341 protein-coding genes and 1 other RNA gene (1 of these 342 cut by a window edge) are annotated in these 340,776 nt (G+C 69.3%); 157 read left to right on the forward strand and 185 right to left on the reverse strand.

What is annotated here, in order from left to right:
- Together secA2 and H4W30_RS34995 are read left to right on the forward strand one after the other, a co-directional pair.
- A protein-coding gene (gene secA2 / locus H4W30_RS34990) for an accessory Sec system translocase SecA2 (protein WP_192746464.1) crosses the window boundary here: on the forward strand, window positions 1-714 show its final stretch. The gene continues 1,614 nt to the left of window position 1, outside the view; only the last 714 of its 2,328 coding nucleotides appear in the window; its start codon lies off the left edge, out of view; its stop codon occupies window positions 712-714.
- 156 nt (window positions 715-870) lie between these two features.
- Entirely contained in the window at window positions 871-2,628 is a 1,758-nt protein-coding gene (locus H4W30_RS34995; protein WP_192746465.1) for an NAD+ synthase, read from the forward strand.
- Here the strand turns inward: H4W30_RS34995 and H4W30_RS35000 are convergent.
- A complete protein-coding gene (locus H4W30_RS35000; RefSeq protein WP_192746466.1) occupies window positions 2,599-3,225 on the reverse strand; it encodes a VOC family protein in 627 nt (208 codons plus the stop codon). The genes H4W30_RS34995 and H4W30_RS35000 overlap by 30 nt on opposite strands.
- Before the next feature lie 90 nt (window positions 3,226-3,315).
- On the opposite strand from H4W30_RS35000, the gene H4W30_RS35005 reads away from it, so the two are divergent.
- Window positions 3,316-3,852, forward strand: coding sequence for a methylated-DNA--[protein]-cysteine S-methyltransferase (locus tag H4W30_RS35005; RefSeq protein ID WP_192746467.1), 537 nt, complete (start codon window positions 3,316-3,318; stop codon window positions 3,850-3,852).
- Between the two features lie 28 nt (window positions 3,853-3,880).
- Here the strand turns inward: H4W30_RS35005 and H4W30_RS35010 are convergent, their stop codons facing one another.
- Together H4W30_RS35010 and lysX are read right to left on the reverse strand one after the other, a co-directional pair.
- Window positions 3,881-4,468: a DinB family protein gene (locus H4W30_RS35010; protein ID WP_192746468.1), complete on the reverse strand. Its 588-nt coding sequence runs from the start codon at window positions 4,466-4,468 to the stop codon at window positions 3,881-3,883.
- A gap of 324 nt (window positions 4,469-4,792) precedes the next feature.
- Entirely contained in the window at window positions 4,793-8,110 is a 3,318-nt protein-coding gene (gene lysX / locus H4W30_RS35015; protein WP_192746469.1) for a bifunctional lysylphosphatidylglycerol synthetase/lysine--tRNA ligase LysX, read from the reverse strand.
- A gap of 242 nt (window positions 8,111-8,352) precedes the next feature.
- On the opposite strand from lysX, the gene panB reads away from it, so the two are divergent.
- From panB to pip, 3 genes are all read left to right on the forward strand, one after another.
- Entirely contained in the window at window positions 8,353-9,228 is an 876-nt protein-coding gene (gene panB, locus H4W30_RS35020) for a 3-methyl-2-oxobutanoate hydroxymethyltransferase (protein ID WP_192746470.1), read from the forward strand.
- A gap of 337 nt (window positions 9,229-9,565) precedes the next feature.
- Entirely contained in the window at window positions 9,566-10,540 is a 975-nt protein-coding gene (locus H4W30_RS35025) for a right-handed parallel beta-helix repeat-containing protein (protein ID WP_192746471.1), read from the forward strand.
- Window positions 10,541-10,629: 89 nt separating this feature from the next.
- Window positions 10,630-11,583, forward strand: a complete 954-nt coding sequence (gene pip, locus H4W30_RS35030; protein WP_192746472.1) for a prolyl aminopeptidase — start codon at window positions 10,630-10,632, stop codon at window positions 11,581-11,583.
- A gap of 6 nt (window positions 11,584-11,589) precedes the next feature.
- Here pip and H4W30_RS35035 read toward each other — a convergent pair whose 3' ends face one another.
- From H4W30_RS35035 to H4W30_RS35055, 5 genes are all read right to left on the reverse strand, one after another.
- Window positions 11,590-12,396, reverse strand: coding sequence for an ABC transporter permease (locus H4W30_RS35035; RefSeq protein ID WP_034313067.1), 807 nt, complete (start codon window positions 12,394-12,396; stop codon window positions 11,590-11,592).
- 9 nt (window positions 12,397-12,405) lie between these two features.
- On the reverse strand, window positions 12,406-13,290 hold the full coding sequence (locus H4W30_RS35040) for an ABC transporter permease (protein ID WP_192746473.1): 885 nt from the start codon (window positions 13,288-13,290) through the stop codon (window positions 12,406-12,408).
- A 73-nt stretch (window positions 13,291-13,363) separates the two neighbouring features.
- The gene (locus H4W30_RS35045; RefSeq protein WP_192746474.1) at window positions 13,364-14,569 is read right to left on the reverse strand and encodes an ABC transporter substrate-binding protein; all 1,206 of its coding nucleotides are present in this window, start codon (window positions 14,567-14,569) and stop codon (window positions 13,364-13,366) included.
- A 27-nt stretch (window positions 14,570-14,596) separates the two neighbouring features.
- Window positions 14,597-15,691, reverse strand: coding sequence for an ABC transporter ATP-binding protein (locus H4W30_RS35050; RefSeq protein ID WP_225950655.1), 1,095 nt, complete (start codon window positions 15,689-15,691; stop codon window positions 14,597-14,599).
- Between the two features lie 20 nt (window positions 15,692-15,711).
- Window positions 15,712-17,133, reverse strand: coding sequence for a gamma-aminobutyraldehyde dehydrogenase (locus tag H4W30_RS35055; protein WP_192746476.1), 1,422 nt, complete (start codon window positions 17,131-17,133; stop codon window positions 15,712-15,714).
- Between the two features lie 164 nt (window positions 17,134-17,297).
- Between H4W30_RS35055 and H4W30_RS35060 the strand changes: the two genes are divergently transcribed.
- Both H4W30_RS35060 and H4W30_RS35065 read left to right on the forward strand, forming a co-directional pair.
- Window positions 17,298-18,041 carry a FadR/GntR family transcriptional regulator gene (locus tag H4W30_RS35060; RefSeq protein WP_034313079.1) on the forward strand — a complete coding sequence of 248 codons (744 nt, stop codon included), beginning with the start codon at window positions 17,298-17,300 and terminating at the stop codon, window positions 18,039-18,041.
- 32 nt (window positions 18,042-18,073) lie between these two features.
- Window positions 18,074-18,808 (forward strand): cache domain-containing protein, encoded by a 735-nt coding sequence (locus H4W30_RS35065; protein ID WP_192746477.1) that lies wholly within the window; start codon window positions 18,074-18,076, stop codon window positions 18,806-18,808.
- Here the strand turns inward: H4W30_RS35065 and H4W30_RS35070 are convergent.
- Window positions 18,792-20,261: a PucR family transcriptional regulator gene (locus tag H4W30_RS35070; RefSeq protein ID WP_192746478.1), complete on the reverse strand. Its 1,470-nt coding sequence runs from the start codon at window positions 20,259-20,261 to the stop codon at window positions 18,792-18,794. The genes H4W30_RS35065 and H4W30_RS35070 overlap by 17 nt on opposite strands.
- 109 nt (window positions 20,262-20,370) lie before the next feature.
- Here H4W30_RS35070 and gabT point away from each other — a divergent pair, with 109 nt between their 5' ends.
- Complete coding sequence (gabT, locus tag H4W30_RS35075) at window positions 20,371-21,702, forward strand: 4-aminobutyrate--2-oxoglutarate transaminase (protein WP_192746479.1); 1,332 nt, start codon at window positions 20,371-20,373, stop codon at window positions 21,700-21,702.
- Window positions 21,699-23,129, forward strand: a complete 1,431-nt coding sequence (locus H4W30_RS35080; RefSeq protein WP_192746480.1) for an aldehyde dehydrogenase family protein — start codon at window positions 21,699-21,701, stop codon at window positions 23,127-23,129. The genes gabT and H4W30_RS35080 overlap by 4 nt, the downstream gene beginning before the upstream one ends.
- Before the next feature lie 38 nt (window positions 23,130-23,167).
- Here H4W30_RS35080 and H4W30_RS35085 read toward each other — a convergent pair whose 3' ends face one another.
- Both H4W30_RS35085 and H4W30_RS35090 read right to left on the reverse strand, forming a co-directional pair.
- Complete coding sequence (locus H4W30_RS35085) at window positions 23,168-23,929, reverse strand: helical backbone metal receptor (RefSeq protein WP_192746481.1); 762 nt, start codon at window positions 23,927-23,929, stop codon at window positions 23,168-23,170.
- Window positions 23,926-25,335: an RNB domain-containing ribonuclease gene (locus H4W30_RS35090; protein ID WP_192746916.1), complete on the reverse strand. Its 1,410-nt coding sequence runs from the start codon at window positions 25,333-25,335 to the stop codon at window positions 23,926-23,928. Before H4W30_RS35090 ends, H4W30_RS35085 begins: the two co-directional genes overlap by 4 nt.
- Before the next feature lie 134 nt (window positions 25,336-25,469).
- On the opposite strand from H4W30_RS35090, the gene H4W30_RS35095 reads away from it, so the two are divergent.
- Window positions 25,470-26,435, forward strand: a complete 966-nt coding sequence (locus H4W30_RS35095; protein WP_192746482.1) for an ATP-binding protein — start codon at window positions 25,470-25,472, stop codon at window positions 26,433-26,435.
- Between the two features lie 105 nt (window positions 26,436-26,540).
- Here the strand turns inward: H4W30_RS35095 and H4W30_RS35100 are convergent, their stop codons facing one another.
- The 14 genes from H4W30_RS35100 to H4W30_RS35165 all read right to left on the reverse strand — a co-directional run bounded on the left by H4W30_RS35100 (window position 26,541) and on the right by H4W30_RS35165 (window position 40,941).
- Entirely contained in the window at window positions 26,541-26,738 is a 198-nt protein-coding gene (locus H4W30_RS35100) for a hypothetical protein (RefSeq protein WP_007035345.1), read from the reverse strand.
- A gap of 34 nt (window positions 26,739-26,772) precedes the next feature.
- Entirely contained in the window at window positions 26,773-28,044 is a 1,272-nt protein-coding gene (locus tag H4W30_RS35105; protein ID WP_192746483.1) for a hypothetical protein, read from the reverse strand.
- Between the two features lie 102 nt (window positions 28,045-28,146).
- A complete protein-coding gene (locus tag H4W30_RS35110; protein ID WP_126736531.1) occupies window positions 28,147-29,145 on the reverse strand; it encodes a C40 family peptidase in 999 nt (332 codons plus the stop codon).
- A gap of 4 nt (window positions 29,146-29,149) precedes the next feature.
- The gene (locus tag H4W30_RS35115; RefSeq protein WP_192746484.1) at window positions 29,150-29,746 is read right to left on the reverse strand and encodes a hypothetical protein; all 597 of its coding nucleotides are present in this window, start codon (window positions 29,744-29,746) and stop codon (window positions 29,150-29,152) included.
- A gap of 3 nt (window positions 29,747-29,749) precedes the next feature.
- Window positions 29,750-31,915, reverse strand: a complete 2,166-nt coding sequence (locus H4W30_RS35120; protein ID WP_192746485.1) for a magnesium transporter — start codon at window positions 31,913-31,915, stop codon at window positions 29,750-29,752.
- Complete coding sequence (locus H4W30_RS35125) at window positions 31,912-34,866, reverse strand: ATP-binding protein (protein WP_192746486.1); 2,955 nt, start codon at window positions 34,864-34,866, stop codon at window positions 31,912-31,914. Before H4W30_RS35125 ends, H4W30_RS35120 begins: the two co-directional genes overlap by 4 nt.
- Window positions 34,867-34,869: 3 nt before the next feature.
- A complete protein-coding gene (locus tag H4W30_RS35130; protein WP_076153445.1) occupies window positions 34,870-35,346 on the reverse strand; it encodes a hypothetical protein in 477 nt (158 codons plus the stop codon).
- 9 nt (window positions 35,347-35,355) lie between these two features.
- The gene (locus H4W30_RS35135; RefSeq protein WP_126736535.1) at window positions 35,356-35,625 is read right to left on the reverse strand and encodes a hypothetical protein; all 270 of its coding nucleotides are present in this window, start codon (window positions 35,623-35,625) and stop codon (window positions 35,356-35,358) included.
- 443 nt (window positions 35,626-36,068) lie between these two features.
- Window positions 36,069-36,932, reverse strand: coding sequence for an SCO6745 family protein (locus tag H4W30_RS35140; protein WP_192746487.1), 864 nt, complete (start codon window positions 36,930-36,932; stop codon window positions 36,069-36,071).
- Window positions 36,933-37,343: 411 nt separating this feature from the next.
- An RNA gene (gene rnpB, locus H4W30_RS35145) (RNase P RNA component class A) lies at window positions 37,344-37,742 on the reverse strand.
- A gap of 14 nt (window positions 37,743-37,756) precedes the next feature.
- The gene (locus tag H4W30_RS35150) at window positions 37,757-38,284 is read right to left on the reverse strand and encodes a COG4315 family predicted lipoprotein (protein ID WP_225949967.1); all 528 of its coding nucleotides are present in this window, start codon (window positions 38,282-38,284) and stop codon (window positions 37,757-37,759) included.
- Complete coding sequence (locus H4W30_RS35155; RefSeq protein ID WP_192746488.1) at window positions 38,205-39,488, reverse strand: NAD(P)/FAD-dependent oxidoreductase; 1,284 nt, start codon at window positions 39,486-39,488, stop codon at window positions 38,205-38,207. The genes H4W30_RS35150 and H4W30_RS35155 overlap by 80 nt, the downstream gene beginning before the upstream one ends.
- Window positions 39,485-40,294: a ferredoxin gene (locus H4W30_RS35160; RefSeq protein WP_192746489.1), complete on the reverse strand. Its 810-nt coding sequence runs from the start codon at window positions 40,292-40,294 to the stop codon at window positions 39,485-39,487. The genes H4W30_RS35155 and H4W30_RS35160 overlap by 4 nt, the downstream gene beginning before the upstream one ends.
- Entirely contained in the window at window positions 40,291-40,941 is a 651-nt protein-coding gene (locus H4W30_RS35165) for a DUF4142 domain-containing protein (RefSeq protein WP_192746490.1), read from the reverse strand. Before H4W30_RS35165 ends, H4W30_RS35160 begins: the two co-directional genes overlap by 4 nt.
- 246 nt (window positions 40,942-41,187) lie before the next feature.
- Between H4W30_RS35165 and H4W30_RS35170 the strand changes: the two genes are divergently transcribed.
- Genes H4W30_RS35170 through sfnG form a run of 4 tightly spaced genes read left to right on the forward strand, consistent with a single transcriptional unit; the run spans window position 41,188 to window position 46,113 of the window.
- Entirely contained in the window at window positions 41,188-41,742 is a 555-nt protein-coding gene (locus tag H4W30_RS35170; RefSeq protein WP_192746918.1) for a sigma-70 family RNA polymerase sigma factor, read from the forward strand.
- Window positions 41,739-42,122 (forward strand): zf-HC2 domain-containing protein, encoded by a 384-nt coding sequence (locus tag H4W30_RS35175; RefSeq protein WP_126736540.1) that lies wholly within the window; start codon window positions 41,739-41,741, stop codon window positions 42,120-42,122. The genes H4W30_RS35170 and H4W30_RS35175 overlap by 4 nt, the downstream gene beginning before the upstream one ends.
- Before the next feature lie 31 nt (window positions 42,123-42,153).
- Window positions 42,154-44,988 carry a BREX system ATP-binding domain-containing protein gene (locus H4W30_RS35180; protein ID WP_192746491.1) on the forward strand — a complete coding sequence of 945 codons (2,835 nt, stop codon included), beginning with the start codon at window positions 42,154-42,156 and terminating at the stop codon, window positions 44,986-44,988.
- A 33-nt stretch (window positions 44,989-45,021) separates the two neighbouring features.
- A complete protein-coding gene (gene sfnG / locus H4W30_RS35185) occupies window positions 45,022-46,113 on the forward strand; it encodes a dimethylsulfone monooxygenase SfnG (protein ID WP_192746492.1) in 1,092 nt (363 codons plus the stop codon).
- A gap of 46 nt (window positions 46,114-46,159) precedes the next feature.
- On the opposite strand, the gene H4W30_RS35190 is transcribed toward sfnG, so the two are convergent.
- From H4W30_RS35190 to H4W30_RS35205, 4 genes are all read right to left on the reverse strand, one after another.
- A complete protein-coding gene (locus H4W30_RS35190; RefSeq protein WP_192746493.1) occupies window positions 46,160-47,896 on the reverse strand; it encodes a hypothetical protein in 1,737 nt (578 codons plus the stop codon).
- Between the two features lie 113 nt (window positions 47,897-48,009).
- On the reverse strand, window positions 48,010-49,119 hold the full coding sequence (locus tag H4W30_RS35195; protein WP_192746494.1) for a bifunctional RNase H/acid phosphatase: 1,110 nt from the start codon (window positions 49,117-49,119) through the stop codon (window positions 48,010-48,012).
- Window positions 49,116-49,853, reverse strand: coding sequence for a zinc ribbon domain-containing protein (locus H4W30_RS35200; RefSeq protein WP_192746495.1), 738 nt, complete (start codon window positions 49,851-49,853; stop codon window positions 49,116-49,118). Before H4W30_RS35200 ends, H4W30_RS35195 begins: the two co-directional genes overlap by 4 nt.
- A gap of 16 nt (window positions 49,854-49,869) precedes the next feature.
- Window positions 49,870-50,691 (reverse strand): Nif3-like dinuclear metal center hexameric protein, encoded by an 822-nt coding sequence (locus H4W30_RS35205; protein WP_192746496.1) that lies wholly within the window; start codon window positions 50,689-50,691, stop codon window positions 49,870-49,872.
- Window positions 50,692-50,722: 31 nt separating this feature from the next.
- Between H4W30_RS35205 and H4W30_RS35210 the strand changes: the two genes are divergently transcribed.
- Complete coding sequence (locus tag H4W30_RS35210) at window positions 50,723-51,277, forward strand: chorismate mutase (protein ID WP_192746497.1); 555 nt, start codon at window positions 50,723-50,725, stop codon at window positions 51,275-51,277.
- 457 nt (window positions 51,278-51,734) lie between these two features.
- Here the strand turns inward: H4W30_RS35210 and H4W30_RS35215 are convergent, their stop codons facing one another.
- Window positions 51,735-52,055, reverse strand: a complete 321-nt coding sequence (locus tag H4W30_RS35215) for a hypothetical protein (RefSeq protein ID WP_192746498.1) — start codon at window positions 52,053-52,055, stop codon at window positions 51,735-51,737.
- A gap of 130 nt (window positions 52,056-52,185) precedes the next feature.
- On the opposite strand from H4W30_RS35215, the gene H4W30_RS35220 reads away from it, so the two are divergent.
- From H4W30_RS35220 to H4W30_RS35230, 3 genes are read left to right on the forward strand one after another with little or no spacing between them, the layout of a single operon-like run.
- Window positions 52,186-52,647 (forward strand): low molecular weight protein-tyrosine-phosphatase, encoded by a 462-nt coding sequence (locus tag H4W30_RS35220; RefSeq protein ID WP_126736548.1) that lies wholly within the window; start codon window positions 52,186-52,188, stop codon window positions 52,645-52,647.
- Between the two features lie 23 nt (window positions 52,648-52,670).
- Window positions 52,671-53,492 carry an SURF1 family cytochrome oxidase biogenesis protein gene (locus H4W30_RS35225; protein ID WP_192746499.1) on the forward strand — a complete coding sequence of 274 codons (822 nt, stop codon included), beginning with the start codon at window positions 52,671-52,673 and terminating at the stop codon, window positions 53,490-53,492.
- A gap of 54 nt (window positions 53,493-53,546) precedes the next feature.
- Window positions 53,547-54,167, forward strand: coding sequence for an FMN-binding negative transcriptional regulator (locus H4W30_RS35230; RefSeq protein ID WP_192746500.1), 621 nt, complete (start codon window positions 53,547-53,549; stop codon window positions 54,165-54,167).
- A gap of 308 nt (window positions 54,168-54,475) precedes the next feature.
- On the opposite strand, the gene H4W30_RS35235 is transcribed toward H4W30_RS35230, so the two are convergent.
- Window positions 54,476-55,420 carry a cobalamin biosynthesis protein CobD/CbiB gene (locus tag H4W30_RS35235; protein WP_192746501.1) on the reverse strand — a complete coding sequence of 315 codons (945 nt, stop codon included), beginning with the start codon at window positions 55,418-55,420 and terminating at the stop codon, window positions 54,476-54,478.
- A 52-nt stretch (window positions 55,421-55,472) separates the two neighbouring features.
- Window positions 55,473-56,168: a FadR/GntR family transcriptional regulator gene (locus H4W30_RS35240; protein ID WP_192746502.1), complete on the reverse strand. Its 696-nt coding sequence runs from the start codon at window positions 56,166-56,168 to the stop codon at window positions 55,473-55,475.
- A gap of 103 nt (window positions 56,169-56,271) precedes the next feature.
- On the opposite strand from H4W30_RS35240, the gene H4W30_RS35245 reads away from it, so the two are divergent.
- The 4 genes from H4W30_RS35245 to H4W30_RS35260 all read left to right on the forward strand — a co-directional run bounded on the left by H4W30_RS35245 (window position 56,272) and on the right by H4W30_RS35260 (window position 59,075).
- Window positions 56,272-56,766: a gluconokinase gene (locus H4W30_RS35245; RefSeq protein ID WP_126736552.1), complete on the forward strand. Its 495-nt coding sequence runs from the start codon at window positions 56,272-56,274 to the stop codon at window positions 56,764-56,766.
- Window positions 56,763-58,130, forward strand: coding sequence for a GntT/GntP/DsdX family permease (locus tag H4W30_RS35250; protein ID WP_126736553.1), 1,368 nt, complete (start codon window positions 56,763-56,765; stop codon window positions 58,128-58,130). Before H4W30_RS35245 ends, H4W30_RS35250 begins: the two co-directional genes overlap by 4 nt.
- A gap of 112 nt (window positions 58,131-58,242) precedes the next feature.
- A complete protein-coding gene (locus H4W30_RS35255) occupies window positions 58,243-58,569 on the forward strand; it encodes an ArsR/SmtB family transcription factor (protein WP_037316906.1) in 327 nt (108 codons plus the stop codon).
- Window positions 58,566-59,075 (forward strand): SRPBCC family protein, encoded by a 510-nt coding sequence (locus H4W30_RS35260; protein WP_192746503.1) that lies wholly within the window; start codon window positions 58,566-58,568, stop codon window positions 59,073-59,075. The genes H4W30_RS35255 and H4W30_RS35260 overlap by 4 nt, the downstream gene beginning before the upstream one ends.
- Before the next feature lie 71 nt (window positions 59,076-59,146).
- Here the strand turns inward: H4W30_RS35260 and H4W30_RS35265 are convergent, their stop codons facing one another.
- Window positions 59,147-59,797, reverse strand: coding sequence for a ScbR family autoregulator-binding transcription factor (locus H4W30_RS35265; protein ID WP_318780722.1), 651 nt, complete (start codon window positions 59,795-59,797; stop codon window positions 59,147-59,149).
- 156 nt (window positions 59,798-59,953) lie between these two features.
- Here H4W30_RS35265 and H4W30_RS35270 point away from each other — a divergent pair, with 156 nt between their 5' ends.
- Complete coding sequence (locus tag H4W30_RS35270; protein ID WP_192746504.1) at window positions 59,954-61,960, forward strand: ScbA/BarX family gamma-butyrolactone biosynthesis protein; 2,007 nt, start codon at window positions 59,954-59,956, stop codon at window positions 61,958-61,960.
- On the forward strand, window positions 61,957-62,652 hold the full coding sequence (locus tag H4W30_RS35275; protein ID WP_318780723.1) for an HAD family hydrolase: 696 nt from the start codon (window positions 61,957-61,959) through the stop codon (window positions 62,650-62,652). Before H4W30_RS35270 ends, H4W30_RS35275 begins: the two co-directional genes overlap by 4 nt.
- Window positions 62,653-62,702: 50 nt before the next feature.
- On the opposite strand, the gene H4W30_RS35280 is transcribed toward H4W30_RS35275, so the two are convergent.
- The 3 genes from H4W30_RS35280 to H4W30_RS35290 form a co-directional block, all read right to left on the reverse strand.
- Window positions 62,703-63,824 carry an LLM class flavin-dependent oxidoreductase gene (locus tag H4W30_RS35280; protein WP_192746505.1) on the reverse strand — a complete coding sequence of 374 codons (1,122 nt, stop codon included), beginning with the start codon at window positions 63,822-63,824 and terminating at the stop codon, window positions 62,703-62,705.
- Between the two features lie 48 nt (window positions 63,825-63,872).
- On the reverse strand, window positions 63,873-64,598 hold the full coding sequence (locus H4W30_RS35285; protein ID WP_192746506.1) for a thioesterase II family protein: 726 nt from the start codon (window positions 64,596-64,598) through the stop codon (window positions 63,873-63,875).
- A gap of 78 nt (window positions 64,599-64,676) precedes the next feature.
- Window positions 64,677-65,009: an ArsR/SmtB family transcription factor gene (locus H4W30_RS35290; RefSeq protein ID WP_192746507.1), complete on the reverse strand. Its 333-nt coding sequence runs from the start codon at window positions 65,007-65,009 to the stop codon at window positions 64,677-64,679.
- A gap of 159 nt (window positions 65,010-65,168) precedes the next feature.
- Between H4W30_RS35290 and H4W30_RS35295 the strand changes: the two genes are divergently transcribed.
- The gene (locus H4W30_RS35295) at window positions 65,169-66,596 is read left to right on the forward strand and encodes an MFS transporter (RefSeq protein WP_192746508.1); all 1,428 of its coding nucleotides are present in this window, start codon (window positions 65,169-65,171) and stop codon (window positions 66,594-66,596) included.
- Window positions 66,597-66,848: 252 nt separating this feature from the next.
- Here H4W30_RS35295 and H4W30_RS35300 read toward each other — a convergent pair whose 3' ends face one another.
- From H4W30_RS35300 to H4W30_RS35335, 8 genes are all read right to left on the reverse strand, one after another.
- Complete coding sequence (locus H4W30_RS35300; RefSeq protein ID WP_192746509.1) at window positions 66,849-67,430, reverse strand: AAA family ATPase; 582 nt, start codon at window positions 67,428-67,430, stop codon at window positions 66,849-66,851.
- Between the two features lie 12 nt (window positions 67,431-67,442).
- Entirely contained in the window at window positions 67,443-67,679 is a 237-nt protein-coding gene (locus H4W30_RS35305) for an acyl carrier protein (protein WP_192746510.1), read from the reverse strand.
- A 16-nt stretch (window positions 67,680-67,695) separates the two neighbouring features.
- Window positions 67,696-68,691 carry a beta-ketoacyl-ACP synthase III gene (locus H4W30_RS35310; RefSeq protein WP_192746511.1) on the reverse strand — a complete coding sequence of 332 codons (996 nt, stop codon included), beginning with the start codon at window positions 68,689-68,691 and terminating at the stop codon, window positions 67,696-67,698.
- Entirely contained in the window at window positions 68,688-69,395 is a 708-nt protein-coding gene (locus H4W30_RS35315; protein ID WP_192746512.1) for an AAA family ATPase, read from the reverse strand. Before H4W30_RS35315 ends, H4W30_RS35310 begins: the two co-directional genes overlap by 4 nt.
- Window positions 69,396-69,441: 46 nt before the next feature.
- Window positions 69,442-70,413 (reverse strand): AvrD family protein, encoded by a 972-nt coding sequence (locus tag H4W30_RS35320; protein ID WP_192746513.1) that lies wholly within the window; start codon window positions 70,411-70,413, stop codon window positions 69,442-69,444.
- 177 nt (window positions 70,414-70,590) lie between these two features.
- Window positions 70,591-71,721, reverse strand: a complete 1,131-nt coding sequence (locus H4W30_RS35325) for an NADH:flavin oxidoreductase (protein ID WP_192746514.1) — start codon at window positions 71,719-71,721, stop codon at window positions 70,591-70,593.
- Window positions 71,718-72,356, reverse strand: coding sequence for an NADPH-dependent F420 reductase (locus tag H4W30_RS35330; protein WP_192746515.1), 639 nt, complete (start codon window positions 72,354-72,356; stop codon window positions 71,718-71,720). Before H4W30_RS35330 ends, H4W30_RS35325 begins: the two co-directional genes overlap by 4 nt.
- Window positions 72,357-72,371: 15 nt before the next feature.
- A complete protein-coding gene (locus tag H4W30_RS35335) occupies window positions 72,372-73,208 on the reverse strand; it encodes a helix-turn-helix transcriptional regulator (RefSeq protein WP_192746516.1) in 837 nt (278 codons plus the stop codon).
- Window positions 73,209-73,543: 335 nt separating this feature from the next.
- On the opposite strand from H4W30_RS35335, the gene H4W30_RS35340 reads away from it, so the two are divergent.
- The gene (locus H4W30_RS35340; protein WP_192746517.1) at window positions 73,544-73,999 is read left to right on the forward strand and encodes a nuclear transport factor 2 family protein; all 456 of its coding nucleotides are present in this window, start codon (window positions 73,544-73,546) and stop codon (window positions 73,997-73,999) included.
- Between the two features lie 25 nt (window positions 74,000-74,024).
- Complete coding sequence (locus H4W30_RS35345) at window positions 74,025-74,522, forward strand: flavin reductase family protein (protein WP_192746518.1); 498 nt, start codon at window positions 74,025-74,027, stop codon at window positions 74,520-74,522.
- Window positions 74,523-74,526: 4 nt separating this feature from the next.
- On the opposite strand, the gene H4W30_RS35350 is transcribed toward H4W30_RS35345, so the two are convergent.
- The 6 genes from H4W30_RS35350 to H4W30_RS35375 are packed head-to-tail and all read right to left on the reverse strand — an operon-like array spanning window position 74,527 to window position 81,305.
- On the reverse strand, window positions 74,527-75,531 hold the full coding sequence (locus H4W30_RS35350; protein ID WP_192746519.1) for an N-acetylglucosamine kinase: 1,005 nt from the start codon (window positions 75,529-75,531) through the stop codon (window positions 74,527-74,529).
- Window positions 75,516-76,781 carry a 6-phospho-beta-glucosidase gene (locus tag H4W30_RS35355; protein WP_192746520.1) on the reverse strand — a complete coding sequence of 422 codons (1,266 nt, stop codon included), beginning with the start codon at window positions 76,779-76,781 and terminating at the stop codon, window positions 75,516-75,518. Before H4W30_RS35355 ends, H4W30_RS35350 begins: the two co-directional genes overlap by 16 nt.
- The gene (locus H4W30_RS35360) at window positions 76,778-77,671 is read right to left on the reverse strand and encodes a carbohydrate ABC transporter permease (RefSeq protein WP_192746521.1); all 894 of its coding nucleotides are present in this window, start codon (window positions 77,669-77,671) and stop codon (window positions 76,778-76,780) included. The genes H4W30_RS35355 and H4W30_RS35360 overlap by 4 nt, the downstream gene beginning before the upstream one ends.
- Window positions 77,668-78,657, reverse strand: coding sequence for a carbohydrate ABC transporter permease (locus H4W30_RS35365; protein WP_192746522.1), 990 nt, complete (start codon window positions 78,655-78,657; stop codon window positions 77,668-77,670). The genes H4W30_RS35360 and H4W30_RS35365 overlap by 4 nt, the downstream gene beginning before the upstream one ends.
- A gap of 4 nt (window positions 78,658-78,661) precedes the next feature.
- Entirely contained in the window at window positions 78,662-80,044 is a 1,383-nt protein-coding gene (locus H4W30_RS35370; protein ID WP_225949969.1) for an extracellular solute-binding protein, read from the reverse strand.
- Between the two features lie 10 nt (window positions 80,045-80,054).
- Entirely contained in the window at window positions 80,055-81,305 is a 1,251-nt protein-coding gene (locus H4W30_RS35375) for an ROK family transcriptional regulator (protein ID WP_192746922.1), read from the reverse strand.
- Between the two features lie 397 nt (window positions 81,306-81,702).
- Here H4W30_RS35375 and H4W30_RS35380 point away from each other — a divergent pair, with 397 nt between their 5' ends.
- Window positions 81,703-82,083 carry a TetR/AcrR family transcriptional regulator gene (locus tag H4W30_RS35380; RefSeq protein WP_192746523.1) on the forward strand — a complete coding sequence of 127 codons (381 nt, stop codon included), beginning with the start codon at window positions 81,703-81,705 and terminating at the stop codon, window positions 82,081-82,083.
- The gene (locus H4W30_RS35385; RefSeq protein WP_192746524.1) at window positions 82,080-82,442 is read left to right on the forward strand and encodes a hypothetical protein; all 363 of its coding nucleotides are present in this window, start codon (window positions 82,080-82,082) and stop codon (window positions 82,440-82,442) included. Before H4W30_RS35380 ends, H4W30_RS35385 begins: the two co-directional genes overlap by 4 nt.
- Window positions 82,443-82,546: 104 nt before the next feature.
- Here H4W30_RS35385 and H4W30_RS35390 read toward each other — a convergent pair whose 3' ends face one another.
- From H4W30_RS35390 to H4W30_RS35415, 6 genes are all read right to left on the reverse strand, one after another.
- On the reverse strand, window positions 82,547-82,795 hold the full coding sequence (locus H4W30_RS35390) for a hypothetical protein (protein ID WP_192746525.1): 249 nt from the start codon (window positions 82,793-82,795) through the stop codon (window positions 82,547-82,549).
- 246 nt (window positions 82,796-83,041) lie between these two features.
- The gene (gene nudC, locus H4W30_RS35395) at window positions 83,042-84,055 is read right to left on the reverse strand and encodes an NAD(+) diphosphatase (protein ID WP_126736563.1); all 1,014 of its coding nucleotides are present in this window, start codon (window positions 84,053-84,055) and stop codon (window positions 83,042-83,044) included.
- Window positions 84,055-85,431: a M16 family metallopeptidase gene (locus H4W30_RS35400; RefSeq protein ID WP_192746526.1), complete on the reverse strand. Its 1,377-nt coding sequence runs from the start codon at window positions 85,429-85,431 to the stop codon at window positions 84,055-84,057. Before H4W30_RS35400 ends, nudC begins: the two co-directional genes overlap by 1 nt.
- Entirely contained in the window at window positions 85,428-86,732 is a 1,305-nt protein-coding gene (locus tag H4W30_RS35405; RefSeq protein WP_192746527.1) for a M16 family metallopeptidase, read from the reverse strand. Before H4W30_RS35405 ends, H4W30_RS35400 begins: the two co-directional genes overlap by 4 nt.
- Before the next feature lie 21 nt (window positions 86,733-86,753).
- Window positions 86,754-88,361, reverse strand: a complete 1,608-nt coding sequence (locus H4W30_RS35410) for a DUF2207 family protein (RefSeq protein WP_192746528.1) — start codon at window positions 88,359-88,361, stop codon at window positions 86,754-86,756.
- A 1-nt stretch (window position 88,362) separates the two neighbouring features.
- Entirely contained in the window at window positions 88,363-90,132 is a 1,770-nt protein-coding gene (locus tag H4W30_RS35415) for a DUF2207 domain-containing protein (RefSeq protein ID WP_192746923.1), read from the reverse strand.
- 228 nt (window positions 90,133-90,360) lie between these two features.
- Here H4W30_RS35415 and H4W30_RS35420 point away from each other — a divergent pair, with 228 nt between their 5' ends.
- Complete coding sequence (locus tag H4W30_RS35420; protein WP_192746529.1) at window positions 90,361-91,617, forward strand: neutral zinc metallopeptidase; 1,257 nt, start codon at window positions 90,361-90,363, stop codon at window positions 91,615-91,617.
- 88 nt (window positions 91,618-91,705) lie between these two features.
- On the opposite strand, the gene H4W30_RS35425 is transcribed toward H4W30_RS35420, so the two are convergent.
- Window positions 91,706-92,605 carry an RDD family protein gene (locus H4W30_RS35425; protein WP_192746530.1) on the reverse strand — a complete coding sequence of 300 codons (900 nt, stop codon included), beginning with the start codon at window positions 92,603-92,605 and terminating at the stop codon, window positions 91,706-91,708.
- A gap of 61 nt (window positions 92,606-92,666) precedes the next feature.
- On the opposite strand from H4W30_RS35425, the gene H4W30_RS35430 reads away from it, so the two are divergent.
- Together H4W30_RS35430 and H4W30_RS35435 are read left to right on the forward strand one after the other, a co-directional pair.
- The gene (locus H4W30_RS35430; protein WP_192746531.1) at window positions 92,667-93,674 is read left to right on the forward strand and encodes a stage II sporulation protein M; all 1,008 of its coding nucleotides are present in this window, start codon (window positions 92,667-92,669) and stop codon (window positions 93,672-93,674) included.
- Window positions 93,675-93,691: 17 nt separating this feature from the next.
- Window positions 93,692-94,765 carry a hypothetical protein gene (locus H4W30_RS35435; protein WP_192746532.1) on the forward strand — a complete coding sequence of 358 codons (1,074 nt, stop codon included), beginning with the start codon at window positions 93,692-93,694 and terminating at the stop codon, window positions 94,763-94,765.
- A gap of 24 nt (window positions 94,766-94,789) precedes the next feature.
- Here the strand turns inward: H4W30_RS35435 and H4W30_RS35440 are convergent, their stop codons facing one another.
- The 7 genes from H4W30_RS35440 to H4W30_RS35470 all read right to left on the reverse strand — a co-directional run bounded on the left by H4W30_RS35440 (window position 94,790) and on the right by H4W30_RS35470 (window position 101,645).
- The gene (locus tag H4W30_RS35440; protein ID WP_192746533.1) at window positions 94,790-95,572 is read right to left on the reverse strand and encodes a hypothetical protein; all 783 of its coding nucleotides are present in this window, start codon (window positions 95,570-95,572) and stop codon (window positions 94,790-94,792) included.
- A gap of 85 nt (window positions 95,573-95,657) precedes the next feature.
- Window positions 95,658-96,404: a maleylpyruvate isomerase family mycothiol-dependent enzyme gene (locus H4W30_RS35445; RefSeq protein WP_192746534.1), complete on the reverse strand. Its 747-nt coding sequence runs from the start codon at window positions 96,402-96,404 to the stop codon at window positions 95,658-95,660.
- 58 nt (window positions 96,405-96,462) lie between these two features.
- Window positions 96,463-97,749 (reverse strand): DUF58 domain-containing protein, encoded by a 1,287-nt coding sequence (locus H4W30_RS35450; RefSeq protein WP_192746535.1) that lies wholly within the window; start codon window positions 97,747-97,749, stop codon window positions 96,463-96,465.
- Complete coding sequence (locus H4W30_RS35455) at window positions 97,749-98,717, reverse strand: AAA family ATPase (protein WP_192746924.1); 969 nt, start codon at window positions 98,715-98,717, stop codon at window positions 97,749-97,751. The genes H4W30_RS35450 and H4W30_RS35455 overlap by 1 nt, the downstream gene beginning before the upstream one ends.
- A gap of 17 nt (window positions 98,718-98,734) precedes the next feature.
- Window positions 98,735-99,859 (reverse strand): DUF4350 domain-containing protein, encoded by a 1,125-nt coding sequence (locus H4W30_RS35460; protein ID WP_192746536.1) that lies wholly within the window; start codon window positions 99,857-99,859, stop codon window positions 98,735-98,737.
- The gene (locus H4W30_RS35465) at window positions 99,856-100,497 is read right to left on the reverse strand and encodes a DUF4129 domain-containing protein (RefSeq protein ID WP_192746537.1); all 642 of its coding nucleotides are present in this window, start codon (window positions 100,495-100,497) and stop codon (window positions 99,856-99,858) included. The genes H4W30_RS35460 and H4W30_RS35465 overlap by 4 nt, the downstream gene beginning before the upstream one ends.
- Window positions 100,491-101,645, reverse strand: coding sequence for a hypothetical protein (locus H4W30_RS35470; protein ID WP_192746538.1), 1,155 nt, complete (start codon window positions 101,643-101,645; stop codon window positions 100,491-100,493). Before H4W30_RS35470 ends, H4W30_RS35465 begins: the two co-directional genes overlap by 7 nt.
- Before the next feature lie 216 nt (window positions 101,646-101,861).
- Here H4W30_RS35470 and H4W30_RS35475 point away from each other — a divergent pair, with 216 nt between their 5' ends.
- Window positions 101,862-102,947, forward strand: coding sequence for a neutral zinc metallopeptidase (locus H4W30_RS35475; RefSeq protein ID WP_225949970.1), 1,086 nt, complete (start codon window positions 101,862-101,864; stop codon window positions 102,945-102,947).
- A 190-nt stretch (window positions 102,948-103,137) separates the two neighbouring features.
- On the opposite strand, the gene H4W30_RS35480 is transcribed toward H4W30_RS35475, so the two are convergent.
- Window positions 103,138-103,545, reverse strand: a complete 408-nt coding sequence (locus tag H4W30_RS35480; protein WP_192746926.1) for a hypothetical protein — start codon at window positions 103,543-103,545, stop codon at window positions 103,138-103,140.
- Window positions 103,546-103,706: 161 nt separating this feature from the next.
- Entirely contained in the window at window positions 103,707-104,783 is a 1,077-nt protein-coding gene (locus H4W30_RS35485; RefSeq protein WP_125680307.1) for a potassium channel family protein, read from the reverse strand.
- Between the two features lie 88 nt (window positions 104,784-104,871).
- Between H4W30_RS35485 and H4W30_RS35490 the strand changes: the two genes are divergently transcribed.
- Window positions 104,872-105,258 (forward strand): DoxX family protein, encoded by a 387-nt coding sequence (locus tag H4W30_RS35490; protein WP_192746539.1) that lies wholly within the window; start codon window positions 104,872-104,874, stop codon window positions 105,256-105,258.
- On the opposite strand, the gene H4W30_RS35495 is transcribed toward H4W30_RS35490, so the two are convergent.
- Complete coding sequence (locus H4W30_RS35495) at window positions 105,255-108,512, reverse strand: ATP-dependent helicase (RefSeq protein ID WP_192746540.1); 3,258 nt, start codon at window positions 108,510-108,512, stop codon at window positions 105,255-105,257. The two genes, H4W30_RS35490 and H4W30_RS35495, sit on opposite strands and share 4 nt — an antisense overlap.
- The gene (locus tag H4W30_RS35500; RefSeq protein WP_192746541.1) at window positions 108,509-111,724 is read right to left on the reverse strand and encodes an ATP-dependent helicase; all 3,216 of its coding nucleotides are present in this window, start codon (window positions 111,722-111,724) and stop codon (window positions 108,509-108,511) included. The genes H4W30_RS35495 and H4W30_RS35500 overlap by 4 nt, the downstream gene beginning before the upstream one ends.
- A gap of 54 nt (window positions 111,725-111,778) precedes the next feature.
- Here H4W30_RS35500 and H4W30_RS35505 point away from each other — a divergent pair, with 54 nt between their 5' ends.
- Both H4W30_RS35505 and H4W30_RS35510 read left to right on the forward strand, forming a co-directional pair.
- Complete coding sequence (locus H4W30_RS35505; RefSeq protein ID WP_034313227.1) at window positions 111,779-112,102, forward strand: MGMT family protein; 324 nt, start codon at window positions 111,779-111,781, stop codon at window positions 112,100-112,102.
- Between the two features lie 14 nt (window positions 112,103-112,116).
- A complete protein-coding gene (locus tag H4W30_RS35510; RefSeq protein WP_192746542.1) occupies window positions 112,117-112,947 on the forward strand; it encodes a siderophore-interacting protein in 831 nt (276 codons plus the stop codon).
- Window positions 112,948-113,349: 402 nt separating this feature from the next.
- Here H4W30_RS35510 and H4W30_RS35515 read toward each other — a convergent pair whose 3' ends face one another.
- The 3 genes from H4W30_RS35515 to H4W30_RS35525 are packed head-to-tail and all read right to left on the reverse strand — an operon-like array spanning window position 113,350 to window position 116,464.
- The gene (locus H4W30_RS35515) at window positions 113,350-114,639 is read right to left on the reverse strand and encodes a sensor histidine kinase (RefSeq protein ID WP_192746543.1); all 1,290 of its coding nucleotides are present in this window, start codon (window positions 114,637-114,639) and stop codon (window positions 113,350-113,352) included.
- Window positions 114,640-114,693: 54 nt separating this feature from the next.
- Window positions 114,694-115,503, reverse strand: coding sequence for a uroporphyrinogen-III synthase (locus tag H4W30_RS35520; RefSeq protein ID WP_192746544.1), 810 nt, complete (start codon window positions 115,501-115,503; stop codon window positions 114,694-114,696).
- Window positions 115,496-116,464, reverse strand: coding sequence for a helix-turn-helix transcriptional regulator (locus H4W30_RS35525; protein WP_192746545.1), 969 nt, complete (start codon window positions 116,462-116,464; stop codon window positions 115,496-115,498). The genes H4W30_RS35520 and H4W30_RS35525 overlap by 8 nt, the downstream gene beginning before the upstream one ends.
- A 60-nt stretch (window positions 116,465-116,524) precedes the next feature.
- Here H4W30_RS35525 and H4W30_RS35530 point away from each other — a divergent pair, with 60 nt between their 5' ends.
- Window positions 116,525-116,920: a DUF3224 domain-containing protein gene (locus tag H4W30_RS35530; RefSeq protein ID WP_192746546.1), complete on the forward strand. Its 396-nt coding sequence runs from the start codon at window positions 116,525-116,527 to the stop codon at window positions 116,918-116,920.
- A gap of 9 nt (window positions 116,921-116,929) precedes the next feature.
- Window positions 116,930-118,048 (forward strand): winged helix DNA-binding domain-containing protein, encoded by a 1,119-nt coding sequence (locus H4W30_RS35535; protein WP_192746547.1) that lies wholly within the window; start codon window positions 116,930-116,932, stop codon window positions 118,046-118,048.
- Between the two features lie 9 nt (window positions 118,049-118,057).
- Here H4W30_RS35535 and H4W30_RS35540 read toward each other — a convergent pair whose 3' ends face one another.
- Genes H4W30_RS35540 through H4W30_RS35565 form a run of 6 tightly spaced genes read right to left on the reverse strand, consistent with a single transcriptional unit; the run spans window position 118,058 to window position 126,887 of the window.
- Entirely contained in the window at window positions 118,058-119,161 is a 1,104-nt protein-coding gene (locus tag H4W30_RS35540) for a uroporphyrinogen-III synthase (RefSeq protein ID WP_192746548.1), read from the reverse strand.
- Window positions 119,158-119,505 carry a nitrite reductase small subunit NirD gene (gene nirD / locus H4W30_RS35545; protein ID WP_192746549.1) on the reverse strand — a complete coding sequence of 116 codons (348 nt, stop codon included), beginning with the start codon at window positions 119,503-119,505 and terminating at the stop codon, window positions 119,158-119,160. Before nirD ends, H4W30_RS35540 begins: the two co-directional genes overlap by 4 nt.
- A complete protein-coding gene (nirB, locus tag H4W30_RS35550) occupies window positions 119,502-122,006 on the reverse strand; it encodes a nitrite reductase large subunit NirB (RefSeq protein ID WP_192746550.1) in 2,505 nt (834 codons plus the stop codon). The genes nirD and nirB overlap by 4 nt, the downstream gene beginning before the upstream one ends.
- A complete protein-coding gene (locus H4W30_RS35555; RefSeq protein ID WP_192746551.1) occupies window positions 122,006-123,364 on the reverse strand; it encodes a nitrate/nitrite transporter in 1,359 nt (452 codons plus the stop codon). Before H4W30_RS35555 ends, nirB begins: the two co-directional genes overlap by 1 nt.
- Window positions 123,365-123,393: 29 nt before the next feature.
- On the reverse strand, window positions 123,394-124,821 hold the full coding sequence (locus H4W30_RS35560) for an FAD-dependent oxidoreductase (protein WP_192746552.1): 1,428 nt from the start codon (window positions 124,819-124,821) through the stop codon (window positions 123,394-123,396).
- Window positions 124,818-126,887: a molybdopterin oxidoreductase family protein gene (locus H4W30_RS35565; protein WP_318780724.1), complete on the reverse strand. Its 2,070-nt coding sequence runs from the start codon at window positions 126,885-126,887 to the stop codon at window positions 124,818-124,820. The genes H4W30_RS35560 and H4W30_RS35565 overlap by 4 nt, the downstream gene beginning before the upstream one ends.
- A 200-nt stretch (window positions 126,888-127,087) precedes the next feature.
- On the opposite strand from H4W30_RS35565, the gene H4W30_RS35570 reads away from it, so the two are divergent.
- From H4W30_RS35570 to H4W30_RS35580, 3 genes are read left to right on the forward strand one after another with little or no spacing between them, the layout of a single operon-like run.
- The gene (locus tag H4W30_RS35570; protein ID WP_192746553.1) at window positions 127,088-127,612 is read left to right on the forward strand and encodes a PadR family transcriptional regulator; all 525 of its coding nucleotides are present in this window, start codon (window positions 127,088-127,090) and stop codon (window positions 127,610-127,612) included.
- Window positions 127,613-127,627: 15 nt separating this feature from the next.
- Window positions 127,628-128,308, forward strand: coding sequence for an ABC transporter ATP-binding protein (locus H4W30_RS35575; RefSeq protein ID WP_192746554.1), 681 nt, complete (start codon window positions 127,628-127,630; stop codon window positions 128,306-128,308).
- A complete protein-coding gene (locus H4W30_RS35580) occupies window positions 128,305-130,548 on the forward strand; it encodes an ABC transporter permease (protein ID WP_192746555.1) in 2,244 nt (747 codons plus the stop codon). Before H4W30_RS35575 ends, H4W30_RS35580 begins: the two co-directional genes overlap by 4 nt.
- 1 nt (window position 130,549) lies before the next feature.
- Here H4W30_RS35580 and H4W30_RS35585 read toward each other — a convergent pair whose 3' ends face one another.
- Window positions 130,550-131,347: a TIGR02569 family protein gene (locus H4W30_RS35585; protein ID WP_192746556.1), complete on the reverse strand. Its 798-nt coding sequence runs from the start codon at window positions 131,345-131,347 to the stop codon at window positions 130,550-130,552.
- A 105-nt stretch (window positions 131,348-131,452) separates the two neighbouring features.
- Here H4W30_RS35585 and H4W30_RS35590 point away from each other — a divergent pair, with 105 nt between their 5' ends.
- A complete protein-coding gene (locus H4W30_RS35590) occupies window positions 131,453-132,421 on the forward strand; it encodes a hypothetical protein (RefSeq protein WP_192746557.1) in 969 nt (322 codons plus the stop codon).
- 116 nt (window positions 132,422-132,537) lie between these two features.
- Here the strand turns inward: H4W30_RS35590 and moeZ are convergent, their stop codons facing one another.
- From moeZ to H4W30_RS35605, 3 genes are all read right to left on the reverse strand, one after another.
- Window positions 132,538-133,716 (reverse strand): adenylyltransferase/sulfurtransferase MoeZ, encoded by a 1,179-nt coding sequence (gene moeZ / locus H4W30_RS35595; protein ID WP_126736324.1) that lies wholly within the window; start codon window positions 133,714-133,716, stop codon window positions 132,538-132,540.
- Between the two features lie 118 nt (window positions 133,717-133,834).
- Window positions 133,835-135,004 (reverse strand): DUF3152 domain-containing protein, encoded by a 1,170-nt coding sequence (locus H4W30_RS35600; RefSeq protein ID WP_192746558.1) that lies wholly within the window; start codon window positions 135,002-135,004, stop codon window positions 133,835-133,837.
- An 81-nt stretch (window positions 135,005-135,085) separates the two neighbouring features.
- Window positions 135,086-135,943, reverse strand: a complete 858-nt coding sequence (locus tag H4W30_RS35605; protein ID WP_192746559.1) for an alpha/beta fold hydrolase — start codon at window positions 135,941-135,943, stop codon at window positions 135,086-135,088.
- A 283-nt stretch (window positions 135,944-136,226) separates the two neighbouring features.
- On the opposite strand from H4W30_RS35605, the gene H4W30_RS35610 reads away from it, so the two are divergent.
- Window positions 136,227-136,850: a TetR/AcrR family transcriptional regulator gene (locus H4W30_RS35610; protein ID WP_125680286.1), complete on the forward strand. Its 624-nt coding sequence runs from the start codon at window positions 136,227-136,229 to the stop codon at window positions 136,848-136,850.
- Window positions 136,851-136,921: 71 nt separating this feature from the next.
- On the opposite strand, the gene H4W30_RS35615 is transcribed toward H4W30_RS35610, so the two are convergent.
- Complete coding sequence (locus H4W30_RS35615) at window positions 136,922-138,343, reverse strand: amidohydrolase family protein (protein ID WP_192746560.1); 1,422 nt, start codon at window positions 138,341-138,343, stop codon at window positions 136,922-136,924.
- Window positions 138,344-138,378: 35 nt separating this feature from the next.
- Window positions 138,379-138,645 carry a hypothetical protein gene (locus H4W30_RS35620; protein WP_225949971.1) on the reverse strand — a complete coding sequence of 89 codons (267 nt, stop codon included), beginning with the start codon at window positions 138,643-138,645 and terminating at the stop codon, window positions 138,379-138,381.
- A 74-nt stretch (window positions 138,646-138,719) separates the two neighbouring features.
- Here H4W30_RS35620 and H4W30_RS35625 point away from each other — a divergent pair, with 74 nt between their 5' ends.
- On the forward strand, window positions 138,720-139,256 hold the full coding sequence (locus tag H4W30_RS35625; RefSeq protein ID WP_192746561.1) for a carboxymuconolactone decarboxylase family protein: 537 nt from the start codon (window positions 138,720-138,722) through the stop codon (window positions 139,254-139,256).
- A 205-nt stretch (window positions 139,257-139,461) separates the two neighbouring features.
- Here H4W30_RS35625 and H4W30_RS35630 read toward each other — a convergent pair whose 3' ends face one another.
- Together H4W30_RS35630 and H4W30_RS35635 are read right to left on the reverse strand one after the other, a co-directional pair.
- Complete coding sequence (locus H4W30_RS35630) at window positions 139,462-140,385, reverse strand: alpha/beta fold hydrolase (protein WP_192746562.1); 924 nt, start codon at window positions 140,383-140,385, stop codon at window positions 139,462-139,464.
- The gene (locus H4W30_RS35635) at window positions 140,382-141,290 is read right to left on the reverse strand and encodes an AurF N-oxygenase family protein (protein ID WP_192746563.1); all 909 of its coding nucleotides are present in this window, start codon (window positions 141,288-141,290) and stop codon (window positions 140,382-140,384) included. Before H4W30_RS35635 ends, H4W30_RS35630 begins: the two co-directional genes overlap by 4 nt.
- A gap of 50 nt (window positions 141,291-141,340) precedes the next feature.
- Between H4W30_RS35635 and H4W30_RS35640 the strand changes: the two genes are divergently transcribed.
- Entirely contained in the window at window positions 141,341-142,108 is a 768-nt protein-coding gene (locus H4W30_RS35640) for a TetR/AcrR family transcriptional regulator (protein ID WP_192746564.1), read from the forward strand.
- Window positions 142,105-142,431: a DUF4873 domain-containing protein gene (locus H4W30_RS35645; protein ID WP_125680279.1), complete on the forward strand. Its 327-nt coding sequence runs from the start codon at window positions 142,105-142,107 to the stop codon at window positions 142,429-142,431. Before H4W30_RS35640 ends, H4W30_RS35645 begins: the two co-directional genes overlap by 4 nt.
- Window positions 142,432-142,504: 73 nt before the next feature.
- Here the strand turns inward: H4W30_RS35645 and H4W30_RS35650 are convergent, their stop codons facing one another.
- From H4W30_RS35650 to H4W30_RS35660, 3 genes are all read right to left on the reverse strand, one after another.
- Window positions 142,505-143,785 (reverse strand): heparan-alpha-glucosaminide N-acetyltransferase domain-containing protein, encoded by a 1,281-nt coding sequence (locus tag H4W30_RS35650; RefSeq protein ID WP_192746565.1) that lies wholly within the window; start codon window positions 143,783-143,785, stop codon window positions 142,505-142,507.
- A 114-nt stretch (window positions 143,786-143,899) separates the two neighbouring features.
- Complete coding sequence (locus H4W30_RS35655) at window positions 143,900-144,130, reverse strand: DUF3107 domain-containing protein (RefSeq protein WP_005167610.1); 231 nt, start codon at window positions 144,128-144,130, stop codon at window positions 143,900-143,902.
- A 59-nt stretch (window positions 144,131-144,189) separates the two neighbouring features.
- Window positions 144,190-144,843 (reverse strand): ferritin-like fold-containing protein, encoded by a 654-nt coding sequence (locus H4W30_RS35660; RefSeq protein ID WP_192746566.1) that lies wholly within the window; start codon window positions 144,841-144,843, stop codon window positions 144,190-144,192.
- A 461-nt stretch (window positions 144,844-145,304) separates the two neighbouring features.
- Between H4W30_RS35660 and H4W30_RS35665 the strand changes: the two genes are divergently transcribed.
- Window positions 145,305-146,906 carry a DEAD/DEAH box helicase gene (locus H4W30_RS35665; RefSeq protein WP_192746567.1) on the forward strand — a complete coding sequence of 534 codons (1,602 nt, stop codon included), beginning with the start codon at window positions 145,305-145,307 and terminating at the stop codon, window positions 146,904-146,906.
- 35 nt (window positions 146,907-146,941) lie between these two features.
- Entirely contained in the window at window positions 146,942-148,336 is a 1,395-nt protein-coding gene (locus tag H4W30_RS35670) for an Rv3212 family protein (RefSeq protein ID WP_192746568.1), read from the forward strand.
- A gap of 41 nt (window positions 148,337-148,377) precedes the next feature.
- On the opposite strand, the gene H4W30_RS35675 is transcribed toward H4W30_RS35670, so the two are convergent.
- The 7 genes from H4W30_RS35675 to H4W30_RS35705 all read right to left on the reverse strand — a co-directional run bounded on the left by H4W30_RS35675 (window position 148,378) and on the right by H4W30_RS35705 (window position 153,056).
- On the reverse strand, window positions 148,378-149,073 hold the full coding sequence (locus H4W30_RS35675; RefSeq protein ID WP_192746569.1) for a hypothetical protein: 696 nt from the start codon (window positions 149,071-149,073) through the stop codon (window positions 148,378-148,380).
- Window positions 149,074-149,189: 116 nt separating this feature from the next.
- Window positions 149,190-149,525 carry a hypothetical protein gene (locus H4W30_RS35680; RefSeq protein ID WP_192746570.1) on the reverse strand — a complete coding sequence of 112 codons (336 nt, stop codon included), beginning with the start codon at window positions 149,523-149,525 and terminating at the stop codon, window positions 149,190-149,192.
- 34 nt (window positions 149,526-149,559) lie between these two features.
- Window positions 149,560-150,420, reverse strand: coding sequence for a RecB family exonuclease (locus H4W30_RS35685; protein ID WP_126736335.1), 861 nt, complete (start codon window positions 150,418-150,420; stop codon window positions 149,560-149,562).
- A 348-nt stretch (window positions 150,421-150,768) separates the two neighbouring features.
- Complete coding sequence (locus tag H4W30_RS35690; protein WP_016331481.1) at window positions 150,769-151,398, reverse strand: MarC family protein; 630 nt, start codon at window positions 151,396-151,398, stop codon at window positions 150,769-150,771.
- Complete coding sequence (locus H4W30_RS35695; protein WP_192746571.1) at window positions 151,395-152,258, reverse strand: PHP domain-containing protein; 864 nt, start codon at window positions 152,256-152,258, stop codon at window positions 151,395-151,397. Before H4W30_RS35695 ends, H4W30_RS35690 begins: the two co-directional genes overlap by 4 nt.
- Before the next feature lie 51 nt (window positions 152,259-152,309).
- The gene (locus H4W30_RS35700) at window positions 152,310-152,870 is read right to left on the reverse strand and encodes a PH domain-containing protein (protein ID WP_192746572.1); all 561 of its coding nucleotides are present in this window, start codon (window positions 152,868-152,870) and stop codon (window positions 152,310-152,312) included.
- Between the two features lie 24 nt (window positions 152,871-152,894).
- Entirely contained in the window at window positions 152,895-153,056 is a 162-nt protein-coding gene (locus H4W30_RS35705) for a hypothetical protein (RefSeq protein ID WP_005167589.1), read from the reverse strand.
- Between the two features lie 186 nt (window positions 153,057-153,242).
- On the opposite strand from H4W30_RS35705, the gene H4W30_RS35710 reads away from it, so the two are divergent.
- Window positions 153,243-153,671, forward strand: coding sequence for an NUDIX hydrolase (locus tag H4W30_RS35710; protein WP_192746573.1), 429 nt, complete (start codon window positions 153,243-153,245; stop codon window positions 153,669-153,671).
- Window positions 153,672-153,803: 132 nt separating this feature from the next.
- Here the strand turns inward: H4W30_RS35710 and H4W30_RS35715 are convergent, their stop codons facing one another.
- The gene (locus tag H4W30_RS35715; protein WP_192746574.1) at window positions 153,804-154,907 is read right to left on the reverse strand and encodes a DUF2332 domain-containing protein; all 1,104 of its coding nucleotides are present in this window, start codon (window positions 154,905-154,907) and stop codon (window positions 153,804-153,806) included.
- Between the two features lie 33 nt (window positions 154,908-154,940).
- On the reverse strand, window positions 154,941-155,519 hold the full coding sequence (locus H4W30_RS35720) for a MaoC family dehydratase (RefSeq protein WP_225949972.1): 579 nt from the start codon (window positions 155,517-155,519) through the stop codon (window positions 154,941-154,943).
- 249 nt (window positions 155,520-155,768) lie between these two features.
- On the opposite strand from H4W30_RS35720, the gene corA reads away from it, so the two are divergent.
- The 3 genes from corA (at window position 155,769) to H4W30_RS35735 (ending at window position 158,530) form a co-directional block, all read left to right on the forward strand.
- Window positions 155,769-156,857, forward strand: coding sequence for a magnesium/cobalt transporter CorA (corA, locus tag H4W30_RS35725; protein WP_034313298.1), 1,089 nt, complete (start codon window positions 155,769-155,771; stop codon window positions 156,855-156,857).
- A gap of 177 nt (window positions 156,858-157,034) precedes the next feature.
- Window positions 157,035-157,688, forward strand: a complete 654-nt coding sequence (locus tag H4W30_RS35730; protein WP_192746575.1) for a metallophosphoesterase family protein — start codon at window positions 157,035-157,037, stop codon at window positions 157,686-157,688.
- Window positions 157,685-158,530 carry a ParB N-terminal domain-containing protein gene (locus H4W30_RS35735; RefSeq protein WP_192746576.1) on the forward strand — a complete coding sequence of 282 codons (846 nt, stop codon included), beginning with the start codon at window positions 157,685-157,687 and terminating at the stop codon, window positions 158,528-158,530. The genes H4W30_RS35730 and H4W30_RS35735 overlap by 4 nt, the downstream gene beginning before the upstream one ends.
- A gap of 59 nt (window positions 158,531-158,589) precedes the next feature.
- Here the strand turns inward: H4W30_RS35735 and H4W30_RS35740 are convergent, their stop codons facing one another.
- A complete protein-coding gene (locus tag H4W30_RS35740; RefSeq protein WP_192746577.1) occupies window positions 158,590-160,116 on the reverse strand; it encodes an MFS transporter in 1,527 nt (508 codons plus the stop codon).
- Between the two features lie 122 nt (window positions 160,117-160,238).
- Between H4W30_RS35740 and H4W30_RS35745 the strand changes: the two genes are divergently transcribed.
- Window positions 160,239-160,916, forward strand: coding sequence for a TetR/AcrR family transcriptional regulator (locus H4W30_RS35745; RefSeq protein WP_192746578.1), 678 nt, complete (start codon window positions 160,239-160,241; stop codon window positions 160,914-160,916).
- Window positions 160,917-161,264: 348 nt separating this feature from the next.
- On the opposite strand, the gene H4W30_RS35750 is transcribed toward H4W30_RS35745, so the two are convergent.
- Window positions 161,265-162,188, reverse strand: coding sequence for a hypothetical protein (locus H4W30_RS35750; RefSeq protein ID WP_192746579.1), 924 nt, complete (start codon window positions 162,186-162,188; stop codon window positions 161,265-161,267).
- A 199-nt stretch (window positions 162,189-162,387) separates the two neighbouring features.
- Between H4W30_RS35750 and H4W30_RS35755 the strand changes: the two genes are divergently transcribed.
- A complete protein-coding gene (locus tag H4W30_RS35755) occupies window positions 162,388-162,588 on the forward strand; it encodes a PspC domain-containing protein (RefSeq protein ID WP_034313416.1) in 201 nt (66 codons plus the stop codon).
- A 6-nt stretch (window positions 162,589-162,594) separates the two neighbouring features.
- Here H4W30_RS35755 and H4W30_RS35760 read toward each other — a convergent pair whose 3' ends face one another.
- From H4W30_RS35760 to H4W30_RS35790, 7 genes are all read right to left on the reverse strand, one after another.
- A complete protein-coding gene (locus tag H4W30_RS35760; RefSeq protein WP_192746580.1) occupies window positions 162,595-163,356 on the reverse strand; it encodes an NPP1 family protein in 762 nt (253 codons plus the stop codon).
- A 190-nt stretch (window positions 163,357-163,546) separates the two neighbouring features.
- Window positions 163,547-164,725 (reverse strand): ABC transporter ATP-binding protein, encoded by a 1,179-nt coding sequence (locus H4W30_RS35765; protein WP_192746581.1) that lies wholly within the window; start codon window positions 164,723-164,725, stop codon window positions 163,547-163,549.
- A gap of 3 nt (window positions 164,726-164,728) precedes the next feature.
- Entirely contained in the window at window positions 164,729-165,571 is an 843-nt protein-coding gene (locus H4W30_RS35770; protein WP_034313318.1) for a carbohydrate ABC transporter permease, read from the reverse strand.
- Complete coding sequence (locus tag H4W30_RS35775; RefSeq protein WP_192746582.1) at window positions 165,571-166,521, reverse strand: carbohydrate ABC transporter permease; 951 nt, start codon at window positions 166,519-166,521, stop codon at window positions 165,571-165,573. The genes H4W30_RS35770 and H4W30_RS35775 overlap by 1 nt, the downstream gene beginning before the upstream one ends.
- Window positions 166,518-167,840: an ABC transporter substrate-binding protein gene (locus H4W30_RS35780; RefSeq protein ID WP_192746583.1), complete on the reverse strand. Its 1,323-nt coding sequence runs from the start codon at window positions 167,838-167,840 to the stop codon at window positions 166,518-166,520. The genes H4W30_RS35775 and H4W30_RS35780 overlap by 4 nt, the downstream gene beginning before the upstream one ends.
- Before the next feature lie 245 nt (window positions 167,841-168,085).
- Window positions 168,086-168,601 (reverse strand): general stress protein, encoded by a 516-nt coding sequence (locus tag H4W30_RS35785; RefSeq protein WP_016331463.1) that lies wholly within the window; start codon window positions 168,599-168,601, stop codon window positions 168,086-168,088.
- A 60-nt stretch (window positions 168,602-168,661) separates the two neighbouring features.
- Window positions 168,662-169,858 carry an acyl-CoA dehydrogenase family protein gene (locus H4W30_RS35790; RefSeq protein ID WP_192746584.1) on the reverse strand — a complete coding sequence of 399 codons (1,197 nt, stop codon included), beginning with the start codon at window positions 169,856-169,858 and terminating at the stop codon, window positions 168,662-168,664.
- A 158-nt stretch (window positions 169,859-170,016) separates the two neighbouring features.
- Here H4W30_RS35790 and H4W30_RS35795 point away from each other — a divergent pair, with 158 nt between their 5' ends.
- Genes H4W30_RS35795 through H4W30_RS35805 form a run of 3 tightly spaced genes read left to right on the forward strand, consistent with a single transcriptional unit; the run spans window position 170,017 to window position 171,434 of the window.
- A complete protein-coding gene (locus H4W30_RS35795; protein WP_192746585.1) occupies window positions 170,017-170,334 on the forward strand; it encodes a DUF4190 domain-containing protein in 318 nt (105 codons plus the stop codon).
- A 31-nt stretch (window positions 170,335-170,365) separates the two neighbouring features.
- Window positions 170,366-170,740 carry a DUF4190 domain-containing protein gene (locus H4W30_RS35800; protein WP_192746586.1) on the forward strand — a complete coding sequence of 125 codons (375 nt, stop codon included), beginning with the start codon at window positions 170,366-170,368 and terminating at the stop codon, window positions 170,738-170,740.
- A 49-nt stretch (window positions 170,741-170,789) separates the two neighbouring features.
- Complete coding sequence (locus tag H4W30_RS35805) at window positions 170,790-171,434, forward strand: DUF4190 domain-containing protein (RefSeq protein WP_192746587.1); 645 nt, start codon at window positions 170,790-170,792, stop codon at window positions 171,432-171,434.
- Between the two features lie 18 nt (window positions 171,435-171,452).
- Here H4W30_RS35805 and H4W30_RS35810 read toward each other — a convergent pair whose 3' ends face one another.
- Together H4W30_RS35810 and H4W30_RS35815 are read right to left on the reverse strand one after the other, a co-directional pair.
- A complete protein-coding gene (locus H4W30_RS35810; RefSeq protein ID WP_318780725.1) occupies window positions 171,453-172,541 on the reverse strand; it encodes a hypothetical protein in 1,089 nt (362 codons plus the stop codon).
- Between the two features lie 74 nt (window positions 172,542-172,615).
- Window positions 172,616-173,446 carry a slipin family protein gene (locus H4W30_RS35815; RefSeq protein WP_192746588.1) on the reverse strand — a complete coding sequence of 277 codons (831 nt, stop codon included), beginning with the start codon at window positions 173,444-173,446 and terminating at the stop codon, window positions 172,616-172,618.
- An 88-nt stretch (window positions 173,447-173,534) separates the two neighbouring features.
- Here H4W30_RS35815 and H4W30_RS35820 point away from each other — a divergent pair, with 88 nt between their 5' ends.
- Genes H4W30_RS35820 through H4W30_RS35835 form a run of 4 tightly spaced genes read left to right on the forward strand, consistent with a single transcriptional unit; the run spans window position 173,535 to window position 177,446 of the window.
- On the forward strand, window positions 173,535-174,446 hold the full coding sequence (locus tag H4W30_RS35820; RefSeq protein WP_192746589.1) for an aminoglycoside phosphotransferase family protein: 912 nt from the start codon (window positions 173,535-173,537) through the stop codon (window positions 174,444-174,446).
- A gap of 44 nt (window positions 174,447-174,490) precedes the next feature.
- Window positions 174,491-175,789, forward strand: coding sequence for a magnesium transporter MgtE N-terminal domain-containing protein (locus H4W30_RS35825; RefSeq protein WP_126736355.1), 1,299 nt, complete (start codon window positions 174,491-174,493; stop codon window positions 175,787-175,789).
- Window positions 175,782-176,291 (forward strand): DUF1003 domain-containing protein, encoded by a 510-nt coding sequence (locus tag H4W30_RS35830; RefSeq protein WP_192746590.1) that lies wholly within the window; start codon window positions 175,782-175,784, stop codon window positions 176,289-176,291. Before H4W30_RS35825 ends, H4W30_RS35830 begins: the two co-directional genes overlap by 8 nt.
- A 9-nt stretch (window positions 176,292-176,300) precedes the next feature.
- Complete coding sequence (locus H4W30_RS35835; protein WP_126736357.1) at window positions 176,301-177,446, forward strand: Mrp/NBP35 family ATP-binding protein; 1,146 nt, start codon at window positions 176,301-176,303, stop codon at window positions 177,444-177,446.
- Between the two features lie 76 nt (window positions 177,447-177,522).
- Here the strand turns inward: H4W30_RS35835 and tatB are convergent, their stop codons facing one another.
- Window positions 177,523-177,942, reverse strand: a complete 420-nt coding sequence (tatB, locus tag H4W30_RS35840; RefSeq protein ID WP_192746591.1) for a Sec-independent protein translocase protein TatB — start codon at window positions 177,940-177,942, stop codon at window positions 177,523-177,525.
- 55 nt (window positions 177,943-177,997) lie between these two features.
- The gene (locus tag H4W30_RS35845; RefSeq protein ID WP_192746592.1) at window positions 177,998-179,527 is read right to left on the reverse strand and encodes a S1C family serine protease; all 1,530 of its coding nucleotides are present in this window, start codon (window positions 179,525-179,527) and stop codon (window positions 177,998-178,000) included.
- 161 nt (window positions 179,528-179,688) lie between these two features.
- Between H4W30_RS35845 and H4W30_RS35850 the strand changes: the two genes are divergently transcribed.
- Complete coding sequence (locus H4W30_RS35850) at window positions 179,689-180,342, forward strand: LppU/SCO3897 family protein (RefSeq protein ID WP_192746593.1); 654 nt, start codon at window positions 179,689-179,691, stop codon at window positions 180,340-180,342.
- A 9-nt stretch (window positions 180,343-180,351) separates the two neighbouring features.
- Here H4W30_RS35850 and H4W30_RS35855 read toward each other — a convergent pair whose 3' ends face one another.
- Together H4W30_RS35855 and sigE are read right to left on the reverse strand one after the other, a co-directional pair.
- Entirely contained in the window at window positions 180,352-181,026 is a 675-nt protein-coding gene (locus H4W30_RS35855) for an anti-sigma factor family protein (protein ID WP_126736361.1), read from the reverse strand.
- Window positions 181,023-181,643: an RNA polymerase sigma factor SigE gene (gene sigE, locus H4W30_RS35860; protein ID WP_034313360.1), complete on the reverse strand. Its 621-nt coding sequence runs from the start codon at window positions 181,641-181,643 to the stop codon at window positions 181,023-181,025. The genes H4W30_RS35855 and sigE overlap by 4 nt, the downstream gene beginning before the upstream one ends.
- Window positions 181,644-181,821: 178 nt before the next feature.
- Here sigE and H4W30_RS35865 point away from each other — a divergent pair, with 178 nt between their 5' ends.
- Complete coding sequence (locus tag H4W30_RS35865; protein ID WP_192746594.1) at window positions 181,822-182,472, forward strand: O-methyltransferase; 651 nt, start codon at window positions 181,822-181,824, stop codon at window positions 182,470-182,472.
- A 156-nt stretch (window positions 182,473-182,628) separates the two neighbouring features.
- Here the strand turns inward: H4W30_RS35865 and H4W30_RS35870 are convergent, their stop codons facing one another.
- Window positions 182,629-183,876 (reverse strand): MFS transporter, encoded by a 1,248-nt coding sequence (locus tag H4W30_RS35870; protein ID WP_318780740.1) that lies wholly within the window; start codon window positions 183,874-183,876, stop codon window positions 182,629-182,631.
- Window positions 183,877-183,963: 87 nt separating this feature from the next.
- Here H4W30_RS35870 and H4W30_RS35875 point away from each other — a divergent pair, with 87 nt between their 5' ends.
- Both H4W30_RS35875 and H4W30_RS35880 read left to right on the forward strand, forming a co-directional pair.
- Window positions 183,964-184,848: a LysR family transcriptional regulator gene (locus H4W30_RS35875; protein ID WP_192746930.1), complete on the forward strand. Its 885-nt coding sequence runs from the start codon at window positions 183,964-183,966 to the stop codon at window positions 184,846-184,848.
- Window positions 184,849-184,917: 69 nt separating this feature from the next.
- Window positions 184,918-185,529 (forward strand): phosphatase PAP2 family protein, encoded by a 612-nt coding sequence (locus H4W30_RS35880; protein ID WP_192746595.1) that lies wholly within the window; start codon window positions 184,918-184,920, stop codon window positions 185,527-185,529.
- Window positions 185,530-185,536: 7 nt separating this feature from the next.
- On the opposite strand, the gene H4W30_RS35885 is transcribed toward H4W30_RS35880, so the two are convergent.
- Both H4W30_RS35885 and H4W30_RS35890 read right to left on the reverse strand, forming a co-directional pair.
- Window positions 185,537-186,991 carry a leucyl aminopeptidase family protein gene (locus H4W30_RS35885; protein WP_192746596.1) on the reverse strand — a complete coding sequence of 485 codons (1,455 nt, stop codon included), beginning with the start codon at window positions 186,989-186,991 and terminating at the stop codon, window positions 185,537-185,539.
- 90 nt (window positions 186,992-187,081) lie between these two features.
- Window positions 187,082-187,249 (reverse strand): DUF3117 domain-containing protein, encoded by a 168-nt coding sequence (locus tag H4W30_RS35890; protein WP_005155393.1) that lies wholly within the window; start codon window positions 187,247-187,249, stop codon window positions 187,082-187,084.
- 195 nt (window positions 187,250-187,444) lie between these two features.
- On the opposite strand from H4W30_RS35890, the gene H4W30_RS35895 reads away from it, so the two are divergent.
- Window positions 187,445-188,239 carry an enoyl-CoA hydratase/isomerase family protein gene (locus H4W30_RS35895; RefSeq protein ID WP_034324062.1) on the forward strand — a complete coding sequence of 265 codons (795 nt, stop codon included), beginning with the start codon at window positions 187,445-187,447 and terminating at the stop codon, window positions 188,237-188,239.
- A gap of 40 nt (window positions 188,240-188,279) precedes the next feature.
- On the opposite strand, the gene H4W30_RS35900 is transcribed toward H4W30_RS35895, so the two are convergent.
- From H4W30_RS35900 to H4W30_RS35930, 7 genes are read right to left on the reverse strand one after another with little or no spacing between them, the layout of a single operon-like run.
- Window positions 188,280-188,852: a DNA-3-methyladenine glycosylase I gene (locus H4W30_RS35900; protein WP_192746597.1), complete on the reverse strand. Its 573-nt coding sequence runs from the start codon at window positions 188,850-188,852 to the stop codon at window positions 188,280-188,282.
- Window positions 188,845-189,294, reverse strand: a complete 450-nt coding sequence (locus H4W30_RS35905; protein ID WP_192746598.1) for an SRPBCC family protein — start codon at window positions 189,292-189,294, stop codon at window positions 188,845-188,847. The genes H4W30_RS35900 and H4W30_RS35905 overlap by 8 nt, the downstream gene beginning before the upstream one ends.
- Window positions 189,291-189,593, reverse strand: a complete 303-nt coding sequence (locus H4W30_RS35910) for a DivIVA domain-containing protein (RefSeq protein ID WP_039917099.1) — start codon at window positions 189,591-189,593, stop codon at window positions 189,291-189,293. The genes H4W30_RS35905 and H4W30_RS35910 overlap by 4 nt, the downstream gene beginning before the upstream one ends.
- Window positions 189,590-190,261, reverse strand: coding sequence for a permease prefix domain 1-containing protein (locus tag H4W30_RS35915; RefSeq protein ID WP_192746599.1), 672 nt, complete (start codon window positions 190,259-190,261; stop codon window positions 189,590-189,592). Before H4W30_RS35915 ends, H4W30_RS35910 begins: the two co-directional genes overlap by 4 nt.
- Entirely contained in the window at window positions 190,258-190,908 is a 651-nt protein-coding gene (locus H4W30_RS35920; RefSeq protein ID WP_192746600.1) for a permease prefix domain 1-containing protein, read from the reverse strand. Before H4W30_RS35920 ends, H4W30_RS35915 begins: the two co-directional genes overlap by 4 nt.
- On the reverse strand, window positions 190,905-191,570 hold the full coding sequence (locus H4W30_RS35925) for a permease prefix domain 1-containing protein (RefSeq protein ID WP_192746601.1): 666 nt from the start codon (window positions 191,568-191,570) through the stop codon (window positions 190,905-190,907). The genes H4W30_RS35920 and H4W30_RS35925 overlap by 4 nt, the downstream gene beginning before the upstream one ends.
- Window positions 191,567-191,893: a helix-turn-helix transcriptional regulator gene (locus tag H4W30_RS35930; RefSeq protein WP_005155407.1), complete on the reverse strand. Its 327-nt coding sequence runs from the start codon at window positions 191,891-191,893 to the stop codon at window positions 191,567-191,569. Before H4W30_RS35930 ends, H4W30_RS35925 begins: the two co-directional genes overlap by 4 nt.
- 140 nt (window positions 191,894-192,033) lie before the next feature.
- Here H4W30_RS35930 and H4W30_RS35935 point away from each other — a divergent pair, with 140 nt between their 5' ends.
- The 4 genes from H4W30_RS35935 (at window position 192,034) to cydC (ending at window position 197,500) form a co-directional block, all read left to right on the forward strand.
- Complete coding sequence (locus tag H4W30_RS35935) at window positions 192,034-193,212, forward strand: cytochrome ubiquinol oxidase subunit I (RefSeq protein WP_192746602.1); 1,179 nt, start codon at window positions 192,034-192,036, stop codon at window positions 193,210-193,212.
- A 3-nt stretch (window positions 193,213-193,215) separates the two neighbouring features.
- A complete protein-coding gene (locus H4W30_RS35940; protein WP_192746603.1) occupies window positions 193,216-194,208 on the forward strand; it encodes a cytochrome d ubiquinol oxidase subunit II in 993 nt (330 codons plus the stop codon).
- A gap of 9 nt (window positions 194,209-194,217) precedes the next feature.
- A complete protein-coding gene (cydD, locus tag H4W30_RS35945) occupies window positions 194,218-195,873 on the forward strand; it encodes a thiol reductant ABC exporter subunit CydD (protein ID WP_225949973.1) in 1,656 nt (551 codons plus the stop codon).
- Window positions 195,874-195,949: 76 nt separating this feature from the next.
- Window positions 195,950-197,500: a thiol reductant ABC exporter subunit CydC gene (gene cydC / locus H4W30_RS35950; RefSeq protein WP_192746604.1), complete on the forward strand. Its 1,551-nt coding sequence runs from the start codon at window positions 195,950-195,952 to the stop codon at window positions 197,498-197,500.
- Here the strand turns inward: cydC and H4W30_RS35955 are convergent.
- On the reverse strand, window positions 197,489-198,391 hold the full coding sequence (locus H4W30_RS35955) for a glucosyl-3-phosphoglycerate synthase (protein WP_192746605.1): 903 nt from the start codon (window positions 198,389-198,391) through the stop codon (window positions 197,489-197,491). The genes cydC and H4W30_RS35955 overlap by 12 nt on opposite strands.
- A 51-nt stretch (window positions 198,392-198,442) precedes the next feature.
- Here H4W30_RS35955 and H4W30_RS35960 point away from each other — a divergent pair, with 51 nt between their 5' ends.
- On the forward strand, window positions 198,443-199,117 hold the full coding sequence (locus tag H4W30_RS35960; protein ID WP_126736376.1) for a lysophospholipid acyltransferase family protein: 675 nt from the start codon (window positions 198,443-198,445) through the stop codon (window positions 199,115-199,117).
- 340 nt (window positions 199,118-199,457) lie between these two features.
- On the opposite strand, the gene H4W30_RS35965 is transcribed toward H4W30_RS35960, so the two are convergent.
- The 3 genes from H4W30_RS35965 to H4W30_RS35975 form a co-directional block, all read right to left on the reverse strand.
- Window positions 199,458-200,036: an LOG family protein gene (locus H4W30_RS35965; protein WP_192746931.1), complete on the reverse strand. Its 579-nt coding sequence runs from the start codon at window positions 200,034-200,036 to the stop codon at window positions 199,458-199,460.
- Window positions 200,036-200,821: an LOG family protein gene (locus H4W30_RS35970; RefSeq protein ID WP_126736377.1), complete on the reverse strand. Its 786-nt coding sequence runs from the start codon at window positions 200,819-200,821 to the stop codon at window positions 200,036-200,038. Before H4W30_RS35970 ends, H4W30_RS35965 begins: the two co-directional genes overlap by 1 nt.
- Window positions 200,822-200,933: 112 nt before the next feature.
- Window positions 200,934-202,796 carry a glycoside hydrolase family 9 protein gene (locus H4W30_RS35975; RefSeq protein ID WP_192746606.1) on the reverse strand — a complete coding sequence of 621 codons (1,863 nt, stop codon included), beginning with the start codon at window positions 202,794-202,796 and terminating at the stop codon, window positions 200,934-200,936.
- A 182-nt stretch (window positions 202,797-202,978) separates the two neighbouring features.
- Here H4W30_RS35975 and H4W30_RS35980 point away from each other — a divergent pair, with 182 nt between their 5' ends.
- The 4 genes from H4W30_RS35980 to H4W30_RS35995 all read left to right on the forward strand — a co-directional run bounded on the left by H4W30_RS35980 (window position 202,979) and on the right by H4W30_RS35995 (window position 209,774).
- A complete protein-coding gene (locus tag H4W30_RS35980; protein WP_318780726.1) occupies window positions 202,979-204,292 on the forward strand; it encodes a helix-turn-helix domain-containing protein in 1,314 nt (437 codons plus the stop codon).
- A 278-nt stretch (window positions 204,293-204,570) separates the two neighbouring features.
- Window positions 204,571-206,838 (forward strand): M4 family metallopeptidase, encoded by a 2,268-nt coding sequence (locus tag H4W30_RS35985; protein WP_192746607.1) that lies wholly within the window; start codon window positions 204,571-204,573, stop codon window positions 206,836-206,838.
- Between the two features lie 87 nt (window positions 206,839-206,925).
- Entirely contained in the window at window positions 206,926-208,515 is a 1,590-nt protein-coding gene (locus tag H4W30_RS35990) for a M28 family peptidase (protein ID WP_192746608.1), read from the forward strand.
- 203 nt (window positions 208,516-208,718) lie between these two features.
- Window positions 208,719-209,774: a chitinase gene (locus tag H4W30_RS35995; RefSeq protein WP_192746609.1), complete on the forward strand. Its 1,056-nt coding sequence runs from the start codon at window positions 208,719-208,721 to the stop codon at window positions 209,772-209,774.
- Between the two features lie 199 nt (window positions 209,775-209,973).
- Here H4W30_RS35995 and H4W30_RS36000 read toward each other — a convergent pair whose 3' ends face one another.
- Complete coding sequence (locus H4W30_RS36000) at window positions 209,974-210,693, reverse strand: DUF3152 domain-containing protein (RefSeq protein ID WP_192746610.1); 720 nt, start codon at window positions 210,691-210,693, stop codon at window positions 209,974-209,976.
- Between the two features lie 111 nt (window positions 210,694-210,804).
- Between H4W30_RS36000 and H4W30_RS36005 the strand changes: the two genes are divergently transcribed.
- Together H4W30_RS36005 and H4W30_RS36010 are read left to right on the forward strand one after the other, a co-directional pair.
- Complete coding sequence (locus tag H4W30_RS36005; protein ID WP_192746611.1) at window positions 210,805-212,055, forward strand: helix-turn-helix domain-containing protein; 1,251 nt, start codon at window positions 210,805-210,807, stop codon at window positions 212,053-212,055.
- Complete coding sequence (locus tag H4W30_RS36010; RefSeq protein WP_192746612.1) at window positions 212,052-212,939, forward strand: aminoglycoside phosphotransferase family protein; 888 nt, start codon at window positions 212,052-212,054, stop codon at window positions 212,937-212,939. The genes H4W30_RS36005 and H4W30_RS36010 overlap by 4 nt, the downstream gene beginning before the upstream one ends.
- Here H4W30_RS36010 and dapE read toward each other — a convergent pair.
- The gene (gene dapE, locus H4W30_RS36015) at window positions 212,932-214,005 is read right to left on the reverse strand and encodes a succinyl-diaminopimelate desuccinylase (protein WP_192746613.1); all 1,074 of its coding nucleotides are present in this window, start codon (window positions 214,003-214,005) and stop codon (window positions 212,932-212,934) included. The two genes, H4W30_RS36010 and dapE, sit on opposite strands and share 8 nt — an antisense overlap.
- Before the next feature lie 42 nt (window positions 214,006-214,047).
- On the opposite strand from dapE, the gene H4W30_RS36020 reads away from it, so the two are divergent.
- The 3 genes from H4W30_RS36020 (at window position 214,048) to H4W30_RS36030 (ending at window position 216,790) form a co-directional block, all read left to right on the forward strand.
- The gene (locus H4W30_RS36020) at window positions 214,048-214,443 is read left to right on the forward strand and encodes a hypothetical protein (RefSeq protein WP_192746614.1); all 396 of its coding nucleotides are present in this window, start codon (window positions 214,048-214,050) and stop codon (window positions 214,441-214,443) included.
- Window positions 214,444-214,471: 28 nt separating this feature from the next.
- Window positions 214,472-215,458, forward strand: a complete 987-nt coding sequence (dapD, locus tag H4W30_RS36025) for a 2,3,4,5-tetrahydropyridine-2,6-dicarboxylate N-succinyltransferase (RefSeq protein ID WP_126736387.1) — start codon at window positions 214,472-214,474, stop codon at window positions 215,456-215,458.
- 363 nt (window positions 215,459-215,821) lie between these two features.
- A complete protein-coding gene (locus H4W30_RS36030) occupies window positions 215,822-216,790 on the forward strand; it encodes a CHAD domain-containing protein (RefSeq protein ID WP_192746615.1) in 969 nt (322 codons plus the stop codon).
- Here H4W30_RS36030 and H4W30_RS36035 read toward each other — a convergent pair.
- Entirely contained in the window at window positions 216,766-218,169 is a 1,404-nt protein-coding gene (locus H4W30_RS36035; protein WP_192746616.1) for an FAD-dependent monooxygenase, read from the reverse strand. The two genes, H4W30_RS36030 and H4W30_RS36035, sit on opposite strands and share 25 nt — an antisense overlap.
- 79 nt (window positions 218,170-218,248) lie before the next feature.
- On the opposite strand from H4W30_RS36035, the gene H4W30_RS36040 reads away from it, so the two are divergent.
- The gene (locus H4W30_RS36040) at window positions 218,249-218,857 is read left to right on the forward strand and encodes a TetR/AcrR family transcriptional regulator (RefSeq protein ID WP_192746617.1); all 609 of its coding nucleotides are present in this window, start codon (window positions 218,249-218,251) and stop codon (window positions 218,855-218,857) included.
- Here the strand turns inward: H4W30_RS36040 and dapC are convergent, their stop codons facing one another.
- The 3 genes from dapC to H4W30_RS36055 all read right to left on the reverse strand — a co-directional run bounded on the left by dapC (window position 218,858) and on the right by H4W30_RS36055 (window position 220,568).
- Window positions 218,858-219,949 (reverse strand): succinyldiaminopimelate transaminase, encoded by a 1,092-nt coding sequence (gene dapC, locus H4W30_RS36045; RefSeq protein WP_192746618.1) that lies wholly within the window; start codon window positions 219,947-219,949, stop codon window positions 218,858-218,860.
- Window positions 219,946-220,266 carry a ferredoxin gene (gene fdxA / locus H4W30_RS36050; RefSeq protein ID WP_016331413.1) on the reverse strand — a complete coding sequence of 107 codons (321 nt, stop codon included), beginning with the start codon at window positions 220,264-220,266 and terminating at the stop codon, window positions 219,946-219,948. Before fdxA ends, dapC begins: the two co-directional genes overlap by 4 nt.
- A gap of 110 nt (window positions 220,267-220,376) precedes the next feature.
- Window positions 220,377-220,568: a hypothetical protein gene (locus H4W30_RS36055; protein WP_192746619.1), complete on the reverse strand. Its 192-nt coding sequence runs from the start codon at window positions 220,566-220,568 to the stop codon at window positions 220,377-220,379.
- A gap of 53 nt (window positions 220,569-220,621) precedes the next feature.
- Between H4W30_RS36055 and H4W30_RS36060 the strand changes: the two genes are divergently transcribed.
- The 7 genes from H4W30_RS36060 to H4W30_RS36090 all read left to right on the forward strand — a co-directional run bounded on the left by H4W30_RS36060 (window position 220,622) and on the right by H4W30_RS36090 (window position 225,605).
- A complete protein-coding gene (locus H4W30_RS36060) occupies window positions 220,622-221,356 on the forward strand; it encodes a GNAT family N-acetyltransferase (protein WP_192746933.1) in 735 nt (244 codons plus the stop codon).
- A complete protein-coding gene (gene cofD, locus H4W30_RS36065; protein ID WP_192746620.1) occupies window positions 221,353-222,348 on the forward strand; it encodes a 2-phospho-L-lactate transferase in 996 nt (331 codons plus the stop codon). Before H4W30_RS36060 ends, cofD begins: the two co-directional genes overlap by 4 nt.
- Window positions 222,341-223,678, forward strand: coding sequence for a coenzyme F420-0:L-glutamate ligase (locus tag H4W30_RS36070; RefSeq protein WP_192746621.1), 1,338 nt, complete (start codon window positions 222,341-222,343; stop codon window positions 223,676-223,678). The genes cofD and H4W30_RS36070 overlap by 8 nt, the downstream gene beginning before the upstream one ends.
- A complete protein-coding gene (locus tag H4W30_RS36075) occupies window positions 223,675-224,220 on the forward strand; it encodes an NUDIX hydrolase (RefSeq protein ID WP_192746622.1) in 546 nt (181 codons plus the stop codon). The genes H4W30_RS36070 and H4W30_RS36075 overlap by 4 nt, the downstream gene beginning before the upstream one ends.
- Before the next feature lie 30 nt (window positions 224,221-224,250).
- Window positions 224,251-224,949, forward strand: coding sequence for a hypothetical protein (locus H4W30_RS44380; protein ID WP_264082900.1), 699 nt, complete (start codon window positions 224,251-224,253; stop codon window positions 224,947-224,949).
- A 28-nt stretch (window positions 224,950-224,977) separates the two neighbouring features.
- On the forward strand, window positions 224,978-225,328 hold the full coding sequence (locus H4W30_RS36085; RefSeq protein ID WP_192746624.1) for a GntR family transcriptional regulator: 351 nt from the start codon (window positions 224,978-224,980) through the stop codon (window positions 225,326-225,328).
- 88 nt (window positions 225,329-225,416) lie between these two features.
- Window positions 225,417-225,605, forward strand: a complete 189-nt coding sequence (locus H4W30_RS36090) for a hypothetical protein (RefSeq protein WP_126735153.1) — start codon at window positions 225,417-225,419, stop codon at window positions 225,603-225,605.
- A gap of 38 nt (window positions 225,606-225,643) precedes the next feature.
- Here H4W30_RS36090 and H4W30_RS36095 read toward each other — a convergent pair whose 3' ends face one another.
- Complete coding sequence (locus H4W30_RS36095) at window positions 225,644-226,540, reverse strand: DNA-3-methyladenine glycosylase family protein (RefSeq protein WP_192746625.1); 897 nt, start codon at window positions 226,538-226,540, stop codon at window positions 225,644-225,646.
- A gap of 74 nt (window positions 226,541-226,614) precedes the next feature.
- On the opposite strand from H4W30_RS36095, the gene H4W30_RS36100 reads away from it, so the two are divergent.
- Complete coding sequence (locus H4W30_RS36100) at window positions 226,615-227,067, forward strand: adenylyltransferase/cytidyltransferase family protein (protein ID WP_126735155.1); 453 nt, start codon at window positions 226,615-226,617, stop codon at window positions 227,065-227,067.
- A 200-nt stretch (window positions 227,068-227,267) separates the two neighbouring features.
- On the forward strand, window positions 227,268-227,705 hold the full coding sequence (locus H4W30_RS36105; protein WP_378234688.1) for a hypothetical protein: 438 nt from the start codon (window positions 227,268-227,270) through the stop codon (window positions 227,703-227,705).
- Between the two features lie 16 nt (window positions 227,706-227,721).
- On the opposite strand, the gene H4W30_RS36110 is transcribed toward H4W30_RS36105, so the two are convergent.
- Together H4W30_RS36110 and H4W30_RS36115 are read right to left on the reverse strand one after the other, a co-directional pair.
- The gene (locus H4W30_RS36110) at window positions 227,722-228,762 is read right to left on the reverse strand and encodes a serine hydrolase domain-containing protein (protein ID WP_192746627.1); all 1,041 of its coding nucleotides are present in this window, start codon (window positions 228,760-228,762) and stop codon (window positions 227,722-227,724) included.
- Window positions 228,763-228,820: 58 nt separating this feature from the next.
- Window positions 228,821-229,687 (reverse strand): glycosyltransferase family 2 protein, encoded by an 867-nt coding sequence (locus tag H4W30_RS36115; RefSeq protein ID WP_192746628.1) that lies wholly within the window; start codon window positions 229,685-229,687, stop codon window positions 228,821-228,823.
- A 128-nt stretch (window positions 229,688-229,815) separates the two neighbouring features.
- On the opposite strand from H4W30_RS36115, the gene H4W30_RS36120 reads away from it, so the two are divergent.
- Window positions 229,816-230,349 carry a hypothetical protein gene (locus H4W30_RS36120; RefSeq protein WP_192746629.1) on the forward strand — a complete coding sequence of 178 codons (534 nt, stop codon included), beginning with the start codon at window positions 229,816-229,818 and terminating at the stop codon, window positions 230,347-230,349.
- Between the two features lie 203 nt (window positions 230,350-230,552).
- On the opposite strand, the gene H4W30_RS36125 is transcribed toward H4W30_RS36120, so the two are convergent.
- The gene (locus tag H4W30_RS36125; RefSeq protein ID WP_192746934.1) at window positions 230,553-231,689 is read right to left on the reverse strand and encodes a glycosyltransferase family 4 protein; all 1,137 of its coding nucleotides are present in this window, start codon (window positions 231,687-231,689) and stop codon (window positions 230,553-230,555) included.
- Window positions 231,690-231,792: 103 nt separating this feature from the next.
- A complete protein-coding gene (locus H4W30_RS36130; protein ID WP_192746935.1) occupies window positions 231,793-232,860 on the reverse strand; it encodes a glycosyltransferase family 4 protein in 1,068 nt (355 codons plus the stop codon).
- Between the two features lie 19 nt (window positions 232,861-232,879).
- Here H4W30_RS36130 and H4W30_RS36135 point away from each other — a divergent pair, with 19 nt between their 5' ends.
- From H4W30_RS36135 to H4W30_RS36145, 3 genes are read left to right on the forward strand one after another with little or no spacing between them, the layout of a single operon-like run.
- Complete coding sequence (locus tag H4W30_RS36135) at window positions 232,880-233,791, forward strand: glycosyltransferase family 2 protein (RefSeq protein ID WP_192746630.1); 912 nt, start codon at window positions 232,880-232,882, stop codon at window positions 233,789-233,791.
- 32 nt (window positions 233,792-233,823) lie between these two features.
- Window positions 233,824-236,337 (forward strand): glycosyltransferase, encoded by a 2,514-nt coding sequence (locus tag H4W30_RS36140; protein ID WP_192746631.1) that lies wholly within the window; start codon window positions 233,824-233,826, stop codon window positions 236,335-236,337.
- The gene (locus tag H4W30_RS36145; RefSeq protein WP_192746632.1) at window positions 236,330-237,418 is read left to right on the forward strand and encodes a glycosyltransferase family 4 protein; all 1,089 of its coding nucleotides are present in this window, start codon (window positions 236,330-236,332) and stop codon (window positions 237,416-237,418) included. Before H4W30_RS36140 ends, H4W30_RS36145 begins: the two co-directional genes overlap by 8 nt.
- Before the next feature lie 19 nt (window positions 237,419-237,437).
- Here the strand turns inward: H4W30_RS36145 and rfbD are convergent, their stop codons facing one another.
- A complete protein-coding gene (rfbD, locus tag H4W30_RS36150) occupies window positions 237,438-238,319 on the reverse strand; it encodes a dTDP-4-dehydrorhamnose reductase (RefSeq protein WP_192746633.1) in 882 nt (293 codons plus the stop codon).
- Between the two features lie 4 nt (window positions 238,320-238,323).
- Window positions 238,324-239,307, reverse strand: coding sequence for a dTDP-glucose 4,6-dehydratase (gene rfbB / locus H4W30_RS36155; RefSeq protein WP_192746936.1), 984 nt, complete (start codon window positions 239,305-239,307; stop codon window positions 238,324-238,326).
- A gap of 150 nt (window positions 239,308-239,457) precedes the next feature.
- Here rfbB and H4W30_RS36160 point away from each other — a divergent pair, with 150 nt between their 5' ends.
- From H4W30_RS36160 to H4W30_RS36170, 3 genes are all read left to right on the forward strand, one after another.
- Window positions 239,458-240,996, forward strand: a complete 1,539-nt coding sequence (locus H4W30_RS36160; RefSeq protein ID WP_192746634.1) for an LCP family protein — start codon at window positions 239,458-239,460, stop codon at window positions 240,994-240,996.
- Between the two features lie 87 nt (window positions 240,997-241,083).
- The gene (locus tag H4W30_RS36165) at window positions 241,084-242,403 is read left to right on the forward strand and encodes an LCP family protein (protein WP_192746635.1); all 1,320 of its coding nucleotides are present in this window, start codon (window positions 241,084-241,086) and stop codon (window positions 242,401-242,403) included.
- Window positions 242,404-242,412: 9 nt separating this feature from the next.
- On the forward strand, window positions 242,413-243,120 hold the full coding sequence (locus H4W30_RS36170) for a TIGR03089 family protein (RefSeq protein WP_192746636.1): 708 nt from the start codon (window positions 242,413-242,415) through the stop codon (window positions 243,118-243,120).
- A 44-nt stretch (window positions 243,121-243,164) separates the two neighbouring features.
- Here the strand turns inward: H4W30_RS36170 and H4W30_RS36175 are convergent, their stop codons facing one another.
- A complete protein-coding gene (locus H4W30_RS36175) occupies window positions 243,165-243,590 on the reverse strand; it encodes a DoxX family protein (protein ID WP_007031884.1) in 426 nt (141 codons plus the stop codon).
- A gap of 133 nt (window positions 243,591-243,723) precedes the next feature.
- Between H4W30_RS36175 and H4W30_RS36180 the strand changes: the two genes are divergently transcribed.
- Window positions 243,724-244,176 carry a hypothetical protein gene (locus H4W30_RS36180; protein WP_192746637.1) on the forward strand — a complete coding sequence of 151 codons (453 nt, stop codon included), beginning with the start codon at window positions 243,724-243,726 and terminating at the stop codon, window positions 244,174-244,176.
- Here H4W30_RS36180 and H4W30_RS36185 read toward each other — a convergent pair.
- Complete coding sequence (locus H4W30_RS36185; RefSeq protein WP_192746638.1) at window positions 244,124-244,552, reverse strand: hypothetical protein; 429 nt, start codon at window positions 244,550-244,552, stop codon at window positions 244,124-244,126. The genes H4W30_RS36180 and H4W30_RS36185 overlap by 53 nt on opposite strands.
- 168 nt (window positions 244,553-244,720) lie before the next feature.
- Window positions 244,721-245,893 (reverse strand): acyl-CoA dehydrogenase family protein, encoded by a 1,173-nt coding sequence (locus tag H4W30_RS36190; RefSeq protein ID WP_192746639.1) that lies wholly within the window; start codon window positions 245,891-245,893, stop codon window positions 244,721-244,723.
- A 105-nt stretch (window positions 245,894-245,998) separates the two neighbouring features.
- Here H4W30_RS36190 and H4W30_RS36195 point away from each other — a divergent pair, with 105 nt between their 5' ends.
- Complete coding sequence (locus H4W30_RS36195; protein WP_192746640.1) at window positions 245,999-247,648, forward strand: class I adenylate-forming enzyme family protein; 1,650 nt, start codon at window positions 245,999-246,001, stop codon at window positions 247,646-247,648.
- A 70-nt stretch (window positions 247,649-247,718) separates the two neighbouring features.
- Here the strand turns inward: H4W30_RS36195 and purE are convergent, their stop codons facing one another.
- From purE to H4W30_RS36220, 5 genes are all read right to left on the reverse strand, one after another.
- On the reverse strand, window positions 247,719-248,216 hold the full coding sequence (gene purE, locus H4W30_RS36200; RefSeq protein WP_192746641.1) for a 5-(carboxyamino)imidazole ribonucleotide mutase: 498 nt from the start codon (window positions 248,214-248,216) through the stop codon (window positions 247,719-247,721).
- Between the two features lie 9 nt (window positions 248,217-248,225).
- Window positions 248,226-249,410: a 5-(carboxyamino)imidazole ribonucleotide synthase gene (locus H4W30_RS36205; protein ID WP_192746642.1), complete on the reverse strand. Its 1,185-nt coding sequence runs from the start codon at window positions 249,408-249,410 to the stop codon at window positions 248,226-248,228.
- A 53-nt stretch (window positions 249,411-249,463) separates the two neighbouring features.
- Entirely contained in the window at window positions 249,464-250,669 is a 1,206-nt protein-coding gene (locus H4W30_RS36210) for a glycosyltransferase 87 family protein (RefSeq protein ID WP_192746643.1), read from the reverse strand.
- A complete protein-coding gene (locus H4W30_RS36215) occupies window positions 250,644-251,996 on the reverse strand; it encodes a glycosyltransferase 87 family protein (RefSeq protein ID WP_126735174.1) in 1,353 nt (450 codons plus the stop codon). Before H4W30_RS36215 ends, H4W30_RS36210 begins: the two co-directional genes overlap by 26 nt.
- Window positions 251,997-252,077: 81 nt before the next feature.
- Complete coding sequence (locus H4W30_RS36220; RefSeq protein ID WP_126735175.1) at window positions 252,078-252,950, reverse strand: PleD family two-component system response regulator; 873 nt, start codon at window positions 252,948-252,950, stop codon at window positions 252,078-252,080.
- Window positions 252,951-253,207: 257 nt separating this feature from the next.
- Between H4W30_RS36220 and H4W30_RS36225 the strand changes: the two genes are divergently transcribed.
- From H4W30_RS36225 to H4W30_RS36260, 8 genes are all read left to right on the forward strand, one after another.
- Complete coding sequence (locus H4W30_RS36225; RefSeq protein WP_192746644.1) at window positions 253,208-255,451, forward strand: sigma-70 family RNA polymerase sigma factor; 2,244 nt, start codon at window positions 253,208-253,210, stop codon at window positions 255,449-255,451.
- A 10-nt stretch (window positions 255,452-255,461) separates the two neighbouring features.
- The gene (locus H4W30_RS36230; RefSeq protein WP_192746645.1) at window positions 255,462-255,962 is read left to right on the forward strand and encodes a GtrA family protein; all 501 of its coding nucleotides are present in this window, start codon (window positions 255,462-255,464) and stop codon (window positions 255,960-255,962) included.
- A 319-nt stretch (window positions 255,963-256,281) separates the two neighbouring features.
- Window positions 256,282-256,821 (forward strand): GtrA family protein, encoded by a 540-nt coding sequence (locus H4W30_RS36235; RefSeq protein ID WP_192746646.1) that lies wholly within the window; start codon window positions 256,282-256,284, stop codon window positions 256,819-256,821.
- A gap of 236 nt (window positions 256,822-257,057) precedes the next feature.
- Window positions 257,058-258,416 carry an MDR family MFS transporter gene (locus tag H4W30_RS36240; RefSeq protein WP_192746647.1) on the forward strand — a complete coding sequence of 453 codons (1,359 nt, stop codon included), beginning with the start codon at window positions 257,058-257,060 and terminating at the stop codon, window positions 258,414-258,416.
- A gap of 11 nt (window positions 258,417-258,427) precedes the next feature.
- Window positions 258,428-259,264 (forward strand): NAD(P)H-binding protein, encoded by an 837-nt coding sequence (locus tag H4W30_RS36245; RefSeq protein WP_192746648.1) that lies wholly within the window; start codon window positions 258,428-258,430, stop codon window positions 259,262-259,264.
- Between the two features lie 268 nt (window positions 259,265-259,532).
- The gene (locus tag H4W30_RS36250) at window positions 259,533-260,180 is read left to right on the forward strand and encodes a response regulator (protein WP_192746649.1); all 648 of its coding nucleotides are present in this window, start codon (window positions 259,533-259,535) and stop codon (window positions 260,178-260,180) included.
- 135 nt (window positions 260,181-260,315) lie between these two features.
- On the forward strand, window positions 260,316-260,948 hold the full coding sequence (locus H4W30_RS36255; RefSeq protein WP_192746650.1) for a helix-turn-helix transcriptional regulator: 633 nt from the start codon (window positions 260,316-260,318) through the stop codon (window positions 260,946-260,948).
- A 4-nt stretch (window positions 260,949-260,952) separates the two neighbouring features.
- Window positions 260,953-261,366, forward strand: coding sequence for a hypothetical protein (locus H4W30_RS36260; RefSeq protein ID WP_192746651.1), 414 nt, complete (start codon window positions 260,953-260,955; stop codon window positions 261,364-261,366).
- Here H4W30_RS36260 and H4W30_RS36265 read toward each other — a convergent pair.
- The 3 genes from H4W30_RS36265 to H4W30_RS36275 all read right to left on the reverse strand — a co-directional run bounded on the left by H4W30_RS36265 (window position 261,344) and on the right by H4W30_RS36275 (window position 263,909).
- The gene (locus tag H4W30_RS36265) at window positions 261,344-261,856 is read right to left on the reverse strand and encodes a hypothetical protein (protein ID WP_318780727.1); all 513 of its coding nucleotides are present in this window, start codon (window positions 261,854-261,856) and stop codon (window positions 261,344-261,346) included. The genes H4W30_RS36260 and H4W30_RS36265 overlap by 23 nt on opposite strands.
- A gap of 63 nt (window positions 261,857-261,919) precedes the next feature.
- Window positions 261,920-263,203 (reverse strand): ATP-binding protein, encoded by a 1,284-nt coding sequence (locus tag H4W30_RS36270; protein WP_126735183.1) that lies wholly within the window; start codon window positions 263,201-263,203, stop codon window positions 261,920-261,922.
- 1 nt (window position 263,204) lies between these two features.
- A complete protein-coding gene (locus tag H4W30_RS36275) occupies window positions 263,205-263,909 on the reverse strand; it encodes a response regulator transcription factor (protein WP_034304815.1) in 705 nt (234 codons plus the stop codon).
- Between the two features lie 39 nt (window positions 263,910-263,948).
- Here H4W30_RS36275 and hisN point away from each other — a divergent pair, with 39 nt between their 5' ends.
- Window positions 263,949-264,737, forward strand: coding sequence for a histidinol-phosphatase (gene hisN / locus H4W30_RS36280; protein ID WP_378234719.1), 789 nt, complete (start codon window positions 263,949-263,951; stop codon window positions 264,735-264,737).
- 66 nt (window positions 264,738-264,803) lie between these two features.
- Here the strand turns inward: hisN and H4W30_RS36285 are convergent, their stop codons facing one another.
- The 6 genes from H4W30_RS36285 to H4W30_RS36310 all read right to left on the reverse strand — a co-directional run bounded on the left by H4W30_RS36285 (window position 264,804) and on the right by H4W30_RS36310 (window position 268,955).
- Window positions 264,804-265,079, reverse strand: a complete 276-nt coding sequence (locus H4W30_RS36285) for a hypothetical protein (RefSeq protein ID WP_016331362.1) — start codon at window positions 265,077-265,079, stop codon at window positions 264,804-264,806.
- Entirely contained in the window at window positions 265,076-265,879 is an 804-nt protein-coding gene (locus H4W30_RS36290) for a TNT domain-containing protein (protein WP_192746653.1), read from the reverse strand. Before H4W30_RS36290 ends, H4W30_RS36285 begins: the two co-directional genes overlap by 4 nt.
- 68 nt (window positions 265,880-265,947) lie before the next feature.
- The gene (locus tag H4W30_RS36295; protein WP_192746654.1) at window positions 265,948-266,529 is read right to left on the reverse strand and encodes a GNAT family N-acetyltransferase; all 582 of its coding nucleotides are present in this window, start codon (window positions 266,527-266,529) and stop codon (window positions 265,948-265,950) included.
- Window positions 266,526-267,458 carry a hydroxymethylglutaryl-CoA lyase gene (locus tag H4W30_RS36300; protein WP_192746655.1) on the reverse strand — a complete coding sequence of 311 codons (933 nt, stop codon included), beginning with the start codon at window positions 267,456-267,458 and terminating at the stop codon, window positions 266,526-266,528. Before H4W30_RS36300 ends, H4W30_RS36295 begins: the two co-directional genes overlap by 4 nt.
- The gene (locus H4W30_RS36305; RefSeq protein WP_126735188.1) at window positions 267,458-268,033 is read right to left on the reverse strand and encodes a PH domain-containing protein; all 576 of its coding nucleotides are present in this window, start codon (window positions 268,031-268,033) and stop codon (window positions 267,458-267,460) included. Before H4W30_RS36305 ends, H4W30_RS36300 begins: the two co-directional genes overlap by 1 nt.
- Window positions 268,034-268,130: 97 nt before the next feature.
- Window positions 268,131-268,955 carry a biotin--[acetyl-CoA-carboxylase] ligase gene (locus H4W30_RS36310; RefSeq protein ID WP_192746656.1) on the reverse strand — a complete coding sequence of 275 codons (825 nt, stop codon included), beginning with the start codon at window positions 268,953-268,955 and terminating at the stop codon, window positions 268,131-268,133.
- An 80-nt stretch (window positions 268,956-269,035) separates the two neighbouring features.
- Here H4W30_RS36310 and H4W30_RS36315 point away from each other — a divergent pair, with 80 nt between their 5' ends.
- From H4W30_RS36315 to H4W30_RS36325, 3 genes are all read left to right on the forward strand, one after another.
- On the forward strand, window positions 269,036-270,151 hold the full coding sequence (locus tag H4W30_RS36315; RefSeq protein ID WP_192746657.1) for a C40 family peptidase: 1,116 nt from the start codon (window positions 269,036-269,038) through the stop codon (window positions 270,149-270,151).
- Between the two features lie 65 nt (window positions 270,152-270,216).
- The gene (locus H4W30_RS36320) at window positions 270,217-270,828 is read left to right on the forward strand and encodes a gamma carbonic anhydrase family protein (protein ID WP_192746658.1); all 612 of its coding nucleotides are present in this window, start codon (window positions 270,217-270,219) and stop codon (window positions 270,826-270,828) included.
- Window positions 270,829-270,883: 55 nt separating this feature from the next.
- Complete coding sequence (locus H4W30_RS36325) at window positions 270,884-271,321, forward strand: hypothetical protein (RefSeq protein WP_192746659.1); 438 nt, start codon at window positions 270,884-270,886, stop codon at window positions 271,319-271,321.
- 74 nt (window positions 271,322-271,395) lie between these two features.
- Here H4W30_RS36325 and H4W30_RS36330 read toward each other — a convergent pair whose 3' ends face one another.
- Window positions 271,396-272,226, reverse strand: a complete 831-nt coding sequence (locus tag H4W30_RS36330) for an alpha/beta fold hydrolase (RefSeq protein WP_192746660.1) — start codon at window positions 272,224-272,226, stop codon at window positions 271,396-271,398.
- Between the two features lie 27 nt (window positions 272,227-272,253).
- Between H4W30_RS36330 and H4W30_RS36335 the strand changes: the two genes are divergently transcribed.
- The 5 genes from H4W30_RS36335 (at window position 272,254) to H4W30_RS36355 (ending at window position 274,867) form a co-directional block, all read left to right on the forward strand.
- The gene (locus tag H4W30_RS36335) at window positions 272,254-272,649 is read left to right on the forward strand and encodes a nitroreductase/quinone reductase family protein (protein WP_192746661.1); all 396 of its coding nucleotides are present in this window, start codon (window positions 272,254-272,256) and stop codon (window positions 272,647-272,649) included.
- 42 nt (window positions 272,650-272,691) lie between these two features.
- Window positions 272,692-273,087, forward strand: coding sequence for a MerR family transcriptional regulator (locus H4W30_RS36340; RefSeq protein ID WP_192746662.1), 396 nt, complete (start codon window positions 272,692-272,694; stop codon window positions 273,085-273,087).
- Window positions 273,088-273,423, forward strand: a complete 336-nt coding sequence (trxA, locus tag H4W30_RS36345) for a thioredoxin (protein WP_192746663.1) — start codon at window positions 273,088-273,090, stop codon at window positions 273,421-273,423. It begins immediately after the preceding gene.
- A 338-nt stretch (window positions 273,424-273,761) separates the two neighbouring features.
- Complete coding sequence (locus H4W30_RS36350; RefSeq protein WP_192746664.1) at window positions 273,762-274,385, forward strand: LysE family transporter; 624 nt, start codon at window positions 273,762-273,764, stop codon at window positions 274,383-274,385.
- Window positions 274,386-274,441: 56 nt separating this feature from the next.
- Window positions 274,442-274,867, forward strand: a complete 426-nt coding sequence (locus H4W30_RS36355) for a VOC family protein (protein WP_192746665.1) — start codon at window positions 274,442-274,444, stop codon at window positions 274,865-274,867.
- On the opposite strand, the gene H4W30_RS36360 is transcribed toward H4W30_RS36355, so the two are convergent.
- Genes H4W30_RS36360 through H4W30_RS36380 form a run of 5 tightly spaced genes read right to left on the reverse strand, consistent with a single transcriptional unit; the run spans window position 274,864 to window position 279,203 of the window.
- Entirely contained in the window at window positions 274,864-276,627 is a 1,764-nt protein-coding gene (locus H4W30_RS36360) for a S9 family peptidase (RefSeq protein WP_192746666.1), read from the reverse strand. The two genes, H4W30_RS36355 and H4W30_RS36360, sit on opposite strands and share 4 nt — an antisense overlap.
- Before the next feature lie 4 nt (window positions 276,628-276,631).
- Window positions 276,632-277,069 carry an SRPBCC family protein gene (locus tag H4W30_RS36365; RefSeq protein WP_192746667.1) on the reverse strand — a complete coding sequence of 146 codons (438 nt, stop codon included), beginning with the start codon at window positions 277,067-277,069 and terminating at the stop codon, window positions 276,632-276,634.
- Window positions 277,066-277,383: an ArsR/SmtB family transcription factor gene (locus H4W30_RS36370; protein ID WP_192746938.1), complete on the reverse strand. Its 318-nt coding sequence runs from the start codon at window positions 277,381-277,383 to the stop codon at window positions 277,066-277,068. The genes H4W30_RS36365 and H4W30_RS36370 overlap by 4 nt, the downstream gene beginning before the upstream one ends.
- 59 nt (window positions 277,384-277,442) lie before the next feature.
- On the reverse strand, window positions 277,443-278,147 hold the full coding sequence (locus H4W30_RS36375) for a lysoplasmalogenase family protein (RefSeq protein ID WP_318780728.1): 705 nt from the start codon (window positions 278,145-278,147) through the stop codon (window positions 277,443-277,445).
- A 45-nt stretch (window positions 278,148-278,192) separates the two neighbouring features.
- Window positions 278,193-279,203 (reverse strand): GlxA family transcriptional regulator, encoded by a 1,011-nt coding sequence (locus tag H4W30_RS36380; protein WP_192746668.1) that lies wholly within the window; start codon window positions 279,201-279,203, stop codon window positions 278,193-278,195.
- 43 nt (window positions 279,204-279,246) lie between these two features.
- On the opposite strand from H4W30_RS36380, the gene H4W30_RS36385 reads away from it, so the two are divergent.
- The 8 genes from H4W30_RS36385 (at window position 279,247) to H4W30_RS36420 (ending at window position 285,606) form a co-directional block, all read left to right on the forward strand.
- Entirely contained in the window at window positions 279,247-280,017 is a 771-nt protein-coding gene (locus H4W30_RS36385) for an NAD(P)H-dependent oxidoreductase (protein ID WP_192746669.1), read from the forward strand.
- 68 nt (window positions 280,018-280,085) lie between these two features.
- Window positions 280,086-281,237 carry a sensor histidine kinase gene (locus H4W30_RS36390; protein WP_192746670.1) on the forward strand — a complete coding sequence of 384 codons (1,152 nt, stop codon included), beginning with the start codon at window positions 280,086-280,088 and terminating at the stop codon, window positions 281,235-281,237.
- On the forward strand, window positions 281,234-281,899 hold the full coding sequence (locus H4W30_RS36395; RefSeq protein WP_192746671.1) for a response regulator: 666 nt from the start codon (window positions 281,234-281,236) through the stop codon (window positions 281,897-281,899). Before H4W30_RS36390 ends, H4W30_RS36395 begins: the two co-directional genes overlap by 4 nt.
- Before the next feature lie 233 nt (window positions 281,900-282,132).
- Window positions 282,133-283,770, forward strand: coding sequence for an acyl-CoA carboxylase subunit beta (locus tag H4W30_RS36400; RefSeq protein ID WP_192746672.1), 1,638 nt, complete (start codon window positions 282,133-282,135; stop codon window positions 283,768-283,770).
- Window positions 283,767-283,985 (forward strand): acyl-CoA carboxylase subunit epsilon, encoded by a 219-nt coding sequence (locus tag H4W30_RS36405; protein ID WP_016331339.1) that lies wholly within the window; start codon window positions 283,767-283,769, stop codon window positions 283,983-283,985. The genes H4W30_RS36400 and H4W30_RS36405 overlap by 4 nt, the downstream gene beginning before the upstream one ends.
- Before the next feature lie 63 nt (window positions 283,986-284,048).
- Window positions 284,049-284,882 (forward strand): helix-turn-helix domain-containing protein, encoded by an 834-nt coding sequence (locus H4W30_RS36410; RefSeq protein WP_192746673.1) that lies wholly within the window; start codon window positions 284,049-284,051, stop codon window positions 284,880-284,882.
- Between the two features lie 197 nt (window positions 284,883-285,079).
- Window positions 285,080-285,286 carry a DUF397 domain-containing protein gene (locus H4W30_RS36415; protein ID WP_192746674.1) on the forward strand — a complete coding sequence of 69 codons (207 nt, stop codon included), beginning with the start codon at window positions 285,080-285,082 and terminating at the stop codon, window positions 285,284-285,286.
- The gene (locus H4W30_RS36420; RefSeq protein ID WP_192746675.1) at window positions 285,283-285,606 is read left to right on the forward strand and encodes a hypothetical protein; all 324 of its coding nucleotides are present in this window, start codon (window positions 285,283-285,285) and stop codon (window positions 285,604-285,606) included. The genes H4W30_RS36415 and H4W30_RS36420 overlap by 4 nt, the downstream gene beginning before the upstream one ends.
- Window positions 285,607-285,647: 41 nt before the next feature.
- Here the strand turns inward: H4W30_RS36420 and H4W30_RS36425 are convergent, their stop codons facing one another.
- Entirely contained in the window at window positions 285,648-287,453 is a 1,806-nt protein-coding gene (locus H4W30_RS36425) for a glycoside hydrolase family 3 protein (protein ID WP_192746676.1), read from the reverse strand.
- A gap of 167 nt (window positions 287,454-287,620) precedes the next feature.
- Here H4W30_RS36425 and H4W30_RS36430 point away from each other — a divergent pair, with 167 nt between their 5' ends.
- Both H4W30_RS36430 and H4W30_RS36435 read left to right on the forward strand, forming a co-directional pair.
- Window positions 287,621-288,247 (forward strand): Maf family protein, encoded by a 627-nt coding sequence (locus H4W30_RS36430; protein WP_192746677.1) that lies wholly within the window; start codon window positions 287,621-287,623, stop codon window positions 288,245-288,247.
- A gap of 100 nt (window positions 288,248-288,347) precedes the next feature.
- Window positions 288,348-289,709: a dicarboxylate/amino acid:cation symporter gene (locus H4W30_RS36435; RefSeq protein WP_192746678.1), complete on the forward strand. Its 1,362-nt coding sequence runs from the start codon at window positions 288,348-288,350 to the stop codon at window positions 289,707-289,709.
- A gap of 254 nt (window positions 289,710-289,963) precedes the next feature.
- Here the strand turns inward: H4W30_RS36435 and H4W30_RS36440 are convergent, their stop codons facing one another.
- Window positions 289,964-290,647: a hypothetical protein gene (locus tag H4W30_RS36440; RefSeq protein ID WP_192746940.1), complete on the reverse strand. Its 684-nt coding sequence runs from the start codon at window positions 290,645-290,647 to the stop codon at window positions 289,964-289,966.
- Window positions 290,648-290,730: 83 nt separating this feature from the next.
- On the opposite strand from H4W30_RS36440, the gene H4W30_RS36445 reads away from it, so the two are divergent.
- From H4W30_RS36445 to H4W30_RS36470, 6 genes are all read left to right on the forward strand, one after another.
- Window positions 290,731-291,015 (forward strand): SAV_915 family protein, encoded by a 285-nt coding sequence (locus H4W30_RS36445; protein ID WP_126735211.1) that lies wholly within the window; start codon window positions 290,731-290,733, stop codon window positions 291,013-291,015.
- 109 nt (window positions 291,016-291,124) lie between these two features.
- A complete protein-coding gene (locus H4W30_RS36450) occupies window positions 291,125-292,912 on the forward strand; it encodes an acetyl/propionyl/methylcrotonyl-CoA carboxylase subunit alpha (protein ID WP_192746679.1) in 1,788 nt (595 codons plus the stop codon).
- Between the two features lie 232 nt (window positions 292,913-293,144).
- Window positions 293,145-293,609, forward strand: a complete 465-nt coding sequence (locus tag H4W30_RS36455; RefSeq protein ID WP_192746680.1) for a DUF1707 SHOCT-like domain-containing protein — start codon at window positions 293,145-293,147, stop codon at window positions 293,607-293,609.
- A 41-nt stretch (window positions 293,610-293,650) separates the two neighbouring features.
- The gene (locus tag H4W30_RS36460) at window positions 293,651-294,025 is read left to right on the forward strand and encodes a DUF1707 SHOCT-like domain-containing protein (protein WP_192746941.1); all 375 of its coding nucleotides are present in this window, start codon (window positions 293,651-293,653) and stop codon (window positions 294,023-294,025) included.
- A 27-nt stretch (window positions 294,026-294,052) separates the two neighbouring features.
- On the forward strand, window positions 294,053-294,349 hold the full coding sequence (locus tag H4W30_RS36465; protein ID WP_192746681.1) for a cold-shock protein: 297 nt from the start codon (window positions 294,053-294,055) through the stop codon (window positions 294,347-294,349).
- 29 nt (window positions 294,350-294,378) lie between these two features.
- Window positions 294,379-294,909: a GNAT family N-acetyltransferase gene (locus H4W30_RS36470; RefSeq protein WP_126735215.1), complete on the forward strand. Its 531-nt coding sequence runs from the start codon at window positions 294,379-294,381 to the stop codon at window positions 294,907-294,909.
- 33 nt (window positions 294,910-294,942) lie between these two features.
- Here H4W30_RS36470 and H4W30_RS36475 read toward each other — a convergent pair whose 3' ends face one another.
- A complete protein-coding gene (locus H4W30_RS36475) occupies window positions 294,943-296,406 on the reverse strand; it encodes a benzaldehyde dehydrogenase (protein ID WP_192746682.1) in 1,464 nt (487 codons plus the stop codon).
- A 216-nt stretch (window positions 296,407-296,622) separates the two neighbouring features.
- Window positions 296,623-298,362: a glycerol-3-phosphate dehydrogenase/oxidase gene (locus tag H4W30_RS36480; protein ID WP_185927256.1), complete on the reverse strand. Its 1,740-nt coding sequence runs from the start codon at window positions 298,360-298,362 to the stop codon at window positions 296,623-296,625.
- A gap of 234 nt (window positions 298,363-298,596) precedes the next feature.
- Here H4W30_RS36480 and H4W30_RS36485 point away from each other — a divergent pair, with 234 nt between their 5' ends.
- The 3 genes from H4W30_RS36485 to H4W30_RS43985 all read left to right on the forward strand — a co-directional run bounded on the left by H4W30_RS36485 (window position 298,597) and on the right by H4W30_RS43985 (window position 301,462).
- A complete protein-coding gene (locus H4W30_RS36485) occupies window positions 298,597-299,352 on the forward strand; it encodes an MIP/aquaporin family protein (RefSeq protein WP_192746683.1) in 756 nt (251 codons plus the stop codon).
- A gap of 14 nt (window positions 299,353-299,366) precedes the next feature.
- Window positions 299,367-300,878, forward strand: coding sequence for a glycerol kinase GlpK (gene glpK / locus H4W30_RS36490; protein WP_192746684.1), 1,512 nt, complete (start codon window positions 299,367-299,369; stop codon window positions 300,876-300,878).
- A gap of 119 nt (window positions 300,879-300,997) precedes the next feature.
- Window positions 300,998-301,462, forward strand: a complete 465-nt coding sequence (locus H4W30_RS43985) for a hypothetical protein (protein ID WP_225949979.1) — start codon at window positions 300,998-301,000, stop codon at window positions 301,460-301,462.
- A 133-nt stretch (window positions 301,463-301,595) separates the two neighbouring features.
- On the opposite strand, the gene H4W30_RS36500 is transcribed toward H4W30_RS43985, so the two are convergent.
- From H4W30_RS36500 to H4W30_RS36510, 3 genes are all read right to left on the reverse strand, one after another.
- Window positions 301,596-302,225 carry a class F sortase gene (locus H4W30_RS36500; RefSeq protein WP_192746685.1) on the reverse strand — a complete coding sequence of 210 codons (630 nt, stop codon included), beginning with the start codon at window positions 302,223-302,225 and terminating at the stop codon, window positions 301,596-301,598.
- A gap of 75 nt (window positions 302,226-302,300) precedes the next feature.
- Complete coding sequence (locus H4W30_RS36505; protein ID WP_192746942.1) at window positions 302,301-302,741, reverse strand: hypothetical protein; 441 nt, start codon at window positions 302,739-302,741, stop codon at window positions 302,301-302,303.
- A 104-nt stretch (window positions 302,742-302,845) separates the two neighbouring features.
- Window positions 302,846-304,249: an NAD(P)H-quinone dehydrogenase gene (locus tag H4W30_RS36510; RefSeq protein WP_063272373.1), complete on the reverse strand. Its 1,404-nt coding sequence runs from the start codon at window positions 304,247-304,249 to the stop codon at window positions 302,846-302,848.
- Between the two features lie 127 nt (window positions 304,250-304,376).
- Here H4W30_RS36510 and H4W30_RS36515 point away from each other — a divergent pair, with 127 nt between their 5' ends.
- Window positions 304,377-304,829 (forward strand): gamma-glutamylcyclotransferase, encoded by a 453-nt coding sequence (locus H4W30_RS36515; RefSeq protein ID WP_192746686.1) that lies wholly within the window; start codon window positions 304,377-304,379, stop codon window positions 304,827-304,829.
- An 86-nt stretch (window positions 304,830-304,915) separates the two neighbouring features.
- On the opposite strand, the gene H4W30_RS36520 is transcribed toward H4W30_RS36515, so the two are convergent.
- The 6 genes from H4W30_RS36520 to H4W30_RS36545 all read right to left on the reverse strand — a co-directional run bounded on the left by H4W30_RS36520 (window position 304,916) and on the right by H4W30_RS36545 (window position 312,911).
- Window positions 304,916-305,809 (reverse strand): endonuclease domain-containing protein, encoded by an 894-nt coding sequence (locus tag H4W30_RS36520; RefSeq protein ID WP_192746687.1) that lies wholly within the window; start codon window positions 305,807-305,809, stop codon window positions 304,916-304,918.
- Between the two features lie 157 nt (window positions 305,810-305,966).
- Window positions 305,967-307,265, reverse strand: a complete 1,299-nt coding sequence (locus H4W30_RS36525; RefSeq protein WP_192746688.1) for an amidohydrolase — start codon at window positions 307,263-307,265, stop codon at window positions 305,967-305,969.
- Window positions 307,266-307,503: 238 nt separating this feature from the next.
- Complete coding sequence (locus H4W30_RS36530) at window positions 307,504-307,812, reverse strand: hypothetical protein (protein WP_192746689.1); 309 nt, start codon at window positions 307,810-307,812, stop codon at window positions 307,504-307,506.
- A 57-nt stretch (window positions 307,813-307,869) separates the two neighbouring features.
- The gene (gene meaB, locus H4W30_RS36535; protein WP_192746690.1) at window positions 307,870-308,868 is read right to left on the reverse strand and encodes a methylmalonyl Co-A mutase-associated GTPase MeaB; all 999 of its coding nucleotides are present in this window, start codon (window positions 308,866-308,868) and stop codon (window positions 307,870-307,872) included.
- Between the two features lie 3 nt (window positions 308,869-308,871).
- Complete coding sequence (scpA, locus tag H4W30_RS36540; RefSeq protein WP_192746691.1) at window positions 308,872-311,040, reverse strand: methylmalonyl-CoA mutase; 2,169 nt, start codon at window positions 311,038-311,040, stop codon at window positions 308,872-308,874.
- Window positions 311,040-312,911, reverse strand: a complete 1,872-nt coding sequence (locus H4W30_RS36545) for a methylmalonyl-CoA mutase family protein (RefSeq protein WP_192746692.1) — start codon at window positions 312,909-312,911, stop codon at window positions 311,040-311,042. The genes scpA and H4W30_RS36545 overlap by 1 nt, the downstream gene beginning before the upstream one ends.
- Before the next feature lie 128 nt (window positions 312,912-313,039).
- Between H4W30_RS36545 and H4W30_RS36550 the strand changes: the two genes are divergently transcribed.
- Entirely contained in the window at window positions 313,040-314,806 is a 1,767-nt protein-coding gene (locus tag H4W30_RS36550; protein WP_192746693.1) for a serine/threonine-protein kinase, read from the forward strand.
- A gap of 184 nt (window positions 314,807-314,990) precedes the next feature.
- Here H4W30_RS36550 and H4W30_RS36555 read toward each other — a convergent pair whose 3' ends face one another.
- A complete protein-coding gene (locus H4W30_RS36555) occupies window positions 314,991-315,662 on the reverse strand; it encodes a MerR family transcriptional regulator (protein ID WP_225949981.1) in 672 nt (223 codons plus the stop codon).
- A 75-nt stretch (window positions 315,663-315,737) separates the two neighbouring features.
- Here H4W30_RS36555 and H4W30_RS36560 point away from each other — a divergent pair, with 75 nt between their 5' ends.
- Genes H4W30_RS36560 through H4W30_RS36570 form a run of 3 tightly spaced genes read left to right on the forward strand, consistent with a single transcriptional unit; the run spans window position 315,738 to window position 317,912 of the window.
- Window positions 315,738-316,706, forward strand: a complete 969-nt coding sequence (locus tag H4W30_RS36560) for a hypothetical protein (protein WP_192746694.1) — start codon at window positions 315,738-315,740, stop codon at window positions 316,704-316,706.
- Window positions 316,703-317,134, forward strand: a complete 432-nt coding sequence (locus H4W30_RS36565; RefSeq protein WP_192746695.1) for an ABA4-like family protein — start codon at window positions 316,703-316,705, stop codon at window positions 317,132-317,134. The genes H4W30_RS36560 and H4W30_RS36565 overlap by 4 nt, the downstream gene beginning before the upstream one ends.
- Window positions 317,127-317,912 (forward strand): purine-nucleoside phosphorylase, encoded by a 786-nt coding sequence (locus H4W30_RS36570; RefSeq protein ID WP_126735229.1) that lies wholly within the window; start codon window positions 317,127-317,129, stop codon window positions 317,910-317,912. The genes H4W30_RS36565 and H4W30_RS36570 overlap by 8 nt, the downstream gene beginning before the upstream one ends.
- A gap of 67 nt (window positions 317,913-317,979) precedes the next feature.
- Here the strand turns inward: H4W30_RS36570 and H4W30_RS36575 are convergent, their stop codons facing one another.
- Window positions 317,980-319,134: a glycosyltransferase gene (locus H4W30_RS36575; protein ID WP_192746696.1), complete on the reverse strand. Its 1,155-nt coding sequence runs from the start codon at window positions 319,132-319,134 to the stop codon at window positions 317,980-317,982.
- Between the two features lie 29 nt (window positions 319,135-319,163).
- Here H4W30_RS36575 and H4W30_RS36580 point away from each other — a divergent pair, with 29 nt between their 5' ends.
- From H4W30_RS36580 to hisS, 8 genes are all read left to right on the forward strand, one after another.
- Window positions 319,164-320,801, forward strand: coding sequence for a phospho-sugar mutase (locus H4W30_RS36580; RefSeq protein ID WP_192746697.1), 1,638 nt, complete (start codon window positions 319,164-319,166; stop codon window positions 320,799-320,801).
- 1 nt (window position 320,802) lies between these two features.
- Window positions 320,803-321,255 carry a flavodoxin family protein gene (locus tag H4W30_RS36585; RefSeq protein ID WP_192746698.1) on the forward strand — a complete coding sequence of 151 codons (453 nt, stop codon included), beginning with the start codon at window positions 320,803-320,805 and terminating at the stop codon, window positions 321,253-321,255.
- A 338-nt stretch (window positions 321,256-321,593) separates the two neighbouring features.
- Window positions 321,594-321,986, forward strand: coding sequence for a helix-turn-helix domain-containing protein (locus H4W30_RS36590; protein WP_126735232.1), 393 nt, complete (start codon window positions 321,594-321,596; stop codon window positions 321,984-321,986).
- Window positions 321,983-322,504, forward strand: a complete 522-nt coding sequence (locus H4W30_RS36595) for a hypothetical protein (RefSeq protein WP_016331300.1) — start codon at window positions 321,983-321,985, stop codon at window positions 322,502-322,504. The genes H4W30_RS36590 and H4W30_RS36595 overlap by 4 nt, the downstream gene beginning before the upstream one ends.
- Window positions 322,501-323,634, forward strand: coding sequence for an MAB_1171c family putative transporter (locus H4W30_RS36600; RefSeq protein ID WP_192746944.1), 1,134 nt, complete (start codon window positions 322,501-322,503; stop codon window positions 323,632-323,634). The genes H4W30_RS36595 and H4W30_RS36600 overlap by 4 nt, the downstream gene beginning before the upstream one ends.
- Window positions 323,631-324,821: an amidohydrolase family protein gene (locus tag H4W30_RS36605; protein WP_192746699.1), complete on the forward strand. Its 1,191-nt coding sequence runs from the start codon at window positions 323,631-323,633 to the stop codon at window positions 324,819-324,821. Before H4W30_RS36600 ends, H4W30_RS36605 begins: the two co-directional genes overlap by 4 nt.
- 179 nt (window positions 324,822-325,000) lie before the next feature.
- Window positions 325,001-325,393, forward strand: coding sequence for a hypothetical protein (locus H4W30_RS36610; protein WP_192746700.1), 393 nt, complete (start codon window positions 325,001-325,003; stop codon window positions 325,391-325,393).
- A 10-nt stretch (window positions 325,394-325,403) separates the two neighbouring features.
- Window positions 325,404-326,690, forward strand: coding sequence for a histidine--tRNA ligase (hisS, locus tag H4W30_RS36615; RefSeq protein WP_192746701.1), 1,287 nt, complete (start codon window positions 325,404-325,406; stop codon window positions 326,688-326,690).
- A gap of 47 nt (window positions 326,691-326,737) precedes the next feature.
- Here the strand turns inward: hisS and H4W30_RS36620 are convergent, their stop codons facing one another.
- Genes H4W30_RS36620 through H4W30_RS36630 form a run of 3 tightly spaced genes read right to left on the reverse strand, consistent with a single transcriptional unit; the run spans window position 326,738 to window position 329,147 of the window.
- Complete coding sequence (locus H4W30_RS36620) at window positions 326,738-327,739, reverse strand: aldo/keto reductase (protein WP_192746702.1); 1,002 nt, start codon at window positions 327,737-327,739, stop codon at window positions 326,738-326,740.
- A 26-nt stretch (window positions 327,740-327,765) separates the two neighbouring features.
- A complete protein-coding gene (locus H4W30_RS36625) occupies window positions 327,766-328,749 on the reverse strand; it encodes an aldo/keto reductase (RefSeq protein WP_192746703.1) in 984 nt (327 codons plus the stop codon).
- Window positions 328,746-329,147, reverse strand: coding sequence for a MerR family transcriptional regulator (locus H4W30_RS36630; protein ID WP_192746704.1), 402 nt, complete (start codon window positions 329,145-329,147; stop codon window positions 328,746-328,748). Before H4W30_RS36630 ends, H4W30_RS36625 begins: the two co-directional genes overlap by 4 nt.
- Before the next feature lie 84 nt (window positions 329,148-329,231).
- Between H4W30_RS36630 and H4W30_RS36635 the strand changes: the two genes are divergently transcribed.
- Window positions 329,232-329,825: a TetR/AcrR family transcriptional regulator gene (locus tag H4W30_RS36635; RefSeq protein ID WP_192746705.1), complete on the forward strand. Its 594-nt coding sequence runs from the start codon at window positions 329,232-329,234 to the stop codon at window positions 329,823-329,825.
- A 316-nt stretch (window positions 329,826-330,141) separates the two neighbouring features.
- Here the strand turns inward: H4W30_RS36635 and H4W30_RS36640 are convergent, their stop codons facing one another.
- From H4W30_RS36640 to H4W30_RS36655, 4 genes are all read right to left on the reverse strand, one after another.
- Window positions 330,142-331,422 (reverse strand): hypothetical protein, encoded by a 1,281-nt coding sequence (locus H4W30_RS36640; RefSeq protein ID WP_192746706.1) that lies wholly within the window; start codon window positions 331,420-331,422, stop codon window positions 330,142-330,144.
- Complete coding sequence (locus tag H4W30_RS36645; protein ID WP_192746707.1) at window positions 331,419-332,012, reverse strand: RNA polymerase sigma factor; 594 nt, start codon at window positions 332,010-332,012, stop codon at window positions 331,419-331,421. The genes H4W30_RS36640 and H4W30_RS36645 overlap by 4 nt, the downstream gene beginning before the upstream one ends.
- Before the next feature lie 92 nt (window positions 332,013-332,104).
- A complete protein-coding gene (gene upp, locus H4W30_RS36650) occupies window positions 332,105-332,728 on the reverse strand; it encodes a uracil phosphoribosyltransferase (protein WP_034304667.1) in 624 nt (207 codons plus the stop codon).
- 18 nt (window positions 332,729-332,746) lie between these two features.
- Window positions 332,747-333,190: a protein-tyrosine phosphatase family protein gene (locus tag H4W30_RS36655; RefSeq protein WP_192746708.1), complete on the reverse strand. Its 444-nt coding sequence runs from the start codon at window positions 333,188-333,190 to the stop codon at window positions 332,747-332,749.
- Window positions 333,191-333,295: 105 nt separating this feature from the next.
- Between H4W30_RS36655 and H4W30_RS36660 the strand changes: the two genes are divergently transcribed.
- Genes H4W30_RS36660 through H4W30_RS36680 form a run of 5 tightly spaced genes read left to right on the forward strand, consistent with a single transcriptional unit; the run spans window position 333,296 to window position 338,390 of the window.
- Window positions 333,296-333,907, forward strand: coding sequence for a DUF1707 SHOCT-like domain-containing protein (locus H4W30_RS36660; protein ID WP_034304666.1), 612 nt, complete (start codon window positions 333,296-333,298; stop codon window positions 333,905-333,907).
- A gap of 32 nt (window positions 333,908-333,939) precedes the next feature.
- Window positions 333,940-335,100, forward strand: coding sequence for a serine hydrolase domain-containing protein (locus tag H4W30_RS36665; protein ID WP_192746709.1), 1,161 nt, complete (start codon window positions 333,940-333,942; stop codon window positions 335,098-335,100).
- Between the two features lie 19 nt (window positions 335,101-335,119).
- Window positions 335,120-336,094, forward strand: a complete 975-nt coding sequence (gene deoC, locus H4W30_RS36670; protein ID WP_192746710.1) for a deoxyribose-phosphate aldolase — start codon at window positions 335,120-335,122, stop codon at window positions 336,092-336,094.
- 3 nt (window positions 336,095-336,097) lie between these two features.
- Complete coding sequence (locus H4W30_RS36675; RefSeq protein WP_192746711.1) at window positions 336,098-337,531, forward strand: aldehyde dehydrogenase family protein; 1,434 nt, start codon at window positions 336,098-336,100, stop codon at window positions 337,529-337,531.
- Window positions 337,524-338,390, forward strand: a complete 867-nt coding sequence (locus H4W30_RS36680; RefSeq protein WP_192746712.1) for an aldehyde dehydrogenase family protein — start codon at window positions 337,524-337,526, stop codon at window positions 338,388-338,390. Before H4W30_RS36675 ends, H4W30_RS36680 begins: the two co-directional genes overlap by 8 nt.
- Window positions 338,391-338,491: 101 nt before the next feature.
- On the opposite strand, the gene H4W30_RS36685 is transcribed toward H4W30_RS36680, so the two are convergent.
- Window positions 338,492-339,130, reverse strand: coding sequence for a TetR/AcrR family transcriptional regulator (locus H4W30_RS36685; RefSeq protein ID WP_192746713.1), 639 nt, complete (start codon window positions 339,128-339,130; stop codon window positions 338,492-338,494).
- A gap of 217 nt (window positions 339,131-339,347) precedes the next feature.
- Between H4W30_RS36685 and H4W30_RS36690 the strand changes: the two genes are divergently transcribed.
- Window positions 339,348-340,562, forward strand: a complete 1,215-nt coding sequence (locus tag H4W30_RS36690; protein ID WP_192746714.1) for a cytochrome P450 — start codon at window positions 339,348-339,350, stop codon at window positions 340,560-340,562.
- 8 nt (window positions 340,563-340,570) lie between these two features.
- On the forward strand, window positions 340,571-340,765 hold the full coding sequence (locus tag H4W30_RS36695; RefSeq protein ID WP_126735249.1) for a ferredoxin: 195 nt from the start codon (window positions 340,571-340,573) through the stop codon (window positions 340,763-340,765).
- The last annotated feature ends 11 nt before the right edge of the window (window positions 340,766-340,776 follow it).

Genomic DNA, 340,776 nt, shown 5'->3' on the forward strand with positions numbered 1-340,776 from the left:
GGGCGCCAGGGCGACCCGGGCAGCGCGGTGTTCTTCGCCAGCTTGAACGACGAGCTCGTGCTGTCGAACGCGCCGGACATCCCCGAGGGCATCAGCTCCGACGTGGGCAGCGGCGAGATCGTCGACCCGGCGGCGCTGCGGCAGATCAACCACGCGCAGCGCGTGGCCGAGGGCGTCGACCTGGAGATCCACCGGAACACCTGGCGCTACACGCGGCTGATCGAGCGGCAGCGCGGCGAGCTGCTGGAGCACCGAGACAAGGTGCTGCGGACGAAGCACGCCGCGGAGGTGCTGGAGAAGGCGCACCCGGAGAAGTTCAAGGAGCTTTCGGAGGCCGTCGACGACGAGGCCCGCGTCGAGCAGCTGTGCCGCGAGGTGCTGCTGTTCCACATCGACCAGCTGTGGTCGGATCACCTGGCGTTCCTGACCGACGTGCGGGAGAGCATCCACCTGCGGGCGCTGGCGCGGGAGACGCCGATCGACGAGTTCCACCGCGCGGCGATCCCCGAGTTCCACAAGATCATCCCGGAGGCGGCCGAACGGGCGGCGAAGACGCTCGAGGAGGCCGAGATCACCGAGAACGGGATCGACCTCGGTGACGCGGGCGTGCGGCGGGCGAACACGACGTGGACCTACCTGGTGCACGACAACCCGTTCGACTCCGACTTCGAGCAGACCATCAAGAAGGTGCGGAGCATGATCAAGCGCAAGTAGCGCGCGGGGAGCGGGGGACCTTTGCTCTCACTTGTCTCGACGTTGAGAGAAGCGAGAGCAAAGGTCCCCCGCTCTCTTTTCGCCCGGCCGGGCCCCAGGTGGGCGATTCGGCACATCCGGTCGTCCCCGCGGACGCCGGTGGGTGAGAATGTCGGCATGCCGCAACTGCGCATCGCACTGGCCCAGGTCAACACCACCGTCGGGGACCTCGAAGGCAACGCCGAGCTCACCGTCGAGTGGACCCGCAAAGCCGCCGAAGCAGGCGCCCACATCGTCGTCTTCCCGGAGATGTCCCTCACCGGTTATCCCGTCGAGGACCTCTCCCTCCGCCCGACTTTCGCCTCCGCCTCGAAGCAGATGGTGGACGTGCTCGCGCGGCGGCTCGAAGAAGCCGGCTGCGGTGAGGTGCTCACCTACATCGGGTACCTCGATCTGGACGAGGCCGGCCCGCGCGACGCGGCGGCCGCGCTGTATCGCGGCGAAGTGGTCGCCCGCCAGTTCAAGCACCACCTGCCCAACTACGGCGTCTTCGACGAGCACCGCTGGTTCAAGCCGGGTCACGACCTCGAGGTCGTCCGCTTCCACGGTGTCGACGTCAGCATGGTGATCTGCGAGGACGTCTGGCAGGACGGCGGCCCCATCTCCGCACTGGGCAAGGCCGGCGTGGACCTCGTGGTCGCTCCCAACGCTTCGCCCTACGAGCGCGCGAAGGACGACATCCGCCTGCCGCTGATCGCGCGCCGCGCGGCCGAGGCCGGGGCGCCGCTGGTGTACACGAACCAGGTCGGCGGTCAGGACGACCTGGTCTTCGACGGCGACTCGATCGTGGTCGGCGCGGACGGACGGCTGCTGGCGCGCGCGCCGCAGTTCGTCGAGCACCTGCTCGTCGTCGACACGGATCTCGAGTCGGGCGGGCACATCGCCGAAGGCGAGTTCGAGGGCCTGCGGGTGAAACGCCGCGTGCTCAGCGAGGAGCCCGTCCCGGCGTACACCCCGCGCACCGAGTCCGCGATCAGCGAGCCGCTGTCGGACGAGGCCGAGGTGTGGCACGCGCTCGTCGTCGGCCTTCGCGACTACGTGCACAAGAACGGCTTCTCGTCGGTGACGTTCGGCTTCTCGGGCGGCATCGACTCCGCGGTCGTGGCGGCGCTGGCCGCCGACGCGTTGGGCGGCGACAACGTCTATGGCGTTTCGATGCCTTCGGAGTACTCCTCGGAGCACTCGAAGGGCGACGCCGAAGACCTCGCCCGCCGGATCGGTGCGCACTATCGCGTCGAGCCGATCGCGGACATGGTCAAGGTCTACGTCGAGCAGCTTCAGCTGACCGGGCTCGCCGAGGAGAACATCCAGGCCCGCGTCCGCGGCATGCTGCTGATGGCACTGTCCAATCAGGACGGTCACCTGGTGCTCGCCACCGGGAACAAGACCGAACTCGCCGTCGGCTATTCGACGATCTACGGCGACGCCGTCGGGGCCTTCGCACCGATCAAGGACCTGTTCAAGACGCACGTCTGGCATCTGGCCAAGTGGCGCAACGCGGAAGCCGAGAAGAACGGCGAAACCCCGCCGATCCCGGAGAACTCGATCACCAAACCGCCGTCGGCGGAGCTGCGGCCGGGTCAGCTGGACAGCGATTCGCTGCCCGACTACCTGATGCTCGACGACATCCTCGACGACTACATCGAGGGCGACCGCGGTTACGTCGACCTGGTCGACGCGGGCTTCGAACCCGAGACCATCGACCGTGTGGTGCGGATGGTCGACAAGGCCGAATACAAGCGCCGCCAGTACCCGCCGGGCACCAAGATCACCTTCAAGGCGTTCGGGCGGGACCGGCGGCTGCCGATGACCAACGGCTGGCGAGAGGGCACCGTCGTGACCCGCTCAGCTCAGCGCGACCTGCTTCCCCGCTGAGTTCGTCAGCACGGCCACCAGGCCGGGCTTCGTGTCACGCCGGACGAGCATGTCCATCCCGAGCGCGCGGACCGCGGATTCGACCGCGGCGGGCTCGGGGTGGACGCCGGTGACCATGAGCAGCGGGATCGTCGGGAGCTCCCGCGTCGTCGGATGCGGGGTACTCCCCCAGTCGATGAGGAAGGGCGCGAGCCCGTCGAGATTGCCGGCGCCGGTGAGACGCCAGGTCAGCAGTTCGCCGTCGTCGGTGGTCCGCGACATCTCGGACGCTTCGCCCGGGTCGTAACCACGTTCACGAGCTTCCGCGATCGCTTCGTCGATGCCGTCCACCCGTGCTGCCCAGGTGACCAGGGCGGGCGCGGTCAGCTCGTCGATACCGAACGGGCGCGGCCCGATGTGCTCGGGCTGGTCCGGATCGGGACCGACCACCTCGAGATAGGCACCGGCGCCCAGATCGGCCAGATAGTTGGCCGTACCGAACCCGACATGCCTTCCGCCGCGTACCGGCGTGACGCCGGTCAGCTCGGCGACGCGCGCGACGGCCTCTTCGAGGTCCGGCCCGGCGTAGACGAGGTGGTCAAGCACGAGGTCGCTCATGTGCATACTCCTACCGCAGCCACGGCTCCGGCGGCACCGCGGCATGGCGGTGAACCCGAAACTGTCGGACCGCTCTCGTACCCTGGGCACATGACGGCACCGGGCTATTCCGTGTTCGGCACCGCGATCGGCGACTGCGGCATCGCGTGGAGCGAACGCGGGGTCGTCGCGGTCCAGCTCCCCGAGGGCAGTGAAGAGAAGACGAGGGCGCGACTGACCGCGCGCCTTCCCGAAGCGACGGAATCCACACCGCCTGGCGAGATCCAGCGCGCGATCGACGGGATCGTCTCGTTGATGGACGGCAAGCGCACGGATCTCACCGGCGTCGGCCTCGACTACGAAGGAGTACCGGACTTCCACCACCGGGTCTACGAGTTCATCCGCACCATCCCCGCGGGCAAGACGCTGACGTACGGCGACATCGCGAACATCCTCGGCATGCCCGGCGGCGCCCAGGCCGTGGGGCAGGCGATGGGCCGGAATCCGTTCCCGATCATCGTGCCGTGCCACCGCGTGCTCGCCGCGGGCGGCAAGGACGGCGGTTTCTCCGCGCGCGGAGGGGTCGCCACCAAGCGCCGGATGCTGGTCATCGAAGGCGCTTTGGCGGACGAACCGACCTTGTTCTGAGGGCTGTTGGGTTCAGCCGCTGTGAGTTCTAGTCGCTCTGACCCGGCGACCAGGGCTTGAGCCAGGGCGTCTCCGGCCAGCCTTCCGCGGCGGCCATCAGCGGGATCGCCGTCGCGCCGTCGATGTGCTCGCGGATGATGTCGGCGTGCCCGGCGTGGCGCGCGGTCTCCTCGATGAGGTGGAGCAGCACCCAGCGGACCGACCAGGCGTCGACGTCCTGCGGATACCAGGGCACGCCCTTCGGCACGGGGACCGGCTGGCCGAGGTCGGCTATCTCGGCGATGACGTCCGCGGTACGGCGGGCGACCTCGTCGTAGCGCGCGAAAACGTCTTCAAGCGTCTCACCGTCAGCCATCACGTAGCCGGCTTCGTACTCCTTCATCGCTTCGTCCATCGGCTTCGAGGGCTTCTGGAGCAGGATGTCGATCCAGCCGTCTTCCGTGAACGCGGTGTGCTTGATCAGGCCGCCGACGCTCAGCGAGCTTCTGGTCGGGGTGGCTCTGGCTTGTTCTTCCGTGAGGCCGTGTGCCGCGATCCGCAGGACGTGGCGCTGCTGTTCGAGGTAGGCGAGGAGACCTTCGCGCTCGTCGGCGACCGGGGGAACGTTTCCAGCCATGGCGGCTCCTTCCGTTGGGAAGGGGATCATGGCATCCGGCACCGGCTTGCCGGGGCGATTCGGCCAGGAAGAGAGCAAGGGACCTTTGCTACCACGGGTCGTCGCCGGGATGGGGTGTGTGGATATAGAGACGTTGAGTGTCCCTATATCCACACACCCCCTACGGCACGTAGCGACGAGTACCGACCGTGTCGATTTTGGTGCGTTGGATGACCCGAAATCCACACAGTGATCGCTCCCACCTGCGGAAAGAGAGCAAGGGACCTTTGCTATCACTTGTCTCGACGTTGAGAGAAGTGATAGCAAAGGTCCCTTGCTCCCCCGCTACCCCTGAGGCCGGACGAACGGGAACAGCACCGTCTGCCGGATCGACGCCCCGGTCAGCATCATCAGCAGCCGGTCGACACCGATCCCGAGCCCACCGGTCGGCGGCATGCCGTGTTCGAGCGCGAGCAGGAAGTCCTCGTCCAGCTCCATCGCCTCGACGTCCCCGCTCGCCGCGCGCAGCGACTGGGCCTCCAGCCGCCGCCGTTGTTCGAGCGGGTCGGTCAGCTCGGTGTAGGCCGTGCCGACTTCGGAGCCGAACGCGATCAGGTCCCAGCGTTCGGCCAGCCGCGGGTCCACCCGATGCTGGCGGGTCAGCGGCGACACGTCGGTCGGGTAGTCGGTGTAGAACGTCGGCAGCACAGTCGCGCCTTCGACCAGGTGCTCGTGCGCCTTGAGCACGAGATCGCCGTGCCCGGCCTCCTCGTTCACCGGCACTCCCGCCGCGCGGCAGAACCGCTGGAGGTCGGCGACCGAGGTGCTCGCGTCGATCGTCTCCCCGAGCGCCGCCGAGACGGCTTCGTGCACCGGGATCACCGGCCAGTCGCCGGAGATGTCGTACTCGACGACCGTCCCGTCCGGCCCCGGACGACGAACGACCTGCGCGCCGTATGCGGCTTCCGCGGCGCACTGCACGAGTTCGCGCGTCAGGGTCCGCATCGTGTTGTAGTCGGCGTACGCCTGGTACGCCTCCAGCATGGTGAATTCGGGGTTGTGCGTCGCGTCGACGCCTTCGTTGCGGAAGTTCCGGTTCAATTCGAAAACGCGCTCGACGCCGGCCACGCACAACCGCTTCAAGTAGAGCTCGGGGGCGATCCGCAGGTACATCCGCATGTCGTAGGCGTTGATATGCGTGATGAACGGACGCGCGTTGGCGCCGCCGTGCACGGTCTGCAGCATCGGCGTTTCGACTTCGAGATAGTCACCCTGGTGCAGGCGTTCCCGCACCGCGCGCACCACGGTCGAGCGCATCCGCAGCATCGCCGTCGAATCCGGGTTCACCGCGAGGTCCAGATAGCGCTGCCGCACCCGCGTCTCCGGGTCGGTGAGGCCCTTTCGCTTATCCGGCAACGGATGCAGGCTCTTCGCGGTGACGGTCCATTCGTCGACGAGCACGGAAAGCTCACCACGCCGGGACGTCACGACCTGCCCGCTCACGCCGACGTGGTCGCCGAGGTCGACACCACGCCGCCAGCCACTGGGGTCGAGTACGGAGGCGTCGAGCATCAGCTGGATCTCACCGCTGAAATCCTTGACCCGCGCGAAACACAGCCCGCCGAGATTCCGCATCGCGAGCACCCGGCCCGCGACTCGGACCCGATGACCGGTGTGGGTGTCCGGGCCCAGATCCCCGAACTTCGAAACGACGTCGCCGAGCTGGTCCTCCCGGGCGAAACCGACCGGATAGGGATCGATCCCTGCTTCGCGCAGGCGATCCAGCTTCGCCATCCGCACCCGGACCTGATCGGGGCGCCGCACCTGTTTCGGCGCGGGGGTGGCCGCGTTCGCTTCGATGCGGTGGACCTCGGCGACGAATTCGTCGGTGACGGTCTCCAGCTTCAGCGCTCGCCCCGACCGTCCTGTCGGGACGAATCCTTCGAGCGCGCCGGCGACGATGCCGACCCGCGGCAGTCGCCGAGCCGAGGAGTAGCACAGGAAACGCGGCTCCCAGCCGGGGCCGTACTTGGCGTTGGACCGGTAGAGCGATTCGAGCTGGAAGAAGCGCGAAGCCATGCTGAGGACGCCGCGCCATGCGCGCAGCACCGGGCCCGCGCCGATCCGCTCCCCCTCGGAGAAGACGGCGCGGAACATCGCGAAGTTCAGCGAAATCCGTTGTGCGCCAAGGCGTGAGCTCGCCGCGACGACCTCCGCGACCATGTATTCGTTGAGCCCGTTTTCGGCGTCGCGGTCGCGTCGCATCAGGTCGAGCGACAGACCGCGACGGCCCCACGGCACGAACGACAGCATGCCGCGAAGCTCGCCCTTGGCGTCGTACGCCTCCACCATCACGCTGCGACCGTCGCTCGGATCACCGAGCCTGCCGAGCGCCATCGAGAAGCCGCGCTCGGTCTCCGCTCCGCGCCACTGCTGCGCGTGCAGCAGGAGCTTGGCCATTTCCTCGGCCGGGATTTCGCTGTGCCGGCGGACTTTCGTGGTGTATCCGGCCCGTTCGATCCGTTTGACCGCTTGCCGGACCGAGCGCCGTTCCGGCCCGGCGAGGCTGAAGTCGCGGACGTCGAGGACGGCTTCGTCACCTATTTCCAGCGCGCGCAGGCCCGCGTCGGCGTAGACCTTCGCGCCACGTTCACTCGCGCCGAGCACGCCGGGCGTCCAGCCGTAGGTGCGCGCTTCGTTCAGCCAGGCGCGGACCGCGTCGGGCCAGGCGTCGGGATCACCGATGGGGTCCGCGCTCGCGACGCTGGTGCCCGCGAGCACTCGGTAGGCCACGGCGGCGCGGCCGTTGGGCGAGAAGACGACGCTCTTCTCGCGCCTGGTGGCGAAATAACCCAAAGAGTCGTCTTCGCCGTGTTCGGCAAGAAGACGGCGTACGCGCAGTTCTTCCTCGTCTGTCCTCAAGCGACGGCTACGCACGCCACGGAAGAGCGTGTACAACGCGGCCGTCGCGACGGCCGTCGCGCTGAGGTCGAGAACGAGGTCGAGCCAGGCCGGGCCTTCGCCGATGCCGACCCTGCGAAGCTGGATGTTCTCACCGGTCGTGTGGTTGACGACCCAGGCGAAACGCTCCCAGGTGTCGGCGAGACGACCGGGAAAGGCTTCGCTCAAGCCCCAGCCGACGAGGATGACCGCGGCCAGGCCGCCGAACAGGACGGTGAGCCCGTCGCGCCACGCGCCGGGCGCCAGCCGGGCGGGGAACGCCGGGCGCAGGATCCAGAGCAGCGCGATCATGCCGAGGGAGATCAGGTCGGCGATGGCCAGCACCCACACCTGGTGCGGAATGTGCCGGACCTGCCACGGACCGAGTTTCAGCAGCTCGGGCGACCACAGCAGCGCGGCCTGGAAGGCCAGCGTCACCGCCAGCCCACCGACCTGGAACAGCAGCAGCGTGTAGAGCGCGGCGCGTTTGCGGCGGCGGAGCGCGGCGCCGAGGACGACCAGCAGCAGGACGATCACGAGGCTCGCGTTCGTCGGGATGCTCAAGGCCGAGAAGGCGATGTCACCCGTCCTGAGCACCGGCCCCTTCACCCCGCCGGCGAGCAGGAGGATCACCGAGAACACGGCCGCGAGCTGCACGAGGGTGGCGACGATCCCGCCCGCCCTCGCCTTCCACGGCGCGACTCGGCGCACTGGGTTTGCCATTCTGGTCCTTCGCGATACACACAGGAGATCGACAGCTGTACTTACTTGACGTCACACAACCCTGCGTGGTTGTCAACGATCATCATCCTCTGGTCTGAATTTCCTCATTCGCGGGTGTGACGGCGCTGTGTGAAGCTGGTCGCAGGGCCTTGGGACGGTCATATCGGCATGTCAGGCTTGGCCTGTTCACTCCACGACCCGGGGACCTCTTCGAGGCCTCGAGGGAAGGACGGTCGACAAGGATGTCTGCCACCGAAAAGGATTCCGGCGAGCTCGCGGCTCCGTACGGGACCGGCGCGGCGCCCCAGGCCACCTCTGGGAAGAAAGTCCGCGTACATCATCTTCGGGACATGAAAGAGCGCGGCGAAACGTGGCCGATGCTCACCGCCTACGACATGTACACCGCCGCGCTGTTCGACGAAGTGGGCATTCCCGTGCTGCTCGTCGGGGATTCCGCGGCGAACAACGTCTTCGGTTACGACACTTCGCTTCCGGTGACGGTGGACGAGCTGCTGCCATTGGTGCGGGCGGTGACCCGATCGGTGAAGCGGGCGCTGGTCGTGGCCGATCTGCCGTTCGGCTCGTATCAGCTCTCGCCGCAGCAGGCGCTGGAAACCTCGGTGCGGTTCATGAAGGAAGGCCGCGCGCACGCGGTGAAACTCGAAGGCGGGCGGAAATTCGCTCCGCATGTCGAGGCGCTGACGTCGGCCGGTGTCCCCGTGATGGGACATATCGGATTCACCCCGCAGAGTGAACACAATCTGGGCGGCTATCGAGTCCAGGGGCGCGGCGAAGCTGCCGAAGCGCTGCTCGCCGACGCTCTCGCCCTGGAGGAGGCCGGCGCCTTCGCGGTCGTCATGGAGATGGTGCCGGCCGAAGCGGCGAAGCGGATCACGCACGAACTGAAGATCCCGACCGTCGGCATCGGCGCCGGGCCGGATTGCGACGCGCAGGTGCTCGTCTGGCAGGACATGGCCGGGCTTCGACGCGGCAGGACCCCTCGCTTCGTGAAGAAGTACGCCGACCTCGCCGGCGTGCTGGCGGGGGCCGCGACGGCGTTCGCGGAGGACGTCCGGCGAGGCGAGTTCCCGGCTCCGGAGCACTCGTTCCACGACTGACCCGCCCCTGACCTGCGAAAAGGGAGCAAGGGACCTTTGCTACCACCCCACCCGCCGGGGAGCGTGGTAGCAAAGGTCCCTTGCTCCCCCTGCGGTAACCGAGTGGATTTCGGGTCGTCCAACGCACCGAAATCCACACGGCCGGTCAGTACCGCCAGAGGGCGGTAGCAAAGGTCCCTTGCTCTCTTTTCCGGAGGGCCGCGCAGGGCGACCCTCCTTTAGTTGTTCACGTATATGAACTTCAATCATGTCCTTGACGCACGTTCGTAAAGAGGCTTAACGTCTAGCCCGTCGCCGCCACGACCGAGCTTCGATCCCTCGACGAGGAGGACCACGGATGCGTGTTCGTGAGCGGGTTCTGGCCATCGCGACCGGTGCCGCCCTGCTGTCCACGCTGGCGGCGTACCCCGCACAGGCCGCGACGGTCCGCGTAGGGACTTCGGAGCAGCTCACGGCGGCGCTCGCTTCGGTCACTCCGGGGACTGTCATCGAACTCGCGGCCGACAAGACCTTCACGGGCAACTTCAAGGCGGCGAAGAGCGGCACGTCCAGCAGCCGCATCACCCTGAAGGGGCCCCGGAGCGCGGTCATCAAGGCCTCGGCCGGGCGCACGCTGGAACTCACCGGCAGCTACTGGAACCTGACCGGCTTCACCCTCACCGGTGGCCAGAAGGGCCTGATGGCGACAGGCGTCAAGAACACCGTCGTGGACGGCATCAAGGTCACCGGCGTCGGCCATGAGGGCATCCACTTCCAGTACACGAGCACCGACAACGTCGTGAAGAACTCCGAGGTGACCGACACCGGCCGCGAGTACGCGGGCTACGGCGAAGGCATCTACTTCGGCTCCGCGAAGGGCAACTGGCCCGGCGGCACACCCGACCGGAGCGACCGCAACAAGGCGCTGAACAACAAGATCGGCCCGAACGTGCGAGCCGAGTCGATCGACATCAAGGAAGGCACCACCGGCGGTGAACTGCGCGGCAACGTCTTCGACGGCACCGGGCAGAGCGGCGAGCACTTCGCCGACAGCTGGGTGGACATGAAGGGCAACAACTACGTGGTCGCGGACAACCGGGGCAGCAAGGTCTTCGTGCACGACGCGAATTACGGCGGCTTCGAGGTCCATGTCCAGCTCGACGGCTGGGGCCGCGGCAACACCTTCTCCGGCAACACCGCGGACGTGCGGTCCTCCTACGCGTACGGCTTCTATCTCGTGAAGGCCGCGACGGGGAACAAGGTCTGCGCGAGCAACAAGGTGACCGGCGCCGGGAAGGGATTCGCGAACGTGGCCGCCACGGCGGGCTGCTGACGCGACCGAAGACCGGGGGCCCGCTCAGCCCGGCGGCGGGGGCGGGCCCCCACCCTTCGGACACTCGCCGATTCGGGCAGAGTGTCCTTATGGACGACCTGTACCCGCCGATCCACGTGCGCGCCGAGGGCATGCTCGACGTCGGCGACGGGCACCGGATCTACTGCCAGGAAGCCGGGAACCCGGACGGCAAACCCGTGGTCGTCCTGCATGGAGGCCCTGGTAGCGGTATCTCCTCGATGGCCCGGCGGCATTTCGACCCCGAGGCCTACCGCATCATCCTGTTCGACCAGCGCGGCGCCGGCCGCAGCACTCCGCATATCGGCACGCCGGACGTCGACCTGTCGGCCAACACCCTCTGGCATCTCGTGTCGGACATGGAAAAGCTGCGCGAACGGCTGAATCTCGACCAGTGGCAGCTCTTCGGCGGCTCGTGGGGCGTGACCCTCGCCCTCGCCTACGCCGAAACCCACCCGAGCCGCGTCAGCGAGATCATCCTGCGCGGAGTCTTCACCGTCCGGCGGAGCGAACTCGACTGGATCTACAACGGCGGCGCCGCGAACCTCTTCCCCCGGGAGTGGGAAGCGTTCCTCGCCCCGATCCCCGAGGACCGCCGCGACGACCCTCTTTCGGCGTACCGCGAGCTCGTCTATCACCCCGATCGGGCGATCCGGGAGCGCGCCGCCGTCGCGTGGAGCGCCTGGGAAGGCGCGATCGTCTGCCTGCGCCCGGATCCGGCCTTCCGCAACCAGTACGCGTCACCGGAGTTCGCGGTCACGTTCGCCCGGCTGGCGCTGCACTACTTCTGTCATGGCGCGTGGCTCGAGGAAGGGCAGCTGATCCGGGAGGCCGGGAAGCTCGCCGGGATTCCTGGCGTGATCGTGCAGGGACGGTACGACGCGGTGTGCCCGCCGGTGACGGCTTACGAGCTGCACCGGGCCTGGCCGGATTCGAAGCTGGAGCTGCTGGAAGCGGCCGGGCACGCGGTGACGGATCCAGGGATGCTGGCGGCGCTTCGGGAAGCGACGGATTCCTTTCGGTAGGTGCGGCTACAACCTGCCGCCCGAAGTCGTGTCGCCGGAAAGCCGTTGCGCCAGGTAGACCGGCACCGTCGACGCCAGGATCAGCACCGCCGCCACGACGTTGACGATCGGGGCCTGGTTCGGCCGGAACAGGTTGTTCAGGATCCAGATCGGCAGGGTCTCCAGCCCGGTCCCGAGGGTGAACGTCGTGACGATGATTTCGTCGAACGACAGGGCGAACGCCAGCAGGCCGCCCGCCAGGAGGGCCGAACGCAGCATCGGGAAGGTCACCAGCCGGAACGTCGTGAGCCCGTCGGCGCCGAGGTCCATCGACGCCTCTTCGAGGTTGCCGCCCATCCGCCGCAGACGCGCGACGACGTTGTTGAACACCACCACGATGCAGAACGTCGCGTGCGCGACGATCGCGGTGAACAGGCCGAGATCGATGCCTAGGATCGTGCGGAAGGCGTTGTTCAGCGCGATACCGGTGACGATACCGGGCAGCGCGATCGGCAGGATGATCAGCAGCGACACCTGATTGCGGCCGAAGAAGCGATACTTTTGCAGCGCGAAAGCCGCCATAGTGCCCAGCACCAAGGCGATCGCGGTCGCGGCGAGTCCTGCTTGGACACTCGTCCACAATGCGTTCAGCGCGCCCTGATTCTCCGCGGCCCGGCCCCACCATTCGAGGGTGAAGCTCGACGGCGGCCACCCGAAGGTGGTGTCCGCGTTGAACGAATTGAGCAGGACCACCAGCAGCGGGAAGTAGATCACCGCGAGGCCGAGCACCAGCGCCGCCAGCAGAAGGTATTTGGTCGTCCGGGAAAGCCGCATCGCGCGCTCCTACAGGTTGTCCAGCGCGCCCGTGCGGCGCACGGCGGCGAGGTAGGCGAGCATGATCACCACGGGTACGGTCGCGACGGTCGCCGCGAACGGCAGGTTGTTGGCCGCGCCGATGTTGTCGTAGACGACGTTGCCGAGCATCTGCGACGTGCCGCCGACGATCTTCACCGCGATGTAGTCGCCCAGCGACAACGAGAACGTGAAGATCGAGCCGGCGACGACGGCCGGGAAGGTCACCGGCAGCACCACCGAGCGGAACGTCCGGAACGGCCGGGCGCCGAGGTCACCCGAAGCGTCCACCAGCGAGTTCGGCAGCCGCTCCAGGCCGGCGTAGATCGGCAGGATCATGTATGGCAGCCAAAGATACGACAGGGTGATCACGGTCGCGAGCACGCCGTAGCCGGGGGTGTCGAGGCCGAACGGGTTCAGCAGCCAGTGCAGGACCCCGTTGCCGGACAACATGGTCCGCCACGCGTAGGCCTTCACCAGGTAGCTCGCCCACAACGGCGTCATGACGGCGATCACCAGGAGGCGCCGCGCCCTCGGCGAGGCGAATTTGGCCATGTAGAACGCCATCGGGAAGGCGATGATCGCGGTGACCACCGTGACGAGCGCGGCGATCCCGACCGTCCGGAGGGTGATCGTGCGGTACACCGCATCGTTGAAGAGGGTGATGAAGTTGTTCAGCGACCATTTGGTGACGACCTGGCCGGTGAAGACGTCGGTGCTCCAGAATGCGGTCACGAACAACGCGGCCAGCGCGCCGAGATAGGCCAGGCCGAGCCACAGCATCGGCGCGGAGAGCAGGATTCCCAGTCGCAGCCTGGGTTTGCGGTACAGGAAGGCGGAGGTCTTCCGCCTCGGCGAATCGAGGGTGGTCGTCATCGTCTCCACCTAGGAATGGGACCGGGAGCGGCCGGCGTGGGGGGCCCACCGGCCGCTCCCGGAGTTCGGGAGGTCAGCCCTTGATCTCGGTCCAGGCGCGGGTCCACTCGCCGTAGTCCTTGCACTTGACGTCGGTGCGGCCGTCGAGGCACTGCGCGATCGGCGTCGTCCAGTACTGGATCTTCGAGGCGTACGCGGCGTCACCGGCGTGGAAGGTCTCGCAGTGCGCCTTGTTCTTGGTTTCTGCGCACGCCTTGGGGTTCGATGGCGATTCACCGAAGTACTCGGCCACCTGCGCGTTCGCCTTGGGGCTGACGATGTGGTTCAGCCACTTGTACGAGCACGTCTTGTGCGGCGACTTCGCGCCCACCATCCAGGTGTCCGACCAGCCGGTCGCGCCTTCGGACGGCAGCACCGATTCGACCGGCGCGCCCTCGCTCTTGGTCAGGTTCACCGTCACCTGCCAGGCGGTGCCGACGACGGCGTCTCCGCTCTTGAGCGCCTGGCTCTCCTTCAGGTAGTCCGACCAGTACTCCGCGACCATGGGGCGCTGCTGCTTGAGCAGGTCGACGGCGGCCTGGAACTGCTTGTCGTCCAAGGCGTACGGGTTCTTGATGCCGAGTTCGGGTTTGTGCGTCTGCAGGTACAGCGCGGCGTCGGCGATGTAGATCGGCGAGTCGTAAGCGGTGATCTTGCCCTTGTACGGGCTGTTCGCGTCGAACATGACCGACCAAGACGTCGGCGCCGGGTTCACCTTGTCGGTGCGCCAGGTGAGCAGGTTCGCGCCCCAGCCGTGCGGCACGCCGTAGGACACGTTGTTCACGCTGTTCCACGGGCGGTTCTTGAGGAAGTCGAAGACGTCGGCGTAGTTCGGCACGAGCGCGGTGTTCACCGGTTCGACGTCACCGGCCGCGATGAGCCGCAGCGAAGCGTCGCCGGAGGCGGAGATGACGTCGTACTGTCCGGTCTTCATCAGGCTCACGGCCTCGTCGGAGGTGCCGAACGCCTTGACGTTGACCTTGCAGCCGGTCTCCTTCTCGAAACCGGTGACCCAGTCGACGGCCGGGTCGTTGGAGCCGTTCTCCGCGTAGCCGGGCCAGGCCAGCACGTTGACCTGGCCTTCCGGCTGGCCGAGCTGCGCGAGCGCGTCGAGCTTCGGCGCGGTGAAGCCCTGCCCGCCGGGCGCGGCCGCGGTCGAACTGGATCCGGAGGTGCCGCAGGCGGCCACGAGCAGGCCGGCGCCGAGCAGGCCGGCGAGCGCGAGTTTCCTGTTCTTCATTGAACAACCTTTCGGTGCTGGGGAGGGCTAACCGGCTTCGGGGACGCGGAAGCTGTGTTCGTGCCGCCAGCTCAGGCGGACGCGGCCGCCATCGAAGTCCGCGGGCTCGGCGGTGTTCTGCCGGACCACGGAGAGCTGGCCGCCGGCGTCGAGGGTGACCTCGTAGCGCACGGTCGCGCCGGCGTAGACGGTGTTGGTGACGGTGCCGGTGGCGCTGGTTTCGCCGACCTCGGCGGATTTCGAGAGATCGGCGTCGATGCGGATCTTCTCCGGACGGATGCTGAACACACCGGGTTTGCCGATGATGTTCTCGGCTCCGCCGCCGCTGAGCAGGTTCGAGGTGCCGACGAAACCGGCGACGAACGCCGACGCGGGCCGCTCGTAGACCTCGACCGGTGAGCCGACCTGTTCGATCCGGCCGGCGTTGAACACGGCGATGCGGTCGCTCATCGTCAACGCCTCGTCCTGGTCGTGGGTGACGAAGATGAAGGTGATGCCGACGTCGCGCTGGATCTGTTTCAGCTCGGTCTGCATGGTGTGGCGCAGTTTCAGGTCGAGCGCGCCGAGTGGTTCGTCGAGCAGGAGCACCTTCGGCCGGTTCACCAGTGCCCTGGCGAGGGCGACGCGCTGACGCTGGCCGCCGGAGAGCTGGTCGGGTTTGCGCTCGCCGAACTCGCCGAGCCGGACGGTGTCGAGAGCTTCCTTCGCGCGTTGGCGTCGCTCCGCGCGGGGGACCCGCTTCACCCGGAGGCCGTACTCGACGTTCTGCTGCACGGTCATGTGCGGAAAGAGCGCGTAGTCCTGGAAGACCGTGTTGACGTCGCGGTCGAAGGGCGCGAGACGGCTGACGTCGCGGCCGTGCAGTTCGATCGTGCCCGCCGTCGGCAGCTCGAAGCCGGCGATCATGCGGAGCACGGTCGTCTTGCCGGAGCCGGACGGGCCGAGCATCGAGAAGAACTCGCCGGGCGGGATGTCGAGATCGACGCCGTCGACCGCGTGGACCTGGCCGAACTCCTTGCGCAACCCGCGCAGGCGGATGGCCGGAATGTCGCCTCCACCTGCGGAAGTGATAGCAAAGGTCCCTTGCTCCCCCGCGGCGGTCGCGGGCGCTTGATGCGGCATGGCCTGCCTTTCGGTGGTCGTCACAGCGCACTCATCACGTGCTTGACGCGGGTGTAGTCCTCGAGGCCGTAGAGCGAGAGGTCCTTGCCATAGCCGGACTTCTTGAAGCCGCCGTGCGGCATCTCGGCGACCAGCGGGATATGCGTGTTGATCCACACGCAGCCGAAGTCGAGCTTCGCCGCCAGCCGCATCGCCCGCTGGTGGTCGGTGGTCCACACGGACGACGCGAGCGCGTACTCGACGCCGTTGGCCGCGGCGAGCGCTTCGGCTTCGGTCTCGAAACGCTGCACGGTGATGATCGGGCCGAAGATCTCCGTCTGGCTGATCTCGTCGTCCTGCCGGACGCCGGAGATCACCGTCGGTTCGTAGAAGTAACCCTCGTCCCCCTGCCGCTTACCTCCACAGTGGACTATCGCGTGGTCAGGCAGCCGGTCGACGAACCCGGCGACCCGGTCGAGTTGCGCGGCGTTGTTGAGCGGGCCGTAGGTGACCGACGTGTCGTCGGGCTTGCCGGTGGTGGTCGCCTGCGCCTGCCGCGTGAGGGCGGCGACGAAGGTGTCGTGGACTTCGTCAGCGACGAGGACCCGCGTAGCCGCCGTACAGTCCTGGCCCGCGTTGAAGTACCCGGCGGCGGCGATGCCCTCTGCGGCCGCTTCGATGTCAGCGTCCGCGAAGACCACTACGGGCGCTTTACCGCCGAGCTCCAGGTGTACGCGCTTCACGTCCTTCGCGGCCGAAGCGGCGACCTCGATCCCGGCCCGCACGGACCCCGTGATGGACACCATCGCGGGGATCTCGTGCTCGACGAGCGCGCGCCCGGTGTCGCGGTCGCCACAGATCACGTTGAGCACGCCGGGCGGCAGGAATTCGGCGCAGATCTCGGCGAAGAGCAGGGTCGACGCGGGCGTCGTGTCGGCCGGTTTGAGCACCACGGTGTTCCCCGCGGCGAGGGCGGGCGCGATCTTCCAGACCGCCATGAGGAGCGGATAGTTCCACGGCGTAACCTGCGCGCACACGCCGATCGGTTCTCGGCGGACGAAAGAGGTATGCCCTTCCATGTACTCGCCCGCCGACCGTCCTTCGAGGACACGCGCGGCCCCCGCGAAGAACCGCAACTGGTCGACGATCGCCGGCAGCTCCTCGGCCGCGGTGAGCGCGATCGGCTTGCCGGTGTTCGCCGATTCGACGAGCACGATCTCTTCCGCGCGTGCTTCGACGGCGGCGGCGATCTTCAGCAGCGCGAGCTGGCGTTGCGCGGGCGTGGTGTCGCGCCAGGTTTCGAAGGCCGCGGCCGCGACCTTGAGCGCGCGGTCGACATCTTCCGGGCCGGCGACGGCGGCGGTGCGATACGGGCGGCCGGTGACGGGATCGACGACGTCGGCGACCTGGCCCGACGCGGATCCGCTGTACTCACCGCCGATGAAGTGCTTCAACTGCTGCACGAGAGCTCCTGGCTACTGGGCCTGGGGGCGTGAGGCGATAGCAAAGGTCCCTTGCTCCCTTTTGGGGCGGCGAGGGAGCTAAAACATATAAGTCCAGATGTTAAATGACAAGACGATGGGGCAAGATTGCTTCCATCGGGTAGCGGTACGGGCGAAGGGCCACCATGCGTAAGGGGATGTCGCACAGCGCGCGATCAGCGATGTTCGCTCCGCTCGACCAGATCGGCCGGGCGGAAGCGGTCACCGCGCGGCTGGTCGACGCCATCACTCTCGGGCTGCTGGCCGACTCGGAGCAGCTGCCGAGCGAAGCCGAGCTGGCCGCCCAGTTCGGCGTCTCCACCGTGACGGTCCGCGAAGCGCTCGTGGCCTTGCGACAGCAGGGCCTTGTCGAGACGCGACGCGGCCGAGGCGGCGGAAGCTTCGTGAAGACGCCTGCCAACCCTTCGGCCGCTTCGTGGCGAGAGCGCCTTCGCACGGTTTCGCTGTCCGAGCTTCGCGACGTCGGCGATCACTACCTCGCCATCGCGGGCGCCGCCGCCAAACTCGCCGCCGAGCGGAGTTCGCCCGAAGACATCGAGCGGCTCGAACTGGCGACGGAGGACATCCGCACGGCCACCGGCGCGGAAGCGTCGCGCGCCGAGCGCCAGTTCCATCTCGAAGTCGCCGCGGCCGCCCAATCGCCGCGGCTGACCAGGGAAGAAGTGCAGTTGCAGAGCGAACGAGGCGGATTGCTGTGGTTGCCGCTCGAGCCGCACGGCACCCGCGAGAACGCCTACGCCGAACACCGCGCGATCGCCGCCGCCATCGCGCAGGGGGACGGCGAGCTGGCCAGGAAGCTCACCGAGGAGCACATCCTCGAAGCGATAGACCGGCTGGCGGACGTGCATTTAGACCTTCTGGCCCCTTAAGCTGCGGCATCCGCGCATCCGAGGTGAGCATCGTGAACGACACACCGTCCGCCGGTTCCGAGGTCGTGGAACAGGTATCCACCCTGGTCGAGGACGTCTTCGGCCGGCTGAAGCCGCTACTGGCCGGCGCCGAGGGGCTCCTGGCCGCCTCCACCGATGCCACCGCCGAAGACCTGACCCGCCTCCGGCCGCAGGTCTTCGACGTCCTCGGCGGCCTGGTCGTCGGCGCCGGGTTCATCAGCGCGCCGAACGCGCTGGCCGATCAGGAATTCGCCTTCGAATGGTGGACCGAGACCGGGGACGACGAGCCGGCGCAACTGGTCATCAGCCTCGATCCGGGCAGCGAGAACTTCCTGGACTACACCCGGCAATCGTGGTTCACCGTCCCGCGTGACACCGGCCGCCGCCATATCAACGGCCCGTACGTCGACTACCTCTGCACCGACGAGTACACGCTGACCTTCACGGTTCCCGTCCGGCGTGACGGGACCTTCGCGGGGGTCGTCGGCGCGGACATCTACGTGCGCGAGGTCGAGCGCCTGCTGCAACTGAAGCTGCGGGCGCTCGGTGGCCGCGCGGCGCTGGTCAACGCCCAAGGCCGGGTCATCGTCTCGAACAACGCGCGCCAGGCGACCGGATCGCTGGTCCGCGACATCGACGTCCCGGCCTGGTGGTCCGCCGGCGCGGAGCCGGTCACGACGGAGACCGGCACTCAGCTGCGGCGCTGTGGCGACTCGCCGATCGCGTTGGTCAGGTCCGAGCGCTGACCTGCAGCGCGAGCCAGAATTCGGCGCGCACCCCTGGCGAATCGAGATCGCGGCCGGTCAGCTCGGCGACCTTGCGCATGCGGTTGCGCAAGGTGTGCCGGTGGACGCCGAGCCGCGCGGACGCCAGATCCCAGTGACCGTGGTGTTCGAGCCAGCAGGTCAGCGAAGCGACGAGCTCACCACGGCCGGTCTCGTCATGGTGCCGCAGCGGCGCCAGCAGACTGTCCGAAAACGCTTGCGCCGCTTGGGAATCGACCATCTCCAGGAAGCCGCGCCCGGCGTGTTCGGCGAACCGGACCAATGGCGAACGCTCGGTCTTCGCCGCTTCCGCCGCCTGTTTCGCCTGCCGAAGCCCGGCCGGGAAGTCCACTGTGGACACCGGATCGGACAACCCGGCGTGCAGCCCACCGATCCGGGAAGCCTGCCGGACGATCGCCTCCACATCGCCGAGCGCGATCACCAACGCACCGGACTCACCGAAGAACACCTTGTCTCCGGCCACTTCAGCGTCGAGCGCGTCGGCGAGCGAGCGGCGCGCGCTCGCGGGGCCTGCGACGGCCAGCACGGACCACGGCGCTTCCGGGGCACCGCCCCAGAGCGACTTCATCGTGCGCGTGGCGAGTTCGGCTTGCCCCGCGGCGAGCAGGTCGCACAGCCCTGACCGCAGCCGCCGCACGGCGTCCACGTGCTCACGGTTCTGTTCCAGCGCAAGGGAAAGCAACGACACCGCGGTATTGACGATGTGCTGCCCCGCGGCATCGAGCGGCTCCCGGGTGCCGACGGCGAGCACGCCCCGGGCACGGGTGTCGAGCGTCTGCAGGACGACCTCGTACTCCCCCGCCACCGTCACCAGCGTTCCCGCGCGCAGCCGCGCGAAGTCGTCCTGGAGTTCATCGGCAAAGGGTCGCGCCGAGGGCGAAGCTTCGGCGACCGCGCCCGAGGAGTCGAGTAGGAGTACCCAGCCGTCGACCAGCTTCGCCAGTTTGCGTACCACCCCGCCTGGGCCGCCCTTGCCGACGGCGGTCCTGGTCAGTTCCTGCTGCCCCTTGCCGGTGCGCACGAGCGAGGCGTACTCGTCGGCGGCGACCGCACGGGAGACCGCCCTCGTGATCGCGATGAACGGCGTCTTCCTCGGCACTTCGAGCACCGGCAGCCCGACCTCGTCCGCGGTGTCCACAAGCGACTGGGGAATGTTCTCGTGGCTGAGCCCGACCCCGAAACCGAGACCCGCCACGCCGGCGTCGACGAGCCGCCGGATGTATCCGGGCGAGGTGGTCTCGTCGAGGGCGAGGCCGGTGGTCAGCAGCAGTTCGCCGCCTTCGAGGAAGGCCTGCGGATCGGTCAGTTCGGTGGGGTGGACCCAGCCGATCGCGCGGTCGAGCCCCGCCTCGGCCGCGCGCACCCGCAGGCCGAGCGGGCGTTCGGCCACGAGGGCGGCGAGGGTGAGTGCCATGTTGTCCAACTCTACGCCTCGATATCGACAAGATGTCGAGCTGACGCACGCCGGACGGGCTCCCATTCTGGAGGGCGACCCCGTCCCTCGCGTCCGCAGGAGTCTGGCCGTGACCGTCACCACCGAAACCCAGCGCAGGCTGCGCACCGAGATCCCCGGCCCCGCCTCGCGCGCCCTGCAGGAGCGGCGCGCCGCCGTCGTCGCCGCGGGCGTGAGTTCGGTGCTGCCGGTCTACGTCACCTCGGCCGAAGGCGGCCTGCTCACCGACGCCGACGGCAACGTCCTGATCGACTTCGGTTCCGGAATCGCGGTGACCAACGTCGGCCACGCCGCCCCCGCCGTCGTGGACCGCGTCCGCGAGCAGGCCGGCCGGTTCACGCACACGTGTTTCATGGTCACGCCGTACGAGGGATACGTCGAGGTGTGCGAAGCACTCGACAAGCTGACGCCGGGCACCCACGAGAAGCGTTCGGTGCTGTTCAACTCCGGCGCCGAAGCCGTCGAGAACGCCGTGAAGATCGCCCGGGCCGCGACCGGCCGCCAGGCGGTCGTCGTGTTCGACCACGCCTACCACGGCCGCACCAACCTGACGATGGCGCTGACCGCGAAGTCCATCCCCTACAAGCACGGTTTCGGCCCGTTCGCGCCCGAGGTCTACCGCGTACCCGGCTCGTACCCGTACCGCGACGGGCTGTCCGGCCCCGAGGCGGCGCGCATCGCCATCGACCGCATCGAGAAGCAGATCGGCGGCGACCAGGTCGCGGCCGTCGTGCTGGAGCCGGTGCAGGGTGAGGGCGGCTTCATCGAACCCGCTCCCGGTTTCCTGCCCGCGCTTTCGGCCTGGTGCACCGAAAACGGTGTCGTGTTCGTCGCCGACGAGGTGCAGACCGGCTTCTGCCGCACCGGCGAGTGGTTCGCGTCCACGTACGAAGACGTCGTCCCCGACCTGATCGCCACCGCCAAGGGCATCGCGGGCGGCCTGCCGCTCGCCGCCGTCACCGGCCGCGCGGAGCTGCTCGACGCCGTCCCGCCGGGCGGGCTCGGCGGGACCTACGGCGGTAACCCGATCGCGTGCGCCGCGGCGCTCGGCTCGATCGAGGTCATGCGCCAGGAGAACCTCGCGGCGTCGGCGAAGCGCATCGAGAACGCGGTGCTGCCGCGGCTGCGGGCGCTGGCCGAGGAAACCGGCGTGATCGGCGACGTCCGTGGCCGCGGCGCGATGCTGGCCGCGGAGTTCGTGAAGCCGGGCACCACCGAACCCGACGCCGACCTGACCAAGCGGGTCGCGCAGGCCTGCCACCAGGCCGGAGTCGTCGTCCTCACCTGCGGCACCTACGGCAACGTCGTCCGCCTGCTGCCGCCGCTGTCCCTGTCCACCGAACTGCTCGAAGAGGGCCTGTCGGTCCTGGAGCACGCTGTCCGCACGGAGGCTTCCAAGTGACCACATTCCCTTACTGGGTAGCCGGAAAGCCGGTCACCAGCGACGAGACCGTCGTCGTCCGTCACTCCTTCGACGGAAGCGAGGCGGGCTCACACCACGTTCCGTCCACTTCGGACATCGAGACCGCGGTCCAGGCCGCGCACGATGTCCAGGACGAGTTCGCGACGCTGCCCGCGCACGTCCGGGCGGGCGCATTGGACCACGTGTCCCGAGTTTTGGGTGAGCGGTCCGAAGAGCTCGCGCAGCTGATCACCGCCGAATCAGGCAAGCCGCTGAAGTGGGCGCGCGGCGAGGTCGGGCGCGCGGCGTCGACGTTCCGCTGGGCCGCCGAGGAGGCCCGCCGGTTCTCCGGTGACCTGCAGCGTCTCGACACCGACCCGGGCGGCACCGGGCGGCTCGCGCTGGTCCGCCGGGTGCCGAAGGGCCCGGTGCTGGGCATCACGCCGTTCAACTTCCCGCTGAACCTGGTGGCGCACAAGGTGGCGCCGGCGATCGCGGTCGGCGCGCCGATCGTGCTCAAGCCCGCGCCCGCGACACCGCTGACCGCGTTGCTGCTCGGCGAGATCCTCGCCGAGACCGATCTGCCCGCCGGAAGCTGGTCGATTCTCCCGGTGAGCAACGAGGAATCGGCTCGGCTGGTGACCGATCCGCGCCTGCCGGTCGTGTCGTTCACCGGCTCCGTGCCGGTGGGCTGGGGTATTCGGGACAGCGTGCCGCGCAAGCACGTCGCGCTCGAACTCGGCGGCAACGCGGCGGTGCTCGTCTGTCCTGATTGGACGGATCTGGACTTCGCGGCGCAGCGGATCGCGACGTTCGCGATGTACCAGGCCGGCCAGTCGTGCATCTCGGTGCAGCGCGTGTACGCGCACGCCGACGTCTACGACGAGCTTCGGGCGAAGGTGCTGGAGCAGGTGCGCGCGCTCGGGACCGGCAATCCGCGGACTGACGGCGTCGACGTCGGCCCGCTGATCAACACCGACGCCGCTTCCCGGGTGGAATCGTGGATCACGGCGGCGGTCGAGGCGGGCGGCGAGCTGCTGACCGGCGGAAAGCGCGACGGCGCGACCGTCGAGCCGACGGTGCTCGCGAACGTGCCGGAGGACGCGTCGGTGATGGCCGACGAGGTCTTCGGGCCGGTCGTGTCGATCACGCGGGTGGAGTCGGTGGAGGACGGCGTGCGCCGGATCAACGACTCGCGCTTCGGTCTTCAGGCGGGAGTGTTCACGCGCGACCTGCCGACGGCGTTCGACGTGTCCGCGAAACTGCGCGTCGGCGGCGTGCTCGTCGGCGACGTTCCGAGCTTCCGCGCCGACCAGATGCCCTACGGCGGCGTGAAGGACTCCGGTGTCGGCCGCGAAGGCCCCGCGTCGGCGATGGCGGACTTCACCGAGGAACGGGTCACCGTCCTGACCGGTCTCACCCTCTGACGACCCGCGTTTAGTCCTCTGGATGCGCTCTGCCGCATTCAGAGGACTAAACGCGTGAGATGGGAGTGGGCTTCGACGAGCGAAGGGCCGTACCAGGTCAGGTAGCGCCCGGAAACCAGGACGTGCTTCGCGCCGGGGAACGCTTCGGGGCCGTCGTCCGCGGTGAACTCGTAGGGCTCGTCGGGCAGCACGAGCAGGTTCGCGTCTCCGGCCGCGAAGCGCGCTTGGAGCTCGTCTAGTTTTGGGCGCGGGTAGCGCTCTTCGTGCTCCGCGTAGACGTTGCCGATCCCGACGCGATGCAGGACGTCGCCGCCGAAGGTGTCCCTGCCGAGCACGATCCACGGCTTCCGCCAGACCGGCACGACCGCGCGGAACCGCTCCGGCAGCGTCTCCCGCCAGACCTCTTCGGCCTCGACCAGCCAATCCGGTTCGGTGAGGTCGTAGGCCTGCGTCAGGATCCGCCGGATCGAGGCGAGCGCGCCGGGCACGGTCGCCGACGCCTCCATCACCCAGACCGGGACCCCGTTGGCGCGTAAGCGTTCCACGTCCTCCGGCCGGTTCTCTTCGGAGTTGGCCAACACCAGATCCGGCTCGAGTTCCAGCACCTTGTCCACGTCCGGGTACTTCGAACCGCCCACCCTCGGGACGTCCAGATCCACCGGATGGGTGCAGTAGTCCGTGGCGCCCGCGAGCCTTCCCGGCGCGCTCACCTCGACGGCTTCGGTCAGCGACGGCACGAGGGACACCACCCGCGACGCCGGTTCACGCAGCGGGACGACTTCGCCGAGATCGTCGATCATGCGCGCTCGAAGGACAGTTTCCGCTTGTCGACGTCCACCGCCGTGAGCCGGACGCGGATCCGCTCGCCTTCCGGCGGTTTCTCGCCCGCGCATTTACCCATCACCGGCGGATTCTCGATCAGGATCTCCGATTTGGCGTCGTCGGCCCGCAGCACGATCGCGTCGAACTCCTCACCGATGTGCTCGGCCATCACCCAGGCCTCGACCTGGTCGATGCAGGCACGCTCGACCTTCGCCGCCAGCGTGTCGGACGCGGTCATCTGCTCCGGCACCTCCGCGAGCGCCGCGCGGACCCACTCGGGCACTTCGCGGCCCGCGCTCACGGCGAGACAGATCTCGGTGGCGAACCGGTCGACCAGCCGCCGGATCGGCGCGGTGACGTGGGCGTACGCGCCGCCGATCCCGGCGTGGGTGGTCAACGCGGGCAGTTCGCCGTCGAACGCGGTGTACCCGGCGCCGCGCAGAAGCCTGGTGGTGTCGGCGAAAAGCGCCATGGACGCGGGCTGGCCGGGGTCGAGCGCGGCCAGGAATTCCGACACGCTCTTGCCCTCGGGCCAGTCGATGTTCAGCGCCTGCGCGGACCGGCGCAGCCATTCGACCGCCTCGGCGTCGGGCTGCGGCAGCGTGCGCAGGACGCCGATCTTCGCGTCGATCATGATCTTGGCCGCGGCCATGCCGGTGAGCAGCGAGATCTCGGCGTTCCACGCGTCGACGTCGTTGCGCGGCCGCTGGATCAGCGCCCAGCCGCCGTCGGGATCGCCGCTGATCTCCTGCTCCGGCAGCTGCAGCTCCACCGCTCCACGCCGGATCGCGAGTTCGCGGCGCAGACGGCCCAGCTCCGGCAACGCGGCGACCGAGGGATGCGGGTCGCCCGCGTCGATCGCCGCCTGGACGGTCTCGTAGTCGAACTGTTCGGTGGAACGGACCAGCGCGCGGCGGACGTTGGTCGCCGTCGGCTCGCCGCTCGCGTCGACGTCGATGGTCCACAGCACGGCGGGCCGGGTTTCCCCCGGCAGCAGGCTCGCCGCGCCCTCGGACAACACCGGCGGATGAAGCGGAACGTTCCCGTCGGGCAGGTAGAGCGTTTGCCCGCGGCGGCGCGCCTCCTTGTCGAGCGCGCCACCCGGCGGGATGAACGCGGCCAGGTCGGCGATCGCGTAGTGGACCCGGAACCCGCCGCCCTCGGCGCGTTCGACCAGCACCGCCTGGTCGAGATCCTTGGCGCCGGGCGGATCGATGGTCACGAAGGGCAGACCGGTGGCGTCCTCGCGCTCCCCCGCCGACTCGAGGGGATCGACGACCGCCGCCTCCGCCTCGGCGAGCACGTCGGGCCCGAACGACTCCGGCAGCGAGAACTCGGCCCGGAGGTGACCGAAGTCCCCTCCCGCCGCGTGTGTCCTGATCACGAGTGGAGGCACCACCCAACCCTATCCCGATCCGGCGCCGTTGATCGCCCGTTCGGGTGCGGGCCGGTCGGGTGTACGTTACGGACCGAAATGAAAACCGATACCCTTTTCAAAACGACAGGAAGGGCCGTGGCGTGAAGATCGCGTTCGTCGGGAAGGGCGGCAGCGGGAAGACCACGCTGGCGTCGCTGTTCACCGCGTACCTGGCCGGCGACGGGAAACCGGTTCTGGCGATCGACGCGGACATCAACCAGCACCTCGCCGTCGCGCTCGGCGCGAGCGAGGAAGAGGCCATCGCGTGGCCGACGCTGGGCGACAACATGGGCCTGATCAAGGAATACCTGCGCGGCGACAACCCGCGGATCGCGGACGCCGCCTCGATGATCAAGACGACGCCGCCGGGGCGCGGGTCGCGGCTGGTCCGGCCGTTCGAGGACAACCCGATCTTCCAGGGCTGCTTCCGCGAGTTCGGCGGTGTGCGGCTCGGCGTCACCGGCCAGTTCGACGAGGACGATCTGGGCGTCGCCTGCTACCACTCGAAGGTCGGAGCGGCGGAGCTGCTGCTGAACCACATGATCGACGACGCGGGCGAATACGTGGTCATGGACATGACCGCCGGGGCCGACGCGTTCGCGTCCGGGCTGTTCACGCGATTCGACGTGACGTTCCTGGTGTGCGAGCCGACCGTGCGCAGCGTCGGCGTGTACCGCCAGTACGCCGACTACGCGCGCGACTTCGGCGTGCGGCTGGTCGTCGTGGGCAACAAGGTCACCGAAGACGAGGACATCGAGTTCCTGCGCGAAGAGGTCGGCGACGCCCTCTTGGGCTGGATGGAGAACTCGCGGCACGTCCGCGCCGCCGAACGCGGCCGCGCGCGCCCGATCGCCGAACTCGAGGCGCACAACCTCGCGACGCTGGGCTCGATGCTCGCGACCGTCGACGGCGAGCGGCGCGACTGGGCGCGCTACCAGCGGCAGGGCGTCGAATTCCACCTCCGCAACGCGCGGGCGTGGGGCAGCGGGCGGGCCGGGGAAGACCTCACCGCGCAGGTGGACCCGGAGTTCGTGCTCGGGCCGGCGCTGGCGCGGCAGGACGCCTGAGCTTCGACGGCTCCGGTGGTCGTGATCGGCGTGTCCTGAAGGGCACTTTAGGGACGTTGATCGTCTCGAAGGTGCCCTTCAGGTCATCGCTTCCGCACGAGCGGATCAGTCGCCGTTCCACTTGGCGTCTTCGGCGTCGGCCTGCTTCGTGCGTTCCTTGGCGATCTCCAGGGCGCGCCGGGCCGTCGCCTCGTCCGGGTACGGGCCAAGGAGGTCGATGCTCCGGCCTCGTTCCAGGTGCTCGACCTGATTCGTCTTGGTGTTGAAGTACCAGCCCTGATCCGGGTTCGGGTCGCTCGACATAGGACAAGCCTGACATCACCCGGACGTCCTGTCATCACTTGCGATAGCGGTAGGGGATCTCCGTGGGATCGCCGGTCGGGCCGAACTCGCCACCCTCGGGCGGGTCGACCTTCGAGCTTTCCGGCACGTTCTCGCCGAGTTCGTCGAACCAGCCCCGGTGCATCGGGACACCGCGCGGCGGGGTCGCCGGTTCGGGCGCCATGGGGATTCCCGGCGGTGGTGACACCGGCTGCGTCGAAGGAGGAGCCGGGGGCATCGCGGACGACGGCGGCGTCACGGGCGGCTCCGGCTCGGCCTGCGACGGCGCGGCGGCGGCCGGGGCTTCCGGGGTTGAAGGCGGCGCGCTCACCGGCGGAGGCGGCGGCGTGTGGTTTCCGGGCGGCGACTGCGTCCGGGTGGGCTGAGGTAACGGCGGCTGGGACACCGGCGCCTGAGGTGCGGGCGTTTGCGGGGCGGCTTGGGACACAGGTGCTTGGGGCATGGCGGGCTGCGAGGCGGGCTGCTGGGCCGGCGCCTGAGATGCGGCAGCCTGCGAGGCCGACGCCTGGGACGCAGCGGGCTGCGGAGCGGGTGCCTGAGTCGACGCTTGAGGCGCGGCAGGTGCCTGAGGCGCGCCAGCCTGCGGGGCGGGAGCCTGAGGCGCGGGAGCCTGCGGCGCAGGCACAGCCATCCCCTGATTACCCGGCAACGGCGGCGCGGGCGGCCCCGGAGGCGGCGCGACCGTACGCCACACCGGCGCGGGCCCGATGTTCATCGGCGCCGGAGCGCGAGGCGGCTGCCCGGTCGCGGGCGGCGCGGCCTGCGAAGGCGGCGGGGGCGCCTGCCGCTGCGCAGGCTTCGGAATCGGATCCAGACACGAGACGAGCACCGTCGTGTTCGCCGGATCCTCGACCTTCCGGCCGCTGCGCTCGCGGTAGATCATCTCGCCTTCGGTGTCCATCTCGACCAGGTAGCCGGCCTCCGCCAGCTGCTCCTCGTCGAGATCGACGAGCTTTTCGTAGCGCGACGGGACCACCCGGTAGATCGGCCAGGCGAGCCGGGCGTTCTCCTGGTGGAACTGGGCCAGCAGGGCGGCCATCTGCTGCTGCCAGGGCAGCGACATCCCCTCGGCCAGCGAACGCGGCAACACGACGTAGCCGGGATCGACCCCCGGCCAGCCCTGGTTCAGCTGGTCGGCCAGCGGGGTGCTCGACGCCGGCCGCGCTGCCTGCCTCGCGGGCTGGGCGGTGCCGAAAAGATCGCGGGGATCGACCTCAGGGCCGTTCCCCGGCGCGGGCTTGCCTCGCCTTCCGAATTTCCGTGCCACGTTCTTCATCCTCTGCCAGTGTGCGGCCGCGTGCCGGTGGACAGGCCGCCACTTCGGGTGAATCCGATGGTCCCGCGATCGCGATACCACGCGCTCACCATGCTAAACGCCAGGACGGACCGCCTGCGCGACCACTTCGGCCTCGTCGAAGGAGAAGTCGCGGATGTGCACCGGCACCCCGGTCTGCTGCGCTTCGACGATCTTGCCGTCGCCCAGGTACATCATCACGTGGTGGATGGTCGCCGGGTTCGACGGCACGGTGGCGAGGAACAGCAGGTCACCCGGCTGCGCCTGCCGCACCGGCAGCATCGCGCCGCCCTTGTACTGGTCACGCGAAACCCGCGGGATGATGATCCCCGCCGACTCGTAGGCCCGCAGCATCAACCCGGAACAGTCGTAGCTGTTCGGTCCGGTGGCGCCCCAGACGTACGGCTTTCCCTGCTCGGCGAGGGCGAACTTGATGGCCTGCGCGGCCGCCTGGCTCGGCGGCACCACGCTGCCGACGCTCGTGCCGCAGCCGACGACGTCGACGATCTGGCCCTCGTTCTGCACGAGGAGGGCGGCCATCGGCTCCCAGTTGTGGTACCGGTCGGGGAAGCCGGAGCGCTCGACGCGCTGCGCGGCGTCGCCGGGCCGCATGTTCTCCCAGTTCGGCACCGCGAGCAGGACGTCGTAGAACTTGTTGACCTGGTAAGGCGGGTCGGTGACCTGGGCGACGGTGCCCCAGCCCATCGACGGCCGCATCTGGAAGATGCCGAGCGAGTCGCGGTCGCCGTAGGTCAGGTTCCGCAGCTTGGACTCGGTCATCCCGGCCTGGATCGCCACCTGCCACGCGCGCGGGGACAGCGAGCGCTGCTTGCCGATCGAGATGATCAGCGCGACGATGCCCTTCTGTTCTTCGTCCAGCTTGTTGATGTCCGAAGAACCGCGATCGGTCTGTCCCGGCAGGGTCGGCCCGATCGACGCGTCGCAGGAGGTCTTGACGACCCCGCCCGACTGCGCCTCCACATGGTCGGTCACCACCTTGGTGACCGTGCTCGTGGTGACCACCGCGGCGAAGACCGCGGTGATCAGCACACCGACGATGAGTCCGATCTTCATCGGGTCAGCCCGCTTGGGTGAACTTGGTGACCCGCCATCCCGGGTTCGTCTTGACGACGGTGACCCGGACCTTGGGGCCGTCCGTCGGGACGTCGACCTCCATCGACCCGGTGACCGAGGACGCGACCCGCGGCTCCCCGTTGACCCTGGTCGCGGTGATGTTGGCGGGATCCACCGTCCGCAGATCCGTGGACCAGAACTCGTCGGTGGTGTACGGCTTCAGGCCGCTCAGCCACTGCTCGGTCGTCGTTCCGTCGGGATGGTTCGCCCATGCCGTCACCCACTCCTTGGCGACCCGGACACCGTCCTGGTCAGGTGGCGCGGAAGACGGCGGAGGCTGGGTGGTGAGCCTCGGCGGCAATGTCGACGTCACGGTCACCGGCGCCGCGACGCCGGGGCGTGAGGTGGCTGTCGCCGACGAACCCGGCCCGCTGGCCGTCTGTCCCGGTTTTCCGATGGCCTTGGGCAGCAGGATGCCCAAGGCGGTGAGCACGACCGCGAGGATCACCAGCGTGCCGACGAGGTGGCGGGGCGAGCGCAGCGGCCAGCCCCACAGTCTGCGGTAGACCGCGGTCCGCCCGCGGTTGGTCCGGATCGGCATGGGTCACCGGCCCACAGCGTGGTCTGTGTCGCGGACTTCCTCGCGGACCTCGAGCCCGCGCGACGGCCGGTACAGCACGAAGACCGGCTTGCCCGCGACGACTTCCGGGTCGACGCGCCGCGGACGCGGAGTCGACGGGCCGGCTTGCACCGGAACGGCACCCGAGTAGTCCGGAGTCGTGTAACCGCCACCCGCGGTGTTCATCCGCGACGGCACCACGACCGGTTCGGGTTCGTCACTCCAGCGCCGGTCGGCGACCGGTGACGTGTCGACCCGGCGGCTCGGGACCTGGATCGGGCTCCGGCCGCCGGAGGTGAACATGGAGTCGCCCGGATTGCCCGCGGACGGGTTGTACTGGCCGAACACCGGAACGCCTCCGCCACCACCGGCGGGCAGCGCGGGCATACCGCCCCCACCGCCGACGGCGCCCGGCCAAGGCGCTCCGGACCAGGCCGCCGCGGGGCGGATCGCGCCGGAACCGTTGTCGAGCCGCTGGGAGCTGGCGAAGATCGTCGCCTCGGGCCGGAACCGCCCGCCGCCGACCGTCGCGCCCACGGGACCGCGGAGGTCGCCGTCGACGACGTCGTCGGTGTCGCGGACGTTCTGCCAGAACGCGTCCTGCGGGGTCGGCTCGTTGTTCTTCTTGCGGAAGCGGGAGAAGAGCCCGCCGCGCGGTGAAGGCATCGCGCCGCCGACCATGCCGACGGACATCTCGACCATCTGCCACAGCCGCCGCACGGGACGACCGACCATGAACAGCAGGACGGTGATGATCGCGGCCAGCACCATCTTCGTCAGCAGGGACAGCGAGTTCCCCGCGGTGAAGATCGCCTCCAGGAGGAGGGTGTGCACACCGGCCAGCACCGAGAGCACCATGAGGTTGAAGGCGACCGCGCCGACGACCTTCAGGATGCGCTGCATGATCTGCGGCTGGAGCAGCGCGATCAGGCCGATCAGCGGAGCCGTCAGGACGAAGATCCTGATCAGCACCTGCGCGAGCAGCACCGTGGCCTTGGCCAGCAGCTGGAACAGCGAGTAGAAGATCCCCTGGCCCAGCGAAAGGAAACCGGCGCCGACACGGCTGCCGTCCTCACCGGTGAAGTACCCGGTCGCCGGGCCGAGCTTGGTGGAGATGTCCTTGAACGCCGCCTTCTTGGAGTCGACCAGCGCGGCGTCGGCGTCCCCGCCCTGCTGGATCTGACCCCAGGTGAACGCCCGCGCGTCCAGCAGCGCCGGCCCGTACTGGATCGCCTGCGGCGAGTCCGGGCTGCCGAATTCGCCGCGGAGCCAGTTGTCGTAGACGACCCGGCAGTGCAGCTCGGTCGGGACCCGGTCCCACGGCTGGCGCGCGGCCACGGCCTCCGGAGTCGCCTGACACGGCTGCGCGTTGGGCGGCTGCGGCTGGGACGGCGGCGGCGTCTTGGCCTCGTCGATGAACCCGGCCTGGATATTGGTCGTGGTCTGCACGATCGCGTTGTCGATCGGATCGAGGAATCTCAGCAGTGCCAAGGAGGACGCGGCCAGCCAGACCGCGGCGAGCCCGTAGAGCGCCCGTTTGCTGACCGCCGCGAGATCGCCGCGCCAGATGTTGCGGAACAACATGATCGACATGATCAGCGCGGCCAGCCCGAACAGCTGCGCGTAGATGTTGTTGTAGACCTTCTCGGCCCCGGCCTTGACGGCGTTGTACAGCGGGCTGAGCAGGCTGCCCTGCAGCACGGTGTAGTGCAGCGAGTTCGTGGCACCGACGATGTTCTTGCCGATGTTGAACAGCTGGTTGCCCGCCCAGGTGTCGATCGTCGAGTTGGGCGAGGTGATGCCCGCGAGCGGGCCGCAGTCGGTTTCGAAGGTGTCCCAGACGTGTCCGGCGTATCCGTAGACGTTGTACGGGCTGCCGCCTTCACCGCGAGCGGTGGCGGGCGGGTCGAGCGCGCCGACCATGCCCGCGCCCGGCCGTTCCGGGTTCGGGGCCTCGCCACAGGCCGCCGCCGACGCCGCCGGAGCGGTCGCCACGGCCTGAAGACCCAGGATCACCATGACGACGAACATCGTCGCGCGGCGGCTGGGTCTGGTCTTGCCCGGCCGCGGCCCCTCTTTGAGACGGCGGCGCAGCGCGTGCCAGCCGGCGGCGAACGCGAGCACGAACGCCAGGGTGAGCACGGTGTTCATGCGGCATCCCTGCCGGTGCCACCCTTGCCGGCGCGCGCGTGCTCGCCTTGACCCCCGCTACCGTTATGTCCATTTTGGACCGCGCCCTGGACCTCACCCGTCTCCGCGGCGAGCGGATCCGGGGCGCCCAGCATCTGCTCGTCGGTGAGGCCGACCTCGAGTTCGGCCGCGAGCTCCAAGTCCTCTTCGAGCTCGAAGTCGTCTTCCGGCGGCGAAGCCACGAACGGCTTCTCGTCCGGGACCGCCAGTTCGTTGCCCGGCCTGGACGGTTTGGCGTCGGGCGAACCCGGCGTGGTGTCCATGACCCGGCGCAGGTGCTCCAGATGCGGGCCGGAGAAGTCGACGCGGATCCGCTCCACGCCGCCGGCGCCGTCACCGAAGATGAACTGCCGCGGCTCGACGTCGCGCTGGAGATCGCGTTGCGAACCGGGACGGCGGCCCAATGCCGCGACGACCTGTTCGTAGCCGACGCCGACCGGGACCTTCAGCAGGCGCAGCGCGTCGGCCTGGGCGTCGTCGTCGTCGAGACGGCCGACGAACACCGAGTCCAGCAGCGCCACGAAACCCTGGATCTTCAGGAAGTCCGCGGGGATCTGCGAGGACAGCAGGACCCGGACGTTCCACTTTCGCGAGTCACGCGCGAAGCGGTTCATCAGCACGCGGCCGGTCGGGACCTCCGAGAGGAAGAACGCCTCGTCGATCCAGACGCCCTTGCGCAGCTCCTTCGGCTTCTCGTACACCGACCGCTGCGTCAGCCACGCGGCGAGGTTCAGCATCTCGACGCCGAGGGATTCCGCGTCCGTCCAGTACTCGCGCGGGACGCCGTCCTTGGGCAGGGTCAGCCCCGCCATGGTCAGCACGGTCATCCGGTCGTCGCGGGTCTCGGAGTACGGGTCCGCGTCGGTCTCCGGGATGAGCAGTGCCATCCGCTCGCGCATCTCGTCGAGGAAGTCCGCGACGACGACGGCGTGCTCGTGGTGCTCGCTGGAGTCGCGCCGCAGCGCGTCGATGACCTGGCCGGGGTCGGCGTCGAACCGGCCGCCGACCGCGCGGACGGCGCGCAGCAGCACGATCCGGGTCTGCGCCATCCGCGAGACCTCGTACGGCAGGACGCCGGTGAGGACGTCGAGCACGAGTCGGCGTCGCGTCGCGCCGGCGAGGGCCTTCTCCCGCCGCCAGGAGCGCTCGGGGTCGTCCTCGTCCATGAAGTGCTCGAGCTGCGGCTCGGCGACCACCCGGTACGGGTTGAGGATGCCGGGCTGCGCGTTGAGCAGGTTGATCGGCCGGGCGTACGGACGCAGCTCGGGCAGGTCGCACAGGCGCGACAGCGGGCCCGAGGGGTCGAGGATCGTCCAGTGCGCGCCCGCGCGGAGCGTCTTGTAGACGATGCCGCCGCCGAGGAACGACTTACCGCCACCGAGGCCGGCGACCATCGCCGTCAGCCCCGAACCGTCGCGGATCTCCTGCGCCATCCACGGGTCCCACGCCACCGGGCGCCGGGTCGCGGTCACCGTCTCGCCGAGCAGGATGCCGCGGCGGTCGCCCACCTCGGCCGTCGCGGTCGGCACGGACGACGCCGCCCACACGACCGAACCGCGGCGCATGTACGCGGCCGAAGCCAGCGGCTCGCCAGGGATGAACTCCCTGGCCAGCGCGTACTGGGCCTCGGGATGCTCGACGGCGATCTTCGGCTTGTAGAGGTCGAGAAGCTGCTGGGCGAGGCGCAGCGCGTCCCGCTCCGTCGGCCCGGACACCGCGAGCCGCCACCAAGACCGCACACGGGTGGCCAGCGCGGTGAAGCCCGACGTCATCTCGTCGTCGATCTCCAGCACCCGGCCCGCCTGGCGCGCCAGCGACTGCGGCGGCTCCAGCTCGTGCTCGTCGGTGTAGTGCTTGACCTGCGAACGCACCTTGTTCATCTGGCGCTGCAGCTCACCGGCGACCTCTTCCGGGCGCCGGACGTAGATCCGCGCGGACACCTCGACCGCGGCGGGCAGCCGGTCCGCGTGCTGGATCCACGGGTCGTCGACCTCGGGGATCTGGAGGCCGTGCATCTGACCGACGGTGAGGACGGCGAGATGCCGGGAGACCCCGGCGTTCGACCCCGTGCGGCCGCGGACGGTCACCGTGGGCGCGTACGGCTCGGCGTGGAAGTCCGCCGCGTCGGTGAAGCTGGCGAGGTCCTCGGGCTCCCAGGCCGCGCCGGGGACCGCGGGCATGTTGCGCGGCGCGGGCAGGCCCAGCGAGCACGAACGGTGCATCAGCCAGGACATCTCCTCGGCGTGCACCGGACGGCCTTCGAGCCCGGCGGAGCCGATCACCTGGTCGAGGTGCTCGACCTCGGAGTCGAGCGCGGCCAGCTCGGCGTCGACGGCCTCCGGCAGGATCTTGCGCAGCACCGGGGCGGCGCTCTCGACCGCGCGGTCGATCATCCGCCTGGTCTGCACCTGGACGCCGAGGTAGACCTCTTTTTCGGCCATCGAACGGCCCATCAGCTGCTGCTGCTCGCCGATGAGGTAGTCGTCGAAGGACAGCGCGCCCTGGACGTCCTGGGGACGGCCGACGGCGTTGTGCACGTGGGCCTCGGCCCACATGCGGATCGGGTACGGCCGGTTGGTCACGCGCAGGTGCAGCCAGCGGCCCTGGAGCTCCGCGTACTGACCGGCGATGGCCGCGATCAGGTCCCGGCGCTGCGAGTCCGACCGGAACGACCAGCGCTGCGGCGCGAGCCGGTACCAGGCGTACACCTCATAACCGGTGCGTAACAGGTGCCCGTCGATGCTTCGCGCCGCGATCGACGGGGTATACGAGGGTATGGCCGCCTCGCCGGGCAGCCGCCTCCCCTTGCCGGCCTTCTTGGGCTGCGCGGAGCGGACCTGCTGGGGCGGGTGCCAGGTCCCCTGCTGCAGATCTCGATCACGTTTTCCTCGGCTTCCGCCGCGACCGAACAACGACTACCTCCCGGCCCGAGCCGCGGGGCGGCTCCGACGCGCTCGTGGTGTTCCCTGAGCTCCGGCGCCGCCGCCGTAGCCGTGGTGCTGGTACTGCCGTCTCCTGCGGTGCTTCGGTAGCGGGCGGTTCGCCCGTACCCGGACGCGGGATGCGCTGGCGGCGCCACCCGTGCCCGTGGTCCGTTCTCTTGGTGTGTTGAGCTCTTTCGCCGCCATCGCGGCCACGGCGCCCAGCGGACGCTCGTGGCTGATCTTGGCCGTGATCAATCGGGTGATCACAATTGTGGCGACGAAGGCCCAGGCGGTCGAGAAGAACCCGAAGCTCCAGCCCGCCCACCGTTCGACGGTGAGCACGAGCAGGAAGACCGGGATACCGACGAGCCACGCGACGTAGCGGGCTCTCCAGGGAAAAGTCGCTTTCGGCGGGCCGAGCCACACGGCGTCGACCCGGTAAACCTCGTCATCGGTCCGGATACGCAACGCGAGCCCTCAGCCTGTGAAGAGGCCGGCGATCCACTGGCCCACGTTGACTCCGGCGCCGCTCACCGCGAGGCCGATGATCGCCAGCGCGATCACGACACCGGCGAGTCGGCGCATGACACCCGCGTTGTCCCCTTTGCCACCGCCCAGCCACAGCAGGAGGAGCGCGACGGCAAGCAGCACCAGGGGGATGATGTTGTCGATCAGCCAGGTGCGGACGTTGCCGGTGCCGAGCTCTCCGCCCTGGGCCAGCGTGTCGAGGGTGGTCATGGTCATCATCGCATTACTCCCGGTGCGCGGAGAGGGGGATCGCGCGGTTCTGGCTCGGTGGTGCTTCGAACATCATGGCGTCACGAGGCGTAGTGGTCAAAGCGCGCTCTGTAGATGTCGTTTTGTCTACAGTTCACAGAGCGAGGCACAGCACCACGACCATCCTCGGTCTCCATCATCGTTGCAAGGGTCGTCAGGATTAACCCCGGCCACCCGTATTTCGCAGTGTGCTGACGGCCTCACTCGGTTGCGAGGCAACTTGCTCACTGTGAGTACGGGTCGGCCGCGGCGATTTCGGCCTCGACCAGTGTGACATGACTCGTTCGGTGGCTTCTCGCGAGTCCGCTGGGTGAACACGCATTCGACAAAAATCATGAGTGCGGATCAAGCGAAAGTCACACGTCCGTTACCCAAAGCGAAAACGGGGACCGTATTTTCGCTACATAGCGTGATTATCGGCCCGTGGAGAACACATTCGCGGGAAAAGCGCCCGCTTCGACGGCCTGACGGCTCAAAGGTCCGCACAGCTCGTGAAGCCGTTTCGTCTTCTCCTCGCCGAGGCGCTCCCAAGGCCCCGTCGACGCCGCGTTCGTGGCGACTTCGAGCCGCTCGCGAAGATCGTTCCCGGCCTCGGTCAGGCCGCCTTGGTCATCCAGGATGCCCTGCTCGCGGAGCTTGGCCGCCGCGTCGTCCCACTGCTCGTCACTCCAGCCGCGGGACGCCTTGGCCGCGGCGGGCAGGAACCCCTTGCCGGTGGCGGTGTGCGTGACGAGGGCGGCGAGCCCGTCGAGCCCGTTGGCGACGAGCGCGGCGATATGCCCGTCGCCGCGATGCTCGCGCAGGAGGGTGATGGCGTGCCACAGGACGAGATGCGGCTCGCTCGGCCAGTCGAGACCCGCGTGCCCGGCGAAGAGGGGACGGCCGTCGACCTGGCAGCCGCCGGTCGCCTCACGGGCGAGCTCCGCCGCTTCGGCGACCTCTTCGGAACCGAGCGTCTCCTTGCCGAGCAGCCGGGTGAGCGTCGCGTCGACGGCTTCGAACCGGGCCTCGATGATCTTTTCGGGCGTGGCCAGCGTCCACGCGCGCGGAATGTGGCGGGCGACGAGTTCGGGGTTGAAGTTGTAGAAGGTCGCCGCGACCACGCCGGGTCCCACCGCGCCCATCGGCGCCGCGCGGCCCGCGAAGTACGTCATGCGCCCCGGGCGGAGACCCACGCCGGTGAGCGCGGCTTCCGTCTCGGGGGCGAAGTAGGTAAGGGAATGCAGTACATCGAACGTTCCGCGGAACCGTCCCGTGACGCGACTCGCTTCACCCATGAGGGGCAGCCTACCGACAAGTAGCACAGGGCGCAGCGTCCGAAGGGGCGGCGGTGGGAGCAAGGGACCTTTGCTATCACTTCCGCAGGTCGGGGTGGTCGTGAGTGGCGTTTCGGGTTAGAACCCGAAACGCCACTCACGACCACCCCGACCCACCGCTCACCGCCGCCGAAGTCCGTGAAGGTCTCCTTCCTTACCCTCAAGGTAGGTAAGGAGGCCTTCACGGACCTACTGTCCATCCGGCAAGTACATGAAGGCCCCCTTCCTTGCGCTAGGCGCAAGGAAGGGGGCCTTCATGTACTTGGGCGGCCACAGGGGCGTGCTTGCCCGTCGCGGGTTCCGTTAAGGCCACCTTGCGGGACTCTGGGTCCTTCACGGAACGGCAGCGCCCAGCCGCGAGAGAAAGAAGTACGGACGAGCCGGCGTGTAAGCCGGATCCTGTCCCCGCCCCGCCTTGCGGCGGCACGGGTGGCGGCCATCCATCTAGGCCCGCCGTCGCCGGCGGGCTCGAGCGGCCTACCCGCAGGCTCGGGCGGGCAGCCCTCGATCGCCTGCGCAGGAGCCTCGCGGCTCCCTCTTGGCCTTGCTCCGGGTGGGGTTTACCTAGCCGTCCTGGTCACCCAGGACGCTGGTGGTCTCTTACACCACCGTTTCACCCTTACCCCCGCCCGCGAAGCGAGCGGAGGCGGTCTGTTTTCTGTGGCACTGTCCCGCGGGTCGCCCCGGGTTGCCGTTAACAACCACCCTGCCCTGTGGAGTCCGGACTTTCCTCGAACCGGTTTCCCGGCTCGCGGCCGCCCCGCCGACTCGTCCGTCGGCGAATCCTACTGCACGGGTCCGGGCAGGCAGTTCAGGTTGCGCCGCCCGTCGGGCTGGACGACGAACCACAGGTGGTCGGTGCCCTGGCCGGTCCATTCGCCGGGCCGCGCGTTGGCGAACTTGTAGAGCGGCCAGCCCGCCAAGGTCACCTGTTCGGCGCCTTCGGGACGCTTGATGGTGTCGACGATAGCCGGGTCGATGCCGGTCACCGAGGGTGTGCCGCTGGTCGTGATGGGCGTCCAGACCACGGCGCAGTCGCCGACGCACGCCGAGCGGGCCTTGTGCGGGTCGTCGCGGTCGTAGCGGAACAGGACGGCGCCGGTCTCGTCGAGGACGGCCTGCCCCATCCGGGTCAGGTAGACGGCGGTGAGCCGCGTGCCCGGAGCGGCGTCCGCTGAGGGCGACGGCACCGGCGTTTCGGTGACCGGAGCCAGAGCCGTCCGCGACGTGGGTTCAGCCGCCTGCCACCACATCGCGGCCCCCACGACGAGCGCCGCGATGACGACGAGCATGGTCAACCGCGATCGGCGCATCGGGCGTCTCCTTTTCTCCCGGGTGGCTGACGGGGTTCTGCTCCGCGATCTCGTTGGTCCAGTGGAGGACTGCGGACGGGCTGTCGAGGCCGACGACACCGACGAGCCGCCCCTTGCGGACGAATCCGGTGACGGGCCGTTCACCGCCGACGGGTGAAGCGAGCGCGACGGTGTCGGTGCCGAGCTTCGGGATGCCGCCCGCCTGGATCCGCATGCCGTGCTGTTCGGACCAGAACCGCGGCACGGGCGCGAACGGGCGCGAAGCCTGCAGGCCGGCGAGCAGGTTCTCCGCGGCCGCGCGGCCCATTTCGACGGCGTTGAGCCAGTGTTCGACCCGTCGCGGCGTCTCGTCGAAGCGCAGGTTCGGCCACTGCGCGACGTCACCGGCGGCGACCATGTTGCCCATTCCGAGCACGTGGCAGGTCGGCGAGCAGACGACGCCGTCGTCGAGCGGCAGCTTCGAGCCGCGCAGCCACGAGATCGACGGCACGGTCCCGACGGCCACGACGACACACGAGACGTCCAGGATCCAGCCGTCGGACGAGCGCAGCCGCAGGCCGTTCGCCGTGGTCTGCCAGCTGTCGACGGACGCGCCCAGCGCCAGCCGCACCCCTCGCGAGCGGTGCAGCGCCGAGAGTTTCTGCCCGATGTGCTTGCCGACGACCTCGCCGAGCAGATGTGCCGACCGGCCGACGATGGTGACCTCCCGGCCGATCTCGCGCAGGCTCGCCGCGACCTCGCAGCCGATGAACCCGCTGCCCAGCACCGCGACGGGCCCGCTGTCGGCGGCCAGGTTGTCGCGCAGTTCCGCGGCGTCGGCCAGTGTCCTGACGACGACCACCCGCGGATGTCCGTGCGGCACACCGGAAAGGCGCCGCGGTTCGACGCCGCTGGCGATGACGAGCCCGTCGTAGCGCAGTTCCTCCGCCCCGGGCAGATGGACGACCTGGCGACCCGGCTGAAGGTGGGTCGCCGGGGTGTTGAACCGCCATTCGGCGTCGATCTCGTCGGGCCGGGCGAGCAGCATTTCCGCCGGATGGGTGGCACCGGTCAGCAGTTGCTTCGACAGCGCCGGACGGTGGTACGGCAGCTCCGGCTCGTTGCCGACGATCACCAGTTCGCCGTCGAAACGCAGTTCCCGCAACCGTTCCGCGCACCGCAGACCGGCCAGTCCGCCGCCGACCACGACGATTCGTTCACTCATCGACCAGCCCCCTGTAATCGGATCGCCCGCATCGGACAGGCCCTCGCCGCGGCCTGGGCCAGCGGCACCTGTTTGGCGCCGGGTTTCCGGAGGTACCGCAGCTGGCCGTCACGTGTGAGCTGGAAGACCTTCGGCGCTTCGGCCTGGCAGATGGCGTAGCGGTGACATTTCTTGTCGTCGACGGAGATCCGGACCGGTTGCGCCCGGCCGGTGCCGCCTTCGAGCAGTCCCAGCCACACGAGCGCTCCCGGCGGGAGCACCCGGAGCACGGTGAGCACCACGGCGGGGGTGAGCACGGTGATCCCGCCGAGCCAGACCGTCGCGAGGTTCCCGTTCGCGGCCGCGCCGAGCCAGGAGTGGATCGCCAACAGGCCGACCGCGAAGTAGCCGGCCTGATGGAACCGCTGCCCGCGGCGATCGGTCACGCCGCGGCGCACCACGGCGGTGATCGAGACGGCGACGAACAGCTCCAGCCCGACGACACCCGCCGCGTGCCGCGCGACCCCGCCGCCCGCGAACGGGATCAGCAGCGCGAGCACGCCGAACGAGTCGTCGTCGAGGAAGAGATAGGACAGTCCGTGGACGGCGCCGGTGGCGAGACTGAACGTCGCGAACACGACGTGACCGCCGCGCAACGCCTCGTGGCCGGTGACGCGCCTGATCCAGCCGGTGGCGCTCAGCACGCCCCACACCAGCGTCAGGCACATCGTCACGTAGGCGAACCGGGCCGACAGGGCGGCGATGTCCCGCACCCCGCTGTCGTGCGGCGACGGGGCCGGGATCACCGCCAGGAGCGAGGCCGTCATGCTCGCCCGCCCGGCACGCCGAGAAACCGCACGAGCCCGAAGGTCGCCCCGCCGGCGATCCCCACCATGAGCATGCCGAGCGCGATGTCGCCGCCGTCGAGGTCGTTGCCACCGCCCGGAACGACCAGCAGCGAGGTGGTCTCGGCGATTCCGGTGCTTTCGAGCAGGGTCATCTGCCGCATGACGGTGTCGACGGCGGTCTGGGCGAACGACCGCATCGCGTCGTCGCGGGTGGCGGCCCGGACGTGGGAGGCGAGACCGAAGATGCTGCCGTGCGAGGCGCGGGCGCGGTTGACGTAGAGCCGGTCGAAGTCGGGACCGGCGGCGCCGGTGATCTCGTCGGCCCACGAGCGCTGTTCTTCGGTGGGTTCGCCGGGCAGTTCGACCCGGACCTTCGAAGCGAGTGCGCGGACCTGCGTGTCGAGACGGTCGTGGTCGTCGGCGAGTTCGCGGCCGACCTCGCGGACCCGCTGGGCGCTCCCGCGCTGTTCCGCCTGACGGCTCACGGGGCCTTCCCACAAACCGGCTTGGCGTACCCGGACGAGGAGCTCCCGATCATGGGAGTCGATTTCCGCGAAGGCATGGGCCGGCGTTCCCAGCCATATCACCATGCAGCCGATCACCACTCCGAGAAGTCGATAGATCATTTCACCCGTCCCCGTCCGAGATATGCCTCACTGGGAGTACGGCGAACCGGAGCGGCCGGTTCGATCTCCGCCGCAGCACCCAGTGTGATGTGCATCACACGACACATTTAGAACCGTTTCCGGCCGATATACGTACCGGACGACTAATGGTAAATAGAGCACTACTGCACATGGCCCACGGCGATAGTCTGCGCTACGGTGTACGAACCTGTGAAATCCTCCACCGCTGGGGAGGTTGCGAACTTCATGGAAGCAGTGGGCAGAGAATGCCGGCTCGGCGGCGACGCTCGGTCGAGCGAGCTTTCCGACGAGCTGATCGCATTGCTGTACAAGGATTTCCGGGAAACCCTGTTCAACCAGGTGATGTACCTGACCGGCCATGATCAACAATGGACGGAGGACGTCGTACAGGAGACACTGATTCGCGCCTGGCAGCATTCCGACACGTTGAACCGTGAGCCGGGAATGCTGCGCGGCTGGCTTCTCACGGTCGCCAAGCGGATCGTGATCGACGGCTGGCGAAACCGGCGCGCGCGCCCGCAGGAGGTGGAGCTGGACAGTTCCGAAAGCGCCGAAATAGCGGATCGGACCGAGCAGTCGCTGTCCGCACTCGTCATTTCCGAAGCGCTACGCTATCTGGACGGCAAATATCAGGCCGTCATCTACGAGACGTATCTGACCGGGCATACGGTCCGGGAGGCGGCGGTGATATTGGGAATCCCGGAGGGAACGGTCAAATCACGGCTGTACGCGGCTATGAGGACATTGCGACGGTCGTTAGGAGAGCTGGGTTCGCGATGACGAAGCGAAAGGTGAAACACACCGATGTGGCGGCGTACGTACTCGGTGTGCTCGACCAAGCCGAGGCTCACGCCTTCGAAACACATTTGAAGGGCTGCGTGCGCTGCGGCCGCCAAGTCGCGGAATTCGCTTCGGTGGAGGACGCGCTGGCCAAGGCCGACCTGAGCTACCTGTCCCCCGTCGCTTCGCGGCGTTGCGGGCGGCTGTCGCTGATCGCGGCCAACCTCGTGGTGGTCTTCCTGGCGTGCGTCGTCGCGGCCCTGATGTCGTCGCAACGGTCGTCCCGCCGGCTTCGGCGGATCTCGTCGGATGCGCGCATCTCGACCCGTGCTCCCCTCGATGACCAGCGATTACTCCCGATACCGCTTACGTTCGAGTAGTCTGCCGCAACCCGAAACGAAGGTCTCTACGGTGCATACCGAAGTAAATCCCGAGAGCCCCTTCGGCGGGCCTTCGGTACCGAAGCGCCGCGCCGCAGGGCTGCTGGGCCGAGACAGCGAACTCGGCACGATCACCGGGCTGCTCCGGGCCGCCCGGACCGGCCGGGCCGTCAGCGCGGTGGTGGTCGGCGAGTTCGGCATGGGCAAGTCGTCGATGCTCACCGCGGCGGGCGAGCTCGCGGACGCGGCCGGGTTCACCGTCGCGATCGCCACCGCGTCCCGGCTGGAGACGCATCTGAGCGGCGGGGTCGGCCGCCAGCTGATCGAAGGGCTCACCCACGCGCCCGCCGTCCCCGGATCACCGAGGCCGCGTGCCCCGCACGCCACCGAATCGCTGCCGGACCGCCGGCCTCGGACCGAAGAGGAACAGACCGAGGCGCTCGACGCCTTCTTCCACGCCGTCCGGCACGCCGCCGAACAGGGGCCGGTCTTCCTCGGTATCGACAACATCCACCTCGCCGACCCGTGGTCGATGCGCTGTCTCGCCTACATCCGCCACCGGGTCGAACACCTGCCGGTGATGGTCGTGCTGACCTCGCTGGTCGGCCACACGCAGACTGGTGAGGTCGCGCTGCTGGAGATGTCCGGCTGCACTCCGGCGACGATCCTGTTGCGCGGGCTCGGCGCCCGGCACGTCGCCGAATTCCTTCGTGTCTCTCCCGGGCGGTTCGCCGAGGAATGCCGCGAGGTCACCGGTGGCAACCCGTTCCTGCTCGGCGCGCTTGGCCGCCGTCTGGTCCCGGGGATGGACCTGGACGCCGCGGGTTCGGCGATGATCGGCGAGGTGCTGCGGGTCCGCATGCACGAGTACACCGCCGCGCCGAAAATGCTCGAAGCCGTCGCGATCCTCGGCGAGGACGCGAGTTTCGACCTGCTGGCCCAGCTGGCCGGGGTCGACGAGAGCACCGCGATGGACGCCATCGACACGATGGTGCGCGTGCACCTGCTGAGCAACAGCCACCGGCCGGCGCTGACCTACCGGTTCGTCCGCAACTCGGTGCTCGCCGACATGCCGCTCACCACCAGGGCGGTCACCCAGGCCCGCGCGGCGCGGCTCCTGCACGACGCGGGTGCCGCGCCGGAGCGCGTCGGCGCGCATCTCCTGGAGGCGACCGCGATCAGGATCCCTTGGGCGGTCGACGTCCTGCGGCTCGCCGCGCGGCACTCCGTGGTCGAGGGCGACCCGGAGCTCTCCATCCGATTCCTGTCGCGGGCGCTGGAAGAACGGCTCAGCGAACGCAAACGGATGGCGATCCTGCTCCAGCTCGCGCACGCGGAATTCCACTGCGACCCGGATTCGGCGCCTGCCAGGGTGCGCGAGGCCATCGACCACATCGACGACCGCGAAACCGCGGCCTTCGTCGCGACGGCCATGATCCTTTCGCTGTGCTGCGGCCCGGACGCGCGGCTGGCGATCAACTCCGCCGGCCAGTTCGCCGCCCGGCTCGACACGGGCGGGCCCGACGCCGTCTGGCCGCTGCTGTGCATGACCTACCTCGCCGAGGCGGGCAGCAGGCTCGGGCCGCCGCCGGACTTCCGCGATTTCGAGCGGCAGTGGGCGCCGCTGAACGATCCCGCCGCGCAGCAGAGCCGGTCGGGGTTGCTCGCGCTCGACGCGGTGCGCAGCGGGAAGTCCTCGGCGGACGCCGTCCGGCATTTCGGGGAGGCGTTGTCCGGCGAGCAGCCAGAACTGTTCGAACAACCCTACTTCTTCACACTCGCGACGGCCGCGCTCGCCGACGAGCCCGCGCTCACCGACAAGCTCTGCCAAGTGCTCGACACGAAACGCCTGCCCTGGGACTTCCACGTGCCGAAGGGGGCGCTGGCCACCCTCGCCCGCGGGATCGCCGTGCAGGCGGGCGGCGACCTGGTGCGGGCGAGTGTCCACTACGAATCGCTGGTGCGGCAGTTCGACGAACGCGGCGCCCTCAGCCGGTGCCCGATCGCGGTGCTGTGCGCGGCGAGATTGATCGAGGTCTCGGTCGACCTCGGCCGCCACGACGTCGCGAACGCGGCGCTGGGCAAAATCGATTTCGCTGCCACACAAGCACTTTTCACGCACAACTACCTGCTATACGCCCGCGGCAGGCTCCGCGCGGCCACCGGCGAGCCGGAGCTCGGCTACGAAGACCTGCGCGGCTGCGGCCGCCGTCTCGAACACCACGGCATGCGCTTCCCCGGCTTCGCCCCCTGGCGCGCGCACGCCGCCCGCACCGCGCTGGCGCTCGGGCGCACCGACGCGGCGGCCCGGCTCGCCGAGGAGGATCTCGACGCCGCCGGGCGCTGGGGATCGCCGAGGATCCTCGGCGGCGCGCTGACCACCGCCGGGCTCGTCCGCGACAACGGCCTCGGCGAGGAGGGCGAACGCCTGCTCACCAAGGCCGTCGACGTCCTCGGCGGATCGACCGCGAAACTGGCGCTGGCCGAGGCGCTGACCGAACTCGGTTTGCTCCAGGCCAGGCACGGGCAGGCCGAGAAGGCGATCGGCACGCTGCGGATGGCCACGCAGTCGGGCAAGCACTGCGGGGCGCGGCCGCTCGCGAGACGGGCCGCCGAGGCGCTGCGGGACGCGCGCGCCAGCCTCACCACGGCGAAGGACAACGAACACGGCCTCACCAAACAGGAGTACCGCGTCGCGCTGATGGCGTCGCAAGGTCTCACCAACCGGGAGATCGCCGAAGCGCTGCACCTGACCCGCCGCACCGTCGAACTGCATTTGTCCGGGGCCTACCGGAAACTGGGGATCACCGGGCGCACCGAATTGAGTTCCGCGCTCGGCCGGTCCCAGCGCGTGGACGCCGATTGACGGTTTCGCCCGCGCGGCGGTTCACTCCGCGACATGCCGGGAATCGAATCCGAACCACTCAAATTCGCCTATTGGGTCCCCAATGTGAGCGGTGGCCTGGTCACCAGCGACATCGAGCAGCGCACCGACTGGGGATACGAGTACAACCGGGAACTCGCCGTCCTGGCGGAGAACAGCGGGTTCGAGTACGCGCTGAGCCAGGTCCGCTACACGGCCAGCTACGGTGCCGCCTACCAGCACGAATCGACCGGATTCAGCCTGGCGCTGCTGCTCGCGACGCAGCGGCTGAAGGTGATCGCGGCGGTCCATCCCGGACTGTGGCATCCCGGGGTGCTCGCGAAGTTCATCGCCAGCGCGGACGTGATCTCCGGCGGGCGCGCGGCGGTCAACGTGGTCAGCGGATGGTTCAAGGACGAATTCACGAACCTCGGCGAACCGTGGCTCGAACACGACGAACGGTATCGTCGTTCGGAAGAGTTCATTCGCGTGCTGAAGGAGCTCTGGACCAGCGACCACGCCGAATTCGGCGGCGATTTCTACCGGATCCACGATTTCGACATCAAACCCAAACCGGTCGGACGGCCCCATCCGGAGATCTTCCAGGGCGGCAACTCCACCGCGGCGCGGAAGCTCGCGGGCCGGGTCTCCGACTGGTACTTCAGCAACGGCAAGGATTTCGACGGCTTCAGCGAGCAGGTCGCGGAAGTCCGCGGCTACGCGGCCAAGAACGATCACGCCGTCCGCTTCGGGCTCAACGGTTTCGTGATCGCGCGCGAGACCGAGAGCGAGGCGAAGGCCGTGCTGCGCGAGATCGTCGAGAAGGCGAACACCGAGGCCGTCGAGGGCTTCCGCGACGCCGTCAAGCAGGCGGGAAGCTCCACATCGGACAAGAAGGGGATGTGGGCCGACTCGGAGTTCCAGGATCTGGTGCAGTACAACGACGGTTTCCGCACCGGGCTGATCGGTACACCGGAGCAGATCGCGGACCGGGCCATCGAGTACAAGAAGCGCGGGGCGAACCTGCTGCTCCTCGGCTTCCTGCACTACCTGGAGGATGTCGAGTACTTCGGGAAGCACGTGCTTCCGGTGATCCGGGAGAAGGAAGCCGCCCTAGAACGCATTTAGTCCTCTGAATGCGGCATATCGCATTCAGAGGACTAAACGCGGGAGGTTACGGGAGGTAGACGGTCTGGCCGGGGTGCATGGTCGGGCCGCAGTCCTTGAGCGGGCCGCCGAAGCGCGCCTTTTCGACGTCCGGCATGGTCTTCGCGGCGTAGTCCTGGACGGCCTTCAGCTTGTCCGGGCTGGTGATGGCGTCCTTGCGCACGAAGTCACCGTTGCGCGGGCCGCTGCCCGGGTACACGAAGATCGGCTCGTAGTCGCGGTCGATCCGCGGGTCGACGGTGATGCCGTTGCCCGCGGCCCACGGGCCCCACGAGTGGATGAAGGTCGGCTTGACCTTGTCGAACACGTAGTCGCGCAGGCCGGGCATGTCGCCGTTCTTGACGAAGTCCGCGACGTCCGCCTCGACCAGCCCGGCCATGTCGACCAGGTGCAGGCGGCTGGTCATCGACGAGCCGCCGAGGTCGGGCAGCAGCAGCGACGCCTGCTGGAGACCGAGGATGTCGGCCATGGTGTTGAACCCGCGGCCGAAACGGTCGGCGATGAGGCACGCGGGGACCGTCGGGACCTCTTGGAACTTCTTCGACGCCGACGCGAAGCCCATCCCCGACGGGATCGCGGCCGCGACCAGCACGAGCACCACGACGGTGCGCAGCACGGCGCGCGAGCGGCGCATCAGTTCACCGGCGGCCAGCGTGCCCGCGAGCACGCCGAGGATCCAGATCGGGGTCGCGAACCGGTGCTGGCCCATCCAGTCGGGGACCATCACGCCGTACGCGATGATGCCCAGCGCCAGCGGCACCAGCAGGGCGATCAGCGCGCGCCGCCATTCCGCGCGGACCAGCGCGTACCCGATGGTCAGCGCCAGCAGGATCGTCCCGGCGACACCGGCGTAACCGACCAGTTCGAACGGCTGCTTCAGCGCCGAAAGCCCGGGCAGGCCCTGTCCCTTGGCGATGGACGGGTTCGCCAGCAGCCTGCCGAATTCGGCGATCCGCCAGGCGAGGTACGCCCCGAACGGGATCGCGAACGCGACCACGGACACCACGATCAGCTTGACGCTCTGGCCGAGGAGCGGTTTCCGCAGCTGGAACAGGACGACGAGCGGGTACGCACCGCCGTAGATCAGGCCTTCGGGGCGGGTCAGCGCGGCGAACGCGACCAGGACGCCGGACCAGATCGCGACCTTCGCGGTGAGGACGGTGTCCTTGCGCACGGCCACGAACAGCAGGGCGGCGAGCCAGGCGACGGCCATCCCGAACAGGGAGTTCTCCAGGCCGGAGATGGTCCAGATGACGAACGACGGGATCGCGGCGAGCGTCAGCCCGACGACCAGCGTCGCCAGCCAGGCGAAGCGCGCGAAGATCTGCTTCGCCATGATGTGGCACGCGGCCAGCGTCCCGGCGGTGAACAGGAGCCCCAGCAGCTTCGGGAACATGACGTAGTCGGGGACGCCGAACAGCATGCCGCTGTCGAAGACGCCGACGAGCTTGCCGAGCACCAGCGCCACCAGCCACGTCGAGTTCGACCAGCCTTCGACCGACGGCTGCCCCTGCTGCAGCACCGGGCCGAGCCCGTCGGCGAAGCTGCGCGCGTAGGAGAAGGTGATGGCCGCGTCGTCGACGATCCAGTGGCCGTAGAGGGTGGCGTGCCAGGCCAGCGCCGCCACTCCGGCGAGCACCGCCAGGTACGGCGCGACACGGGCGGCCAGGCCACGACGGGCCGGCGTGTCGGCCGGGTCGGGCACGTCTTTTTCGGAAGCCTCGCTGAGTGCGCTCGCCGTCATGTCCCCGTCTTTGCCTTTTCGCTCACGTGCCGTCGCCGGAAACTGTAGCCAATACCCCATCGGCCGCTTCCGACGCGTCATATCCAGGCGTGATCCGCGCCACAGTCTCCCGATCAGGAGAGATGCGAGATGTCGTTCACCAACCGCACCGACGCGTTGCCGTCCGGATAGAACTCGACGATCGACAGCGACGCCAGATCCAGGTGCAGCCGGAACAGCAGCGACGGCCCGGCGTCGAGGCCCATCCGCAGCAGCGCCTTGATCGGTGTGACATGGCTGACCAGTACGAGCGTCCGGCCGCCGTACTTCGCGATCAGTTCGTCGCGGGCCTTGCGGACCCGCCGGTGCACGCCGTCGAAGCTCTCACCACCCGGCGCCGCGATCGAGGTGTCGGAGAGCCAGCTGGTCTGGAACTCGGGGTCGCGATCCATGGCCTCTTTGAAGGTGAGGCCTTCCCAGTCGCCGAAATCGGTCTCGATCAACCCGGGATGGGTCTCGACCCGGCCGCCGAGCGCGTCCGCGATCGCCTGCGCGGTCTGCTGGGTGCGGATCAGCGGTGAGGCGATGATCGGCGCGGCCTCGCCGTCGACGATCAGGCCCTCCATCGCGCCGAGACGTTTCGCGGCGGCGGCCGCCTGCTGCTTGCCGTGCTCGGTGAGGGGCACGTCGCCCCGGCCGGAGTACCGCTTCTCGACCGACATCGCCGTCTGGCCGTGCCGCACGAGGAGAAGCTTGGTCGGCGTTCCGGTCGCGCCGGTCCAGCCGACCGGGCTGACCCTGTCCTGCTTCACGGTCTTCTTCGGCGCTTCCGCCTGCTTGCCGGCGTCCATCGCCTCGTTCGCGAGCCCGTCGGCGTGGGAGTTCTCCGCGCGCGGGATCCACTCGTAGCGCACGCGCGAGAACCGCGCCGCCAGCTCCTTGGCCTCGGCGTTGAGCGGCTGCATCGACGGGTGCTTGACCTTCCAGCGCCCGGACATCTGCTCCACCACGAGCTTCGAGTCCATCCGGACGTCCACAGTGGACGCTCCGAGCTCGGCGGCCGCGGCGAGCCCGGCGATCAGGCCGCCGTACTCGGCGACGTTGTTGGTCGCGATGCCGACGTACGCCTTGCGCTCGGCGAGCACCTCGCCGGTGGCCGCGTCCTTGACGACCGCGCCGTATCCGGCGGGCCCCGGGTTGCCCCGCGAACCGCCGTCGGCCTCGACGAGCACGTGATCGGTCACAGGCCGGACTCCAGCGTGCGCACCAGGATGGCGCCGCAGTTCTCGCACTGGATGACGTTGTCCTCGGGGGCCGCCTTGATCTCGGCGATCTCGCGGCGGTCGATGTCGAGCTGGCACGCGCCGCAGCGGCGGGCGCGCAGCAGCGCCGCGCCGATGCCCTTCTGCGCACGGACCCGCTCGTACAGCTTCAGCAGGTCTTCCGGGAACCGTGGCAGGAGCTTGGCGCGGTCTTCGTCGCGGCGGGCCTTCGTGGTGTCGAGGTCGGTGAAGTGCTCGTCGCGACGGCTGACGGCTTCGGCGACCTCGTTCTCGGCCTTCGCGACCTCGGCGCTGGTGCGCTGGGCGTCCAGTTCGAGCGCCTCGCGGCGCTCCATCAGTTCGAGCAGGTCGTCCTCCAGCGCGGACTGGCGCCGGTTGAGGCTGTTCAGCTCGTGTTCGATGTCGGTCATCTGCTTCGCCGCGACGGAACCGGATTCGAGGAGCTTGCGGTCGCGGTCGCCGCGGGCGCGCACCGACTCGATCTCCTTCTCCTGGCGCGCGATCTCGCGGTCGAGGTCGGACGCCGCGGTCTGGACCGAGACCAGCGCGTCACGTCGTTCGCGCACCGTCTTCTCGCCCGCGTCGATCTCGGCGATCTCCGGCAGGGTGCGGCGACGGTGGGCGGTACGCGAGAGTTCCGCGTCCACCTTCGCGAGTTCGAGCAGCTGGCGCTGGACGGCGGGATCGGCCTTCACGGTGCTCCTTGGATTGTCAGTGCTCGGTTCGGGTGGCCCGTAGCGTCCACGGGTCGGTGCACCTCGTGGAGACGTGAACGTCGACGTTACCCGCAAACGCGGCACGGACGACGGCCGAGGCTTGCTCGCACCACGGCCATTCGCTCGCCCAGTGCGTGACGCCGACCAGGGCGGGGACTTCGGCGATCTCGGCGAGATGCTCGCCGGCGGGATGATGCCGGAGATCGGCCGTGACGTACGCGTCGACACCGGCCGCGGTGGCGCGCTTGAGATAGCTGTCGCCGGAACCGCCCGAGACCGCGACGCGGCGGATCGGCCGTCCGGGATCGCCCGCGCCGTAGACCCCCGGCTCGGTGCGCGGCAAGGCGTTCGCGACGCGTTCGACGAAGGCGGAAAACGGTTCGGGCTCGGGCAGCTCGCCGATGCGCCCGATACCGGTGACGCCGTCCTCGCGGGGGTCGAGCGGGCCGAGGACGGACAGGCCGATGGCGTCGGCGAGCGCGTCGGAAACGCCGGGCGACGCGGAATCGGCGTTGGTGTGCGCGCAGTAGAGAGCGACGCCGGCGCGGATGAGGCGGTGCACGAGACGCCCCTTGGTGCTGTCGGCCGGCACGCCGTGGACACCGCGCAGCAGCAACGGGTGATGCGCGACGATCAGCTGCGCACCGCCGTCGATCGCCTCGTCGACGGTCTCGTCGACCGGGTCGACGCAGAACAGGACCTTGTCCACCTGCTCGGCCGGGTCGCCGCAGACGAGTCCGACGGCGTCCCACGATTCGGCGAGTTCGGGCGGGTACGCCTGCTCCAAGGCGGCGATGACTTCGGCTAGCGCGGGCACCTGGGGATTTTCGCATGTAGCGTTTCCGGGCATGCGACTTCGGGTGCTCTGTGCCGCCTCGCTGCTTCTCGTGCTGCTACCCGCGCCCGCGTCGGCGTCTTCGGGACTGTGGGAACTGACCGACCTGGCCGCTCAGCGCGTGCAGATCGCCGACAAGGTCGCGGCCGCGAAGTTCGGCACGCCGTCGCCGATCGACGATCCGGTGCGCGAACAGCAGATCCTCGACTCGGTGGCCGCGAAGGCGCCCGGTCTCGGTCTCGACGCGGCCGGTGTGGTGCGGTTCTTCCGTGACCAGATCGAGGCGAACAAGGTCGTGCAGCGCGGCCTGTACGCGCGGTGGACCGAGCACCCCGGCACGCGGCCGCCCGGACGGCCCGATCTGGGGACCGAGGTGCGGCCGGTGATCGACCGGCTGAACGCGGGGCTGCTCACGGAACTCGCGGAGACCCGGGACGCGCGGGCGCGGCGGTCGTGCGACGCGCGGCTCGCGGTCACGGTGCGGCTGACCGACGCGCGGCGCGGGCTGGACCGGCTGCACTCGGGGGCGCTCGCGGAGTCCGTGCGGTCTGCTTGTGTGCGGCGCTGACCTGCGGAAAGGGAGCAAGGGACCTTTGCTACCGCCTGGGGCTCCCCGCGTGTTGCGAAAGCCACTTTCGCAACGTTGAAGGTTGCGAAAGTGACTTTCGCAACGTCCCGGGCAGGCCTCACGCGAGCCGCTGACCTGCGGAAAGGGAGCAAGGGACCTTTGCTACCGCGGGCGGCTGTGTGGATTTAGGGACGTTGAGTGTCCCTATTTCCCCACACCCCCTACTGCGGGTAGTGGCCGTGTGGATTTCGGTGCGTTGGGTGACCCGAAATCCACACAGTGCCCTCCCGAGGGAAGCAAGGGACCTTTGCTACCACTTCGGCCGCGGCCCCGTGTCGCGAAAGCCACTTTCAGGACGTCAGATGTCCCGAAAGTGGCTTTCGCGACATCCCTCAGTCCGCGCGCGGAGCAGCTGACCTGCGGAAAGAGAGCAAGGGACCTTTGCTACCGCCCCGGCTCAGTCCAGCGCCTTCGCGTCCTTGCTGATCGCCCAGCGGCCGGCCGCGCGCACCACGCGGCCCGTCCACAGCATCGCCCGGTAAGCCTTCGTCGCCTGATCGGGCAAGTCGGGCCGGACGACCTGGTACGGCGCGACGGACGCGCTCGACCGGAGGTGCAACGGCATCCTGGTCATCGCCTCTTTCGGCGATCTCGCCTGGACGAAGTGGTGCTCCGACAGGATCCGCCCGACCTCGTAGGGGTGTGGAAGCTTGACGGTGATGCGGTACCAGCGGAGCCCGGTTGCCGGGGACTCGACGCTGGGTGTTGGTGCGCTCATACGCGACCTTCCTGCGTGTTTCTCTCCAGGAGGTCTACTCCCGCTTCGTCCCGGCTTTCCAGCTTCGCGCGCCCGGTAGCCGTTCGGAGCCGGTGAGCGGTCGATCTCCGGCGGCCATCACACTGATCGGGTGCTGCACATCGTCTTCGTCTGTTCCGGCAACATCTGCCGTTCCCCGATGGCCGAGCTCGTCTTCCGCGCGAAGGCCGAGGAAGCGGGTCTCGATCACCTCGTCCAGGTGTCCAGCGCCGGAACCGGCGGTTGGCACGTGGGCGAGGCCGCCGACAAGCGGGCCCGCGCGAAGCTGGCCGAGCACGGTTACCCGACCGGCCACGTCGCGGCCGAGGTCGACCGCGGGCATCTGGCCGCCGACCTGCTGCTCGCGGCGGACGAGAGCCACTTGTCGTTCCTTCGGCGCAAGGTGTCGGACCCGGCGAAGGTCCGCCTGCTGCGCGAGTTCGACCCGTCCGCGCCCGAAGGCGCCGAGGTCCCGGACCCGTACTACGGCGAGGACGACGGTTTCGAAGACGTCCTCGGCATGATCGAGCGGGCCGTTCCCGGCCTGCTCGACTGGGTGCGCGCACACGCCTGAGGCCGACCGCTTACCGTGGTGGGGTGCGGTTGAAGTTCCTGCTGAAGCCCGGGTGGCTGGCGTTGACGTTGGTGGTGTTCACCTTCGCCATCACTTGCTTCACCCTGCTGGCGCCATGGCAGTTCTCCCGCAACACCGAGCGCGAGCACCAGAACGCGGCCCTGCGGGAGTCGTTCTCCGGCCAGCCGCGGTCGCTGGACCAGCTGCTTCCCAACGGAGCCGCCCCTGATCAGCGCACCGAATGGCACCTGGTCGCGATGAAGGGGACGTACCTGCCCGAGGGCGAGGTCGTGGCCCGTCTGCGCTCCGTCCAGGGCGAAGCGGCGTACGAGGTCCTGACGCCGTTCCGGACCGTCGAGGGCACGGTCGTGCTGGTGGACCGCGGATATGTCCGGCTCGACGACAAGTCGCGCGCGCTCCCCTTCGCCCCGCCTCCCACCGGAACGGTCGACATCGTCACGCGGGCACGTCACGACGAGAAGGACGGGAAGAACCGCGACGCCTTCGCCGACGAGTCGACGGGCGGGAAGCTGCAGAGCTACGTCGTCGATTCCCAGGTCGTCGCGCGGGCCGCGAAGCTGGACATCCGGCCGGGCTACTTCCAGCTCGACGTGAACCAGCCCGGTGTACTGGGCGCGTTGCCGCTGCCGCAGACCGACGCCGGGCCGTTCTTCTCCTACGCGCTCCAGTGGATCGCGTTCGGGGCGATGGCGCTGATGGGCTGGCTGTACTTCACCGTCCGCGAGCTGAAGCCGGGCGGCGCGCTGGCCACGGAACGGCCGCAGCGGCGCAAGAGCGTCGCGGAGATGCTGGCCGAGGACGAACGCTCCGAAGTGGCCACCTGATCTGGCGCGAAAATGGCCCTTTCATAGGTCCATTCCGCGTGTTCCCCTTCGATCATGTTGATTCACCCGTGGGACGCCGCCCACGACGACGCCGAATGGCGTGCCTGGCTCTCCGCACACGACTTCGGCCAGCTGATCGCCGGAGGGGCGGGCCGTGACCTGCCGATCGTCAACCCCGTGCACTTCGTCTACGACGGCGACCGAACGGTCCTGCTGCACCTCGCGCGCCCCAACCCGGTCTGGCCGTTGCTGGAGGAACACCCGCGCGCACTGCTTTCGGTGATCGACGATCACACCTACATCCGCTCCGACTGGAACACCCCGGCCGATCCGCCGCACGGGGTCCCGACGTCGTACTACGCGTCCGTCCAGCTCGAATGCGACGTCCGGCTGATCGACGACGCCGCAGAGAAGGCCGCGCTCCTCGACCGGCAGCTCGCGCATTTCGAGCCCGGCTCGGGCCGGTTGGGGGTGAGCGCCACCGAGGCGCCGGACAAGCGGGTCCTCCCCGGCATTCGCGGCGTCGAGCTGACCGTGACCGGGGTGCGGGCGAAGTTCAAGTTCGGCGGGAACAAGCAGCCGGCCGACCGGTCGCGGATCGACGCGGAACTCGCGCGGCGCGACGGCCCGATGGACGCACGGGCGCGGGCGCAGCTGGCGCGGCGGGAGCGGTAGCAAAGGTCCCTTGCTCCCCTCGGGCGGGCGCTGTGTGGATTTCTGGTCACCCAACGCACCAAAATCCACACAGTCGTCACACGGAGTAGGAGGTGTGTGGAAATAGGGACACTCAACGTCCCTATTTCCACACACCCCGCCGCGGTAGCAAAGGTCCCTTGCTCTCTTTCCGCAGGTCAGCGCCCCAAGTGGTAGCAAAGGTCCCTTGCTCCCCCGCGCGGCGGGCCGGAGCCCGGGCAGGACCGGAAGAGGATGTCCCGAAGGTGCCCTTCGGGACACTCAACGTCTCGAAGGGCACCTTCGGGACATCAACGCCGCCGCCGTCGCCGAAGCCCGACGACACCCGCCAGCACCACCGAGCTGAGCGCGCCCAGCCACCCGACCACCCGCGAGAGCTCGACGGCCCGCGTCACGTGACCCGCGTCCGGGTTCCGGCCGATGCCGAGCACCGGCAGTTCCTCGACCCCGTGCGGGTACACCGTCCGCCCGCCGACCCGGATCTCCAACGCCCCCGCGAAAGCGGCCTCGACGCGGCCCGCGTTCGGGCTCGGGTGCGCGGTGGTGTCCCGCCGCCACGCCCGCCACGCACCGCCCGCCGAGCCGCCGACGACCGGGGCCGCGAGCACGGTCAGCCCGGCCGCGACCCGCGTGGGCACCAGGTGGACGACCTCGTCCAGCCGGGCGACGAGCCACCGGTACCGCTCGGGACGCCCGCGCCCGAGGCCGCGCAGCAGGCTGATCGCGCGCGAGCCGAGCAGCCCGGGGACACCGGCCAGCGCTCCCCACACCAGCGGCGCGATGACGACGTCGGCGGTGTTCTCGGCGAGCGTCTCCACCGAGGCGCGCGAGAGGCCGATGACGCCGAGATCGTCGGCGACGCGGGGGTCCAGTGTGGACAGTGTGCCGCGCGCGGTCTCGAGTTCGCCTTCTTCGAGATCCCTGGCCAGCGACGTGCCGTGCGCGGCCAGGCCGGCGGCGCCGAGGACGGCCCAGGTGGTCACCGCGGTCGTGGTCGCCTGCAGGACGGGGCTGCGCCGTCCGGCTCGTTCGGCGAGGACGCCCGCCAGCACGGCGGAGCCCGCGAGGCCACCGGTCCACAGGATGCCGGCCACCGGATGCTTCGACCGTACCTTCGCGTCCACCGCCGAAGCCGCCCTGGCGAACACCGTCACCGGACGCCGGGACCGAGGATCCCCGATCGCCCCGTCCGCGGCCACCCCCAACACCAAGCCGATCGCGCGCGCCGCGCTCACGTCGCCCCCTGCATGCAGTATCCCTCGAAGACCTGCAGAGATTACTCGAAGATCATCCGTCCAGGAGGACGGCCATCTCGTCACGCGCCTGGATGACGATGTCGCGCATCGCGCGTTCGGCCCGGTCGGCGTCACCGGCGTCGACGGCCGCCGCGACCTCGACGTGCAGGGCGACGGCTTCGGGTTGCGGCTGCTCCGGCATCAGCCCGTGCCCGGTGCGCCCGGCGAGCACCGCGGCCACGACCGCCGAAAGCTGCGCGAACATCGGATTCCGCGACGCGGACAGCAGCAGATCGTGGAACGCGACGTCGTGCCCCAGGAAGGTTTCGAGGTCCCGCCGGCGCGCCGTCTCCTCCAGTCTCTTCGCCAAGGCCCGGAGACGGCCGCCTTCTTCCGGGGTCGCCCGCAGCGCGGCATACCGGGCGGCGCACGGTTCGACGCCGGAACGCAGTTCGGTCAGGGTGCGCAGCGCGGTCTTCCGCTCGGCTCCGTCGAGCTGCCAGCGGAGCAGCCTCGGGTCGTAATGGTTCCACTCGCTCGGCTCGCGCACGATCACGCCAACCCGGCGTTTGCTGCTGGTCAGGCACATCGTTTCGAGGACGCGCACCACCTCGCGCGCCACCGTTCGCGACGCGCCGAACCGTTCCTGGAGCTCCTCCGAGCGCAGGACGGAGCCCGGCGGGAGCTCCCCGTTCGCGATCGCGGAGCCGAGCGCGTCGAGCACTTCGGCATGCCTGTCGTTGCCCACCAGGCGACTCTAACCTTCTGACTCGATTAAGTAGTACTTGATGTTGCTTAAGTAGTACTTTTGAGCTGTACTCGTCCCGGCTACAACGACGTGGGAGGTACGGATGACCGTCATCGTGGTGATGGGCGTTTCCGGCTCGGGAAAGACGACCGTGGGCACGGCACTCGCCGAACACCTCGGCGTCGACTACGCCGAAGCGGACACGTTCCATCCGAAGGCGAACATCGACAAGATGAGCTCCGGCCACCCGCTGAACGACGAAGACCGGCAGCCCTGGCTCGAAGCCATCGCCGCCTGGATCTCCGATCACCAGTCCACCGGCGGCGTCGTGACGTCCTCCGCGCTCAAGTACCGCTACCGCGACATCCTGCGCGGCGGCGGCGACGTCTGGTTCCTGCATCTGCACGGCGACCGCGACCTGCTCGCCGACCGGATGAAGACCCGCTCCGGCCATTTCATGCCGGTGTCCCTTTTGGACTCCCAGCTCGCCGACCTCGAACCGTTGCAGCCGGACGAATTCGGTCTCGTCGCCGACATCGCGAAGAAGCCGGAAGAAATCGTCGAAACCGCCCTTTCCGCTTTCAAGGACCGCCGATGACCACCACTCTCGCCGCCGCCTGGACCGGACACGACACCCGTCTCATCGGCGCGACGGTTCTCGCCATCGCCGTGATCGTCGTCCTGATCACCAAGGCGAAGCAGCATCCGTTCCTGGCCCTCATCCTCGGCTCCGGCGTGCTCGGGCTCGTCGGGGGCATGCCGGTGGACAAGCTGATCAAGAGCTTCAGTTCCGGTGTCGGTTCCACCGTCGCCTCGGTCGGCGTGCTGATCGCGCTCGGCGCGATGCTCGGCAAACTGCTCGCCGACTCGGGCGGCGCGGATCAGATCGTCGACACCATCCTGCGCCGCGCGGGCGACCGCGCCCTGCCGTGGGCGATGGCGCTGGTCGCCGCGCTGATCGGGCTGCCGATGTTCTTCGAGATCGGCCTCGTCATGCTGATCCCGGTGATCCTGCTGGTCGCCAAGCGCACCGGGAAACCGCTGCTGATGCTGGGAATCCCCGCGCTCGCCGGGCTTTCGGTGCTGCACGGTCTCGTCCCGCCGCACCCCGGGCCGCTCGCCGCCGCGGGCGCGCTGAACGCGAACGTCGGCCTCACCCTGGCCTTCGGCCTGCTCGTCGCGATCCCGACGGTGATCATCGCCGGGCCGCTGTTCGGCAAGCTGGCCGCGAAGATGGTCCCCGACGCCGTCGCGCCGGAACGCCTCATCCCGGAATCGTCCTCTTCGGACGGACGGCGGCCCGGTTTCTTCGCGACACTGTCCACCGTGCTGCTGCCCGTCGTGCTGATGATGGGCAAGGCGCTCGCGGACATCCTGCTGGAGAAGGAGAACCACGTCCGCCGCGTGCTCGACTTCATCGGCGACCCGCTGGTGGCACTGCTCGCCGCGGTTCTGCTCGGCATGCTCACCCTCGGCAAGTCCGCGGGCTTCACGCGGGACAAGCTGTCCTCCACGCTGGCGGACTCGCTGCCCCCGATCGCCGGCATCCTGCTCATCGTAGGCGCGGGCGGCGGGTTCAAGCAGACCCTGGTCGACGCCGGGGTCGGCAACGTCATCACCAGCCTCGCCACCGGCGCGAACCTGTCGCCGCTGCTGCTCGGCTGGCTGGTCGCGGTCGCGATCCGGCTCGCGACCGGCTCCGCGACGGTCGCGACCGTGTCCGCCGCCGGCATCGTGGCCCCGCTCGCCGCGACCATGGACCCGTCGCACAGCGCGCTGCTGGTACTCGCGATCGGCGCCGGTTCGCTGTTCTTCTCCCACGTCAACGACGCCGGGTTCTGGCTGGTCAAGGAGTATTTCGGTCTTTCGGTCGGGCAGACGCTGAAGAGCTGGTCGATCATGGAGACGGTCATCTCGGTGGTCGCGATCGCGCTGATCCTGCCGCTGGGCGCCCTCCTCTAGCCGAAGCGCGTGAAGGCCCCCTTCCCTCGGCTGAGCCGAGGGAAGGGGGCCTTCACGCGCTCCAGGAGACTTCCGGTTGACACGTGACCTTTTGGTCACCTATTCTTCTGACGTGCCCGACGACGACCTGGTATTCAAGGCCCTGGCGGATCCGACCCGCCGGTTCCTGCTCGACCAGCTGTTCGCGCGTGACGGCCGCACGCTGACGGAGCTCGAATCCGAAGTGGACATGAGCCGGTTCGGCGTGATGAAGCACTTGAAACTGCTGGAAGAAGCCGGACTTGTCGTCACGCGCAAGGAAGGCCGGGAGAAGAAGCATTTCCTCAACCCGGTACCGATCCGGCAGATCCACGACCGGTGGATCGACAAGTTCACCGAGCGCAACGTGACCGCGTTGCTCGATCTCAAGGCCGAACTCGAAAACGAGGAGCCCTCATGACCGACACCCAGGTTTACCGCGTCTACATCAAGGCCACCCCGGAGAAGATCTGGGACGCCATCACGAAGCCCGAATGGTCGCGGAAGTACGGCTACACCGGTCTCGTCGACTTCGACCTGCGGCCGGGTGGCAAGCACGTCACCCACCCCACGCCGGAATACGTCGAGGCGGGGTTCACGAACGACCTGGTCGACGGTGAGGTTCTCGAGGTCGACCCACCGCGCAAGCTGGTCATCACCTGGAAGCTGCTGATGGACCCGTCCTTCGACAAGGAGCCGTACACCAAGCTCACCTACGAGATCGAAGAGACGAAGACCGCGGGCACCCGGCTGACCGTCACCCACGACGTCACCGACGCGCCCACGACGGCCGCGCTGCTCAACGGCTCGCAGGAGGACATCAACGCCGGACCGGGCGAGAACGCCGGTGGTGGCTGGCCGTGGATCCTCTCGGACCTCAAGACGCTGCTGGAGACGGACGAGCCGCTCGTCCCCGCCGCCTCCTGAGCCGGGAGCCGAAGGGGCCTTTCACCGCGTCGCAGGCGGTGAAAGGCCCTTCGGCTTTCGGAGCCTTACGATCAGCCGCACGCGGCCCGGAGCAGGAGATCCCGCGTTTCCGCCCACCGCTCGGCGATGTCGGCGCGCCCGTGAAGGCGATCCGAGATGTGCTGGACGCCGAAGAACGCCGCCACGAAACTCCGGGCGAGCGCCTCAGGATCCTCGCCGGAGCGCAGTTGCCCGGCCTTCGCCGCGTCCCGGAGCAACGACGTGAGCAAGTCGGTCCACCCGACGAAGGGCTCCGGCAGGTTGGCCTGGATGAACGTGCGCTCGTTCTGCAGACGCGCGCCGCCCTGGATGACCGGATCGTCCCGGAAGGCGATCGCCATCCGGTCCAGGAGCACGACCACGGTGTCGAGCGGGCTCAACCGCTCCGCCAAGAGATCTTCGAGCACTTCGGTCCGCCGGTCGTAATGCTTCTCGACCACGGCGGACGCCAGCGTCTCCTTGTCCGGGAAGTGGAAGTAGACCGCCCCCTTGGTGACCTCGGCGCGTTCGGCGACGTCCTTGACCGAAGTGCCGTGAAAACCCCGTTCCGCGAACAGTTCGGCCGCCGCGACGACCACCAGCGCCCGGGTGCGCACCGCGCGATCCTGGCGCAATGGCGCCAGTTTCGTCCTTTCCTTCGGCTCGCCGAGCAGCTGGAGGGGCGTTTTGCCAGGTTTCGGCACGGTTTGGCTCCTGATTGCGAGTGAAGTTCCACGGACTCGGTTGCAATATACCTTCCCGAAGGTATATTTTGCAGAACACCATCACACAGAGTAGTGAATGGTCCTGGGGTCTCCGTCTTTTCACACTTGCTGCCGAATATCGGGGGATGTTCTGTCATGGCCGATTCCGAGGCTGAAGCTGTCACGCGCTCGATCCCGGTCGAGCGGGTACTGGTCCACAAGAGCGCCGCGAACGAGGTCCTCGTGACCGGCGCCGACGTCCTCGCCCCGCACCGCTACCGCGTCACCGCCCGGTGGCACCGCTCGCAACTGGTCGGCCCGCGCGGGAAGGACGCGCCGGTCGATCCGCTCCTGTTCGCCGAAACCGTTCGCCAGGCGACGATCTACCTTTCGCACCGGTACTTCGACGTTCCGCTCGACCACCCCTTCGTCCTGTCCGGCCTGCACTTCCGGCTCGACCGGCCGGGACTCACCGTGCCGGAGGGCGGCGAGCTGCCGATCGATCTGGAGGTGACCCTCCAGGAACCCGAACGCCGTCCCGGTCGCTTCACCTGCGCGCTGGAGGCCGTTCTCTGGGCGGGTGGGGTGCGCGCCGGCAGTGCCGGACTGCGCTGGGACACGCTCGAACCACGCCGGTACGCCACCTTGCGCCACCGTTCCGCGGTGACGGGTGAGCCTTCGCCTCCGCTCCCTCCCATCGAAGCGGCGCTCGCGGGGATGCTCGACGAACGGGACGTCCTGCTCGCCGACGGCCCGGACGGCGACCCGGCTTGGCGGCTCCGGCTGAACCTCGACCACGAGGTGCTCTTCGATCACGAATCCGACCACATCCCGGGGATGACCCTGCTGGAGGCGTTCCGTCAGGCGACGGCCGCCCAGTATCCACAATGGACACTCGGCGGAGCCGACGTCACCTTCAGCCGGTTCGGGGAGCTCGATCTGCCCGTCCGAATCGAGGTGACGGGCGACGGGCGGACGATCGACGTGAAGGCGTTCCAGGCGGGTACCGTGCTCGCCGCCGCCAGACTCGAAGGGCTGACCGTCACCGGGTCGCTCACCCCCGCCAGGGTCGCTCCGGTCGCGGCCGCGGCCTGTGCGGCCGCCGCCGTGCTCGACCAGGAACGCCGGCTGCCGGAAGGCGTCGTGCGCGCGGTGACCGAAGCCGGCTTCGCCCGGCATTTCGTGCCGAAGCGGTGGGGTGGCACGGCCGGTTCCTTCGCCGACCTGGTCGACGCCGCCGTGGCACTCGGCCAGACCTGCACGTCGACGGCCTGGTGTTCCACGCTCTACGCCGCGCACGGCCGGCTCGCGGCCTATTTTCCCGAAGAGGGCCAGCGCGAACTATGGTCGGCGACACCCGATGTCCGGATCGCGGCGGCGGTGATGCCGCCCCAGGGCACGGCCGTTCCGGTCGACGGCGGTGTGCTGCTGTCCGGCAGCTGGTCGCTCGCCAGCGGGGTCGACGCCGCCGACTGGATCCTGCTCGCCAGCGCCACCGGACCGGAAACCGACCGCAGGCACACGATCTTCGCCGTCCCGGCCGTGGACTGCGTGGTCGAGCACACCTGGGACACCCTCGGCATGCGGGGCACCGGGAGCAACACGGTCGTGGCGAAGGACGTCTTCGTTCCGTGGCACCGCCACGTCGACCTCGCCGACCTGCTCCGGCCGCGACCGGACGCCGCCCGTTGCCATCAGGTGCCCTATCCGATGGTCGCCGGTCTGCTGTTCGCCGCGCCGCTGCTGGGCGCGGCCATGGGCGCCGAACGGGATTGGGTCGCCAGAATGGCGGCGCGGACCAGCGTGCGGGGCACACCGGCGCGGGAGAATCACGTCGTCGCCGACGTGCTCGCCGCGTCGTCCGCCGAGATCGAGGCGGGAAGGCTGCTGCTCGAACAGGCGGCGCACCGGGCCGACCACGCCGCGGTGACCGGGCTGGCGATCGCGGAGAACCAGCGGGACTGCAGCCGGGCCACTCAGTTGTGCGTGACGGCGGTCGACCGGCTGGTCCGGGCCGCCGGAGCGAGCGGGCGGGCGGCCGACGACCCGGTGCAGCTGCGCTGGCTCGACATGACCGTCGGGGCCTCCCACGCCGCACTCGCCCCGGAAGCCGCGGCGGCGGCGTACGTCCGCGCGCGGCTGGCCCTCGAGGCCGCGGCGTGACGCGCCGGATCCTGCGCCCCGCACCGGAAGGCGTCACCCGTGCCGCCTTCTTCGACGTCGACGAAACACTGCTCGCGGTCAAGACCATGTTCGCCTTCTGGCGGTATTGGCACGAACGGTCCGGCGGGGGCCCGGACCACGCCACCGCCGAACTCCGGCGCCTGGCCGCGACCGGGCTCCCGCGCGAAGTGCTGAATCGCCGGTACTACCGCCGTTTCGCGGGCGTGCCGTCGAAGGACCTCATGGCAGGGGGTCTGGAGTGGTACCGCGAGTTCTCCGCCGGCCCCGCGCCGTTCGTCACCGAAGGGGTCGCCGCGCTCGGCCGTCATCTCGCCGACGGTGAGCTGATCGTGCTGGTCTCCGGCTCGATGCCCGCGCTGATCGAGCCCGCCGCCGAGGAATTGGGGGCGCATCTCCTCTACTGCACCGAGCTCCTCGACGAGTCCGGTGTGCTCACCGGGGAGGTCGACCGGCCGATGATCGGTGCCGCCAAACGGGAAGCGGTCTTCGACGCGCTGTCATGGGCAGGTCTGTCCGCCCAGGACAGTCATGCCTACGGCGATCACGCGAGCGATCTCCCGATGCTCGACGTGGTCGGACATCCCGTCGTCGTCGGGGACGGCGACCCCGAACTGGCCGCGAAGGCCGCCGCCCTCCGGTGGCCGGTCCTGTCCGCGGCCGCGGGCCGGTGAGGTGGCGGGTACGGGCTGGGGGTCCCGTACCCGCCGTCGCACCCCGCCGCTCAGGGGATCAGCTGGGGGAACAGGTCTCGGTTGTCCTGGTACCACCGCACGGATTCGTGCAGCTTCGCGGTGGAGCCGGTGAAATGCGGGGCCACGTAGCGGGCGAGCAGGTCGTAACTGCGTTTGGTCTTCTCCCAGCTCGCCCAGTCCTGCGCGTAGACGAGCAGCGTGCCGAAACCACCGGTCTCCTCGTAGAGTTTCCGGATTCCGGCGACGACGTCGTCCACCGTGCCCACGAGTGCTCCGCCGAGGTCGACGGTCGCTTCCAGGGCCTGCGATCGCGGGACGCCGGGCGTCGAGACGTCGAGGCCACGGATCTCGTTCCAGTACCCGTAGGCCCAGCGGTCGTATCCCTCGCGGACGTCCGCGAACGCCTCCTCCCGGGTCTCGGCCACGTACACCGGGAGCGTGATGCGCCAGTTCGCCCGGTCGACGGTGTTCCCGTGTTCGGCGGCGGATTCCTCCGCATAGGTCCACTGGGTCCGCATGTCGACGCGCGGGTGGCCGGGGCGGGGAGCGCCGAAGGAGACCGTGCTGATGCCGAACTTCCCGGCGAGCCGCATGCTGTTCGGGGAGGCGACGCTCGCCGCGACGATCTCCAGTCCCTCGGGCTTCACCGGTGCCAGCTGGAGTTTCGCGTCCTGCAGGGTGAACCACGGCGTTTTCCTGGTGATGCGCTCGCTGCCGTTGACCAGTTCGACGACCGCCTCCAGCGCCTCGCCGAAATGGCCTCGCAGCTCGCTCATCTCGAGGCCGAGCATGCGCGCGTCGGTGGGGATCCCGCCGGCGCCGACCCCGAGCACGAACCGGCCCCGCGTGAGGTGGTCCAGGTGCACCGCGCGGGAGGCGACCATGAACGGGTGGTGGTACGGCAGCGTCGACACCCCGGTGGCGAGGGTGATCCGGCGGGTACGCTCGGCGGCCGCCGCGACGAGCAGTTCCGGCGCCCCGATGGTGTTCCAGCCCATCGAATGGTGTTCGCCGATCCAGAACTCGTCATAACCGAGCCGGTCGAGCAGTTCGGCGAATTCGAGATCGCGCTGGAACTGCAGGGTCGGGTCTTCGCCGAGCGGGTGCATCGGCGAAAGAAAGGCACCGAACTTGATGCGGTCCGCGGACATGGCCATTCCTCCAAGATCTCTTCTGGACGTCTTCGGACAGGGATCGCGTCAGGCGAAAAGGGACTCTTCAGCGCACAACCGGCGTATTCCGGCGAGGAAATCCCCCGCCGGTCGACGATGGAAGAAATGTCCTCCGTCCACCCGGTGAAGCCGGAATCCGGCGGTCGTGTGCCGCGCCCACGCGGCCGCTCCGGACAGCGGCACGATCGGGTCGGCGACACCGGCGAACACGTCGATCGGGCGGGACAGGACCATGGTGTCGACGGCGGCCGCTTCGGCACAGAGCGCCAGATCCGCCCGCAACGACCTCAGCGCGCGACCGGCCAGCCGGGAATTCCCCAGCAACCGCACCGATTCCGGGTCGAGCGCGAGCAGGCTCTCCATCAACTGACCGTCGTCCTGCCGGACGACATGGTCGAGCCCGGCAGGCAGGCTGGGCGCGGCGGAGGCGCCGACGATCAGCCGGTCGGGGCCGGGAAGCCCCCGCGACAGCAGGGAACAGGCGACACGGAACGCGATCCTGGCGCCCATGCTGTGCCCGTAGAACAGATACGGCCGGGAATGATCCAGCGCGCGGACGACGGATTCCACGACGCCGTCGAGTGTCCGATCAGGACCGGACGGCAAGACGACCGGAACGATTTCGACCGACGGACCGAGTGGCCGTCGCCAGCCGAGATAGGTGGACGCGCCGCCGCCCGCGTGGTGAAAGGCATAAAGCCGGCGCGATGTTCCGTGCTCGGGATTCCGCGGTTCCGGAATGGTCGGCGACATGCCTCGAACATATGGGCAGCTGCCGGTCGCGAAAAGTGTGCGTCTCTCCTAGTGGTGCCGCCACCAGGAATCACGGGATCAGTGAACGACGTCGGGTGCGGCGAGAATGGCGTCGAGCAGGCCCGGAAGGACGGATTCGAGGTCTTCCCGGCGCAAGGTGTTCATCCGCGAGGTGCCTTCGTAGTACTGCCGGATGATCCCGGCGTGCCGCAGCACCTTGAAATGATGGGTGCCGGTGGACCGGGTCACGGAGATGTCGAAGGTCCCGCACCGGATGTCCTGCCCGGCTTCGGCCAGCTGCCGGACGATGCTGCGGCGCACCGGGTCCACCAGCGCCTCCAAGACCCCTTGCAGGGTCACGTCCGCGACGTCCGGGTGATCGGTGATCCGCTCGTCCGTGATCTGGGGCATGGCGCGAGTCCTCCTCCGTGGCGTTGCCGCAATACTACGACGAACGTCAAAGGTTGACGACCATCAAAGTTTGACAGCCATCGACATAGTGCGCTTCCATGAGGGTGATCGGTGACCGTCCGTACGCGTCGAGACGCGCAACGCAGGGGAGAAAGCCAGATGACCGCATCCAGTACCGCGCCGGGACGGAGGGCGCCCGGTGGGGTGAAGATCGCCGCGCTCGCCACCGGGTTCGTCATGGCCTCGTTGGACACGACCGTGGTCAACGTCGCCGGTGCCGCCATCCAGGCGGATCTGGGCAGCACGCTGACCCAGCTCACCTGGATCGTCGACGGTTACATCCTGACCTTCGCCTCGCTCCTGCTCCTCGCCGGCGGCCTCGCCAACCGGGTCGGCGCGCGCGTGGTCTACCAGGTCGGGATGGCGGTGTTCTTCTTCGCCTCCCTCGCGTGCGCGCTCGCCCCGAACGCCGAGACGCTGATCGTCGCCCGCCTCGTCCAGGGGGTCGGCGCCGCCCTGTTCATGCCCAGTTCCCTTTCCCTGCTGGTGCATTCGTTCCCGGAGAAGAAGCAGCGCACCCGCATGCTGGGTTTGTGGTCGGCGATCGTCGCGACATCGTCCGGCCTCGGCCCGACGCTGGGCGGCCTGATGGTCGGTGCCTTCGGCTGGCCCAGCATCTTCCTGCTCAACCTGCCGATCGGCGTCATCGGCATGGTGCTCACCCGCCGGTACATCGCCCCGGTCACGGGCAAACCACAGGGCCTCGCGGTACCGGGCCACCTGCTCGGCATCGTGGTCCTCGCCTCGATCAGCTTCGGGCTCATCGAAGGTCCGCAGCTGGGCTGGGCTTCGGCGCCGGTGCTCGGCGCGGCGGTGGTCGCGGTACTCGCCATCGGGCTGCTCTCGCTCAGGGAGCGCCGCGCCACCACCCATCTGATGCCGTGGACCTTGTTCCACGACAAGCGTTTCGCCGGGGCGAACCTGATCGGCTTCCTGTTCAACTTCGCGCTCTTCGGCAGCATCTTCATGCTCGGCCTGTTCTTCCAGAACGCGCGGGGCGCCGACCCGTTCGAGGCGGGCCTGCAACTGCTGCCGATGACGATCTTCTTCCCCATCGCGAACATCGTCTTCTCCCGGATCTCCGGCCGGTACGGCAACGGCCTGCTGATGACCGTCTTCCTCACCCTGGCCGCGGTTTCCACGCTCAGCCTGGTTTCGGTGTCGGAGGGAACGCCCTACTGGGTGCTCGCGCTCGGCGTCGGCGCGGCGAACATCGGTGCCGGCATCATCTCGCCGGGAATGACCGCGGTCCTGGTGGACGCCGCCGGCCCGGAACACGCCAACGTCTCCGGTTCGGTGCTCAACGCCAACCGCCAGATCGGTTCCCTGGTCGGTGTGGCGGCGATGGGCGTCGTCCTGCACGCGGCGCCGGACTGGTACACCGGTGCCTCGGTGTCCTTCCTGCTCATCGGCCTGTCCTACGGGTTGGGCGCGCTCGTGTCCTGGCGGATGCTGCTCCGCCCGGAACGCCGCGAGGCCGCGGCGGCCGGACAGCCGGAAGTGCCCGCGACCGTCGACGCGTCCTGAGTGACGGAGAAATGCGGAAGGGCTCTTCCCCGGTTCATCCCGGGGAAGAGCCTGGACGGGTCGTTTCGGGTGCCAAGCTCCCGGATAGCGCCGGCTTGGGTTCTGGAGGCGGTGTCGCGAAAGCCACTTTCGGGACACCAGACGTCTCGAAAGTGGCTTTCGCGACATGCTCACCACGACCGCCGGCCCGGCGATGTCCGGTACCGAGACCCCGGGCGCACTCCGCGGAAGAGCCCTTCCGCGACGGTGAACTCAGCCCCCGAGCACCGACAACGCCGTGCGCAGACGCTCGGCGACACTTCCGCGGACGACGTGCACCGGGCAGCCGAGCCTGCCGAGCACCTCGAGCAGGAGCCGGTCCGACAGCTGGCGGAACCGCTCGCTGATCGGGGATTCGCCCGGCCGCAGGGGAAACTCCACCGGCACGTGCAGGAAGACGTCGTAGGCTTCCCGTACCCGCTGCTGGATCACGGTGCCCAGTTGCGCGGTCACCTCCTCGTAGGGCCCGTCTTCGTACAGCGGAAGATCCTGGGGCGGCCGGGGATGCCGCCCCAGCGCCAACCGGACCTTCGTGTAGATCCATTCGTGCAGGGCCGAACCGTCGGAGACGAAGCCGTCGGGACTACGTTCCTCGGAAACGGTGCGTTCGGTGAACCGCCGCAGCATCAGCTGCAGCACTTCACCTTCCGTGCAGTCTTCGAGCGGCTTCGGCGCCGAGCCCGCCGGGTCGGCCATCGGCGTGCCGTGCACCCGCGGGATCTCCAGCAACGGCGCGAGCGCGGTGGTCAGGGTGGTCTTGCCGTTGCCGTAGGCACCGACGACCGCGATCCTCATCGCTGTCCTCCGTCACGCGGCGCGGCTGCTGACCACCGCCGCGGCGCTGCCGAGGGTCCGGCCCGCCGCGAGTTCCTCGTCGGTCACCTCGACCCCGAACTCCCGGTGCAGGATCACCGAGAGTTCGACCAGGACCAGCGAGTCCAGGCCGAGTTCCTCGAATTCGGTGTCCGCGGTCAGCTGGGTCTCCTCGACGTCGAGCTGACCGGTCAAGATCGTGACGAGCCGGTCCATCACTTGCTGGGACATGGTCTTCCTCCTCGGATCAGTGGGTTCCGATGGGCAGCTCGGGCCACACCAGCGCGGTGGAGCCCCAGGTGAGGCCGCCGCCGAAGGCACTGAGCAGAACCCGGTCGCCCGGCCGCAACCGGTGTTCGGCGGCGGCGCGGGCGAGCGCGAGCGGGATCGACGCGGCCGACGTGTTGCCGACCCGGTCCAGGTCGACCACCACGCTTTCCCGCGGTACGCCGAGGTGGTCGGCGAGCGCGTGCAGGATGCGGGTGTTGGCCTGGTGCCCGACGAGCAGGTCGACCGAGTCCTTCGCCCAGCCGACGGACGCGAGGAGCTTCGACGCCGAGCCCGCCATCCTGGTCACCGCTTCCTTGAAGACCGCCTTGCCCCGCATGGTGAAGTAGCGGCCTTCGGCCCCGTCCGCGCCGGTCCGTTCGCGCGAACCGCCGCCGGGCACCTGGATCAGTTCCCGGCCGGCCCCATCGCTGCCGAGATCGAACCCCGCGAAGGAACCGGGCGCGCCCGCCTCCCCTGGTTCGAGGACGACCGCACCGGCACCGTCGCCGAAGATCACCGACGTCGAACGATCCTCCGGATCGAGGATCGTCGAGTAGGTCTCCGCCCCGATGACCAGCGCCCGGCCCGTCAATCCCGCCGAGATGGCAGCGGACGCGATGGCCAGCGCGTAGACGAAGCCACTGCAGACGGCGGCGATGTCGAACGCGGCCGCGTGGCCGAGACCGAGCCGGGACGCCACCTCGGGCGCGGTGGCCGGACAGGGATGGTCGGGCGTGGTGGTGGCGAGTACCACCATGTCCACTTCGGACACCCGCGCGGCGGCGAGCGCCCGCTCCCCCGCCGCCGCGGCCAGATCACCGGTGGATTCCCCGCTGCTCCAGAACCGCTGCCCGATCCCGGTCCTGGTCCGGATCCACTCGTCCGTGGTGTCCAGTCTCGTGGACAGCTCCTCGTTCGTGACCAGCCGGGCGGGCAGCGCGGTGCCCAGCCCGGTCAGCACCGCGGCCGTCATGCGGTGATGACGGCCCGCTCGCGGTCGAGCTCGCCGGTCGTGTCGATCAGGGCGTAGTCCGCCTCGGCGCGTTCGATGGCCTCGTCGACGCTCATCACGGGGCGGAAGTCGAAGATCTCCAGGATCTTCTCCAGCCGTTCCGGCACGGTGCCGCCGACGATGTGCACCGGGATGCCGAGTTCGTCCAGCTGCTTCAGCAACATCTCGTCGGCCAGCGCGCGGAAGCGTTCGTTGACCGGCCGGTGCCCGTCCGCGACGAGCGGGAATTCGATCGGCAGGTGCACGAAGGCGTCGTAGGAGGCCTTGGCGTGCTGACGGGCAGGCACCCCGATCTGGCGCATCACCTCGGCGTAGAACCGGATCTCGTCGGTCATCTCGATCGTGTCGAGGTGCACGGACTCGTTGGGGTTGATCCCGACGAGCACCCGCACCGTCCCGTAGCACCATTCGTGCAGGGACGAACCGTCCGAAACGAAACCGTCGGGCAGGTGGCTCTCGTTGACCGCCCTGCCCTGGTTCCGCCGGGTGATCAGCATGATGATCTCGGCGGCCGTGCACTCTTCCAAGGTCTTGCCGGGCACGGAGATCGGCAGCAGCTCCCGCATGGTCAGCGCGGAGCTGCGGGGGAGGCCGGTCAGATGCGCGACGGCCATCGTGGTCAGGGTCTTTCCGACCGAATAGGTACCGGAAATGGCGAGTTTCATCGTCTGTTGCCTTTCTCTCTGGTCGTGTTCTCGGTACTGGAAGCGGTCACGGCAGCCGGTGCGCGACCGAACACCGCAGGCGGATCCCCTGGAACTCACCGACGATGTCGGCGGCCCGCCAGACCTCTCCCTTGCTGTTCTCCAGCAGCTTCGCCTTCTCCAGCCGGAAGACGACCGGCCCGCTGGGAAGGCGCGGTTCACCCGGTCGTTCGCAGGTCAGCACGGTCCGCCGCATCCAGAGCGTGTCGCTGCGTGCGCGACTGACCGAGTCGAGTTCGTAGAGCAGGACCTGGCCGAGCTGGAGACCGACTACGAAGGTGTCGACGGTGAGCGCCGACGCGGAGAGAAGCGCCACGTCTGGACCTTCGATACGGACGTTCGCGCCGGCCGTCGCACCGGCGACGTCGGCCGAGACCCCTTCGACGAACTGCCGCCTGATCCGATGTCCTTCCGCGAACAGGCGGAGGCCTTCGTAGCCCAAGATCTCTTCGGGGCTCCCGAATTCCGCTGGCGCGGTGTTCGGTACCCCGGGTTCGTGGTCGATCTCGCACCGCAGTGTGAGGGTTCCGATCACGCAGTCGATCACACTGCGGACCCGCCCGTCCGCCGTCGGGGTGGCGACCGGGGCGGCGGCCGTGACGCGGAATCCACGGAGTTCTTCCTCCACCGGCGTGGTTCCCGCCTTGATGTCCGCGCGGATCAGGACCGCGTCGGCACGCTGCGCCGGCGTCAACCCTCGGGTGTGCGCCAGCTGCGTCTCGGCGAGCCACGCGCCGAGCACCAGGACATCCACAGTGGACAGATGCGGTCGCTGATCGCGGTCGCCTTTCCGGGACCAGTCGGCCGGATAGTCCACCGTGGCCATCGCCGACACCGCGCCGCCGTCGATCCGGACGTCGGTGATCCGGTGTTCGGCGCGCTTGAACCCCTCACCGAAGAACCGGCGTGCGCGCGGGCCGAGATAGTCGTCGATCGAACCGAGGAGCGTCGTTTCCGGAGCCGTTCCGTTGGCGGCCATGTCATTCCTCCGGCGATTTCGGGAACCGTCCTAAGACGACTATCCGATGCGGGAGAATCCTTCGCCAGAGCGGGTTTCTCCCGGCTGTTCCCGGCATAGTGCCACCGCCACCAGGTTTCACGGAGACACGGAAGCGGCCCCGGTGCGCGTTCGCACCGGGGCCGCTTCCGCTGTTCTTCAGTCGAGTGTCTTCAACGACTCCGCGCTGAACGCGCGCCGGTCACCGCCTTCGCGGAGCTTCGTCACCCATTCCGGATCGGCCAGCAAAGCCCGGCCGACGGCGACGAGGTCGAACTCGCCTTCGCGGAGCCTGTCGGCCACCGCGTCGACCTCACCGGCACGGGCGCCTTCACCCTTCAAATACCCGAGGAAGTCACTGTCCTCCAGGCCGACCGAACCGACGGTGATCACCGGGCTGCCGGTCACCTTCTTGGTCCACCCGGCCAGGTTCAGCGGCGAGCCGTCGAATTCGGGGCGCCAGAACCTTCTCGTGGAGCAGTGGAACGCGGTCACGCCGGCCGTCACGAACGGACCGAGCAGTCGCTCGAGTTCATCCGGACCGTTCGCCAGTCTCGCTTGGTAGTGGCCGACCTTCCATTGGGAGAACCGCAGGATGATCGGGAATCCCGGGCCGACGGCCCGACGGCAGGCGGCGATGATCTCGGCGGTGAACCTGGTGCGGCCGAGCAGATCACCGCCGTAGGAATCGGTGCGGCGGTTGGTCGCCGCCCAGAGGAACTGGTCGAGCAGATAGCCGTGCGCGGCGTGCAGTTCGATCGCGTCGAAGCCGATTCGCCGCGCGTCCGCCGCGGCACGGGCGAACGCGTCGACGACGTCGGCGATCTCGTGTTCGGTCATCGGGCGGTGTGCCGGGCTGTCCGGAGCGATTCCCGACGGGCTCACCGGGGCGATTCCGTCGGGCATCATCCGGTCCCGTTCGGCGGCGGACTTTCCCCACAGCAGCGGGTCGAATCCGACGTGCCACAGCTGCGGAGCGATCTTCCCGCCCGCCGCGTGCACCGCGCGCACCACGTCCGCCCAGCCGGAAAGCGCGTCCGTGCCGTGGAACCGCGGCACGTCCGTACTGCTCGACGCCGCCGGATGATCGACCGTGGTGCCTTCGGTGATGATCAACCCGACCTCGTGGCGCGCGCGGCGCGCGTAGTACTCGGCGACATCCGTTCCGGGAACACCGTTCGGCGACAGTTGCCTGGTCATCGGCGCCATCACGACGCGGTTGCGCAACCGCAGCGGCCCGAGGTCGAACCCGGTGAACAACGGCGCGACGCGAGGGACGACCGCGGTCACCGAGAGGCCGCCGTGACCAGCCCGGCGGCGACCCGCAGATCCGCCGGGGTGAACAGATGCGGGAACACCGGGCCGCCGGGGTCGAGCGCGGCCGAGTCGTCGAGGCCACCGAGACCGACCGGCGTGAACCCGGCGTCGGAGATCAGTCCGGCGACGACCTCACCGGTCGCCGGATCGTCCGCCGCGTAGGCCATTCCCCAGAAATCCCGCTGCTGGGTGCCCCGCGACCAGAGGAGTTCGTCCATCACATGGGTGAACGCGCGGGCGACCCGGGACCCGGGAAGGCGCTCGGCGGTGGCACTCCCCTGGGTGACGCCGGGATCGAGCAGCGAGATGATGTGGCCCTCGGCGGAAAGCCCCATCGGATTGGTGGCGTCGACGACGATCTTGCCTTCGAGCGCGGCGTCCGTGGTATCCAGCAGTTCCGCCAAAGCCGGATACGGCACCGAAAGCAGGACGACCTCGGCGGAGGCCGCCGCTTCGGTGAAGCCGGCCGCCTTCGCACCGCCGAGGTCGGTGAGCCGCTCCGGCCGCCGTGAACCGAAGACGACGTCATGACCGGCCGCCAGCCAGTGCCGCCCGATCGGACGGCCGATCTTGCCCGCGCCGAGGATCGCGATCTTCTTGCTGCCCACAGGTTTCTCCTTAAATCAGCTCAGTCGGGAATCGGCGACGGCCTTGCCACCGTCGATCACCGGTGGCACGTACAGCATCAGGAGCAGATCGGTCCGGTCGGCGAAACCGAGGATCATCTGCTCGTAGGAAAGAACTTCGTCGGCGGGGCCGCGGAGATCGACCTTGGTCATCGCGCAGTCCCGCGTCTCGTGCCGGGCCCAGAGTTCGGCGAACCGGGGGCTGGCCGAGCAGAGCCGGACGGTCAACGCGGCGAACCCGTGATCGCCCGCGTATCGCGTCGCCTGCACCCGGAACTGGCCGACCAGTTGCCGGGCGAGCTCGTCCCAGCGCAGGTACCGGCGCATCACCCGCGGATCGGTGAAGAACCCGACGAGATGGTTGTATCCCGTCTCCGTGACCCCCAGCAGGGAACGGGCCTTTTCGTTGGCCGCCAAGCTGTTCCAGTAGCGGTCGACGACGTAGGCGGGCGCCGGGAGCGCCTCGACGGTGCGTTGCAGACGCGACACCTCACCGGACGTGGCCTTGGCCGGCAGCGGTGGCGGATTGGTACCGGTGAGCCGGTAGAGATGTGCGCGTTCGATGTCGTTGAGCCGGAGCGCGTCGCTGATCGAGTCGAGCACGGTTTCCGAGACCTTGATGTCCCGGCCCTGCTCGAGCCAGGTGTACCAGGACGCGCTGACCCCCGCCAGCACGGCGACCTCTTCCCGGCGGAGACCAGGGGTGTTCCTGCGGCCTCCGTGGACGAGACCCACGTCGGCGGGTGTCAGGCGAGCCCGGCGCGAGCGGAGGAAATGTCGAAGAGATTCTCTTTCCCGGTAGGGATTTCTCAGTTCCGAATCCTTGACTGCCACGGAATCGAAAGTAAGTCCGGCGCGCGGAGCATGTCAAACCTTCCGGAAGGTTTTTTTTGACCGGACATCGCAGCCTGCCGGAAGCGCCGCTGCGAGCGAACGCGCAGGTCAACGGGTGTCGCCGAACACGGAGGCCGCCAGGCGAACCCACGGCACTGTGACGGCGCTCTCGCCCGGATGGCCGCAGTCCGGCCCAGGAGTGCCACCACCACCCGGGGCGAACCTAGGAGCATCCGGCTCTGGAAGGACTTCGAGACGGCGGTGAAACTCGAAGTGTCGTCGCCCGCCGTTCCGGGCGAAATTCGCGAACCGCCCCGATCGGGATTGGAGAAGTCGTGGCCGACCTTTCGCTCGACCGCACCGAGGTCGTGGAACTCACCCTGCGCATGGCCTGGCATCTCGACCACTGCGAGTGGGAGCGCCTGGTGTCGCTGTTCACCGGCGAGGTGCTGCTGGACTACACCAGCCTCAACGGCGGCGAACCCTTGAGCGTGCCCCGCGCCGACGTCGTCGCCAAGTGGCGCGGCAACCGGAGCGGCCTCAAGGCAACGCAGCACCTGCTGGCGAACCACATCGTCACGCTCGACGGCGACACCGCCGAAGCCACCGCAATGTTCCAAGCGACCCATTCGCTGCCGAACGAGCACGGAAGTCCATTGTGGACTCTGGGCGGCGAGTACCGGTACGGCTTCACCCGCACCGGGGAAGGCTGGAAGATCAGCGCCCTCACCATGAACATCCTGTGGGCCGACGGAAACCGCAACATCCGCGACCTCGCTGTCGCGGACTGACGGCGCGACCGAGGAAGGAGAAGAGATGACCGCCGATTCGACGGCCACCGCCGACGCGCAGGCCACCTTCCGTCACGTTCTCGGACACTTCCCCAGCGGCGTCGCCGTAGTCACCGGGATCGACGCCGGCGAACCGGTCGGGCTCGCCGTCAGCTCGTTCACCTCGGTGTCGCTCGACCCGGCGCTGGTCGGCTTCTTCCCCGCCAGGACGTCGTCGAGCTGGCCTCGTATCGAACGGGCGGGCGTCTTCGCGGTCAACGTGCTCGGCGAGGACCAAGAGAAGCTGTGCCGTTCGTTCGCCGTCAGCGGCGGTGACAAGTTCGGCGACGTGCGCTGGCGACCCGGCGCCACGGGCTCACCTGTGCTCACCGGCGCGATCGCCTCCATCGAATGCGAACTCCACGAAGTCGCCGGCGCGGGTGACCATCTGTTCGTGCTCGGCCGGGTGCGGACGTTGTCGTCCACACCCGGCCGTGGCCCGCTGGTGTTCTTCCGCGGCGGCTACGCCCGGCTCGGGGTCTGAGGGGTCAGACCCGTTTGGTCGCGGCCTTGAGGGAGGCCTTCGCGGCGGCGGAAGCGCCGATGGTGTCCAGCGCGAACAACGCCGCGCCCACCACCGGGGCGACGTCGACCACCTGGATCGCGGCCTGCGGCGCCACCTTCAGGCACCGCCGCTCGATCTCCGCGATCACCGGCGCACCGACCCCGGTCAGCACTCCCCCGCCGAGGATGACCTCAGGTGCTTCCTCGGTGAGCTCCAGCCGCCGCAGGATGACCGACACCAGCAGGGCGACCTCTTCGACGAACCGGTCGACGACGTCCTGCGCCACCTCGTCGCCGCCCGCCGCGACCGCGAACAGCAGCGGGCACAGGGCGTGGATCGAATCGGAGTGCAGCTCCCCGAAGTGCAGGCGCTCCACCACTTCCAGCACCGAAGACGTCTTGAAGTGCCCGGTGACGGCGGTTTGCAGAGCCGTGCCGGGACCACGGCCGTCCTCGGCGCGGACGGCCCACCACAGCGCCTCCTCGCCGAGCCGGTAGCCGCCGCCCCAGTCGCCGGAGATCTTGCCCAGCGCGGGAAACCGGTGCTCACGGCCGTCGGCGCTGACGCCGGCCCCGTTGATCCCGGCGCCGCACACCACCGCCACGCCCGTCCCGTCGGTGCTGCCCGCGCGCAGCAGCGCGAGCGTGTCGTTGCCGACGATCAGCGTGTCGCTCCAGCCGCGCGCGGCCAGCGCGGCGTGCAGGATCGCTTCCTCCTGCGGGAAGTCCAGCCCCGCGAGGTAGGCCGACGTATGTGTCGCGAAAGGACGATCGGCGGGAAGCCCTGCCCCGCGAAGGGCTTCCAGGACCAGCTTCTCCAGCGCCTGGACGCTGCCGTCGACCCCGATGTTCTGCGGGGACGCGCCCGGCCCTCGCGACTGCCCGAGCACCTTTCCGTCCCGGGAGACGATCAGGACGTCGGTCTTGCTGTTTCCGCCGTCGATCGCTACGACGACGTCGGATGAGCCGGCCGTCATGCCCCCGCCCACGGCAGGAACTCGCGGTTGATCTTCACCAGCGAGTCGGCGAGCTGATCGGCCTTGGTGTACTGGCCGACCAGCGGATGCGCGAGCAGCGCGTCGGCCACCCGGTCGCGGCCGCCCTTGATCGCGGCCTCCAGCGCGAGGTGCTCGTACGCGGTCACGCCGGCGATGAGCCCGGCGAACCGCTGCTCCACCGGCGGCTGCGGGATCGGCCGCGGGCCGCCACCGTCCACAAGGGACGGAACCTCGATGACGGCGTCGTCCGGCAGGAAGTCGAAGGTGCCTTCGTTGCGCACGTTGACGACGTGCTCCTCCGCCGGGCCACCCGAGGTGAGCGCGTGCACGAGCTGCACCGCGGCCTCGGAATAGTAGGCGCCGCCCCGCTTTTCCAGCTGTTCCGGTTTGGTCACCACCTCCGGGTCGAGGTAGACCTTCAGCAGTTCCTCCTCGACGTCGCTGACGACGTCCGCGCGCGGCCGCTCGGTGCGCTGCTTCGCGACCTGCTCGTCGTGGCCGTAGTAGTACTTCAGGTAGTACGACGGCACGACGTTCATCCGCCGCATCCACTCGACCGGCGCGGTGACGTGCTCACCGAGGAATTCCGCGTGCTCCGCCAGCAGTTCCGGCAGCCGGTCCTCGCCGTTGACGAGCACCTTCCGTTCCCAGCTCAGGTGATTCAATCCGGTATGGACGAGTTTGACGTCGTCGATCCCCGCGCCGAGGAGATGCGCGAACGTGCGCTGGAGGTGGATCGCGACGTTGCACAGCCCGACGGCGCGGTGGCCCTCGTTCAGTAGCGCCCGGGTGACGATGCCGACAGGGTTGGTGAAGTTGACGATCCACGTGTCGTCACCGGCGATCTTCCGCACCCGGTCGGCGATGTCGAGCACCACCGGAACGGTGCGCAACGCCTTCGCGAGGCCGCCCGCACCCGTGGTCTCCTGCCCGACACAGCCGCAGGCGTGCGGGAAAGTCTCGTCCCCGCGCCGCGCGCGCTGCCCGCCGACCCGCAGCTGGATCAGCACCGCCGACGCCCCGTCGACGCCCTCTTCGAGACTCGACGTGGTGCGGACCCGCGCCGGATGCCCGGCGTGGCTCAGCAATCGATTGCTGAAGTCCCCGACCGCCTCCACCCGGTACGCGTCCGGATCGATCAGCACGATCTCGTCGACGTCCAAAGTGGACCGCCGTCCGGCGATCCCGTCGATCAGCTCGGGCGTGTAAGTGGATCCACCACCGACGACTGCCAGTTTCATCCCTTGACCCCTGTGAATGTGATGCCCTTGACGAAGGACTTCTGCGCGAACACGAACAACACGATCACCGGCAGCATGATCAGCGCGGTGGCCGCCATGGTGAGGTTCCATTCCACGTGGTGCATGCCGCGGAACGACGCGATCGCCAGCGAAAGCGGCCAGCTGTCGCGGGTCTCACCCGTGTAGAGCAGCGGACCGAAGTAGTCGTTCCAGGTGAACAGGAAGCAGAACATCGCGGTGGCCGCGATCCCCGGCTTCGCCATCGGGATCAGGACCTTGACCATCGCCTTGAACTCGTTGCAGCCGTCGATCTTCGCCGCTTCGAGGTAGTCCTTCGGAATGGTGAGGAAGAACTGCCGCAGCAGGAAGATCGAAAACGCGTCGAAGAAGAAATACGGCGCGATCAACGGGATCAGCGTCCCGGTGAACCCGAGCCGCACCCACAGGTCGTACAACGGCACGACGGTGACCTGCGGGGGCAGCATCATCGCGGCGACGGTCAGCATGAAGAACAGGTTCTGCCCGCGGAACTTCAGCTTCGAAAGCGCGTACGCGGCCGGGATCGCCGAGACGAGCGCCCCGACGGTGGCCAGTGTCGAATACAGCATGCTGTTGCCGAAGTACTGCAGCAGCGGCGCCTTTTCGAACACCTCGATGAAGTTCTCGAAATGCCATTCCTTCGGCCAGAAGTTCGACGAAAGCGCCTGGTCGCTGGACATCACCGCGGTGAGGAACACGAACAGGATGGGCAGCATGAAGATCACGCCCATCGCGATGCCCACGCTGTGCGTCGCGATCCAGTAGAGCTTCTTGTCCCATTGGCGCCGCATCCGCACCTTCGGCGGTTCGGACGCCGGGGCGGCGTGCCTGGGCTCGGCAAGAGTGGTCATCCGCCCTCCTCCTGGTGCTGGGACTTGCGAAGCTGTCGCACGAGAATCCAGGTGAACCCGGCCGAGACGACGAACAGCAGGACCGCCATCGCCGCCGCGTAACCCATGTTGAAGTACCGGAAACCCTGGACATACAGCCAAACCGGATAGGTCAGCGTCGAGTTCTGTGGTGCGCCGATGAACTTCGTGTTGCCCGCGACGTCGGCCGCGCCCGCCGCGGCCGATCCCGCGACGATCGCCTGCGTGAAGAACTGCAACGCGAAGATGATCGAGTTGACGATGCCGAACAGCAGCACCGGCGAGATCGAGGGCAGCGTGACGTGCCAGAACCGGCGGACCGGCCCGGCGCCGTCGAGTTCCGCGGCCTCGTACTGCTCCTGCGGCACGTCGAGCAACGCCGCCAGGATGATGATCATCAGCTCGCCCGAACCCCACATCACCAGCAGGGTCAGCGCCGGCTTCGACATCGCCGGGTCGTTGAACCACAGGCCGCCGTCGATGCCGACGAAGTCCAGGAACGCGTTGACCGGGCCGTATTCCGGGTTGAACAGGAACACGAAGGCCAGGGTCGCCGCGGCGGGCGGGGCCAGCGAAGGCAGGTAGCACAGCGTCCGGACCAGGCCGACGCCCGACTTCAGCCGGGAGATGACCGAGGCCACGCCGAGCGCGAACACCACCCGGCACACGGTCAGGACGATCACCAGCCACAACGTGTTGTACGCGGCGGTGCCGACCAGCGGCTCACTGGTGAACATCCGGACGTAGTTGTCGAAGCCGATGAACTCCGGCGCGTTGATCAGGTCGTACCGGGTGAACGAGTAGTACACCGTGGCGATCAGCGGGTACCCGAAGAAGATCAGGAAACCCAGCATCGCCGGGGCGATGAAGTAGAAGACGGTGCGACGGCGGCGCGCCGCGTTCCCCTTCCGCGTCCGGGTGGACGCGGAAGGGGAGGCGACCGCCCTGGAATCCAGGGTCGAAGTCATGCGATCAGCCGCCGGCGCGTTTCTGGGCCAGCTCGTCGTTGATCTGAGCGTCGACCTGCTTCAGACCCGCGACCATGTCCGGAACGTTGCCCGCCTGCCACTTCTCGGCGAAGTCGTTGACCGCCTTGAGGTGCGCGTCGCCGATCGGGGTCGACGGGTTCGGCGTCAGCTTGCCGCCGTTGTACAGGTCGAGGAACGTCTTGAACTCCGGCGTGACCTCGAGCTTCGGGTCGGTCAGCGCGGCCTTGGTGCTCGGGACGTTCTTCAGGCCGTTCGACAGCTCGACCAGCGTCGCCGTGTCGAGGGTGACCTGCTTGATCAGTTCCCAAGCCGCGCCGGGGTTCTTGGCGCCCTTGGGGATCGCGATGATCGTGCCCGTGGTGAACGCGCCGCCGTAGCGGTCGGGCTTGCTGTCGAGCACCGGCGGGGCCGCGGTGCCGAACTTGAGTTCCGGCGCCTGGTCCTTGATGAACGCGGTGCGGTACTCGCCGTCGATCATCATCGCGAGCTTGCCGCGCTGGAAACCGTGGTCCGCCGAGTACTCCTCGCCGAGACCGGCCTTGAACTGCTCGACCTTGGCGTGGCCGCCGTAGAAGTCCACCAGCTGCTTCTGGAAGTCGAACATCGCCTTCCACTCGGGGCTGTCGGCGAGGTGCGACTGGCCGTCGGGGCCGAGGTAGCTGGCGCCGAAGTTCGGGGCCCAGTACTGCGCCATGTTGGCGTAGAACGGCATCGACGGCAGGAAACCGGCGACCTTGATGGAGCCGTCCGCGTTGAACTCGGTCAGCTTCTTGGTGGCCTCGAACAGTTCCGAGGTCGTCTTCGGCGGCGACGTGACGCCCTTCGCCGCGAACATGTCCTTGTTGTAGTAGAAGCCGTAGACGTCGGCGAGCAACGGCATGGCGCAGCGCTTGCCCTGGAACTCGGTGTAGCTGCGGACCGCGTCGGGGATCTGCGTCAGGTCGATCTTGTCGCGGTCGATGTAGGGCTTGAGATCCTGGAAGCTGCCCGTCGAGCACCACGCGCCGAGGTTGTCGGTGAAGAACGAGATCGCCACGTCCGGTGGGTTGCCACCGCGGATGGACTGGGTGATCTTGTCGTCGTCCTGCTGGCCCTCGTGCTTGATCTCGATGTTCGGGAACTTCGCCTTGAGCTTGTTGAGCCCGGCGGTGACCACGTTGTACTCGCGGTCGGTGAACTTGCTGTAGACGGTCAGCGTGAGCTTCGCGTCCGCGGCGGGGGCGGCCGCCGCGTCGCCCGCCCCACCGGCCGGGCCGCTTGCGGCGCCCGAACAAGCGGACACCAGTGCGGCGACGGTGACCGCGCCGAGCACTATCGAGCCGCGCCAACGGCGGCCACTTCTCCGAACCTGGGTCGTGGAACTCATGACCCTCCTCCTAGTTGGTTGGGGCGGGAGACGGTGGTTCTGTTCGTGAATCCGGGATCGCCACGATCGGATTTGGCTCTCCCGCCCCGGACCGCCCGGGCCCGAGGAGCGAAGGGGTGTTGACGCCGAAGACGTCCCGGCGGACGGTGGCGAGCGCCGATTGGAGCGCGCCCGCGCGGACCGCGTTGCCCTGCACCGAAGCGACCCCGACGGGGGTGCGGGGCAGGACCAGTTCGTGCAGCCTTTTCGCGACCAGTGCGGCGAATTCGTCGCCACCGGCCCGGCTGGTGTCACCGGAAAGGAGCACGAGTTCGGGATCGACGACGGCGATCAGTCCGGCCGCGCCGCCCGCGACACGGCGGGCGAGGTCGTCGAGGAAGGCTTCGTTGTGGCTTTCGCGAGCCTTGGTGACGGCGTCCGCGCCGGTTTCGGCCTCGATGCCGTGCGCGGCGGCCAGCTCGACGACGGCCGGAGAGGCGACGAGATCACCGAAACGATCCCCTGCGCGCGGCTTTTCCTTCGGCGTGGCAACGGAAACCGGATCGGGTACGCGCATCCAGTCGATCTCGCCGCCACCGCCGGTCGCGCCGCGCAGCAGCCTGCGGCCGACCACCACCGCGCCGCCGACGCCGTCGCTGAGCCAGATCATCACGAAGTCGTCGAGCCCGACGGCCTGGCCGACCGTCATCTCCACGATCGCGACGAGGTTGACGTCGTTCTCGATGGTGACCTCGACGCCGAGCTCCCGGCTGAGCCTGCGCGGCACGTCGAAACCGAGCCAACCGGGGATGTGGGGCGCCGAGGAGAGCAAACCGGTGCGGGGATCGAAGGCACCTTGCGCGCCGATGACGACGCGGCGGAGATCGGTGGCGGCGAGCCCGGCTTCGGTGGCGACATGGGTGAGCGCCGCGCCGAACGTGCCGACGACGTCCGCGCCCTCGTGGACCGGCAGCGGGACCTGGTACTCGGCGAGCACCGCGCCCGTGACGTCGGCGACCACGAAGTCGGCCTGCCGCGGCGTCAGGTCCACGGCCGCGACGTAGGCGACGCCGCCGTTGACCTGCCAGAGCTGCGCCCTCGGACCGCGGCCCCCGCCGCGGACGCCCGCCTTGGTGACGACGTCGTCCTGTTCGAGACGGGTGAGCAGCTGCGCCGTCGCGGGCTTCGACAGGCCGATGGCGACTTCGAGCTCGGAGCGCGTCAGAGGGCCGTCCCTGAGGAGGACCTCGATGGCCGCGCGATCGTTGATCTCGCGCAGCATTCGCGGACTGCCGGCTCGCACCTGGGTTCGCTCCCGACTTCGTTAGGAAACTTTACAGACGGTTTCCGGGGACTGTAGTGAGCCGAGCCACAGCCGTCAACGGCGCGGGGAAACGGGGAGGTAACGCTTGGCGTGTTCCGCACAGTGGGTATGGGCACCGGCGCGGAGGGTGGCCGCTCACTTGCGTGACTGGACGGACGACGCGCGTGATCCGATGGACGACACGCGTGCTGGAGGGACGACTCGAACATCAGCCGCGTGTCGTCCATTCAGTCACGCGCGTCGTCCGCCCAAACACGCGTGTCGTCCGTCCAGTCACGCGTGTCGTCCGCCCGAGCACACATGACCGCCACCGGAGTTCTTGACTGGTCATTCTTGAATGACTATTCTCAAACCCATGGCCCGACCACGCCAGTTCGACGAGAAGACAGCGATCGAAGCCGCGGCGGCGGTCTTCCGGCAGCGGGGATACCACGCGACCTCGGTCGATCACCTCGTCGAAGCGACGGGGGTTCACCGGGGGAGCCTGTACGGCGCGTTCGGCAGCAAGCACGGCTTGTTCGCCCGGGTGCTGGAACACGTCGCCGACGATCGGGACGACATCGGACGGCTCGACGTCCTGCTGGTCGCTCTGCTCGAACTCGCGCCCGAGGACGAGCGGTTGCGCGCGCGGGTCCGGGCCGTCATCGAGGACGGCGGGACAACCCCGGACGAGCTGGGAAGACGGCTGCTGGCCCGCGCCGGATTGCCGGAAATCGACAACGGAGGCACGACATGAGCAACAACCGCGTCACCATCACCGGAGACCACCTGGTGGTCGAACCGGTGGGGATCGACAAGATCTGGTCCTTCACCCGGCGGCTCGAATTCCCGCTCGCCCACGTGCGCGGCGCGACGCACGATCCGGGGATGCGTGACGAGCCGAAGGGGTGGCGCGGACCGGGTCTCCACCTGCCAGGGAAGCTCTGCGGCACCTTTCACGCCGACGGTGACCGGCAGTTCTGGAACGTCTCCGGCTTCGACCGCACGGTCGTCATCACCCTCGACGAGGCCGAACACTTCAACCGGCTCGTGCTCACGGTCGACGATCCCGCCGGGACCGTCACCGCCGTCAACAACGCCATCGCGGTCGCGTGACGACCCGGTCGAGTACGTGAAGCCCCTTTACGCACAGCCGCGTCGAAGGGCCGCTCAGGAGATTCGAGGCCTCCCGAGCGGCCCTTCGACGACGCGGTGGTGGATCAGAAGTTGGGCTGCACGTACAGGTCGTACGCCCAGGGGATCACGTTGGAGGGATAGCACATCCACCCATCCCAGTCCCCGGCGATCTGGCCGTGGTGACCGCTGATCCCGCACTCCTCTTGGTTCGGATACGTTTTGAAGTACTCGTAGTCCGAGGCCTGCGCCGCTCCCGCGGTCACGGCGCTGATCGAGGCGAAGGCCGCCACAGCGGCTCCGGCGACGGCGAACCGCCGCAAGGTGTTCTTCATGTTTTCCCCAGTGTCCTGACTCGGCAATCCTGAAAACCGGACGGCCGGAGATTAGCGGACACCGGGGTCACCGTGTGATCAAATACCGAACTCGCGTGATCGAAGGCGTAACTCGCGTGTTTGGAGAGGCAACTCCTCCAATCACGCGAGTTACGCGTCCAATCACGCGAGTTACGCGTCCAATCACGCGAGTTACGCGTTCAAGCACGCGAGTTACGCGTTCAAACACGCGAGTTACGCCCGAGGTCAGACGCCCGCCCAGGCCGCCAGCATCACGCGCGCGATCGACGAGTTCCCCGGAAGCACCAGCTGCCGGGTCCCGCCGGCGATCGGCGTCGGCACGGCGCCCGCGTTCCGCAGCTGACTGTTCGCGAAAGCGGCCCGCACCTCCTCGCGCGAAACCCAGAACGCCTCTTCGATCTCGCCCTCCGCGGGCACGATCGTCGACGAGATGTCGGCCCGCGCGGTGAACCCGAGCATGATCGACCGCGGGAACGGCCACGGCTGGCTGCCGAGATAACGCACATCGCGCACCTCGACGCCGACCTCTTCGCGGATCTCCCGCTCGACACAACCTTCGAGCGACTCCCCCGCCTCGACGAAACCGGCGAGGATCGAATATCGGTCCGGCGGCCAGATCGGCTGCCGCGCCAGCAGGACGTGCTCGCCGTTGACGCCGGCGTCGTCGTGCACGAGGCAGATCACCGCCGGGTCGGTGCGCGGGTACTCCTCGCGGCCGCAGCCGGTGCACTTGCTCGCCCAGCCCAGCTGGATCAGCTCGGTCGGGCTGCCGCAGCGCGTGCAGAACTTCGCCTGCCGCCGCCACGCCTGCAACGCCTGCGCGGTGGTGAACAGCCCGGCCGACGTGTCGTCGAGCAGGTCGCCGTAGCCGCGCAGGTCGACCCAGATCTCGCCGTCGCGGCGCTGGACCTGTTCGACGACGCCCCAGCTGCCCGCCATTTCGACGGTCTCGGTCTCCCCGGCGGGGCGGCCGGGCATCGACCAGTAGTCGGTGCCCTGCCACTCCCCCAGGAAGACCGCGTCGGCGGGCGGCTCGGTGCCGAAGTCCTGCGACTTGCGGGTCGCGAGCGTGCCGGAACCCTCCACCACCGGGGTGCGCGCGTGCTCGTCGAGCAGCACGATCCGGGCGTTCGGCCAGCGCTCGGCGAGCCTGTCCGGGTTGGTGCGCAAGGATTCCTGACGGTCCGCCGTGGAGCGCGAAAGCGTCGGGAGCGCCCCCAACCCGAACGGCGTCTCCATCAGGAAGGCTCCCCGACGGTCACGTCGCCCAGCGCAGTCAGCTTCGGCGCGAGGACGTCGGCGTCGCCGACGACGACACCGGTGAACCGCTTGGGCGCGAAGAACTCCAACGCCGCGTTCGCCACGTCTTCGGCGGTGACCGCGGCGAGGCGCTCCGGGTGCCCGGCGAGCCATTCGACGCCCAGCCCCGTCGCGGCGAGCGCGGACAGCTGCGCGGCCAGGCCGCCCTGCGACGACGCCGCCGTGACCAGCGAACCGATCGCGTACTGGCGCACCGACTCGACCTCGTCGGCGGTCGGCGGCACGAGACCGAGCCTGGCCAGCTCGTACCGCGTCTCCAGGAGCGCGGCCGCGGTCGCGTCGGTCGCGGTGTCCGCGTCGACATTCACCACGGCGGTCTGGTCGGTGAACTCGAACCCGGAGTGCGCGCTGTAGGTGTAACCCTTGTCCTCGCGGATGTTCTCGACCAGCCGCGAGGAGAAGTACCCGCCGTACACGAGGTTCGCCAGCTGCAGCGCCGGATACCGCGGGTCCGTGCGCGACACGGTCTGCGCGGACAGCCGGATCTGCGACTGCACGGCACCGGCCCGCGGCACCAGCAGGACGTTGCCGCCGACGAGGTCGGGCAGCACGGGCAGGCGGACGGCCGAGCGGTCCGAAGCCCAGCCGCCGAACGCCTTCTCCAGGTCGCCGATGACGGTCTCCGGGTCGATGTCGCCGACGATCACCAGCACGGATCCCCGCGGCAGCACCGAAGCCCGGTGCAGCGCGCGAACCTGTTCCGGCGTCACGACCGCCACGTCTTCGGCCTGCGGGACCTCGCGCACGGCAGGGTGGTCGCCGTAGCGATGCTTCTGCAGCGCCTCGCGGGCGATCGTCCTCGGCTGCGTACGGGAGACGGCGATCCGCTCGATGAGCCGCTCGCGTTCCCGCTCGACCTCGGCGTCCGCGTACGACGCGCCGGTGAGCGAGTCGGCGAGGACGTCGAGCATCGTCGGCAGGCCGTCGGCCAGGGAGGTGCCGGTGATGATCAGGCGCTCCGGGTCGACGCCGGAGGCGAGGTCGCCGCCGATCAGCGCCAGGTCCGCGTCGATCTCGATGCGGTCGCGACGGGCGGTGCCGGTCAGCAGGGTTTCGGCCAGTACCTCGGCGGTCGCCGGGTGCAGCTTGTCTTCACCGGCGAACGGGATCCAGACGCGCAGCTCGACCAGCGGCACGGTGGGCTTGCGAACGGCGAGCACCCGCAGCCCGTTGCTCAGCGTGGTGTCCACATGGGACAGATCGGCGGCGGCGCGCTGTGTCCCCAGCGAAGGGACCGGACGCGGCCCGGCGGCCGTGCGGCCGATCTCCTCGGCGGTGCGGTGCGGTGCGCTCACTGCTCGGTACCTTCCTGGTCTGAAGATCCACTACCCGGGCGGACGACGAGCACGGCGCGCGAATCCGGCCGCAGCGCCTTCGCCGCCGCCGAAACGGCCTCCCCGGTGATCGCCGAGATCTTCTCGGCGAGCCGGTACACCAGCGAAGCGTCGCCGTAGAGCAGCTCGAACGAGCCGAGGGCCAGCGTGCGGGACACCAGCTTGTCGTGCTCGGAGTGCAGGCTCGCGGCCCAGCGCGCGGTGACCTTCTTGATCTCCTGGTCTTCCGGCGGCGTGGCCGCCAGCTTCTCCAGTTCCTCGTCCAGCGCGGCGAGGACCTGGTCGGTGCCGACCTCGTGCGGGTGGATCGCGGTGATGGTGAACGTGTCCGGGTCGCGGGCCTCGAACGGGCCGAACAGCCCGGCACCCGCGCCGATGTCGACGACCAGCGGCTCACGGTGCACCAGGCGCTGCTGCAGGCGGGAGCCGTCGCCGTCGGTCAGCACGCCGGCGAGCACGAGGTTCGCCAGGTAGCCGTCGAGGTCGTTGATCGGATCCGGCATGCGGTAGCCGACGCCGACCGCGGGCAGCGGGGCGTGTGGGTCCACGTGCTCGCCGCGAAGCTCGCCCTCGGGAGCGGGCTCGGCGAACGACGGGCGCTGCGGCGCGGGCCGGTGCGGCACGTCGCCGAAGTGCTTCTCGATCAGCTCGCGGGCCTCCTCGACGGTGAAGTCACCGGCGACGGTCAGCACCGCGTTCGCGGGCGAGTAGTAGGTGTCGAAGAAGGCGGCACAGTCGTCCAGGGTGGCCTGTTCGAGATCCTCGAAACCGCCGTAACCGTTGTGCGCGTTGGGGAACGTGGAGTACAGCACCGGCGGGAGCAGGATCCACGGGAACCCGCCGTACGGCCGGTTCAGCACGTTGAGGCGGATCTCCTCCTTGACCACGTCGATCTGGTTGGCCAGGTTCTCCTGCGTCAGCTTCGGCGCCCGCATCCTGTCCGCTTCGAGGAACAGGGCGCGCTCGAGAGCCGCGGCGGGGAGGACCTCGAAGTAGTCCGTGTAGTCCGGATGGGTGGAGCCGTTGAAGCTGCCACCACTCGACTGGACGTACCGGAAGTGCGCGAGCTTCTCCAGGCTCTCGCTCCCCTGGAACATCAAATGCTCGAAGAGGTGCGCGAAACCGGTGCGCCCTTCGGGCTCGGAACGGAAGCCCACGTCGTAGTGGACGCTGACACCCACCACCGGAGCGGTCGCGTCGGGCGCGAGCACCACGCGCAGACCGTTGTCGAGGGTGAATCGGACAAGCTCGGGATCGGCCATGCGCACCACCCTACGGGCTACTCAGGCCTCCAGGCGACGGCCCTGGCGGGTCGCGGCGAAGGTTCCCACTAGCGCGGCCGTGAAGTCGCTCACCCGCTCGATCGGGACCTCACCGCCGTCTTCCTTGCCGTACCAGTAGATCTTGGGCGGACCCTTGAGCTCGGCGAATCCGGCGACCCAGGTTTCCTGTTCGCCGAGAGCGAGCGCGTACGGCAGCGCCCGGGAAAGCAGCACCTCGCGTTCGAGCTTCGGGACGGCCGCCGGCTTGGTCGCCAGCAGCGCGTCACGGACGCCGAGCAGCCGCCGGTGCAGCACGACCCCGGCGCCGGTGCGCACCGGCAGCCACCGGGCGGCGACGGCGAGTACCGCGCCCGCGGCGATGACGATCAGGCCGAGCTGGGCGTAGCCGACGGTCAAGGCCAGCAGGACGGTGAGGAACAGGCCGTAGAAGCAGATCCGCAGGCCGGCCCGGGGCAGCCTGCCGGGCAGCCGCGAGTACCAGCGGCGCTCCACGACGCTGTCGTCCAGCGCGTCGCGCACCGTTTCGATGCCGATCCGCGCCGACTGGATCTCCGACAGCAGCACCGACTCGAGTTCGCCGGGCAGCAGCGCGTCGAAGACCGCGCGTTCGCAGGCGGTCAGCTGGTCGTCCGGTGGGTTGCGGCGGACGAGCCGCCAGCCGGTCAGCTCGCCTGGCTCCTCGCTCACCCAGAGGTAGTTCCGGACTGCGAGGTCGACGACCGTCGCGGCGAGGTCGACGGCGTCGGCGCGACCCGTGAGGACGGTCCCGACCTGACCGGGCAGCACACCGTCGGGTGAGGCGAACGCGGCGTGTTCGTCCTTCCCGGTGAGCAGCCGGACCGGGAGCGCGTCGCCCGGGTGTTCGTCCCGCCTCCGCAGCAGGATCAGCACCACGGCGGCCGCGACCAGCGCGAAGGCGAAGCCGAACCAGGCCCAGCCGACCGGAGCGGTGAGCACGAACGCGCCGGCGAGGGTCCTCGACGGCTCCAGGCGCGCGTTCGCCGGGACGGTCCCGCCGGGCAGCTCGACCGAGATCTCCATCCGCTGCCCGGCCGCGAGGTTCTGCTGGCTGAACCTGGTCAGCCCGGAATGCGCGATCTGGGCGGTACCGCAGCGCGCGCGAGACCCCTCGGGCCCGGCGTGACAGGTGACCGCGTTCGGGACGGACGGCGCGGCGAAGCTCGCCCGCACGAGTTCGAGCCGGGAGTCCCAGCCGCCCGCGAGCTGCCAGCTCACCCGGTTCAGGCCGTCGGCTTCGGAGACCGCACCGTCCACTGTGTACCGGACGATCGAGGTGCCGCCCTTGAGCTTGACGGTGAACTCGTCGTCGGTCAGCTCGGCGTTGCCCGCGCCCTCGATGACGACGTCGCGAACGCCGATGATCCGGTCACAGTTGTTCGGTGCCGCGGTGCGGAGCGGGATCCGGCGGGTCATCGTCGCCTCGCTCGGCACGGACACCGCCTCGACGACCGAGAGCGCGCCGTCGCGTTCCACCTTGAGCGAGATCTCCGCGCTGTTCGGCAGGGAGGGCAGCTGCGGTTCGCCTTGCGCTCCCGCCGGTGCCGCGCCCAGCACCAGCAGGAGACCGACCAGCAAGCAGATCTTCACGTCAGGCGGGGACCGGTTCGGGACGGAGCGAGCGCAGGTGCCCGGATTCGGCGAGCAGACCGTCCAAAGCGGACAGGAACGACGGCAGGTGCGCGGCGAACCGGCGCAGATCCCGGTCGCCTTCGAGGCCGCCGAACCAGTACAGCCCGGCCGAGCCGTCCGCCGACGGGTCGAGCCCTTCGAACGTCCGGAGCCAGCGCTCGGCGTCACCGAGCACGATGGCGTAGGGCAGCGACCGCGAGAACACCATTTCCCGGTCCCCCACCGGAATGTCGGCGACCTTGACGGTGTGCAGGTACTCGAGCAGCCCGCGCACCTGGCCGACCAGCCGCCTGCCGCGCGAGGTCCGCGGCGGCACCCACGACGCGCCCAGCAGCGCGGCGACCCCGGCGAGCACGGTCGCGACGCCGAGCAGCGCGTGCCCGACGGTGAAGGTCAGGACGGCGGTGCCCACGAGGCCGAGCGCGATCAGGCCGATACCCGCCCACGTGAGTTTGCTCTTGCCCTTGTCCGGACGGCGCGAGAACCAGCCCTTGCGCACCACGTCGGCGTACATCGCCTCGCCCGCGACGCGGAGATCGACGGTGCCGCGGCCGCGGAGTTCCGACAGCAGCACGGAATCGGTGCCCTCGGGCAGGATCGCGGTGCAGATCTCGCGTTCGAAGGCGGCGAGGTGCTCGTCCGGCGCGTTGCGGCGCGCGATCCGCCAGTCGACCGTGCCCGCGCCGCGGACCTCGGCGATCCACAGGTAGTTGCGGACGGCGAGGTCGACCACCGTGCCGCTGACGTCCACGACGTCGACCGTCTCGTCGACGACCGTGCCGACCTGTCCCGGCAGGACACCGTCGGGCGAGGCGAACGAGACCCGATCGCCTTCGCGCATGAGGACGTCGACCGGGCCGGTGCCCGCGATGAGCGCGGCCTTGTCACGGCGGCGCAGCAGCCAGATGGCGAGCGCGCCGAGCACGAGTATCAGTGCCAGCGCACCGAAACCGAGGCCGGCGAGGGTCGTGAGGCCGAACGCGCCGCCGACCGTGGCGATCTGCTCGAACCGCGCGTTCGCGGGCACCGTGCCAGCCGGGAGCTGGACGGCGATGTCGACCCGTTCACCCGCCGGGAGTTTGTCCTGCTCGACGCGGACGACGCCGCTGTGGTCGGTCTCCGCGAGCGAACACTGCCTGTCCGAACCGAGCGGCCCGGCGAAACAGTCCACTGTGGGCGTTTCGCGCGTCGGCGCACTGAACGAGGCGGATACCCGGGACAGCTCGCCGTCCCAGCCGCTCGCGACCTGCCAGCGGACCTGCTGCCCGCCGGTGACGTCCGCGACCGCTCCGTCCACTTTGTACTTGAGGGTGGACGCGCCGCCGTCGAAGGTGGCGACCAGCTGTTCGCCGTTCGGCTCCGCCTTGCCCGCGCCCTCGACCGAGACGTCACGGACGACGTAGACGCGGTCCTGATCTTCGCCGGCGGGAACCTTCAAGGGAATCCTGCGTACGAGGTGCTGTCCACCCGGGACGGTCACCTGCTCGGTGATCGACAGCGAACCGTCGCGTTCCACCTTCACCGCGACGTTCGCGGCCGCGCCGGACGGCGGCTGGAGGAGCCCGAGCTGACCGCGCGCGCCGATCGGCGGCGGCTTCGGCAGCTGCGGCGCGTTCGTCAGCGAAGGGCCCGCCGCGGGCGCCTCCGGAACGTTCGTATCCGACGGCGGGGCCATCAAGGCCGTGCTCGCCGCGACGGCCACGACCGCCGTCCCCCATTTCGTCAACACAGCCACACACTCTAGGGCAGCCGATCTATGCTGACCGCCGAAACGCCGAATCCGCCACCTGGGCGAACGGCGTTGCCGAACGCATGGGGGATCCACTCGATGAACCAGCAGCCGCCCGGCCCGCCTGATCCGCGGCGCCGGCCGACTCCGCCGCCACGACCACCGCAAGGGGGCCGTCCGCTTCCGCCGCCGGGAGCGCGTCCGCTGCCGCCGCGCGGTGGCCCGCCGATGCCTCCGCCGAACCGGCCGGGTCCCGTCCCGCCCGGCCGTCCCCGGCCGCCGGTTTCGCAGCCGCCGCCGTTCCGTCCGGGTCCGCCGAGCGGTGGCCTGCCGCTGCCCCCACCGGGCGCGGCTCCGCTGCCCCCGCCGCGGATCGGTGCGCCGGTCCCGTTCCGGCCCGGCGCCGTCGGCCCGCCGCAGCTTCCGTACGGCCCGCGTTTCGCGCAGCCCGCGTTCACGCCTTACGGGGGATACCAAGCCAAGAAGTCGAACGGCGGGGTGATCGCGGCGGTCGCGATCGTGGCCCTGATGGCGGTGATGGGCGGGCTGCTCATGGTGGTCACCATCGCCGGCGGCGGGTCGAGCCAGGTCGCGGACGTCGGATACTCGAGTTATCCCACGACCTCCACTTCGGACTACACGACGACGACCACGTCCAGCGACACGTCGACCACGAGCACCCGATCGCGCGAGACGACCGCCTCACGCGAAACTTCGGCGGGCTCGACCCGCGAGACGTCGGCCAGTCGCGCGCCGTCCGGCCCGCGGCCGCACCTCAAACTGGCGGACAACCCGCTGTGGCTCGATAACCGGGTGGGCTTGCCGAACCAGCCGTGCAACCTCGCGCGCTGGGCGAACAACCCGGACGCGGCGGCGGCCTTCTTCGAGAGCGCGCGGCCCTGCCTGGACAGCGTCTGGCAGCAGGTCATGGACTACACGAAGCTGCCGTTCCGGGTCCCGACCGTGAAGTACCCCTCCGGCAAGAACTGGTCGAGCCCCTGTGGTGACGCAGGCAATGGTTCCGTGGCGGCGTTCTATTGCTCGCAGAACGAGACGATCTACATGCCGTACGAAGGCCTCCAGGTCTCCCAGTACGGCAACCGGCCGGGGGTCTACCTGGCCGTCTACGCCCATGAGTACGCGCACCACATCCAAGCGCTTTCCGGTATTTCGGAGGCTTATTGGACCGCGCGGTACGAAGCGGGCACCGATTCGGCGGCGGGCCTGGAGATGTCGCGGCGCAACGAGCTTTCGGCGCAGTGTCTTTCCGGGACGTTCCTCGGTTCGACGGTGGGTCGCGGCGGCTCGGTCGACCAGGCGATGTACCGCGACGCCTGGCAGACCCAGGACCGCGGCGACCACAACGGCGGCCCGCGCGACCACGGCTCCGACGCGCACGCGGTGTCGTGGTGGCAGCACGGCGCGCAGAAGAACCGGATGTTCGAGTGCAACACCTGGGCGGCCAAGCCGGCCGACGTTTCCTGACCCGCGCTGAGGTTTCGTAAGTACATGAAGGCCCCCTTCCTTGCGTCTGGCGCAAGGAAGGGGGCCTTCACGTACTTGGGGACGAGAGTCAGCCCGGCGGCGCGAAGGGGTTCTCCGGAGCCGGTTCCGAACGGGCTTCCGGCGCGGGAACAGCCGGTTGCGGCGGAGCCGACGGCTGCGGATAGGCCTGAACCGGCGCGGCGGGCACCGGCTGCCCGTATTGGACCGCCGGCTGCAGCTTCGCCTGATCCCGCCGCCGTCGCTCGGCCAGCACGGCCGACAGATACGCCCACGACGGCACCCCGGGCGGCACCGGCGCCCCGATCGCCGCCGCGACCTGCTGGGCGAGCCCGTACCCGAGCGCCTCGACCGCTTCGGGACGGAGCTCGCTCGTCCGGCTCAGGTACTGGCGAACGGCCAGCGCGAGGTCGTTGGAAAGCCGGGTCAGGTCCAGCTGTGAGGCCCAGTACGCCAGCTGCGGAGGCATCCCGACGTACGGCGTCCTGGCGGTGGGCATGCGTTCCCGGATCACCAGCGTGCCGGCCAGGTAGTCGCCGACGCGGCGGCCGTTGGGCGACAGCAGCGACGTGACCACCGCCACGACGCCGAGCATCCCGAGCGCCCAGAAGTCGATGAAGAACCCGGCCAGCCCGCGGACCAGCGCGTGCCGGAACCGCACCGGGCCGCCGTCGGTGCGGACCACCCGAAGGCCGAGCGCCATCTTCCCCAAGGTTCGGCCGCGGCTCAGTGTCTCGCAGATCACCGGGTAACCGACCATGATCAGCACGACGGTCACCAGGAACAGGGTCAGCGCCAGCGCCTCGTCACCGAACGCGGCGACCTGGCTCAGCACCAGCATCGCGACGATCAGGGCGATGAGCTGGAGGGCGACGTCGAGCATCATGGCGAGCCCGCGGCTGGCCAGTTTCGCCGCGCGGACGTCCAGGACGACGGCCTCGCCGGTGACGAGTTCGGACTCTTGTTCCACCGGGCAAGCGTAGTGACGAATAGGCTGGGCGACCAAGGACGATCGCCGGGAGGGCTCCGAGTTGGACGTGGACGTGTTCGTCGCCGCGCACCAGGCCGAATGGAACCGGCTGCGCGAGCTCGTGGGCCGCGCCGGGAAGCTCAGCGGCCCCGACGCCGACGAGCTGGTGACGCTGTACCAGCGCGTCGCGACGCATCTGTCGATCATCCGCTCGGTCGCGCCCGACCCCGTGCTCGTCGCGCAGCTGTCCGGCCTGGTCGCGAAGGCGCGCTCGGCCGTCACCGGTTCGCACAGCCCCGCCTGGCGCGAGTTCGGCCTCTTCTTCACCCAGCGGTTCCCGGCGGCTCTGTATCTGAGCCGGCGCTGGTGGCTCGCGTCGGCGGCGGCGTCGATCGCGGTGATGGCGATCGCGGCGGTGTGGATCGCCGGTGACCCGCGGGTGCTCGCGTCGCTGGCCTCGCCGGAGGAGTTCAAGGACCTGACCGCGCCGGGCGGGAAGTACGAGACGTACTACTCGTCCGACCCCGCGGGCTCGTTCGCCGCGCGCGTCTGGACCAACAACGCGTGGGTGGCCGCGACCTGCCTGTTCCTCGGCGTGGTGCTGGGGGTCCCGGTGATCTACGCGCTCTGGGCGAACTCGCTGAACCTCGCGATCGGCGCGGCGCTGATGTCCTCGGCCGGGCGGCTCGACGTGTTCTTCGGCCTGATCCTGCCGCACGGCCTGCTGGAGCTGACCGCGGTGTTCGTCGCCGCCGGGACGGGACTGAAACTCGGCTGGACGGTCATCGACCCGGGACGCCGGTCCCGGACGGCGGCGCTCGGCGAACAGGGCCGGTCGGTCGTGGTGATGGCGCTGGGGCTGACCGTGGTGCTGCTGATCTCCGGCGTGATCGAGGGGTTCGTGACGCCGTCGGGCCTGCCGACCTGGGCACGCATCGGAATCGGAGTAGTCGCCGAGGTCGCGTTCTTACTGTACGTGTTCGTCGTCGGGCGGCGCGCCGCGAAAGCGGGCGAAGTGGGTGATGTCGACTGGCGATACGCTGGAGATTCTCGACCGGAAGCGGGCTGACCTGGTTAGCTCCTTTCATGGGGAGAAAACGGTTACGCGTCTTCGCGATCGTCGTCCTGTCCGTACTCGCCTCGACGCTCCTCGCCGGCGCGTCACAGGCCCGGACCGTGTCCGCGCCGTCGGGCAAGCTGAACTGGGTGGTGAGCGTCGGCGGATTCCGGACCGACGCCGACCGTAATTACGTCCGCCTCGGCTATCTCGTGTTCAACCCGGCCGACAACACCGTCGCGCACAACTTCTGGACCTGGAGCCAGGCGGGCTTCCCCGTCCCGGTCGACAGCGGCGACGTCTACTACTGCGGAGACTGGGCACCGGGTACCAATCCCCGCAACAACTGCCCGATCAAGACCGCGCCCGGCTTCACCGGCGCGCCGAACGGCCACTTCACCGGCACCTACGCCGAGACCTCCGGGCAGGTGGCCATCACCTGGACCCGCAGCACCGTCGACGGCACCACCACCGCCGTCGACCTCAAAGAGACGTGGGCGGTCTCGGAGACCCGGCCGGGTCTCGGGCGTCTGCAGCTCGTGAGCGACGACTACTCGATCACCAGCGGCATCGCCTACGGCAGCAACGCCTCCCTCGCGCAGACCAGCAAGGCCCCGATGAGCTCGGTCCGCGCGACCCAGCGGTCGTACCTGCTCGAAGGACAGGGCGTGAACCGCCGCGCGATCACGAACTGGACCCGCGGTAGCAGCGGCGCCCTCGGCGTCGGCCCGGGGTGGAACAAGTGCGACGACGGCTCCTGCCTCGGGTACGTGCAGTACGACTCCGGATGCGACCCGTCCTCCTGCTGCCCCGCCGGCCCCGGATACGAAGCCTGCGCGAAGAAGATCGTCGACACCGGTGACAGGCGGTTCTACTACCTGAGCGACGCTTTCGGTGGACGGCGCAACAGTTACGAGTTCTGGTGCGAATGCCTGTCCTACAACGGTTGTTACCTCGGGAACAGCCACGTGCGGCCGCTCCTGCAGGTGATCGACGACGCGGGCGCGTTCCAAGGCTGGGTCGGCGCCGAGGTCAGCCCCGACCGGAGCGGCTCACGGGATCCCTCGGGCGAGTACTACTCGAGTTTCGCCCTGGTGGCGTAGTTCCGCGTGGGTCAGGTTGGTAGCTCAACAGCTGCAGCTACCTTCGAAGGTGATGGTGTTCCCGTCCTCCAGGCTCGCGCTGCCCGTGAACCGGATCTCGAACTCGCCGGGTTCGGTCAGGACGATCTTCGGGCTCGCCGCCGAGCCGTCGGCCCCGGTCTTCGCGGTCGCCGTCTCGGTGCCGCCTTCGAAGACCAGTACGTTCTTCGGCCGTGCCGCGCGCACGAAGAAGTTCACCGGCACGTCGGCCGCGGGCTGGCCGTTCTCCCCGACCACGCGCACCACGAACGGCTGACCGGGCGTCTTCGTCGACAGCCGCTGCCCGTTGCCCGACAGGATCGCGAGCGTCCGCACACCGGCCGCCCAGGTGTTGGAGAGTCCGGACAGCGAACAGACCTCCTGGTACAGCCGGGCCCCGACGACCGGCGACTCCGCGGTCAGGCACCGGGCCGTCGCCACGTTCGCCAGCAGCACCAGCCCGGGCAGCCCGGCGTTGCGGCGCCATTGCTGGTGACGGTCCTTGCCGTCGCACGCCACGAGTTCGACGCCGACCCCGTCGACCGGGCTGATCGCCGCCAGGCACTGTCCACTCGCGACATGCTTGTACGAAAGCGAGGCCTTGTCGTACACCCACTGCGCGCTGGCGTCCTTCGCGTCGGCGAGGGCGAGCTTGCCGTCGGCCGCGGCCAGGGAGATCGTGCCGCCCCCGTCGGCGAGGTAGACCGGCGTTCCGGCGGGCTGCGCGGAAGCGGGCGCGGCGGACAGCATCACCGAGACCACCGCGAAGAACAGCACGAACCTGCGCAAACCTGGCCTCCATCGATCGGTCCGGATCTCCCTCCGAGCTAACCGCCCGGAACACCCGCCGCCAACCGGCACCACACCATCGGGTTCAGCCGAACCGCACGTGGGTCTGCCACAGCTTGAACAGCTCGAGATCACCGAAGACGTCCTCGGCGTCCCGGCGCTGGTAGAGCGCCAGCACCAGCTCCGTCAGCGAGCCGCGCACGGTCACCGCGGCACCGCGCCGTCCCCTCTCCCAGGTCACCACCGAGCCGCCGAGGTCGAGGAACCAGGCGTGCTCCCCCGACTCGAAACCCACCGACCGGCCGGCCCCGAGGATCTCCCGCTTCTCCGGCCTGAACTCGAAGTGCAGCGGCAGCGCTTCGAGTTCCATCCACTCGTCGATCGCGTCGAGCGCGACTTCGGGCGCGGCGCGGAACTCCAGCCCGGCGGCCAAGGTCGCGTCGGCGCGATGGACCAGCGTCTCGTGCGTGAAGCGGCGCGCGTAGAACGACGCGGTCCGGTAGTGGAACGGCACCCAGACCTCGGTGTCCGGCCCCGATTCCCGCAGCGCCGACGCCAGCTCGAAAGCACCCTCCACCAGCCAAGACCCGGGCAGCGGGCCGGAATCGTCGCCGTCCACCCGGCGCACTTCGTCGTCGGGCACCGGCCCGGTCGCCCGGCTCCGGACGATCTCGGCCGCCCAGCGGTGCCCGGCGCCGAGATGCCGCACCAGCACGCCGAGTGTCCAGCCGGGGCAGGACGGCACGGGGGTCGTCAGGTCGGTGTCGGCCAGTTCGGTCGCGAGCAGTTCCGCCTGGGTGACGATCTCCGCGCAGTGCCGGTCGAAATCCATCGGTTCCTCCTGATGATCGGTTCACCAGGGGGTCGGAGCCGGTTCACGGCTCTCGACATCAAAGCCGTCCGGCCGCCTTCAACGCCAGATACCGGTCCGCCAGCCGCGGCGGCAGCTCCTCGGGCACGGCGTCGACGACCTCGACCCCGTGCCGCGCCAGCCGCGCGGTGACCTGGCGCCGTTCGGCCAGCACGCGCTCGGCCGCGGCCGCGTCGTAGACGGCTTCCGCGTCGCCACGGCCCGCCGCCATCTCGGCGACCCGCGGGTCCGCCACCGAAGCGATCATCAGCTGGTGCCGCGAGGTCAGCTTCGACAACACCGGGAACAGGCCTTCTTCCAGCGGCGCCGCGTCGAGCCCGGTCAGCAGGACGACCAGCGCGCGCCGCCGGGTCCGCCGCAGCACCTCGGCGACCATCCCCCGCGCGTCGGTCTCGACCAGCGACGATTCGAGCGGTGCCATGGCGTTCACCAAGGCGGGCAACAACTCCGTCGATCCCTGGACCGCGGCGTGGACCTGCCGGTCGTAGGCGAGGAGGTCGACGCGGTCACCCGCCCGGGCGGCGAGCACGGCCAGCAGCAGGGCCGCGTCCATCGCCGCGTCGAGCCGGGGCGCGTCCCCCACCCGGCCCGCCGAAACGCGGCCGGTGTCGAGCACCAGCACCACGTGCCGGTCGCGTTCCGGGCGCCAGGTCCGCACCATGACGTCGGACGCGCGCGCCGAAGCCCGCCAGTCGATCGACCGGACGTCGTCACCGATCACGTACTCGCGCAGGGAGTCGAATTCCGTGCCCTGTCCCCGGATCAGCACCGCGTTGCGGCCGTCGAGCTGCTGCAGCCGCGCGAGCCGCGAAGGCAGATGCTTGCGGCTGTGGAACGGCGGCAGCACCCGCACGGTCCACGGCACGTCGTGCGAACCCTGGCGCGCGGCGAGCCCCAGCGGCCCGGTCGACCGGACGGTCACTCGCGCCGCGATCCGGTCGCCGCGCCGGGTCGGCAGGAGCCGCGTGGTCACGACGCGGCGTTCGCCAGGGGGCAACGTCAGCCGGTGCCGGTCGTCCGCGCCGGCGCTGGGCGGCCAGGCGTCCCGCAGCCACGCGCGCACCGGACGGCCGCCGGGATTGGCCGCGGTGAGCGTGACCTCGCACGCCTCCCCCAGCCGCACCGACGTCGCGCCGGAGCGCGCGAATTCCAGCCGCCGCACGCTCCCGGCGAGCAGGAGATCCAGCACCACCAACAGCAGCAGCACCGCCGCGGCCAGCCCGATCCCGGCCCACGAGGGCAGCAGGAAACCGACCACCGGCGCCGCGAGGAGCGCCAGCAGCCCGAGCCGCCCGGTGACGGCCATCAGCGCGGAACGGGCACGGACGCGAGGACCCGGTCCAGCACGCCGTCGGCGGTCGCGCCTTCGAGTTCGGCCTCGGGCCGCAGGTCGAGACGGTGCCGCAAAGCCGGGCGCGCCAAGGCTTTGACGTCGTCCGGGGTGGCGTAGTCACGGCCCGCGAGCCAAGCCCACGCCCGGGTCGCGGCGAGCAACGCGGTCGCGCCACGCGGCGAGACGCCGAGCCGCACCGACGGCAGCGACCGCGTCGCCCGGCAGACGTCGACGATGTAGGCGAGCACCTCGGGGCGCACGGTGACCCCGGCGACCGCACGCCGCGCGGCGTCGAGCTGGGCGGCCCCGGCGACCGACGTGACCCCGGCGGCGCCGAGGTCACGCGGGTCGAAACCCTGCGCGTGCCGGGAAAGAATGCCGAATTCGTCCTCACGGGACGGCATCGGCATGGTCAGCTTCAGCAGGAACCGGTCCAGCTGCGCCTCGGGCAGCGGGTACGTGCCTTCGTACTCGACCGGGTTCTGCGTCGCGATGACGATGAACGGGTCGGGCAGCGGCCGCGTCTTGCCGTCGCTGGAGACCTGACGCTCCTCCATCGCCTCCAGCAGCGAGGACTGCGTTTTCGGCGGGGTGCGGTTGATCTCGTCCGCCAGCAACAGATTCGTGAACACCGGGCCCTCGCGGAACGAGAATTCGCCGCTGTGCGCGTCGTACACGATCGAGCCGGTGATGTCGCCCGGCATGAGGTCCGGCGTGAACTGCACCCGCGTCGTCTCCAGGTCCAGCGCGGCCGCCAGTGCCCGCACCAGCAGGGTCTTCGCCACCCCGGGGACGCCTTCGAGCAGCACGTGCCCCCGGCACAGCAACGCGATGATGAGCCCGGTGACGGCCGCGTCGTTACCCACCACGGCCTTCCCGACCTCGGTACGCAGCGCGATCAGCGCCGCCCGCGCGTCGGCGCCAGCGTCCCCGGCGTCCATATTGGACTGTTCGGTACTCAAGACCGCTCCACCTCTCGTTCCACGACATCGAGTCCGTCCGCCAGCCGCACCAGCGCGGCGTCATCGGCGGGCGGGTCCCCGTACAACAGCGCGCCGATCTCCGCGGGCGCCCGGCCGGTCCGCGCGGCGACGGACGCCACGAGCGCGGCCGGTTCGGCGTCGCGGGTGAGCCCCAGCAACGGCCGGAGCCTCGCGCGGGCCGCCTCCCGCAAGGTTTCACCGGCGTGCGCGGCGGCCTTCGCCTTGCGATACAACCTCGCCCGTCCTTCGGTGGCTTCCGCCGCGCGGACCACGACCGGGATCGGCTCGGTCACCACCGGCCCCAGCCGCCGCGAACGCCACAGCGCCAGCAGCACCACCGCGACCCCGGCCTGCAACGCCGCGTACGACCAGCCCGCCGGGATCAGCTCGGACAGCGGCTTCTTCTCGGTCTCCAGCGACGGATCGGCGGCCGTCGGCAGGTACCAGACCAGCCGCTCGTGCTTTCCGAGCAGCCGCATCGCCAACGCCGCGTTGCCCTCGTCGGCCAGCCAGTCGTTGGTCAGCGGGGTGGGGGTGCCGAGCACGGTCACCGTCCCTTGTGGACCCGGGACCTCGAGATACGAGCCGCCGTAGCATTCCTGCGCCCTCGGCTGCGTGGCCGCATACTTCAGGCCGCCCATCGTCGCGTTCCCCGCCGCGACGGGATCCGCGGCCTCGCAGTCGGGCGGGCGGGTCTCGGTCTCGGCCTGGCCGTTCACCCGCACACCGGGAAGGATCTCTTCGACCGTGCGAGGGCTCGGCTGCACCAGCACGACATGTTCGGCGTTCTGCCTGATCTCTGTGAAGGCGCTCTTGGGCACGTACTCGGGCTGGGTGATCAAGACCGTCGCGCCCCTCGCGACCCCCTTGGCCTCGGCGGCGGTGCGCACGACCGGGATCTTGACGCCTTCCCGTTCCAGGAGGGTCGCCAGCGCGCGGCTGCCGGTGGGCTCGTACGAACCCGGTTCGAGCGCGCCGGTGGTCTGGTCGCCCCGCAGCAGGACGAGCAGCGTCCCGGTCAGCACGATCAGGAGCACGACGGCGAGCGGGAGCCGCACCCCGCGCCAGATCCGGCGGGCGTCGGGTGAGACCGAGGTCATCCGGCCGCCAAGGCGACGGGCCTGGCACGGCGGCAGCTTTCGTCCAATTCGGACAGTGACCGGTAGCCGGCCTCCGTCGCGGGGATCCCGCCGTAGTGGACGTCGTCGAACAACCGGGCGCCCGCGCGCAAGGGAACGGCCACGTCGGGCAGCAGCCGTCCGGCTTCGATGGCGGCCTCGTCGGCGGTCCGGCCCGACTTCTCGTCCAGCAGCGCGCGCTCCTCCAAGGACCGCACCACGGCACGGAACCGCTCACGGACGGCGTCGTCGAAGTCACCGCGCGACGCGGCCTCCTCGGCCGCCTTGCGATGTTCGCCGGACGCCTTGCGCTGCCCGGCGAAAACGGCCCGGCCGCTCTTGGCCGACGTCGCCAGCGGACCGGACTTGAGGCGGATCACCACGACCAGCACGATCAGCACGAGGACCAGCAGCAGCACGGCGAAGATCCCGCCGGGCACCGCGCTGTCCACCTTTTCGAGGAAGCCCAGCAGCTTTTCGACCACCCAGTTGAACGCTTCGGTCAGCCAGCTCGGCCTCGCGGCCAGATAGCCCTCGCCCGAGAGCTCCTCGGCCGCGCGCAGCCGGGCGGTGTCCCGATCGATGTCGACCGGGACCTCGGTGAGGAAGCGCGTCACCATGCCTGCGGCGGGGGCGGCGTCGCGATCCCGGCCGCGCGGGCCAGCTCGATGTCCATGCCCTCACGGCGCATCCGCTGATCGATGTAGAGGATCACGGTGACCAGCGCGGTGAACGGGCCGACGATCGTCTGCGCGATCACCGTGCCCACCGACTGCAGGATCAGATCGCCGGTCGACGGGACGTACAGCTGGTCCAGATCGCCGAAGATGGACAGGAAGGCACTGAAGCTGAACGGGATCGTGATGATGGACGCCAGGAACGACGAGATCACGGTGGCCAGCAGCAGGATGCCGAAGACCCGCCAGAACATCCCCGACACCAGCTTCACCGACCGGCGGAACGCCTCCATCACCGTGCCGCGTTCGAGGATGAACGCCGGGCTGGCCAGCGCCCAGAAGGTGTAGGGGATGATCGCGGGCAGCAGGCAGAAGATCGCGGCGACCATGATCGCGATCGTGTAGAGCACGGTCAGGCCGAGCAGCGGCAACAGCCGCGGCGTCGCCTCACGCAGCGCCTCCTTGAAGGTGACCGGCTTGCCCAGCACGGCCTTGCCCATCAGGACGGTCAGGAATCCGGTGAGGACCGTCGTCCCGAGCAGGGTGGCGACCAGGCTGATCGACGACGACGCCAGCGTCCCGCCGAGGACGCCGAGCATCTGGTTCATCAGTTCCTGATCGGTGGCCGCCGGGCCGAGATCGCGCATCCGCTCGAGATCGGCGGTGGTGTCGACCAGCAGCAGCCCGACCAGGTTGATGGCCGCGGTGAGCACGGCGGTGACCGCGGCGGCACCGAACACCATCCGCCAGTACTTGCGCATGGCGGTGACCGCGCCGTCGAGGATGTCGGTGAGGTTCAGCGGGCGCAGCGGGATGACGCCGGGCCTGCCGAGGCCGACCTTCCAGTTCGGATACTGCTGCTGCGGCGGCGGCTGATACGACGGCAGCGGAGGAGGCGGCGGCGTCGCCCCGGACGGGGACTGCCACTGCTGCTCCGGCGCCGGTGAGGGCGGCACTTCCCCCTGCGGCGGTGTCGGCGTGTCAGCCTGCGGCTGTGCTGGTTCCCCCGCCTTCGACTGCGCTGGTTCCCCCGCCTTCGGCTTCGGCATCTCGGTGCCTTCAGGCCCGGACGGTCCGCCGGTCTCCGTCATGCGACAGCCCCTTACCCGTTCACGTTGCTTGCGCCCACTCTTCCAGAGGGTCCGACACCCAGCCAGAGCTGGGGGGACGACACTGATGGGTGACCGCTCGCCTCACGCTGGATACCCTCTGCAGCCGAGCTGTGGGTGGGGACACCGTTAGCTCGTTATGCTGAACATCGGGCCGGGTACCCCCGGTTCGCCCCTAGAACCACCGGGACCGACTTGATGACGCAACCGCCCCACGGCCAGTGGCCGCCACGCGGCGCCGTCCAGCCACCGCCGGTGCACGGCCAGCACCCTGCCCAGTGGCACGGCGCGCCGCATCACTTCCCGCCTCCGCCGCCGCGCAAGTCCGTGGGCGCGATCATCGGTATCTGCCTCGGCGCGGTCGCGGTGCTGGTCCTCGGCCTGGTGGCGATCGTTTCACTCAATCGTGACGACTCCGATCACGTAGCGAACGCGGGCTACAGCACCCTGCCGAACACGTCGTCGCGGGCGGAACTGCCGCCGAGCGGGTCTTCGTCGCCATCGTCCTCGACGAACCCGTTCCCGACGTCGCCGTCCAGGGCGCCGTCGTCGTCGAGCGGGCCGCAGAAGATCCTCAAGCTCGGCGACCACCCGATCCTCCAGGACCCCAACGCCGGCCTGCGGAACCGGGTCTGCACGCTGCCGCAGTGGCAGAGCAACCAGCAGGCCGCCGAGGCGTTCTTCACCGCGGCGGGCAAATGCCTCGACAACGCCTGGGGCCCGTTCCTCGACGCCTACGACCTGCCGTTCACCCCGCCCGCGCTGCACTTCCCGACCGGGGCCAGCTTCGAGACCGAATGCGGCACGATCCAGGTGGGCATCGCGACCGCGGCGTACTACTGCGAGAACAACCTCTACGTGCCGTTCCGTGGTCTCCAGACCGATCAGTACGGCAACAACCCCGGCGTCTACCTGGCCCTTTTCGCGCACGAGTACGGGCACCACGTGCAGGAGGTCGCCGGGCTGATGGACGCGGCCTGGCAGAAGATCTACGACGCCGGCCAGAACAGCCCCGCCGGGCTGGAGATGTCGCGGCGCAAGGAACTCCAGGCGCAGTGCTTCTCCGGGATGTTCCTCGGCGCGCACGTCGACCAGGGCGGCACGGTCAGCCGGGACATGTACAACAAGGCCTGGAACGACCAGGAGACCCGGGGCGACAACACCTCGCGCAGCCAGGACCACGGGACGAACGCGCACTACGCGTCCTGGTGGCGGGCGGGTGCGAGCAACAACCGGATCGCCGACTGCAACACCTTCTCGGCGCCGTCGAGCGCCGTTTCCTGAGTCTTCGCGCGTGAAGGCCCCCTTCCCTCGGCTGAGCCGAGGGAAGGGGGCCTTCACGCGCTTGGGGGTAAGTGCCGCTCGCCGAGGGATGCGGTGCAGTGGGCGATTCCGGCTTGCCCGGGGCGGTCACGCGGGTCTCGTGAGTGGCAAGGACGGTTCTAACCGTCTTTGCCACTCACGAGACCAGAGGTCAGGCGGTCACCGGCAGACGCGGCCCACGCAACACCAGGAAGACGTACATCCCGCCCGCGAAGCAGCTGAACACCAGCAGCGCCAGCCCGAGCGGCCGCCGCGCGTCGCTCGCTCCCGCCGTCGCCTCGGCCGCGTGCACGGCGACCGCGTCCCCCGAAGCGCCGTCTGGGACGACGACCTCGAGGCGCTCGCCCTTGCCGTGTCCGCAGGCGTTGAGCGAACCCTCCATCGGCTTGCCGCCGAATTCGAACTTGACCTTCTCGGTCGCACCGCCGCCCGTGCAGGGCGCGGGCTCGACGACCTCCGCCCGCACGGTCGTCCCCTTGGTCTCGTTCGAGATACCGAACAGCCCCGGCCCGGCGAGCCAGGCCAGGAAGATCACCAGCAGGCCGACCCCAGCCGCCACGGCCAGGGAGTTCCACCCCGGGGTGAGCCCTCTGGCGGGGTCCGATCGCTTGCGCACGAACGCCATGCTCCCAGAACCTCGCGGCAAAACACAGAAGCCCTGGGAGGTGGTGGCAGCGGCAGAACAGACGAGCCCTGGGAGGTGGTAGCAAAGGTCCCCTGCTACCGCTCGATCGTCTCCGCGGAGGTCACCTTCCGGATGTACAGCAGCTTGTCCCCCGGCTCGATCGCGTCGGCCTGCGGAGCGTCCACGCGGTACAGGACGCCGTCGCGGACGACCCCCAGCACGATGTCCGGCAGGTGCCGCGGCGAACCGCCCTCTTCGGACGGCTCCACCGGGCGTTCGGCGATCGCGAGGCCGGACTCGGGGGTGAGCAGGTCCTCGACCATGTCGACCACCAGCGGCGTCGACGTCGCCATGCCCAGCAGGCGTCCGGCGGTCTCGCTCGACACCACGACCTGGTTCGCGCCCGACTGCTTCAGCAGGTGGACGTTCTCCGCCTCCCGCACCGACGCCACGATGTGCGACTTCGGCGCCAGTTCACGGGCGGTCAGCGTGACCAGCACCGCGGTGTCGTCCCGGTTCGGGGCGACGACGACGGCCTTGGCCCGCTGCACGCCGGCGACGCGCAGCACGTCGGCGCGGGTGGCCGAGCCGTGCACGGTCACCAGGCCGAGTGACGTGGCCGCTTCGAGGGCCTGCTGGTCGGTGTCCACGACGACGATGTGGTCGGGTTCGACGTTCTCGTCCCCGAGCAGCGCGTTGACCGCCGACCGGCCCTTCGTGCCGAATCCGACGACGACCGTGTGGTCACGCACTTTCGTCCTCCACTTTTGGATCTTGAAAGCCTGGCGGGAGCGCTCGGTGAGCACTTCGAGTGTGGTGCCGACCAGGACGATGAGGAAGAGCACCCGGAGCGGGGTGATCACCAGGACGTTGACCAGCCGCGCGGACGGCGTCGCGGGCGCGATGTCGCCGTACCCCGTGGTCGACAGCGACACGGTCGCGTAATAGAGGCTGTCGAGGAAGGTGAGCCCGTCGCCGTTGGCGTCGCGGTAGCCGTCCCGGTCGAGGTAGACGATCAAGACGGTCGCGAGCAGGGCGAGGACCGCGCCGATGATCCGTTTGAGGATCGACCGCAGCGGGCTGACCGTCAGTTCCGGCATCCGGATCACGCCGACGAGCTCGTGGTCCGGGCGGTCGCTCAACCTGACCGGGAAACGCTTGAGCACCTTCATGCGCAGGCTCCGGCCTGGTCCGCGTCACTCACGGTCGGGAGGATAGCCGAAGATCCTCACCTTGAGCGCGGTATGCGAAGCTCAGGGCATGTCTTCGGATTCCAAGCCGTCTCAGCGGCCCGCGTATTTCCTCGCCGGCCTGCTCGGCGCGGCCGGTGTGCTGCACTTCGTCCAGCCGAAGCCGTTCGACGCCATCATCCCGAAACAGCTCCCCGGCTCCCCGCGCGCGTGGACCTACGGCTCCGGCGTGGCCGAGCTGGGTGTCGCCGCGGCGGTCGCCAATCCGAAGACGCGACGGCTCGGCGGGCTCGCGGCCGCGTTGCTGTTCGTCGTGGTGCTGCCGGGGAACGTGAAGATGGCCGTCGACGCCGACCGTCGGAAGGCCCCGAAGCACTGGCGGGTGGCCTTCTGGGCCCGCGTCCCCCTCCAGATCCCGCTGGTGACCTGGGCCCTGAGGGTGCGCGACCGCGCCTAGATCGTCGGGACGCTCCGCAGGAGTTGCCGCAGACCTTCGGCGTCCAGCAGATCCGCCGGCCGGACGGTCTTGTCGTGTTTCACGTAGTGGAACGCCGCCCGGACCTTCTCCACCGGCACCTTCTTCAGCGCCGCCCACGCCAGCCGGTACGCCGCCAGCTGCACGGCCAGCGGTTCGAGCCGGTCCTTGTCCGGCACGGCGCCGGTCTTCCAGTCGACGACGGTCCAGCCGTCGTCCGCGTCGGCGAACACGGCGTCCATCCGCCCGCGCACGGTGACCCCCACGACGTCCGCCGAGAACGGGACTTCGACCGCGTGCGGCACCCGGTGCGCCCACTCGCTCTTCTCGAACGCGGTCTGCAACGCTTCCAGCTCGGTATCGGGCGCCTCGTCGACGTCCGCCGCACCCGGCAGATCGTGGATCTCCAGCAACTGTTCGCCGCCGAACCGCTGCTCCAGCCAGCCGTGGAACGCCGTCCCCCGGCGCGCGTAAGTGTTGGGCCGCACGGGAAGCGGCCGCCGCAAGCGTTTGGCCAGCGCGGCGGGATCGGCCGACAGCTCGACCAGCTGACTCACCGAGAGATGCGGCGGCAGGACGACCTGCTGCACGCGATCCCGCGCTCGTGCGCGCTCCTCCAGCAACACCTTGGTGTCGGAGATCCAGCCGTCCGGATCGTCCTCTTCCTCTTCCTCGGCGTGCTCTGCCTCTTCCATCGCCCCGAGCACCAGGTCGACGCCGTTGGTGACGCCCTCGCGCCGCGGCCACAGCGGATCGACCGGCCACCGCGACCGCCGGGAGTCGGCGACCAGCGGATTTTCGCCGTCGGTCTCCGGCTCCTCGGCCCAGTGCTCGATGCGGCCGACCGAGTTCGCCCGCATCACCTCGCCGATTTCGAGCAGGAACTCGGACGGCCCCTTCGGCCGCGCGCTGCTCTCGTTCCACCAATGGCCGGAGATCAGCATCGTGTGCTCGGAGCGGGTCAGCGCGACGTAGCAGAGCCGCCGTTCCTCGTCCGCTTCACGCGCGACGAAGCCTTCTTCGTGCAGCTCCAGGGCTTCCTGCACTTCCTTGCGGTCGGCGCCCTCGGGAATCCGCAGCACCGGCAAGTCCTCGGAGTCACCACGCAACGCGGCGGGCAGCGAGGTCGACGTCCGCAGCCACGACGACGAACGCCGCCGGCCGGGGAAGACCTCCTTGACCAGATGCGGGATCGCGACGATGCGCCATTCCAGTCCCTTGGCCGAGTGCACCGTCAGGACCTGGACCCGATCCGGGACGACCTCCACCTCGCCCGGGGTGAGCCCGTCTTCCGCGTGCGCGGCCGTGTTCAGATAGTCCACAAAGGACAATAGGGTGGCCGTCGGCGACGTTTCGGCGAAATCCGTGACGACGTCGGCGAAAGCGTCCAAGTGCGCGCGTCCGGCAGGCCCCGGGCGGGCCAGCGATTCGACGTCGAGCAGCATCGTGCGCTCCACGTCGGCGACCAGCTCGGGCAGCGACTGGTCCAGCCGCCGTCGCAACGCCGAAAGCTCGGCGCCGATCTTCCGGATCCGCCGGTAGCCCTCGGGCGAATACCGCTCCGGCGTCCCGGGATCGTCGATGGCGTCGGCGAGCCCGGCCTGCTCGACCCGTTCGGTCACCAGCACCGGTTCGTCCACATCGGACTTTCCCGACGGAGGCACCGGTGAGGACAGTTCGCCCGCACGGCGCCACAACGCCGCGAGATCGGCCGCCGCGATCCGCCAGCGCGCCCCGGTGAGCAACCGCGCCGCCGCGCTGCCCGCGAGCGGGTCCGCGAGCACGCGCAACGTGCTGACCAGGTCCGCGACCTCGGGTTCGTCGAGGAGGCCGCCGAGACCGACGACCTCCACCGGCAGCCCGCGTGCCCGCATTTCCGCCGCGATCGGCGCCATGTCGGCACGACGGCGCACCAGCACCGCGGCCGTCGGCGGTTTTCCGGTCTCCTCCATGGTTTCGAACCAGCGTTTCGCCACCGCGTCGGCCACCCACTCGCGTTCGGCGCGGACGTCCGGCAGCAGCGCGGCGGCGATGTCGGCCGAGCCCGCGCCTTCCAGCGCGCGCAGCCGGGCGACGCCGAGACCGCGTTCCCGCAACGGTTCCGAGATCGCGTTCGCGAGTTCGAGCACCTCGGGCGGGTTGCGGAAACTGGTCAGCAGCCCGAAATCCAGTGCCGGGACGAGCCGTTCACCGTTGTCACGCGGGAAGTCCGTGGTGAACCGGGGCAGGTTCGCCGCGCTCGCCCCGCGCCAGCCGTAGATGGCCTGTGCCGGGTCTCCCACCGCGGTCACCGGCATCGGCGGATGCTCGACGCCACCGAACAGCGACCGCAGCAGAATCCGCTGGGCGTGCCCGGTGTCCTGGTATTCGTCGAGCAGGACGGCACCGTAGCGCTCACGTTCACCCGCGACCACCGCCGGATAGCTGCTGGCCAGCTGCGCCGCCAGCGACATCTGGTCGGCGAAGTCGAGCGCGCCCTCGGCCCGCTTCCGCGCGTGATACGCCTCGACCAGTGGCAGCAGCGCGAGCCGGAATCGTTGCGCGGCCATGACTTCGGCGAGTTTCTGCGGCAACGACGCGCGCTGCCCCTTCGCGCGCGGCGCGTTCTCGATGACCTCGCACAGCCACGACGTGTATTCCGCGAGCCGTTCGGTCTCGACCAGATGCTCGCCGAGCTCCCCGGCCAGCGCCAGCAACTGCGCCGTCACCGTGGCGGGCACGCGATCGGTGTCCAGGTCGTTGTCCCAAGTGGACACGACGCGATGGGAGAACTGCCACGACGACGTCTCCGAAAGCAGCCGGACGCCGGGCTGGACGGGCAGTCGCAGACCGTGCTCGGACAGCAGCCGCCCGGCATACGCGTGATAAGTGAGCACCGTCGGCTCTCCCGCGGTCACCGTGGTGCGCAGGTCGCCGGTCGGGTCGATCTTGTCGAGCAGCCCCGATCCGACCAGGCGGCGCAGCCGGGTGCGGACGCGTTCGCCGAGCTGGCGGGCGGCCTTGCGGGTGAAGGTCAGGCCGAGCACGCGTTCCGGCGGGACGACGCTGTTGGCCACCAGCCACACCACGCGCGCGGCCATCGTCTCGGTCTTGCCCGCGCCGGCCCCCGCGACGACCAGCGACGGCTCGATCGGCGCGGCGATCACCTCGGCCTGCTCGTCGGTCGGGCTGTGCAGGCCGAGCGCGCGAGCGATCTCCCCTGGCTCGACCTGGCGGCGCTGCAGTTCGGAGATCACGGGCCGGTCACCTGCCTGCCCTCGGGCCGCAGCGGACAGCAACCCCTTGCCGGGCAACGATCACAGTCCGGGTTCTCGGTGACGCCGTACTCCGGGCCCGCGGCGGATCCGGCCGCCGAACGCACCAGTTCGAGCCACTGCTTGCCGCCTTCCTCGTCCAGCGGCGCCTGCTCGCGCTGGGTGGAGCCGGTCTTGTTGTTGGACTTCGCGACGTAGACCAGCCGCGCGCCACCGGGTTTCGAACCACCCTCGACCGCGCCGAGCAGCACGGCGAGCTGGTACGCGGCGAGCTGCGGATGCTGTTCGGCGTCGGCGGCGGAGATCGGGACCTTGCCGGTCTTGATGTCGATGACGACCGGACGGCCGTCCTTGTCCATCTCCACGCGGTCGACGCGGCCGCGCAGGAGCACGCGGACGTCGTCATCGCCGACCGGAAGCTCGACCTCGATGTCCTGCTCGACCCCGGCTTCGATCAGCTCCTTGCGGCTGGATTCCAGCCAGGTGATGAAGTTCCGCAGCATCTGCTCGACCCGCGACCGCTCGCGGCGCGAGAACCAGGGCGCTCCGGCGTCGACCCGGACCCATGCTTCGTCCAGGGCCGCGCGGATCTGCTCGTCGCTGCTCCCACCGGCGACCGCCTGCGCGAGCCCGTGCACCAAGGTGCCCGTGACGGCCGCGAGCTGCGCCGGGTCACTGCCGCCGTGGCGTTCGATCAGCCAGCGCAGCGGGCATTTGACCAGAACCTCCACAGTGGACGGTGAAATCCGGATGAGGTCGCCCGGCCCGTGCACGGGTTCGCCGGTGGACGGTTCCAGCAGGCCGTACCAGGTGCCCGGATGCGCGCCCGGCACCCCGGCGGCGGCCAGTTTCGCGAGCTGGCGCGCCGCCCGCTGCCGCCTTTCCGGCTCGCTCGATTCGTCGCAGACGACCTCACGCAGTTCGCCGACGAGTTCGGCGAGCACCAGCGAGCGCCCCGCCGGCTTCATCCGGGAGTCGAGGCCGCCGTCGTCCGCGCCGTTCTCCTCCAGGTCGTCGATGAACCGCGAGGGCTGCTCGTCCTCCCCCGCGACCGCGCTGACCAGCAACGTCTTCCGCGCGCGGCTCGTGGCGAGGTAGAACAGCCGCCGTTCTTCGGCGAGGATCGGCGCGGTGGCGGACACCTTTTCGTCGTCGACACCGGACATGAGGTCGACCAGCCGCTCGACGCCGAGCACGGAACCACGCAGCCGCAAATCCGGCCAGCTGCCCTCCTGCACCCCGGCGATGGCCACGACCGTCCACTCGCGACCGGCGGACGCGTGCGCGGTGAGCAGCGAAACACCGTCGCTCTTCATGGCCGCGGGGGCCAGCGTGTCACCGGCGATGTTCTGCGAGGACAGGTAATCCGCGAAAGAGGCGACACTCGCCTTCGGCAATCTGTCGACATAGCGACCGGCCGCGTCGAAGAGCGCGACGATCGCGTCGAGGTCGCGATCCGCCTGGGAGCCGAGCGAACCGCCACGGTCGACCAGCCGCAGCAGGCGATCCTCCAGACCGCTCGCCTGCCAGAGATCCCACAGCACCTGCTCGACACCGTCCCCGCGCACGACGGCCTGGTGCGCGGCGTGCAGCAGACCGCCGATCCGGCGCATCGGCAGCGCCTCGGCGTCGGCGAGACCGGTGAGGACATCGTTGGTACGTAACGCTTCCACCAGAAGTTCGTCGCTCGACCGCTGCCCGCCACCCGCGAGCTCCAGCCGGCGCAAACCGCGCCGCAGCCGCCGCAGGGCGAGCGGATCCGCTCCGCCCAGGGGCGAGGACAGCAGCATCTCGGCGAGGTCGACGTCCAGCAGCTCCGGATCCGCGGCGAGCCGCAACATCGCCAGCAGAGGACGAACTGCGGGCTGCTTCGCGAGCGGCAGTTCCTCCGTGGCCGAACCGATCGGCACCCCGGCTGCCCGTAGAGCACGTTGCAGGACAAGGAAAGTACGGGCGGGTGACCGAACGAGCACCGCCATCTCCGACCACGGCACGCCGTCGACGAGATACGCGCGGCGGAGCTGATCGGCGATCCAGCTCGCCTCGGCGGCCGGAGTCGGCATCAGGCGGACGCGGACGGCGCCGCCTTCGGCGTCCGGCGCGTCGACGAGTTTGCGCTGCGGCGACGAACCGGGCAGCACGGAGCCGAGTTTCGTGACGGCCGTGCGGATCACCGGGGCGAGCCGGTGGGCCGTGGTCAGCAGGACCGTGCGCTCACCGTCCTCGTCCGCGTCGGCGAACAGGCTGGGATCCGCGCCGCGGAAGGAGAACACGGACTGATCGGGGTCGCCCGCGACGACGAATTCGTCGGCCGCGTGCCCGATGAGCCGGATGAGCTGGGTCTGCAACGGGTCGAGATGTTGCGCGTCGTCTACGAAGAGGTGGCGGACGCGGCGCTGCTCGCGTTCGCGCAGTTCGGGGTCGTCCTCCAGCGCGAGCAGCGCGGAAGTGACCAGCTCGGCGGCGTCCAACGCGGGCGCGCTCGCGACGCCGAGCGCGTTGCCGCCCGCGCCCTGCAACAGCGTGACCTCTTCGTACTGGCTCCAGAAGCGCCCGGCCGCGATCCATTCTTCGCGGCCGCGGCGCCTGCCGAGCTCGACCAGATCCTCCGGGCCGAGCCCGCGTTCGGCGGCGCGGAGCAGGAGGTCTCGCAGCTCCTCGGCGAATCCCGGCACGCCCAGCGCGGGCCGCAGCTGCTCCGGCCAGTCGAGGGCGCCCTCTTCGAGGTCGCCGGCGAGCAGGTCTCGGACGACGACGTCCTGTTCCGCTCCGGCCAGCAGGCGGGGCGGCGGGAGACCGTCGGCCTGCGCCTCCATTCGTAACAGCGCGTACGCGTACGAGTGCACCGTGCGCACGAGCGGCTCACGGATCGTGCGCGGCAGCGGATCCTCTTCCGGGTCGGTGGTGAGCCGGTGGGTGATGTCGGCGCGCAGGACCTCGGCCGCCTTGCGGGAGGTGGTCAGGATGAGCACGCTCTCCGGGTTCGCGCCCTCCGCGATACGCCGCGACGCCGCTGACGCCAGCAAGGCCGTCTTGCCCGTGCCCGGCCCGCCGAGGACCCGGCGGAACCCGTCCGGGGCGGCCAGCAGGCGGCGGGCGCCGGAATCCCACTGGAAGGACGGCGTGCCGGTGACCGGCGTGCGGACCAGCCGCGCGTCGGTTCCTGCCGCTGTTCGCCGCCCGTTCACGCCCACGATGGAACCACGCCCCGCCGACACAACCTCGCAGCGGCACGGCAAAGTGGTCCCATGGATGACGAACTGCACGAGCGGGTGCGCGAGGTCATCGCGAGCGTGCCCGCCGGCTCGGTCGCGACTTATGGGGATATAGCGTCGGTTTCGGGGGCGCCGTCGCCGCGGCTGGTGGGCCGGATCCTCGGCGAGGACGGTCACGATCTGCCTTGGCACCGCATTCTGCGGGCCGACGGGACCCCCGCTCCACATCTGCTCGACGAACAGCTGCAACGGCTGCGCGCGGAGGGCGTCATCCCTGACGGCCAGCGCGTCGACCTGCGGAAATACCGGTGGCAACGTGATCCCGACGACGACGCTGGTCCCGGCGCTCTCTTTTAGGTTAGCCTCCCCTAATGAGCTACATCGAGGCGAAGGTGACCGGTGTCCGGCGGCTCACCCCGCATATGAGCAGGGTGACGTTCTCGGGGGCGTCGCTGGTGGACCAGGCGCCCGACCAGTACCTGAAGGTGTTCTTCCCGCAGCCCGGCCAGAGCGAACCCGTGCTGCCCGCGCCGCTGGCCGGTGACGAAGTGCTGTCCTGGTACCGGACCTACCTCGCGATGCCCGACGACGTCCGGCCGCCGATGCGCACGTACACCGTGCGCGCGCTGCGACCGTCAGCGCAGGAGGTCGACATCGACTTCGTCCTGCATGGCGACGAAGGCCCGGCCTCCGCGTGGGCTTCGCGCGCTTCGGAGGGCGATCGGGTCGCTTTCCTCGGGCCGCACGGGCTCTACGACGTCCCTCCGGAGACGACCTGGCAGCTGCTGGTCGGCGACGAGACCGCGATCCCGGCGATCGGCGCGATCGTCGAAGCGCTGCCCGCCGGGACGCGAGCGGTGGTCTACGTCGAGATCAGTGATCGCGAAGACCGGCAGGTCTTCGAAACGCAGGGGACCGTGGAGCTGCACTGGGTCGTGCGGGGCTCGGGCCCGGTCGGCGACGCGGTGCTCGAAGCCGTGCGGAAGGCGGAGCTGCCGGGCGGGACGCCGTACGCGTGGATCTCCGGCGAAGCGAACATGGTGAAGCTGGTGCGGCGGCACCTCGTGCGGGAGCGCGGGGTCGACAAGCGGGCGATCTGCTTCACGGGGTACTGGCGGCAAGGGGTGAGCGAAGAGGCCGCCGGCCGCGAAGCGATGCGGCAGGCGGAGGCGGGAGAGGTTCCTTCGGCCGACGAGGACTGAGCGCGCTTGTGTCCTGAAGGGCACCTTTGAGACGTTCAACGCCCCGAAGGGCACCTTCGAGACATCGGCAACCGGCGTCCGGACCGCGTCAGCAAGGCCCTGACCTGTGAAAAGGGAGCAAGGGACCTTTGCTACCGCGGGTGGGGTGTGTGGAAATAGGGACGTTGAGTGTCCCTATTTCCACACACCCACCACTCCGCGTAGTGGCGACTACCGACTGTGTGGCTTTTGGGACGTCAGATGTCCCAAAACCCCCACAGTCGCCGCGCCGACCTGCGAAAAGGGAGCAAGGGACCTTTGCTACCACTTACGTAGCCACGCTAAGCAATCGATAACAAGGGTCCCTTGCTCCCGCTCACGCCACGGACTCAAGCGGCGAAGGCACGCCCCAACCACAGCCCCTCAGTGCGGCACCCAGAGCGTCACCCGAGTCCCCCGCCCCGGCTGCGAATCGATCGTCCCCCGCCCGCCGACCTCAGCCAGCCGCGCCATGATCGACTGGCTGATCCCGAAGCCCGGCGGCCGGTCCAGCATGCTGAAGCCGGTCCCCTGATCCCGCGCGATGACCGCGACGCCGCCTTCGCTTTCCTCGACGCGAAGCACGACCTGGTTCGTCCCGGCGTGCTTCACGGTGTTTCGGAGCGCTTCGCGGACGGCGTCGCGGATGGCGGTCCGGCGCGCGTGTGAGAGCCGGTAGTCCTGTTCGGTCTCGGCGGCGACGAGTTGGGTGCGGAGGCCGTCGCGCGCCATTTCGGTGGCGACCTCGGCGAGGTCCGCCGCGAGCCCGCGAGCCGACGGGGCGTCCGGGCCGAGCAGTTCGCGGCGTAGTTCGGCGGCCTGCGCCCGCGCGGTGGCGCGCATTTCGGCGAGCCGTTCCGAGGCCGCCGAATCGTCGTCCGGCGCCTCCAGCCCCATCGCCTCCAGCGTCTGCAAAACGCTGTCGTGCATGACCCGCTGGGTCCGCAGGCGTTCGGCCCGCTGCCCCCGGCGCATCCCGATCCCCAGCGCGAACCGGGTCCCGACGCCGAGCAGGATCAGGATCCCCGCCGTGGTCACCATCGCGACGACGAGCGCGACCATGCACCCCACCGAGCGGCTCACCGCGAGCGGATGGTCGATCGGCAGCCCGCCGATCCAGGTCAGGAAGGCCCGGAACGGCACGGCCGCGATCACCAGCGCGAGCGCCGCGGGCAGCCCGAACGACAGCGTCCACAACGCGACCGTCCCGACCATCCACGTCCACGCGACATCGACGGCGAACGGCTGGATGTCGGCGGGCGCCGTGGCGGCCACGATCGTCGTGAGCACCACGCCCACGGCGAGATCCGCGTACATCAGCCGTCCGGAGGTCTTCGCCCGGATCCCGCGGCCGCGCACCACCCACCAGACCGCGAGGACGTTGAGCAGCATCCCGACGATCGTCGTGCTCAGCACGGGCACAATCCCCGCCGACCCGTTCGAGACCAGGAAACCGATGTACACCTTCGGAAACGCGGCGACGCGGTAGAAGATCGGGCCGAGCGCGGAATAGCGGATCGCGCGCATCAGCAGCGTGTCCGCGGAATCTTCCCGATAGCGCCAGTCGGGCACGGAATCGGGGTCCGGTGCTTCGTCGGCCGGGCTCGCGCCCAGTACCGAAGAACCCTTTCGCAACATCGCGCGCACGAACGTGACCGATTGAGACTCGGACATCCGCCGCCCTCCCCGCGTCCGATGCGTCGAGCCTGGCAAAGCGGGCAAGCCGCGTCAAGACGGCCGAATGCGCAGCTCCGCGACGAGAAGTTTGACCAACGCGCCGAGCCGCTGACGTTCGGGCTGGACGGTCGACACCCCGGCGGCTTCCAGCGGAGCCGCGGTCACCGGCCCGACGCACGCGCACAGCACCGGGCCGCGCAATGCGTCAAGGAGTTCCTCTCGACGCGCCCCCGCCAGCGTCAGCAGGTTCGCGGCCGCCGGAGCGGAGGTGAAGGCCAAAGCGTGCACCCGCCCGGAAATGACGCTTTCGACGAGTTCGTGCACGGGCGCGACGTCGGCGGGCGAAAGCCAGCGATACGGCTGCGCCTGGACGACCTCCGCGCCCGCGTCCCGCAGCGACGCGGTGAGTTCGGGAAGCAGCGTGCCGTGCAGCTGGACGGCGACACGTTCCCCGCGCACCCCGGCGTCACGCAGTCCCTCGAACAGTTCGGCGTTGCTCTCCTCGGGCGCGGAAAACTCCTCCCGGAGGCCGAAACCACGCACTGCGCCCACCGCCTTCGGCCCGCGCGCGAAGATCCGTGACGCGGCCAGCCGCTCCAGCAACGGTTCGCGCAGCCCCCAGTCTTCGGCCACCGAAAGCCAGCCGCGGAATCCGGCGCCGGTGGTGACCGCGGTGAACCCGACCGGCCGCGCCAGCACGGCCTCCGTCGCCGCCCGCAGCTCGGTGTCGTCGGGCAGCGGGACGATCCGGATCGTGGGCGCGTGCAGGACGGTCGCGCCGTGCCGCGTCAGCGCTCCGATGAAGTCGTCGGCCCGCCGCTCGGCGGTGATCCCGATCGTGATGCCGTCCAGGTCAGCCATAAACCGCGCCCATCTTCCCGATCTCCTCCGCCAGCCGCTCGCGCAGCTCCGCCGGTTCGAGCACTTCGAGGTTCCCGCCGAACCGCAGTAGTTCGCCGACGGCCGATTCTCCCGGCTCCACCGGCAGTTCCATCGTCAGCCAGCCGTTTTCGTCCGGTTCGGCGTCCGCTTCCCGCAACGCCCGCGCTCCGACGGCTCCGAGATAGAAGGGCAACAGTATGCGGGCGAACTCGTTCAGGCGGACCACCGCCATCCGCGAGTACATCCGCTTTTCGAACTGCTCCGACCACTCCTGCCAGTAGCGCGCGAGGTCGAAGTCCGAGGGCCGCTCGAAGGTCTCACCGAGGTCTTCGAGCTCTTCGATCCGGGAGACCCGGTAGGTCCGGTCGCTCCCGTCGCACCGCGCCGCGAGATACCAGTTCCCGGCCTTGAGGATCAGGCCCAGCGGGTCGAGGACGCGCTCGACCTTCCGCTGCCCCCAGCGTTCGTACCGGACCTTGATCCGCCGTGCGTGCCAGACCGCGTCGGCCAGTTCGGACAGTCGCGGCAGGCTTTCGATCCCGCGATGCCAGCCGGGCACGTCCAGAAAGAACCGTTCGGAGATCTTGCTCGCCCCGGCGCGCAGCTCCGCGGGCATGGCCGCGTGCAGTTTGAGCTGGGCGGCGGCGAGGACCGCGCCCAGCCCGAGCTCGCCGGCCGCGCCCGGCAGACCGGCCAGCGAAAGCGATTGCGCCTCCTCCTCGGTGAGCCCGGTCAGCCGCGTGCGATAGCCGTCGACCAGCTGGTATCCGCCCGTGCGCCCGCGATCGGCGTACACCGGCACGCCGGCCGCGGACAACGCCTCGACGTCGCGGTAGACCGTCCGGACCGACACCTCCAGCTCGGCGGCCAGCTCCTCGGCCGTCATCCGGCCGCGGTTCTGCAGCAGGAGGAGAACGGACAGGAGCCTGCTCGCGCGCATGGATCGAGTATCCCAGAAAACCTGACACATCCTGACAGGTTTCGCTGACAGGGTGCACCCATGAACACGTTCGCCATGAAGAACTGGGAAGAATCCGTCGTCAGCGGCACGGAGGGTGCGCCGCGAGTCGCCTACGCGCACGCCACGCTCGCCTACAGCGGACTGATCGATGGCGAGTCCGTCCTCGACTACCTGCTGTACTACGCGGGTGAGGGCTACGACGGCGGCGGCACGCCGGCGCCGGGCTTCGAACGGATCGAAGGCAGTGTGGACGGCCGTAAGGGAAGCTTCGTGATCAAGCACGACACCGGGTTCGACGCGAAGGGCATCTCGTCGACGTTCACCGTCGTCGAGGGCTCCGGAACGGGTGAACTCGCCGGGATCACCGGCACCGGCACCACGACCGGCGTGCTCGGTGAGCCGACGATGTCGTACACACTCGACTACTCGATCTGAGGAGGACCCGTGCTCGAGGTCGATCGCGAGCAGGTGCTGGCGTACCGGATCGCGGCCCACGGGCTGCACCGTGACGAGACGGATCCGGCCGCGGCGGCCGTATTCGACCTCGGGCTGCAGGATTCCGTGCGGGACACCGCCCTGCTTGGCCTCGCCGCCCGGATCGACGGCGAGATCACGCCGTCGGTCTGGGACGACGGACGGTTCGTGCTCGCGTGGACGCATCGAGGCGCGCCGCATTTCCACCGCCGCGCCGAGCTGGACGCGATCCGGGCAGCGCTCGTGCCGCTCGACGAAAAAGACGCGATGGCGCGGATCCTGTGGCAGCGCAAGCAGGTGGAGGACGCGGGCATGTCCGCGACCGACGCGCTGTTCACCGCGGCGAAGGCGATCCGCGAGGTCGTCACCGGCGCCCAGACCAAGGGCGCGGTGAGCGGCGCGGTCACGAAACTGATCCCCGAAGGCCTGTCGTACGCCTGCCGCGGCTGCGGTGTCGTGCACATCTACGAACAGCTGATGCGGGTCGCGTCGATCCACGCCGGGGTCCGGCTGGAACCGGGCGCGACGCCGGCGACGTTGGCACCATTGGAAAAGCGGGGACGGCTCAAGACGTCGCCGGACGTCGAGGCGGCCAAACGTGTCGTCGAGGGATATCTGCGGATCAACGGTCCCGCCTCCCCGGGTGACGCCGCCGCGTACGTCGGCACGACCCGCGGCGGCGTCGACGCGATGTGGCCCGACGGCCTGGCCGAGGTCCGGGTCGACGGCAAGAAGGCGTTCCTGCCGGAAGACCGCGTGCCGCTGCTGGAGAAGCCGCCGGAGCCGGACGTGGTGCGCCTGCTGCCGCCCCTGGACCCGTTCGTCCAGGCGCGTGACCGCGCCGTGCTGGTGCCGGACAAGGCCCGGCAGAAGGAGGTCTGGAAGATCCTCGGCAGTCCCGGCGCGCTGCTGGCCGACGGCGAGATCGCCGGCGTGTGGCGGGCCAAGGCGAGCGGGAAGAAACGGCTCGACTTCACCGTCACCTCGTTCGACGCCCTCCGCCCGACCGTGCGGAAGGCGGCCGAGGCGGAGGCCGCCCGCGTCGCCGCCGCCCGGGAGTTCCCCGACCACCGCGTCACCTTCTCCTGACCCCGGGGGTCACGGATCGACGGCCAGGCGGTAGCCGCGTTTCACCACCGTCTGGACTAGTTTCGGCGACCCCAAAGAGCTCCGCAGGCGCCCGATGGCGGTCTCGACGGCGTGTTCCTCACCGCCGTCGGGCAATGCAGAGATCAGCTCCCGCCGGGAGAACACCCGCCCCGGTGACTCCGCCAGCGCCCGCAGCATGGCCATCGGCGCGGGCGCGATGTCACACCACTGACCGTCGACAAGTGCCGCCTGCCCCCGCAGTTCGATACTCCGCCCGCCCGCGGTCAGCCGCGGCGAACGGGATTCCAGCGCGTCGGACACCGTCCGCGCCAGCGCCCCGATCCGCGACCGCGCGGGCTGGACCGTCGGGATCCCGAGCGCGGCCAACGGCGCCGCGGTGATCGGCCCGACGCAGGCCGCCACCACCCGTTTCTCCAGCGCCCGCACGATTCCCGGCAATCGCCCGGTCCGTTTCGCGACCGCCAGCATGGACGCCACCGCGGGCGCGCTGGTGAACGGCAACGCGTCCACCGAACCGTCGAGGACACCGTCGAGCAGCCGGTCCAGCGGGCCGGGGTCGGCGGGCCCGACCCACCGGTACACCGGCACCTCGATCACCTCGGCGCCCGCCGCGCGCAGACTGTCCACAAAGTACGGAAGCGGCTCGCCGTGCAGCTGCACCGCGATCCGTTGACCGTCCACACCGGAATCGAGCAGATGCCGAAGCACTTCCGCGTTGCTCTCCGATGCGGGCGAGTAATCCTCCGAAAGCCCGGCCGCGCGGATCGCACCCTTCGCCTTCGGACCGCGAGCCAGCAGCGACGACTTCCCGAGCCGGTCGAGCAGCTCCTCCCCCAGCCCCCAGCCTTCGGCCGCCTCGACCCAGCCGCGGAAGCCGATCCCGGTCGTCGCGACGACAGCGTCGACCCGGTCCTCCAGCAGGCGCCGAGTGGCCGCCCGCAGTTCGGTGTCGTCGGCGAGCGGCACGATCCGGATCGCCGGGCCGTACCGCACGGTCGCGCCCTTACGCACGAACAGCGCGCCGAGCTCGTCAGCCCGCCGCGCCGCCGTGATCCCGATGACGAATCCCGCCAGGGGAAGAACCTCTGTCACGGTGAGAATTCCACCTCCACGACCCCTTCGGTGACCCGCACCGGATAGGCCGCGACCGACACTCCTTCGGCATCGAGACATGCGCCGGTCCGCAGGTCGAAGCGTTCCTTGTACACCGGCGAGGCCACCACGGGGACACCGCCCGCGTCGCCGACGATGCCTCGCGAAAGCACCGCCGCGCCGCTGATCGGATCCACATTGGACAGTGCGTACCAGTGTTCGCCGGGCAACCGGAAGATCGCCACCTGCGTCCCGCCGTCGAGCAACGCCGCGACACCGGACCATTCGGGGACGGCACCGGCCGCGCAGACGGCGGTCCAGGTGCGCTGGATCGAGGTCGTCACTGCTTCACCTCCGGGATGCCCAGCAGCACGGGCACCTTCTGGTCGCGTTCGGTGCGGAAGGAGATCGTCGGGTCCGGCGTGCCCGGCGCGTTGACGAACGAGCTGAACTTCGCCAGCTTCTCCGGGTCCTCCAGCACGCCGCGCCATTCGTCGGCGTAGTCGCCGACGTGTTTGGCCATCGCCGCGTCGAGGTCCTCGCAGATGCCGAGCTTGTCGTCGACGATCACCGCGCGCAGGTGGTCGAGACCGCCCTCCATCTCCTCGACCCACGGCGCGGTGCGCTGCAGGCGGTCGGCCGTGCGGACGTAGAACATCAGGAACCGGTCGATCGTCCGGATCAGTGTCTCGGTGTCCACTTCGGACACGAGCAGATCCGCGTGCCGCGGGGTCGCGCCGCCATTGCCGCCGACGTAGAGGTTCCAGCCCTTGTCGGTGGCGATGATGCCGAAGTCCTTGCTCCGCGCCTCGGCGCATTCCCGCGCACAGCCCGAAACGGCGGACTTCAGCTTGTGCGGCGAGCGCAGGCCGCGGTAGCGCAGCTCCAGCTCGATCGCCAGTCCGACGCTGTCCTGCACGCCGTAGCGGCACCACGTCGAACCGACGCACGACTTCACCGTGCGCAACGACTTCCCGTACGCGTGCCCCGATTCGAAGCCGGCGTCGACGAGCCGCCGCCAGATCAGCGGGAGCTGGTCGACGGTGGCGCCGAACAGGTCGATCCGCTGGCCGCCGGTGATCTTGGTGTACAGCCCGAAATCCATCGCCACCTGCGCGATGACCATGAGCTTCTCCGGCGTGATCTCGCCACCGGGGATCCGCGGGACCACCGAGTAGGTCCCGTTGCGCTGCAGGTTCGCGAGGAACTTGTCGTTGGTGTCCTGCAACGTCGCCTGCTCGCCGGCGAGGATGTGCCCGTTGCCCAGCGTGGCCAGGATGGACGCGATCGCCGGTTTGCAGATCGCGCATCCGGTTCCGGTGCCGTAGCGGTCGATCATCTCGCTGAACGTGGTGATCCGTGTCGCCTGCAGGATCTGGAACAGCTCGGCGCGAGACTGGGTGAAGTGCTCGCACAGCGCCTTCGACTGCTCGACGCCGCAAGCCGTCAGCAGCTTGCCCAGCAGCGGGACACACGATCCGCATGCCGTGCCTGCTCGCGTGCAGCCCTTGATCTTGGCGACCGAATCGCAACCCTCTTCGGTGATGGCGTGCGTGATCGCGCCCTTGGAAACCGCGTTGCAGGAACAGATCTGCGCGGCGTCGGGCAGCGCGTCGACGCCGACCGCCGCCCCGCCACCGGCCGGGGCGAGGATCGCGCCCGGTTCGGCGGGCAGCGGCCTGCCGACCATCGCGCGCAGCGTGTTGAACTCGCTCGCGTCGCCCACCAGCACACCGCCGAGCAACGTCTTCGAGTCGTCCGAGACGACGAGCTTCTTGTACGTCCCGGCGACGGCGTCGTTGAACGCGACCTCCAGTGCGCCCTCGGTCGCCGCGTGCGCGTCGCCGAAACTGGCGACGTCGACCCCCATGAGCTTGAGCTTCGTCGACATGTCCGGTTCGGGGAAGCTGCCCTCGCCGCCGGTCAGCCGCGCCGCGACGATCTCCGCCATCGCGTACCCGGGTGCCACGATGCCGTACACCTTGCCGTCCACGGCCGCGCATTCACCGATCGCGTACACCGCCGGGTCGGACGTCCGGCAGGTGTCGTCGACCAGGATCCCGCCCCGCGCGCCGACTTCCAGGCCGGACGAACGCGCCAGGTCGTCACGCGGCCGGATACCGGCGGAGAACACGACCAGGTCGACGTCGAGTTCGGTTCCGTTGCCCAGCTTCGCGAGGTAGCGAGAGCCGTCCGGTTCGATGGCGTCGGTGGACGTTCCCGTGTGGACGGTCACGTCGAGGTCGGTGATCAGCCGCCGCAGCAGGCCACCACCGCCTTCGTCGACCTGCAGCGGCATCAGGCGCGGCGCCATCTCGACCACGTGCGGCGAGAGACCCATGTCCCGCAACGCCTTCGCGGCCTCCAGCCCCAGTAGCCCGCCGCCGATGACGACGGCCGAACGACGTCCTCGCCCGGGCCGCTGAGCGGCTTCCCGGATGGCGTCGAGGTCCTCGATCGTCCGGTAGACGAAGCAGCCGGGAAGGTCGTGCCCCGGCACCGGCGGAACGAACGGCCGCGAACCCGTCGCCAGCACGAGCGAGTCGTACGGCTGCTCGAATCCGGCCTCGGTGACGACGACCTTGCGGTCCCGGTCCACCGTGGCGACGGCGTCACCGAGCCGCAGCTCGACCATCGGGTCGTCCGCGTAGTCCGCTCCTTCCAACGCGAGGGACGCGGGATCCCAGGTGTCCACATAGGACGTCAGGGCGACGCGGTCGTACGCGGGCCGCGCCTCCTCGGCGAGCACCACGACCTGCCACTCGCCCGCCTTGTCCTCCGCGCGCACCGCTTCGACGAGCCGGTGCGCGACCATGCCGTGTCCGACGACGACGAGTTTCCGCATCAGACCTCCGCCCCGGCGAGCGCCAGACCTCGGGTGCTCGCCACTTCCGACTGCTGTTTGCGCAGGTACACCGCCCAGGTGACGGCGAAGCACAGGCCGTAGAAGACGAGGAAGGCGATGAACGCCGGCACCCCGCTCTTCGTGTCCGCGAACGACTGGCGGAAGGCCAGGTTGATGAAGAGTCCGCCGAGGGCGCCGATCGCCCCGGCCAAGCCGATCAGCGCGCCGGAGAGCTTGCGGGCCTTGAGCATCTCCAGCGTCTCGTCCGCGCCCTCGCTGATCGCGACCTTCGCCTTGGCGCGGAAGATCGCCGGGATCATCTTGTACGTCGATCCGTTGCCGATGCCGGTGAGCACGAACAGCACGATGAACGCGACGGTGAACAGCGCCAGCGAGTTCGACGTCGACGCGAGGATCAGCACCACGGTCGCCGCGGCCATGCCGACGAACGTCACGAAGGTGATCTTTCCGCCACCGATGCGGTCGGCCAGCCAGCCGCCCGTCGGCCGTGAGAACGAACCGAGCAGCGGCCCGAGGAACGTCACCGCGGCCGCCTGCAACGGCGTGCGGCCGAACTGGTTCTGCAGCACCAGGCCGAAGGCGAAGCTGTACCCGATGAACGAACCGAACGTGCCGACGTAGAGGAACGACATCACCCAGGTGTGCGGATCCTTGACGACCTCGCGCATCGCCTTGGTGTCGCCCTTCATCGAGGCGAGGTTGTCCATGAAGAAGTACGCGCAGGTCGCGGCGACCACGATCAGCGGGATGTAGATGTAGAGGACCACCCGCGGCGCGGTCGCGCCGACGGTGCCGATGACCAGCAGGCCGATCAGCTGGATCGCCGCCACGCCGAGGTTCCCGCCGCCCGCGTTGAGCCCGAGCGCCCAGCCCTTGTGCTTCTCGGGATAGAACGCGTTGATGTTGGTCATCGACGACGCGAAGTTCCCGCCGCCGACGCCGCCGAGCGCGGCGATCAGCAGGAACGTGAGGAGCGACGTGCCCGGCTCCATCGCGATCGCCGCCAGGATCGTCGGCGCCAGCAACAGCAGCGCGCTGACGATCGTCCAGTTCCGGCCGCCGAACCGTGCCACCGCGAACGTGTACAGCGGCCGCATCAACGCGCCGATCAGCGTCGGCGTCGAGACCAGCAGGAACTTGTCGGCGGCCGAGAACCCGTACTGCGGGCCCATGAACAGGACCATGACCGACCACAGTGTCCAGACGGAGAAGCCGATGTGCTCGGCCAGGATGGAGAACCAGAGGTTCCGCCGGGCAACCTTCTTCCCGGTCTCCTCCCAGAACCGCTCGTTCTCCGGATCCCAGTGCTCGATCCAGCGCTTTCCACGAGCGTGCATGAGGTCCTCCTTGGTGGATGCGTTCGGGTTCACTGGGCGGCCAGCCATTTCGCGACCCCGCCGACGGCGTCCTTGCAGCCGCCGCAGCCGGTCGTCGCGCGGGTCGCCCCGGCGAGGGCGGGGACGTCGGTGGCGCCGCCGCGCCACGCTTCGACGAGCCGTCCCTTGGTCACCGCGTTGCAGCGGCAGATGACCGCCGACGCGGGCAGATCGGCCGGGCTCGCCGCCGACGGCGCGCCCGGCGGCAACGACCGTCCTAAAAGGACCGCCAACCGGTCTTCGGGCACCGGGGTGCCCCGGTCGTAGAGCTGCGTGATCGTCGCGGCCGCGTCGGGCAGGCCGAGCAGGATCGCGCCGGCCACCCGGTTCTCACGGATGACGAGCTTGCCGTAGCGGCAGCCCGCCGGGTCGCTGAAGGTGAGCACTTCGGCGGTCGGGTCGTCCGCGCCGGTCATCGTCTCGCCGAGCGCGGTGAGGTCGATGCCGCGCGCCTTGAGCCGCGTCACCGCCTGGGTGCCGCGATAGCGTGACGCGGATTTCGTGCCGGTGACCAGATCCGCGACGACGGTGGCCTGTTCCCACGCGGGCTGCACGAGGCCGCCGAACGCGCCCGGATGCTTCGCGCAGTCACCGATCGCGTGGATCCGGCCGTCGCTGGTGCGCAGCAGATCGTCGACGACGATGCCGCCTTCGACGGTCAGCCCGGCGTCCACGGCCAGCTTCGTCTCGGGCCGGACGCCCGTCGAGACGACGATGAGGTCGGCGGGCACGTGCGTGCCGTCGTCGAGTTTCAGGCCGTCCCCGCTGACGTAGCGTGCGGCCCCGACACCGAGCCGGAAGGCGACGCCGAGCTCTTCGAGTTTCCTGGTCAGTACCCGCGCGGATTCCGCGTCGAGCTGGCGTTCCATGATGTGCGGCATCGGATGCACGACGGTGACGAGGTTTCCGCGGCCGGCGAGGCCCCGCGCGGCTTCCAGGCCGAGCAACCCGCCGCCGAGGACGGCCACCGGCGCGCCCAGTTTGGCGGCGTCGAGAATGCGCGCGCAGTCGTCGAGGGTACGGAAGGCGACGACGTCCGGACCGGGTTCAAGCCCTTCGACCGGCGGCATCCACGGGTTCGCGCCGGTGGCGAGCACGAGCGCGTCGTAGTCCACAGTGGACCCGTCGTCGAGGTGGACGCGGCGCGCGTCCCGGTCGATCGACGTCGCGGAGACACCCCGGCGCAGGTCGGCACGGGTGCGGGACGACCATTCGTCGTCGTGCAGCCGGACGGCCTCGGGCCGCATGGTCCCGGCGACCACCGACGAGAGCAGCACCCGGTTGTAGGCGGTGTGCTCCTCCGCGCCGACGACGGTGAGCCGCACGCGTTCGCCATCGGGATCGCGGCGCTGGATCTCGTCCGCGAGCCGCGCGCCCGCCATCCCGTATCCGGCGATGACCACCGACCGGGGGCTCACGCGACGGCCTCGGCCGGGGCGAGCGCGACCGCGCACACCTTGAACTCGGGCATCCGGCTCGTCGGGTCGAGCGCCGGGTTGGTCAACAGGTTCGCCCGGCCCTCACCGGGGAAGTGGAACGGCAGGAACACGAGGTCGGGACGCAGCGACGCCACGCAGCGGACCCGCGCGACGGTCTCCCCGCGCCGGGATCGCACGACTGCGAGATCGCCCTCGGCCAGCCCCGCCCTCGCGGCGGTGTCGGGATGAACTTCCACGAAAGCCTCCGCCACGACGTCGTTGAGTTCTTTGACCAGCCGGGTCTGCGCCCCGGACTGGTAGTGCTGCAGGACCCGTCCGGTGGTGGCCTGCAAGGGGAATTCGGCGTCCGGCAACTCGGCCGGGCCGACGTGGTCCACCGGGACGAACCGCGCGCGGCCGTCCGGGTGGGCGAAGGAGTCGAGGAACATCCGCGGCGTTCCGGGATGCGATTCCGCCGGGACGGGCCAGTAGAGCGCCTCGCCTTCGCGGAGCCGGTCGTAGGTGATGCCCGAGTAGTCGGCGACACCGCCCTTGGAGGCCTGCCGAAGCTCGGTGAAGACGGCCTCGGCGTCCGTCGGGAACCGCCCGTCGGGCTGGCCGAACCGGCGGGCGAGCTCGGAAAGCACGTAGAGATCGGTCTTCGCGCCGGACGGTGGGTCGATCGCCTTGCGACGCAGGAGGATCCGGCCTTCGAGGTTGGTCATCGTGCCGTCCTCCTCCGCCCACTGGGTGACCGGCAGGACGACGTCGGCCATCGCCGCCGTCTCCGACAGGACGAGGTCCGAGACCACCAGGAAGTCCAAAGAGGACACTCTGTCCTGGATGTTCCCGGCTCCGGGCGCGGAAACGACGAGGTTGCTACCGAAAACCATCAGCGCGCTCGGCCCGTCTTCGGTGCCGAGCGCCTCCAGCAGCTCGACGGCCGACCGGCCCGGCCCCGGCAGGGATTCCGGCGGCACACCCCACACTCCGGCGACGTACTCGCGGGCCGCGGGGTCGTCGATCTTGCGGTAGCCGGGCAGCTGGTCGGCCTTCTGCCCGTGCTCGCGTCCACCCTGTCCGTTGCCCTGCCCGGTCAGGCAGCCGAACCCGGATCCCTTGCGGCCGGGCAGCCCGAGGGCGAGCGCGAGGTTGATCCAGGCGTTGACCATCGCGGTGCCGTTGGCGTGCTGTTCGGTGCCGCGAGCGGTGAGGACATAGGCGTTGCGGGCCGCGGCGAGCTTGGCGGCGACGCGGCGCTGATCCGCGGCGGAGACGCCGGTGATCTGCTCGACGCGCTCCGGCCACCAGGCCGCGACCGACCGCCACAGTTCCTCGAAGCCGTTCGTCCGCGAGACCACATAGGACTTGTCGAGCAGGCCGTCGGCGACGACGGCGTGCAGGATGCCGTGCGCCAGCGCGAGATCGGTCCCCGGCGCGGGCTGCAGGTGCAGTCCGGCGAGTTCGGCGGTCGGCGTGCGGCGTGGGTCGACGACGATCAGGTCCGCGCCACGCAGGTGCTGGGTGAACGGCGGCATCGTCTCGGCCGGGTTCGCGCCGATCAGCAGGACCGCGTCCGCGTCGGCGAGATCCGTGACCGGGAACGGCATGCCGCGGTCGGCGCCGAACGCCTTGATCCCGGCGGCCGCCGCCGAGGACATGCAGAACCGGCCGTTGTAGTCGATCTGCGAGGTGCCCAGCGCGACGCGGGCGAACTTCCCCAGCAGGTACGACTTCTCGTTGGTCAGCCCGCCGCCGCCGAAGACGGCGACCGAGTCGGCCCCCTTGGCCGCGCGGATCTCGGTGAGCCGCTTCGCGACGAGATCGAGGGCCTGCGGCCAGGTCGCGGGCCGGAGTTCGCCGTCGACCCTGATCAGCGGGGTGGTCAGGCGTGAAGGCGAGGTGAGCAGCTCCCCCGACGTCCAGCCCTTCTGGCAGAGGCCGCCGGCGTTGACCGGGAAGTCGCGCGGGGCGACCCGGGCGCCGTCGAGGCTCATCCCGCACTGCAGGGCGCAGTACGGGCAGTGCGTGTCCACCGCGGTCACGGTGGGGGCGGCGAGCGGCACGGGCACCTCCTCCAGGCGTCGATAGCGCTTGAAGGTAGGTAGGCCGTGTTACCTGAAAACTCCTGAATGTTTCAGGCGTTTGACATTGCCCGCCGCCGATCGACGTCACACCGTGAGGTCGCGGGTCTGCTTCGAGTCGCCCCCGCGACGCCTTCAACAGCTATACACTCGATGTATAGATCGTGTGTATAGTCATCTCCATGTCCATCGGGAACACTCTGCTCGGCCTGCTCGAAGCCGGCCCGAAGCACGGCTACGACCTCAAACAGCTTTACGACAAGCAGTTCCGCCAAGACCGTCCGCTGCACTACGGGCAGGTCTACTCGACGCTGAACCGGCTGCTGAAGAACGGCCTGGTGGAGGAGAACGGCGTCGAGGCGGGCGGCGGCCCGGACCGGAAGCGGTACGCGATCACCGAGGCGGGCGTCACCAACGTCGAAGAATGGCTGAAAAGCCCGGAAAGTCCCTCGGTCTACCTACAGAACACGCTCTACACCAAGGTCGTGCTCGCGTTGCTGTCCGGCCGCGGCGCACAGGACCTGCTCGACGCCCAGCGGAGCTCCCACCTGTGCGCCATGCGTGAGCTCACCGCCCGCAAGACCGACGGCGACCTCGCCGACCAGCTGATCTGCGACCACGCGCTCTTCCATCTGGAAGCGGATCTGCGGTGGCTGGAACTCACCGCCGCCCGCCTCGACGACCTCGCGCGCCAGCTGACGCGCTGATCTGGGGACCACACAGTGGAAACACCGTTGTTACACGGGCTCGGCCTGCACAAGGCCTTCGGCCCGAATCAGGCGCTCGACGGGGCGGGGCTGACGCTCGAAGCCGGCGAGATCGTCGCGATCATGGGCCCCTCCGGTTCCGGGAAGTCGACGCTGCTGCACTGCCTGTCCGGAATCATGCGGCCCGACGCGGGTCAGGTGCTGTTCCGCGGCCGTGACCTCGCGAACATGTCCGACACCGAACGCAGCGCCTTGCGGCGCACCGAATTCGGCTTCGTCTTCCAGTTCGGCCAGCTCGTCCCGGAGCTGACCTGCTTGGAGAACGTCGCGCTGCCACTGCGCCTCGGCGGCATGAAGCGCCGCCCCGCCGAGCGGCTCGCGCGGACCTGGCTCGACCGGCTGGCGGTCGGCGACGCCGGTGACAGCACACCCGGCCAGGTTTCGGGTGGGCAGAGCCAGCGGGTCGCCATGGCCAGGGCGCTGATCACCGAACCGTCGGTGGTCTTCGCCGACGAACCGACCGGCGCGCTGGACACGCTCAGCGGAGAGCTGGTCATGCGTCTGCTGTCCGAGACGGCGAAGCAGACCGACGCCGCCGTCGTCCTGGTCACCCACGAACCGCGGGTGGCCGCCTACTCCGACCGGGAGGTCATCGTGCGAGACGGCAGGACCCGCGAACCGGTGGTCACCCGATGACCGGGCGCGAAGACCTGATGCTGGGGTTCCGGCTGGCCGTCGGGGGCGGCCGGGGCTCGATCGTCAGGCTCGTCCTGAGCACGGTCGGCATCGGGCTCGCGGTCGCGGTCCTCCTGATCGGCGCCTCCGCGGGCACCGTCAAGGAGAACCGCGACCAGCGGGCGTACGCCGCTTCCCCGCGGTACGAACCGATCCCGGGTGTCGCACCGCTGAACCACCACACGACGACGACCGACTTCCGCGGTCAGGCGATCTCGCTCGTCCACCTTCACGCCACCGGGCCGAACTCGCCCATCCCGCCGGGGGTGGACCGGCTGCCCGCGCCGGGCGAGGTCTTCCTTTCGCCGAAGCTCGACGAACTCGTCGCGGCCGACACCAGTGGTCTGTTACGGCCCCGTCTGCCCGGCAAGCCGGTCGGGATCATCGACACGGGAGCGGTACTCAATCCGAATGATCTCGTCGTCTACGCCGGCACGGACAACCCACGCAACGGCGCCCCGATCTATGCCTTCGGTTCCCCTCCCGGCTACGAAGCGCCGTTCGAACGGGGAATTCTCTCGCTGCTGCTGATCGGTCTCTTCGTCCTGCTCACGCCGGTGTTCATCTTCGTGGGGACGGTCTCCCGGCTCGGCGGTGCGGCCCGTGACCGGCGGCTCGCCGCGCTACGGCTGGCGGGCTCCTCCCTCAAGCAACTGCACCGGATCACCGCGGCGGAATCCCTCGTGGGCGCCGTCGCCGGGCTGGTCGCCGGTGCCGCGTCGTTCCTGCTGTTCCGCGGCTCGGTGGCGGACTTCCAGGTGCTCCGGTTCGGGGTGTACCCGGAGGACCTGACGCCGCCGTGGCCACTGGTGGTGCTGATCGTGCTCGTGATCCCCGCCCTGACCGTGGCGGCGGCTTGGGCCGCGCAGCGGCACACGGTCGTCGAACCGCTCGGAGTCGTCCGCGAAGCCGTGCCGCCGAAGCGGCGGTTGTGGTGGAGACTGCTGCCGATCGTCGCCGGAATCGCTTTGATAGCCCCGGATTTCGGCGTCGCGAGCGAACTCGGCCGGATGGCGCTGATCGCCGGTGCCGTGCTGCTGATGCTCGGGATACCCGCGGTGCTGCCGTGGCTGCTGGAGCGTGCCGTCGCCCGGGTCAAGGGCGGGCCGCCGTCGTTCCAGCTCGCGATCCGCCGTCTGCGGAACGACAGCGGGACCCCAGCTCGGGTGGTCGCCGGGCTCTGCGTGGTGCTCGCCGGGGTGATCGCGTTGCAGAGCCTGTTGGCGGGCCAGGTCACGTTGGCGGCCGTCTACCAGGAGAAGACTGATGACCGGATCTCCGTCCATGCCGATGGTTCGGTGGCCGATCAGGCGATCGCCGCGGTCCGCGCGGTGCCGGGCGCGGCCGGCTTCCAGGTCATGCGCTCGATGCTCGTCGACACGAACCGCGCGGACAGCGGGCTTGTCTCGCTCGCCGTCGCCGACTGCGCCACGATCGAAGCGACCACCACAGCGACGGGTTGCCACGACGGTGACGTGTTCGCCGATCCTGCCTCTCTCCACAAAGGACAGTCGGTGAAGCTCACCGACGACGACAAGCGGGAGCGGCCCTGGACCGTTCCGGCCACGCCCCGCCCGCTCGGCGTGAAGCCGTCGGGGCTCGGCGAGCAGCTCCAGCCACACGTGCTCGCGACACCTGCCGCGATGGCGGGCGTCGATCTGGCCGCCGCGCCGGTCACGGTGAGCCTGCGGGGGACGACCGGCGATCCGGACTTCGTCGAGCGGGTGCGGAACTCGGTGGCGCCGTACAGCGGACAGGTCTCGGTGGCGTCCGCCAACGAAAAGCGGGTCTCCGACGAGGCTCGCATGCTCGACGACGTGCGGGCCATCCTGTTCGGCGGCGCGTTGTCCGTCCTGCTGCTGGCCGGGGTGAGCCTCCTGGTGCTCGCCCAGGAACAGGTCCGGGAACGGCGCCGGGCGCTCGGGGCGCTGTCCGCCACCGGCGTGCCGGTGCGGGTGATCGTCCGGTCCCTGTTGTGGCAGAACGGAATTCCGCTGCTGGTGGGCATCGTGGTCGCGACGGTGACCGGGATCGCCGTCGCCGCGTTGGGCAGGCGGCTGTTCTGGAAGGGCTTGCACCTCGACTGGTCGGCGGTCGGGCTGCTCGCCGCGGCGGCGATCGCGATGGTGCTGCTGGTGACGGCGTCGACGGTCCCGTCCGTCCGTGCGGCGGCGAAGACGGAGAACCTGCGCACCGAGTGACCTACAGCACCGCGCTCACGTCCCGGGCGGCGGCACGGAGTCCGTCGTGCGCCGCCCGGGTCGACCGCGGGTCGAGGGCGTTGGCGGCGAGCCGGAAGAGGACCGCCCGCAGGAGAAGCTGGGGCCATTCGGGCAGATGCGCCCAGCGTTCGAGGAGATCGATGGTGGCGCCGCCCCAGGCCAGCGCGTCGACCGCGACGATCGCGGCGCCCCATTCGCCCGGCCGGTAGTACGGCACGAAATCGACGATGCCGGGAGGCGCGTCGCCGTCGAAGAGCACGCCGGCGAGAAGCTCGCCGTGGACGACCTGGTCCGGCAGTTTGACCGGTCTTCGCGAACCGGCGAGCACCTCGAACCAGCGGCCGCCCTTGTTCTCATCGAGGGGCACTTCAGCCTCACCCCAGGCGAGCTTGTCGGCCAGCGCCTCGATGTCGGTGCGCCGTCCCAGGAAATCCGGCCGGGGCAACCCGGCCGTCGCGCGATGCAGTTTGACCGCCGCGTGCACGACCTCGTCGTACCGGTGCTCGGCCGTGCCCGGCACGAACCGGTTCGCCGACCAGCCGCCGACGATCCATCGGCCGTCGCTGGACCGGACGGGCTTCGCGACCCGCAACCCCGGCTCGTCGATGGCTTCCAGCGCCCGCGCGGTCCACAGGGTCCGCGACTTGTCGACGACGGGTTTGAGCACGAGATCGTTGTAGCGCCAGGCGGTGGTGCCGGGCAGCGGTTCCGCGTCACCGGTACGTCCGCCGAACGCCGAACAGACGTGTTCCGGAGGGCTTTCAAGGGTGGCACGCACGGCTCGGCACGTTACCCCGTCTTCCGCACCACGAACGAGAAGACGCGCTGGTCTTGAGTAGCGATACTCAAGACAGGATCGCTTCTGACCTGCCATTCTTCGACCGTGATCCCCCGAACGGCTCAGCGCCGCCTCACCGGCGGGCAGCTCACCGCGCTCGCGCTCGGCTCACTGTGGCTGCTCGGCACGCTGGGGGCGCTCACCGTGGGCCTGCTGCTCCCGCTCGCCGCTTTCCTGCACGTTCCGTGGATCGCGTTGCCGGTGCCGCTCGTGTCGATCGGGATGGTCTATCTCGTCGCTTTCGCGGCACCGGAGGCTTTTCCGTCCGTCGCGAGGCCTTGGCCGCGGTTGGCCTGGGCCTTCGCGACCGGGATTTGCGGTGTCTTCGGCGCGATCTTCGTGCTGGAAGTGGCCGAAGCGTTCGACCCGTGGTTCGCGGTGCCGTTCCTCGGAGTGCCGGTGCTGCTCGTCGCGGGGCTGTTCACGCGTGACCTCGGGGTGCGGGCAGGCGCGGGTGTCCTGTTGGTGGCCCTGATCGCGGGCGGGATCGCCGTCCCCGCGTCCCTGCCTGAGGACACCGCCGCCCGGCGGCTCGCCTCGACCGGCGTCCCGCACGATCGCACCGTCGCGGTGGACCTCGGCCCTCACCGGCTCCCGACCAAGACGACCGAAGACTCCGGGGCGCTGATCGTCGAGTACGCGCCGCAGCTGTGGATTTCGCCCGTCTGGGCCTTCTCGACCGACGCCGTCGAGAGCTGCGAGACGTCGGTGAAGACCGCTTGGCGCCTTGAAAACGCGACGTGCGCTCAAGTCGGCGAAGGCGAGTTCATCCGGCGGAACGCGGACCGGATCGAGTTCGTCCAGCGGCGCGGCGCGCTGTCGGTGCACCTCGCGGGGAACCACAACTGGAAACCCGAGGAACTGCGCGAACTGGCCGGGAAGACCCATCCGCTGACCGACGCCGAGATCATCGCCACCGTGCCGAAGTCACCCCGCGGGAACCGGACGGACGTCGTCGCGGGGTTCGCTGCTTTCGTGCGGGCGATCTTCGTGGGCCGGTCCGTCGGCTACTGACGGGAGCAAGGGACCTTTGCTATCGCCTAGGTCCCCCGCGTTCCATTTCGCGCGTGAAGGCCCCCTTCCCTCGGCTGAGCCGAGGGAAGGGGGCCTTCACGCGCTTCCGCGAAACCTCAGTACGTCGGCAGGCTCTGGTCGATCTGCCGCGCCCATGCCAGCACGCCGCCCCCGAGGTGGGTCGCGTCCTTGAACCCGGCCTGGTGCAGCGCCGCGAGCGCCTCCGCCGAACGCGCGCCCGACTTGCAGTGCAGCACGATCGGCTTGTCCTGCGGCAGTTCCGCCAGCGCCTCGCCCGAGAGGATCTTGTCCTTCGGGATCAGCGTCGCGCCCTTGATGTTCACGATCTCGTACTCGTGCGGCTCGCGGACGTCGATGAGGGCGAAGTTGTCGCCGTTGTCGAACTTGGCCTTGAGCTCCGCCGGAGTGATCGTGTGTCCCGAAGCGGCCGAAGCGGCTTCGTCGGACACAACACCGCAGAACGCTTCGTAATCGATGAGCTCGGTGATCTTCGGGGTCTCCGGATCCTTGCGGATCTTGACCTCGCGGTACTTCATCTCCAGCGCGTCGTAGCTGACGAGCCTGCCCAGCAGCGGCTCACCGATACCGGTGATCAGCTTGATCGCCTCGTTGACCATGATCGAGCCGATCGACGCGCACAGCACACCCAGCACGCCACCCTCGGCGCACGACGGGACCATGCCGGGCGGCGGCGGCTCGGGGTAGAGGTCGCGGTAGTTGAGGCCCTTGCCGTTCGGCGCGTCCTCCCAGAACACGCTCGCCTGGCCCTCGAACCGGTAGATCGAGCCCCACACGTAGGGCTTGCCGGTGAGCACGGCGGCGTCGTTGACCAGGTACCGCGTCGCGAAGTTGTCGGTGCCGTCGAGGATCAGGTCGTACTGCTCGAACAGCTCCAGCGCGTTGGAGGACTCGAGCCGGTCGGTGTGCAGGTGCACCTTGACGAACGGGTTGATCTCGGCCAGCGACTCCTGCGCGGACGCCGCCTTCAGCTTGCCGATGTCGGACTGGCCGTGGATGACCTGGCGGTGCAGGTTGGATTCGTCGACCTCGTCGAAATCGACGATGCCGAGCGTGCCGACCCCGGCCGCGGCGAGGTACAGCAGCGCCGGGCTGCCGAGGCCGCCGGCACCGATGACCAGCACCTTGGCGTTCTTCAGCCGCTTCTGCCCGGTCATCCCGACGTCCGGGATGATCAGGTGACGGCTGTACCGGGCCACCTCTTCCTTGGTGAGCTCGGCGGCCGGCTCTACGAGCGGCGGCAGCGTGCCTGACATCGGGTCCTCCATCTCGCGTGGATCGCGGGTCGCATCCCAGTATCTACAACACGGAAAGGCCCGGACGCCTTCCCCTGTTCCAGACCCTGGGATATTCCAGCAGGTGAGACGGTGTGGACTAAGGTGTCTGGTTCGGCCAGGAGCCCGGCTTGCAGACCTTGCCGTCCGCGGGCACCTTGCCGCGGTCACCGCCGGGGAGATTGTTCAGCTGCGCCACGAAGTCGTTGGAGACGCCGAAGGTCTGCTGCATCATGACGGGCGCGACCGCGCCGTTCTCCGGGCAGCCCACGTGCTTTCCGCCGAGGGCGTGCCCGACCTCGTGGTTGATGGCGTACTGGCGGTACCCGGTCATGTCGCTCTCGAAGGCCAGCGCCCCCCGCACCCAGCGGGCGAGGTTGATCACCACGCGCTTGTCGAAACTCGAGCGGTAGCAAGACGTCTCGTAGGTGATCTGGAACATGCAGACGTCCGCGCGATGCGTGGTGTTCGGTGTGGTGAGACTCACCCGGAAGCTGGGGTTCGGGTAGCTCGCGTCGACGCGCTGGAGCGCCTTCTTGCCGTCCCACGTCCAGCTCTTGGGATTGGACAGCGTGCCCTGCACCATCGTGGCGAAGCTGTCGTCACCGCCGTAGCTGGACGGGTCGATGCCGTCCTCGACCTCGACGGTGTACGTGAACAGCTGGCCCGTGCCCACCTTTTCGCCCTTGCCCGGCACGACGTGATAGGTGCCCTGGCCGGCCTCGGTGAAGTCGCCGCCCTTGGGCAGGTCCGCGGTCGGGATCTTGAGGTCGACCGGTTTGGCCGGGTTCTCCGGGAGGACGTCACCGCCCCCGTCCACACCGGCGCCCGGCTCGCCACCGTTGCCGGCGGAACCGTCGGCGGAGGCGAGGCTCGCCCCGTCGGTGGCGATCGGCTCGGGAGGGCCGGTGGCGGTGTTGAACACGACCAGCGCGGTGATCACCACGAGGATCGGCAGCGCGTACACACGCCAGCCGTAGGTCTTGGCGAACTGGCCGATGCCGCCTTTGCCCTTGCGCTTGGCCGCGGCTTTGGCGGCGCCGGTCTCGTGCGGCTTCCAGGACGCGCTGAGCGGCTGGGCGCTGGTCCGGCGGCCACCGGGGCGATAGCGGTCTTCGTCGAGCCGCTGCGACGGCGGCGGCGTCGGCCGGTACTGGCCGGTGCGCGGCACGTCGGTGGTCCGAGGCTGGGAGCGCGGCGGACGACGGGCGGAGGCGGAGTACTGAGACCGCCGACCTTCGCCCTGCGCGCCTTGCTTTACCCGATCCACGCGCACCAGGGTGCCATAACCGAACTGTGATGTTGTGAGCGACCGGCGCTTCGCGCGCCGTGTCACCCTCACCCGAATGGGCTACCAGGTGCCCGATTCGACCGATTCCCACATCCCCAAAACGGCCTTCGCTACGACATTCGGGCGTTCCATCTGCGCCACGTGGCCGGTTCGGGGCAGGACCAGCAACCGCGCGTGCGGGAGTAGCCGGGCGGTGCGCATGGCGCGCCGGACGGAGATCACCCGGTCGTGCTGCCCCCACACGACGAGCGTCGGCGCGTCGACGCTCGGCGCGACCGCCCACAGCGACGCGGGCCCGCGGGCCGACCACGTCCGGAAGATGCCGAACGTGCTGCGGGCCAGCGCGGGAGCGGCCCACGCGAAGGCGGCGCGAGCGCTGTGCTCCTCTTCGAGCTCGTCCAGCCTGCTGTCGGCGAAGCGGCTCGGATCGGCGAAGCACAGCTTGATGACCTGCATCGCGCGTTCACGCGGGCCGAGCGCGGCCAGCTGCCGTCGCACCCTCGGACCGATCAGGGGGAGGTACGCGAACGCCATTCGCGGGTCGGACAGCCGTTTCATACTGGGCCGGAGATCCGGCATCGCGGGCGAGATCAGCGTCAGCGTCTTCACCAGCTCCTGACGGCGGGCCGCGACCAGCAGCGCGACCGCGCCGCCCATCGAGTTGCCGAACAGGTGCACCGGCCCCGCTTCCAGGCTCTCGATGTGGCTCGCGACGATCTCGGCGTGCGAGTCGAGGCTGAAGTCGAACCCGGCGGGCGGCTCCGAATAGCCGAAACCCGGCAAATCCACCGAGGTGCCGCTCGCTTGGGGGGCCAGCAGCGCGGCGAGGTCGGTCCAGTTCGTGGACGAACCGCCGAGACCGTGGACGTAGACGGCCGTCTCCGGGCCGCCCGGCGTCCGGCGGATGTGCAATTTCACCCCGGCGACACCTATTGTTTCCCCGGGCCAAGGGGGCGGCGCGGGGTCCAGTGACGGCAACGACCTGCGCGAAAGCGGCACATGGGTCAGCGGCGGACGACCCCCGGCGGCACGGGAAACTGGAGAAGACACAGCATCAAGGATGCCTGACCCTTGGCGGTCCGGCTGTACCGGCGAGTAATCTCGACCTCACTTCACGCGGTGGTGACCCCGCCCCGTGGAGCCCCGCTCGACTGCGCTGACGCGTTCTCGGCGGAGACGAGTGCCTCGAACTGGAGGAACGATGACAGACATGGCGCGACTGCAGGCCCGAGGTGTTCGCCTGCCCAGAACGGAACGCCGCGCCCAGCTGCTGGCCGCCGCGCAGCGGGTGTTCGCCGCGAACGGATACCACGCCGCCGCGATGGACGAGATCGCCGAAGAGGCCGGAGTCAGCAAGCCGGTCCTCTATCAGCATTTCCCCGGCAAGCTCGACCTCTACATCGCGCTGCTGGAGAGCCACGTCGACGAACTGGTGCGGCGGGTCAAGGACGCGCTCGACTCCACGACGGACAACAAGCAGCGCGTGCCGGCGACCGTCGGCGCGTTCTTCGACTTCGTCAACAACGACGCCGGCGCGTTCCGCATGGTCTTCGAGTCCGACCTGCGCGGCGAGCCCGCCGTGCAGGAGGCGGTGGACCGGGCGACGTCGGCCAGCGTCGACGCGATCACCGAGACCATCACCGCCGACGCGGGCCTCGACGAGGACAAGGCCCGGCTGCTCGCCGTCGGCCTCGTTGGCCTCTCGCAGGTCAGCGCACGGTTCTGGCTGGCGCACCACAAGTCGATGAGCCGTGAAGAGGCCGTCGCCCTCACCGCCAACCTCGCCTGGCGGGGTATCGGCGGCGGTTTCCCGCTCCAGCACTGACCCGCGTTTCGTCCTCTGAGTGCGATCCTTGCGCGTGCGACTACCGCATTCAGAGGACGAAATGCGTGGGGTTACTGGGGCAGGAGCTTCTTCAGCCGGTCGGCGGCGAGCTGGGCGTCGGCGACGACCTTCGCGGTGTCGACACCGACAAGGCGCCCTTCGCGCTTGAGGGCGCGGCCGTCGACGAACACCCACGAGACGTTCGCGGGCTGGGTGTTGAAGACCAGCTGGTTCACCCAGTCCACCCTCGGCGCGAAGTTGACCGCCTGGGCGTCGATCACCTGGAGATCCGCCCGTTTGCCCGGCGTCAGCGACCCGATCTCTTTGTCCATCCCCAGCGCTTCCGCGCCACCGAGGGTCGCCATGCGCAGGACGTCCGCGGTGGTCGGGTAGACCGCCGGATCCGTCGTGGTCGCCCGCTGGAGGCCGACGGCCGCGCGCATCACGTTGAACATGTCGCTCGTGTCGTTGGTGCCGCCGTCGAGGCCGAGCCCGACCTTCATGTTCCGTTTCTTCATCTCCGGCAGCCGGATCACCCCCGACGCGAGCCGCATGTTCGACAACGGGTTGTGCGCCACGCTGACGCCGGCGGCCGCGAGCTCGTCGAGGTCGGCGTCTGTGGTCTGGATCACGTGGTTCGCCACCAGTCCGGGGTGCAGCGCGTTCGCCCGCCGGAGCGCGTCCATCTGGCCCGCGGTCAGGTCGGCCTTCGATTCGAGCAGGTGCACGTTCAGCGAGACGCCGAGTTCGCGCGCGAGCTTCTCCGAGGCCTCCACGCTCGGGAAGTTCCCTGTGGACGGATGCGTGCCGATCTGCAGGCGCGCCAACGGGTTCGGGTCGATGACCTCGCGCTTCACACGGCGGATTTCGTTCTGCAGCGCGGGATCGGTGGTGCCGTTGTAGGAGTAGAGGAACCGCAGTTTCGACTCGCCGAGCGCGCGGAGACCGCCCTTGGCGAAGTCGGTGTTGAACGCGTGCGACCAGTCGGTGACCGTGGTGATGCCGGTCGAGACGACGTCCGCCGCGGCGAGTTTCGTGCCCGCGTACGCGTCCGCGTCGGTCACCGGCGCGCGGTACAACGGGATGACGCATTTACCGAGCCAGCCGATGAGTTCCTTGTCGGCCGCGCAGCCGCGGATGAGCGACTGCCACAGGTGGTTGTGCAGGTCGATGAAGCCGGGCAGCACGATCTTGCCGCGGCCGTCGACGACCTTCGCCGAGCCCGCGTCGAGGTCCTTGCCGACCTGCTTGATCTTGGTGCCCTCCAGCACGACGTCGGCGTCGGCGAGGGCGCCGAGCGGTCCTTCGCCGAGGCTGGGATCCATGGTGAGCACCATCGCCGCGTCACGGATGACGACACGGCCGGCCCCGGCGAACTCGGCATCGCCGCCGGCTTCGGTGGTCTCACCGCCGAGGTTCGTGAGCAGGGCCGCGCCGAGGACCACGGCGAGGGTGAGGGTGAAGACGGACAGTATCGATCCACGCTGTTTCATCGTTTCAACTCCCCAGTCGATGAGATCACGTTAGCTCACCTGACGCGGACGTCCCGCAGAATTACCGCGACGGGATGTTCCAGCTGGCCGAGGTCTTCGCGCGGATCCTCCGCGTAGACGACGGCGTCGGCGGGCGCCCCCGGCGCGAGCCCCGGCACCCCCAGGTAGTCGCGCGCGGCCCACGAGCCCGCGGCGAGCGCCTCGTGCGTTCGCAGCCTCGCTTTCGCCAGCGCGGGATGCGCCTCCACACCGCTGGCGAACCAGCTTTCCGCGGGGTGTCCCTCGCACGCCTTGTCGAGCAATCCAGCGGCAGCGCGCCGAGCCGGGTTTCGGCTATGAATCGAACGACCGCGTTGCCGATCCGCGAGGAGTCACCATGCCCCATATCGCGCTCGACGAAAACCTGCCCGGCATCACCGCCTTGTTCGCCTACCGGCCGGAGACGGCCGCGCCGCTCGGGCAGCTCGCCGAGGTCCTGCTTCGCGGCCCGAGCAGCCTCAGCGTGGGCGAGCGCGAACTGATCGGCGCGGTCGTCTCGCGCGGCAACGACTGCACGTTCTGCTCACGCAGCCACGCCGCTGTCGCCGCCGAAGCGCTCGAAGGCGGCATGCCCGTCGTCGAAGCGGCGTGGAAGGACGTCGACGGCGCGCCCGTGCCGCCGAAGGTGAAGGCGCTCCTGCACGTCGCGCTCGCCGTCCGCGAAAGCGGGAAAGCCGTGGGCGAAGACCTGATCGAGGTGGCTCGCGCAGAGGGCGCGACGGACGTCGAAATCCACGACACGGTGCTGATCGCGGCCGCGTTCTGCATGTTCAACCGGTACGTCGACGGGCTGGACACCCTCGCCGTCGACGACCAGGACGCCTACCGGGAGACCGGCGTCCGGCTCTTGGAGCACGGCTACACGAACCTCTGAGGGGAGCAAGGGACCTTTGCTACCGCCTCGCCGCGTCCCACGTCGCGAAAGCCACTTTCGCGACGCCTGATGTCCCGAAAGTGGCTTTCGCGACGTCCCAAGCACGCCATCCGGAGCCCTGACCTGCCAAAAGAGAGCAAGGGACCTTTGCTCCCACTTGTCTCAATGTCGAGAGAAGCGGTAGCAAAGGTCCCTTGCTCCCCTGTTAGACCCTCGCGGCGCGGCGGACGAGGGCGGCGATGCGGTCCGAAACCTCTTGCGCCCGTTCCTGCGGGAGCATGTGCCCGGCGCCCGGATAGCGCACGAACTCCGCCTCCGGCAGCTCGTCGGCGATGACCTTGGCGTGCGGCGGCGGGCAGAGCCGGTCCCGCTCCCCCGCGAGCACGACGACCGGTTTGCCCTGCAGCGCGGCCAGCGTGACCCGGCAGTCGTGCCGCGAGATCGCGTCCTGGAATCCCGCGACGCTCGCCGGATGCGCGCACAGCAGCTGTTCGGCGACCGAGTCCACGTCGGCCCGCGCGGGCCGCCGCCCGAAGACGAGCAGCCTGGCACCCGGCCGCACCACCGACAGCGGCAGCGGCAAGGCGTCACGTCGGTTCTTCGCGAGCAGCTTCGCGAGCCTCCGTTCGAACCTCGCCGCGCCGCTGCCCGCGATCCCCGGCAGGCCGAGGGTGATCCGGTCCATCTCACCGGACGACGTGGCGACGAACGCGACCCCGGCGACCCGCCGGGCCACGAGATCGGGATGCCTGCGGGAAAGTTCCATGATCGTCATGCCGCCCATGGAGTGCCCGGCGAGCACGATCGGCCCGTTCGGGACGCGGTCCTTGATCAGCTCGGCGAGGTCGTCGGCGAGGGTGGCGATCGTGGCCGTCCCCGGTTTCGCCGGCGAGGAACCGCCGTGGCCGCGCAGGTCGTAGCGCAGGGTCCGGACGGAGTCACCGAGCCGCGACACCACGCCGTCCCAGGTCCGGTGGTCCTGGGTCCAGCCGTGCACGAGCACCAGCGTGAGTTCGGAGTCGGCGGGGCCGCTCGTCTCGACGTGCAGGGCGGTGCCGTCGCCGGTCACGAACCGGTGTTCCCGCGACGGATCCCACGACACGGCGTCGCGCTGCTTGACGCTCCTCATCGCTTCCCCGGCAGCAGGAAGGACTTGCGCCAGAAGTACATGCCCGGCTTGCCGACCAGACCGGATTCCTGCAGGAACGGCATGATCTTCTCGCCCGCCCACTGGATGCTTTCGCGCCAATGGGGGTTGTTCAGCGCGGCTTCGACGCCGTCACGCGGACGGATCCCGACGGCCTTGTAGACGTTCGGGTTGATGAAGGCCCGCGTCACGAAATACGAAATGAGCGCGATGATGAACTGCTGGTAGAGGATTTCCTTCTTCGACAGTTTCGCCATCCCGCGCGTCACCTCTTCGCGGGCGAAGGTGACATGCCGGGCCTCCTCGAGCACGTGGATGCGGTTGACCATGCGCACCAGCGGCTGGATGTCCGGGTCGTTCATCTGCTCGCGCTGAAGCCGGTCGAGGACCTCTTCGGCGACGAGGATCGCCCCGTAGCGCGCGGGGCCGTAGCTGATCGACGGCATCAGTTTCGCCAGCCGCCGCAACCACGGCACCGGCCCGTAGGACGGGCAGCCGATCCGCGAGGCCATCCGCGCGAACATCGTCGAGTGACGGCATTCGTCCGCGATCTCGGTCAACGCGTACTGGGCGTGCGAGCTGGTCGGGTCCTCTTCGTAGACCTCCTTGAGCAGCATCTGCATCAGGAGGATTTCGAACCACAGCCCCGTCGTGGCGACGCTCGCGACCTCGTGCTTGCCGAGTTCGATGCGCTGCTCTTCGGACAGCGAGTCCCACAATTTCGTGCCGTAAAGCGACGAACGGTGAGCCGGGATGAAGCGCTTCCCCTCGACGAGCGGGGCGTTCCAGTCGATGTCGACGTCGGGATCGTAGAACTTGTTCGCGGAGGACTTGAGCAGCCGCTCGGCCGTCTTCTCCCGGTCTGTTTCTTTCAGCGCCCGCGTCATTGCCGACACACCCCTATCTGTAACTCGTGGTAACAGTTACCTCTGGTAGGGTGACTTGGGTGATCGAACGTGTCAAGCGCAACAGCAAGCAGTCGAGCAAGCACCCCACGGCGGGTGAGGCCGACACGGGTGACGCCCGTCGCGACCGCTGGCGCAAGCACCGGATCGCGCGCCGCGCGGAGTTCGTCGAGGCCGCCCTGCGCGCGCTCGACACCCACGGGCCGGACCTCGGCATGGAAGACGTCGCCGCCGAAGCGGGCGTCACGAAACCCGTGCTGTACCGGCACTTCGACGACAAGGCGGATCTGTACGTCGCGCTCGGGCAACGCGGCACGGAGATCCTGTTCCAGCGGCTGATCCCGGCCATCAACTCCGAGCTCGCCCCGGTCCCCCGGATCCGGATGGCGCTCGACGCGTTCTTCAGCGTCATCGAGGAGCACCCGAACCTGTACCGCCTGCTCGCGCGCGGCGGCCTTCAGGAGAAGGTGGTCGTCAAGTCCGACGTCGTCGCCGAGGACAAGGAACTGATCGCCACCGCGCTGACCGCGCTGCTCGGCGACTACATGCGGATGTTCAACATGGACTCCGGCGCCGCCGAACCGTGGGCACACGGCATCGTCGGGATGGTGCAGAGCACCGGCGAATGGTGGCTGGACCGCCGCTCGATGGGCCGCGACAGCGTCGTCGAGTACCTGACACAGATCATCTGGGCCGCGATCGACGGCCTCTCCCGGCAGCAGGGCATCGTCATCGACCCGAACCTGCCGCTCGAAGAGAACAAGGTCGTCCAGATGCGGAAGGAATCGGAGGCGCAATGAGCGAGCACGACGAAGACGGTTACGCCGGCGAAGCGGTCCTCGTGATCGACGGGACCGAGATCGCGACCACGGTCGAACTGAGGGGCTACTTCCAGCCCATCGACGGGTACTACCGCTGGTACGGCCGGGTCGCCACCAACGAGCAGGTGTCCGCGGCCGCCGGCGGCAAGAAGACCGCCGTCGAGATCCGGGCGGGCGAGTACAGCGCGAAGGGCGAGCTCTCCGACCCGGACCCGTGGGACCGCTACCGCATCATGGGCACCAGCACGCCGCCCTTCCACGTGCCGACCAGCCTCGAAGAACTGAACGAGCTCAACGCCTGACCCCTCAAGCGCGTGAAGGCCCCCTTCCCTCGGCTGAGCCGAGGGAAGGGGGCCTTCACGCGTCACCGGGAATTCAGCCCCGCCGCTGAGCGGGCACCCGAGTCCGCGGCACCACGTACTTCGGCCAGCTCGACAGCTTGTTCATCGCCCATTCCAGCGGCCCGCGCCCGATGAACTTCCGCCACAGCACCGCCGCGGTCAGCGCGACCACCGAGAACTCGACGAAGTGCAGCACGCTGAAGATCGAGTCGCCGTCACTCTCGTCCCAGAGCAGCGCGATCGCCACGAAATGCAGCACGTACGCGCTCAGCACCCGCCCGCCCAGATCCGAAAGCGGCCGCAGCACGCGTTCGAACTTCGGCATCAGCAGCTGGCAGCCACCGATCACCGCCGCCGCGATCCCGATGGAGATCAGCAGGTCGAACGGCGTGTACGAGGTTCCTGTCGGCAGTAGTTCCCAGGCCCAGCTGGTGGTCGGCGGCGTGCCGTGGATCCAGGTCTGGTGCAGCCGCAGGAATTCCGGCGGCGTCATGCCCATCTGCGCGGCGGCCGGTTCCAGCGAGCGGTACACGGCCTGCATGCCGCCGAGCGGCCCGGTCGCGATCCAGGACACGACGTACCCGCCCACCGCGAGCGCCGATCCGCCGAAGAACAGCCGACGGCACACGCTGCGCGAGGTCAGGTCCATCCGCCCGATCGCCATCCCGGCGAACACGTACGCCATCAGCGTCAACGCGGGGAAGGTCCCGGTCAGGACGAGAACGGTCGCGGCCTTCAGCAGCCCGGTCGACGTGATGTCGTCCGCGGTCAGGTCCGGCGCGAAGAAGAGCAGGTCGCGGGGCAGCAGTTGCGCCCTGATCAGATGCGAGAGCAGCGGGCCCGCCACGGCGACGACGACCGCCGCGATCGCCAGCGCCTTCGCGCCCGCGCGCAGCCACGGGATCGCGAAGAGGAAGCAGGCCCCGTAGTAGGCCAGGATCACCATGTAGCCGGTCTCGAGGCTGGTCAGCCACAGCCCCAGCGCCACCAGGAGCGGGGCGCGGGTCGCCAGTTTGAGCGCGACGCGGGTTCGGTCGCGGCCCTGTTTGGGACGGCGGCCGCCGGACATCAGCGCGATCGAGACCCCGGCCAGCACCGCGAACAACGCGGCGGAATGGCCTTCGAACGGTTTGAACAGCACCCCGACGCCGCCTTTGGCGGGATCGGGGCCGACATGCACCGCGTACATGCCGAGTACGGCCAGGCCGCGGGCGACGTCGATACCGGTCAGCCGCCCAGCGACCCGTTTGCCTTGTTCGGGAACTGTGCGCACGCCGTCGAGCAGCGCGCGGTCCATCACAGTGACGCCGTCCACCTCATTTCTCGGCTAGCCCCCTGCCGTCCCCGCCTTAGCGTGACGATCAAATCTGAGAGCTGGCTGAGACGCAGCGGTGACGCCACTGTGACATCCGACTACAACCCGATCGGGTTAGCCACCAACAGCGAAGCCGACCTTGCGAACATCCGACGGCGCGATCTCGACGTAGGCGATCCGGTCGGTGGGCACGATGTACTTCCGGCCCTTTTCGTCGTCGAGGCGGAAGATCCCGTCGCCGGCCCTCAAGGCGTTCGCGACCAGTTCCTCGACCTCGTCGGGCGACTGGCTGCTGGACACCACGAGCTCCCGCGGCGTGTCCTTGATGCCGATCTTGACCTCCACGTGAGACCTCCGCTTGAAAGTTCGAAATTACTGGTGCGCCAAGGCTAGCCGAAGTGACCTCAGCCGAGCCCCAGCACCTGCATGCGCTTGGTGTGCCCTTGCTGCAACCGGCGGAACAACGCGGCGATTCCCGAAAGGTCGCCGGAGCCCTCGACGATCAGCTCGGCGAGCCCGTCCCGCTCGGCCACGACGTACTGGGCCTGCGTCAACGCCTCGCCCAGCAGGCGGCGGCCCCACAACGCGAGCTTGTCCCGCGCCTTCGGGTCGGCCTCGATACCGGCCGCGACTTCGCGCTCGGCGAACGCGGAATGCCCCGTGTCGGCGAGCACGGTGAGCACCAGGTCCTTGGTCTCCGGGTCGAGCCAGCTGGCCATCTCGCGGTAGAGATCCGCCGCGAGCCCGTCTCCGACGTAGGCCTTCACCAGGGACTCGAGCCAGGAACGCGGCGCCGTGGAGGCGTGCCAGGCGTCGATATGCCCGACGAACGGCCGCATCGCGTCCTCGACCGCGACGCCGTGCCCCGCCAGATGCTTGGTGAGCAGGTCGTAGTGCCCGATCTCGGCGGCCGCCATGGAGGCCAGCGCGGCCCGGCCGGACAGCGTCGGCGCGGTGCGCGCGTCCTCGGCCATGCGATCGAATGCGGACAATTCCCCATAGGCGAGTACGCCGAGCAAATCGACTACGCCCTCACTGATCTGCTTTGCCTCCGTCACGGCGGAAAGGGTATCGCCGAACCCACCTCCGGGGCGGTGAAGAGACCGATCCCACCCCGCACGGCGCGCCGGGGGGTATCGAAAAACCGCAGATCAGGTAGACTGGCCGCCGGATACGACGGATCATCCGTCCCGGATCGGGACGCTGCTGCGGCTGAAGGACAGCCGGTGCGGCCCCGGTCAGCACAAGAATGATGTGCGTGCACGCCATCCTGCGGCATTCCCACGAAGGGCCGCTCCAGCGCCAGTAGCGCGGAGCCCGAGCGAATTTTCGTGGTCGAGTGTCGATCTGGTGACCAGGGCAGTGCGCGCTGGTCACGAGAGAGGCGAGCACCCTGACCACGAACGAAACCACAACCGAAGAGAACACCACCGGCGTCCCGGAGGCCGTCGCGCTGGAGCACAGCGAGACAGGCCCGGCCGCGCTGGACACCTCACACCCGCTGCAGGCGGGCGCGCCGGTGGAGCCCGAATCCCCCACCTTCGCTTCCTTCGGCGTCAAGCCGGAGATCGTGAAGGCGCTGGGCGAGGCCGGGATCGAGCGCACCTTCGCCATCCAGGCCCTGACGCTGCCGCTGGCCATGGCGGGCGACGACCTGATCGGCCAGGCCCGCACGGGTATGGGCAAGACGCTGGGCTTCGGCGTCCCGCTGCTGCACCGCGTCGAGGTCCCCGGCGACGGCACCCCGCAGGTGCTGGTCGTCGTGCCGACCCGTGAGCTGTGCATCCAGGTCGCGAACGACCTCAAGGGCGCGGGCAAGCACCTCGGCATCCGCACGCTGGCCATCTACGGTGGCCGCCCCTACGAGCCGCAGATCGCGGCGCTCCGCAACGGCGTCGACGTCGTCATCGGCACCCCCGGCCGCCTGCTGGACCTGGCCGAGCAGAAGCACCTGGTGCTGGGCAAGGTCCGCGGGCTGGTGCTGGACGAGGCCGACGAGATGCTCGACCTCGGCTTCCTGCCCGACATCGAGCGCATCCTGCGGATGGTCCCGGACAAGCGCCAGACGATGCTGTTCTCGGCGACCATGCCGGGCCCGATCATCACGCTGGCCCGCACGTTCCTCACCCAGCCGACGCATATCCGCGCCGAGGAGAACGACGCCGGCGCGATCCACGAGCGCACCACCCAGTTCGTCTACCGGGCGCACTCGATGGACAAGCCCGAGCTGATCGCCCGCGCGCTGCAGGCCGAAGGCCGTGGCCTGACGATGATCTTCACCCGCACCAAGCGCACCGCGCAGAAGGTCGCCGACGAGCTCGTCGAGCGCGGCTTCGCGGCCGCCGCCGTGCACGGTGACCTCGGCCAGGGCGCCCGTGAGCAGGCGCTGCGCGCGTTCCGCTCCGGCAAGGTCGACGTGCTGGTCGCCACCGACGTCGCCGCCCGCGGTATCGACATCGACGACGTCACGCACGTGATCAACTACCAGACGCCGGAGGACGAGAAGACCTACGTCCACCGGATCGGCCGCACCGGCCGCGCCGGGCGCACCGGTGTCGCGATCACCCTCGTCGACTGGGACGAGGAGCCGCGCTGGAAGCTGATCTCCGACACCCTCGGCCTCGACATGCCCGAGCCCGCCGAGACGTACTCGTCGTCGAAACACCTGTTCAGCGACCTCGGCATCCCCGAGGGCACCACCGGGCGCCTCCCGCTGTCGAAGCGGACCCGCGCCGGTCTTTCGGCCGAGGTCGAAGAGGACCTTGGCGGCAAGCGCCGCGGCCGTGGACAGGGTCCGGCGAAGGACGAAGAAGCGCCCCGCAAGCGCAACCGCGCGCCGCGCAAGCGGACCCGTGGCGGCGCGAACGCGGCCGCCAAGATCGAGGCCGCCGACGCCGCCGCGAGCCCTTCCGCGGAAGGGACTGCGGGCGAAGCCGCCGAGTCCTCTTCGGAGGGCCGCACGCGGACCCGCCGTCGCAGCCGTGGCGCCGCGAAGCCGAGCCCGGAGGTCAGCGGCCCTGCGGTCGAGAAGGAGGCCGGCGACAGCGCCGAGCGTCCGGCTCGCCGACGCCGCCGTCGCCGTCCGTCGGCGACTTCTGATACACCTGCGTCGGCAGACTGAGCTTTCATACTGCGGACATGGGGAGCTAGGGGCACGTGAGCGAACGCTGGGACGCCGCGCCGGACGACGAACCGGCGCGGCCCGTGCCCGCCGATCCCGGGCAACCGGACGGCAGCGAGCCGGAGACGGCCGAAAATGCGATCGGCACGGAAGACGTGCTGGACGCCGATCCCGCCCAGCCGGTGGCCGACGAGCCGCCGCTGGGCGGGAAACGCGCCCGTCGCTCACCGTGGAACCGCCCGCGGGATCGCGTGATCGCCGCGGTGATCGTGGTGGTCGTCGCGGTCACCGGCGTCGTCATCGGCGTGACCAGCGACAACGCGGCGACGGTCGCGCAGGTCGCCGCCACGCTGCCGCCAGGGCTCCCGCCCGCGCCGGCGGAGGTCCCCGGCTCCCTCAGCGAACTGTGGCAGGCGCCGAGTTCGGCGACACCGGTCCCGATCGGCGAAGCCAACAGCGTCGTCACCGCGGACAAGGGCGAGGTCCTCGGCCGGGACCCGTACACCGGCGAGGTCCGGTGGCGCTACTCGCGCGATCTCGAACTGTGCACCGTCGCGCTCGCCGGGATCAAGGTGGACGCGGTGTACCGCAAGGACACCGGCTGCAGCGAGGTCACCCAGCTCGACGCGGGCACCGGGCGCCGCACGGCGCAGCGCAACGGCGATGCCGAACTCGGTACCAGGCTGGTCGTCGACGGATCGCACGTCACCACGACCGGCAAGAAGTTGCTGAACACCTGGCGCGACGACCTGGTCAAGAGCATGGAGTACGGCCAGGTCCCCGCCATCGTGAACCCGAACAAGCAGCCGAGGACCGGCTGCACCTACGGCACGGTGGCCGCCGCGGCGGGCAAGATCGGCGTGATCGAGCGCTGCCCCGGCGACCCGGCCGACCGCTTCACCGTTTACCGCGCGACCAACGATGAAGCCGACGACCCGAAGGTCGACTACAGCACCGTGCTCGCCGGCAAGAACGCGAAGGTCGTCGCGATGTCCGGCGATCTCGCGCTGATCGTGCTGCCCGAGCAGAAACTGCTCGTCATCTACGGCGGCGACGGCCTGCAGAAGTCGGCGTACCCGCTCGACGTGCCCGAAGCGGAGATCACGCCGGATCCGGTGGGCGGCGTCATGACGACCTCGTGGACCGCGCAGGGCGTGTACTGGTTCACCGGCTCGAAGACCATGGCGTTCTCACGGGACGACCTCACGCCGCGCTGGACGCTGAACAACTCCACCGGCCCCGGGGTGACCTTCGGGGAACAGCTGGTCGTGCCGATCCAGGGCGGGCTCGCCGTGCTCGACGAGACGACCGGCGCCACGATCCGCACCGTCGGCGTCGACCGGCGCGGCTACACCGGCCCGGTTTCGCTTTCCTCGGTCGGGCCGGTGCTGCTGGAGCAGCGCGGCCCCACCCTCGTCGCCCTCAAGTGACCGGCGGGCGGTAGCAAAGGTCCCTTGCTCCCGCCGGCCCGTCAGCGCGTCGTCGAAGTCCGGGAAGTACGCAGCCGGCTGACTTCCTTCCAGCACCACTTGCCACCTTCGCTGACGAGCGTGCCGGTGGCGGTGCCCGGCCGCCCCGCGACGGTCAGCGTGACGGAGACCGTGGCCTTGGTCTCGGAGACCTTCGTGACCGGGCCGAGCGAAGCGTCCGAGGCTTCATTGACCCGCTCGATGATCTGGTCGATGTCCTTCTCCGCGCTCCCGCACTTCAGCTCCGTCAACGCGGCCCTGTCATGGGCGTTGATGCCGTCGATGATCGCCTGCGCGGTTCCTTCCGGACCGGACGCCTTCTCGGCCTTGTCGTCACTGAGGAAGAATCCAGGAGCGACGAACCCGGTGATGCCCAGCGTCAGCACCACCACGGCCGCGGCGGCGATGCCCACGATCAGACCGGTCTTGTTGTTCTTCGGGGGCGCGGGCGGCCCGCCGAAGCCCTGCCCGTACTGCTGCTGGCCGTAGCCGGGGTATTGCTGCTGGGGGTACTGCTGCTGCGGGTACGCGCCGCTCTGGTCGTAGCCGCCCTGCTGGTACTGCGGCTGGCCCGGGTACTGCTGCTGTTGCCCTGGGTATTGCTGCTGCTCGGGATACGGCTGCCCCGGCTGCTGCCCTGGGTACTGCTGCCCGCCCTGACCGTGATCGGGCTGGCCGGGCTGGGGTGGGTAGGTCATCGACAGTGCCCTTCGTCCTCGCTGCGGGACAGCGTGTTCAACCACGACATGCCCAGTGAGCCACATTTTCGCAAGGACGGGACGCTTTTTCCGGTCAATGACACCTTCCTGCCGGGTCAGCTCCACCAGAACAGGCTCAGCGCGGCCGTCACGCTCACCACGACCACGAGACCGGCGCCGCCCGCGGCGCGGCCGTTACGCGAGTCGGTGACCCGTTGTGCCAGCAAAGCGACGACCGCCGCGACCGGGTGGCCGATCAGCATCAGGAGCCCCGGCCCTGGCGCGCCGGTGAACAGGCAGACCGAGGCGATCGCGACGACACACACCGCCAGCACGGCCATCCCGGCCGCGAGCGATCCGGTCAGCCCACGCCAGAACCGGCCGCTTTCGGGCGTCACGGGCTCGTCCGCGGGCGGAACGGTCGCGAGCTCTTCGGTGTCCGGTGACGACACGTCCTCGTCTGTCCAATCGTCGCGTTTCGGGGATCTAGGGCGCCAGCAACTCCCACGGCTGAGCCGCGGGCCCGGCCTCCTGGCCTGCCGCGCAACTGGGCCGGAAGTCGCACCATGAGCAACGGCGGCCAGGGCGCGCCGGGAACAACACGTCCTCGTCGCCGCCGGCGTCCAGGGTATCCGCTGCCAGCCGCAGATCCCCGGCGGTCTCGTCGGCGCGTTGGAGATGCCGCTTCAGGCTCTCCTCGGTGTGCTCGGCGGCCGCGATGGTTCCGGTGGGCACGTGGTGCAGCTCGACCTGGTAGCACGGCGTCCGCAGCGTCCTGGCTGCCGCGACCGCGTACAGCGCCAAGGCCTGCGACGAGCGCGCCTCGTACTCGTCCGGCGCGCGGCGGCCGGTCTTGTAGTCGATGATCACCAATTCCCGGCCGCGCTGGTCGATCCGGTCCGCGCGGCCCTCGATGATGAGGCTGGGCCCGCTGCCCGGCTCGAGCGTGACCGGCGCCGAAACCCAGCGCTCCAGCCCGACGGGATCGACGCTGACGTCGTTGTGCTCGACGTACTCCGCGACCCAGGCCTTGGCCCTGGCGCGATACCGGGCGGCCTGGTCGGCGTCTTCGAACCCGGCGTCCTTCCAGTGTTCGGCGACGAGCGCCATCGCCCGCTGCGGCACGCGCTTGATCACCGGCAGGTCGAACAACGCCCGCAAAGCGTTGTGCACCACCGCACCCAGCGTGCTGTGCGCCCACGCGCCGGTGCGTACCGGGGACGGGCGGTCGAGATACGCCATGCGGTAGCGGCGCGGGCAATCTTCGAACGTCGCGAGGCGCGCGGGCGAGACCTTCGTCAGCTTGCGCGGCGCTTCGACGCCGAAGTCGAAACCAATCTGCTCCATCGGATCACCCCGCGCGCAACGCTACGCACCCCCACCGACACTTTTCGAGGGGATCCCCAGGAAGGGAGCAAGGGACCTTTGCTATCACTCCGGGCCACATGCGGCGTGGCGGTCCGTGAAGGCCTCCTTCACTACCTTCACGGTAGGCAAGGAGGCCTTCACGACATGCCGCGGTCGCGAAAGAGAGCAAGGGACCTTTGCTATCACCTGCTCTGCGGTCCCGCGAAGCCCGTGAAGGGTAGGTGTCCCGAAGGTGCCCTTCGAGACGCTGAACGTCTCCAAGGGCACCTTCGGGACACCGAGCGAGCCGGAGGGGAGCAAGGGACCTTTGCTACCGCCCGCGGCCGATCACGTGCCCGAGATGAAGCCCTTCACCGAGTTCGCCACCAGCTCCACCGCGATGGCGGCGAGCAGCAGACCCGCGATCTTCGCCAGCAGCGTGATCCCGCTTTCCTTGATCAGCCGGATGACCACTCCCGAGTACCTCATGCACAGGTACAGCACGAAGTGCACCGTCACGATCGAAAGCGCGAGAGCCACGTACGCGCCGACGTGTCCATCGGCCTGCCGCACGAAGACGATGGTCGCGGCGATCGCACCTGGGCCGGCGAGCAGCGGTGTCCCGAGCGGCACGAGCGCGACGTTGACGTCGTCGCCCGCCGCCTCGGCCTCGCCGCCGGTCTTGCCGGTCAGCAGTTGCAGCGCGATGAGCAACAGCAGCAGCCCGCCCGCGCCCTGCAGCGCCGGGATGCCGATGCCGAGGTACGACAGGATCGCTTGTCCCGCAACGGCGAACAGCGAGATCACCAGCAGGGAGACCAGCACCGCCTGCCGCGCGGCCTTGGCGCGGAAGGCCACCGATTTGCGGCCGGTCAGGCTCAGGAACACCGGCACCGTGCCGGGCGGGTCCATGATGACGATCAGCGTGATCGTCGCGCTCATGAACAGGCGCGCGTCGAAGAAGTCCGTGATCGTCACCGCGTCACGACCTGGTAGCCGGTCGACCGCGCGACGAGTTCTTCGAGCGCGAGCGGGTCGGTGGTCTCGTCGCCGAGATCGATGGTCTTGTTCGTGCCGTGGTAATCGCTCGAACCGGTACGCACGAGCCCCAGCTCCCCCGCCAGCCCGTGCAGCTGGACGCGGGTCTCCTCGTCGTGGTTCGGATGGTCGACCTCGACACCGGTGAGCCCGCGCCCGGCCAGCCCGGCGAGCACGTCGACGGTGATGGTCGCGCCGCGCGTGTAGGCGAAGGGGTGCGCGATGACGGTGACGCCGCCCGCCTCCGCGATCATGTCGATCGCGTCCTCCACGAGCGTGTCCTGCCGCGCCACGAAGTAACCGCTGCCGTTGCCGAGATAGCTCGCGAAGGCCTCGTTCACCGACGACACGACGCCCGCCCGCACCAATGCCTGAGCGAGATGCGGCCGCCCGGCCGAACCGTCCTCCGGCAGCAGCGACATGACCTCGTCGGGATCGACCGGCAGGCCGTCGGCGGCCATCCGCTCGGCCATCACGCGCAGCCGCCATCGCCGTTCCGACCGCAGCCGGGTCTGCTCGGCGACGACCGACGGCGACGCCGGGTCGAAGAGGTACGCGAGCAGGTGGACGCTGATGTGCCGCCCGGTCACCGGATCGACGGAGATCGTGGACAGCTCGGCACCGGGGACCAGCGTGAGTCCCGGCGGAAGTGCCTCGGCGGCCGGGGCCCAGCCGGCCGTGGTGTCGTGATCGGTGATCGCGACTACGTCGAGGCCCGCCTTCGCGGCGGCGGCGACCAGCCCGGCAGGGCTGTCGGTGCCGTCGGAGGCGGTGGAGTGGGCGTGCAGGTCGATGCGCATCGCCGCTCAGTATCGACGATGCTCCAGGTCACAGCGACCCCGGGACCTGCGCTAACCGACCTTCTTCTTGCCGCGCGCCGCACGCTGCGCCTTGATCATCGAAAAGCGCTCGGCCTGCTTCTGCTTGTCGCCGAAGACGAGCTCGGAAATCGTGTCGTAGAACTCTTCCGGCTTCGGCAGGTAGTCGATGCGGTTCAGCGCCTGGATCTGACCGGCGGACTCGACCACCATGGTCCCGTACCCCATCATCCGGCCCCACGCCGAACGCTCGTAGGTGAGGTCGGTGACCTTGGTGATCGGCATCATCAGCACTTTCGTGGTGAAGACACCGGTGGTCATGACGAACCGCTTGTCCGTGACCACCAGGCGCTCGACCCACCACTCCATCACCACGTACGCGAAGCGCAGGATGATGAGCAACGCGGCATACCAGAGGATGTTCTGGATGACCCACGCGGCGGGCGGCAACAGGTAGGAGATCAGGACGCAGACGGCCAGCAACGCGGCCGTCTCGAACGTTTCCCACAACAGCACAGCCCAGTGCCGGCGGATCCGGATGACCCGCCGCTCGGTGTCGAGGAGATACTCGTCTGGATCGCGTGGGGCGAACATACCGATAGAGTATCCGCTCCCCCGCTAGCTGAAGACGTTGCTGACGAAGGTGATCACCGATTCGGCCGAGTCACGCAGGAAGCCGATGATGTTTCCCACGAGGCCCGCGGCCTGACCTGGCTGCGCGATCACGAAGAACAGCACCAACGCGATTCCTGCGAAAGTGAGGAGCTTTTTCGCGTTCACAGCGATCAATCCTGTCTCTTACGGTGACTGACTGCGGATACTGACCATTCATTTTGTACCGCACCTTCCACCGGCGCGGGAGGGAAGTCCCGCGCTTGGGTCAGCCGGCGAGGGGAAGTGTACCGTACGGCTACTCTCCGTGTACAGGACAGCCATTGTCAGGAAGCCCGCGTCTACCATTCGGGAATGAACACCGTTTCGGACAGCACGGTCCGCTGCGTAGGCGGCATCGTCCACGACGAACTGGGGCGGATTCTGCTGATCCGGCGCGCGAATGAACCCGGACGTGGACTCTGGTCGGTTCCCGGCGGACGGGTCGAACCCGGCGAAACGGACGAAGCGGCCGTGATCCGGGAGATGCGCGAGGAGACCGGGCTGGACGTGATGCCGGGCACACTCGTCGGCAACGTCCGCCGTGGCTCGTATGACATCCACGATTACGCCTGCGCGGTCACCGGCGGCACTCTCCGTGCCGGGGACGACGCCACCGACGCCCGGTGGATCGACGCCGGAACCTTGATCGAACTCGACAAAGACGGCCACTTGGCCGAACTCCTGTTCGTCACTCTCCGCGATTGGGGAGTGCTGCCGACCGGCAAGTTCCCGCCGTCTTGACACCCGCTGTACACGATTCGGCAAAAGTCGCCGGGATAAAGCAGCACAAGAGGTGAAAAGTGGCCTTCCCGACGCATTGCCGACATCTCCGGAGAGCGGAAAGGGGTAAAGCGGCCGGTCGGGCACGGGCCCCTAAACCGGCAGCCAGGTCATCCGCTGCCCGTGCGGGGCCGTCCGGGCCAGCGCCCGTACGTCCGGCACTCCGGCGTCCCAGCGCACGAGCCCGAGCACGGCCTGGTCCACCGGTTCGGCCAGATCGGCCCTGCCGGGCACCAGGAATTCCAGCGCGGCGGCGTAGAACTCCTCGCTGACCCACCACAACGGCCGGTCGCCGGCGAGTTTCCGGAGCGCCTCGACGAAGTCCGCCCGCCGCTCCCCCAGGTACGCCAGCACGTGACTGGTCAAGACCACGAGCGGAGCGTCGGCGGGCAGGGTGGCCGCCGCGGCGGCGAGATCGTCGACGGCGTCGCCCGCGATCAGCTCCGGCCGCTGCTTGCCCTGCGCCGCCGCAGCCGTGCGCAGGAGGCGGATCCGGTCCGGCTGGTCGGCCCAGACGCAGGCTTCGAGCCAGGCCAGTTCGTCCTCGTCGGCCAGGTCCACGGGCGCGCGGTCGAGGCCGGCGCGGGCGGTGATCGTCAGCTTCTTCGGCACCTTCGGCGTGACGGCGCCGGGCGCGAGGTCCAGCGCGCAGTGCAGGCCGACGGCGGTCTTCGCGGGCCCGGCGGTGAGCTGTTCGCCGCCGTCGCATTGGTAGCGGTAGGCGTATTTGTCCATGCCGAGCAGCAGCCCCGCGCTGCAGCCGACCTCGAGCAGCGCGATCTTGCCGCCCGCCTCTTTCGCCGCCGTCGTCATCGCGGGGTACAGCAGCGCGGCACGGCGGACCTCGTTGGTCTGCGTGTACCGCGAGGAGATGATCGCCCGGGCCTTGTCCGCCCGTTCCAGCAGGAACGAGCGGAACAACGGCCACGTCTCCGAGTCCACGCCGTCGAAACCGCCGACGGACGGGTAGTACCGCGAGAGCGGGTGGATGGGGTCGGCCTGGATGAGCCGGTGCGCCGTCGCCATGAGCAGCGTTCCGCGCGCTTCACCGCCACGCGCGTCGGTCAGGAGCCCGGCGACGTCGTCGTCCTCGGCCGCCTTCGCCGCCAGGTGCTCGTACAGCGGCGAAACACCGGCCGCCTCGACCGTCGCGAACTTCCGCAGACGGCTCTTGATCTCATCCAGCCCGATGGGCATCGACGCGCTCCCTCTTCCCGTTCGTGGCACCTATTATTCGTGCGGGACCGGGCGGCCGGGCTGTTCACCGCCCCTGCTGTCACCGTAAGACCGCTTCGGCACCATCACCTTGCGACGGAAGACACACACGATCGTGCCGTCCTGCTTGTAGCCCCGGGTTTCGACGTAGACGACGCCCCGGTCGTCCTTCGACTTCGACGGCGTCTTGTCCAGCACCTCGGTCTCGCCGTAGATGGTGTCACCGTGGAAGGTCGGCTTCACGTGCTTCAGCGATTCGACCTCGAGGTTCGCGATCGCCTTGCCGGACACGTCCGGCACCGACATCCCCAGCAGCAGCGAGTAGATGTAGTTGCCGACCACGACGTTCTTGCCGAAGTCGGTGGTCTCCTCGGCGTAGTGCGCGTCGAGGTGCAGCGGATGGTGGTTCATGGTGATGAGGCAGAACAGGTGGTCGTCGTACTCGGTGACCGTTTTGCCCGGCCAGTGCTTGTAGACCGCACCGACCTCGAACTCTTCGTAATAGCGACCGAACTGCACCCATTCCTCCTGCACGAGTAACGCGGCGTGAGCCTGGAACGACAGGCCTTCATGTTGAGGAGTACCCTCGACCATTGGTGTCGGGTCGTCAACGCGACCAACACCACTGCGTAACCGTCCGCCGAGCCAAGGAGGTGAGGAACCCGATGTCCAGTGGCGATAGTCCGCTTCCTAGTAGTCGCAGCGTTCCCGCCCTCCCATCTCGCCGGATCCCCACCTGGCAGGGCTGACGAAACCGGGAACGCTGGCCTAGCCGAGCGGCCCCCCGACCGCTTGGCCCGTCGTCTTCGCGCATCAACGCACGACGTCTGCCCAGGAGATCCCATGCCTGCCATTCCCTCGCTCGGCGGCCTTCGCGGCCGGAGCAACGGCCGCGCCAAGAGCGTCCCCGAACGCCCGCTGCCCGTCCCACTGTCGGCGTATGTCGTCGACTGCGCGGTGTACGTGGAGGGCAAACGCCTGCCCGGCCGCTGGACGCACGCCGAGGCCATCAAAGAGGTGCGCAAGCGGCACGCCGGATTCGTCTGGATCGGCCTGCACGAGCCCGACGCCGTCCAGATCCAGGGCATCGCGGACACCTTCGGCCTGCACGAACTGGCCGTCGAAGACGCGCTCGAAGCACACCAGCGGCCCAAGCTGGAGCGCTACGACGACACGCTGTTCATGGTGCTGAAGACCGTCCGGTACGTCGAGCACGAGTCGCCCGCGACGGCGAACGAGATCGTCGAGACCGGCGAGCTGATGGCCTTCCTCGGCCGCGACTTCGTGATCACCGTGCGGCACGGGAACCACTCGGGGCTCGCCAGGCTGCGCCGCGAACTCGACCAGGACCCGGAGCGGCTCGACCTCGGGCCGTCCGCGGTGCTGCACGCGATCGCGGACCACGTCGTCGACCACTATCTCGACGTCACCACCGCCATCGAGTCGGACATCGACGAGATGGAGACGCACGTCTTCGCGCCGCGGTCCAAGGTGAGCGCCGAGCAGATCTATTTCATGAAGCGCGAGGTGCTGGAGCTGCGCCGCGCGGTCATGCCGCTGGGGACGCCGCTGCAGCGCCTCGCCGAGGGGTACACGCGGCTGATCCCGGACGAGGTCCGCTCGTACTTCCGTGACGTCTCCGACCACTTGACGACCGTGGCGGAGCGGGTCGCGAACTTCGACGAACTGCTGACCACCCTGGTCGACGCGACCCTGGCGAAGATCACGCTCCAGCAGAACACCGACATGCGCAAGATCACCGCGTGGGCGGCGATCATCGCGGTCCCCACGGCGCTGGCCGGCATCTACGGGATGAACTTCGACTACATGCCGGAGCTGCACTGGCGCTTCGGCTACCCGGTGGCGATGACGGTGATCTTCGGCGTCTGCATCCTGCTCTACCGAATATTCAGGAAGAACCGCTGGCTCTGACCTCTTCCCGCTTTCGGTAGTACCTGGAGTTCCCCATGCCAAGGATCCTGACCAACCTCAAGTTCTGGGCGCTGGCGTTCTGCGTCGTCTGGCTCGGCATCGTCGTCGCGATCATCGCCAAGGACCCCGCGTTCGCACACGGCCCGCAGTAGGCCGTCCGGCATTACGCTGGAGCGCATGAAAGCGCTGGTCGTCGCGGACGAGGTCGAAGAGCGGTTGTGGACGTCCGCCGTCCACCGGCTGCCTGCCGACCTCGGCCTCGTCGTCGGTGCCGGCGACCTGCCGTATGACTACCTCGAGTTCCTGGCGGGCGCTCTCGACGTGCCGTGCGTCTTCGTCCCCGGCAACCACGACCCCGACCTGTCCGGCTACACGCGCTACGGCGGACTGTCCATGAAGGACGGTTTCCCCGCCGTGTGGCCAGGGCCGGCGGGCGGGGTGAACGCGGACGGCCGGATCGTCGACATCGGCGGGCTCCGGTTCGCCGGGCTCGGCGGCTCGGTCCGCTACAACGACGGCCCGAACCAGTGGACGCAACGCCAGCAGGCGCGGCGTGCCCGGCGGCTGGTGCGCCGGGCCCGGCTCCGCCGCTGGCGGGACGGACGGGACGTCGACGTCCTGCTCACGCACGCGCCGCCGCGGCACTGCGGCGACCGCGAGGATCCGCCGCACCGCGGCTTCGACTGTCTCCATCGCACGATCGAGTTGTTGCGCCCGAAGTGGTTGCTGCACGGGCATATCCACCCGCACGGTGAACCCGTGCCGGACCGGGTGGTCGGTCCGACCACGGTCCGCAACGTGGTCGGGCACCGGATCATGGAGTTCTCATGAAGGACACGGGCTTTCCCCGCGCGGACGCGGAGCACGACTTCCTCCGCGCGCGACGGCGTCAGGTGCTGTCCCGGCTGGCGAACTGGCTGCGCCGCGAACCCGACGACGTCAACATCATGCTGCCGTTCCACGAGGTGGTCGACGCGCTCGGCTACCTCGGCGAACGGAAGATCGGGGCGCGGGTGATCCGGCTCGATTCGATCGTCGGCAGCGTCGACCGAGGCCGCGACTTCGACCGGCGCTTCCGGCCGACGTCCGGGCGGGTCCGCGAACGCTGGGAACGGCTGGCGCTGGCCACCCGGCGCGGCGAGTCGATCCCGCCGATCGAGGTGTACCGCGTCGGCGAACTGCATTTCATCATCGACGGGCACCATCGCGTTTCGGTGGCGCACGCGATGCGACTGTCCACAATAGAGGCGATGGTCACCGAGGTGCGGACCAAACTGGACCCGAGCGGGATCCGGTACCGCGGCGACCTGATCGTCAAGGACTACCGGCGGCTGTTCCTGGAACGCGTCCCGCTTGCGGGGCACGCGCGGGCTTCGGTGGTGTTCACGGACCCGTGGGACTACGCGCGGCTCGGTGAGCACGTGGAGGCGTGGGGTTTCCGGCTGATGCAGGACGAAGGCGCGTACTCGGACCGCGCGACGCTGGCGCAGCGGTGGTTCGACGAGGAGTTCGTGCCGGTGGTGGCGATGCTGCGGCAGGCGGACCTGATCGGTTCGCGCACGGACGCCGAGGCATATCTGTGGGTGGCTTGCGAAAGGTACCGGCTGATCCGGACGCACCGGTGGGACGACGAGGTCTTCGAGGCCGTGCGGTCACAGTCGCGGCCCACCTAGGTACGTGACGGCCCCCTTCATGTACCTAGGCGCAATGAAGGGGGCCTTCACGTACTTGACTACATGTGCACCGCGACCGGCGCGGCGTCCGGAGAAGCGCCTTCAGGAGCCTTCGCCGGAGCACCCGACCGCAGCAGCAGCCCGCAGATCACCGCACCGGTGACGAAGATCCACCCGCCCCACACGAACGCGGTCGTGTAACTGTGCACAGCCGCTTCGGCCGCCAGTTGCGCCGAAGGCACCTTTCCGGCCGCGAACGACGTCGCCGCGTTACCGGCCAGCGTGCTCAGCAGCGCGGTCCCGATCGAGCCGCCGACCTGCTGCGCGGTGTTGACCGCCGCCGACGCGACACCGGCGTCGTGCGTGTCGACGCCGAAGGTCGCGACGCTCATCGCGGGCGCCATGGCGAGGCCGATGCCGACGCCCATGACCATCAGCGGGAACAGCACCCCGCCGGCGTACGTGCTGGTGGTGTCGATGGCCGAAAGCCAGAACAGTCCGGCGCCGGCGATCAGCATTCCCAGTGACACCAACGGTTTCGCGCCGAACTTGGGCAGCAGCACGGCCGTGGCCGAGGTCGCACTGGCCATCAGGGTGGCCACCATCGGCAGGAACGCGACACCGCTCTGCACGGGCGTGAACTGGAGGTTCAGCTGGATGTAGAAGGTGAGGAACAGGAAGATCGAGAACATTCCGATGGCGAGCAGGAACATCGCGAGGTACGAGCCGCCGCGGTCGCGGTCGAGCAGTACCCGCAGAGGCAGCAGCGGATGCGAAACCCGCTGCTGGATCACCACGAAAGCGGCCAGCAGCACGACACCGGCGGCGAGGAAACCCCATACCGACACCGAGGACCACGAGTCGCGCTCGGCGTTCGCGAAACCGTAGACCAGCGCGAAGAGACCGGCCGACGCGGTGATCGTGCCCGGGATGTCGAGCTTTGGGCGCGGGCCTTCGGTTTCGGAGTTCTTCAGCAGCACGGCCGAACCGGCGAACGCGATCACCGCGAAGATGATGTTGACGTACATCGACCAGCGCCAGTCGAGGTACTCGGTCAGCACGCCGCCGAGCAACAGGCCGATCGCCGCGCCGCCACCGCCGATCGCGCCGAAGACGCCGAACGCCTTGCCGCGTTCCTTCGGGTCGGTGAACGTCGTGGTCAGCAGCGACAGGGCGGCCGGTGCGAGAAGCGCGCCGAAGACACCCTGTGCGGCACGGGCGACGAGCAGCATTTCGATGCTGGTCGCGGCGCCGCCGATCGCGGACACGATGGCGAAGCCCGCGAGCCCGACGAGGAAGGCGCGTTTGCGGCCGAAGAGGTCCGCGAGCCGCCCGCCCAGCAGGAGCAGGCTGCCGAACGCGAGCGCGTAGGCGGTGACGACCCACTGGCGGGCGTCGTTCGAGAACTCGAGGTCCTGCTGCGCCGACGGGAGCGCGATGTTCACGACGGTGGCGTCGAGAACGACCATCAGCTGGGCGAGGCCGATCATCACCAGGATCAGCCATCTCCTGGCGTGGTGCGGGTTGGTGTGCTGTGCGGCCGCGTCCCCCGGCGGCGTGGCGACAGCGGTGGATGAATCAGGCATACGGGCGGTTTCCTCACCGATAGTGACGAAGAAGCTATGTGGAGTAGGTATCTCCCCTTTCCGCGCCCAAGGTACACAAGAAGTGGAGAAGTGTCCTCTACTTCGTTTGTTAAGCTGGACGGATGGCTCGGGAACTCGCTCCCGCCGCACCGGCGCGGCCGCTGCGGCGCGACGCTGAACTCAATCGGCAGCGCATCATCGCGGCGGCGCACACCGTCTTCGGCGAGCGCGGGCTCGAAGCGACCCTCGACGACGTCGCGCATCACGCCGGCGTCGGCGTGGGCACGGTCTATCGCCGCTTCCCGAGCAAGGAACACCTGGTCGAGGCCATGTTCGTCGACCAGTTCGAGACGATCCGCGAGTTCGCCGAAGAGGCGCTTCGCGCCGAAGATCCCTGGGAGGGATTCGCGGGCTTCACGTGGCGCGCGGCCGAACTGCACGCCGGTGACCGCGGGTTACGCGAAGTCATGCTGTCGAACGTCTTCGGCCAGGAGCGCGTCGCCGAGGCGAAATCGCGCATGGTGCCGTTGATCACAGAGCTCGTCGAGCGGGCTCAGACGGCAGGCGTCCTCCGCGCCGATTTCATGCCGACGGACATACCGCTGCTGCACCAGATGCTCGGCTCGGTCATCGAATTCACGCACGGTATCCAGCCGGAGCTGTGGCGCCGGTGCCTCGCGATGCTGCTGGACGGCCTGCGCGCCGAACCCGGCCGTGCCACCCCGCTGCCGCATCCGCCTCTGGACGTCGAGGCGCTGGACGAGGCGATGTGCTCCTTCCGCCTGCCCCGCCTGCGCTAACCCCGCATTTCGTCCTCTGAATGCGGTCACCTTCACGTGCCCGGACGCGCAACTCGCGTGCTTGGAGGCGCGACTCGCGTGCTTGAAGGCGTAACTCGCGTGCTTGAAGGCGTAACTCATGTGCCCAGAGGGCGAAGTCTCGGGTCCAGACGGACGGCACACGCCGAAACCGGCGTCAGGCGTGTTGCCTGCTTGATCACGTGAGTTACGCCTTTAATCACGTGAGTTACGCCTTCAATCACGTGAGTTGCGGCTTCAATCACGCGGCCTGGAGTCGAGGGCCACGCGTTTAGTCCTCTGGATGCGGTAGTTGCGCGTGCAAGGACCGCATCCAGAGGACGAAATGCGTCAGGGGAGCTTCGGGAAGACCGCGGCGGCGACCTCTCGCGCCGCCGCGCAGGTGGCGTCCTCCGGCGCCCCATCGACGCCCACCACCGAGAGCATCGCCTGCTCGACGCGGTCCGGGGTGCCCGGGATCGGCCGGTGCGTGGTCACCTGGCAGAACGCGCCGGACGTGGTGACCTGGACCTGCCGCCCGCCCAGCGCCTCCGTCGCGCCCGGCGTGGTGTCCGCGCCCACCGACAGCGAGAAACTCACCTTGCCACGGATGCAGCTGTGCCCGGACAGCGCCGGCGCCGGTTTGGTCTCCGGGCCGGCGGCGGCGTCGAGCTCGTGCTGGTCGAGCTGCGCGCACGGCGCGACGCGGCCCCACGAACGCTGGTCCAGGTTCAGCCGCCCGGCCTTGCGCGCGGCGATCACCCCGGCCGCACCGTCGACCGTCGCGTCGGCGATCCGGCAGCGATCGGCCTGATCGGCGGGCGCCGTGTCGTCGGAGGTCACCGCGATGGACAGCCTGATCCCGTCGGCGAAGGTGAGCAGCCGGGTGCAGGCGATGTCCTCGTTGAACGTCGACCGCTGGACGCTGACGCCTTCCGGCAACGGCCCGGCGTATTCGTACGGCTGGTTGTTCGGATCCTGGCCGGAAGTGATCGGGCCGGTGGTCACGGTGTAGCGATTGGCGCCCTCGACGAATTCGAGACGGCAGAACTCGAAAGAGGCCAACGGCGGTTTGACCGCGTTTCCGCCGCCGATCACTTTTCGCTGGTCGACGAGGCTGCAGTAATCGAGCGACGAGTATTCCCCGAGCGCTTCGGAAGCGGTCAGCGCCTCCTCACCCGCCGTGGTCGAAGGTGTCACCGCCGGTTCCGGCGTGGAACAGGCCGCGACGAGGAACAAACCGCAGATCACCGCGCTGAGTCTCTTCGAGGGCACCGGAGCAGTATCGTCAAAAGATCGCGGAACACCAGCCCCTACGGGCGAAGAACACAGGGTCCGCCACGTTTTCCCAGGTGACCGCCTTACCGCGATTTCACGCCCTTAAGGGTGCGTTTCGTTCCGCGGTGGGATGCGGCAGGGCCGTCACGAGACGACAATGGGTTTCACACACCGTGACGACCGAGAGGGAAATACCGTGACGAATCCCGTAGCCGCCCGCCTGACCCGACCGCGCCAGGGCCGCATGATCGGCGGCGTCTGCGCCGGTCTCGCCAAACGCTTCGGCACCACGCCGGGCAAGGTCCGCCTTCTCGCCGTGCTGTCCTGCCTGCTGCCCGGCCCGCAGTTCATCGTCTACCTCGTGCTGTGGCTCGCCCTCCCGGAGAGCGAGTACTGATCCGCCTCAGGCGTTGGGATCGAAGGGGATGCCCGCCGGTTTGGCCTTCCCCAGGTTGTATTCGAAGGAGCCGTCCTTGATCGCCAGGCTCGCGCTGCCGAAATCGGCGCGGACGAGCGTGTCACGGACACCGGGCGGGAACCCGTCCCAGCTGACGAGGTCCGGGTACTGCCAGGCGTGGTAGTGGTTCTCCGGCGGTTCGGTCGCGCTCGCGATGCGGAAGCAGTGGGTGCTCGCGCCGTCCTTGTGATAGACGATCTTCGGGTGGGTCCCCTCCCAGGCGACCTTGGAACGGTCGTAGGTGGAGTAGTTGCCGTGCGCCGACGTCGAGACGTACCGGGCCTGACCCTCGTTGACCCAGACGACGACGTGTTCGATGTCGTGCCGGTGCCCGCAGCAGTCGATGCCCGGGACGGCCTGGTCCTTCTCGAAGTACAGGTCGTAGAGGTGGGCGCACCAGCCGTTGTTGCACTTCGACCGCGCGTAGGAGTTGGTGTTGTCGAGGTCCGACTGGTCGCGGCACTGACCGTTGAGGGCTCCGGAGTTCTTGAGCCCGGTGGCCACCGCGCCGGTCGGCGAGATCGCGGGTGTCGGGTAGCAGCCGTCGGTGTCGTAGTCGAACGCCGGCTGCCACTTGCGTTCGGCCTCCGTCGCGTTCGACGGCAGGGCCCGCGGGGGTTCGGCCCAGGCGACGGCCGGGGCGAGCGTGGTGATGAGGACCGCTCCGATCAGGCCCTGCAGGAGACGACGTGTCGGCTTCTTCGGCAAGGCAGGCGCCCTTCTCTAGGTACCGATGCGCGGCTGAGGATCCACGATCGCCCCGTGAGGCGTAAACCGCCGAAGGTGGGGAATTCACGATGTCCGAAGTGGACAACCGAACGGCGCACGTGTTGCGCGTGAAGGCCCCCTTCCCTCGGCTGAGCCGAGGGAAGGGGGCCTTCACGCGCTTCACCGAGGGTTAGTCGGTGTAGGTCAGGTTCTTGCCGCTGGCCCCGTCGAACAACTTGATCTTGTCCGCGTCGAACCACAGCTCGACGTCCTGGTTCTCCGCCGCCGACGAGGCCGCCGACAGGCGGGCCACGATCTGCGACTCGGCGCCGGGGACGTCCGAGGAACCGCTGTCGGCGGCGAGATCCGCGAGGTCGGACGACGACGCGGCCTCACCTTCGACCGAGAAGTGCGCGAACTTCTCGGACCCCATCGACTCGAGGACGTCGACGTGGGCGGTGAACGTCGCGCCCTGGCGGGCGGCGGCGTCCACCAGCGCGGCGTCCTCGAAATGCTCCGGCCGGATACCGACGATGACCTCACGCGGCGCGTCGGCGGCTTCGACCAGCCGCCGCACCCGGTCGGTGAGCGGGATGTCGCCCAGCGCGCTGCGGGCCGCCCCGTTCTCCAGCGTCGCGGGCACGAAGTTCATCGACGGGCTGCCGATGAACCCGGCCACGAACAGGTTCGCCGGGTTGTCGTAGAGGAACTGCGGCGAGCCGATCTGCTGCACGTAACCCGCCCGGAGCACGACGACCCGGTCGCCGAGGGTCATCGCCTCGGTCTGGTCGTGCGTGACGTAGAGCGTCGTCGTGCCGAGCTGCTTCTGGATCTTCGACACCGACGTCCGCATCTGGCCGCGGAGTTTCGCGTCCAGATTGGACAGTGGCTCGTCCATCAGGAACGCCTTGGGGTTGCGGACGATCGCCCGCCCCATCGCGACGCGCTGCCGCTGACCACCGGAGAGGTTCGCCGGTTTGCGGTCCAGATGTCCGGTCAGGTCGAGGATCTTCGCGGCTTCTTCGACCTTCGCCCGCACGGTCTTGTCGTCGACCTTGGCCAGCCGCAACGGGAATGCCATGTTCTCCCGCACGCTCATGTGCGGATACAGCGCGTAGGACTGGAACACCATCGCGATGTCGCGGTCCTTCGGCGCCTTCTCGTTGACGCGCTGGCCGTCGATGCGCAGTTCGCCGGAGGAGATGTCCTCCAGCCCGGCGACCATGTTCAGCGTCGTGGACTTCCCGCAGCCGGACGGGCCGACCAGGATGATGAACTCACCGTCGGCGATCGTGATGTCCACTTCGGACACCGCGAGGGCGCCGTCGGGGTACTTCTTGGACACTTTTTCGAGAACGATTTCAGCCATGGGTCAGCCCTTCACCGCACCGGACGTCAGCCCCGCCACGATGCGACGCTGGAAGAACAACACGAACAGGATGATCGGGACGGTGATCACCACGGCGGCCGCGGAGATCGTCCCGGTCGGGTCTTCGAACTGCGACGACCCGGTGAAGAACGACAGCGCCGCCGGGACCGTGCGCGAGGCCTCGGTCGAGGTCAGCGAGATCGCGAACAGGAAGTCGTTCCAGCAGAAGATGAACACCAGGATCGCGGTGGTGAACACCCCCGGTGCCGCCAGTGGCGCGATCACCTTCCGGAACGCCTGCGCCGGGGTCGCGCCGTCCATCTTCGCCGCCTTTTCCAGCTCCCACGGGATCTCCCGGAAGAACGCGGACAGCGTGTAGATCGACAGCGGCAGCGCGAACGTGATGTAGGGCAGGATCAGCCCCGGCCAGGTGTCGAACAGGCCAAGCTCACGTTCGATGTTGAACAGCGGCGTCACCAGCGACACCTGCGGGAACATCGCGATCAGCAGCGACATCCCGACCAGCACCTGCTTGCCGGGGAAGTCCAGCCGCGCGATCGCGTACGCCGCCATCGTGCCGAGGACGACCGCGATCACCGTCGCGATGATCGCGATCCCGATCGAGTTCACCAGCGCCCTGATGAACTCCGTGGTCTCGAAGATGTCCGCGTAGTTCTGCCACGTCCATTCCGACGGGATGAAGTTCCCGTCGTCCAGCGTCTCCTTGGTCTTGAACGAAAGCGAGACCACCCAGAGCACCGGGAACAGCGCGAACACCAGCACGAGGATGTCGACGAGGCCCCATTTGAACTTGCGGCCGGGAGTGACCGCTCCACCGATCGCCATCAGCGCTTACCCCCATTGTCACTGCCGGGTGCGGCCGTGCCGAACACCTTGATGAAGATGAACGCGATGATCGCCACCGTGATGAAGATCAGCACCGCCATCGTCGACCCGATCCCGAGGTTGAGCCCCTTGACCAGGTTGTTGTAGGTCTGCATCGACACCGACGACGTGTCCTGCGCGCCGTTGGTGAGCACGAAGATGTTGTCGAAGATGCGGAACGCGTCCAGCGTGCGGAACAACAGCGCCACCAGGATGGCCGGCTTCATCACCGGCAGCATCACCTTCGTGAACCGCTGCCACGCCGTCGCGCCGTCCATCGCCGCGGCCTTCAGCAGGTCGTCCGGCACCAGCGCCAGGCCCGCCATCAGCAGCAGTGCCATGAACGGCGTCGTCTTCCACACCTCGGCCAGCACGATGATCGCCAGGGACGGCCAGTACTCGGTCAACGGCGCGCTGTCCGGGAAGAACAGGTTGGCCAGATAACCCGTGTCCGGCGTCCAGGCGTAGTACCAGGAGAACGCCGCGACCACAGTCACGATGCCGTACGGGATCAGGGCGACCGTCCGCACGAGGCCCCGTCCGACCAGCGTCCGGTGCATGATCAGCGCCAGTCCCATGCCGAGGACGAACTCGATCACCACCGAAACGATGGTCAGCCCCATCGTCGTCCCGAACGCCGTCCACCAGTAACCGTTCGACAACACCGCGATGTAGTTGTCGAGGCCGACGAACTCCTGCTGCGCCGGGAACCTGAGGTCGTAGCGCTGCAGGGAGAGCCAGATCGAGTAGATGATCGGGTACCCGGTGACCGCGATCATCACGATCGCGGCCGGGGCGCACAGCCACAGCCCGAGTCTGCGCTCTGCCTTCTTTCCCTCACTGAGAACGGGTTTCGTCTTCTTGCCCGGTTCGGCCGCGGTCGCCGAGCCTGCGGTTTCCTGCACGGTCACGGGATCACTCCCTTCGACTCGAGCGCGTCGGCGAGCTGTTCTTTCAGCTTCTCCGCCGTCTTCCTAGGATCGATCGCCGAAGGCGGCGAAAGCACCTTCGACAACACGGTCGAGGCGTTCTGGTACGCCGGGGTGAGCGGACGCACCGCCGCGTCCTTGAGCGCGTCCAGGATCGTTTCCCGCATCGGGTACTTCGTGTCCATGCTCGGGTTGTCGTCGCCGACGGCGGCCGTCGGATCGAGCGGGACGGTGTCGGTGTAGAGCGCTTCGAGCGTCGGCGGGACACCGTCCTTGAGCGCGGAGAACTTCTGGTTCTTCTCGTTGCGCAGGCACAGCGCGACCTCATAGGCCTCCGCCTTGTGCTTCGAGGTCGAGCTGACCGCGAGATCGTAGCCACCGATCGTGGTCTTGGCGGGCTTGCCCGCATCGAACTGTGGATAGGTGGTCCACTTGAAGTGCTTCAGCTCGTCGGGCTTCTCCTTGGCATAGGAGGCGTAGACGAACGGCCAGTTCAGCTCGAAGGCGGCGTTGCCGCGCTGGAACGCCTGGCGGACATCGTCCTCCTTCATGTTGGTCAGCGACGGGTCGGTGATCCCGGCCGTGGTGACCTTTTTGAGCATCTCCAGCGCCTTGACCGCGCCCTCGTCCATCACGACCGACTTGCCGTCGTCGGACAGGATCTTGCCGCCCGCCGACTCGACGAGCGTGTTGTAGATGACGACAAGGCCCTCGTACTGCGCGCCGGTGAACACGACGTTCGCCGGCTTGCCCTGTGCCTTGAGCGCCTGTGCCTGCTGGATCATCTCGTCCCAGGTCTTCGGCGGCGTCGGCGTAAGCCGGTCGTCGTACCAGAGCAGCTGGACGTTGGTGTTCTTGGTCGCGGCGTAGAGCTTTCCGTTCCACGTGGCGGTTTCGAGCGGTCCCGGCAGGACACCGGCCGTGGCCTCGGCCTTCGCCGCCCCCGTCCATTCGTCGATCCAGCCCGCCTCGGCGAACTCGGAAACCCAGGTGACGTCCAACCCCAGTACGTCCAGTGAATCGTCCCCGGCGGCCAGACGGCGCACCATCTGCTCACGCTGACCGTCGGCTCCCCGCGGCAGCTTGTTGTAGACGACCTCGTAGCGCCCGCCCGAGGCCTTGGTGCAATCGTCCACAACGGACTGGAAATTGTCTTCGGGCGCGTAGTAGACGTTGATCTTCAGTCCGGCGTCCGAACCGCAACCCGCCAGCAAGCCGGCCGAAAGCGCCGCCGCGCCGAGTAGCGAGCCGGTGCGGCCCGGTGAGCGGCCCCTCCGGCTCGCGCTCATCCTCTTCCCCATGAGGCCTCCTCACCCGCGCACGCCTGGGGAACGGCGGCACTAGGACGCGTTGAAGAAGCCCGCGCGCCAGCACCCCGACGTGCTAGTGCTCGGGCGGACACGCTGGAGTACATGACCGCCCGACTGGTGTTGTGCAACCTATTCCGGGCGATCACCGCCCGCAAGCAGTATCGGTAACGATTCAGCGGACCGCACGGCGAACAGGTGAACGAGTACCGCCGAATGTCAGTGGTCCGGCCCCCGCGTCACCCGGTGGGACGGCCGCCCAACGCCAGCTGGGCGAGGAGCTCGCGCCCCTGTTCGGCCGAACGCGGCTGGCAGAGGACGTCGTACCGCCCGGCGACCAGCTGGCTCGCGGAGGAGAAGTCGCGGCGGGACATGCTGTAGCTGATCGCCGCGAAGACCGTCCACGCCAGGATGCCGAGCACGAGCCCGCCGATCATGGGCTGCCAGGCGAAACCCTGGTTGTTGAACATGCCCAGCAGCAACCCGATGATCAGGCCGAACCACGCGCCGGACACCGCGCCGGTGCCCAGCACCCGGCCCCAGCTCAGCCGTCCGACGACGCGCTCGACGAGCATCAGGTCGACGCCGACGATGGTCACGTCGGAGACGCCGAACTCCTTCTCCGCGAGGAAACCGACGGCTTGCTGGGCTTCGCCGTACGTCGCGTAGGAACCGATCGGCCAGCCGGTAGGCGGTGTCGGCAGCCTGGGCAGCCCGCCCGCGGCCCGGCCGCTTCCGCCAAAGGGAGCACTCACGTAATCACCTCTCGCCCGTCCTGGTCCATCTTCTCAAGGACGGGCGAAAGGCGCGAACGTTCAGGAGCGGGACTTGTACTCGCGGAGCAGGCCGCGGCTGATGATGGTCTTCTGGATCTCGCTGGTGCCTTCGCCGATGAGCAGGAACGGCGCCTCGCGCATGAGGCGCTCGATCTCGTATTCCTTGGAGTAGCCGTAGCCACCGTGGATGCGGAAGGAGTCCTGGGTGACTTCGGCGCAGTACTCGCTGGCGATCAGCTTCGCCATGCCGGCTTCGACGTCGTTGCGCTCGCCGGAGTCCTTGAGGCGGGCTGCGTTGACCATCATCAGGTGCGCGGCCTCGACCTTGGTGGCCATCTCAGCGAGTTTGAACGCGACCGCCTGGTGCTCGGCGATGGCCTTGCCGAAGGTCTTGCGCTGCTGGGCGTACTCGACGGCGAGCTCGAACGCGCGGATCGCGATGCCGCAGGCGCGGGCGGCGACGTTGACGCGGCCGACCTCGACACCGTCCATCATGTACGCGAAGCCCTTGCCCGGCGCTTCGCCGAGGACCTTGTCCGCACCGATCTTGAAGCCGTCGAACACGGCTTCGGTGGTGTCGACGCCCTTGTAGCCCATTTTGTCGATCTTGCCGGGGATGGTGAGGCCGGGCGCGACCTCGCCGAAGCCCTCGGGCTTTTCGACCAGGAACGTGGTGAGGTTCTGGTGGGCCTTCTCGGCGCCTTCGTCGGTCTTGACCAGCAGCGCGATCAGATTGGAGCTGCCGCCGTTGGTCAGCCACATCTTCGACCCGTCGATGACGTACCCGTCGTCGGTCTTGCGGGCGCGGGTCTTGATCGCGGCGACGTCGGAGCCGAGGTCGGGCTCGGACATCGAGAACGAGCCGCGGACCTCACCGGTCGCCATCCGCGGCAGGAAGTGCTGCTTCTGCTCCGGCGTCCCGTGTTGCTTGATCATGTGCGCGACGATGAAGTGCGTGTTGATGACACCGGAGACGCTCATCCAGCCGCGCGCGATCTCCTCGACCACGAGCGCGTAGGTCAGCAGCGATTCGCCGAGGCCGCCGTACTCCTCCGGGATGGTGAGCCCGAACAGGCCCATCTCCTTCATCCCCTCGACGATGTCGGCGGGATAGGTGTCGGAATGCTCCAGCTCCTGCGCGCACGGGATGACCTCCTTGTCCACGAACTGGCGGACCGTGGCCAGGATTTCGGACTGCACGTCGGTCAAGCCGGCGGTCTGGGCGAGGCGAGCCATCGCTGCTCCTAAATTCGCGCGCACCGGGCTCCCGGCGCTGGGTTACCGGTGAGTATGACGCCTGACGTGGGACCTCGCTATGAGCGCAGTCACGCGTACGCCATCCGTGAGCATGCCACCACAGTGACAAGCCGATCACAGTCCGAGGGGGACGAAACGTGGCTCAGCAGCCCTTTGGTGGATTCCCACCCCAACAGCAGTACGCCTTCCCGAACCAGGCCCCGGCGCGGAGCAAGGATTCCGGTCTCGCGACGGCGGCCCTGATCTTTTCACTCTTCGGGCTGATCGGGCTGGTGTCCGTGATCCCCGGGATCGTCATGGGCCACGTCGCGTTCGCGAAGGCCCGGCGCGGCGAGGTGGGCGGCAAGGGCATGGCGCTCGCCGCTTTCGTCGTCGGCTATCTGATGATCGTCCTGTACGCCATCGCGATCCCCGTCGCGCTGAACATCGCCGCGAAACACGGGGCTTTCCGGTAGCGATACGGTCCTCGTCTACGAGGGGACCACCATGACGAATCCGCACGACCCGTACGGGCATCAGCCGTCCGGGCAGTTCGAGCAGCCCTACGGACTTCAGCCGTACCAGCCGCCGCCTCAGCAGTACTACGTCCAGCAGCCCTACGTGCGGCCGCCGGACCAGGGCATGGCGGTGGCGTCGCTGGTGTGCTCGCTGATCGGGCTGATCATGTGTTTCCCGGCGATCCTGGGGATCATCTTCGGGCACATCGCGTTGTCGAAGGCCAAACGCGGCGAAGCCGGCGGCCAGGGCATGGCGCAGGCGGGGATGATCATCGGATACGTCGTCACCGCGCTTTGGCTGATCCCGGTCATCCTGTGGTTCGTTTTCGTGGTGCTCGCGATCGGAGCCGCGGGCGTCTCGTGACCCGTTCGGACGATACGGTGGTGTCCCGCACGAACCAGGGGGCAACCGGATGAGCAGTTCCGACTCGCAGGACACACCGTCGACGTCGTCCTACACCGACTCGAACACCTTCTCGGACCCGACTGTGGTGTCTTCGGCGCCCGAAACCGTGTCGGGCCCGCAGCCCTTTCAGCCACCGGAACCCTTCACCCCGCCTCCGCCGTTCGAGCCGCCCGCTCCGTTCGAGCCGCCTTCGGCTTCCGCGCCGGATCCTGCTCCCGAGCCGGCTTCCGTTCCGGTTCCCGTCGAGACGTACGGGCAGGCCATCGACCCGCTGACCGCCGAGCCCGTGCCGCCGCCCTACGCGGCGCCGGAGCCGCCGGTCCCGTCGGTGTACACGCCCGTGCCGTTGCCCGCGGCGTATCCGCCGCCGCAGCCGTACAACCCGTACGCGACGGTCGCTCCCCCGCGGTCGCAGGACAACGGGATGGCGATCGCCGGACTGGTGTGCTCGCTCGTCGGGATCTGCTCCTGTGTGACGGTGATCGTCGGGCTGATCCTGGGGCACATCGGGCTGGCGCGGGCGAACCGCGGCGAGGCGGGCGGGCGCGGCATGGCGCTCGCGGCGGTGATCATCGCCTACGTCGTGATCGCGCTGTACGTCGGTTTCATCGGCACGATGATCATTCTCGGGGTGAACGGCGAGCTCGAGTAGCGGCGTCGTCCGGGCGGCCTAGAGGTCGGCCGTCGTCACCGCGTTCTCCAAGGAGTGCAGGGAGACATATCGCTGCCGCTGCACGAAAGCCGAGCCTCGTCCGGTACCGAGATGAGGCAGTGCCTGCCGCAGCTGCCGGTGGTCGGGATGTCCTGGGCCGGTCAGCAGGAAGACCTGATAGCGGCCATCCGTCCAGGTATCGTCCGACGTCTCGATGACCTTCGCGATCTTACGGTCGAAGCGATCCTCCGAAGCACCGAGCCGCGCTGCCTCTTCCGGAGACCACTCGACGTTGTCCCGGCGGTGAAGCACGGCGGGTACATCGAGCTTGACCTCACGGTCCGCGTAGAACGCCACACGCTCGATCGGCCGGAACGCCCGCCCGGATTGGCACACGTAAGCGGAGCAGGTCTCGTACAACGGCCAAGCGTGCTTCGCCGAAACGACGACGGTGTCGTCGATCGTGACCGGTCGCTGGGCGTAGACGGTCATCAGTCCGCTGCACCGCTTCAGCCAGCGCGCGGCATCCTTGTCGATGTACGCGGCCAGGTCGAAGATCTGGCGAAGCTCGAAGGGTATGTCGACGTTGATCGTCGAGTCGTGGTGCGCGAGCCGGTTCCGGAACTTGCGGACCCGCTCGACCGCGACGGCGACCTCCTTTCGCTTTCCCGACGAGTACGGGAAGGCGCGATGAAGACAATCGCGCCAGAGCTCCTCGTACTTGGGGCCGAGCAGACCTGACCAGAACCCGAAACTCAATCCGGCGATGATCTGGTGCCGGGTTTCCTTTCGCTGGGGACGCAGCCGCTCCCGCACGGTGGCCACGGCCTCCGCCACATTCTCCCCGCCGGGAGTCGGCAGCAAGAACCACGGAATGCCGCACTGGTCCTCTCGGAAATGCTCGCGAAGACACCGATCCAGAGCGTTACGAAGGAGCACCTCGAGATGGCCGACGACCTCGAAAGCGGCGGAGGAAGTTCGCGCGCTCCATTCGTACAACCGCAGGGCCGCGACCTTGTCCCCCGACGCTGCCTCGAGGTAGGGAGCCATCCGGGGTTCGGACAGCAGATTCCAGACCATGGGCTCTTCGGTCTCGACGGACAGCACCCGAAGATGCTACCGTCAGTGACGAACGCCCCAGTGTCGCCTCTGATGCAAGCGCCTGGGGCTTCTTCATGCGCTCAGCTGCCCTCCCTGGGCGCCGGCGCCACCTGACCGTTGCCCTCTGAGACCTCCGGCTCCTCCGAAGACGTCTCCCGCTTCGGCGTGTTCGCGTCGAGGAAGCGCAAAAGCTCCACCGGGAACGGCAAGACCAGCGTCGAGTTCTTCTCCGCCGAGACCTGCACGACGGTTTCCAGCAGCCTCAGCTGCAACGCCGCCGGGGTGTCGGCCATGGTCGCGGCCGCCTGCGAAAGCTTGTGCGACGCCTGCAACTCGCCGTCGGCCGAGATGACCCGTGCCCGCCGTTCGCGTTCGGCTTCGGCCTGGCGCGACATCGAGCGTTTCATCGACTCCGGCAGCGCGACGTCCTTGATCTCGACGCGGTCGATGTGGATGCCCCAGTCCAAGGCCGGGCTGTCGATCATCAGCTCCAGGCCCTCGTTCAGCCGTTCGCGGTTCGACAGCAGGTCGTCGAGGTCGCTCTTGCCGATGATGGACCGCAGCGAGGTCTGCGCGACCTGGCCGACGGCCGAGCGGTAGTCCTGCACGTTGACCGCGGCCAGCACCGGGTCGATCACCTTGAAGTACACGACCGCGTCCACCCGCACGGTGACGTTGTCGCGGGTGATGCCGTCCTGCGCGGGGATCGGCATCGTGACGATCTGCATGTTGACCTTCTGCAGCCTGTCCGCGATCGGCACCAGCAGCGCGAGCCCCGGCTCCCGGATGGCGGGGCGCACCCGCCCGAACCGGAACACGAGACCGCGTTCGTACTGTTTCACCACGCGAAGGCTGGTCGCGAGCCAAGCACCGCCCGCGACGGCGACCGCACTGAGAATCTCCACCACCATGGCTGCTCCCGGGGTTGTTCTCGCTGTTCACGGTACGCCCGGCGGGTCACGAGGGAAACACGGTGGACAGGCCTGCCAAGGTGGGTTCGTGACCGGTTTCAAGATCCCGCCCAAGTTCCTCGACCGCGCCGCCGACCTCGGGCCGGGGGCGGCCGAGTGGCTCGATTCCCTCCCGTTCCTCGCCGAGAAGTACACCGCCAAGTGGCAGCTGGAATACGACGGCGAGGCGATGCACGGCTTCGTCGGCGTCGCGCAGCCCGTGCGCCGCGCCGACGGCTCCCCCGCGATCCTCAAACTCGGCTGGCCGCACGAGGAATCCGACGACGAACCGCTCGCACTGTCCACTTGGGCCGGTCAGGGCGCGGTCCTGATGTACGACAACGTGCCCGAGGACGGCGTCCTGCTCCTGGAGCGGCTCGACGCGAGCCGGTCGCTCGAAACCGAGCCGATCAAGGAGGCCGTCGAGACCGTCGGCGCCCTGGCACGACGGCTGGCCGTCCCCGCTCCCGCCACGCTGCGGCGATCCCTTCGCGAGGAAGCCGCGGAACTGGCCGAGGAACTCCCGGAGACCTGGAGCGAGCTGGGGGAACCGTTCGATCGCAAGTACATCGACGCCGCCGTGGAGATCTGCGCGAACCTCGGGCCGGAGGCCGGTGAGCTGGTGGTGAACGAGGACCTCCATTTCGAGAACGTCCTCGCCGGTGACCGCGAACCGTGGCTGGTGATCGACCCGAAACCGCTTTCGGGTGACCTCGAGTTCGGCGCGATCTCGATCCTCTGGAACCGGGCAGAAGAGTCCACAATGGACGAAAAACTCGCGTGGTTCGCCGCGGCCGCCGGGGTGGACGCCGGACGCGCGCGAGCGTGGACGCTGGTCCGCGCGGTGCAGAACTGGACCTGGCTGTACGAAGACCTCGCCGAGGGAGCCTCGCCCGAAAGTCTCGCCGAAGACCCGGCCTACGCCGCCGTCCCCGGAATCGCCGCCTGGGCATTGCGGTGATCACACGAATCGTCTCCGGCCGCGGGAGCGGATAACCTTCGGGCATGGCAGCCGTGAACAGGGTATTCGCAGCTCAGCTGGCCGGTTTGCCGGTTTTCGGCCCCGATGGTGAATCGATCGGCAAGGTGCGGGACCTGGTGGCGGGCCTGCGCCTGGACCAGCAACCGCCGCGGATCCTGGGCATCGTGGTCGAGCTGACGACGAGGCGGCGGGTCTTCGTGCCGATGTTGCGCGTGACCTCGATCGAACCCAGCGCGATCACGCTCGCCACCGGGTCGGTGAACATGCGGCGGTTCCATCAGCGGCCCAACGAGGTGCTGGTGGTCGGGCAGCTGTTCGACGCGCACGCCACCCTCGCCGGCTCGGACACACGGGTCACCGTCGTCGACGCCGGCATGGAGCCGACACGCACGCGGGACTGGGTGCTCGCGAAGCTCGCGATCCGGGAACGGTCGAGCAGGCTCGGCCTCGGCAGACGGCGTTCGGCGATGCAGGTGCTGCCGTGGGCGGAAGTGTCCGGACTCGGGCTCACCGACCTGACCGGCCAGACCCAGGGCGCGGCGCAGCTGCTGATGCTGTTCGACACCATGCGCGCGGCCGACGTCGCCGCCACGGTCCGCGACCTGCCGCTCAAACGACGGCACGAGGTCGCCGACGCGATGGACGACGAACACCTCGCCGACGTCATCGAGGAGCTTCCCGAAGACGACCAGAAGGAACTGCTGTCCTACCTCGCCGAGGAACGCGCCGCCGACATCCTCGAGGCAATGGATCCCGACGACGCCGCCGACCTGCTGGCCGAACTGGCCCCCGCCGAGCAGAACCGGTTCCTGGAGCTGATGGAACCCGAGGAGTCGGCACCAGTGAAGCGGTTGCTGGAGTACTCCTCCGACACCGCGGGCGGGTTGATGACCCCCGAGCCGGTGGTACTGACGCCGGACGCCACGGTCGCCGAGGCGCTCGCGCATATCCGCAACGCGGACCTCCCGGTGGCGCTGGCGAGCATGGTGTTCGTCTGCCGACCGCCGACCGAGACACCGACCGGGCGGTTCGTCGGCGTCGTCCACTTCCAGCGGCTGCTGCGCGAACCACCCGCGGAGATGGTGGCGAGCGCCATCGACTCCCAGCTGCCCGCGCTGAAGCCGAACGCCTCGTTGTCCGAGGTCACGCGGTACTTCGCCGCCTACAACCTCACCTGCGGGCCGGTGGTGGACGCCGAAGACCACCTGCTCGGCGCGGTCACCGTCGACGACGTCCTCGACCACCTGCTCCCGGAGGACTGGCGCGAGACCGGGCTGCACGACATCACCGGCGAGATCACCGAGGAGACCGAACGTGCCTGAACTTTTGCCCGGGCGGCGGCTGGACCAGCCCCGCGGCCAGAGCCGGTTCAGGCTGAACATCGACCCCGATTCGTTCGGCCGGTTCACCGAACGGATCGCGCGGTTCCTCGGCACCGGCAAGTACCTGTTCTGGCAGACGCTGATCGTCATCGTCTGGATCGTGCTGAACCTGGTCGCGGTCTCGCTGCGATGGGACCCGTACCCGTTCATCCTGCTGAACCTGGCATTTTCGACGCAGGCCGCGTACGCCGCGCCGCTGATCCTGCTGGCGCAGAACCGGCAGGACGATCGCGACCGCGTCTCGCTGGAAGAGGACCGGAACCGCGCCGCGCAGACCAAGGCCGACACCGAATACCTCGCGCGGGAGCTGGCGTCGCTGCGGATCGCGCTCGGCGAGGTGGCCACGCGGGACTTCCTGCGGGGCGAGCTCGACCGGCTCCGTGAGGATCTCGACGCCAAGCCGCGCAAGGCCAAACCCGACCGCACGCCTACCGGTACGTAACATGGACCTGTGACCAGTACGCAGCAACTCCCCAGCGTCGACGATGTCCGCACCGCGCTGAAGGCCGTGTACGACCCGGAGATCAAGAAACCGATCACCGAACTCGGCATGGTCAAGGACGTGGAGGTCGGCTCGGACGGTGTGGTCACCGTCGGGATCTACCTGACGGTCGCCGGCTGCCCGCTGAAGGCGACCCTGACCAACGACACCACCGAAGCCGTCAAGAAGCTCCCCGGCGTCAGCGACGTCCGGGTCGAGCTCGACGTGATGAGCGACGAGCAACGCACGGAGCTGCGGAAATCGCTGCGCGGTGACGCCGCGGAGCCGGTGATCCCGTTCGCGCAGCCGGGTTCGCTGACGCGGGTCTACTGCGTCGCGTCCGGCAAGGGCGGCGTCGGCAAGTCCTCGGTGACGGTGAACCTCGCGGCCGCGATGGCCGAACGCGGGCTTTCCGTCGGCGTGGTCGACGCGGACATCTACGGGCACTCGGTGCCGCGGATGCTCGGCGCGCGGGAGAAGCCGACCAAGGTCGACACCATGATCATGCCGCCGCAGGCGCACGGCGTGAAGGTCATCTCGATCGGCATGTTCACCCCGGGCAACCAGCCCGTCGTGTGGCGCGGGCCGATGCTGCACCGCGCGCTGCAGCAGTTCCTCGCCGACGTGTTCTGGGGCGACCTCGACATCCTGCTGCTGGACCTGCCGCCGGGCACCGGCGACATCGCGATCTCGGTGGCGCAGCTCATCCCGAACGCGGAGATCCTGGTCGTCACGACCCCGCAGCAGGCGGCCGCCGAGGTGGCCGAGCGCGCGGGCGCGATCGCGCTCCAGACGCGGCAGCGCGTGGCCGGGGTCATCGAGAACATGTCGTGGCTGGAGACGCCCGACGGGCAGAAGATGGAGATCTTCGGCTCCGGTGGCGGGCAGTCCGTGGCCGACTCGCTGTCGAAGTCGGTCGGGTCGACCGTGCCGCTGCTCGGGCAGGTCCCGATGGACCCGCGGGTGGTCTCCAACGGCGACGCCGGGACGCCGATCGTGCTGGCCGAGCCGGACGCGCCGGCGTCGCTCGTGCTCAAGGAGGCGGCGAAGAAGCTGACCGTCCGGGCACGCGGGCTGGCCGGGATGATGCTGAACGTCACCCCCGCGGGCCGCTGACCTTACGCATTTAGTCCTCTGGATGCGGTACTTGCACACGCAAGGACCGCATCCAGAGGACTAAATGCATTAGGGGTCAGGTGGCGTCCGGGTCGACCGGCGGGCGCTCGCCCGGCTTCAGCGGCTCCGGCTGCGAAGCGGTCGCCGGGTAGCCGTTGGGCTTGGCGGCGCCGTTGGACCCGTTGGCGCCATTGGTGCCGTTGATGTTGTTGATCCCCAGCGGATCCGAGTCACCGTCGAACAGGTGCTGGGTGACGACCCGCTTCGGGTCGAAGTTCCGCAGGCCCCTCAGGTCCTCCAGCGGCTTGCGCAACTGATCGAACTCCGGGCCCATCTCCTCGCGCAGCTGCGTCTTGGCGCCGGTCGCGAAGTCGCGGACCTTGCGGACGCTCTTCGCCACCCAGGACGCCGCTTCGGGCAGCCGTTCCGGACCGAGGATGAAAAGACCCGCGACGACGATGATGAGGATCTCTCCCCAGCCGACACTCTCGAACACCCGTGTGAACCTCCGCCTCGGCGTCTTCCCCGTTCAGGGTACCCGGCCGAACCCGCTAGTCCGAGGCCAGTTTCACGTCAACGACAAGAGAAGACCCATCACGGACAAGGCGGACAGGGACCACTTCGCCGACTTCGCGGGCGCGGACCGCGACGAGCAGTTCCGCCGAGTCGCGCACGAGCCGTCCGCCGACCTCCGTGATGACGTCCCCTTCTTTGATCCCGGCGGCGGCCGCGGGGCCGCCGGGGGCGACGTTGCGGACCTGTGCGCCCATGGTGCTGGAGCCCGCGACGGTCGACGAAGCGTTGATGCCGATGTCGGGGTGGACGACCTTGCCGTCCTTGATCAGTGTTTTCGCGATCTTCACCGCGTAGTCACTGGGGATGGCGAACCCGATGCCGATGCTGCCGCCTTCGGCGCTGGACGAGCGGATCGCGGAGTTGATCCCGACCAGCGCGCCGGTCGCGTCGACGAGCGCGCCGCCCGAGTTGCCGTGGTTGATCGCGGCGTCGGTCTGGATGGCCTCGTAGATCACCGGCGCGCTGCCGCCGTCGCCACCGGCGGTCACCGGGCGGTTGAGCGCGCTCACGATGCCCGCGGTGACCGAGTTCTGCAGCGCCAGCGGCGAACCGACGGCGATCACGGAGTCGCCGACGGCGAGGTCGGACGACTTCCCGACCTGCAGCGCGGTCAGGTTCTTGACGTCGACCTTGACCACGGCGAGGTCGGTCTTGGGGTCGGCACCGACGATCTTCGCCTCGACACGCTTGCCGTCGAAGAACACGGCGGTGACCTTGGTGGCCGCGTCGGCCGTCGCGGCGGAGATCACGTGTTCGTTCGTGAGCACGTAGCCCTGGGTGTCGATGACGACGCCGGAGCCCTGCTGACCGGCTTCGGCGCCGGGTTTGAACACTTCGAGCGAGACCACGGTGGGCGCCACCCGGTGGGCGATGTCCGCGATCGAGCCCGCCGGACGTTCCTTGGCCGCGTCGGCTTCGGAGATGCTGGCCTGTCCGGTCAGTTCGGTACCGGTGTCGGCGAACCACCAGCCGATCAGCCCACCGGCGGCGCCGATGACGAGCGCGACCGCGGCAAGCATCGCCAGCGCCTTCGTCTGCACACGCCGGCCGAAAAGGACCTCCGGCAGGCTCAGCAGCGCGCCTTGCGGGCGCTTCGCGTCCTTCTCCTCGTCCGAGTCCTGATGCACGGCGGGCCCGGCGAGCACCGCGCCGGACGACGGGTCGCGCCAGGGATCCGAGGTCGTGGTCCAGAGCGGGCCTTCTGCGCCGTTCGCGGACGGTTCGGAGCCGTTGGTCCCGTGCGGCCGCTCCAGCACGACACCTTCGGCGCCCGGCGGGCGGCGGAAGGCCTCGGCGAGCGATTCCGGCGTCGGAGGCGCGAGGTTCAGGCCCGGCGCGGTCTGCCCGTTGGTGCCGGGCTGGTACAGCTTGTCGAAGGCTCCGTCGACGCCGCGCGGCCTGCCGAACGTGGCCGCCTGCGCCGGATCGACGGCGGGCCGGGCCAGCGGGCGCGGCGCCAGCCGATCCCCAGGCTGCTGCGGATTCGCGTTCGGCTGCTCGGTCATCATTCCCCGGGGCTGAGATCAGGTTGGCCGGACGCGAGAGTACGCCAAGCCTCACCCGGGATTCTGCCGTGACCACGGTGAAGTGCGCGTTGATTCCCCGAACCCGGCGAGAAATGTGACACTTTAGGCAACCATGTCTCATCACTGGCCGTCTAACGGTCATGTCCGAGTACCCGGGGGCCGGTTTCCCGCCCCAGAACGCCCCTCACCAGCAATGGCCGCAGCAGCAGTGGCCGCAGCACCAGGGCTGGCCGCAGCAGCCGCCCAAGAAGAAGGGGCTGTCCACCAAGGTGAAAGTGCTGCTGCTCGTCGCCGCGCTCGTCGTGGTCGGCGGCGGGATCGGCTTCATCTTCGTGATGAAGGCGGCCGTCGGACCGGAGAAGCAGGCCAAAGCGCTCACCGAAGGCGATTGCGTGGCGCTGACCGGCTCCGGCAAGGAGGCCGACGCCGTCAAGACACCATGCGATTCGCCGCAAGCGCCCTACGCGGTGAGCCTCACCGGGGTCGACAAGGGCACGTGGGACTGCAAGGACGGTTTCTACAAGTACGCCGTCCCGAGGGGGGCGCGCGGGGACGGCGTCGCCCTGTGCCTGGCGATCAACGCCAAGGTCGGGCTGTGTTTCGACGATATCGAGACCAAGACACCGCCACCGCTCAAGGACTGCGGGTCGGCGCGGCTGAAGATCAGCGAGGTCTTCCCGCAGATGAGCGTGGTGACCAGTCCGTGCGCCGAAGGCACGAAGGAAGTCATCTCGTACGCCAGCTATGGGACTTCGAAGTTCAAGAGCGCGACGATCTGTTTCGTCAAACCCTGACGAAACAGATCAGCGAGCGGACACCGGCATGGGCACGCTGGACGTGCTCGGGCTCGGCGTGGTGCTGCGCGGCGGCTCCGGCTGGGCGCCGCCCAGCTGCGCGGGCAGCAGCCCGGCGTTGACGCCTTGCGGCGGGGTCAAGCCGGTGTTCGGCTGTTCTTCGGTGCCGTCACCCGAGGTCGCGACGAGGGCGAGCGCGCTCAGCACCAGACCCGAAACGACGACTCCGGCGCCCTGCGCGTACTTCCGCCGGGCGAGGCCGAACCGCCCGCCGCCGAGCACGTTCGGCGACTGGCCCAGCGGCGCCGTTGATCCCAACGGCGCGGTCCCGCCCAGAACCCCGGTGTCGCGAAGGCCGGCGACCCGGTCGGGCCGCTGGATGGCCACCAGCTGACCGTCGGCGGTCATCGCCAGGTTGTCCGGTGTGCCGGGAAGTTCGGTGTTCTGCGGGATGGAGCAAAGGCTGGCCAGGAAACCCGCCGACATCGACGGGGCTCCCGCCTGCTTCACGGCCGCGACGGCCTGGCGCTGGGCGGTCACTTCGGCGGCGCAGGACTGGCAACGGGCGATATGCGCCGAAGCCCTGTCCTGGGCGCCGAGGGACAGCTCGCCGTCCACGAAGGCGACGATGGCGTCCGGAAGCAGATGCGACTCGGGGAGTCCCCAACCTCGCGGTGCGGTCATACCCCCACCTTCGCAGACTCCTGCGCCGCGGCGCGACGACGCTCCAAAGAAGCGCGAAGCGCCTGGCGGCCGCGGTGGATCCGGCTGCGCACGGTGCCGAGCTTGACACCGAGGGTGGCGCCGATCTCCTCGTACGAGAGGCCTTCGACGTCGCACAGCACGACCGCGGCACGGAACTCGGGCGGCAACTCGTCGAGCGCGGCCTGCAGGTCCGGGTCGAGGTGCGTGTCCGAGTAGACCTGCTCGGGGCTCGGGTCGTCACCGACGATGCGGTCGGTGTCCTCGGGGAGGCCTTCCATCCGCACACGCGAGCGGCGGCGGGCCATGTCGAGGAAGAGGTTCGTGGTGATGCGGTGCAGCCAGCCTTCGAACGTGCCGGGCTTGTAGGAGGCGAGCGAGCGGAAGACCCGGATGAAGGTCTCCTGCGTCAGGTCCTCGGCGTCGTGGGCGTTACCGGTCAGGCGGTACGCCAGCCGGTACACGCGGTCGGCGTGTTCACGCACGACCTCGTCCCACGAGGGCGGCGTCCATGCGGCCTCGTCCACCGTCACCGGCGTGACCTGGTCCGCGTGCTGGTCCTGCATCGTTTCCTGCATCGGGGAAGTAGGCACCTCCATCAGCGTCTTCTCCCAACTACTCCACCCAACGCGGGCGATGAGCACGGTGTTCCCGTTGTCGAGGACCAGTCTGTCCGGCCTGCTTATGTTTCTAGTGAGACTGGACTGAGAGGAGGCTGAGAAGTCGGTACCAGGGAGTCTTCGCTCTTTTGACGATAGGCAGCGCTAACCTCCGCGTGTGAATTCCGGGACGCATGCGGGCTCGCCTGCCGAGGCCGCCGACGCCGACCTCGTCGACGGCTACGTCCCCGACGACGAGGTACTGGCCGCCGCGCGGGCGCGGTCGGCCGATCTGGGATGCGGCCCGCTGAGCGCGGGCGCGGGCGCGACTCTGCGATTTCTCGCCACGACGCTGCGGGCGAAGGCCGTGGTCGAGGTCGGGACCGGGGCCGGGGTGAGCGGGTTGTGCCTGCTCGGCGGCATGGTCGACGACGGGATCCTCACCTCGATCGACATCGAGCCGGAGTACCACCGGGCGGCGCGGGCGGCGTTCCGCGAGGCCGGCTACGCGCCCGGGCGGACCCGGCTGATCATGGGGCGCGCGCTCGACGTCCTCCCCCGGCTCACCCCCGGCGGCTACGACCTGGTGTTCGTCGATTCGGCGCCGGTCGAGTACCCGAGCTGCTACGAGAAGGCCGTCTCGCTGCTGCGTCCCGGCGGGATACTGGCGTTCCACAACGTCTCGGGGACCAGGGTGACCGATCCCTCACGGCGTGATCCGGACACCCTCGCGCTGCGGGAGGTCGCGCGGGCGTTCCGCGAGGACGAGCGGCTGGTCCCGGCGCTGTTGCCGGTGGGCGGCGGGCTGCTGGTCGCCGCGATCGCGTAGCAAGGGACCTTTGCTACCACTTTTCAGACGCGTTCCGCGCCCTGCTTCGAGGGTCTGGTGTCCCCAATGGCGCATTCGAGACGCTCAGTGTCTCGAATGCGCCATTGGGGACACCAGACCGGCTCGCGATTTGCTCGACAGCGACCGAGAGCCGCACTACCTCGCCTTTGCGTGGGCCCTGACCTTCAGGGGAGGCAAGGAGGCCTTCACGGACTTCGGGACCACCGCGAGCACGGCCACCGCGGCGACGGCGAGCCAGACGGCGGTGAGCACGATCAGCCACGTCCAGCCCGCGTGCCCGTAGACGGTCGCGCCGACGGCGCCGCCGACGCTGCTGCCGAGGTAGTACGAAAGCGTGTAGAGCCCGCCCACCTGGCCTCGGGCGTTCTCGGGCGCCTCCGCGGCGGCCCAGCCGTTGGCGACGGCGTGCGCGGCGAAGAACGCGCCGGTCAGCACCACGAACCCGGCGACGACCATGGGCAGCGAGTCGGACAGCGTCAGCGCGGCGCCCGCGATCGTGAGCAGCAGCGCGCCGACGAGTGCCCGGCGACGCCCGAACCGGCCGACGAGCTTGCCCGCCGTCGCCGACGAGACCGACCCCATCGCGTACGCGAGGAAGACGAGCGACGCGATCGCAGGCGAGAGGTTCAGTGGCTCGCCGGTCAGGCGGAATCCGGCGGCGTTGTAGAGCGCGACGAACGAGCCCATCGCCAGCAGCGCGACCGCGTACTGGGCCAGCAGGACCGGCTTCCGGACGGCCGCACCGAGCCCGGCGAGCACCGCCCGGCCCTGCTCGCGCAGCCGCTCTGACCTGCGGCGATCCGCGAAAGTGGTAGCAAAGGTCCCTTGCTCCCCCGGTGGCAGGGCCAGCACCGTGACCACCGTGCAGACCAGCCCGATCCCCGCGACCACGAGCAGCGCGCCGTGGTAGCCGAACGGCCCGGCGGTGAACCCGGCCGCGAGCCGTCCGATCATGCCGCCGATGGTGTTCCCGGCGATCATCGCGCCCACCGCCGCCGCGAGCCCGGCCTTGCCGAGCCGTTCCGCGAGATAGGCGGCGGCCACTCCGGGGAACCCCGCGATCGCGACTCCCTGCAGCGCCCGGAGCACGAGCAGCGCCGGATAGCTGGGCGCCAGCGGCAGCAGGAAACCGAACACGACCGACGCGACCACCGAAGCGATGATCACCGGACGCCGTCCCACGACCTCCGACAGCGCCGCGATGGGTAGCACGGCGATCGCCAGCGCACCGGTCGCCACACTCACCGCGAGCGAAGCGCCACCGGGATCGAGGTGATACTGCTCGGCCAGCTGCGGCAGCACCGGCTGCGGCGCGTAGAGCAGCGCGAACGAGGAGATCCCGGCCGCGGCGACGGCGATCGTCACGCGGCGGGTGGTTCCGATGGCAGGCACGGACCTGAAGCTAAGCCTGGCTAAACGATACGTCTAATACGCTCATCTGCCACAATCGATACCGTGCTGAATGAAAGGATGACCGCCCAGCTAGCCCCGCAGCTCGCCCTGCTCACCGCACTCCGCCGCACGACGAACGTCACACGCGCGGCCGAACTGCTCGGCGTCCCGCAGCCCACGGTAAGCCGCCGGATCTCGGCGCTCGGCGACGCCCTCGGCGCCCCGCTCACGGTCCCCGACGGTCGCGGCATCCGGCTCACCCGGGCCGCCGAACTGCTGGCCGATGCCGCCGAACGCGCGCTCGCCGCCGTCGACGCCGGAGTCCGCCAGGCCCGCGAAGAGGTCGACCCCGAATCCGGGCACATCGTCCTCGGCTTCCTGCACCTGCTCGGCAGGTCGCTGGTCCCCACGTTGCTCCGCGGCTATCGCGCCGACCATCCGGGCGTCCGGTTCACCCTGGTCCAGGGGTCACGTCAGGACATGGTCGACCGGCTGACCAGCGGCGAGCTCGACCTCGCGCTGCTCGCGCCCGCCCCCGTCGACGACCCGCTGCTCGACGCAGCCGTCCTCACTGAGCAGGAGATCTTCCTGTCCGTGCCGACGTCGCACCGCCTCGCGGACCGGCCCAGCGCCGCCATCGAAGACCTCAAGGACGAGGAGTTCGTGCTCCTCGAAACCGGCTACGGCCTCCGCACCATCACCGACGAGCTGTGCGCAAAGGCCGGCTTCGAACCGAAGATCGCGTTCGAGGGCCAGGAGTCCGACACCGTCCGCGGTCTGGTCGCGGCCGGGCTCGGCGTCGCGCTGCTCCCCCGTTTCGAGCCGGGCAGCCCGGCGGGAGTCGTCGAAGTCCCACTGGTGCCGCCGGTCGGGCGGACCATCGGCCTGGCGTGGCGACGCGACGTGGTCCTGCCGCCCGCCGTCCTGCGGTTCCGTGAGCGGGTCCGCGCGCAGTCCTGGTGACGTTCGTCAGGGTCGATCCCTGCCGTTCGTCCACCACGCGGGCACGTCGTTTTCGCTAACTTCGGGTGAATGTACGACGACATCGTGGAGTTGGCGGGTGAGAGCCCGAGCTGGCTTCAGGCGACGGGGATCCTGTTCACGGAAGCAGGGCTGCTCGTCTACGCGGCGCTGTTCGCCTGGATGTTGTGGCGGGCGCGCACTTCGCCGGTCCGGATCGCCGTGGCGTTGCTGCCGCCTGCCGCGACCGCGATCGCGTACCTGATCAGCGAGGGCCTGAAGAGCGTGATCCAGGAGGATCGGCCGTGCCGGAACCTCGTCACGCTCGTCGACTGCCCGCCGATCGGCGACTGGTCCTTCCCGAGCAACCACTCCACGATCGGCGCGGCGGCCGCCGTCGGCCTGGCGCTCGCTTGGCGACGGCTCGCGCCGTGGGTGCTCCCGGGCGCCCTGCTGATGGGCTTCTCACGAGTCTTCGTCGGCGCGCACTATCCGCACGACGTGCTCGCCGGGCTCGTCCTCGGCTCCCTCACGGCGTGGCTCGTGTTCCGGTACCTGACCGGCCCCGCGACCAGAATCGCCCGGCGGCTCACCGCCCACGCCGGGGACGCGCCGACCCAGCCCATGCCCAAGGTCGACCTGCGGAGCGGTAGCAAAGGTCCCTTGCTCCCGCCCCGCAGGTAACCGCAGGTCAGGCGTAGGAGGCGACCAGTTCGACCAGCGTCCGCGCCGCGAATCCGGTGGCCCCCGGCACGACGTCGGCGTAGGTCTTGTCGGCCCGCGCGGGGCCGGCGATGTCGAGATGCGCCCACGGCACGTCGCCGACGAACTCCCGAAGGAACAGCGCCGCGACGATGCCACCGGGGCCACCCGGCGCCTGCCGGACGTCACCGAGCGAACCCCGCACGGTTTCGGCCAGGTCCTCCAGCAGCGGCATCCGCCACCATGCCTCGCCGACCCGCTCGCCCGCCTTCGTGACCCGCTCCGCGAGCGCGTCCTCGGTGGCGAAGACGCCGCCGGTGCGGACGCCGAGCGAGACCTTCATGGCCCCGGTCAGGGTCGCCGCGTCGATCACCGCGTCCGGCTTGTGCTTCTTGATGCCGTAGACGAGCGCGTCGGCCAGGACCATGCGGCCCTCGGCGTCGGTGTTGCCCACCTCGGTGGTCTTGCCGCCGTAGTGCCGGACGATGTCGCCAGGCCGGTACGACGAACCGGACACGTGGTTTTCGGCGGCGGGCACCAGCCCGGTCACCTTCACCGGCAGGCGCAGCGCCGCGATCGCGCGGACCGCGGCGATGATCGCCGCGCCGCCCGCCATGTCGGTGCGCATGAGGTGCATGCCGTCGGCCGGTTTGATCGAAAGACCGCCGGTGTCGAAGGTGATGCCTTTGCCCACCAGCAGCAGGTGCGTCGTCGCCCCGCGCGGCCGGTATTCCAGCTCGATCAGCCGCGGCGGCGCGGCCGACCCGCCGCCGACGGCGAGCACGCCGCCGAAGCCCTGTTCGGCCAGCCACTTCTCGTCCCGCGCCGTCACGGTCAGGTTCGGGATGCCCCCGGCGACCCTGGCCGCCGTATCGGCGAGCCAGGCGGGGGTCTTGACGTTCGACGGCGTGTTCGCCAGATCGCGCGCGAACGCGGCGGCCGCGGCGAGTTCGCGGACCCGCTCCAGGTCGCCCTCGTGCCGTGTGATCAAGCGCACGGTCCGCAAGGTCGGCTTCGGCTCCTCGGCCGTCACCGTGAACCGGTAACCGCCGAGCAGCAGCCCGAACGCGAGTTCCTCGATGTGCTCGGCGCCCGCGTCTTCGGGCAGTTCGACGGCGAAGGAGCGGAACGCCTTCTGCCCCGCCTTGACGTCTTCTTCCAGCGCCGACGAAACGGCGCGGACCAGTGCGGCACCGGCCTTGCGGTACTGCTTCGGCTCGCCGTCGCCGACCCCCGCCAGCCAGCGGACGGCGCCCGTCGGGACGGTCTGCACGTCACCGGCCTTGCCGGTGGGCCGCACGCCGCCGATCTCCGCGAGCCCGGCGTCACCGTCCTCTTCGGACGGCGCGGCGATCAGCTTGGCCAGCGGCGTACCGCGCCTGAGGTCGTCCGAGACTTCGAGTTCGAGCAGCTTCCCCGGAACGGGGGGTAGCGGGTTACGCACAGTGAGCGACCTCCGGGCGCAGATGAACCGCGACCCCGGCCTCCGAAGGGAGACCGGGGTGCGGGTGGTTGAACGTTGGTGCGGTCCGGCTCAGCCGGTGACCTCCTGCAAGGCCGCGCCGAGATCCTTCGCTTCTTCCGCGGAGAGTTCGACGACGAGACGCCCACCACCTTCGAGTGGTACGCGCATCACGAGGCCCCGCCCCTCCTTAGTCACTTCGAGGGGACCATCTCCGGTCCGGGGCTTCATGGCCGCCATAGCGTGCTCCCTCCGTCTCAACCGGCGCGCCCGGGTCGCGCTCGTCAAAGCCAGCCGGGTCTACTGTCCATTGTCCCTCATCAGCGGCCGAGCGCGAACGCGGACCGATCTTTTGCCGCCGTATCGGTGCTGGTATGCGGCTCGCGAGGCTGAAAGACTCCTCTCAGACCGCAGTTTCGCCGACTAGGAGATCCCGTGACCACATCCGACGTTCTGCTGACCGCCGACGCCGATGGCGTGCGCACCTTCACGCTGAACCGGCCGCAGGCGTACAACTCGCTGACCGTCGAACTCAAGGAACTGCTGCTGGCGGGCCTGACCGAGGCCGCGGCCGACGACAGTGTCCGCGCGGTCGTGCTGACCGGTTCGGGCAAGGCGTTCTGCGCCGGGCAGGACCTGAAGGAGCACGTCGGGCTGCTGCAGGCGGGTGACCCGGCGCCGCTACACACGGTCAAGGAGCACTACAACCCGATCGTCAAGACGATCGTCGGGATGCCGAAGCCGGTCATCGCGGCGGTGAACGGCCCGGCGGCCGGCGCGGGCGCGGCCTTCGCGTACGCGAGCGACCTCCGGATCGCCGCGACGTCGGCGAACTTCCTGATGGCGTTCGCGAACGTCGGCCTCGGGCCGGACTCGGGCGCGTCGTGGACGCTGCAGCGGCTGATCGGTCTCGGCCGCGCGGCCGAACTGATGCTGCTGGCGCGCACGGTCGACGCCGCCGAAGCCCTCACGCTGGGCCTGGTCAGCGAGGTCGTGCCGGACGAGGAACTGGCCGCCCGCGCGCAGAAGGTCGCCGCGAAGCTCGCTGCCGGCCCGACGGTCGCGTACGCGAAGATCAAGAACGTCCTGTCGGTCGCCGCCGAGTCGTCCCTCGAAACCGCGCTGGCGGCCGAGGACGAGGCCCAGACCGCGCTCGGCGCGACCGCCGACCACACCGAGGCCGTCGAGGCCTTCGTGGGCAAGCGCAAGCCGAACTTCCAGGGCAAGTGACCTCGTGAGTGGCTAGGACGGTTCTAACCGTCCTAGCCACTCACGAGCCGGCCCGGAAGCAGTCCTTCACGTGGTCGTCGACCATCCCTGTCGCCTGCATCAGCGCGTAACAGGTCGTCGGCCCGAGGAACACGAAACCGCGCTTCTTGAGTTCCTTCGCCATCGCCTTCGACTCGTCGGTGATCGCCGGGACGTCTGCCATCCGCCGCGGCCGGGTGTGCGACGAAGGCGCGAACGACCACAGCAGGTCGTCCAGCGAACCGTCGAGTTCCTCGATCGCCCGCGCGTTGGTGATCGCCGCCAGGATCTTCGCCCGGTTCCGCACGATCGACGCGTCCTGCATCAGCCGCTCGACGTCGTCGTCGGTGAAGGCCGCGACCTTCTTGGGCTTGAACTTCTCGAACGCCTTCCGGAACGACTCCCGTTTCCGCAGGATCGTGATCCACGAAAGCCCGGACTGGAACGACTCCAGGCACAGGCGTTCGTACAGTTCCTCGTCGCCGTGGAGCGGGAAACCCCATTCGGTGTCGTGGTACTCGGCGTAGTCCGGGGCCGAGTTGCCCCACGAACACCGCTTGATCCCGTCCGCGCCCAGCAGACCCGCCTCAGCCAACCCGGTACCCCTCCGCGTACTTCACGAATCTCTGCAGGCACAGCCGCAGTCCCAGTTCGAAGCCCGGTTTCGCGACCGGCCAGCCGAGCCGCCCGACGACGCCGAACGGCGGCCGCAGATGCTCCGCCCAGACGAACGTCGACGCGTGCGGCCCCTTCTCGATCACCTGGAACACCCCGGTGCCCTGCACGATCTTGCCGGTATGCCGCACGACGCAGCGCAGCGGCGGTTCCCAGCCGGTGATCTCCATGGTGTCGGTGAACCCGATCCCGGCGACGCCGGTGAACGCCGACAGTTTCGAGCCCACGCTGCGCCCGTTGCCCTCGACGACCTTGACCTCGGTGCCGAGCATCCATTCGCTCTGGCGTTCCCAATCGGTCAGGGCGAGCCACGCCGTCCCGGCCGGTACCGCGACGTCGACGGAGACGACGACATCGGTCACCTGGCGCCCTCGCGCTCGGCCTCCAGCTCGGCCACCTTGGCGCGCAGCTCCTCGATCTCGACGCCGAGCCGCCGCATGACCCAGTCCACTTCGGACATCTTGTAGCCGCGCAGCACCATCTGGTAGCGGACTGCGTGGACGTCCTCGGCGGTGATGTCCTCCGCGGGCAGCCTGGTCGGCGAGCTGCCCGGCGGCAGCGGGGCGAGCTCCTCACCCCGGCCGAACACCACGGCGGCCAGTAAGAACACCACGGCGGCCACCAGCAGCATGACTACGAGATAGATCAGGGCGGTCGTCACGCGACGATCGTGGCACACGAACGCCACGATCGTCGCGCCAGCAAGGCGAGTCGCACGCTGACCACGACCCAGAGCACCATGAGGATCCCGCACGGCACCGACAGGAACAGCCTCGACGCGTCGATGACGCCGGTGGCGATCACCAGCAGCGCCACCGAAAGCAGGTTCAGGCCGACGGCCTCGCCGATCAGCACGCCGGCGGTCTTGACCAGCCGGGCGCCGTCCAGCCGCCGGGAAAGCCAGCGCATGGAGACGAGGGCGATCACGCCCAGCACCGGCACGATGAAGACCGAACCGTGGGTGAACTGGGCGATGTACTTGTACCAACCCGGCGTCGGCGCGAGCTGCGACCACTCGCCGAAGGTCCATTTGCGGGCGAACTCCCAGGCGAGCTGCATCATCGGCACACCGAGGATCAGTTTCCACAGCGTGCGGGTGCCGCTGTGCATCCCCAGTTCGGCCTGATAGTCCCGGGCGATCAGGTGCACCGGCCCGAAATCGGCGACGGCACGCCGCTGCGCCTCTTGTTCGCTCCAGCCGCCGTCGCGGTACGCGTCCGCGGCGTCGTCGAGCCCGTCCCGCGCTTCACGCAGCAGATCCCGCTTCGCCGACGCCGGGCCGTCCAGCCGCGCGCGCAACTCCCCGAGATAGGCCTCGATCACCGTCATGCCGTGGTTCTCCAACTCCGCGCGGCGACCGTGAGCCGCATGCTGAACAGGATCCAGGTTCCGGACATGACCGCGCACGGCACGCTGACGAGCATGCGGGCCGGCTCCAGCAGCCCGGTCGCGCCGCCGTAGGTCGCGACGGCGACGAGGTTCAACCCCACGGCCGCGGCCAGCACCCACGAGACCGCGCGCGCGACCGGCGGACCGGCCGCCCGCCGCGAGAGCAGCCTTGCCGCGATCAGCCCGGCGATCGCGACGGCCGGGGACGCCGCCGCCAGCGTGTCGGCCGTGCCGATCGCGCGGTGGTACCAGGACGGCGCGGCGCCGAGCGCAGACCAGTCGGCGAAGCTCCGCGCCAGATCCCAGCCGAGGATCAGCAGCGGGACACCGGCGATCAGCTCCCATAGGACACGGATGTCGCGCCGCAGCCCCAGTTCCGCCTGGTAGTCGCGGGCGATCAGGTCTGCGGGGCCGAAGTCGGCGACGGCACGGCGTTCGGCTTCCGCCTCGTCCACACCGCCCGCGCGGTAGGCGTCGGCCGCGTCGACCAGACCGTCCCTCGCTTCGGTGAGCAGATCGGCTTTCGCCGCCGACGGCCCGCGCAGCCGTCGTTCGAGTTCGCCGACGTAGGCCTCGATCGCGTTCATGCGGCGAGCGCGGGCCGGGGCCGGAAAGCCGGTGCGAGCAGCCAGAAACTGAAGGCGACCCAGCCGAGCGCCACCAGGTTGCACACGAGGCTCACGTTCATCCTCGACGGATCGAGGACCGTGGTGCTCACGGTGAGCAGCAGCAGCGCCAGCAGGTTCGTGCCCGCCGCGGCACCCACCGTCCACCGCGTCACCTTCCCCAGGCTCACGCTGTCGAGCCTGCGCCCCAGCCGCCGGGCCCCGAAAAGCGACACCGCTCCGATCACGGCCGGAACGAGGACCAGGACGCCGAAGATCTCGATGACGGCCGTGAACCACTCCGGGTTCGGTTTCCCCGAACGGCTCCAGTCGCCATAGGTCCAGATCCGCGCCAGCTCCCAGGTCACCTGGATCAGCGGCACGCCGACGATGACCTTCCACAACGTGCCGATATCGCCGCGCAACGCCAGCTCGGCCTGGTACTCGCGGGCGATCACAGCGGCCGGGCCGAAGTCGGCGACGGCACGGCGTTCGGCTTCCACCTCGCCGGCACCGCCTTCGCGATACGCCTCGGCCGCGTCGACCAGACCGTCCCTGGCCTCGGTGAGCAGATCGGTCTTCGCCCTCGCCGACCCGTTCAGCCGGCTGTCCAAGTCGCCGAGGTAGGCCTCGATCGTGCTCATGCCGTGCTCCCCCCGAGGACACCACCGATCACGGTGGTGAACTCCTGCCACTCCGCCCGTTCCGCGGCCAGCGCCTTCTGCCCTGAGCGCGTGAGCTTGTACGTACGACGTTTGCGGCCGGACACGACGTCCCATTCGCTGGCGAGGAATCCGGCGCGCTCCAAGCGGCGAAGCGCCGGGTAGACGGTGCCCGTCGGCAAGTCGAGCGCGCCGTCACTGCGGAGCTGGAGCGCCTCGATGATGGCGTACCCGTGCAGCTTCCGGCCGTCGAGGACGGCGAGGAGCAGCGCGTCGAGGTGCCCGCGCAGGCTGTCGGCCTTCATAGATAGACAGTCTACACATCGCCGCGTACCAGGGTAGCCGGGACTTTCCCGGACCGGCCTCAGGGAATGTCCCCGAGATCACCCCGATTTCATAGATTTAGTGGCTACATGTAGCCAGCCTACGTATACAGTGCTTCGACATGGACGCACTCCCGATCGCGAGACTCCAGTTCGCGACGACGACCTCGTTCCACTTCCTGTTCGTGCTGCTCACACTGGGGCTCGTGACACTCGTCGCGGTGATGCAGACACGCTCCGCGTTCGGCGCCAAGCCGGAACTCACGCGGATGACTCGCTTCTGGGGCAAGCTTTACGTGATCAATTACGCGCTGGGAATCGTCACCGGGATCGTGATGGAATTCCAGTTCGGGCTCACCTGGACCGGCCTGTCCGCGGTCGCGGGCGACGTCTTCGGCGCGCCGCTGGCCATCGAGACGCTGGTGGCCTTCTTCGCCGAATCGACCTTCCTGGGGCTCTGGATCTTCGGCTGGGGGCGGCTGAACAAATGGGTCCACCTGGCGCTGATCTGGCTGGTCACGCTGACCGCGTACGCCTCGGCGCTGTTCATCATGGTGGCCAACTCGTTCCTGCAGAACCCGGTCGGCACGCACGCCGAGAACGGCGTGCTGAAACTCGACGACTTCGGCGCGCTGTTCACCAACCCGGCACTGACGAGCTCGCTGCCGCACGTGCTGAGCGCGGCGCTGATGACCGGCGGCTTCTTCGTGGTCGGCGTCAGCGCGTACCACTTCATCAAGCGCACCAAGGAGATCGAGTTCTTCCAGCGGTCGATGCGGATCGGCGTGCTCACCTCGCTCGTCGGCAGCACGCTGGTGATCGGCTTCGGCTTCGCCCAGTTCGGCCCGCTCGGGGAATACCACCCCGGCAAGCTGGAAGGAGCGGATCCCATCGTCGGTGTCTCACTGGGCTTCATGATCCAGATCGGGTTCATCGCCTTCCTCGCTTCGATCCTCGGCACGCTGCTGCTGTTCCGGAACTGGATCACCAAGGTGCGGCCGCTGCTGTACGTGATGGTGCTGGCCATCCCGTTGCCGTTCGTCGCGGCGATCCTCGGCTGGCTGGTGCGGGAGATCGGCCGTCAGCCGTGGCTGATCCGCGGGCAGCTGACCACCGCCGACGCCGTCGCGGCGATCCCGGCGGGGCAGATCCTGTTCTCCTTCATCGCTTTCACGCTGTTGTTCCTGGTGCTCGCGATCGCCGACTGGGTGCTGATGTCGCGGGTCGCGAAACGCGGCCCGGAGCCCGTCGAAGAGGCGGCCGCGCCGCGTGCCGAACTTCCCGTCCTGAGCGGAGTCTGACCGATGGTGATCCTCTGGTGGTGTGTGCTCGGTTTCCTGACCGCGGGCTATTTCGCGCTGGCGGGCTACGACTACGGCGTCGGCATGCTGCTCGGCAGGCTGGGCCGTGACGAGGCCGGACGACGGCGCGTGCTCGGCGCGTTCGGCCCGTTCTTCCTGGCCAACGAGGTGTGGCTGGTGGCCGCGGTCGGCGTCCTGTTCGGCGCTTTCCCGCATCTGGAAGGGAAAGTGTTCGCCGGGGCCTACCTCCCGGTGGTGACCCTGTTGCTCGGGCTGGTCACCTTCACCGCGGCGGTGCAGCTGCGCAGCAGGCGGCCGGACGCGCGCCGCGGTGCCTGGACGCTGGCGATCACCGTCGGCGCGTGGGTGACGGCGGTGTCCTGGGGCGTGTTCCTCGGCAACCTCGTCCTCGGGCTCCCGCTCGACGCGGCCGGGAAACCGACCGGCGACGTCCTCGCGGTGTTCAGCCCGTACGCGCTGCTCTGGGGCGCGGGGTTCGTCGCACTGTTCGGCTTGCAGGGAGCGGCTTTCCTCGCCGTCCGGGCACCGGCGGAGTTCACCGCCCGCGCGAACCGGATCGCCAAGGCCCTGCTCGCGCCGGCGCTCGCGTTCCTGGTCGTGGCGGTCGTCTGGGGTGCCGTCGAGACGACCGCGTCGTGGTCCGTGCTGCCCGCGATCGTGCTGGCGTTCGGCGCGCTGGGCGTCGCCTGGACGGCCTTGCGCTCCGCGCGGCACAAGACGGCACTCGTCGCCACCATGACGCTGTCGGCGGCACCGGTGCTGGCCGTCGGGACCGCCCGCCTGCCCGAAGCGCTGGTGTCCTCTGTGGACGGAGGCTTTTCGCTGAGCCTGACGGAAGCGGCCACCAGTACCGAGATGCTCGGCCTGCTCACGTTCGTCCTGCCGCCGGCGCTGGTGGCGATCGCCGCCGTGCAATGGGTGACGTGGCGCAGGCACGACACCCGCGTCGACCAGCGTTCGCTGCTGCACTTCTAGGAGCTTGGAATGCCTCCCCTTCCCGGCCTGCGCCGTCATTTCGGCGTGCTGGCCGTCCTCGGAACGCTGACCGCGGCGGCGATCCTCGTCCAGGCCGACGGCCTCGCGACGCTGCTCACCGGCGGCGGTGTGACCTGGGCTCTCGTGGCCGCCATCGCGGTGCGGGCGTTGCTCGCGGGTGTCCAGGGTTCGCTCGGTGGCCGGTTCGCGGCGACGGTCAAGGCCGGGCTGCGCAAACGGCTGCTCGGCGCGGAGGCGGAGAATCCCGGCACGATCGCGACCCTGGTGACCAAGGGGATCGACGCGAGCGACGCCTATCTGACCGGGTATCTGCCGACGGTGGTGCTCTCGGCGATCGTGCCGGTCGCGGTGCTGGTCCGGCTGTTCGCCGCGGATCTGTCGTCGGCGCTGATCATCCTCGCGACGCTGCCGCTGATCCCGGTGTTCGCGATCCTGGTCGGGCAGCACACGAAGGCGAAGACCGCCAAGCAGTGGTCGCTGCTTTCCAAGCTGGGCGGGCATTTCCTCGACGTCGTGCGCGGGCTCGGCACGCTCAAGGTGTTCGGCCGCGCGGAGGCGCAGGCGAAGACCGTGCGGGCGATGGCGGACGCACACACCGACGCGACGATGCGCACGCTGCGGGTCGCGTTCCTGTCCGCGCTGGTACTGGAACTGGTGGCGACGCTTTCGGTGGCGTTGGTCGCGGTGCCGATCGGCTTCCGGCTGCTGGAAGGCGGCATGGTCGTGCACACGGCGGTGCTGGTGCTGCTGCTCGCTCCCGAGGCGTACCTGCCGCTGCGGGCGGCCGGGGCGAAGTTCCACGCCAGCGCGGAAGGGCTCGCCACGCTGCGCGAGGCGCTGGCCGTGCGCTCGGAGGACGTCGTCCAGGGTTCGCGGGTGGCCCGCCGCGGCGCGCCGCGGATCGTGCTGGAGAAGGTGAGTGTCGCGTACGGCGACCAGAACGTACTGTCCGAAGTGGACATGACGATCGAGGCGGGCGAGCACATCGCGCTCGTCGGCCCCAGTGGTTCCGGGAAGAGCACGCTTTTGGCGGTTCTGCTGGGCTTCGTGACGCCGACGTCCGGCCGGGTCCTGGTCGACGGCGTCGATCTGCGCGATCTGGATCCGGCTTTGTGGCGGGCGGGGACGGCGTGGGTGCCGCAACGGCCGACGTTGTTCACCGGGACCGTCGAGGAGAACATCGCCATGGGCCAGGTGCCGGACGTCCAGGCCGCGGCGCGCGCGGCGGCGTTCGACGAGGTCGTGCGCGGGTTGCCCGACGGCTACCGGACCCGGATCGGCGAACTGGGCGCGCCGCTTTCGGCCGGTCAGCGGCAACGGCTCGGCCTCGCCAGGGCGCTGGCCCGCACCGAGGCGGGCCTGGCGCTGCTCGACGAGCCGACCGCCAGGCTCGACGCGGGGACCGAGGCGGCCGTGCTCGGCGCGACCCGCGAACTGCTCACCGGCCGGACCGCGGTGCTCGTCGCCCACCGGCCCGCGATGGCCGCGCTGGCGACCCGCGTCCTCGAAGTCCACGAGGGCGCCGTAAGAGCAGTAGGCGGAGCTGAAGACGCACCTCGGGCGGTGACCGAACGCGTGAACCCGCCACGGCCGAAGGCCGCGCTATCGCGGTGGCAGGACGCCACCTCCGCATCGGCGAGGTGAATGACCGGCCAGCGTCCTGCCGACGTCGATCGCGGACGCGGGTTCACCGACGAACACTGAGAGAACGGGAACTGGTGTGAACGTCTGGGGTGTGTCCACAAAGGACGCCATACGGCTGATCCGGGCCGGGCTGATCGGGGCCGGGGCGGAGATCGCCGGGCTGGCGTTGATGGCCACCGCCGCGTGGCTGCTGCTGAAGGCGGCCGAACAGCCGCCGCTGGCGTCGCTCACGGTGGCGATCGTCGCCGTCCGGACGCTGGCGTTGCTGCGTGGCGGCCTGCGTTACGCGGAGCGGCTCGCCGGGCACGAAGTCGTCCTGCGGTATCTCGGTGCCTTGCGGACCCGCGTGTACACGTCACTGCTGCCGCATCGGACCTCCCGGCATTCCGGCGGCGATCTCGTCACGCGACTGGTGTCCGATGTGGACGCGGTGCAGGACGCGATCCTGCGCTGCCTGCTGCCCGCCGGTGTCGCGGCCTTCGTTGGCGCGGTGTCGACGACGGTCGCGCTGATCGCCAGCCCGGCCGCCGGGCTCGTGCTGGCGCTCGGACTCGCCGTCGCCGGGATCGGCCTGCCGTGGCTGTGCGTGCGGATCACCGGCGCGGCGGCGGAAGCGAGCGCTCCGGCCCGCGCCGACCTCGCCGAACGGTCGGTCGAGCTGATCACCGGGCGCCGCGAGCTGATCGCCTACGGCGTCCACGAGTCCACTGTGGACGCCGCGCACACCGCTGTCGACGCACTCGCTTCGCGGGATCGGGCGACGGCGAACCGCACCAGCCTGCTGACCGCGGCCGGCATCCTCGTCCAGCTGCTGACCTGCGTAGCGATCGCCCTGACCGCCGGGGTTTCACCGCCGCTGACCGCGGCACTGGCGCTGGGCGCACTGGCCGTGTTCGAACTGGTCCTCCCCCTGACCGCGGCCGCCCAGCGCTGGGTCGAGGTCCGCGCGTCGGCCGAGCGCGTGCGTGCGCTGCTGACGGAACCGCCGCCCGAGCGCGGCACAGTGGCGCCCGAGCCGGGGCACCTGCGGCTCGAAGGGGTCGGCGTCCGGTTCGAGGGCAGGGTTCCGGCGCTGGACGGCGTCGACCTCGACCTTCCGCCGGGCAAACGCGTCGGGATCGTGGGGCCGAGCGGGGCAGGGAAGACGACGTTGCTGAATGTGCTGCTGGGTTCCGTGGCGCCGACGTCCGGGCGCGCGCTGCTGAACGGGAAACCGCTGGAGACCTACGATCCGACGCTGCTGCCGTCGGTGATCTCGGGCGCGCTCGCGGACGCGCACGTCTTCCACACGACGGTCCGCGAGAACCTGCTGCTCGCGAAGCCCGGCTCTTCGGATGCGGAGCTGCTCGCCGCCTGCGAGACGGCCGGTTTCGACCTGCCGCTGGATCGCGAAGTCGGCTCCGACGGCGACACGCTGTCCGGTGGGCAGCGCCAGCGGCTCATCCTGGCGAGAGCAGTGCTCTCGGCTCCGCCGATCCTCGTGCTGGACGAACCCGTCGAGGGGCTAGATTCGGAGCACGGCGACGCCGTCCTGGCCGATGTGCTCGCCGCCGCGCGCGGCACCGTCGTCCTCGTGACGCATCGCGAGTCGCAGGTGGCCGGGTTCGACGAGGTGCTACGCCTCTAGACCGCGCACTTCCCGCATCGGCGGCCGATCGCTCACCGACACCTCGGCGACCTCCGGCAGCCATTCGTCACCCACCTGCGCGAACTGGGTGAGCTGGGCCGGGTCGTCGGACTTGATACCGCAGCGCGCGAGCGCCGTCCCGAGGATCTGGCGCGCCATCACCCCCAGCTGAAGCAGCGAGCGGTTGCGATGCTTGCGTACGCCGAGGTTGACCTGGGCGAGCCCTTCGAGGCCGTAGCGCGCTTCGGCGTCGAGAATGAGTCCGATCTCGACGCCGTACCCGGCCGCGAAGGGCACTGACTCCAGGAACTCGCGCGTCGCGGCGTACTCGCCTCCCAGGGGCTGGATCAGCCCCGAGAGTGACGGGCGCAGCGCCGAGAGGACCGGTCGCGCCAGCAACTCGGTCACCCGGCCGCCGCCGCTGCTCTCCAGCCGCAGCGGCCGCCGGTAGAACCCCTTGACCAGGTGGACGCCGTTCTCGCAGAGCAGGGGGCCGAGCAGGGTCGGCACGAACGCCGGATCCGGATCGACGAGGTCGGAGTCGAGGAACACGACGACGTCACCGGTCGTCGCGGCCAGCGACCGCCACAGCACCTCGCCCTTGCCCGGTACCGGCGGCAGGTCGGGGAGCACATCCTCGCGGTGCACCACGCGCGCGCCGGCGCGGGCGGCGAGCTCGGCGGTGGCGTCGGTGGACCCGGAGTCCATGACGATCAGCTCGTCGACGACCGTGCCCAGCAGCGGGCGGACCGTGCCGACGACCTCGGCGACGGTGTCCTCTTCGTCGAGCGCCGGTAGCACGACCGAAACCGTCCGGTCACCCTTCGCAGCGACGATGTCTTCGACCGTCCAGCCGGGGTTCTGCCACGTACGCCGCTCGAACCAACTCATGAGTAGTGATCGTGCCATGCTGGAGTCCGACACCCTGTCGATGGAGGAACCTTGCTACCGCTACTCGTCCGATTCGTGCTCGGACCGCTGGTCAGAGCGCTGTACCGCCCCGAGATCCGCGGCGTGGAGAACATCCCCGCCACCGGGCCGGTGCTGTTGGCACCCAACCATCGGGCGGCGCTGGACACCGGCGTGATCACTTTCACGGCGATGCGGCAGGTCAAGTTCCTCGGCAAGGCGGAGTACTTCACCGGCCGCGGGCTCAAGGGCAAACTGATGGCCGGTTTCCTGGGCGGCCTCGGCTACGTCCCGGTCGAACGCGGCAACGCGCAGGCCGGTCTCGCCGCGCTGGAAGCGGCGCGGAAGGTGCTCGACGCGGGCGGCGCTTTCGCGATCTACCCCGAAGGCACCCGCTCGCTGGACGGGCGGTTGCACCGCGGCCACACCGGCGTCGCGGCACTGGCGCTGGCGACCGGCGCGAAGGTCGTGCCGGTCGCGCTTTCCGGGACCGAGAACCTGCAGCCCGCCGGGAAGCGGATCCCGCGGCGGGCGAAGATCACCGTCACCTATGGCGCGCCGCTGGACTTCTCGCGGTACGAGGGGCAGGACTCGTCGCCGGCGATCCGGCGCTCGGTGACCGACGAGATCATGTACGCGATCCTGGAGCTTTCGGGGCAGGAGTACGTCGACTCTTATCACAAACGGCCTGATCAGAGCGCTGCCTGACGGTTTTGCGGGGGCGAGGTGGTAGCAAAGGTCCCTTGCTCTCCTTCTGCGCGCACCAAGGGACTCTTCGCGCATTCCGGTGAGGCTGGCGCTGGGTGAAGTGCCGTGAAGGCCTCCTTCCCTCGGCTGAGCCGAGGAAACTCGCCCTTCGCGGCGCCCCAATTACGTGAAGGTCCCCTTCACAGCGCTAGGCGCAATGAAGGGGGCCTTCACGGACTTCGACGGTCACCTCGCGAAGCCCAGGTGCCCCAATGACCCCACTCGTCACAAGCAGCGCGCGTGAAGGCCCCCTTCCCTCGGCTGAGCCGAGGGAAGGGGGCCTTCACGCGCTACCCGAGCCCTACTTGGCCCACTTAGGCCGAGGCGGCGGCACATAGTCCGCGAAGCCGTCCAGAAGCACCGAAGCGTCCGAGTCGATCGAGAGCATGTCCCGGTACCCCGCCGACAAGAACCCCTCCGACACCATGTGGTCGGCGAACTTCAGCAGCGGCGCGTAGTACCCGCCGACGTCGACGAGCCCGATCGGCTTCTCGTGCAACCCGAGCTGCGCCCACGTCCAGACCTCGAACAGCTCCTCCAGCGTCCCCGCCCCACCGGGCAACGCGAGGAAGCCGTCGGACAGCGCGGCCATCTTCGCCTTCCGCTGGTGCATGTCGGCGACGACGTGCAGTTCGGTCAGGCCGGCGTGCGCGATCTCGACGCTGCCCAAAGCCTCGGGGATCACGCCGATCACCTCGCCGCCCGCGGCCAGTGCCGCGTCCGCGACGACGCCCATGGTCCCGACCGAAGCCCCGCCGTAGACCAGCCCGATGCCTCGCGAGGCCAGCAACGTCCCCAGGGCACGAGCCTCCTCGGCATACCGCGGGTCGAAGCCCATCGAGGAGCCGCAGAAGACGCAGATCCGGCGCGGCGCCGCCATCAGTGGGTGTCCTCCCATGCCTGGTACGACTCCTGGACGACGCGCACGGCGTCGTCGATGTCGTCGGTGACGTGCAGCAGATCGAGGTCCTTCTCGCCGATCTTGCCCTCGGCGAGCAGCGTCTTGGCGATCCAGTCGTACAGCCCGCCCCAGTAGTCGCTGCCGAACAGCACGACCGGGAACTTCGTGACCTTCTTCGTCTGCACCAGGGTGAGCGCCTCGAACAGCTCGTCGAGCGTGCCGAAGCCGCCGGGCAGGCAGATGAACGCCTGCGAGTACTTGATGAACATGGTCTTGCGCGCGAAGAAGTACCGGAAGTTGACGCCGAGGTCGACCCACGGGTTCAGGCCCTGCTCGAACGGCAGCTCGATGCCGAGGCCGACGGAGAATCCGCCCGCCTCGTTGGCGCCACGGTTCACCGCTTCCATCGCGCCGGGGCCGCCGCCGGTCATCACCGCGAAGCCCGCGTTCGCGAGCGCGCCGCCGATCTTGCGGCCGAGTTCGTACTCCGGGTGGTCCCGCTTGGTCCGCGCCGAACCGAACACCGTCACCGCGCGCGGCACCTCGGCGAGCGCGCCGAAGCCCTCGACGAACTCCGCCTGGATCCGCAGCACGCGCCACGGGTCGGTGTGCACCCAGTCGCTCGGCCCCCGCGAGTCCAGCAGGCGCTGGTCGGTGGTGCTGCCCTGGTCACGGCGATCCCGCCGCAGCACGACCGGGCCCTTGTGGCGCTCGATCGGACGTTCCGGGTACTGGCCGTCGGGGAACTCGCTTGTCTCACTCACCCCGCCAAGCCTACGACGTCGTCACCGTCCGGAACGGCGGCATCGCCGCGAACAGGAGTTGTCGGATACGCGAACGCGGGGCCCGCCGGTGAGCGGGCCCCGCGAGCACGACTCAGGAACGGCCGGTCAGCGCGAACGCGAGCATGGCCGTCGAGGTGAAGTCGATGGCGGGCTCGTTGCTCGGCCACGACGCGAGGTCGTCGGCGTAGCGGGACTCGGGGGTGTCGAAGGCTTCGAAGGGCTTCCTGCAGTCCTTCGATCCGGGCGGGAGCTCCATGTGCTCGAAGTTCTCCGCCCCGTTGGGGCCGTTCACGACGGCGCCGTAGAGCAGTTTCTCCTCGCCCGCGAGGTTCGCCGCCTGGTGGTGCGGGCAGCGCGGATACGTGGTGCCGACGCCGACGACCAGCGAGATACCCCAGGCGTTCGCGCCGAGGGTGAAGTTCCGCTGCTGCGAACCGAACGCCGCGTATCGGCGGTCACCGGTCAGGTCCGCGTACAGCCGCTCGGTCGCGGCGAACCCGAAGCTCTTGCTGGCCGCGTCGAATTCCTTCACCGAGACGGCGGTCCGGAAAGGACTCTGAGCCGCGCTCGCGACACCTTCGTCCAGCTGACGGCGAAGGTCGCCGATCAGTTCCTTCGGGCCGAGCGCGGCACCCGGGACACCGTGCCGCAGGAGCTTCGCCAGTTCGGCGTGCGCCAGCGCGCTGGTGTCGTACAGGTTGAGCGTGCTCTTCTCTTCGTGGTCGATGTAGGCCTTCGCCCAGTGCGCCGCCTGCCGCGTCCATTCGGCGGACCGCGGGTCACGCAGGGCCTTGGCCGCCAGGGCCAGCTGCGTCGCGCCGAGTTCCATGTCGTCCCGCCAGGACGACTCCGGGTAGTACGCGTGCGGGAACGCGGTGACCAGCTCGCCGACGTTCTCGGTCTTGGCCTGCGCGAAGACCGACGAGGCTTCGGCGAGGTACTCCCTTGCCAGCGCGGGGTTCCGCTTCGCCTCGACCTGGGCGCCGAGCGCGAAGGCGGCGGCGACCCGGCCGGCCAGGTTCGGGCTGAGCCCGGACCCGCCCGGGTTCGCCGGGAAGACGGGCCGGTGCTTCACGAAATACTTGGGGTCACCGGGTTTCACGTCGAGCGGATCGTCGTCGTGCGGGTTCCGCCAGACGTCGTGGTCGCCGAGGAAGCCGAACTTGTCGCTGCCCGTGCCGATCCCGACCTGGGCGTAGAGCGTCTTGCTCTTCTCGTCCCACATCTTGTCGAGCCAGTCGAGACCGAGCTTGACCTCCGCGGCCAGCGCCCGGTCGTAGTCCTCGCGGAGCACGTAACCCAGCTCGGCCAGCGAGTACGCCGTGTTCGAGGTGAACTTGACGAAGTCGCCCGCGTCGACCCAGCCGCCCTCGACGTCGATCGGGCCGCCCGCCGGCTTCAACGGTTCGGTGATCTCGTCGCCGAATTCGCCGCCGAACGACGGCCATTCGTAGATCGTGGCCTGCTTGTCCGCCAGATGCGAGGGTTTGCGGTCGAGACGGCCGGGGATGATGTCGTCGCCGTCGCGCTGTGCCTGGAAGAACTCGTTGGTGGCCCGGACGAGCGGCGTGAAGAGCCGGTCCTTGGTGTCCACCCGGAACGTCGGCGACGTCGCCTTGGTCTCGCCGGTGACCTCGATCCGGTACTTGCCCGGCAGCCAGACCTTCGACAGGTCGAGCTGGTACACCGCCGGGTACTTCGCGTTCCACGCGCCGAGCGACTGCCCGGTCCGTCCACGATGGACGGTGCGACCGCGTTCGTCGACCACCGAGAACGAACCCGGCGCGCTGGAGAGGAGATAGGCGTGCTTGGTCTCGGTGATGCCGTAGCCGACCTGGTCGACCCGGACCTCACCCTGCACCGCCGCCGCGGCCGAAACCGCCGGAACCGTCAAACCCCCGAGGACCAGTGCCGACACCGCGGCCACCGTCCGGGACCAGGAACTCACCATCATCGGCGCCCCGCTCACATTTAGTTAAGAAAGTTTCCTTTTTATTGCGCAAGACGCTAGCCCGCCGAGCGCCACCAGTCAATATGTCCGTTTCGCCGGTCGGAAGTCACCGGATCCGGCCGTTGTTGGCGGATATCCGTCCAGCTCAGGCCGATGCCGAGCGGGAAATCGTCTACCGTGGATCGGTGCCGCCCAGCGCAGAACCACTCGGCGCGCGGATCCGGCGGCTGCGCCGGGCACGCGGGCTGACTCAGCGTGAGCTCGCCGAGCCGCGCTACGACCGTGGTTTCCTCGCCAAGGTCGAGTCCGGCCGCCGCCTGCCCTCGGACGACGTGCTCTCCCACCTCGCGCGGCGGCTCGGTCTCACCGCGGACGAACTCCGCTTCGACCGGCCACCCGGCGCCGCTCAAGAACTCGGCGACGCGCTCGAGGCCGCGTATCGCGAGTTGCAGAAGGGCGGGCTTGAAGCCGCCGAGCGCGAGTTCGCCCGGGTGGAGCGCCTGGCGGCGGAGTACCGGCTGCCGGACGTCCAGTGTCACGCGCGCTTCCATCTCGGCGAGGTCCAGTGGCAGCGCTACGACATCCCGTTGGCGGACAAGGGATTCGCGCACGCCATGGAACTCGCCGATGCCTCATCGCCCCGGTTGCGCGCGATGATCGTCAACCGCGTCGCCGCCTGCCGCGCGCTTTCGGGCGACCTGGGCGCGTCGGTCGCGCTCGTGGAGAACGCGCTCGCCGATCTCCGCGCCACCGGCGCGAGCGATCCCGACGCCGAACTGGCGCTCGTGACCGCGTTGATCCACCCGCTGATCGAAATGGGCGCGCTCCGCCGCGCCCGCCGGGCCGCCGAGGAAGGCCGCCGCGTCCTTCCTTCCGCTCGCCACGCGGAAATCGCCGCGCGCTATCACCGGCAGGCCGCGCAACTGTGGCAGGAGATCGGCCTGGCCGACCGCGCGGAGAAGGACCTTTCGCGGGCGCTGCGCCTGTTCACCTCCCTCGGTTACGACCGCGACGCCGCCCGGTGCCGCTGGGCGCGCGGCTTCCTGTGGCGACGGCTGGGCAAACTCGACGAGGCGCACGCCGAACTGCGGCTCGCCCGCGACCTCCTGGCCAAGGCCGGTTCACGGGAAGGTGTACTCGGCGCGACCATCGAACTCGCCGATGTCCGCCGCCGCCAAGGAAAACTCGACGAGGCGGCCGAACTCGCCGAAGGGATCCGCCCGCTTCTGGATCGATCCCCCGATATCGAGGCAAGGGCCGAGGTTCTCCGGTTACTGGGACTCATCGCCCGCGCGCGCGGCGACCTGCCCGAGGCCACCGCGCTACTCGAAGAAGCCGCCACCGCACAGGAAAAGTCCGAACTGCGCGGCGCGCTGGTCGCCACCGCACTGCATTTGGGCGACACGTTGCGCGCCCGCGGATTAATCGAAAAAGCCGCGGAGGCCTATCGCCGCGGCGTGCGCGCGGCCACTATGTCCGATTTCGGGCCCACCGGCTGAAAACCATACGAAAGTCGCCATATATCGCACATGGCGCGAAAAACTCTTACTACACAGGCATTTCATTCCCCGCATGTGGATCTTCGCCCGCGCCGCTAGGCCATCCGGCCCATTGACGCACCTCGTGACCGGCTCCTTTACTCGGACGTGTCCATCGGGATAACTCCAGTTATCCGAATGGGCACGCTCCCCGTCCCCCGCCGTGCGCCCGCCAGGTCGAATTCCCCGCCGCGCCTGTAGGCCGGACGGGTACACGGTCCTGCCCATGGAAGGTTCACATGACCGTTCAGCGAGGGCTCAGAACAGGGTTGGCGGCCGTCGCCGGCCTTGCCCTGAGCATGACGTTCCCGGTGACCCCGGCGAACGCGACCACCGCCACCGTCCAGCCCGCGAGCCCCGACGCCGTGGCCGCGAGCGCGGCCGACCGGGCCGCCGCGACCGGCGTCGACCAGCTGCGGAAGGGGGCGGAGGAAGACTTCCGCCGTGTCGGGCTGACCCCCGGCGGCGGAGGACTCTTCTACGCCGCCTACGAACGAACCTATCGTGGCCTGCCCGTCGTCGGCGGGGACGCGGTGGTGGTCGCCGACGGCGCCGGGCGCGTCCGCGGCACCAGCGCCGCGGAGACCGCGGCGATCTCGGTCGACACCAAGGCCAGGATCTCCGCGGCGAAGGCGACCGAGGTCGCCCGCGGCCAGCTGTCCAAAGTAGACAGTATGGTCGCGCCGAAGCTCGTCGTGCTGGCGGGGAACTCCCCCAAGCTCGCCTACGAGGTCGTCGTCGCCGGCACCAAGGCGGCGAACCCGAGCAACCTGCACGTGTTCGTGGACGGCACGACCGGCGCGGTCCTCGAAACCCGTGACGACGTCAAGATGTCCAACTTCCCTGCCGCCGCACCGAAGGCGGCGGCGAACGAGGTCGGCACGCTGGGCGCCGGGAACAGCTACTACGCCGGCAACGTCACCATCGACACGACGAACTCCGGCGGCACGTACACGATGCGCGACCCGCAGCGCACCAACATCAGCTGCGCCCGCCAGAACAGCTCGCCCTTCAGCGGCCCGGACGACAACTGGGGCAACGGCTCCGGCACCGACCTGGAAACCGCCTGCGTCGACGCGCTCTTCGGCGTGCAGACCGAGTGGAAGATGCTGGGCGAATGGCTCGGCCGCAACGGCATCAACGGCAACGGCGGCGGCTTCCCCGCCTACGTCGGCCTCAACCAGGCCAACGCCTACTGGAACGGTTCCTCGACCACCTACGGCCGCTCGTCGGACAGCCAGCGCCAGGCCACCCCGATGGACGTCGTCGCGCACGAATACGGCCACGCCATCTTCCAGACCACGCCGGGCGGCGCGGGCAGCGGCAACGAGAACGGCGGCCTCAACGAGTCCACCGGTGACATCTTCGGCGCCATCACCGAGCACTACGCCAACAACGCCAAGGACACCCCCGACTACGACGTCGGCGAGGGCGTGAACCTGGTCGGCCGCGGGCCGATCCGTTACATGAACCAGCCGAGCCGGATCTCCGGCAACCCCGACTGCTACTCGTCGTCCATCCCGAACACCGAGGTGCACGCCGCCGCCGGACCGCAGAACCACTGGTTCTACCTGCTGGCCGAGGGCACCGCGCCGGTCGGCAAGCCGGCCAGCCCGACCTGCAACAACACCTCGATCACCGGGATCGGCATCCAGAAGGCCGGGAAGATCTTCTACAACGGCCTGCTGAAGAAGACCTCCAGCTGGAACCACAAGGCGGCCCGCAAGGCAACCCTCGAAGCGGCGCTCGCGCTGTACCCGGGTTCCTGCACCGAGTTCAACACCACCAAGGCGGCGTGGGACGCCATCAGCGTCACCGCGGCGACCGGTGAGCCGACCTCGTGCACCCCGCAGGGCAACGACTTCTCGGTCGGCGTCACCCCGGCGTCGGGCTCGGTCAAGCCCGGCGAGTCGGCCACGGTCACGGTGAACACCGCGACCACCAACGGCACGGCGCAGTCGGTTTCGCTGAGCGCGAGCGGCCTCCCCGCCGGAGCGACCGCGACGTTCAACCCCGCTTCGGTGCAGTCCGGCGCCTCCTCGACGCTCACCATCGCGACGTCGGCGAGCACGCCTGACGGCACCAGCACCATCACGGTGACCGGCACCGGGGCCAGCGGCGCGCGCACCGCGCAGTACAAGCTGACCGTCGGCACCGGCGGCGACGTGCGCACCTACACCAACGACACCGACTACGCGCTGAACGACTACGGCACGGTGAACAGCCCGATCACCTCGACCGCCACCGGCAACGCGGTCTCGCCGGTGAAGGTGTCGGTCACCGGGACGCACACCTGCTCCGAGGACCTCCGCATCAGCCTGAAGGCCCCCGACGGCAGCACGTACTCGGTCAAGCCCACCGGTTCCTTGCCCTGCACCGATCTGGGCACCCGGAACTACTCGGTGAACGTGACCAACGAAGTCGCGGCCGGTACGTGGACCCTCGTGGTCTACGACGCCTACGCCCAGGACACCGGCACGCTCTCCAGCTGGTCGATCACCGTCTGATCCCCGTTCCGTGAAGGCCTCCTTCCCTACTTCAGCGTGGGGAAGGAGGCCTTCACGGACCATCACCTCAGAAAGGAAGACCCCGGCATGAAGTGGGGAAAGCGAATAGGAGCGGCCATCGTCGGCATGGCCGCCGTACTGGGTGTCGTCACGGCACCCGCGCAGGCGGTCACGGCCGCCGCCGCACCGGACATCTCGCTTGCCAACGTCAAGGCGCATTTGAGCGCATTGCAGACCATCGCGAACCAGAACGGCGGCAACCGCGCCGCCGGGCGGCCGGGCTATCCGGCGTCGGTGTCCTATGTGGCGCAGAAGCTGCGCGACGCGGGCTACAACGTCACCTTGCAGTCCTGCACGAGCTGCGCGGGCTCGAACCAGAACATCATCGCGGAATGGCCGCAGGGTGACGCCAGCCAGGTCATCATGCTCGGCGCACACCTCGACAGCGTCAGCGCCGGCCCCGGCATCAACGACAACGGCTCGGGTTCGGCCTCGATCCTCGAAGTCGCGCTGACCCTGGCCCGCGAGAATCCCACGATGGCCAAGCGGGTCCGCTTCGGCTGGTGGGCCGACGAGGAGTCCGGCCTGCGCGGGTCCAAGTTCTACGTGAACAGCCTGCCGCAGACCGAGCGCACGAAGATCAAGACCTACCTGAACTTCGACATGATCGGCTCGGACAACTGGGGTTACTTCGTCTACGACGACGTCGCTTCGGTCAAGGCCGTGTTCGACGAGTACTTCCGCACGATCGGCATCCAGACCGAGGGCGACACCGAGGGCGACGGCCGTTCGGACCACGCTTCGTTCAAGAGCGCGGGCATCCCGGTCGGCGGCCTCGCGACCGGCGCCGGATACACGAAGAGCGCGGCGCAGCAACAGAAATGGGGCGGCACCGCCGGAAGGGCGTTCGACAGCTGCTACCACCGCGCCTGCGACACGCTGTCGAACATCCCGGACACCCCGCTGGAGAAGAACAGCGACGCGATCGCGTACGCGCTGTGGAAGCTCGCCGTCGGCACGTCGACTGGTCCCGACTTCTCGCTCGGTCTCTCGCCGTCTTCCGGCACCGTCCAAGCGGGACAGTCCACAACCGTGACGGTCAACACGGCGACGACTTCCGGTTCGGCGCAAGCGGTTTCGCTGAGCGCCAGCGGTCTCCCCGCCGGAGCGACCGCGACGTTCAACCCCGCTTCGGTGCAGTCCGGCGGCTCCTCGACGCTCACCATCGCGACGTCGGCGAGCACCCCCAACGGCACCAGCACGATCACGGTGACCGGTGACGGGACCTCGGTGGACCGCACCGCGCAGTACACGCTCACCGTCGGCGACGTCAGCGTGCGCACGTTCACCAACGGGACCGACTTCGCGCTGAACGACTACGCGACGGTCAACAGCCCGATCACGTCCAGCGCGACGGGCGCGGCGACCTCGCCGGTGAAGGTCTCGATCACCGGGACGCACACCTGCTCCGAGGACCTCCGGATCAGCCTGAAGGCCCCAGACGGCAGCACGTACTCGGTCAAGCCGACCGGTTCCCTGCCCTGTACGGATCTCGGCACCAGGACGTACTCGGTGCCGGTGACCAACGAAGCCGCTTCCGGCACTTGGACGCTCGTGCTCTACGACGCCTACGCGCAGGACACCGGCACGCTCGACAGCTGGACCATCACCGTCTGACCATCCGAATAGCGAAGGCCATCTCACGAGGACACCCGGCCTCGTGGGATGGCCTTCGTGCGTGAGAGGGATTTTCGGGCAACTCTTCGATATCTGGTCTAGACCACCCGATCGTCGGTAGCGTGGGCCGGGTACCGCGACCTATGTTGAGCCGAACGGCCGCTTCCTGTTCGTTCAAACCGCTTTCGAGATGGGAGCTGGGTATGTTCGGTCGCGTCTCACGGCTGCTCGCAATCACCGGCGCGGCGGTACTCGCCGTCACCACCCTCGTCGCACTGGGCTCGGCGCAGGCGTCACCCGACGCCGAGGTCTGCGCGGTCAAATCGAAGCCCGCGGGCAAGGTCCTGCAGGGTTATTGGGAGAACTGGGACGGCGCCTCGAACGGCGTCCATCCGCCGATGGGCTGGATCCCGATCACCGACGCCCGCATCAAGGCCAATGGATACAACGTGATCAACGCGGCCTTTCCGGTCATCCTGTCCGACGGAACGGCGAAATGGGAGGATGGGATGGACGCGACTGTGAAGGTCGCGACGCCATCCGAAATGTGCGCCGCGAAGGACGCCGGTGCGACCATCCTGATGTCCATCGGCGGCGCCACCGCGGGGATCGACCTGAATTCGGCGACCGTGGCGGACAAATTCGTCGCGACCATCGTGCCGATCCTGAAGAAGTACAACTTCGACGGGATCGACATCGACATCGAAACCGGCCTCACCGGCAGCGGGAACATCAACACGCTTTCGGCTTCGCAGAAGAACCTCATCCGCATCATCGACGGCGTCCTCGCCGCGATGCCGCCGAACTTCGGGCTCACCATGGCGCCGGAGACCGCGTACGTCACCGGCGGCAGCGTCGTCTACGGCTCGATCTGGGGCGCGTACCTGCCGATCATCAAGAAGTACGCGGACAACGGCCGGCTGTGGTGGCTGAACATGCAGTACTACAACGGAAGCATGTACGGCTGCTCCGGCGATTCGTACCAGGCCGGGACGGTCCAGGGCTTCGTCGCGCAGACCAACTGCCTCGACAAGGGCCTGGTGATCCAGGGCCAGACGATCCGTGTCCCCTACGACAAGCAGGCCCCGGGCCTGCCCGCGCAGGCCGGCGCCGGCGGCGGCTACATGTCGCCGAGCCTGGTTTCGCAGGCGTACCGCAGCATTCCGGCGCTGAAGGGCCTGATGACCTGGTCGATCAACTGGGACGGCTCGCGGAACTGGACCTTCGGCCAGAACGTGAAGTCGCTACAGGGCCGCTGATCCTCGTGTCGTCCGTCTGATCACGCGTGTCGTCCACCTGATCACGCGAGTTCGCCTTCCAATCACGCGAGTTACGCCTTCAAACACGCGAGTTCGCCTTCTGATCACGCGAGTTACGAGTTCGGTCACGCGGGCTCGCCGTGTGGAACCGGCGAACTCGCGTGATCAGAGGCGTAACTCGCGTGATTGAAGGCGTAACTCACGATTCGCCGGTCGGGATCGGGTCGTCGTACTCCCCCGAAGGACCCGAGTGCTGCTTCCCGTCGGGGTAGGGCCACGGATTCGGGGCGCAGCCGTGCAGGCCGAGCGTCTGCTGCTGCATCACCGGCGCGAGCGCGCCCGGCACGGGACATTTCTCGTGGCCGCGCCCGAGCCGGTGCCCGACCTCGTGCGTGACCATGTACTGCCGATAGACCGTCAGCGGCGCGCCGTAACCGGGCACGCCGTTCGCCCAGCGCGCGACGTTGAGCACGACGTTGTTCCCGTTGCGGCACGAGGTGTAGCCGTCGGGCCTGCCGCACAGCACGTCCCGGGTCCCCGGCGTGGCGAGGTGGATCGTGAAATCGGCCGGATCGTCCGGGCCGACCCGCTGCAACCGCCATCGCCCGCCGGCGGTCCAGCCGCGCGGATCCGCCAAGGTGAGTTCGACAGTCTTGGTGAAGTCGTCGACGCTCACACCCGCGATGTCGGCTTCGACGGCAAGGCGGTACCGCAGCAGCCTCCCCGAGTGTCCAGCGACCGGACCCTCGCCGAGTGGGATCTCGGCGGACGGCGGCGCAAGCACGGGCTTCGGCGCGGAGGACGACGTCGTCGAGGGAACGGTCACCGGTATCACGGCGGGAGGGGCGACCGCATGGGTTTCGCAGCCGGACACCACCAAGACGCACACGGCGAGAGCCAGTGCCCGGCGCGCGGTCATCGGTCCTCCCGGAGATCTGCGGTCACATCGAGGAGTACGAGCAGGCGCCTGGAGAGGTTGTGGGACCGCGCGCGCAACCTTTCGGCGCGCCCGCCCGTATCGTTCCCGTTCATGGGCGAGGAGGTCGGCGGACGGCTACGGCGGCTCCGCGCCGAACGCGGCCTCACCCAGCGTGAACTCGCCGAACCGCACTACACCGCCGCGTATGTCTCGTCCGTCGAGACGGGCGCGCGGACACCCTCCGGTGACGCGGTACGCCATTTCGCCGCGCGACTCGGCGTGGACACCGGCGAACTGCTCGGCGTGACGTCGCCCCGCGACGACGTCCGGCTCGACCTGGACATCGCGGCCGCCGCGGAGGACTTCCTGGCGGGGAAGGGTTCGGCGCCGAAGATGCGGCGGCTGGCCCGGCGAGCCGAGAAGATCGGCCGCCACCGCCAGGCCGGGCTCGCCTGGCTGTGGCTCGCGCGGTTCACCGAGGGCGACGCCAGGACGCGGTCGGTGGCCGCCGCCGAGGCCGCGCTCGACGGCGACATCCCGCCGTACCGCGAACTGGCCGCCGCGTTGCGGGCGAACGCCCTGATCGACCGGGGCGAGCCGCATCACGCGATGCACCTGCTCCGGACCGCGCTCGACGCGAGCCTCGGGCGTCATCCGCATCCGGTGCTCCTGCTGACCCTGCACGCGTACCTCGCCGACGGGCAGCTCCGCCTCGGCGAGAACGTCCTGGCCGCGCAGCACGCGGGAGCGGCTCTTCGACTGGCTCGCGGTGAGGAGATCCTGACCGAGCTCGCCGAGAACCAGCGACGGCTGACCGAGTCCTATCTCGGCGAAGGACGGCTGGCCGACGCGGTCGCCGCCGTGTCGGCCCTGCACGACCTGCTCCACGAACGCGCACTGCGGCCGGTGCTGGCGCGGTGTCTGTTCGCGCGGGCGCTGCACCGACGTGCCGACGACCTCGAAGGCGCTCTCGCGGACCTTCGCGCGTCACGCGCGGCGGCACCCGATCACACGGTCACGCTGGAGCTCGCCGACGTTTGCCGGGAACTCGGTCGTCTCGACGACGCCGCCGCGCTACTGTCCGAAGCGACCGAAGCCATCCCCGAGGACTCGCCGCTGTCCGCTTCACTCACGTACCAGCAGGGCTCACTGGCCTTGGCCCGTGGAGACCTCGAAACAGCCGAAGCAGGCTTCGCGCACGCCATCGACGTAGCCGCCCTTCACGACACTCGCGGCGTCTTGGCAGCTTCGATCGACAAAGCGGGAGAGCTCCTTCGCGATCAGGGGCGCTTCGAAGAGGCCGCGGACCTACTGCGGCGTGGACTGCTCCTTCTCGGAGCCGAGGAGGACGTTTCCCAGTGACCGAAGTGGACTTGCAAGACATCAGTGCGCGTTTGGTGAACCGGTTCGGCGCCGACGCCGACGGATGGCTCGCCGGGGTCCCCGCCCTCGCCGCGCGGCTGGCCGCCCGATGGGACTTCGAGCTCGGCGAGCTGTTCGAAAGCGGGGCTTCGTCCGTCGTCCTGCGCTGCCGTTGGTCCGACGGGACACCGGCGGTGCTCAAACTCAGCCCGGACGGGGCACTGCTGACCAAACAACTCGAAATGCTGCGGGTGTTCGCGCCCTCGGGCCGGGTGCCCGCCGTCCTCGCCGCCGACCCGGACGCCGGCGCGATGGTGCTGGAAGAGATCCGGCCGGGCACCCCGGCCGAGGACCTGCCGCCGTCGGCCCTGCCGGGACAGTGGGGAGAACTGCTCACCGCGCTGCATTCCGTCGCCCCGCCCGCGGATTGGCCGTGGAGCCTGCGCGGCCGGTTCGAGGAGTCGTTCGACCGGATCGGCAAGCGGATCACCGAACCGGCCATCGCCGCCAGGATCAGTCCGGACACCTGGCAGCGGGCGATCGAACGCTGCGAAAAGCTGCTGGACACGCAGACTGGAGTCGTGTTGCTCCACGGCGATCTGCATCTCGGCAACGCCTTGGACGGCGGCTCGCGCGGTCTGATCGCGATCGATCCGAAGGCGTGCGTGGGTGATCCGTGCTTTGACGCCGTCGACTACGTGGTGAGCGGCGCCGGGCACGAAGGCGTCGAGGCCCGTTGCCGTTCGGTGGCGGACGCGTGCGGGCTCGACGAGGAAAGGCTGTACGCCTGGAGCCGCGTGGTCGCCCCGATGTTCGCCATCTCGCATTTGACCTACGGCGGCCCAGAGCAGGCCCTCGGCGAATGGCTCGCCCTGGCTAGCTGAGGAATTCGCGCAGCACCGCGGCGACCTGACGGATCTCGCCCGCGCGCACGTTCTCCTGCCGGGTGTGCGCCAGCGTCGGGTCACCTGGACCGAAGTTCACCGCCGGAATCCCGAGAGCCGCGAAGCGCGCGACGTCGGTCCAGCCCAGCTTCGCGACCGCCTTGCCTCCCGCCGCGGCGACCAGCTCGGCAGCGGCGGGAGCGCTCAACCCGGGCAGCGCGCCAGGCGACAAGTCGACAATCTTGCCGTCGTAACCCTCGAAGACCTCGCGAAGGTGCGCCTCGGCTTGTTCGGCGCTCCTGTCGGGCGCGAACCGGTGGTTGATCGTGAGCACGGCTTCGTCCGGGACCACGTTGCCCGCGACACCACCGCCGATCTTCGTGGCCTGCAAGCCTTCGCGGTAGGTCAGGCCGTCGATGTCGACCACGCGCGGCGTGTATTCGGCCAGCCTGCGCAGCGGCTCGGCGAGACCGTGGATCGCGTTGACGCCCATCCAGCCGCGCGCCGTGTGCGCCCGGACGCCGTCGACGCGGATCTCGATCCGCATCGTGCCCTGGCAACCGCCCTCGATCCCGCCGTTCGACGGCTCACCGAGGATGGCGAGGTCGGCTCGCAGCCACTCGGGCAGCTCGCGCTCGATGCGACCGAGACCGTTCTTCGTCGCTTCGATCTCTTCGCAGTCGTAGAACACGAAGGTGATGTCGTGCCTCGGCTCCCGGAGCGCGGCGGCGAGATGCAGGAAGACGGCGTCGCCGCTCTTCATGTCGACGGTGCCGAGACCGTGCAGGATCTCGTCGTCACCGGTCCCCTCACGGCGCACGGGCAGGTTCTCGTTGACCGGAACGGTGTCGAGATGCCCGGCCAGCAGCACTCGCGACGGGCGGCCGAGGTTCGTACGCGCGAGGACGGCGTCACCGTTGCGGATCACCTCGAGATGCGGCGCCTGCGCCTGGAGCGCGGCCTGCACGGTGTCCGCGATCACCTTCTCCTGCTCCGAGACGCTGAAGATGTCCACCAGCGCGGCGGTGAGGTCGACGGGATCGGCGTGCAAGTCGAGCGAAGGCATGCCCGCACCGTACCGCCGGGGGCCCGGGACTACCGTGAAGGAGTGCGCATGCGAACGATCTTGGTCGCCCTCCTCTTGGTGCTCAGCGGGTGCGGATCGAGCGAAGTCCCGGTGAAGGTCCGGCCGACCCAGAGCACCGGGCCGGACGTGCTGCCGATCAAGCTCAAGGCGCTGAGCACCGACCAGTGCTATGTCGCGCCGGGTACCGAATCGCCCAAGGGCTGCCAGAAGTACGTGACCGAGCTCTTCAGCGCCGCGGGCACCATCCGCAAACGCCGCCCGGACCTGGCGTCGCACGCCGACGCGCTGGAGCGCCCGATCGCCGCCTTCCGCACCGCGAACTGCCAGGACCAGGTGGCCCCCGGCGGCCCGTGCGGCCAAGCGCTCGGCGACATGGCGACGGCGCTGACCAGTGTGAAGAGCCTCGTCGACGGCTGAGGCCGGTCACTGGGTTACCGTTCAGGTCGTGAGCGAGCAGACCCCTGACCCCGAAACGACCGGCGCCACCGGCGTCGGACTGGCCACCGTCACGACCGACGGCACGGTACTGGACACCTGGTTCCCGCTGCCCAAGCTGACCGACGGCACCGACAGCGAGGCCGGCACGGTGCGGCTGACCGCCGAAGAGGCTTCCGAAGCCCTCGGCGAGGCCGCGGCCGCCCAGCTCGGCCCGGACACCGACCGCGGTGTCGAGGTCGTCGCGGTCCGCACCACCATCGCCCGGCTCGCCGACGCCCCCGGCGACACGCACGACGTCTACCTGCGGCTTCACCTGCTGTCGCACCGGTTGATCCGGCCGCACGGCGCGAGCCTCGACGGTATCTTCGGCCTGCTGGCGAATGTCGTGTGGACCAACCATGGGCCGTGCCCCGTCGAGGGCTTCGAGGCGACCCGGCTGCGGCTGCGGGCGCGCGGCAACGTCACCGTCTACGGCGTGGACAAGTTCCCGCGGATGGTGGACTACGTCGTGCCCGCCGGCGTCCGCATCGCCGACGCCGACCGCGCCCGGCTCGGCGCGCATCTGGCCAACGGCACCACGGTCATGCACGAGGGCTTCATCAACTTCAACGCCGGCACGCTCGGCGCCTCCATGGTCGAAGGCCGGATCTCGGCGGGCGTCGTGGTCGGCGACGGCTCCGACGTCGGCGGCGGCGCGTCGATCATGGGCACGCTGTCCGGCGGCGGCAAGGAGACCATCTCGATCGGCGAGCGCTGCCTGATCGGCGCGAACGGCGGCGTCGGCATCTCGCTCGGTGACGACTCTGTCGTCGAAGCGGGCCTGTACGTCACGGCGGGCACGAAGGTGACCTTCGAGGGCAAGGTCGTGAAGGCGCTGGAGCTGTCCGGCATCTCGGGCGCGGTGTTCCGGCGGAACTCCGGGACCGGCGCCGTCGAGGTCGTCGCGCGCACCGGCGTCGGCATCGAGCTGAACGCGGCCCTGCACGCCAACTGACCTGCGGAAAGAGAGCAAGGGACCTTTGCTACCGCGCGGGCAGGGGGTGCGTGGAGATAGAGACGTTGAGTGTCCCTATTTCCACACACCCCTCACCCCGCGTAGCGATGCTGACTGACGGTGTGGGCTTCGGACGCGCGCGCGGGAGCAAGGGACCTTTGCTACCGCCTGGGGTCTCTCGAGTGTCGCGAAAGCCACTTTCGCGACGTCTGATGTCCCGAAAGTGGCTTTCGCGACATCCTCGGCTGCACCAAAAGAGAGCAAGGGACCTTTGCTACCACTCTCCCCCGGAGGGCGGTAGCAAAGGTCCCTTGCTTCTCTCACGGCCTGGACCACCTTGCCGGTTCACCTAGAATTCATCTTGTGACAGCCGAGACCCTGCCGCGCAAGAACGCCCCTTCGACCACTCCGGCCGCGCTCGGGCTCGGCGACCGTCCCGCGAAAGCCGGGCCGGACGATCCGGCGGCCACCCACGTCCGGGTCAAACTCGACGTCGAGATCCGCGCACTCCTCACGCACGAACCGGGCACCAAATCCGGCGCCGACCCCGAAGATCTGCATCAGATGCGGGTCGCGCTGCGCCGTATGCGGAGCGTCCTCAAGCTCTCAGGCCGCCTCGTCGGCCCGGACGCCGAGCCCGTGCGCGCCGAACTCGGCTGGCTTGGCCAAAGCCTCGGCGACGTGCGCGACTACGACGTCCTGATCGGGCATCTCCGCGAGGTCGTCGCTGAGTTCGAGGTGCGCGACCAGCCTGCCGCACGCCGCCTGGTGTCGAAGTTCGTCACCGAGCGCGGCGTCGCGAAGCGGCGGCTCACCCGCGCGCTCGCCAGCCCCCGGTACGCCTCGCTGCTGCAGGACATCGGCCGCCTCGCCCGGCAGCCCACCACCGAAGAAGCCGAGGAAAGTCCCCAGACCTCGGCCGACCTCGTCGCCGGTCTCGCGAAGCCGCATCGAAAGCTCGCAAAGGCCGTAAAGGCCCTTCCCGCCGATCCCCCGGACGACGACCTTCACGCGCTTCGCATCTACGGCAAGAAACTCCGCTACGCCGCCGAGATGGCCAAGCCCGCTGCGAAGAAGAAGCAGGCGGAGCGGATCCAGCGGCTGATCAAGGCCACGAAGAACTTCCAGACCGTCCTCGGTGACCACCAGGATGCCTGCGTCGCCGCCGAACGCATGCGAGGCGCCTTGAACACGACCGACGTCGAACTCGCCTTCATCGCCGGCCGGATCGCGGAGAAGGAACTGCTGCGCCGCGCCGAAGTCCGTGCCGCGTGGCGCGACGTCTGGGCCGAAGTCGACCAGGCCGCTCAGGCGGTGAGCGCACGGATGTAGCCGTCCGGGCGGATCTGCACCTGCCGCCCGTTCCCGGCCTCATACGCGGCGAAGGCGTGCCCGCCGACGTCCTCGAAATCCGCGTCGGACAACGCGTTGCCCGCTGGCAGGATCCGCCGCGCGCCGTCGGGCGCCGGGCCGTCACCGAACACCAGCACCGTCGCCTGCGGGCCGCGCAGCAGCTCGAACAGCCGGACGGACTTGCCGTTCGCGTCCTTCAGCGGCGCGTCCGGTGCCCGATCGCCGGGCCGGATCCGGCCGGTCGCCGCAGGCGCGAGCGGGCCGCCGCGATACCCGATGTCGAGCTGGCGCGTGTTCTCCCCGCGGTCGTGCGCGTCGTCCGCGCCTTCCTTGTACTTCTCGAGGATTTCGGTGCTGATCTTCAACACCCGCGCGGCGACCCCGCGCCGTTCGGGCTCGTAGCTGTCGAGCAGCTCCGGTGAACCGTCGGCGAGCTTCCAGCCCAGGTTGTACGCGTCCTGGACGCCGGTGTTGAGCCCCTGCCCTCCGGTCGGCGGATGGACGTGCGCGGCGTCGCCCGCGAGGAACACCCGGCCCTCCCGGAACCGCTCGGCGAGCCGGATGTTGGGCCGCCAAACCGTCGACCAGGCGAGATCGTGCAACCGGACCCCGCCGCCGGACAGCTCGTCGAGCCGGGCCTGCAACGTGCCGAGCGACGCCTCGACCTCCTCTTCGCCCAGCGGCGCGGCGAACTGGAAGTGCGGTACGCCGGGCAGCGGCGTGAGCCCGATCCCCGACATCGGGTCTTCGGGCTTCGCGAACCAATGCCCGTACGCGCGATCGAGCCCCTCGGCCTGGACATCGCCGAGCAGCATGCGGATCGATTCGTCGGTGGTGCCCTCGAACGCGATCCCCAGCGACTTGCGCACGAAACTCTTCCCGCCGTCGGCGCCGACGAGGTAGTCGACCCGCACCCGCTCGCCCGGCAGTTCGGCCGTCACGCCGCCGGCGTCCTGCTCGAAACCGAGCAACGGCGTGCCGAGCTCGACCTGGACGCCGAATTCGGCGAGCCGGTCGCGCAGGATCCCTTCGGTCCGCGACTGGCCGAGGAAGAACCCGTTCGGATACGGCACGTCCGGAGTCGGCTCGACGAGCTCGGCCATCATCCGCTCCCCGACGACCTCGCCGCCGAGGTGGATCCGTATCGGCACGGGTACCTGGCCGACCGCCAGGACCGCGTCCAGCACGCCGAGATCCTCGAAGACCTCCAGCGTGCGCGGTTGCAGCCCGTCGCCGCGCGAGCCCTCGAAGAACGTCTCGGCCTTCTCCACGATCCGCACGCCGACGCCGCGGCGCGCGAGATCGATGGCCAGCGTGAGCCCGGTCGGACCGGCTCCCGCGATCAGCACCTCGGTCATTACCCCTCCGATGAATTAGAATTCAGTGAATCCTGATTCAGTTTGGCCGTTGCTAGCCTTCCGTGTCAAGGAGGTGCCGATGACGGCGACGAGCCGCAAGGAGAAGGCGGCGGAGACCGAGGCCGCGCTCAAGGAGGCGGCGAAGCGCGTTTTCGCGGCGAAGGGGTACCTGAACACCAAGATCACCGACATCACGGCCGAGGCCGGACGCGCGGCGGGTTCGTTCTACAACCACTTCTCGAGCAAGGAAGAACTGCTCGAAGCGCTCCTCGAGGACCTCGCGGCGGAGAGCGACGTCAACGCGGCCTCACCGGAGCACCTGCCCGACTTCACCGACCCGCAAGCCGTGCACTGGCACGTCTGCGAGTACTGGAACTTCCACCGCGACAACGCCGCGACGATGCTCGCGCTGCGCCAGGCCGCGATGGTCAGCGACGAGTTCGCACGCACCTATGCGCGCTTCGGCGCCGCTCAGGCGGCGGACCTTCTGGACCACCTCGGGTACATCACCGAGGCGGGCATGGAACTCCCGGCGTCGGAGCGGGTCACGCTCGCGATGATGGCCGAACTGGTCAACGGATTCGCGCACACGTGGCTGCTGGACCCGTCGTCGGTCTCCGAGGAGGAAGCCATCGAGGCGCTGACGCGGTTCATCTACCGGGGCTTCACGGGCCGCGACGTGCCCTGATCAGGAGGCGAGCCGCTCCACGGCCGCGTCGATCCGCTCGTCCGTCGCGGTCAGGGCGATCCGGACGTGCTGCCCACCGGTCGGCCCGTAGAACGTGCCCGGCGCGGCGAGGATGCCGCGATCGGCCAGCCAGTCGACGGTGTCGAGCGCGGATTCCCCGCGCGTGGACCAGAGATACAGCCCGGCCTCGGAATGCGAGATCTCGAAACCGCTGTCCAGCAACGCCTTCCGCAGCACCAGCCGGCGGCGAGCGTAGCGTTCCCGTTGCACGGCAAGCGCTTCGTCGTCCTTCAGCGCGGCGACCATGGCCTCCTGCACCGGCCGCGGCACGATCAGCCCGGAATGCTTGCGGATCTCCAGCAGCCCGGCGACGAGCTTCGGGTCACCGGTGACGAATCCGGCGCGGTAGCTGGCCAGGTTCGCGGACTTCGACAGCGAGTGGACGGCCAGCAGACCGTCGAGGGAGCCGCCGTGCACCGACGGGTGCAGGATCGACACGGGCTCGCTTTCCCAGCCCAGCGCCAGATAACACTCGTCGGAGACCACGAGGACATCGCGTTCGCGCGCCCATTCGACGACTTTACGCAGGTGGTCGACACCGAGCACGCGTCCGGTCGGGTTGGACGGCGAGTTGATCCACAACATCGCGGGCCGCTGCGGGCCGAGCGCGAAGGTGCTGTCCGCGCGCAGCAGGGAAGCACCCGCCAGCAGCACGCCGACCTCGTAGGTCGGGTACGCCACCTCGGGGATCACGATGAGATCGCCGGGGCCGAACCCCAGCTGCCGCGGCAGCGAAGCGACCAGTTCCTTGGAACCGATCGTCGGCAGCACGGCCGCCTCGGGAATCCCCTCGATGCCGTGCCGCCGCGAAAGCGCGTCGATCGCGGCGGCCCTGAGCTCGGGGATCCCGTGCGTGGTCGGGTACCCCGGGATCTCCGACACGGATGCGAGCGCCGCGCGGATGCTCTCGGGGACCGGGTCCACCGGCGTGCCGATCGACAGGTCGACGATGCCGCCGGGATGCGCCTGGGCCTTCGCCTTGGCCTCGGCGAGGGAATCCCAGGGAAAATCGGGAAGAGCGACCCGGCTCATTCGCCCTGCGGGGGAAGAGCCTTGATGAAGGCGGGGTCGTGACTGGTCTTGCCGACCTTGGAGGCGCCACCGGGCGAGCCGAGTTCGTCGAAGAAGTCGACGTTGGCCTTGGTGTAGTCGTTCCACTCGTCGGGGACGTCGTCCTCGTAGTAGATCGCCTCGACGGGGCAGACCGGCTCGCAGGCACCGCAGTCGACGCATTCGTCCGGGTGGATGTACAGCATGCGGTCACCCTCGTAGATGCAATCCACGGGGCACTCGTCGATACACGCCTTGTCGAGCACGTCGACGCAGGGCTCGGCGATCACGTAGGTCACTGCGCACTCCTGCTTTATCTCTGCTTCACCAGTCTGCAACGGACATTACGCGCCCACGGGCGCGACCGGCCCGCTTAGGCCACCCTTAGCCGTACCCCGGGTATGGGCTTTCAGCGGTCTTTCCGGCGCGGCGGCGGAGTGGCCCTGCTGTCCCCGGTGATGACGAACTTCGGCGCGGCGGGCTTCGCCGCTTCTGTGTCCGTCTCGACGGCCTTTTCCGCGCCCAACGCCCGGTTGAAGCCGTCCGAGATCTCGCGGACGAGGTCTTCGTTGTGCCTGTCGTCCTTGCGCGCGATGCTCATCGGGGTCCCTCCACTGCCTTCCTTGGCACAATCTAACCGTGAACAGTGCGGAAATGCTCGAGCTCACCTGTAGCCGGGCTTGGACTCCCCTGCTGGAGAGCCGGATCGGTGACTGGAGGCTCCGCTGGGCGGACGGGTTCACCGCCCGGGCCAACAGTGCCCTGGCGATCGGTGACCCGGGAAAACCGCTGCCAGACGCCTTGCGGGCGGTCTGTGACTTCGCCCACGATCATGCCATCCCGCCGGTCGTTCAGGTGATCCAGAACACGTCCCTGGAGGACGCCATCGCCGCCTGCGGCTGGGTCCAGTATGTGGAACATCGGCCCGCGCACGAGGTCCGCGTCCTGACCGGGCCACTCGCGCAGGGGACCTCGGCGGGAGCGGAGATTCTCGACGAGCCGACGTCCGGATGGTGGGAGATGACGGCGGGCAGCGCGGACCCGCCGGAGGCGCCGCGGCATGTTCTCGGCACCGGCAAGGTCGGCTTCGGCCTCGTGGAGCTGGACGGCGTCACGGCCGGCGCGGTGCGCGGAGCGGTCGTCGGCGAGTGGCTGCACATCGCCCGGCTGGAGGTACGGCCGGAATTCCGGCGGCGAGGGCTGGCACGCGGGCTGATGAACGCCGTGGGCGCCTGGGGCGCCGCTCAGGGCGCGAGGGGGATGGTGCTGCAGGTCGCGGTGGCGAACTCCGGCGCGCTGAAGCTGTACGAAAGCCTGGGCTGTACGGAGCACCACAGGTACCGCTACTGGGCCCCGGCTCCGGGGGCGTGCGAGGATCGCCCGTCGTGAAGGTCGTCATTTTGGTCGGCGGAGTGGGCGGGGCCCGCTTCCTGCTGGGGGTCAAACAAGCACTGGGTCTGCCCGCGACCGGTTCCGCGCCGGAATCGCCGCACGAGGTGACCGCGCTGGTGAACACCGGGGACGACGTGTGGATGCACGGTCTGCGCATCTGCCCGGACCTGGACACCTGCATGTACACCCTCGGCGGGGGGATCGACGAGGAGCGCGGCTGGGGCCACTCCGGGGAGACCTGGACGGTCAAGGAGGAGCTCGCCGCCTATGGCGCCGAGCCGACCTGGTTCGGCCTGGGCGACAAGGACATCGCGACGCATCTGATCCGTTCGCGGATGCTGCGCGCGGGCTATCCGCTCTCGCAGGTCACCGAGGCGCTGTGCGATCGCTGGCAGCCGGGCGTGCGCCTGCTGCCGATGTCGGACGACCGCGTCGAAACGCATGTCGTGATCGACGACCCGGAGGATCCGGACCAGCGCAAGGCGATCCACTTCCAGGAGTGGTGGGTGCGCTACCGCGCCGAGCCGAAGGCGCATTCGATCATCGCCGTCGGCGCCGACGAGGCCAAACCGGCGCCGGGCGTGCTCGACGCGATCGCGGCCGCCGACATCGTGCTGTTCGCGCCGTCCAATCCGGTGGTCTCGGTGGGTACGACGCTCGGTGTCCCGGGAATCCGCGACGCGCTGCGGAAGACGCGCGCCAAGGTCGTCGGTGTCTCGCCGATCATCGGCGGGAAGGCGTTGCGCGGGATGGCCGACGCCTGCCTGAGCGCGATCGGCGTGGAGACCTCGGCCGAGGCCGTCGGGCGGCATTACGGCTCCCGCAAGGAATCCGACGGCGTCCTCGACGGCTGGCTGGTCTCCGAGGGCGAGACCGTCGACGTGCCGGGGGTCGCCGTCCGCGACGTACCCCTGCTGATGTCCGATGTGGACGCGACGGCCGCCATGGTGCGTGCCGCCTTCGATCTGGCGGGAGTTTCCGTTGACTGACCATGCTTCGGCGAAGATCGAGATCCTGCCGGTCGAAGGCCTGCCGGAGTTCCGTCCCGGCGACGACCTGACCGGCGCCATCGTCGAGGCGGCCCCGTGGCTGCGCTCGGGCGACGTCCTGGTCGTGACGAGCAAGATCGTCTCCAAGACCGAGGGCATGCTGATCCGGGTCCCGTCCGACCCCGAGGAGCGCGACGCCGCCCGGCGCAAGCTCGTCGAAGAAGAATCCGTCCGGGTGATCGCGCGGATCAACCGGACGGTGATCACCGAGAACAAGCTCGGCATCGTGCAGGCGGCGTCCGGCGTCGACGCGTCGAACGTGGCCTCCGGCGAGGTCGCCCTGCTGCCGTCCGATCCGGACGCTTCCGCGCTCGCGTTGCGGAACGGGTTGCGTGAACGGCTCGGCGTCGAGGTCGCCGTCGTCGTCACCGACACGATGGGCCGCGCGTGGCGGGTCGGGCAGACCGACGCCGCGATCGGCGCGTCCGGTCTGCGGGTGCTGCACTCGTACGCGGGTGAGGTCGACAGCCAGGGCAACGAACTCGCGGTCACCGAGGTGGCGATCGCCGACGAACTCGCCGCCGCCGCGGATCTGGTCAAGGGCAAGCTCGGCGGGACGCCGGTCGCCGTCGTGCGCGGCCTCCAGCCGACCGACGACGGTTCGACCGCCCGCAAACTGCTGCGCCCGGTCGAGGAGGACCTGTTCCGCCTCGGTACCAACGAATCCATCGCGCAGGGTCGCCGGGAAGCCGTGCTCGCGCGGCGTTCGATCCGGTCGTTCACCGACGAGCCGGTCGACCCCGAGGTGCTCCGCCGTGCGGTCGGGACGGCGCTGACGGCGCCCGCGCCGCATCACACGAAGCCGGTCCGGTTCGTGTGGCTGCGCGAGGAAGGCTTGCGCCGCAAGCTTCTCGACGCGATGAAGGCGTCGTGGCAGGCCGATCTCGAAGGTGACGACTTCACGCCCGAGCAGGTCGCGAAACGGCTCAGCCGCGGCGACATCCTGTACAACGCGCCCGAAGTCGTGGTGCCGTTCCTCGTCGCCGAGGGCGCCCACACCTATCGCGACGAGCGCCGGAACGCTTGTGAGCACACGATGTTCACCGTCGCCGGTGGCGCGGCCGTGCAGGGCCTGCTGGTCGCGCTCGCCGCCGAAGACCTCGGCTCGTGCTGGATCGGGTCGACGATATTCGCGGCGGACACCGTGCGCGACGTCCTCGGCCTGGACGAGCGCTGGGAACCGCTCGGCGCCGTCGCGATCGGCCATCCCGCCGCGCTTCCGCCCGCGCGCGGTTCCGTCGAACCCGGTGAAGGACTTCTCGAACTGTGACCCTGCACGACGACGTTGTGTCCACTTTGTCCGGTTGGCGACCGGTGGACGCGGCCCAGGAATCCTTACGCCAGGCCTATCTCGGCTTCCTCGCCGCCCGCGACGACGTCTGCCGCCGGGAATGCGCGGCCGGGCACATCACCGCGTCGGCCGTCCTTCTCGACGCCGACGCGGAAAACGTGCTCCTCACCCTGCATCCGCGGGTCGGTCGCTGGTTGCAGCTCGGCGGGCATTGCGAACCCGGCGACGCGACGCTCGCCGACGCCGCTCTTCGTGAGGCGCGAGAGGAATCCGGGATCGAGGACCTCGTGATCGACCCGGCCCCGGTGCACCTCGACGTCCACCCGATCACGTGCTCGCTGGGCGTGCCGACCCGGCATTTCGACGTGCGTTTCGTGGTGCGCGCGCCCCGCGGAGCACAACCGGTCCAAAGCGACGAATCGGACGATCTTCGGTGGTGGCCGGTGGATTCCCTGCCGAAAGGGTCGGAAGATCTCGCCGAACTGATGGAAGCCGCCGTGCCCGCGACGTCCGGCCGTTAGGGTGTCGGCTGACGTCCTAAAGGGGGAATGATGCTGACGGCGCTGACGCCATATCTCGACCGGGTCCGGGTCCACAGCAGCGGTGACGGTGACGGCTTCGGCTGGTTTCTGCTGATCCTGGCGATCATCGTCATCATCATCGTGATCGTGGTGATCATCGTGAAGGTCAATCAGGCGAAGAAACCGCCGATGACCTTCCCGCAGAACCCGAACTTCGGCGGTGGCGGCCCGGCCCCCGGCTTCCCGCCGCCTCCCCCGCCCGCCGGTGGTCCCGCCCCGCAGGGCAACTGGCAGCAGCAGCCCGGTTTCCCGCCGCCTCAGCCCGGTTACGGCCAGGCGCCCGGGTTCCCGCCCCCTCCGGCTCCGGCTGGTTTCGCGCCGCCGCCCGGTGCCCCGGCGCCCAACCCGTTCGCCGCGGCTCAGCCGCCCATGCCCGGTTTCCCGCCGCCCGCCCCGCAGGCCGGGCCGCCGATCGACGGCAGCGCGGACCGCACGCAGGTGGTGTCCCCGCAGCAGCAGACGGCCGCGGGCGCCGACCGCACCCAGGTGGTCTCCCCCGCCGGCGCCGACCACACGCAGGTCGTCTCGCCGGTCGCGGACCGCACCCAGGTCGTGTCGCCCGCGAACGCCGACCGGACGCAGGTCGTGCCCGGTGGCGGCGGCGACGCCACCCAGGTCGTCCCCGGTGGCGGCGGAGACCGGACCCAGGTCGTCCCGCCCCGTCAGTAGTCCGACCGTCCGCGAAGGGAGAAACCGCATGGTCAGGGTCGACCCGAACTCCTCGGTCCCGCCCTTCGAGCAGGTCCGCACCGCCTACGCGGAGCGGATCAACGACGGCACCCTGCCCGTCGGAGCCAAACTCCCGACCGTGCGGAAACTCGCCGAAGACCTCGGCATCGCCCCGAACACGGTCGCCAAGGCCTACCGCGAGCTGGAAGAGGCAGGGCTGATCGAGACCCGCGGCAGGGCCGGTACGTTCGTCAGCGCCGTCGGCGACGAAAGCCGCGAACGCGCGAGGCAGGCGGCAGCCGACTACGCCGCGCTGACGAAGAAGCTGGGTCTCGGCCGCGACGAGGCCAAGGCGATCGTCGACGCCGCGCTGGGCTGACCGCCCTCCGCGGAAACGAGCTGCTTGTTCCTGAAGCCCGACCGGCCGCCACAGGGCTGTTGCCCGGATCGCCGGTTAGGCTCTCGGCATGGTCTTCCTCTTGGTACTGGTGGTCGGCGCCCTGATCCTGGCCGGGGTCGGCGTCGGGATCTACTTCCTCGTGAAGTCGAACAGCAAGCCGCAGCCGCCCGCTCTTCCCTACCACCAGTACCCGCAGCAGCAGCCGCAGTACCCGAGCCAGCAGCAGCCCTACCCGCCGCAAGGCTGGGGCAACTGACGGCCGCATTCAGAGGACTAAACGCGGCGGTGGCGCGATCACATCGCGCGGTAGTCGCGGAGTTCGATCTTCGGCCCGAACCTCGGGCGGCGGAATCCGGCCGTCGAGAGGTAGCGCACCGCGCGCTGCCGCTGCGGTGAATACGGCGCCAGCACCTCGGACATCCCGGCGTCGTCGAGTTTCGCGCCGACCAGCGCGTGCCCGACCATCGACGGGATGTTGTAGTCGCCGAAGCTCACCGCGTCCGGGTCTCCCCAGGCGCGCTGCGCGATCTCCGCCGCGGTCCACACGCCGATGCCGGGCACCTTCCGCAGCCAGGCCCGGCCTTCGACACCCTTCAGTTCCACGGCTTTCTCCAGCCGCGACGCGACGCGGGCCGCGGCGATCAGCGTCGTCCGCCGTTTCAGGTCCACCCCGGCGCGATGCCATTTCCAGTCCACAATGGATCGGATGGCGACGGGTGTCGGCGGCACACGCAGCCGCGCCGGGCCCGGGCCCGGCGCCTGCTCCCCGAACCAGCGGCACAGCTCACCCCACGACCGCAGCGCCTCCGTGCTGGTCACCTTCTGTTCCAGCACGGCGAGCACCAGCGCGTCCCACACCCGGCCGGTCGAGCCGAGACGCAGCCCCGGATTGCGGCGGCGCGCCGTCGCGATGACGTCGTGGTGCGCGACGAATTCGGAGTCGTCGTCGTGCGCGCCCAGCATCGCCGGAACGCCTTCGAGCAGCCTGTCCGCGCCCGGCCCCCAAGCCTCAGCCTCGATCTCGCCGTCCGCGCGCCGCAGCAGCGCGAGCGTGCCCGCGCCGTCCGCTGTGTTGGCGGCCACCCAGGTGACCCCGCTCTCGGTGCGGACGACGTTGGGCGACCTCGAGCCACGGCTCAGCGGGCCCAGAACCGTGTCCAGGTCCAGCTCGAAGGCAGGACGGAATCGCACACACCGAACCTACCCGGCACTCGGCTAGGGTGAGCGGGCCACCTGAACCCGTAAGCCTATGGAGGACACCGACGATGACCGAGCGACCGGCGAAGGCCTCGATCGTCAGCGGGTACTTCAACCCGCTCCACCAGGGCCATCTCGATCTGTTCGAGGCCGCGCAGGCGCGGTCCGGCTACCTGATCGTCATCGTCAACAACGATCACCAGCAGGTCCTCAAGAAGGGCAGGGTGATCCAGACCGAGGACGTCCGCGCCCGGATCGTCCGCGCGCTGCGCATCGTCGACGACGTGTACATCGCCGTCGAGCAGGGGCCGGGCATCAACGAGTCGTTCGACCAGATCCGCGCGGCGTACCCCGACACGGAGCTCGAGTTCTGCAACGGCGGCGACCGGCGCAACGTCGACGAGCTCCCGGCCGACGAAGTCGAGGCAGGGGCCCGCAACAACATCTCGATGATCTACGGCATCGGCGGCACGGACAAGGCCGACTCCAGCACCCGGATCCTTTCGGACATGGAAGCCTGAGGCCTGGCGGCCCGCCAACTTTTGTCGGAAGACGTTTGCGGGTCTGCTGACGGCGGCCGCACCTAGGGCCTACCCTAGACAACACACAGTCGGCCCTGATCCCAGAGGGCCCCAGGTCAGTCGGGAGGCCTAGGGGAATGGACCCCCGTGCTCGGGCGGACGCCTTGCTCGCACGCGCAAACGCGCGTGGAGCCTTCGTCGTGACACCGGACAACGCGACGTCTCCGATGGACTCCGCGAACACCCAGCAGATCCCCCGATCGGTGGTCGCCGAGATCGACCGTTCCTCGGACCCGGATACGACCACTCAGCTGCCGGCTTCGTTGATCGCCGAGAACGATCACCCGCTCGCGGGACCCGAACCGACGACGCGGCTGGACCTGCCGCCGGCTCGGGGCGAAGGCTCGACCCAGCCGCAGCCGTACCCGCGCCGCCCCGGCGCTCCGCAGCAGACCAGGCCTTTGCCGCAGGCGACGGCCCCGCTCACCCGGCGGCCGCCCGCCGCGCCGGTGCAGAGTCCCCTGATCGAGCAGCCGGAGCCGGAGACCGTCGAGAACGAGGTCGGCGGCCTGGTGCCGACGGTGAAGCAGAACCCTTCGGGGCGGTCGAACCTCTCGCGCCGCCTGGACGGTATTTAGCTCCTTCACGTGCCTCTCAGGAAGCGCGGATAACCCGGTCGATCTCCTTGATCGCCGCACCCCCGCCGTACGTGGCGTTGGACAGCATCGCGACGTCCAGCCCCTCGGCGGGGTAGTGCCGCATCAGCGAGCAGACGCCGACGTTCCCGCCGTCCTTGTAGTAGTGCCGCACCGAGCCGTCCGATGCCAGGACGAATTCGAGGCCGAAGCCGTACCAGACGCCGCTGCTGTGAAGCACCTGCGGCGTCAGGAACTCCTTCGTGCGCGCAGGACTCAGGAGCCGTTCCCCGCGGATCGCCCGCAGCAGCCGGACGAGGTCGCCGACGGTGCAGTACAGGCCACCATCGGGTGAACCGATCGGCGGATAACTGAAGATGTTCTGCTTCCAGCCCGTGACCCGCTCACCGTCGAGGAGGGGATCCCAGCCTTCGGCGACCCTCGGCTCCGGATCACGGCGGTCGAAGAAACCCGAATCGGTCATCCCCGCGCGGTCGAGCACGGCCTCGCGGACGTGGTCGCGATAAGGCCGTCCGGTGATCTCCTCGATCACCAGCCCGGCGAGGATGTATCCCGAATTGCAGTACCGGCAGCCCTCGCCCGGCGCGAAATTCGGTGCCCGATAAGCGAAATTGGGCAGGTGATCCCGCGTTTCGATCACGGAGTACACCGGCTTGTCGACCCACAACGCCTCGTAACTCTCGCCGGCTTCCTCGTCGGCGTCGTCGGCGATCCCGGACGTGTGCGTGAGCAGGTGCCGCGTCGTCGCCCCGGTCGCGACCGCCGTACCGGCGAGGTCGACGAGCTCGCCGATCGGACGGTCGAGGTCCAGCCGTCCCTCGTCGGCCAGCCGCAACGCGGCGATCGCGGTGACGACCTTGGTGATCGACGCGATGTCGTACCGGACGTCCGGCGCGTTCGGTACCGACCAGCGCCGGCTGGCCAGGCCGTATCCGTGTTCGAACAGCGTCTCGTCCCCGCGCCGGATCAGCACGACGCCGGAGAAGCGGTCCTCCCCGGCGCGTTCCGTCAGCCAGGTGTCGAGTGCGGCGAAGTCCATGCACCGACGGTAACGACGGCAGGGAGCCGAGTCGCGCGAATTCCGGTGGCCGGAACGGTTACTTCCGGCGCGTTTCGAGCTTGAGGCGCAGCGCGAGACCTGCCTTGACCGCGAGCATGACCGGCTTCCACAGGAGACCGCGGTGACGGTCCGCGAGGTAGCGGTACGCGCTGTCGTGGTGCGCACGCAGCATCTTCGCCGAAGCCTTCGAAGTCGAGTGCCCGCCGATGTGCATGACACTGGACGAAGGCGCGTACACGTTCAGCCAGCCCGCGCGGTTCAGCCGATCACCGAGGTCGACGTCCTCGAAGTACATGAAATAGCGCGTGTCGAACCCGTCTACCGAGTCGAAGGCCTCGCGGCGGAACAGCTGGCAGGACCCGGAAAGCCAGCCCGCCGTGCGCTCGACCGGTGCGCCGGTCTCCTGCCGGTACTGCCGCGTCCACGGGTTGCCCGGCCAGATCTTGCCGAGCGCCGCGTGCCCGATCCCCCGGCCGAAGGACGGAAGGAGCCGCGCCGACGGGTAGACGGTGCCGTCGAGATCGTGGATGAGCGGCCCGAACGCGCCACCGCGCGGCCAGCGTTCGGCCACCTCGAGCAACGCGTCGAGCGAACCGGGTTCCCATTCGACGTCCGGGTTCACTACGGCGACCCAGCCGTAGCTGTCGTCGAGTTCCGCGACACCCCGGTTGGCGGCCGTGCCGTAACCGACGTTCTCGCCGATCCTGAGCAGCTTGACGTTGTCCCGGCGGGCGGCCTTGTCCAGCGCGTCGTCGCCCGTGGAGTCGTTGTCGGCGACGACGACCTGGACGTCCCGGTCCGTCGCCTTCTCGAGCGTGTCGAGGAACTTCTCCAGGGTTTCGCCGGGGAAGTACGTCACGGTCACGACGGCGAGCCCGTCGCCGTAGCTGGGGTGCTCAGTCACGCGGCCATTGTCCACCCGTCACCGAACGCGATCGCGCCGCACCCACCCCGACGCCCAGGGTTGCGCGGTGGCAACTGCACGTATGCACCCCGCTTCGTTCCGTGATCGTCGCCGGGCAGAATTGACCGATGCCCGTGCACGCCTTCATCGACGAATCGGTGCGAGATCAGCGATACCTCCTGTGCATGACCCTGGTCGCCCCCGCACAGCTCGCGCCCTCGCGACGAGAGTTGAGCTCGTTGCTGCTTCCCGGCGCACGGGAACTGCACTTCAAGAAGGAAAAGGAACCCCGGCGCAGGCAACTGATCGACCGCATAGCCGCGTTGAAGGTCACGACGACCATCTACCTGGGCTCGTGCACCCGGAAAACAGAGGAAGCGACGAGACAGAAATGCCTCGAACGCGCTGTCACCGACCTACTCGCCAAGAACGCTCACCGGCTGGTTCTGGACTCGCGCGACCATCGAGATGTCCACGATCGCCAGACCATGCAGAGAGCCCTCGGCCACCGGCCGTCCAAGACCGAGCTCACCTACGAACATCTGAATTCGACCGCCGAACCCCTGCTGTGGATTTCCGACGCGGTGGGCTGGTGTTTCGGCGCGGGCGGTGATTGGCGCCGAAGAGCGAGCAGGCTCATCGACTCGATCATCGAACCCTGAACGGCGAAAAGCCCGCGAGACGACCGTCCGGACGCGTCACGGGCTTTCATACTCGGCCCCACCGGGGCCTCGCACCTCAAGCATACCTCACGAGCCGCATGCGGCTCCCCGGCAGAGACAGGACCTCGGCATCGAACGCGACGCCGCCGGAGGCGGTAGCAAAGGTCCCTTGCTCCCCGACACTCACGAGACGTGAGTGATCCTCAGCCAGCCCGCCGCTGCGCATGCCGGTGCCAGGCCTTCGCGTAAGCCTCCCGATGCCGCTCCGCGGTCGTCGCCCACGAGAACTCCTTCGCGCGCCGAAGCGCGGCTTCGGCCAGCTCCGCCCGTCGAGCCGGGTCGTCGAGGAGCTCCGAGATGGCCGCCGCGACGTCTCCGGCACCGACCCCGCAGTAGGCGACCGCGTCCCCGCCGACCTCCGGCAGCGAAAGCCGCCGGGTCGTGAGCACGGCCGCGCCGCACGCCATCGCCTCCAGCACCGGTAGCCCGAATCCCTCGCCGAGGCTCGGGTACGCGACCAGTTCGGAGCCGCCGAGGAAGCCGGCGAGCGTGTCGAACGGCAGATATCCGGCCCGGATCACCCGCAGCCGGTGCGGGACGGCGTCGAGCGCGCGTTCGACCTGCGAATCCCAGCCCGGCTGCCCGGCCAGCACCAGCGCCGGAGGGTTCGGCCTGCCGATCACGGCGTGTGCGAAGCCGCGGATCAGCGCGGGCACGTTCTTGCGCGGTTCCAGCGCGCCGAGGAAGGCGACGTACGGAGTCTTCCCGAGCCCGACGGCCTGGCGCGCGGCCTCGATTTCGGCGGGCGAGGGCGGATGGAACCGGTCCGGTTCGACGCCGTGATGGATGATCTCCAGTTCCGCGTTGCGCACTTGGCCGACGCGCTCCAGCTCGGCCGCCGTCGCGATGCTCGGCACGATGCACAGCGTCGCGCGGCGAAGCGCCGTCGCGGTCCATGCGCGGAAGAAGCGCGCTTTCACCGAAGAGTGCAACACCGCGTCGGTGAAGAAGGTCGCGTCGTGCAACGTCACCACCGAAGCGGCCGGGCTGGCCAGCGGCATCGTGTAATGCGGTGAATGGACGACGTCGGCGGCGAGCCGCCGAACCAGCCGGGGCAGGGTCGCCTGCTCCCAGGTCAGCCTGGCCGTCCTGGTCGACGTCGACGGCGAGGTGGGCACGATCCGCGCGCCGGGCGCCAGCCGGTCGTACAACACCGCGTCCCGCGGCTGGCAGACGACGGTGATCCGCGCGCCGTCCCCATCCAGCGCCGCGACCAGCGAATCCACGTAACGTCCGACGCCACCCCGGTCCGCGGGGACGGCGGTCGCGTCGATCAGCACGCGAGGGTCATCGGTCACCCTAGGAGGGTACGGCGGTGCCATGGGTCCGCGGTGGGGAACCGACAGATTCGCGCCACGCGAGGAAAACTCCGGCTGAATCCGGTCAAGCAACCCGCTGGCGCAGGTGGAGACCCCAGACTGCGGAAGCGGCACGCTGCCAGGTGAACTCACTCGAACGGCGGAGACCACTGTCACGCAGCGTCGCCGCACGCTCCGGATGGTCGAGTACGTCGCGAAGGGCATGCGCAAGCGTTTGCGCCTCGCCGATAGGGACCGTCACGCCCGCTCCCCCGGCCACCTCGACCAGGGCCGGGACGTCCGAGTGCACCACCGGCACCCCAGCAGCCATCGCCTCGATCAGCGGCAGCCCGAATCCCTCCGCCCGGCTCGGCATCGCCAGTACCGACGCGCCCCTCAGCGCGAACGCCAGTTCCGCGTCGCTCACCTTCCCCAGCACCCGGACGTCGGCGCCGTGCTCGCGCGCCAGCGCCACGGGGTCGATGCCGCCCCAGCCCGGCTGGCCCGCCAGCACCAGCGGCACCCCGATCCGGCCGGCGGCGTCGATCAGCACGTCGATGCCCTTGCGCGGCTCGATGGTCCCGATCGCGAGCACGTACCGCTCCGGCAGCGCGACCTCGGTGAACGCGGCGGGCGGGCGGACACCGTGCGGGATCACGCGCAGCGGCACCGAGACCGGAACCAGGGCGGTGAGCTCGTCCGCAATCGCTTGCGTCGGCACGGTCAAAGCGGTCGCCCGCGACGCGGCCCGCGCGATCACCGCCTTGTGCCACGAGACACCGCGCGGGGTCAACGTCTCGGGATGCGTCCAGGGCACGGTGTCGTGCACCGCGACCGAAAGCGTCCGCCCCTTCGGCACGCGGGCGGGCGCGAGCGGTGTCGGCGCGTGAACGGCGTCGCCGCCCGGCCACCACGGCAGGCCCAGCTGCCACGCGGCGATCAACGCCCGGGGCGGGACCGGCAGCACGCGTGGACCCTCGACGCCTTCGACGACCGCGGCGTCGATGTCGGCGTGCCGCGCGACCACGCTCGACACCGTCCAGCCCGGCGGCGCCGTCTCGGCGAGGGCGCGCAGCAGCTCGCCGGTGTAGCGGCCGGTCCCGCCGGGGACGGGCGCCAGCAGCTGCTCCGCGAGCACGACCAGTTCGGGCATGGTCTCTATTCTCTCTGGCATGACCAGCACCACCGTCGTCGTGGTCACCTGGCGCGGCGCCGCGCACATCACCGCCTGCCTCGACGCGCTCGCCGCGCAGACCCGCCCGCATCGGACGCTGGTCGTCGACAACGCCTCCGACGACGGAACGGCCGAGCTGCTCGCCGCCCATCCGTCGAAGCCCGAGGTGCTCCGGCTGCGGCACAACACCGGGTACGCGGGCGCCATGGCCGCCGCGCTGGACGAAGTGGACACCCCGCTGATGGCCTGGCTGAACGATGACGCCGCCCCGGCCCCGGGTTGGCTCGCGACCTGCGAAGACACCCTCGCCAAGGCTCCGCTCGCCGCCGCCGTGAGCGCCCGGCTGACGCTGGCCGACGGAACCGTCCAGTCCACCGGCGTCCGCCTGACCGCCGACGGCCACGGCGCCGACCTGCCCGAGCCCGCCGGCGAGGTCTTCGGTTTCTGCGGGGGCGCGGCCGTCCTGAACGTCGAAGCACTCCGTTCCGTCGGCGGCGTCCCGGCCTCCTATTTCTGCTACTACGAGGACACCGACACCGCGTGGCGGCTGCGGCTGGCGGGCTGGGACGTCGTCGGCGCCGAAGCCGAGGTCACCCACCGGCATGGCGCGAGCACCCGGCCGGGTTCGGTCCAGTTCCATCTGTGGAATGAACGCAACCGCCTCCTGACCCTCCTGCGGTGTGCTCCGCGCGCGGTGGCGATCCGCCAGCTGGTGAAGTTCGCCGTGCTCACCCTGGTACTGCCCCTTCGTGGGAAACCGGCGGCACCGAACTTCCGTCCGAGCCTTCGGTGCCGGGTCCTCGGCGCCGTCGCCGCCCGCCTGCCGCGCACGCTGCTCGAGCGGCGGGCCATCGGGCGCCGGGCGACACTGGGCCGAGGCGCGGTCTGGGACGCGTGGGCGGGCAATTAAGCTTGCCCCAATCGAGAGCAGGGAGTACGGCTTTGGCGCAGGGGGAAACGCAACCGGTCGTCTCGGTGATCGTGGTGAACTACCGGGGAGCGGCCGACACCGTCACCTGCCTGCGCGCGCTCGCCGAACACGATTACCCGAACCTCGAGGTCATCTGCGTCGACAACGCCTCCGGCGGCACCGACGTGGCCGAGATCAAGGCCGCGGCCCCGGGCGTCAAGCTCGTCGAGTCGCCGGTGAACTCCGGCTTCGCGGGTGGCTGCAACCTCGGCGCGCGGCACGCGACGGGCACCGTCCTCGCCTTCCTCAACAACGACGCCCGCCCGGCTCCCGGCTGGGTCGGCACGGCCGTGGCCGAGCTGCGCGCGCAGCCGACCGTCGCCGCGGTGGCCAGCAAGGTCCTCGACTGGGACGGCACCGGCACCGATTTCGTCGACGCGGGCCTCACCTGGTTCGGCATGGGCTACAAGCGCCACGCCGGCAGCCCGCTGTCGGACGTCCCCGCCGCCGAGCACGAGATCGCCAAGGACGTCCTGTTCGCGACCGGTTCGGCGATGTTCGTCCGCGCCGGGGTGTTCGCCGAACTCGGCGGCTTCGACGAGCGGTTCTTCATGTTCTACGAGGACGTCGACCTCGGCTGGCGGCTGAACCTGCGCGGCTGGCGCGTGCGCTACGTGCCGGAGTCGCTGACCTACCACCGGCACCACGCCACGATGTCCACAGTGGATACTCCGGATTCCGGGCGCGAGACGTTCCTGCTGGAGCGCAACGCCTTGGCGGCGCTGTACAAGAACCTCTCCGACGAGACGCTGACGCGCGCGCTGCCCGCCGCGCTGGCGCTGGCCGTCCGCCGGGCGACCGCGCGCGGCGACCTCGACGCCACCCGGTTCGACCTCGCCAAGGGCGTCGGCCCGGCCGAAACCGGCCCGGTAGAGGTGCCGAGGACGACGCTGGCCGGCGTGCTGGCGATCGACCAGTTCGTCGAGCTGCTGCCCTCGCTCGCCGAGTCGCGCGCCGCCGAACAGGCCGCCCGCGTCCGCACGGACGCCGATCTGCTTCCCTTGCTGCGCAAGGCTTTGGAGCCCGCGTATCCGCTGCCGCGTTATCTCGCCGCGCACGAAATCCTGGTCGAGACGTTCGGTATCGACGCGCTCTTCGGGCAGCGTCGCAAGGTACTGGTGATCACCGGCGACGCGATCACCGAACGCATGGCGGGCCCGGCGATCCGCGCGTGGAACATGGCCGCGACGCTGGCCACCGAACACGACGTCCACCTGGTGACGGTCAACCCGCTCGCCGATCCGCCGCCCGCGGCGTTCCGGGTCAGCGCGGCCACCCGGCGCGATCTGGAGACGCCGATCGCCTGGGCCGACATCATCGTCCTGCAGGGCCACGTGCTGGAACTCGCGCCCTCGCTGAAGAAGCAGTACGCGCACAAGATCGTGGTCGCGGATCTGTACGACCCGATGCACCTCGAACTGCTCGAACAGGGCAAGGGCGTTCCCGACGACAAACGGGCGCTGGACCTCATCGGGGTCACCAAGGTCCTCGACGCGCAGCTGGAACGCGGCGACTTCTTCCTCTGCGCCTCGGACCGTCAGCGCCATTTCTGGCTGGGCCACCTCGCCGCGATGGGCAGGCTGTCGCCGCGTCTGTACGACGCCGACCCGACCACCCAATCGCTGCTGTCGATCGTCCCGTTCGGCCTGCCGTCGCAGGCCCCGGTGCGCACCGGCCCCGGCCTCCGGTCCACTTTGGACGGTATCGGTGAGACCGACCACGTCGTGCTGTGGGCGGGCGGCGTCTACAGCTGGTTCGACCCGCTGACCCTGGTCCGCGCGATCGAACTGCTGCGGCAGCGCCGCGGCGACGTCCGCCTGGTGTTCCTCGGGATGAAGCATCCCAACCCCGAGGTCACCGAGATGGACATCGGCGCGCGGACGATGCTGCTGTCCGACACGCTCGGCCTCACCGGCAAGCACGTGTTCTTCAACCAGCAGTGGGTGCCGTACGAGGAGCGCCAGAACTGGCTGCTCGACGCGAACTGCGGCGTCACCACGCACTACGAGCACGTCGAGACGACCTTCGCGTTCCGGACGCGGGTGCTGGACTACCTGTGGGCCGGGCTGCCGATCGTCACCACCGACGGCGACTCGTTCGCCGACCTGGTCCGCGAGGAACGGCTCGGCGTCGTCGTCCCGGCCGAGGACGTGGACGCGCTCGCCGACGCGCTCGAAAAGGCGTTGTACGACGAGGAGTTCGCCGCGGGCTGTGTCGAGCGGATGGCGGCGGTCGCCCGGCGTTACGCCTGGCCGGAGGCGCTGAAACCGCTGGTGGAGTTCTGCCGGAACCCGCGGCCCGCCGCCGACCGGCTGCCCGGCTCCAGCGACCTCGTGGTCGCCGAACCGGTGCGAGGCAAGGAAATGCTGCGCCGCGACGTCGATCTGGTCCGCGAGTACCTCGCCGACGGCGGCCCGAAGGAACTCGCGCGGCGCGTCGGCGGCCGCGTGGTCAAGGTCGCCAAGCAGAGGCTCGGCCGTGGCTGACCGCCCCTTGCGCGTCCTGCTCGACGGGACCCCGCTGCTCGGCGCCAGGACCGGTATCGGCCGGTACACCGTCGCGCTGTCCGAAGAGCTCGCCTCGATGTCCGAAGTGGACACTCGCGCGGTCGCGTTCACGTTGCGCGGCTGGCGAAGGCTGCGGCACGTGCTGCCGCACGGCGTCCGGGCACGCGGTATGCCGGTGGCGGCGCGACTGCTGCGCAAGGCCTGGCTGCGTTCGCAGCTGCCGCCGGTGGAGCTGTTCGCCGGGCCGACGGATGTCGTGCACGGCACCAACTTCGTGCTGCCCGGCCGGTTCCGCGCCGCGGGCGTGGTGACCATCCACGATCTGGCCTTCCTGGACGCTCCCGAGGAGCTCGCGCCGAGCGATCACGAGCTGCCGCGGCTGGTGCGGCGCGGCGCCCGGCTCGCGGACGCGATCTGCACGCCCACCAACGCCGTCGCCGATCAGGTCGCCGAACGGCTCGACGTGGACCGCGGCAAGATCATCGTTACCCCGCTCGGCGTGAACCCGGCCTGGTTCACCGCGCGTCCGCCGGACCCGGAACGCCGCAAGGAACTCGGGCTCCCGGACAAGTACCTGCTCTTCGCCGGCGCCCCCGGCCCACGGAAGGGCCTGCACTGGCTCCAGCAGGCGCACGAGGCGGCGCCCGATCTGCCGGATCTGGTGTTCGTCGGTCCCGGTTCGTTCGCGGTGGGTTCTCGTTCGCGCCACGTCGGCTACCTGTCGGACGTGAACCTCCGTCGCGTCGTCGCCGGGGCCAGCGCGCTGGTGCTGCCGTCGCGCGACGAAGGCTTCGGGCTCCCGGTCCTGGAGGCGCTGGCGTCGGACGTTCCGGTGGTGTGCACGGACATCCCGGCGCTGCGCGAGGTCGCGGGGAACTGCGCGAGCCTGGTGCCCTACGAGGACGTCGACGGGCTCGTGGAGGCGCTGCGGATCGCCGTCAGCGACCCGCACGCCGTCGCCACTTCGGCCGCGCGCCGCGCGCACGTCGCGAACTTCACCTGGCGGGCGTGCGCCGAACTCACCGTCGCCGCGTACCGCCAGGCGAGCACGAAGCACTGACCTCCCGCATTTCGAGAGATCAGGAAGCGAAGTAGGCCTTCAGCGCCTCGGGCCAGCCCCGGAGCGGAGTGAGGCCCGCCTCGCGCCACGACGCGTTCGACAGCACCCCGTACGCCGGGCGCGCCGCCGGACGGGGGAACTCCGCCGTCGCGCAAGGCTTCACACGCGCCGGATCCGCGCCCAGCTCCGCGAAGATCGCCTTCGCGAACCCGCACCACGTCGTCGACCCACCACCCGTGCAGTGCAGCACCCGCTGCGACGGCCCGTCACCGGCGGCGACCCGGCCCGCCAGCTCCAGCAGGCCGGCGGCGAGGTCGCGTGACCAGGTCGGCGAACCGGTCTGATCGTCCACTACGGACAGTTCATCGCGCTCTTTTTCCAGCCGCGCCATGGTCTCCACGAAGTTCGACCCGGTCTTCCCGTACACCCAGGAGGTCCGGACGATCCACGAACGGGCACCCGAACCGAGCAGCGCGTCCTCCCCGGCGGCCTTCGTCCGGCCGTAGGCGTTGAGCGGGCCCAGCAGGTCACCGGTCTCGTACGGCGACGTCGCGTCGCCCGCGAACACGTAGTCCGTGGACACGTGGATGAGCGGCACCCCGCGCGACGAGCACGCCGCGGCGAGTACCCGGGGGCCGTCGGCGTTCACCGCGAACGCCCGCTCCTCGTCGGTTTCCGCCGCGTCGACCGCGGTGTAGGCCGCCGCGTTGATCACCACCGGCGACCTCCCCGCCGCCCGCGCCCGGTCGGCCAGCTCGGTCACCGCGGCGACGACCTGGCCCGTGTCGCGCACGTCCAGCTCCGAGGACGACGGGGCCGTGACGTCGATGGAGTCCGTGGCCTGCGCCGCGAGATCACGCCCCAGCTGCCCGGATCCGCCCGGTACGAGAATGCTCAGCACGTCTTCACTCCCCCGCACGCTTCTTCAGCGGCTCCCACCACGATCGGTTCCCGCTGTACCAGGCGACCGTCTCGGCCAGACCGTCCTCAAAGGACTTGCGCGGCGCGTAACCGAGCTCCCGCGAGATCTTGGTGATGTCGACGGAGTACCGGCGGTCGTGGCCCTTGCGGTCCACGACCGGCTCGACGCTGTCCCAGCCGGCGCCGACGGCGTCCAGGAGCCGCTCGGTCAGCTGGCGGTTGGTCAGTTCCGTTCCGCCACCGATGTTGTAGATCTCGCCCGGCCTGCCGCCGTCGGCGACGAGCTGGATGCCGTTGCAGTGATCGTCCACGTGCAGCCAGTCACGCACGTTGAGCCCGTCGCCGTAGAGCGGGACCTTCTTGCCGTCGAGCAGGTTGGTCACGAAGAGCGGGATGACCTTCTCAGGGAATTGGTACGGACCGTAGTTGTTCGAGCACCTGGTGACACAGACGGGCAATCCGTGCGTGCGGAAGAACGAACGGGCCAGCAGATCCGAGGACGCCTTCGACGCCGAATACGGCGAATTCGGCTCCAGCACGTGGTCCTCGTCCCAGGACCCCTTGTCGATCGAGCCGTAGACCTCGTCGGTGGACACGTGGACGAACTTGCCGACCCCCGCCTCCAGCGCGGCCTGCAACAGGGTCTGCGTGCCGAGCACGTTCGTCAGCACGAAGTCGGCCGCGCCGGCGATCGAACGGTCCACATGGGACTCGGCGGCGAAGTGCACGACCAGGTCGATCCCCCGCATCAGCTCACCGACCAGGGCGGCGTCACAGATGTCGCCCTTTTCGAACCGGTAGCGAGGGTTCTCGCGCACGAGCTCCAGGTTCGCCTCGTTGCCCGCGTAGGTCAGCTTGTCGAGCACGATCAGCTCGGCGTCGGCCAAGCTCGGGTACGCACCCGTCAGCACCTGCCGGACGTAATGCGATCCGATGAACCCGGCGCCACCGGTGACCAGCACTCGCATGCCGCGATCCTCCCTCTGCTCCTTCATGACCGGCCGAGTGTGTCACGACCGGGGCAACCTTTCACCAGCCTACGGACGTCTAACACGAGACTCAGTAGAGTCATGGACGAGGCACGCGTGTGCCCTGGGGAGATTCGTGGAGGACCGCACGTGACCGAGTGGCCCGGGCCACCCATTCCGGCGCGCCGTGGTGGCGGCGTCGTGGTGTTCGCCCGCCGTGGCGTGAAGGTCGTGTTCAGCCTGGTCTCGATCACGATCCTGGCGCTGACCTGGTGGGGCTGGCAGTTCATCGGTGACCCGTCCCAGGGCTTCGCGACCACGAACATCTTCGAGGACAACGGCCATCCCCCGGCGAAACCGCTGGACGGCGCGATCGACATCCTGCTCGTCGGCCAGGACAGCCGCACCGACGCCCAGGGCAACCCGCTGCCGCGCGAGGTCCTCGACATGCTGCACGCCGGTGTTTCGGACGGCGAGCGCCAGACCGACACGATGATCCTGGTGCACATCCCCCAGAACGGTAAGAAGGCGGTCGCGATCTCCTTCCCCCGTGACTCGTGGGTCGAGATCGCCGGGGGTTTCGGCAAGCACAGGCTCAACAGCGCGTACGTGTACGCCTACAACGACACGTCGAAGACGCTGCAGCAGCAGGGCAACACCGACCTCAAGGACGTCGACGCCAAGGCCAAGGACGCCGGCCGCAAGAACCTGATCGCGACGCTGGAGAAGTTCATCGGCAAGCCGAAGATGATCGACCGGTACGCCGAGGTGAACCTGTCGAGCTTCTACGAGATCACCAAGGCGATCGGCGGCGTCGAGGTCTGCCTCAACAACGCGGTCAAGGAGAAGAAGTCCGGCGTGGACCTGCCCGCCGGGAAGTCGACCGTCGAGGGCGTCCAGGCGCTCGCGTTCGTCCGCCAGCGCTACGACCTGCAGAACGGCGACCTCGACCGGATCGCCCGGCAACAGGCCTTCCTGTCCGGGCTGGCGAACAAGGTGCTCTCGTCGGACGTCCTGATCAACCCGGCGAAGATCGCGAACCTGATCGAGGCCGTGAAGAAGTCGGTCGTGCTGTCGGCAGGCTGGGATCTGCCGGAGTTCGCCGCCCAGATGCGCGGGCTGACCAGCGGAAACGTCGAGTTCCACACGATCCCGACCCAGGGCGACGCGATCATCGGCGGTGCCGCCGTGCTCCGCGTCGACCCGGCGCAGGTGCAGGCCGAGGTCGCCCGCCTGACTTCGGAGGGCGAGCCGACGCCTACCGAGACCCCGGCCACCCTGCCGGGCGCGGAAGCGGTGACCGTCGAGCTCTTCGACGGGACCGGTTCGCCCACGGTGGCCACCGAGACCCGGAACCTGTTGCAGGGCAAGGGTTTCAAACTCGCGGCCGATAACAAGCTCAGCACCCGGAACTCGACGGTCATCCGGCACGCGCCGGGCGACGAAGACGCGCTGGCCCTGATCAAGCAGGTCTTCGGCCCGGCGGTACTGGCCGAGGCGGACCGTGACGTCGCGCCCGGCAAGGTGCGGGTCCTGCTCGGCAAGGACTTCAAGGGCGCGTCCACCGGCCCGGCCACGCCCCCGGCGAAGACCTCGGAGCCCTCGAAGCCGGCTCAGCCGCCCGCCAGCGCTCCGGTGGCGCCCACCACGAAGCCGATCGTCGCGGGCAATGTGCCCTGCGTCAATTAATTCCGGGTACTCAGCGTGGCCGCCCTCACGGTGGCTTAGCCTTCTCCTACTATCGAACAGCTACCGCGCCAGGGGAGGTGATCAGGGATGAGCGACGAGGACAAGAGCGTCAACGACCGTTCTGAGCACTTGGACGCCGAAGAATCGAAGTCCGAAGAGGACGTCGATTCGGACACCGAGAGTGACGAAAAGCTCGTCCCGACGCCGTACCCGCGGAATCCGCCGCTCCCCCAGCCGTCGGCCCCCGCCGAGGACGAAGACGAGCCGGTCTCGGGTGTGCTCGACGTGCCCGAGCGCCCGCTGCGCCGCGCCGGCCGGTACACCCGGCGGATCGCGGTCGGCCTCGTGTCCCTGCTCGCCCTCGGTACGACGGGCTACGCGTACGTCACCAAGGACCAGCTGCAGAACAACGTCCCCACGACGAACGCCCTGAGCAAGCCCGACGACCCCGCCGCGCCGCCCGCCGACGACGGCGCGACCGACATCCTCCTGGTCGGCAGCGACGCGCGGACCGACGCGCAGGGCAACCCGCTGCCACTGCGCGTGCTCAAGCAGCTGCGCACCGAGGAGAAGGCGGGCGTCAACACCGACACCATCATCATCCTGCGCATCCCGAAGAACGGCGGGAAACCGTCCGGCGTCTCGATCCCGCGCGACACCTGGACCGACATCCCCGGCCGCGGCCCGAACAAGATCAATTCGGCGTACGGCACCGCGAAGACCAACTACGCGAACGCCCATAAGAGGGAAACCGATCAGGCGAAACTCGAACGTGATTCCGATCAGGAAGGCCGCAAGGCACTGGTCCAGACCGTTCAGGAACTGACGCAGATCCGCATCGACCACTACGCCGAGGTCAACCTGCTCGGGTTCTACCTGCTGACCGAGGCGCTGGGCGGCGTCAAGGTCTGCCTGAACCACGCGACCGAGGACAAGGACTCGGGCGCGAACTTCCGGCGCGGCGAACAGACCGTGTCGGGCGGCGAGGCGCTTTCCTTCGTGCGGCAGCGGAAGAACCTGCCGCGCGGCGACCTCGACCGCATCGTGCGGCAGCAGACGTTCCTGTCCTCGGCGCTGAACCAGGTGCTTTCGGCCGGGACGCTGACCAGCCCGTCGACGATGTCGGGCCTGATGGACGTCGTACGCCGGTCGATCGTCCTCGACGAAGGGCTGGACCTGCTGGAGTTCGCGCAACAGGCGAAGGGGATCGCGTCGGGCGATCTGACGTTCACGACCATCCCGGTGGTGAACATCAACGGCCGCAGCGCGGACGGCCAGAGCGTCGTCGAGATCGACCTCGCCGCCGTGCGGACCTTCATCTCCGGCCTGGCGGGCCGGGGCGGCGGTGGCGGCGCTCCCGGCGCGGCTGGAGTGCTCGCCGCGTCGAGCGTTCCCTGCGTGAACTAACGTCGTGGTGTGAGCCTCACCGAACTGCTGCTGCGGCCCGTGCTCGGGTCGCCCGCGAAACCGCTGATCACGCACTACGACGACAAACAGGGCAGCCGGGTCGAACTGTCCGTGGCGACCACGGTGAACTGGGCGGCCAAGACGGCGAACTGGCTGGTCGACGAGTTCGACGTCGAGCCGGGCGACGAGGTCGCCGTGGTGCTGCCGTCGCATTGGCAGACCGCCGGTGTCCTGCTGGGCGCGTGGTGGTGCGGCGCCAGGGTGGTGACGGAGACCGCGGGCGCGCGGGTGGCGTTCGTCGCGCCGGGCGGCACGTCCGACGCGTCGGCCACGGCCGTCGTCTCGCTGCACCCGATGGGCCTCGGGCTGCCCGCCGGCTCCGTGCCGGACGGGGCGCTGGACTACCTGACCGAAGCCCGGCTTTCGGGTGACCAGTTCAGCCCGCTGTTCCCCGTGCCCGGCGACACTCCGGCGCTGGGTTCGTCCACTGTGGACGAGGTGCTCGCCGAAGCCCGCTCTCGCGCGTCTTTCGCGGGCCTGTCCGCGGAGGATCGTGTTCTGTCCACTGTGGATTGGGAGGGCGAGGAAGGGATTCTCGCGGGGTTCCTGACGCCGTTGGCGGCAGGCGCGCATCTGGTCCAGGTCACCGACGCGGATCCGGCCAAACTCGCCTCCCGGCGCGAAGCCGAGCGGACGACGGCGGATCTCCAGTCCTGACGTGAGATGAAGGGGCCTTTCGCAAGGCCCCTTCATCTCGAGGGTCACGCGTCCTGGAGCTGCTTCGCCTCACGCTTACGCCCGAAGAGGGCGTGGTCGAGCGACAGCTTGCCGGCGTTGAAGCCGAGCGCGAGCCCGGCGACCGCCAGGACGAGGACGAGTTCGTAGCCGCCCTGACCGGTGAGGCCGTTGTCGAGGTGCACAGAGAGCAGGGCACCGACGGAGACCACGACGAAGCCGAGGCCCACCAGCGGCGTCAGGAAACCGACGATGAACAAGATCGCGCCCACGATCTCCACCGCGATCGCGAAGATCGCCGCGAGCGTCGGCAGCGGGATTCCGGTCTGCTCGAAGAACTTCGCGGTGCCGTCGATCCCGTTTTCCCATTTCTGCAGGCCGTGTGCGAGGAAGACCACACCGACACCGATCCGGCCGAGCAGGAGGGCGACATCCTTGAAACGAGCGAACATCGGGTATCAGCTTTCTGGTCGGTGAATATTCAACTTACCCGGATCACGGTAGGGCACCGGACGCCTCCGACGGCACCTCCGGAGCGTGATCGACAGGTACCCGACAGGAACCCCGTACGGCAGACTCTCGTCCGTGGCGGACGAACGGCTGACCGGCCTGTGGTCGGATGAAATCCTGCATCCGGGCAGCGTCGAGTACGTCGACCTGGCGTTCCGCCGCGACGGCTCCGGATGGTTCTACTGGAAGAGCTGGAGCACCGGATTCTCGGTGTCACGCTTCACCTGGGCGACTCCGGACGCACTGGTCGTGAAGTTCCATCGCACCCTCGATGGCAGGTGGTCCGTCGACAACGGTGTCACCCGTCACGACGTCGAGTCCGACGAGGAGGAAGAGTCCCTCATCGAGCTTGGGTACGAAATCGCGCCTGGCGAAGACCCGTTCGGGACCCCGGTGACCCTGCTCTCGCTGGACCGTCCGCTGATCGCGTATCTGGCGGGTTCGCAGTTCGCCTGGGCCGGGAAACCGGAGTCGCTCAGCGACCCGTCCGCCGATGCTCCGCGGCCAGACCCGTCCAGCCTCCGCTGACGGCCAGCACCTCCAGCACCCGCTCGGCCTGCTCCGCGAACCCGGCCAGATCGGCGTGCAGCAACGCTATCCGCTCGGCGTCGAGCGGGACCTCGTCGTCGGCCCACAGTTCGATCACCGTGCTGACGGTCCACACGAGGAACTGGATGATCCGGATGAACCCCTCCGACGGCTCGTCGACGGCCTCGCGGTAGCCCGTCTCGATCTCGTCGCAGGCCGAGACCAGTTCACGCAGCGGCCGGACGACGTCGGCCGCCGTCCCGTCCCACGCGGCCGTCGGCCACGTGCGATCCCCGAGTTCGAGCCACAACCGCCAGCCGGCGATCAGCTCGGCCTCGTCGTGCGGTGTCCACGACACCGGTGCGAACCAGAACATCTTTCGAGAGTGACACCGGCGGTCCATGATCGCCGTACTTCCGTGAAGCATCTCACCGAGGGGCGATCTCACCTGCGCATTTCGTCACCTGAATGCGCCGCCTGAAGCGCGTGAAGGCCCCCTTCCCTCGGCTGAGCCGAGGGAAGGGGGCCTTCACGCGGGAACGAATCAGCCCTTGAGCAGGGCGCGCGCCATGACCATGCGCTGGATCTGGTTGGTGCCTTCGTAGATCTGCGTAATCTTGGCGTCGCGCATCATGCGCTCCACCGGGAAGTCGCGCGTGTAACCCGCGCCACCAAAGAGCTGCACGGCGTCCGTCGTCACCGACATCGCGATGTCCGACGCGTACGCCTTCGCGGCCGCGGCCATGTAGCCGCCGCGCTTGTCGCCGCGCTCGGTCGCCGCGGCGGAGGCGTAGACGAGGTTCCGGGCGGCCTCGATCTTGATGCCCATGTCGGCCAGCATGAACTGGACGCCCTGGAACTCCGAGATCGACTTGCCGAACTGCTTGCGCTCCTTGACGTACGCGATCGACGCGTCGAGCGCGCCCTGCGCGATGCCCAGCGCCTGCGCGCCGATGGTCGGGCGGGTGTGGTCGAGGGTGCGCAGCGCGGTCTTCAGGCCGGTGCCGGGCTCGCCGATGATGCGGTCGGCCGGGATGGTGCAGTTCTCGAAGTGGATCTCGCGGGTCGGCGAGCCCTTGATGCCGAGCTTCCGCTCCTTCGAGCCGACGGTGAAGCCGGGGTCGTCCTTGTGCACGACGAACGCGGAGATGCCGTTGGCCTTCTTCTCGGCGTTGGGGTCGGTCACCGCCATCACGGTGTACCAGGACGATTCACCCGCGTTGGTGATCCAGCACTTGGTGCCGTTCAGCACCCAGTGGTCGCCGTCGAGCTTCGCGCGGGTGCGCATCGAGGCGGTGTCCGAGCCGGCTTCGCGCTCCGAAAGCGCGTAGGACGCCGAGGCGTCGCCCGAGGCGATCGACGGCAGCACCAGCTTCTTGAGGTCTTCCGACGCCGAAAGAATGATCGGCACCGTGCCCAGCTTGTTCACCGCCGGGATCAACGACGCCGACGCGTCGACCCGCGCGACCTCCTCGATCACGATGCAGGCGGCGATGGCGTCCGCGCCCTGGCCGTCGTAGGCCTCGTCGATGTGGACGGCGTTGAAACCCGACTTGACCAGCGCGTTGTACGCCTCGATCGGGTAGCGCTCGTCCTCGTCGACCTCGGCCGCGTAGGGCTCGATCTCCTTCTCCGCGAGCGCACGCACCGCGGCCCGCAGCTCCTCGTGCTCTTCGGCAAGCTGGTACAGACCCGGGCCGTCAGACACCTTCGTCACCTCTTCTAACCGCGTTTGGGAGTTTGACCGATGTTAGCGCTCGTTCACATTGTGCGACATCGCGAGCGCTTGTGTCTTTGACCGCAAAGTCCGTACGTTCGAGTGATGGAGCTCACCCCGTTCCCCCGGTCGCTCGACTATCCCGAGGTCCCGGTCGGCTCGGTGCTGGCAGGCGCCGCTGCTCGCTGGGGCGCCCGCACGGCCTTCGCCCACGGAGACCAGAGCCTCACCTTCGCCCAGACGTACAGCGCGGCCTGCCGCTTCGCGAACGCCCTGCGTGCCGAGGGCATCGGCAGCGGCGACGTCGTCGCGCTCCACTTGCCGAACTGCCTGGCGTACCCGGTCGCGTACTACGGGACGCTGCTCGCCGGGGCCACCTTCAGCCCGGCGAATCCGCTGCTCCCGCCCGACGACCTCGCCTTCCAGCTCGCCGACGCCGGGGCGGTCGCAGCCGTCACCGTCGGTCCCGTCGCCCGCGTGCTCGCTTCGGTCCGTGACCGGACGTCGGTCCGGCTGAGCATCGTCGTTCACCCGCCCGAGGCCTTGGCGCCGGGAGAGGTCGAGTTCACCGAGTTCTACTCCGCTCACTCGGACGAGCGGCCGGACGTCGAGATCGACATTTACCGCGATCTCGCCCATCTGGCGTACACCGGCGGCACCACCGGACGCTCGAAGGGCGTGTGTCTGCCGCACCGGAACGTCGTGGTCAACAGCCTCCAGAGCTCCTGCTGGCGGCTGGGCGCGGTCCCCGCTGTCGACGCGTCAGGCGAGGTGATCGTCGAGCAGCTCGGCGGTCCGGAGGAATGGCCCTCCCGGATCGGCACCGGCGTCGCCCTCAACCTGACGCCGTGGTTCCACGCCATGGGCACCATCGCCGCGCTCAACGTCCCGCTGCTCGACGGCGGCACCGTCGTCCTGCACGACCGCTTCGACCCGGCCGCGTACGTGGCCGACGCCGAACTGCTTCGGGTCACCACCATCGGCGGGGCGCCGGCGTTGTTCGCCGCCCTGCTCGCCTGCCCCGAGTTTCACACAGCCGACCTGTCTTCGGTACTGACCATCGGTTCCGGCGCGGCGCCGATGAACCACGAGATGATCCGCGCCCTGCAGAAACGCTTCCCCGGAGTGATCATCACCGAGGGCTACGGCCTCACCGAGGTCACCATGGGCGCCGTCATCGCGCCGTCGTATCGCTCCGCCACCCGGAAGGTGGGTTCGGTCGGCCTCCCGCTGCCCGACACCGAGGTCAAGATCGTCCCGGCCGAAGGCGGCGAAGACCCGTTGCCCGCCGGGGAAAGCGGGGAGGTGTGCCTGCGCGGCCCACAGGTGATGACCGGCTATCGCAACCGTCCCGAGGAGAACGCGGCCGCGCTCGTCGACGGCTGGCTGCACACCGGCGACATCGGCATCCTCGACGAGGACGGCTACTTGTCCATTGTGGACCGCAAGAAGGACATGCTGCTGTACAAGGGATACAACGTCTTTCCGCGCGAACTCGAAGAGCTGCTGATCACCCTGCCCGGCGTCTCCGCGGCGGCCGTCGTCGGCAAACCGGACACCGAGGTCGGTGAGCTGCCGGTCGCGTTCGTGGTGCGCAGCGACGAGAACGTCACCGCCGAGCAACTCCTGGAGGCCGTCGGCGCCCGCGTCCTGCCGTACAAACGGCTGCGGGCGATCCACTTCGTCGACCAGATTCCGGTCTCCGCCGCCGGGAAGGTGCTCAAACGGGAACTGCGGAAGCAACTCGCCGACTGATCCTCCCGCATTTCGTCCTCTGGATGCGGTGGTTCGATGGCGAACTACCGCATCCAGAGGACGAAATGCGTCAGCCTTCGACGCGCTTGCGCAAAGCGGCGTCCTTGTCGAGCACCAGCTGCTCAAGATCCGCCTGGAACCGCGCCATTTTCGCTTGAAGCTCCTCATCGGACGCGGCGAGGATGCGTACCGCGAGCAGGCCGGCGTTGCGCGCCCCGCCGACGGAAACCGTGGCGACCGGGACGCCCGCGGGCATCTGCACGATCGAGAGCAGCGAGTCCATACCGTCGAGGTACTTCAGCGGCACCGGCACACCGATCACCGGCAGCACCGTCGCCGACGCGACCATGCCCGGCAGGTGCGCGGCACCGCCGGCGCCCGCGATGATCACGCGCACACCGCGCGAAGCGGCCGAAGTCGCGTAGTCAAGCATCCGCTGCGGAGTGCGGTGCGCCGAGTAGACGCCGACCTCGTATTCGACACCGAACTCGGCCAGCGCCTGCCCGGCCGCTTCCATCGTCGGCCAGTCCGAATCGCTGCCCATGATCAGGCCAACCTGCGGCGCCATTTCCTACTCCTAGTGAATTTCGTAGCCGTCGAGCCAGACGGCGTGGGAAAGCCAGTGCGCGGCGAGCAGCGCGCGGTCGCGCAGCTCTTCCATGCGGTCGCCGACGAGGTTGACGTGGCCGAGTTTGCGGCCGGGACGCTCTCCCTTGCCGTACAGGTGGACGCGGACGTCCGGGTACCGCGCGAACAGGTGGTGCAGCCGCTCGTCCGGGCCCATCGCCGGGGTCTCGGGCGCGCCGAGGACGTTCGCCATCACACAGGCGGGGGCGATCAGGTCGGTCACGCCGAGCGGGTAGTCGAGCACGGCACGCAGGTGCTGCTCGAACTGCGAAGTCTTCGAACCGTCCTGGGTCCAGTGGCCCGAGTTGTGCGGGCGCATGGCGAGTTCGTTGACCAGCAGGCCTTCGTCGGTCTCGAACAGCTCGACGGCGAGCAGGCCGGTCACGTTCAGCGTCGCGGCGATCCGCAGCGCCAGGTCCTGGGCCTCCTGCGTGCGCTCGCGGCTCAGCCCCGGCGCCGGGGCGAGCACCTCGGTGTTGATCCCGCCGGACTGCACGGTCTCCACCACCGGCCACGCCGCGCCCTGCCCGAACGGCGACCGCGCCACGAGCGCGGACAGTTCGCGCCGCATGACGACCTTTTCCTCGACCAGCAAGGGGGTTCCGGCGTCGAGCAGTTCGGGGACGGTCTCGCGGGCATGCTGCGCGGTGTCGAGCATCCAGACACCGCGGCCGTCGTAGCCGCCCTGCGCCGCTTTGAGCACCACCGGCCAGGAGTGCTTGTCGCCGAAGGTGATCACGTCGTCCACAGAGGACACTTCGGCAAAGGCGGGGCCGGGGATCTCGAGCCCGGCCATCATCTCGCGCATGACGAGCTTGTTCTGCGCCATCGACAACGCGGCCGGATCGGGCCGGATGGTGACGCCTTCCATCGCGAGCGTCAGCAGATGCTCGCCGGGAACGTGTTCGTGGTCGAAGGTCAGCACGTCGACCCCGGCGGCGAACGAGCGCAGCGCTTCGAGGTCGGTGTGGTGCCCGTGCACGACCTCGCCAGCGACGAGGCCGGCGGATTCGTTCTCCCCGGCGGCCAGCACGCGCAGGGACTGGCCGAGGGAGATCGCCGCCTGGTGGGTCATCCTGGCCAGCTGTCCGCCGCCCACCATGCCCACGATCGGAAGACCGGTTCGTTTGTCCACTGGCCGAAGTTCTCTTTTCCGCTGAGGCCACATTCAACACTGCGACGCAGAGATTACTTGGCCGCCACCGCCACGACCTGGGCGGACCCGCGTCGCAGCTCCCGCACCGCCAGGCCTGTGATGGCGGTCGCAGCCGTGAGGACGTAGACGTTCCCGAGCAGCGACCAGCCCAGCCCCCAGCCGAACTCGGTCTCCCCGCCGTTGGGCACGAACATGATCAAGCCGCTCGCGAACAGCACCGCGACACCCGCGGCGGGCACCCACGATCGGCGGACGACGAGCAGGACGAGTAACGGCACCGTCCACACCCAGTGGTGTGACCACGACACCGGCGAGAGCAGCAGTCCGTAGAACGCGGTCACCAGCAGCGCGCCGACCGGGTCGCCGCGGCGGTGCAGGCGCACGACCAGCCAGACGGCGGGGACGGCCAAGACGGCGGCGATCGCGACGGCCACCGCCAGTGACCACGACGCGAGTTCCGAAGCGCGGTTCACCAGTCCGTTGAGTGACTGGTTGAAGATCCAGTGCACGGAGCCGACCCGGCTGGGGTCGGTCGCCGATTCGGTCCAGAACCGGACGGCGTCACCGGGGATCACCGCGAACATCACGGCTTCGAGCGCGACGAACGTGCCGAGCGCCCGCAGCGCGTCCTTCCAGCGGCCGGTGAACAGCAGATGCGGCACGAAGATCAGTGGCGTCAGCTTGATCGCGGCCGAGATCCCGATCAGCACCCCGGCCCAGCGCGAACCGCGCGCGGAAAGCACGAGGACGTCGAGGACGATCAGCGCCATCAGGATGAGATTGATCTGCCCGAGGAAGATCGTCTTCCATACCGGCTCCAGCGCCAGCGCGCCCGCCGTGGCCAGCGGCAGCACCCACCACCGGGTGATGGGGGCGCCGCAAGCGCGGGCGACCACGGAGATCACGACGCTCAGGCAGACCACGGAGAGCGCGCCGACCACACCCCAGGTCAGCCCGGCCGGGACGATCGCGAGCGGCAGGAACAGCGGCGCCGCGGCCGGGGTGTAGGTGAACGGCAGCAGCACCCACGGAGGCAACGTCGTCAGCGCCTCGCGGGTGTAGAGCGGTTCACCCTTCAGCAGCGTGAGCGCGCCGGCGCGATAGACGGCGCTGTCCGCGCCGAGGTGCCATTCGCCGAGCCACGCGACGACGCCGAGCGCGAGCATCGCCAGGGCGAGCGCACCCGCCAGCGTGATCCCGACGAGCCGGGCCTCAGCCGCCGGACGCGACTTCAGCATGCTTTTCGGTGTCCGCGGTGCCGCGCTTCCGGCGCAGGTACCACCAGCGCCCGGCCAGCGCCGCCGCCAGCACCAGCGGCATGAAGATGTACGCGCTGCCGAGGATGTTCTGCCACACCTGCCAGTGCAGCTCGACGTTGCGGCCGTTCGGCAGGATCAGCAGCACACAGCTGATGAAGACGAAGAACACCGCGAAGGTGCCGAGCCAGCGTTTCCACGCGGTGGCGGGCGTGGTCTTCGGCAGCCGCGAGACCAGCAGGACGACCAGCGGCGCCACCCACACCCAGTGATGGGTCCAGGAGATCGGCGAGATCAGCAGGATCCAGAACGCCGTCACCAGCATCGCGGCGAGCGCCTGGCCCTTGCGGTGGAAACGAAGCACCAGCCAGATCGCCGGGATCGCGAGCAGCGCGCCGATCCCCATCGCCGCCTTCGACGCCCAGGGCGCGAGCTCGGTGAAGCGGTTCATCAGCGCGTTCAGCGACTGGTTGCCCGCCCAGTGCACCGGGCCGATGCGGCCGGTGTCGGGCAGCGTGTAGGTCCAGTACCGGGCCGCGTCGTGCGGGATGATCAGGAACATCAGGCCCTGCATCGCGACGAAGGTGACGAGCCCGCGGACGGCGTCCATCCGGCGGCCGGTGATGAACAGATGCCCGAGGAACACGATCGGCGTGAGCTTGACCGCGGCCGCGACGCCGACGAGTACGCCGCCCCAGCGGCTGCCCCGTGCCCCGATGACCAGAATGTCGAGCATCACCAGCGCCATCAGGATGATGTTGATCTGGCCGAGGAAGATCGTGCGCCACACCGGCTCGAGGCCGAGGAAGACGAGGAAGAACGCGATCGTCGACCGGGCGGGCGAGGCCCACCAGCGCGGGCCGTCGGTCGAGGGCTTCGGCAGCGCGCCGATGGCGATCCGGACGCACAGCGCCAGCGCGAGCAGCGAGACCGCGGTCAGGAGCCCCCAGGCGACCTGCGTCGGGACGATCGCGAGCGGGATGAACAGCAGCGCGGCGGTCGGCGGGTAGGTGAACGGCAGCAGCGCCCACCACGGCTCCACCGGAAGTGTGTTCGCGTCGTACAGCGGGTCGCCGTTCAGCAGCGTTTCGGCGCCGGCGCGGTAGACCGCGCTGTCCACGCCCAGCACCCACTCGTGCTGCCAGCCCCAGATCCCGAAACCGATCGCGACCAGCGGGATCACCGACAGGATCAGGATCGATCTCGGCCGGACGGACAAGCGGGCGAGCGACTTCCGCAGCGACAACCGATGCTGCGGGCGGCTCGCCGAAACGTCGCCGTTGGCGTCGGCGGGAACAGTCCGGGTCACGCGAACAGGAAATCATGAACCGGGTCGTCCCTGGTCGACAGGGTCGGCCGTGACCTGGAGAACGTCTTACGCTACCCCGCGTCAGGAGCGCGCGAGCGTGCCGAGGAGATCGCACGCCAGTTCGTAGGTCGCCGGGAGCCGGACCGCCGAGATCTGCGGGCGGCCCGTGTCCCGCAACTGGGCGTCCACGGAAAGCCGCTCGTTGAGCGCCCTTCGCAGCGCGACGCCGGACGAAGCGAGCCGCACGTCCTTCGGCACGAGGGCGCCCGCGACCGACGGCCCGATCGAGGCGACGCTCTCCCCGCCGTCGAACACCTGCTTGAGCGCGTCCGCGACCAGGATCATCCCGGTCAGCCGGGGCCAGCCCGCGACCGAGCTGAAGTCCATCGAGACCACGAGCAGTGTGTGCGCCTCCGCGACCGGCCGCTCTTCGCGGCGGGCCTGGCGGTACAGCTCACTCAGCCGGGTCCTCAGGTAGGCGGCGGTGGGCAGCCCGGTGAGGGGTTCGGTGACCTCGGTGTTCACCAGCTGATCGGTCGCGACGTCCGCCCAGGCGAGCGCCGTCACCCTCAGCAACCGGGACGGGGTGGAGTCGACATCCGGCGCGAGGAATCCGTCCACGGCGTCCGGGTCGGCGAGCACGGCGTGCAACGCCGCGAGGTCCGCGAGCGTTTCGGCGAGGCCGGCACCCGCGGCGGCCCGGGCCCGGCCCAGTCCCGCGAGGGCGGTCTCCGCCACTTCGGCGGGCGCGACCCGGCCGTTCTTGATCACCGCCGCGCAGACGGCGTCGACCTCGGGAAGACCCCAGTCACTCGGGAAACGCCAGCCCGCGGCCAGGCTGGCGGTCCGCCAGCGGGCCCGCAGTGCGCGGAGCGTGCGATCTCGTTCGAACCGGTTCCAGGCGGCTTGCCCATCGGATCCCCCGGACGGCGCACCGGTGGCCGGTACGTCCACTGCCCACCGCCCCTTTCCGTTCCGATCTTTTCGATCTTGCGATCGCTTCACGGTGGGGACGCCCGTCCACGCCGCGCGTGACGGCGTTTTTCAAGGATCTTTCCGAACTCTTCGGTAACCCAGGGCGGGTGATGGCGTTGCGCCCTCCGGGTCATCGACGGGACCGCGAGGTGACGTACGTCGCCCTGTCCGTCACACTGAGCGTGTTCGGGCGTTTAAGACAGTAGACCCGCCGAACCAGCAGATGAAGGAGCCCCGTGTCCACCGTTCCCGCCGATCTCTCCGGTAAGAGTGACGCCGAGCTGATCGCCGAGGTGCGTGACGGGAAGATCGCGTCTTACGGAACCCTTTACGAGCGCCACGCCGGCGCGGCGCACAACCTCGCCCGTCAGCTCGCCCGCTCGAGTTCCGAGGCCGACGACCTCGTTTCGGAAGCCTTCGCGAAGGTGCTGGACACGCTGCGCGGCGGCAAAGGCCCCGACGCCGCGTTCCGCGCGTACCTGCTGACCGCGCTCCGGCACACCGCTTACGACAAGACGCGCAAGGACAAACGCGTCGACCTGAACGAGGACATGTCCGACGTCGGCGGTGCCGTCGGCGAAGCGCTGACCGTCCCCTTCTCCGACACCGCCGTCGCCGGGCTCGAGCGCACGCTCGCCGCGAAGGCGTTCGCCAGGCTGCCCGAGCGGTGGCAGGCGGTGCTGTGGCACACCGAGATCGAAGGACAGACGCCCGCCGAGGTCGCTCCGCTGCTGGGCCTGACCGCGAACGGTGTCTCCGCGCTCGCCTACCGCGCCCGTGAAGGGCTGCGGCAGGCCTATCTGCAGGTCCACCTGGCCGAGAACTCCGCCGAACGCTGCCGCGCGAGCGCGGACAAGCTCGGCGCCTGGACCCGGGACGGGTTGTCCAAACGCGAACGGACCCAGGTGGAGAACCACCTGGACGAATGCGATAAATGCCGCGCGCTGGCCGCGGAACTGGCCGACGTCAACACCGGTCTGCGCGGGATCATCGCGCCGATCGTGCTCGGTGGCGCGGCTCTCGGTTACCTGGCGACGACCGGGGCGGGCAAGGCGGGCGCGGTCACCGCGGCCGCGACGGCCGCCGCCGCGGGTTCGAGTTCGGGCGGCGCCGCCGGCGCGGCCGCGGCCGGACCGCGCCAATTCGCGGGCGTGGCCGGATCGGGTGCGGCCATCGTCGCCGCGGTCGCGGTGGCGCTCGCCGCCGGTGGCGGCACCCAGGAGATCCCGGCCGCGGCGGCGGTCGCGCCGCCCGCCGCGGCGCCCGCCCCCAAACCGGCCGACCCGCCTCCGGCGCCTCCTGCCGCCCCGCCGCCGGCGCAGCAGCCCGTGCCGCCCGCTCAGCAGGTGCCGCCTCCGGCTCAGGCCCCGGCGCCCGCCCCGGCTCCCACCCCGGCCGAGCCGCCCGCGCCCACACCCACGCCGGGGGTCCCGGCACCTCCGGTGATGACGGCGTCGACCCCGGCCGGCGGCATCCAACTCCAGCCGGGTAAAGACGCCAACCTGCCGATCACCGTGCGCAACGACGGCGGGTCGAAGTCCGAGCCCGTGGCGGTCTCGCTGAACCTGCCGAGGGGTGTGACGGCCGTTCCCGCCGGTGGCGGTGGCGCGATGGGCGTCAACGGTTTCCGTCAGCAGGCGCCCGCTCCGATCGCGGTGAGCTGCCCCGGCGGCACCGGCACGGTGACCTGCCGGACCGGTACCGGCCTCGAACCGGGGCAGTCCGCGGTGCTGACGTTCCGGCTGCGCGCCGACGCGACGGCCGAGGACGGCGCCATGGTGACCGGTTCGGTGACGGCGGGCGCGCAGATCAAGGTGTCGGTCGCGGTGAAGGTCAAGGTGCCGGCGCCGCGGGACGACCTCACCCTGACGGCCAGGAGCGTCGGCCTGTCCGGGTTCCCCTGGAACCGCAACCCGCTGCTGAACATCAGCGTGAAGAACACGGGCGAGACGACGAAGCCGGTGACGATCACGCTCGATCACCGCATTCTCTACTCGTCGAGCTTCTCCGGCATCCGATGCACTCCGACCGGCGAAGGTGCGTCGTGCACTTCGCGTGGCTCGCTGGCTCCGGGGCGCCAGGCGAACCTGATGGTGACGCTGAAGGGCCGTCCGCCGGCGCATGTCCCGGTGACGGTGAACGCCACCCTCGGCGCTGCCAAGGCGAAGCCGGTCGAGGTCTACTTCGACTGCTGGCACCACTGGTGTGACGACGACGCGCTGCTTCCGTCGACCACGGTGCCTTCGCTGCCTTCGATCACCTCGAAGCCTTCGGGCGCTCCGGACACGACGAAGCCCGGGCGGCCAGGGTGGCCCGTTCCGACGAAGAAGCCTCTGACGTCCGTGTCGCCTTCGGCGCCTGCGCAGCGGGAGCCGTCCCAGCCGGCGGAGACGACCACGACGACGAGCGCGCCGCCGCAGCCAGGCAAGTCCAAGCCGTCCACGCGGCCCAACGGAGTGGTCGACCGCATTTTCCAGTAGCGTCGCCCGCATGCGGGGGAAGCATCGCGAACTGCTGCGGTTCGCACTGGTCGGTGGCGCGAGCTTCGTCATCACGATGACGATCACCTACGGGCTCAAGTTCACCGTGCTGACCGACAAACCGGTCACCGCGCTGGTCATCGGCGTGCTGGTGGCGACCGTGTTCTCGTACGTCGCGAATCGTGAATGGTCCTTTCGCAGCCGCGGCGGGCGTGAGCGAGCCCACGAGGCGGCGCTCTTCTTCCTGCTCAGCGCGATCGCGCTCGGCCTCAACGCGCTTCCGCAGCTGGTTTCGCGGTACGTGTTCAAGCTGGAGCAGCCGTATGTCGGGCTGCTGACCCAGGAGATCGCCGACTTCTTCAGCGGCGTGATCGTCGGCACCCTGCTCGGCACGGCTTTCCGCTGGTGGTCGTTCAAGAAGTGGGTCTTCCCGGAGGCGGACGCGCGGCCGCGGCTGCTGCGAGGTGGCGGGCGGGAGATTTCCGACATTCCCGACGATTCCGCCGCCTGACCTGCCAAGTGGTAGCAAAGGTCCCTTGCTCTCTTTTCGCAGGCGCGGCGCGTCGCGAAAGCCACTTTCGGGACGTCTGATGTCCCGAAAGTGGCTTTCGGGACATCATCGCCAGGGCAGGGGCGGACCACGCCACGGGCGACGTTGCGAAAGCCACTTTCGCGACGTTGAAGGTTGCGAAAGTGGCTTTCGCAACGCCAGCGGCAGCAGAAGCGAGCGGGTCAGTCAGGGTCGCCACCGAAACACCCAAAGCGTCATATATCGCGCTGTCCATCCCCTGCCGACCCGTTCGGCGGGCGACGCGAATTAGACTGATCTGGTGACCGTGGTCGAATCCGTCCTTTCCAGGACGCCCGAGCCGCTCCGATCCGTGCTGATCAAGCACCGTGAGCTGTTGAAGTTCGCGATCGTGGGCGGCACGACGTTCCTGGTCGACAACGGCGTCTGGTACCTGCTGAAACTCAGCGTGCTGGAGTCGAAGCCGACCACGGCGAAGGCCATCGCGATCATCGTCGCGACGATCGTGTCCTACATCCTCAACCGCGAGTGGTCGTTCCGGACCCGCGGCGGCCGCGAACGGCATCACGAAGCGGCGCTCTTCTTCGTGATCAGCGGTATCGCCGTGGTGGTCAACCTGATCCCGCTCTACACGTCGCGCTACATCTTCGACCTCGAAGTGCCGCACGTGACGCGGTTCGTCCAGGAGCTGGCGGACTTCACCAGCGGGTCGATCATCGGCATGCTGCTGGCGATGTTCTTCCGCTTCTGGGGCTTCAAGAAGTGGGTCTTCCCGGATGAGCTGGGCAAACGCCGCCGGGACAGCGACGAGCCGGACGACGACGTCGTTCCCCTGCGCTAAGTACTTGTCACAAGACATGTGATTGTCTAAGGTCATCCATGTCAACGTTCCTTCACTGATGACGCCGGCCGGGTTCGCACGGCCGAGCGGGACGAATCCGAGGTGATCGCCAAGCGCGAAGAGGACCGCATCCGGTTCGGATGACGGTTGAGCCTTTTCCCGTCTTGGCGGGGATCCGGAGTGCTACTCCGCGTCCCTCGCGTTCCCTCGTTTCTTCCAGTGAATGGATCTCTTCCTTGAGCACCGCTCTCGGCGCGCCGCCGCGCGCCCGAAACACCCTTGCCCTCGTCGGGCTCTTCGCCGCCGTATTCCTGGCGATGCTCGACGCCCAGGTCGTCGCGACCGCGCTCCCGCGCATGGTCGGAGAACTCGGCGGCGCCGCGTTGTTCGCCTGGGTCACCACCGCCTACCTGCTCGCGGGCAGTGTCAGCGCGCCCGTCTACGGAAAACTAGGCGACCTCTTCGGCCGCAAGCGCGTCGTGCTCGCCGCGATCGCGCTGTTCGTCCTCGGCTCCCTCGCCTGCGCGCTCGCGCCGACGATGCCGCTGCTGATCACCGCCCGCGTACTTCAGGGCATCGGCTCCGGCGGCCTGTTCGTCGCCGTCGCCGCGATCATCGGCGAACTGTTCCCGGGACGCGAAGGCGCCCGCTACTTCGCCTGGTTCTCGATCTGCTTCGCCGGGTCCTCGCTCGCGGGCCCTGTCGTCGGCGGCGTCCTGACCGACCTCGCGGGCTGGCGGTCGATCTTCGGCCTCAACGTGCCGATCGGGCTGGCCGCGTTCGCGGTCGTCGCGCGCTGCCTGCGCCTCGAACGACGCCGGACGATCGCGCCGTTCGATCTCGCTGGCATCGTCGTCCTCTCCGGCGCGATCGTCGGCCTGACCCTGGCGACGCCACTGTCGGCGTCGATCGGCGCGGCGCTGCTCGTCGCCTTCCTGCTCATCGAACGCGGAACAGCCGAACCGGTGATCCCGCTCCGGCTGTTCCGCTCCAGGATGTTCAGCCTGAGCGTGCTGGCCAGCGCCGCCGCCGGGTTCGTCTTCCTGGGTTCGGTCAACTATCTGGCACTCTTCCTGCAGACCGCGGGCAGCGCCGGACCTTCGGAAGCCGGGCTCCTGCTGCTGCCGATGACGCTCGCGGTCGCCGTGTCGTCGATGGTCGCGGGCCGGGTCATCGCCAAGACCGGCGCCTATCGCTGGGCACCGATCCTCAGCATGGTCCTCGGCCTCGCCGCCGCGCTCGCGATGTCCACAATGGACGAAACGACGCCGCTGCCGCTCGTCGTCGCCTACCTCGTCCTGTTCGGCGCGGCGGCCGGGCTCAACATGCAGGTGCTTTCCATGGCGGCGCAGCAGAACGTCGCCAGGACCGATCTCGGCGCGGTTTCGGCGACCGTCGGCTTCCTGCGATCCCTCGGCACCACGGCCGGGCTGACCGTTTTCGGCGCGGTGTTCACGAACGCCTTCACCGACGACAGTCCCGCCGGTTACTCGTCCGCGTTGAATGGCGTGTTCTGGGTGATGGTCCCCGCCCTGGCCGTCGGACTCGCCGCTTCCCTCTTCCTGCCGCGCGTTCCGCTGCGGCACCACCACTAAGGAGTCTTCCGATGATTCTCGTTCTCGGTTCCACCGGCAAAATCGGCCGCGAGCTCGTCCCCGCGTTGCTGGACAGGGGCGCTCGCGTGCGTGCCCTGACGCGCGACCCCACCCGCGCGCGGATCGATCCGCGCGCCGAGGTCGCCGCCGGTGATCTCGACGCCTTCGATCCCGCGCTGCTCGACGGTGTCGACCGCGTGTTCGTGCTGACCTCCGGGCACGGCTCGGATCCGCTCGCCCAGGAGCGGGCCGTGCTCGAGGCCGCCACCGGCGTCTCGCACGTCGTCAAGCTGTCCACGACGGGCGTCCACTTCGGACAGACCGATCCCATCTCGCTCGTGCACGCCGAGGCCGAACGGGCCGTGCGCGAAGCCGGGCCGGACTGGACGATCCTGCGCCCCGGCACGTTCATGGACAACCGGTTCGCGTGGCTGCCCGCCGTGCGCGGCGACGGGGTGGTCCGCGTGACCGAAGGCGACCCGGCGTCCGCGCTGGTGCACGTCCGCGACATCGCCGAAGTCGCCGCGACCGTGTTGACCACCGATGGGCACGCGGGCAGGACGTACCCGATCACCGGCGGCGAAGCGCTCACGACGCGGCGGCAGGTCGAGATCCTCGGCGAGGCGCTCGGACGACCGCTGACGTACGTCGAAGAGCCCGAAGCCGCTTCGCGGGCCAGGATGCTCGGGTACGGCTGGCCCGCTTCGGCGGTCGACGGGATCTTCGAACTCAAACGGCAGTCGGCCGGGAACGAGGAGATCGTGTTCGACACCGTCCGGGAACTGCTCGGGCGGGCACCGCTGACGTTCGCGGACTGGGCTCGGGAGCACGCCGCCGCCTTCGCCTGACCTGCGGAAAGGGAGCAAGGGACCTTTGCTACCACCTGGCTCCCGCCCGACCGTGAAGGCCTCCTTACCTACCTTCAGGGAGGCAAGGAGGCCTTCACGGACTTGAGACCCGAACTTGCGCCGAAAGGGTTAATGGGTTGGGCGAGCCACCGCGATACGCGATACTCATCAGGCGTTTAATTTCCGCCGGTCCGCTGTCCGGACCACGCGTTGTCCGCCGAGCGGCCCTCTCGTTAACGTGCCGCGTCGGGGAGACAGGGGGAACCGTATGAACGAACGCCTTCGAGTGCTCGTGGTCGACGACCATCCGCTGTTCCGGTTCGGGGTCTGCACGCTGCTCGCCAACGAACCGCTGGTCGACGTGGTCGGTGAAGCCGCGAGCGGCGCGCACGCGATCAGCGCGGCGAGCGCGCTCCGGCCCGACGTCGTGGTCATGGACCTGCATCTGCCCGATATCAGCGGCGCCGAGGCGACCCGGCACATCGTCGCCGAACGGCCGGACGTCGGCGTGCTCATGCTGACGATGGCGGACGAGAGTGAATCCGTTTTCTCGGCGATGCGGGCCGGAGCCCGCGGATATCTGCTGAAGGACGCGGAGCCCGACGAAATCATCCGCGCCGTTCATGCCGTCGCGAGGCGCGAAGCGATCTTCGGGCCGGACATCGCGACGCGCGTGCTCGGCTTCTTCAACCACGCGCAGCCGAGCACGGACACGGTGTTCCCGGAACTCACCGTCCGCGAACGAGAGGTCCTCTCCCTCATCGCCGGCGGGCACAGCAACACCGCCATCGCCAGCACTCTCTGTCTCAGCCCGAAAACCGTGCGGAACCATATTTCGAACGTCTTCAGCAAGCTCCACGTCGCGGATCGCGCCGAAGCGATCGTCCGTGCCCGAGAAGCGGGGTTGGGCCGGTGAAAAAGCGACCCCGATAAGGGCGGCTTTTCGGGCAATTCCGGGACCGGAGTCCCATGCGCTCGGGACACCTCACCCGGCAGGGTGAGTAGCGCGAGGGGTGGGACCCTCGCACCGTTCGAGGGGAATGGGAATCACATGTTCGAACCGAACAGGACACCGGTGGTCGTCCGCGCCACCGATCCGATTTTGCACAACGGCGTCTGCATGACGCTCCGCTCCCGTGACGACGTCTGGCTGGTGGACGGGGAGACCGCCGAGCCGACCATGGTGGCCCTCCTGGTCACCGACCGCCTCGACGAGGCCATGACACAACTACTGTCCGCACTGCACCACCAAGGGTTCACCCGCATCGTGCTCATCGCGGGTGAAGTCGACGACAACGAGATCCTCAGCGCCATCGAGCACGGCGTCTGCGCGGTCGCCCGCCGATCCGAGGCGGGCGCCGACGTCCTGGTCCGGCTGATCAAGGCGGCCGCGGCCGGGGAAGGCGCGCTGCCGCCCGACCTGCTCGGCAGGCTGCTGCACCGGGTATCGCGGCTGCAACGCCAGGTCTTGCAGCCGCGCGGCCTGCATTTCGGCGGCATGAGCAGCCGGGAGACCGAGGTGCTCAAGCTGGTCGCGTCGGGGTTCTCGACGCAGGAGATCGCCGACCAGCTCTGCTATTCGCAGCGCACGGTGAAGAGCATCCTGCACGACGTGACCAACCGGTTCCAGCTCCGGAACCGCTCGCACGCGGTGGCTTACGCACTGCGTGAGGGATTGATCTGACGCCGTGATCAGCCAGGTCGACGAGGCGTTGTGCCTGCTCATCGCGCCTCATCTGCCGGAGGGGACGGTGGTCCGGCTGGATCCGCCGAAACCCACCTGGCAGACCGAGACGCGGGTGTCGAGCGTCGACCTGTTCCTCTTCGCCCTGCACGGCGCCGGCCCGGAAACCGGCGCCGTGCGGGGCCAGTGGTGCGAACTGTCCTATTTGGTCACCGCACAGGCGGACAAGGTCCGGGACGAGCACACCCTGCTCGACCGCTCCCTGCGGATCCTGCTGGGGACGGAGTTCCTCATGGTCGGCGACCAGCAGGCGCGGATGTCGCTCGGGCGAACCGATCCGACCGGGCTGTGGGCGGGCCTCGGCCTGCCCGCCCGTGCGGCGTTCGTCGTCACGGTCACGGCGGAGTACCGAGACTGAGCACCGAGGACCGCCGCAGGACCACCCCGCCGATGGACGACAGCTGCCCGCCGAAGAGCTCGCACCATTCGGCGGCCGTCTCGGGCGGGCCGCAGTCACCGGCCCGTTTCGCCCATCCCGCGCGGACTTCGAGGCGGTAGCCGAGGATCCCGGTCAGGGTCAGCCCGTTCCGGCTGGCACCGACCCCGCACATGCCCCGGTAGAGCCGGGCGTCCGGCGGCCGGAATTCGGCGCTCTGCTGGACGAACCGGTGTCCCGCCGCCCCGGTCACGGTCGCGACCGGGGTGTCGATCCCGCTGACGAACAGCCCTTTCGACAACAGATCCAAAGCCTCCGCCTCCATCCGCTCCACCACACCGGGCGGGCGGCGGCACGCGTACAGCGCGCCGTCGAAGGACAACCCCACGGTGACCGCCACCTTGCCGATTTCGAGGCTCGCCGCGGCCACCGGACTCACCGGTGGGTGGTACCGGAACGCCGTCGCACGCACCCCCCGACGGTAGGTCGGCCCATTGCCGTGGCACTGCCCGATCGGGACGTCCTTGGGGAGGTCTTAGCGCGGGACCCGCTCGGCTGGCCAGCGCACCTCGGCCACATCGCCCGGCCGGGGCACCTTCAGGAAGAGGCTGAACACCGCGGGCTGTTTGCTCGACAGCTCCAGCCTGCCGCCGTCCGCCTCGATGAGCGCGCGGGCGAGCGCGAGCCCGACACCGGTCGACCCGCCGCCGGAGAAACCGCGTTCGAAGATATGCGGCGCGAGTTCGTCGGGCACTCCCGATCCGGTGTCGGCGACCTCGACGACGACAGTGCCTTCAGTGTCGCCTCGCCGCGCGGCGAGCGTCACCGTTCCCGCGCCGTGGCGCAGTGCGTTGTCGAGCAGGACGCCGACGACCTCGCGCAACCGGCCCGGCGTCGCCCTCGCCCTCAGCCCGTCGGTGACGCGGATCCGCAGATGCCTTCCTTCGGCGCGAAGCAGCTGTCGCCACTCTTCGGAGACTTCGGGAAGCACCTCCTGCAGGTTCACCGGTTCGGCGCCGACCTCGCGTGCCGCGCGGGCGGCGGCCAGCAGTTCGTCGAGGGCCTCGGCGAGCCGGTCGGCCTGTTCCTGCGCGGCCTTCGCCTCGTCGACGACGTCCTGGTCGGAGTGGATGGTGAGCGGTTCGAGCCGCAGCTGCAACGCGGTCAGCCTGCTCCGCAGCTGGTGGGAGACGTCGCCGACGAGCTGACGTTCGCGCTGGACGAGCTGCGCGAGCGCCGAACCGGACGCGTCGAGCGCCTCGGCGACCATGTCGAGTTCGCCGACGCCGTAGCGTTTGGGATCCGGCCGGAAATCGCCGCCGCCGAGTTTGACCGCGCGATCCGCGACGTGTCTCAGCGGTTTCGCGAGCCTTCGCGCGGTCACCGTCGCGACCACCGTGCCGGTGCCCACCGACAGCACGACCAGCAGCACCACCAGCAGGGTGACCTGGGTCTGGCGCGTACGCATCGGCCCGGCGGGCACGGCCAGCTCGACCTCGCCGTGCAACGCGATCGGCGCCTTCTCGGACACCACGTCGGAGCCAGGGTCGGAGCCGTACCGTTTCTCGATCTGTCCCTGGGCGCGGACGGTCAGCAACCCGCCCTGCGGGACACCCACGCGGACCAGGTCGAGGTTGATCGGCTGGCCGACGGCGATCTCGTTGTCCAGCGTCGCCGCGATCCCGCGTGCCGAAGAGGCGAGGTTCTCCCGGTTGAGGTTCTCGACCAGCTGCCACGCGGTGATCCCCAGCGGGATGCCCAGCACCGCCGCGGTGACCGCGACGGCGAGCAGGATCGCCAGGAGGATGCGGCGGCGCATGCTATTCCGCGTTGAAGCGGAAGCCGACGCCGCGGACCGTGGCGATCCGCCGTTCGCCGTCGCCGTTCCCGCCGGGTTTGCCCGCCCTGCCCGCGGCTTCGTCGGCCGCGATTGCGAGCTTCCGCCTGAGCCACGACATGTGCATGTCGAGCGTCTTCGAGGTCTTCGATTCGAGGTCGTTCCACACCTCGGCGAGGATCTCGTCGCGGCTGACCACCTGGCCCGCGCGGCTCATCAGGACGCGGAGCAGCTCGAACTCCTTGTTCGCCAGCTGCACCTCGTGCAGGTCCACGGTGACCATCCGGGCGCCGAGGTCCATCCGCACTCCCCCGGCTTCGAGCACGTCGGGCGCCCGGCGGCGGAGCAGCGCGCGGATGCGGGCCAGCAGTTCGGCCAGCCGGAACGGCTTGGCGACGTAGTCGTCGGCGCCTGCGTCGAGCCCGACCACGAAGTCGACCTCGTCGGTTCGCGCGGTGAGCATCAGCACCGGCACCTCAGTGCCGCTGGCGCGCAGACGGCGGCACACCTCGAGCCCGTCCATCCCGGGCAGGCCGAGATCGAGGACCAGCAGGTCCACCCGGTCGCTCTCGGTCGCGTCGAGGGCGGCGGGCCCGTCGCCGACGACCCGCACGTCGTACCCCTCCCGCTGGAGTGCGCGGGAAAGCGGATCGGCGATGGCCGGGTCGTCCTCGGCGAGTAGCACCATGCTCACCTGGCCAACTCTACGACTGCCGGGCGTGAAACCATCGTCACCGTGCCTGGCTACGAGAATGATCTGGAACTCGCCACCCGGCTGGCCGACGCCGCCGACGCCATCACCACCGCCCGGTTCCGCGCGCTCGACCTCGCGGTGGAACGCAAACCCGACCGGACACCGGTCACCGACGCGGACACCGCCGTCGAGGACGCCATCCGCGCGATCCTCGCCGCGGACCGGCCCGACGACGCGGTGCTCGGCGAGGAACGCGGCGGCACCGCGGCGACCGGCCGCGCCTGGGTGCTCGACCCGATCGACGGGACCAAGAACTTCCTGCGCGGGGTCCCGGTCTGGGCGACGCTGATCGCGCTGGTCGAAGACGGCACGCCCGTGGTGGGGATGATCAGCGCGCCGCTGCTCGGCCGCCGCTGGTGGGCCGCCGACGGCGACGGCGCCTGGATGAGCGACTCCGCCGGGGCACGCCGCATCTCGGTGTCGAAGGTCGCGTCGCTCGAAGACGCGTATCTGTCCACAACGGACCTGAACTCGTGGGTGGAGTACCACTCCCGCGAGAAGTACCTCGATCTCGTCAACGCCTGCTGGGAAAGCCGCGCGTTCGGCGATTTCTGGCACCACTGCCTGGTCGCGGAGGGCGCGCTCGACGTCACCGCGGAATGCATCGTGAACCCGTGGGACGTCGCCGCGGCGCAGGTGCTGATCACCGAAGCCGGTGGCCGGTTCAGCGACCTGAACGGCGAAGCGCGCTACGACAACGGCTCGGCGCTGTCGACGAACGGTCTGCTGCACGACGAGGTCCTAACGATCCTGAAGCGCTGAACGCGCGTGAAGGCCCCCTTCCCTCGGCTGAGCCGAGGGAAGGGGGCCTTCACGCGCATCGGGGTATCACTGCGCCCCGGGCAGCAGGCCGACGGCCCCGCGCGCGACCTGCGACCAGGCCAGGCGTCCGAAGAGGTAGTGGCAGGCGACCTGCTCGCTGGTGAACCGCGCCCAGTCGTACCGGTTGCCCTGCTCGCGCCAGAAGACCTCCCAGGCCGGTTCGGCGCCTTCCTCCTCGGTGCGCATGAGGCACCACGCGTTGTCCGCCTCCGCGCCGACCGACACCACTTCGGGCGGCACACCCAACGCGGCCAGCCACCGCAGGATCGTCCCCGTGTTCACCAAACCTCCCCCGTGACGTCCGCCAGGAAGCCCAGCGTGACGAGTTCATCGGCGCCCAGCACCGTGCGGAAGCACACCCCGCCGCCGGGCTGGCCGAACCATCCCGCGGTCACCGAGCGCCAGACCGGCAGTGCCCGCGCGACACGGTAACGCCGGTACGAGGTGACCTGATCGGGTGGCAGCGAGCGCATCGAAAACAAGGTCGTGTCCTCGGCGAACACCCGGCCGTGCTGATCCCCGAAGCGGTCGAGGTGGGTGCCCACCTCCAGCATCACCGGCCTCGCCGCAACGGCGTCGTCGGGCCACAGGTAGCCCGTCTCCGTCACGAAACGCGCTTTCCAGTCCTCTTCGGACATTCCGCCCCACGGATCGTGGCCCCTGGTCAACTCGGCCGGGGGCGCGACGCCCGGAGCCGTCGGCGAGCGCCGGAAACCGCTGCTGACGTGGGACAACGCGTCCAGGTCGTCGAGCACGTCCGCCTCGGGATGGTCCTGCGGGCCGGAACCGCCCTCGGGGAGCGGCAACTGGCGCGCGGGTTTCCCCATCGCCACCGGCAGATGCCCGATGGGGAACATGTGCACGAGGAACAGCGCGATCACGCTCTCCCGCTCGGTCCGCAAGGCCCCCATCGGAGGTGGAGCGGCGGGCGGGGGCGGAGGAAACGGCACGCGCAGCGGCGCCACCGCGGGCGGCCACGGCGAAGGCGCGTACGCGGCGCGCACCCCGTGCGGCGGGGTCGGGGCGTCGTACTCGGCAGGCAGCCGGATCGGGCCCGTTCCGGCCTCGCTCGGATCGGTCACCGCACTCCCCCAAGGATTCGGACCCCACCGGTGAACAGGGGAGGCAGCGGACAGGACGCGTCACGACCTTAGCGCCGACCGTCGTTCTCGTCGGCGAATACCCGCAAGCGCATCAATGCCCGCGCGGGCGGACGGCGTTCGACGAGGTCGAATCCCGCCTTCGCGAACGTGCTCACCGTGCCGTGGTACAGATCCGCGCCCGGCCGCTTCTCCGATACCTCGACCGGGTAACCCTCGACGACGCGCGCCCCACGCCGGGCCGCGAAGTCGACCGCCGCCCGCAGCAAGGCGGTGGAGAGCCCTTGGCGCCGGCTCTTCCGGCCGATGTAGAAGCACGTCACCGACCAGACCCCGGCGTGGTCTCCCGCCGACGCCGCGACCGGCGACTTCGCCAGCCGCGGGTTGTCCGGCCTTGGCGAGACGGCGACCCAGCCGACCGGCTCGTCGTCGGCCAAGGCGAGCAGCCCCAACGGTTTCCCTGCGGCGACTTCGGCGCGGACGTGCGCTTTGCGGCCGTCCTTGCCCGCCTGTTTGAACGCGGGTCCCGTCAGCCGGAAGAAGGCACACCAGCAGCCACCCTGCACACCTCCGGGCCCGAACAACCGCTCGAACAGCGGCCAGGTCTCGTCCGTGAGTTCGGCGAACCTCATCCGGCGAGCGCGTTGACCACCCGGGAGGGGCTCGGCCTGCCCAGCTTCCCGGCCATCCACTTGCTCGTCGCGACCAGCGCGTCGAGATCGACACCGGTTTCGACGCCGAGACCGTCGAGCATCCACACGAGGTCTTCGGTGGCGAGGTTCCCGGTGGCCGATTCGGCGTACGGGCAACCGCCGAGCCCGCCGGCCGAGGAGTCCACAGTGGACACGCCGCAGCGAAGGGCGGCGAGCGTGTTCGCCAGCGCCTGGCCGTAGGTGTCGTGGAAATGGACGGCCAGGGTGCCGACGTCGGCGAACTGCCCGATCAGCGCCTCGACCTGGCCCGCGGTGGCGACGCCGATGGTGTCGCCGAGCGAGAGCTGCGAGCAACCGAGGTCGAGGAGCCGTTTACCCACCCCGGCGACCTGCGCGGCCGGGACGGCGCCCTCCCACGGATCGCCGAAGCACATCGACACGTATCCGCGGACGTCGAGACCTTCGGCCCGCGCCCTGGTGACGACCGGCTCGAACATCGCGAACTGCTCGTCCACCGTCGAGTTGAGGTTCTTCTTGGCGAAGGTTTCGGTGGCGCTGGCGAAGATCGCGATATGCGAGACCCCGGCCTCCAGCGCCCTGTCCAGCCCGCGCTCGTTCGGGACGAGCACCGGATACCGGACGCCTTCGCGCTTTTCCAGCCCCGCCAGGAGTTGCTCGGCGTCGGCCAGCTGCGGCACCCACTTCGGGCTCACGAAACTGGTCGCCTCGAGCGTGGTCAGCCCGGCGGCGGCGAGTTTGTCCAGGAACTCCAGTTTGACCTCGACCGGGACGATCGACTTCTCGTTCTGGAGACCGTCACGCGGGCCGACCTCCCAGATCGTCACGCGCTCCGGCAACGCGGCGGACGACGGGACGCGGTCGGGCAGCCCCAGCTCTCGCGTGCCCATCAGCGGCGCCGGTTTCCGCGCGGCGGGTGCCCCTGCGGCGGAAGCGGTTCGGTCTGCTGCGGCGCACCCGGCGCGAAGTCGTCGTACGGGTTGTCGTTGACCTCGCGGTAGATGACCGTGTGCACCCGCTCGACCTTGGGGATGTCGTCGAACTTCAGCGGTTCGTCCGAAGCGGACTCGATCACCAGCGTGCCGCAGCCGAACACGCGGTCCAGCAGCCCGTGCTCGAACTGGACGCTGTTGATCCGCGACAGCGGGATGTCGATCCCGGTCCGCTTGAGCACCCCTTCACGGGCGATCAGCCGGTCCGTGGTCACGATGAAATGCGTCGTGCGCCAGCGGACGAACGGCGCCAGGAAGAGCCACACGACGAGACCGAGCCCGACCGCGGCGATCGCGATCTCGGAGATCAGGTCCCACGGGGCCGTCGCGTCCTTCGCGACGACGGCCAGCCAGATGCCCACGCCGAGCGTCACGATCAGCGCGAGGAACGGGAAGATCAGCATCTTGAAATGCGGGTGACTGTGCACCACGACGTGCTCGTTTTCGCTGAGCAAATCGTCCGGATAGGCCACGACGGACGCTCCCAAAGTGTGTTCGGCGCTGGTGAGCTCACCGTACCGGCGAACGGTCCCCGCGGAAGAGGAGACGCCGGAAATCGAGACGCACGGATCAGGCCTTGGCGGGCCGCACGTGGACGACGTCGCCGGCGAACACCGTGTACCGCTCACCACCGGGAACGTCGACCTGAAGCTGGCCCGCGGGATCGATGTCGGCGGCGCGCCCGGTCAGTGCCGAGCCGTCGGGCAGCTGGACCTCGACGTCCTGGCCCAGCGTGGCGCAGTACCGCCGGTAGTCCCCGAGCAGCCCGGCCTCGGCAAGCGATCCTCCGGCGAGCCGCCAGCGGCGTTCGAGCTCGTCGAAACCGGTGAGCAGCCGCGAGGCGATCTCGGCGCGATCGGTCTCCGTCGCGCCCTGCTCGGCCAGCGAGGTCGCGGGCAGGCCGCCGGGCCCGGCCGGGACGTTCTCGCCGAGCGGCAGCACGTTCAGGCCGATGCCGAGGATCACGGTGGTCTCGTCGCCGGCGACGGCCTCCGCCAGGATGCCCGCGCATTTGGCGCGCTCGGGGCCGGCGAGGACGTCGTTCGGCCACTTGAGGACGGCGTCGACGCCGATACCCGCGGCGACCTCCCGTACCGCGAGGCCCGCGACCACGGAAAGTGAACCCAAATTGGCGAACGGGACGCCGCCGGGACGCAGCAGGACACTGACGTAGAGGCCCGATCCCTTCGGCGAGGCCCACTGCCGCGCGCGGCGGCCGACCCCGGCCGTCTGCTCTTCGGCGATCAGCACGGTGCGGTCTTCGGCGCCCTTCGCGGCGGCTTCCCGCAGGTCGGCGTTGGTGGACCCGGTGCTCTCCACGACCTGGATCGCGGCGTACCGGCCGGACAGCGTGGCACTCAGGCGCCCGGCGTCGAGCGCTCCCGTCTCACTCATTCGTCCAGAATATGAGAGTCCCCCTAACGTGCAAGGCGTTCGCTCGTTACGCAGAGGTGGTCTCCAATAACCTGGACGGCGTGACTGAGCCCGACCCGGCCCCGAGCGCGCCCGAAATCAGCCGGAAGAAGTCGTGGGCGCACGGCGTGGCGATGCGCGGCCTGGTCGCCCTCCCCCTGGTCGCGGGGCTCGCCACGGCGGGCTGGCTGCTCGCGGGCGGCAACGATCCCGTGCCGGCGGACGGGCGCCAGCCGATCCCCGTTCCCGCCGCGAAGCAGGATCCGGCCACCGTCGGCGGCGGCGCGGGTCCGTCGGTGCTCGAAGTCAGCGCGCCGGTGAAGGCGCAGGAGACGCCGAAGGGCGCCCGGCCGCTCGAAGAATGGGCCGGCAAGCTCGCCGGGGCGCTCGACATCCCGGCGAAGTCGCTCATGGGATACGCGAACGGCGAACTGGCGCTGCGCGGCGAGCAGCCGAACTGTCACCTTTCCTGGGTCACCCTCGCCGGGATCGGCGCGGCGAGCTCGAACCACGGACGCGGCGGCGACAACCCGCTCGGCCTGTCGGCGCAGCAGTGGAAGAAGCACGGCGCGTCGATCCCCGGTATCGCGAAACCCGCGATCACCGATCCCGACTCCGCCTCGGTCGCCGCCGGCCGCGCCCTGTGCGCCTCCGGGGCCGACCTCGGCGGCGGCAACGGCTGGTGGAAGGCCATCGCCGGCTACCAGGGCGGCAAGGGCAACGACGCCGAACTGTTTCGCCAGCGCGTGCTCGGCAACGCCCAGCTGTACGCGACCCTCTCCCTCGACCCGGCCCGTGCCGGAAGCCCCGCCGTGAAGGCGACCCGGTTCGCCCTCGGCCAGCTGGGCCTCCCGTACGTGTGGGGCGGCAACGGCCCCGAGGCGGGCGCGGCGGGCTTCGACTGCTCCGGTCTGACCAAGAAGTCCTACGACGAAGCCGGGATCTCGCTCCCGCGGACCGCGGACAGCCAGTTCCGGGCGCTGCCGCAGGTGCCCGGCGAACCGAAACTCGGCGACCTCGTCTTCTACGGGAACCCGGCGACGCGGATCCACCATGTCGGGCTGTACCTCGGGAACGGGCTGATGATCAACGCGCCCACCCAGGGCCAGGCGATCCAGATCCACACGTATCACTCGAAGGGCGACGACTACACCGGCGCGGGACGGCCCGCGAATTAGGCCGCGCCGGACGCCATGTCGGAAAACCGCCAGCCACGCCGGTGATCTTTTCGTAGCGTCCGGATATGCGCATTCGACATCGTGACCGGGAGCCCCGGGTACACGCCGACGCCTACGTCGCACCGACCGCGACCCTCATCGGGGACGTGGAAGTGGCCGCCCACGCCCGTGTTCTGTCGGGCGCCGTGCTGGACGCCGAAGGCTCGCGGGTGACGGTCGGCGAATACAGCATCATCGGCGAGCACGCGGTGCTCCGCGCGTCCGCGGTGGCCGGACCGCAACCGGTCGACGTCGGCGATCACGTACTCGTCGGCCCGCACGCGACCCTGCTGGGATGCACGGTCGGCCGGTGCTCCTACCTGGCGACGGCGGTGACCGTGCTGCAGACCGCGCGGCTCGGCGAGGGCACCACCGTCGCGGTCGGCGCCCTGGTGCACGCGCGCACCGAGACCCCGGCCGAGTACTTCGTGCCGCCCTTCACGGTCGCGCTGGGCGACCCGGTCCGGCTGCTCGCCGCCGGCGACCCGGCCTTGCCCGACGCCATCCGCGAGGTGGGCTTCGCCGAAACCGCGTTCGGAGCCACGGCGACATGGACCGACCGGATCCGGCGCGCCGAACACGCCACCGAAACACGCTCGGCCGAGCTCGGTGCCCATCGGGACGACGTCGTGCTCTGACCTCGACCGGCCAAGCCACCCCTGGGCCCCGGCATCGGCGGTTACCGTGGCGCCCATGCGTTCGATCGAGTTCCGCAGGATCTCCACGAAACCGGCCGAGCGGGAAACGTCGCTTCAGTTCCTGATCGACGGCGTTTCGTTCCTGGAGCTCGTGCGCGAAGCCGAACTTCCCGGCGCGCTCGCGGAGCCCGCACCCCTGCTCGCCGGGGACTACGCACCCTCGACGAGGCTTTCCGTCGAGCATCTGCTCGGCGGGGCGCCGGATCGCGTTCCGCACGGCGTCGAAGACGACGAGCACCTCCTGCTGGGGTGCACTTGCGGTATCGACGACTGCTGGGCGCTGGTGGCGAAGATCGCGACCAGCGAGGACACGGTGACCTGGTCGGGTCTGCGTAATACGTATCGAGACTGGGATTACGGACGCATCGGTGACCTGACGTTCTCGCGGCGGCAGTACGAAAAGGCGCTCGACACGGCATTCGGCGTCGCATAGCGGTCGGGGGGTGTGTGGATATAGAGACGTTGAACGTCCCTATATCCACACACCGATCACGCTCGGTCAGCAGCTCACGCCCACTCGGCCAGCCACTCGAGCGCGGCCTCCCCGTGACGGAGCACCGAGACGTGCCCGTCCTCGGGAAAGACGCGCGACTCGGCCGTCGAACACTGCCGGGCCAGCCATTCGCCGTGCGCGGGCGGCACGATCCGGTCCGCGCCCCCGTGCAGGTGCAGGACCGGCGCCCGGACGTCGGACGGCGCGAACCCCCAAGGCGCGACATACGCGAGGTCGTCGTCGATCAGCCCGCCGGGCCCGCCCTCGACCGCGGGACCGACCACGTCGAGCACCCACTTCCAGTCGCCCGCCAGGGCCGCGTGATCCGCCGGGGTGAACATCTCGGCGTCGTATTCGGCGGCGGCCTCGTATCGTTCCTTTTCCGCCCGGCCTGCCGCGGCCGCCCTCAACGAGGCGGCTCCCGCCGCGCCCATCCCCGCGAACCAGTCCAGACCCTCGGCGGCGTACGGAGCCAAGCTCGCGACGCAGACCAACGCCGACACCCGTTCCGGCACCAGGGCGGCGCAGGCGAGGGCGTGCGGCCCGCCTCCGGAGTGCCCGAAGACCGCGAACCGCTCGATCTCCAGGGCGTCGGCGATCTTCTCGACGTCCGACGCCGCCGACGCGACATCCCGGCCGGGCCGCGGCGACGAACCGCCGTAACCGGGCCTGTCGTAGGAGACCCACCGCAGCCCGAGCCGCTCGGCGGCCGCGAACAGCGGGACCGGCGGGGCGCCGATGTTCGGGGTGCCGTGGTGCCAGAAGACCACCGGGCCGGCCCCGCCGGTGTCGTACGTGTGGAGGGTGGCCCCCTCCCCCAGGTCCACGTCGGACTCGCTCACCATGGCCCGAGCGTAGGGCACCCTGGAGCCATGTCCCGCTATCACGAGATCAAGCACCGCGTGGCCACGACCTTTCAGCGCCACGTCGGCAACCCGATCCTCGGCCGCCTGCCGTCCCAGCCGATCCTGGAGACCACCGGCCGCAGATCCGGGCTGCCGCGGAGCACGCCGATCGGTGGCCGCCGGGTGGGCCGCTCGTTCTGGATCGTCTCGGAGTTCGGCGAGAAGTCGCAGTATGTCCGCAACATCCAGGCCGATCCGCGGGTCCGGCTCCGGCTCAAGGGGCGGTGGCACACCGGCACGGCGCGCCTGCTCCCCGAGGACGACGCCCGCGCCCGCCTGAAGACCCTGCCCACGGTGAACAGCGCCGCCGTGCGGGCGATCGGCACGAACCTCCTCACCATCCGGATCGATCTCGACGACTGAACGTTTGCCTTGACGCCAAGGGCAAGGTTTACGCTCGGTTCCATGCGGATCGGCGAACTCGCCGCGCGTACCGGAACCACCACCCGCGCGCTGCGTTTCTATGAGTCACAAGGGCTTCTCGACGCACGGCGCGCGTCGAACGGCTACCGGGAGTACGACGAGGACGACTACCGCCTGGTGAACGAGATCCTGACCCTGCAAGCGGTCGGGCTCAGCCTCGAAGACACCAGGCCGTTCGTCGAGTGCCTGCGCGCCGGGCACGAGACCGGTGACTCGTGTGCCGATTCGATCGAGGTCTACCAACGCAAACTCGCCGAGGTGGACGCCTGTCTGGCCCGGCTCAACGACGTGCGGGAAAGCCTGCTGACGAAGCTGGCGGGCGCGCTGAAAACGCCGCCGGGGCCGTGCGTCGTCGTGCCGCGAAACGAGGAGGCCTGAATGTCCCTTTCCGTCGTCACCGACGAAACCTTCCAAGAGCTCGTCCTGGATCAGGACACGCCCGTCCTGGTGGACTTCTGGGCACAATGGTGCCCGCCCTGCCACATGATCGCGCCGGTGCTCGAACAGATCGCCGAAGAGCGGGCGGGCTCGCTGCTCATCCGCAAGCTCAACTCCGACGAAAACCCGCTCACGGCACGGAATTATCAGGTCATGTCGCTGCCGACGCTGATCCTCTTCCGGGATGGGAGTCCAGTGTGGACGACCGTCGGGGCCCGGCCGAAGGCCAAGCTGCTGGCCGACCTGGACGCCGCTCTGCAGCCCGCCCTCTCGTGAGTGGTGAGGGGTAAGGCAGCCGTGTCGGCGTTGCGAAAGCCACTTTCGCAACGTTGAAGGTTGCGAAAGTGGCTTTCGCAACCTGGGCGCCTCCCGGTGCCCCCCGCGACATGTCGCGAAAGCCACTTTCGCGACGTCTGATGTCCCGAAAGGGCTTTCGCGACACGAGCACCGGGGCCGAGGCGCCGCTGAAGTAATTGTGTTGCGCCGCGCGCCGTCCGTTCGCATCCTTCTCCCATGACTTCGACCCGCACCTTCCTGACCCCGTCCTCCGTCGTCCGACGGGTGCGGGTGCAGCAGCAGGCCGGGTCCTGGCGGAGGCCGGCACCAGTCCGGCCGTGAACGCCGCGCTCGTCGCGGGCCTGCTCGCCGGGTATGGCATCGCCATCCCGGTGGGCGCGGTCGCGACCTATCTCGTGGTGCTGACGGCCGGATCGGGCCTCAAGATCGGCGCGTACGCCGCGCTCGGCGTCGCCACGGCCGACGGGTTGTACGCGCTGGCCGCGGTTCTCGGCGGCGGCAGGCTCATTCCTTTCATCGAGCCGATCGCCGTACCGCTGCGCTGGGCGTCGGTGGTGGTGCTGCTCGCGCTGGCCGTCCACATCGGACTCAGCGGGATCCGGAACTTCCGCGATCACGCGAAAGCCGAGGTGACCCAGCCGGTCGCGATCGGGCCGCTGAAGGCATACCTGAGCCTGCTCGGGATCACCTTGCTCAACCCGATGACGGTGGTCTACTTCGCGGCGCTCGTACTCGGCAGCGAGGACATGGCCGCCGCCGGCGGAGCGGAACACGTGGTCTTCGTGGCGGCGGCGTTCGCGGCCTCGGCCAGCTGGCAATTGTTCCTCGCCGGTGGCGGCGCCGTACTCGGCAAGGCGTTGACCGGACGCCGCGGGCGGCTGGTGACCGCGCTGGCATCGAGCGCGCTCATCACCGTGCTCGGGCTGCGACTGCTCTGGTGAGAAACAGGTGTGGATCGAGGACCGTGGTTGTCCGCATCGGTTGCGAGGCTGTGCCCATGACCGAAACCAAGGAACGCCCCGCCGACCTCCACACCTACCTCGCCTACCGCGACGCCCCCAAGGCCCTGCGCTGGCTCGAACGCGCTTTCGGCTTCGAGACCACCACGGAATACGCCGACGACAAGGGCCTGATCCTGCACTCCGAACTGCGGCTCGGCGAAGTCAGGATCATCGTGTTCAGCGCGGAGGAGGATTACGACCGCCCGGCGCGCAAGGGCGAAACCGTCGGCCACGGCCTCTACGTGAGCCTTCCGACGCAGGAAGCCGTGGACGCCGTGTTCGCCTCCGCCATCGAAGCCGGCGCGACGTCGGTCTGGAAACCGGAAGACACCGAATGGGGCAACTACCGCTTCCGCGTCGACGACCTCGAAGGCTACGAATGGACTTTCGGCACGTACGTCCCCGGCGAACCGCAAAGCTAAAGCAACCGAGCGAACCACTCGCGGGAGCGGCGAAGCAGATCCAGCTGGTGATCACGTCCGCGGAGCGAATGCCCTTCGCCGGGATAAACGACGAGGTCGTGTTCGACGCCGAAGTGGCGTAGCGCGCGGTGGAAGAATTCCGCCTGGGACAAGGGAACGTTCGTGTCTTCCGCACCGTGCACGATCAGCACGGGGGTCTCGATCTTCGACGCGTAGGAGATCGGGCTGAGCCGATCGTGCCGGTGCGGTCCCGTTCCTTCCCAGCCGATACTCCCGCCATGCCCGGCTTCCACCACCGGACCGAGTTCACCGGTCGCGGCGAGCATTCCCCAGTCACAGATCCCGGCGACCATCAGCGCCGCCTTGAACCGCCGGGTCTGCCCGACGGCCCAGGCCGTCATGAATCCGCCGTGGCTCCCGCCCGCGATCCCGAGCCGCTCCGGATCGGCCACACCTTCGGCGATGAGGAGATCGATCCCGGCCTCGATATCGCTCCATTCCTCCAGGCCTACCCGTCCCGCGACGGAAGCGGCGAATTCGTGCCCGTGGCCTTGTCCCCCACGGGGATTCGGCAGGAAGACGGCGTGCCCCGCCAGGGCCAGCCACTGCGCCGACGGGAACCAGCCGAGCATGAAGCCGTCCGCGTGCCGGTCATACGGTCCGCCGTGAACCCGCGTGACCAGCGAGAAAGGTCCGTCGGCCCGAGTCTTTCCCGGCGGGAGAACAAGCAGGCCGTCCAACGCGAGGCCGTCGGACGCCTTGTAGGACAACCGTTCCTGGGAGCCCCACGAAATCCCCGCGAACTCCGGCGCCGTTTCACTCACCTGTTCCAGCGGACCGTCGATGGGTCCACAGTGGACATCCTTGGGCCGATACGCGGTGCTCAGCACGGTGACCGCGATTTCGCCGTTCGAGGCCAGCGCGTCGGCATGCCCGCGCCAGAACGACACTTCGCCGTCACCGAGCCGATGGAGGGCCGTGTCGAGCCCGTCGGCCACAAGCACCAGAGGAGCACCGGAATCGACCTGCGCGAGCTTGTCCGGGCAAGCCGATTCCGGTGTCAGGTTGCGATGTTCCCCTGTCTCCACAGGAACGTCGAAGACCGCCCTGCCGCCCACCACTTCCGGATTCCCGAGGTATGCGACGTGCCAGCCGCCCTCGTCCCGCCACCAAACCGGGGAGGTGGCTTCGAACGCCGCCTGGCCTAGATCACGACGTTCACCGGTTTCCAGGTCCAGCAAGGAAAGCCGGGGTTCGAGACCGCCGGAATCAAGTTCCGGCGTCGGCCACGTCACCACGGCGAGCGCCTTGTCGTCCTGACGGCGGGCGACGTCGACCACGTGGTCCTCGACCAGCGTCGTGATCTCACCGGTTCGCGGGTCGAAGCTCCGCAGCCGTGCCGGACGGAGACTCTCGCTCCAGACCCGGATTTCCGCCGCGGGCGTCTCGTCTTCGGCGATGAACACGATCCGCTCGCGCATCGGCAGGAACGCGGTGATCTCACTCCGCCAGGCGAACAGCGGCCCGTCCTCCGTGTGAATCAGCCCGTCGTGGAGAAAGTAGAGAGAATCCGGCGACCACCGGGGCGAGGAACCTTCAGCCATCTTTCGCGGCTTCTCGCCGCCGTCCACGGCGGCGAGCCAGATCTCGGGGACGCCCTTCGCGATGGTCGAGACCTGGTAGGCGATCCACCGCCCGTCCGGCGAGAGCGCGGGGTTCGACGGGACACGGCTGTCGACGATCAGCTCAGCGGTCAGCATGTGTTCATACTGCCGACAAAGCCTTCCCCAGCGCATCGAGCCAGTCGGCCGTGCCCTGTTCCCGCCACGCGGGTTCTTCGTGGCCGTCGAGGAAGGTGCCCTGTTCGGTCAACGTCAGCCGGGTGCCGCCCTCCTCGGCTTCGAGCAGGATCGTCGTGACCGACACCGTCGCCAGGACGTCGTCCGCGGAGAGCCTTCCCGCGTAGACGATCCGCTCGTTTTCCGCGATGTCCTCGTAGCGGGCTTCGAAGACCGGCCGCTTGCCGTCGCCGGGGCCGCTGATGACCTCGCGGCCGCCGACCCGGAAGTCCAGGGAGTGCCCGCCGCCGGGCGCGGTGATCCAACCGGCCTTCGCGGCCGGATCGGACCAGGCGGCGAAAACGCGTTCCGGCGGCACGGGGTAGACGCGCTCGAGGGTGAAAGTGGCGTGTTTGACGGTCATGGCCTTTTCCCTTCGTCGGTGTCCAGATAGCCGCCAAGGCGATCGAGCCGGTGTTCCCAGCCGGTGCGCTGCCCGCCGAGCCAGTCCTCGGCCATCCGCAGCCCCTCCGGTTCGAGGTGGCAGGTGCGGACGCGCCCCGCCTTCTCCGACCGGACGAGCCCGGCGCCCTCCAGCACCTGGAGGTGCTGCATCACGGCGGGCAGCGACATCGACAACGGCTGCGCGAGCTCCCCCACCGAGGCGGGTCCCCGGGTGAGGCGCTCGATCATTTCGCGGCGCGTCCCGTCGGAAAGCGCCTTGAACACCTGGTCCATGCGTTGGTTAGGCACATGCTTAACTATCCGCCCATGCCGAGCGATAGTCAAGTAAGTGCTTAACTTTCCGCGGTCATGCCTTCGACGAGCAGCCACTGCGACGCGAGGTACGACGTCAGCACGAAGGTTTCGAGGTTGGCCCGCACCCGCTCACTGGTGACGAAATTGCGGCGGATCAGGATCGCCAGATCCGACGCGGAGAACAGCAGCGCGCCGGCCGCGATCCAGGTGCGGCGATCACCCGACGGGACCATCATCCCGCCCGAGACCTTGGCCCTCGGCGCCAGCACCGGGTCGGCCGCGAGGGTCGACGTCGTGCTCAGCAGGCCTCCGTAGACCGAAAGCACCGAAGAGACCGGAGAGGGCTTCGGCAACGCCATCGCGATCGCGGCCGCGGCCCACGCCGCCAGCCGGGGAGGCGCGGTCGCCGCGCGCGGGCGAGCACCGCGGCGCCACAACAGCGCGGAATACAGCACCTGCATGACACCGAACGACGTCGCGCCCCTGATCAGCTGGCCGTCCTCGTCGGACCTGCCCATGAAGTGGTCGCCCGCGCCCGCCGCGATCAACGCGGTGACGAGCAGACCCTTCTCCCCCGGCGCGAGCCCCCGCGCACGCGCGACCCTGGCGGCGAGCACCGGGACCGCGGCCGGTTTGGTCGCGAGTTGCAGCTTCCGATTGCCTGTCCTCGCGGAGTACACCGTGCCGATCGCGGCACCGGCGAACAACACCCGTTCGGCGAATTTGAGGGCCTTCACAACCACCTCCGGAACTTATCTTCGGGTAAGTTACCAGGCGGTCAGCTGATTTCAGACGGCTTCGCGGAAGGTGTTCCGGTAAGCGCTCGGCGAGACCCCCAACGCCGCCTGCAGATGCTGGCGCAGCGACGCGGCGGTGCCGAAGCCCGCTTCGGTGGCGACCTTGTCCACCGGCAGATCGGTCTCTTCGAGCAGCTGACGGGCCCGTTCGATCCGCTGCTGGGTCAGCCACTGCAACGCCGAAATCCCGACCTCGTCGCGGAACCGCCGCGTGAACGTCCTCGTGCTCATCGCCTCTTTCGCCGCGAGTTCGCGCAACGTCAACGGCCGGTCGAGGTTCTCGAGCGCCCAAGCCCGCGCCGCCGCCGTCGAGGAGGACTGCGGCTCCGGCACCGGCCGCCGGATGAACTGCGCCTGCCCGCCCTCGCGGTGCGGCGAGACGACCGTCCCGCGCGCGACCTCGTTCGCGATCGCGGCACCGTGATCGCAGCGGATCATGTGCAGGCAGAGGTCGATCCCGGACGCGACGCCCGCCGCGGTCAGGACGTTCCCGTCGTCGGTGTAGAGCACGTTGGGATCGAGGTCGACCTTCGGGAACTTCGCCTGGAAGTCCAGCGCCGAACGCCAGTGCGTGGTCGCCTTCCGGCCGTCGAGCAGGCCGGCGGCGGCGAGCACGAAGGCACCCGTGCAGATCGACGCGATCCTGGCTTCCGGCCGGATCAGCTCCAGCGCCCGCGCGAGCGGCTCGGTGAGGTCGTGCCCCGACGGTTCGTATTCGGTGGACGACGCCGGGATGACGACGGTGTCGGCCTCGGCCAGCACCTCCGGCCCGTGCGCGACCGAGATCGTGACGTCGGCGTCGGTCCGGATCTGGCCCGGTTCCGGCGTGCAGGTGACGACCTCGTAGAGCGGCTCGCCGTCGGCGGATTTGGCCGTGCCGAACAGGCGGGTGACGATGCCGAGCTCCATCACCAGCATTCCGTGGCGGACCAGCACGGCGACCCGGTGGCGGCCGGGATGCGTGAAAAAGCCCATGGCTCGATTCTTGCACATGTTGTCCATCGGGCCACTCGTCCCGGCCGGGAGAACGCGCGACGGTGGGGTCATGAACGTGCTGTGGATCTACGCCCATCCGGAACCCCGCTCCCTCAGCGGCTCGCTGCGCGACGAGGGGCTGCGCGCCCTCCGGGCGCAGGGCGCCGACGTCCGGGAGTCCGATCTCTACGCGATGAAGTGGAAGGCCGTGGTCGACGCCGACGACTTCGGCCGGGCCGCTTCCCCGGACCGGCTCATCGTCGGCTCGACGTCGAAGAACGCCTTCGAGACCGGCGAACTCGGCGAGGACATCCGCGCCGAGCACGAAAAACTGGCATGGGCGGACACCGTGATCGTCCAGTTCCCGCTGTGGTGGTACGGAATGCCCGCCATCCTCAAGGGCTGGTTCGACCGCGTCTTCGTCAAGGGTTTCGCCTACGGCGTCCAGCGTCCCGACGGCCGGACGGCGCGCTACGGCGAAGGCGCGCTGGCCGGGAAACGCGCCATGGTCGTGCTGACCGCGGGCGCGCCGGAGGCCACGATCGGTCCGCGCGGGGTGAACGGCGAAATCGGCGACCTGCTGTTCCCGTTGCAGCACGGGACGCTCTGGTACGCGGGCATGTCCGTCCTTCCCCCGCTGACGATCTGCGGCGCCGACCGCGTCTCGCCCGAGCACTACGAAGCCGCTGTCAAGGCGCTGCGCGAACGGCTGCGGACGCTGTCCACTCAGGAACCGATCCCGTTCCGTCCCCAGAACGGGGGCGACTACGACGACGATCTGGTCCTGCGCCCGGAACTCGCGCCGGGACGCGGCGGAATCGGCGTCCATCTGTCCCGCTGATCTCCACCCTGGGGATGACCTCCACCGGACGGACGCGCACGCACCGCCCGGCCGGTTAAGTTCGCCGTATGAAACAGCCGTCGGCGCTCTCCCAGCGGGTGGCGTACACGATCGACGCGCTCCTCGCGCTGGTGCTCGTCGTGGCCGTCGGCGGGAACCTGGCGGCGGGGACGTGGACGTTCCTCGTCGCCATCCCGATGTGGCTCGCGTGGGCGACGGTCGTCACCAGCGGGATCGCGATCGCGCTGCGGCGGCACCGTCCGCTGGTCGCCTACGGCCTCGGCCTCGGCAGCCTGGTACCTGCCCTGCTCGCCGACAACGCGCTGGGCCCGGCCGCGCTGCTGGCCGCCGCGTGCGCCCTGTACACGGTGGCACTGGAACACCCGCGCGCCCGCTCGCTGATCGCGATGGGTCTCGGCCTGGTCTTGGTCATGATCTTCGAGGTCGCGCGGCTCGGGCCGAACACGATCGCGTCGACGGCCTTCGCGGGTGGCGGGGTGGCCGGCTCGTGGGCGCTGGGCTGGATGACGCGGCAACGGCGCGCGAACCTGGCCCAGCTGGCCGAAACCCAGGCCGATCAGGCGGTTTCCGACGAACGGCTGCGGATCGCGCGCGAAATGCACGACGTCGTCGCGCACAGCATGAGCCTGATCGCGGTCAAGGCGGCCGTCGGCAACCACGTCGCGCGGGAACAGCCCGAAGAGGCCCGCGAAGCGTTGCGGGTCATCGAACTCACCAGCCGCGAGACGCTCGTCGAACTCCGGCGGATGCTCGGCGTCCTCCGTTCCGGTGACGGGACGCCCGAGGCCGCGCTCGGCCCAGCGCCGAAACTCGCCGACCTGCGGACCCTGGCCGAACGCGCCGGACAGGCCGGGGTGCGCGTCGAGCTGTCCGGCGAGGCGGTGGACGACCTGCCCGAAGGTGTCGCGCTTTCGGTCTACCGCATCACGCAGGAGGCGGTGACCAACGTCGTGAAGCACGCGGGACCGTCGGCCTGCCGGGTCACGATCACCGAAGGCCCCGGCGAGGTCAGCGTCGAGATCGTCGACGACGGGCGCGGCGAGGTCTCTCCGCCCGCCGTGGGCGGGCACGGCTTGATCGGCATGCGCGAACGCGTCGCCGTCTACGGTGGTGACTTCGAAGCGGGCCCGCTGCCCGCCGGGGGATTCCGGGTGTTCGCGCGGTTGCCGTACGCCGCCAAGGAAGTGGGGACACGATGATCCGCGTACTGATCGCCGACGACCAGGCGTTGCTGCGGGGCAGCTTCCGCGTGCTCGTCGACAGCGCGCCGGACCTCGAAGTCGTCGGCGAGGCGAGCGACGGCGCGGAGGCCGCGGAACTCGCCGAGAAGGAACGCCCCGACGTCGTGCTGATGGACGTCCGCATGCCCGAACTGGACGGCATCGAAGCGACCCGGCGGATCTGCGCGTCGCCCGCCACCGAGGGCGTCCACGTGCTGATGCTGACCACGTTCGACCTCGACGCCTACGTCTATTCGGCGTTGCGCGCGGGCGCGAGCGGATTCCTGCTGAAGGACACCCCGCCAGCCGAACTGCTGAGCGCGATCCGGGTCGTCGCGGCGGGCGAAGGACTGCTCGCCCCGTCGATCACTCGAAGGCTCATCGCCGAGTTCGCGCGGCTGCCCGATCCCGGTCAGCGCGTCGCGGCTTCGCTGGACAACATCACCACGCGCGAACGCGAGGTCTTGAGCCTGATCGCGCGCGGCCTGTCGAACGACGAGATCGCCGGGACCCTGCATCTCGGGCTGGCGACGGTGAAGACGCATATCGGTCACCTCCTGCACAAACTCGCGGCGCGGGACCGGGCGCAGCTGGTGATCGCGGCGTACGAATCGGGGCTGGTGCGCGCCTCGGTCCAGTGAAGTCCATCCAGTCACGCGTGTCGTCCGTCCAGTCACGCGTGTCGTCCGTCTGATCACAGGTGCCGTCCATCCAGTCACGCGAATCCTCACGAACATGTCGCGAAAGCCACTTTCAGGACATCAGACGTCGCGAAAGTGGCTTTCGCGACACCCAACACCGGGCCTGCCCCCAAGGAACGGACGTTGCCTACGCCACACGCGAAGTGACCGTCGAGTAGCTAGGCTGCGCTTTCATGAGCAGTGCGACGGAGCCGCTCGGGACGCCGCCCGAGGACGAACCGGACATCCACACCACGGCCGGCAAGCTGGCCGACCTGTACCGCCGGTATGACGAGGCGGTCCACGCGGGTTCCGCGAGGGCGGTGGAGAAACAGCACGCCAAGGGCAAGAAGACGGCCCGCGAGCGGATCGACCTGCTCCTGGATGAGGGCTCGTTCGTCGAACTCGACGAGCTCGCGAAGCACCGCTCGGTGAACTTCGGCCAGGAGAAGAACCGGCCCTACGGCGACGGCGTCGTCACCGGCTACGGCACCGTCGACGGGCGTCCGGTGTGCGTGTTCAGCCAGGACGTCACCGTCTTCGGCGGTTCACTCGGTGAGGTGTACGGCGAGAAGATCGTCAAGGTGATGGACCTGGCGATCAAGACCGGCCGCCCGATCATCGGCATCAACGAGGGCGGCGGCGCGCGGATCCAGGAAGGCGTCGTCTCGCTCGGGCTGTACGGCGAGATCTTCAACCGCAACGTCAAGGCGTCCGGCGTCATCCCGCAGATCTCGCTGATCATGGGCGCCAACGCGGGCGGGCACGTCTACTCCCCCGCGCTGACCGACTTCGTGGTGATGGTCGACAAAACCTCGCACATGTTCATCACCGGTCCCGACGTCGTGAAGACCGTGACGGGTGAAGAGGTCTCGTTCGAGGAGCTCGGCGGCGGGCGCACGCACAACACCCGTTCGGGCAACGCGCACTACCTCGGTTCCGACGACGAGGACGCGATCGCCTACGTCAAGGAACTGCTTTCGTTCCTTCCGGCGAACAACCTGTCCGAGGCGCCGGTCTTCGAGACGGGTTCCTCCCCCGGCGGGTTCTTCGACGACGTCACCGAGTCCGACCGCGAACTCGACACGCTGATCCCGGACTCGCCGAATCAGCCGTACGACATGCACGAGGTCATCACCCGCATCGTCGACGACGGCGACTTCCTCGAGGTCCACGAGCTGTTCGCGCCCAACATCCTGGTCGGCTTCGGCCGGGTGGACGGGCGCAGCGTCGGCATCGTGGCGAACCAGCCGACCCAGTTCGCCGGCTGCCTCGACATCGACGCGTCCGAGAAGGCCGCGCGGTTCGTGCGCACCTGCGATGCGTTCAACATCCCGGTGCTGACCTTCGTCGACGTCCCCGGCTTCCTGCCCGGCACCGACCAGGAGTGGAACGGCATCATCCGGCGCGGCGCGAAGCTGATCTACGCCTACGCCGAAGCGACCGTCCCGCTCGTCACCGTCATCACCCGCAAGGCGTACGGCGGCGCGTACGACGTCATGGGGTCGAAGCACCTGGGCGCGGACATCAACCTGGCCTGGCCGACGGCGCAGGTCGCGGTCATGGGCGCGCAGGGCGCGGCGAACATCGTGCACCGCAAGACCCTCGCCGCGGCCGCCGCCGACGGCAAGGACGTCGACGCGCTGCGCGCCGAGCTGATCCAGGAGTACGAGGACACGCTCCTGAACCCGTACGCGGCGGCCGAACGCGGCTACGTCGACTCGGTGATCGTGCCCGCGCACACCCGCGGCCACATCGCGAAGGCGCTCTCGCTGCTCCAAGGCAAACGGGAGACGCTGCCGCCCAAGAAGCACGGGAACATCCCGCTGTGACCGCGCCCGAAACCCCGCTGCTGCGCGTCGTCCGGGGCAACCCGGACGACGCCGAGCTCGCCGCGCTGACCGCCGTCGTCGCGGCGGCGGCCGGTGCGCGGGCGCCGGAACCGGCTCCGAAACGGGATTCCTGGTGGGCGGACAAGGCCTCGCTCGTCCGGGCGCCGCTCGCGCCCGGCGAAGGGGCTTGGCGGGCTTCGGCGCTGCCTCGCTGAAAGCGGCTCCGCGGGCTATCGTGACGGATCCGCCGACCGTGATCGCCCACTGGAAAGCCGTGCGTGACGAACCAGGACCAGCTCTCCACCGAATTGCGCCGTCTGCGCAAAGCCGCCGGGTTGACCGGTACCGAAGCGGCCAGGCTCACCGGACTCAGTCAGTCGAAGGTCTCGCGGGTCGAAACCGGCGCGTTCATGCCGACGGAGGACCAGGTCGTCGCGCTGTGCCGCGTCTACGGCGCGCCCGCGAAGGTCCGGCGGGCGCTCGTCGCGATCACGCGGGACCTCCGTGAGGAGGCGTCGTCCGCCCGCGTCGTCCTCCAGCGCGGTGCCTGGCGGATGCAGCAGCGCATCGGCAAGATCGAGACGGCGTCCGCCCGGATCCGTAGTTTCCAGCCGACCATCGTGTTCGGCCTGCTCCAGACCCGCGACTACATCACCGCCCTGTTCGGTGATTCGCTTCCTGCCGACGAACGCGACCAGACGGTGGAGGCCAGGCTGGAGCGCCAGCGCATCCTCGACTCGAACCGCGAGTTCCACTTCGTGCTCACCGAAGGCGCCCTGCGCTGGAACATGGGCGGCGCGGCGACGATGCTGGCCCAGCTCGACCACCTCGTCGAGGTGTCCCGGCGCGGCCGGGTGCGCCTGGGTGTGATCCCGTGGACCACCCCGGTTTCGGTCCCGGTCCTCCACGGTTTCGACATCTACGACTCGCGTGCGGTGCTCCTCGGCACCCAGACGGCCACGGCGCTCGTCACGGACGAACGCGAGGTGGCCGACTACGAGGAGAACTTCACCGAAGTCGAGCACTACGCCACCTACGGCGATATCGCCTGCTCGCATCTGACGCGGATCGCCGCCGACTACCGACAGCTCGCGGCCGATTCACTTCGGTGACCTAAGACCCTTTGCGTTATGCACTCCGAGAGTGCATCGTGAGTAAAGCAGCTGTCGGTGAAGGCGCCTTTTCGTGCGCCGAACGCGATCACCGAAGCCGTTCACCGACCAGCGGGCGCAGATCACCCGATCTCGCCAACCTTGCTGCCGCGCAACCCGTCTACTTGCCGAAACAGTCACTGGGGAAAGGGCCTCCGATGACCACCTGGCACGAGAACATGACCGGCTGGCACAAGTCGACCTACACGCACTGGGAAGAGAACGCCTGCGTCGAGGTCGGCACCGCGCCCGGCCTGGTCGGGATCCGGGACACGAAGCAGTGGGCGATGCCGGACGAGATCCGGCCGATCCTGGTGCTCCCGGCCGAGTCCTTCGCCGCGCTCCTCGAGCACCTCGGACGATGAACGACGTCGCCGAGCCGTACATGGTCCACGATCCGCGGGAGATGGCGGGCCAGCTGATCAACGGCAACTGGATCGTCGCGCGGTGGGAGCACCTCGGCGAGGACGAGGACCTCGACCACTGGACGGCCGTCCTGCGGAGCCACTGCGAGGAACTCGACGTCGATCCGTACGTCATCAACATCCCGAGGAAGAGCCTGACGATCGTCTTCAACGGCGCGCTCCCCGCGCCGACGTTCGAACAGCTCGAGAAGTCGATCGCGGCCATCGAGTACCACCGCTTCGTCGAACGCGAAATCGGGCCGAGACCCCTGACCTCGTGAGTGGTAAGGACGGTTAGAACCGTCCTTACCACTCACGAGGCCTACCGGCGGTATCGCAGGCCGTAGCCGTACGGGTACAGCGCCTTCTTGCCGTCACCGACGTTCACCGGTTCCTGCGCCGCGCTGGCCGGCCAGCTGAACGTCAGCTTCCCGGTCGGGTTGTAGTCGCCGTAAAGGACATCGGCGACACCGGCGCCTTCGCTGCCCGGGAGCCAGGCGGCGAGGAGTCCGTCGAACTGCGGCAGCTGCGCGGCGATGTCGAGCGGCCGCCCCGACACGGTCACCACGACGACCGGGACTCCGGACGCCTTCAGTTTGGCGATCGTGGCGAGGTCTTCCGCGTCGAGTCCGAAGCCGTTCGGCCGGTCTCCCTGTCCTTCCGCGTACGGCGTTTCGCCCACCACGGCGAGGGCGACCCGGTAGCTGCCGTCGATTCCGTTACCCGCACGGTCATAGGTCACCGTGGTTCCCTTCCCCGCCCCCGACTTGATGCCGTCGAGGATGGTCGTGCCCGGGATCACCGGGCCGCTCTGCCCTTGCCAGGTGAGCGTCCAGCCACCCGCCTGGTTGCCGATGTCGTGCGCGTTCTTGCCCGCGACGAAGATCTTGTTGTTCTTCTTCGCCAGTGGCAGCACACCGTCGTTCTTCAGCAGCACCTGGGATTCGCGGACGGCCTGCCGGGCCAGTTCACGATGTTCCTTGCTGCCGAACGTCTTCTGGAGCGAACGGTCGGTGTACGGGTGCTCGAACAGGCCGAGCTTGAACTTCTCCGCCAGGATGCGGCGGTTCGCGTCGTCGATCCGGTCGTGCGAAACACGGCCCGCTTCGACTTCCGCCTTGAGATAGGAGATGAACTGCGGCGCGTCCCACGGGACCATGAACATGTCGATGCCCGCGTTGACCGAGAGCCGCACCTCTTCGGGGGTGAAACCTTCCTTGCCGTCGATCTGGTTGATCGCGTTGTAGTCCGAGATCACCAGGCCGGAGAACCGCAGTTCCTTCTTGAGGACGTCGGTGATCAGGTACTTGTGGGCGTGCATGCGCACACCTTGGAAGCTGGAGAACGAGATCATCACCGAGCCGACGCCGCGGTCGATCGCCTCGCGGAACGGCGGCAGGTGGATCTGGCGCAGTTCCCGTTCGCTGATCTCGGTATTGCCCTGGTCGACGCCGTTCGTCGTGCCGCCGTCGCCGACGTAGTGTTTCGCCGTCGCGAGCACCGATCCCGGTTTCTCGCCGAGCCTGCGCCCTTGCAAGCCGGTGATGGCCGACGCGTTCGCGATGGCGTCGCGTGGGGATTCGCCGAAGGATTCGTAGGTCCGGCCCCAGCGATCGTCACGGGCGACGCACAGGCACGGCGAAAAGTCCCACTGCGGGCCGGTTCCCGCGACTTCCAGCGCCGTCGCGCGGCCGATCTTCTCGACCAGGCGCGGATTGTTGGCCGCACCGAGGCCGATGTTGTGCGGGAAGATCGTGGCGCCGTAGACGTTGTTGTGTCCGTGCACGGCGTCGACGCCGTAGAGCGTGGGAATGCCGAGCGGCGTCGAGATCGCCGCCTTCTGGTACGAGTCGACCATGTCGGCCCACCCGTTCGGCGTGTTGCTGGCGGGCACGGAGCCGCCACCGGAGAGCAGGGACCCCAGTTTCAGCGCGGCGGCCTGGTCGGGGGTGACCGCGCCGCGTTCGGCCTGGGTCATCTGGCCGATCTTGTCGTCGAGACTCATCCGCTTGAGCAGGTCGTTCACCCGCGCGGACGTCGAAGCGTGGGGATTCTTGTAGACCGGTCCAGGGGCGGCCGATGCCACCGGGGCCAGGGCCGAACCGGCAAGGAGCAGTCCTGCGAGCACTGTGGTTTGCGTCGTGCGAAGTGATCTTCTGACGCGGAGGCGGGACGACATTGGTTCCTCCGTAGCTCGAACAATCCATATGTTGCGCGCCACAACAAACTAGCTCCACGTTCGGGTGTCCCAGGTCACAATTAGGCAACAGCGGGCCGTCGAGTACCTTTCATCAGGTGCGTTTCGTTCTCGCGTCCCAGTCCCCCGCTCGCCTCGGCGTCCTGCGTTCCGCCGGCTTCGACCCGAGCGTCGTTGTGTCCGGCGTCAACGAGGACGCGGTCGCCGCGTCCCTGACCGATCCGGCTCCCGAGGAGTTGGTCCGCGCGCTCGCCGCCGCGAAGGCCGAAGCGGTTTTCGAGGCGCTCGGCGGCCACGGCGACATGGTCATCGTGGGCTGCGATTCGATGCTGTCGATCAACGGCGAAATGGTCGGGAAACCGATCACGCCGGAGGCGGCCCGCGAACGCTGGGCGGCGATGGCGGGCAAAACCGGTGAACTCCTGACCGGCCACGCGATCATCCGCGTCGAAGACGGCGTGAAAACGAAAGAAACGTCCGGAACCGAAGGCACAACTGTTCGCTTCGGCACACCTTCGCAAGAAGAGATCGAGGCGTACATCGCGTCCGGGGAACCACTTCAGGTGGCGGGAGGATTCACCCTCGACGGGCTCGGCGGCTGGTTCATCGAGGGAATCGACGGCGACTTTTCGAGCGTCATCGGGATCAGCCTGCCGCTGACCCGGCGTTTGCTGGCCGAGGTCGGCGTGAGCGTCATCGACCTGTGGACGCGTCCCGCATCCTGAGACGACTCCCACACGAACGGGTGATCCGGAAGAGTCCTGCCTCGCCGAACGTTCTTCACGTTCGGGAAATCAGGAAACCTTCACGCACCGGAGTCGCCCCGTGTCTTTCATTCGGACCTATACAAGGCCAAAGGTCTTCGCGGCGGCGGTCCTCGGCTCGCTCGTCGTGGGCGCCCTGCTCGGCGTGCTCGCCAGGACGACCGAGGCGAGCTGGCTGACCGACCTGCTCGACCAGATCGGCACCATCTTCACGACGCTGCTGCAGATCGCGGTGATCCCGCTGGTCTTCACGGCGATCGTCGTCGGCATCAACAGCCTGCGCAATCTCGGCGGCGGCAAGAAGGCCGCGCGGCTGGGCGGGAAGACCGTCCTGTGGTTCGCGATCACGTCGTTCATCGCGTCGCTGATCGGCATCGCCGTCGCCAAGCTGTTCAACCCGGGCAGCGGCGGTCTTGGCGAGGGTGTGGCCGCGACGGCGAAGAACGCGGACAAGGCCGCCAAGAGCACCGAGAACTGGGGTTCCTGGAGCGCTTTCGTCGAAGGCCTGCTGCCCAAGAACTTCTTCACCGCCTTCACCGAGGGCGAGACGCTTCAGGTGCTGTTCCTCGCCGTGCTCATCGGCGCGGCCGCCTACAGCCTCGGAGACAAGGCCAAGCCGTTCGTCGACTTCACCACCAGCGTCTTCGAGATCATCCAGCGCTACCTCGGCTGGATCGTCCGGCTCGCCCCGATCGGCATCATCGGCCTGATCGGCGCCGCGGTCTCGAACTACGGTGACGCCCTGTTCCGGCCGCTGTTCACCACCACGCTCGCGGTGTACGTCGGCTGCTTGCTGGTCCTGTTCGTGGTCTACCCGATCCTGCTGCAGTTCGTGGCGAAGGTCAGCCCGCTGAAGTTCTTCTCGAAGGCGGGCACGGCGATCCAGTTCGCGTTCGCTTCGCAGTCTTCGGCCGCGACGCTGCCCCTCACCCGGCAGTCCGCCGTGAACCTGGGCGTCCAGCCCGCGTACGCCGCCTTCGCGACACCGCTGGGCAGCGCCACGAAGATGGACGGCTGCGCCGCGGTGTTCCCCGCGATCGGCGCCATCTTCATCGCGAACCTTTCCGGTGTCTCGCTGAACATCTGGCAGTACGTCGGGATCGTCGTGGTCGCCGTGCTCGGTGCGCTGGCCACCGCGGGCACCACCGGCTGGTTGACCGCGCTGACCCTGACCACCGCGTTCATCGGGCTCGACGCGCAGCAGGTGGCGCTCGGGATCGCGCTGATCTACTCGGTGAACCCGATCATGGACATGATGCGGACCGCGACCAACGTCGCGGGCCAGATCGTCGTGCCGGTGGTCGTCGCCCGGGGCGAAGGCCTGCTGGACGACGACGTGCTCAACTCGCCTACGGACCCTTCGCCTACTGCCGACGGCGAAGCGGCTACGTCCGCGAAGGAGCCTGCTGCTGCGGGTGCGTGACGCTTCTTGAAGCGCGTGAAGGCCCCCTTCCCTCGGCTGAGCCGAGGGAAGGGGGCCTTCACGCGCATTCGCTGTGACTTACGGGGGCATTGGGGTTCCTGAGCTGACTGTGTGGATTTTGGGACGTTAGATGACCCGAAATCCACACAGTGAGGCGAGCCATCGGCGATGACCTGCGAAAAGGGAGCAAGGGACCTTTGCTATCGCTTCTCTCGACGTCAAGAGAAGTGATAGCAAAGGTCCCTTGCTCCCCCTCAGGGGCAGGCCCGCAGATCCGCCTTCGTCAGCCGCACATCCGGCCATCCCCGAAGCTCCGACGGCGCGGTGTACCGGCGCGTGCAGCCCACCGAGCCGCGCGCGACGTCGTAGACCTCCGCGAGCACCGGCGCCGCCTGGCATCGCGCCGAGCCGGACTGCGCGCCCGGGCATTCGTGCCGCACGACGATGACGTCCGCGATCCCGTCGGCGGTCACGTCGTTCAGGGCGACCGTCCCGGCGTCGGAGAAATAGGGCTTCCCGGTGTCCCGCCAGATCCCGCCGCGCGCGACGAACAACTCGCCGGCCGAGCCACCGCCGACTTCGCCGCGCACCAGGCACACCGGCGTCGTGCCGTCGACGCAGCGCAGAGAATCGCCCTTCAGGGTGACCCCCATGTCGTTGAGCATCAGCGGGTACACGGTGTCCGCCCCGATCCGGACCACCCCCTCCTTGCCCGCTTCGTCGGCCAGCAGCACGACGGGCAGCCCGCCGACGGTCATCGCGCCGATCTCCCGGCAGGCCGCCGGGCCGCAGTTGACGCCGGGCGCGCTCGGGGCACCGTCGGACACGGGAGGCACGCCGGGGTCGCCAGCGGGGGTCGGGGCGGCGGGACGGAGCAGGACGACGGCCACGATCACGCCCGCCGTCACCACCACCGCCAGCAGCGCGGTGAGCAGCACGGATCGCGGCGCCCCCGCTTCCTGAGTCCGCATATCCGAGAGCGTAAGTGATCTAGCGCAGAGTGCACGACTATGTTGTTCCTGTGACGAACCCCGCACTGCCCAGCGCACTGTTCCTCCCGACGGCGAAGAAGCCGAAGGACTTCACGAGCGCGGAGATCGAACTCCGCGCGACCAAGGACGGCCGGATGGCGCTGATCGCCTTCAGTTCCGTGCAGCGGCTGGTCGAGTGCTGCGGACCGCATCAGCCGTGGGCACTGGTCAAATCCGAGCACCTCGGCCGGGTCCACCAGGCCCAGCCGTACGACCTGATCGTGCTCGATTCCGACCTTCCGGAAGAACTGCGGCACCGGTCGGCGCTGGTATAAACAAAGGTCACTGGGGTGGCCTTGCTCTCATTAATCGGGGCGGGAACTTCCGTAAACTGCTGCGGAGCCGCATCGGGGCGGCCCGACGTGCGAACGCAGGAGGTACGGCGTGACCGAGCAGGCCGGCACAGGTGGTCCGGTGACCAAGATCCTGATCGCGAACCGCGGGGAGATCGCGGTACGGGTGATCAGGGCGGCGAAGGACGCCGGGCTGACCAGCGTGGCCGTCTACGCCGACCCGGACCGTGACGCACCCCACGTCCGTCTCGCGGACGAGGCCTTCGCCCTCGGCGGCACCACCGCGGCCGAGAGCTACCTCGTCTTCGACAAGCTGCTCGACGCCGCCAAGCGGTCGGGCGCGGACTCGGTCCACCCCGGCTACGGGTTCCTTTCCGAGAACGCGGACTTCGCCCAGGCCGTCATCGACGCCGGGCTGACCTGGATCGGGCCGAGCCCGCAGGCCATCCGCGACCTCGGCGACAAGGTCACCGCGCGCCACATCGCGCTGCGCGCCGGTGCCCCGCTCGTGCCCGGTACGAAGGACCCCGTCGCGAACGCCGACGAGATCGTCGCCTTCGCGGACGAGCACGGCCTGCCGGTCGCGATCAAGGCGGCGTTCGGCGGCGGCGGCCGCGGGCTGAAGGTCGCCCGCACCCGCGAAGAGATCCCGGAGCTCTTCGAATCCGCGACGCGCGAGGCGGTCGCCGCCTTCGGCCGCGGCGAATGCTTCGTCGAGCGTTACCTGGACAAGCCGCGTCACGTCGAGGCGCAGGTGCTCGCCGACCAGCACGGCAACGCCATCGTCGTCGGCACCCGCGACTGTTCGCTGCAGCGCCGCCACCAGAAGCTGGTCGAGGAGGCGCCCGCGCCGTACCTGACCGACGAGCAGCGCAAGCGCATCCACGAGTCCGCGAAGGCGATCTGCAAGGAAGCCGGCTACTACGGCGCCGGGACCGTCGAGTACCTCGTCGCCGTCGACGGCACGATCTCGTTCCTCGAGGTCAACACGCGGCTCCAGGTCGAGCACCCGGTGTCCGAGGAGACCACGGGCCTCGACCTCGTGCGCGAGATGTTCCGCATCGCGCGCGGCGAGAAGCTGCGCATCACCGAGGACCCGGAACCCCGCGGCCACTCGATCGAGTTCCGCATCAACGGCGAGGACGCCGGCCGCGGCTTCCTGCCCGCGCCCGGCACCGTGACGAAGTTCGTCGCGCCGAGCGGCCCCGGCGTCCGCGTCGACTCGGGTGTCGAGTCCGGCAGCGTGATCGGCGGCCAGTTCGACTCGATGCTCGCGAAGCTGATCGTCACCGGCTCGGACCGGCAGAACGCGCTCGAGCGCAGCCGCCGCGCGCTGGCCGAGATGGTCGCCGACGGGATGGCGACGGTCCTGCCGTTCCACCGCGTGATCGTGGAAGACCCGGCCTTCGTCGGCGACGAGAACGGGTTCAGCGTGCACACCCGCTGGATCGAGACCGAGTTCGACAACAAGATCGAGCCGTTCGTGGCGCCCGAAGCCGCCGAGGCGGAGGAAGAGCCGCGTCAGAACGTCGTCGTCGAGGTCGGCGGCCGCCGTCTCGAAGTGTCGCTCCCCGGTGGTTTCTCGCTCGACGCCGGCGGTGGCGGGACTGCCGTCAAGGCCAAACCGCGCAAGCGCGCGGGCGGCACCAAGGCGGCGGTGAGCGGCGACGCGGTCACCGCGCCGATGCAGGGAACCATCGTCAAGGTCGCCGTCGAAGAGGGCCAGCGGGTCGAAGCGGGCGAGCTGGTCGTCGTGCTCGAAGCGATGAAGATGGAGAACCCGGTCACCGCGCACAAGGCGGGCACCGTGACCGGGCTTTCGGTCGAGGTCGGCGCCGCGGTGACGCAGGGCACCCAGCTGTTCGAACTGAAGGACTGACCACGTTCCCGGTGAGTCCACTGTGGACTCACCGGGAACGCCGGGTCGGTCCCCCCAGAAGCGCTTGCCGACGCCATGCCAAGCGGCAGCGCGTCGACCGTTCACGTCCGATTCCCGGACGCGTGACCAGGGTGGAGGGCATGGCGCGACCGCGACAACACGTTTGCGCCGAGGCGAAAAGCCTGACGAATATCGTGGTTGACCGGGCCTCACCCGGCCTATTCTCGAAAGGGTGAGCGAGGTTCCGTCTCCGCGGCTGCGGATCAGTGATCATGATCGCGAGTCCGCGCTGACCGCGCTCGGCGAGCACATGAGCGTCGGCAGGATCGACATCGACGAGTTCGGCGAGCGGTCCGCCCGGGTCACCACCGCCAAGACGCGCGGCGAGCTGTCCGAGATCTTCGCCGACCTGCCCGAACCGCATCCGCGCTACGACACGCCCGGGACCGCCGTGGGTGAACCGGAGAAACCGGCCTCACCCTTGGCGGGGATCTCCCCGCTACAGCGCGTCATGGGCGCGCTCCTGCCGATCCTGTTCATCGCCACCATCGCGGTCATCATCACCACCGGCATCACCTGGTGGTTCATCCTCGTCCCGATCGGGATCAGCGCCGTCGGCGAGGGCATCTGGGGCAAGGGCTGGGAGAACTCCCACAAGAAGCTCGGGAAGCAGCGTCGACGGGAACTCGACGGCTGATCCGGCCGTAGACTCGGGACGTGAGTGCCGAGAGACCGGACATGCGGCTGAGCGACGCCGAACGCCAAGACGCGCTCGAAGCGCTGGAAGAGCACGTCCGCACCGGCAGACTCGACCTCGACGAGTTCGGCTCGCGGTCGGCGAAGGTCAGCGCGGCCAGGATGGTCAGCGAGCTCGAACCGCTGTTCACGGACCTGCCGTCGCCGCGCCCCAGCGCGCTGCTGCCCCTGCCTCCGATGCCCGGTGTCGCGCAGGCGTCGGCGAAGAACGAGGTCCAGCCGTCGAAATGGCTGACGGCCAGTGCCGTGCCGATCGCCGCCGCGGTCGCGATCGCGCTGTTCTTCTTCACCCGTGGGACCTTCCTGGTGTTCCTGTTGCCGCTGGCGGTCGCGCTGATCATGAGCCGCCGCCGCTGATCACCGCCGAGCTTCGGAGGAACCGTCATGGCCGAGGGGACCGTCCTCTGGTTCAACTCGGAGAAGGGCGTGGGTGCCGTCAGACCGGATGGCTGGACCTCTCCCCCGGTCCCGAGCCGGCGCTGGTGGCGCGGCCGCCGGAACTCGACGGCACCGCCCGCCGAGGCGGGGGAAATCCCCGTTCACTACGCCGAGATCCAGATGCGGGGCTTCAAGGTGCTCAACGCCGGTCAGCGCGTGTCGTTCGCGATCGCGCAGGGCCCGAACGGACCGGTGGCGACCCACGTGACCCCGCTCAGCGGCCCGTGGCCCTACGAATCTTGATCTCCGGCCGGGGTGGTTACCCTCGAAGGGTGGAACCGGTGGAGATCAACGCGGGCGAGTACTACCTGCGGCAACTGCGGGCGGACAAGGCCCTCGACGACCGTCCGGCGCTGGTCGCGGCCTTCGCCGACCCGACGCACCGCAAGTACGTGCTGAACTACCGATTGCGGGACCTCGACGAGGCGACCGAGTACGTCGCGCTGCGCGCCGCCCAGTGGGCGGGTGACGAGCGCTGTTCGTGGGCGGTGGCCGAGCCGACGACCGGGGATCTGCTGGGCGAGGTCGGACTTCGGGATCTCGATCTCGACGCCGGGTACGCGGAGGCGTCGGTCTGGGTGCGCGCGGCGTCGCGGGGCAAGGGGATCGCGAGCACCGCGCTCAACGCGGCCCTGCGCTTCGGTTTCGGCGGGCTCGGCCTGCGCGAGGTCAGCTACCGCTACGAGGAGACCAACGAGGTGTCCGCCTCGGTCGCCCGCAAATGCGGGTTCACCCTGGTCGGGCCCGAACTCGACCCGGCCCCGACCGGGGAACGACTCATCCGCTGGCGCCGCACCGCCTGACCTGCGTTTAGCGGGCTAAACGCGATCCGCCCGTCAGAAGGGGTAGGTGGGCGGCGGGTTCCGGACGGTCACCCAGCGGGTCTCGGTGAACGCCTCGATGTTCGCCGCCGCGCCGCCGAAGCGGCTTCCGGTGCCCGAAGCGGCGACGCCGCCGAAGGGACTGTTCGCCTCGTCGCTGACCGTCTGGTCGTTGATGTGCACGATCCCGGTCGGGACGCGGTCGGCGAGCTCCAGTCCTTTGAGGACATCGCGCGTGACGATCCCCAGCGAGAGCCCGTACTCGCTCGCCGTCGCGAGGCGGACGGCCTCCTCCGCGTCGGAGAACCGCACGACCGGCGCGACCGGGCCGAAGATCTCCTGGGCCACCGCGGGCGCCGTCGGCGGCACGTCCGCGAGCACCGTCGCGGCGTAGAACAGCCGGTCGTACTCGGCGCCGGCGGCGACCCGCGCCCCCGCCGAGACGCTGGCCTTGACCAGCTCGTGGATCTTGTCCCGCTGCCCGGCGTCGATGATCGGCCCGAGCGCGACCTCCTCCCGCGCCGGGTCGCCCACCCGCAACGCGGCCGCCTTCGCCGCCAGCCGCTCGACGAAGTCGTCGTAGAGCCGCTCGTGCACCAGGTGCCGCCCGGTGGTCATGCAGATCTGGCCCTGGTGGAAGAAGGAGCCGAACGCGGCGACTCCGGCGGCTTCGTCGACGTCCGCGTCGTCGAGCACGATGAGCGCGGAGTTCCCGCCCAGTTCGAGATGGGCCCGCTTCAGGTGCTTCCCGGCGAGTTCGCCGACCTTGCGCCCGGCTCCGGTCGATCCGGTGAACGAGATGACCCGGACGGCTGGATGCGTCACCAGCGTCTCGCCGACGTCGGCGCCGCCCGGCAGCATCTGCAGCACTCCCGGCGGCAGGCCGGCTTCCTCGAAGATCCGCGCGAGGACCACGCCGCCGGTGACGGCGGTACGCGGGTCCGGCTTCAGGATGACCGCGTTCCCCAGCGCGAGCGCCGGGGCGACCGAACGGATGCCGAGGATGATCGGCATGTTGAACGGCGAGATCACCGTGACCACACCGGCCGGGACGCGGCGCGCCATCGAAAGGCGCGGCTCTTCACTCGGCAGGAGCTCGCCGTACGGCCGTCCGGGCAGGGCGGCCGCTTCGTAGCACTCCTGCTCCGCGACGTGCAGCGAAAAGCCCGCGACGCCCGGCACGGCGCCGACCTCACGGACGTTCCACCAGCTGATCTCGTCGGCGTGCTCCGACCACAGACGCGCGGCCTCGCGCAGGACCGCGGCCCGCTGGACGTGCGATGTCGCCGCCCATGCCCGCTGTGCCTCGGCCGCCGTTTCCGCCGCTTTCGCGGCGTCTTCGGCCGAGGCGATCCCCACGCTTCCCAGCACCGCTCCGGTCGCGGGCTCCGTGACGTCACGGATGCCACCGGTCCCGGGCACCCAGGAGCCTCCGGCGAAGATCCGGTCCGTCCACGTCGCCGAGTCGAGAAACACCACAAGGCCGCCTTCCGTCTCTGTACCTGATCAAGGAGCCCGCGGCCGCGATCGACGTCGGCAGGGCGCTGATCGAACTTCTCCCGTTCGCGGACAAGGGCCCTGCCACCGCGATAGCGGGGCCTTCGGCCGCGCGGGCTGGGACGGCCGACGCTATGCCAGATTCACCGGATCAGGCAACGATCTCCGCGCGCAGGGCACACCATGCGGCACGGACGGTCAACTCACCGGCTCGATGATCCCGGAGCGTGCTTCCGGCGCGGCCGAACGCAACGCGTCGGCGGCCTCGTCGCTCGGCTGCGACTGGGACTCCCGTTCCGCGTCGACCCGTGCCTTGTACACCTCGACTTCGCGGTTCTCCTCGTCCTTCGACCAGCCGAGCACCTCGCCCACCAGCGCGGCGACCTGCGCGGCGCAGTCGACGCCGCGGTGCGCGTACTCGATCGAGATCCGCGTCCGCCGCGCGAGCACGTCTTCCAGGTGAAGCGCGCCCTCGTGGCTGGCCGCGTAGACGACCTCGACACCGAGGTAGTCCGGAGCGTGCTCCAGCGGCTTCAGCAACTCCGGACGTCCTTCGCCGAGCGCGAGGACCTCGTGCACCATCGAGCCGTACCGGTCGAGCAGATGGCGCACGCGGTACGGGTGCAGCCCGTGCTCGCTGGCCAGGTGGTCAGCCTGATTGACCAGCGCGTGGTAGCCGTCGGCGCCCAGCAGCGGCACCTTGTCCGTGATGGACGACTGCGGCCTGCCGGGGAGATCGACGGCCGCGGCGTCGACGGCGTCGGCCGCCATCACCCGGTACGTCGTGTACTTGCCGCCCGCGATCGCGACCAGTCCCGGCGCGACCCGCGCGACCGCGTGCTCACGCGAAAGTTTTGACGTCTCTTCGCTTTCCCCCGCGAGCAAAGGCCGTAGCCCCGCGTAGACGCCTTCGATGTCGTCGTGCGTCAGCGGGGTCGCGAGCACGGTGTTGACGTGTTCGAGGAGGTAGTCGATGTCGTGCTTCGTCGCGGCGGGATGCGCGAGATCGAGGTTCCAGTCGGTGTCGGTGGTCCCGACGATCCAGTGGTTGCGCCACGGGATGACGAACAGCACGGACTTCTCGGTGCGCAGGATCATGCCCGATTCCGAGACGATCCGGTCGCGCGGGACGACGATGTGCACGCCCTTGCTCGCCCGCACGCGGAACCGGCCGCGGCCACCCGAAAGGCGCTGCAGCTCGTCGGTCCACACGCCGGTGCAGTTGACCACCGCGGAGGCGTGGATCTCGGTCTCGCGGCCGTCCTCGACGTCGCGCACGCGGACCCCGGAAATACGGTCCGCCTCACGGAGGAAACCGACCACCTGGGTGGAGGTGCGCACCACGGCGCCGTAGTGCGCGGCGGTGCGGGCGACGGTCATCGTGTGGCGCGCGTCGTCGGCTTGCGCGTCGTAGTAACGGATCCCGCCGATCAACGCGGACCGCTTCAGCGCCGGGACCATCCGCAGCGCGCCCGCGCGGCTCAGGTGTTTCTGGCCGGGCACCGACCGCGCCCCGCCCATCGTGTCGTACATCAGCAGGCCGGCCGCGGTGTACGGGCGCTCCCAGACCCGGTGGGTCAGCGGGTACAGGAAGCTGACCGGTTTCACCAGATGCGGGGCGATCGTCGTCAGCATCAGCTCGCGTTCCCGCAGAGCCTCCCGCACCAGGCCGAATTCCAGCTGTTCGAGGTAACGGAGCCCGCCGTGGAAGAGCTTGCTGGATCGGCTCGACGTGCCCGAGGCGAGGTCGCGCGCTTCGACGAGGGCGACCCGCAGGCCGCGTGTCGCGGCGTCGAGCGCCGTGCCCGCCCCGACCACTCCGCCGCCGATGACGACGAGGTCGAACTTGTCCTCACCCAGCCGCTGCCAAGACTCTTCCCGCTTGAGCGGTCCCAGCCGGGCGGGGCTGTTTTCGGCTTCGCGCTGAGAGCTTGCCACGTGACATTCCTCCTTGTGCCGCTGTGGCTCCAGCATCGCACGATCGGCCGCGACCGGTCCGTTATGCGGGTGACACGTGTGGCGTAACCCTCGTCGATCTTGGAAGGATTGGTTCGCGCGATGCCTGGAAGGAACAAATACGCGACGGTAACGTGCCACGGACGTGGGTCGGCAAGGGCGCCGTAGCACACCGTGTTCGACCCTGCGCGGAATGTCCAAAGTGGAGGTCAAGCGGTGAGTGCAGGAGCCATATTCGTCTGGGAGCTGCTGGGAACGGCGGTCCTGATCCTGTTGGGTAACGGCGTGGTCGCCAACCACGTGTTGCGCAAGAACAACGGCCACAACGGCGGCGTCGTGATGATCACCCTCGGGTGGGCGTTCGCGGTCTTCGCCGGTGCCAGCATCGCCGCGCCGAGCGGCGCGCACCTGAACCCCGCGGTGACACTGGGCCTCGCCATCGCGGACAAGACGAAGTGGGCGGACGTCCCGATCTACTTCGCCGGGCAGATGGTCGGCGCCATCCTCGGCGCCGTGCTCTGCTGGGCCGCCTACAAACTGCAGTTCGACGACCACCCGCAGCGCGACGAAACGCTCGGCATCTTCTCGACCGCGCCCCAGATCCCGAACAAGGCGTGGAACCTCGTCACCGAGATCATCGGCACCTTCGTGCTGGTCGCGTGGATCCTGCTCAGCCCGGTCTACGCCAACGCCACCGGTGAGGGCGGGACGCCCCAGTTCGGCAACTCCGCGCTCGGCTACGCGGGTGTCGCGTTCGTCGTCCTGGTCATCGGCCAGTCCCTCGGTGGCCCGACCGGTTACGCCATCAACCCGGCCCGCGACCTCGGCCCGCGCATCGCGTACGCGTTCCTGCTGCCCATCAAGAACAAGGCCAACCCGAACTGGGGTTACTCCTGGATCCCGGTCGCCGGCCCGCTGGTCGGCGGTGCCCTGGCCGCCCTGCTGTTCCTCGCCGTCCACAACCTGACCTGAGACTGGAGTTTTCGATGACTTCGTACGTAGCCGCGATCGACCAGGGCACCACGTCGACCCGCTGCATGATCTTCGACCACTCCGGCCGGGTGGTCGCCGTCGACCAGCGGGAACACGAGCAGATCTTCCCGAAGGCCGGCTGGGTCGAGCACAACGCCGAGGAGATCTGGGAGAACACGCGGGCCGTCGCCGCGGGCGCGCTCGCCAAGGGCGACCTGGTCGCGAGCGACATCGTCGCGGTCGGCATCACCAACCAGCGCGAGACCACGCTGGTCTGGGACCGCACCACCGGCAAGCCGGTGTACAACGCGATCGTCTGGCAGGACACCCGCACCGACAAGATCGTCGCCGACCTCGGCGCGCTCGGCGGCGGGCAGGAGCGTTACCGCGCGAAGGTCGGCCTGCCGCTGGCGACCTACTTCTCCGGCCCGAAGATCAAGTGGATCCTCGACAACGTCGACGGTGCCCGCGCGAAGGCCGAAGCCGGTGACCTGATCTTCGGCAACATGGACACCTGGGTGCTGTGGAACATGACCGGCGGGGTCGACGGCGGCGTGCACGTCACCGACCCGACCAACGCGTCGCGGACCATGCTGATGGACCTCGACACGCTGACCTGGGACAGCGAGATCGCCGAGGAGATGACGATCCCGCTGTCGATGCTCCCGGAGATCCGGTCGTCCTCGGAGACCTACGGCAAGGTCCGGGAGAAGGGCGCGCTGGCGGGCGTCCCGATCTCGGGCATCCTCGGCGACCAGCAGGCGGCGACCTTCGGGCAGGCGTGCCTGTCGCCCGGTGAAGCCAAGAACACCTACGGCACCGGCAACTTCATGCTGCTCAACACCGGCACCGAGAAGGTCATGTCGGACAACGGGCTGCTCACCACGGTCTGCTACAAGATCGGCTCGAACGACACGGTGTACGCGCTCGAAGGCTCGATCGCGGTCACCGGTTCGCTCGTGCAGTGGCTGCGGGACAACCTCGGCCTGATCGGTTCGGCCGCCGAGGTCGAGCAGCACGCCCGCACTGTCGAGGACAACGGCGGCGCGTACTTCGTGCCGGCGTTCTCGGGTCTTTTCGCGCCGTACTGGCGTTCCGACGCCCGCGGCGCGATCGTCGGCCTCACCCGGTTCGTCAACAAGGGGCACATCTCGCGGGCGGTCCTCGAGGCGACGGCGTTCCAGTCGCGCGAGGTGATCGACGCGATGAACGCCGACTCCGGTGTCCCGCTGAAGTCGCTGAAGGTCGACGGCGGGATGGTCGTCAACGAGCTGCTCATGCAGTTCCAGGCCGACATCCTCGGCGTGCCCGTGATCCGGCCGGTGGTCAACGAGACCACCGCGCTCGGCGCCGCCTACGCGGCAGGCCTCGCGGTCGGGTTCTGGGAGAGCGAGGACGACATCCGCAACAACTGGGCGCAGGACAAGCAGTGGGACCCGTCGATGGACGAGGCCCGCCGCGAGTCCGAGTACCGGAACTGGAAGAAGGCGGTCACGAAGACCTTCGACTGGGTCGACGAAGACTGACCTGCGTTTCGCGCGTGAAGGCCCCCTTCCCTCGGCTGAGCCGAGGGAAGGGGGCCTTCACGCGCTTGGCGCATTCAGAGGACTAAATACCGCCGCCGGTTTGCGGAGCACCGGCGGGCTTGACCTTCACCTGGGGCGGTTTGCCCGGCGTGCCGCACGGCTTCGTCAACGCGGCCGGGACGACTCCGGCCGAGCTCGACGACGGCGGTTCGCTGCTCGACGGTGGTCGGCTGCTCGACGGAGGCTTGCTGCTCGACGGCGGTGTGGTGGGTGTGGTCGTCTTCGGCGGCGGGCAGACGATCTCGAACTCGGTGGTCGCCGTCCCGCTGGAGCCGGGCTGGTCCGGCCAGCCCTCACAACGGAAACTCGCCTTGAACTTGCCGATCTTCGCCGCGGCTTTCCCGTACCCGGCGCGGCTTCCCGCACCCGGGCGTCCGCCGAGCGTGACCGGGCCGGTCAGGCCCGCCGATGTCACGGCGGTGAACATGCCGAAGCAAAAGGCGCTGAATTGCAGCTCCTCCCCCGGCAGGACCTTCGCCGGGTGGACCGACAGTGCCGGCGTCGACGGCGTGGCCGACGCCTGAGGAGCGAGGAACACTCCCGCCGTCATCGCGAGCAGACCGGCGCTCGCGACGATTCCCTTCATTCCCATGATCTTTCTCCCTCGATGCGAGCCCTCGCATCGAGAACACCTTCGGGAAAGGGAATCGGTTGCCTTCAGCGCGCGAGCAACCGGGCGAAAACGATGATGTTGTCGAGATAGTTACGCGACGCCTTGTCGAAGACCCCGCCGCAGGTGATGAGCCGCAGTTCCGGTTCGGTGGTGTCGCCGTAGACGGCGTCGGTGGGGAACTTGTCCTTCGCCACCCGCTCGACCTTCGTCACCGCGAACTCGGCCGTGGTTCCGTCCTTGCGAGTGACCGAAACCTTGTCTCCGGGCGCCATTTCCTTCAACCGGAAGAAGATCCCTTTCTGCTGGTTCCCGTCCACGTGTCCGAGGATCACCGACGGCCCGACCTCCCCCGGAGTCGGGCCGTGCACGTACCAGCCCGCCTGCAACGGCTGGGTGATCGGCGGTACCTCGATGGTGTTGTCCGCGTTGAGCCCGAGGGGGATCAAGCTGGATTTCGCCTCGATCTTCGGCACGTCGATCGACACCGGATCGGCCTTCGGCATCCCGGCGGAGGCTTCTGGCTCGGCGCTCGGCTCCACCGCGGTCCGCTCCGCGCTCGCCGGCGGTGCGGCCGTCTCCCTCGGACCGGACAGGACGGTCGCCAGCGTCGCCAGGACGGCCACCAGGACGGCGGCGAGCACCAGCGGTGCCCGCCGCCACCATTTCGCTCTCATGTCCACCTCCCGCGGCACGCCACTCCTGACAAACGCCGCACCCGGCCGGACGGTTGCCCCGGCCGGGTCACGAAGTCAGGACGCCATGCTGCCGTCGCCCGCGTGAGCGGCACCGGAAGGCACCGCGCTCACCTGGCGGGGAGGAACGGTGAACGTTGCCGTATAAGGCTTTCCGTTGCAGTTGACGGTCAGCGGGTAGCTGCCGGGCGCCGTGCCTTCTTTGAGCTCGACCTCGGCGCTGACGTTCGCCGGGACCCCGATGAGCGGGCCGTAGTCGTACTTCCCGATGCGCAGCACCGGCGACGAGAACGTCGTCGACTTTGGCGCCTTCAATCCATCGCCGCCGGGGCATCGCGCCAGCGCCACGTTGGAGTCGCCGTGGACGTACTTGTTGACGAGCCCGAGTTCGTACGCGGTGTCGTCGTTGAGCTGCACCGTGACCCCGGGATCCGGCTCGGGTTGCTGAGCGAAACCGGCCGGCGACCCCGCCAGCACCGTCGCACCGATCGCCACCACTCCGGCGAGAACCCTGCGAATCACGGAAAACCCCTAGCTGTCAACAAAACACCGACACGCGCTAGACGCGGGCGCCCCCGCGCGGGTTGCTTCGCCGGACGCGATCAGTCCAAGTCGTCGTGGCGCATCAGCTGGCGGCCGGCCTCGGTGATCGACCCCGACAGCGACGGGTACACCGAAAATGTCAGTGCCAGATGTTCCACTGTGAGCTGGTTCTGGACGGCGAGCGCGATGGGAAGGATGAGTTCGCTCGCCGTCGGCGCCACGACCACCCCACCGACGACCACGCCGGTGGCGGGGCGGCAGAACAGCTTCACGAAACCGCGTCGCAGGCCTTCCATCTTCGCGCGGGCGTTCGTCGCGAGCGGGAGCATGATGGTGCGGGCGGGCACCTCACCCGAGTCGATCGCCTGCTGGCTGATGCCGACGGTCGCGATCTCGGGGTGGGTGAACACGTTGGCGGCGACGGTCTTGAGCTTGATCGGCGCGACACCCTCGCCGAGCGCGTGCCACATCGCGATGCGGCCCTGCATGCTGGCCACGGAAGCGAGCATGAGCACCCCGGTGCAGTCGCCCGCGGCGTAGATGCCGGGCGCGCTGGTGCGGGAAACGCGGTCGACGCCGATGAAGCCGCCGGGGCCGGGCTCGATGCCGACCTTCTCCAGGCCGATGTCGGTGGTGTTGGGCACCGAACCGACGGTCATCAGCGCGTGGCTGGCCTCGATCACGCGGCCGTCGGAAAGGTGGATCTCGACGCCCTTTTCGGTGCGCTCGACCTTGTCGGCGCGGGCCTGCTTGACGACCGTGGTGCCGCGCTGCGAGAAGACCTCTTCGAGCACTGCGGCGGCGTCGGCGTCCTCGTGCGGGAGCACGCGGTCACGGCTGGACACGACGGTGACCTTGACACCCATCTCGGTGTAGGCCGAGGCGAACTCGGCGCCGGTGACACCCGAACCGATGACGGCCAGGTGCTCGGGCAGCTCGCGAAGGTCGTAAAGCTGACGCCAGTCGAGGATGCGCTCGCCGTCCGGCACGGCGCCGGGCAGCACGCGCGGGGTGGCGCCGGTCGAGATGAGGACGACGTCGGCGTCGAGCACCTCGGTCGAGCCGTCGGGGGCGGTGACGGCGACCTTGTGCGTGGCGAGCCCGGTCTCTTCGTCGTCGAAACGGGCCTGGCCGATGACGACGCGGACGCCCTCGCGCTGGACGCGGGCGCGGATGTCGGCGGACTGCGCGAGCGCGAGGCCCTTCACCCGGCCGTGGACGGTCGGCAGGTCGACGCTGGTGTCGGCCATGTCGGTGTTGATGCCGAGCTCGCGGAGGTCGTGCATGTTCGCCAGCGCGCCGGAGGAGGCGATGAACGTCTTGGACGGGACGCAGTCGTAGAGCACGCACGCGCCGCCAAGGCCGTCACGCTCGACGATGGTGACGTCGGCTCCGTGCTGGGCCGCGACCAGTGCCGCTTCGTAACCGGCGGGGCCTCCGCCCATGATCACGATCTTGGTCACTGGTCTCCTCCTCGCAGCGGTGTCTGTGACTGCGTTTACCGTACGCGGGCGACCGTTGGGCGGATTGAGTGGCCGGACACGGCATGTACGTCCAGCCGGGTGACCGGTGGGTCGCTAGGCTGTCGCCGTGCCGTTGTATGCCGCGTATGGATCCAATATGGAGCCCTCCCAGATGTTGGAGCGCGCTCCCCACTCGCCCATGGCCGGCACCGGCTGGCTGGAGGGCTGGAGGCTGACCTTCGGGGGCGAAGACCTCGGCTGGGAAGGCGCGCTGGCGACCATCGTCGAAGACCCGGCTTCCCGGGTCTTCGTGGTGCTGTACGACGTCACCTCGCTGGACGAACCCAACCTCGACCGCTGGGAAGGCGGCGAGCTGGGCATCCACTCCAAGATCCGCCTGCGCGTGCAGACCATGGACGGCTCGGTGCTGGCGTGGCTGTACGTCCTGGACGCCTACGAGGGCGGCCTCCCGTCCGCGCGCTACCTCGGCGTCCTCGCCGACGCGGCCGAGGCCGCCGGCGCCCCCGCCGACTACGTCGACGCCCTCCGCACCCGCCCCTGCCAAGGCATCTCCGGCTGACCTCGCGAGTTACGTCCGCCTGATCACGCGTGTCGTCCATCTGATCACGCGTGTCGTCCGTCCAATCACACGTGTCGTCCATCTGATCACGCGACCGCGCGCCTCTCGAACGCCCTGGACAGCTCGGCCAAGAAACGTTGAGGATCACGCAGGTCCGCCGCCGACACCCGGATCGTGATCCACCCTCGTCCAGCCATCCGCGCGTCTCGCTCGGCGTCGTAGTCCTGGCGCCCCTCGTGAGCGGCGAAGCCGTCGTACTCCAGGGCGATCCGCCGCGACGGCCACGCCATGTCGAGCACGTACAGCGTCCGGCCGTCGATCGTGGTGATCTCGTACTGTGCCTCCGGTATCGGGAACCCCGCCTCGGCGACGATCAACCGGATGATGCTTTCCGGCGGGGAATCCGCCTTGCCGGTCGCCAGGTCGAGCAGCATGAGGGCCCTGTGGATACCTCGCCGGTCGCGGCGGTCCACGACCCTGTCCAGAACGTTCGTACGCAGGGCTCGGACGTGGTCCGGCGCAAGGCCGTGCATCGCCTCGTCCAGCGCGGCGAACGCGGTTCGCTTGTCTCCGTCACAGAGGAAACCGGCTAGGGCCAGGTCCAAGGAAAACGTGGCGAGCCCCTCGAGCTCGATGACATCCGAGGGCTGGAAATCGGCTTGATGGACGATCAACCCCGGCTTCGACTTGATCCGCCGCGAGAAGGGCACCGTCACGTGGATGCTCGTGTCGTCCACGGCCGAAATCCCATGCAGCGCAAGGGCTGTAGCTCCGGAAAGCGCCGCCGGCTGCCCCACCACGAGCAGAGCGGCCTGAGCCCGGGTGGTCAGTTCGAGCAGATCCGCGGCATGCACGACCACGCCCCGCCATGGCTGAACGAGGACACCGGTGGCCAATCCTTCGAGGACCCTCCGACGCCCCAGAACCTCGTCGGCCTCACTACGCGAGACCGCCCCATGTCGTCCTCCCCAGTCGATCATGACTTCGAGGATCGCCGGTTTCAGAGCCTTAGGAAAGGGCGCTCATCCACACCTGTGGATAACTCCAAGGTTGTGGATAACCCTGTGGACAGGTGTTCGACACCGGAAGTGGCGAACACCTGTGACCAGGTGGACGACACGCGTGATTGGGTGGACGTCAGGCCAGGGTGGCCAGGGCGGTGTGGACCAGCGTGCGGACACCGCACAGCAGCGAACGCTCGTCGAGGACGAAGGTCGGGCGGTGGATGTCGGCCATCGGGCCTTCACCGGACCAGACGCCGAGGCGCGCGAAGGCGCCCTGGACGTGCTCCAGGTACCACCCGAAGTCCTCGCCGCCGGACGACTGCTCGGTCCCGGCCACGGCGGTCTCGCCCAGCGCGGCCTCGACGCCGGCCCGCATCAGCGCGTGCGACTCCGGATCGGAGACGACCGGCGGCACGCCGCGGCGGTAGTCGAGCGAGAACCCGACGCCGGTCGGCGCGAGCAGCGACTCCACCGAAGCCGCGACGAGCGGCTCCAGCATCGTCCAGACCTCGTGGTCCGCGGTGCGGAGCGTGCCGCGCAGCACCCCGTCCTGCGGGACGGCGTTGGCGGCCTGCCCGGCGTGCACCGCGCCCCAGACCAGCACGGTCCCGGATCGCGGGTCGACCCGGCGCGAGAGCACCGCGGGCAGCGACGTGATCACCGTGCCCAGCGCGTGCACCAGGTCCGCGGTCAGATGCGGCCGCGAGGTGTGCCCACCCGGCGAGGTGAGCCGCAGCTCGATGAGGTCGGCGGCCGAGGTCAGCGCGCCTTCGCGCAGGCCGACCTTGCCGACCTCGAGCCGCGGGTCACAGTGCAGCCCGTAGATCCGCTCGACGCCTTCCATCGCGCCCGCGGCGATCATGTCCAGCGCACCGCCGGGCATGACCTCCTCGGCGGGCTGGAAGATCAGCCGCACGCGGCCGGGCAGCTCGGGCGCGCCGGCCAGCGCCCGCGCCGCACCCAGCAGGATCGCGGTGTGCGCGTCGTGCCCGCACATATGCGCGGCGCCGTCGGTCTTGGAGGCGTACGGGAGCCCGGTGGCCTCGGTCAGCGGCAGGGCGTCCATGTCGGCGCGCAGCGCGACGCAGCGGTCGCCGCTGCCGATGTCGCAGACCACGCCGGTGCCCGTGGGGAGCACCCATGGCTTGAGCCCGACCGAGCGGAGCAGGGACATGACCAGTTCGGTCGTGGCGAACTCGTGGCGGGAGAGCTCCGGGTGCGCGTGGATGTGACGGCGCCACGCGACGACGTCGGTGGCGTTCGCGCGGAGCCAGTCGTCGAGCCAGAAGGGGCCGCGTCCGGCACCAAGGTCATGCACAGGTGCCATGCTGACGCCGGCCTCGGAAATCAGCGCGGTGGGCGCCTCTATAGGGGCAACGACGCGACCCTCGGGGTCGCCTGGAATGTCCGGACGTGAATCGAGCACCGTCACGCCGCACCTCCTCCCGCGACACTGTCACCTTCGTCTACCACCGTACGAGTGGTCGCTGAAGGCACGCTGGGTGCCGTTCGATCTGTGATACGCATTTGCGATAGATCGTGCACCATGCAGATGACAAGCCGCTCGTCGAGTGATCGAGGCGGAGACGGCCGGTAGTGGATCTGCGATGAACGGCTGCGAGAGTTCGGCCCGGGCTAAGCGGAGAGTCCTTCTACTTACCGGTAGCGGTTCAGGACTTCTTTTTCTTGGAACGCGCGCGGCGGCCGAGGATCACCAGACCGAGCAGGATGGCCGCGGCGACGCCCGCGATGATCTTCCGCTTGGTCTCCTGGCTGTTGGCCTTGTCGGTCTCGGCGGGGTCGAGCACCGGACCCGGGGGCGCCTGCGACGGCACCTCGTGCACGGCCGCGGCCTGCGCGATCACCGGCGCGGATGCCTGGATCTCCGAGAACGGCGCAGCCTGCGCGACAGGCGCGCAGACGACCAGCCCGGCGGCGACGAGCCCGGCAAGCTGCCCGAGACGAGACCTTTTCGGCATGACTCCCTTTCGACGGCGTGGCGCGAACCCGATTCTGCACTCTGCCGGGTTCCCGCGTCAGCCGCCACGCGGAGGACCGGAGAACGCCTCCAGAATCCGTTGCGCGGCCAGCGTCGGCGTCAGTTCACCGTCCCGGACCGCCCGTTCGACGTCCGGAACGACCGCTCGCACGTCCGGATGCGAAGCGAGCCGTCCGAGGAGCTGCTCGCGGACCATCGACCAGGTCCACTCCACCTGCTGCCGCCGTCGCCGTTCGTCCAGTTCACCCGAAGCGGTCAACACGTCGCGGTGACGACCGATTTCGGCCCAAACCTCGTCGAGTCCGACGTCGGTGAGCGCGCTGCAGGTCAGCACCGGGGGCGTCCACTCGGCGTCCCGCCCGTAGATCATCCGCAGCGCGCCGGCCAGTTCCCGGGCCGCGCGTTTCGCGTCGCGTTCGTGGTCGCCGTCGGCCTTGTTGACCGCGATGACGTCCGCCAGTTCGAGGACACCCTTCTTGATGCCCTGCAACTGGTCGCCGGTGCGGGCCAGGGTCAGGAACAGGAAATGGTCGACCATGTTCGCGACGGTCACCTCGGACTGTCCGACCCCGACGGTCTCGACCAGCACTATGTCGTATCCGGCCGCTTCCATCAGCACGATCGTCTCGCGGGTCGCCCGCGCGACGCCGCCGAGCGTGCCCGAAGTCGGCGAAGGGCGGATGAACGCCTTCGGGTCCACCGCGAGGCGCGCCATCCGGGTCTTGTCACCGAGGATCGAGCCACCGGTCCGCGTCGACGACGGGTCGACGGCCAGCACGGCGACCTTGTGCCCGGCCCCGGTCAGATCTGTGCCGAGCTGGTCGATGAAGGTCGACTTGCCGACACCGGGGACTCCGGTGATGCCGACGCGCCGCGCCCCGCCCGCGTGCGGGAGCAGCTCGACCAGCAACTCCTGCGCCTGCGCCCGGTGGTCCTCCCGGTTGGACTCGACGAGCGTGATCGCCCGGGACAGCAGGCCGCGGTCACCCGCGAGGACGCCTTTGGCGAGCGCCCCGACGTCGATCTTGCGCGGCAAGGTTCAGGACTCCTGGGCGGTCAGCTGTCCGATGAGGTCGATCGCCGCTTCGGCGATCACCGTGCCGGGGCCGAAGATCGCCGCCGCGCCCGCCGCGCGCAGCTCTTCGTAGTCCTGCGGCGGGATGACGCCGCCGACCACGACGATGATGTCCTCGCGGCCCTGTTCGGCGAGCTCGGCGCGCAACGCGGGCACGAGCGAAAGGTGCCCGGCCGCCAGCGACGAGACGCCGATGACGTGCACGTCGGCCTCGATCGCCTGTCGCGCGACCTCGCCGGGAGTGGAGAACAGCGGGCCGACGTCGACGTCGAAGCCGATGTCGGCGAAGCCGGTCGCGATCACCTTCTGGCCGCGGTCGTGGCCGTCCTGGCCCATCTTCGCGACCAGGATCCGGGGACGGCGGCCCTCCTCCTCGGCGAATTTCTCGACGAGTTCACGCGCCTGCTCGACGTTCTCGGTCTTGCCGACCTCCTCGCGGTACACACCGGAGATGGTACGAATCTGGCCGGAGTGACGCCCCCAGATCTTCTCGAGCGAGTCGGAGATCTCGCCGACCGTCGCCTTCGCCCTGGCGGCGTCGATGGCCAGCGCGAGCAGGTTCCCGTCGGACTCCGCGCCGGCGGTGAGCCGCCGCAGCGCGTCCTGAGTGGCGTCCTCGTCGCGTTCTTCGCGCAGCCGCCGCAGCTTCTCCAACTGCTGCGCGCGCACGCCCGCGTTGTCGACCTTGAGCACGTCGATCTGCTCGTCGTCGGTGACCTGGTACTTGTTGACGCCGATCACCGGCTGGCGGCCGGAGTCGATCCGCGCCTGCGTCCGCGCCGCGGCCTCTTCGATGCGCAGCTTCGGGATACCGGCGTCGATCGCCTTCGCCATCCCGCCCGCCTGCTCGACCTCGGTGATGTGGCCCCACGCCTTGCGCGCGAGGTCGTAGGTCAGCTTCTCGACGAACGCGCTGCCGCCCCACGGGTCGATCACGCGCGTGGTGCCGGATTCCTGCTGCAGCAGCAGCTGCGTGTTCCGCGCGATGCGCGCGGAGAAGTCGGTCGGCAGCGCCAGCGCCTCGTCGAGGGCGTTGGTGTGCAAGGACTGCGTGTGCCCCTGGGTCGCCGCCATCGCCTCGACGCAGGTGCGGGCGACGTTGTTGTAGACGTCCTGCGCGGTCAGCGACCAGCCCGACGTCTGCGAATGCGTCCGCAGGCTCAAAGACTTCGAGCTCTTGGGCTCGAAGCCCTTCACCAGCTTCGCCCACAGGAGCCGCGCCGCGCGGAGTTTCGCGACCTCCATGAAGAAGTTCATCCCGATCGCCCAGAAGAAGGACAGGCGGGGCGCGAACTTGTCGACGTCCAGCCCGGCCTCGACTCCGGCGCGGATGTACTCGACGCCGTCCGCGAGCGTGTACGCCAGCTCCAGGTCGGCGGTCGCCCCGGCTTCCTGCATGTGGTAGCCGGAGATGGAGATCGAGTTGTACTTCGGCATGTTCCGCGAGGTGAACGAGAAGATGTCCGAGATGATCCGCATCGACGGCTGCGGCGGGTAGATGTAGGTGTTGCGGACCATGAACTCCTTGAGGATGTCGTTCTGGATGGTCCCGGCCAGTTTGTCCGGCGTGACCCCCTGTTCCTCGGCCGCGACGACGTACAGCGCGAGCACCGGCAGGACGGCGCCGTTCATGGTCATCGAAACGCTCATCTTGTCGAGCGGGATGCCGTCGAAGAGCTGGCGCATGTCGTAGATCGAGTCGATCGCGACGCCCGCCATGCCGACGTCACCGGCGACGCGCGGGTGGTCGGAGTCGTAGCCGCGGTGCGTCGCGAGGTCGAAGGCGACCGAAAGGCCCTTCTGCCCGGCGGCGAGATTCCGGCGGTAGAAGGCGTTCGACTCCTCGGCGGTGGAGAAACCCGCGTACTGGCGGATGGTCCACGGCTGGTTGACGTACATCGTCGGGTACGGGCCGCGCAGATACGGCGCGATACCCGGATACGTGCCGAGGAAGTCCACTCCGGACAGATCGTCGGCGGTGTAGACCGGCTTGACGCCGATGCCTTCCGGCGTCTCCCAGGCGAGCGCGTCCGGGCCCTTGCCGGTGGCGGCGTGCAGTGCTTCGGTCCACTGAGGACGGTCGGCGGGGTCGGGGCCGCCCAGTTCGATTCCGGCGAAGTTCGGGATGGTCATCACTGCACTCCGAGCTCGGTCAACGTGCCGGTCAGGATTTCCAGGGCGTCGCAGCCCGTGTACAGGTAGCCCGTGACGTCCGGGTGGTCGCCGGGTTTACCGGCGAGCAGCACCGACGTGGCACCGGCTTCCTTCAGGGCCTTCGCGACGCTGCCGGCTTCCTCCGCGTAGGAGGTATTGCTTCCGCAGAGGCAGGCGATCTTCGTTCCGCTGGCCCGGAATTCCGCGATGACGTCCTCTGGCGCACCGGGGTTCACGGCCTCGATCCCGCCAGCCTGGAACAGGTTCGCCGCGAAACTCGCCCGCGCGGTGTGCGCCGCGACCGGGCCGAGCGTGGCGAGGAAGACGCGAGGACGGCTCGGATGCGCGTCCGCGCGGTCCCGCAGGGCCTCGAACGCTTCGGCGTACCGGTGCCGCGGCAGGCCGCCGCCCGGCAGGTCTTCGACGGCGTCGCGGACGACCGCTTTCTCCGTCAGGTTGGGGAATTCGCTGACGCCGGTGATCGGATCACGCCGGGTCGCGAGCCGCTTCGACCGCTTCTCCCAGGTCTCGGCGAGCCGCGCGGCGAGCGCGCCGGAGGCCAGTTCGGCCTCGATCCCGCCCGCCGCTTCGATGGCGGTGAACTCGCGCCACGCGGCCTTGGCCAAGTCCTCGGTGAGGTTCTCGACGTACCAGGAGCCGCCGGCCGGGTCGATGACACCGGCCAGTTTGGACTCCTCCAGCAGCACCGCGTGCGTGTTGCGCGCGATCCGCGCGGAGAACGCGTCCGGCTGACCGATCGCGGCGTCGAACGGGAGCACGGTGATCGCGTCCGCGCCACCGACCCCGGCACCGAAACAGGCGAGTGTGGTCCGCAGCATGTTCACCCACGGGTCACGCTGGGTCAGCATCGCGGGCGAGGTGACCGCGTGCTGCCGCATCCCGGACGCCTTGCCGCCGGAAACCTCGGTGACGCGGGCCCAGAGCCGCCGCGCGGCACGGAACTTGGCGATCGTGAGGAACTGGTCGGCGGTGGCGGCGAGCCGGAACTCGATCTGACCCGCGGCGGTGTCGACGTCCAGCCCCGCTTCGGTGAGCGCCCGCAGGTACGCGACGCCCGCGGCGATGGTCGCGCCGAGTTCCTGCGCGTCCGAGCCGCCCGCCTCGTGGAACGGGAGACCGTCGGCGACGATCGTCCGCACCTTCGGGTGACTGACGGCGACCCGCGCCGCCAGTTCCGCGGCGGGGGCGAGCGGATGCGCCGAACCGGTGCGCGCGGTCGACCCGATCGGGTCGGCGCCGAGGGTCGCGGTGACCGCGCTCGCCGGGATCTCGCGTTCGGCGAAAAGGGCGAACAACTCGTTCGCGGCGGCTTCGTACTCGTCACCCGCGTCGAGGACGACAGGCGCGAGGTCGACGTAGACCTCGTTCAGCGCGTCACCCAGATCGGCGACGGGGACGCCGGTCGCGCCGGCGCGCAGCCAGATGGAGCTGACGCCGCCTTCGAGGTCGGCGAGGATCGCGGCGTTCGTGGCCTTGGCGTCACGGCGCGCGTACCGGGCGCGGACGTCCCAGCCGGTCGTCACCGCGCCCTCGGGCCGGGCGCTTCTCACGAACGGCGGAAGACCGGGGAAACCCGTCCCTTCGACGGCGTCTTCGGCGGTGTAGAGCGGCTGGATCTCCAGGCCGTCGTACGTCCGGGTGACGAGCTTGCTTTCGGGCAGGCCGTCGAACGACTCGTCGATGGCGCCGCTCTTGCGCAGCACGCCGGCCACGAGTTCCCGCCACTGGTCCCGGCTCGCTTCCGGGAACTCCGCCGCGAGCTCCAGCTCCTCGGGCGCGTCGGGCTCGCCGCGGGTCGGCACTGACTCCGTCTCGGCCACTTCCGTCATAGCCATCGATGCTAACGGCCCACAAGTGGCGTCACCTGTGACGCTAGTCGCGCCGAGGGGGTGGCCTGTTCACTCCGACAGGGCACGGCGCATGGGTCCGTCACACGGGCATACGACACAATTGGGCCGTGCCGTCCGACACCCCCGAGCCCAGCGAGAGTCCCGGCGACGAGAAGCGAGTGGTCGCCGGCCGATACCGGTTGCGCTCGGTCATCGGATCAGGGTCGATGGGCACGGTCTGGTCGGCCTACGACGAGTTCCTGCACCGCCCCGTCGCGGTCAAGGAGGTCCGCCTCCCGCCCGGCGTCCCGGCCTCGCAGGCCGACGAACTGCGCGAACGGACCCTGCGCGAAGCCCGCGCGATCGCCGTCCTGAGTCACCCGAACGTGATCATCCTGCACGACGTCGCGCGCGAGAACGACGAGCCGTTCGTGGTCATGGAGCTGCTGCCGTCGCGCAGTCTCGCGCACATCCTGCGCGACCACGGGCCGCTGACGGTGGAGCAGGCGGCGGCGGTCGGTATCGCGGTGGCGTCCGCGCTCGAAGCCGCGCACGCCGCCGGTATCACCCACCGTGACGTCAAACCGGGCAACGTCCTCGTCGCGGGAGACGGCCGCATCAAGCTCACCGACTTCGGCATCGCGCGCAACGTCTCCGAAGCCACCATGACCAGGACCGGGATGATGCTGGGCTCGCCCGCCTACATCGCGCCCGAGGTCGCGTCCGGCGGCGCCGTCGTCCCCGCCGCCGACCTATGGGGTCTCGGCGCGACGCTGTTCGCCGCCATCGAGGGCTCGCCGCCCTACGACGCGGACGGCGACCCGCTCGAAACGGTCGGCAAGGTCGTCAACGGGAAGGTGCCGAAGCCCGGCCCCGGTCCGCTGGCCGACGTGATCGGCGCGCTCATGAAGAAGGAGCCGTCGAAGCGGATCACCCTGCGCGAGGTGCGGCGACGGCTGTACCCGTTGCAGGCCAAGACGCTCATCGACCTCTTCCCCGCCGAGCTGTTCCACACGCCCGACGGCAAGAAGACCACCGCGCACCTCGACGCGACCGACACCCAGGTGATCAAGCCGGTCGCGCCGGAGAAGCCAGGCGAGGGCACGAGTTCCGAACTCGCCGCCGACCCCGGCCCGCTGCCGTTCCTGAACCAGCCCGAGCCGGCGCCTCCCGTCGAACTCGCGCCGATGCCGACCGTCACGCCGACGCCGCCTCGCCCGCCTGGCCGGTCCACCGTGGCCACCGTGGTGCTGGCGCTCGCGTCGATCGTCCTCTTCCTGCTGGCCGCGGGAGGCGGATTCGTACTGGCCAGGGCCGTCGGCGGGCAGGACCTGCGGCCACCGGAGAAGCTGCAGCAGGGCGACACGATCGTCACTCAGCCGCCGCCGAAACTGATCACACAGCAGGGTGACGCCAGCACGGTGAACGGCCTCAAGGGCGGCCGGTTCAGCATCGGTGTCCCGGAAGGCTGGCTGAAGTTCGTCGCGCCGCACGTCACGCGGGGGGTGCCGAGCACCGTGGTCCAGTACGTCTCGCCCGACGGCCGCCAGGTCATCCGGGTCGAGCGGCTGACCGGTTTCCTGGCCGACAGCCCGCCGCCCGCCTACTTCAGCTGGCTGAAGAGCCAGCATCCGGAGATCGCCCCGATCGGCGACCCCGCCACCGTGCCCGGCCGGGGCGAGGGCAGCCAGCGGTACACCTACCGGACGACCGAGCGTGCCGCCGGGGGCCGCGACGCCGTGAACGAGAGCATCACGCGCACGACGTACATGGACCTGTTCGCCGGCGGCACCGACCTGTGGATCCTCTCGGTGACGTCGCCGATCGAGCAGGAGAACTCGGCGAAGACCGCGATCTTCGAGCCGGTGGCGCTGTCGTTCATCGTCGACGGCTAGCCGGGAGGGGTCCACCGCCCGCCAAGACAGGGTCTCCGTGGCAAGCCGATCACGACGCCGATCGTCCACAAAGGACTCCGGGACCCCTGGATGCGTCCTATTTGGGCGCTTTGCGCGAGGGTCATGATCGACTCGCGAACCGGCACGTTCGCCTCGCCCCGCACCGACACACCAGAAGCGTCCTTCAGTCGCGCTGGGCGAAGTACGCCTTCGACGCACGCTGCTGCGCCAACCTCCGCAACACCGAGAGCAGCCTGTCCCCGAGAAGCGTCTCCACGACGGCGATCTCGATGATCTGCTCCAGCGACTCGAGCCCGGCGATCGCTTCGAAGTCCAGCTCGGCGGTCCGGTCGGCGATCTCGGCGTAGTCGTCGAGGTGGTCGAGATACCAGCCGTGCCCGACCTCGCGGATCGTGCACAGGACGCCGACCAGCGCCTGGATGACCAGGTCGTCATCCTTGCAGGGCCAGCCGCGGCGCTCGGTGAGGTCCCGGACCGTCGCGAGCGCCCATTCGCGGGCTTCGTCGTCGGCGACCTGCCGCGGGGGTGTGATGCTCTGCTGGGCGATGCCGAGGATGTGGTGGGGACTGGCTTCCCCGGCGTCGACCGCGGCGAGCACCTCGCCGACCGTCGCGAGCGACAGGCCGCCGACCTCCATCAGCGCCCTGATCAGCTTGATCCGCTGGACGTGCCCCTCGCCGTACTTCGCCTGGTTGGGGCTGGTCCGCTCGCCCGGCGGGAGCAGCCCTTCCCGCAGGTAGTACTTGATCGTGGCGACCGGGAGCCCGGCTTTCTCGCTCAGTTCGGCCATCCGCACGCGTGCGTTCTCCGATCTCGGGGACGGTTCCAGGGTCATCCCTGAAGATTTCTCAGGATGGATAGCTTAGGTTCCCATAACGGAGAGCTTGACTATCCATTCTGGGAGGGACCCATGACCATCTTGACCGATCTCCGCGAGAGAACCCGCACCTGGCACCGCGGTTCGTATCGCCTGGCCCAGGCCTTCGCCGTGATCACGGTGCTGTGCGTGCTCGCCATGCTGATCGACCAGCGGACGCTGAACGGCGCGCCGCTCTGGGCGAAACTGTTCAAATTCGCCGTCTCCGCGGCGCTGTACTTCTTCACCTGGAGCTGGCTCGTCTCGCTCCTGCCGAAGTTCCGGCGGACCGCGTACTGGCTGACGAACGTCCTCGTCGTGTGCTTCAGCATCGAGTACGCGCTGATGGTGGTCCAGACCGTCCGCGTCCGCGCGAGTCACTTCAACAACGAGACCCCGCTGGACGCCACGATCTTCGCCGTCATGGCCGGGACGATCGCCGTGCTGTGGGTGGTCAACCTCGTGCTGACGATCGCCGTCCTGTTCCTCCGGCTCCCCGATCGGGCGACGGCGTGGGCGGCCAAGATCGGCGCGATCCTCGGCGTGCTCGGGCTCTCGCTGGCCACGCTGATGACCGACCCGACCCCGGAACAGCAGGCCATGCTCGACGCGACCGGTCAGTCCGCGATGATCGGCGCGCATACCGTCGGGCTCCCCGACGGCGGCCCCGGCCTGCCGATCCTCGGCTGGAGCACGGTCGGCGGCGACCTGCGGATCCCGCATTTCCTCGGCCTGCACGGGCTACAGGTCCTCCCCTTGCTCGCGTTCGCCCTCGGCGTCCTGGCGGCGCGCTACCCGCGGCTTCGCGACGACGTCCTCAGGCTGCGGCTCGTGGTGATCGCCGGCGCCGGCTACGCGGGCCTTCTCGCCCTGCTCACCTGGCAGGCGCTGCGCGGCCAATCGATCGTCGCCCCCGACTCCCAGACCCTGACCGCCTTCGCCCTGCTCGTGGCGGGCGTCGCCTTTAGCGGGCTAATCGCGATCGGGCGGCCGGCGCGGGAGCTGGAGGCATCGTCGCGATGAGCGTCGAGACGCTGTTCACCTGGACCTTCCCGCTGGCGACGCCGTTCTGGCTGCTGATGATCTTCCTGCCGGGCTGGTCGTGGACCCGCCGGATCATGGCCTCGCCCTGGACGCCGCTGCTGCCGCTGATCCCGTACTTCGTGCTCGCCATCGCGCATCTCGGCGAACTCTGGACCGCGGTGAGCAGACCCGACCTCGACGTGCTGAGCGCGTTCACCGGCACGCCGTACGGGGCGGCCACGATCTGGGCCCATCTGATCGCCTTCGACCTGTTCATCGCCCGCTGGATGTACCTCGAATCCCGCGAGCACCGGATCCACCCGCTGGTGACCGGCCCGATCCTGGCGCTCACGATCTTCCTGTCCCCGTTCGGGCTGGTGGCGTTCCTGCTCGTGAGAACCGTCCGGATACGCTCGTCGCATGAGTGAGAACGAGGTCGCGGCGGCCGCCGCCATCGCCGAACGCACCGGCGTCGAGAAGCACGACATCGCCGTCGTGCTGGGTTCGGGCTGGCGCCCGGCGGCGGACGTCATCGGGGAGCCCGAAGCGGAGATCCCGCTGGGCGAACTGCCCGGATTCGTCGCGCCGGGCGCGGTCGGGCACGGGGGCACCGTCCGATCGGTCCGCGTCGGCGAGAAGCGCGCGCTGATCCTGCTGGGCCGCACGCATTTCTACGAGGGCAAGGGGATCGACCCGGTCGTGCACAACGTCCGCACCGCCGCGGCGGCGGGCGCCAGGACGGTGCTGCTGACCAACGCCGCGGGCGGCCTGCGCGAGGGCTTCCGGGTCGGGCAGCCGGTGCTGATCTCCGACCACCTGAACCTGACCGCGCGCTCGCCGATCGTCGGCGCGAACTTCGTCGACCTGACGGATCTGTACGCGAAGCGGCTGCGCGACCTCGCCCGCGAGATCGACCCTTCGCTGGAAGAAGGGGTCTACGCGGGGCTGACCGGGCCGCATTTCGAGACGCCCGCGGAGATCCACATGCTGCGGACGCTCGGCGCCGACCTCGTCGGCATGTCGACGGTGCTGGAGGCCATCGCCGCCCGCGCCGCCGGGGTCGAGGTGTTCGGGCTTTCGCTGGTCACCAACCTGGCGGCCGGGATGACCGGGGAACCGCTGAACCACGAAGAGGTCCTGGAGGCGGGACGCCAGTCCGCCACCCGCATGGGCACCCTGCTCAAGGAACTCGTCGCCCGCGCCTGACATCCCTTTGCGCGTGAAGGCCCCCTTCCCTCGGCTGAGCCGAGGGAAGGGGGCCTTCACGCGCTTCTCAGCCGGCGAACTCGGGAAGCCGCTGAGCGACCTCCGCGGGTGACGGCATCGCGGCGACCTCGTCGGCGAGTTTCCGCGCCGCGCCGAGCACCGCTTCGTCGGCGAGCAGCTTTCGCGCCTGCTCGAAGATGACGTCCTCGACGGCGTCGCCACCGAGCAGCCGCGCGCCCACACCGGCCGCGACCACGGCTTCGGCGTTCGTGAACTGGTCCGCCCCCTGCGGCAGCACCAGCTGCGGCAGCCCGGCGCCGAAGGCCCCCAGCGTCGTCCCGCTGCCGCCGTGGTGGACCACGAGATCGACGTGCGGCAGGAGGTCGACCTGCGGCACCCACACCTCGACGCGGACGTTGCCGGGGACTTCACCCAGCTGCTCCGGCTGCACCGTCGGCCCCGCCGCGACGATGACGTCCGCGTCGATCCGCGCCAGCCCGCCGATAGCCCGCTTCAACACGTCCTCGTCACCGAAAGCGGTGCCGAGGGTGAGATAGATCAGCGGACGGCTCGTGTCCCGCCCCGCCACGCCCACCGGGAGATCTCCCGGCTCCGCCCAGCCGACGGGACGCAACGGGATCCTGTTCGCTTTCGCCAGGAAATCGGGCGCCTGCACCGATTCCGGGCAGATGTCGACGACCGGGTCGCCGAAGGACGGCAGCGTCACGCCCTCGAAACCGACCTCCGCCGCGAATTCCGCGAGACGGCCGTGGATGACGTCCATGAGCTCGTCCGGCGAGAACCGGCCGAAACCGTGCCCGATCGCGGGGATTCCGGCGAGCCGGGCGGCGATGGCGCCCCCGGCGTTGCCGCTTTCGTAGACGACGAGATCGGGACGGTGCCGCTCCAGCACCGGCATGAGATCGGCGACGAACCGCCGCGGCAGCACGTTCCCGAAAACCTGCCCGATGACCGGATAGAAGGACTCGGGAGGGGCGTCCTTGGCACGGGGCTGAGCGTCGGGGCCGAAGAACGAGGCGAACGCCTCGTGCATGCCGAATCCGGCGCTTTCCGTGGCCAGCCCGGCCTTTTCGACCACCGGGAGCATGTCGTCACCCGTGGCGAACAGGACTTCGTGCCCGGCGTCGCGAGCGGCGACGGCGAGCGGTAGTAGGGGATAGAGATGACCATGACTCACCAGAGAAGTGAAGATCAATCGCACCCTCCCCAACGTACCCGTAGGCTGACTCGGTGACGACTTCCTTGACTTCGGAGCTGCGGGATCGGGCGTTCCGCTGGATCGCCGACGACCCGGACGACGATTCCCGCGTCGAGCTGCAGAACATCCTCGCGCGCGCGATGGGCGGCGAAGCCGGTGCGGCGGACGAGCTCGCGGACCGGATGGCGGGCCCGCTCGAATTCGGCACCGCCGGGCTGCGCGGCCCGGTACGCGCGGGCCCCAACGGGATGAACGTCGCGGTCGTCACCCGGACCACGGCCGGGGTCGCGGCCTGGCTGGCCGCGCAAGGACATTCGGGCGGGGTCGTGGTGGTCGGCCGCGACGCGCGGCACGGTTCGGAGGCCTTCGCCAAGGCCGCCGCCGAGGTGCTGACGGCCGCCGGGTTCGCGGTGAAGTCGCTGCCCGGACCGCTGCCCACCCCGGTGCTCGCGTTCGCCGTGCTGGAACTCGGCGCGGTCGCGGGCATCCAGATCACCGCGTCGCACAATCCCCCGGCCGACAACGGCTACAAGCTTTACGACGCGTCCGGCGGACAGATCGTCCCGCCCTCGGACGGGCTCATCGAGCGGGCCATCGAAGCCGCTCCCCCGGCGATCAGCGTGCCCCGCGAGCCGGGCGCCGAGGTGCTGGGCGACCAACTCCTGGACGCGTACCTCGCGAAGGTCGCGCTTCTGCCGCGTGGCCCGGAGCGCGAGGTCAAGATCGCCGCGACGGCGTTGCACGGCGTCGGCGCGGACACCCTGCGCGCCGCGTTCGAACGCGCCGGTTTCGGCGACCTCCACCTGGTGGCCGAGCAGGCCGTACCCGATCCCGACTTCCCGACGGTCGCCTTCCCGAATCCGGAGGAACCGGGCGCGACGGACCTTTTGCTGGCGCTGGCGTCCGAAGTGGACGCTGAGCTGGCGATCGCGCTCGACCCCGACGCCGACCGCTGCGCGCTGGGCGTGCGCGAGCGGGACGGTTCGTGGCGAATGCTGCGCGGTGACGAGACCGGCGTGCTACTCGGCTGGCATGTCCTGTCCACAGTGGACACAACCGATCCGCTGGTGGCCACGACGATCGTGTCGTCGTCGATGCTCGGCGACGTCGCGAAGGAATCCGGGGCGCGTTACGCGGAGACCTTGACCGGGTTCAAATGGCTGGTCCGCGCGGGTGAAGGGCTCGTGTTCGCCTACGAAGAAGCCCTCGGCCTCTGTGTGAACCCCGGCTTCGTACGCGACAAGGACGGCATCGCCGCCGCCGTGCTCGCCGCGTCGTTGACCGCCTCCCTGCGCGCTGCCGGCCGGGGACCACTGGACGTCCTCGACGAACTGTCCGTGAAGCACGGGGTGCACGTGACGGATCAGGTCTCGTTGCGGGTCACCGATCTGTCGGTGCGGGAGCGGCTGATGGCCGGCCTGCGCGCCACTCCCCCGGCGTCGCTGGGCGGCACCGACGTGACGATGGAAGACCTCCTGCCCGACGCCGACGTCCTCCGCCTGACCGGCGAGGGTCTGCGCGTCGTGATCAGGCCTTCCGGGACCGAGCCGAAGCTGAAGGCGTATCTGCAGATCAAGGAGCCGGTCTCCGGCGATCTCGCCCAGGCGCGCGCGGCCGCGGACGCGCGACTGTCCGCGCTGCGAACCGACATCGAGTCCCGGCTGGCCTGACATGCCGAAGCTGCTGATCGTCCACCACACGCCGTCGCCCTCGACGCAGGCGATGTTCGAAGCCGTGCTTTCCGGCGCGAACCATCCGGACATCGAGGGCGTCGACGTCGTGCGCCGCGCGGCGCTGGGCGCGACCGTGCCCGACGTCCTGGAGGCCGACGGCTATCTGCTCGGCACCCCGGCGAATCTGGGTTACATGTCCGGCGCGCTGAAGCATTTCTTCGACACGGTCTATTACCCGTGCCTGGATTCCACGCGGGGACGGCCGTTCGGGTTCTTCGTGCACGGCAACAACGACACGTCCGGCACCGTGCGCGGGATCGAGGCCATCACGACCGGACTCGGCTGGGAGAGCGCGGCTTCCCCGGTGCTCGTCACCGGCGAACCGGGCAAAGCGGATCTGGAAGCCTGTTTCGAACTGGGCGGCACCCTGGCCGCCACGCTGATGCCCTGACGAAACGCGGGAGAAAAGTAAGGGGCCTGTCACCGGAAGCCCTGGGGGTCGACCTCCGGCAACAGGCCGAGACCAAGGGTTCGCCGTGACGGCGATCGACCTTGGCCGCCTCAGCGTACTACATCCGGCACGATCTTGTGCACCCACCGGGAACAACGGCTCTCACTCCGGCGTCCGTACACCCCCAGGGCACGGATTCCGGAGTGAGAGACCGGACACGGCACGAAACCGCTTGACAACTGTAAACCACTGCATACATGCGCTGTCAACAGCTGCGGACAGGCTGTATCGCGTTACACTCCCACTACGGAACGGGACCAGTGAACGGATGGGGGGTCATGTCGCCGTACCAGACCTTCGCCCAGAAACTGAGCGCGCTGATCGATTCGGCGCGCGCGAACGAAGGCGCCCCGCACAGCTATCGCGAGCTGTCCGCGGCGATCGATCGCGCCGGCGGGCCCACCATGTCGCCCGCGTACCTCCAGCAGCTCGCCACGGGTAAACGCGTCAATCCGAAGATCCACTACGTCGAGGCGCTGGCGAAACTGTTCGGCGTTCCGATCACCTACTTCTTCGAAGACCAGGAAGCGCAGCCCGTCGGAGAGGCGAAGCTCATGGCCATGCGCGCGCAGGAGCTTTCCCCGCAGGGCCGTCGCCAGGTGATGGACCTGCTGGAGCTCGTCGAGCGATACGAACGGGCCGAGCGCGACCAGCCGGACGAAAGCCGATGAAGGAACGCGAGCTCCGCAAACGCTGCCGCAAGATGCTGAACAAGCTCGACATCGAGCCGCCGCTCGACGTCGGCGTGCTCTGCGAGCGGCTCGGCGAACAGCGGGGCAGGCCGATCCGGCTGATGCCGTATCCGCTGGAGGTCCCCGGCCCGTTCGGCTGCTGGATCGCCACCGGTTCGGCGGACTACATCTTCTTCCAGCAGGAGACCACGAAGTCCCACCAGGATCACATCATCCTGCACGAACTCGGGCATATGCTCGCCGATCACCATCCCGGCGGCGACGCCGAACCCGCCGACTTCCTGCGCGGCCCCGCCCCCGGCCTCGACGGCGACGCGGTACACCGCGCTTTACGCCGCACCTCCTACGATGAGGCGCACGAATGGGAAGCCGAGACCGTGGCGACCATCATCCTCGAATGGGCGTCGGTCTTGAACTACACGATTCCCCGTCGCGCCGACGACGATGACGTCCGCCGTGTCCAAGGCGCGCTGGGCGACCATCAAGGGTGGCTGTGACCTCACTGTTCTCCCCCATCAACGTCGTGGCGATGGTGCTGTTCGCGACCGCGCTCGCCTGGCGGATCTACCAGACGTACCGGGCGCCGCGGCTGCTGCCGAACTGGGCGATCACCATCACGATCGTCTGCGTCGCCGGCTCCTTCCTCGCCCAGCAGAAGGTGATCGTCGGCTGGCTCGACGGCCTGACCGGCAAGGGCACAGGCCGGCTGGTCAACAACATCATGCTCGCCATCGGGGTGTGCGCGCTGTTGATCGTCTTCCTCGGTTCCGCGCTGGGCCCGCGCCGCCCGAAGCGCGTCCTCTTCGAACTGATCCCGCTGTCCGGCGCGATCGCGCTGATGCTGGTCGCCATGTCCCTCACCCCGCCGGAGGTGCGCGGGCTCGCGCTGAGCCCGAAGCTCGTCCACATCCCCGGCGTGGCGCTGTTCTACCTGGGCGCCGGGATCTACCTGATCTACGGCCTCTCCGCCTGCGCCTGGTGGATCTTCCGCTACATCCGCACCGCGGACCGCCATCTGAAGACCGGGCTGAAACTCAGCGCCGCCGGGCTGATCTGCCTTTCCGTCGGCAGTGTGTTCCGCGCGCTCTACATCGTGATCGCGTGGGCGTTCGGGCCGTCGATCCCGCTGCTGCTCACCGTCGCCGTCCCGCTGGTACTCCTCGGGATCGTGCTCTTCCTGGCCGGGATCACCTACCCCGGCGCTCGCGCGCGGTTCGCCGCGCTACGACGCCGCCATCAGCACCGGCGTCACCACGACGAGCTCACCCCGTTGTGGACCGCACTGGCCGGGGTCTACCCGAACATCGTGCTCCGGACCACGCCACAGAGCAGGTGGGAGCGGTGGCGCCCGCGTACGGTCCACCGCCGGTACTACCGCCGCGTGATCGAGATCCGGGACGGGCTCGTGCAGCTGAGCCCTTACCTGGAAACCGATCTCACCGCACTCGCCGCCGACGACCCGCGGGCGGCGGCGGAGGCCCTGAAGACGGCGATCGCCAGGCAGACCGCCGGCGAGGAGACCGACGGGCGGGCGAAACTCGTGCTCCCGGGCGGCGCCTCCGACATCGAATCCGACGTCCGGCCGCTGCTGGCCCTGTCCGCCGCCGTTTCCAGGAGCGAAGCATGACCGCGCAACTGCTGCTGACGGGCGGACGCGTCCTGCCGCGCCCGAGCACGCCGGTCGAAGACGGCGCCGTTCTCGTCGAGGGCGGCCGGATCCTCGCGGCAGGCGCTCGCGCCGAAGTCACGGTCCAGGCGTCGCCGGACGCGGAACGGCTCGACTTCCCCGGCGCGACTTTGCTGCCCGGCCTGTTCAACGCCCACGTGCATCTGGCTTTCGACGCCTCCCGCGAGATGCTGCCGAACTTCCTGGCGAGTGACGACGACGCCCTCCGCGCGGGCGCCAAGGACCGGTTGGGACAGCTGCTGCGCAGTGGCGTCACGACGGTGCGGGACCTCGGCGATCGCGACGCGCTGGGCGCGCGGGTCCGAGCCGAACTCGAAGGCTCCGCCGCGCCGCGCCTGCTGACCGCGGGAGCGCCCCTGACCGTCCTCAAAGGACACTGCCATTTCTTCGGCGGCGAGGTCGACGGCGACGACGCGATCCGGGCCATGATCGACGCCAACGCGGCCGCCGGCGCGGACGTGATCAAGGTGATGGCCAGCGGCGGCCAGATCACCGAGGGCGGCGCGGACATGTGGGAATCGCAGTTCGACGTCCGGGCGCTGCGCCTGATCGTCGAGCACGCGGCGCGCCACGGGCTCCCGGTCGCGGCGCACGCCCACGGCTCCGACGCGATCGAGGCGTCGGTCGAGGCGGGTGTCCGCACGATCGAGCACTGCACCTGGCTGACCGGGCCCCAGTGCCAGGATCGGCGCGAGGGCGTCGCCAAGCGCATGGCGGCCGAGGGCATCGCGGCGTGTTCGACGAGCAGCCGCAACTGGCGGATGCTGGCCGAGCGCATGGGCGAGGAACTCGCGAAAACCGTCTACGGGCGGCTGTCCTGGCTGGAAGAACTGGGTGTCCCGCTGCTGGCGGGGACGGACGCCGGGTTGCCCGGGTCGGTCTTCGACGATCCCGTCGGCGCCCTCGAACTCTACGAATGGCTCGGTTTCGACAGGCGCCGGATCCTCGAGATCGCGACCGAGGACTCCGCCGCCGGGCTCGGCCTCGGCGACGTCACCGGGCGGCTCGCCCCCGGTTTGAGCGCCGACGTCCTGGTCGTCGACGGCGATCCGCTCGCCGATCTTTCCGCGCTCCGGAACGTTCGCCTGGTCCTTGCTCGCGGGATGGTGGCGGGGGCCTCGGTTTAGGGCCGCGCTGTGACGTTGCGAAAGCCACTTTCGCAACGTTGAAGGTTGCGAAAGTGGCTTTCGCAACACGGCCTCGGGCTCGGGTGCCCCCCCCCCCCCCCCCCCCCCCCCCCCCCCCGGGCACACCGGCGTCGGCAAAGTTTCGTGACAGCGTTTTAAAACAGTGTTATCGTTTCCTCATGGACGAACCGATCAAACTTTTCACCGTCATCGCACTCGTTTCCCTGCCCACGGTGATGTACGGCGGCTACGCGCTGATGGGTGTCCTGCGTGACCGGAAACTGACCGAACACCAGCGCGGGATGTTCCGCGCCGGCCACGCGCACGCCGGTGTCCTGCTGGTTCTCGCGCTGGTCGCGCTGCAGATCCTCGGGCAGACCGGGCTCCCGGGCACCGCGCTGTGGATCGTCTGCTTCCTGCTGCTGTTCGGCGTGCTCGCCCAGTCCGGCGGCTTCTTCCTGCACCTGGCGCCGGGCAAGGGCAAGCTCGGCGGGCGGGTCACCAGCGCCGGTGCGGTGCTGCTCGGGGCGGCGATCCTGACCACCGCGTACGGCGTCGCCTTCGCTGGTTAAGCTTGTTGACGTGCCTGAATACCTGCCGACAGCCCCCGCCAAGGGGACCCGCGACTTCCTGCCCGCCGAGATGTCCGTCCGGACGCAGGTGTTCGGCCATCTCTACGACGTGCTCGAACTCCGGGGTTTCCTCCGCTACGACGGGCCGATCCTCGAACCCGCGGAGATCTACGAGCGGAAGTCCGGGCAGGAGATCGCGGACCAGCAGCTGTACACGCTGACCACCAAGGGCGGCGAGCGGCTGGCGCTGCGCCCGGAGATGACGCCGTCGGTCGCCAGGATGATCGCGGGCAACGCCAAAGCGCTGCAGTTCCCGGTGCGCTGGTACAGCCACCCGAACTGCCACCGCTACGAGCGGCCGCAGCGCGGGCGGGTCCGCGAGCACTGGCAGATCAACGCGGACATCTTCGGTTCGGACAGCGCGAACTGCGAGATCGAGATCTTCGAGCTGATCCACGACATGATGAGCGCGCTCGGCGCGACCCCGGACATGTTCCAGGTGCGGGCCAACGACCGGAACCTGCTCTCGTCGGCGCTCACCGACATCGTCGGCGTGACCGCGGAGCAGCTGCCGCAGGTGTTCACCCTGGTGGACCGCTGGGAGAAGTCGGACCGGACGAAGCTGAGCGACACCGCGACCGAGATCGGGCTGACCGACAAGCAGTTCGAGAAGCTGACCGAGATCCTTACCTCCGGCGCGGCCCTGCTCGACGAGCTGCCGGAACAGGTCAAGGAGAACTCGAACCTGGTCAAGGTGCTGAACAGCGGCGCCGCGGACCTGATCACGTTCGATCCGATGATCGTGCGCGGGCTCGCGTACTACACGTCGACCGTGTTCGAGGTCTTCGACACCTCCCCGGAGAACCGTCGCGCTCTCTTCGGCGGCGGCCGGTACAGCGACCTGGCGTCGTTGTTCACGTCGCAGCAGATCCCCGGGATCGGCTTCGGCATGGGCGACGTCACGCTGATCGACTTCCTCGACACGCACGGCCTCACCCCGAAGCCGCGCAGCGAGGTCGACGTCGTGGTGATCCCGGTGATCGAAGAGCTCACCGACGCCTCGCGCGAGGTCGCCGGGCGGCTCCGGAAGGCCGGATTGCGCACTTCCACCCCCGTCGAACTCCGCAAGCTGGGCAAGGAGCTCACCCGGGCGGACAAGGCCGGGGCGCGTGCCGTGGTGATCGTCGGCCAGGAAGACTGGGACGCCGGAAACGTGACCGTCCGCGGGCTCGCGACCCGTGAGCAGCGGACCGTGGCGCTCGACGGCGTGGTCGACGCGGTCAATTCCTCGCTCTGACAACGAAAAGCCGGCGCCCCTCGAACGGGGCGCCGGCTTTGTCGTGTTCAGCGGGACAGCATGCGCATGGCCGCTTCGGGGTAACGCTCCCCCGCGACCGCGTCGGCCGGGACCGCCGCTTCGATCGCGGCGACGTCCTCGGTGGTCAGCTTCAGGCCGACGGACGCCACGTTCTCTTCGAGGTACTTGCGGCGCTTGGTGCCCGGGATCGGTACGACGTCGTCACCCTGCGCCTGCACCCAGGCGAGCGCGAGTTGTCCGGCGGTGACGCCCTTCTGCTCGGCCAGCGCGCGCAGCGCCTCGACGATCGCCAGGTTCCGCTCCAGATTTCCTTCGGCGAAACGCGGCTGGGTCGTCTGACGGAAGTCACCTTCGGCGAAGTCCTCTTTGGACTTGAAGCGGCCGGTGAGGAATCCGCGGCCCAGCGGGGAATACGGCACAAGACCGATGCCGAGCTCACGGCAGACCGGGACGACCTCGTTCTCGATGTCGCGCGACCACAGCGACCATTCCGTCTGCACGGCCGTCACCGGGTGCACGGCGTGCGCCCGCCGGATGGTGTCCGGACCGGCCTCGGAAAGCCCGATGTGCCGGATCTTCCCCTGCTCGACCAGCGAGGACAGCGCGCCCGCGGTCTCCTCGATCGGCACGTCCGGGTCGACGCGGTGCTGGTAGTAGAGGTCGATGTGGTCGACGTTCAGCCGGCGAAGCGAAGCCTCGACCTGTTGACGCACATAGAATTCGTCGCCCCGGATCCCGCGCTTCGACGGGTCCGCCTCGTCGCGCACGATGCCGAACTTGGTCGCCAGTACGACCTGATCCCGCTTGCCCGCCAGCGCGCGGCCGACCAGTTCCTCGTTGCGGCCGAAGCCGTACATGTCGGCGGTGTCGATCAGGGTGACGCCCAGTTCGATCGCGCGGTGGATCGTCGCGATCGATTCGGTGTCGTCGCCCTGGCCGTAGAACTCGCTCATGCCCATGCAGCCGAGCCCCTGCGCGCCGACTTCCAGCGTGCCGAGCCTGCGGGTGGGCAGGGTGGAACCCGTCATGATCTCTCTCGCAATTCTGTGGGGTTTCACTTACCGGCGGCGCGGGCGAGGCGCTCCGGGTAACGCTCACCGGCGAACGCCTCGGCGGGCGCGGCCTTTTCGATGGCCTCGATGTCCACTTCGGACAGTTCCAGCTCCGCCGCGGCGGCGTTCTCTTCGAGGTACTTACGCCGCTTGGTGCCCGGGATCGGCACGACGTCGTCACCCTGCGCCTGCACCCAAGCCAGCGCCAGCTGACCGGCGGTCACGCCCTTCTGCTCGGCCAGTGCACGCAGCGCCTCGACGATCGCCATGTTGCGCTCGAAGTTGCCCTCGGCGAACCGGGGCAGCCCGCGGCGCAGGTCGTCCGCCGGAAGGTCCTTCACCGACGTCACTCCGCCGGTGAGAAAACCGCGGCCCAGCGGCGAAAACGGCACGATGCCGATGCCCAGCTCGCGAACGGTCGAGAGGATTTCACCTTCGATGCCGCGGGTCCACAGGGACCACTCGCTCTGCAGCGCGGTCACCGGGTGGACGGCGTGGGCACGGCGGATCGTCTCGGCGCTGGCCTCGGAGATCCCGGCGTAACGGATCTTGCCTTCCTGGATCAGCTCCGCGAGCGCACCCCAGGTCTCTTCGACCGGCGTGTTCGGGTCGACGCGGTGCTGGTAGTACAGGTCGATGTGGTCGACGTTCAGCCGCCGAAGGGACTCTTCGCAGCTCTGCTTGACGTACGCCGCGTCGCCGCGAGCGGACATCCCGCCGTCCTGATCCCAGACGATGCCGAACTTGGTCGCCAGGACGACCTGGTCCCGCTTGCCCGCGATCGCGCGGCCGACGAGCTCTTCGTTCGCTCCGGCGCCGTAGATGTTCGCGGTGTCGAGCAGGGTCACGCCCAGCTCGAGGGCGCGGTGGACGGTGGCGATCGACTCCGTGTCGTCGTCGCGGACGCCGTAGGCCTGGCTCATCCCCATGCAGCCGAGACCCTGGGCGCCGACCTCCAGGCCGCCGAGCCTCCTGGTGCTGATCACGCTGAAATTCCCTCCACGGTGGCTCCGGTGCCGAGCACCTTGCGTTCCACCTGGTCGTAGTGGTCGATCTTGTAGTCGAGGATGTCGAGGCAGGTCTGCAGCTCGGCGATCCGGTCGGCGACCGATTTGCGCTGGTCGACCAGGATCGCCTTGCGCCTTCCCGCGCTCGACGCCCCGTGGTGGCGCAGGGAGGCGTACTCCCGCATCCGCTTGATGGGCATGCCGGTCAGGCGGAGCTTGGTCAGGAACGCCAGCCACCCGAGGTCGTCATCGCTGTAGGCGCGGCGCCCGGCCGCGTCCCGTGCCGGGGGCTCGACGAGTTTGATGCGCTCGTAGTACCGGAGAGTGTCGATGGACAGTCCGCTACGTCGCGCGGCTTCCGCTATCGAGTAGCTCATGCGAACGACACTACGACCTGGAGTGCGCTCCAGGTCAACTCCGAATCCGAGCGATCGATAACAGCGTTGCGATACTCTCCGCGCATGCCCCGCCCCAGGACGCACGACGAGAACCTCCGGCTGAAACTGCTGGACCGCGCCGGTGAGCTCATCTCGGCCGACGGCCCCAAGGCGCTGAGCCTCCGCAAACTGGCCGCCGACGTCGGCACGTCCACTACCGCGGTCTATTCACTCTTCGGCGGGAAAACGGACCTCGTCAGCGCTCTGTTCACCGAGGGCTTCCGGCGCTTCGGCCGCCGGATGTCCGGGGTCACGCTGAGCGGCGACCCGGTCGAGGACCTGGTGCGGCTCGGCGTCGCGTACCGGGAAAGCGCGCTGGCCGACCCGCATCTCTACGCGATCATGTTCACGAAGTCGGTGCCGGGTTTCGAACCGGCGGAGGAGATGTCCGAGCAGGCGCGGGCCACGATGGCGCCGCTGGAGGGGACGATCCGCAAGGCCGTCGCCGACGGCGTCTTCCTCGACGTGCCGCCCGAGGTCGTCACGGTGGCCTGCTGGGGGCTCGTGCACGGGCTCGTGTCGCTGGAGCTGAACGGGAACCTTCCGGAGCAGTACACCGTGAGCGCGGCTTACGAGACCGCGCTGCGGGCGAACGCCTCCGGCTGGCTGCGCCGGTGACCTGCGTTTAGCGGGCTAATCGCGATCCGCCCGGACCACCCGCGTTTAGCGGGCTAAACGCGATCCGCCCGCACGACCTGCGTTTAGCGGGCTAAACGCGATCCGCAGGCCACGCCGTACGCGCGCAAGTACATGAAGGCCCCATCCTTGCGCCTAGCTCCGTGAAGGACCCCTTCATGTACTTCCCGGCGACCCGGTGCGTACTTCCCAGCGACCCGGTGCGCGTGAATGCCCCCTTCCCTCGACTCAGCCGAGGGAAGGGGGCCTTCACGCGCTCCCCAAGCAGGACGACCCGCGTTTAGCGGGCTAAACGCGATCAGTAGAGCGGAAGCGCGCCCTGGTACAGAGTCACCCCGGCCGCGTCCAGGACGGTGACGCCCACCTTCGCGTGCTCCAAGTCCTCACTTACCCCGTCGGGGATCCAGGCCGCGAAAGTCCCGTCCGCGACCGTCGCGTCGATCGTCGTGCCGGTCCCGAAGTCGAGCTTCACGACCGCCGCGGCTTCGGGAACGACTCCCAGGTACGTGTTCCGGACCGGGACGCGGTTCCCGTTCCGGTCCACCCTGCCGACCGTTTCGGCCTGCAACGTGCGCACAGGTCCCGTGGACCGCGGCCGGTCGGGGAAGACCCGGTAGTACGCGGTCTTCCCGTCCGCGTACCCGAGCCCGCCCTGGCACACGATGGCCTGGCCACCCAGGCGAGCGACGACCACCCCGACATCCTGGCCTTCGAGTAACGCGCCGACCCGGTAGGCGTCCTCGTCGGCCACCGTTTCCGACGCTCCCTCCGTGCACACCTTGAAGAACTCACCCGCGGGCATGGCACGGTCGGGAACCGGGAACACCGGTTTGTCGAGCCTCGACGCGGCAGGCTCCGGCGCGGGCCGAAGGGGATACGGCGCCTGGTACTCGGGCGGCCGGGATTGCTCCCCGGGAGTGGGTCCGACCGCGTAGGTGGTCCGCGACGGCTTCATCGGCGCGATGTGCACGAACAAGTTCCCCGGCCGGAAGACCGGGATGTCCCGCATGGACTGTGACGCTTCGTTCTGGCCCGTCAACTCCACTTTCGGCCACTCCGGATCGGCGATGCCCGCGATCGTCCCGGTCCGGGTCATCAGCAGGGCCGCGGTCCGCGCGCCCTCCGTGTAGGCGGGAACGGCGTTCGGGTCGGACACGGTCGCCGTCATCAGCGTGGTCTCGCAGAAGAAAGGCTTGTCGTCCACCGTCACCGCCACGACGGTCACCGAGTACGAAACGACGGTGAACCGCGGCACCCATTCGTTCCGCGCCGGGAAGCTCGCGGCCCTTCCCCCGGACTGGACGACGGCCCAGCACCGGTTCATCGCCTCCTCCGCCTTCGGCCAGTCGAGGGAGAAGTCAGGGTTCGCGACGACGGGACCCTGCCCGTCCGGTTCCCGGATGAGCACGGTCGTGACCAGAGCGCCGGCCAGCACCAGGACCACGGCGGCCGCGGCGGCGACGATCGGCCAGCGCCGCCGCTCGGGTTTCCCCATTCCCTCCCGCAGGGACATCCGCAGGTTGTCGAGCACTTCCGGGGGGAGTTCGCGCCTGCCGGGCAGGCCGAGGTCGTCGGTCATTTCTCCTCCAGGGCGGCCCGCAGCTGCGTACGGGCCCGCGAGATGTGGGCGCGAACGGTCACCTCGGCGACGCCGAGCAGTTCGGCGGCGTCGGCGGAGGAGAGATCGCCGAGCAGGCAGAGTTCGACGGCTTGCCGCTGCGATTTGGGCAGCTTCGCGACCAAGGCGAGCACCTGCCGAAGGCGGTCTTCGCCGTCGAGCTGGTCGACGACGGTGTCGGCGTGGTCGGACACCGACCGGGGCTCCGGCAGGCGCCGGACGAGCCGGAGCCGCCGACCGTTACTGCGGTGTTCGCCGCGCGCGAGGTTGCCCACGACGGTGTACAGCCAGGGCAACGCGCTTTCGCGGATGAGCGTGATGTCCGCCCGGCGCCGCCAGGCGGTGAGGAACGTCGTCGACGTCAGGTCTTCGGCCGACGCCCACGACCCGGTGAGCCGGTAGGCGTGGTTCCACACCGGCTGCACATGCCGTTCGAACAGCTCGGTGAACGCGGCGTGATCACCGCCCGCGGCCGCCCGCCAAAGCTCCGTGTCGCTCCTGTCGGGAGGAGGTTCGCACGAGTCCACCGGCACCCCCACCGTTCCGGTCACTGTTCTGGTCACACCTGTCAGTGGCCGGCGAAGGCGGAGTTGTTGCGAACCGGCCGGATCGCGTTTAGCGGGCTAAACGCGATCCGGCGGTGTCAGACGGCCCCGTACTGCCGATCCCCGGCGTCACCGAGACCCGGCACGATGAACCCGGAGTCGTTCAGCCGCTCGTCGATGCTCGCGGTCACCACCCGCAGCGGCAGGCCGGTCTTCTTCAGATGCTCGATGCCTTCGGGAGCCGCCAGCGCGCAGATCGCGGTGACGTCGGTGGCGCCGCGATCGGTGAGCAGCCGGATCGTGTACTCCATCGACCCGCCGGTCGCCAGCATCGGGTCGAGCACCATCACCGGCCGGTCGGCGAGCGATTCGGGCAGCGACTCGAGATACGGCGTCGGCTTGAGCGTCTCCTCGTCGCGCGCGAGGCCGACGAAACCCATTTGGGCGTCCGGGATCAGCTTGTGCGCCTGGTCCGCCATCCCGAGCCCGGCCCGCAGCACCGGCACGAGCAGCGGCGGGCTCGCCAGCGCGTAGCCGTCGGTGCGCGCCACCGGGGTGTGGATCCGCTCGATCCGCACGGGCATGTCGCGCGTGGCTTCGTACACCAGCATGACGGTCAGTTCGTGCAGCGCCGCGCGGAAGGCCGCGCTGTCGGTGCGCGCGTCGCGCATGGTGGAGAGCCTGGCCTTGGCCAGCGGGTGATCAACGACGTGCACATCCATGCCGGTCAATTTAGCCCGTCACGCCTGCCGCGCGAACCAGCCGACCCAGCGGCGCTGCCAGGGCGTCTCCACCGAACGCTTGTCGTGGTTGGCCCGCGCCCACGCCACCGCCTCGTCCGCGCTCAGCCCCGAAAGGGTGGCGAGACAGGACAGCACCGTGCCGGTCCGCCCCACTCCGCCGTAACAGGCGACCTCGACGCCTTCGCCCGCCGCCGCCCGGCTGTGCAGGTCGACGATCCGGCGCCGCGCGTCCGCCCAGTCCGTCGGCAGGAGGAAGTCGGGCCAGCGGATCCACGCCCGCTCCCAGTTCATTTTGTGATCGTGTGCCCGGCGCAGCTTCGAGCCGCCCAAATACAGTCCGAAATCCGGCGAGGGCCCGTCTGGCCAGGGGCGACCCAGGCCCCGTCCTCGTACCTTGATCCCGTCCGGCAGCTCGACGGCGCCGGGTAGTGAGTTCCCCATCACGGGAGGATGCCACTGTCGACCAGAAGATGGACGCTTGGCCTTCTCCTCGGCGCTAGGCTCCTCCAGGTGAGTGAAGAGCCGGCCCTGCCGGGCCCCGAACAGATGCGCATCTCCGACGCCGACCGCGAGCAGGTCGCGCAGGTGCTGCACGCGGCGATGTCCGAAGGGCGCATCACCATCAACGAGCTGGAAGAACGGCTCACCGTCGTCTACGCGGCCAAGACCGTCGGAGACCTCAAACCGGTCACCGCGGATCTGCCGCAGCATTCGCGGTCGGCGATCGAGCCGGCGACCTCGCGCGCGCTGGGCCTGCCCGACGACCGGATCGGCGGGCATCCGGGCTCCGGCGCCTCGATCGCCGTCATGTCGGGCGCGTCGCGCAAGGGCAGCTGGGTGGTCCCGCCGCAGCACAACAGTTTCGCGTTCTGGGGCGGCGCCGAGCTCGATCTGCGGCACGCGCGGTTCGCCGAGAAGCATTCGACGATCACCGCGGTCGCGATCATGGGCGGGATCGACATCATCGTGCCCGACGACATCAACGTGGACGTCACCGGAATCGGCTTCATGGGCGCCTTCGAACTGGAGGATCGCGCCGGGACTCCCCCGGCGCCGCCGACCGCGCCGACGGTGAAGATCACCGGCCTGGCGTTCTGGGGTGGCGTCGTCGTGAAGCGGAAACCGCGTAAAAAGGACGTACCCGAACTGGAAGCCTGACCTGACCTGACCTGAACTGGGGGGTTCACCACATGCGCCGAAGTTTCGTCGCGATCGTTTGTGCCGCACTGCTTTCCGTCACCGCCGTCCCGGCGGTGGCCGCCGAGAAGACCGATCCACGCCAGGCCGCGATGGACGCGGCGGTCGCCGCGGGCATCCCCGGCATGGTCGCCGTCTCCGACGGATTCCGCGGCGTCAGCGGCGTCGCGAGCATCGACCGGCCGGGCAAGCCCGACGCGTCGGGCCGCTGGCGGATCGCGAGTGTGTCGAAGGTGTTCGTCGCGACGCTGGCTCTGCAGCTCGTGGCGGAAAAGCGGGTCGGGCTGGACGAGCCCGTCCAGCGTTATCTGCCGGGGCTGCTGCCCTATCCGGAGCCGATCACCGTCCGCCAGCTGCTGCAGCACACCAGCGGACTCCCGCGCGACCTGGCTCCCGAGGACACCTGGGCGTCCGGGCCGGAGGTCGACACCGAACGCTTCGAGCACTTCGACAGCGACGACCAGATCCGCCTGAGCGTGTCGAAGCAGCCGCTGCAGTTCAAACCCGGGACGGGCTGGGCGTACTCGAACACCGGCTACAACGTCCTCGGCCTGCTGGTCGAGAAGGTCACCCGGAAGCCGCTGGAACGCGCGCTCGCCGAGCGCGTCACCGGGCCTCTGCACCTGCGCGACACCTCGCTCCCCCGCGACTTCCCGTTCCTGCTCCGCCCTGCAGCCCGCGGCTACGAGCAGCTGTACGACGCGCCGCGCGGCCTCACCGACGTCACCACCTACAACTACTCGCGTTACTTCGGCGCGGGCGGCATGGTGTCTTCGGCCAAGGACCTCAACCGCTTCTTCGAGGCGTTGCTCGGCGGGCGCCTGCTGCCCGCCGAGCTGGTGGCGGAGATGAGGAAGACGGTCCCGGTGGGCGGTGGCATGGAGTACGGCCTCGGCCTGATGAAGCTGAACCTCAAGGCCGCGGGTGCCTGCGCCGAGGAGATCTCGATCTGGGGCCACGGCGGCGACCTGCCCGGCTTCGCCACCCTCAGCTTCCACGACGACTCCGGCAAGAACATCTCCACGCTGGCCACCGTGGACCTCACCGCGTCGCCGGAAGCCGCGCTCAAGCGTCAGCTGCCGATGATCTCCGAGTTCTGCTCGCCGGTGGTCCCGACCAGGGCGGTCGCCCAGGCCCCGGTGCCCAGCCTGTAGGCCGCTTACACTCACCCGTATGACAGCTACGACCAGCTCGTCAGCGGCGACGGCCACCCCGTCGCCGCTGGCGGACGCGACTCGCGACGAGGCGAGCCTGCGCCGGTTCCTGCACGGGCTGCCTGGTGTCGACCAGGTCGGCGTCGAGCAGCGGGCCGCCGGACTCGGCACGCGCAGCATCAAGAAGGCCGCCAAGCTCTGGGCGATCGACACCGCTATCTCGATGGTCGACCTGACGACCCTCGAAGGCGCCGACACCCGGGGCAAGGTCCGCGCGCTCGCCGCGAAGGCCATGCGGCCGGATCCGGAACGCCCGGACACCCCGCGGGTCGCGGCCGTGTGCGTGTACCCGGACATGGTCGAGACGGCTGTCGAGGCGCTTCGCGGCACCGGCATCCATGTCGCGAGTGTGGCCACCGGCTTCCCGGCAGGCCGCACGAGCCGCGAGATCAAGCTTGCCGACACCAAGATCGCCGTCGACGCCGGCGCCGCCGAGATCGACATGGTGATCGATCGCGGCGCGTTCCTGGAAGGCCGCTATCTGGAGGTCTTCGAGGAGATCCAGGCCATCAAGGCCGCCTGTGGCAGCGCCCACCTCAAGGTCATCCTCGAAACCGGCGAGCTCGCCACCTACGACAACGTCCGCCGCGCGTCCTGGCTCGCGCTGCTGGCGGGCGGCGACTTCATCAAGACCTCCACCGGCAAGGTCTCGCCCGCCGCGACGCTGCCGGTCACCCACGTGATGCTGCAGGCCGTCCGCGACTGGTTCGTCCAGACCGGTGAACTGCGCGGCGTCAAACCGGCCGGTGGCATCCGGACGACCAAGGACGCGATCAAGTACCTGGTGGCGGTGCACGAGGTCGCCGGCGAGCAGTGGCTGAACCCGGATCTCTTCCGGTTCGGGGCGTCCAGCCTGCTCAACGACCTCCTGCTGCAGCGCCGCACCCAGGCCGACGGCCACTACAGCGGTCCCGACTACGTGACGGTGGACTGATCCATGGGCATCTTCGAGTACGCGCCCGCGCCCGAATCGCGCGACCTCGCGAACCTCAAACCGCATTACCGGCCGTTCGTGAACGGCGAATTCGTCGACGGCTCGGGTGAACCGCTCAAGACGATCAACCCGGCCACCGAAGAGGTGCTCGCCGAGGTCGGCACCGCGTCGGTGTCCGATGTGGACAGTGCGGTGAAGGCCGCGCGCAAGGCGTACAACAACGTCTGGTCCAAGATGCCGGGCTCCGAACGCGCCAAGTACCTGTTCCGCATCGCGCGCCTGATCCAGGAGCGGTCGCGGGAGCTGGCCGTGCTGGAAAGCCTCGACAACGGCAAGCCGATCAAGGAATCGCGCGATTCCGACGTGCCGACGGCCGCCGCGCATTTCTTCTACCACGCCGGCTGGGCCGACAAGCTCGATTACGCGGGCTACGGCCCGAACCCGAAGCCGCTCGGTGTCGCGGGCCAGGTCATCCCGTGGAACTTCCCGCTGCTGATGCTGGCGTGGAAGATCGCGCCCGCGCTGGCCACCGGCAACACCGTGGTGCTCAAGCCCGCGGAGACCACGCCGCTGACCGCGCTCGTGTTCGCGGAGATCTGCCAGCAGGCCGAACTCCCGCCCGGCGTGGTGAACATCCTGCCCGGCGCCGGGGACATCGGCGCCGCGCTCGTGGGCCACGGCGACGTGAACAAGGTCGCCTTCACCGGATCGACCGAGGTCGGCAAGGCCATCCAGCGTCAGATCGCGGGCACCGCGAAGAAGCTGACGCTGGAGCTGGGCGGCAAGGCGGCGAACGTCGTCTTCGATGACGCCCCGCTGGATCAGGCCGTCGAAGGGATCGTCAACGGGATCTTCTTCAACCAGGGCCACGTCTGCTGCGCCGGCTCGCGGCTGCTGGTGCAGGAGTCCATCGCCGAAGAGCTGCTCGAGAAGCTGCGCTACCGCGTCTCGACGCTGCGGTTGGGCGACCCGCTGGACAAGAACACCGACATCGGCGCGATCAACTCCGCCGAGCAGCTCGCGAAGATCAAGGGGCTCGTGGAGTCCGGCGACGCCGAGGGCGCGCAGCGCTGGACCAGCCCGTGCCCGGTGCCGGAACGCGGTTTCTTCTTCGCTCCCACGGTGTTCTCCGACGTCCAGCAGTCGATGCGCATCGCCCGCGAGGAGATCTTCGGCCCGGTGCTTTCGGTGCTGACCTTCCGCACGCCGGACGAGGCCGTCACCAAGGCGAACAACACGCCGTACGGGCTTTCGGCCGGAATCTGGACCGAGAAGGGTTCGCGCATTCTCTGGATGGCGAACCAGCTCCGCGCCGGCGTCGTCTGGGCCAACACGTTCAACCGCTTCGATCCCGCCGCGCCGTTCGGCGGCTACCAGGAGTCGGGTTTCGGCCGCGAAGGCGGACGCACCGGACTGGAGGCCTATCTCGATGTCTGACCGTATTTCGGTGGCGAAGACCTACAAGCTCTACATCGGCGGCAAGTTCCCCCGCTCGGAATCCGGCCGCGTGTACCCGGTCACCGACACCAAGGGCAAGTTCCTGGCGAACGCCTCGCACGCGTCCCGCAAGGACGTCCGTGACGCGGTTTCGGCCGCCCGCAAGGCTTTCGGCGGCTGGTCGGCGGCGACCGCGTACAACCGCGGCCAGGTGCTGTACCGGGTGGCGGAGATGCTGGAAGGCCGCCGCGAACAGTTCGTCGCGGAGGTTTCGGCGTCCGAAGGCGTCGCGGCGAAGAAGGCACAGTCCATTGTGGACGCCTCGATCGACCGCTGGGTCTGGTACGCGGGCTGGACGGACAAGATCGCGACCGTGCTCGGCGGGGCCAACCCGGTCGCGGGCCCGTACTTCTCCTTCACCGTGCCGGAACCGACCGGCGTCGTGGGTGTGCTGGCGCCGCAGGAGTCGTCATTGCTGGGCCTGGTGAGCGTGCTGGCCCCGGTGCTGGCGACCGGCTCGACCGCGGTGGTCGTCTCCAGCGCGGACCGGCCGCTGCCCGCGATCACGCTTTCGGAGGTACTCGCGACGTCCGACCTGCCCGGCGGCGTCGCGAACATCCTGACCGGCCGCGCGTCGGAGCTCGGCCCGTGGCTCGCGTCGCACGGGGACGTCAACGCCCTCGACCCGACAGGTGCCGAGCCGTCCGCGCGGGCGGACCTGGCGCGTGAGGCGGCGGGCACCGTGAAGCGGGTTCTGACCGTTCCGGACACCGAGCCGGACTGGACCGCCGACGCCGACATAGCGCGGCTTCGGCGTTACCTGGAGGCGAAGACCGTCTGGCACCCGCTGGGCGTCTGACCCACCCCTTTCGGACAGTTGGACACCTGACCGCGTAGCGCGTGAAGGCCCCCTTCCCTCGGCTGAGCCGAGGGAAGGGGGCCTTCACGCGCATCAAGACCTCACGGATCCAGATCGGCCCCGGTCAGCGCCCGTCCCGGCAGCGGCTCGTTCGTGCCGACGGCCCGCAGGCCGTCGATCATGATCCCGATGCACCGCCTCGTCGCCATCCGCGCGACCTCCTCGCCCTTGCCCGGCATCTGCCGCAGCAACGTCGCGAACAGGATCGCGACGTCACCGGTGGCGACGTCCGTCCGGAGCTTGCCTTCGGCCTGCGCCCCGCGGACGAAAGCGTCCATCACCAGGAGTAACTCGTCACGCAATGCCTTGATCGCGGGATCACTCTTCAGGATCGCCAGCGCCCGGGGCGACACCATCGCGAGCTGGATGCTCAGCTGCAACTCCATCGACTGGTGCAGCAGCCGGATCAGCGCCTCCCAGTCCGAGGCCTCCTGATCCCTCGCCGCCTTCGCGTCCCTCAGGACCCGGTCGAAGTTGTCGACGGCGACCGCCCGGATCAGCGCGTCGCGGTCCGGGAACCGCCGGTACAGGGTGCCGACGCCGACACCGGCCGAGCGCGCGATCTCCTCCATCGGGACCTCGGCGCCTTGGGCGGCGAAGATGACTCTCGCGGCGGCCAGGATCTGATCCCGGTTCCGGCGCGCGTCGGCGCGCAAGCGGGTCTCGGGGTCGGCTGTCATGATCCTCGCCTCTCGAAGGGTCCTTCAGGGCCGTGATTCTCGCACGTAAGGGCATGCCCTTCACGCCTCCCGCGAAACCACCCCTTCGCGAGTGGACGACCCGCCTCCGCTTGAGTACCTTGGTGACATAAACGGAATGGATCCGTCCGCATACGTTTTTTGGGGCCCCTGTCCGATTTCGCCCGAACCCACCCGACATCTGGGGAAGGACAACCCGATGACCGACGTCGAGGAAACCACCGCGACCTTGCCACTGGTCCGGAAATGCCCGTTTTCGCCGCCGCCCGAATATGAACGGCTTCGCCGGGAAAGTCCGGTTTCCCGGGTCGGTCTTCCGTCCGGGCAAACGGCTTGGGCGCTCACCCGGCTCGAAGACATCCGCGAAATGCTGAGCAGCCCGCATTTCAGTTCCGACCGGCAGAGTCCGTCGTTCCCGCTGATGGTCGCGCGGCAGATCCGCCGCGAGGACAAGCCGTTCCGCCCGTCCCTCATCGCGATGGACCCGCCGGAACACAGCAGGGCAAGGCGGGACGTCGTCGGGGAATTCACCGTCAAGCGCATGAAAGCGCTTCAACCGCGTATTCAGCAGATCGTCGACGAACATCTCGACGCCCTGCTCGCGGGCCCCAAACCCGCGGATCTCGTCCAGGCGCTTTCCCTCCCGGTCCCGTCCTTGGTGATCTGCGAACTGCTCGGCGTCCCCTATTCGGACCACGAGTTCTTCCAGTCCTGCAGTTCCAGGATGCTCAGCCGGGAGGTCACCGCCGAAGAACGGATGACCGCGTTCGAATCCCTCGAGAACTATCTCGACGAACTCGTCACCAAGAAGGAATCGGACGCCACCGAGGACGACCTCCTCGGCCGTCAGATCCTGAAGCAGCGGGAAACGGGCGAGGCCGACCACGGCGAACTGGTCGGGCTGGCGTTCCTGCTGCTCATCGCCGGGCACGAGACCACGGCGAACATGATCTCGCTCGGCACGGTGACCCTGCTGGAGAACCCCGATCAGCTGGCGAAGATCAAGGCGGACCCGGGCAAGACCCTCGCCGCGATCGAGGAACTCCTGCGGGTCTTCACGATCGCGGAGACGGCGACCTCACGCTTCGCCACGGCGGACGTCGAGATCGGCGGAACGCTCATCCGCGCGGGTGAAGGCGTCGTCGGGCTGAGCAACGCGGGCAACCACGACCCGGATGGCTTCGAGAACCCGGACACCTTCGACATCGAACGCGGCGCCCGGCATCACGTCGCCTTCGGATTCGGGGTGCACCAATGTCTCGGCCAGAACTTGGCGAGGTTGGAACTCCAGATCGTCTTCGATACGTTGTTCCGGCGAGTACCGGGCCTCCGGATCGCCGTTCCGGTCGACGAACTGCCGTTCAAGCACGATTCGACGATCTACGGCCTCCACGCCCTTCCGGTCACCTGGTAGGAGGAGCCATGAAGATCATCGCGGACACCGGGAAATGTGTGGGCGCGGGCCAGTGCGTGCTCACCGATCCCGACCTGTTCGACCAGAGCGAGGACGACGGGACCGTCATCGTGCTGAACGCCGAGCCCGAAGGCGAAGAGGCGGAAGAGAACGCCCGCACCGCCGTGCACATCTGCCCGGGTCAGGCACTGTCGCTCGCGTAGGGAGTGGGGCT

This window comes from Amycolatopsis roodepoortensis (genome assembly GCF_014873915.1).
GTDB lineage: Bacteria > Actinomycetota > Actinomycetes > Mycobacteriales > Pseudonocardiaceae > Amycolatopsis > Amycolatopsis roodepoortensis.

Bases quoted from the DNA above. Each gene is read 5' to 3' on its own strand.
- corA (WP_034313298.1), top strand. From the start codon at position 155,769: ATGCCTGCCATTCCCTCGCTCGGCGGCCTTCGCGGCCGGAGCAACGGC.
- H4W30_RS35355 (WP_192746520.1), bottom strand. From the start codon at position 76,781: ATGAAACTGGCAGTCGTCGGTGGTGGATCCACTTACACGCCCGAGCTG.
- H4W30_RS36060 (WP_192746933.1), top strand. From the start codon at position 220,622: ATGCTCGAGCTCACCTGTAGCCGGGCTTGGACTCCCCTGCTGGAGAGC.
- H4W30_RS36395 (WP_192746671.1), top strand. From the start codon at position 281,234: ATGATCCGCGTACTGATCGCCGACGACCAGGCGTTGCTGCGGGGCAGC.
- H4W30_RS35110 (WP_126736531.1), bottom strand. From the start codon at position 29,145: ATGAAGATCGGACTCATCGTCGGTGTGCTGATCACCGCGGTCTTCGCC.
- H4W30_RS36035 (WP_192746616.1), bottom strand. From the start codon at position 218,169: ATGACCGAGGTGCTGATCGCGGGAGCCGGTCCGACCGGGCTCACGCTG.
- H4W30_RS35175 (WP_126736540.1), top strand. From the start codon at position 41,739: ATGACGAAGCGAAAGGTGAAACACACCGATGTGGCGGCGTACGTACTC.
- H4W30_RS35635 (WP_192746563.1), bottom strand. From the start codon at position 141,290: ATGACGCGGGCGCTGAAAGAAACAGACCGGGAGAAGACGGCCGAGCGG.
- H4W30_RS35855 (WP_126736361.1), bottom strand. From the start codon at position 181,026: ATGACCGCACCGCGAGGTTGGGGACTCCCCGAGTCGCATCTGCTTCCG.
- H4W30_RS35375 (WP_192746922.1), bottom strand. From the start codon at position 81,305: ATGCTGCGCGAGATCAACGATCGCGCGGCCATCGAGGTCCTCCTCAGG.
- H4W30_RS36255 (WP_192746650.1), top strand. From the start codon at position 260,316: ATGTTCGAACCGAACAGGACACCGGTGGTCGTCCGCGCCACCGATCCG.
- H4W30_RS36355 (WP_192746665.1), top strand. From the start codon at position 274,442: ATGACCGAAACCAAGGAACGCCCCGCCGACCTCCACACCTACCTCGCC.
- H4W30_RS36380 (WP_192746668.1), bottom strand. From the start codon at position 279,203: ATGGACAACATGTGCAAGAATCGAGCCATGGGCTTTTTCACGCATCCC.
- H4W30_RS35445 (WP_192746534.1), bottom strand. From the start codon at position 96,404: ATGGATTTCGACCGGCACTGCGCGGAGATCGTCACCCAGGCGGAACTG.
- pip (WP_192746472.1), top strand. From the start codon at position 10,630: ATGGACGACCTGTACCCGCCGATCCACGTGCGCGCCGAGGGCATGCTC.
- H4W30_RS35320 (WP_192746513.1), bottom strand. From the start codon at position 70,413: ATGGCCGCCAACGGAACGGCTCCGGAAACGACGCTCCTCGGTTCGATC.
- H4W30_RS36570 (WP_126735229.1), top strand. From the start codon at position 317,127: ATGAGTGAGAACGAGGTCGCGGCGGCCGCCGCCATCGCCGAACGCACC.
- H4W30_RS35720 (WP_225949972.1), bottom strand. From the start codon at position 155,519: ATGGTCGAGGGTACTCCTCAACATGAAGGCCTGTCGTTCCAGGCTCAC.
- dapC (WP_192746618.1), bottom strand. From the start codon at position 219,949: ATGAGCCGGGTCGCTCTTCCCGATTTTCCCTGGGATTCCCTCGCCGAG.
- H4W30_RS36335 (WP_192746661.1), top strand. From the start codon at position 272,254: ATGTCCCGCTATCACGAGATCAAGCACCGCGTGGCCACGACCTTTCAG.
- H4W30_RS35260 (WP_192746503.1), top strand. From the start codon at position 58,566: ATGACCGACACCCAGGTTTACCGCGTCTACATCAAGGCCACCCCGGAG.
- H4W30_RS35190 (WP_192746493.1), bottom strand. From the start codon at position 47,896: ATGACGGCGAGCGCACTCAGCGAGGCTTCCGAAAAAGACGTGCCCGAC.
- H4W30_RS35505 (WP_034313227.1), top strand. From the start codon at position 111,779: ATGGATGACGAACTGCACGAGCGGGTGCGCGAGGTCATCGCGAGCGTG.
- H4W30_RS35610 (WP_125680286.1), top strand. From the start codon at position 136,227: ATGACAGACATGGCGCGACTGCAGGCCCGAGGTGTTCGCCTGCCCAGA.
- H4W30_RS35555 (WP_192746551.1), bottom strand. From the start codon at position 123,364: ATGCACGCTCGTGGAAAGCGCTGGATCGAGCACTGGGATCCGGAGAAC.
- H4W30_RS35455 (WP_192746924.1), bottom strand. From the start codon at position 98,717: ATGGACGCCGGGGACGCTGGCGCCGACGCGCGGGCGGCGCTGATCGCG.
- H4W30_RS36175 (WP_007031884.1), bottom strand. From the start codon at position 243,590: ATGTTCGCTCGTTTCAAGGATGTCGCCCTCCTGCTCGGCCGGATCGGT.
- H4W30_RS35850 (WP_192746593.1), top strand. From the start codon at position 179,689: ATGTCCGAGTACCCGGGGGCCGGTTTCCCGCCCCAGAACGCCCCTCAC.
- H4W30_RS35780 (WP_192746583.1), bottom strand. From the start codon at position 167,840: ATGGGGAAGAGGATGAGCGCGAGCCGGAGGGGCCGCTCACCGGGCCGC.
- H4W30_RS36610 (WP_192746700.1), top strand. From the start codon at position 325,001: ATGGACGAACCGATCAAACTTTTCACCGTCATCGCACTCGTTTCCCTG.
- H4W30_RS36635 (WP_192746705.1), top strand. From the start codon at position 329,232: ATGCCCCGCCCCAGGACGCACGACGAGAACCTCCGGCTGAAACTGCTG.
- H4W30_RS36620 (WP_192746702.1), bottom strand. From the start codon at position 327,739: ATGACGGGTTCCACCCTGCCCACCCGCAGGCTCGGCACGCTGGAAGTC.
- H4W30_RS36675 (WP_192746711.1), top strand. From the start codon at position 336,098: ATGGGCATCTTCGAGTACGCGCCCGCGCCCGAATCGCGCGACCTCGCG.
- nirB (WP_192746550.1), bottom strand. From the start codon at position 122,006: ATGCGGAAACTCGTCGTCGTCGGACACGGCATGGTCGCGCACCGGCTC.
- H4W30_RS36300 (WP_192746655.1), bottom strand. From the start codon at position 267,458: ATGGGCACGCGAGAGCTGGGGCTGCCCGACCGCGTCCCGTCGTCCGCC.
- H4W30_RS36695 (WP_126735249.1), top strand. From the start codon at position 340,571: ATGAAGATCATCGCGGACACCGGGAAATGTGTGGGCGCGGGCCAGTGC.
- H4W30_RS36055 (WP_192746619.1), bottom strand. From the start codon at position 220,568: ATGAGCATCGCGCGCAAGGACGACAGGCACAACGAAGACCTCGTCCGC.
- H4W30_RS35370 (WP_225949969.1), bottom strand. From the start codon at position 80,044: ATGAGTTCCACGACCCAGGTTCGGAGAAGTGGCCGCCGTTGGCGCGGC.
- H4W30_RS35735 (WP_192746576.1), top strand. From the start codon at position 157,685: ATGAAGGACACGGGCTTTCCCCGCGCGGACGCGGAGCACGACTTCCTC.
- H4W30_RS35515 (WP_192746543.1), bottom strand. From the start codon at position 114,639: ATGTCCGAGTCTCAATCGGTCACGTTCGTGCGCGCGATGTTGCGAAAG.
- H4W30_RS35115 (WP_192746484.1), bottom strand. From the start codon at position 29,746: ATGCCGATCCGGACCAACCGCGGGCGGACCGCGGTCTACCGCAGACTG.
- scpA (WP_192746691.1), bottom strand. From the start codon at position 311,040: ATGACCATCCCGAACTTCGCCGGAATCGAACTGGGCGGCCCCGACCCC.
- H4W30_RS35345 (WP_192746518.1), top strand. From the start codon at position 74,025: ATGACCGCCGATTCGACGGCCACCGCCGACGCGCAGGCCACCTTCCGT.
- H4W30_RS35150 (WP_225949967.1), bottom strand. From the start codon at position 38,284: ATGCGCCGATCGCGGTTGACCATGCTCGTCGTCATCGCGGCGCTCGTC.
- deoC (WP_192746710.1), top strand. From the start codon at position 335,120: ATGACAGCTACGACCAGCTCGTCAGCGGCGACGGCCACCCCGTCGCCG.
- nudC (WP_126736563.1), bottom strand. From the start codon at position 84,055: ATGGAGACGCCGTTCGGGTTGGGGGCGCTCCCGACGCTTTCGCGCTCC.
- H4W30_RS36400 (WP_192746672.1), top strand. From the start codon at position 282,133: ATGAGCAGTGCGACGGAGCCGCTCGGGACGCCGCCCGAGGACGAACCG.
- H4W30_RS35025 (WP_192746471.1), top strand. From the start codon at position 9,566: ATGCGTGTTCGTGAGCGGGTTCTGGCCATCGCGACCGGTGCCGCCCTG.
- H4W30_RS35580 (WP_192746555.1), top strand. From the start codon at position 128,305: ATGACCGGGCGCGAAGACCTGATGCTGGGGTTCCGGCTGGCCGTCGGG.
- H4W30_RS35385 (WP_192746524.1), top strand. From the start codon at position 82,080: ATGAGCAACAACCGCGTCACCATCACCGGAGACCACCTGGTGGTCGAA.
- H4W30_RS35930 (WP_005155407.1), bottom strand. From the start codon at position 191,893: ATGAAGGCCGACAGCCTGCGCGGGCACCTCGACGCGCTGCTCCTCGCC.
- H4W30_RS36130 (WP_192746935.1), bottom strand. From the start codon at position 232,860: ATGCCCGAACTGGTCGTGCTCGCGGAGCAGCTGCTGGCGCCCGTCCCC.
- H4W30_RS35010 (WP_192746468.1), bottom strand. From the start codon at position 4,468: ATGGCTGGAAACGTTCCCCCGGTCGCCGACGAGCGCGAAGGTCTCCTC.
- H4W30_RS35215 (WP_192746498.1), bottom strand. From the start codon at position 52,055: ATGAGCGCACCAACACCCAGCGTCGAGTCCCCGGCAACCGGGCTCCGC.
- H4W30_RS35460 (WP_192746536.1), bottom strand. From the start codon at position 99,859: ATGACCTCGGTCTCACCCGACGCCCGCCGGATCTGGCGCGGGGTGCGG.
- H4W30_RS35450 (WP_192746535.1), bottom strand. From the start codon at position 97,749: ATGGCCGTCACCGGGCGGCTCGGGCTGCTGGCGCTCCTCGCGGCGCCG.
- H4W30_RS36185 (WP_192746638.1), bottom strand. From the start codon at position 244,552: ATGTTCTGGTTCGCACCGGTGTCGTGGACACCGCACGACGAGGCCGAG.
- H4W30_RS35165 (WP_192746490.1), bottom strand. From the start codon at position 40,941: ATGATCTATCGACTTCTCGGAGTGGTGATCGGCTGCATGGTGATATGG.
- H4W30_RS36295 (WP_192746654.1), bottom strand. From the start codon at position 266,529: ATGAGGTTCGCCGAACTCACGGACGAGACCTGGCCGCTGTTCGAGCGG.
- H4W30_RS35170 (WP_192746918.1), top strand. From the start codon at position 41,188: ATGGAAGCAGTGGGCAGAGAATGCCGGCTCGGCGGCGACGCTCGGTCG.
- H4W30_RS35520 (WP_192746544.1), bottom strand. From the start codon at position 115,503: ATGGCTGACCTGGACGGCATCACGATCGGGATCACCGCCGAGCGGCGG.
- H4W30_RS35310 (WP_192746511.1), bottom strand. From the start codon at position 68,691: ATGACGGCCGCGGTGCTGACCGGGCTGGGCACCGCGCTGCCCGCCCGG.
- H4W30_RS36685 (WP_192746713.1), bottom strand. From the start codon at position 339,130: ATGACAGCCGACCCCGAGACCCGCTTGCGCGCCGACGCGCGCCGGAAC.
- H4W30_RS35360 (WP_192746521.1), bottom strand. From the start codon at position 77,671: ATGACCACTCTTGCCGAGCCCAGGCACGCCGCCCCGGCGTCCGAACCG.
- H4W30_RS35000 (WP_192746466.1), bottom strand. From the start codon at position 3,225: ATGAGCGACCTCGTGCTTGACCACCTCGTCTACGCCGGGCCGGACCTC.
- H4W30_RS35955 (WP_192746605.1), bottom strand. From the start codon at position 198,391: ATGAGTTGGTTCGAGCGGCGTACGTGGCAGAACCCCGGCTGGACGGTC.
- H4W30_RS36655 (WP_192746708.1), bottom strand. From the start codon at position 333,190: ATGGGGAACTCACTACCCGGCGCCGTCGAGCTGCCGGACGGGATCAAG.
- H4W30_RS35815 (WP_192746588.1), bottom strand. From the start codon at position 173,446: ATGGTGGTGGAGATTCTCAGTGCGGTCGCCGTCGCGGGCGGTGCTTGG.
- H4W30_RS35315 (WP_192746512.1), bottom strand. From the start codon at position 69,395: ATGAAACTCGCCATTTCCGGTACCTATTCGGTCGGAAAGACCCTGACC.
- H4W30_RS35045 (WP_192746474.1), bottom strand. From the start codon at position 14,569: ATGAAGAACAGGAAACTCGCGCTCGCCGGCCTGCTCGGCGCCGGCCTG.
- H4W30_RS35940 (WP_192746603.1), top strand. From the start codon at position 193,216: ATGGTGATCCTCTGGTGGTGTGTGCTCGGTTTCCTGACCGCGGGCTAT.
- H4W30_RS36680 (WP_192746712.1), top strand. From the start codon at position 337,524: ATGTCTGACCGTATTTCGGTGGCGAAGACCTACAAGCTCTACATCGGC.
- lysX (WP_192746469.1), bottom strand. From the start codon at position 8,110: ATGGCAAACCCAGTGCGCCGAGTCGCGCCGTGGAAGGCGAGGGCGGGC.
- H4W30_RS35920 (WP_192746600.1), bottom strand. From the start codon at position 190,908: ATGAACGCGATCGAGGCCTACGTCGGCGAACTCGAACGACGGCTGCGC.
- H4W30_RS35135 (WP_126736535.1), bottom strand. From the start codon at position 35,625: ATGATGACCATGACCACCCTCGACACGCTGGCCCAGGGCGGAGAGCTC.
- H4W30_RS35390 (WP_192746525.1), bottom strand. From the start codon at position 82,795: ATGAAGAACACCTTGCGGCGGTTCGCCGTCGCCGGAGCCGCTGTGGCG.
- purE (WP_192746641.1), bottom strand. From the start codon at position 248,216: ATGGCGCCGCAGGTTGGCCTGATCATGGGCAGCGATTCGGACTGGCCG.
- H4W30_RS35675 (WP_192746569.1), bottom strand. From the start codon at position 149,073: ATGACCTACCCACCCCAGCCCGGCCAGCCCGATCACGGTCAGGGCGGG.
- glpK (WP_192746684.1), top strand. From the start codon at position 299,367: ATGACTTCGTACGTAGCCGCGATCGACCAGGGCACCACGTCGACCCGC.
- H4W30_RS35800 (WP_192746586.1), top strand. From the start codon at position 170,366: ATGACGAATCCGCACGACCCGTACGGGCATCAGCCGTCCGGGCAGTTC.
- dapE (WP_192746613.1), bottom strand. From the start codon at position 214,005: ATGCCTTCGCTCGACTTGCACGCCGATCCCGTCGACCTCACCGCCGCG.
- H4W30_RS35305 (WP_192746510.1), bottom strand. From the start codon at position 67,679: ATGTCCCAGCAAGTGATGGACCGGCTCGTCACGATCTTGACCGGTCAG.
- H4W30_RS35230 (WP_192746500.1), top strand. From the start codon at position 53,547: ATGTTGATTCACCCGTGGGACGCCGCCCACGACGACGCCGAATGGCGT.
- H4W30_RS35695 (WP_192746571.1), bottom strand. From the start codon at position 152,258: ATGCGCATCGACCTGCACGCCCACTCCACCGCCTCCGACGGCACCGAC.
- H4W30_RS35040 (WP_192746473.1), bottom strand. From the start codon at position 13,290: ATGACGACCACCCTCGATTCGCCGAGGCGGAAGACCTCCGCCTTCCTG.
- H4W30_RS35435 (WP_192746532.1), top strand. From the start codon at position 93,692: ATGGGGAGAAAACGGTTACGCGTCTTCGCGATCGTCGTCCTGTCCGTA.
- H4W30_RS35995 (WP_192746609.1), top strand. From the start codon at position 208,719: ATGTTCGGTCGCGTCTCACGGCTGCTCGCAATCACCGGCGCGGCGGTA.
- H4W30_RS35245 (WP_126736552.1), top strand. From the start codon at position 56,272: ATGACCGTCATCGTGGTGATGGGCGTTTCCGGCTCGGGAAAGACGACC.
- H4W30_RS35085 (WP_192746481.1), bottom strand. From the start codon at position 23,929: ATGATCGACGATCTCGGCGAAGTCGTCCCGCTGCGTGAACCGGCGTCG.
- H4W30_RS35100 (WP_007035345.1), bottom strand. From the start codon at position 26,738: ATGTCGAGCGACCCGAACCCGGATCAGGGCTGGTACTTCAACACCAAG.
- H4W30_RS35485 (WP_125680307.1), bottom strand. From the start codon at position 104,783: ATGAAGGTGCTCAAGCGTTTCCCGGTCAGGTTGAGCGACCGCCCGGAC.
- H4W30_RS36135 (WP_192746630.1), top strand. From the start codon at position 232,880: ATGACCAGCACCACCGTCGTCGTGGTCACCTGGCGCGGCGCCGCGCAC.
- H4W30_RS35890 (WP_005155393.1), bottom strand. From the start codon at position 187,249: ATGGCGGCCATGAAGCCCCGGACCGGAGATGGTCCCCTCGAAGTGACT.
- moeZ (WP_126736324.1), bottom strand. From the start codon at position 133,716: ATGTCAGGCACGCTGCCGCCGCTCGTAGAGCCGGCCGCCGAGCTCACC.
- H4W30_RS36605 (WP_192746699.1), top strand. From the start codon at position 323,631: ATGACCGCGCAACTGCTGCTGACGGGCGGACGCGTCCTGCCGCGCCCG.
- H4W30_RS35285 (WP_192746506.1), bottom strand. From the start codon at position 64,598: ATGTCGCCGACCATTCCGGAACCGCGGAATCCCGAGCACGGAACATCG.
- H4W30_RS36090 (WP_126735153.1), top strand. From the start codon at position 225,417: ATGGTCTTCCTCTTGGTACTGGTGGTCGGCGCCCTGATCCTGGCCGGG.
- H4W30_RS36390 (WP_192746670.1), top strand. From the start codon at position 280,086: ATGAAACAGCCGTCGGCGCTCTCCCAGCGGGTGGCGTACACGATCGAC.
- cydD (WP_225949973.1), top strand. From the start codon at position 194,218: ATGCCTCCCCTTCCCGGCCTGCGCCGTCATTTCGGCGTGCTGGCCGTC.
- H4W30_RS36310 (WP_192746656.1), bottom strand. From the start codon at position 268,955: ATGAGTGAGACGGGAGCGCTCGACGCCGGGCGCCTGAGTGCCACGCTG.
- H4W30_RS35710 (WP_192746573.1), top strand. From the start codon at position 153,243: ATGAACACCGTTTCGGACAGCACGGTCCGCTGCGTAGGCGGCATCGTC.
- H4W30_RS35365 (WP_192746522.1), bottom strand. From the start codon at position 78,657: ATGACTTCGACCCTGGATTCCAGGGCGGTCGCCTCCCCTTCCGCGTCC.
- H4W30_RS35530 (WP_192746546.1), top strand. From the start codon at position 116,525: ATGAACACGTTCGCCATGAAGAACTGGGAAGAATCCGTCGTCAGCGGC.
- H4W30_RS35770 (WP_034313318.1), bottom strand. From the start codon at position 165,571: ATGGCGATCGGTGGAGCGGTCACTCCCGGCCGCAAGTTCAAATGGGGC.
- H4W30_RS35880 (WP_192746595.1), top strand. From the start codon at position 184,918: ATGTACGACGACATCGTGGAGTTGGCGGGTGAGAGCCCGAGCTGGCTT.
- H4W30_RS35925 (WP_192746601.1), bottom strand. From the start codon at position 191,570: ATGAGCACGATCGAGGCCTACCTCGGCGACTTGGACAGCCGGCTGAAC.
- H4W30_RS35280 (WP_192746505.1), bottom strand. From the start codon at position 63,824: ATGTCCGCGGACCGCATCAAGTTCGGTGCCTTTCTTTCGCCGATGCAC.
- H4W30_RS36520 (WP_192746687.1), bottom strand. From the start codon at position 305,809: ATGATCGACTGGGGAGGACGACATGGGGCGGTCTCGCGTAGTGAGGCC.
- H4W30_RS35965 (WP_192746931.1), bottom strand. From the start codon at position 200,036: ATGGCGGCGCCGCGCCGGATCTGCGTCTTCTGCGGCTCCTCGATGGGC.
- H4W30_RS36590 (WP_126735232.1), top strand. From the start codon at position 321,594: ATGTCGCCGTACCAGACCTTCGCCCAGAAACTGAGCGCGCTGATCGAT.
- H4W30_RS36040 (WP_192746617.1), top strand. From the start codon at position 218,249: ATGACGGCGACGAGCCGCAAGGAGAAGGCGGCGGAGACCGAGGCCGCG.
- H4W30_RS36110 (WP_192746627.1), bottom strand. From the start codon at position 228,762: ATGGACTTCGCCGCACTCGACACCTGGCTGACGGAACGCGCCGGGGAG.
- H4W30_RS36005 (WP_192746611.1), top strand. From the start codon at position 210,805: ATGGGCGAGGAGGTCGGCGGACGGCTACGGCGGCTCCGCGCCGAACGC.
- H4W30_RS36340 (WP_192746662.1), top strand. From the start codon at position 272,692: ATGCGGATCGGCGAACTCGCCGCGCGTACCGGAACCACCACCCGCGCG.
- H4W30_RS35975 (WP_192746606.1), bottom strand. From the start codon at position 202,796: ATGATGGTGAGTTCCTGGTCCCGGACGGTGGCCGCGGTGTCGGCACTG.
- H4W30_RS34995 (WP_192746465.1), top strand. From the start codon at position 871: ATGCCGCAACTGCGCATCGCACTGGCCCAGGTCAACACCACCGTCGGG.
- H4W30_RS36120 (WP_192746629.1), top strand. From the start codon at position 229,816: ATGCCCGTGCACGCCTTCATCGACGAATCGGTGCGAGATCAGCGATAC.
- H4W30_RS36100 (WP_126735155.1), top strand. From the start codon at position 226,615: ATGACCGAGCGACCGGCGAAGGCCTCGATCGTCAGCGGGTACTTCAAC.
- H4W30_RS35745 (WP_192746578.1), top strand. From the start codon at position 160,239: ATGGCTCGGGAACTCGCTCCCGCCGCACCGGCGCGGCCGCTGCGGCGC.
- H4W30_RS36250 (WP_192746649.1), top strand. From the start codon at position 259,533: ATGAACGAACGCCTTCGAGTGCTCGTGGTCGACGACCATCCGCTGTTC.
- H4W30_RS35915 (WP_192746599.1), bottom strand. From the start codon at position 190,261: ATGACGGTGATCGAGGCCTATCTCGGGGAGTTGCGCGCGCGGCTGGAC.
- H4W30_RS36420 (WP_192746675.1), top strand. From the start codon at position 285,283: ATGAACGACGTCGCCGAGCCGTACATGGTCCACGATCCGCGGGAGATG.
- H4W30_RS36630 (WP_192746704.1), bottom strand. From the start codon at position 329,147: ATGAGCTACTCGATAGCGGAAGCCGCGCGACGTAGCGGACTGTCCATC.
- H4W30_RS36665 (WP_192746709.1), top strand. From the start codon at position 333,940: ATGCGCCGAAGTTTCGTCGCGATCGTTTGTGCCGCACTGCTTTCCGTC.
- H4W30_RS35730 (WP_192746575.1), top strand. From the start codon at position 157,035: ATGAAAGCGCTGGTCGTCGCGGACGAGGTCGAAGAGCGGTTGTGGACG.
- H4W30_RS36230 (WP_192746645.1), top strand. From the start codon at position 255,462: ATGCGGGGGAAGCATCGCGAACTGCTGCGGTTCGCACTGGTCGGTGGC.
- H4W30_RS35380 (WP_192746523.1), top strand. From the start codon at position 81,703: ATGGCCCGACCACGCCAGTTCGACGAGAAGACAGCGATCGAAGCCGCG.
- H4W30_RS36365 (WP_192746667.1), bottom strand. From the start codon at position 277,069: ATGACCGTCAAACACGCCACTTTCACCCTCGAGCGCGTCTACCCCGTG.
- H4W30_RS35625 (WP_192746561.1), top strand. From the start codon at position 138,720: ATGCCCCATATCGCGCTCGACGAAAACCTGCCCGGCATCACCGCCTTG.
- H4W30_RS36565 (WP_192746695.1), top strand. From the start codon at position 316,703: ATGAGCGTCGAGACGCTGTTCACCTGGACCTTCCCGCTGGCGACGCCG.
- H4W30_RS35615 (WP_192746560.1), bottom strand. From the start codon at position 138,343: ATGAAACAGCGTGGATCGATACTGTCCGTCTTCACCCTCACCCTCGCC.
- H4W30_RS35475 (WP_225949970.1), top strand. From the start codon at position 101,862: ATGACGCAACCGCCCCACGGCCAGTGGCCGCCACGCGGCGCCGTCCAG.
- H4W30_RS35120 (WP_192746485.1), bottom strand. From the start codon at position 31,915: ATGAACACCGTGCTCACCCTGGCGTTCGTGCTCGCGTTCGCCGCCGGC.
- H4W30_RS36195 (WP_192746640.1), top strand. From the start codon at position 245,999: ATGGAGCTCACCCCGTTCCCCCGGTCGCTCGACTATCCCGAGGTCCCG.
- H4W30_RS35005 (WP_192746467.1), top strand. From the start codon at position 3,316: ATGACGGCACCGGGCTATTCCGTGTTCGGCACCGCGATCGGCGACTGC.
- H4W30_RS36545 (WP_192746692.1), bottom strand. From the start codon at position 312,911: ATGACGGAAGTGGCCGAGACGGAGTCAGTGCCGACCCGCGGCGAGCCC.
- H4W30_RS36330 (WP_192746660.1), bottom strand. From the start codon at position 272,226: ATGGTGAGCGAGTCCGACGTGGACCTGGGGGAGGGGGCCACCCTCCAC.
- H4W30_RS35490 (WP_192746539.1), top strand. From the start codon at position 104,872: ATGTCTTCGGATTCCAAGCCGTCTCAGCGGCCCGCGTATTTCCTCGCC.
- H4W30_RS35140 (WP_192746487.1), bottom strand. From the start codon at position 36,932: ATGGGTGAAGCGAGTCGCGTCACGGGACGGTTCCGCGGAACGTTCGAT.
- H4W30_RS36595 (WP_016331300.1), top strand. From the start codon at position 321,983: ATGAAGGAACGCGAGCTCCGCAAACGCTGCCGCAAGATGCTGAACAAG.
- H4W30_RS35290 (WP_192746507.1), bottom strand. From the start codon at position 65,009: ATGCCCCAGATCACGGACGAGCGGATCACCGATCACCCGGACGTCGCG.
- H4W30_RS35300 (WP_192746509.1), bottom strand. From the start codon at position 67,430: ATGAGGATCGCGGTCGTCGGTGCCTACGGCAACGGCAAGACCACCCTG.
- H4W30_RS35685 (WP_126736335.1), bottom strand. From the start codon at position 150,420: ATGGAGCAGATTGGTTTCGACTTCGGCGTCGAAGCGCCGCGCAAGCTG.
- H4W30_RS35765 (WP_192746581.1), bottom strand. From the start codon at position 164,725: ATGGCTGAAATCGTTCTCGAAAAAGTGTCCAAGAAGTACCCCGACGGC.
- H4W30_RS35805 (WP_192746587.1), top strand. From the start codon at position 170,790: ATGAGCAGTTCCGACTCGCAGGACACACCGTCGACGTCGTCCTACACC.
- H4W30_RS35470 (WP_192746538.1), bottom strand. From the start codon at position 101,645: ATGACGGAGACCGGCGGACCGTCCGGGCCTGAAGGCACCGAGATGCCG.
- trxA (WP_192746663.1), top strand. From the start codon at position 273,088: ATGTCCCTTTCCGTCGTCACCGACGAAACCTTCCAAGAGCTCGTCCTG.
- H4W30_RS36325 (WP_192746659.1), top strand. From the start codon at position 270,884: ATGCGTTCGATCGAGTTCCGCAGGATCTCCACGAAACCGGCCGAGCGG.
- H4W30_RS36465 (WP_192746681.1), top strand. From the start codon at position 294,053: ATGGCCGAGGGGACCGTCCTCTGGTTCAACTCGGAGAAGGGCGTGGGT.
- H4W30_RS36210 (WP_192746643.1), bottom strand. From the start codon at position 250,669: ATGCTGAAGTCGCGTCCGGCGGCTGAGGCCCGGCTCGTCGGGATCACG.
- H4W30_RS36585 (WP_192746698.1), top strand. From the start codon at position 320,803: ATGCCGAAGCTGCTGATCGTCCACCACACGCCGTCGCCCTCGACGCAG.
- H4W30_RS35405 (WP_192746527.1), bottom strand. From the start codon at position 86,732: ATGGCCGATCCCGAGCTTGTCCGATTCACCCTCGACAACGGTCTGCGC.
- H4W30_RS35740 (WP_192746577.1), bottom strand. From the start codon at position 160,116: ATGCCTGATTCATCCACCGCTGTCGCCACGCCGCCGGGGGACGCGGCC.
- H4W30_RS36165 (WP_192746635.1), top strand. From the start codon at position 241,084: ATGAGCGACGAGGACAAGAGCGTCAACGACCGTTCTGAGCACTTGGAC.
- H4W30_RS35420 (WP_192746529.1), top strand. From the start codon at position 90,361: ATGCCTCCGCCGAACCGGCCGGGTCCCGTCCCGCCCGGCCGTCCCCGG.
- H4W30_RS36640 (WP_192746706.1), bottom strand. From the start codon at position 331,422: ATGACCGACGACCTCGGCCTGCCCGGCAGGCGCGAACTCCCCCCGGAA.
- H4W30_RS35715 (WP_192746574.1), bottom strand. From the start codon at position 154,907: ATGCCCATCGGGCTGGATGAGATCAAGAGCCGTCTGCGGAAGTTCGCG.
- H4W30_RS36500 (WP_192746685.1), bottom strand. From the start codon at position 302,225: ATGAGAGCGAAATGGTGGCGGCGGGCACCGCTGGTGCTCGCCGCCGTC.
- H4W30_RS36085 (WP_192746624.1), top strand. From the start codon at position 224,978: ATGGTCAGGGTCGACCCGAACTCCTCGGTCCCGCCCTTCGAGCAGGTC.
- H4W30_RS36385 (WP_192746669.1), top strand. From the start codon at position 279,247: ATGAACGTGCTGTGGATCTACGCCCATCCGGAACCCCGCTCCCTCAGC.
- H4W30_RS35645 (WP_125680279.1), top strand. From the start codon at position 142,105: ATGAGCGAGCACGACGAAGACGGTTACGCCGGCGAAGCGGTCCTCGTG.
- H4W30_RS35990 (WP_192746608.1), top strand. From the start codon at position 206,926: ATGAAGTGGGGAAAGCGAATAGGAGCGGCCATCGTCGGCATGGCCGCC.
- H4W30_RS36320 (WP_192746658.1), top strand. From the start codon at position 270,217: ATGCGCATTCGACATCGTGACCGGGAGCCCCGGGTACACGCCGACGCC.
- H4W30_RS36560 (WP_192746694.1), top strand. From the start codon at position 315,738: ATGACCATCTTGACCGATCTCCGCGAGAGAACCCGCACCTGGCACCGC.
- panB (WP_192746470.1), top strand. From the start codon at position 8,353: ATGTCTGCCACCGAAAAGGATTCCGGCGAGCTCGCGGCTCCGTACGGG.
- H4W30_RS35155 (WP_192746488.1), bottom strand. From the start codon at position 39,488: ATGAGTGAACGAATCGTCGTGGTCGGCGGCGGACTGGCCGGTCTGCGG.
- H4W30_RS36690 (WP_192746714.1), top strand. From the start codon at position 339,348: ATGACCGACGTCGAGGAAACCACCGCGACCTTGCCACTGGTCCGGAAA.
- H4W30_RS35935 (WP_192746602.1), top strand. From the start codon at position 192,034: ATGGACGCACTCCCGATCGCGAGACTCCAGTTCGCGACGACGACCTCG.
- H4W30_RS35845 (WP_192746592.1), bottom strand. From the start codon at position 179,527: ATGACCGAGCAGCCGAACGCGAATCCGCAGCAGCCTGGGGATCGGCTG.
- H4W30_RS35630 (WP_192746562.1), bottom strand. From the start codon at position 140,385: ATGAGGAGCGTCAAGCAGCGCGACGCCGTGTCGTGGGATCCGTCGCGG.
- H4W30_RS35250 (WP_126736553.1), top strand. From the start codon at position 56,763: ATGACCACCACTCTCGCCGCCGCCTGGACCGGACACGACACCCGTCTC.
- H4W30_RS36360 (WP_192746666.1), bottom strand. From the start codon at position 276,627: ATGCTGACCGCTGAGCTGATCGTCGACAGCCGTGTCCCGTCGAACCCC.
- upp (WP_034304667.1), bottom strand. From the start codon at position 332,728: ATGGATGTGCACGTCGTTGATCACCCGCTGGCCAAGGCCAGGCTCTCC.
- H4W30_RS35465 (WP_192746537.1), bottom strand. From the start codon at position 100,497: ATGGTGACGCGCTTCCTCACCGAGGTCCCGGTCGACATCGATCGGGAC.
- H4W30_RS36460 (WP_192746941.1), top strand. From the start codon at position 293,651: ATGCGGCTGAGCGACGCCGAACGCCAAGACGCGCTCGAAGCGCTGGAA.
- H4W30_RS35700 (WP_192746572.1), bottom strand. From the start codon at position 152,870: ATGTTCGCCCCACGCGATCCAGACGAGTATCTCCTCGACACCGAGCGG.
- H4W30_RS36270 (WP_126735183.1), bottom strand. From the start codon at position 263,203: ATGCGCCGCCGCATCCTCCTGGCGATCCTGCTCGCCGTCGCGGTCACC.
- H4W30_RS35985 (WP_192746607.1), top strand. From the start codon at position 204,571: ATGACCGTTCAGCGAGGGCTCAGAACAGGGTTGGCGGCCGTCGCCGGC.
- H4W30_RS36660 (WP_034304666.1), top strand. From the start codon at position 333,296: ATGCGCATCTCCGACGCCGACCGCGAGCAGGTCGCGCAGGTGCTGCAC.
- H4W30_RS35210 (WP_192746497.1), top strand. From the start codon at position 50,723: ATGCGACTTCGGGTGCTCTGTGCCGCCTCGCTGCTTCTCGTGCTGCTA.
- H4W30_RS35570 (WP_192746553.1), top strand. From the start codon at position 127,088: ATGTCCATCGGGAACACTCTGCTCGGCCTGCTCGAAGCCGGCCCGAAG.
- H4W30_RS35160 (WP_192746489.1), bottom strand. From the start codon at position 40,294: ATGACGGCCTCGCTCCTGGCGGTGATCCCGGCCCCGTCGCCGCACGAC.
- H4W30_RS35510 (WP_192746542.1), top strand. From the start codon at position 112,117: ATGAGCTACATCGAGGCGAAGGTGACCGGTGTCCGGCGGCTCACCCCG.
- H4W30_RS35060 (WP_034313079.1), top strand. From the start codon at position 17,298: ATGCGTAAGGGGATGTCGCACAGCGCGCGATCAGCGATGTTCGCTCCG.
- H4W30_RS35035 (WP_034313067.1), bottom strand. From the start codon at position 12,396: ATGCGGCTTTCCCGGACGACCAAATACCTTCTGCTGGCGGCGCTGGTG.
- sfnG (WP_192746492.1), top strand. From the start codon at position 45,022: ATGCCGGGAATCGAATCCGAACCACTCAAATTCGCCTATTGGGTCCCC.
- H4W30_RS36555 (WP_225949981.1), bottom strand. From the start codon at position 315,662: ATGACCCTGGAACCGTCCCCGAGATCGGAGAACGCACGCGTGCGGATG.
- H4W30_RS35790 (WP_192746584.1), bottom strand. From the start codon at position 169,858: ATGGCTCGCCTCGCCCAGACCGCCGGCTTGACCGACGTGCAGTCCGAA.
- H4W30_RS36000 (WP_192746610.1), bottom strand. From the start codon at position 210,693: ATGACCGCGCGCCGGGCACTGGCTCTCGCCGTGTGCGTCTTGGTGGTG.
- H4W30_RS36245 (WP_192746648.1), top strand. From the start codon at position 258,428: ATGATTCTCGTTCTCGGTTCCACCGGCAAAATCGGCCGCGAGCTCGTC.
- H4W30_RS35270 (WP_192746504.1), top strand. From the start codon at position 59,954: ATGGCCGATTCCGAGGCTGAAGCTGTCACGCGCTCGATCCCGGTCGAG.
- rfbB (WP_192746936.1), bottom strand. From the start codon at position 239,307: ATGCGAGTGCTGGTCACCGGTGGCGCCGGGTTCATCGGATCGCATTAC.
- sigE (WP_034313360.1), bottom strand. From the start codon at position 181,643: ATGGAGGTGCCTACTTCCCCGATGCAGGAAACGATGCAGGACCAGCAC.
- H4W30_RS36370 (WP_192746938.1), bottom strand. From the start codon at position 277,383: ATGGACCAGGTGTTCAAGGCGCTTTCCGACGGGACGCGCCGCGAAATG.
- H4W30_RS36530 (WP_192746689.1), bottom strand. From the start codon at position 307,812: ATGCCGAAAAGGTCTCGTCTCGGGCAGCTTGCCGGGCTCGTCGCCGCC.
- H4W30_RS35295 (WP_192746508.1), top strand. From the start codon at position 65,169: ATGACCGCATCCAGTACCGCGCCGGGACGGAGGGCGCCCGGTGGGGTG.
- H4W30_RS44380 (WP_264082900.1), top strand. From the start codon at position 224,251: ATGCTGACGGCGCTGACGCCATATCTCGACCGGGTCCGGGTCCACAGC.
- H4W30_RS36275 (WP_034304815.1), bottom strand. From the start codon at position 263,909: ATGGTGCTACTCGCCGAGGACGACCCGGCCATCGCCGATCCGCTTTCC.
- H4W30_RS35525 (WP_192746545.1), bottom strand. From the start codon at position 116,464: ATGCGCGCGAGCAGGCTCCTGTCCGTTCTCCTCCTGCTGCAGAACCGC.
- H4W30_RS36415 (WP_192746674.1), top strand. From the start codon at position 285,080: ATGACCACCTGGCACGAGAACATGACCGGCTGGCACAAGTCGACCTAC.
- H4W30_RS35875 (WP_192746930.1), top strand. From the start codon at position 183,964: ATGACCGCCCAGCTAGCCCCGCAGCTCGCCCTGCTCACCGCACTCCGC.
- H4W30_RS35070 (WP_192746478.1), bottom strand. From the start codon at position 20,261: ATGGCACTCACCCTCGCCGCCCTCGTGGCCGAACGCCCGCTCGGCCTG.
- H4W30_RS35050 (WP_225950655.1), bottom strand. From the start codon at position 15,691: ATGCCGCATCAAGCGCCCGCGACCGCCGCGGGGGAGCAAGGGACCTTT.
- H4W30_RS35825 (WP_126736355.1), top strand. From the start codon at position 174,491: ATGGCAGCCGTGAACAGGGTATTCGCAGCTCAGCTGGCCGGTTTGCCG.